The 461,373-nt window shown below is 55.7% G+C and carries 292 protein-coding genes, 1 tRNA gene, 1 other RNA gene and 2 pseudogenes (2 of these 296 cut by a window edge); 143 read left to right on the plus strand and 153 right to left on the minus strand.

The window, feature by feature from the left end; genetic code table 11:
* Positions 1–2,786, minus strand: partial view of a DNA polymerase I gene (polA, locus tag Pla52nx_RS30105; protein WP_146523167.1) — the 5' portion only. Its footprint begins 19 nt before the window's first position; only the first 2,786 of its 2,805 coding nucleotides appear in the window; its start codon is at positions 2,784–2,786; its stop codon lies off the left edge, out of view.
* A gap of 307 nt (positions 2,787–3,093) precedes the next feature.
* Between polA and Pla52nx_RS30110 the strand changes: the two genes are divergently transcribed.
* Positions 3,094–4,110 carry a potassium channel protein gene (locus Pla52nx_RS30110; RefSeq protein ID WP_146523166.1) on the plus strand — a complete coding sequence of 339 codons (1,017 nt, stop codon included), beginning with the start codon at positions 3,094–3,096 and terminating at the stop codon, positions 4,108–4,110.
* 34 nt (positions 4,111–4,144) lie between these two features.
* Here Pla52nx_RS30110 and Pla52nx_RS30115 read toward each other — a convergent pair whose 3' ends face one another.
* The 4 genes from Pla52nx_RS30115 to Pla52nx_RS30130 form a co-directional block, all read right to left on the minus strand.
* Entirely contained in the window at positions 4,145–9,640 is a 5,496-nt protein-coding gene (locus Pla52nx_RS30115) for a protein kinase domain-containing protein (protein ID WP_146523165.1), read from the minus strand.
* Positions 9,641–10,120: 480 nt separating this feature from the next.
* Positions 10,121–11,500, minus strand: a complete 1,380-nt coding sequence (locus Pla52nx_RS30120) for a sulfatase (protein WP_197455062.1) — start codon at positions 11,498–11,500, stop codon at positions 10,121–10,123.
* A 137-nt stretch (positions 11,501–11,637) separates the two neighbouring features.
* Positions 11,638–12,204, minus strand: a complete 567-nt coding sequence (locus Pla52nx_RS30125) for a DUF2585 family protein (RefSeq protein ID WP_231742736.1) — start codon at positions 12,202–12,204, stop codon at positions 11,638–11,640.
* 2 nt (positions 12,205–12,206) lie between these two features.
* Positions 12,207–13,598: an SGNH/GDSL hydrolase family protein gene (locus Pla52nx_RS30130; RefSeq protein WP_146523164.1), complete on the minus strand. Its 1,392-nt coding sequence runs from the start codon at positions 13,596–13,598 to the stop codon at positions 12,207–12,209.
* A 119-nt stretch (positions 13,599–13,717) separates the two neighbouring features.
* Between Pla52nx_RS30130 and Pla52nx_RS30135 the strand changes: the two genes are divergently transcribed.
* Positions 13,718–14,872 (plus strand): serine hydrolase domain-containing protein, encoded by a 1,155-nt coding sequence (locus tag Pla52nx_RS30135; RefSeq protein WP_197455061.1) that lies wholly within the window; start codon positions 13,718–13,720, stop codon positions 14,870–14,872.
* Between the two features lie 347 nt (positions 14,873–15,219).
* Here the strand turns inward: Pla52nx_RS30135 and Pla52nx_RS30140 are convergent, their stop codons facing one another.
* A complete protein-coding gene (locus Pla52nx_RS30140; protein ID WP_231742735.1) occupies positions 15,220–15,963 on the minus strand; it encodes an NIPSNAP family protein in 744 nt (247 codons plus the stop codon).
* Positions 15,964–16,198: 235 nt separating this feature from the next.
* Here Pla52nx_RS30140 and Pla52nx_RS30145 point away from each other — a divergent pair, with 235 nt between their 5' ends.
* Entirely contained in the window at positions 16,199–17,137 is a 939-nt protein-coding gene (locus tag Pla52nx_RS30145) for a TerC family protein (RefSeq protein ID WP_231742733.1), read from the plus strand.
* 6 nt (positions 17,138–17,143) lie between these two features.
* On the plus strand, positions 17,144–18,160 hold the full coding sequence (locus Pla52nx_RS30150) for a YheT family hydrolase (protein WP_146523161.1): 1,017 nt from the start codon (positions 17,144–17,146) through the stop codon (positions 18,158–18,160).
* Here the strand turns inward: Pla52nx_RS30150 and Pla52nx_RS30155 are convergent.
* The 6 genes from Pla52nx_RS30155 to Pla52nx_RS30180 form a co-directional block, all read right to left on the minus strand.
* Positions 18,148–19,446, minus strand: coding sequence for a DUF1559 domain-containing protein (locus Pla52nx_RS30155; protein ID WP_146523160.1), 1,299 nt, complete (start codon positions 19,444–19,446; stop codon positions 18,148–18,150). The two genes, Pla52nx_RS30150 and Pla52nx_RS30155, sit on opposite strands and share 13 nt — an antisense overlap.
* Before the next feature lie 478 nt (positions 19,447–19,924).
* The gene (locus Pla52nx_RS30160; RefSeq protein ID WP_342190293.1) at positions 19,925–21,535 is read right to left on the minus strand and encodes an ABC transporter permease; all 1,611 of its coding nucleotides are present in this window, start codon (positions 21,533–21,535) and stop codon (positions 19,925–19,927) included.
* A gap of 2 nt (positions 21,536–21,537) precedes the next feature.
* Positions 21,538–22,899 (minus strand): hypothetical protein, encoded by a 1,362-nt coding sequence (locus Pla52nx_RS30165; protein ID WP_146523159.1) that lies wholly within the window; start codon positions 22,897–22,899, stop codon positions 21,538–21,540.
* 7 nt (positions 22,900–22,906) lie between these two features.
* On the minus strand, positions 22,907–23,980 hold the full coding sequence (locus Pla52nx_RS30170; RefSeq protein WP_197455060.1) for an ABC transporter permease: 1,074 nt from the start codon (positions 23,978–23,980) through the stop codon (positions 22,907–22,909).
* Positions 23,977–25,515, minus strand: a complete 1,539-nt coding sequence (locus Pla52nx_RS30175; protein WP_146523158.1) for a sugar ABC transporter ATP-binding protein — start codon at positions 25,513–25,515, stop codon at positions 23,977–23,979. The genes Pla52nx_RS30170 and Pla52nx_RS30175 overlap by 4 nt, the downstream gene beginning before the upstream one ends.
* Positions 25,516–25,528: 13 nt before the next feature.
* Positions 25,529–26,545, minus strand: coding sequence for a substrate-binding domain-containing protein (locus Pla52nx_RS30180; protein WP_146523157.1), 1,017 nt, complete (start codon positions 26,543–26,545; stop codon positions 25,529–25,531).
* Between the two features lie 168 nt (positions 26,546–26,713).
* On the opposite strand from Pla52nx_RS30180, the gene Pla52nx_RS30185 reads away from it, so the two are divergent.
* The 3 genes from Pla52nx_RS30185 (at position 26,714) to Pla52nx_RS30195 (ending at position 29,469) form a co-directional block, all read left to right on the plus strand.
* A complete protein-coding gene (locus tag Pla52nx_RS30185; RefSeq protein WP_231742732.1) occupies positions 26,714–27,913 on the plus strand; it encodes a leucine-rich repeat domain-containing protein in 1,200 nt (399 codons plus the stop codon).
* A gap of 109 nt (positions 27,914–28,022) precedes the next feature.
* On the plus strand, positions 28,023–28,514 hold the full coding sequence (locus Pla52nx_RS30190; protein ID WP_146523156.1) for a DinB family protein: 492 nt from the start codon (positions 28,023–28,025) through the stop codon (positions 28,512–28,514).
* 604 nt (positions 28,515–29,118) lie between these two features.
* The gene (locus tag Pla52nx_RS30195; RefSeq protein ID WP_146523155.1) at positions 29,119–29,469 is read left to right on the plus strand and encodes a PEGA domain-containing protein; all 351 of its coding nucleotides are present in this window, start codon (positions 29,119–29,121) and stop codon (positions 29,467–29,469) included.
* 602 nt (positions 29,470–30,071) lie between these two features.
* Here the strand turns inward: Pla52nx_RS30195 and Pla52nx_RS30200 are convergent.
* Positions 30,072–31,106: a potassium channel family protein gene (locus tag Pla52nx_RS30200; RefSeq protein WP_197455059.1), complete on the minus strand. Its 1,035-nt coding sequence runs from the start codon at positions 31,104–31,106 to the stop codon at positions 30,072–30,074.
* Positions 31,107–31,348: 242 nt separating this feature from the next.
* Here Pla52nx_RS30200 and Pla52nx_RS30205 point away from each other — a divergent pair, with 242 nt between their 5' ends.
* Positions 31,349–34,300 carry a PVC-type heme-binding CxxCH protein gene (locus Pla52nx_RS30205; RefSeq protein WP_231742730.1) on the plus strand — a complete coding sequence of 984 codons (2,952 nt, stop codon included), beginning with the start codon at positions 31,349–31,351 and terminating at the stop codon, positions 34,298–34,300.
* A gap of 249 nt (positions 34,301–34,549) precedes the next feature.
* Here Pla52nx_RS30205 and pnp read toward each other — a convergent pair whose 3' ends face one another.
* The 5 genes from pnp to Pla52nx_RS30230 form a co-directional block, all read right to left on the minus strand.
* Entirely contained in the window at positions 34,550–36,835 is a 2,286-nt protein-coding gene (pnp, locus tag Pla52nx_RS30210) for a polyribonucleotide nucleotidyltransferase (protein ID WP_146523153.1), read from the minus strand.
* Positions 36,836–37,160: 325 nt separating this feature from the next.
* The gene (gene rpsO, locus Pla52nx_RS30215; protein WP_146523152.1) at positions 37,161–37,430 is read right to left on the minus strand and encodes a 30S ribosomal protein S15; all 270 of its coding nucleotides are present in this window, start codon (positions 37,428–37,430) and stop codon (positions 37,161–37,163) included.
* Between the two features lie 149 nt (positions 37,431–37,579).
* Positions 37,580–38,251, minus strand: coding sequence for an adenylyl-sulfate kinase (gene cysC / locus Pla52nx_RS30220; protein WP_146523151.1), 672 nt, complete (start codon positions 38,249–38,251; stop codon positions 37,580–37,582).
* 102 nt (positions 38,252–38,353) lie between these two features.
* Positions 38,354–38,845, minus strand: a complete 492-nt coding sequence (locus tag Pla52nx_RS30225; RefSeq protein WP_146523150.1) for a PGDYG domain-containing protein — start codon at positions 38,843–38,845, stop codon at positions 38,354–38,356.
* A 315-nt stretch (positions 38,846–39,160) separates the two neighbouring features.
* Entirely contained in the window at positions 39,161–40,594 is a 1,434-nt protein-coding gene (locus Pla52nx_RS30230) for a sulfatase (RefSeq protein WP_231742728.1), read from the minus strand.
* Between the two features lie 107 nt (positions 40,595–40,701).
* On the opposite strand from Pla52nx_RS30230, the gene Pla52nx_RS30235 reads away from it, so the two are divergent.
* Genes Pla52nx_RS30235 through Pla52nx_RS30255 form a run of 5 tightly spaced genes read left to right on the plus strand, consistent with a single transcriptional unit; the run spans position 40,702 to position 48,967 of the window.
* The gene (locus tag Pla52nx_RS30235) at positions 40,702–42,192 is read left to right on the plus strand and encodes an SWIM zinc finger family protein (RefSeq protein WP_231742727.1); all 1,491 of its coding nucleotides are present in this window, start codon (positions 40,702–40,704) and stop codon (positions 42,190–42,192) included.
* A 12-nt stretch (positions 42,193–42,204) separates the two neighbouring features.
* Positions 42,205–44,154 carry a hypothetical protein gene (locus tag Pla52nx_RS30240; protein WP_146523149.1) on the plus strand — a complete coding sequence of 650 codons (1,950 nt, stop codon included), beginning with the start codon at positions 42,205–42,207 and terminating at the stop codon, positions 44,152–44,154.
* A 23-nt stretch (positions 44,155–44,177) separates the two neighbouring features.
* The gene (locus tag Pla52nx_RS30245; protein ID WP_197455058.1) at positions 44,178–45,302 is read left to right on the plus strand and encodes an AAA family ATPase; all 1,125 of its coding nucleotides are present in this window, start codon (positions 44,178–44,180) and stop codon (positions 45,300–45,302) included.
* Complete coding sequence (locus Pla52nx_RS30250) at positions 45,281–47,761, plus strand: DUF5682 family protein (RefSeq protein ID WP_231742725.1); 2,481 nt, start codon at positions 45,281–45,283, stop codon at positions 47,759–47,761. Before Pla52nx_RS30245 ends, Pla52nx_RS30250 begins: the two co-directional genes overlap by 22 nt.
* A gap of 12 nt (positions 47,762–47,773) precedes the next feature.
* The gene (locus Pla52nx_RS30255; protein ID WP_146523147.1) at positions 47,774–48,967 is read left to right on the plus strand and encodes a VWA domain-containing protein; all 1,194 of its coding nucleotides are present in this window, start codon (positions 47,774–47,776) and stop codon (positions 48,965–48,967) included.
* A gap of 146 nt (positions 48,968–49,113) precedes the next feature.
* On the opposite strand, the gene Pla52nx_RS30260 is transcribed toward Pla52nx_RS30255, so the two are convergent.
* The 3 genes from Pla52nx_RS30260 to Pla52nx_RS30270 form a co-directional block, all read right to left on the minus strand.
* Positions 49,114–49,815 carry a hypothetical protein gene (locus Pla52nx_RS30260; protein ID WP_146523146.1) on the minus strand — a complete coding sequence of 234 codons (702 nt, stop codon included), beginning with the start codon at positions 49,813–49,815 and terminating at the stop codon, positions 49,114–49,116.
* Positions 49,816–49,886: 71 nt separating this feature from the next.
* Complete coding sequence (locus Pla52nx_RS30265; protein ID WP_146523145.1) at positions 49,887–50,819, minus strand: hypothetical protein; 933 nt, start codon at positions 50,817–50,819, stop codon at positions 49,887–49,889.
* Positions 50,820–50,948: 129 nt separating this feature from the next.
* The gene (locus Pla52nx_RS30270; protein WP_146523144.1) at positions 50,949–51,407 is read right to left on the minus strand and encodes a hypothetical protein; all 459 of its coding nucleotides are present in this window, start codon (positions 51,405–51,407) and stop codon (positions 50,949–50,951) included.
* A 378-nt stretch (positions 51,408–51,785) separates the two neighbouring features.
* Between Pla52nx_RS30270 and Pla52nx_RS30275 the strand changes: the two genes are divergently transcribed.
* The 4 genes from Pla52nx_RS30275 to Pla52nx_RS30290 all read left to right on the plus strand — a co-directional run bounded on the left by Pla52nx_RS30275 (position 51,786) and on the right by Pla52nx_RS30290 (position 68,150).
* A complete protein-coding gene (locus tag Pla52nx_RS30275) occupies positions 51,786–52,364 on the plus strand; it encodes an RNA polymerase sigma factor (protein WP_146523143.1) in 579 nt (192 codons plus the stop codon).
* A gap of 131 nt (positions 52,365–52,495) precedes the next feature.
* Positions 52,496–54,601 (plus strand): protein kinase domain-containing protein, encoded by a 2,106-nt coding sequence (locus Pla52nx_RS30280; RefSeq protein ID WP_146523142.1) that lies wholly within the window; start codon positions 52,496–52,498, stop codon positions 54,599–54,601.
* 272 nt (positions 54,602–54,873) lie between these two features.
* Positions 54,874–67,485 carry a Calx-beta domain-containing protein gene (locus Pla52nx_RS30285; protein WP_342190294.1) on the plus strand — a complete coding sequence of 4,204 codons (12,612 nt, stop codon included), beginning with the start codon at positions 54,874–54,876 and terminating at the stop codon, positions 67,483–67,485.
* The gene (locus Pla52nx_RS30290; RefSeq protein WP_146519502.1) at positions 67,482–68,150 is read left to right on the plus strand and encodes a PEP-CTERM sorting domain-containing protein; all 669 of its coding nucleotides are present in this window, start codon (positions 67,482–67,484) and stop codon (positions 68,148–68,150) included. The genes Pla52nx_RS30285 and Pla52nx_RS30290 overlap by 4 nt, the downstream gene beginning before the upstream one ends.
* Here the strand turns inward: Pla52nx_RS30290 and Pla52nx_RS30295 are convergent.
* Positions 68,059–69,153 (minus strand): hypothetical protein, encoded by a 1,095-nt coding sequence (locus tag Pla52nx_RS30295; protein ID WP_146519501.1) that lies wholly within the window; start codon positions 69,151–69,153, stop codon positions 68,059–68,061. The genes Pla52nx_RS30290 and Pla52nx_RS30295 overlap by 92 nt on opposite strands.
* 3 nt (positions 69,154–69,156) lie before the next feature.
* Entirely contained in the window at positions 69,157–69,738 is a 582-nt protein-coding gene (locus tag Pla52nx_RS30300) for a YceI family protein (RefSeq protein ID WP_146519500.1), read from the minus strand.
* A 651-nt stretch (positions 69,739–70,389) separates the two neighbouring features.
* Here Pla52nx_RS30300 and Pla52nx_RS30305 point away from each other — a divergent pair.
* The gene (locus Pla52nx_RS30305; protein WP_197454472.1) at positions 70,390–72,474 is read left to right on the plus strand and encodes a right-handed parallel beta-helix repeat-containing protein; all 2,085 of its coding nucleotides are present in this window, start codon (positions 70,390–70,392) and stop codon (positions 72,472–72,474) included.
* A 288-nt stretch (positions 72,475–72,762) separates the two neighbouring features.
* On the opposite strand, the gene Pla52nx_RS30310 is transcribed toward Pla52nx_RS30305, so the two are convergent.
* The 4 genes from Pla52nx_RS30310 to Pla52nx_RS30325 all read right to left on the minus strand — a co-directional run bounded on the left by Pla52nx_RS30310 (position 72,763) and on the right by Pla52nx_RS30325 (position 84,270).
* On the minus strand, positions 72,763–73,143 hold the full coding sequence (locus tag Pla52nx_RS30310; protein WP_146519498.1) for a hypothetical protein: 381 nt from the start codon (positions 73,141–73,143) through the stop codon (positions 72,763–72,765).
* A 241-nt stretch (positions 73,144–73,384) separates the two neighbouring features.
* Complete coding sequence (locus Pla52nx_RS30315) at positions 73,385–73,816, minus strand: ankyrin repeat domain-containing protein (protein ID WP_146519497.1); 432 nt, start codon at positions 73,814–73,816, stop codon at positions 73,385–73,387.
* Between the two features lie 71 nt (positions 73,817–73,887).
* Positions 73,888–74,856, minus strand: coding sequence for a hypothetical protein (locus Pla52nx_RS30320; RefSeq protein WP_146519496.1), 969 nt, complete (start codon positions 74,854–74,856; stop codon positions 73,888–73,890).
* The gene (locus Pla52nx_RS30325) at positions 74,857–84,270 is read right to left on the minus strand and encodes a polymorphic toxin-type HINT domain-containing protein (RefSeq protein ID WP_146519495.1); all 9,414 of its coding nucleotides are present in this window, start codon (positions 84,268–84,270) and stop codon (positions 74,857–74,859) included.
* Between the two features lie 179 nt (positions 84,271–84,449).
* Here Pla52nx_RS30325 and Pla52nx_RS30330 point away from each other — a divergent pair, with 179 nt between their 5' ends.
* Positions 84,450–84,677 carry a hypothetical protein gene (locus Pla52nx_RS30330; protein WP_146519494.1) on the plus strand — a complete coding sequence of 76 codons (228 nt, stop codon included), beginning with the start codon at positions 84,450–84,452 and terminating at the stop codon, positions 84,675–84,677.
* On the opposite strand, the gene Pla52nx_RS30335 is transcribed toward Pla52nx_RS30330, so the two are convergent.
* On the minus strand, positions 84,670–86,280 hold the full coding sequence (locus Pla52nx_RS30335) for a methyltransferase regulatory domain-containing protein (protein ID WP_197454471.1): 1,611 nt from the start codon (positions 86,278–86,280) through the stop codon (positions 84,670–84,672). The two genes, Pla52nx_RS30330 and Pla52nx_RS30335, sit on opposite strands and share 8 nt — an antisense overlap.
* A gap of 132 nt (positions 86,281–86,412) precedes the next feature.
* On the opposite strand from Pla52nx_RS30335, the gene Pla52nx_RS30340 reads away from it, so the two are divergent.
* Positions 86,413–87,609: a glycosyltransferase gene (locus Pla52nx_RS30340; protein WP_146519492.1), complete on the plus strand. Its 1,197-nt coding sequence runs from the start codon at positions 86,413–86,415 to the stop codon at positions 87,607–87,609.
* 27 nt (positions 87,610–87,636) lie between these two features.
* On the opposite strand, the gene Pla52nx_RS30345 is transcribed toward Pla52nx_RS30340, so the two are convergent.
* From Pla52nx_RS30345 to hemE, 4 genes are all read right to left on the minus strand, one after another.
* Positions 87,637–88,350 carry a histidine phosphatase family protein gene (locus Pla52nx_RS30345; protein WP_146519491.1) on the minus strand — a complete coding sequence of 238 codons (714 nt, stop codon included), beginning with the start codon at positions 88,348–88,350 and terminating at the stop codon, positions 87,637–87,639.
* A gap of 6 nt (positions 88,351–88,356) precedes the next feature.
* Positions 88,357–88,653 carry a hypothetical protein gene (locus Pla52nx_RS30350; protein ID WP_146519490.1) on the minus strand — a complete coding sequence of 99 codons (297 nt, stop codon included), beginning with the start codon at positions 88,651–88,653 and terminating at the stop codon, positions 88,357–88,359.
* Positions 88,650–89,795 carry a hypothetical protein gene (locus Pla52nx_RS30355; RefSeq protein ID WP_146519489.1) on the minus strand — a complete coding sequence of 382 codons (1,146 nt, stop codon included), beginning with the start codon at positions 89,793–89,795 and terminating at the stop codon, positions 88,650–88,652. Before Pla52nx_RS30355 ends, Pla52nx_RS30350 begins: the two co-directional genes overlap by 4 nt.
* Positions 89,796–89,862: 67 nt before the next feature.
* A complete protein-coding gene (gene hemE / locus Pla52nx_RS30360; RefSeq protein WP_146519488.1) occupies positions 89,863–91,845 on the minus strand; it encodes a uroporphyrinogen decarboxylase in 1,983 nt (660 codons plus the stop codon).
* A 127-nt stretch (positions 91,846–91,972) separates the two neighbouring features.
* Here hemE and trmB point away from each other — a divergent pair, with 127 nt between their 5' ends.
* Together trmB and ffs are read left to right on the plus strand one after the other, a co-directional pair.
* Positions 91,973–92,710, plus strand: coding sequence for a tRNA (guanosine(46)-N7)-methyltransferase TrmB (trmB, locus tag Pla52nx_RS30365; RefSeq protein WP_231741881.1), 738 nt, complete (start codon positions 91,973–91,975; stop codon positions 92,708–92,710).
* Between the two features lie 28 nt (positions 92,711–92,738).
* Positions 92,739–92,833, plus strand: an RNA gene (ffs, locus tag Pla52nx_RS30370) — signal recognition particle sRNA small type.
* Between the two features lie 2 nt (positions 92,834–92,835).
* Here ffs and Pla52nx_RS30375 read toward each other — a convergent pair.
* From Pla52nx_RS30375 to Pla52nx_RS30390, 4 genes are all read right to left on the minus strand, one after another.
* Positions 92,836–93,582, minus strand: a complete 747-nt coding sequence (locus Pla52nx_RS30375) for a hypothetical protein (protein ID WP_146519487.1) — start codon at positions 93,580–93,582, stop codon at positions 92,836–92,838.
* Positions 93,583–93,669: 87 nt separating this feature from the next.
* Positions 93,670–96,786 carry an error-prone DNA polymerase gene (locus tag Pla52nx_RS30380; protein ID WP_146519486.1) on the minus strand — a complete coding sequence of 1,039 codons (3,117 nt, stop codon included), beginning with the start codon at positions 96,784–96,786 and terminating at the stop codon, positions 93,670–93,672.
* 418 nt (positions 96,787–97,204) lie between these two features.
* On the minus strand, positions 97,205–98,602 hold the full coding sequence (gene mgtE / locus Pla52nx_RS30385; RefSeq protein WP_146519485.1) for a magnesium transporter: 1,398 nt from the start codon (positions 98,600–98,602) through the stop codon (positions 97,205–97,207).
* A gap of 310 nt (positions 98,603–98,912) precedes the next feature.
* Positions 98,913–101,687: a hypothetical protein gene (locus Pla52nx_RS30390; RefSeq protein WP_146519484.1), complete on the minus strand. Its 2,775-nt coding sequence runs from the start codon at positions 101,685–101,687 to the stop codon at positions 98,913–98,915.
* Between the two features lie 100 nt (positions 101,688–101,787).
* Here Pla52nx_RS30390 and argH point away from each other — a divergent pair, with 100 nt between their 5' ends.
* From argH to Pla52nx_RS30415, 5 genes are all read left to right on the plus strand, one after another.
* Entirely contained in the window at positions 101,788–103,185 is a 1,398-nt protein-coding gene (gene argH, locus Pla52nx_RS30395) for an argininosuccinate lyase (RefSeq protein ID WP_146519483.1), read from the plus strand.
* A gap of 133 nt (positions 103,186–103,318) precedes the next feature.
* Entirely contained in the window at positions 103,319–104,878 is a 1,560-nt protein-coding gene (locus Pla52nx_RS30400) for a sialate O-acetylesterase (RefSeq protein WP_197454470.1), read from the plus strand.
* A gap of 191 nt (positions 104,879–105,069) precedes the next feature.
* Positions 105,070–105,717, plus strand: coding sequence for a family 16 glycoside hydrolase (locus Pla52nx_RS30405; RefSeq protein WP_146519481.1), 648 nt, complete (start codon positions 105,070–105,072; stop codon positions 105,715–105,717).
* Positions 105,718–105,900: 183 nt separating this feature from the next.
* Positions 105,901–106,623, plus strand: a complete 723-nt coding sequence (locus Pla52nx_RS30410; protein WP_146519480.1) for a pyridoxine 5'-phosphate synthase — start codon at positions 105,901–105,903, stop codon at positions 106,621–106,623.
* Between the two features lie 37 nt (positions 106,624–106,660).
* The gene (locus Pla52nx_RS30415; RefSeq protein WP_146519479.1) at positions 106,661–107,959 is read left to right on the plus strand and encodes a hypothetical protein; all 1,299 of its coding nucleotides are present in this window, start codon (positions 106,661–106,663) and stop codon (positions 107,957–107,959) included.
* Between the two features lie 261 nt (positions 107,960–108,220).
* Here the strand turns inward: Pla52nx_RS30415 and Pla52nx_RS30420 are convergent, their stop codons facing one another.
* Together Pla52nx_RS30420 and Pla52nx_RS30425 are read right to left on the minus strand one after the other, a co-directional pair.
* Positions 108,221–108,460, minus strand: coding sequence for a DUF5989 family protein (locus Pla52nx_RS30420; RefSeq protein ID WP_146519478.1), 240 nt, complete (start codon positions 108,458–108,460; stop codon positions 108,221–108,223).
* A gap of 42 nt (positions 108,461–108,502) precedes the next feature.
* Positions 108,503–108,901, minus strand: a complete 399-nt coding sequence (locus tag Pla52nx_RS30425; RefSeq protein ID WP_146519477.1) for an SxtJ family membrane protein — start codon at positions 108,899–108,901, stop codon at positions 108,503–108,505.
* Positions 108,902–109,136: 235 nt separating this feature from the next.
* Between Pla52nx_RS30425 and Pla52nx_RS30430 the strand changes: the two genes are divergently transcribed.
* From Pla52nx_RS30430 to Pla52nx_RS33070, 8 genes are all read left to right on the plus strand, one after another.
* Positions 109,137–109,745: a sigma-70 family RNA polymerase sigma factor gene (locus tag Pla52nx_RS30430; RefSeq protein ID WP_342190295.1), complete on the plus strand. Its 609-nt coding sequence runs from the start codon at positions 109,137–109,139 to the stop codon at positions 109,743–109,745.
* On the plus strand, positions 109,742–111,250 hold the full coding sequence (locus Pla52nx_RS30435) for a serine/threonine-protein kinase (protein WP_146519475.1): 1,509 nt from the start codon (positions 109,742–109,744) through the stop codon (positions 111,248–111,250). Before Pla52nx_RS30430 ends, Pla52nx_RS30435 begins: the two co-directional genes overlap by 4 nt.
* Before the next feature lie 123 nt (positions 111,251–111,373).
* On the plus strand, positions 111,374–111,937 hold the full coding sequence (locus tag Pla52nx_RS30440; protein WP_146519474.1) for a hypothetical protein: 564 nt from the start codon (positions 111,374–111,376) through the stop codon (positions 111,935–111,937).
* Between the two features lie 57 nt (positions 111,938–111,994).
* Complete coding sequence (locus Pla52nx_RS30445) at positions 111,995–112,369, plus strand: hypothetical protein (RefSeq protein ID WP_146519473.1); 375 nt, start codon at positions 111,995–111,997, stop codon at positions 112,367–112,369.
* Positions 112,370–112,809: 440 nt separating this feature from the next.
* Entirely contained in the window at positions 112,810–114,273 is a 1,464-nt protein-coding gene (locus tag Pla52nx_RS30450; protein ID WP_342190296.1) for an FAD-dependent oxidoreductase, read from the plus strand.
* Between the two features lie 114 nt (positions 114,274–114,387).
* Entirely contained in the window at positions 114,388–114,675 is a 288-nt protein-coding gene (locus tag Pla52nx_RS30455) for a hypothetical protein (protein WP_197454468.1), read from the plus strand.
* A 967-nt stretch (positions 114,676–115,642) separates the two neighbouring features.
* Positions 115,643–117,604, plus strand: a complete 1,962-nt coding sequence (locus Pla52nx_RS30460) for a formylglycine-generating enzyme family protein (protein WP_146519471.1) — start codon at positions 115,643–115,645, stop codon at positions 117,602–117,604.
* Between the two features lie 69 nt (positions 117,605–117,673).
* Positions 117,674–117,814: an FAD-dependent oxidoreductase gene (locus Pla52nx_RS33070; RefSeq protein WP_146519470.1), complete on the plus strand. Its 141-nt coding sequence runs from the start codon at positions 117,674–117,676 to the stop codon at positions 117,812–117,814.
* Between the two features lie 562 nt (positions 117,815–118,376).
* Here Pla52nx_RS33070 and Pla52nx_RS30465 read toward each other — a convergent pair.
* From Pla52nx_RS30465 to Pla52nx_RS30475, 3 genes are all read right to left on the minus strand, one after another.
* A complete protein-coding gene (locus Pla52nx_RS30465; RefSeq protein ID WP_146519469.1) occupies positions 118,377–118,925 on the minus strand; it encodes a hypothetical protein in 549 nt (182 codons plus the stop codon).
* A gap of 7 nt (positions 118,926–118,932) precedes the next feature.
* The gene (gene nadA / locus Pla52nx_RS30470) at positions 118,933–120,096 is read right to left on the minus strand and encodes a quinolinate synthase NadA (protein ID WP_315854996.1); all 1,164 of its coding nucleotides are present in this window, start codon (positions 120,094–120,096) and stop codon (positions 118,933–118,935) included.
* A gap of 227 nt (positions 120,097–120,323) precedes the next feature.
* Positions 120,324–121,502: a hypothetical protein gene (locus Pla52nx_RS30475; protein ID WP_146519467.1), complete on the minus strand. Its 1,179-nt coding sequence runs from the start codon at positions 121,500–121,502 to the stop codon at positions 120,324–120,326.
* Between the two features lie 222 nt (positions 121,503–121,724).
* On the opposite strand from Pla52nx_RS30475, the gene Pla52nx_RS30480 reads away from it, so the two are divergent.
* Positions 121,725–127,700, plus strand: a complete 5,976-nt coding sequence (locus Pla52nx_RS30480) for a reprolysin-like metallopeptidase (RefSeq protein WP_146519466.1) — start codon at positions 121,725–121,727, stop codon at positions 127,698–127,700.
* A 96-nt stretch (positions 127,701–127,796) separates the two neighbouring features.
* Here Pla52nx_RS30480 and Pla52nx_RS30485 read toward each other — a convergent pair whose 3' ends face one another.
* The 9 genes from Pla52nx_RS30485 to Pla52nx_RS30525 form a co-directional block, all read right to left on the minus strand.
* Complete coding sequence (locus tag Pla52nx_RS30485) at positions 127,797–129,125, minus strand: PQQ-binding-like beta-propeller repeat protein (RefSeq protein ID WP_146519465.1); 1,329 nt, start codon at positions 129,123–129,125, stop codon at positions 127,797–127,799.
* Positions 129,126–129,262: 137 nt separating this feature from the next.
* Positions 129,263–131,086 carry an arsenical pump-driving ATPase gene (gene arsA / locus Pla52nx_RS30490; RefSeq protein WP_146519464.1) on the minus strand — a complete coding sequence of 608 codons (1,824 nt, stop codon included), beginning with the start codon at positions 131,084–131,086 and terminating at the stop codon, positions 129,263–129,265.
* A 134-nt stretch (positions 131,087–131,220) separates the two neighbouring features.
* Positions 131,221–131,592: an arsenite efflux transporter metallochaperone ArsD gene (gene arsD, locus Pla52nx_RS30495; protein WP_146519463.1), complete on the minus strand. Its 372-nt coding sequence runs from the start codon at positions 131,590–131,592 to the stop codon at positions 131,221–131,223.
* Between the two features lie 168 nt (positions 131,593–131,760).
* On the minus strand, positions 131,761–132,096 hold the full coding sequence (locus tag Pla52nx_RS30500) for an ArsR/SmtB family transcription factor (RefSeq protein ID WP_146519462.1): 336 nt from the start codon (positions 132,094–132,096) through the stop codon (positions 131,761–131,763).
* Positions 132,097–132,338: 242 nt separating this feature from the next.
* Positions 132,339–133,871, minus strand: a complete 1,533-nt coding sequence (locus Pla52nx_RS30505) for a hypothetical protein (RefSeq protein ID WP_197454466.1) — start codon at positions 133,869–133,871, stop codon at positions 132,339–132,341.
* Positions 133,872–133,978: 107 nt separating this feature from the next.
* The gene (locus Pla52nx_RS30510) at positions 133,979–136,657 is read right to left on the minus strand and encodes a VWA domain-containing protein (RefSeq protein WP_146519460.1); all 2,679 of its coding nucleotides are present in this window, start codon (positions 136,655–136,657) and stop codon (positions 133,979–133,981) included.
* The gene (locus Pla52nx_RS30515) at positions 136,654–138,546 is read right to left on the minus strand and encodes a vWA domain-containing protein (RefSeq protein ID WP_146519459.1); all 1,893 of its coding nucleotides are present in this window, start codon (positions 138,544–138,546) and stop codon (positions 136,654–136,656) included. The genes Pla52nx_RS30510 and Pla52nx_RS30515 overlap by 4 nt, the downstream gene beginning before the upstream one ends.
* Positions 138,543–139,433: a DUF58 domain-containing protein gene (locus Pla52nx_RS30520; protein ID WP_231741879.1), complete on the minus strand. Its 891-nt coding sequence runs from the start codon at positions 139,431–139,433 to the stop codon at positions 138,543–138,545. Before Pla52nx_RS30520 ends, Pla52nx_RS30515 begins: the two co-directional genes overlap by 4 nt.
* 295 nt (positions 139,434–139,728) lie before the next feature.
* Entirely contained in the window at positions 139,729–140,730 is a 1,002-nt protein-coding gene (locus Pla52nx_RS30525) for an AAA family ATPase (RefSeq protein ID WP_146519457.1), read from the minus strand.
* 117 nt (positions 140,731–140,847) lie between these two features.
* Here Pla52nx_RS30525 and Pla52nx_RS30530 point away from each other — a divergent pair, with 117 nt between their 5' ends.
* Positions 140,848–150,534 (plus strand): DUF1583 domain-containing protein, encoded by a 9,687-nt coding sequence (locus tag Pla52nx_RS30530; protein ID WP_197454465.1) that lies wholly within the window; start codon positions 140,848–140,850, stop codon positions 150,532–150,534.
* Positions 150,535–150,697: 163 nt separating this feature from the next.
* Here the strand turns inward: Pla52nx_RS30530 and Pla52nx_RS30535 are convergent, their stop codons facing one another.
* Genes Pla52nx_RS30535 through Pla52nx_RS30545 form a run of 3 tightly spaced genes read right to left on the minus strand, consistent with a single transcriptional unit; the run spans position 150,698 to position 157,626 of the window.
* Positions 150,698–153,331: a CehA/McbA family metallohydrolase gene (locus Pla52nx_RS30535; RefSeq protein WP_146519455.1), complete on the minus strand. Its 2,634-nt coding sequence runs from the start codon at positions 153,329–153,331 to the stop codon at positions 150,698–150,700.
* Between the two features lie 4 nt (positions 153,332–153,335).
* Complete coding sequence (locus Pla52nx_RS30540) at positions 153,336–156,092, minus strand: CehA/McbA family metallohydrolase (protein ID WP_146519454.1); 2,757 nt, start codon at positions 156,090–156,092, stop codon at positions 153,336–153,338.
* Entirely contained in the window at positions 156,082–157,626 is a 1,545-nt protein-coding gene (locus Pla52nx_RS30545) for a CehA/McbA family metallohydrolase (protein ID WP_146519453.1), read from the minus strand. Before Pla52nx_RS30545 ends, Pla52nx_RS30540 begins: the two co-directional genes overlap by 11 nt.
* A gap of 117 nt (positions 157,627–157,743) precedes the next feature.
* Here Pla52nx_RS30545 and Pla52nx_RS30550 point away from each other — a divergent pair, with 117 nt between their 5' ends.
* Positions 157,744–158,229, plus strand: a complete 486-nt coding sequence (locus Pla52nx_RS30550) for a thioredoxin family protein (RefSeq protein ID WP_146519452.1) — start codon at positions 157,744–157,746, stop codon at positions 158,227–158,229.
* Positions 158,230–158,638: 409 nt separating this feature from the next.
* Here the strand turns inward: Pla52nx_RS30550 and Pla52nx_RS30555 are convergent, their stop codons facing one another.
* Positions 158,639–160,408 carry a hypothetical protein gene (locus tag Pla52nx_RS30555; protein ID WP_146519451.1) on the minus strand — a complete coding sequence of 590 codons (1,770 nt, stop codon included), beginning with the start codon at positions 160,406–160,408 and terminating at the stop codon, positions 158,639–158,641.
* Positions 160,409–161,097: 689 nt separating this feature from the next.
* On the opposite strand from Pla52nx_RS30555, the gene Pla52nx_RS30560 reads away from it, so the two are divergent.
* On the plus strand, positions 161,098–161,703 hold the full coding sequence (locus Pla52nx_RS30560; protein WP_146519450.1) for an HNH endonuclease: 606 nt from the start codon (positions 161,098–161,100) through the stop codon (positions 161,701–161,703).
* A 670-nt stretch (positions 161,704–162,373) separates the two neighbouring features.
* Here Pla52nx_RS30560 and Pla52nx_RS30565 read toward each other — a convergent pair.
* Complete coding sequence (locus tag Pla52nx_RS30565) at positions 162,374–164,275, minus strand: hypothetical protein (RefSeq protein ID WP_231741878.1); 1,902 nt, start codon at positions 164,273–164,275, stop codon at positions 162,374–162,376.
* Positions 164,272–165,204 (minus strand): hypothetical protein, encoded by a 933-nt coding sequence (locus Pla52nx_RS30570; protein ID WP_146519449.1) that lies wholly within the window; start codon positions 165,202–165,204, stop codon positions 164,272–164,274. Before Pla52nx_RS30570 ends, Pla52nx_RS30565 begins: the two co-directional genes overlap by 4 nt.
* Positions 165,205–165,512: 308 nt before the next feature.
* On the opposite strand from Pla52nx_RS30570, the gene Pla52nx_RS30575 reads away from it, so the two are divergent.
* The 3 genes from Pla52nx_RS30575 to Pla52nx_RS30585 all read left to right on the plus strand — a co-directional run bounded on the left by Pla52nx_RS30575 (position 165,513) and on the right by Pla52nx_RS30585 (position 169,318).
* Positions 165,513–167,144 (plus strand): alkaline phosphatase, encoded by a 1,632-nt coding sequence (locus tag Pla52nx_RS30575; protein ID WP_146519448.1) that lies wholly within the window; start codon positions 165,513–165,515, stop codon positions 167,142–167,144.
* Positions 167,145–167,153: 9 nt separating this feature from the next.
* Complete coding sequence (locus Pla52nx_RS30580; RefSeq protein ID WP_146519447.1) at positions 167,154–168,263, plus strand: cellulase family glycosylhydrolase; 1,110 nt, start codon at positions 167,154–167,156, stop codon at positions 168,261–168,263.
* Between the two features lie 455 nt (positions 168,264–168,718).
* Complete coding sequence (locus Pla52nx_RS30585; RefSeq protein WP_146519446.1) at positions 168,719–169,318, plus strand: hypothetical protein; 600 nt, start codon at positions 168,719–168,721, stop codon at positions 169,316–169,318.
* Between the two features lie 195 nt (positions 169,319–169,513).
* Here Pla52nx_RS30585 and Pla52nx_RS30590 read toward each other — a convergent pair whose 3' ends face one another.
* Both Pla52nx_RS30590 and Pla52nx_RS30595 read right to left on the minus strand, forming a co-directional pair.
* On the minus strand, positions 169,514–170,983 hold the full coding sequence (locus Pla52nx_RS30590) for a DUF1501 domain-containing protein (RefSeq protein ID WP_146519445.1): 1,470 nt from the start codon (positions 170,981–170,983) through the stop codon (positions 169,514–169,516).
* 25 nt (positions 170,984–171,008) lie between these two features.
* Positions 171,009–174,065, minus strand: a complete 3,057-nt coding sequence (locus tag Pla52nx_RS30595) for a PSD1 and planctomycete cytochrome C domain-containing protein (RefSeq protein WP_231741877.1) — start codon at positions 174,063–174,065, stop codon at positions 171,009–171,011.
* A gap of 180 nt (positions 174,066–174,245) precedes the next feature.
* Here Pla52nx_RS30595 and Pla52nx_RS30600 point away from each other — a divergent pair, with 180 nt between their 5' ends.
* The gene (locus Pla52nx_RS30600; protein ID WP_231741876.1) at positions 174,246–175,034 is read left to right on the plus strand and encodes an SDR family NAD(P)-dependent oxidoreductase; all 789 of its coding nucleotides are present in this window, start codon (positions 174,246–174,248) and stop codon (positions 175,032–175,034) included.
* A gap of 163 nt (positions 175,035–175,197) precedes the next feature.
* On the opposite strand, the gene Pla52nx_RS30605 is transcribed toward Pla52nx_RS30600, so the two are convergent.
* Both Pla52nx_RS30605 and Pla52nx_RS30610 read right to left on the minus strand, forming a co-directional pair.
* Positions 175,198–176,766, minus strand: a complete 1,569-nt coding sequence (locus Pla52nx_RS30605) for a DUF389 domain-containing protein (RefSeq protein WP_146519444.1) — start codon at positions 176,764–176,766, stop codon at positions 175,198–175,200.
* Between the two features lie 31 nt (positions 176,767–176,797).
* Positions 176,798–177,520: an RsmD family RNA methyltransferase gene (locus Pla52nx_RS30610; RefSeq protein WP_146519443.1), complete on the minus strand. Its 723-nt coding sequence runs from the start codon at positions 177,518–177,520 to the stop codon at positions 176,798–176,800.
* Positions 177,521–177,747: 227 nt separating this feature from the next.
* Between Pla52nx_RS30610 and Pla52nx_RS30615 the strand changes: the two genes are divergently transcribed.
* Entirely contained in the window at positions 177,748–179,175 is a 1,428-nt protein-coding gene (locus Pla52nx_RS30615) for a peptidylprolyl isomerase (protein WP_146519442.1), read from the plus strand.
* 224 nt (positions 179,176–179,399) lie between these two features.
* On the opposite strand, the gene Pla52nx_RS30620 is transcribed toward Pla52nx_RS30615, so the two are convergent.
* Positions 179,400–179,732, minus strand: coding sequence for a hypothetical protein (locus Pla52nx_RS30620; RefSeq protein ID WP_146519441.1), 333 nt, complete (start codon positions 179,730–179,732; stop codon positions 179,400–179,402).
* 432 nt (positions 179,733–180,164) lie between these two features.
* Between Pla52nx_RS30620 and floA the strand changes: the two genes are divergently transcribed.
* On the plus strand, positions 180,165–181,172 hold the full coding sequence (gene floA / locus Pla52nx_RS30625) for a flotillin-like protein FloA (protein WP_146519440.1): 1,008 nt from the start codon (positions 180,165–180,167) through the stop codon (positions 181,170–181,172).
* A gap of 487 nt (positions 181,173–181,659) precedes the next feature.
* On the opposite strand, the gene Pla52nx_RS30630 is transcribed toward floA, so the two are convergent.
* From Pla52nx_RS30630 to Pla52nx_RS30640, 3 genes are all read right to left on the minus strand, one after another.
* Positions 181,660–182,520: a hypothetical protein gene (locus tag Pla52nx_RS30630; RefSeq protein WP_146519439.1), complete on the minus strand. Its 861-nt coding sequence runs from the start codon at positions 182,518–182,520 to the stop codon at positions 181,660–181,662.
* 114 nt (positions 182,521–182,634) lie between these two features.
* Positions 182,635–183,513, minus strand: coding sequence for a UDP-N-acetylmuramate dehydrogenase (gene murB / locus Pla52nx_RS30635; RefSeq protein WP_146519438.1), 879 nt, complete (start codon positions 183,511–183,513; stop codon positions 182,635–182,637).
* A 162-nt stretch (positions 183,514–183,675) separates the two neighbouring features.
* The gene (locus Pla52nx_RS30640; protein ID WP_146519437.1) at positions 183,676–184,077 is read right to left on the minus strand and encodes a thioredoxin family protein; all 402 of its coding nucleotides are present in this window, start codon (positions 184,075–184,077) and stop codon (positions 183,676–183,678) included.
* 663 nt (positions 184,078–184,740) lie between these two features.
* Here Pla52nx_RS30640 and Pla52nx_RS30645 point away from each other — a divergent pair.
* Positions 184,741–185,748, plus strand: coding sequence for a Gfo/Idh/MocA family protein (locus Pla52nx_RS30645; protein ID WP_146519436.1), 1,008 nt, complete (start codon positions 184,741–184,743; stop codon positions 185,746–185,748).
* Positions 185,749–185,935: 187 nt separating this feature from the next.
* Here the strand turns inward: Pla52nx_RS30645 and Pla52nx_RS30650 are convergent, their stop codons facing one another.
* Positions 185,936–186,376, minus strand: a complete 441-nt coding sequence (locus Pla52nx_RS30650) for a thiol-disulfide oxidoreductase DCC family protein (protein WP_146519435.1) — start codon at positions 186,374–186,376, stop codon at positions 185,936–185,938.
* A gap of 204 nt (positions 186,377–186,580) precedes the next feature.
* On the opposite strand from Pla52nx_RS30650, the gene Pla52nx_RS30655 reads away from it, so the two are divergent.
* On the plus strand, positions 186,581–188,245 hold the full coding sequence (locus tag Pla52nx_RS30655; protein ID WP_146519434.1) for a hypothetical protein: 1,665 nt from the start codon (positions 186,581–186,583) through the stop codon (positions 188,243–188,245).
* Positions 188,246–188,727: 482 nt separating this feature from the next.
* Here Pla52nx_RS30655 and hrpA read toward each other — a convergent pair whose 3' ends face one another.
* Positions 188,728–192,921 carry an ATP-dependent RNA helicase HrpA gene (hrpA, locus tag Pla52nx_RS30660; RefSeq protein ID WP_231741875.1) on the minus strand — a complete coding sequence of 1,398 codons (4,194 nt, stop codon included), beginning with the start codon at positions 192,919–192,921 and terminating at the stop codon, positions 188,728–188,730.
* Positions 192,922–193,363: 442 nt separating this feature from the next.
* Here hrpA and Pla52nx_RS30665 point away from each other — a divergent pair, with 442 nt between their 5' ends.
* From Pla52nx_RS30665 to Pla52nx_RS30675, 3 genes are all read left to right on the plus strand, one after another.
* Positions 193,364–197,179, plus strand: coding sequence for a hypothetical protein (locus Pla52nx_RS30665; RefSeq protein WP_231741874.1), 3,816 nt, complete (start codon positions 193,364–193,366; stop codon positions 197,177–197,179).
* A gap of 10 nt (positions 197,180–197,189) precedes the next feature.
* The gene (locus Pla52nx_RS30670; protein ID WP_197454464.1) at positions 197,190–197,696 is read left to right on the plus strand and encodes a CBS domain-containing protein; all 507 of its coding nucleotides are present in this window, start codon (positions 197,190–197,192) and stop codon (positions 197,694–197,696) included.
* A gap of 161 nt (positions 197,697–197,857) precedes the next feature.
* Positions 197,858–199,018 carry an Lpg1974 family pore-forming outer membrane protein gene (locus tag Pla52nx_RS30675; protein ID WP_146519432.1) on the plus strand — a complete coding sequence of 387 codons (1,161 nt, stop codon included), beginning with the start codon at positions 197,858–197,860 and terminating at the stop codon, positions 199,016–199,018.
* A gap of 25 nt (positions 199,019–199,043) precedes the next feature.
* Here Pla52nx_RS30675 and Pla52nx_RS30680 read toward each other — a convergent pair whose 3' ends face one another.
* Genes Pla52nx_RS30680 through ribA form a run of 3 tightly spaced genes read right to left on the minus strand, consistent with a single transcriptional unit; the run spans position 199,044 to position 201,841 of the window.
* A complete protein-coding gene (locus Pla52nx_RS30680; RefSeq protein ID WP_146519431.1) occupies positions 199,044–199,712 on the minus strand; it encodes an ABC transporter ATP-binding protein in 669 nt (222 codons plus the stop codon).
* 10 nt (positions 199,713–199,722) lie between these two features.
* Entirely contained in the window at positions 199,723–200,595 is an 873-nt protein-coding gene (locus Pla52nx_RS30685) for a prephenate dehydrogenase (RefSeq protein ID WP_146519430.1), read from the minus strand.
* A gap of 31 nt (positions 200,596–200,626) precedes the next feature.
* On the minus strand, positions 200,627–201,841 hold the full coding sequence (gene ribA, locus Pla52nx_RS30690) for a GTP cyclohydrolase II (protein WP_146519429.1): 1,215 nt from the start codon (positions 201,839–201,841) through the stop codon (positions 200,627–200,629).
* A 132-nt stretch (positions 201,842–201,973) separates the two neighbouring features.
* Between ribA and Pla52nx_RS30695 the strand changes: the two genes are divergently transcribed.
* Positions 201,974–202,918 carry an alpha/beta hydrolase gene (locus tag Pla52nx_RS30695; RefSeq protein ID WP_197454463.1) on the plus strand — a complete coding sequence of 315 codons (945 nt, stop codon included), beginning with the start codon at positions 201,974–201,976 and terminating at the stop codon, positions 202,916–202,918.
* 19 nt (positions 202,919–202,937) lie between these two features.
* Here the strand turns inward: Pla52nx_RS30695 and Pla52nx_RS30700 are convergent, their stop codons facing one another.
* From Pla52nx_RS30700 to Pla52nx_RS30725, 6 genes are all read right to left on the minus strand, one after another.
* Positions 202,938–203,564, minus strand: a complete 627-nt coding sequence (locus tag Pla52nx_RS30700) for an FMN-dependent NADH-azoreductase (protein WP_146519427.1) — start codon at positions 203,562–203,564, stop codon at positions 202,938–202,940.
* A gap of 88 nt (positions 203,565–203,652) precedes the next feature.
* On the minus strand, positions 203,653–204,453 hold the full coding sequence (locus Pla52nx_RS30705) for a pirin family protein (RefSeq protein ID WP_146519426.1): 801 nt from the start codon (positions 204,451–204,453) through the stop codon (positions 203,653–203,655).
* A gap of 87 nt (positions 204,454–204,540) precedes the next feature.
* On the minus strand, positions 204,541–205,011 hold the full coding sequence (locus Pla52nx_RS30710) for a MarR family winged helix-turn-helix transcriptional regulator (protein WP_231741873.1): 471 nt from the start codon (positions 205,009–205,011) through the stop codon (positions 204,541–204,543).
* A 64-nt stretch (positions 205,012–205,075) separates the two neighbouring features.
* Positions 205,076–208,129 (minus strand): hypothetical protein, encoded by a 3,054-nt coding sequence (locus Pla52nx_RS30715; RefSeq protein ID WP_146519425.1) that lies wholly within the window; start codon positions 208,127–208,129, stop codon positions 205,076–205,078.
* 73 nt (positions 208,130–208,202) lie between these two features.
* Positions 208,203–209,024 carry an alpha/beta fold hydrolase gene (locus Pla52nx_RS30720; protein ID WP_146519424.1) on the minus strand — a complete coding sequence of 274 codons (822 nt, stop codon included), beginning with the start codon at positions 209,022–209,024 and terminating at the stop codon, positions 208,203–208,205.
* Between the two features lie 186 nt (positions 209,025–209,210).
* Positions 209,211–209,348 (minus strand): hypothetical protein, encoded by a 138-nt coding sequence (locus Pla52nx_RS30725; protein WP_342190297.1) that lies wholly within the window; start codon positions 209,346–209,348, stop codon positions 209,211–209,213.
* A 15-nt stretch (positions 209,349–209,363) separates the two neighbouring features.
* On the opposite strand from Pla52nx_RS30725, the gene Pla52nx_RS30730 reads away from it, so the two are divergent.
* Positions 209,364–209,909 carry a TIGR03067 domain-containing protein gene (locus tag Pla52nx_RS30730; RefSeq protein ID WP_197454462.1) on the plus strand — a complete coding sequence of 182 codons (546 nt, stop codon included), beginning with the start codon at positions 209,364–209,366 and terminating at the stop codon, positions 209,907–209,909.
* Between the two features lie 52 nt (positions 209,910–209,961).
* On the opposite strand, the gene Pla52nx_RS30735 is transcribed toward Pla52nx_RS30730, so the two are convergent.
* Positions 209,962–210,786 (minus strand): EcsC family protein, encoded by an 825-nt coding sequence (locus tag Pla52nx_RS30735; RefSeq protein WP_146519422.1) that lies wholly within the window; start codon positions 210,784–210,786, stop codon positions 209,962–209,964.
* A gap of 639 nt (positions 210,787–211,425) precedes the next feature.
* Here Pla52nx_RS30735 and Pla52nx_RS30740 point away from each other — a divergent pair.
* From Pla52nx_RS30740 to Pla52nx_RS30770, 7 genes are all read left to right on the plus strand, one after another.
* Positions 211,426–214,515, plus strand: coding sequence for a DUF1553 domain-containing protein (locus Pla52nx_RS30740; RefSeq protein WP_197454461.1), 3,090 nt, complete (start codon positions 211,426–211,428; stop codon positions 214,513–214,515).
* 9 nt (positions 214,516–214,524) lie between these two features.
* Positions 214,525–215,976 (plus strand): DUF1501 domain-containing protein, encoded by a 1,452-nt coding sequence (locus Pla52nx_RS30745; protein ID WP_146519420.1) that lies wholly within the window; start codon positions 214,525–214,527, stop codon positions 215,974–215,976.
* A 461-nt stretch (positions 215,977–216,437) separates the two neighbouring features.
* Entirely contained in the window at positions 216,438–217,178 is a 741-nt protein-coding gene (locus Pla52nx_RS30750; RefSeq protein WP_146519419.1) for a sigma-70 family RNA polymerase sigma factor, read from the plus strand.
* On the plus strand, positions 217,175–217,963 hold the full coding sequence (locus tag Pla52nx_RS30755) for a hypothetical protein (RefSeq protein ID WP_146519418.1): 789 nt from the start codon (positions 217,175–217,177) through the stop codon (positions 217,961–217,963). Before Pla52nx_RS30750 ends, Pla52nx_RS30755 begins: the two co-directional genes overlap by 4 nt.
* Positions 217,964–218,135: 172 nt before the next feature.
* Entirely contained in the window at positions 218,136–218,675 is a 540-nt protein-coding gene (locus Pla52nx_RS30760; protein WP_146519417.1) for an RNA polymerase sigma factor, read from the plus strand.
* Positions 218,665–220,758: a serine hydrolase domain-containing protein gene (locus Pla52nx_RS30765; protein ID WP_146519416.1), complete on the plus strand. Its 2,094-nt coding sequence runs from the start codon at positions 218,665–218,667 to the stop codon at positions 220,756–220,758. The genes Pla52nx_RS30760 and Pla52nx_RS30765 overlap by 11 nt, the downstream gene beginning before the upstream one ends.
* A gap of 196 nt (positions 220,759–220,954) precedes the next feature.
* A complete protein-coding gene (locus tag Pla52nx_RS30770) occupies positions 220,955–221,452 on the plus strand; it encodes a hypothetical protein (RefSeq protein WP_197454460.1) in 498 nt (165 codons plus the stop codon).
* A 70-nt stretch (positions 221,453–221,522) separates the two neighbouring features.
* Here the strand turns inward: Pla52nx_RS30770 and Pla52nx_RS30775 are convergent, their stop codons facing one another.
* A complete protein-coding gene (locus tag Pla52nx_RS30775; RefSeq protein ID WP_146519415.1) occupies positions 221,523–224,039 on the minus strand; it encodes a M56 family metallopeptidase in 2,517 nt (838 codons plus the stop codon).
* Positions 224,036–224,425, minus strand: coding sequence for a BlaI/MecI/CopY family transcriptional regulator (locus Pla52nx_RS30780; RefSeq protein ID WP_146519414.1), 390 nt, complete (start codon positions 224,423–224,425; stop codon positions 224,036–224,038). Before Pla52nx_RS30780 ends, Pla52nx_RS30775 begins: the two co-directional genes overlap by 4 nt.
* A gap of 350 nt (positions 224,426–224,775) precedes the next feature.
* Here Pla52nx_RS30780 and Pla52nx_RS30785 point away from each other — a divergent pair, with 350 nt between their 5' ends.
* The 10 genes from Pla52nx_RS30785 to Pla52nx_RS30830 all read left to right on the plus strand — a co-directional run bounded on the left by Pla52nx_RS30785 (position 224,776) and on the right by Pla52nx_RS30830 (position 241,251).
* Positions 224,776–225,177, plus strand: coding sequence for a BlaI/MecI/CopY family transcriptional regulator (locus Pla52nx_RS30785; protein ID WP_146519413.1), 402 nt, complete (start codon positions 224,776–224,778; stop codon positions 225,175–225,177).
* On the plus strand, positions 225,174–230,003 hold the full coding sequence (locus Pla52nx_RS30790) for a M56 family metallopeptidase (RefSeq protein WP_146519412.1): 4,830 nt from the start codon (positions 225,174–225,176) through the stop codon (positions 230,001–230,003). The genes Pla52nx_RS30785 and Pla52nx_RS30790 overlap by 4 nt, the downstream gene beginning before the upstream one ends.
* 158 nt (positions 230,004–230,161) lie before the next feature.
* Positions 230,162–231,691: an RNA polymerase sigma factor gene (locus Pla52nx_RS30795; protein WP_146519411.1), complete on the plus strand. Its 1,530-nt coding sequence runs from the start codon at positions 230,162–230,164 to the stop codon at positions 231,689–231,691.
* Between the two features lie 255 nt (positions 231,692–231,946).
* Complete coding sequence (locus Pla52nx_RS30800) at positions 231,947–234,205, plus strand: chemotaxis protein CheA (protein WP_197454458.1); 2,259 nt, start codon at positions 231,947–231,949, stop codon at positions 234,203–234,205.
* Complete coding sequence (locus Pla52nx_RS30805) at positions 234,202–234,666, plus strand: chemotaxis protein CheW (RefSeq protein WP_146519409.1); 465 nt, start codon at positions 234,202–234,204, stop codon at positions 234,664–234,666. The genes Pla52nx_RS30800 and Pla52nx_RS30805 overlap by 4 nt, the downstream gene beginning before the upstream one ends.
* Positions 234,667–234,773: 107 nt before the next feature.
* Complete coding sequence (locus Pla52nx_RS30810) at positions 234,774–237,149, plus strand: methyl-accepting chemotaxis protein (protein ID WP_146519408.1); 2,376 nt, start codon at positions 234,774–234,776, stop codon at positions 237,147–237,149.
* Between the two features lie 80 nt (positions 237,150–237,229).
* Complete coding sequence (gene cheB / locus Pla52nx_RS30815; RefSeq protein WP_146519407.1) at positions 237,230–238,408, plus strand: chemotaxis-specific protein-glutamate methyltransferase CheB; 1,179 nt, start codon at positions 237,230–237,232, stop codon at positions 238,406–238,408.
* On the plus strand, positions 238,393–239,298 hold the full coding sequence (locus Pla52nx_RS30820) for a CheR family methyltransferase (protein WP_146519406.1): 906 nt from the start codon (positions 238,393–238,395) through the stop codon (positions 239,296–239,298). Before cheB ends, Pla52nx_RS30820 begins: the two co-directional genes overlap by 16 nt.
* Positions 239,299–239,477: 179 nt before the next feature.
* On the plus strand, positions 239,478–239,864 hold the full coding sequence (locus Pla52nx_RS30825; protein WP_197454457.1) for a response regulator: 387 nt from the start codon (positions 239,478–239,480) through the stop codon (positions 239,862–239,864).
* A gap of 4 nt (positions 239,865–239,868) precedes the next feature.
* Positions 239,869–241,251, plus strand: coding sequence for an ATP-binding protein (locus Pla52nx_RS30830; RefSeq protein ID WP_146519404.1), 1,383 nt, complete (start codon positions 239,869–239,871; stop codon positions 241,249–241,251).
* Between the two features lie 89 nt (positions 241,252–241,340).
* Here Pla52nx_RS30830 and Pla52nx_RS30835 read toward each other — a convergent pair whose 3' ends face one another.
* Together Pla52nx_RS30835 and Pla52nx_RS30840 are read right to left on the minus strand one after the other, a co-directional pair.
* Positions 241,341–241,610 carry a hypothetical protein gene (locus tag Pla52nx_RS30835; protein ID WP_146519403.1) on the minus strand — a complete coding sequence of 90 codons (270 nt, stop codon included), beginning with the start codon at positions 241,608–241,610 and terminating at the stop codon, positions 241,341–241,343.
* Between the two features lie 35 nt (positions 241,611–241,645).
* Positions 241,646–241,846: a hypothetical protein gene (locus Pla52nx_RS30840; RefSeq protein WP_146519402.1), complete on the minus strand. Its 201-nt coding sequence runs from the start codon at positions 241,844–241,846 to the stop codon at positions 241,646–241,648.
* Positions 241,847–241,981: 135 nt separating this feature from the next.
* On the opposite strand from Pla52nx_RS30840, the gene Pla52nx_RS30845 reads away from it, so the two are divergent.
* Positions 241,982–242,575, plus strand: coding sequence for a sigma-70 family RNA polymerase sigma factor (locus Pla52nx_RS30845; RefSeq protein WP_231741872.1), 594 nt, complete (start codon positions 241,982–241,984; stop codon positions 242,573–242,575).
* A gap of 3 nt (positions 242,576–242,578) precedes the next feature.
* Positions 242,579–245,656 carry a serine/threonine-protein kinase gene (locus tag Pla52nx_RS30850; protein WP_146519400.1) on the plus strand — a complete coding sequence of 1,026 codons (3,078 nt, stop codon included), beginning with the start codon at positions 242,579–242,581 and terminating at the stop codon, positions 245,654–245,656.
* 135 nt (positions 245,657–245,791) lie between these two features.
* On the opposite strand, the gene Pla52nx_RS30855 is transcribed toward Pla52nx_RS30850, so the two are convergent.
* The 3 genes from Pla52nx_RS30855 to Pla52nx_RS30865 are packed head-to-tail and all read right to left on the minus strand — an operon-like array spanning position 245,792 to position 252,017.
* Positions 245,792–247,108 (minus strand): DUF1501 domain-containing protein, encoded by a 1,317-nt coding sequence (locus Pla52nx_RS30855; protein WP_146519399.1) that lies wholly within the window; start codon positions 247,106–247,108, stop codon positions 245,792–245,794.
* On the minus strand, positions 247,101–249,365 hold the full coding sequence (locus tag Pla52nx_RS30860) for a DUF1592 domain-containing protein (RefSeq protein ID WP_231741871.1): 2,265 nt from the start codon (positions 249,363–249,365) through the stop codon (positions 247,101–247,103). The genes Pla52nx_RS30855 and Pla52nx_RS30860 overlap by 8 nt, the downstream gene beginning before the upstream one ends.
* 51 nt (positions 249,366–249,416) lie before the next feature.
* Positions 249,417–252,017, minus strand: coding sequence for a DUF7133 domain-containing protein (locus Pla52nx_RS30865; protein WP_197454455.1), 2,601 nt, complete (start codon positions 252,015–252,017; stop codon positions 249,417–249,419).
* A 539-nt stretch (positions 252,018–252,556) separates the two neighbouring features.
* Between Pla52nx_RS30865 and Pla52nx_RS30870 the strand changes: the two are divergent.
* The 3 genes and pseudogenes from Pla52nx_RS30870 to Pla52nx_RS30880 all read left to right on the plus strand — a co-directional run.
* A pseudogene (locus tag Pla52nx_RS30870) lies at positions 252,557–252,820 on the plus strand (GNAT family N-acetyltransferase); the annotation flags it as partial.
* A 126-nt stretch (positions 252,821–252,946) separates the two neighbouring features.
* A complete protein-coding gene (locus Pla52nx_RS30875) occupies positions 252,947–254,605 on the plus strand; it encodes an N-acetyltransferase (protein ID WP_231741911.1) in 1,659 nt (552 codons plus the stop codon).
* 3 nt (positions 254,606–254,608) lie between these two features.
* A complete protein-coding gene (locus Pla52nx_RS30880) occupies positions 254,609–255,049 on the plus strand; it encodes an ASCH domain-containing protein (RefSeq protein ID WP_146519395.1) in 441 nt (146 codons plus the stop codon).
* Here the strand turns inward: Pla52nx_RS30880 and Pla52nx_RS30885 are convergent.
* Positions 255,021–255,185 (minus strand): annotated as a pseudogene (locus tag Pla52nx_RS30885) (DUF1501 domain-containing protein); the annotation flags it as partial. The gene Pla52nx_RS30880 and the pseudogene Pla52nx_RS30885 sit on opposite strands and share 29 nt — an antisense overlap.
* 358 nt (positions 255,186–255,543) lie before the next feature.
* Between Pla52nx_RS30885 and Pla52nx_RS30890 the strand changes: the two are divergent.
* The 7 genes from Pla52nx_RS30890 to Pla52nx_RS30920 all read left to right on the plus strand — a co-directional run bounded on the left by Pla52nx_RS30890 (position 255,544) and on the right by Pla52nx_RS30920 (position 266,857).
* The gene (locus tag Pla52nx_RS30890; protein WP_146519393.1) at positions 255,544–256,524 is read left to right on the plus strand and encodes a 3-keto-disaccharide hydrolase; all 981 of its coding nucleotides are present in this window, start codon (positions 255,544–255,546) and stop codon (positions 256,522–256,524) included.
* 107 nt (positions 256,525–256,631) lie between these two features.
* Complete coding sequence (locus Pla52nx_RS30895) at positions 256,632–258,272, plus strand: DUF1549 domain-containing protein (RefSeq protein ID WP_146519392.1); 1,641 nt, start codon at positions 256,632–256,634, stop codon at positions 258,270–258,272.
* A 9-nt stretch (positions 258,273–258,281) separates the two neighbouring features.
* On the plus strand, positions 258,282–259,547 hold the full coding sequence (locus tag Pla52nx_RS30900; protein WP_146519391.1) for a DUF1501 domain-containing protein: 1,266 nt from the start codon (positions 258,282–258,284) through the stop codon (positions 259,545–259,547).
* Positions 259,544–260,542 carry a WD40 repeat domain-containing protein gene (locus tag Pla52nx_RS30905; protein ID WP_146519390.1) on the plus strand — a complete coding sequence of 333 codons (999 nt, stop codon included), beginning with the start codon at positions 259,544–259,546 and terminating at the stop codon, positions 260,540–260,542. Before Pla52nx_RS30900 ends, Pla52nx_RS30905 begins: the two co-directional genes overlap by 4 nt.
* 39 nt (positions 260,543–260,581) lie before the next feature.
* Complete coding sequence (locus Pla52nx_RS30910) at positions 260,582–261,865, plus strand: PQQ-binding-like beta-propeller repeat protein (protein ID WP_146519389.1); 1,284 nt, start codon at positions 260,582–260,584, stop codon at positions 261,863–261,865.
* Positions 261,866–261,924: 59 nt separating this feature from the next.
* Complete coding sequence (locus Pla52nx_RS30915; RefSeq protein ID WP_146519388.1) at positions 261,925–264,564, plus strand: WD40/YVTN/BNR-like repeat-containing protein; 2,640 nt, start codon at positions 261,925–261,927, stop codon at positions 264,562–264,564.
* A gap of 58 nt (positions 264,565–264,622) precedes the next feature.
* Positions 264,623–266,857 carry a glycoside hydrolase family 5 protein gene (locus Pla52nx_RS30920; RefSeq protein ID WP_197454453.1) on the plus strand — a complete coding sequence of 745 codons (2,235 nt, stop codon included), beginning with the start codon at positions 264,623–264,625 and terminating at the stop codon, positions 266,855–266,857.
* A gap of 204 nt (positions 266,858–267,061) precedes the next feature.
* Here the strand turns inward: Pla52nx_RS30920 and Pla52nx_RS30925 are convergent, their stop codons facing one another.
* The 4 genes from Pla52nx_RS30925 to Pla52nx_RS30940 all read right to left on the minus strand — a co-directional run bounded on the left by Pla52nx_RS30925 (position 267,062) and on the right by Pla52nx_RS30940 (position 271,096).
* A complete protein-coding gene (locus Pla52nx_RS30925; RefSeq protein WP_146519386.1) occupies positions 267,062–267,718 on the minus strand; it encodes a potassium channel family protein in 657 nt (218 codons plus the stop codon).
* A gap of 26 nt (positions 267,719–267,744) precedes the next feature.
* Positions 267,745–269,286 (minus strand): TrkH family potassium uptake protein, encoded by a 1,542-nt coding sequence (locus Pla52nx_RS30930; RefSeq protein ID WP_342190298.1) that lies wholly within the window; start codon positions 269,284–269,286, stop codon positions 267,745–267,747.
* Positions 269,287–269,534: 248 nt separating this feature from the next.
* Complete coding sequence (locus Pla52nx_RS30935; protein WP_231741870.1) at positions 269,535–270,605, minus strand: sulfite exporter TauE/SafE family protein; 1,071 nt, start codon at positions 270,603–270,605, stop codon at positions 269,535–269,537.
* Positions 270,602–271,096 carry a MarR family winged helix-turn-helix transcriptional regulator gene (locus Pla52nx_RS30940; RefSeq protein WP_146519385.1) on the minus strand — a complete coding sequence of 165 codons (495 nt, stop codon included), beginning with the start codon at positions 271,094–271,096 and terminating at the stop codon, positions 270,602–270,604. Before Pla52nx_RS30940 ends, Pla52nx_RS30935 begins: the two co-directional genes overlap by 4 nt.
* Before the next feature lie 414 nt (positions 271,097–271,510).
* On the opposite strand from Pla52nx_RS30940, the gene Pla52nx_RS30945 reads away from it, so the two are divergent.
* From Pla52nx_RS30945 to Pla52nx_RS30980, 8 genes are all read left to right on the plus strand, one after another.
* Entirely contained in the window at positions 271,511–271,603 is a 93-nt protein-coding gene (locus Pla52nx_RS30945) for a potassium-transporting ATPase subunit F (protein ID WP_146519384.1), read from the plus strand.
* A 15-nt stretch (positions 271,604–271,618) separates the two neighbouring features.
* Positions 271,619–273,289, plus strand: coding sequence for a potassium-transporting ATPase subunit KdpA (kdpA, locus tag Pla52nx_RS30950; protein ID WP_146519383.1), 1,671 nt, complete (start codon positions 271,619–271,621; stop codon positions 273,287–273,289).
* A 100-nt stretch (positions 273,290–273,389) separates the two neighbouring features.
* Positions 273,390–275,474 (plus strand): potassium-transporting ATPase subunit KdpB, encoded by a 2,085-nt coding sequence (gene kdpB / locus Pla52nx_RS30955; protein ID WP_146519382.1) that lies wholly within the window; start codon positions 273,390–273,392, stop codon positions 275,472–275,474.
* Positions 275,475–275,625: 151 nt separating this feature from the next.
* Positions 275,626–276,195 carry a potassium-transporting ATPase subunit KdpC gene (gene kdpC, locus Pla52nx_RS30960; protein WP_146519381.1) on the plus strand — a complete coding sequence of 190 codons (570 nt, stop codon included), beginning with the start codon at positions 275,626–275,628 and terminating at the stop codon, positions 276,193–276,195.
* 4 nt (positions 276,196–276,199) lie between these two features.
* Complete coding sequence (locus Pla52nx_RS30965) at positions 276,200–278,950, plus strand: sensor histidine kinase (RefSeq protein ID WP_146519380.1); 2,751 nt, start codon at positions 276,200–276,202, stop codon at positions 278,948–278,950.
* Entirely contained in the window at positions 278,947–279,666 is a 720-nt protein-coding gene (locus Pla52nx_RS30970; protein ID WP_146519379.1) for a response regulator, read from the plus strand. Before Pla52nx_RS30965 ends, Pla52nx_RS30970 begins: the two co-directional genes overlap by 4 nt.
* A gap of 406 nt (positions 279,667–280,072) precedes the next feature.
* Positions 280,073–280,948, plus strand: coding sequence for a transporter (locus tag Pla52nx_RS30975; RefSeq protein ID WP_231741869.1), 876 nt, complete (start codon positions 280,073–280,075; stop codon positions 280,946–280,948).
* Between the two features lie 39 nt (positions 280,949–280,987).
* Positions 280,988–282,571 carry a porin gene (locus Pla52nx_RS30980; RefSeq protein WP_231741868.1) on the plus strand — a complete coding sequence of 528 codons (1,584 nt, stop codon included), beginning with the start codon at positions 280,988–280,990 and terminating at the stop codon, positions 282,569–282,571.
* A 215-nt stretch (positions 282,572–282,786) separates the two neighbouring features.
* Here the strand turns inward: Pla52nx_RS30980 and Pla52nx_RS30985 are convergent, their stop codons facing one another.
* The 7 genes from Pla52nx_RS30985 to Pla52nx_RS31015 all read right to left on the minus strand — a co-directional run bounded on the left by Pla52nx_RS30985 (position 282,787) and on the right by Pla52nx_RS31015 (position 289,341).
* A complete protein-coding gene (locus tag Pla52nx_RS30985; protein WP_146519377.1) occupies positions 282,787–283,794 on the minus strand; it encodes a hypothetical protein in 1,008 nt (335 codons plus the stop codon).
* A gap of 40 nt (positions 283,795–283,834) precedes the next feature.
* On the minus strand, positions 283,835–285,415 hold the full coding sequence (locus Pla52nx_RS30990) for an alkaline phosphatase D family protein (protein WP_146519376.1): 1,581 nt from the start codon (positions 285,413–285,415) through the stop codon (positions 283,835–283,837).
* A gap of 116 nt (positions 285,416–285,531) precedes the next feature.
* Positions 285,532–286,290 (minus strand): phosphate ABC transporter ATP-binding protein, encoded by a 759-nt coding sequence (locus Pla52nx_RS30995; RefSeq protein ID WP_146519375.1) that lies wholly within the window; start codon positions 286,288–286,290, stop codon positions 285,532–285,534.
* On the minus strand, positions 286,287–287,183 hold the full coding sequence (gene pstA, locus Pla52nx_RS31000) for a phosphate ABC transporter permease PstA (RefSeq protein ID WP_146519374.1): 897 nt from the start codon (positions 287,181–287,183) through the stop codon (positions 286,287–286,289). The genes Pla52nx_RS30995 and pstA overlap by 4 nt, the downstream gene beginning before the upstream one ends.
* Positions 287,180–288,019, minus strand: coding sequence for a phosphate ABC transporter permease subunit PstC (gene pstC / locus Pla52nx_RS31005; protein ID WP_197454451.1), 840 nt, complete (start codon positions 288,017–288,019; stop codon positions 287,180–287,182). Before pstC ends, pstA begins: the two co-directional genes overlap by 4 nt.
* Complete coding sequence (locus Pla52nx_RS31010) at positions 288,009–288,869, minus strand: phosphate ABC transporter substrate-binding protein (protein WP_146519372.1); 861 nt, start codon at positions 288,867–288,869, stop codon at positions 288,009–288,011. The genes pstC and Pla52nx_RS31010 overlap by 11 nt, the downstream gene beginning before the upstream one ends.
* A 106-nt stretch (positions 288,870–288,975) precedes the next feature.
* The gene (locus Pla52nx_RS31015; protein WP_342190299.1) at positions 288,976–289,341 is read right to left on the minus strand and encodes a metalloregulator ArsR/SmtB family transcription factor; all 366 of its coding nucleotides are present in this window, start codon (positions 289,339–289,341) and stop codon (positions 288,976–288,978) included.
* A gap of 172 nt (positions 289,342–289,513) precedes the next feature.
* Here Pla52nx_RS31015 and Pla52nx_RS31020 point away from each other — a divergent pair, with 172 nt between their 5' ends.
* The gene (locus tag Pla52nx_RS31020) at positions 289,514–289,663 is read left to right on the plus strand and encodes a hypothetical protein (RefSeq protein ID WP_197454450.1); all 150 of its coding nucleotides are present in this window, start codon (positions 289,514–289,516) and stop codon (positions 289,661–289,663) included.
* Between the two features lie 166 nt (positions 289,664–289,829).
* Here Pla52nx_RS31020 and Pla52nx_RS31025 read toward each other — a convergent pair whose 3' ends face one another.
* From Pla52nx_RS31025 to Pla52nx_RS31040, 4 genes are all read right to left on the minus strand, one after another.
* Complete coding sequence (locus Pla52nx_RS31025) at positions 289,830–292,199, minus strand: arylsulfatase (protein WP_146519370.1); 2,370 nt, start codon at positions 292,197–292,199, stop codon at positions 289,830–289,832.
* Between the two features lie 181 nt (positions 292,200–292,380).
* Positions 292,381–293,970 (minus strand): protocadherin, encoded by a 1,590-nt coding sequence (locus Pla52nx_RS31030; protein WP_197454449.1) that lies wholly within the window; start codon positions 293,968–293,970, stop codon positions 292,381–292,383.
* Positions 293,971–294,014: 44 nt separating this feature from the next.
* Positions 294,015–294,953 (minus strand): SgcJ/EcaC family oxidoreductase, encoded by a 939-nt coding sequence (locus tag Pla52nx_RS31035; RefSeq protein WP_197454448.1) that lies wholly within the window; start codon positions 294,951–294,953, stop codon positions 294,015–294,017.
* Between the two features lie 18 nt (positions 294,954–294,971).
* A complete protein-coding gene (locus Pla52nx_RS31040) occupies positions 294,972–295,229 on the minus strand; it encodes a hypothetical protein (RefSeq protein WP_146519367.1) in 258 nt (85 codons plus the stop codon).
* Between the two features lie 363 nt (positions 295,230–295,592).
* On the opposite strand from Pla52nx_RS31040, the gene Pla52nx_RS31045 reads away from it, so the two are divergent.
* On the plus strand, positions 295,593–297,167 hold the full coding sequence (locus tag Pla52nx_RS31045; RefSeq protein WP_146519366.1) for a sigma-54-dependent Fis family transcriptional regulator: 1,575 nt from the start codon (positions 295,593–295,595) through the stop codon (positions 297,165–297,167).
* Between the two features lie 145 nt (positions 297,168–297,312).
* Here the strand turns inward: Pla52nx_RS31045 and Pla52nx_RS31050 are convergent, their stop codons facing one another.
* The gene (locus Pla52nx_RS31050; RefSeq protein WP_146519365.1) at positions 297,313–298,452 is read right to left on the minus strand and encodes a quinone-dependent dihydroorotate dehydrogenase; all 1,140 of its coding nucleotides are present in this window, start codon (positions 298,450–298,452) and stop codon (positions 297,313–297,315) included.
* 959 nt (positions 298,453–299,411) lie between these two features.
* Between Pla52nx_RS31050 and Pla52nx_RS31055 the strand changes: the two genes are divergently transcribed.
* From Pla52nx_RS31055 to Pla52nx_RS31085, 7 genes are all read left to right on the plus strand, one after another.
* Positions 299,412–302,186 carry a caspase family protein gene (locus Pla52nx_RS31055; protein WP_146519364.1) on the plus strand — a complete coding sequence of 925 codons (2,775 nt, stop codon included), beginning with the start codon at positions 299,412–299,414 and terminating at the stop codon, positions 302,184–302,186.
* Positions 302,187–302,319: 133 nt separating this feature from the next.
* Positions 302,320–303,729: a GDSL-type esterase/lipase family protein gene (locus Pla52nx_RS31060; protein WP_231741867.1), complete on the plus strand. Its 1,410-nt coding sequence runs from the start codon at positions 302,320–302,322 to the stop codon at positions 303,727–303,729.
* A 1-nt stretch (position 303,730) separates the two neighbouring features.
* Positions 303,731–304,264, plus strand: a complete 534-nt coding sequence (locus Pla52nx_RS31065; protein ID WP_146519363.1) for a hypothetical protein — start codon at positions 303,731–303,733, stop codon at positions 304,262–304,264.
* An 87-nt stretch (positions 304,265–304,351) separates the two neighbouring features.
* Positions 304,352–307,816 (plus strand): amidohydrolase family protein, encoded by a 3,465-nt coding sequence (locus tag Pla52nx_RS31070; RefSeq protein WP_146519362.1) that lies wholly within the window; start codon positions 304,352–304,354, stop codon positions 307,814–307,816.
* A 326-nt stretch (positions 307,817–308,142) separates the two neighbouring features.
* The gene (locus Pla52nx_RS31075; protein ID WP_146519361.1) at positions 308,143–310,110 is read left to right on the plus strand and encodes a PQQ-dependent sugar dehydrogenase; all 1,968 of its coding nucleotides are present in this window, start codon (positions 308,143–308,145) and stop codon (positions 310,108–310,110) included.
* 5 nt (positions 310,111–310,115) lie between these two features.
* Positions 310,116–313,052, plus strand: a complete 2,937-nt coding sequence (locus Pla52nx_RS31080; RefSeq protein ID WP_231741866.1) for a PSD1 and planctomycete cytochrome C domain-containing protein — start codon at positions 310,116–310,118, stop codon at positions 313,050–313,052.
* A 9-nt stretch (positions 313,053–313,061) separates the two neighbouring features.
* Positions 313,062–314,486 (plus strand): DUF1501 domain-containing protein, encoded by a 1,425-nt coding sequence (locus Pla52nx_RS31085; protein ID WP_146519360.1) that lies wholly within the window; start codon positions 313,062–313,064, stop codon positions 314,484–314,486.
* Between the two features lie 201 nt (positions 314,487–314,687).
* Here the strand turns inward: Pla52nx_RS31085 and Pla52nx_RS31090 are convergent, their stop codons facing one another.
* From Pla52nx_RS31090 to pdxH, 3 genes are all read right to left on the minus strand, one after another.
* Positions 314,688–316,049 (minus strand): AAA family ATPase, encoded by a 1,362-nt coding sequence (locus Pla52nx_RS31090; RefSeq protein ID WP_146519359.1) that lies wholly within the window; start codon positions 316,047–316,049, stop codon positions 314,688–314,690.
* 214 nt (positions 316,050–316,263) lie between these two features.
* Entirely contained in the window at positions 316,264–316,974 is a 711-nt protein-coding gene (locus Pla52nx_RS31095) for a hypothetical protein (RefSeq protein WP_146519358.1), read from the minus strand.
* Positions 316,975–317,049: 75 nt separating this feature from the next.
* The gene (gene pdxH, locus Pla52nx_RS31100) at positions 317,050–317,694 is read right to left on the minus strand and encodes a pyridoxamine 5'-phosphate oxidase (RefSeq protein ID WP_146519357.1); all 645 of its coding nucleotides are present in this window, start codon (positions 317,692–317,694) and stop codon (positions 317,050–317,052) included.
* A gap of 492 nt (positions 317,695–318,186) precedes the next feature.
* Between pdxH and Pla52nx_RS31105 the strand changes: the two genes are divergently transcribed.
* From Pla52nx_RS31105 to Pla52nx_RS31125, 5 genes are all read left to right on the plus strand, one after another.
* Entirely contained in the window at positions 318,187–318,891 is a 705-nt protein-coding gene (locus Pla52nx_RS31105; protein WP_197454446.1) for a YqgE/AlgH family protein, read from the plus strand.
* Between the two features lie 119 nt (positions 318,892–319,010).
* Positions 319,011–319,415 carry a cold-shock protein gene (locus Pla52nx_RS31110; RefSeq protein WP_146519355.1) on the plus strand — a complete coding sequence of 135 codons (405 nt, stop codon included), beginning with the start codon at positions 319,011–319,013 and terminating at the stop codon, positions 319,413–319,415.
* A 357-nt stretch (positions 319,416–319,772) separates the two neighbouring features.
* Positions 319,773–322,760, plus strand: a complete 2,988-nt coding sequence (locus Pla52nx_RS31115; RefSeq protein ID WP_146519354.1) for a serine/threonine-protein kinase — start codon at positions 319,773–319,775, stop codon at positions 322,758–322,760.
* Positions 322,761–323,515: 755 nt separating this feature from the next.
* Positions 323,516–325,918, plus strand: coding sequence for a TonB-dependent receptor (locus Pla52nx_RS31120; protein ID WP_146519353.1), 2,403 nt, complete (start codon positions 323,516–323,518; stop codon positions 325,916–325,918).
* Between the two features lie 333 nt (positions 325,919–326,251).
* Positions 326,252–327,196 carry a GGDEF domain-containing protein gene (locus tag Pla52nx_RS31125; RefSeq protein ID WP_146519352.1) on the plus strand — a complete coding sequence of 315 codons (945 nt, stop codon included), beginning with the start codon at positions 326,252–326,254 and terminating at the stop codon, positions 327,194–327,196.
* Between the two features lie 24 nt (positions 327,197–327,220).
* Here the strand turns inward: Pla52nx_RS31125 and Pla52nx_RS31130 are convergent, their stop codons facing one another.
* A complete protein-coding gene (locus tag Pla52nx_RS31130) occupies positions 327,221–327,700 on the minus strand; it encodes a hemerythrin domain-containing protein (protein WP_146519351.1) in 480 nt (159 codons plus the stop codon).
* A gap of 165 nt (positions 327,701–327,865) precedes the next feature.
* On the minus strand, positions 327,866–328,828 hold the full coding sequence (gene epmA / locus Pla52nx_RS31135) for an EF-P lysine aminoacylase EpmA (protein ID WP_146519350.1): 963 nt from the start codon (positions 328,826–328,828) through the stop codon (positions 327,866–327,868).
* 26 nt (positions 328,829–328,854) lie between these two features.
* Here epmA and Pla52nx_RS31140 point away from each other — a divergent pair, with 26 nt between their 5' ends.
* On the plus strand, positions 328,855–329,898 hold the full coding sequence (locus tag Pla52nx_RS31140; protein ID WP_146519349.1) for a ThiF family adenylyltransferase: 1,044 nt from the start codon (positions 328,855–328,857) through the stop codon (positions 329,896–329,898).
* A gap of 132 nt (positions 329,899–330,030) precedes the next feature.
* Here Pla52nx_RS31140 and Pla52nx_RS31145 read toward each other — a convergent pair whose 3' ends face one another.
* Entirely contained in the window at positions 330,031–331,038 is a 1,008-nt protein-coding gene (locus tag Pla52nx_RS31145; RefSeq protein ID WP_231741864.1) for a GIY-YIG nuclease family protein, read from the minus strand.
* Positions 331,039–331,041: 3 nt separating this feature from the next.
* Between Pla52nx_RS31145 and Pla52nx_RS31150 the strand changes: the two genes are divergently transcribed.
* The gene (locus tag Pla52nx_RS31150) at positions 331,042–331,245 is read left to right on the plus strand and encodes a hypothetical protein (RefSeq protein WP_231741863.1); all 204 of its coding nucleotides are present in this window, start codon (positions 331,042–331,044) and stop codon (positions 331,243–331,245) included.
* Positions 331,246–333,000: 1,755 nt separating this feature from the next.
* On the opposite strand, the gene Pla52nx_RS31155 is transcribed toward Pla52nx_RS31150, so the two are convergent.
* From Pla52nx_RS31155 to Pla52nx_RS31175, 5 genes are all read right to left on the minus strand, one after another.
* A complete protein-coding gene (locus Pla52nx_RS31155; protein ID WP_146519347.1) occupies positions 333,001–333,612 on the minus strand; it encodes a hypothetical protein in 612 nt (203 codons plus the stop codon).
* Between the two features lies 1 nt (position 333,613).
* Complete coding sequence (locus Pla52nx_RS31160; RefSeq protein WP_146519346.1) at positions 333,614–334,354, minus strand: hypothetical protein; 741 nt, start codon at positions 334,352–334,354, stop codon at positions 333,614–333,616.
* A 293-nt stretch (positions 334,355–334,647) separates the two neighbouring features.
* On the minus strand, positions 334,648–334,848 hold the full coding sequence (locus tag Pla52nx_RS31165; RefSeq protein ID WP_146519345.1) for a hypothetical protein: 201 nt from the start codon (positions 334,846–334,848) through the stop codon (positions 334,648–334,650).
* 63 nt (positions 334,849–334,911) lie between these two features.
* On the minus strand, positions 334,912–335,166 hold the full coding sequence (locus Pla52nx_RS31170) for a hypothetical protein (protein WP_146519344.1): 255 nt from the start codon (positions 335,164–335,166) through the stop codon (positions 334,912–334,914).
* 345 nt (positions 335,167–335,511) lie between these two features.
* Positions 335,512–335,754, minus strand: coding sequence for a hypothetical protein (locus tag Pla52nx_RS31175; protein ID WP_146519343.1), 243 nt, complete (start codon positions 335,752–335,754; stop codon positions 335,512–335,514).
* Here Pla52nx_RS31175 and Pla52nx_RS31180 point away from each other — a divergent pair.
* Complete coding sequence (locus Pla52nx_RS31180; protein WP_146519342.1) at positions 335,753–336,256, plus strand: hypothetical protein; 504 nt, start codon at positions 335,753–335,755, stop codon at positions 336,254–336,256. The genes Pla52nx_RS31175 and Pla52nx_RS31180 overlap by 2 nt on opposite strands.
* A gap of 138 nt (positions 336,257–336,394) precedes the next feature.
* Here Pla52nx_RS31180 and Pla52nx_RS31185 read toward each other — a convergent pair.
* The 4 genes from Pla52nx_RS31185 to Pla52nx_RS31200 all read right to left on the minus strand — a co-directional run bounded on the left by Pla52nx_RS31185 (position 336,395) and on the right by Pla52nx_RS31200 (position 340,778).
* Positions 336,395–336,468 (minus strand) — tRNA-Met (locus Pla52nx_RS31185).
* Positions 336,469–336,674: 206 nt separating this feature from the next.
* The gene (locus Pla52nx_RS31190; protein WP_146519341.1) at positions 336,675–336,878 is read right to left on the minus strand and encodes a hypothetical protein; all 204 of its coding nucleotides are present in this window, start codon (positions 336,876–336,878) and stop codon (positions 336,675–336,677) included.
* On the minus strand, positions 336,856–337,692 hold the full coding sequence (locus Pla52nx_RS31195) for a hypothetical protein (RefSeq protein WP_146519340.1): 837 nt from the start codon (positions 337,690–337,692) through the stop codon (positions 336,856–336,858). Before Pla52nx_RS31195 ends, Pla52nx_RS31190 begins: the two co-directional genes overlap by 23 nt.
* A gap of 290 nt (positions 337,693–337,982) precedes the next feature.
* Positions 337,983–340,778, minus strand: coding sequence for a hypothetical protein (locus tag Pla52nx_RS31200; RefSeq protein WP_146519339.1), 2,796 nt, complete (start codon positions 340,776–340,778; stop codon positions 337,983–337,985).
* 14 nt (positions 340,779–340,792) lie between these two features.
* On the opposite strand from Pla52nx_RS31200, the gene Pla52nx_RS31205 reads away from it, so the two are divergent.
* Positions 340,793–342,343: a DUF4832 domain-containing protein gene (locus Pla52nx_RS31205; RefSeq protein WP_197454445.1), complete on the plus strand. Its 1,551-nt coding sequence runs from the start codon at positions 340,793–340,795 to the stop codon at positions 342,341–342,343.
* A 61-nt stretch (positions 342,344–342,404) separates the two neighbouring features.
* Here Pla52nx_RS31205 and Pla52nx_RS31210 read toward each other — a convergent pair whose 3' ends face one another.
* Positions 342,405–343,391, minus strand: coding sequence for a ThuA domain-containing protein (locus tag Pla52nx_RS31210; RefSeq protein WP_146519337.1), 987 nt, complete (start codon positions 343,389–343,391; stop codon positions 342,405–342,407).
* Between the two features lie 174 nt (positions 343,392–343,565).
* On the opposite strand from Pla52nx_RS31210, the gene Pla52nx_RS31215 reads away from it, so the two are divergent.
* The gene (locus tag Pla52nx_RS31215) at positions 343,566–344,357 is read left to right on the plus strand and encodes a hypothetical protein (protein ID WP_146519336.1); all 792 of its coding nucleotides are present in this window, start codon (positions 343,566–343,568) and stop codon (positions 344,355–344,357) included.
* 322 nt (positions 344,358–344,679) lie between these two features.
* Here the strand turns inward: Pla52nx_RS31215 and Pla52nx_RS31220 are convergent, their stop codons facing one another.
* Positions 344,680–345,705, minus strand: coding sequence for a glutamine synthetase beta-grasp domain-containing protein (locus Pla52nx_RS31220; RefSeq protein ID WP_146519335.1), 1,026 nt, complete (start codon positions 345,703–345,705; stop codon positions 344,680–344,682).
* Positions 345,706–346,466: 761 nt separating this feature from the next.
* Positions 346,467–347,327, minus strand: coding sequence for a phosphoenolpyruvate hydrolase family protein (locus tag Pla52nx_RS31225; protein WP_146519334.1), 861 nt, complete (start codon positions 347,325–347,327; stop codon positions 346,467–346,469).
* Positions 347,328–347,479: 152 nt separating this feature from the next.
* Here Pla52nx_RS31225 and Pla52nx_RS31230 point away from each other — a divergent pair, with 152 nt between their 5' ends.
* Complete coding sequence (locus tag Pla52nx_RS31230) at positions 347,480–349,000, plus strand: sulfatase-like hydrolase/transferase (protein ID WP_146519333.1); 1,521 nt, start codon at positions 347,480–347,482, stop codon at positions 348,998–349,000.
* A gap of 42 nt (positions 349,001–349,042) precedes the next feature.
* Here Pla52nx_RS31230 and Pla52nx_RS31235 read toward each other — a convergent pair whose 3' ends face one another.
* The 6 genes from Pla52nx_RS31235 to rbsK form a co-directional block, all read right to left on the minus strand.
* Positions 349,043–349,903: a hypothetical protein gene (locus tag Pla52nx_RS31235; protein ID WP_146519332.1), complete on the minus strand. Its 861-nt coding sequence runs from the start codon at positions 349,901–349,903 to the stop codon at positions 349,043–349,045.
* Positions 349,904–349,999: 96 nt separating this feature from the next.
* Positions 350,000–351,034 (minus strand): nucleoside hydrolase, encoded by a 1,035-nt coding sequence (locus Pla52nx_RS31240; protein WP_146519331.1) that lies wholly within the window; start codon positions 351,032–351,034, stop codon positions 350,000–350,002.
* Entirely contained in the window at positions 351,027–351,986 is a 960-nt protein-coding gene (locus Pla52nx_RS31245) for an ABC transporter permease (protein WP_146519330.1), read from the minus strand. Before Pla52nx_RS31245 ends, Pla52nx_RS31240 begins: the two co-directional genes overlap by 8 nt.
* 27 nt (positions 351,987–352,013) lie before the next feature.
* Complete coding sequence (locus Pla52nx_RS31250) at positions 352,014–353,534, minus strand: sugar ABC transporter ATP-binding protein (RefSeq protein ID WP_146519329.1); 1,521 nt, start codon at positions 353,532–353,534, stop codon at positions 352,014–352,016.
* Between the two features lie 32 nt (positions 353,535–353,566).
* Entirely contained in the window at positions 353,567–354,544 is a 978-nt protein-coding gene (locus tag Pla52nx_RS31255; RefSeq protein WP_231741862.1) for a sugar ABC transporter substrate-binding protein, read from the minus strand.
* The gene (rbsK, locus tag Pla52nx_RS31260; protein ID WP_146519328.1) at positions 354,541–355,509 is read right to left on the minus strand and encodes a ribokinase; all 969 of its coding nucleotides are present in this window, start codon (positions 355,507–355,509) and stop codon (positions 354,541–354,543) included. The genes Pla52nx_RS31255 and rbsK overlap by 4 nt, the downstream gene beginning before the upstream one ends.
* A gap of 178 nt (positions 355,510–355,687) precedes the next feature.
* On the opposite strand from rbsK, the gene Pla52nx_RS31265 reads away from it, so the two are divergent.
* Positions 355,688–356,785 carry an endonuclease/exonuclease/phosphatase family protein gene (locus Pla52nx_RS31265; protein WP_231741861.1) on the plus strand — a complete coding sequence of 366 codons (1,098 nt, stop codon included), beginning with the start codon at positions 355,688–355,690 and terminating at the stop codon, positions 356,783–356,785.
* 506 nt (positions 356,786–357,291) lie between these two features.
* Here the strand turns inward: Pla52nx_RS31265 and Pla52nx_RS31270 are convergent.
* Together Pla52nx_RS31270 and Pla52nx_RS31275 are read right to left on the minus strand one after the other, a co-directional pair.
* Positions 357,292–358,953 carry a Na/Pi cotransporter family protein gene (locus Pla52nx_RS31270; RefSeq protein ID WP_231741860.1) on the minus strand — a complete coding sequence of 554 codons (1,662 nt, stop codon included), beginning with the start codon at positions 358,951–358,953 and terminating at the stop codon, positions 357,292–357,294.
* Between the two features lie 224 nt (positions 358,954–359,177).
* A complete protein-coding gene (locus Pla52nx_RS31275) occupies positions 359,178–360,407 on the minus strand; it encodes a M14 family zinc carboxypeptidase (protein ID WP_146519326.1) in 1,230 nt (409 codons plus the stop codon).
* A 1,045-nt stretch (positions 360,408–361,452) separates the two neighbouring features.
* On the opposite strand from Pla52nx_RS31275, the gene Pla52nx_RS31280 reads away from it, so the two are divergent.
* The 8 genes from Pla52nx_RS31280 (at position 361,453) to Pla52nx_RS31315 (ending at position 373,144) form a co-directional block, all read left to right on the plus strand.
* On the plus strand, positions 361,453–362,037 hold the full coding sequence (locus Pla52nx_RS31280; protein ID WP_197454443.1) for a hypothetical protein: 585 nt from the start codon (positions 361,453–361,455) through the stop codon (positions 362,035–362,037).
* Positions 362,038–362,343: 306 nt separating this feature from the next.
* Positions 362,344–362,808: a FixH family protein gene (locus tag Pla52nx_RS31285; RefSeq protein ID WP_197454442.1), complete on the plus strand. Its 465-nt coding sequence runs from the start codon at positions 362,344–362,346 to the stop codon at positions 362,806–362,808.
* A complete protein-coding gene (locus Pla52nx_RS31290; RefSeq protein WP_146519324.1) occupies positions 362,805–364,376 on the plus strand; it encodes a 4Fe-4S binding protein in 1,572 nt (523 codons plus the stop codon). Before Pla52nx_RS31285 ends, Pla52nx_RS31290 begins: the two co-directional genes overlap by 4 nt.
* A 1-nt stretch (position 364,377) precedes the next feature.
* Positions 364,378–365,013 carry a hypothetical protein gene (locus Pla52nx_RS31295; protein ID WP_146519323.1) on the plus strand — a complete coding sequence of 212 codons (636 nt, stop codon included), beginning with the start codon at positions 364,378–364,380 and terminating at the stop codon, positions 365,011–365,013.
* The gene (locus Pla52nx_RS31300) at positions 365,010–368,501 is read left to right on the plus strand and encodes a CRTAC1 family protein (RefSeq protein WP_146519322.1); all 3,492 of its coding nucleotides are present in this window, start codon (positions 365,010–365,012) and stop codon (positions 368,499–368,501) included. The genes Pla52nx_RS31295 and Pla52nx_RS31300 overlap by 4 nt, the downstream gene beginning before the upstream one ends.
* A complete protein-coding gene (locus Pla52nx_RS31305; protein ID WP_146519321.1) occupies positions 368,498–370,288 on the plus strand; it encodes a CRTAC1 family protein in 1,791 nt (596 codons plus the stop codon). The genes Pla52nx_RS31300 and Pla52nx_RS31305 overlap by 4 nt, the downstream gene beginning before the upstream one ends.
* Positions 370,285–371,217, plus strand: coding sequence for an RnfABCDGE type electron transport complex subunit D (locus tag Pla52nx_RS31310; RefSeq protein ID WP_146519320.1), 933 nt, complete (start codon positions 370,285–370,287; stop codon positions 371,215–371,217). The genes Pla52nx_RS31305 and Pla52nx_RS31310 overlap by 4 nt, the downstream gene beginning before the upstream one ends.
* A gap of 493 nt (positions 371,218–371,710) precedes the next feature.
* Complete coding sequence (locus Pla52nx_RS31315) at positions 371,711–373,144, plus strand: alginate export family protein (protein WP_197454440.1); 1,434 nt, start codon at positions 371,711–371,713, stop codon at positions 373,142–373,144.
* Between the two features lie 22 nt (positions 373,145–373,166).
* Here the strand turns inward: Pla52nx_RS31315 and Pla52nx_RS31320 are convergent, their stop codons facing one another.
* From Pla52nx_RS31320 to Pla52nx_RS31360, 9 genes are all read right to left on the minus strand, one after another.
* Positions 373,167–374,408 carry a hypothetical protein gene (locus Pla52nx_RS31320; RefSeq protein ID WP_146519318.1) on the minus strand — a complete coding sequence of 414 codons (1,242 nt, stop codon included), beginning with the start codon at positions 374,406–374,408 and terminating at the stop codon, positions 373,167–373,169.
* A 440-nt stretch (positions 374,409–374,848) separates the two neighbouring features.
* Positions 374,849–376,201, minus strand: a complete 1,353-nt coding sequence (locus Pla52nx_RS31325) for a DUF1552 domain-containing protein (RefSeq protein WP_146519317.1) — start codon at positions 376,199–376,201, stop codon at positions 374,849–374,851.
* Entirely contained in the window at positions 376,198–376,575 is a 378-nt protein-coding gene (locus Pla52nx_RS31330; protein WP_146519316.1) for a four helix bundle protein, read from the minus strand. Before Pla52nx_RS31330 ends, Pla52nx_RS31325 begins: the two co-directional genes overlap by 4 nt.
* 147 nt (positions 376,576–376,722) lie before the next feature.
* Positions 376,723–379,182: a DUF1592 domain-containing protein gene (locus tag Pla52nx_RS31335; RefSeq protein ID WP_197454439.1), complete on the minus strand. Its 2,460-nt coding sequence runs from the start codon at positions 379,180–379,182 to the stop codon at positions 376,723–376,725.
* 44 nt (positions 379,183–379,226) lie between these two features.
* Positions 379,227–380,684, minus strand: a complete 1,458-nt coding sequence (locus Pla52nx_RS31340; protein WP_146519315.1) for a DUF1501 domain-containing protein — start codon at positions 380,682–380,684, stop codon at positions 379,227–379,229.
* Positions 380,685–380,710: 26 nt separating this feature from the next.
* The gene (locus Pla52nx_RS31345) at positions 380,711–383,902 is read right to left on the minus strand and encodes a DUF1553 domain-containing protein (protein WP_231741859.1); all 3,192 of its coding nucleotides are present in this window, start codon (positions 383,900–383,902) and stop codon (positions 380,711–380,713) included.
* Positions 383,899–385,326 carry a DUF1501 domain-containing protein gene (locus tag Pla52nx_RS31350; RefSeq protein WP_146519314.1) on the minus strand — a complete coding sequence of 476 codons (1,428 nt, stop codon included), beginning with the start codon at positions 385,324–385,326 and terminating at the stop codon, positions 383,899–383,901. The genes Pla52nx_RS31345 and Pla52nx_RS31350 overlap by 4 nt, the downstream gene beginning before the upstream one ends.
* Positions 385,316–388,441, minus strand: a complete 3,126-nt coding sequence (locus Pla52nx_RS31355; protein WP_146519313.1) for a DUF1553 domain-containing protein — start codon at positions 388,439–388,441, stop codon at positions 385,316–385,318. The genes Pla52nx_RS31350 and Pla52nx_RS31355 overlap by 11 nt, the downstream gene beginning before the upstream one ends.
* The gene (locus tag Pla52nx_RS31360; protein ID WP_146519312.1) at positions 388,438–389,139 is read right to left on the minus strand and encodes a FadR/GntR family transcriptional regulator; all 702 of its coding nucleotides are present in this window, start codon (positions 389,137–389,139) and stop codon (positions 388,438–388,440) included. Before Pla52nx_RS31360 ends, Pla52nx_RS31355 begins: the two co-directional genes overlap by 4 nt.
* A 220-nt stretch (positions 389,140–389,359) precedes the next feature.
* Here Pla52nx_RS31360 and Pla52nx_RS31365 point away from each other — a divergent pair, with 220 nt between their 5' ends.
* The 7 genes from Pla52nx_RS31365 (at position 389,360) to Pla52nx_RS31395 (ending at position 399,055) form a co-directional block, all read left to right on the plus strand.
* Positions 389,360–390,265 (plus strand): DUF1559 domain-containing protein, encoded by a 906-nt coding sequence (locus Pla52nx_RS31365; protein WP_146519311.1) that lies wholly within the window; start codon positions 389,360–389,362, stop codon positions 390,263–390,265.
* A gap of 296 nt (positions 390,266–390,561) precedes the next feature.
* A complete protein-coding gene (locus Pla52nx_RS31370; protein WP_197454438.1) occupies positions 390,562–391,131 on the plus strand; it encodes a HEAT repeat domain-containing protein in 570 nt (189 codons plus the stop codon).
* Complete coding sequence (locus Pla52nx_RS31375; protein ID WP_146519309.1) at positions 391,128–392,360, plus strand: glycosyltransferase family protein; 1,233 nt, start codon at positions 391,128–391,130, stop codon at positions 392,358–392,360. Before Pla52nx_RS31370 ends, Pla52nx_RS31375 begins: the two co-directional genes overlap by 4 nt.
* Entirely contained in the window at positions 392,353–393,621 is a 1,269-nt protein-coding gene (locus tag Pla52nx_RS31380; protein WP_197454437.1) for a glycosyltransferase, read from the plus strand. Before Pla52nx_RS31375 ends, Pla52nx_RS31380 begins: the two co-directional genes overlap by 8 nt.
* Positions 393,621–394,850 carry a glycosyltransferase family 4 protein gene (locus Pla52nx_RS31385; RefSeq protein WP_146519308.1) on the plus strand — a complete coding sequence of 410 codons (1,230 nt, stop codon included), beginning with the start codon at positions 393,621–393,623 and terminating at the stop codon, positions 394,848–394,850. The genes Pla52nx_RS31380 and Pla52nx_RS31385 overlap by 1 nt, the downstream gene beginning before the upstream one ends.
* Positions 394,834–396,654 (plus strand): ABC transporter ATP-binding protein, encoded by a 1,821-nt coding sequence (locus Pla52nx_RS31390; RefSeq protein ID WP_197454436.1) that lies wholly within the window; start codon positions 394,834–394,836, stop codon positions 396,652–396,654. The genes Pla52nx_RS31385 and Pla52nx_RS31390 overlap by 17 nt, the downstream gene beginning before the upstream one ends.
* Entirely contained in the window at positions 396,638–399,055 is a 2,418-nt protein-coding gene (locus tag Pla52nx_RS31395) for a phosphotransferase (protein ID WP_231741906.1), read from the plus strand. The genes Pla52nx_RS31390 and Pla52nx_RS31395 overlap by 17 nt, the downstream gene beginning before the upstream one ends.
* Positions 399,056–399,239: 184 nt before the next feature.
* Here the strand turns inward: Pla52nx_RS31395 and Pla52nx_RS31400 are convergent, their stop codons facing one another.
* Complete coding sequence (locus tag Pla52nx_RS31400) at positions 399,240–400,055, minus strand: HpcH/HpaI aldolase family protein (protein WP_146519305.1); 816 nt, start codon at positions 400,053–400,055, stop codon at positions 399,240–399,242.
* Between the two features lie 445 nt (positions 400,056–400,500).
* Here Pla52nx_RS31400 and Pla52nx_RS31405 point away from each other — a divergent pair, with 445 nt between their 5' ends.
* The 6 genes from Pla52nx_RS31405 (at position 400,501) to Pla52nx_RS31430 (ending at position 412,355) form a co-directional block, all read left to right on the plus strand.
* Positions 400,501–401,727 carry a DUF1559 domain-containing protein gene (locus tag Pla52nx_RS31405; protein WP_146519304.1) on the plus strand — a complete coding sequence of 409 codons (1,227 nt, stop codon included), beginning with the start codon at positions 400,501–400,503 and terminating at the stop codon, positions 401,725–401,727.
* 94 nt (positions 401,728–401,821) lie between these two features.
* Positions 401,822–402,016 carry a hypothetical protein gene (locus Pla52nx_RS31410; RefSeq protein ID WP_197454434.1) on the plus strand — a complete coding sequence of 65 codons (195 nt, stop codon included), beginning with the start codon at positions 401,822–401,824 and terminating at the stop codon, positions 402,014–402,016.
* A gap of 157 nt (positions 402,017–402,173) precedes the next feature.
* On the plus strand, positions 402,174–403,556 hold the full coding sequence (locus tag Pla52nx_RS31415) for a sulfatase (RefSeq protein ID WP_146519302.1): 1,383 nt from the start codon (positions 402,174–402,176) through the stop codon (positions 403,554–403,556).
* 292 nt (positions 403,557–403,848) lie between these two features.
* Positions 403,849–409,092, plus strand: coding sequence for a protein kinase domain-containing protein (locus tag Pla52nx_RS31420; RefSeq protein ID WP_146519301.1), 5,244 nt, complete (start codon positions 403,849–403,851; stop codon positions 409,090–409,092).
* 24 nt (positions 409,093–409,116) lie between these two features.
* Positions 409,117–410,523, plus strand: coding sequence for a sialidase family protein (locus tag Pla52nx_RS31425; protein WP_146519300.1), 1,407 nt, complete (start codon positions 409,117–409,119; stop codon positions 410,521–410,523).
* A gap of 161 nt (positions 410,524–410,684) precedes the next feature.
* Positions 410,685–412,355: a GMC oxidoreductase gene (locus tag Pla52nx_RS31430; protein WP_146519299.1), complete on the plus strand. Its 1,671-nt coding sequence runs from the start codon at positions 410,685–410,687 to the stop codon at positions 412,353–412,355.
* Between the two features lie 423 nt (positions 412,356–412,778).
* On the opposite strand, the gene Pla52nx_RS31435 is transcribed toward Pla52nx_RS31430, so the two are convergent.
* The 9 genes from Pla52nx_RS31435 to Pla52nx_RS31475 form a co-directional block, all read right to left on the minus strand.
* Entirely contained in the window at positions 412,779–414,224 is a 1,446-nt protein-coding gene (locus tag Pla52nx_RS31435; RefSeq protein WP_146519298.1) for a DUF1501 domain-containing protein, read from the minus strand.
* Between the two features lie 3 nt (positions 414,225–414,227).
* The gene (locus Pla52nx_RS31440; protein ID WP_146519297.1) at positions 414,228–417,221 is read right to left on the minus strand and encodes a DUF1553 domain-containing protein; all 2,994 of its coding nucleotides are present in this window, start codon (positions 417,219–417,221) and stop codon (positions 414,228–414,230) included.
* A gap of 281 nt (positions 417,222–417,502) precedes the next feature.
* On the minus strand, positions 417,503–420,670 hold the full coding sequence (locus tag Pla52nx_RS31445) for a DUF4838 domain-containing protein (RefSeq protein ID WP_146519296.1): 3,168 nt from the start codon (positions 420,668–420,670) through the stop codon (positions 417,503–417,505).
* A gap of 336 nt (positions 420,671–421,006) precedes the next feature.
* A complete protein-coding gene (locus Pla52nx_RS31450) occupies positions 421,007–422,926 on the minus strand; it encodes an FAD-dependent oxidoreductase (protein ID WP_197454432.1) in 1,920 nt (639 codons plus the stop codon).
* The gene (locus tag Pla52nx_RS31455; protein ID WP_146519295.1) at positions 422,923–423,672 is read right to left on the minus strand and encodes an RraA family protein; all 750 of its coding nucleotides are present in this window, start codon (positions 423,670–423,672) and stop codon (positions 422,923–422,925) included. The genes Pla52nx_RS31450 and Pla52nx_RS31455 overlap by 4 nt, the downstream gene beginning before the upstream one ends.
* Positions 423,673–423,855: 183 nt before the next feature.
* Complete coding sequence (locus Pla52nx_RS31460) at positions 423,856–427,032, minus strand: FAD-dependent oxidoreductase (protein WP_197454431.1); 3,177 nt, start codon at positions 427,030–427,032, stop codon at positions 423,856–423,858.
* 242 nt (positions 427,033–427,274) lie between these two features.
* Entirely contained in the window at positions 427,275–428,852 is a 1,578-nt protein-coding gene (locus Pla52nx_RS31465) for a sulfatase (RefSeq protein WP_146519294.1), read from the minus strand.
* A 44-nt stretch (positions 428,853–428,896) separates the two neighbouring features.
* Positions 428,897–430,228 (minus strand): DUF1552 domain-containing protein, encoded by a 1,332-nt coding sequence (locus Pla52nx_RS31470; RefSeq protein WP_146519293.1) that lies wholly within the window; start codon positions 430,226–430,228, stop codon positions 428,897–428,899.
* Between the two features lie 93 nt (positions 430,229–430,321).
* A complete protein-coding gene (locus Pla52nx_RS31475; RefSeq protein WP_146519292.1) occupies positions 430,322–434,509 on the minus strand; it encodes a DUF1592 domain-containing protein in 4,188 nt (1,395 codons plus the stop codon).
* Between the two features lie 734 nt (positions 434,510–435,243).
* Here Pla52nx_RS31475 and Pla52nx_RS31480 point away from each other — a divergent pair.
* Positions 435,244–437,373, plus strand: a complete 2,130-nt coding sequence (locus tag Pla52nx_RS31480; protein WP_342190300.1) for a carboxypeptidase-like regulatory domain-containing protein — start codon at positions 435,244–435,246, stop codon at positions 437,371–437,373.
* 56 nt (positions 437,374–437,429) lie between these two features.
* Here the strand turns inward: Pla52nx_RS31480 and Pla52nx_RS31485 are convergent, their stop codons facing one another.
* The 7 genes from Pla52nx_RS31485 to Pla52nx_RS31515 all read right to left on the minus strand — a co-directional run bounded on the left by Pla52nx_RS31485 (position 437,430) and on the right by Pla52nx_RS31515 (position 447,583).
* Complete coding sequence (locus tag Pla52nx_RS31485; protein ID WP_146519290.1) at positions 437,430–438,239, minus strand: SDR family NAD(P)-dependent oxidoreductase; 810 nt, start codon at positions 438,237–438,239, stop codon at positions 437,430–437,432.
* Between the two features lie 15 nt (positions 438,240–438,254).
* On the minus strand, positions 438,255–439,145 hold the full coding sequence (locus tag Pla52nx_RS31490) for a sugar phosphate isomerase/epimerase family protein (protein ID WP_146519289.1): 891 nt from the start codon (positions 439,143–439,145) through the stop codon (positions 438,255–438,257).
* Positions 439,146–439,327: 182 nt separating this feature from the next.
* Complete coding sequence (locus tag Pla52nx_RS31495; protein WP_146519288.1) at positions 439,328–440,500, minus strand: Wadjet anti-phage system protein JetD domain-containing protein; 1,173 nt, start codon at positions 440,498–440,500, stop codon at positions 439,328–439,330.
* Entirely contained in the window at positions 440,497–443,919 is a 3,423-nt protein-coding gene (locus Pla52nx_RS31500; RefSeq protein ID WP_146519287.1) for an ATP-binding protein, read from the minus strand. The genes Pla52nx_RS31495 and Pla52nx_RS31500 overlap by 4 nt, the downstream gene beginning before the upstream one ends.
* Positions 443,912–444,586, minus strand: coding sequence for a DUF4194 domain-containing protein (locus Pla52nx_RS31505; protein WP_146519286.1), 675 nt, complete (start codon positions 444,584–444,586; stop codon positions 443,912–443,914). The genes Pla52nx_RS31500 and Pla52nx_RS31505 overlap by 8 nt, the downstream gene beginning before the upstream one ends.
* A complete protein-coding gene (locus tag Pla52nx_RS31510) occupies positions 444,583–446,112 on the minus strand; it encodes a DUF3375 domain-containing protein (RefSeq protein WP_197454429.1) in 1,530 nt (509 codons plus the stop codon). The genes Pla52nx_RS31505 and Pla52nx_RS31510 overlap by 4 nt, the downstream gene beginning before the upstream one ends.
* 130 nt (positions 446,113–446,242) lie before the next feature.
* Positions 446,243–447,583, minus strand: coding sequence for a sulfatase-like hydrolase/transferase (locus Pla52nx_RS31515; protein ID WP_146519284.1), 1,341 nt, complete (start codon positions 447,581–447,583; stop codon positions 446,243–446,245).
* A gap of 292 nt (positions 447,584–447,875) precedes the next feature.
* Here Pla52nx_RS31515 and Pla52nx_RS31520 point away from each other — a divergent pair, with 292 nt between their 5' ends.
* The 11 genes from Pla52nx_RS31520 (at position 447,876) to Pla52nx_RS31570 (ending at position 459,874) form a co-directional block, all read left to right on the plus strand.
* Positions 447,876–450,854 (plus strand): DUF2309 domain-containing protein, encoded by a 2,979-nt coding sequence (locus Pla52nx_RS31520; protein WP_146519283.1) that lies wholly within the window; start codon positions 447,876–447,878, stop codon positions 450,852–450,854.
* Entirely contained in the window at positions 450,851–451,342 is a 492-nt protein-coding gene (locus Pla52nx_RS31525; RefSeq protein ID WP_146519282.1) for a Na+/H+ antiporter subunit E, read from the plus strand. Before Pla52nx_RS31520 ends, Pla52nx_RS31525 begins: the two co-directional genes overlap by 4 nt.
* On the plus strand, positions 451,339–451,608 hold the full coding sequence (locus Pla52nx_RS31530; protein WP_146519281.1) for a monovalent cation/H+ antiporter complex subunit F: 270 nt from the start codon (positions 451,339–451,341) through the stop codon (positions 451,606–451,608). Before Pla52nx_RS31525 ends, Pla52nx_RS31530 begins: the two co-directional genes overlap by 4 nt.
* Complete coding sequence (gene mnhG, locus Pla52nx_RS31535; protein WP_197454427.1) at positions 451,605–451,958, plus strand: monovalent cation/H(+) antiporter subunit G; 354 nt, start codon at positions 451,605–451,607, stop codon at positions 451,956–451,958. Before Pla52nx_RS31530 ends, mnhG begins: the two co-directional genes overlap by 4 nt.
* Positions 451,942–452,472: a DUF4040 domain-containing protein gene (locus tag Pla52nx_RS31540; RefSeq protein ID WP_146519280.1), complete on the plus strand. Its 531-nt coding sequence runs from the start codon at positions 451,942–451,944 to the stop codon at positions 452,470–452,472. The genes mnhG and Pla52nx_RS31540 overlap by 17 nt, the downstream gene beginning before the upstream one ends.
* Entirely contained in the window at positions 452,469–452,918 is a 450-nt protein-coding gene (locus tag Pla52nx_RS31545; protein ID WP_146519279.1) for an MnhB domain-containing protein, read from the plus strand. The genes Pla52nx_RS31540 and Pla52nx_RS31545 overlap by 4 nt, the downstream gene beginning before the upstream one ends.
* Positions 452,915–453,310, plus strand: a complete 396-nt coding sequence (locus Pla52nx_RS31550) for a cation:proton antiporter subunit C (RefSeq protein WP_146519278.1) — start codon at positions 452,915–452,917, stop codon at positions 453,308–453,310. The genes Pla52nx_RS31545 and Pla52nx_RS31550 overlap by 4 nt, the downstream gene beginning before the upstream one ends.
* Positions 453,307–454,803, plus strand: a complete 1,497-nt coding sequence (locus Pla52nx_RS31555; RefSeq protein WP_146519277.1) for a complex I subunit 5 family protein — start codon at positions 453,307–453,309, stop codon at positions 454,801–454,803. The genes Pla52nx_RS31550 and Pla52nx_RS31555 overlap by 4 nt, the downstream gene beginning before the upstream one ends.
* A gap of 27 nt (positions 454,804–454,830) precedes the next feature.
* On the plus strand, positions 454,831–456,810 hold the full coding sequence (locus Pla52nx_RS31560) for an NADH-quinone oxidoreductase subunit L (RefSeq protein WP_146519276.1): 1,980 nt from the start codon (positions 454,831–454,833) through the stop codon (positions 456,808–456,810).
* A 72-nt stretch (positions 456,811–456,882) separates the two neighbouring features.
* Positions 456,883–458,388: a complex I subunit 4 family protein gene (locus tag Pla52nx_RS31565; RefSeq protein ID WP_146519275.1), complete on the plus strand. Its 1,506-nt coding sequence runs from the start codon at positions 456,883–456,885 to the stop codon at positions 458,386–458,388.
* A gap of 7 nt (positions 458,389–458,395) precedes the next feature.
* On the plus strand, positions 458,396–459,874 hold the full coding sequence (locus Pla52nx_RS31570; protein ID WP_231741857.1) for a sulfatase: 1,479 nt from the start codon (positions 458,396–458,398) through the stop codon (positions 459,872–459,874).
* A 485-nt stretch (positions 459,875–460,359) separates the two neighbouring features.
* Here the strand turns inward: Pla52nx_RS31570 and Pla52nx_RS31575 are convergent, their stop codons facing one another.
* Positions 460,360–461,373, minus strand: partial view of an AAA family ATPase gene (locus Pla52nx_RS31575; RefSeq protein ID WP_146519273.1) — the 3' portion only. 1,161 nt of this gene lie beyond the right edge of the window; 1,014 of the gene's 2,175 nt are visible here — the last part of the coding sequence; the start codon falls outside the window, past its right edge; its stop codon occupies positions 460,360–460,362.

The following is a 461,373-nucleotide window of genomic DNA, read 5'->3' on the forward strand; positions in this document are numbered from 1 at the left end:
TTTTTTCCGGTTCCCATTTCGACCACGATGGGGACCTGCATCGGCATCGCTGTTTTCATCGCCTGTTCGATCACCGGCATCACTGTGTCCTGTTCGTCACGCGGCATGTCAAAGACCAATTCGTCGTGAACGGTCAGCAGCATCTTGGTTTTGAAACCACCTGCGGCCAGCGCCTTGTGCACCTTGATCATCGCCAGTTTCAGCATGTCTGCCGCCGTGCCTTGGATCGGACTGTTCATTGCCAAACGCTCTGCGGCAGCCACGACTCCTTTGCTGCGTGAGTTGATGTCACGGATGTATCGACGTCGGCCGGTTCGGGTGGCGACGTAGCCGTGTTCTTTGGCCTGCGCAATCGTTTCGTCGATGTAACGTTGCACGCCGGGGTACTTTTCAAAATAGTTGCGAATCAACTCGCTCGCTTCCTCGCGTGGGATGTTCAACCTCTGTTGCAGGCCGAACGCTGAGATTCCATAGATGATTCCAAAGTTGACCGTTTTGGCTTTGTCACGCATCTCTCGAGTGACTTCGTCCGGTTCGACCTTGTAGACCTTGGACGCGGTGAATCGGTGGATGTCTTCGCCGCTGGAAAAGGCTTCCATCATCGCCGGGTCTTGGCTCAACTCGGCCATGACCCTCAGTTCGATTTGCGAATAGTCGGCTGAGAGCAAAAGGTGGTCGTCGTCTCGGGCCACGAATGCGGCACGAATCTCGCGTCCGCGTTCCTTTCGAATCGGAATGGTTTGCAAGTTGGGATCGTTGGACTGCAAACGCCCCGTCGCCGTCCAAGTTTGACTGTAGTGCGTGTGCAGCCGACCGGTTTTGGGGTTCACCGCTTCGGGCAATTGATCGACGTAGACGGATTTCAATTTCCGAGCGTTTCGATAGTCGAGCACGTCGGCGACGATCTGATGCTTGCTGGCCAGCTTTTCCAGTTCGGCTTCGCGTGTGGAATACTGTCCCGTGGCGGTTTTCTTTGGCTTGGCGACCAGCTCCAGTTCTTCATAGAGCACGACGCCCAACTGTTTGGGCGAGTCGATATTGAAGGGGTGTCCTGCGGCACTGTAGATACGGGCTTCCAGATCGCCGATCTCGGCCTGCAATTTGTCCGAATACTCGTGCAACGCTTCGCTGTTCAGCCGGATGCCTTCGTACTCCATGTCGATCAACACCGTCACGAGCGGACACTCCACGTCCATGCAGACCTCGCGAACTCCCAGTTCATCTATCTTGGGTGAGATCGCGTTGGCCACTTGCAGCGTCACATCTGCGTCTTCGCAAGCGTATTGAGAAAGTCTTTCCAGTGGAACGTCACGCATGTTTTTTTGATTGGGACCTTTAGGGCCGATCAATGCGGACGTCGGGATGGGTTGGTAACCGAGATACAGGTTGGCCAAGTAGTCCAGTCCATGTTTCATCTCCGGTTCCATCATCGTGTGCACGAGCATGGTATCAAACAATGTCCCGCGGACTTCGATCCCGTGCCACTTCAACAGCGAGACGTCGTACTTGAGATTGTGTCCGACCTTGCGAATCGATTCATTCTCGAAAACACAGCGGAATTCTTCCAGCACGGCACATGCGTCCTCCGCCGTTTCGCCACAGACGACGTAGTAAGCGGTGTGAGGTTGGATGCAAAACGAGATGCCAAGCGGTTGGACGGTCCGGGGATCCAATCCTGTGGTTTCGGTGTCGAAACAAAATGATTCGACCGACATGAGTTCCGCGATCAGAGCGGCACGTTCATCTGCGGTTGTCACCGTGTGGTATTCGTGGGGCACGTCATCGATCTTTTTTTCGTCGACCGGATCATCGAATAGCGTCGCTTGGATCTCCGTTTCCCGTTTTTCACGGATCACTGACGCACGCGAAGCAGCCGACGAGAACGATTTGCCAAACAAGCGTGTGCCGATCGTGTCGAATTCCAACTCCTGCAGCAACGCTTTGAGCTTTTCCTCGTCATAGGAGTCGTATTTCAATGCATCCAGATCGACCGTGTGAGGAACATCCATTTGGATGGTGACGAGTTGCTTGGAAAGCAAGGCTTGCTCGCGGTTCTCTTCGATGCGTTCGCGTTGTTTGCCTTTCAGTTTGTCCGTGTTCTCAAGCAGGTTTTCGACGCTACCGAAATCGGCGATCAGTTTCTTGGCCGTCTTGGGGCCGATACCGGGGACGCCAGGGATATTGTCGCTGGAGTCTCCCATCAGACCGAGCACATCGATGACTTGCTCGACCCGTTGAATCTCCCATTGAGCCAGGACCTCTGGAATGCCCAGCAATTCGACATCGCTGCCTTGTCGACCCGGCTTGTAGACGATGACGTCTTGGCGAACGAGTTGGTGGTAGTCTTTATCGGGGGTCACCATCCAAGTCAGGAACCCTTGATCGGACGCTTGATGGGCCAGTGTTCCGATGATGTCGTCGGCTTCGTAGCCCGGCATGCGAATCGCTGTGATGTTGAGGGCCTCCATCAGACGATCGATGTACGGCAATTGTTTGGAGATGTCCTCGGGCATCGCATCCCGTTGAGCTTTGTACTCTGGAAAAACCTTGTGTCGCTCGGTGGGTTCGGACGTGTCGAACGCGATTGCGATGTGAGTCGGTTCCTCGCGTTTCAGGATGTCCATGACCGTGTTCAGCATGCCAAAGACGGCCGAGGTGCAGAGGCCGCCGGAGGTGAAGCGGGGGCTGCGGACCAACGCAAAGTGGGCTCGGTAGACCAACGCCATGCCATCGAGCAAAAAAAGCTTGCGATCGTCTTGAAACAGGTCTTTGGGCTGTGCGTTCATGCGTGGGAGGCGATCGGATCGGGCAAGGGCGGCGATGGAAAGCTGGCAATGTAACATGGGGCGGGAATTGCCTGAACGGGCCGGTGAAATACTGCCGCTTGAGCCCCGTGGAACCAAATTTAGCTGCAGAAACAACTCCAGGGAGTGTCGCGTCTCGGGGGACGCATCGCCGCGAGGAATCGCGCCCTGGATTGATTGTTTTGCAGCCTGAGTTCGTGTGAGCCAGCAAAATGCGGTACAGTCCCTTATCAGAACGATGACATCCGGTTCCCTCTTTTCAGAACGACCGCTGCAACGCGGGGAGATCATGAAATCCCGATCACGACGCATGGCGCAGTGGATCGCTGGACGTGCGGAAGTGTTTATGTTCTGGCTATCGGCAGTCTTTTTGGTCTGCATGGCGATTCTCGTCGTGCTGTGGGTCGATGTGCCCGGTGTTCAGAGCATCGCCGCGGAAGCACGTGCGCAAGGCCTGACGGCGGAACCGGCCGAATTGATTGCCGGCGAAATCTTTCGGAATCGGCTAGAGATCGTTGTGCTGTCGGTGATGAGTGTGATCTGGCCGATCGTGGTGATGGAGGCGATCGCGCATTGGGTCACCAGGCCGTGGAATCGTCAAACACGACGATATCACTGGTTCAGTTTTTTGTTCTGTGTGTGCCCCGCATTGCGGATGTGCGCACGCAGTCCTGAGATGGGTTATCGATTATGGCTCCCGTTTTTGGGATGGCGACGAGCGGACAAAAGCTTGCAGCGAAAACTGGAGCGGATGTTCAGCTTTCCGATGCTCGTCATCGCATTGATGATCTTGCCGATTCTGGTCACGGAATTCTTTCTGAAAGTCCAAATCGCCCAGTACGCTTGGTTGCGACTGCTGTTGCACTTGGGCACGGGCGTGATCTGGTTCGCGTTTGCGGCGGAGTTCATCCTGATGGTCTCGGTGGCGGAAAAAAAGATCGCCTACTGCAAAGCCAACTGGATTGACTTGGCGATCATCTTGTTGCCCCTGTTGTCGTTCTTGCGTTCTCTGACCATGTTGCGTAGCACACGCCTGGCCAAGCTGATGGGACTGCCGCAGATCACGCGGCTTGCACGCGTCTACCAATTGCGAGGCACTCTGTTTCGAGCACTTCGCGCCTTGATCCTGCTGGAGTTCGCCCATCGTGTTTTCAAGACGAGCACAGAGAGACGCGTGGCGAGACTCAAGACGGAACTCGCGGAGTCAGAAAAGCACGCGAGATTCCTGCGATTGAAGATCGCTCGATTGGAACGCGAGAACGGAGTGGAAGATGTTGTTGAGGAACCAGCCGTCGATGGAGAGTAGAAGCGTCAAGTGCAAAACGCGTGGATACCAGGATTCATTGCTCCCGTGGGATGCTTCTGACGATTCGGAATCCGTAGTACTGGGAGTGATAATTGGGTTCAATGTGCGCGTACCCCGTCACGGTCAACGCGCTCAGGCCGCTGTTCATTGCCCCACCAAGCAGAGTTCCTTGCATGTCATCGGTCACTGGCTCGACCGGGATGCGATCATCGATGTCCAAAACCCACTCCCAGACGTTGCCGTGAGTGTCAAACAGGCCGAACGGATTGGGCGACAAAGCCCCGACCGGCTGAGTGAGTCCCAATGCGTTGCCCGCGTACCAGGAATATTCACCGACGAGATCCGGCGGTGAACCAAAAAAGAATCTCGCATCGGCGTGAGCACGACATGCATACCGCCACTCTTGCGCGGTGGGCAGCCGATAGCCTTGGAGTTGTCTGAAATTGGGTTTCAACCTCATGCCGGACCGATACTCCCCTGATTCATTCGGTTCATAGCACCACTGATCCTCGGGGATCCTTTCGTGTCGACTAAGCCAGTTGCAATACGCAGCGGCCTCGAACCAATTCACGTGATGTGCCGGGCACTGAATGCTATGAGCGACGTTGCCATCGTGTCGGTAAGACGAATTGAACTGGTTGAATTGTTCGATGGTCACTTCATGGGTGGCGACGGCCAAGTCATAGGTTGGGTCCGTTGTCGCAGTGAAGAACGGGGCTGGCAGCACGGTAAACGCTTGTCGCTGGGAGTTCACGAACCATTGACGGCGTCCCGCCCAAGCAGACTGAGTCACATTTTTGCGAAGCTGATCGAGCTTGGAATCCAGAGCGATCATGGTTTCATCGCGAAACGCACGCCCGACGGCGGCCTGTTGCTCAGCGGATCGTTGCCCGTCAGGTATCTCCAGAACCTTGGCCATCGTCGATTCATAGATCTCCCGCACGTTGTCATCGGAAAGTCGTTTTCGATAGAAACGAATATCATCGATCCAACCGGAGATCGGAAACTCTCCGAAGCGTGAACCCAGCACGACAGGCGCCGTTGTCTCGATGGAATCTGTCAAGCGATCCGCCAGATGCTGCACTTCAACGGCAACGCCATCGATGTAGATTTTCACGCCGCTAGCGAGTGAGCTTCCGTCATAGGTCACAAAGAAGTGATACCAACCGTTGATCTCGATCGAATCGGTAGTGATGACTTTGATGTAGTTGTCCGGCTCCTGATGCACCAAGTGCGCGGCCACGCGATTCCCGTCCAGCCAAAGATCAAATCCCCTACGTCCACTGCTCGCCTGCATGCGAGAGAACGCGCCGCCCCACTGCGGCGAGTTTCGACTGTAAAGCCAACAACCGTAGGAAAACGCTTCGTCGCGTTCGACGGACATCGCGTCGCCCAATGTGATGCCATCGTCGCCATCAAGCTCGAGACAGTACCCGAGAATGCCGGTCACTTTCTTGCTCACCGCAACCGTCTGCTGCAACTCCGCCTGCGCGGACGAGTTGATGATAAGCGAGATTTCGTCGGGGGAGTCGATCGCGAGACGAAATTCGGGTGACTCTCCCGTCAAAACAGCTTCCCCCTCAAACCGTTTGACCAACTCGTCTTCCCAAGTCGTTCGCCGGCTGGCGCGATCGGCCATCGCCGCTTTACGGATCGCCTCGGTTGTCTCAATTTGAGACATCCAGTACCGTGTCCGTTCTCTCGTTTCGTCGTCGAACGCTGTCAGCTCGGTCGGCGTCGGCATTGTTTCAACGCGAAGCTGAGAAAGTGCCCAGAGTGCGGATTGATGAATCCCGCCATCAATGTGTTCTTGCGATAGTTTCGTCAACTGTCCGACCACGCGGTCCCGATCGGGCGTCGAGAGCCCTCGCAAACCTTGACGCCCCAGCGTTTCCACCAGTTCGCGAGTGATCTCGACATCGGTTTTCGGATCCGTGATATGGTCAAGGACTTTTTCGGTGTCGATTGAGATCTCAGAAGCGTAGTGCTTGACCAGGGATCGGGTGGCTGGATTCCATGACGGGTGCCAACTGGGTTGCTGCAACAGCTCGATGTATTGGTCGATGTCACCAAAGTGGGCAAGTGTCACTGCGGCGATGGCAACCGCATGATGGCGAGGCAAGTATTCTGAGCTGGGACCGGTATCCTGAATCCGGTGTTTTACCAGATCATTCAGTGCGTCGGTCACTTCGGAAAGATGTGGTTCCAGGACGGCGACCAGCGGCGCCAACTCCAGACGCTTGCGGCCGCGGATCAATGCCTCGACCAATTGGCTGGGCGAGTCCGACAGGAACCGTGCCAATGTGATCGCGGCGCGTTCACGAACGAGGTCACTGGAATTGGATTCGCCCATCAAAGCCAGCAGGTGCGGTGTCAACACATCGCGAACCGCATTGAGTTGATCAATGCGGGTCGGCAAGTGAAACGAAGGAACGGTCGAGTCATCTGCGGTCAGGTGAGTGACCATGCGGGGTGCTAGTTCAGACCATCGTGTGTCTTGGGGTGTAAACTTGGCCAACGCACATCCGGCTTGAAATCGTTGGCCGGCATCTGCATTTTCATCTTGTGCAGTATTCCAAAGCCGCTCGATCGAATCCGTACCGGGCGAGATGAAATCACGCACGACTTGAAACTCGCCGATCGACAGATTCGGTATCTGCCCCATCAAGTAAGATTCACGCTGGGGATGATCGAGGGGCAATGCGAGGGTCAAACGCAATTTTTCTTTGCTGCCATCGGTCGCTCGGTCATGCTCACGCAGGATGGTCGGCTCTGCCCATTGGCGCAGTGGCACCAGTTGCTGAAGGGACTGGGGCAGTTCGACGATTTCTACCTTTGACAGGCCTCGGACCATTTCGTTGGCTTGTGAGATCTGTCGTTGCTCCACTTGGTGACGTTGCAACTCAAAGGCGGCGAATCCCAGCAGCAGTAAACAAGCGGTAACGGTAGCGACCTGTAACAAATGAACGCGTTTAGCGCGTTTCATGACCGCGATTTCTTGAGAGTTCCAACGGCTACGGTCTGTTAGCCAGCGGATTCTCAAGTCTTCTGTCAACGTCGGCAGGTGTCTGTTTTCCGGCTTGGCGTCCCACAGTGTGGCGCGTTCGCTGAGCAACAGTTCCGCCCGCCCGCGCCGGGTCTCGCGTTGTTTTTGAGTCAGCCAAGAACGCAGGGAGTGAACGAGGTAGTCGTGAGTCAGTTGATAGCGACCGTGGCCGGATGGGTTCTGTTGTTTGGCGTCGATCTCCTGCTGTTGATCATCATGGTCACAGGGAGTGATCAAGCGGACTTCCGTATCCAAAATGGTCATCAATTCGGAAAAGTCTTTGGAGTCCGGTTTGTATCCTGAGGCTTGATTCAATTCGGCGATGGTTCTGCTGTGTCCACGGATGCTTTCGCCCGCTGACGGCAGCAACTCGTGCAACGTTCGCCTTGCTGCTTTGGCGTGGTACCGATGAGCTAGTGGCGCGGAGTCGCCGTCAAAGGTTTCTTCAAGGAATTTGAGTCCGACGCCTTGTGCTCCGCCGACTTGACGCAGCGATTCGATCGTCCACGGCCGTGACTTCATGATTTCGGCGAACAGTGCCAAGCGAACGCAGATGACTTTGCCGTCACTGGCAAGCTGGTCGATGGCCATCCGCAAGAACGTTTCTTGCGCGGAGCTGAGTTTTGCGGGAGGCTTTGGCAACGCACCAAAAGCGCGACCGTAGGCATCCAGGACTTTGATCGCGTGGCGAACAGGAAAAAGATCGACCGAGGCTGCGTTGTGGCCTTCGGAGATTCTCGCTTCCAACTCTCGCATGAACCCGGTCGCCGCCATCCAGAAATCGTCTCGCACCAACACCAGGACTTGAATACGTCCTCCATCACATTGCCGCAGGGCTTGAACCAGCGTTCCGCCGTCGTTGGTCGAATGTGCGTGAAGCCATTGTTCAAACTGATCCAAGACGACCACGATCTTGTGGCCCAACGGTGGTCCGAATCCGTTGCGAATCATCTTGAACAAGTCGACCAGCGAGCGTTCTCGTGGCAAGGTCGGGCACTGGTGATGCAAAGCGGTCAACAAGCGACTCTCGGTCTCATTTGCCGATGATTCGATGAAGATCGCTTTGACGTGGGAGGAGAGTCGTGGCAGTAAGCCGGCTTGAACCAGTGATGACTTGCCGCAGCCGGAGGGACCGTAGATCAAACCGACCGGAAACGTACGCTCGCTGTGCGTCTCTTCTAATCGCGTTTTCCAGAAACGAATCGAATCGGGTAGTCCATCACGATCACGAGCCCCTGGCAACAGCTCCAGAAAGAAGTCCGCATCGTGCGAGTCGAACGAACGGATCCCTTTGGGGACGATTGCCAAACCTCGTGAACTGCTGGACTCCGTCGACCGATCCACAGCAGTCTCCACCGTGGCTGACTGAGTGTTGCCAACGTCTGTCGTTTGCGAGTTACGATCGGACGTGGACACCTGCTCGGTGCCCACTGTCGTTCGCGGAGGTTCCGATGCCGGATGAGACTGCACGCTGCTGGCGGACGTCCGGTTGGGTTCGTAGGCAGCCAGGAAATGCTGCAAGTCCTCGGCCATGTCGACGGCCGATGCGTATCGCTCTGAGGCGAGCTTGGCCATCGCCTTTTGGCAGATCCTTTCGAGCGGTTTTGGGACGTCCTCGTTGTATTGGCGAGGTGGTCGTGGTTCGTAGCTGGCGACTTGCTCCAGTACGTTGGCGCGTTTGGCACCGCGAAACGGTCGACGTCCGGTCAACATTTCATAGAGCACCACACCGAGACTGAACACATCGCTGCGTCCGTCGACTCGGTGGCCTTCGCCTCTCGCCTGTTCCGGGCTGGTGTAGGAAGGCGTGCCGACATAACGCGGTTCCGATTCGAGCGACTCTTCACTCAGAGCCAAACCGAAATCGACCAAGTACGGCGTGCCGGCCTTATCGATCAATATGTTGCCAGGTTTGACGTCCCGGTGAACCAAACCGTTCTTGTGTGCGTGTTGCAAAGCGTCTGCAATCGTCGCGGTGATCTTTGCGGCCGTGTAGAAATTGACAGGCGACTGGCGCAGCAACGTTGCAAGATTGCAACCGTCGATGTACTTGGAGACAAAGTAGAACGGGACTTCCGCAGTCGATCCCACGTCGTGAACGGGAACGATGTGCGGATGATCCAGCTTGGCAACGTTGCGTGCTTCCTCGAGGTACAGCGACGCATCCGACGGATTCGCCACCAAATCACGATGGGCAATCTTGATGGCGACCAGTCGTCCGAGTTGTTCGTCGCGCGCCAAATAAACCGATCCGAAGCCTCCTCGCCCGAGCAGTTTCTTGATTCGGTAACGATCGACCCGCTCCAGCAGCGGCGTCTGTGAGGACACATCAGCTTTTCCGTCCCCGCCGGTCTCGGTCAGATCCGGCATCTCGTCAGGACGCAGCAGTGTGAAATCCACGTCGAACGAGGCACTTGAGTCCGCTGTGTCGTCCATCTGAGGATCGGGTGCCCCGTCGCGAGTTTCACGATCGTCTGCTGTCATGGGCTCTCAACTTTGTAGAGAAATGCCCTGAATGCCTCAAACGTTCAGGCAACTGAAAGAGTTAGGCTAGTGCATCGTCCGGTCTTGATTTTGGGGTTAGCCGTTTTGGCGTTAGCCACGGTTGTGTCACGAAAACCGTGGCTAACGCCAAAACGGCTCATCTACCGAACCCACGTTCTAAGACTGGACGATGCACTAGGAAAGCCGATTACTATACCACAACCGGTAAGTAACACACGTTACGTAGAGGACGAGGTCACGAGTCCCGTGCGTCAGGACTCGTGACCTCGTCCACTAAGCCAGTAAATGATCGCTCGTTGCTAGGTCACACGGATCGCTTCGAAACCTGCACATCTGTGAACTAGGAGCTTGTTGATCTCGTCGTAGGTCGGTCACTCATGGCCGACATTCATTACTGAGACGGGCAAGAGTGCCCATCCTACGGATTTTGAATCCATCGTGGATAAAAACAACGGCTCTTCAAAACAGAGCCGGTTTCATTTCCGCGTCGAGCGTCTCCCATCGCTGGATCATCTTGCTGCGTCGTTCCGCATGTTCTGTTGACAGGTCCTCGGTCTCCGCGATGTCGTTTGACAGGTTGTACAGTTCCCAAGTGGATCGACTGCGTTGTCGGTTCATGCTGACGATTTTCCAATCACCAACACGTAGCGCCGCGCGGTGACCTTGTCGCCAGAATAATTCACGTGGAGCCACGGTTGCATCTCGATCCGATATCGTTGTAAAGATATCGATCCCATCGAGATCCTGCTGCACGGTTGCACCAGCAAGCGTTGCTGCTGTGGGGTAAAGATCAAGACTGCTGACCGGGCGATCGACCGTGACGCCCTCGGAAAGCATTCCCGGCCACCGCATCAGCATCGGGACGCGAAGTCCGCCTTCGTACATCGTCCCCTTCTCGCCTCGCAGCGGCAGGTTACTGGAAGTCAATTCACGTGTCGGACCGCCGTTGTCGCTCATGAATACGACGAGAGTGTTGTTTTCGATTCCTGAATCCTTCAATTGACGCAAGACCTGACCGACGCTGTCATCCAATCGGCTCAGCATCGCAGCAAAGATCCGGCGATGGATGTCTTCGATGTGCGCAAAACGCTCCATGTCGGACTCTTTGCCTTGCAACGGACTGTGAACCGCGTTGTAGGCGAGGTAGAGAAAGAAGGGCTTGTCGTCATGGCGATCGATGAAGCTGACGGCTTCACGTGTCAGTGCATCGGTCAAGTACTCGGTTTCGACAATAGGCTGTCCACCGCGGACGATCGGATTATTCGCGTCGTAGTCCGGTTCGTCGTGTCCCATGTGCGTGGTGTAGATCAGGTTCTTTCCCGTCCATCGTCCGGTCAGACCACCTGGCAACGCTTTACGCCTTAGCATCGTGGTCACGTCGTTGTAGGGTGGCGGAACAAAGTAGTGACCTTCGTGTGCGAATCCGAAGAACTCGTCGAAGCCATGGCGAAAGGGGTGATAATCCGCCGCGCCGCCGAGATGCCACTTTCCGATGATACCTGTCGTGTATCCGCGGTCGTGTAGCATTTCAGCGAGAGTTGTTTCCGTTGCGGGCAGCCCCGTGCCGGGGTCTTCGTTTCTCGCGCCGATCGGATTGAACTCGTACCCGAATCGTGTGGGGATTCGCCCGGTGAGCAGACCGGCGCGAGACGGGCTGCAGTTGGGTGCCGTCACATATGCTTGCGTGAAGCGAACGCCACCCTCGGCAATCGAATCGATGTGTGGTGTCGGAATCTGCTGGTTGCCTTGGCAGCCCAACTCTCCATAGCCCAAGTCATCGGCCAGCAAAATGATGATGTTGGGTTGAGCGTCAGCGACGTGATCGTCTTGCCCAATCACCCGATGGCACGAGCAAAAAACGAGAAAAAGGAAAGTGGCGACATAGGCGGGGAACATAATAGCTGCACGGGACGCAGTTGAATTCTCTGCAACGGCAAGGTGAAGGGAATTCTGGTGAATCCCACTACGGAGGAAAGTCATGGGGATTGCCATTGCTTGATCGCTTCGATGGGTGAAATGAGCATCACGACGTTGAGCGTCAAACAATCGCGGATCGTCGCGAGCAAGACCAGTTCGACGATCACAAAAAATGCCACGCTCCAATACCATCTCAATCGCGATGCAATCAGAAATCCTAGCAAACACGCCAGGACATCGAACACGCTGTTGGCGACCGAATCACCAAAGTAATCCAGCGAAATGGTGGCCTCGCGATACCGATTGATGATCATGGGAGAGTTTTCCAAGATCTCCCAGCCTGCTTCCAGGATCACCGCTGCCAACAAACGGCTGCCGTACGAAAGCCAGCCGCGCATCGTGTACAGCAATCCGGCAAAGATTACTCCGTGCAGCACGTGACTGAAGAAATACGGATCGATCAGGTGTTGAGAGTTGTGCGAGGTCCAGATATCCCACGACCAGGGAGTCCATTGCCCACAGGCGCACCAGATGGTTCGGCCCATCTGATGCAGAATGACGGCCATCACCGCAGTGATGGCCGTCACGCGAATCGCTAGCGATCGTAGGCTTGGTTCGGTTTGCAAGACTATTGCACTCGTTCGATCACGTAGTGGTGGGGTTGTGGCTGATTGATCTCATAGATCGCATCGAGCGATTGCTGAGCCGCAGCTTCCAGTTCGACCAAGCGTTCTTCGAACCCTACAGCCTTTTTCTCTGCTTCCTCAAGCTTTTTGGCGAGACCCTCGTCGTTCGGATTGGCCTGGGAATCTCGGCGAACACGGTTGAGGTTTCGCACAATGTACCAATGGTCCCGCAGCGCCTTGACGGGGCCATTATTCCGCTCCGCATTCATCGCAGCCACCTTTGCGGCTTGTTGGTACTGGGGCGTGTTGGTGTATTTTTGCAACTCAATATGGCTAGCCAGTGACGTGTGCCCAAAAACGCCGATTTCTGTTCCGTCGATCGACAAGCGGTACTTTCCGGCGGGCAGCGAATGGACTTGTAATCCTTCCTTGCTCATCTTGTGACCCAAGTTCAGCATCTTGGCCGCCATTTGTGCTTCGTCTGGAACGACCCAAGGTAGCGAACGACCGGCGAAAGTGAATTCGACACGACTTTCATCTCCGGAGATTTCGGAAACAGTGCCGCCGGTTGCACGAGCAACACGTTGACCTTTTGGATTGAGCGATACCACGATGTTGGAAACGGATCGCTGAACCCCCAAATCCTGTAACCATGCAAACGCCATGATCAATTGTCCGTCGGGTCCCGGGTGAATCGCATCTGCGATGAAAGTGAACGCGGGGTCGACCTGGCGTGCTTGACGCGTCAGTTGGTTCAGAGGGCTGAACATGTCGATGCTGCGTAGTCCGCGTCGGTCTGCTTCGCCTCGCAACCAGGTGCCGAAATACGCCAGCACCGCGTTGTACTGTTGCATCATCTGTTCGTCGCGGGGACGTTTTTGCAACTGCTGTCGCGCGGCCTGGGCGTCAAACATCGTCGGCGTGATCGGGACAACGGCCGCATCAGACTTTGCCAAGCCGTCCAGCAGGGTCGACATGTCGGTGCGATAGGTTTCAAAGATTTCGGCATCAAAAGGAACGTATCGCCCATCGTTCATGCCCAACAGGATCGTGACCAGGGACGGATCCATGGCCAGAACGTCGCGATCGAGTCTGGCGACGGCATCCCAAGCGCGGTCTCCGCCGATCCCGGAATTGTGAAAGTTCAACTTCACGTCCGGGAAACGAGTCATGAAAAAGTCTTCGATGTATTGTGTGTACAATCTCTGATGCGTGATGCTGTCACCCAAGAAGACGATCGTGTCTCCCGCAGTGAGCTTGGCAGGTCCCACCATGATCTCGGTTGCACTGGCTGCGACCGGCGCCACCGCCTTGTCTTGCGCCAGTGTCGGCGTGAGCGAAAGTGTCCATCCTAGCAAGAGTGCGGAACACAACACGAATGTTCGTTTCAACATCAGAGTCCTCGTCGGTGGAAGAGTTCATGGCGGGATTGGCAATCCGTGGTCGATGCCGGCCCCACATGATACTCGGTTTCTCGACCGATCGTGTTGTCCTGTGCATGAGTAATCGGCGCGTGAGTCATTTGCCGCGAATACTGATGTTGGTCTTGATCTGGGGTGCCTTTGCAGTGAAGGGGGTGCCTCAAACGTCTGTGGCGACCGACACGGTCGAAGCGGATGCCTTTGCCGAAATCTCGCCCTTGATTCAAGCCGCGATCGAGGAAGGCCAGATGCCGGGCGCGGTGGTGGGCATCGCGGATCACGATGGCATCTTGTATTTGCGAGCGTTTGGTGATCGCCGGGTCGAGCCCGAGCGAGTCCCCATGACGGTGGATTCCGTGTTTGACTTGGCGTCGATCACCAAGCCTGTCGCGACAGCGCTCTCCGTCATGCGGTTGCAACAGGACGGAGTGATCGAGTTGGACGCGCCGGTCTCGCGTTACCTGCCCGAGTTTGCGGAAAACGACAAAGCAACCGTCACGGTCAAGCAGCTCTTGGTACACACCGGTGGCTTGATTCCCGACAACTCTTTGAAAGATTACCGGGACGGGGATGAAACGACTTGGCAGCGAATCTGCGAGTTGAAGCTGCGGTCGGCTCCTGGTGAGAAGTTTTCGTACTCCGATGTCGGATTCATCGTGCTGGGCAAATTGGTCGAGCGGGTCAGTGGACAGCGATTGGACCGGTATGCGGCGGAGCATGTTTTCATTCCGCTGGGAATGTCCGAGACGATGTTCTTGCCAAGCTCGGAGTTACGGCAACGTGCCGTGCCGACAGAGAAAGCATCCGATGGAGAAAGCTGGATATGCGGCAGCGTCCACGATCCACGCGCCGCAGCAATGGGTGGCGTCGCGGGACACGCGGGACTTTTCTCGACCGCTGGTGACTTACTCCGACTTGGTCAATCATTCTTGCCGGGCAATCGAGACAGACATCCTGTATTGAATCGCGAGACGATCGACTTAATGTCGTGTCCGGTTGAGGTTCCACGCGGGACTCGAATGCTGGGCTGGGATCACAGATCGCCATATTCCAGCAATCGAGGTGAGAGTCTTTCCGATGCCGCGTTTGGACACGGCGGATTCACCGGCACGGTGATTTGGATCGATCCCGAGTTGGACCGCGTGTTCGTGTTTCTCAGCTCACGACTGCACCCGGACGGTAAAGGCAGCGTGAATGGGCTGGCCGGACAGATCGCAACGATCATCGGGAACGAGGCGAAGAAGTGACGGTGACGCGTCAGCGGCCGGGTCTTTCACCTACATCCGAAATCAAACATGACGCCCAGCGGATGGACGCTATCGACTTGGAAAGTCGAGCGACAATACGTACGTCAGCCTTTCCAGGCTGACATACCCCTGCTTCTCCACGCATCACACCGGCAAACGCCGTGACGCGTCAGCGGCCGGGTCTTTCACCTACATCCGACATCAAACATGACGCCCAGCGGATGGACGCTATCGACTTGGAAAGTCGAGCGACAATATGTACGTCAGCCTTTCTAGGCTGACATACCCCTGCTTCTCCACGCATCACACCGGCAAACGCCGTGACGCGTCAGCCGCCGGCCTCTCGCTTACATTTGCGAGTACGGGCGGGGCACCAGGACGTGTTTGTCGATGTGGCTGACGGTGCCGGCGTATTTGGCGACTTTGCTTAAGACCTTCCAATCGGGATGCTTGCGAAAATCGACCCACGCTTGATTGCGGGCCTCTTCGTTGGCGTACACCGTCAGGTAGGTCAGACTGGGTGTTTGAGGTCCGACGACACACTGGCCGATGAAGATCGGTTGGATCTTGCAGTCCAGGAAAATGGGAACTTCGCCTGAATTGAACATGTCGACCTTCAGATTCCCCAAACGCTCATTGGGGCTTTCATAGAGTCGCAACTCGTAAACACGGTCTTTGTTGTCCAGGGTTCCCGCAGGCACCGTCAACTGAGGCATGCAATCCATGCCGATCAGCAGTTCGCTGGTAATACGTTGGTAGGGCGATTCTTTGGGACCTCGATCCAGGTAGCTCTTTGCGGCTGCTTGATAGTCCGCGTCGTTTGCCAAGGCGGCATGGATGGCGGGCAGTTGATCAGCGCTGGTCAGCGGAATGACAACAATCAAACGTTCGGATTTGTTTTCATCGTTCTCAGAGGGTTCAAACACGCCGATGGGGCCGATGTTTTGCCGGCCCAGCGCCGGAACCAGGGCGTCCCCGAGGTACTTGTCCACAGCGGCTTTGTCACCGTTGTCGCCGATCACGTACGTGCGGACTTCGTAATACTGCTTGGAATCTTCAGCAGAAACCGAGGTTTGAGATAGAAAACTCATGGCGGTCAGAAACAACAAAGCGGACAAAAGTGGTCGACAACGAAGCATGGGAGGCCTGAGTGCTGAGGGGATGCGTGTCAAACGGGGTTGAGGGTTATCGGTGCTCGGCATCATAATCTCTTTTCACCTGCAAATGGGAAGTGCCCCAGAGACTTCGGAGTGCTCTGATGCCATGCCCACAAACCTTTGCTCACCAACCTCGACCAGAAAACGAACCCCTTTAATGGATTTGCCCATGATGATTCCCGATTCGATTGCCCCGGCAATTTCATCCGTTTTCGCGATGCTCTGGGAGGCTGCTCCAGCGGCGGAAGAGGCAACGAAGAAACTGGCAGAGTCCGGCGGGATAGCGGAGTTTTTCTCGATCGGCGGATTGCTGACCCTCGCCATGCTGGTCGTCCTGCAAGCCGTGTTGGGGTTTGACAATTTGCTGTACATCTCGATCGAAAGCAAGCGTGTCGAAGAGGATCAGCAGTCCCGAGTGCGCAAACTGGGCATCGGGCTGGCGATCGTTTTTCGAATCGTGTTGCTGTTCGTCGTCTTGAACTTGATCAAGTTGTTGCAGGAATCGTTCATCGACATGGAATCGCATGCTGTAACGATGCACGTCACGGGGCACAGTTTGATCACGATCGGCGGCGGCGCGTTCATTCTGTGGACCGCATTAAAAGAAATCTATCACTTGTTGGCTATCCACAATGTTGATGATCCGACGGCGGACAAGAAAACCAAGAACTCGGTCGCCAAAGCTGTCGCGTTGATCGTGACAATGAACTTGGTTTTCTCCTTCGACTCAATCCTCAGTGCGATCGCATTGACAAAGAATGTGTACATCATGGGGACCGCGATCATCATCAGTGGTGTCCTGATGATGGTCTTGGCCGACACCGTGGCCGATTTTTTGAAGCGAAATCGGATGTATGAGGTGCTGGGGCTGTTCATTCTGTTCATCGTTGGTGTGATGCTGGTCAGTGAAGGCGGACACTTGGCCAAGTTGGAGTTCTTTGGGTATCACGTCGCTCCGATGGCCAAAAGCACGTTCTACTTTGTGTTGGTCGTACTGATCATCGTTGATGTGGTGCAAAGTCGATATCAAAAGAAGCTACTCGCTCAGCAAGAGGCGTTGCAAAAAGGGGTTGTTGCCGAAGCAGACCAGCCAGCGGAAGCAGTTTAATACGCCGTGTCTGATTTTTTGCCGTCGCCGTTTCGTTCTCATCGGTTGATCCGGGGCGGTCATCTGCAGACACTGATCTCCATACGCTCTCCCCGTGTTTCGTTGCCCAACACTCGGCAGGAAACCGTGGCGTTACCCGATGGTGATTCGATCGTGTTGCACTGGGATGACCCCATCCAATCGGTCGATCGACGAGGAGCGATGCTGTTGATCCATGGTCTGTCGGGATGCCATGGTTCGCCGTACATGATTCGCTTGGCCGATCGCTTTGTCCACAGCGGATTTGTCACCGTGCGAATGGACATGCGTGGTTGTGGTGCGGCGAGAGAACTGGCGCAGCATCTGAGCCATGCAGGGCGCAGCGAAGATATCCTGGAGGCGTTGACGCACATTGCCAAGCAAATGCCCGGTGAGCCGTTGCATGCCATCGGCGTTTCTCTGGGCGGGAATCAGCTCCTGAGGTTGGCCGGTCGCTTGGGCGGCGAGCTGGATCCTCGGCCGCGGTGGTTGGATGCATTGAAACGGATCGCGGTGGTGGCGCCGCCAATGGATTTGGTTCGATGCAGCGAGAACATGCAGCGTGCATCGCGACGGCCGTACAACTGGTATTTCATTCGACAGTTGTTTCAACGGATGCCCGAGCGTGTCCGTCAGCGTGTGCAGCAGAGCAATGACATGCGGTCCATGTTGTCGGGAAAAAGACCGCGGACATTGTTTGAGCTGGACGATCGATTGACCGCGCCGTTGAGCGGATTTGCTGGAGCGAACGAGTATTATCAAGCATGCGGAGCCCGGTCCGTGGTTTCCGATAACGCGATCGAAACGTTGATCCTGGCTGCAGAAGACGACCCGATCGTGCCCGTGGACTGTTTTCGCGATCCGGCAATCCGCTGGCCAGAATCCACTCGAGTCTTGATCAGTCCGTCCGGCGGTCACGCCGGGTTCGTGGGACGCCGAGGTGAGTTTTGGATGGATAACGTTTTGACTCGATGGTTCGACGCGCCAACAGGCTATTCGAAATAACCCTTTAATGTGCTTGGCGCAAGGAAGACTCCGCTAAAGAAGTCGCCCTTACCCAGCTCGGGCGTGCTGTCGCGGTATCCGATGGTATCGTACTGGGACTCCGTCAAATCGTCCGGAATCGGGAACCCGGGATTCAAGAACAGGTCCCCATTGCCGTCGGTGAAACCGCGAACCGATCCGTCGGCGAACAGCATGTTCAGCGAGTAGCCGCCCGAGCCTTGGTGTGTCGCCATCCAACCGAGAGTGGATTGCATGTACATGTTGTTGCCTGAGCTGCCGGTCGGCGGTTCACAATTTTTGAGGCTGTCGCATTCCCATTGGAACTCGAGCCGTGAGCCGTTGGAGCCGATGCGTTTGATGATCTTTTGGGACCGGTGATAGAACGTCGGGCCTTCCAATGCGGACTCCGACAGGAGGGATCCCTCGGGTGTAAAGACGCGAGATGAGTTGTCTCTGGCGAAGGCATCGTCGGGACCATAGCTGAAGGCGATCGGTGAAACGGCTTCATCTAGGTCACCCGGTGCGGCATCTCCCAGCAGCGCGACTTGGCTGGAGGGAACGTCGCTGCGGGTCAGATACGCGTCGGTCAGTGGTCCAAGCGTCTCTCGCTTTCCTCGCAAACCCTGCTGGGCGGCTTGACCGTTGGTGCGAATGGAGCCATCAGAGGACCGGAAGGCAACCCGCGGCGCGGTGTACGTCAAGAACCAGCTTGTGGCGTAGTTGGTATTGAATCCTTGTTCCACAAAATACCGACTGACCAACGCTCGACGTTCTTCGGTTACGGGGTCTGTCGATGCGAATCCTTCATCGGGATCTCCGGTGCCCGACAGACCATTCCAATCAACCTTTCCACACATTCCTTTCGTCCACCGCGAACGCAAGCTGCCTGTCAGGTCGTTGAGGTTATCGTTGGTTCCAATGCCGTAAGCGTCCAGCAACTTTTCGTTGACACGGATGGGGTTGCTGGGGCACAGCAGGGTTTCCGGCTGCGCGGAACCGGCGTTGATTTGGTCGGCGACCCAACCGTAGCGATCCATGCATCCTTCGCGATTGTGATCGAACAGGCCACTGCAGAATTCTCCACCAGGGGAGCGAATGACGTGGGTTGCAAATCCGATCCCGACGTTCTTGAGATTGGCTCGGCAAAGCGACGATCGTGCCGACTCTCGAGCCTTGACCACCGCGCCAACGAGCAGAGCCGCCAGCAAGGCAATGATTGCGATGACGACGAGCAGCTCGATCAACGTGAATCCGCTGGCGGACCGATACTTTGAGACGCGAGACATGAGAAAGACTGCTTGGGTTGTGCAGAAAGGTACAAAGACGACCGTTTCAGTTTCCGCACTTCGCTTCGCTCGAACAGAGCTGAACCGGCCGATTCACAAAGACTTCATATGAAGAAATCGCGAACGCGACGGCGCTGGTAATGAAGGTCGGATCGAGTGAAGCAAGATCCGGAAGGAGGCTCGAGGAGCTAACCGTGATGCAATCGGTTCACCGGCGAGCTTGCCCCCTCCCTCACAATCGCCTAAACGGCTCTGCTCGACCTCCCCCAAGTTTCTTGGGGGAGGTGTCTGATTCGCGGCGTCTCCACCGGCGCGGCTGGAGGAGGTGACATGCGGAACAGAACTTTGCCTAGTGCATCGTCCAGACTTGATTTTGGGGTTGGCCGTTTTGGCGATAGCCACGGTTGAGTCGCGAAAACCGTGGCTAACGCCAAAACGGCTCATTGATCGAACCCGCGTTCTAAGACTGGACGAAGCACTAGAATTCCAGCAGCGCGATCAAAAAGTGGACAATCAGGACGTACAGTGTCGTCCAGAGCACCGTTGATGTGATGCTGTGGCTGACGTCGCTGGCTGACTGCTTGAGTGAGACGCCTTGGTGATAACCGATCACCGCTGTGCCCACCCCGCAGGTGATGTTTTTCAATAACACCCACTCCCAGCCCCGATACCCAAAGCTCTGAAACCCAAAGGCCTGGGGTTGTACGAGATTGCGAAAGAAATGTTGATCCCAGAAATACGGACCGACATCAGGGTACATCGAGGTGAACGAGATCAAACTGATCAACTGCGCGGCTTGAAACGCCATCCACTCCAAGATCGGTGTGGCGACCACAAACGCAAGCACGATCGGCAGCAGCAGATAGGCGCGGGGCTGCACTCCCAGGGTCCTCATCGCGTCGACTTGTCCGCCGTAACGCTTCACTCCCACATCGGCGGCAACGGCGGCGCCACAGCGGGCTGCCACCAAAATGGTCGCCAGCACGGGTACGAGAATGCGATACAACGCAAAGCCAATGGATGCCAACAACTCATCGATCAACAGCGGCTGCGTGTAGAGCTTGAAGGGCAAGAAACGAAACGTGAAATAGGTCCCCGTGAATCCGACAATCAGCCCGGCCAACACAAGGTAGACCCAAGCGGACGGACCGCCGACCAATCGCAGATAATGCGCAAAGAAACGCGTGGCCCAGCGAACCCGAGGGACCATCGGTCTCAGATCGACCGGCAACCACCATGTCGCCGCCAGCGCGCCCCCGGTGGTGGTCAAGAACTCATCGATTCCCGTCGAAATGCTTTGCCGCAATCGCGTCAACGCGGACAGTTCCACGCCAACCTCTTCCTGCAAGGCGACCGGACGCATGCGTTGGGGAATTTGCTCCCAGTCGTCTTTCGCGACCGGGATCAATTCTCGCGTTTCCGAATCCAATAACAGGACGTTGTCCGCGATCGGGATGAGTGTCTCATAGTCGTGAGTGACCACAACACTCGTACGATGGTGCTTGGATTGCGTGCTGCGGATCAACTCTGCGACCTTGCGTCCGCTGGCGGCATCCAGCCCTGAGGTCGGCTCGTCGTAGAGCAAGACATCGGGATCGGCGGCCAAGGTTCGTGCGATAGCGAGTCGTTGTTTTTGTCCACCACTCAAACCTGCGATCGGTGTCTTGGCGGGCACGCCAAGTTCATTCAGCCATTGAGCGGCGGTCTGCTCGGGTTTGGCTTTGCGATCGCTGCGGTGATCGATGGCGAACTGTACATTCGCGGTCGGCGACAATTCGTCAAAGAGCGCGAACTGTTGAAAGACGATGCCGACTCTCGGGTCGTCGATGATTTGGGTGTCGCCGGTTTCGGAATCGTGCTCCTCGGATCGGATCGTGCCGGTCCATGAAATCACATCACCGTCGCGTGGCAGCAAGCCGGCGAGGATACGCAGCAAGACGGACTTGCCCGCGCCACTGCCCCCGACGATCACGGTGATCTTACCGGCTGGCAAGGTGACATCGGCATGCGAGAGCAGCACTCGATTGCCTGCGCGAACGGTAAGGTTGCGCAATTGCAGCGATCGCTCTTTGGATACAGACTCCGTCAACGTCATTCCTTTGCGATGTAGACGAGTGGATACGGCATCGATGACTTGGCGGGCTCCACACGACCGTTGCTCGTACCGGTATGCCAAGCGACGATCCAGCGGCGATCTTTTCTCAAGATCTGACTTCTCAGCACGCGTGCAAAGTCAGGATTGATCCCTTCGGCTTCGCTGCCGAACAGATCGTCACCGATCTGACGCACGATCGGCTCCAATCGATCACCTGCCATGTCAATCGCCGCTCGGGCTTCGTCACTCGTCCAGACTTCACCCCACACGTCGCGAAGTCGATCATTTTCGATCAGCGTTTCCCGCAGGATGGTCCTCACGATCGCGCGGGTTTCTTTGTCGGAGGCGAGTTCTTCCGCGACGTTCCCCAATTCCTTGCGGATGGCTTCGTTGGCCGTGACATCGGCGAGTGTTCGTTGGATCGCCACAACGACTTCGTCCATGTGCGACTCGATCACCGGGACGGCTTCCTCGGTCACAAATCGTTGCCACTCTTCTTGCACCAGATCTTTCTTTGGCAAGGGTGTCTTGTCGTAGACCGCACGCCAACCGAATCGCCATAGCGAGGCGCGGTCCCAGATCTCGCGTCCGATCGCTTCGGCGGGCGGTTCTCCATGCTCGCGTACAATCGGCAGGATTTCTCGGCGAGCCAGCGGGATCAGTCGCTTGCTGATGATTTCATCGTTCCATCGGTCGGCCAGTGCATCCAGTTCGCCGCGATGCCGGGCGACCGAGAGACGCAGTTCTTCTTCGATGACGGGCATCGATCGTTTCAAACTCTGCTGGATCAACGGCACAAAGGCTTTGGACAAGTCATCGCCGTGTGCGGACATCGCCGCGGCAAGGCGTTGTTGTATTTTCAATCGCTTCTCAGGCGGCAACAGTGTCGCAACGACTTCGTCCAAGCTGCCCGTACTGTGATGTTGAAACAGTTGACACTCGTCCGCCGGAACGTCGGAGTCGTACCAAACGAAAGTCAACTCGAACAAGGATTCGTCATTTTCTGATTCCTGTCCGCGCGACTCAGCACCCACAATCACGTGACCGGCTTGCCGAAACTGTCCTTCGTCCATTTCCAGAAAGATCGGATCGTAGCGTTGCAAGAGACCGACGGGATCGATGATCGTGTGTTCTTCGGTGGGCCCAACCAAGTACGACATCCAAGACGGAGCCGCGGGGATGCCCGACGAACGGTCTCGATCCCAATCCTCGACATGATCGCCCGACGTGCCATCAGACTTATCATCAGATGCTGCGACGGCGGGACGCGAGGAGGCACGATGCCATGCGTAACCAGACGCGGCAACGGCCGCGATCCAAAACAGCAAGCCGAGTCGGCGTTTGTTGAGACGATTCATAAACCCATTATCGCCGAATCATTCGGAACAGCCACTCCGGAGAACCATGCCGAAGCTGATCGACAATCACCGCGATGATGATAATGGCGCCGATCACAATTTGTGAGTAGGTGTTCGGAATGGACAGTTGTGTGCATCCGCTGCGAATCGTGGTGATGATCAGGGCACCCAAAATCGTTCCCAGGACGGAACCGCGGCCGCCACTCAGGCTGCCGCCGCCGAGCACCACAGCCGCGATGATCTCCAGTTCCTTGCCGCTGCCATCGGTCGGGTTGCCATTCTTGATGTTTGCAAAATAGAGCACGCCGCCGATCGCCGTGAACACGCCCGCCAAGCTGTAGACCAGCAGTTTCGTGGCCGGAACATTGATCCCACACAAACGCGCGGTCGATTCATTGGAGCCGACCGCCAAGGTGTTGCGGCCGAACACCGTCAGGTTCAACATGCCGCTGACCAGCAGAGCCAGCGCAATGGAGATCAAGACGCTCGTGGGGATCATGATTCCATTCATCAAATAACGAGACCCAACGCTGCCTGTGTAGCACAGATATCGCAGCCACTGAGGTAATTTCTCCGTGGGCGCGTAGACCGTCGACTCGGATGAAATGATTTGTCCGATTCCCAAAAAAATGGTCATCGTTCCCAGCGTCACGATAAAGGGCACCACATTGGTCCCGGTGATCAGCAGTCCGTTGGCCGCGCCGCACGCGCATCCCGCTGCGATGACAAGGGCCAGCAAGCCGAAAAGGTACATCGTTCCATCGGCGGCATCAGGGCCTGTTTTGAGCCCCACCGCCAGGATCGTGCCACAGAGTGTCAGCGCCGTTCCCGCGGAAAGATCGATCCCGCCGGCGATGATGATCATCGTCATTCCCATCGCGGGAACAGCGATCAGGGCGGCGGCGTTCAGATTCATTCGAATGCTGTAGTCGGAAAGAAAATTACCGCTGCCCCAGTAGCCATCGGCAATGTAAAAGAACGCGACGATGACGGCCAATGCGATCAACGGACCGAGCTGCAGCTTGCCTAGCAAACGCCACCATTGAGACGAATTCGATTCCCGACTCGCTACTTCACTCACGTCTGTGTCTCCGTGGCTGCCGCCATCACTTCTTCCTGTGTCCAGTCATCGGCATTTCGCACCTCCACCATCGATCCGCGTGCCATCACCGCGATGCGATCGCAGACGGCGAGTAATTCGGGCAGATACGAACTGACGAACACGATCGTTTTCCCTTCGGCTGCCAATTCGCCCATCATGCGATAGATCTCGGCCTTGGTGCCCACGTCGATGCCCTTTGTCGGTTCGTCCAGCAGTAAGACCTCCGCGTCTTGCTGCAAGATCCTCGCCAGCGCGACCTTCTGTTGATTGCCGCCGGAAAGTTCGCTGACCGATTGATCAACGCTATGCGATTTGACTTCGACTTTCCATGCCCAACGTTGCGAATCTGTTCGTCGAGCGGACAAGTTGATGATTCCGGCTTTGGCATATCGCCTGGTGTTGCCCAGCGTGATGTTTTCGGTGATGGACAAGTCTTGCGCCAGTCCTTCGCCTTTACGATCTTCGCTCAACAAACCGAACCCGGCGCGCATTCGGGCGCGGACCCGGTGCGGAATGGACTTGCCATCCACATGCACCTTGCCCTCGCGGAGATAGTCCAAGCCAAAGATGGTCCGCAACAGTTCCGTTCTGCCGGCGCCGACGAGTCCGGCGACTCCAAAGATCTCGCCTCGACGCAGCGTGACACTGACCTGCTGTGGATAAGGTGCCCCTGACAAGTTGGTCAAGCGAACTCGCTCGCTTCCTGGTGTGTGTGGCACGTTGGGAAAAAGATCGTCGACGTCGCGTCCGACCATCAAGGAAACGATTTGACTGTCATCGATCTTGTCCAGTCGTCCACTGCCAACACTTTCGCCATCTCGCAGCACCGCGTAGTCGTCTGCGATCTCTCGAACTTCCTCTAGGAAATGACTGATGTAGATGATCGCCAATCCCTGTTGCTTGAGACGGCGGACGATTTCGAACAAACGAGCCACGTCGGCTTTGGGCAGGGAGCTGGTCGGCTCGTCCAGCAAGATCAACTTGGCGTCGGAGGCCAACGCGCGGGCGACTTCGATCAACTGACGAGATGCCAAGGACTGCTGGCCGGTGTTGTCAGAGGGTGACAAGTGCCGCAGGCCGACTTGATCAAGTGCTCGACGCACTATGTCGCGTTGACGAGAACGAATCAGAAGGCCGCCGCCGGTCCCCTTTTGTCCGAGCAAAATGTTGTCCTCGATCGACAGGTCCGGCGCGAGATTCAACTCCTGGTAGATCATCGCCACACCAGAGTGCCGAGCCGCATGAGGACCACTGGGCGCATACAGGTGGCCCTCGATCTGCATCTGTCCCGAATCAGCTTGATGGGCACCACTGATGGTTTTCAACAACGTACTCTTGCCCGCACCGTTTTCGCCGATCAGGGCAAGCACACGGCCGGAGTACGCGGACAGCGTGACGCCGCGAAGCGCGTGCGTGGGACCGAACCGCTTTCGCAGATCCGTCACACTCATCAACGGAGGCTCGGGCGTCGATCGGGCTTCGGACTTGGCAGTTGGGATGGCAGAACCAAGCATCGTGTCGTGCGGGCTACTCCACAATCTCTGGATGAAGCAGCGATTTTTCTTTTTCCTCGTTCATGTTCTCTTTGGTGATCAAGTATTCGCCGGTAGAAATGAACGGTTCGGCAGCCTTGCCATTGATGGAGCCCACCAGCGTCATCACCGATCGATAGCCCATCTCGACCGGGTCTTGCACGACGATGCCACTGCACGAACCATCGTCCAACGCGGCGATCAAAGCGTCGCTGGGATCGAACGCGATGAACTTGACTTTGCCGTTGAGTCCTGCGTTGCGGAGCGCTTCCAGAGTTCCATTGGCATTGGGTTCGCAGACGGCGAAGATGCCTGCAAGCGACTCGCCGTGGATTTGCAGCAACTGGTCGACCTTTTCTTTTGACATCGTCGCGTTGTCGCCGCCGCGTTGCTCGCTCTCAACGACCGTGATGTCGGGATAGTTTTTCAGGCCGTCCAAGAATCCCTTTTCTCGCTGTTCGGTGCTTTCGCTGCCGGCGATGTAACGCAGCAAGATGACGTTGCCTTTTTCACCGATGGCCTCGGCCATCGCGTCGGCCGCCATCTGGCCGCCTTTGAAATTATCGGTGGCGACATAGCTGACGATCTCGGGTCCTTCATCGAGTCCACTGTCAAAGATGACCACCGGGATGGACTCGTCGATGGCTTCTTGGACCGCATCGACCAAGCCGCCCTTTTGGTTGGGTGCCAAAACAATGCCATCGACTTGCTTGGTGATCATGTTCTTGACCACCTCGATTTGGCTGCCGGTATCGCTCTCGACCAAGGGGCCACGCCACTCGATCTCAACGTTTCCAAGTTCCTCGGCGGCTTTCTGGGCTCCAAAGTGGACGGATTTCCAAAATTCGTGGCTGGTGCCTTTGGGGATGACGGCGATTCTCAGCTTTCCGCCCGATTCTCCCTGTCCCGAGGGCGATGAATCAGCAGAATCGCTGGAGCGACCGCAGCCGAGCAGGGCGACAGAAGAAACGAGAAGGAAACAACTGAGCAGGCCGAAAAGTTTTTTCTTCATGGTTCGCCGGAGAAACGGGGAGAAAGAGACTTTGTTGCGGGGCACATCAATTTAGCGTCCGATGGGGCGGCGGAGGGTTGGGAAAACCGCCTTGGAGCAAGTAAAATGCAGATCCTTCCTTCGTTCGACCGATTTCCACCTTCCCAGATTCCCGACAGAGACCCCCGCATGTCCTTCCGAATCGCTGCCACACCCATCGACTCCGCTCGCCGGCCCGCCAAAACCGCGCCCCGATGGCTGCCATGTGTTTTGGTTGCCCCATCCGTACGCACCCTGCTCGTCGCCTGCTTTGTCATGACGCTGTGCTGCAGCGCCGCGTACGCGGATGACAAGACGCCTGCCGACGAGAAACCTGCCGACAAACCCGCTGCCCAAGCCTCTGAAAAAGCGGCAGAGAAACCCGCGGAAAAGAAAGACGACGCCAAGAAACAGGACGAACCAAAGAAGGACGAGCCGAAAAAAGACGAGCCCAAAAAGGAGGCCCCCAAAAAAGACGAGCCCAAAAAGCCCGATCCAAAGAAAGACGCCGAAAAGAAGCCGGACGCCAAGAAGGACATGAAGAAGGACGAGCCGGAGAAGAAGGACCCGCCCAAGAAACCCGAGCCGCCGATCTTTCCCGACAAGGCACTCGAAGCCGCTGTGCGTCACGAAGTCTTTGAAAAACGATACAACGACCAACCGATCACCAAAGACGACGTGATCAACATCTCACGCGTCGTCGGTGTCGGCAAACAAATCAAAAACCTGGATGGGCTGCAGCACTGCAAAGCGTTGATGTTGATCGATCTGGGCAATAACGAGATCAGCGACCTGAAGCCGATCGCCGAGCTGACGCGTTTGCAATCGGTCAGCTTGGGCAAGAACAAGATCGCCGACCTCAAGCCATTGGAGGGCCTGACCGCGATGCAACTGCTGGACTTGTCGGACAACGAAGTCGCTGATTTGACTCCGCTGAAAAAGATGTCCAATCTGCGGACGCTTTATTTGGCGAACAACAAACTGAAAAAACTCGATCCGATCGCGGACTTGGTCAAGATCTGGTCGCTGGATGCCTCGGGCAACGAGATCACCGACTTGGCTCCCGTTAGCAAACTGAAGTGGTTGACGACGTTGAATGTTCGCGGCAATCAAATCACTTCGTTGGATCCGATCAAAGGCCTGGCGGATTTGAATCTGTTGATGATCAGCCGAAACAAACTCGCCAACGTCGACGCTTTGGTCGAAATGTGCCGAACGGATTCCGAAGGCGACCGTCGCTTTGCTCCCTACCTGCGTCTGTACTGGGGCGAAAACCCGATGGACGAAAAGGTCAAAGCCGAGCAAGCCAAGACGCTCGAATCGTTTGGCGTCGACGTGTTCGATCAGTGACGATCCGTTAAATCTGCGTGAAGCTCCCGGTTGCCGAGGTGTTTGATTTGGTACATTGTGCCGCTGTTTGGTTCTGCATCAACTCATCATCTTTCTCTGGGAGCGACCTTTGAACGCGCAAACGACCATCGAGCAAACTTACGGCTTCAGCCAAATGGTGCTGAAGTCTTACATCGGAGACTTGACCGACGCCGAGTTGCTGCATCGACCTGGTGAAGGTTGCAACCACATCGCATGGCAACTCGGCCACTTGATCAGCTCCGAATGCAGCTTGCTGGATTCGGTTGCCCCGGGAAACTCGATCGAATTGCCGGATGGATTTGCAGAAAAACACAGCAAGGAAAACGCTGGGAGCGACGATCCGGCCGACTTTGCGACCAAGGACGAGTATTTGGCATTGTTTGAAAAACTCCAGGCGGCATCGCTCGGCGCGCTGGCATCCCTTTCGGATGAGGACCTGGAGAAGCCGGCTCCTGAGTTCCTGCAGTCGATGTGCCCCAACGTCGGCGCTGTCTTCGTTTTGATCTCAACCCACGTGATGATGCATGTCGGCCAGTTCGTGCCCGTGCGTCGCAAACTGGGCAAGCCGGTTGTGATCTGAGCCGGAGGCCTAGCCCGGATATTACATGGGTTCACCCGGCAAAACACGAGAACCGGGTGCTAGCCCGGATTATTCACGCCATTGACTACAGTCTTCGCAATACGTTTGCACCAAACGGTTACGCGGATTGGCACGAAAACAGTCTGCGCATATCAGCCGCCACGCGATAGCGTCCGGTTCTCACGCCTGTAATCGGGAACCGGACGCTATCGCGCCAGCGGCTGATGAATCATCCGGGCTAGCGCACTCCGGCTGATGCAATATTAGGGCTAGTGCATAGGCCAGTCTTAGAACGTGGGTTCGGTAGATGAGCCGTTTTGGCGTTAGCCACGGTTTTCGTGACACAACCGTGGCTAACGCCAAAACGGCTAACCCCAAAATCAAGACCGGATGATGCACTAGATACGTTGGTCGTGAAACCTGCGTTTCACGACCAGCCCAAATCGATCTGGTAAACGTTGGCTGGAAATTGATAAGTAAGTGGGACGAAGCGAGTCTTTCCTCCCACCGATCCGATTTCGTGCAACATTCTTTGATTCGACCTTTCCTGCTGACCCTCGTCGTTTGCGCAGCCCTTTCGCTGACTGGCTGCGTCCGACGGCGCATGACCGTACGGACCAACCCACCGGGCGCGGTCGTGTCGGTGGACAATCAAGTCATCGGGATATCGCCCGCTGCGACACCCTTCACATACTACGCGGCACGTGATATCCGGATTGAAAAGGATGGCTATCGCACCGAAACGATTCGCAAGCAGATCAACCCGCCGTGGTACCAATGGCCGGGCATCGATTTCGTTGCCGAAACCCTGTGGCCCGGCGAACTGCGTGATGAGCGAATCATCGACGTGCAGTTGGTCCCCAAAGTCGTCCCGAGTGAAGAAGAAGTCGTGGGACGCGCCGAGACGCTTCGCAATCAATCCAAAGCAGGAATCGTTCCCGCCCAACGACGGTGATCCGTTTACGGGCGCATCTGGTAGTGGGATTCGCCAGAATTCCGCTCGGACAGGATTTCTGGCGAAATCCATAAGACCCGGCCGCTTTCGCGTCGCGGCTCATAGCGTTTGATGGTGTCGTACTCAGAGAAGCCAGGATATGTCAGCCTGGAAAGGCAAGGGCTTTTACATCGACGTAGCCATCCTGCTCCGCAGGATGACGCCCGACGATTGATTTGGCAATCTCAGTCGGTCATGCCGAACAGTTGAATTGAGGGTCGGTGATGTCGGTAGCGGCTTCGTTTGACACCCAAGGGCCGACGACGTTTTCTGGATTGCAACCCGCTTGATCGCACCGCATCACGGCGGAGCGTGATGCCTACGCGAGAAGAAAAGCGTTTGGATGGTCACTCATCCAGATTCACGTGATCTTTGGTACATACCAGTGATGGAGATTCGATTGTCGTGAAAAAGCCGCGAGACGGTCGACTGATCAGGGGCAAAGGCATCGAGCAGTTGCTGCCACTATCGGCGCAGTTCAGGGTCTGCAGAGCGAGTCATGGTTTAACGCTCAGTGCAAAGATGTTAAAAGCCCTGGCCTGGAAAGGCTGACGTACAGGCGGCTATGGTTCACATCCGGGATGGATGCCCGGTTCCAGCAGGCTGTTCTTGTCCCGGAAATGATCCACGTCGGCTTGTTTGCCCATCACCAGGATCGTTTCGTTGGCCGCGAACTCGCGACTGCCGGCCGGGTTGAACACAAACGAGTCATCCGCCAATTTGATCCCGACGACCAGCAACTCGTACAAGTCACGCACTCGCAGTTGGGCGATCGTTTTTCCGATGACCGAACTTCCGTCGGGAACGTACAGTTCGTCCAGCAGGAAGTCTTCGGTTGCCGATTGGGTCAGCGACAGAAAGAAGTGTGCTGTGGAGGGTCTTGTTACCAAGCGTGACATGTATTCCGCCACCATTTGGTGCCCCATCACCACTTCGTCGGCACCCGCCTGTCGTAGTTTTCGCGACGACGATTCCCGCTCGGCTTGGGCGACGATCCGGACTTTGGGACACAGATTGCGAGCCGACAAAGTGATGAACACGTTTTGCGCGTCGGTGGGCAGTGCCACCACGATCGAGGAGGCACGTTGAATTCCCACACTGATCAGCACGTCTTCGTCGGTCGCATCCGCATTGATCGCGTGATACCCCAATTGGATGGCTTGCTGAAACTGGTCTTCGTCAATCTCCAGGATTACGAACTGGCGTTTTTGTGAACTGAGGTACTGAGCCAGGATCGGCCCGCTTTTTCCAAACCCGCAGACAATGGTGTGGTTGCTCAGCCGCTTGATTTCTTTTTCCATTCGTCTTCTCCCAATGGCTCGATCCAGTTCACCTTGCAACATCGTCTGAATGACGCCGGTGAACGTGTACGCCGCCGCACTGACACCGAGCACGATCACGGCGATCGACAGAATTTGAGTCGCGTCAGATGCCGAACTTCGCTCGCTGTATCCGACTGTCGAGATCGTGACGACCACCATCCACAACGACTCTAGCCAGCCGTAACCGGCGATCCATTTGAACCCCATCGTCGCCAGGACCACGATCGCCACCAAAGCGGTGAAGCCGTTGCGGAGTTTGGCAAGTGAGGAGTGCATCGGCAGAGTAAAATCGAGGACCATGCATGACGTAGCGACAAATCTCGTCCTCTCTGAGCATATTCATTCACACCGTTTCCCAACAGAACCCTATGAATCTTTCGATCGATCTCCAACGACGACGATGGGGCCACCCATGGTGCCCTCGGTACTCTCTGCTGATCGCAATGTGCTTGATTTGCGTATCGGCTGGCGCGCAAGACGCCGAGCTGCCGGCGGGGAATGAGCAAGTGCGCCAAATCATGCAGACATTTCAAGGACGCGGTGTGATGGCCGATGGGTCCCAGCCGACGCCGCCAGACAAGGCCCTGGACATGTTTCGTTTGCGAGACGGTTTTCAAATCGAACTGATGGCCAGTGAACCCAATATTGCACAACCGCTGTTTCTCTCCTGGGATTCTCGCGGTCGCATGTGGGTCGTGCACTATCGACAATATCAGTTTCCCGCCGGACTGAAGGTGATCCGATACGACCAGCACTTGCGAGCCGTATTTGATCGCGTCCCCGATCCACCGCCCCACGGCACACCCGGCAAGGACTTGATCACCGTCCACGGCGATCCCGACGGTGATGGTCACTACGAAACACATCAGCCTGTCATCTCGGGACTCAACATTGCATCCGCGGTACAGGTCGGTCATGGAGGAATCTGGGTGCTCAACCCGCCGTACCTGCTATTTTATCCCGATGCCAATCGCGACGATGTGCCAGACAGTGATCCGGTGGTGCATCTGTCCGGCTTCGGGCTACAGGACACCCATTCGATCGCCAACAGCATGATGTGGGGACCCGACGGCTGGCTGTACGGATGCAACGGCAGCACCACGACCGGCGACGTCAGTTCCGCGGTGACCAAAGGCGTTCGCTTTCAAGGACAATGTGTTTGGCGTTATCACCCCAAGACACAGGTCTTTGAAATCTATGCTGAAGGCGGCGGGAACAACTTCTCTCTGGACATCGACGCCGGCGGACGCGTCTTCGCAGGGACCAACGGCGGCAACACACGCGGATGGTATTTCCCGCAAGGCAGCTACTCGGAAAAGAACTGGGGCAAGCACGGTCCGCTGACCAATCCATATGCCTTCGGATTCTTTCCGCCGATGAAATTCAAAGGCGATGGTCGCCGATTTCCTCAAGCATTCTGTGTCTACGAGGGCGGTCTGTACCCGAAACCCTACGACGGCATGATCTTGGCACCCAACGCGATGCAGAACCTCGTCTGGGCAAGCCAGCGTATCGCGGACGGTTCGACCTATCGCACGGAAGATGAAACCAATCTGCTGGAAAGTGATGACCACTGGTTCCGTCCCGTCTACGCCGGTGTCGGTCCCGATGGCTCGATGTACATGGCCGATTGGTACGACTCTCGACTCAGCCATGTCAGTCCCATCGACGATTGGCACAAATCCAGCGGCCGCATCTATCGCGTCATCCCAAAGGGCAGCTCGCCCGCGTACGACGGAGCTGACCTGCACACGATTCCTCTGGCGGACCTGCTGACTCGCTTGCAACATCCCAACAAATGGGTTCGCAAACGTGCGGTGTTGGAACTCGGCTGGCGTGAAGAGCGGTCCGCGCTGGACACGCTGGTTCAACAGGTCAACGCGACGCAGAGTAATCCCGGTGACACTCACGGAACCCTCGAATCACTTTGGGCCATCAACCTGCTGGGCGGGCTGAATCGTGAGCGAGCTGAACATTGGATTTCTCACCAGGATCCAGACGTTCGACGTTGGGTTGTGCGTTTGATGGGAGATCGGAAAGAGCCGATCAAGGGTCTTGATTCGATGGCGGCGAAGGAAACGAACGTCCAGGTCCGTAGTCAGCTCGCCGCGTCGGCGAAGCGGTTGCCCGCGGACGCAGCCTTGCCCATCATTGCCGCTCTGCTGCGTCACGATGGAGACATCGACGACCCACACATGCCGCTGATGATTTGGTGGGCCATCGAAGCGCATGCCGAGCGATGGGACTTGGTTCGCGAAATGCTGGAAGCACCAGACGTTTGGCAGTTGCCGCTGATACGGCAAGTCGTCCTCGCACGATTGATCGGGCGATATGCGGCATCCGCTACCCCGGACGAATTGCAATGGTGTGCGGAACTGCTGCAGCTCGCACCGGATGCGGAGTCCAAGACTCAACTGTTGGTCGGGTTGAGCCGGGCCTTTGAGGGCCGCTCGATCCCCGTGCTGCCGGACGCATTGCAGGCTGCCTTGCAAGAGAGCCAAGAGCGTCTGGGGCAGTCTGGACTCGTGCTCGCGATCCGCCAAAACAACGACGCCAAGGCCAACGAGATCGTGAGAACGCTCAGCGATCGTAACGCGGACTTAACGTTGCAACTCAAACTCGTCGAGACGCTTGGCGAAGTCCCGATGCAGGCAACGCAATCTGTTTTGATCGGTTTGGCGACGGGGCGAAACACAATCGAGCCCGCGTTGCAACGTGTTGCGATCGCATCGCTCGCCAGCTACGACGATGCATCGATCGCCAATTCGTTGATCGCAGCGTTCGGCAGTCGTATCTCCGACGAGCACGACCTGCGTTCCACCGCGTGTCGCACTTTGGCCAGCAGACCCGGCTGGGCAAAGGCTTTGCTACGAGAACTAACAGAGTGGCGTTTGCGAGTCGATCAAGTTCCCCCAGATGTGATTCAACAGCTGCGATCCTACGACGACCCCGAAACGGTTGCATCGGTCGAGAAAGCGTTTGGCAAGTCCGTCACGACGGCTTCGCCGGAGAAACTAGCCGAGATTCAACGACTGCAAACACTCGTTGCCGACCATAGCTTGCAAGGCGATCCTGCTGCCGGAAAATTACAATTCACACAGCGATGTGCGACGTGTCATCAGTTGTTCGGCGAAGGTCAGAAGGTCGGACCGCCGCTGGACGGTTACGAGCGCGGCAGCACGCGATTCTGGATTCACAACATGGTCGATCCGAGTTTGGAGATCCGCGAAGGATACCAGTCGTACTTGGTCCTGACCCTCGACGGTCGAACGGTGACGGGAATGATCGCCGCACAAGACGAAACGACGGTGACGTTGAGGACGGCCAAAGGGGAAACGCAAAAGATCGATCGCGAAAAGATCGAAGTCCTGCGTGCGCTGCCTGCCTCGTTGATGCCCGACGGGCTGCTCAAGGACGCCAGCGAGCAACAGATCCGCGACCTGCTGGCGTACCTGATGTTGGGTGCGTGATCGTCGCTCGACTTTCCAAGTCGATGGCGTCAATCTGCTGGGCGTCGTGTTGATGATGGATTTAGGCGCGAACGAGCCCTACCGCTGACGCGTCACGACGTTTGGTGGTGTGATGCGTAGAGAAGCTGGGGTATGTCAGCCTAGAAAGGCTGACGTACATTTTGAGCGACGGAGAGAACCACACAATAAAAATAGCGGCCTCGGTGAGAGGCCGCTATTGCAATGGAATCTAAGTCTCAGAGTGGATGCTTAGCGACGACCGCCGCCGCCACCGCCGCCGTTGCCGCCGCGACGTCGGCCGCTGCCTCCGCCGCTACCGCCTCGGCGTCGGGGACGATCTCCGTCGCCTCCACCGTCGCGGTCACCGCGGTCTCCACGGTCACGACCACCTTCGTCGCCGCCTTGCTCGGCGACCATGGCGGCAATCTCGTCTTCTTCGCCCAGCTCCTCAAGTGCTTGGCGGCGACTGAGCTTCACGCGATCGTGCTCGTCGACATCGATGACCAGAACCTTCATCGCGTCACCGACACGGACCACCTTGTCGATGCTGCTGATGTAGCCGCTGCTCAGTTCGCTGATGTGGCACAGGCCGTCGCGGCCTGGCAGGATTTCGACGAATGCGCCGAAGTCCTTGATGCTGCTGACGGTTCCTTCGTAGATCTTTCCGATCTGAACCGTCGCCGTGCAAGCTTCCACTTGTCGCATCGCGGCTGCGGCCGACTCTTTGTCTTGACCGGCGACCAGCACGGTGCCGTCATCGTCGACTTCGATCACACATCCGGTGGATTCTTGGATGCCACGAATGTTCTTTCCGCCGGGACCGATCAGGGCACCGATCTTGTCCGTCGAGATCTTGGTTCGCAACAAGCGAGGCGCGGTCGGAGCGGTCTCGCGTCGAGGACGTGGGATCGTGGTCAGCATCTTGCGCAAGATCTCGATCCGAGCCTCACGTGATTGCTTCAGCGTTGCGCGAATGATGTCTTCGCTGATCCCAGTGACCTTGAGGTCCAACTGAATTCCGGTGATGCCGTTCTGCGTTCCGGCGATCTTGAAGTCCATGTCGCCGAAGTGATCTTCGGTTCCCAGGATGTCGGTCAGCAGGACCCACTTGTCTTCCGTTTCACGAACCAAACCGATGGAGATACCGGCGACGGGATTGCTGATCGGAACACCCGAAGCCATCAGGGCGAGGGTCGCACCGCAAACCGATGCCATCGAGCTGCTGCCGTTGGACTCGGTGATGTCGCTGATCACGCGGATCGTATAAGGAAAGTTTTCTGCGGCCGGCAAGACCGGAGCGACGCTTCGCTCGGCCAAGCAGCCGTGGCCGATTTCGCGACGGCCAGGTCCACGGATCGGACGGCATTCGCCGACGCTGTAGGAGGGGAAGTTGTAGTCCAGCATGAACTTCTTGCTGTACTCTTCTTGCAAGCCATCGACACGTTGTTCGTCGCGCTGGGTTCCCAACGCGACCGTGATCAAAGCTTGAGTTTCACCGCGTTGGAACATGGCCGAACCATGGACGCGAGGCAGCAAGTCGGTTTCGCAGACGATTTGACGCAAGCTGGCGTTGTCGCGTCCGTCGGGACGGGTGCCGGCGAGGATCAGATCGCGGACGACCTTTTCCTCCAAATCGTGCCAAATGCTCTTGAAACGCTTTTCGCAGACAGCGCCATCGGCGTTGGGGTCCGGGATGACTTCGCCCATCGCACGGTCACGCAACGCACGCACGGCGTCGGCGCGATCTTGCTTGCCGGAGGTCTGCTGTGCGGCTTTGAAATCGTTGTAGTACGCGTCGGTCAGACGCTGCAGCAGCCCGTCGTCTTCCGGCGGGGTGTACGGGGTTTTGGTCGGATTGACCCTTTCGTACAGCTCTTGTTGCAACGCGATGACTTCGCGAATCATCTTGTGAGCGAACTGAATCGCTTCCATCATCTCGTCTTCTGGCATTTCGTGGGCAAAGCCCTCGATCATGGCGACTTGCTTGCTGTCACCACTGACGATCATGTCCAGTTCGCTGGACTCCAGTTCGTCGTGCGTCGGGAAAACGATCAGCTCGCCATCGATCTTGCCGACTCGTACCGAAGCCAGGGGGCCTTGGAAGGGCAGCGGGCTGACGTGCAGCGCCGTGGAGGCACCGTTCATTGCCAAGACATCGCCGTCATGTTGCTGGTCGCTGGCGACCACCATGGCTTGGACCTGGACTTCGTCTTTGTAGCCGTTGGGCCACAGAGGACGAATCGGGCGGTCCATCAAGCGGGAGCTGAGGATTTCCTTGGTCGTCGGACGGCCTTCGCGTTTCAGGAATCCGCCGGGGAATTTGCCGGCTGCAGCGAATCGTTCGCGGTAGTCACACGTCAGGGGAAAGAAATCCAAGCCGGGGCGGGGGTCGCTCGACGCGGCCGCGACCAACACGACGGTCTCTCCGTATTGCACCAACACGGCTCCTGCCGCTTGCTTGGCCAATTGGCCGGTTTCGAACGACAGGACTTGGCGTCCGATTTTTCGTTCCACTCGAATTTTGTTTACAGTCACTTTCAATTACCTTTTTCTACCTACAAAACGACATTCACAATCAATGTCTCGCTAATCAGAGGCTGCGGATCTCCATCGACACTCAAAACGGCCAGAGGGCCGGAGAAAGCAAGAGATCTTTGCACGCCTCTGCGAGACGCATGCTGCCGGGAACCACACGGTCCACACAGCAGCGACCAACCAAAACGCTGACGAGCATCACACCGCTCGCTCAGCGATACGCGGGTGGCCACAGTTGGCGGTCAGAGAGAAAAAAGAGGCCGCGGCCGCCATCGGGACGGTTCGTGGCAGTTCGCCAATCGTCACGCCGATGCGGCCTGTCGGGCTATTTTCGGATGCCCAGTTTCCCGATGATATCGAGATACCGTTGCGGGTCCTCACCCCGCACGTAATCGAGCAACCGTCGACGACGGCTGACCAAACCGAGCAAACCTCGGCGGGAGGCGTAGTCCTTGCGGTGAGTCCGCATGTGCTCGGTCAATCCGTTGATTCGCTCGGTCAAAATAGCGATCTGAACCTCTGGCGAACCGGTATCGGCGTCCTTTGTCCCGTGTTCTTGGATCACTTCAGCCTTACGCTGCTTCGAAATCGTCATTCTTCTGTTTCTTAGCCGTGAATATTCAATAAATTTGTACTTCAAACTGTACGTCTATCCTGGCCGCGTAGTGTACCGGCCTTCGCCAGTCTCGCAACGTCAAAACCGGGATTTGCGGGATTTGTCCGGGCAACTATTTACGACCCGCTTCAGCCCAATACTCCACGCTCGGCGAGCCATTGGCGAATCTCCGCCGCCTGCTGGTCCGGCGTCCGGTCATCGCCCCCGCGAAGATGAATCTCTGGCTCCCGGGGGGCCTCGTAGGGATCGCTGATCCCCGTGAAATGCTTGATTTCTCCCGCCCGTGCCTTCTTGTAGAGCCCCTTGGGGTCTCGTGACTCACAGATCTCCAGGGGGGTGTCGACGAAGACTTCTACGAAATCCGTGTCGCGTCCCGCCGCCGTCACGATCCCCCGCACGCGATCCCGGTCGGCACGATACGGACTCACAAACGCAGTCAACGTGATCAATCCGGCCGACGCCATCAACGAAGCGACCGAGCCGATCCGGCGAATGTTTTCCTCGCGATCAGTCGCCCCAAACCCCAGACCGAACCGGTCTGCAAACTCCTGGCCGTGCTCCTGAACCAACGCCGCCGGTGGAGCACACAAACCGTGCCGAATGTTGTCGCCATCGAGCAACATCGTTGCACGGCCCTGTTCGTTGAGCTGCCGATCCAATGCGTTCGCAATCGTGCTCTTGCCACATCCGCTCAACCCCGTCAGCCAGACGACAACTCCCCGTTGCCCCAGCCTCGCCTCGCGCGACTCACGCGAAACGCTGTGGTCGTGCCAGACAATGTCACCGGGATCGGTCGTCATCTCTACTCCTCGGAACGAATGGGCAGCAAATTTGCAAAGGGGGTGGCCGCTAATCAATGGCCCGCGTTCAGCGAGCGACAACGCACCTGCCCAACAGAATACCTACTCAGCACAGTACTGATAGGTCGCTTCAAAGATCGCTTGGTCCACCACCCAAACGTCCGTCAAGTCGGTCGTGCTTTGCACCAAGTAGTCGCCCGCTTTTCCCCGCAACAGTCCCCAAGACGTTTGGACGCAAAAAGGCTCATGCCTCTGAATCGCCCGCACGGGCGGTGCATCAGGCTTCGGATCAAAACGCCTCCACTGAGTCGCTTTCCCCTCTTCGGCCGATTCGCCATCAACGGTCTCTACCTCCTCGGACGGGCTGTATTTCTCCAGCAGCTTGTCGGATTTCTGCCCCCACAGCTCGCCATGAATTCCGCGGCACACATAATCGCCGGGTTGGACCGTCTCCATAGCTTCAAGTGACTCAATGGTCTCTTCCACAATCGCCTTCCTGGCCCAAAGCGGCTTGACCTTTTTTGCCAACACCATCTGCTCACTGATTTCCGCAGACAGCGAACCGCCGTCGTTCAGCGGCTGTGACTCATCCATGTGGCTTCTCTCCAACGAGTTAACTTGTGATCGTATAGTTGATCCGCAGGCCGTCAGGCGGATTTTTTACCAGCCGCAGCGAGATGGAGAACGCCCGCTTCCCAAGCATAGGTGTGAGAACCGGACACGAACGAGAACCTCCAGCTTAGGTCGACGAATCGCCGATAAAATACCAGCTCGACCCGCAAGTGAGCGACTGGAGGTGCGTTCAAAACAATCATGGCTCCCCTCTCCCCCAAATCCTGGCGAGCCTAAGCGAGCCAGGATTTGGGGGAGAGGGGAGCCATGTTCTACGACGTCGACCTAAGCCGGACGCTACCGTTTGGCACCGGGATGGGGAGGCGTTTCCTTTTGAGGCATCCAGCTCTTTAGCTCGGAGATGACCTCCGCATACTTTGCATCACCGGCCAAGTTCTTCCACTCGTACGGATCGGCGACTTCATCGTACAGTTCTTCGTCGCCGTTATCGTACCGGATGTAGCGATATTGGGCCGATCGTACCGCGTGACGTCGGTGCCCATGCGTCGTCAATGCGGGACGGTTCCACTGCGCATCAGGGTCTCGCAGCAACGGCACCAGACTCACTCCCTCGCAATGTTCCGGCGTTGGTAATCCCGCCAACTCGCAGAGTGTCGGATAGATGCTCAGGAAATCCACCGTCCGCTCGCAGATGGCACCCTTGGGAGTGACCCCGGGCGCCACCCAAATCAACGGCGCTCGCGTGGCCTCCTCCCACAAACTGAATTTCCGCCAGTGCTCTTTCTCGCCCAAGTGCCAACCGTGATCGCCCCACAGCACGATGATCGTGTTGTCCCGAAACTTGGACTCGTCCAATGCGTTGAGCAACCGCCCCAACTGAGCATCGGCGTACGTGATCGATGCCAAGTAAGCCTGGATCGCTTCCTTCCAAACCCCTTTTTGGGTGACGTTGGCATGGTCACCTTGCGGCCCCGCAGTTTTCACACCCGCTGGTGGCACATCGGCCAAGTCGTTTTCGATATGCGGCGGCAACTGAATTTCACTCAGCGGATGCATGTCAAAGTATTTCTTGGGAACCGACCAGGGCATGTGCGGACGAAAGATTCCACACGCCAAAAAGAAAGGCCGGTCGTGCTCGGCCGACAACTGATCGGCACAATAGGAAACCGTGTGATAGTCGGCCAGCACGTCGTCGTCTCCCTTGAGCACGGACCATGTGATGCCGCCGGCGTTGTTGGCTGAAATCTTGCCCTGCGACTTTGGCTTGGTCTTGGCACCGAAATCGTCCCACTCGGATTTCCTGCCGCCACCACCGTGATAGATCTTTCCCGCCCCGACGGTCAAATAACCATTGCTGCGAAAGTGCGAGTTCAGCGTCTGATCAGGACGGATGTGTGGCCGATAGTCGTCCGGGTTGTGATAAACACCTGTCGTTGATGGCCTCATACCACTCATCAACGCGGCCCTGGACGGATTGCAAGCCGGCGCGGCGCAATACGCGTGTGAGAAACTGACACCTCGGTCGGCCAACCGATCCAAGTTCGGCGTGATCGTTTGCTCGTTCCGCTTCAGATGCCCGACCCAATGATTCAAATCATCCACCGCGATGAACAACACATTGGGCCGAACATTGGGCCGAGAACTGGCACGATCCGCTGCAGCATCGTCCGCACATACCATGGACAACGGGAGAACCCAAATGCAGGCAACCGCACCACCGGTAACGATTAGCGATAGGATTCTGGCGAATCGGGATGACAAACGAGACATAAACATTTTCCTGTGGCGGCGACACTTGACGGGTGGGCGAGATGATAAGCTGAACATCGCACGGGCTGACAAGCCATACAGTTTACTGGGAACCACCACGCCGTTGCGTGATTGAAATCAGAAAGGGCTGGCTGATGGGAGCATTGCAACTCGATGAAGACTTTGTGGATTCCCAAGCCCCCAATGCTAATGCAACGTCCAACGGTCGAGGGCTGGTCGTCAAAGGGAAATTTGTCGTACTCCACCAAAGCGACGATGAGACCCTCCTCTTCGGTGAATGCTCCGGCAGCGGCAAGTCCAACTACGTTTGCTCCTGCGATTTCATTCGCCCCAATCAACCGACCTATCGCTGCACGTGCCCCTCCAGACAGTTTCCCTGCAAGCATTGCTTGGGATTGATGTACGCCTTCGTGGGCGGAAAGAAATTCACCGTGGCGGACGTCCCCGAGGACTTGGCCGCAAAACGCGAGAAGCTGCAGGAACGCAAGGAGAAACAAAAGGAGCAATCCGACAAGCCTCGCAAGGTGAACAAGGCCGCGTTGTCAAAAAAACTGCAAGCCCAACTCAACGGCTTGGACCTGCTGGAGACCTTTACGTTTGACCTGGTCCGTTCCGGAATGGGGAACACCAATGCCAAGACGGCCCGCGACATGCAGCAACGTGCCAAACAACTTGGCGACGCTTACTTGCCCGGCGCCCAAGCAGCCCTGCACCAATACACTAACTTGTTCGTCGGGGCCGATGGCAAATACGATGGAGAACTCTCTTCCCAGCAACGGGAGACCATTTACACCGAGGCACTCGATCAACTCACACGACTTTCAGCGATCATCAAACACGGACGTCGCTACTTGCAAGCCCGAGTCGATGATCCTGAACTGCCGCCCGAGACCGACTCACCGATCGCGGCTTGGCTGGGACACGCTTGGCAACTGCGTGATCTCCGCGCCGCCGGACTGGTCATCGAGAACGCAGAGCTGATTCAGTTGGCGTTCCACTCTCACGACGATCACTCGCGTCAAGAGTACATCGACACCGGCATTTGGATGAATTTGGCAAACGGAGCGATCCAACTGACGCAGAACTTTCGCCCCTACAAGGCGGCGAAGTACATACGCAGCGAAGACAGCTTTTTTAAAATCGCCGTCGTCAAGGAACTGTGTGTCTACCCAGGCACCGTCAACCCTCGCGTGCGTTGGGACGAATTCGAAACCCGCGAGATCACCGCGAAAGATTTCCAAAGCGTCGCCAAGTTTGCGTCGGCCGATTTTGAGTCCGCGATGAAATCGGTGCGATCGGGACTGAAGAACCCGCTCTCGGAAAAACGTCCCGTTGTGGCGTTGCGTTACAAATCGCTCGGTCAATTGCCCGACGGCGAGTTGGCGATCGAAGACGCAAAAGGAACTCGCATCGTCATGACCGAAGCCGGATTGAGCGAAGAACCACCATCGTGCCATTTGATGCCGATGCTGCCCGAAACGCTTGCCTCGGGGCAAACGATGGTCGGTCGCATTCATCAAGATCTCGACAGCAAAACGTTACGGCTCAAACCACTCTCGATCATCACCGACACCCAAGTGTTTCGACTGACTTTGTAAGGAACGTTGCCGATGTCAATCACCCTGCTGCATCAAGTCTTTGACGAGACTCGTCGCTTGGCGATCGCCGGCAGTGGACTCGCCGAAGACGACTTTCGCCTCAAGAAACTGATCGAACCACTAAGAAAGAGCGGCCAAAAAGCACCGGTGTTTGCAAAGGTCGCTGACGCCGCCCAGCGTTTGATCGATGCCAAACCCAATGATTCGGCAACCGCTCTCTTGGATCTGTCGTCTCTGGTGATGGCAATCTTGTACACGCAAGGTGAACTCGGAGGCAGCGGGAAACTGCACAAGATCCAACCCGTCGGGATCTCATTCACCAGCACGCAAACACCCGCGAGGCTTCTCAAGCCGGTGATCGAAGCTCTGACGACAACCGGTTCGGGTCGCATGGAGATCGTTCGCGAGGCTCATCAACGCGGCGTCTTTGAGGACCCCAGGTTGGTCAACCATGCCATCGCTGCGTTGGACGATGTGTACGCCGAGCTGGCAGATTTTATTGAGCAAAAGGTAATCGTGGGCTACGCAGCCGCCATCGTCCCCTTGATCGAAAACAACATCAAAATCTCGGGGCGAGGAGGCGATGCCAGACGCCTGCGTTTGCTACATCGCTTGGCTCCCGAGAAAGCGAGGCCCATCGTCTTGGAGGCGTTTGAAAAAGGCTCCAAAGAAATGAAGATCGCCGGCCTTGCTTGCTTGGGAGATTCCAAAGAAGACTTGGAGCCGTTGATCGAACAAGCGTCGGCAAAATCCGTCGACGTTCGACGCGTCGCCGTGCAACGCTTGGTGAGATTGGATGTCCCCGAGTCCAACACAGTCCTGGAAGCCTGCTTGGACGGAAATGATGGCCACAATTTTGCGCACCTGTTTCGTGCCAGCAAGAGCAAGAACTTGCTCGATGCGATCCTCAGCCGCTGGGATTCGGCGCTAGAGAGTCTGCTCGGGATCGACCCCAAATCACGGCCCAAACCGGCCGAGAAAAAGATGCTGGAGCAGCATCTCCTGCGTCTCCACTCGCTCTCCATGGCCATCCCCTATCGCGCAAACCATGCAGTCGAGAAAGTCACTGAGCAGGTGCTGGATCTTTCAGATCGTTTGATGCATTACAAAAGTGGTTTCGCCGATGGAGGAGACTTGATCTCATGGGCCGCGGGTTGGATCACGGCTTGCGCTCGAAAGCCGCTGCAAAAGAAACTTGCATCGATGCACGCGACCATCCCCATGGTCGCCTATGACGAATGTCTGCACGCCGCCATGGAAACCATGACCCCCAAAGCGTTCTACGAAGCGTTCTCACCGATCTACAACGAAGCCGTCACGAGGGAGGCAAAAGGCAATGCAAAAGTCACCGCCAATCGGACGAAATCGCAACTGCGTGATTGCCGAGAATCTCTGACGAGATGCCTGGAGGAGAGATCGCCACTGCACGTCTATCGTGATCGCTACAGCAACGATGACGATCGCGCTGACATCCGCCAAGAGGACGAAGGTGTGTACGCGCGCGAGAACAGCCAAACCGCGGTGCAACTCGATCCACGCTGGGTGAAGGATGCCATCGCCAGAAACGACTATCCGCTGTTGCTGATGATCGCGACGCCGAAAAACACCGACGCGATGAAGTACTTGATCGACAAGGCGGACGCAGGCATCAACGATCCCAAACAGGACGACTACCATTTGATGCTCTTGCTCAAGAAACTCGCGATGTGCAAAGTCAAGCAGGCTCCCGACTTGATCTTGCGATTTCTCGGCAGCGTCAGTGACTCACGCAAAAAAGGGAACAAACCCAAGTACGGCTACCGATCGCTGTACTGGCTCGGCGAATCGTTTCCTTACCTGTCCGCCCCGCAGTGCAAGCAGATTCAAAACGCTCTGGAAGGAATGCATGACAGTGTTGTCGATGAAGTCCTCGTCGCGATCGCGCGATCCAGCGACAAACGAAACAAGTTGAGCAAGACATGACCACAAGGACGAGAACCTGACCGATGGCAAAAAAGAAACCTTCCTCCTCCAGCGACACCGTGGCGAACGATTCGATGCTGCGCCAGCCCGCCGAAATCGCCTTTGCCGAAGAAATCGACGCGTTGATCAAGGCCGACAAAGATCCCAAGCCGACCGGATGGAGCATGTCGCCGCGCAGCGTCCTGAAGTACATCGTGGGTGGAGATGTTGGCAAGCTGAAGATTCAACCCAAGTACGTCGGGAACGATCGGATCGTGCAAGTCGCCATCTCGACGTTGCTCACCGACCGAGCGTTACTGTTGATCGGCGAACCCGGCACCGCAAAATCATGGCTCAGTGAACATCTCGCCGCGGCCATCAATGGTGACAGCACCAAAGTCGTTCAAGGCACGGCGGGAACCACCGAAGAGCAGATCCGCTACACTTGGAATTACGCGATGCTGATCGCTCACGGACCGAGTAACGACGCTTTGATCAAGAGTCCGATTTATCGGGCCATGGAGTCCGGTACGATCGCTCGTTTCGAAGAAATCACTCGCTGTGCGTCCGAAGTCCAGGATGCCATGATTTCACTGCTGAGCGAAAAACGTTTGTCCGTCCCCGAACTCGCCACGGAGTTGCCCGCGGCAAAAGGCTTTTCGATCATCGCGACTGCGAACACGCGTGACCGTGGCGTGAACGACATGTCGGCCGCGCTGAAACGTCGTTTCAACGTCATCGTGCTGCCCACTCCCTCGAACATCGAAACAGAGATCGAAATCGTCTCCAGTCGTGTTCGCGACCTTGCCAGTAGCTTGGACTTAAACGCTGAACTACCAGACGCGGACACGATCGAGAAGATTGTCACGATCTTTCGCGAGCTTCGCGACGGTCAAACACTTGATGGAAAGAACAAAGTCAAAACGCCTTCGGCCGTTCTTTCCACTGCCGAAGCCATCTCGCTGCTGGCCGGCAGCATGGCACTGGCGGGAAACTTTGGCGACGGGACCGTTGCCGCTCACGACATGGCAGCCGGGTTGCAGGGTGCCATCATTCGCGACGAGGAAAAGGATGCCATCGTGTGGCAGGAATACCTGAAAAACGTGATGAAGAAACGTGGCAGTGATTGGCGAAGTCTGTACAACGCGTGCAACGAACTCAACGGCTGAGCGCATTGATGGCCAATGAAAGTCGAACCGCCGACACACGCCTGTCACGCAATGACGTTTCCGTGTTCGGCGTACGCCACCTCTCCCCCATGGCGGCGTTTCAACTGCGCAAGCACCTGGATCAGGTTCAGCCGACCATCGTGCTGATCGAAGGGATGCACGATGCAACCGATCTGATCGACGACATCGTCCGTCCGCAAACCAAACCGCCCATCGCGATCCTCGCCTACAGCCAGTCGGTCCCCGTTCGCACACTGGTGTACCCGGTTGCACGCTACAGCCCAGAGTACCAGGCACTCGCTTGGGCAGACGAACACGGAGTCCCGTCTCGCTTCATCGATCTGCCCTCCGAAGTCTTCCTGGCCCTGCAAGACCAGATGATGCGACGTTGGGAAGAAGCGATCGCCAAAGAGACTTCGGCGAGCGAAGAAGAGACTGACCCGCCCGAGGAACTCGCTGAACCGGATGTTGCAGCGGAACCGCCATCCGCGATCCAAGTGCCGGTTCGCCGCTCGGTTTATTCGCGAATCGCCGAGCAGGCCGGTGAGGACGACTACGAATCCTTTTGGGAAAGATACTTCGAACACTTGGAGATCGACGGTGGCTATCGATCAGCCGCGTTGGAATTGGGAAAACAACTTCGCCAGACCGAGCAAAGCGAACAGGAAAACTCAGCGGATGCCCGCGAAAACAACAACCGAGACGTCGCCGAAAACCTGATCCGTGAATCCTTCATGCGTCGCTGCATTGACGCGGCGATCGCCGAAGGTCACCAACCGCAACGGATCGTCGTGGTCGTCGGCGCGTTCCACGCCAGCGCGCTGGGTGACGAGCTGGACGCCATGACGGACAGCGAGCTGGAATTGCTGCCGCGCTTGGATTGCAAACGCACGCTGATGCCGTACTCCTATTTCAAACTCTCGTCACAGTCCGGCTACGGCGCAGGCAATCACGCTCCCGCCTACTTTGAAATGCTGTGGGAATGTCTGACCAACGCGGACAACGGGATCGACATCGGTGTCAACCAAGTCGCCCCACGCTACCTGACCAATGTCGTGAGACAATTGCGGGCCAGCGGCACACATCGCTCGACCGCGGAAGTCATTGAGTCGGTTCGATTGGCAAGGGTGCTCACGTCACTCAAGCACGGTCACGCTCCGGTTCTGGCCGATTTGCGAGACGCTGCAACTGCGGTGATCGGACAGGGGGATCGCCCGTTGCTGGCCGAGCCCATGGCGAGAGTCGAGGTCGGGACCGCCATCGGATCGCTGCCCAAAGGCGTCAGCCAAACCTCCATTCAAGATGACTTCAACGAGAAACTCGGTTCTTTGAAACTGGAAAAGTATCGGGCGACGACGAAGTCCGACTTGACCCTGGACCTGCGAGAAAACCGACACGCGAAATCAGAGCAGGCTGCTTTTCTGGATCTCAATCGATCCACCTTTTTGCAGCGACTCAGCTTGCTGTCGGTTCCATTTGCATCGCCCGCGGCGTCCCACCAAAGTTCTGCCACCTGGGCGGAAAACTGGCAATTGCAGTGGTCACCCGAAGCCGAGATCGCGTTGGTCGAAGCGGTCCTGTTGGGCGAAACCATCGAACTGGCATCCGCGTTTCGATTGAATCAACTGATCGAGGAATCGACCAACGTCAACGACGCCGCCAAATTGGTCGCGGTGGCGGTGCGATGCGAACTGTTGCCGGGAATGCTGGCCGCGAAATCACAACTCCAAGCTCTGGCCGCTCAGGCATCGTCGATCGCGGACGCGGCATCCGCTGCATTTGAATTGATGCAGACCATTCGCTACGGAGATGTTCGACGTTTCGATCCCGCGCCCTTGATTCCACTGATGGGCGAGCTGTTCGTGCAAGCCTGCTTGGGACTGGTGGCATCGGCACAGTGTGATCAGACAGCAGCGAAACGCATCGTCGCCGCCATGGATCAACTGAATCAAGTCGCCCTGCAGTACGATGACGTGGTCGACGAAGCCTTGTGGGTGGAGCGTCTCCATGAACTTTCCTCGCGTGATGATCGCAATCCCACGCTGTCGGGTTACGCCTGCGCGATCTTGCTGGAACGCTCCCAAATGGACAGCGAGGAGTTGTCACGCGAAGTGTCTCGACGACTATCGCCGGGTGTGGCGGCCGACTTGGGAGCGGGTTGGTTCGAAGGTCTCGCAGGTCGAAACCGATACGCTCTGCTAGCTCGCCAGTCGCTCTGGAAACAACTCGATGCGTACATCGGCGATCTCGACGATGAACAGTTCACGCGGTCCGTTGTCTTCCTGCGTCGTGCGTTCGGTGCCTTCAGTGTCGCGGAAAAGCGAGCGATCAGCGAAAACTTGGGCGAGGCTTGGGGCACCGGTGCCGACTTGGCCAGCGAAGTCCTAGAGCAACCCCTCAGCGAGACCGAGCAATCGCAGTTAGATGAGTTGAACGAATTTGATTTTGATGATTTCTAGCGGTGAGGAACGATGCAAACAATCGATGAAGAACAAGTTCGACGTTGGCGATTGATCCTCGGAGCTGATGCAGAATCGGAACTCGGCAATCAATGCGGCACCGGGGTCTGTCCCACGCTGTCGGATGATCAGCGACTGATGGATGAAGCATTGGCGGCGATCTATGACGAATCACAAGACGGCTCATCAGGAAAACGCTCTGCAGGGCTGGGTGGTTCCTCACCGCGAATGGCCAAGTGGCTCGGTGACATTCGGAATTACTTTAGCGAAGACGTGGTTGCGGTCATCCAAAACGATGCAATTGAGCGCAAGGGACTCAGGGAACTGTTGTTCGAACCAGAGATGCTCAAAAACGTCCAACCCAATGTGCAACTCGTCGGCACACTGATGTCACTCTCCGGACAAATCCCAGAGCGAACCAAGGAAACGGCCAGGATGGTGGTCCGCGCGGTCGTTGATCAAATCAAACTGCAGTTGGAGCAAAAGATTCGTCAAGCTGTCACCGGTGCCCTGAATCGTAATGACCATTCCCCGATTCCCAACGTCAGCTCGATCGACTGGAAATGGACGATTGGCAGGAACCTCAAGAATTACAACACCGATCTGCAGAAACTGATTCCCGAGCGCGTTTACTTCTACTCGCGAGCCCAACGAAGCAATAGTTGGACGGTGATCGTCGACATGGATCAAAGCGGTTCCATGGCGGACTCCGTCGTCTACGGTGCCGTGATCGGCTCTATCTTTGCAAGTCTGCCGGCTCTCAAGACTCACGTGATCGCGTTTGACACCGAAGTTGTCGACTTGACCGAACAATGTGGGGACGATCCCGTCGACATGTTGTTCGGTGTTCAACTGGGTGGCGGAACCGATATCAACAAGTCGGTCGCCTACTGTGAATCGTTCATCACATCGCCCAATGAAACCCTGTTCATCCTGTTGACTGATCTTTTTGAAGGCGGAAATCAAGCACAGTTGGTGCGGCGTTTGGAAGACATGGTCGCCTCAGGCGTCAAGGTACTCTGTCTGCTTGCGCTGTCTGACTCCGGTGTGCCGTACTTCGATGAGCGTCTCGCAAAGAAACTCGCGGACTTAGGAATCCCTTGCTTCGGCTGCACCCCGGACCATCTCCCCGCGTTTGTGGAAGGAGCCTTACGAGGAAACGACCTCCACGCCCTCGCCGACCGCATCAAGCACACCGCGAACTGAATCTGGTTCCGCCAGGCCATCGTTTCATTAAGGACACTTCCGCCGCAAATGCCGTAGTGGATTTCGCCAGAAATCCTGTGCAGAAGGAATTCGTGCGAATCCCATTACCATGTGCACTAGTGCGCTATGAGAGGGCGAGATCGTCCTTACTTCGCTTTGGACTCCAACCGCCAGATTTTGACATCGTCGATGTGTGTGGCGTTTCCGTTGACGGTGAAGTGGACGCTTTCTTTGGTGGGGTGCGCGATGCCCGGCGATTTCAAGACTCCTATTTCTTTGCCATCGAGTGTCACTCGCATCTGATCACCAAGGATCTCGATCGTCATCTCGTACCAGCGATCGGACTTCAAGTCCACCGCCGCGGCGACTCCACGTCCGATCAACAACTTGTCCGCCGCAGATTTCTGCTTGGGGTCTCGCCGCATGGCAAAGATATCGTTGCGCATCACGCCTTCTTTGTCGTCACCCAATCGAATCTGTTTGGGTGCAACGGCGACCCGACAGATGTGTCCCGCGTGAGAACCTTTGTGATTCTTGTCGTCGAACACGATATTGAACCGAGGGGAACCAGCCAGCTGAAAACGAAAGGACACCAAGCAGTCCTGCATGGGCAGATACACTCGCCCCACCGAACCATGATCGGCTCGATCCTGCGTCCCCACTAAAACACCCTCGCTGATTTTGAAACCCGGAATGATGACCTTCCAAGGCCCCAGTTCCGTCCGCTCAAAATCGTCCTCAAACAACAACTCAGCTTTCGTCCCCAAAGCATGTCCTGGACCGTCGTCTGCAAAACAATGGGGCATCCACAGGCTGATGAGTAGGAACAACAAAAGAAATCGATTCATAGGATTCATAGAATGGTCATGCAGGATACGACTTGGGAAACAACGCGACTAGTTTAATCGCTCAACAAAGTCTATTTGCGTTGACTCTCCATCCACACTGCGTACTCGCTCGCGGTCACTTTGTCATCACCATCTGTATCTGCTTCACTCGGGCTCATGAGCATGGTTTTCCATTCGTCCTGAGTCAAACTGCCATCGTGATTCAAATCGTAGCGCCCGATGAGCCGCTCGGCGTAACTGAAATATTTCGAATCAATGGCACCCTGACTCTGAACGAGGGCACGTCTGTCACTGAAACCGCTGAGCAGGTGGTTCAACGCATGAAGGCCAGTTAATTTCGTGGCACGATCATCCGATTTGGCGGCATCCACGATCAGCGGTAGCACTTCCAGGTTTTCCTTGACGGTTAGTTCCGCAAGAGAACACATGATGGGTGTTGCGTCGCCCTTTCTTAAGTATTCAGGCAACACCCGCGTCAATTCACTAGGAAATCTACGCAGCATTGCGACCAAGGCAGCAGTGGGTAGGCCGTCCTGCTTGAAATCCCCGATCGAAATCGCACCGGCGTGCCGCTGAGTTTCTTCTGCGAACTCATTCGCGTACTCAGCAAACAATGGCAATATCAGGTTCACGCATTCTGTGCCAGTCAAAGTCGAGTACGGAATCATCTCGAGAGCATACTCCAGTTCTTTCTGTCGCCCTTCATCTCCCTTGTTGCCACCGAACGCTTCACGAATCCTTTGGTTGAATCTCTCGTCGCGGTACTTCCGCTGCTTCAGGATCTTGATCGCTTGATGATGGCAATCTGAACTTCGATCCAGTGCATCACTGATCACGATCTCCCTCAAAGCCTCCGCCGCGTTGACCAGTACCTCAGAAGTCCCATCGTTGGCAGCGTCGTCGTCAATAGGAGCGTCTGCAGCTGGCTCATCAGCGTAAAGGACGGATCCATAAAGGGGGAAGCTAAACACCGACAACAACAGCAGGAATACAAGTCGCAGCATGGCTTTCCTCAGACGAACAGCGAGTATGAGTGTTTCAACGAAGACCACGATTAGCCACCAGCCATTCAAAGCGACGTCACGGGGCCTTCGAAAGGGTGCGAAGGTCGTTTCTAATTCAAAACGCGGCAGCTATGGGGCTGAAAACACACTTGCGATCATAAAAAGACTTGAAAGACTAGATGTTCCGATCCCCAGTAAGGCACCGAGTCGCCACCCCGCTGCCGCCCTGGGCAATCGAAAAAAGGCGACGAGGAACAAAATGAGACTCACGGGGCCAGCGCAGACGACCATCCAACCCGCGATGACGAGAAACTTGTCAACGAACCCGACTCTCAACTTGAGTATCGACGCCAGTTGATCCGGAGTCAAAGTCGCCAATTCCTCAGGCGGCGTCGAACAGCGAAAGGTCGCTTCACAAACGGGACATCTCAGAACGGTCTCGTGCGTGACCCAAATGGCAATCAGTCCGTACAGTTTGTCTCGCGTTCGAAAACGAAAGGCATCGGTCTCGTTGCATTCATTGCACTTCGGGCAGCACAAAGTGACTTCAGCGGAACCGACGAGCAATCGTTCTTGATATACAGACACAGATGAGGAATCCAGCGAGTGAAGCAAGCAGTACGCAGTGGCATTCTATACGACAACGCAGCACTCTCGTCATCCTTGCAGGAGTTGCTCGGCTCATCATTGTACGCTGTAGCAGCTGCAGGTGGTCACCAACTGTTCGCCGTTTCCCTCAAACGCACTCTGGCGTGCGATGAAGGCAGAAAGTTGCATTCGCACACTCGTTAGACGACAATCAGCAGATCAGGTTCCTCTACGATGGATGCAGTTCATCATTGAAACCAAGTATTGAGAGGATGTAAATCGGTTGATTTGGGGCAAGACAGGAGCCATTCAAGTCTTCTGTCTGTTTGAAAGATTCATCCAGCGAACGCGTTTCACATTAAAGGCGGAGAGCAAGAGATGGCAAGTTCGCTTGAAAGCACGGTCTCCTCAGGCACACTCCAGCGTGCACGGGCTCAGGAAGACGCGGCCTGGGAGTCACTGGTTCGGCAGTACACGCCGAAGGTCTATCGCTGGCTCAGGCAGAATTCGATCGCCCCGCAAGACGCGGCGGACTTGGTTCAAAATGTCCTGATACAGCTTTTTGTTTCGCTGCCTCATTTGGAACGCGACCGCGAGCAGGGCAATAGCCTAAGCGCATGGCTCTTCGTCGTCACCCTGAACACGGCCCGGGATTATTTCCGCGGTCAAGCTCGCATTCCCGATGCATTGGGGGGATCCGACGACCATCGCATCAGTGATGCTGTCGGCATCGACGAGACTCCTAGCGAAGAGCTGATTGCAAAAATCTGCCGTCTTTATGAAATTTTGGAGTTGGTTCGTCGACGAGTCGAGCCCAAGACTTGGCTGGCGTTTTGGCGTTTGGCCGTCGACGGGGATCCCGCGGCTGAAATCGCCGCGGACTTGGGGATGACCCCCGGTGCGGTGCGACAAGCCAAATTGCGAGTCATCGAGCTACTACGAGAAGAAGGGCTTTAAGGAACCGCGTCGAACCGATCGAGAAATTTTTGCGTGACGGGGTTCGTTATTCCAATTGGCACCATGGAGCTCTGGCGGGATTGAGCTGTTGCGGGCAATGGAATACGAGTATCAAAAACGTGGGAGCGGAAATGTCGGATACCAGTGAACCGCAAGATCGAACGGGCAAAGCAGGTTTGTCTGCTTTGTTGACCAGCATGGGTGAATCGGAATCGAGTGGTGCCTTTGCAGCGGAATCGGAATTGCAGCAGGCCATCAGTCGCGGTTTGCGAATTCCAGAAACTCTTTCAGGCTCGCAGTCGGCTGACCATTCTCGGATCGCGAGGGGAACACAGATCGGTCAGTACGAGATTTGCGACTTCATCGGTTCAGGGGGGATGGGGAGCGTCTATCTCGCTCGCCATGTGCACTTGGGTACCTCCGTGGCGATCAAGTTGCTCTCGCAGAGGCGGGAAAGTGACACCCACGCCGTTGCCCGGTTCGAGCGTGAAATGCGTTTGCAGGCCAAGATCGACCACCCCAATGTCGTCGCAGCGATCGACGGTGGAGTCGACGACAATCGGTACTATGTGGTGATGAAACACATTCTAGGACACGATGTCCATCGAATTGTCCGTCAACTCGGGCCGTTGCATCCCGGAGTGGCGTGTGAGATCGTCCGACAGGCGGCGCTGGGGTTGTCGCATTTGCACCAAAGCGGCCTGATTCATCGCGACATCAAACCGGCCAATACGCTGGTCGGGCTCGACGGAGTGGTTCGCCTGATTGATTTTGGACTGGCTCGCGTGGACAGTCAGCAGGAGTCACTCACCAAAACAGACCACATCGTGGGCACGTTGAGCTACATGGCGCCCGAGTTGATCTCTGGCCGAGAAGGTATTTCAAGGCAGTCAGATCTCTATTCGCTCGGCGCGACGTTGTATTTCCTGCTGACCGGCAAGCCACCTGACCGGCGGCTTTTTTCATCGACAGATTGGCGAGATCCCGAGCTACACAGTGATTCGATGTCACCGAAACTGTACGCGGTGATGGAGCGGTTCTTGTCGCACGAGCCACATCAGCGTTTTGAATCAGCGACCCAAGCGGCTGAAGCGTTGAATTCGCTGACAGATAAAGAGGCTTTTGCCGCATTGCTGGACGAGCTGCGTCGTCAGCCACAGTGGAGAGAGGGTCGTGAGTTCACCTCGCCATCCGATTCGTCGGTCGAGCATTCCACCAACAAAAACCGTGGCTCCGATTTGACTCTGATCGGCAAACACAATCAGGGTGGCAGCCATTCGGTTGCCGAAGCCATTGGTGATGGTGGTGCGCAGAAGGGCCGCTTTCGCCATGCAGGATTGCTGTGGGTGGCACTGACAGTTCTGGCAATCATCACTGCTTCGGCCGCGTATCACTTCGCTGACAACGAGGACGTGATCCTTCCCGACCCCAACGTGGGATTGACCCAGAACGTTGACCAACCTCCGGTCGACGCGATCACAACCCAAGTGCCGCGAGCGGAATCACAAATGGAAGCACTGCACCGCAAAATGGCTGAATTCTTGGTCGCCCGCGGCGCAGAACTTTACCTGTTTCCCTCCAAGACGGTACGCAGCATCGATCAATTGCCTGCGGAACCCTTTATCTTGCTGAACATCAAGGCCAACGAGCGAGAGATCACCGACGACGACTGCAAAAAGTTGGCCCAGCTAACTGGCATCAAAGCGTTGCAATTGGGACGCAATCCGCTTAGTGACTTGGCGTTGGAGCACCTCGCCGGGCTTGAACGACTGCAATGGCTCTACTTGGGTCAAACCGCCATTACCGACGCAGGTGTGATCCACCTGTTACCCCATCGCGATACGCTGGAGACGATAGACATTCAATCGACGGCAATCACTGATCAAGGCGTCGCAACTTTGATTGGCTTTGAGAAATTAAGGGAACTATTCCTGGCAGACAATGCCATCTCAGACCGTTCGCTAGACGGTTTGTCGCGTTTTCCGTCGTTGAAGCGATTGGATTTGTCGGGCACTGAAATTTCAGACGATGGATTGCCACAACTTTCAGAACTTCCCTCGCTTGAGTACTTGCTCTTGGACCGGACGATGATTTCGGATGCAGGTCTCGGGATCATTGGTGACCAGTTAGCCCTGAAGACACTGTCGATCAAATCGACTTCCACCACAGAGGCTGCGGTCCAGCGACTGCGAAAAACGTTGCCCGAATGCCAGATCACCTGGACATCCTCCCAGTAACCCAGATCGCAAACGTTCAGCGGTTCTGAATTTCAAGAACATCGACCCTAGCGACCTGTCGTTTTGTACAGGCCCTAGTTCATCAGGTTCTCTGTTTGTCGGGGCGGCGCAAACTTTTTGCGTGACGCGTCTCGTTATCTCTGTAGGGACTCTGTTCTCTTTCGATTTGACGGCGTTTGGTGCCGGTGACTCGCGCGATCGCGATGCCTGCGTCTCTCGATTTCCTCACGTCAAGTCACCTGAATACCGGCTGATACACAGAGAAAGACTCAATGCTGTTTCCAGAACGCCTGAAATCATTTGTGAGCCTGCGATCCCTCGATGAGGGTGGTCGTCGAAAGAGAAGGGCTGTCCGCAAGCGTGCGGCTGTGCGTCGCGGTCGTAGAACATTACTGGAAAAGCTGGAGCGAAGAAATTTGCTCGCATCCGACTGGCAGAATCCCCTGGAGCCGGCCGACCTCAACGGTGACGGTCTCATCACCGCGTTGGATTCACTCGTTGGCATCAACGCATTGCAGGATCGTGAGTTGGTCGCGGTGGATGGACGTCTGAGCGAGCGTCAGGATCACGCCACTTCGGCTTGGCTGGACGTCAATAGCGACGGCTATTTAACAATCGAAGATGTTTCAGCGGTGCAAACAAAACTCACGGATGTGAATCGAACTTTATCCGGATCGATCCATGTTTTCCGTGATCTGTCCAACAGCATCGGTGGTCAGTCATTGAGTTTCTCACCCGCCTACGAATACCGGGTCGACGGCAAATCAATTTCGTTATTGCCGGTCTACGAACAAATGGTGGTGGGTTCTCGAGGTCCAGACGGACTGACCGTTGCATGGGGAAAAGACCGGCTTTCTGAGTTGAATGACGGCACGTTGCTTGTGGATCTGGATGAGATTCGCTCCACGGATGACATCGAGTCGGCGCGAGAGTCGCTCTTGGGTGCCGACTGGACGGGGCCGTTGTTTATTGATCCCCGGAGTGGAGATTCGCTGATTGCGACCAATGAAGTGATCGTCGCGTTGTCGGATGGCGTTGACCAGGACGCTTTTTTCACGTCTCAGTCACTGGAGTACCGTCCGCTGAGAGGCACTCCCGATCAGTTTGTGATCTCACTCGACATCTCGACATCGTTTGCAACATTAAGCACTGCCAACGCATTGGATCAGGACCCGAGAGTTCAATGGGCGGCGCCAAATTTCCATCGCGAGTTTGGACTGCAAGCCGTGATGCCCAATGACGATTTGTTTGAAAATCAGTGGAGTTTGCACAACAGCGGACAGTTTTCGGGAACGGAAAACGCAGATCCCAATTTGCCCGAAGCATGGGAGATCGAGGATGGCAGCACCAACCCGATCGTCATTGCGATCGTCGACAACGGTGTCGACCTGACGCATCCTGATCTGAACATCTTTACCAATCCGGGCGAGATTCCCGGCAACGGATTGGACGACGACGGCAACGGATGGGTCGACGATGTCCATGGATGGGATTTCCACAACGACGACAATGATCCCGGTCCCCACGGGCCTCTGGACAACCACGGCACTCAGGTCGCTGGCGTTGCCGCAGCGATCGGAAACAATTCCATTGGCATTTCTGGGGCCAATCCGAACGGAGTGATTCTGCCGATCAAGATTGCTCGCGATGACAATGGTGTTGGCGTAGGCGGCGGCAATGGTGGTGGCTTCATTAGCGATGCGCGAAAAGCGGAAGCAGTCTACTATGCGGCCGGTCGAACCGCGAACGGGTTGGGGACCTGGAAGGCGGCCGACGTGATGAATCACAGTTGGGGCGGTGGCTCGTTGAGCACAGCTCTCGAATCGGCATTCCTTTGGGCACAGGACGTCGGACGCAACGGATTGGGTGTGATCAACGTGGCGGCGTCGGGAAACAGCGCGGAAACGGTGAGCGGTGTTTCCTATCCCGCTTCGTCGACCTATACGATCGCGGTCGGTGCGACGGACAACAACGACATTCGAACCGACTACAGTCAATACGGACCCACTCTCGATCTGGTCGCCGGTGGCGGCGTTAGCGGAGCATTGATCGTCACGACGGACCGCCAAGGCGAGAGCAATGATTTCTCGGGCGACTACACCGGAACCGGAGGCGCGAGCGGAATCGCAGGCACATCGTTTTCCGCTCCGCTGGTTGCCGGTGTTGCATCGCTACTGCTCTCGCGAAATCCTACGTTGACGGTTTCCCAAGTCCGCTCGATCCTGAAGGAGAGCGCAGACGAGGTCGGTGGCGCCGTCTACACCGACGGTCACAATGACGAATACGGGGCTGGACGCGTTAATGCAGAGCAAGCATTGAATATGGTGACTGCCGTCCCTGAGATCGACGTTCGCGGTAATGGTCAATCGATTCCCCACAACAATTCCACGACCGAAACATCTGATCAGACGGACTTCGGCAGCACCTTTGTCTCTGGGGGAACCATCCAGCAAACCTTTGCCATTGCCAGCACCGGCTCGCAAGATTTGGAACTGACCGGCAGTCCTTTCGTGGAGATCTCCGGAACACATGCCAGTGACTTCACTGTCATCACGCAACCTGCGGACAGCACACTGGCCGCCAAGACAGGCAGTCAAACCTTTACCATCGAGTTTGATCCGAGTGGTCTAGGGCTGCGGACCGCAAACGTCACGATTGAGAACAGTGACAGCGACGAAGGCGTTTACACTTTTGCCATCTCCGCAATCGGAACCGGCAGTGCTCAACCGGAAATCTCCGTGCGAGGTAAGGAAGTACTGATTGTCGATGACGACAGCACGCCATCCATTGTCGATGGAACCGATTTTGGTGCCGCTCAGGTTTCCGTGGATGCCGTTTCGCAGAGCTTTGTGATCGAGAACTTCGGCTCCTCGGTGCTGAACCTGAGTGCAGATCCGCGAGTTCAGATTCTGGGAGCGGATGCGCCTGATTTTTCGGTGACGTCGCAGCCCGGCGCGACGATTCCCGGCGGCGGTGGCACGGATGCTTTCACCATCACTTTCGTTCCCTCGGGGTTGGGGATTCGACAAGCGACGGTGGTGATCGAAAATGATGACGCCGACGAATCTACATTTAGCTTTCAGATCCAGGGTTTCGGTCAGATCTTTGATTTTGGAGACGCGCCGGCTCCCTATCCTGTCACTCTCGCCGATGACGGACCACGTCACTTGGCCTCCGGGCCGACACTTGGTTCCGAACGAGACATAGAGCTTGACGGTGCAAACTCGACTGCTGCAGATTCAGATGACTCGACAGGCACAGCGGACGATGAAGATGGAGTGAGTTTTGGCGTCGTCCAAGTCGGCCAATTGGACGCTAGCGTTACCGTCAACGTACAAAACGCTGCCTCGGGGGCGAAGCTGGATGCGTGGATCGACTTCAACGCCGATGGTAGTTTCGACGGGCCAGGTGAAAAGATTGCCGACTCCGTTTCGGTAAGCAACTCGGACAATATCCTTTTCTTTGATGTGCCGGCTTGGTCCGTAGTCGGCGAAACCGCTGCGAGGTTTCGTCTCAGCACCGCCGGACACCTCGGTACCCTAGGCTTCGCTGACGATGGGGAAATCGAAGATCATTTGGTCGAGATCCTGGTACCCGACGCATCTACCAGCCAGTTCACAGCGGCTCACAGCGTATCCAACTCTGCAACAGGCGCTAAACTGGTTGTCGCTGCGGATTTGGATGGCGACGGCGACATGGACTTGGTGAGTGCCAATCAAGTCGACAATCGAATCGCTTGGTACGAAAACGATGGCAACGAGACTTTTGTGACGCACCCGATCCTGGCAACCGTGTCAGGCGTCTCCACATTGGAGGTTGCCGACTTGGACGGCGATGGTGATCTCGACATCGTGACGGGGACGAATAAGCCTGTATCGTACGACAATGTTTTTTGGCTGGAGAACAACGGTTCGGAATCGTTTGTTCGTCGGACCATCGGGACCCATTCGACAGGATTGAGCGACGCGCAAGTGGCGGCCAATACCGAAGTCTTGGGCGTAGATGGACTGAAAGTGGTCGACATCGATTCGGATGGTGATTTGGATATAGTCACTATCAGTCAGGAGGTTATCGAGGGAACTCACCTTGGCAATATCAGTATTCTCTACAACAACGGCAATGAGATCTTTGATACCAAGACAATCACGTCAACCGACGCGGTCAGCGGCGGTCAGGCGGTGGAGGTGGCCGACGTTGATGGTGACGGCGATTTGGATCTGATCACAGCGACTCATGGTCAAACTGAAATCGACCAACCGTCAGACCAAGGGATGATTCAATGGTGGGAAAACCAGGGACTCAACGGATTCTTGCCACGAGAAGTCGAAGCGGTCGCGCCCGGTGCGAAGTCCGTGTTTGCAGCGGATCTCGACCAGGATGGACATATGGATGTCATCGCCGCAATCGCAGACAACGATCGGCTTGCTTGGTATCGAAACGATGGTAGTCAGAATTTTACGCGTGAAATCCTCTCCAGCACATTGAATTCTGTCGGTCACGTCTATGCGTCTGACCTAGATGGCGATGGTGACCTGGATCTTGTCTCGGCTTCCTTTTCCGACAACTCCATCCATTGGTTTGAGAACGATGGCAACGGTACCTTTGTTACCCATCAATTGACGAATGCCGCTAACGGTGTGGAAACGATTGGTGTGGCGGATATCAATGGCGACTCCGTGCTTGACATCTTTAGTGCGTCATCCACCACCAACTCCATTGCCTGGTACGAACAAAAAACCATCCGACTCTCGATTGCGAGCGATACGGCTGTGCTCGCCGAAGGCAACTCCGGTACGACCGCGTTCACCTTCACGGTGACCCGATCCGGCGATTTGAGCGGTGCGACAACGGTCGACTATGCGGTCAGCAGCACGGAAGCGAACGGTGTTGATTTTGGCGGTGCGTTTCCGACAGATACCGTGTCGTTCGACGCCGATGAAGTGACCAAAACGATCACGATCAACGTCACTGGCGACACGGCGGTGGAACCCGATGAGAGTTTCACCGTCACACTGAGCAACGCATCGGCGCCCGCGACGATCACGACGGCCTCGGCGGTGGGCACGATCCAGAACGATGATTCAACCAGTTTGGCAATTGCGCCGCAGTCGGCTGTGCTCGCTGAAGGCGACTCGGGCACGACGGCGTTCACCTTCACCGTAACGCGATCCGGGGATTTGAGCGGTGCGACAACGGTCGACTATGCGGTCAGCAGCACGGAAGCGGACGGTGTTGATTTTGGCGGTGCGTTTCCGACAGATACCGTGTCGTTTGACGCTGATGAAGTGACCAAAACGATCACGATCAACGTCAGTGGCGACACGGCGGTCGAACCCGATGAAAGTTTCACCGTCACACTTAGCAACGCATCGGCGCCCGCGACGATCACGACGGCGTCGGCGGTGGGTACGATTCAGAACGATGACTCAACCAGCCTGGCAATCGCGGCGCAATCGGCTGTGCTCGCCGAAGGCAACTCCGGCACGACGGCGTTCACCTTCACGGTGACGCGATCCGGGGATTTGAGCGGTGCGACGACGGTCGACTATGCGGTCAGCAGTACGGAAGCGGACGGTGTTGACTTTGGCGGTGCGTTTCCGACAGATACCGTGTCGTTTGACGCTGATGAAGTGACCAAAACGATCACGATCAACGTCACTGGCGACACGTTGGTCGAACCCGATGAAAGCTTTACCGTCACACTGAGCAACGCATCGGCGCCCGCGACGATCACGACGGCCTCGGCGGTGGGTACGATTCAAAACGATGACTCAACCAGCCTGGCAATCGCGGCGCAATCAGCTGTGCTCGCCGAAGGCGACTCAGGCACGACCGCATTCACCTTCACCGTGACGCGATCCGGGGATTTGAGCGGTGTGACGACGGTCGACTATGCGGTCAGCAGCACGGAAGCGAACGGTGTTGACTTTGGCGGTGCGTTTCCGACAGATACCGTGTCGTTTGACGCTGATGAAGTGACCAAAACGATCACGATCAACGTCACTGGCGACACGGTGGTCGAACCCGATGAAAGTTTCACCGTCACACTTAGCAACGCATCGGCGCCCGCGACGATCACGACGGCGTCGGCGGTGGGTACGATTCAGAACGATGACTCAACCAGCCTGGCAATCGCGGCGCAATCAGCTGTGCTCGCCGAAGGCAACTCAGGCACGACGGCGTTCACCTTCACGGTGACGCGATCCGGGGATTTGAGCGGTGCGGCGACAGTCGATTATGCGGTCAGCAGCACGGAAGCGGACGGTGTTGATTTTGGCGGTGCGTTTCCGACAGATACCGTGTCGTTTGACGCTGATGAAGTGACCAAAACGATCACGATCAACGTCACTGGCGACACGGTGGTCGAACCCGATGAAAGCTTCACCGTCACACTGAGTAACGCATCGGCGCCCGCGACGATCACAACGGCGTCGGCGGAGGGTACGATCCAGAACGATGATTCAACCAGTTTGGCAATTGCGCCGCAATCAGCTGTGCTCGCCGAAGGCGACTCAGGCACGACGGCACTCACCTTCACGGTGACGCGATCCGGGGATTTGAGCGGTGCGGCGACAGTCGATTATGCGGTCAGCAGCACGGAAGCGGACGGTGTTGATTTTGGCGGTGCGTTTCCGTCAGATACCGTGTCGTTTGACGCTGATGAAGTGACCAAAACGATCACGATCAACGTCACTGGCGACACGGTGGTCGAACCCGATGAAAGCTTTACCGTCACACTGAGCAACGCATCGGCGCCCGCGACGATCACGACGGCGTCGGCGGTGGGTACGATCCTGAACGATGATGTCTCCGCAGTCTCGAATACTGCGCCGGTGTTGAGTGACGCCTTTGCACCTGCTTTGCCTAGCATTGACGAGGGCAATTTGGATCCGGTTGGAGTGCAAGTCCGTTCCATTGTTGTCGACGGATCATTGACCGATCCTGACATACCGGCGGCCGTTTCTTTTCGCGAGGGCAACACCAGTTCGGGAGGTGATGGCTACACGACGGGTGCGGTGACGATACGAAAGGTCACGAACGAGGGGACGGGTGGCGACCAGAATGAAAACTCCAAGGATCAGATCATCATCGGGCTCAACGAGCCATTGGTTGGGCAAAGAGAAAAGCTTCGCGGTCTTTTTGAGTTTGACTTGCTCGGCTTGACGACACAGATCGGAGCCCAGACATTTGATGTCACAGGCATCGAGTTCGTTGTTTACCAAGCTGCAGCAGGCAGAAACGAAGGGGCTCCGGCGGCCTCTGTTTTGGATCTGCAGGCGTATCTCTATGGGCATGACTTCGATGAAGCGTACGCGACGTACGATCATCCCTCGGCCGTCGACGGGTCAAGCGGGACGGATTTGACCGAAGGAGGGTCAATCGGAACCCCGGAGTTCACGAGTCCGCTTTCCACTGCAAGCGTCAGTGCCGTCAGCGGCGGTGCCAATCAGGATCAAGTCACTTTTGGCGCAACCCTTGATTTTCAGTCAGCCTTCCAATCTGCCGTTGCAACGGGTACGCCGTTTCGTTTGTTGGTCAAAGCAGACCCGACGATCGAAGACATCACGGCATTTTCATCTGGATTTGACGCACACTTTGCTCGTTTCGCTTCAGAATCTCATTCCACGGAGTCGCTCCGGCCGGAGTTGAATGCCTCGCTTGCAGCGCAAGAGGCAATTGCCATCACGGGGACAGATAACGACAACGGCGGACAGTGGCAGTATCGTTTGCAAGGCGAAAGCTCTTGGAACGCGATGGGAGCTCGCTCGGATGAGGCGGCATTGCTGCTTGGTCCTAACGATGAAATTCGTTTTGTTCCCGCACCTGGCTACAGCGGAACACCGTCGTTTGCGTTTCGCGGTTGGGACCAGTCCACAGGAACACCAGGTGCCACACAGGACGTGACGATCAATGGAGGACAAACCGCTTTCAGTGCGACGACAGACACGGCGTTCATCACTGTGAATGATGTCTCAATCGCTGAGACACAAATCAGCCTCGATGGCTCAGGGGACTTGTTGGTCGAAGATATCAACGGCGGCAACAGTGATGACACGCTGGTGGTTTCTCTCAATGGCGTCAACCTGCGCATCCAGGATCTGAACAATGAGTTGATTGCGATTGGTGACGTTATTCAAGTCGATTCCAACACCGTCGAAGTTCCTACGGCTGATATCACCGGTACCAACGGCGTCATCATCAACTCCCTCGGTGGCGATGACCGATTGACGATTGATTTCACCGGAGGCAACGTTGCCATTCCGATCCTGTTCCATGGCGGATCACAGAGTCCATCGGGCGCAGGGGATCAATTGATCTTGCAGGGTGGTGGGACATTCGCAAGTGGGCTGTTTCAGTTTGATGATCCGGGCTCTGGCACCATTGATCTGACCGACAATGGGATGATCACCTACACCGGATTGGAGCCCCTTTTCGCTTCCGTCTCTGTCACTGATGTGACACTTCAGTACAGCGAATCACCGGAAACGATCAGCGTCAACTCGTCAATCAATGGCTTGAGTACATCGGTGCAGTCCACGCTTGCTGGGACGCTGGAGATTGCGAATCCCACTGGTACGCTGCAACTTCTTTCCGGCGATGTGGGTGACGATTTGGTGCAGATTGATGGCTTGCCGATCGACTATCCGTCGAACTTGATCTTAGACGGACAAGGTGGCTCGGATACGGTCGCTATCAATCCGTCGGTATCGCTTGCTGTTGGCAAGTCGTTCAACGTATCGGCGGACGATATCACTTTACCCAACGGAACCTCCAGTGTCGCCACATCGGGCATTGGCGAGATCCAGTTGATTGCGGATCGATCGATCACATTGTCGCCGGGCGCCAGCCTGTTGACGGTCGATGGCGGGATTTCACTGCAGTCCAATGCATCGGGTTTGGTCAGCGGTGATTTTGTCGGTATTTCACTCGACGCAGCCCACTTGCAAACATCTGGATCGGGGACGATCCAGCTGAGCGGCAGTGGCGGAAACGCGGGGGACAATACCGGTGTTTCCGTCCAGGGAGGAGCCATCGTTGAGTCGACGAGCGCTCTCGTGGGAGCAGGCGGGATTGTCATCACGGGCGTTGGACGTGTCGGAGTCGGCTCTGACGGCGTTCGGATCGTGGGCAGCCAAACGGTGGTCCAGTCCAGTATGGGAGCCATCCAGATTGAGGGTTCGACCGGTGACGACGACGGTGTTGTCATCGCAAACGACTCCCAAATCAAATCATTGGGCGCGGGACCGGATGCAGCCACCATCACGATCAATGGAGTGAGCGGGACGACCAACTCCAGTGTCGGTGTCGCGATCGGTAACGGCGCTGAAGTCACATCGTCAGATGGCGATATTCAGATTGGCGCCGTGGGTACCGGAGGGCAACGCAGCTTGTACGCTTTCAACGGAGCCGAGATCAAGTCGACCGGGACGACGTCGGATGCCGCCGATGTGCGGATCGATGCCAATGGAGGGAGCGATGATGCCATTGAGTTGGGTGACCTCAGTGGCGGTGCATTGATTTCAGCATTGTCAGGAGACCTGACCATCATCAGTGATGCATCGCCTGATGGTTCTTCCGGAATCAATCTTTTTAATGGTTCCACGATTCAGGTCTCCGATGGAACGCTTCGTATCACTAGCAGCGGAGGCAGCCCGGGCGGCGTTCAACAACCGGCCATCGTCCTGTCCAGCACATCCGTTGGAAAGATCCTGTCGCTCGGCGACGGAGACATCGAGATCACCGCGTCGGCGGGTGAAATTCGCAGCGGTGGCACCGATGCAGAGATCAGCGTGATCGGTGGAGATTCAGCCGCAGGAAGTATCACGTTGATCGCGAATGAAATGGCGTTGGATGGCGGAAATGTGGGTGGTTCGGTTCGGACCACTGGCGTCGTGGCGATCAAGCCGCTCGGCGCAGCCACGACGATCGGGCTTGGTGGAGGCGTGGGAACATTGAATCTGAACGATTCTGAACTGAGTCGCATTCATGGTGCCACCATCGAGATCGGCGACCAGATTGCCGGAACCGGTTCAATCGATGTGGATACTGCAACATTCAACGCTGCCATCGTCATTGCCGGCGGAGTATTGCATGACGCTGAAAGCGGTGTTGATTTGATCGCACCCAATATCGAACTCAATACTGATGTTTCTCCTGGTCAGTCGCCCGGTGTGTTGTCCCTCGACGGGAATGTAACGATCGGAGCCAACCGAACTCTGGAACTTGAGATTGGCGGGACTTTACCAGGAACGCTTGGTTCCAATCACGATCAGTTGGTCACGACAGGCACGCTAGATATCGGCAATCTTGACACGTTGTCGATGGCGGCGATTGGTGGGTTCGTTCCCGTCGATGGTGATCAATTCATGATCATTCAACGCAACGGTGGTAGCGGGGCTTTCGCTGGTCTGCCCGAGTCTGCGCTGATCGTCGACTTTCTCGGTGCCGCCGGAATCGACGGGACGATCAGCTATGTCGGCGGAGATGGCGACGATGTCGTGATCTCGGCAGCAAGTCGTCTGATGATCGTCGACACATTGGCGGACACCCCAGACGCAAATCCAGGGGATGGCGTTGCCCAGGATGCCGCCGGAAACACTTCCTTGCGAGCGGCGATCGAAGAAGCGAATGTGATACATGGACACAATACCATCCAGTTTGCCGATTCGCTGACATCGGGCGGACCTGCCACCATCGTGCTGAACGGTTCCTCGCTTTCGATCAGCGATGACTTGACCGTGACAGGACCCGGCTTGGGAGTTCTGTCGCTCAGTGCAGCCCAGAATTCTCGTGTCATCACGGTCAGTGCGGACTCGGACGTGAACATTGCTGGCTTGACCATTCGCGATGGAGAAGACAACGGGGCTGGCGGAATCGACAACCATGGAAATCTGACGCTGTCCGATGTTCTGCTGACCAACAACACGGCAACCGGTTCACTGATCCCGGGCATCGGAACCTTTCCAAACATCACCTACATCACGATTCCAGGATTTGGTGGCGCGATCTATAACCGAGGCGACTTGAATCTCACGCGAGTCACTTTGTCCGCGAATGCGGGTGATAAAGGCGCCGCAATATTCAATACTGGCACTACCAGCTTGAATGCCAGTTTGGTCGACTCAAACGTGGGACTCGCTCAACTGACCACGCCAGGCGAAGTGTTGTACACATCGACGCCGGATGGTGTTTTGAACATTGTCGATTCAACGATCTCTAACAACGTGGGAGGTGGGATTGAACTGCAATTAAGCGGTACGGCAAATGTGGAGCGAACTCTGATTGCGGGCAATGAGGGACCAGGAGCTCGAATCGGACAGTCGTCGAGCAGCTCAAATCCAGGCATTCTGAATCTGGTGAACAGCACGATCAGTGGCAACACCGTTGCAGGCAGTGGTGGTGGTCTGTTGGTTTTTGCTGACAGCACGGTGACGATTGATCACAGCACGATCACGCAAAACCGAGCGGACTCCTTCGGCGGCGCCACAGGAGCAGGCGGCGGTATCTACAGCACCAACGCCACGATCAATATCCACAACAGCGTCATTGCCAGAAACTATCGCGGGACCTCAACCACCCCGGATGATATCGCTGGCGATCCAGTCACCAGCAGTTTCTACAGCTTGATCGGAGACACTGCATCCGCTGGTGGCATCATCGATGGGGTGAACGGGAATATCGTGGGAGCGGATCCAAGGTTGGGTCCGCTTGCAGACAACGGCGGCAACAGCTTCACCCACAAACCGTTGCCTGGCAGTGCTCTGATCGACGTGGGTGATGAGAACTTCACGCAACCACCGGACATCGACCAACGCGGAGTCGGTTTTTCCCGAGTCCGAAACGCCAGGCTAGACATCGGAGCTGTCGAAGTCCAGGACGTGGTCCCTCCCGCACCTGCACCTCGAATCGTCGATGTCGGCGTAGGCTCCACATCATGGAATCAAGCCTTTCGCGATGCCATCGATGCTGATGGTCAAGGAATGATGCTGACGGGATCCAATGATCAGCTACGGGATGTTCCTTTTATCAACGCGGATCAAATCTTTGTTCGCTTTGACCAGCCGATTGCACCGACCGATGGTGGTCAATGGCTGCCTGATGATATTCAATTGATCGGCTCGCCAACGCTGGGCCATACGTATTCATTCTCCGACGTGGAATTCCTGTCCGGCAGCAACACACTTGTGTTGACCATTGATGGGATGCTCGTCGCAGACAAGCTGCTCTTGCATATCAATGCCAGTCGCGTCATGGGGCTCGATCAATCCCTGGACGGTGAATGGGCAACCGATCAAAGCGATCCGTCGGGGGATGGTGCGGCTGGCGGAGATTTCAATTTTCGTTTTGATGTACTACCGGGCAACTTCAACAACGACTTGCTGACCAACACCACGGACTTATCAGCCATCAGAGCACTGGGAACACAGATCGCGGGAATCACGCCTGATTTCAACATGTACGCCAACGTCAATGGAGACCTGTTGGTGAACACGACGGATCTTTCCGCGATCCGCAGCCTGGGAACGCAGCTCTTGATCGGAATCGCTGAGCCGACTCAGCCAGCTCCGAGCTCTCCAGGTATTTCCAAATCATTTGCCGCGGCAAGCAACTACAGCGGTTTGGCAGCTTCAGGGATCGATCCGACCGAGCAAAACACCGACACAGATTCTTTCGATCTGATCGCGTCGCTGGGGCTTGACGTTGTGCCCGCAGATTTACAGCAGGAGAGTCAACTGCGTTCAACCGAGGTGGACGCCTTTTTTGCAACGTTCACAGATACGACTGGCGAGACACCCGAGCAGACGGATCGGTCGAACCAACTCAGCAGCAACCTTGATACCCCTTCCTTTCTTCCCTCAATCTTTGGAGATCACTGGCAATGAACAAGAGCCTCTTAATGGCCGGACTTAGTTTTTTGATTGCGATACCGGCGCATGCTGCCATTACCGTTTCGATCGATGCATCGAGTGCGGGTTCCGACATCGTATTTGCCGACACCGGGGGGACGATCAACATGGGAGTGTTCGCCACCACAGACGGCGCAGGCGTCATCGCATTCGACTCATTTGATTTGTTTTTTGATATCGGCATCGACGGAAACGGTATGCCCGACCCCGGCATAACATTCTCTGCGACTCCCGTGACACCTGGAGCCGTTTTCTCCAACTCGGCAGTGAACCCCGGAAACCTGGTCACAACTTCCGTGGCTCTCGCGGACGCGGACATCCACATTTCGGCGGACCGTGGACTCTATGATTTTGCAGCGGAAGCCGGAGTGGGGACGCCTGTAAGACTTTTTGATTTGAATCTTGACATCGCACCTGGAACAGCGGCTGGTACCTACACCATTCGTCATCGTGACAACTCAGGTGCTTTACTTGCAGTGAACGATGGGGGGACGAATCTGTATGCAACACAGCCTGCGGAATTCACCCTCGGGTCGGGTAGCTTCACCGTCACCGCGGTTCCTGAGCCTTCCTCGATACCTGTCTTGTTCGCTGTCGGGATGTATCTGTTGCGTCGTCCAAAACGCAAACAGACGACATGAGCTCTCGCTGACTTGATTCTTCCCAGTTTCGAACTCTCAAGCTTCGACATCCTTGCGATTGGGGACTGACAATCCCATCTCCCAATAGAGGCAACATTTCGCGGTCAAACTCCCGCTTCGCAGCGACCAACACGATCGTCAATGGGATTGCGACGAGAACGACTCGCAACAAAGCGACGACCCAGGGCTTTTGATTACGAATCTGCGGTGCCTCACTCACGCAGCAAAGTACTGGCGCGAACAAAATAGTGAGCGCCGACATGGTCGAGATTTCACCGAAGAACCGACCGACGAACAGAAGGCCAAACAGACCAACCACTCCCAGGGCGATGATGGCCGGCGCAAGGAAGCTGTTCGGTAAGCGATCCTCGCAATCTTTCCTCAGATATCTGGTGGACACTCGCGATGCGGCCGATACGCCAAACACGGTTGCAGCCAGCGGGATCGCCGCAGCTCCTCCCTTGATGTACCCCGCCAACATCACCGTCGTGCCGGCGCACTGAATCGCCAAGCAAAGTGCAAAGGCAATCGAGATTCCACCGCTGCGTTGGGTGACGCAAGACAGTGCGCCCCACACGATTACCAACAGAATGCCGGAGACCGCGATCATCGCGTTCGCCTGCCACGCTGTCCAATCATCTGTGACATTTAAGTAGACGGACTTGTGAAGCAGAATGCGTGGAATCGCGATGGCGACGACAATACGCAGTAACCATGAAACGGCGTTGGAAATCGGCGTTGACGTAGCAATCAGCTCAACAAACAGCGTCACCGGGACCACGATCATCAATAACCGATCGAGACCGCTGGTTGGTGGAAACGATCGGTGATACCCCAACCAAGCGTAGCCCGTCACCAGACCCAGCCCGAGACCGACGACACAGACAGCGTTTAGCCAACTCGTAATGACGGATCGTCGCACCGCAATCATCACGAAAACGAAAACAGAGCTGGTGATTGCCGCAACCCCCATTGCCTGCGCGTAGAGCAGAGGCTCGGGCATCGGCTACTTTCGTACGCCTTCGCAATCAATCAGGATCAGCGCTTTGTCTCCGATGGGACCGATCGCTTTTGGATCGAATCCGAAGTCGCTTCGCTTCAACGACAGCTCAGTCGAAAATGCGACCCGCTTGACATCTTTGAAGACGTGTTCTTTGCCACCCATCAAAACCAGCGTGATCTGCTTCGTCGTGCCGTGCATCGTGAAGTCACCTGTCACTTCGTACCCACCATCGATGGCTTTCGTGCTGGTACTCTGGAATTCGATCGTCGGGTATTGCTTGGTGTCGAAGTAATCCGGTTGACGCAGGTGCTTGTCCCTCGCTTCATTGGCGGTATCCACGCTATCTGCTTGAATGGTCAATGAGAACGTCGACTTGGAGGGTTCTTCGCGGTCCAGTGAAAACTTTCCGGAGACCTCATTGAATCGGCCATGAATCCAACTGATGTCCAGATGCCGGGCCTTGAAACTGACGGAAGAATGGACTCCATCGTAATCGTAAACGTCCGCCGCAGACAGGACGCCGCCACCGCAAAGAAGGGTACCAATTAAGACCGCAGACGCAATAATTCGATAAACGCGTTTCATGCAATTGTCCTTGCGAAAATGAGGGGAGCAAAACCGTTGACCATCGTAACAGCAGACGATGAGCAAAGTGTCATCGCGGAACGCTTTGCGCAGAAATTCCACCGGAGAGAAACTGAAATGCCACGCCAAAGACTCGGGCGTCGTTTCACCGAACACCGATCAGAAAGTTGGCTCACTATCGTTAACCCACTCCGGTTTGCGAAACGCCAAAGCCTCTACTCATTCCTGGGGGGCGACGCGTCTTTACTTGGGGGCCGCTTGGCGTAAACGCTAAGTCTTTGCATCTCATAGCGTTCCATAACTCAAGATCAAGAATCTTCTTCTGACTCACACCCGCAGTCCTCGAAGTCGCTAAGATAAAGTTGGTTCGTACTATCGGTGGTTTGTCGTGTGCGAACAAATTTCAATGGCGGGCAATTCGCGGGGCGGGGCAAACTCTTGACATTTCTGTCAACAACCTCCTCAGAACATCGATTGACGTGTGGTAATTAGAACGAGCATCTCCATCTGCTTCGGTCCACATGAGAGTCAGTATCAAGATCCATGTTGCCGTGTTGGAGAGAACAAACCATGTTCTTGCTAGGTTCTATGTCCACTCAGGCGACTCGTCACTTTTTTGTTGGTCACCTTGTTTTTTCTAGGAGTAGACTGATGCTACGTGGAATACTTTCTTTGAGTTGTGTGGTGGGCTTGGCCTTCTTGTCCTGTTCGCCTGCTGACGCTGCGAAACCGCGTCACCTTGTTCAGTGGCTGGGCGCCACCGCCGACCACACAGCCGCGATTCAAAATGCGGTGTTAGCCGCTATGGATGACAATGGAGTGGTTGAGTTTGCTGCCGGTCGTACTTACCACGCGAAATGGATGTACATTACTTCGTCGATGCGAACCGCGAACGGTAAACCGTTTATGCCTTCGGGAGTGGAAGGCAACGGTGCCATTCTCAAAGCAACAACGGGGGCATCGCACACGCTCTTTTACACTTGGTTGCCCCAAGACGCGAACAATCCAGACTTCTTTGTCCGCAACCTGACGATGGATTCGAATTACCTTTGTGACTACTCGTTCCGTGTATGGGGCGCGCAGACAACGCTGCTGGAGAACTGCGCTGCAACACGAGCCAACTTGGCTGGCGTGCTGCTTCAAGCGACCGCTGGAACCTACTCGCTGTCAAATGTGGTAGTGCGACAAGTCATCGCACGAAACAACGACAAGTACGGCTTCGAGGTTCGCGGGGCGGCAGGTGCAGTGACCAATCTGAAGATTGAAAACTGCTACGCACACTACAACGAGTCAGACGGATTTTACCTTGCGCATTGCGAAGCTGACTTGGTCGGATGTGGTGCTGAGGTCAATGATGGATACTCGATGGTCCTGGGACAATCTGGAAAACCAGTCTCCAACGTGAATGTGCTGGGTGGATACACGGAACGCAACTTTCCTGCGGCAACCGCGTCCTCGCAACCGGGGGTACACCAAGGCGTCTATGTAACGCCGGGTGCGGCGACCAATGTGCGGATCGTTGGAGGGCGTTTGATTGGGAAGTTTACGTACGACTCGCAGCTCACTGGCGACTCGCTGATTCATTCATACGGCCACGCAAGTTTGGGATTCAATGGACAATCTCCAGATCGGCCCAGGAACCAGACTTATGACTACAGCCCTGTCTTGCCAAGTGTTGACTCGACCAATTCACTCAACTCGGCGTACTTTGACGTGCCTGACTATTTCAGTGCCACCAATCCGACACGCGATGCAGACCTTTTGGCTCGTAATGTCGTTCTGGTCAAAAAGAACCCGCCTCTAAGCGACTACAAGTCTCGAATCGATGCGGCACTCCTCACTGCTGGTGCCACGAACGCAGCGATCGCGTTTGAGCCTGGACAGACTTACCCCACCAGTGCATTCACGATCCAGAATTTCTTTACTCAAGGGCAATACAAGACAGGTCCTGCAGGAGTAATCGGAAATGGCGCGACGCTGACCGCGCTCGGGTCAGGCAGTCAGTTCATCAACTGCTACCGTACGCACGGCGTCATTGCCCCCGGTGATGCATTCGACAAATACAACTTCTTCATGAGAAACTTGACGATTGTTTCTAACTCCGGTTACACGAGCGGTCTCAAGATCAGTGGTTGTAAATGGTTCCTCATGCAGGACTTGGTGATCGGCGGAGGGTCCACGTATGGAATCCGAATCGTTGCTCTACCCGGCGACGGCGTCTATTACAATACGTTTTCCAATGTCGCATCCTCTGGCAATGGAACAGGAATGTATTTGGATGCGATCTACTCGGGTGCCCAACAAGGCATCTCGTTGGCTAACGTCGGTTTTCATCACTGCTTGTTCAGCAATAACTCACAGCGTGGGATCCTCTGTGAAGCGGCTTCGGTGACATTGAATCGATGCGAATTGTCAAACAATGGAATCGAAGGATTTCGAGCCAACAAGTGTTACTCGACTGATTTGATCGATTGCGATGTTCTTTCCAATGGAACACGGGCGATGCACTTTCTGTATGGTTCCAGCAGTTCTTGGTCTGCGGGCGGACATGTCTTGGGAGGGAACGTCTCTGGAACCGTGCTGTATGATCCTGCACCAAACAACGGATACTCGTTTGTGCAGTCCATGATTCACACTCAAGGGACATCACCTGCCGACTATCAGCATGGTTTCTGGCTCAGTGGTGCCAACGGTGGCAAGAACTACGGTTCGATCCACGAGGATCTGTCACACTAACGGATTGTTGGTTTAATTCCGTGTTAGAGATTCAAAGACTGTAGGATGGGTATTCTTGCCCGTCTGAGTACTGAATGTCGGCCAAGAGAGGCCGACCTACTTTGAATCAACAAGTCGCTAAGCATCACTCCGATTGATTTGGGCTAAAAGACAGCACGCCCATTTTTGATCGGGCTTCACTGTTAAATGCCAACGCTAACGAATTGGCATCTCATATCGCCTCTCTCCGCCGCTGACCATGTCGTCGGTGGGGAGAGGCTTTTCTACGATTCGTGAACGGGCATGCATTCAGTCAACCTCCTCTTGAATCGGCTCTCCGAATCGGTCGAAATAGATCTCATCAAAAACGTAGTCGAGGGTCGGTAGACTCTCCCACAGTTCTTGCGGCGGGTACTCGAAGGTTCCGGCCATGCACTTCCGCCAAGCCGTCTGCCCCATGGCAATGATTGCATCGGCAAGGTCGATGATCGTGTCATCGGAAACCTCATCAGACAAAAAGCGGTTTTGGATCACATCAAACGCATCCGCTTTCAGTTGGTCAAAGACTCGGTACCACTGGACGATACGTTGTCGATCCGTCCCCCACAGTACTTTGTGCTCCGGATCGGAACGCAGGACGTCGATCGCGTTCCAGAAATCCTGCTGTTCGTCCGGTGGTTGATTGGGCATGACGGGGGACTGCAGATTTGATGCTTGGATAGAAACTGCGTGTGAAGAGACAATTGACTGCCACGCACGCGATCTGCGATGTCAGGGGAGATAATCCATTGACTATCGCACTCGGTAGTTGGATTCGCCAGAATTCCTTGCGAACAGGATTTCTGGCGAAATCCATTACCCATCAAGGGATCTCTAGCGAAATCCACTACGGCACCTATCGTTAGCAGCCTGTTAGTCCCCGTTGGTCATCTCATGCTCGATTTTTCAGCAACGCCGCAATTTCTGTTTCACCACGCTCCAACGCGAATGCGTGTGCATCCATGCCTTTCATATTTTCGCCATTGTATCTCACCCTGTGGTCGATGCCGGCATTCAATAGCAACTCGACAACTTCGATACTGCCGGCGTAGATCGCGCTAAACAACGGGTTTCTCGTTGACACGTCAGTTTCCAGTTGACTTCCCTTTTGAATCAACAAGGCAACCACGTCCGCGTGTCCTTCAGCAGCAGCCTGCTCAATCGGCAGGCTGTCTGATAGTCCGCCATGCTGATTGGTTGGCAGGCCCAGGTCGATCAGGTAGGCGACGATCTCCAACGCCCCCTGCTTCGCTGCAAAATGCAGCCATGAGCCAAACGGGGTCTCTTGCACAAGGCATTCGGGATGCTTGGAAACGGCGTCCATGAACGCGTTAAGGTCTTTCGAGCGAATGGCTTGTTTCAGCGGGCTCTGAAGCGTAGTTGATGATTTTGCCACTATTGCATTATCCAAACATCATCGGCGGAATCGTCCCAATAGGGAACGTTGCGTTTCGAAAGTTTCTTCTCTCCTTTCCAGGTGAAAGCTTGGAAAAGAGGTAGAACAACCTTGAGCAGTTTATCTGGTTGAGGGCACGGCATCAGGATCCTGATCCAACCAGACTCAGTCTCTTCCCCAGCCAAACCTCCCACAAACGGCTCATCAGGGGTGGAAAGGATGATCGAATCGGCGATCGTGTCTCGCAGCATCGCGATCTTCTTGCGTTCCGAATTCGTAGGTGATTCTCCCGCCAACTGGCAATGAAGAACCAGAGTTTTTGATTGAGACTTCTCAAACTGTTTTTGATTTGTCTTGGTTTTGGCTCGGTCCACGCACCCATCATCTGACCAAATCGGATCAAAAAAGAATCCGAGTAGTTTGTTGGACTCGACGCGAGATCGAAACTTATCTCCCGTCAAGACCCGGGAGGGATGTTCCGGAATGCGAAAGATGGCAGCTTTCTGTGATTTCAGTTTTGATTTGTAGAAATGGTACTGCGAGATGTCGTAGAAATAGTTCGGATTGTCGTCGAGACGGATTCCAGATGTTTTCTTCGTATCAAGAATCCCCGGTGCAAGGGTCGTTGTTTGGAAGGCGTAATAGAGACCAAACTTCGAATCCACTGGCAGCAATTCGCCGTGGGGCTCCAGCAGATCCCTGACCGCCTCCACTGCCCGGCGGCTGAATACCGGCACGTGAAAGTCACAGCAAGGAAAGTCATTGAACGGGTTCACATTTTCTTGAAACGTGAACGTGGGTTTATCCCAACGCTTCGCCAGTCTCGGAACGGCAAATCTCGAGGTCGTAGGGTAGAAGTGTGTGAAATCATAGGTCCGTCCATTCTCGTTAGTGATTCCCGGCAGATCCCACCCGAATCCTTCGAAGCGAGGGTCATCACTGATCGGACGTAAGCGATAGATTTGCATTTAGAATTTCCCTGCTTCGATCTCGGTCCAGAGTGTGTTCAAGGCCGCCTTGACCTGACTCTTGGGAGTGTTTGCGTTTATCAATTCTGTTAGCCGTTCAAAATATGCGTTTGTATGTGTCCCAGCGTGGCCCGAAGCTTTAGTTGACCAAAACCCGTTTAGGTGGGAATTGATGTCGATTCCAGCATCGTCTAATTTTTTCCGCGCAGCCGCGAGACCTTTTTGATATTTTCCACCAGCTCGCTTTGCGAATTCACCGCCAGGCACGATGTGGGCAGCTTCGTATTCAGCGACAACCTTGTTACTCGAATTCAGTCGCGTGGTTCCTGGGCTTGCAAATCCTGCTTCGTCGAGGTTTTTCCCCAAGAGTGTCGAACAAGCGCCATTCGCATTGTGAACGAGTATACCGAGTTCAGTCACCTCGTAGACGTGTTGTCCGGCGACTTCGATGTTGTAGACCGGGACGGGGGTGTTGCTGGTTTCGATCGAACGGATTGCCAGCGGGCCGTTGGCCGTTTGTAGGTTTTCACCCGGCTTGAGGTCGCCCAGTTCGATGAAGTCCTGGCGATCGACACTCCAGATCGGGTGGACCGGCGTCCCTTGCAGGCTCGTCCCATTGACCATCGTCAGTTTGATCGTCTCTCCCACTTCGTGGGTCACGAAACGACCGGTGACGAATTCTCCCTCTCCAACGGCCAAGTCAGGGCAAGCCGCCAGCGCGGTGACCGTCGCTGTTCCGTTGACATCGAGCTCTTCGATGTGAATCGGAGTGCGTGAGCCGACGAAGATGTTGTTGTCGAGAATCCATTGATCGGGACGCAGCAGTTGAGCATCCACCACCACACCGTCATCGCGAGTGATCGTCAGATCGACACGCGACCACGAAGAGCGATCGGCTTCGGGGAAACTTTCGTCGTATTCCCAGGTCTGTGGGTTCTCCGTGGCGATTCTCGCCCCCAAGGGTACCGATTCAATCGCGATATGCTGGCGGTTTGGAGAAGCACCGAATTCGAAGCGAGGCGAGTTTGTGCGCTCGCTGCTGCCGACCAACCCTGCGATCGCTGCGTTGGCCTCGACGCTGACCGGCATGGAATCAATTGCAACCAGAGTGCCGGCGACGAAACATCCGCCGTTGCCCAGATTGATTGGACCGTCCAGTTTCTTGATCGCTTTGCCGCCAAGGTGCCCCAACGCTGGCGCAAAGCTGAGACCGGCCATCGCGGCATTGCCCGCGATTTGCCATCCAGACATTTGATCAAAATTGGTTGCCGTGTCGATCGCGATGCCGACGCCTGTGGCTATCGAAGCCGCGGTGTCGATCACCGTGTAGGCCTTGGCCGCCATCAAGCCGAGTTTAGCAATCGAACTGGCACAGGCAGGTGCGCTGGCACCACCAGAGAGCACACCGATTCCGATTTGCACGCCAATTCCCGCCACAGCGCCACCGACGTAGCCAACGGTGTAAGCCGTCTCATGGCCTTCCACCGGCCCGATGTCAGGAACGGACCAGAAATAGTCGAACGGATTGACGGTGTCGAGGAACCCGTCGATCGCACCGTATGCGGCGCTCTTGAGGGTGTCGATTTCATCTTGAATGACGTATTCGGTGTACGTCCAATTGCCACTGAAATCGTCAAAGAACAGCACCAACTCGTCCAGGAAGTCCGCGCCGGTATCTCCCAACCAAGTGCCGATGTCCTGAATCGTCCTCCAGTCCTCATTCCACGGCGCATCCCACCAGCGATTGAGCGAACTGGGGGTCAAGCCTCCCAGGTCAACTTGCAAGGTATCCGTGAAAGCTGTCCCGCGTGTGTCGCTGCCGGGGTACTCGCTGCTGAGATAGTAGCTGCCGCGTTCACCTGAGTAATCCACCTGACCATCACCGGAAACGAGAGTGTACGAGCCATTCTCCTCGTATCCGCTGCTCCACCACTCCGAACCACTCGGTTCACTGTGGTAATACTCGTATTCGCCTGTGTCATTCCATGAGTAGACGGAATCGATCGAAGTGGAAACATCGTGATGCCCAGAAACTTCAGTGACGGTAACGCTGCCGGAATAGTACCCGCCATCGCCCCCGAATCCGTATGCAGGGTCCCCGCCACTGGGTACACCTTCGCCATAGTAGCCCTCGTACCCGTAGTAACCTGAGCCGCCTGAGTAGTAGCCTCCGCCACCGCCATAGGGGTCACCGGCCGAGGAGTCGTAGGTCGCTTTGATCGTCAGTTGATGATCAATATCGGCTGTAACGTTTGTTTCTACTTGGTTGTTCCAACTACCACCGCCGTAGTAGTCGCCTCCGTAGTAGTCGTAGCCGTACGGATCCACGCCGCCATACGGGTCTCCACCGTATGGGTCTCCACCGTATGGATCGCCACCACCGCCACCGTAGGGATCACCGCCGCCATAGGGGTCGCTGCCGGATGTTGATCCAGAGTCTTTGCCGTTGTAGGTCGCGTCGTAATCTCGGAATACGGCATTGGTGATCGTGATCTCGACTAAGTCGCTGCCGTCTTGCTGGACTTCCTCGCGAGTTGACTCCTCCCAGTATTCATCGGTCTCTACCCAACTGAGGATATCCCCGCCGTAGTAGTCTCCGTAGTAATAGTACTCGCCGACGTACTCATAAACATCGTCGACATCATTGATCTGTCCGGTGTCCTTGTCGTGTCGTTCTGTTTTGCTGGTGTGGTACGCAGAGTAGCTGCCGCCGGTGCGTCCCCAATCGAACCAGTCGTTTGCCCAGTCGTACGAACTGTCCGTGTAGCGATCTTCTCTGGTTAAGGTGTCAACTGTCTTACTGCGATGGTCGTCGTGGTCCAGGCTGGTTTCGATGTCTGAGTTCACTGTCACATCGCGAACCATCGAATCGATCACGGTGGTCGTCAAGTTGTCCGTGACAATTCGCTGCCCCATATCGATCGTGTCGGACTCCGTTCGTGACGTTTCCGATGAATGGATGGTGGTCGTATCCGTTTTGACCGACTTGTTGTCTTCGTTGTAGGTATCGGTTCGAGTCGAAACCGTCTTGTCGGTAACGACCCGCGTCGGGCCGCTGCGATCATACGACTTGTCGATCACAGGCGTTTCGATCAAATCACCGTCGTCTGGATCGACATCGATCGTCAACGAAACATGCATTCCGTATTCATTGACATCGCCACGTGAAACGATGTGGCTTTTGTCGACTTTTGCGACCCACATACCTTGCCCGTATGGCAACTGACCGTTGGTGAGGTCCATCGTTGTCTTGGTGCCATCTTCGGTGTCCCGTTTTACTCCATCGCTTTTGAAGCTCTGGGTACCGCCGCCGCTGTAGGTTTTCTCTCCGTCCTCGGCGATATCAAGTCGTCGCGTCAGATCGACATTGAAGTTTGAATCACCCTTGTCACTGGTGACTTGGCTGGCCGTTTTGGTAAAGAAGGGAAGTGCCTCGCGTGTCGCGTCCTTGGACAACTCGCTGTCCCAGTGCCCATTCCCGTGGCCATCGACGGTCGTCTCGCTGAAGCCGACTTTGGAAAAGGATGCGGGTGACTCGGTAGGCTCAGTGTTTCCACCACCGTAAGGGTCTGATCCGCCATAAGGATCAGATCCACCGTACGGGTCAGATCCACCGTAGGGATCTGAGCCACCGGACACATAAGTCGTCCCGTCGGCGTACCCGTCCTCCGACCCGCCGTTGATCGATGTTGATGTCCAATCGTATTTGATTGTGGTTTCGACTAGGCCGTCGGACAGGTAGTGATCATGGCCGTTGGTGCTGAAGTGGGCATTGCCAATGACTTTGGAATCACCACTGGTAGTGGTCTTGGATGAGTTGTCCCAACTTTGCGTCACCGTCTCGTCGCGTTTGGTTTTCGTGATGGTGGTGTCATCGCCATGACTTTGGATCGTTGAGTCGGTCGAGTTTTTGCCCGACCACGTCATGGTGGTGGTGGACTCGTCATCGATGACCGTTGTCGATGTCAGATCCGTACCTGTCTTGAGGTTGCGTTTCGTGGCGACATTGACACCATCCCGTTCGGAGGTTTCTGTACTGGAGCCGTCGGATTCCTCTCGTGATTGCTGAGAAACGGTGATCGATGTTCCGTCAGAAAACAGATCGTATTGATCTTTGGCGATGTTGATGAACGACGCACCTCCGATGTCCGTCGTCTCGGTCGTTGTGTCCCAGTCGTAGGTGATCAGGTAGATGGGAGCGCTGAGGTCGTAGGAGTGGCTGTCATCGACGAAATCCTTCTTTTGCGTTGTAGTAGAGTCCGCATCCCAACTGAACGAACCGCTGGACTGTGATTGTTCCAAACTGTTCTCTGTGACCGTTTTTCCGTCCACCGTGTGCGAATCTCGATGAATGGAATACTCGCCGGTCGCGTCGGAAGTTTCGTCTCGTGAGTGATCTCCAGAGATCGTCAGGCCTTCATCGCGTTCTTCACTAAACGTGCCTTCTGAGTGAGAGAAGCTGTGCAGTTGGTCGATCGTTCCGGTGTCAAAGTAATGCGAGGTCGAGTCCGTATGCCTGCCACCAGCGGTTGAGTCCGTTACATCGTTGGTCGTATAGACATCGAAGGTTCCGGATGTCTTGTTGACGACGTTCGAATTTCCGCTACTTGTTCGATGGACTTTGGCGTTCTCGCGTCCGTAGTCGTGTGATGTAACCGTCGTGTCGCGGGTGGTCTCATTGGAGATCTCGCCGCTTTCTTCATAGGTGTCTTCGCTGCTGAAGTCATAACTACCGTCACGCTCGGTCGAGCGGGTGTCGGTGTGAAAACTGGTGTAGATGACGTTGGTGTGCTCGTCCACGCTGGAGCGATCCATGGTGGTGTGTTCATAGAACTGCGCGACATCTGCAGGATTGTCGGGGGTGGGAGTTTCACCCTCGCCTAAATTCGGATTTGGGACTTGGCTGGTCGATTGTCTGGTTTCCCAACCGTTTCCGCCGCCGGTGGTTTTGTCGTTGTAGTTACCAGTTTCGGTGCGTTCAAAGGTCGAGTCTGTCTCTGTCGTTGCGTCCGCGAAGAGTTGGTAGTGCGATTCCCCGGAGAAGTCGTAGTTGCCGTTGCCGTCACGTTGAAACGAGGAACTCGATTCAGAGTGACGCGTGGTCTGGATACCGCCTGATGTCGAATCTGTGTCCTCTGTTCCGCTGCGTGAGGAGTAGTCGCTGTCGATGAAGGTCCCATTCCCCTTAGACGAAGTGTCCTCCAGGGCTTCGTGCACCCCGTTAATGGTGCTATCCGCCCGATAATAGACGTCTGTCGATTGGTCCGTCGCATCCCTTGTCGTACTGGAGAACTCCTCGGTCTTCCGCAATCCGTTGGAGATTTTCGTGCGGGTCTCCGTGTCGACGGAGGAATACATGTGCGACGTGTTGTCGGTCGTGTCGTTCGATGTCTGTTCCGATTCATCGCTACTGTGCTGAACACCGTCAATCCCCGTAAGGTGCACGACCGATGATGCGGCGGAGAAGGTTCCATGCGACTTACCCTTGTTGTGGGTATTGTTTGATTTGATCACGACCGAGCCCGTAAACTCCTGCACGTGGTCTGGCGCGGGGTTCATTTCGTAGCTGTCACTGGCATTTCGTGCATCGGTGGAATCGCCATCCACTTTTACGTCCGAGGTGGCGTTGGTGGTGCCCGACGTGGTTTGGTTGACCGAGTCGATTGCGTCGGTGGTCCCGTCCGCGTACAGATTGGTCTCACTCAGCGACTGTGTATGGTAGGTCCCGTCGTAGTCGTTGTAGCCACTGCTGATCGACGTTTCGTTGACCAGGTACTTTGGATCGGCGTGGTTGGTCAACTCGACATTGGCGGTCTCCCAAGCCTGCGTGGTCAGTGTGCCGGTTTCATCAGAATCGAAATGGGTCGATGCGGTCGTTTCCGACTGATTTCCGACTGAATTGAAACTGCGAGATTCGCTATTGTTTGTCGTGAACTTGCCGCTTCGATCCTCAATGAAGTTGTAAGTGGAATGGATTTCGCGAGTGTGCTGACCATCATCTGGCGATTGACTGAGGTCTTTGACTCCATCGATCTTGCTGTTGGTTTCGCTGTGCGACTGATTGGTGCCCGTGTCTTGCGAAATGTAGCTTTCCAGTGCAGAGTGCAGTGTCGCCGCGCCGGTAGCGCTATGGGTCGTACTTGACTCCAGTCCTGATGATGTCCCGGTTCCATCCCACGAACTGGTTGTTTTTGAATCAGCGATGCGGGTCAATCCCGTGTCGCGTTTGTCAGTGGTGTCATTGGTACTCTCAAGGTTTCCGTCGAGAGTATAACTACCGGATTCGTTGTAGAGTTTGGAACGGTCATCGACAGCACCGGTGATTGAATCAAACTTGGAGTCCACTTTGGAGGTTGAGTTCCAGAGGATCGTCCCATCACGACGTGAGTCATTCGTCTGAATTGTCTTGGAGTCAAAGACAACATCGCCGTCGGAGTCGAGTTCGATTTGTTTGGTCTCAGAGTCGCCATCGCTGGTTGAAATGGTAGTTGTCGTCCCATCGGCTTTGGACTCTGTCATCTCGGTGCGGGTGACATGCCCCGCGAAGTTGCTGGCGACTTTGGTCGACTTGTCATCGGACTTGGAATCGCTGACAGATGAAAAGGTAGCCAAGGCCGTGGAGTTGACGATTGTGCCTACCGTTCTCGTATCTACTCTTTCAAACTCAGTTTTGGAATCGGTGGTGCTGTGGTCGGTACCGTGAGCGGTGTAGGTGCTGAAGTCGTTGGATGTAAACACACCTGCGATTTCTTGTGACGAGCCATTGGCCGACCCGATATAGAAGGTCTGTCCGACGGATGTTTGGCTGCCGTCCTGATCCGTCGTCTCGGTAACACCGGCTGTGGGAGACTCAATGATCGTGGACTGTCCGTTCCCTTTGTTGTCGTATTTCGTGTCGCCCGTGGCGCTGACCTGATAGTTTGATCCTTTATCAAAGCTCCACGATCCGTTGCCCAGCATGACACCGCTACGCCAAGAGTGCGTCGTCCAGGAAGAGGTTGAATTGTCCATGACCTTGGCGGACTGCTCGGCACGTGTTTTCTCCGATGTCGTTTCTGAAACCGCAACGCTGTGCGTATCCGACACTGAACTGTTGACGCCACTGCCGATCGCATCGTGTTTGGATGAGGCGGACGCTGAGGTGGTGGTGACGCTTCCGTCACGCGTCGACTGCCCCAACACGGTCATCCCGAACGTGGTGACTCCCGACTGGCTGCCGGTACCGGTCACCTTGGCATTGGTGAGAACGCCCGGTTGACTGCCATCGGTGGCGGTCAGATTGTTCATGGACATCGTCGTCCAATCTGTCGCGACATTGAGTGTCGTTGCGAAATCGACGTCGAATCGGTCATCAACATCATTAACAATTCGATCGGCAACGGCTGTTCGCACCAGAGTGCTGCCAATATCCGCCGTCGTGGACCCGGTATTGGTCGAAACGACGATGGCACCGGCAAGGGAGTTGTCGGTCGTCTGAATGGTTTTGGTCAAAATCTCATTCGTGGCATCATCTCGTTGCCACCGGTAGTCATAACCGGTGTCGATGGATGACTTGCCTGTTTTGTCGACGTCGTGGTCACCGCTGAGCAAGAAATCCGTGTAGATATTGGTCGGTGTCGTTGTTGTTTTGTTAACCGATTCCATTTTCGACACGCCACCGACGGTGTCATTGACGACGTAAATCGTGTGGACCGTAACGGGGACCAGCTCATCTCGGTCGACCGTGTACACGAAGGCTTCGTCCCGAGTTTTGTCGCCGTCATCGTCGATCAACTCGATGTCGGCGTCGTACCACCAACTTCGCAGATCGTCGTCATCGGTAGTTGTGGTTTTCGTACCACCACGAATCGGCTCAACTTCGAGTTCGTCCCGCAAACGCTCGGTATAGCCCTGCAAATCCCAGTCATAGTCTTCATCAACGTGCGTCGCGCCCGCCGTGATGGATTTCGTGCCGTGAACGTCCAGGTTGTAGTGTTGTTCACCGTATTCGTCACCGTCGCGGTCGAGCGTGCTCGATCCATATTGCGTGGATATCGTTGTCCCAAAAATCCAATCCAATTCTGCAGCGTCGTCCCTGTCTTCGTTCAGATCGTAGGTGCTCGTTTGCAGACTATCATTGCCAGAGGCGTGGAAGTCGTATCGATAATCACCGTCGAGCATGTGTACAAACTGTTTTCCATCTGCATCGGTCCAAGATGCCGTTGCCGTGTAGGTGTAGTGATAGAGTTCATCATAAGTCCAAAGGTCTCCCGTGATCTCCACGTCAACGGTCCATGTCCAGTGGTCATCGATCGTGTAGTCGCGACCGCCGAATGACAAAGTCCACGGGTCGGGGTCGGTATCAGCAATGTCGAAGTCGCTGCTGCCGACATGCGGTTGAAAACGCCTTGCTTCGCTGAAAGAGTCTCGGTCGAAACCTGTTGGAGCAACGAAGACTTCATGCTGCCCGGCAAACGTTACTTCTTCGGCCTGCTCCGGTAAGTCGACACTGGGTTCAATGTTTGGAACGAACGCCCAAAGGTCTTCATTTTGATCATCGCCCGAGCCAGGCGTGTAGGGATTGATGGACGGTTGATTGTTGTAGGCAACGATCGTCCAATCACTTTCGGTTCGCGCCAACGTCTGTGCATCAACGTGAATCACACGAGCACCGACATTGGTAACGCCGACTGGAAAGAACTCGCCTCTCAGATCCAAAACAAACGCACCATCGTCCTCAATTTGCCCCGCTGTCATCGTGCCGTCAGCAATGTGGTCTCCGTTGCTATCGTACTCGATGGTCACCCCAGTCAGGCTGTCAGGCAAGTTTCCAATTTGCCCGTCAAAAATCGGCTCGTTTGAAACATTGAGCGGGGCATCGCCGGGGTCTGGCCCCATCGGCGTCGACTGCATTAGGCTGCTGACCAGCGGAGCAGGTCCCATGGTTGCCGCAGCGACATAGTCGAGCTGATCAGTCTCCATACTGATGGAATTGGCGTCTGACAGTTCCTGTAGCGAAACCAGTTCTCCAGACGTTCCTGCGGATTGATCCCATGCAGAGAAGGTCAGCAGATTTTCAACGTTTGGAGCACTACCACTGGTGGAGTCGACTCGGATACGTGCGGTTGGGTCGAGCGTAAGCACCGAGTCCCCACCGAGACCACTAGCGGTTTGCCATGTCACGCCGTCGTCCAAGCTGAATTCAACGTTGCCCAGCGAAGGGTCAATTTCTCGAATGGCTACCCCGATGTCAGCTGATGAATCGGGATCCACTGCGCCTGTTGTCAGCTCTTCAACCAGCAGCCCCAAGTCTTGCTGAGAGCCATTCGTAGAGATGAACGACGTGACCAAGTGCCGATCGGTGAGTTCCGGCCGCAGATTTTCAACCACGGCGGCAGGTTCATCACTCAAATCCCCTGCTAAGAGTTGCCGCATCTCGAGGTTTTCGCCGCGCACAGAAGCTTTGACATTACGTTTTCCGGTAAGTCCTGCCCGTTTGCGAATGAGTCCCAAAAACGCCTGCCACAACACCATAATCGCATTCATCCCTAACCCCTTTGAGCGCGTACTAGTTGCCTGCTGCAGTTACAAAGTGGCTCGATGGAGCGACACTGTTGTCCGCAGATTTGAATAAAGAAAGCCCAATTTTGCCCCGTGATGATCTTGCATCACGAAATGAAAAGCCTGCCCCTGAAGTATTAAAAAACTCGCCTCACGTACCTGACGCGGAGCCTGAATACAAATTCCGCATTGAAAAGCAAGAAGAATGTCAAGACTTGTTTGATAAGCGTGCACGTCGTAACCGTATCAAGTTCCCACGGACAATCGAAGGTTCTACCTGAGTAGAGTCTGCCGTGCAAGTTTTTTTAGCATTTCATCAACAACTTCGTTCGCGAGCCGTTCGATTGCCGCCGGATCCGAGACGCAAATTCCGCGATCATGGACGACGATTTCATTTTTTTGGACACCTGATACGATGGCAGCAACCAACTGTGAAGAATCATGATTTCCATCCAACATTACCAGAATGCGTCGTTCGATATCCGACAAATGAATGGATTCGTGTCGAGCGTTGGTTATCGGCATTCGTTGTGCGGCCATTACCCTGTTGAGCAAACCCGCGTCCGGGCACTGTGCAACGACCGATGAAAATTGTGGTGGATTGACGGAAAGTTCAACGTGCCCCGTCGCATAGCAACGCAGCAACGCTTCGCCCAAGCGATCGTTGCCACGCAATTCAGACGCGGTATCGATGAGTGCGATTCGTCCCGTCGTCAGCGAACGAGCGATACCCAATAGTTCGGCAAAAGGAATGAATTTTGGCCAAGTTCTGCCCAGGTGAATCAGCGCCGCTTTGACACCTGGATTGGTGGTCTTGGTGACGGACCCGCCGGCGAGAAACGTCATCGGTTCATCAGAATCAGGCGAGTCGACATCGCCTTCGGGGCGTGTGTTGGAGGCGATATAGAGTCCCGAAAGTCTGTTCGCCGACACGGTTCGTTCGATCTTGCACTCTTTCCTGCACAGCAGCGTCTGTCGAAACATTCGGTTTCGAACAAAATCCATATACTGCTCCGTCTCGATGATGTCCGCAGCCAGGTTTTGCAGCATCGCCGTTACCGTCGGCGAAAAGTTGTCGATCGACATGACGGAGTAGTCCGCTTCGCCGAGATACTGAAGCCCCCAAGCCTGAGCACGTTCCACGAATTGTGAAAAATAGGTTGGCTGATTGAACTCCTCGAGGTGTTCATGGAGCAGGTAGTAGTCTTCCTTGTCTTGCAGTTGTCCGAGTTCTTGTTTGAGCAGCAGTCCATAGGGACTGCCTTCGGTGGGAACCGACTCCGTCAAAAAATGCAATAGTGCCCTGGCTTTTCGCACCCGATCTTCTGGGCTCTCGATACTCCGAGTATGGTACGCCATCATGTCGCGGATCATGCCACGCATGTGCCAGCCGGGGTACGTATTGTAGCTGACATAAGCGACGCCATTTGGCGACAACAGCTTGCCGCAAGCTTGTAGGAGCGACTCCTGCGCGTCGTCTGGGATCCATGAATAGACCCCGTGCGAGATGACGAAGTCAAACGTTTGGTCACTGCTGGCAAGCTCTCGCACATCCTGTACTCTCAATGACACGTTCTCCAGGCCCGCCGCCTCTCGTATCCTATTGCCTGCGGCAATCTGATGACTCGACAGGTCGATGCCGACACACTGGCAGGATGGGTATTGGTCCGCGATGGGCAACAAGTTGCCCCCAGAGGCACATCCGATTTCGAGGATTCGTGAGTTCTCGATCTTCGGAATAGTCAGCCCATGCAATGTCGCGATGGTGGCAAGGCGATCGGGGTGGCTCTGCCGAAACGGAAAGCTCTTGTAGGGAACGTGATCATACGAGGTCAGTTCAGGGACGGGCGGCTCAGGGACGGGCGGCTCAGGGACGGTGGCCATGAAGGGTTCCTGGAAAATAGATATGCGAGGTTTGTCCATACCGGACAGGTTTCGGTGTATGTTAGCGCATTCTGCGGTGCTGTGTTGGCACGGTGGACGACGTTGGGAATGTCATGAGTATTGAGACATCGCGTGAGCCGGCAGAACAACAATCATCACATCCTTTATGCTTGGGAGTGGGGGACCGGTTTCGGCCACTTGTCACGATTCGCGTTGCTCGGCAGTCGCTTGGTCAGCGACGGGTTTCGCGTTACCGTCGCCGCCTGTGATCTTTCACACGTCCATCGTTTTTTTCATCCGTCGATATTTCAAATCCGACAAGCACCGACAAAGACCAACCTTTCTCACGCGCCGTTTCGAAATCCGACGACGATTGCGGGTTTGGCTTATAACCTGGGATATGATTCGCCGGATCATGTGGCTGTATTTGCAAACGCTTGGCGAGGATTGATCGCCGATGTTCGTCCAACACATGTGGTGTCAGACTTTGGAATCGGGGCCGCCATCGGTATTCGGGGACACGGTATTCCCATCATCCAGATCGGGACCGGATACGCTTGTCCTCCGCCAAAGACCCCTTTGCAATCCATGAAGGGGTTGACGCCTCATCAGGGTGAATGGAACTTGGAACAGTCGATGGTTCAGTGGGTGAACGATGCATTGTCGCGGCAAGCCGAACCCTTTGAGTTTTTTGCAGCTATCTTGCAATCAGATCCGGGCATTCTGTTGTCGACGGTGCCAGAGCTGGATCACTACCAGCGTGACGATCAGGCAACACACCTTGGGATCTGGGACCATGTTGACGGCCGGAGTGTCCAATGGCCCGGTCTGCGAAAGAAAAAGGTATTTGCCTACTTGAAACCGAACCCAGGAAATGATGCCTTGATCCAGAGCGTGCTTGACGCTGGTGCAGAAGTCGCCGCCGTGTCGCTTCGAGAACCACGAAACGAGAAAGCGACGAAGGGCGAACCGTTGGTCAAGCATCAATCCGGTGCTGTGACGCTGAAGAGCGTTGCCGAAGAATGTGATTTCGCCATTACAAACGGAAATCACGGCTCAACGCTCAGGTTGCTTTCCTACGGGATTCCAGTCATGGCTTGTCCGTTGTATCTGGAGCAACGAGTAACGGCTGCCACCCTGGAGAGACTTGGATTAGGCGTCAGTGCAGCCTTGCATCAACCGCACCTTTTCGAGGAAAAGGTGCATGCTGCAATTGGGATGCGGAACAGTCCGACGCTCAATGACTTTCGACGAAACTACATGGGGCAATTCGGGGTAGAAGCCGAAGAAAATGCTTACCAATCACTACGCAGGCAGCTTCAAATCTGATTTCTGTATTGTTCTGTGCGACACCTCTCAGTGTTCATTGCCGGTGATCAGGCGGGCGGGGAGGTGGGTGACGGAGTTGAGGATGTCGAGTTGCCATTGATTCTTGGCGTAGTTCAATCGTGTCACACCCGTGTTCCTTAATGGCCCAAATCGCATTGCGTCGGCTTTGGAATCAAGCAGCCGGCTCAACAACAGACGCTTGAAATCCGCGTGCGTGACCATGACGATGACCGGCGATTGGCCGTTCTCGCTGGAGCCCTTACCATCACCGCCGAACTCGCGCACCAATCGCTCTGCGACGATGCCGGTTCTCTCGATCGCGGCGTCGTCGGTTTCTCTGGGTTGCTCGCCCCACCATCCCGTTTCGCCGATCGTTTCGTCTATCGTCAGCGTTCCCACGACATCGGACAACTCGTTGAGGATCTCGCTGCGGCCCATTCCACGTGCTCCCGCCACGTTGGATGCGTTCCAGCCGCGGTAGCAACCTCCACGCTCGAACACGCTGTCCCAGATTCGTACGTCTGAGGGCTTTGAGTTCGCTTGCAGGACCGTTCGGGTGGTTTCCAGCGTACGGCGAAAGGGGCTGGTGATCATGGCATCAAACCGCAGCGTCTTGATCCAGTTACCAAGATGTTCCGCTTGCAGACGCCCGACCGATGTGATCGAAGGGTCTTCGCTCCGTTGATAAGTCGGCACCGCATTGTTGCCGCTTTCGGCATGTCGAATCAAATAGAGCTGCATGAAACGTTAACCTTCCGTATCCATTTCTCGTTTGCGAAACAACGATCGCAGGTAATCAAACAAGATCCATTCCAACACCACCAACACCACGGGCAACGAGAACAGAGCAAACTGCAAGAAGCCCGGCCGTCGCATCCACATCGGTAAGTCTTTGGCAACCCGATTGAGTAACGCAAGAACCAGCGAACCGTTGAGTAGGAGCAACACCGCGGTCACGAACGCCACGACAAGGGCAAAGAAGCAACCGATTGCGGTTGCCTGGACAGGGCGGTAGCGAGGTGCATGATCTTTGTTCTCGATCATCGTGCATCATCCGATGTTCCTGTTACTGCAGACGTGCCGATGAACTGCTCCACGATCGTGACCGGATCGGACAAGCTGCCACCCAGCACCGGCTGCAGCGGCAGGGTCACGGTGCCATCACCCCGGATCACCATGTCGGCAACGTGAACACCGGCTTGCGATGCAGGGATGAAAACTTCGGCAATCGCCTCTCCGGGGTCTCGACCACCGATTTGCAGTTTCGCCGGTGGGCTTTCGGGCAACGGATTGCCGATGCGAATGTCGACGGCCGTCGAGTCCGTACCAAGCATCGGCAGCGGGATTCCGTTCCAACCCAAGACGGCTTTGAGACTTTGCAAGGGATCCAGAGCCATCAGCACCGCGCGTCGTCTCGTTGTCGGATCGAGTGATTGTTGATTGAGTTGGACGATCAACTGGAGCAATAAGGATGCACCGATGACGTTGTCCGCATCAGCCAATGCGTCATCGGCGACGATGAATGCGATGTAACGAGCGGTGCTGAGGTGCGTGCAGGGATCTTGTGATTGAGCGTTGAACGAATCATTCGATTCAACCGGCGATCCATGACGGACGGCCATCAGGAGGTCTGCCAAGTGGGTTGCGCTGATGCAGCTGCCCAGTGAACGCCATTGGACGGATCGATCACCAGAAAGTCGTTCTCGCAATCGTGGCGTGCAGCGATCGATGGAGCCGACCGTGACGATCAGGTCCGCGTGTTGGCGAACGTCGGCGATTGTTGCCGCGATGACGCCATCGCGACGGATGGCAGTGGCAAGAGCCCGTGTCGATGCGGTGGATTCCGATGTCAGGCGAATCGCACCCGATTGGTGCAGCCTCATCCAGCGGCGCGACTGATTCAGCGGCGCCGATGTCAGCGAAACCAGGGGAACGTCGGGGAACCCAAGCTCCGATGCCAACTCGTCAAGCCGATCAAGGGCGATCGTTTTGCGACCCCGGCGAATCGAGGGATCGCCCGCCGCATTTCCGAAGCCACTCTTTGCGAATTCACAGTCGACGGTGGTCTGTCCACGGTCATCCACCAACAAATCGTCGCAGTGCAATGGGCAAAACGGACAAACGACAGGATCGCTTGCCGATGCGGCGTCTCGAGCGTTGGGACGCGAGGCATCGGTTGGTTGCATGGGACTCAGGTGAATAGCAGTGAAATTCTGAAACGTTCGTAACTGGAGCGATCGATTCTACTTCGCCTCAGTCCACACTGCTGAGTTCTTTGACGCATTCGACCAGGGCGATCGCGTTTTCAACCGGAGTTTCTTTCAGCACACCGTGACCCAGGTTAAAGATGTGTCCGGTTCGACCTCGAACAGAGTCCAGTAGATCGGCCACGGCGTCTCGGATCACATCCGGCTCGGCCAACAGAACGGTCGGGTCCATGTTTCCTTGGACGCTGCAATCCGATCCGATGCGGTCCCACGCGGTTTTCAAGTCGATCCGCCAGTCAACGCCAACGACCGTTCGAGCGTCAACTCGCATCAGCGGCAACAGTTCCGGGTTTCCGGTGGCGAAGTTGATGACGGGGACACCTGGGGCGATGTCGCCGATGATTCGTTTCATCCAGGGCAAGACAAATTGGGTGTAGTGACCGGGCGAAAGGCAGCCGGCCCAACTGTCGAACAATTGCACACACTGCGCCCCGGCGGCAATCTGATGATTGAGGTAGACCGTGATGGCGTCGGACAGGACATCCATCATAGCGGACCAAGCACCACCGTCGCTGAGCATCAGTTTTTTGGTGTTGGTGTAGGTCCGGCTGCCGCCTCCTTCGATCGCATAGCTGGCCAGGGTAAAGGGTGATCCGGCGAAACCGATCAGCGGGATGTCTGCTGGCAAGTCCGCGCGGGTCTGCGAAACGGTTTCGTAGACAAACCCCAAGTCGCTGGGGTCACTGAGCGGCTTCACACGCTTGACGTCTTCGGGAGAACGCACCGGGTTGTGAATCACGGGTCCGTCGCCTTTGACGAACTCCAAGTCAAAGCCCATCGGGACGAGCAAAGGCAGGAGGTCCGAAAAGATGATCGCCGCATCGACTTGCAATCGATCCACGGCGGTACACATCACTTCACTGCATAGTTTGGGATTGGCGCAGAGTTCCAGGAAAGTTTGTTTCGCGCGGACTTCCTGATACTCTGCCATGTATCGTCCGGCTTGTCGCATCAACCAAACGGGAGTGCGCGAAGTCGGTTCGCCTCGGCAGGCTTTGAGAAACAAGCTGTTGTGAGATGGGTGCATATTCGAATGATCAGTCAGGTTATCAGTCAGGGAGGATAGGGCGGCGTCTCGTGAGGCTTTGATCACCGCTCCGGATTGTCGCATCCGGGATTTGGCGGCCGTCAGTTCTCCGCTCCGTGCGGCAGCTTCGGTGACCAAGTGACCCATTTTGGGGTGCGACGGTTCCATGTCGACGTGCAGATCACACTCGTTCATCATTTGAGTGGTGGTCGGACCGATCGAAACGATGGCGGTTGTTCGCAAGCCGTCTCGCAGTTGATCGACGATCCCCAGCGTTTCGGCCATCCGCAGCATGTTAACGATTTGGTGGGCGCTGGTCAGCAACAGCATGTCACGTTGGCCGGCCGCCAGGGCGCGAACGTTGTCTGCCAGCGGCTGCGTATCGACGGGCAGCTCCCAGCCGTAAACCTTGAGCGGTTCGACCGACGCCCCGCGGGCTTCCAAACCGGCGACCAGGGAGGCATTGGAGACGCCGTATTCTTGGACCCCGACGACTTGATTGGCGATGGGAACGTGTTGATCGATCGTGGTCAGCAGCTCCCGCCAGGTGTTCGGCTCGGGGACGCGAATCGTGGCCTTGAGTCCGAATTCACGCAGCGCGGCGGCGGGTTTGGGGCCTCGACAGATCGTCGTGATGTCAGACAGCGAGTCGAGGAATCGCTGGGTGTCGACGTGGCGTTCGATGCTACGCATCAAGAAGCGAAAACCGACACCGGTCATCAAGATCACGATGTTGATTTCGCCGGTGATGACACGGTAGGCAAAGTCGATGGCGGGACGATTGGGTTCGATCGGGACCTCGCGCATCGACGGGCTGACGTGGCTGACGCCGCCGTACCGGGTGATCAGTCGATCCATGTCGTCGCATCGTCGACTTTCCAATGCGGCAACGTGCAGCCCATTGAAATCGTGCAGTCCCTTGAAATCGGCTGACTCCGCCATGAAACCACTTTTTGCGATGAGGGGAAATGATGCTGCGGGCGGGGGTGTCTGACCGCCATGGTCTTAGGCGGCCATCCCAATCGGCAAGCCGCCGGCGGCCATTGTAGGGAAATCGTCAGAAGTTACGATGACGGGATTCCCCGCTTGCCACCTACGCGATTCCGCCGACCATTCGATGCCCCGCAGCCCCATTCGACGCCCGGCCGAGTCGCTGGACCTGTCGTATCATCTGATCGATTCGGAGCAGCTTCCCGAGACGCTGAACAGCCAGACCCTGTTCGGAAACGATCATCCTCTGGAGATCGAAGTCGGCTCGGGGAAAGGGCTTTTTCTGACCAACGAAGCGTCACGTGTCCCCGAACACAATTTTTTGGGCGTCGAGATCATTGCCAAATACGCCAAACACGCCGCCGCGCGGCTGGTGAAAGCGGACTCGGTACGGGAAACCGGCCTCCGCAATGCTCGCATGGTTTCCGGGAACGCGGAGCCGTTGTTCCAGCAGCGGATCGCGCCGGGCAGCTTGGCGGCGGTACACGTCTATTTCCCGGATCCGTGGTGGAAAAAGCGTCATCGCAAGCGTCGGGTGGTCAACGAACGCAGCGTTTTGAACTTTTCACGGGCTCTGCAGACCGGCGGTCGACTGCATTTCTGGACCGACGTGCTGGATTATTTCGAGTCCACGGTGGAAATGATCGCGGAAATCGCACCGGAATTTGGCGTCCCGATCCCGGAAGAAGAGATCGAGTCGACGCACGATCTGGATTTTCGCACGCATTTTGAGCGTCGAAGCCGTCAGAATGCCATTCCGGTGTATCGCGTCCGCTACGAAAAACGAGCAGTGGACGAGAAAACCGCCAGCGTCTAAACTGAAAGTTCGAATGTGCTTGAACGGTGGTGGCGACCCTTGCGACTGTGAGTCGTGAACCTGGTCAGGACTTAACTGTAGCAGCCATAAGCGGTGTAACTTTGTGTGAGGGTTGCCTCCACCGTTCAAGCGTTCGTCTTTGTTTTTTCGCTTGCGAGTCCGGTCACGATCATCGCGATCGACATCAGCAAGTACGACAAGGCACTCAGTAAGACGGCAACGAAAACGATCTGATTGATATACGAGGCAATCAGGGACGGTTCAACTGATCTGGCCGATCGATAACAATCGCTGAGCCCCTCTAATGCACGATGAGTGATGAACGCCGCGCAGAGGCTCACCAGGAAACCAGTCGTCGCTGCCACAACGCCCAGATGATTGTGGGCCGGAGGGATAGCGGATTCGGACGACGACTGCCCAGCAATCCGAGAGATACAAAGCACGACGGATGCCGCAAGAATACTGATCCACCCCGTCCAGAACGGTGGCTTCGCCCTTTCCAAATCCGCCAGCAGCACGGTACCCTCGACTGTTTCGGCCGTCGCGAGTCGAGTGAATGCCGCGTGCAGATCAAAGCCTCCCTTGCCCATCGTAAGAGACGCCAATGCAAATCCCGCCGCCGCAATCAAGAGCAGCATCTTTGATCGACTTCGTCGCAAGTCATGTGACAACGTCGAGTCGACGACGGCGGCTCCCAACAATAGCAGTCCGATACACCCAATGAGATACGTACTGGGAAGCCGAGGAACTCCGCCGGGAACCAGCATCACCGCCAGCGACTCCATCGTTTGTATCGGTATCGGAAACGCAAAGAGGCAAGCCAGCACGGCACCCAATGGCAGACAAAGGGCTCGGAGCGTTTGAAGGTTCATTGGGGCGTTCTCGTTAAACGTCAGCCGGGTGGATTTCGTTGATGGCGAAAGACATCCACTTTAGACGATCGGACCGCCGCAGGTTGCTCACCGAAAATCGCGTGAACGCAATTCGAGGTCGCCGACGGCGTCGGTCAAGTCGGTCAGGCGGCCGACGATGACGTGGATCACTCCTTTGCGATTTTCCAGCTTACCATCCACCAGCCAAGCGTTACTCGTTTTGGCGATCTTGAAAAAGCGATCCCAGACCTTGGGAAAGAGGACCAAGTTCATTGTGCCGGTTTCGTCTTCCAGTGTTGCGAACGTGATCCCTTTGGCGGTCCCCGGACGTTGACGCAGCAGGACGATGCCGGCAACGCGGACGTGTCGACCGTCACGCAGGCCTGGCAACTCTGCGGCGCTGACGCAGCGAAGCTTTTTCAATTCGTTTCGTGCAAACGCGATCGGGTGGCCTTTGAGACTCAGACCAGTCGTCTGATAGTCCGCGTGGACTTCCTCCAGCGGTGACATCTTGAGCAATTCATCGGGCAGCAACTCATCATCGGGCAAGCCTTCCAGCAGAGGTGATTGCCCGGGCTTCTTTTCTTCGCCCAACGACTGCCAGACGGCAGCACGTCGGTCGCCCGAGAGCGATGAAAGTGCATCGGCGTCCGCCAAAGTCGCCATCACGGCTTGTCCCAATCTGCATCGTCGAGAAAGATCGCCCACGCTGGTGAAGGGGCCACCGTGTTCTCTCTCGGCCAGCAATCCGTGTGTTTCCTCGGCAGGCAAACCGCGTACGCTGGAAAGTCCCAGTCGAATCGCGACGCCATTGAGATCTTGGGTGGAGCGATTGGGATCCGGCTCCAGTGTGCAATCCCAATCGCTCGCGTTGATGTCGACCGGGCGAACACGAACACCGTGCTTTTGCGCGTCGTCCACCAACTGCGCCGGCGCGTAGAAACCCATCGGTTGGCTATTCAACAGAGCGACACAAAACGCGGCCGGATAGTGTTGTTTCAGGTAGCACGATGCGTAGACCAACAATGCAAAACTGGCGGCATGTGACTCGGGGAAGCCGTACTCGCCGAAACCGCGAATTTGATTGAACACTTGCTCGGCAAATTTGCCCGTCAATCCGTTTTTTTTCATACCGTCGAGCAGCTTGGTGCGAAAGTGATCGATCACACCGGGGCGACGCCAAGCCGCCATCGCGCGTCGAAGCTGATCGGCTTCGCCCGGCGTGAATCCCGCCGCCACGACCGCCAACCGCATCGCCTGTTCTTGAAAGATCGGCACACCCATGGTTCGATGCAAGACTTGCTTGATCGCATCGTTGGGATAGATGACCGAATCGGGGTTCTCGCGTGCTTTCAAAAACGGGTGCACCATGTCGCCTTGGATCGGTCCCGGTCGCACGATCGCGACTTCGATCACCAAATCATAAAAGCATCGTGGTCGCAGTCGCGGCAGCATGCTCATCTGGGCACGGCTCTCGATCTGAAACACACCGATCGTGTCGGCGCGGCAAATCATGTCGTACGTCGCCCGATCGTCGTGGGGGATCGTTGCCAGTGATAGGTGATGGCCGTGGTGTCGGGCGACCAGATCAAAGCAACGTCGCAGGGCAGAAAGCATGCCCAATGCCAACACGTCAACTTTCAAAATCCCGAGTTCGTCCAAGTCATCCTTGTCCCACTGGATCACCGTGCGACCTGGCATCGCGGCGTTTTCGATCGGGCACAGTTCGCACAACAGGCCCGCCGTCATCACCATGCCACCGACGTGTTGAGAAAGGTGACGGGGGAAACCCATCAGCGTGTTGACGAGGTACAGGAATCGCTTGCCCAAATCGCTCTCGGGTGACAATCCGCACTGCGCCAGATTCTCCTGCATCTTTTCTTTGACGCTGTAATGCCCGAGGATCTTGGCGAGCGAATCGATCAAATCCGCTGACAGCCCGAGTGCCTTGCCCGATTCCCGCACGGCGCTGCGGGCACGATAGGTTGTCACGGTCGCCGTCATCCCGGCGCGGTCGCGACCATACTTTTCGTACAGATATTGCAGCACCTCCTCGCGTCGTTGATGCTCAAAATCGACATCGATATCGGGCGCCTCGTTGCGTTCGCGGCTGATGAATCGCTCGAACAACAAATCGCTTTGGCTAGGATCGACGTTCGTGATTCCCAGGCAATAGCAAACCGTCGAGTTGGCGGCCGATCCGCGGCCTTGGCACAAAATGTCACGACTGCGGGCAAACCGCACCATGTCCCAGACGGTCAGGAAGTACGCTTCATAGTGGAGTTCTTCGATCAACTCCGTTTCGTGCTTGAGCAAGTCGATGATGCGTTGGGGAACGCCGCCGGGCCAACGCTGGTTGGCGCCTTCCCACGCCAAACGCTTCAAATGCTCGATCGGTGATTTGCCCGCCGGAGCGATTTCGGTGGGATATTCGTAACGCAACTGCGCGAGCGAAAAAGTGCATTGCTGTGCGATTGTGATGGTTCGCTCGATCGCGTCGGGGACATCGCGATACAGGTCTGCGATCTCGGCTAACTCACGCAGATGAAACTGGCTGTTGGCGTGTCGCTGATCGTGAACATCATCGATGGTGGTGCCGTTGCGAATCGCCGTGACGCAGTCGTGCATCAGCATGCGATCGGCGGTGTGGTAATGAACGTTGCCCGCGGCGACAAGCGGGATGTCGGTGCGCAGGGACAGCTTGCGTAGCCGTGCCAGAACCGTACGGTCGTCCGGCCCGCGATGGACTTCGGCGAGCAAGTAGGACCGTTGATCGAAGACGCGGCGGAATCGGTTTCTCAGAAAGGTTTCGTCAAGCGAATCTTGGTCGGCCGTGATGACCGCCGCGATCATGCCTTCGCTGTACTCTGCGATGTCTTGCCAATGCAACTCACATTGACCTTTCTCGCATCGTAAACGGCCAGTCGACAGCAGTCGACACAGACGACCGTACGCCGCGCGGTCGGTCGGCCATACAACCATCGAGGGTGCGTCGATCGGATGAAGTTCCGCACCGACGATGTATTGAAAATCCAAATCGCGGGCAGCACCGAAACCGCGAACGACCCCTGCCAAGCTCTCACGATCAGTCAATGCGATCGCGGCATACCCCAGTTCCGCTGCGCGATTGACCAACTCGTCGGGATGCGACGCTCCCTCGAGAAAGGAAAAGTTGCTCTTGCAGTGAAGTTCGGCGTATCGCATGAATGCCAGTGTCCAAGAGATCCGCGATCGAGACAACCTGGTGGTGGGTCAGGATTTAATCCTTGGGATTAGGAAGGGGACTACGCTGTACAAGCCGTGGACGAAATATCTAACGTTCCGCGCAGGCCCCCTCCCTCGCATTCGCTGCTGATTCAGTGAGCCGCAAGGCGCTAGTGGCCTGTTGATTTAATCGAAATTTGGAACGCAAGGGTGAGCCGTGGGCCGTAAGGCACCGGGCAATGCGGTAGGCCCGGCCGCTTACGCGTCGCGGCTCACTAAATCAACAGCCCGCTAGCCGCGGGCCCAATGGTGTTGACGAAACCCGTCGAGGCCCGTGGCTAGCGCCATCGGCTCACAGTGATAACGCAACACGACTCAATCAGCAGTCTCCTGCGCTGGTAGAGGTGACAGAGGCGAATCAAACCAACTTGGACAACATCAGGGTGGCCAAGCTCAACACCAAAAAGAAGCCGCACATGTCGGTCACGGTGGTCAGCAAGGGGCCGCTGGCCACCGCCGGATCGACCTTCAGCTTTTTCAGCAGTAACGGAATCGTGCCACCAATGGAAACCGCGATCAGCGTGTTGAGCATCAATGCCAAACCGACCACGAGCCCCAAGTAGGGATTGCCGTCGAACACGATCGCACAGATCGCAACAAGCAGTCCCAGCACGGTGCCGTTGACCAAACCGAGTGAAACCTCTTGCCACCAAACGCGCAAAAACTCACTGGGGCGAACCAACCCGAGCGACAGTTCGCGCATGCTGATTGCGACGGCCTGGTTGCCGCTGCATCCGCTCATGTCGCTGATGATGGGCAAGAATACGGCGAGCGCGATGACCGATTGCAGAGTGTCTTGAAACAAAGCAATCACCGACGCGGCGCCCAGGTTGAGTACGATGTTGATGCTCAGCCAACTGAGCCGTCGACGTGAACGCAGCAGCAAAGGCATCGTGCGCAGTTCCTCGCCGCCGACGATACCCTGGCTCTTGAGGTAGTCGCTCTCGGCCGCCCGAAACGCTTCGTAGTCGACCGCTTTGCGTTGGACGATGCCCATCAAGCCGCCATCGGAATTGACGACGGGCACCCCCAAGAACGCGTGTGTTTCGAAGAACTCGACCAAATCCTCCAGCGGCGTGGTATCGCGAACGGACAATGGGTTGCGAATCATGATGTCCGCGATTCGCGACGCCCGTTTGACGAACAACAGATTCTGCATTGGCAGCACGCCGACGAGCCGATTTTGATCGTCGCAAACGTAACCGTAGCGAACGTCCATTTCGCGGTCGCGTTCGAGGTCACCTGCGAGTTGCTCGATCATCTGACCGACGGTCAGTTTTTCGTTGAATCGCAGCAACTCGCTGACCATCAGACCGCCAGCAACGTCGTCCTTATAGGCCGTCAGCTCGCGAACCGCAGCCGCTTCGGTCGCGGGCAACGCATCCAAAATGGCGTTCGCTTGATCCTCATCCAAGTCGCCCAAGACGTCGGCTTGCTCGTCACTGGGCAGCTCGTGAATGATCGCCGCGGCCGAACTGGGGTCGAGCAATCCGATGGTCTGTGCTGCCTGAGCTTCCGAAAGGTGGCTGAGCAACTCCGCCGCTTCGTCGGGATGCAGCGTCTCAAAAACTTGCGGCATCTGCTCCGTATCCAGGCGGCTCAACGCGAGCGCCTGATCCGCCGTGGAAAGGCTTTCCACGTAGGCCACCAGTGCGTCGGAATCACCTTCTTCGGCGAGCCGCGCCATCGTCAACCAAGGACGTTCTTCGTCCTGAGTAGCCAGTTGGGGCAGTTCGTCCGATTGTGTTTCCGACATCATGATCTCCATGCAAGGTAAGTGGCTCCGCAGCATAACGATTCCGACGCTGCGATCCGATGGCTCGTCATACGGTATCGTGAGCGACACCCTTAGAAGACTCTAACGTCGCAGCAAGAGCAGAATGGCAATCTCGCTGGTCCAACCCGTTTGGGCGCTAGCCTGGACATTGCATCAGCCGGAGTGCGCAAGCACCCGGTTCCCGAGTAAAGGCGTGAGAACCGGACGCTATCGCGTGGCGGCTGATATGCCAAACGGTAACGTCCTCATTTCAACACTAACCAAGCCGTTATGACCCACGTGTTACCTACTATTGTCGCTTGATGATCAAGTTCACATCAGCGACGAGGCGATCAGCGTACTGCGTTGCCGTGGCGTCACATCCACGAAACCACTGTAGCGCGGGAGCAACATAGTCACCTGGTGGAAACTCTGCAGGCACGGGGCCGCCCCAAGCCGTGCTGAGCCATCGTCCGTTGGCGGCCGAGTACTCGTATTGACCGCCGAGACCGCACTGCAAGTTCGCGCCCAGGATCCGCGCAGCGACTTCTTTGGCCGCGTCCGGTTTGACTTGCATTTGACGGACCAGTAAGTTCAAAAAGTTTGCGCCCGCAAGACTGCTTTTGCGTGCGCGTTCATACAACTGGCCGTTCACCCAACTTTCCAGCTGGCTGCCCAGCAAGCTACCGACGTGCGCACGCGCGGTCGCCACGTCGTCGACTTCCGTTGCCTCCAGAAACGGCAACGAAGCGGTCAGCACATCGTTCTGAAACGACACGATGCTGAACCCGCCCCCGGTGTATCGATACAAGCCACCCAACAACCGAGTCATGCCGGGGCCGACCGGTCGACCTTTGCCCAGCCCCAACGGCAAGCGATCGATCGCGCCGGGTTGCGGCCATGCGCCCAGGTAACCGGGCAACTGTTGCAACGCGCGATAGCTACCGAGGATTCCGTCGAACTGTTCTGGCGCGGGCGGCACCGTGTCCTTGATGCCAGCGAACAAGTGCGTCGGGGGTCCGAGTGCTTCGGAGGCCACGTGCGCTTGCAGCGAAACGATGTCATCGGGCGCGAACCGCATCGCGACCTTCGTCGGTGGGCCAAGTTGCTGCGCCCACTTGCCATATTTCTCGGGCACCAACGGCGCGATCTCCGCGTGGACGGCAACGCGTTCTAATTCGTCATCGCCGGCGACGTCCTGACGCCGCAACGCGATCATGATCGGGTCCATCTGCGGAAAACGTGTGCTGTATTCGTTGGCGATCTCGGAGTACCACTGAGATTCGACCTGCGTGACGGATTTCAAAGGCACATCGGCCACCGGCAAAAACGTCCCCCGCGCGCCGCGGAGCGTGTCGATAATCTCATCATCCAATGCGATCACGCCGCTACCATCGGGGCGGACACCGAAGTTCGTTGGCAAGTAGCCGCCGGCCACCAACTCGTCGATCCCCCATTCTTGCGTCGCCGTGTTGTCGGGTGAGCCTGCACTCTTGTCGCCCGCCGCTGCGGCGAGTCTCGCCAAGTGGACCAATGAGATATCGCTCAACGCGTGCATGCGACGACGCAGTTCGATCAGGTACTCGGGCGAGACCAGACCTTGCAGCATCTCAGGCGAGAAGTAGGCAAAGATGGTGTCTTGGCGATCCAGCGGCACCAGCGATCGCGACAAGCGAAAGTGTTCGGTCGCGCCGAGCGATTTGCCGTTCTCGGCGACTTCCAGGAAACGCGCCGTTAGTGTTTTGCTGTTGGTCACCAGGATGTATTCGTCATGCTCGGCCAAGAACGAACGGATGCGGTTGTCGGCGCTGCTGAGCAGAGAGACCGTGTGCTTGCCAACGGTGACATCTTTCAAAGTGACAGAGGGGTCGCTCGCTGCCAACGTTTTGCGATCACCGTTGATGGAATTGCGCAGCAGAAACACATTGCGTGCTTTGATCACCACGCCGATCGTCGCACCTTCGTTAAGAAACAAATCACGTCCGATCAAGGCTTGGTCCTCGATCACCGTCGGCCCCAGTAGACGCGTCATTTGCGTCATTTTCATGTTGAGCTGCGTCTCGACTCGCTCGGTGCCCAAATTCTCGATCCCACGCAGCGTCACCATGCGTGACAAGTCACCGCCGTACTCTTCCGTCAGATCACGAAACCACAGGTAATTGGGGAACGAACCGTAGCGGATATAAAAACACTCCGGCGGCACCAGGGATGCCAACGGTTCGGTTTGCACATCAGCACCGATCTCGGGCAGTTGCGGCTCCATCCACTTGGGCGGTTGGGGCACGGGCAGCTTGGCCGCAACGGAGGATCGTGTTGATACTGAAACGCCTGAGCCGGAAACGCCCGATCCTGTGACGCTGCCGGCTGCCGTTTGGCGAAACACTTCTTCGCTGATGCCCTCGGCACCGAACATGAGTTTCAAGGTCGCGATCAGTGGGTCCTCATCTTTCTTGGTTTCCGTGTACCAAGCCGGCAGGGGCATGCCCGTGTGTCCGGCGAGTACCGCGACCAAGTAGTTCTCTACCCACGGCGGATAGTCGCCCGCATCGATCTGACGCTTGGCCGCTGCCGTGTATGCCTCCCACCAGGACGCCATCAGTTGGGCGTGCGCCGCCTGATCGACGGTCGGCCGAATTTCATAAACGCCGATTTCCTGGTTAGCTTCGCTCAATCGAACCTGCATCGGCTCGGTCCCGCGGAACAAGAACGTCACGCGACGCGAGACCAGTTGGTCCGTTTCTGGATTGTTGCCAGCGATCTCGCGGATCAAATTGCCCAATCTGCCTAGCAATCGTCCACGCCCCGGCTGCGGAACGGGCTGTTCGGATGGGGGTGCCATGCGGACGCGGACATCGTTGGCGATCGGAAAAACGATGCGTCCGGCACCTCCGCCCGCAGCGAGTCCGGCGTCTCGAACGTCCAGTGGAGGCGGCGTTTGCCCCACCAAAGGCACCGGCAGCGGAATTTCGATCGTCGCAACCCCGTACGGCTGGCCGCTGAAGGCGCCGACCAAGACGTCGGCCGCTGTGGCCATTTGACCCAGCAAGATCCAGATCGCGAGCAGCGGTAGAAGGAGTTTCGGCATCGTGATTTCTTCTCGTGCGGTGGCGGGGTCGTCATCGGGGCAATGTCGACGATAATGGGCTCGCATTATTTCCTCCAGCCACCCCCGTGGATAGTCAACCGTGAAAAGCCCATCCCGCAGCGGTGTTTTCCAAGCCGGTACCGACCAGCGTTTGGAAGCATTTGCTGAGAGCATCAGTTTCGACCGACGCATGTATCAGCAGGACATTCGGGGGTCGATCGCCCACGCCCGCATGCTGCAATCGGTCGGATTGATTACCAGCGACGATTTTCAGCAGATTCAGGACACTCTGGTGGAAATCCAAGCCGAACTGGATTCGGGAGACTTTCCCATCCGGATGGAGCTGGAAGACATCCATATGCACATTGAGCAAGCCCTGATCGATCGAATCGGCGATGTGGGCCGAAAATTGCACACCGCTCGAAGCCGCAATGACCAAGTCAGCACGGACGTGCGGATGTGGATTCGCGAATCTCTCGATGCGATCGACGGCATGCTGATCGATCTGCAAAAAGCCTTCCTGAGCCGCTGCGAAGCCGACCTCGACGTGATCCTGCCCGCCTACACGCACTTGCAACGCGCCCAGCCGGTGCTGGCCCCGCACTATTGGTTGGCTTACATCGAAAAATTCCAACGCGACCGGGAGCGAATCGCCGATTGTCGTCATCGCGTCAATCAATGTCCCCTGGGCGTCGCCGCCGTGGCCGGAACGACGTTGCCGATCGACCGCGAGCAAACAGCACACTCGTTAGGATTCGAAGGCATCACGGCCAACAGCCTGGACACCAGCAGCGATCGCGATTTCATCCTCGAAACCGCCTTCGTGCTGTCCGTGATCGCGTCGCACCTGAGCGGATGGGCAGAAGAATGGATTTTGTGGAGCACAGTCGAATTCAATTTCATCAAAATCCCGCAAGCCTTTTGTACCGGCAGCAGCATCATGCCACAGAAGGTCAATCCGGACACATTGGAACTGACGCGAGGCAAATCGGCTCGCGTGATGGGCAACCTGCAAACGCTGATGTTGTTGATCAAGAATCTACCGCTGGCCTACAACCGAGACTTGCAAGAAGACAAGCCGCCACTGTTCGATTCCTTTGACACCGTGGCCGCCATGCTGGGATTGGCCGCACCGATCGTGGCCGGCAGCGTGTTGCAACGCGACGTGATCGCGTCGCGTTTAGAGGAAGGATACTTGGACGCGACGACGCTGATGGAATGGTTGATCGCCAAAGGCGTGCCGCAACGAAAGGCGCATCACGTGGTCGGCGCGATCGTTGGCGAGGCGATGGAGCGCAAGGTTCCATTGAGCGAGTTGCCGATCGAAACCATGGCCGCCCACGCGCCAGAAATCGACGCATCGATCTTGGACGTGCTGGGGACACGCAACGCCGTTGCCGCGTTTGTGAGCTACGGTTCCACCGCACCGCACCAAGTCCGACGTCAAATCGACCGCTGGAACGGACGCGTCGGATTGCCGGTGTATGACGAAGAGTGAAACGTGACGCTTTCAGATTGTTTCCTCAATCAATGGCGTAGTGGATTTCGACAGAAATCCTATGCAAACGGAATCCTGGCGAATCCCACTACCAAGTGCGCCATTCAATACAACTTTCTTCAAGGGCGGACCGATGAATCGAACTCCCATGCATTGGCGAACCGCCATCGCCTGCTTGCTCTTGCTCGTGTCGGTAGCGATTCGACCAACCGCCGCCGCGGCGCAACTCCAGCTGGCAAGCGTCTTTTCCGAACACATGGTGCTGCAGTGTGAATCCCCGGTGCCGATTTGGGGTGTCGCCGTAGCCAATGAACAGGTGCAAGTCGAGATCGATGGACTGGTCCACACGACCACTGCGGACAGTCAGGGGCATTGGCGGATCACCTTGAAATCACACCCGGGTGCCTTACGCCAGTACAAACTGTCCGTTCGCTCGGGCAAGGACGAATTGGTGTTCACCGATGTCGTGTTCGGACATGTATGGCTGGCAGCGGGTCAATCCAACATGGCTTATACGGTCGGCGCGATGGCAGAAAAACTTGTCGAAGCTCGCGAAATGGTGGCAGGGGCCGACAGCCATTTCATTCGGTTTTGCAAAATCAACGACTCCGACGCTGCCGAGCCACAGACAGATCTTGCCATCGCAGCGAATTGGGAAGTTTGCACCAAACAGAACGTCAAGGACTTCTCCGCAGTGGCTTACGTGTTTGCTGAAGAATTGAATGCCAAACTGAGCGTTCCCGTCGGGATCATCGACTGTTCGTGGGGCGGCAAACCGATCGAACCCTTCATCCCGGCAACGGCGTTCGCGGACCATCCCACATTACGCGAGATCAAATCACGTGCCGACACGGGGGACACAGAGGGGATTCAGACGATGCGAGGTGGAACCTTCGTTAGAGATTCCAGTTGGTTGCCAGGCACGATCTTCAACGGGCGCATTGCCCCGATCGTTCCCTATGGTCTGCGTGGCGTGATTTGGTACCAAGGTGAATCCAACAGTGGGCGAGGTGAAGATCCACGAGATTACGAACACAAAATGCGTGCCTTGATCACCGGCTGGCGTGATGCCTGGAAACGCCCCAGCCTGCCAGTCTATTACGTGCAGTTGCCACAGTGGACCAGCTACGCATGGCCGTACCTGCGTGAAGAACAGCGTCGCGTGACGAACGTTCCGCATACCGGCATGGTCGTCACGATTGACCTCGAAAACAACAACGATATCCATCCGCCGAACAAAATCACGGTGGGCAAGCGACTGGCTTTGTGGCCACTATCGAAGGAATACCCAGACAAATTGGTCGCTCACGGACCGATGTTTGCCAGGGCTACGTTTCGCGATGGCTACGCTGTGGTTGATTTTGATCACACCAATGGTGGCCTGATGGCCGGCCAGATCAAGGACATTCGTTCCGCGGTGAAAGACGTCGGAGGGACGCTCAACGGATTCGAACTGATCGCGGCGGAGGGAGACTGGACATCGGCCGACGCAACAATTGCTGGCACCCAGGTGATCGTCTCCAGTCCCCATGTTCCCGACCCAATCGCCGTTCGGTACGCATGCCTTCCACAGGCAGCCAAGGACGCACCTTGGAATCTCTACTCCATCACCGGACTGCCGGCTACGCCATTCTGCTCGAACTGGCAACTCATGCCTTACGACCCGAGTAAGAACCCTGCACCTGCGAAATGATTGATCCGTTTGGATTGTGAGAAACCTTTCTGCGACGACAGCCTGCTGCGGTTTACAATCTTCAGTCGGTTCACTGATTCTCCCATCAGGCAATTCCGCTAGAACGAACGCCGCAATGGGATTCCCCAGAATTCCCCTTCCCCCAACCCGTCCCTCCCGCTCCCTTTCTGCCCTTCACTCCCGAGTCAATGATGTTGCGATCAACCCTTGTGTTTGCTGTTGCTTTGCTGGTCAGCCATTCCCTCGTCAGCTTACCTGCGTACGCCGAAAAGAACGCTTCGCTGACTCCAAAACTGGCATCGGTCGGTTCGCCGGTCGTCCAGGAAACGTTTGACGGCGAGAAACTGGACAAAGTCATGTCGGCGGTCAAAGGAGAGTGGAAGCTCGTCGACGGCGCATTGCATGGCAAAGAACTGGCCGCAGACAAACACGCCGCCGTGCTGAACTTTCAGAAGAAAAATCACAACTCGGTGGTTCAGTTCTCCTTTAAGTTCGATGACAACACCAAAGGGTTGCATTTCAGTTTGAACCACAGTGGTGGCCACTTGTTCCGAGTCGCCGTGTCGCCCGACAAACTGACGGTGAACTTGGACAAAGACAAGAAAGATCCAAAGTCGAAAGCGATTGCACTCGGCTCGGCTAAGGGAGATTTCAAGAGCGGCCAGTGGCACACGATGATGGTCGAAATGGTTGGCGACAAAGTTGTCGTCCAAACCGACGCCGGAGCAAGCGTGTCGATCAGCCATGCCAAGCTGGACACGGACAAGCCCAACTACCGCTTCGTGATGCGTGGCAACTCTCTGTCGATCGACGACCTGACGATCTGGGAAGTCAACTAACGTACGTCAGGCTTTCTAGCCTGACACTCGGCGCATGTCAGCCTGGAAAGGCTGACGTACATCTCCTGACGTACATCGGAACCATTTTCCGCTGCAACGACTCCCGTTTTCTCACCCCTGGGTCCTCGACGCAGTAAGCTCAGCAGACCAAAATGGTGTTTTGTTTCCCCGGATGAAGTTTTCATGATAGAGCTGGGCGTCAATATCGACCACGTCGCCACCGTTCGGCAAGCGCGACGTACTTACGAACCCGATCCGGTGATCGCTGCCGCTTTGGCCGAACAAGGCGGCGCGGATGGAATCACGTTTCACTTGCGCGAAGATCGTCGGCACATCCAAGATCGCGACGTGGAAGTACTGATTCAGACGGTCACAGTTAAGACCAACATGGAGATCGCGTGTGCCGATGAAGTCGTCGGGATCGCTTGCCGGTTGAAGCCCGATTGGGCACTGTTGGTGCCCGAGAGCCGCCAAGAAGTCACCACGGAAGGCGGCTTGAACGTGACCGGCGACGACGGACGCATCGCCAGGGCCGTCGCTCGACTGAAAGATCAAGGAATCCTGACCAGCCTGTTCATCGATCCTGATCCCGCGCAAGTCGCTGCGTCCGCTGCATTGGGTGTTGATGCGGTCGAGTTGCACACGGGGCCGTACGCCCTGGCCAAACGCGATGCGATCCAGCACGAACTACAACGCTTGATCGATTCCGGCAAAGTAGCCAGTGACGCCGGCATCCGTTTGCACGCCGGGCACGGTTTGAATTACAACAACGTTCGACCGGTCGCCCGAATCCCTGATATGATCGAATTGAACATCGGTCATGCGATCGTCAGCCGCGCGGTGATGGTCGGCATGAGAGACGCCGTCGCGGAAATGCGACGCATTCTGGACGTATGTTGCGGATGACGTAAACAACTGATTTCACCACGCGGGGGCAACCGCCGTGACCACACCATCGGCACAAACCAAGCACGCAACATCAAGTGATGTTTCTGCCGATTCCCCGTCGCCGCTGCCTCGCCGTTTCCCTGGTACCGTCCAAATGTCGCCACGCGCGCACGCCTGGTCAGATCGCCTCTGGGTCGGAATCACCTCCAGTCATCTGGGAGATGATCAGGCACTTCATGCCGCCGTCTGTCGATACTTGAGCGCGAGCGTATTTCAGTGTCGCCAATCGGGCCACGTGTTGGTGGTCGCCGCTGAGTCAGCCATCGAAGCATTGGCGAGACGCGCTGCCGAGCTTTTTTCGGTCCCGCTGATCACGCTGCACGTCGATGCCGATTCGGCCGAAATCTTGGACGATGAGGAGTCGCTCTCTGCCACCATCCATTGCCGTTCAATCACAGCGGAGCCGTTGCAACGCGACGACGTTCTGATTTCGGTTGCCGATCGAATCGATGCTGTCATGGTCCGTCGTGGAGGCAGAGTCGAGAAAGCCCTCCGCCGTCGCTTGGGCACTCGAAAAGATGCATCGGTCCGTGTCGCGATCCATTCGATCTCCAAGTCAGCCACTCGTTCGCTGATGCAGATGGGAGCCATCGGTTGGTATCGAACTCGTTGGTCCGAGTCGGACACAGCGGACAAGACAAGCTCAAGCGTAGAGTCGGCGGAGGTTGAACCGCACGATGACCAGTGGATGCAGTCAGAGAATCAGTGGTTGGTACATTGCACTCGCGCTCCGCACGGGCCGATGCCGGGACAGACTCAGCACCAGCATCAGGACGCTTTGCTGTTGTCCTCTTGGAGTGGATTGTTGGATCCGGCGACCCCATTGTGCTCTTTGGCCAGCATCGTTCGCGGCGGTCGTTTGCTGGCCAGTGCCATCGCGTCGGCACGCCAATGGCCCGTGGTGTGCTTTTCTGCTGCATCTTTGACACAACTGCTTCAGAATCGATGCTATCGACCCCAGTTGCGCCGCTGGGACTACGAACCCTTTGGTGTGGCAATCCGCAAATCGGCAGCAATCAAACTCGGTGTTCGCCCGGTGATTTATGGCGAAGCCTCTCAGCGATGCACGTTGTCGCCAGAAGATCAATTCCGATTCCAGTCCAAGGGCAAGACGTACGATTGGACTCAAGAACGCGAATGGCGAGCATCGGGCGATGTACGCTTGACTGACATGGACCCCGACGATGTCCGCCTGTTCGTGCCATCGGCCGAAGACGCCGCCAAGCTGGCACCGCTGTGCCCTTGGCCGATCGAGGTGGTTCGCGATGAACCCGAAACCCAGTTTGACCCGTAGCCAACGGCGCAGGCGGAAGCGGCAAATGGCTCTGCGGTGCAATCCGGTTGGTAGCGGCAATGACGCCTTCGGCTAATCGTTAAACGAGACTTTGCTATCCGTTTGGTAGCGTCGCCTACGCCTTCGGCTGCGGGTCAAACGAAGTGCCGAAACCCTCCGTTTGACCCGTAGCCAACGGCGCAGGCGGAAGCGGCATATGACTCGGCGGTGTGAACCAGTTGGTAGCGGCAATGACGCCTTCGGCTGCGAGTCAAACACGACTCAAAACAGCGTGTAAATGAACGGGGCGGCGGGTGACGCGGTCAAGAACGCCAGTCCGATCAGCAACAATGTGATGATTAAGATCGGCGCCATCCACCATTTCTTGTTGTACCGCAGAAAGTCAACGAACTCACGAACGATTCCCGGATCGCTCGATTGAGCCAAGCGTTGAAACTCACTCTCGCTTGTTTCTTCGGCGGAGCGATCGTTATCGTCGGTGGGGGGCGGTGATGAGGTCATGTGTGAATGATCGCGGCAAGATTGATCCGAGGATGTTAGGAACTAGTACGTCTTGAAGTATCCCGAGGGTTCATCTTCTTTCGTGCGGGGCTGCCAAAGAGACGAATCCGGATATTTTTGCCGAAGACTTTTCCCGGCGAGACGTAACACCAGTCCGATCGGTGTCAGAACCAGGAAATAGACCAGCCCAAGGACGATCCAAGTCATCATCCATTGGATCGGGAACGTGATGATCCGAAAGCCACGATAGATGGGTCGTCGCGCAGACGCAGTCGCGTAGTAGATCGCCAACAGGACCACCGCTCCAATCACCAACCCAGCGGCAACAATCCCTGCGTGCCATGTCCAGTACGTCACTGCCGCCAACGCCAGCAGCAACCCGCTCAGGGACAACCCAAAGTACTTCAGTTGCTGATCGGTCAATTCTTGTTGGGCAAACATAGCTGTCTGAGTTGGACGACCGAAGGCAATCGCCTGTCATGATAACATCCCAACAACCACGTAGGCGAGTCTCTCCGAGACTCGCAAATTCCAGCGTCTCGGAGAGACGCTGCTACGTGACGCTTCGCTTTCGAACCGGCGTCGCAAATTTCACTAGAAATCCTGCAAACATTTTGGTTTTCCGTGCAAGGTTTGGTCTTCGGGTAAGATGAATATCCCAGGAGACCTTATCAACGTGATCAATCCAGAAACACGAGCGAGTCTGATCTTACGACTGGGAGACCCGGCCGATGACTTGGCCTGGGCCGAGTTTCTGCAAGTCTACGAGCCCATGCTGTTCAGACTTTCCTCACGGTGGGGGCTACAAGAAGCCGACGCGAGAGAAGTCGTGCAGGAGACGTTGTTGGCGGTCGCTAAATCGATCGGAAAGTTTGCCGACGACAGACAAGCGGGCAGTTTTCGACGCTGGCTGGCCACGATCACTCGCAACAAGCTGGCCGATCATTTGACCAAGAGGTCGCGTCAGGAAAGTGGTAGCGGCGACACGGATGTGCACCGCTGGTTGGAACAGCAAGCGAGTGAGACATCGTCCGCCAGTCTTTGGGATTGGAACGAAAAGCGACAGGTTTTTGCTTGGGCGGCCGAGTCTGTGCGGTCTCAAGTCAGCGACCAAACTTGGCAAGCGTTCTATCGCACCAACGTTCAGGGTCAAAGCGTCCAGCAGGTGGCAGCGGAATTGGGAATGCGTGAAGGCATGATCTACGTCGCTCGCAGCCGAGTCATGTCAAGGCTTCGCAAAGCCGTTCAGCTTTGGACCGATTCGCCAGACGAGGTCTCGTTATGAAATGCAATGCTTCGTTGCTGCAAGCACTCGTCCAACAGAGCATCGATCCAGGGGACGATGCCGAAGCGATCGCCGGTCATCTGGAAACGTGCGTTCGATGTCAGCAGACTTTGACCGAACTGGGTGGCGACAAACAATGGTGGAACGATGCCAGAGATTGGCTGTCCATTGCGCCGGATGACGTTATGCCATCCGCACAATGTTGCCCCCTGCCGCCGATCGACTTGAGCTTTCTGGAGACGCCGACGCATCCCGAGATGCTCGGTCGTATCGGACGTTATGAAGTCGAATCGGTGCTCGGCCGGGGCGGCATGGGAGTCGTACTGCGTGCCTACGATAGTGATTTGCATCGCAGTGTGGCCATCAAAGTGTTGGCACCTGAGTGGGCGGCATCCATCCCGGCGCGTCAACGCTTCGCCCGCGAAGCCCAAGCGGCCGCCAGTGTTGCCCACGAGAACGTGATCCCGATCTACAACGTGGCCGCGGACGCGACCTTGCCCTACTTGGTGATGCGTTATGTGCCAGGAATGACGTTGCAGCGCTGGGTGACGACTCATGGACCGCCGGATGTAGCGTCCATTTTGCGGATCGCGGGTCAACTGGCAGAAGGCTTGGCGGCAGCCCATCGGCGCGGATTGGTTCATCGTGACATCAAACCAGGCAACGTCATGGTGGGCGAGAACATCGACCGCATTTGGTTGACCGACTTCGGTTTGGCACGCGCGGCCGATTCCGTCACGCTGACCCAAACCGGCATCATCGCCGGCACCCCCAACTACATGAGTCCCGAGCAAGCGCGTGGGGAAAACGTTGATCACCAGAGTGACCTTTTCAGTCTGGGTTGCCTGCTCTATTTCCTGGCCACCGGACGACCTCCGTTCGAATCGGAAAACACGCTCGCTGTGCTGCACCGCATCGTCACCGATGATGCCCAGCCGTTGGCAATGCACCGACAAGATTTGCCGCCGGCATTCACTCGACTGGTGCATCGTTTGCTCCATCGTCAACGATCCAAACGGCCAGCCGATTGTGAGGCCGTGATCTCCGAACTGGGCGTTGCTCAAATGCAACTGGACGCCGGCCGGACTGCTCGAGTGCCATTCACAAAACGAACACGCCGGCTTCTTTGGGCCGGCGGTTTGGTCGCCTGTATCGGACTGATCGTCGCGATGTCGCCGTTGCAAACGTTGGATCCGAATCGTGATTCCAATGGCGACGATGGAAGACGCATTTCAGCGGGCAACCGAGACGGGAATCGCCAAACACGCCCACAGGCGATCCAAGTCAGTCCCTACATCAATCAAGCGGCCAGCCAAATCGAGAACGCCGCTTGGCTTGATTCACGGCAGTTACAAATTCGTATCGAAAAAGTGGACGCGCTCGTGAATCGGATGAAACAAGCCGAACCGACCGATGCCGTTCCTGGCATGCAGCTTAGCAACCAGCAATGGCGAAACGAAATCAATCGTTTGGAGCACCTGATCCGCCTGTCGCAGCAACGCTGATCCGCCCCCCGTCCGTAATGGGATTCGCCAGAATTCCCTGAGCCTCGAAACAAGAAATTTTGGCGAATCCCATTACCTCAGAAAACACGTTCCCCCACCCATCTTTCAGCTTTGGAGTCACCCATGAAATACTTGCTCACTGTTTGTCTCTGTCTCGTCGCGGCCACCGCGCGATCTCAAGACGCACCCGCCAAGCCAGCCGAAACGATCGCCAATCCATTTGATCAACCGATCGAGGATACGGGCGGATACGAAATGATGGACGGGTACGGAAGCGGAATGATGGAGATGGGAATGGGAATGGAGGCCGCTCCGTCGCCGGATGACATGTTTCGCGCCAACCTGCCGCGAGCGATCGAGCAGCTCAAGCGATCCAAGACCCCCGAAGAACGTGCGGCGCTGCAAAACTACATTCGTGAGGCCTTTGAAAATCGATACGATCGAATGATGAACGATCGCAAGAAAGACATTGAACGGTTGCGGGCAAGTCTGGCCGAGTTGGAAAGCGACTTGCGAAGGCGAACCGCAGCAAAAGACCGTGTGGTTCAGCTTCAATTGCAAAGTGTCCAACTGGCCGCAGAAGGCTTACTGGAGCTGAATGATCTGCAAGGCGTCGGAGGCCAAAACGTCGGCGGACCAGGGATGGGGTCAGGGTCATACGAAGGCTCAATGGGAATGGGAAATTGAGCATGCCGTTGCCTGTTGATCTAGAATGATACACAGGCACCCTCTTCGCAAGGTTTCATGATGATCTCCAAAACGCTTCCCCGCATCGCGCTGTTGCTTGCCGTGTTCTCGCTTTGCGGGTTAACAGTGAACTCAGCAGACGCAGCCAACCGGACGTCAGCATGGGGTTGGAAAAAGCCGCTCAATGAGAAACCCGGCAGCATGCTGTACACCAGCAACCGCGCCTTGAGGCGAACATCCAGCGTCCGCACGTACCCAGTCCAGACGTACCCAGTGCAAATCGATTCGGTCCGAACGTACCCTGTTCAGACTTATCCCGTTCAGACATCGCCGGTCCAAACCTACTCCGCGCGACCCTATTCGGTGCGTCCTGGTTATGGAACTTCCAATCGTCAAACCATGCCACGCATGTATCGAGTTCAACGCCGATAGTCGCTCGACGTTCCGCGTCGAGCACCATCTCGTTTAACGCCAAGCCGCAGGCGACATCGAGTCCGCGTACCACCACCAACCGCCCACGACACATCAGCATCACCACGACCCGCTACTCCAAGCAAGCCACGACGCATCAGCCCTAGCGAGCACGAAAACCAATAGCGCCAGCCACGTGCTGTTTCAAATTTGGATTGGTGTTTGTGCATTGGTTTGCGAAAGTTTGGTACCGCAACAAGCTCTCTCGCTTCCGCCGGGCTTGCCTCGGTCAGAGCGCCAACTGGCAGCTATGTAGCGACGTCATCCGCGTTTTCCCTTCCTTGCATTCGTCTGAACGGCTAAACGCGACTTCCACCAAGGAACCTGGGGGAGGTACAGAACAAATTTGTGTGTGGGATGAGGTATACTGGTCGCAAACAACTCCAGAGACAGGAATGGCAATGATGCACGATTCAAAATCACGTTCGCGACGACACTTTCTTGCCGCGACGACGGCTGGGTTGGGGATTGCTGGGATCACTCGTCACGGCAAAGCCGCTGAGGGGGCTTCGACACAAGCTGGGGTGCCCGATCCAGACATCGCCCGCGGTGAAGTGCGAAGCACGAACGGGGAGCTATCCAGCGATGGACAACGATTCGTGGAAGCAACACGGGAGATCCCGATTGCGGCGCATTGCGATGTGCTGGTTTGTGGTGGCGGTCCAGCCGGGATTGCCGCCGCGCTCGCTGCGGCCAGAGCGGGAGCAACGGTTCGACTGATCGAACTTGCGGGATGCCTCGGTGGTGTTTGGACCGCCGGGCTGTTGACCAAGATCTTGGATTCGAACAACAAAACTGGCATCATGGCGGAACTGCTGAAGCTATTTCGCGAACGCGGTAGCTCAGTGGCCGAGCAAACCGGCGGTACCGTTTACGATCCCGAGATCGCAAAGCTGGTGCTGGAGGAACTGCTCGTTGATGCCGGTGTAAAGATCATGCTGCACACCCGTGTTGCCGGGGCGGTGGTCAATTCGCAAAATCGGTTGTCCGTCGTGGTGACGGAATCGAAGTCCGGACGGCAAGCTTGGACGGCGGAGCGCTTCATCGATTGCACCGGCGACGGTGACTTGGCTGCTCAAGCGGGATGCCAGTTTGATCTCGGGATTGGACAGGATTGTCAGTGCCAGCCGATGTCCATGTTGGCCCTGTTGACGGGAGTCGATCCTGAAAGCATCGGCGAGTTCATTCGCGAGAGTGGATCGGGTGCGAAACGAAACTTGCTGGAACTGATGGAGCAATCGGGAATCCATCCCTCGTATCGTGCACCGACGCTGCGGCATTTGCACAGTGGTATCTACTCCATCATGACGAACCACGAGTATGGTGTTTCGGCATTTGACAACGAAGCAATTTCCAACGCGACCATCGCATCACGACGCGAGATTCATCAAATCGTCAGCGGGCTGCGAAAAATCGGCGGCCCTTGGAAGAACATTGCCGTTGTGGCAACCGCTGAACAAATCGGTGTTCGCGAAGGTCGGCGGATCAGAGGCCGCTACCAAATCAGCTCCGCTGACTTGGCCAGCGGGCTTCGCCATGAACAAGCGGTTTGCCGTGCGACGTTCCCAATCGATGTGCATGCGTTGTCCATGGCTGGCGACAAAGAGATCGATCAGAGCTTCAAGAAAGATGGCTTGAAACCTTACGACATTCCCTATCCTTCTTTGGTGGCCGCCGATGTCGACGGGCTACTGCTGGCCGGTCGCTGCATCAGTGGTGATTTCATTGCGCACTCCAGCTACCGAGTCACTGGCAATGCTGTTGCAACGGGAGAAGCCGCCGGAGTGGCTGCCGCTCGATCCATTGCAATGGGCGTGTTGCCCCATGAACTGCAGTGGAACGAGCTGTCGCGTCGTGATGGGTGATCGTGTGGATTCGACACAAAACCGTCTCCGCAGATCAGCCGCCACGCGATAGCGTCCGGTTCTCACGCCTATTCTGCGGATGGTCAACCAAGTCGGTGTTCGACACCTTTTCTCATGCATCGATACGCCGCGATTTCTACGAAAGATCTCGCAGACGCACTGCTTGAAAGTCGCGAGCTTCTTCTTGCTCACCCGAATCTGACCGCCGTAGCCACACAACTCGTAGCCCACGTATTCAAGCTCATCCGTCGCGCGGATTTGGCTCTTGTCGTGATTGACGGACAATTTCAGACGCTCGGTCAAGAAGCGTCCGATGCTCCCGCACACACGCTGCGCCGCCGCTTCGGTCTTTGTGAAGATCACAAAGTCGTTTGCATAGCTGTTGCCATTCGTTCGATTTGACCAGACTCCAACCGGCCTCGTGCCGGTGGTGAATCCGACTGACTGGCTACGACACCGCAGGCCAATCGCAACCCATCTCCCCACTGGCCTCGTGCCAGTGGCAAAGGGACGAACGCGACTTGAGATGGCCAGTGATCGTCCTTGCTTCCACCGGCACGAGGCCGGAGGGGAGCCAAGAGAATCGACCGCTTCTTTGTAGCTCATCAGTCTTGCTTCCACCGGGCCAAGCCCGGATGGAGAGCTAGGAAGCGTCAGAGTTCATCAGAACGAACCGGCGATGATCGCTGCGCTCTATCGCCGGCTACCGTCTGAGACCGCTTCACGGTCATAGGCAGCAACAATTCTTTTCACATCCCGATCGGCAGAAGCGTGTTCTCGTTGATCGGTCGTCACGTCGAAGCGTCCGATTGCTGTCTCTGTCCGACCGCACTCGTCAATGTGCAATTCCGCTGTCATTCAATCATGTCAGTCTATGCGATCTGGAGTTCCGATTGAACGCTCTGTGTAAAATACCTCATGACTGGACAGCGTTGAACACAAACTGGCCTGAGTGGCCACTTAGGATTGAATACTGGCATTCCATTGGCTCGTTGCGGCTCTTGGCGGCTTGTTCTTGCATTCAAGTGAATAGTAGCGCAGTTTCGCCCCATGTCGGCTTGTCCGACATGAGCGGAAGCTTTGAGGTTATAGAATACTTCCTTTCCGGTTGGACAAGCCAACCGGGGAGGTGATAGTGGCAACGCACTGCTAACCATAAAACGTTGGCTCCTGCTGGCAAGCCAGCAGGGGGCCGGTGTACGCATGATGCAAATTCAAAGTACAAATCGAGAACACTTGATATGCCGAATGAATCCCGTTCATGTGCTTAGAGATCCCTCGGCCTCGGGATCTTTAACAAAATCCACTACGCCAAGAATTGATTTGCCATTCCTTATCCTCCGGACACCACTTTTCTATCGAGCGAGAGATGGCCGACACACGACAGATTGTCAGTTGGGCACTGGAGCGACCTTGCCCCATGCGTAGCGGTCCGAATTGGACGGATCCTAACCAAACCCGATCCGCGTTGGCTCAAATCCAAAGTTGTGCGGATCATTTGCAGGATGGTGAATGTATCGATGGCATTTGGGTGACAAGTGCCTACTGGGGCAGCGATGCCTCCGACCGTCACGTTGACATCCCGAGTTCTGGTATTCGGGTCGAAGAAGTCGCAAGGGAATGTGGAGGCTGGGACATCGTTCGATCGACATGTCGTCATTGCGAAGCCAACGTCGCGCGGACGTCGTCCGATTCCGTCGCCGGGTGCCATGCGTATCTGGACGTGTTGCATCCGCACAGCGAACAGCTCGACGAATTGCTTTGGGAGACGATTCGACTTCACGGCCTTGAGGATCGGCTGCGCGTGTCTTTCAAGGTGACCAATCCTCTCTGGTTTGGATTCTGGATCGATTCTCCGCTGAACCGTCAGCAGTGTGAATTCCTGCTCGATCTACTGCCTCGATCCTTGCCGAGACTTTGGGGTAACGACGAATCGGGCAACGACGTAGAAGCGATTTTCGACGTGGATCAATTTGTTTTCTCTGACTTTGACCCCGCAGACCATTACGGCAATCAGTTTCGCGCATTCTTTCACGCGTTACAGTCGTCCATCCAATGGGAGCTGCCGCTGCACGTGAAACTTGCTCCCCCAGGGCATACCGATTTGGGTTACTACACACAGTTTGCGCACTGCCCTGAGTGCAAGGCGGCAGCTCGGGTCGCACGTTGGTCGGAACCTGTCCAAAGTCAGTCCTATCGATGCGAGGTGTGTGACCATGCCTTCGATCCATCAACCACTTTTCAATCGATCCGTGACGAGGTCGACTTCGATAGCCATTCCTTGGAAAAGCAACTTGGCGACCAATACGACGACTTTGCGATTCGGTACGGTCTGTCACGGGGCGTGTCAAAACAGCAAATGGTGGAGGCGTTGGACAACCACCGCGATGGCCCCCGTCGGCGTCAGGTAATGGAATGCAGAAAGCGAGTCAAGCAAATGGAACGCATGTACGCCGCAAAACCCGATTCATCCGCGGACGATACACTTCCCAAGCTCTTGATTCTGGAACTCGCGCCGGGCGTAGTGCTTGAGATGATCAAAGTCATGCCGGGTGAGTTTCTGATGGGATCGGATGAGTCCGAAGATGAGCAACCTGTCCATCGCGTTGTCATGGACCAGCCGTACTACATCGGCAAGTTCCCCATCACGCAGTTGCAATGGATTGCGGTCATGCGGCAGAACCCGTCGCGGTGCCGTGGAGATTTGAAACTGCCGGTGGAGCAAGTGAATTGGTTCAGCGCCCAAGAGTTTTGTGTCAGACTGAGCGAGATCGTAGGGCGTCACATGCGACTGCCGTCCGAAGCAGAATGGGAATATGCCTGTCGAGCCGGAACGACGTCCCGATACTCGTTTGGCGACGAGATCTCAGCGGAGGATGCAAATCATGACGATCGCATCAAATCGCCGGAGGATCTCTTTCTGGTGTCCGATCGAGACGAAGGTCGCCGGGTGACCACCTCCGTCGACCAATTCCCGCCGAACCCTTGGGGAATTCATGACATGCATGGAAACGTTTCGGAATGGTGCCAAGACTCATGGCACCCCTGCTACGACGGGGCACCTTCAAACGGCCGAGCATGGCTGGATCGAGACGAACCGGTCGAACACGTCGCCCGCGGCGGAGCCGCTTACACAATGGGGACCGCATGCAGGTCGGCTGCACGCCGCCAACAGCGTGCCAACTGTGGAGCGAGAGAGTATCGACCGGAGGAGGAAACGAACGATTCCACGAGCCACTTGTTCAGTATGTTCGATACCACCGAGTACTACGGAATTCGTGTCGCCTACTCGCCACACTGTCCGGGTAGCGAAGAATCGAATCCGAAATGATTGGCCAGATCAGCGAGATCGGCAACCTACCCTTGCGGACCGTGACATTCATGATCTGGTCGTGAATACGTGACGCATGCCAGTTACCGAGTCGCCGGCAATGCCGTTGCAACGGGAGAAGCCGCCGGAGTGGCTGCCGCTCGATCCATTGCAATGGGCGTGTTGCCCCATGAGCTGCAGTGGAACGAAGTGTCACGTGGTAACAGGTGATCGTGTGGATTGACACAAAAACAGGCAATCCCCTCAGTCGCGGATGCGACGACAGCATACAGCCTGGGGCGCGAGCCCCAGGTGAACACCGCCCGACGCCGCCAACAAGCCGCGGAGCGGCGACAGATTGCATCCGGACCACCGCGTGCTGAGGGCTACACCAAACGTTTTATGCTGTCGCTGCTCCGCAGCATCTGGGCGGACTCGCTTGCAGAAACATGGGGTTGGCACCCCATGCTATATGCTGTCGCTGCTCCGCAGCTATCGGAGCGAACCCGGGGTGCGCTGGCTTCGCCGCGACCCCAGGCTATGTTGTTTAACCACTTCGTGGTCGGTTTGGAGAATGAGTGTTCAATCTCGTTACCAATATCACGCGAAGCGATGATTGCTACGTGGATTTCGCGACACTTATTATCCGCACGTTCTATCGCGTTGCGGCTGATGCAGTACCCGGGATAGCGCCATCGGCTAACGAGAACTGTGTGACGCATGAGTGTTTGGAAGCGCGATGGTGGTGGCGTTGACGCCTGCGGCTTGTCGTTAAACGATGGGTCTGTCCGCCTTAGCGACTTGCAATCGTGATCCGCTGGACGCGATGAAAATCCTCCAGCTCCGATGAGATCGCTTCGTAGACGCCGCGGGGAATCTGGGGCAGATCCTGGAACCATGCATCTCGCTTGGCTAACTTCGCCGCCCGCTGGATGGACTGCTTCATGACGTCACCGTAGTAGCGTTGCATGTGTTCGGGCTCAGCAAGCTTGCTTGCGCCCATTGTCTCAACGGCTTCGATGATCGCGTCCGAGCCATTGATGACATCCAGCATGATCCACGCAGTGATCAAAATGGGCTCGCTGTTGCCGTCGGAGAATCGTAGCGGTCGAGCAGCGTCGAACTCGATTTGCAGGGGCACGGCAGCCAATGAGACCCGCTGGTAGCGTTGAAGCACGGGCAACACGATGATGCCACCGCGCTGGACGACTTGCTGTCCACCATAGCCGGTTTTCACGATGGCTTCGTCGGCATTGCAAGTCACGTAGGATTTCCAGAGAAAGAACCCGACGGTGGCAAGTTGCACAAAGGCGACAATGAGAATCGCAACGTAAACGACCATCGCCGGACTACTTCACCGCCAACATTCGCTCCAAGGCCACCAAGCTCCACTTGCTGACTTCGTCGCTGACTTCGATCACGTTCACCGGTTGGCCGTCTCGGAGGTTTTCCAGGGACCAGCAGAGGTGGGGCAAGTCGATGCGGTACATCGTTGCGCACATGCACACGACCGGACTGAGGAAGTGGATTTCTTGTTCGGGATGCTCGGCTTTGAGACGATTGACCAAGTGCAACTCGGTGCCGATCGCCCACTTGGTCCCCGGCGGGCTGCTTTCCACCGTGCGAATGATCTTGCCCGTGCTGCCCGAGACGTCCGCGATGTCGTTGACTTCACGGGGACACTCGGGGTGAACCAAGATCTTGATGCCGGGATGGTTCTTGCGAAACTGCTCGACGTGCTCGGGGCGAAACATCTGGTGGACGCTGCAGTGCCCCTTCCACAAAATCACGCGGCTGTGTTCGAGGGCTGACTCGGTGTTGCCGCCCAGTTCCAACGCATAGGGATCCCAAACCGGCATTTGCTCGGCGTCGATTCCCATGGCCAGTCCGGTGTTTCGCCCGAGGTGTTGATCGGGAAAGAAGAACACGCGGTCGCCGCGTTCGTACGCCCACTCCATCACCGCTGCCGCATTGCTGCTGGTACACACGATGCCGCCGTGCCGTCCGCAGAACGCTTTCAGGCTGGCGGCGCTATTGATGTAGGTCACGGGGATGACACGCTCGGTATCGATGACCTCCGACATGTCTTCCCAAGCAGCCTCGACTTGGGCGATCGCCGCCATGTCCGCCATGCTGCACCCGGCCGCCATGTCTGGCAGGATCACGGTGACCCGTTGGCCCTCACGCTGCTCCAGCCGTTCGGGGCGATTGGCCAGGATGTCGGCGGTTTCGGCCATGAAGTGAACGCCGCAGAATACGATCGTCCGACACGATTCACTCGACGCGGCCATCTGCGACAGTTGGTAGCTGTCGCCGCGCAAGTCCGTGTGGGCGATGACTTCGTCCTGCTGATAGTGATGCCCCAAAATCAGCAGCGAATCGCCCAGTTCTTTGCGGACGGCTTCGATTCGAGCCTGCAACTCCTCGGTCTCCAGCGTCTTGTAGGGAGCCAGTGGGTGCTTCGCTTGTGGATCAACGGGTGACTGAGAAAGGGGCAGTGCTGGTGTGCTCAAGGCAATGACAAGGGCTGGGGGCGACGGTTGGGCAACGGACGGACTCCCCGATTATACCGGAGCGACCAGGAAAGGGGATGCCTGCCGGATCCGTCGAGGTCGTAAGGCGAGAGGCAGACGAAAACTCCCCTGTCGCGGACGAGGTCACGGGTCCTTGAACTGGTTTTCGCTCCAGGGACTCGTGACCTCGTCCACTACGGCAGGCACAGATTCATCTGCCGCTCGCCCTAAGGCGAAATCCCAATGTCCACTCGTTCCATCAAACTGCCCTGATCGTCGATCAGGTTTTCACCAACGGAGTAAATCGAGACTCCTTTTTCGTCCCACAGCAGCTTCATCGTCGACCCGTCGAATGGATCCAGCTTGATGGAATTCGCCACCGGCAGAGCGTCGATCTGCGTGTCATGATTAGCTCCCGCGTCTTGCCAAGCCGCCAAGATCAACACCGCATTCGATTTTGCTTGGCTACGTCGCAATGCGGCTAACCCACCAGTCAAAGCAGGCCAGACGCTACGGGCAAAAAGGCTTTCCGTTTCGGGCGGCTCCTTGGCGAACCCAAACGGCCTGCCGGCAATCTGATCAAAGTCTGAAATCAGCTTCAGATAGGCGGCGAGTTCCCCAGGCATCGGTACGCCCTGCGCTCGAAGCGCATTGATCGACGAGATTCCGAACGCTCTTTCGCTGTCGACCGATCCCGCAAAACTTTTTCTGAAAGAATTATTCTTCACCGCCTCGATCAATTGGCCGCGAACCGAATCCGAGAGTTTCTCCTGGTACAGACAATCGGCAGCCAACTCCATCGCATTGTCCAAGAGCACGGTGCTGACCAGGAAGCTGATCAGACAGGGTTGCTTTGCGACGTGCTCACTCCACTGCATCAGCGCGATCGCATCAAGTGCCGCGGCGTCCGTGTCTTGATCGGCCAAAGACATCTTTGCATGCCCATTCAGGATTCGGGCGACCGTCCGTATCGGTCCCAACTCATTCATCACCGACGCCATCCACTCTTGCGGTGGCAACGAAGAATCGTGACCCGCTCGATAGATCTTTCGTTTTGCCGCGCCACGTAGTGCGGGAACCAGATCTGGGTATCTCTCAGAAAGCAATCGCGAGGTGAGCACCAAAGCAGCGTCAAACTCTTCGTCTGATTCGGCGTCTTGGCTCGCTCTTGCGAGTCTGTTGTCAAACAGCTTGATCGCGTCCGCCAATGTCTCGAGCACTTCGGCTGCATTCTGCTCCACCGGGACCGGGTCGGTTTCCAGATCCGTAAGGCTAACCGGCTTACCCACGTCCAATAGCGGTTTCAGGATCGGGTCTGGCTCGTCCGCCGCACTCAGTTGCCAGGGAGTCGGTGGCAGGACTACGAGAACGATTGCGATGAGGACGACTTGGAAGCTGATTTTCAATGGATGGCCCATAAGTGACGCGAGAAGTACGGGGAAACACATCAAGCACGCTTTCCCTCTACTCTAACCGCCCCCAGTGTCTTGTAGGAGACAGTGGGGTATCGAACTCGTGTTTTCACGCGTGAGGCGATCGACGAGAAATCTGTCGCCAGTTGTCAGAATGGAATATACTAGCCAGCGTTATTGAACGCCGAGTTGGAAATCATTTCTTGAGGGATCATCATGCGAGCGTCTGAACGCGCCGCAGCGACCATTGCACACCTTCGCCGGAGACTCGCCAGAGTTCTTTCTCAGGGGGGCATTCGCTATGAACCATCGAGAATGCGAAGACGTCCTGGGCGCTCAGGTGCCCCGAGAATCGAAGTGTTGGAGTCACGCAATTTGCTGGCAGCCGGTGTCGGAGACGACAATTTTTCCGTCGGAGATCAGCTCCGGCACTATCGATTGGCGATCGCGGCGACGGCGGAGTACACCGAATTCATTGGAGGACAAGCACAGGCGTTCGCCCAAATCCAAAGCACGGTTGATGACCTGAACGAGATTTTCCAGAGGGAGTTGTCGATCCGATTCGATCTGATTTCGACGATCGACACCGTTTTCACTGACGCGGCAAGCGACGGCTATACCAATGGCGACGTCGACGTGATGGTGTTTGAGAACACAAGCATTCTCAACGCAGCGTATTCCAGCAGCGCCTACGACATCGGACACGTCTTTGGGACTGGCACTGAGGGAGGATACGCCTATGCCGAAGTCGTCAACACGTCCACCAAGGGACGCGGCGTGTCAACGTCGCAGAATCCGGCTGGGCCATCGTTCGTGAACTTGGTCGCCCATGAGATCGGGCATCAATTCGGGGCGCACCATACTTTCAATGTCAACAAACTCTTTGGTGGCAGCGAAGCAAGAGAGTCCGGCAATGCCTTCGAGCCGGCCAGCGGTTCGACACTGATGAGTTATGCGGGGACGATCGGTGATGGGAATGATCTGCAAGAGTATCCTGACCAGCAATTTCATTCCGCAAGCTTTGAACAGGTGGCCGAGTTCGTTGCCGGAGTAGGCACGCCGAGTTCCACGACGCCGACGGGCAACAACATTCCAGTGGTTGATGCTGGGGTGGACTACGTGATCCCGGCTCAGACACCTTTCCAATTGTCCGCAGTGGGAATGGATGCGGACCCGATGGATTCGTTGACGTACACTTGGGACCAAATGAATCTGGGTTCCGCCCAAGGACTGCCGGTGACCGATGATGGCTCGCGTCCATTGTTCCGTTCCTTTCCGCCGACCATCAAGGACAACCGTGTCTTCCCACGTCTGAGCGACTTGGTCGCAGGTGTCGACACCGCTGCGATCGGAGAAGGCTTGCCGACGACGACGCGTGATTTGGATTTCCGCGTGACCGTGCGGGACGGAAATGGCGGAGTCAACTCCGATGATGTTGCCTTGTCGGTGGTGAACACCGGCGTTCCGTTCGCGATCACTTCCACGGGGGCAGACTGGACAGGTGGCACCAGCCAAACTTTGGTGTGGAATGTGGCGGGAACAACCACCGCAGCGGGCAATGGTATCAACACGGATTTCGTTGCCATCGACCTCTCTCTCGATGGCGGTTTGAGCTATCCGATCCAGTTGTCTGGCTCGACCGCAAACGATGGAACGTTCACGTTTGATGCTCCGAATATCAATGCGTCTCAGGCGAGAGTACGAGTTCAAGGGCTGGGCAATGTCTTCTTTGCGATCTCCGACGCCGACATCACGATCACGTCTTCGTCTGGGTCGCCTGGTATCACGATCACGGAAACCGACGGTGGTACACTGGTGGGCGAAGACGGAGTCGTGGACGGCCAAACCGTCGACACCTATGAAATCGCTCGCACGACGTCAACCGCCGGAACGACCACCGTTGAAGTGACGACCGGCGGGCACACGGAAGTCAGTACCGATGGCGTTCATTTTTTCACCAGCCTCTCTGTGGACCTGTCCGGGACGACACCCGCAACGATCACGGTTCGCGGGCTCGATGACAGTCTCGACGAAGCGATCCACACCGATCTGATCTCACACTCGGTCACGAGCAGTATCGATCCGAGTTATTCCGCCGCCACGATCATTCGTTCCCTCAATGCAACGATCGCTGACGACGAATGGCAACCGGTCATTGGCGTTGATTTTGATGTCCTCGCGGGCAAATCCCCGGATAACTGGACCAAGATCGTGGATCTGTTCGACGGTTTCTACGCCAACCTGATCCGCGAAGACGGTTTCTCCACCAACATTGCATTGGATGTGGCGGTCGAGACTGCTGCCCAAGTGTTTGAAATGGTTCCTGATGAAACACCACTGCATTCACCGCGGCTTGACGGAATCGATGGATCCCGCTTGGCGACGGAGTCGTTCACGTTGACATGGTCAGGCTTGGCTCCGGGGGCCGACTACAATGTCTACGTCATCGCCAGTGAGTGGTTCACGACGCAGAATATCTTGCAAACGGTTCACGTTACCGGGCAGGTCAACGCCCCAGAGTTTGTCCAAAATTCGCGTTTGATCGACAACGGTGTGTTGGTCAATGGGAATCTCGCTGACGAAGATCGCCCACTCGAATCGGACGCAGTGGTTGCTCAGGCGGATTCCAACGGGGAAATCAAAATCGTAGTCTCCAACGTGAGTCCAATTCCCGGTGAGGATTCCATTCTGTCGGGCGTGGCGATTCAGCGTCTGGCACCCGATGCCGCAGGTTTCACGATTTCGCAAAGTGATTCCAGCACCCGTGTCAGTGAAGCGGGTGCTCAGGACACGTTCGATGTCACACTTACTTCGGCGCCGACCGGGACCGTGGTCATCGACTTGACCGTCCAATCGCCGCATGAAGTATCGATTTCACCAGCGACTTTGACGTTCGACAACACCAACTGGAACGTCTCGCAGCCGATCACCGTCACGGGTGTCGACGATTCTGCATCCGATGGCGATCAGTATTCCAATATCACCTTGTCGATCGACCCGGCAATCACGACGGACAATGCATTTGACGAGTTCAGTGATCGTGTCATTTCGGTTTTGACCCTGGATGATGAAACCGGACCGTTGATCGGAATCGACATCGGTTTCAACGACACAGTGGTCAACAACTGGACAGACGTGGAATCGATTTTCACTGTCAGCGGATCGGACATGATTGCCGAAGACGGCACGTCAACCAGTATTGATCTGTCCTCCTTGATCGTCGGCAGCGAGAACTCTTCGAACTATTCTCCCCCCGCATCAACGATTCCCCAGCACACACAATCGCTGGGATCGATCGGCGGTTACTCCGCAGAGACAACAGGCCAAACCTTTACCGCGACTTGGGAAGATTTGATTCCGGGCACGCAATACCATGTCTATGTATTTGGATTGGAAAACGAACCCGGTAGCTTTTCTCACGATGTAACCATGACGGGTGCAAACACCGTCAGCTTTACGCAAACGTTGACCCATGGTGAGCTATCGGTCAATGATGCCGTTGGATCCGACAGCAACTCGCTGGACTCCTATGCTCGCTTTGTAACCGCTGATGCGGGTGGCCAGATTCAGTTGAGCATTGCACCGAGCACCGGCTCGACGGGGATTTCGCTTGCCGGTTTGGCAATCCAAGCCTTTGGCCAGTCAGATTCGCTGACTGTTCGGATTGATGATCGATCGATCAGTGAAAACGGCGGCATCGCAACTGCCACCGTTATCCGTCATAACGGAACCAGCGGCGACTTGACGATCAATCTTTCCAGTAGTGACACCGGCGAAGCCACCGTGCCTGCATCGGTCACGATTCCCGACGGTGCTGACCGAGTGACTTTCGATGTTTCCGCAGTCGACGATGCGGTCATCGACGGATCACAATCTGCTGAAATCACAGCTACCGCGGCTGGTCTGACCGAAGGCAAGGATCTGCTGGTGGTGCTGGACGATGACGCCTTCCAAAATCCACTCGTCGGAGTCGACTTTGACGAGGACAACGTTCGCCCTATCAATTGGACGACCGTTGGCGGTGTGAGCACCCCGTACACCGAGATGAACTTGACTGACGAAAGCGGCGCGGCAACCAATTTTGATTTGACAATTTCGGGAGCGGCGGGATCGACGAGTGACTACACGGCAGATCCCGATCCATCGACCATCCCTATTCACGCCCAGTCGCTGGATAATATCGAAGGTCAGATTTTTACCGATGCCAATCCGGTCACCTTTCAGTGGAGTGATCTGACTCCCGGAAAGTCCTACCAGATTTACGTGTTTGGTCTCGAGTCGTTTTACGGGACGATCTCGCAGGAAGTCGTGATCACCGGCCAGGGGGCGCCCATCACGTTGACGCAGGTGTTTAACACAGGCCAGCTCTTCATCAACGATCAATTGGGGTCCGACAGCCGAACGCTGGATTCGTACGCGCAAGTCATTCCTGCGGATGCGACGGGTCAAATCACCATTGAAGTCAACCCGATCAATGGGAGCTCAGATGTTTCGTTGGGTGGGCTGGCAATTCGCGAACTCGGTGCCCCTACACCCCAGGACTTTGGCGATGCACCGGCCTCCTACAAGACACTGTCCGCAGACCAGGGCGCAGCCCATTGGGCGGTCGGGCCGAGATTGGGCGACTCCCGCGATGGAGAATCCGATGGGCAGCCGTCGGCAGCAGCGGATGGGGATGGCGATGACGAAGACGGCGTGATGTTCGGGCTATTGACCGCAGAAATGACAATGGCCGCAGTGAACGTCGACCTGCAAAATGCGGCGATGGCAAAAATCGATGCCTGGATTGACTTCAACCAAGACGGCGACTGGGACGACCCGAACGAAAAAATTCTCAACGGTGCGGATGTTGTCGGCGGCATGCAAACCTTGAACTACTCGGTCCCCGCCGGGATCATCATCGGTGAAACATTTGCTCGCGTCCGTGTCAGCACCGCCGGCGGCCTGGACGTGACGGGAGTCGCACCCGACGGCGAAGTGGAAGACTACAAAATCAGCGTTCTGCCGCAACGATCGGTCGATGCCTTTATCGATAATGCAAACAATTTGATTGTGCAGCCGGTCAGCGGCCCTGGTTTGGACGATGACATCACCATCGAAAACGATGGAACCCACTTGCGAATTCGTGACGCAAGCTATTCGGTCGTGGCCGGAAATGGCGTCTCTCAAGATAACGCTGAAGTCATCGTTCCGGTCTCCAGCGTCAGTGGTCCGCTGGGGGTCTCGATCGACACGGGTTCCGGGACCGATACGGTCACGCTGAATGGTTACCAGGGGACACTGCCCAACCCCGTCGCGATCAATATCGACAACGCGGACACCGTGCTGGCAGGCGATTTGCAAATCGACCTCGCAAGCGGCTTTACCCCGTCGGTCGGCCAGTCATTCCTGCTGGTTCAGTCCTCCGATGGGATCGCCCAATCGTTTTCGGCGATGACGTTGCCAACCGCCCCGGCCGACACGCAATGGGACTTGATCGTCACCGCGACTGAAGTCCGCCTGAACTTGATTTCGGTGCCGCCAAGAATCGTCGAAGTACGAGTCGGTTCCACGCACTGGAATCAAGCCTTCCGAAACAAAATCGATCCCCAGGGCCAGGGCTATCTCGTCTCGACAGGTACCAATCAGCTAGCCGATGTTCCGTTCAACAATGCCAATCAGATTTTTATCGAGTTTGATCAGCCGGTTTTTGCCGCTGGTGGAGTGGAATTGGATCGGGACCAGTTTCAAGTGATCGGTTCACCCACGTTGGGCATCAACTATCCAATCGACACGGCAATCTTTGACGAGTCCACCAACACGGCAATCCTGACGCTGCAGAATCATTTGACCGCTGACAAGTTGCTGTTGCATATCGATGACGGGGCGATCGAAAACGCCCAAGGAGCCGCTTTGGATGGTGAATGGACGACCGGACGCACGACGCCATCGGGTGACACGAATTTGGGGGGCGTATTCCATTTCAGAATGGATGTCTTGCCCGGCAATGTGAACGATGACTTGCTCACCAACACGACAGATCTTTCCTTTGTCCGCTCGCTTGGAACACAGATCGCCGGGGTGACGACCGAGTTCAACGCTCGGGCGAACGTGAATGGTGATCTTCTGGTCAACACGACCGACTTGTCCGTGATCCGCGCCATGGGAACACAACTGCTCCTCGGCTTGGACGATCCGACTCCTCCGGCATGACGATGATCAGTCGTCGTGTGCTATTTCGGCGGTGGTTGGGAAAAGCCACTGGGGCAAATGCTCGATCAAGACATCACGGAGCCATCGCGAATCTTTTCACTCTCTGTCGCCAATGCAGTAGATGCGTGATGAAGTACGAATGAGCAAACGCTCTCCTGCAATCGCTGGAGTTGACATGCCCATGTCGTCTTCTGCGAGTTGATTGGTGTGCAACAGCTCAAACTCGTCGCTGTCCTTGAGCACGAAGGTTATGCCGTCCTCATTGAGACAAAAGATCTTGCCATCCATGGCCCATGGAGACGATGTGAAGGCCCTGCCCCTGGGCAGTCGCTTCTGGTCGAAAAATTCACCGCCAGTTTTGGCGTTGTAACAGGCAACCAAGCCTCGGTCGTACAGAACGAACAGTCGATCCTCCGAAACGAGTGTGCTGGGATTGTAAGGTGCCGCTTGCGGTAGCGACCACGCGATGAAATCGTTCGTCGTTGCTTCATCTTGGAGCGAGATGTCTCCCGATGCGCCAGGCTTGATCGCGTAGATCGGCCGCTCTTGATCACCTACATATCCTGATGTGATGTAGAGCAATCCGTTCGCAGCATACGGGGTTGCGATGGTGATGCTTGACATGCCTCGCAGTGACCAGAGCTCTTTGCCGTCGAGGTCATAAGACCTGACGGCTTCACTGCCCGGCGTCACGAGCTCCGTTCTCAGATCATTTTCCCAGACAAACGGAGTCGCCCAATTGCTCTCTTCGTCGCGGGGCGTTCGCCAAAGCTCCTTGCCGGATCTCGCATCGAGCGCTAGAAGGTATGACGCTTGGTCATTGTCGTTGCAGTAATACAGCTTGCCTTGGTGTAGAACCGGCGAAGCAGCGTTTCCCCAGCCGTAACGTGTTGGCAACGGCTCCAGGTCGTGCCGCCAGAGTTCGTTGCCCTCGAGATCGAAACAGAAGATGCCGACACTGCCAAAGCAACAGTAAACTCGCTCGCCATCAGTCACCGGCGTTTCCGATGCAAAGCTGCTCTTCACATGGATAGCTGATTTGGGTTTGCCTTCGTGAACTTGCCGTTCCCAGCGAATTTCGCCGGACTTGAGATCGAGGCAAATCACCATCCAACGATGAATCGAATCTGGAGGGGCGGGTCGATTGCCACCAAAGTAAAGCCCCTTTTTTGCTTCCTCTGTCGTTCCCGTGTTGATCACCGTGGTCAAGAAGACATGATCGTTCCAAACCACTGGCGAGGACCAACCACGCCCTGGAATATCACGCTTCCATGCGACGTTTTCGGTCGCCGACCAACGGTCCGGTATTTGGGTTGCTTCGGCGACACCACGCGAACCAGGTCCACGGAACTGCGACCAGTCCGATTGTGCGAGGGCGAAGGACGGTGTTGTCAACAAGAATAGAAATGATATGACAGTTTTCATCGCTAGTTCGGCGTCGCCTCTCCATGTGGATAACGATAATCGGCCCTGTCGTCGGTCGAGACCTGTTTCGTCGAACCGTCCGACAGCGCGTAGAGGAACAGTTTACCGTCAGCGTGTGAGGCGATGGTGCTGCCGTATTAATGCCCTGCGGCTGATGGAAGGTGTGTTAAATCAGAATGGGTCAAGCGGCTTAGCCTCTGAAGTCCGGTGGGTGGCTCGATCTGCCAGGGGATCATGGCGACGCGGCTTGCCAGTGTTTGTTGCACTTCGCTCAAGTACTTCTGCTCGTTCGATTGGCGCTGCTTCATCAGCGGATCTGTGATCGGCAAGGGACTGAGCACTTGATTGATCACCCAAGCGTACGGCTCGATCTCGGCGCGTCGAAGATCACGCTGCAGCGCGGCCGCTTCGTGCACCGGAGTGGCTTCGGCGAGCGTGACGATGAGGACGCGGGTAAAGCTCGGATCGCGGAGCCGTGGCAATAAGTTCTCGACTGCCTCGGGCATTTCGCTTGTTTGCCGAGTCACTTCGCGATGGTAGGCGAGTGCCGAATCGAGCAGCAATACAGTGTGCCCGGTGGGAGCTGTGTCGAGCACTACGAATTTGCTGGTGCCGGCGGAAACGGCATTTGCAAAGGCACGAAACACGGCAATTTCCTCGGTGCACGGCGATCGCAAATCTTCTTCGAGCAGTGCCTTGCCTTGTGCGTCGAGATTCGCACCGGCTTTCCTTAAGACCTCCGCCGAGTATCGAGCGGTTTCTTCGGACGGATCGATGCGACTGACCGATAGGTTGGGCAACCGTTCATCATTCATGGCAGCCGCGATGTGGGCTGCGGGGTCCGTCGTGGACAGATGGACTTCGTAACCACGCTCGGCGATCGCAACAGCCACCGCCGCGGCCACCGTCGTCTTGCCAACGCCACCCTTGCCCATCGCCAAGATAACGCCATGACCAGGGGCAACAAGATCATCGACTAGTTCGCCCAGTTGTGGAATCAGCCGGAACGCGTTGGCGTCCGGTTCCTCCGATGCGGACACATGGTGTGAGAACCGGGGGCTGACGCCCGGTGGCTGATGGGTGGACTCACCAAGGCGACGAAGTGATTCGATTCCGAGAATCCCGTTGGGACTCAGCGGCACGATGGTCAGTGGAAACCCCCTTAACTCCTCGGGCATCGTCTTCAGGGCCGTGCCACCTCGTTGTTGCAACGCCACCGCGTACTGGTCGCTCAAGTCAACTGCCTCGAACACGCCATTGACCACAAGATGTTGATTTTGAACGCCAAGTTCGGCCAGTTCACTGCTGGTTCGAGCGGCTTCACGCAATGCGCTCGGCTCTGCGCGAGCGACCAGCACCAGCGTCGTGACGGTCGCATCGCTGAGCGACTTCACCGACTCTTGATATAACTTTTGTTGAGCCTGCAATCCCGCCAGCGGACCAAGGCAACTGGTGCCCGTCGTATTCTGCGCCATGAAACCGTCCCAGGCCGATGGCAGCGTCAGCAACCGCAACGTGTGACCGGTCGGTGCTGTATCAAAGACGACATGATCGTACTGAGCCGTGGCGGTCGGATCACCGAGCAACCGCGAGAACTCGTCAAACGCAGCAATCTCAAGCGTGCAAGAACCAGAGAATTGTTCTTCCATGCTGGCCACGGCCGCGTCGGGCAGGACTCCGCGATACGGTCCAACCATTCGTTCGCGATACTCTGCCGCCGATTTCTCCGGATCGAGATTCATCGCAAACAGCGTCGGTAGCTCTGGAATCGCCGTCGGATGGTTTTCTAATGTGACGCCTAGAACCTCGTCGAGATTCGAAGCGGGGTCCGTGGATACGAGCAATACATTCTTGCCCGAATCAGCGAGCTTGACTGCGGTCGCACATGCCACAGATGTCTTGCCAACACCCCCTTTGCCAGTGAAGAACAAATTTCGTGTTGGTTGGTCGATGAATTTCATGTTTCGTGTTTCATATTTCGCAGGTGGCGGCGACTTTTAGTTGCCGTTTCATAATCGTGGCAGCGACCGTTGGTCGCGGTTTCTTGTGATGGCGACTGAAAGTCGTCATTACGGATTGCAAGCTTGGCAGCTGACTAGCAACATCCACTGGTTCCGCAACATCCGCCGTCCGATTTGGTGACCGGCAATCGTTGCTTCGCTGGCGCGCCGTCGACCCAACCGGCGAGATCTTCGCGTGACGGATAAACGGTTTGACTGACGATCTCGCCATCAACGACAACGACGGGCAGGCAGTCCGTTCCCGCGGTACTCAAGAGTCCGTGGATCGCCTTGTTCTCGATGAAGGCCTGTGGCTGTTGAGCCAAGTTGAATCGCTCGACGTTGTGACCTTGACTTTTCAACCAGTCGAGGTCGGCGGCGAACTTCGGCAACACAGGGTCAACCTCTGGTCCACAGACGCCGGTCGAGCAGCACATGGGTTTGTCATAGACTTGGACGGACTTCATGGTTTTCTCCTTGGAGATGGGTGGAAAATTCAAAACGGGAATGGACTCGCGCATCGGCGATCAACTTTTACTCGCTATCGTCTATCGCCGAAGCACGATAGGGATAATTAAAATGTATTAATCCGGTGAGCGGACACGCCGCTGACAGTCGGGATCTCCGCGAACCAATTACAGTTCCGCGATCAACGCCTTTAGCTTGGCCATCGCATCCTTGTTGATGCAGTAACAAACCCGCGGACCGTCGATTTCGCCCTGCACCAGACCGGTTTCTTTGAGGATCTTCAGGTGTTGAGAGACCGTCGACTGAGCCAGTGGCATTTCTTCGACGATCTCACCGCACATGCACGACGTTCGATTGAGCAACAAGCGAACGATCCGCACGCGAGCCGGATGAGCGAGTGCCCAAGTCAGCTTGGCCATTTCTTCGGCCCATGCGACATCCGGCAAAGTCAGCTTTTCGCTGGTCGTGCAGCATTTCTTCGCTTCTGCCTTGGCTCGGACCATCGTTCATTTCCCTTGGAATCGATCTGGTAACCACAGCTAAATTGTTTATCGTCGATCTACGATAGACTTCTGGATGTTTTCTGTCAAGACCGATGACGATAGCGAAGCGATTCGCCTGGACTGATTCAGATTTCCAGGGTTGTCCGTGGACAGAGGGTCACGCGGGATGGGGCTCAGAAACCAAAAACCGAATGGCCCGTAGCGTGCTTCGCATTCTTGGTTTCTTGATGCGAACCTTCGGTTCAATCAACGATGTCGGTCGCATTGGAGGGGCGGATGCTTTCGAAATACTGACGAACCGTTTCGCGGTGACCAAGTGGCAAGGGTTCACTGTCCAAGACCGCTTCGGCTTGGTTGCGGAATTCTTGGTAACGGCTGGCGTATTGTCGAGCGGCGTCTTGTTCGCCTTCGGGGGCCGCGATCACTTCGGATTCACTCGGGCCGTCGCCTTGTTGCCCGGTTAATTGTTCTTGATTGCGGGTCGCGTCGAGGCGAGTTGCCTCGCCGTCGTTCGCCTTACCGGTCGCACCACGTCCCCACGAGTTCTTTGGGCTGTTGCTCTTGCTCGCATTGTTGCCGCCGTTCTTTCCGCCCCGGCATTGGCTTTTGCATTGGGACAGCTTGTTCAATTGGCATGCCATGCATTCGCCGATCTTCTTACATTGGCTTTGGCTCTTGCACAGCCCGGCCAACTTGCACATTCCGTCTTTGCATTCGGACAAGTTCTTGGATTCCAAGCCTGCTTGCATTTGCTCGGCGGCACCGGACAGTTTGCCTTGTTTGCCGGCTGGCAATTTCGACAAGAATTGTTTCAAGTTATCCGCCACGGCGCGGCGTTCTTTATCGTTCAAATCCGCTGGGTCGATCTTTTCGAGTTTCTCGGCCGCTTTGTCGTAGTCTCCTTCTTTCATCGCCGCCGCGGCCGCCTTCATCGCTTCGGACGGTTCGATCGCCGCCGCGAGGGCTTGCATTTGGGCATCGGTCATTTCCAACTGCATCGCTTCACGAGCCGATTGAATCGCCTGCTCCATTTCCGAAAGCGTTGCCATCATGTCCCGCTCGTCCATCGATTCATTTTCGAGTTCCTCGATCAACTCGTCCAGCTTCTCGGTCAGATCGTCGAGTTCCGGCTGGTCGACGTCCTCTTTGAGTCGTTCCAAGTCATCGAGCATCGTCTCACGAAGGTCGCCGGCTTGATCGCCCGCGAGAGCAACGGGCGTCGCGTCGATTCCCGAGTCGAGCGGCGGACGGGCCAACCCCAACAACGCCGTCGCGATCACGAGCATCGATGCGGCCGAATACAGGGCGGGCCGGTTGGCGGTGATGGGAACGCAGTCTCGCGGATCAACTTGACGCAGATGCCGCCGTGCGTCGTCGGCCTGCAACAGCCGAACCGGATCGGCGTCGCGTTGGAACTGCAGTCCCGTGATCGTGCGATCTTTCAATCGATAGTGTTGATCCACCAATCGCGCCGTGGCCAACGTACGCACTGGTATCATCGCGCCGACCAAGACCCCCGCGAATGTAAAAACAAGGATACTTGCGGGCAACGTGATCCATGACACGGGGACGGTCGCCACACCGAGGCAAGCGATCACCAAAGCGACGAAACAACCGGCCGCCAACCCCACGCTGGCCCAATGCCCGACGTTGCGAAGCCGGATGCGCTGCGAAACACTCGCGAGCAAACTTTCGATCGACAGAAGTTCCGATGTCGGCGTCGTCATGGCTTGGGTTCCTGTGGAAACCGGTGAAAGTTGCGATTCGACTGACATTCTAGGGGTCCTACCGACCCACCGCGATGGAAAAGCACGAAAATTTTGGTGCAATGCCCCCCAGAAACCTCGTTCCCAGGCTCCCGCCTGGGAACGAGTTTTGTCGACTATGCCCGTCCCCATTCGATGCGGCGAAGGCCCACGTCGGCGATAAACAGACTCAAAGCCGCCATCAACAGCCACGGCCACATCGGGATCGGGTCGCGAGCGGTCCGCTTGTCCGTGGCCAAAATCGCCTGGACATCCTCGCCGAACCCGCCACCGCTGACCTCCGCGATTTGAGTCAGCTTCGCCTCATCGGTCGGACGCAAACGCAACTCCTCGGGATACCCGATCGCCAAACCGCGAGACTGGCGGATTGTCGTTCCGTCGGCGGCGACTTGAGCCAAGTCTAATTGGTACGTTCCCTGCTGAAGCGCCCGCAATTCGGCTTCGTATCGCCCCGCTGCCGTTTGTCGCATTTCGATCTTTTCCAACTTCAACTGCGGATCGATCACCGTCACCGTTGTCGGCCGCTCGTCGATGAAGTTGCCGTCGTCGTCGACCACGTCCATTTGCACCGTCGTCCGTTCGTCGTCGGTTTGAATGTCGACAAATATTCCGCGAGCGTCATTCTTGCGCATCGCGTGACGGATCACCTGAGCCCAAAACGGTCCGAAGTCCGGCCACGCCAGCCACTCCGCCGCCCAGCGAGCTTTGGCGTCGCTGGTGAATGCGACCGTCATGCCCAACCCGTACCGCCACCAGGCGAGCAACGGGTCTCCACTTTCGCTGGCCAACACGAACTCGCACGTCGGCTTGGGACGAGTGACGACGTAACCCAGCAGCAACGGCGCGAACTCCAAATCGATGCCTTCTAGCACCTGCGTCGGCCGGACGACTTGGGGCAAGAACGGCAGTTCATTGATGGCCGACTTGCTCGCCTCGACGGTTTCCTTTGCGAACACCTGCGGAATCGATTGCGGGTCGTCGCAAAAATAGTAACGTCCGCCGCCTATCCGCGCGATGTCTTCGAGTAACTCTTCCGACGATCCTTGTCCGAGTGCCACCGTCGACACCGTCATCCGGCTGGCCGCCATCTCGCCGGCCATCCCTTCAAAGTCACCCGGGGCCGAAATGCCATCGGTCAACATGATGCAGTGTTTCAATTTTGCCGATGCGCCGGCGAGCGCCTCGTATGCGTCCGACATCGCAGGATACATGTTCGTCCCACCGCCGGCATCAATCGTAGCGATTTGATCGATCACGTATCCCTTGTCCGAAGCCGATCGCAGTTCATTGACCCAGTAGCTTTCGCCATCGAACGCGATCACGCCGATCGAATCGCGAGGCCCCAGTAACTCGACGGCTGCCCGCGCGGCGTCTTTGGCCAATTCAATTTTTTCACCGCCCATCGAACCGCTCTTGTCGATCACCAGCACCATCGCCAGCGACGGTTTCTCGCGTTCCTTTTCAAAGTTGCTACGGACGGGCAAGATTTCTTCGAGTTGGGTGCGGTAGTATCCACCGAGCCCGAACGATTGATCGCCGCCCATCATCACCAACCCGCCGCCCAAGTCTTGCACATAAGTCCGAATGACATCCATTTGCCGCATCGTCATCGCGGTCGCCGGAACGTTGGACAAGATCAAACATTCATAACCTTGCAACTCCGAAAGCGACCTCGGCACGCCAGCGGGCGGACGGACTTCGACGTCGATCTTTTGTTCATCGAGTGCCCATCGCAGCGAATCGGTTTGGTCCGTATCGGGATCGATCAACAACACGCGAGGCCGACCCGATGCGGCGACGATGGCGGACTGTTCGTTGTTATCGAGCAACGTGTCGGAGTCGCCGAAGCCGCGCAGCCGCGCAGCGAAGGTGACTTGCCGTTGCCCCGTGACCGTTTGACGAATGCGAAACTTTGTCTCGCCGGCTTTGACTTCGATCGGTTTGGCTTCGTCGTCGCCGATGCGGATGTCGCCACGATAAATGTCCAACATTCCGGTCGTGTCGGTGTTGCTATTGACAACGACTTCCAAATAGAACGGCTCCCCTTGGCGGACCTGAGCCGGTGCCCGCAAGCTGGCGACTTGGACTTCCGGTTCGCTGCGACCGGGCAGCGGCACAGTAAAGATAGGCATCCCCGCCGACGTCGCCGCCGCCACGCCGTCGTCGAACGTCTCGTTCCCGTCGCTGACCAAGACGATTTTGGAAACGTAGCGAGGCGGGATCGCGGCTGCTGCGGTGCGTAGCGCCGACGCCATGTCGGTCCCGTAGTCCGGTTCTGGCTCGGGTGAGGCGGTGGGTTTGGCGGGTCGTTCGGCGTCCGAGTCCGCGGCTTCGGATTTCGTTTCGGTTTGCTCCGGTGCAGCGGTGGTTTTTTCCTCGATCGGGCGATGGGTTTGGGTCAGTTCGCCGGGGACTCGGTCGAATTCCAAAAAACGCAACTCGACGTCGTTACGCTGGTCCGCCGCCTGGGCCAGTGTTTCGGCAAACCGGTCGGCCATCTCGCCCGCCGCCGCGTCGATGCTGGCACTGCGGTCGATCGCCACCACGATCATTTGACGCTGCGTCGATCGCAACCAAACCAATCCGGTCAAGGCAAGCGTCAACAGCGAAACGACGACGATCCGAACGGCCAAACTAACTCGCCGCTGCCAAACCGGAAAATCGCTGAGGCTGCGGACATGAAACCACAGCAAAACGGGTATCGCGATCAACAGCCACGCCAGCAACTCCGGCCGCGTCCATTCCCAAACGCTCGCGGCCAGTAACGGTGGTAGGCTGGTGATTGGTTCGCTCATCCGACGATCCTCCGTTGGTACAGGAACCATTCGCCGACGATCAAACCGAGTGCCAGGCAAGTCAAGTAGAACCAGAGCGAGCGGTATCCGGCTTGCCCGCGCTGCGGTACCGCTGATTCAAATTCGCCGCGCCGCCGCAAGTCACTTTCCGACGCGTCACACAGATTCACCGCCGCCGTCTTGACTGTTTCGCCCGAGCGTTGCAGCGTCACCAACCCGGCCCGCGTGACTGGGCCGACCAACGCTGTTTCGCCTTCGGTCGTTGTCACGTAAACCACGCCGTCGGGATCCGTCCATGTCCAACCGTCTTCGAGAACGGCGTTCTCCGGTGCGCTGGTTTGTTTCGTCGTGGTTCGTGTGGGCAATTCGATTTTGGCCAGACGACCGGTTCGCAGCGACGGTTCGATCTCACCCGAACGCGACAGGAACCAGTTGACCGCGTTGGTCATCAGCACCGGGAATGCGATCCGCAATGGCAAATCGCCGTCGTCCAGGTTCGCCGTCAGAACGACCAATCGATCTTCGCCCGCGACGCGTGACGCCATCAACGTTTCTCCACCCGCATCGATCAACAACGGCGTTGCTGCGTCGGTCATCGTCAACCCGCGAGCCCCCGCCAGGATCACGTTTTGCAAGCGGACGTGCGGCATCAGCGGAGAGGTGGTGTCCTGTGTCACCACGATCGGTTGATCGATCGATTCGCCCAACGTGAACGCGTCGGTGTCCGCGCGTGGGTCGATGGCCAACACAGCGCCGTTCGGGATCGTCGTCGATTCGCTCCGGTGCAATACCGTGAATCCGCCCGTCGGGGAAGCCGCCGGGGCTTCGTCGGTGATCTTCAATTCGACCAGCGGGATCGCGCCCAACACGCTTTCCAAATACAAGCTCGGCTGATTTGTCACCAGCGTCACCGGGATCTTCGTCCGCTCCGGCAAGATCGCGCGGGCGACATTGTCGACGGCCAAGGCGTCGTTGGTTTCGTCTTCGGCAGTCTGGTTCAGTTCGATCGTCGCAGACAGGATTCCTCCAGCGGCCGACGCACCCACGATCGTGCGTTTCCAAACTTCGCCGGGTGCCAATTCGATCGGGATCACATCGACCAATTCATCTGCCAGTTCGAGACTCATCCGACATCGAGTGGGCGTCTCAGCGAACGAGGCGACTTCGACCAGCGCGGCGTAGCCGATCGGATCGACCAGCGACCGACGGACCGCCATTCGCGTGATGGCCACGTTGTCTCGCGGCGAGCCGACCGAAATGAAACGCACGTCGTCGTCGGTGGCGATGGCTTGGAACTCGGTAAACGCCCCGTCGCTGATCACAACGATCTCGCGTCGCTCAGGGGAACGCGTCATTCGCCTGGCCGCTTCAACCGCCTCAGCGACACGCGTTGGTCCGTCGGTCGGCGTGATCGATGGCAACGCGTCGCGAACGGCGGGCCCGAAGTCGGTCATTCCGACGATGACGCGAACGGTCCCGCCGGCGGTCACCAATGCGATCTCATCGCCGTCTCGCAGTTCCCGTACAACACCCTCGGCTAACCGGATCGCGTTGGAAAATCGATCGTTCTCGTCGGGTTCGATCGCCGACATACTGGCCGAGTTATCGACCACCAACACAATTTGCCGAGCCGCCTGTTTTTGTCCCGTCCACAAAGGGTCCAGCAGTGCCACCACGATCAAGGCAAGGAACGCCAGTTGCAGCAACAGGCTCAGTAGATGCCGGAGCCGTTGCCACCATGAACGCTGTCGTTTTTGGTCAAACAGTTCGTCCCAAAACAGCAACGTCGAAACGGATCGTTTCTTCAGCCGCGACCGCAGCACATAAAACACGATGATCGGGATGGCGGCGGCGATCCACATCCATCGCTCGGGCGAAACGAAGTTCATGAAACGGCTCCGGCCATTCGCATCATCTTTAACAGCACGACGTCAAAGGGTACATCTGACGTCGCCCGTGTGTAGCTGAGTCCATACGTGCGGCAATACGCTTCGACGTCGCGGACAAAATTTTGGAACAACGTTTCGTATTGTTTCAATTTGCGTTCGGTGATCGTCACCTTGGTTGATCGGTTGGACTCGACGTCAAACAGTTCGACATCTCCGAGCAGGTTTGGATGAGCTTCGGCAGGCGTGTGAACTTGGATCACATGCGGCTCGAACCGTTGATGCCGCAGCGAGTCGACGCCGGCGCGAAAGCCGGCTTGGTCGAACAGATCGCTGACGATCAAAACCAAACCGCGTCGCGGAGCGCGGCGTGCGAAATCTTTCGCAACATCGGCCAGGTTGGTGGCGTTGCCTGAGGTTTGAAGTTTTTCCAGATACCGCAGCATCGACAGCGAGTTGTTCTTACCTCGGATCAAGGGCAAGGTGGAGCGGATTTGGTCGTCATAACCGATGATCGAAACACGGTCCAAGTCGGCCAACGCGATGTAGGCGATCGCAGCGGCGATTTGTCGAGCAAAGTCGAATTTGTTGACCGCTTGAGCAGGGTCGGTCGACGACGAGTCCATGCTGCGGCTGGTGTCGAGCAAGATGTAAACGTGCAGGTCTTCTTCTTCCTCGAACCGTTTGAGCAACCGATCCCCGTGTCGGGCGTAAACGTTCCAATCGAGATAGCGAAGGTCATCGCCTTGGATGTATTCGCGGTGATCGGAAAACTCGATCCCGCCACCGGTCTGCTTGGTCCGACGCTGTGCCAACAGTTGCCCCTGAAACGCCCGCTTGGAAAGCAGCGACAAGTATTCGAGCCGTTTGAGAAATTCGGAATCAAACAAAGGACGATTTGCCGGGACGGGGGATGGAAGACAAGAAGACAAAGGATACAGGGAACGTAAGGAACCTTCGTGCATCCGCGATGGAAATCACGGACCACTTGTGATCACTTGTTCCCAGACTCTATTGCCTGGGAACATGATGTCTTGTAGGCGTCCGCCTGCTGAACAGTGCCCGGCAGGCGGGAGCCTGCTACACAAGCCCGGCAGGCGGGAGCCTGCTACACAAGCCCGGCAGGCGGGGAGCCTGCTATACAGTGCGTTCCCAGGCGGGAGCCTGGGAACGAGGATTGGTTCTTTACACCGACACCACGCCCGACTCCAACAAATCCGCGATGATTTGATCCGGTTGGATTGATTCGGCTTGGCCTTCGAAATTCAACATGATTCGGTGCCGGAGCACGTTCGTGGCGACGGCTTGGATGTCCTCGGTCGCGACGTGATAACGGTCGTCCAAGACGGCGTGAATCTTGGCCGCCAAGATCAATCCTTGGGCGCCGCGAGGGCTGCTGCCGTATCGCACATATTGCCGAACCATCTCCGGGGCAATGTCTTGATCCGGGTGCGTTCGCATCACCAACTCGATCGCATAACGCCGCACGACATCGGCGATTTGGATCTTGCGGCTGATCGCTCGCATCTCCATCACTCGCTCTGGCGACACCAACTTGGATACCGTCGGCATGTCGCCGGCCGTCGTGCGGTCCATGATCGTTTCCATTTCCACAACGGTCGGAAACGGCACCAAGATCTTGAACAAAAAACGATCCAATTGTGCTTCGGGCAACGGGTACGTGCCTTCCATTTCGAGCGGGTTTTGTGTCGCCAACACAAAGAACACGCCTTCGAGTTGATGCGAGATCCCGCCGACCGTGACGCTGTGTTCTTGCATTGCTTCCAACAACGCCGATTGGGTCTTCGGCGTTGCTCGGTTGATCTCGTCGGCCAAGATGATGTTGGCAAACAAGGGGCCGCGTTGAAAATCAAACGCTTTGCCGCCACCGTCGGACTCAATGAGAACGTTTGTGCCGATCAAGTCGGCGGGCATCAGATCGGGCGTGAACTGGATTCGCGAGAACGATGAATCGATCACATCGGCGAGCGTTCGAACCAAGAGTGTTTTCCCAAGACCGGGGACACCCTCAAGCAAGACGTGACCGCCGGCGATCATTGCGATCAAGACACCGTCAACGATCGGCCGTTGCCCGACAATGACTTTCCCCAATTCGTCACGAAGGTTTTGGAAATCGGCTCGGAAATCACGAAGCTGGTCGCGTAAATCGGAATCCACGTCACTCATCGAGTTACATTCCTTACAAAAAATTCTTGGCCTTGCAGCCCGCAAACGTTGCATTCGGACAGGCCAGCGGTTCCGATAGCGTATCCGAATTGTCCGTCCTGTATGGAAAATCTACTGATGGTCGCAAAACGATTTCTCGAATTTCTGGTTTCGCTCGCTTTGGTGATGCCAGCCGTCATCGTGACGGCCCAGGCTCCCGGTGATTCGGCGGCGGCCGATCGCGAAGCGCAGATCGCCGAACGATTCATGCAGGTCTTACTACGAAGACCCGTCCCCGGAACGGCACTCGACCGCGTTTATGGGTATCACGTTCAAGCCGGTACGCTCGACGCGACGCTGGAAAAACTCAAAACTGATATTGAAAGCGGTGGCGACGACGCGGGCGCGAAGGCCATGTTGTTGGGGCTGTTGCAATTGCAACGCGGTGCCGACGCCGAAGCTGCCGAATCGCTCGGTCGTGCCGAAACGTTGAGGCCTGACGATGCGATGGCAAGCTATTACTTAGGAAAGGCGTTATTATTAGTCGGTCGGGGCGAAGCGGCCGCAGCAGCACTCGAGCGGGCCATCGATCGCAAACCTGCCCGCAACGAAGCCCTGCCCGTGTTCACCGAACTGGGTCGACTTTATGGGCGGAGTCAACAAACCGATAAGGCGCTCGCGGTTTGGAATCGCCTCGAACAATCGTTTCCCGGCGACACCCGCGTCGGCGAACAGATCGCCCAAACGTTAGCCGAAGAAGGTCAGAACGAAGAAGCCCTCAAGCGGTATCTCGAACTCGCCAAGAAAACCTCCGCCTCGGGTGACGCTCGCGGCATCGGTTACCAAATCGCCGCCGCCGAACTGAAACGACGGATCGGAAAAGCCGACGAAGCCCTCGCGGACTTCGAAGCGATCTTGGGACGACTGCGGCCGTCGAGCTGGTTACATTCGGACGTCCAGCGACGCATCGAAGCCGGATTCTTGCGCAGCGGCGACTACGCGGCGCTGGCCGATTACTATGCGGACCAACTCGCAAAACAACCCGATGCGTTGGAACTGCGGATGCGGCTCGGCCAAGTCCAATCCAAAGCAGGCCTGTTAGCGGACGCGGAAAAAACACTCGTCGAAACGGTCGAGTTGGCACCAACCGAAACCGAACCGCGATTGGCGTTGATCGATTTGTATCAAGCGACCGCCAAGACCGCCGATGCCGCTGAGCAATTGCGGGTTCTCGTGGAACAGGATCCCGAGAACCCGGATTACCTGATCCGGCTCGGGAACACGATCCTGGAGGACACGACGAAGGACAAACCGACACGTCAAACGGACGCCGCAGCGGTTTGGAAACAACTCGCCGATGCCCGTAAGGACGACGCGGTCATCACCGCGCAAGTCGGCGACCTGATGCGGCGAATCGAGTGGGTCGATGACGCGATCGCGATGTACAACCGGGCGATCGAATTGGCTCCCGATCAACCGCAGTATCGCGAATATTTGGGCGAGTACCTGCATCGACTCGATCGCAAAGACGAAGCGATGACGACTTGGAATTCGATCGCCGAAGGAGAACGGGCGACGCGAGACAATTTCATTCGTTTGGCCGAAGTCCTCAACACATTCGATCATCCGGACAAGGCACTCGACGCATTCGCTCAAGCCATCGAGCAGGACCCGACTTTCTCGCATCGGCTCCGGTACACCGAATTGTTAACGCGTGCGGAGAAATACGACGAGGCGTTGTCGCAACTCGATGCGTCGGAGGCGGCCGCTGAAACGCCGGAAGAACGCGAACAATTGCTGCGATCACGGATCGGCGTTTACGCCAGCAGTGGAACGTTGGAGGAACGGACTGCCGAAGCGTTGAAAACGGCCGAAACCTCGGGAACCGCCCAAGATTACCGGCGATTGGCGTTGATGTTGGACGCGTCGGCGAAAACCGACGAGGCGGTAGCCGCGATCGAATCGGCGATGAAAGCCGAGCCGGCCGACATCGCCGCCATGGAGGTCGCCGCCGAATTGTATCGCAAATCATCTCGCTCGGCCGACGCGATCACGGTCTATCGGCGTTTGGCGGAAGTCGATTCACGGTTCCTGCCGAACTACTTAAAACGGATCGCGTCCTTGCACATGGAGCTCGGCCAAGTCGAATTGGCTTTGGCGGCGGCCGAGGAATTGATCCAAGCCGGTCCGGGCAATCCGGAGTCGTACCGGTTTTATGCCGAACAGTGTTTTCGCGTCGGCCGAGACGACGAGGGCATCGAAAAGCTTCGCCGGGCCCTCCGCGCGGCCCCCCGTGATCGCGATGCACGCCGAGCACTCGCGTCGGCGCTGGACGATCGGTTCCGCACTGACGAAGCGATCGAGTTGTACTGGACGTTGTTGGAAGACAACGACGATCTGTCCGAACAACGTGGTTTGATCAAATCGCTCGCTTCGCTCTATGGCCGCAAGGGAGACTTCGATCGACTGATCAGCCGACTGGAACTACGGGGGCGTGAGTCGTCCGACATGCGCACGGCGACGTTGTTGATTTCCGAAGCCCATCGTTCCATGGACGATCTCGGTGCCGCCCGGATGACGCTGGAACCGTTGTTGGCCGAGAATCCTCGCGATGCGGAACTGATCGCGCAATTGGTCGAGTTGTCCGAAGCGGCCGACGATCTAGACACCGCGCTGCAATATCAAGCTCAGCTGACCAAACTCGCCGATACACCGGAGAACCGAAATCGTGAACTGAAACTGTTGATCAACAGCGGCCAGATGGACCGCGCCGAAGCGACGCTGCAGCGGATGCAGGCGGTTACCGATCCGCTTGCGATGATCGACATCATCGACCGATCCTTGATCCGAAAGGAAGGCGAGTCGGTGGTGCGGTTTTGCAAGCTGGCGTTGGAGAAAGATCCCGGTCTGTGGGAAGTCCGTCCGCGTTTGATCGCCGGTTTAATCGAAAGCCAACGCTACGACGAAGCACTCGCGGAGATCGACACGGTCCTTGATCTTGATCTGCCTGAGGACACACTCAGTGAAACGAACAAAGACAAGATCGAGAAAGCAAAAGCTCGGGCACGGGCTTCAGCGACAACCTCAAACGCCATTTTACCGAACCGCAACTCCGACGACGGGTCTCAGTGGATCAGTTACGCCAGCGGCATGTCTAGCTTGGCCCGATATCACAAACTCGGCCAGTACGCTCGCATGAACTTCGTCTCGTCACAGTCATCGGGAATAGATCCCCGAGATGTGTTGCACGCAAAATTGTTTGCGGAAACGTATCGCATGATCATCGCGTCCAAGCAAGGAAAGCTTGATGAGTTTGTGACGACCGAGGGATTGGATGACGAGGACAAAGTGAACTCAACCGACGATGTCGAGTGGTTGAAGTGTTTCTATCTGTTCTCCTCGTTTCGCCCATCGTTGGAAACGCGACCGACGCAGCAAATTGATCCGAAGCTGGAAACGGTAACTTGGAAATTGATCGAACAAATCCCGTCGTTCCGGCCTAGTATGCTCTACCGGATTCTCAGCAGCCGCGCCAGCCTCCGATCACGACAGTCGCGACCAGGTGCGTCCAACGTCACCATCGAACCTCTCAGCGATGAGCGAATCGAGTTCATCAGAGAAATCGTGGCCGAATTTGACGAAAAGAACCTCGCCGGCAACACGATTCAAGGCTACACCGCGGCGTACTTTTACAACGAACTCAAAGAATCGGGCCGTGAAACCATGGCCGCGAGCATTCGCGAATCGTTCCCGATGTCGACCGACACCTTCCAGCATGCGATGGCGTCATTATCCATCGCCGCCCGGTTCCAGGACACGGACAAGGCCGTCGAGTTACTCGATAGGGTAATCAAGAATCTGCCCGGTTGGGCGTCGACGATTTCGGAGAACGACGCTTACTCGATGAGCCGATCCGCGACACAGCTCGCCAGCATTCCGGAGATTGATGAAGCGACCCAATTGTCCGTCGCCGATTTGACGATCGCGCTTCAAGCGATCGTGAATCAGAACACACGCCGGTCCCGGCTGTCGGCATCTTCGTCGCTCGGCATGGTCAATACGTACTACAACCGCAAGGGTTCGTACCAACAACTTCAGCTTCAAGTCCCACTGGCGAGCGATCGACTTCCACCGAATCTGGTCAGCACTCTTGCCCAGTCCGGCGTTGCCAATCCCGGCTCAGATCTTTTCAAGAAGGCGATACGGCATTGGCAGGACAGTGACCCGGTGATGGCTGGGCATGGTTCATTGGCCGCTGCCGAACAGGAACTGCGTGACATCTTAGTCGCCTATTCCCATTGGTGGGGCGGCGAGATCACGAAGACCTACGATGCGATCATCCAACTGTCAGAGGCCGACCCGGAGGACAACGATTGGTGGATCGAGCGGGCCCGTTTGGCGGCCGAGTTGAAGATGCCCGAAGCCTCGCTAGAGGCACTCGATTCGATTAACCCGACCGACCAATCGACACTGCAGATCCGCGAACTCGCGGCGATGAATTTGGCGTCGCAACTCGGCGATTTGGAGCGAGCCAAAACGGCCGCACAGCGACTCTTTGGCATGCGACTGGACGTGCAAACCGAACTCGCGTTGGCCGACCAGTTGACCCGGTTGGGCATGCGTGAAATGTCGGCCGCCGTGCTGCAGCGATCACGTCGCCGGGGCGGTCAATCGGTCAGTGACCTGTTATCGCTCGCCGATCGTTACGTGACCAACAACGATACCGACGCCGCCGCCGAGATCGCGTACAGCGCGATGCGAAAACTCAATCGCGGGGGCGAGTCTAATGAAGATTACTATCGCCGCCGAGCCGTCGAAATGTTGCGCCGTGGCGGACGTTTGGATGCCATCATCGAGATGGCGGAGAATCGAGTCGCCTCCTCGTCAACATCGTTGTCTCTGAAGTCCGAACTGGCTCAACTTTACACCGCCGCAGGTCGCAAAGACGACGCCGAAAAGGTCTTCAGCGAGATCGCTCAATTGGAACCCAATGACCCGAAGACCTTGTGGGAAACGGCCAATCGTTTGCAGTCCGCAGGCAAGTACGATGAGGCAGCCGCTAAATTTGCCACGGCCGCTGTAAAGGAACCGAGTTTGCTCAGCAATGGCTACTACGTGATGACCAATTGCATCCGCCAGGCCAAGGACCGCGAACCGGCGTACAAGGAATTGATGGGCCTCAATCTGCAATCCGTTCAAGGCTACATGCTCAGCCAACTCGTCGATATCAATCGCGGTCGCAGCGGCACTCAAACGCCGGGTCCGTTTGAAAAATCGTTCCGCGAGAAAGTGTTGAAGGAGTGTCCGGTCGAGGATCTCGATAGCGTCTTGCGGACCATCATCGGCGATGAACAGATCATGAAATCCGAAGCAGTCGTCGATACGGTTCGGAGAGTCCTGACGAGCGACGAGATGTTTGATCCGCTGAGTCAAATCTGGCAACGTGGTTCCTACGGAAGCGACGGACGCTTTTACGGGATCATCGAGCCCTGTCTGCAGATTCTCGGCAATCACAATCAGCTCCGAGCCGAAATCCAAGCCGCCTTGCGTCAACGTATCGAAAAGGCAAATGAAAAAGATTCCAAGATCGGATCACCGATCGCTGAGATGATGTTGGTCGCCACGCGGATAGGCGATGAGCCCGAGTCGCAATACCGGCCGACCTTGGATCGCATGATGAAAATGGGACACGATCAAATCCCATATCAATTGTGGTGGCAGATCGGCCAAGTGCTCGAAAAACAATCTGAGCTGGCGAAGATCGCCGTTGAAGTATACGAGAAAGGCATCGCCGCATCGGAAGGCAACAATACGATGCGTCAGTACCAATACTCGATGCATCCTCGCTTGGCGGACGCCTATGTGGCCGCCGGAATGAAGGACAAGGCACGCGAGAAACTATTGGAAATGTACGCCAACACGGACCACAGCGAAGACAACCAAAGTAACCCCGGCTATGGCGACTATCAGGACTTGCAAGCCTTCAAAAGCATCGCTAGTCAACTAGTTCAATCGGGATCTTACTTATCGGCCATTCCGATCTACGCCGAGGCCTTGTCTAAACCCGAACGGTTTCAGGCAGCAAAGAATTGGGGCGGCGTCGATCAATACCAATCGTTCTTTGAGAAAGAACTCGCCTCGACCCTGAAAAAGTTGAACGAGAAGGATTTCGCGGAATACTTGTCGCTGCCGCCAATCGAAATCGAAACTGAGTCGGCCGTTGAAAAACCCAAACCAGCAGCAAATCCGGTCGGCCCGTTTTTGAGTTCCTCGGGATCGACTCCAACCGTCAGGAAAGAGCGAGAATTCGAAACCGGGTTCGCGCTCTGGCCGATGCCGCTGACGACAGACTTGGAACCGTCGCAAAGCAGTGTCGCGGCGATCGTGACTGGGAAACTCGCGGAGTCCGAATCGGGCCGCGAGATGATGACCGAATTTGATGGAGAATTGGCCGAACGGCTGAAGCAAACGCCCAAGAACCCATCGCTCGTCGGCATGCGGGCGTTGATCGCGATCGCTACGCAAAAAGACACTGCACCGGAGCACTTCGAACGACTATGCGAACTCGTTCCTGAGGTCGAGTCGCAGAGCAAAGCCTTCATTCCCAACCCGAACGTTTTGGCGTTGGTCTCACCCGCATTGGTCGGAATGGCATGCGACGATGAGGAAACCAAAGTTGCAGCCGAGCGTTTGGCCGACCGTTTGTTCGCGTTGGCCAATGCGTCGGAACGAAAAGGGATCGCTGACGCGTTGGCGCTCGCCAAGATCCGATATTCCGGAGGCGATGCCGATACCGAGGAAGGCAAACTGGCGATATTACTGGCGTTACTGGATCGCGCCGCACCCGCTACGACGCCGCCGAAGGTACTTGGTGCGGAGGCGGCGGAAGATTGTGTCCGTGTGGCTGAAACGGCCGTCGCTGCGGACGCTTGGTCGGTCGCGATCGATGCGATCGGCCGGGCGTTCGGTGGCGGTCCCCCACTGCGAACGATCGGTGGCGATGGCGCCAACGGAACATTCATGTTGCAAACACGCAATCGTTCATCCAACCGTGAACCCAACGCCAACGAACTCGACGCGATGATCCTGCGGGTGCACGCAGTCTTGGAAGCCATGTCTCCCGAATTGGAGAAAGATCATGAATTGGCCGAGTCCGCGTACGAAATCCTGACCTACGTCGTGATGCCAATCGATCGAGAGAAAGAAGTCTTTCCGTACCTGTCAGATTTAACGCGTCGCACTCCAAACACTTCCTTTGCTATTGATGATAAGGAGGATGCCTCCAACTATGCCGGTGTCGCTCAAACGCTCGTCGCCGCAGCCAAGGCGACCGGAAAGCTAGACGATTTGATGTCACGTTTGACCAAGCGAAGAGAGACGGTCTTATCGAAGCCACTGATCGATTTCGTCGCCTTCGAAATCGCCGCCGAACAAGACGATCAGGTGATGCTTTCAAAAGCTATCGATGATCTATTCGCTTCATGCGGCATCAATGACGCATCCGCCCTCGGGGTCACAGACCAAGTTGACGCGGCTGCCCCGTCTCCGGCAACGGACATGTCTGCCCGTGCGAGTTTGGACAATCAAGCGATCGCCAACGTCCTGTTGCTCGTTGCGTACCGGCTAGAGGATCGTGACGGTCAGACACCGCAAGTTCGGGCGATCTGGCAGCATCTGTTGCAACTAGCAGGCAAAGACGCAGCCATCGGTCAAGCGATGGCCCATTGGCGTCGCATCATCGACAAGACCATCCGCAACGCCGACCTCAACGACGATGAAGTCCGAGATTGGATCGAGTTGTATCTCGACAGCGTTCGTCAGTTCTATTCTCGCTACAGTCAACCTGGCTTGGCCGAACAACAGGCCGCCAACGCATCGAGCAATCTGACTGGCTCCGCATTAGCCAGTGGCCGGTTTCTGATCGCCGCAGAATTGTTGCGACCGCAGATCATCGAATCGCATCGGCGGGCCAACTCAGGCAACAGCAATTTCTCGACGTTGGCAATCGCCGATGCCGATGCGCAAACGCGATTCGAGTATCTTTCCTATCTCTTGTTCGGTGATCCAGATCGCGAAGTTGCCGGCGAGGGTTTGATACCGATGGTCGGTTACGCGGTGTACGCAGAGCCGCCAGCGGCTCTCGCCGATGCCGCGCCATCGTTAGCCGAAGCACGCAATCTGGTCATCGCTGCCGACGATTTCCCGCTTGAGTCGATCGGTTTGGCGTTGGCGGTCGCGGCCGCTCAATGCGGGCAAACCGACGCGTTGATCGATCGAATGAGTAAGTACGTCGTGACACCCGGTGACGAAGTCGACGCCATGATCGGACTCGCGTTGCTGAAAGACGGTCGCAACGACGCGACCCGCGAAGTCTTGAACCGGGTGACCAAACGACTGAAAGAAACCGTGCCGACGAAGAAAGTCGATTCTCCGATGCCGCACGAATCAGCAATTCTGGTCGTCGGCGCATTTGAAGTCGAATCGATGCGTGAGCTTGCCCGATCGGCCTATCAAGACTTGGTCATCCACGCACGAAACTGCCAATTGGGTAACAAATTCGGTTATTACAACAAAACACTCTCGCGGATCACCGATTCGTTCGCTTCTGCCTCGGCGACTGACACCCGAATGGATCATTTCATCGCTTATCAAACGCCTTTCGCCAGCCTGCCGGTCAGCAAACGAAACCTGCCGAAGTGGGCCGCCAGCGAAGGGCGGTTCCTGTACGGCGGCGGGCTGGACGTGAATTTGATGATGCTAAAATACCCGCTTGCCGGTGACTTTACCTTTCAAGTCATCCAGCGACCGCGTCCCTATGGCGGTTTCTCGGTGACCGCGAATGGGGTCTCGTTTGCGGCCCAAGAGTACAATCAGTCGGCGATCGCTATGGGTTTGATTGGCCGGGGCGAAGTGAAGGGCGAGTACACCACTGGCGAGAAAAACATGCCGTTGAAAATGGAATTGGTGCATCGGGGTGAGGAAGTCGTTTTCCGCGCAGGCGGTCAAGACCTCTTCACCGATGATCGCGCGGCCGCGTTCCCGTTCGTGGGTCTGTTCATGAAAAGTTATTCCATCAGCGAAGCGTCTGATATCGTCATCTCCGGAAGCCCAACCATCCCTCGGCAAGTCGATCTGTTGCATCCGAGGTTGCGGGGCTGGTCGTCCCACATCCTCAGTACTGCCTTGCCCCCGCTGCATTTGCCACTCACACCAGACCAGAACGCCAAATCGCTCGAGAAGGAACGGCTCGAGCTGGCCGAGCAAGCAGCTAAGAGTTTAAGATGGCGCGCTGTCGATGGTGAACTGCAAAGCCGCACACTCGAGGAGGGATACAACCAAGCCGTCGCGTCTCACGTGCATTACCAACGGCCGCTCCTCGATGGCGAAAGTTTGACGTATGAATTTTGGTACGATCCCGAGAAGATGGAAGTCCATCCTACGATCGGCCGTGTCGCGATGATGGTACGGCCCAGTGGCATCCAGCTCCGTTGGCTGTCGCAATCGAACTCGCTCGAGTCCCGTGCCCATCCAGGAGACTCTGCCGATCCGACCGCGCGAGAACGCGAATTTGATCCCGACGAGAAACTCATTGACGGCAACTTGACGCTCCACCCCGGCGATTGGAACACCGTTCGCTTGACAGCCAAAGGTGAACAAGTCGTCATCACGATCAACGATCAAGCAGCCGCACGGGTCGCGATGGCGTTGGACAAACGACCCGGGTTGCTGTGCGAGAAAGAGCGTCAGTGCCGAGTGCGCAAGATCACACTCTCGGGTGACTGGCCGGAAACCTTGCCCGACAACTTGCTGTCTCAATCCGAATAGTTCACTCACTCGTTCCCAGGCTCCTGCCGGCCGCTGAGATGCGCCCATAATGCGAGCCTAAGAATTCAGGGTCCTGCGCGAAGGAGCTATCTTTCGCTGCTACGGCGGCCGGCATCGGAGGCTTTTTGCGATCGGAAGTACGCTCGCGTGAGTCTTGGAGCTGCTACTTTGTTGCTTGATCGATAAGGTCGGAGAACACCTTGCGAGCGTGCGCGTACGCCGCTTCAGCTTCCGCTTGCTCGTCTGGTGCGTAAGTCGCCTGTTTGGACTTCCAGCATTGCTCGACACCGGCCAAACACCATCGCATGCTGTCGACCGACCCGCGAACGGGCTTGTCATCGACGACGACATAGATCGGATTCGTGTGTGCGTTGGGAAAGGCACGCACGGCTACCCAGCTGCTCTGTGTCAGTGGACGCTGAAACGTGACGTCGTGAACCATTCCGTTGGCAGGAATCGATTTGGACTCAACCGGGTATCCATTGACGATCAACTCAATGGGTAGATCTGGTTCACCCTCAAGTTTTGCTCCGGCTGTGACTCGGAACGTCAGTTCCCCGCCAGACGTGATTCGCATCTCACTACCTTGCTCTCCCACGTGCGTGGTTCCCTGAGATGCCGCGTGAGTTGCCGAGAAGTCAAGGAGGTGACAGTTCCCGTCGCTGACGTAGCTTCGTCCTTGGGCGATCGATTGGACCCATTTGTCGAACGTCAATTCTCCGTCGACTTTGGCATACACTCGACCGATGCCGACACGCTCACCGCTCATGCAGGGAAAGTCGGTTTCGCCACTGACCGCGACACGAAAACCGCTGTTCAGCACGTGGTACCAAATGTTCCACTCGGCGACACGCTGAGTATTCATCGCAGAAACAAAGTCCACGGCTGGAACCATGTCTCCGTCTGGTCCGGGAACATGATGAGTGACATCGACAATGAACTCATTAGCACCGATTCCGTCGAAGGCGGGGATGTTGAAATTGGGGAGATCATGTAGGCCATCTTTTCCATCGGTGCCGGGAACACGTCCGACAAAGCGGCTCAATCCAATCGATGAATGAGCGGGGCCGCAGACGGCACCCTGTTGTTTGGCCCAACGCAACGTGTTCAGACCCAGGGTTGGCCAGTGGTCTTTTGATTCACCGCCGGGATAAATCTGCTGCTTCAGGTTCAATAGATTCAGGTGTCCGGACATGTGTGAGCCGAAACCGGAGACTTCTACGTCGTATCGCAGTGTGTAGGGATACTGCGATTGTTCCGCGACCTCGCCAGTAAAGAATCGTTTTTGGTAGTCAAAACAGGGGCCCCATGTGAGGCAGCATCCGACCTTCAAGTCTTCGCCCATGATGTGGCGGATCATGTCATGGGGCTGCACACCTTGCGTGGGATTCTCGTAGTGCAAACACCCCGCAGCGTGGATGTGATGGTCTCCCGACCACCAACCGGCCAGGGCGGGATCGATCCAGCGGTTGACGCGATAAACCAGCTCCGTTGGCTTGTCTGTGACCGTCAGTGTCTTGATTTCTGGGATGGTCTCCGGGCCACGGGAGCAAACGATCTGGTAGGTATCGGGTGGCAAGGAGATAGACTCACCATCACCACGGTAGATGTGCCTTTGAAAGAAGAAATCGGGCGCAAGACGCTTTGACTGTGCCGGATAGATCCGCCCCTTGGAATCACGAATCTCAAACTTGCCAAACCCGGGTTGTCCGTCGGCATCAAAGACACGCAACGTGACGGTTGTCGCTGGCATGCAATCGAATTCAACGTTCAGCTTGCTCCATTCCGCGGAACGCTGTGCCGAGTACAAATCGATCCAGTCGATCCGCATCGTTCCTGGACGTACCAGTGGATCAAGTCGAACGCCTGCCAGATTACCGTCCACCGTGAACGAAACCTCGTAAAGATGTTCCTTGCCTTGCTCGATGACAAAGTTGGTTTGCCGGTCCCCGCTGGCCTGCGGTCGGTCTTCGGTCCACCAAAACAATTGTCCGATACCACCCACATCGGATTTCGCCCAGAAACGTAGCGTCAGCGGACCACCACGCCCTTTCACCTCAGAGCCGATAAAGGGATCTTCACCGTCGGAAACGAAATGCAGCACGCCGTCCTTTGCGGTGATCTCGCATTGGTTCATGGCTTTCCAGCCGTCGGTGCCCTGATCAAAACGCCATTGACGGATCAACTCGCTGTCAGCTCCCGAACCGCGACTGACCGTGAACTCTAACAACGCACTCTTGTTGCCGGGATCGCGGCTGTAGATCTGCAGGATTCGGTATTCAAGTTCCAGGCCGCCCAGGTTGGGCCGCATCGGCTGTCCTTCATACGAGGAAAGCTGCATCCATCTCGATTCGACTTCGCTCGCCGGCGCATGGGGAAGCGGTGCGGCATTGGGGCTCTCGACCAGTAACCGCCCTGTGATCCCCGGCTTGTTGATGACTTTGACCAAGAACGTTCGCCAGCCTTGTTCCAGCAGGTTTGTGGTCGCCGAACCGATTGTCACCAACGGAGGGCCGTCGTCTTGGATGTCAACGGTTGCAATGCAATAGGGATCGAGCAATCGCTGGACTTGTTGGGTGACGTTCGCTTCGTCCTCCAGCGACTTCAGCTTCTTCAGCTCTCGCAATGTCTCGGCATCGAACGGATTGCCGACCACGTCCATCGCTTCGGTTAATCGGTGAATCTGCGCAAGCAACGGCTGTCGTGGAACACGCTGCACATCGGATCGTTCCTGACCCGCCGCCGTGGAAACGACAACGCACGATAGACTCAACAGTACGGAAAATAGAATTCTCATGGATTCAGTTCTCAACGGATTGGTGTGCTCGTCGTGGTTCGGCATGAATTTGAATATCGGCGGTGGCTCGGAAGCCCAGATCCTGAGTTCCCTGGCCGACGTCAGCGACCAAACGAACCTCACGCAGTCCCTCTTCGTGTACCAAGATCTCGACGACCTTGAACTCATCGACGGCCCCGGTGCAGTAGACTGACGAGAAAGGGCTGTCGATGACTCGGATATCACACCAAGTTGCAGCCTGCGGCGGATCGGCAGTGATATCGATTGCCTGAATCCCCAACGGCGCTGTGATGCCGGCCGTATTCTCCAACTGAATCAAAAAGCGTTGGGGTCGCCCCTGAAGCAACTCGATACGCTCGCGTTTGGCAGAAATCTTGACGCGAGATTCAGGGTTCACCGATGCAGCCAACCACGTCAGCGGCGCCAATGCGTCGCTGAGCGTACGTTGCGAATCACATTCCGAGATCGCCCGGAGCACACTCTCGGTCTCTCGCGTGTTCCCAAATCGACGGACGACATTCGCAAGACGTTCTTTCGCTTCCTGCAGCGATTCATCACGACTGCGAGCCGATCGGGTTTGTTGCCCGAGTGACCTAAACATCGCGACACCTTGCTCGATGTAGTCGACGGCCTCGTCCTGCTGAGCGACATTGGCGAATCTGCCCTTGGCTGCGATCTCAACGGCGTGCATTCGCATGCGTTCCGCCCAGTACTGGGCTGCAGCGGGATCCAGTCGTGGTCGCGCATCGACCTGGACGTACACCGGACTGGTGTGGGCCACACCGGGACCCGTGATGACATTGAAATCGCCGAACCCAAACTCGGACCGTCCATCGGTGCGGTTGCTGCAACGGGCGACAATCCAACGGCTCTCACTTGCTGCGATGGACAGTTCGATTTCTGACGTCAATCCATCGATGACTTTCTCTGCCAAGACCTTCCCGTTGGAGACAATTTGAAAACGTCCGATGGGATGACGAGAAATCACTTTCGCTTTGATTCGCAAATTGTCAGTGGCACCGGTGTGAATCACGTCACCGATCTCTGCATCATTGACGTTGAGAAATAGCAAAGGACCTGAAGTGGTAAAGGTGCGACCGCGACGAATCCCTTCGATCCATTTTGCGTAGGTGAAAGGCCCGTCGACTTTCACATATGCCCGTGCGATGCCAAGTGTTCTTGCCGGGTGGTCGCTGCCGTTGGTCAACGGCAAACGAAATCCGCAGTCCAATAGACGGTAGTACATTTCCGGTTCCATCTGGTCCAGCGAATCGGTGGCATTGTGGATGACATTGACGGGAACGTCTTTGTTGCCTCCCGTTCCATGAGCCTCAATGCTGATCCCGCCTTGGTCACGGCACGCGTCAATGGCTGTTCGGTTGATGGGATAATCCAGCGAGTCCGGGCCGGCAATGATCGAACCGGTTCCGATCGGCTGAACCAACCAGTCGATATTCAAAAAGCAGAGGTGACCGTACAGATCTTCGTTGCGGTACTCTTCGCCCATTTGGACATGGAACTGGGAGTTGCTGAACTCCGCGACCGGTCCCATGCTCGATTGTGACGGCTTGATGAACGCCTGATTTGCGTAGCGTTGCAGCAGAGTCAGATTATTGGCCACTCGCAGGTCTTCCGCTCGCTGAACCATCGCCAACAGTTCAAGCGGTTCGTCGACGTTCCACGCATTGGTGACCCAATGCACATGGGTGTCGCCCGAAATCCAGCCTTGCTCGGCCATGTCAACGATTCGGTTGCACTCCAGTTCCAGCTCGCGAATCTCGCCGGCGTTGAGATCCATCTCGACCTTGCTTGGCAAATGTTCAAAGCCTCGCTGGACCTCGACCGAAGTTCGCCCTGGCGGCACCTTCATTTCAAATCGACCGGCGGTATAGAAAAAGGTTGTCTTCTGCCAAGTTCCGATGGGCGGATAGATGATCGGTTTGTCGGTAAAGGTCGAATGCGTGGCGAATTCACCACCATAGCGACAAACGCCGTCTTGGCATTGCACCGTCACGCGTCCGGGAACATCCCGGTCTCCTTCGCGAACGATTCCACGAATCACAGCCGGTTCAACGACGGTGACTGGAACGGAAATGCTGCGTCGGGACCCTTCGCCGGGTGGTTGTTCCAGCGATATCTCCAGTCGATCAAGGGATTCTGATTTCTGCTCGGGGCATAGACTCGTCAGCAGTGTCATCTCAGAACCCGCAGCCACGCGAACGTAGTTCGGTGGCTGCTCGTCGGCATACGAATGTATCGGAACGGCGCGGAGCGTCAGGTCTTGATCGCCGTGATTGTGGATGATCGTCAACAGCGGAGACGTCAACGAACGACAAATCCTCAGCGGTGAATCCGTGTCGCGAAGCGAAACAGAGGACTCGTTCCAGTCGACGTGGATGGCGGGCAGCAAGTTCTCCAGACGACGACATAACTCGGTCCTCTTCGACCGCAAACTTTCCATCGGCATCGCACCAGGATTGCCGTGCACGACTTGGTGTTCGGCCACCGCTTGCGCGATCAACTCGTCCTTGAGAACATTGGGCCACTGAGCAACCAACGTCGTGAACAATTGGAAATACTGATCCGCTTCCGCGACGCGGCGTGACAGCGGTGCCTTTTCACTCGACGAGTTCGCTGGAACACTCGTGTGTCCTTCATGTGCCGATGCAGCCATGTCAAAAAGGTGGCAGCAGCTCAGGACGGTCAACACAACAACCGTTGGCAAGAACCGAATGTGTCGATAGCGATTTCTATTTGGCATTGGCATTCTCGCGTTTGCGGATCCAGAACTCTCGAGCTTGCAAATGCCACCGCAAGACCGAGTCTCGCTGAATTGCATTGGGCACATTTGCATTGACGCGTTCGATGCGTTCATTGACCCAGTCAAGAAAGAATTGCGTCGAAGTTCGACTGACCCGTGTCTTGACGCTATCGCTCTCGATGTACCAGGGGGCCGTGGACGCGAATCGAAATGTATGATCCACGTCGGCGATGGCTCGGACCAAAATCCATCCGGGTTCTGTGATGGCAATGCTTGTGTTGAGCGGCTGATCGACCAACTCTTCGCACGGTATTTGCTTGATCACTGCACCATTGTGAACGACCTCGACACTGGACACGGGATCGTTGGACGTCAGTTGCAGTGAAATCTCTACCTGCAAAGCATCCTCTTGCAGGGCGAGCACAGTTCCTGGCCAAGTATCATTGATTGCCACTCGCAGCAATGGTCCGTTGGTCACAAAACATCGCCCCGCCTGCAGTCCAGCGAACCAGCTATCACGAGTAAATGGCTCGTCTGCCAAGTGGACATAGACGCGGTTGTAGCCCACGGGGTTGGGCAAGACACCCGATGCACTGCCGGCAGATGGCGGAATGCGAATTCCGGTGTTCAACAGGTGGTAGTAGATCTCTTGCGACCACAGGCCATTGCCATGAGGTCCCGGCAATCGCTTTGAATCACGGGGACGTCCCCAAGCCTCATTGTTCAAAACACTCGTTCGGTGCATGTGATTGTGGGCCAGCCCCATCGAATTCATGTTTCCGCTGGCCAACCAAGTCGGCATGTCCCACCAGAACGGTTTTTCAACATCAACCCAGACACCCTGGTTCTGCTGTCTCGCTTGTTCAACAAACTGCATCGGCGATGGAAATTCCCGTGATTGGACAGACAAGTCCAACTGTTTGTTGAGACCGAAGTACAGCAGCGCTCCGCCTTCCCGCTCATCTTCGCCGGCTTGGGAACAGTAAATCCTGTCCTCGTCAAACCGAAACTCGGTCTGTTCGACCACGATCGCATCAGGGGCAGGCGTATTCCACCAGCCGATCACGGGAGCAAAGTGAAGATCCTCCGCCAGCATCAACTCCTTGATCTCGGTGATGGGGCGATGAACATGCAGATCGCCACCGACCCAGCCTTCCTCTTTGAGATTTGCGATGCGTCGAAGTGTCTTCGATACATCCGTGGTCTTACCCGATTGCACGAATGCGTCGCCGGACAACCTTGAATGCTCTGGCCCGCGCTCGATCTGCCATGAATAGCGGCCTGGGGGCACGGCCACGTCGGCAGTTCCTGGGCAGACAAAGTGGTTGTTCCAATAAGGAAAACGATCGACTTTGACCGACTCGCCTTGTTCGTCAAAAAGGTGAATGCGACACGGCAACGATCGGGACTGTTCGTCTTGGATTTTGAACTTGATGACACCAGGGTCTTGAGCAGACAGTGTTTGCGTCCCCGCGATGAGCAGCGCGCCAACAGCAAGACTGAAACGCATCAGATGTTCGGATAATATGTTCATGTTTTGGCTTCATTGAAGTAGCCCCCCGGCACTTGAAGGCTGTCGATTATACTTTAAGCCGTTTACTCTCGGCCGAAGCTCCTTTCATCGAGTCGTGACCACGCAGAGGCAAAGTGAATGGCTATTCGCAACGCTCCGTTCACCCGTTTCCGTTTGATCACGCTTTTCGTAGTCGTCGCATTGTCTGCCGCTGTGTTTCTTGGCGTCGATCGTTGGCTTGACCGACGCCCGATCCCGTGGCGCGATTATTCACGGACAACGCTCAACCAACACAAAGACGATGATCGCCCCATCGTGGTTTTTCTTGGAGCAGGTTGGGATGTGAATAGCACATACGTTCGCAGGGTCGCGTTTGAAGATCCGTCGTTGAAACGACTATTCCGTAGGCGTTCTGTCGTTGCATACTATGCCGACCTGACGGCACCGTCACCCGACTCGATGGAATTGCTTCGGCGACTCGGTACACGTTCGACACCCACTGTTGCCGTGTATCCAAATGGAACGTCGGAGGATCCAGTGGTGCTTCAAGGGATCGTGTCAGCAAGTCAAATCATGGAAGCGTTGAAACCGATCTCGTCTGGCATACCCAATGTTGAAGGGTAACCCATTCGAACGACGCCAGAATACGATCGCTCTTTAGTCACCACAACGCAGGCGTGCCGTTTCAAGTAGAATCCTTCGCGAAGGAATGGGCGGGCGACCAAGCGGGTTACAATTCAGAAAACTTCGTCGGCTCTTGGGTGTCAAACGAAGCTACTACCAGCATCACCGACCCTCAAGTCAACTGTTCGACACAATCAACTGAGTTTGCCAAATCAATCATCGGGCGTCATCCTGCGGACCAGGATGGCTACGTAGATGTTATAAGCCCTGGTCTTTATGGGCCGACCAATTTTCGACACATTTCCACACACACTGCACAAACACCGCGGTTGAAAGGTAGCAGTGGATAAGAACCGACTCAAATGAATGCCGAAACATTGAGTCTATCCCAAATTGGAACAGCCCAGTTCTATGCGGCGTTGCCGCTGCGTTTAAGTTTCTTGCGGAGTCGACGGCGTTCGGACTTGCTCAGGGAGTCCCAGTCGATTCCGTCTGGATCGAGCGGGTCGCCGTCTGCGTCCTCGTCGGCATCGTTGTTCGCTACGTCTCGGCGTTGTGCGACGCGTTGCATCAATGATGGTTTGCTACGCTGTTGCGCGTACTCGGCCGCATTGGCGGCTTCCTCTTCCTGCTCCTCGTCACCGCCATCCATGTCGGAGTCATCATCGGCTTGCTTCTTTCGCGAGAGCCAGCCGAACAAGCCCTTCTTGGGTTTCGGCGCGGACTCTCCGTCGTCGGACAATAGCTCGTCATCGACCGCTGTCGCTTCCGGTTCTGATTCGTCTTCTTCGTCGAGTTCCCGTTTGGGACGCATGCGAAAGCCGGAGAAGAGGCCCCCGCGACGTTTCGTTTTGGGGGAGTCTTCTTGTTGCTCGTCGTCGTTTTCAGCAGACGCCTCAGCAGCTTTTTCGTCTTGCTCGTCTTGTTCGTCCAAGTTGTCTTCGGGGTCGGGCTTGGCACGTCGCAATCCGAACCAGCGGCGAGGTGGCTTGGACTCGAACGCTTCCGTTGTCGGCTCGTCGTTCTCGTCGACGTCCTCCTCGACAGATTGCTTGCGAGCAACTGGCTGTTTGACAGAGGGTTGGCTCTGTGGTTGTTGGCGTTGTGGGGGCGGTGTGGATACAACTTGTCGAGACGGCTGACGCTCTCGCTTCTCCTGTTCGACGAGATCATCCTCGTTTTGCCGTTTACGCCAACGTGAGAACCATCCACCGGATGGTTTGTCATCGGATGCTTCGTCTTCGCTCGCCGTGTTGAATGAATCCTCATCTTCACGTTCAGGGCGGAACACGTTCAAGCGAGTGGAAAGGATTCGCTCCATGATCGGCTGTTCGGGCAGATCTCTTGCTTGGCGATACAGTTGCCTCAAATAGGCAGTGCAGGCGACCAACAGACAGGCGGATCCCAGCAACGGTGCGGCGATCACGAGGGTGCTGATCAACAGTGAGTCGACCGTGACAAACTGCCAACGGGCGGCTTCGGGAATGGCAAGCAGAGCCGCAGCAGCAATCATGTTGACCAAAGCGCCGCGACATCGTGCGACCTCTGCGATCAAGCGCATGGTCAAGACGGCCCCCCCGACTCCCAGCAAGATTCGCAGCCAGCCGGCTCCTGAGAGAGCCACCCGTTTTCCAAATACGGCATCGATCGCATCGCCGGTCCATTGAACCATTCCGACCTGGGCATTGATGCTGGCCAGAATCAACAAGACCAGCATCAGTCGCCACAATCGATAGTGGCCGCGGTAGTCGTCGTTGCGATAACGACGCAGTTGATAGATCAAAAAGGAAGCACCCGCAGTCAGCATCAATACCATGCTCTGGAACCAGCGTCCAAAACTATCGGGGCGATCCAGACGCAGTGCGCGGGTGAGTTCGGGGCGTTGGGCCAGTGCGGGCCAACTGACCGCGGCGTGATGGGCGAGCGATAATAGGAATCCCACTCCCAGCAGCACGGCGATCATGAGCAGCAGCGATCGACGCCGGACGGGAACCAGGGAAAACCAACGGGCGCGAAGCCGTCGATGAACTCGCGAACCGAACGCCTTGACCGGCTGGCGGGCTTCACGCAGTTTCAACGCAGCACGACGCTCAGCGGCGGTGGCCGACACGTCGGGCAAAGCCTGCGATTGGTACAAAACGCGGCGTCTGCGATCTGGATTTCGTCGACCGGGTGGCATCCGTGAACAGGCATTCCATGGGCGGCAGGCGGAAGCGACGCCAACAACGGCGGCGCTCAGGGACTTCTCTGTCGGGACACTACGGAAAACCGTGCCTCCGGGTCAACGGAAACGACGCGATGCTATCAACGAGTTCTGCGGGATGAGCGACCTAGGAAAAAATGAAAATTACGTGGAGTTTTGGCTTTCTGGGCTCCAGGAGATCGATTGCTGTTGGTGCAAATTCGCCACCAGGGGATAACTAGCCAACACCCGAAAATCGATGCGGAGTAGAAGCGCAGACGAGAAACGCAGAGGAGATTCAAGTGACTGAGATCGGGGGCACGGCTGTTGAGGAACAGATCATCAAAGATGGCGTCGTGGTTTTCGCCTGAAATCCGCTGTGGTGGGAATTCTGGCGAATCCCATTACGGGGTTCGGGGGCGAGTGTTTTGTTGATCCGAAAGTTCCGATTGGGCGTGACGGGGCGAACCTTGGCGGGACACTTGGGTGTCCCAAAACGGCATGGAGTCCCCCGTTGTCGGGCACTTGTCGGCCGAGTCCATCGCCACCGGTCGCTCGTTGCGGTCTACAATGTTTTGAAATTCAGGGACTCGTTCGGTTGCCCGCTACGCTGCCGTCGCGGCGGCTTCGTACGATCAGCCGAATCCATCTGACGCGTTAAACACAGAGAAGGATCAGAGGCGACGATGTCACAGAGTTTGTTGGACAGCAATGTTTTGATCTTGAACCGTTTTTACATGGCCATCCGCGTCGTCAATGTGCGTCGTGCGTTGACGCTATTGTATCGCGAGTGCGCGGAAGTCATCTGCAATGAGAACGGACAGTACGTCAGCTACGATTTTGAGAGCTGGTGTGAGATGAGTCAGTTGACGTCGGCGGAGAAGCAGCCGGGGGAGGACTACATCCAAGCCGTCGGGTTTGAGTTGCAGATCCCTCGCATCGCGCGCTTGACTCGCTTTGACAGAATGCCGATGCAAACGGTCCGTTTCAATCGCAAGAATCTGTTCGCACGCGACGATCACCAGTGCCAGTACTGTGGCAAGGTGGAGCCGACTCACAAGTTGAGCTTGGACCACGTGGTGCCACGTTCGCATGGCGGACCGACGACGTGGGAAAACATCGTCTGCTGCTGCTTGCGTTGCAATTCACGCAAGGGTGGCCGTACGCCCAAGCAAGCGAGGATGAAGCTGATGCGTACACCGAGCAAGCCGCGTTTCAATCCGTTGATGACGCACCCGGTGGACGATCCACGCTACGAATGCTGGAAGACATTCTTGCCCGCATCGGCGTAAGGACGTTTGCCGTTGGATACATCAGCCGCAGCGAGATAGCGTTTGGTTCACCCGGCAAAACAGGAGAACCGGGTGCTATCGCACTGCGGCTGATGCATTATCCGGTCTAGCCACAGGCCTGTGAGCCGATGGCGCTAGCCACGGGCCTGTGAGCCGATGGCGCTAGCCACGGGCCTCGAAGGGTTTCGTCAACACCATTAGGCCCGCGGCTAGCGGGCCGTTGATTTAGTGAGCCGCGACGCGTAAGCGGCCGGGCCTACCGCATTGCCCGGTGCCTTACGGCCCACGGCTCACCCTTGCGTTCCCAATTTCGATTAAATCAACAGGCCACTAGCGCGTCACGGCTCAAAGTTTGGTGTTGTCACGTCTTTTTGATGCCACTGTTTTATTCTCCGTGTCACCTCCACCAAGGAACTTGGGGGAGGTCGAGCAGAGCCCTTCAGGCGAATGCGAGGGAGGGGGCTCGCGCGCCGCTTCAGCACATCCATGCGTATTGCCCAGCGTAGGCACCCTCACGGATCTTGCTTCGCTCGATCCGACCTCCCCCAAATTCTCTGGTGAAGGTGTCAGCAGTCGCCTTTGAACGGGTCCGGCTTTCTTGCGCGTGGGCATCGGTGGTTGATGACGCGGTCGCCTGCGGCTTGTCGTTAAACGAATGGTTGTGAGGGGGTTACTTGATGCTGACTGAGACTGCGGCGTTGCCCACTTGTGCATCTTGGACAACCACCGTGTCAGGGGCGTCTTTGCCCGCTTTGACGTGAAAGCTCTTTCCACGAGGCGCTCCGGGGACGAACGTGTTCCCATTGACGCGAATGGTGTAAAGGATCTCGTCGCTGGCGGCATCGACGAGCTGGACAACGGGTGAATCGACGTCAAAGGTCAACTCTCCCAGTTGCCCCCAGGACGGCGGATTGTAGTTGTCCCGCTGCGAGATCGTTCGTGGCCACCCCGGATACTGTTTCGCAGTGGGATCGGTCACGTCCACGTTTCGTGGCCAGCATTCCATCTTGATCTGGCGAGTCTTGGTGTTCAGTCGCACGATTCCGAATCCGGCCGCTCGGGTGTTGAGCAAGTTGCCGGCGGGCATTTTTTCTGGATTAGCAGCCGCGTAGTTGGTGACTTTGTTGTCAAAACCGTCCAGCAGATCGCCCGTGTACTCGGGGCTGCCGGGTTCACGATTCAGCCCTGGCTGCAGCGGTTCCCACCAGCGGAGATAGAGATTGGCAATCGATGGTACACAGAACGACCAGATCGCGTCTCGGTGTTCGTCCACTCCGTGATGAAAGATCGTGGCCAAGTGTTGATCGCCGGCATAGTGAAACGCGAATGCCTTGCGAAGCGATCTGAGCGCGCGGTTTCGTCCCGATTGAGGCCAACCGTTGGAATCCATGTCCGCGTGCAGTCGACCGTTGGCGCTGCCGTGAATGTGAGCACCGCCACAAAAGATGGTCTGCGAGAGCGCGACCTTCATTTTTGCGTGCTGCCAGTCTTGTCCCCAAGCGTCCAAGAAGTCCAGTTGCCGTTTGCCGAGCAAAACGGCTCCCCCGACATCCACGCTGGCGGGGTCGTAATCGGGATTGCGAATGTGGTCCGGACGAGGTCCTTGTTTCGGCACTCGGCCAGCCGGCCCGGTCTTGAACTTGCGGTCCTCCAGGATGGCAAAGTCGACGTTGCCCCAGTTCAAGTTGGTGAAATAGACACCGATGCCTTGGCCAATCTTGCGTGGATCAACGGGATCGGGAAAGTGGCTGGTTTGAGCGCGTTCGACTTCCTGGACATAAACGCCCGGTTGGGAATAGCCACCATCGGCTGCGCCGCTGAGCGTCGAGATCTTGCCGCTTTCGCCCCACAAGTTGGGTTGTCCCACGTCATGGTCATCGGGCAAAGACAGCGTCGGGCGGTCTTTGATGATCTCACCAAAATCGCGTCCGAATTTCAGCCATGCCGCGTAGTGTCGATTGTGGTCGTAGACTTGATCGCCTGAAAAGAACAGTACGTCGGCATCGACTTTCTTCACGTTGTCGATCAAGTCTTGGCGGGAGATGTCGCCGCCGTGTACAGGCTGGATCGAGTTGCCGGTGAATCCAACGACAACGATCTCGTCTTTGTCCACGGGATTCTTGCGGACGATGCCTTCGTACGTTGCCTGCGGAGCGTTTCCTGATGGGCCATGCAGCACGCGGTACTTGTACGATTGGGTGTCGTCCCAGTTTTCAACGCGGAACGGTGCCGTCCAGCCAGCCTGGATCACATTTGTTCGGGCGACTTCGACCCACTGGCCGTCTTTCTCGATTTCCAGGCGAGCGGTTTTGTCCTCGTCCGCTTTCAGTGGATACAGTTGAGCGGTCAGCTTGAGTGTCTTGTCGTGAACGGTGTAAAACGCAAAACAGATGACTTTGTCGCGTTCCACCTCGGGGATCGTCAGGTCCACGCGGCCGCGTCGATTGTTTGCATTTTGTTGAGCCAACGTCGGGGCAGTCGTGCCGAGCCACACCGAGCAGCAAACGGCGGCGGCAAGACTAGTCAACAATATCTGCGGGTTGGTTTTCATACGTGCGAGGTATCGATTCATTGGGATGCCGGAATAGGTGATGGTTTCGCGTCTAGTTTATCTGAATCAGCCGTCGGATGCGTTGGCCGCCAAATCATCAGCAGATACAGGGGGATCAGGAAGTGTGGTGCACGGAAAACTGCTTCGTGCAAGTACTGGTCGGCACCCCAGAAATTCAGTTCCCACGACATGCCTGCGACGGGCCGGGCAATCGCAGTCAAGAATCCCCAGGCCGTGGCGTACAGAGCACTCGGGCGACGCAGGAAGGGAACGCAGATTCCGATGCAGACCAGAAAATCAAAAACGCCAGCGGTTCGCAGCAGGGTTTGAGCGGTGGGGTACTCCACCCCAAGGATCAACGTCGTCATCGCATAAAACTTGCCAGGCGTCGGCCACCAGCCGATCGCGTAGCTGCCGTGGCCGGCGAAGGTCATGATCAGGGCAATGATCGCGGTGACCACCGTGACCCGGTGGCGAGCCCCCAGGGAAAGTGCCATCACCAGCAGGATCGGGATCAGCATTTGACCGCCGTGCTCGATGAACATCGGAAACTGACTTTGCGATCGAACGTAGGCCGCATAGCTGAGCAGCGTCAGCAACCCGCTGCCGAATACCAAGACGCCCATCTGGATCCACGATCGCTGGCGAACCGTTAACGTCAATAGCGTGCACGTCAGATACAGCCACCAGATTTTGCCCATCCATTTTTGCACCAATCCATCGTCGGCCCCTGTGCCAACGAACTCATCCCACGACAGACCGAGTCGGCTTGCAAGTTCGTAGGTGGAGTCGTGCCAAAGAAGCACTCCATAGGGTGCTTCCCAATAGTAATGCACCCAAGTCCAACCGGCGAAGCAAAGGAAAGCGCCCAAGCGGAGACAGAGCAGCGGCAACCTGTCCACGGGCGGGGTGCTGCCCTGGAATTGTCTTTCGTCGTTGGTCTTCGGCATCGCGTCAGTCATTCCGGTTCTTGCCGCGTGGTTGGTGGAGCTACTGGGACACAACGTAATGGGATTCGCCAGAATTCCCTGACACAGTGTTTTCGCGACGTATCGCCTGATCCATTCGTTTCTCAGTTGATTTTAGCCTGACGTTCGGTGAACTCATTCATGATCATGCCGAACGTCGCACGATTCTGACGTCCCAGAATCGGGGCAATCAAGCGCAGTCGATGGAAACTTGATCGACTATCATGAACGGGCCAAGCCGGCCGAAGCGTCCCACCTCAAAATTCCGCCTACCCATCGACACTCTCGAGATGAATTTAATATCTGGTTTCAAGACCGGTGCGTCCATCGTCACGTTCCTTCTCATCGCCGATGCGAGCCAAATCACACTCGCGCAAATTGCCGATCCCATTGCCAAAATGCAGGCCGATGCCGTGGAAACTCGGCAAGCGGATTGGGGGCATTGGGGCCCCAATCCAAATACGTACTCCAGTTGGAAGACCCACAGTAATCGCTTGATTCCTGTATACACGTTTGGAATCGATCTCAACTTGGTTCGCGGTGAAAAAAGTGTCTACCGTGATGCGTCAGCGCTCGAAAAACTTTATGGCTATCTCCCGGAAAAGACGGTCAACCCTGAAGCGGAGTACTTTGACCAAACGGACATCTATCGACTGCAGCGGGCGGCCATCGAATCGGGAAAGAAACGCGTGATCTTGTTTGTGTTCGACGGCATGGACTGGGACACCACGCGAGTTGCCGCGATCACGCAATCGGGCAAGATCTACCACAAAGGACGTGGTGAAGGACTGCATTTCCTCGACTATCGAGGCGCACCGACGGACTACGGCTATTGCGTCACCAGCCCTCGCACCGAAGGCACCTCGGTCAACGTCGACACACAGACGGTGTTGAATCCCGAGGGCAAGCTTCGCGGCGGATACGACCCATCATTGGGTGGCGATGCACCCTGGCAGCCCATCACCGACGCCGACTATCCGATCGGAAAGAGCAAGCAGACGAGGCACGCCTATGCGGAGTCGTCCGCTACCGCAACATCGATGACCACGGGAATCAAAACCTACAACGACGCGATGAACGTCGATTTCATGGGTCGAGAAGTGCTACCGATTGCCAGAGACCTGCAAGGCAAAGGGTTTGCGGTCGGCGTCGTGTCGAGCGTTCCGATCAGCCATGCCACACCGGGATGCGCCTATGCCAATAACGTGCATCGCAACGACTACCAAGACTTGACACGTGATCTGATCGGCCGACCCTCGATCTATCACCCCGGCGGATTGCCGGGCGTCGACGTGCTGATCGGAGGCGGATGGGGGATCGACAAAGACAAGGACGGTGGCCAAGGCAAGAACTATGTTCCAGGCAACAAGTACATTGCGGCAGAGGATCTGGCCGCGATCGATGTAGCCAATGGTGGCCGGTATGTCGTCGCCCAGCGAACCGAAGACATGGCTGGACCGGACGTCTTGAGCAAAGCCGTCCAGCAGGCAAAAGAAAACGGCAGTCGTCTGTTCGGCTACTTCGGCGCACAAGGCGGCCACTTGCCATTCCGGACCGCCGACGGGGGCTACAACCCGGTGGCCAGCTTTGGAAGCTCGAAACCAGAGAAGGCGGAGGTCTACAGCAAGGCCGACTTGCTCGAAAACGTCAAGCTAAAAGACATGGCCGTGGCTGCATTGGAAGTTCTAGATTCGCGTTCAGATCAATGGTGGTTGATGATCGAATGCGGCGATGTCGACTGGGCCAACCACTCCAACAACATCGACAACTCGATCGGCGCAGTCCTCAGCGGCGACGAAGCCTTTGCGGAGGTCGTGACGTGGATCGAGCAGCACGGCGGCTGGGACGAAACGGCGTTGATCCTCACCGCCGATCATGGCCACTATTTCAATCTCGATCGCCCCGAAGCCTTCCAACCATGAGGTTTGACCATGCGTTTGCTCCTCACGCTCCTCCTATGCGGACTTGCCGTTCCAGTTGCAGCTCAGACGCTGCAGCCCGTTCACGTATCCCGCGACAAGACACATTTTGTACTTGGTGATACTGAACAGCGGTTTGTTGTTTGGGGAGTCAACTACGACCACAACAGCGATGGCGAGCTGCTGGATGAGTACTGGGTGGATCGCTGGGACGAAGTCGTCGAAGACTTTGGGGAGATAAAATCGCTGGGTGCGAATTGCGTTCGCATCCACCTGCAACTCGGCAAGTTCATGGATGCGGCCGATCGGCCGAACCAGTCGGCACTCGATCAACTGGCGAAACTATTGAAGCTGGCGGAGGACACGGGTCTGTACCTCGATATCACGGGCTTGGCCTGCTATCACAAGGCCAACATCCCCGAGTGGCTGGATCCATTGAGTGAACAGGAACGCTGGAAAACGCAAGCTTTGTTTTGGGAATCGGTAGCGAAGGTTTGTCGTGACAGTCCCGCCGTCTTTTGCTACGACCTGATGAACGAACCGATCTTGCCCGGTAACAAGAAAGCGGGCGAGGAAGCGGAGACGCAGTGGCTCGGTGGCGAGCTTGGCGGCAAATTCTTTGTGCAGCGATTGTCACTCGATTTGGCCGGACGAACACGTCACCAACTCGCCAAGGCGTGGGTCGATCAAATGGTCGAAGCGATTCGAAAACACGACGATCGTCATATGATCACCGTCGGCGTGATCCCCTGGGTGTTCGCATTCGGAGGAGGCAAGCCGTTGTTTTATTCACCGGAAGTCGGCGAACGGCTCAATTTTGTTTCGGTGCATTTCTATCCGAAAAAAGACGAGGTTCAAAAAGCGGTCACCGCACTGCGAGCCTACGACGTTGGAAAGCCAATCGTGATCGAAGAAATGTTTCCGCTGAAGTGCTCGGAGGATGAACTGGCCCAGTTCGTCTCCCAATCCTCGGAGTTTGCCGATGGCTGGATCAGTTTCTACTGGGGGCAAACGGCAGAGCAACTCCGGGAAAAAGAACCCGCAACCATTGCCCACGCCATCACCGCATCCTGGCTGCAACGGTTTCAAACGATGTCAGCCCAGATGCGAGGCACGAAATGATTGCGGATCTTAGTCTATAATGCCCAGGCTAGATCTGTGCTGTTCAAGTTTGGGGCTGCGGCACTGTGGCGATCCACAAGTTCCTGTCAGCTCTCCCGACGCAGCCGAGAGGTAAGATTTTTGTAGCACGGCAAGAGGCGTATGGTTTGTGTTTGGGCGGATGGTGGTGTTCGTTTTCGACTTGGAAAGTCGAACGACAATCGTCGCTCGACTTTCCAAGTCGATAGCGTGCCCCGTCAAGTGTGTTGCCATTCCCAACCAATGACTTAAGTAGACAGGCCCCCTCCCTCGCATTCGCCTCAGCGGCTCTGCTCGACCTCCCCCAAGTTCCTTGGGGGAGATGACAGTGGACAAGAAATGGCTCAAAAAATAGCGTCGAAACATCGAGTCAACAAGAAAGATTGAACGGCCCTGGCTCGAACCTATTCCCCGACGACCTAACGATGGACCACCTGATGACCAAATTGCTTCTGATTTTGACTCTGTGTTTGATGACCATTCCGACGGCCCCGGCGGAAGAACTGCGTGATGATTTTTCCGATCCCAAGATGAAAGGCCGTGCGGCGCTGCGGGGCGATTGGAAGTTTGAGAACAATAGCGCGAGTTGTGTTGCCGATCCCGAGTTGTACAAAAAGTACGATAACCACGGTCCGATTTTGCGTTGGCCCGTCGAGATGACCGATGGCACCGTGGAGTTCGAGTTTCAGTGCAGCGACGTCGAGCGATTGGTATTGACGTTTAACAAGGAAGGTCACGTGTTGCGGATGGGATTCAACGCGCCGGGCAAATCGTCGATCTTTGGTTGGATCGGGCAGTCTTCCAAGGAGAACAAGCCCAAGACGATTGTGAAGGAAGGCGTTCCATCGATGCAGGACCTGAACGGGCGGCTGTGGAGCGTTTGCAAAATCGCGATCAAGGGCGATGAAGCGGATGTGATGATCGGCAACTACAAGACGAAGATCAAACACCCATCGATCGCCAGAGAGAAGGGTGAATTCACGATCTCATTCGCATCGGGCAAGTTTGCGGTGCGTGATTTTCGAGTGACGTACTAGTTTCGGTAGGTCATGCTTTGCATGACATGATCCTCTCAACGCAGACCAACGCGCGGTGTGTCACCAACCGCCGCCCGCTCAACGAATCCGCCGTCCGTTGACATGGGGCTAACCACTTTTCGTCATGCATAGCATGACCTACGTCTACTGAGCGGCAAGCCCGATGGTGGCGGCGATTACGCCTTCGGCTTGTCGTTAAACGAGGAGATCGTGTTGAACGATGCCGTGTACGTCGGTCAAGCGATACTGGCGGCCTTGATGACGAAAGGTCAATCGTTCGTGGTTCAGCCCCAGCAGGTGTAGCAGGGTTGCGTTGAGATCGTGTACGTGAACGGGCTTGTCCACGATGCTGTAGCCCAGTTCGTCGGTTGCGCCGTGGATCGTTCCTGGTTTCGTTCCTCCCCCGGCCATCCACATCGCAAAGGCGTCGCGGTGATGGTCGCGACCGGGCGACGTCTTTTTGCCTTCTTCGTTCGCTCCTTGGGCCATCGGCGTTCGACCAAACTCAGCCGACCAGACCACCAGCGTTTCATCCAGCATCCCGCGTTGTTTTAGGTCCTGGATCAATGCAGCAATGGGACGATCCACTTGATCGCATTTCTTGGGCAGACCGCCGTAAAGGTTTCCGTGATGGTCCCAACCTTGATCAAAGAGCTGGACGAACCGCACACCGCGCTCGACCAAGCGACGGGCGAGCAGACAATTGTTAGCGAAACTGGGTTTCCCCGTTTCTTTGAAGCCATCGCGAAATGTTGTCCCATAGAGGTCATGGATTCGTTGAGACTCGCCACTGAGGTCCATCAGATCTGGCACCGACGTTTGCATGCGATACGCCATCTCATACTGATCGATCCGTGTGGCGATCTCGGGGTCGCCCACATCCGCCAACGTGTCCGCGTTGAGTTGATTGACCGCGTCGATGATTCGTCGACGGCTGGCATCTTTCACGCCCGGCGGATTGGATAGGAACAGAACCGGGTCGCCTTGCGAGCGAAACTCGACGCCTTGATAGACCGTGGGCAAGAATCCGCTGCCCCAAGCCGAATTGCCCGCTCCGAGAACGCTGCCAGTGATCAGCACCACAAATCCTGGCAGGTTTTGATTTTCGCTGCCTAGACCGTAGGTCACCCATGAACCCAGCGACGGTCGACCAAATCGACCGAAACCGGAGAGCATGAAGAGTTGAGCGGGTCCGTGATTGAACTCGTTGGTGTGCATCGAACGAATCATGCACAACTCATCGGCCACGCCTTGTAATTGCGGCAGCAGATTGGAAATCTCCATTCCGGATTTTCCACACTTTCGAAAACCCCAATCGCTGGGCGTTCCGAACAGACTCGGTTGCGATCGGATGAACGCAAACTTCTTGCCCTGAAACATTTCATCGGGGCACCGCTCGCCGTTGCGTTTGGCCAGTTCGGGCTTGGGATCAAACAGGTCCAGGTGCGACGGCGAGCCGACCATGTGGATGTGGATCACGCTCTTGGCACGAGCGGGGAAATGCGGCGGCTTAGGATCGAGCGGTCCGGGGGTAGCGTTCGACTGAGCATCCGCCGCGTGTCCGATGCCGTCGTTGCCCAGCAGAGAGCCCAAAGCGATGGACCCCAATCCGAAACCAACTCGGCTGAGGATTTGACGACGTGAGGTTGGGATTACAAAAGTCATTTGGTTTTGATGATGAATGCTTGTGTCAATTCAACGTGATCGTTTCATCCAAGTTCAACAGCGCGCTGGCGACGGAGTACCACGCGGCCACTTCGATCGCATCGAATTGCTCGTCGCGAAACGTCTTGGGCAACACCGAGAGCCGCTGCTTCACTTCGTCCGGCTGCTCCGTCAAACGCTGACGCTCGGTGCGGTACAACCCGACAAGCACACGGACTTGTTGATCGTTTGCCCAACGCCCTGTCGCAAGTGAGAACGCGTACCGGGCGATGTCGTCCACGTTGTCCGTGTCTGTTTCTCGCAAGACACGCTGAGCCAGAGCCACGGCAGCCTCCGCATAAGCGTGATCGTTCAGCAAGACCAACGCTTGGAGCGGTGTATTGGTCCGCGGACGTTTGACCGTACACGAGGCCCGATCGGGTGCATCGAAGGTGACGAAACTTGGGTAGGGCGCTGAACGTTTCCAAACGACATACAAACCGCGTCGATATCGATCGGCATCGTCGGCCGCTTTCCAAGTCGGCTGGTTTCGTCCGACCGCTCGCCAAATCCCATCGGGTTGATAGGGCATGATCGGTGGTCCACCGGATTGCAGCGACAACAAACCTGAAATCGCCAAGGCATTGTCGCGAATCGTTTCTGCCGGCAATCGATACCGTGGCCCACGTGAGAGCCAGACATTGTCCGGATCCTGTTGTAACTGTTGCGACGTCATCGACGAGGATTGGCGAAACGTCGATGACAATACGATCGTCTTCAGGACTTGCTTGATCGACCATTCGTCCTGCAGCTCCAGAGCCAGAAAGTCCAATAACTGCGGATGGCTTGGCGGTTCGCTCTGTGTGCCGAAGTCTTCTTCGGTAACGACGATGCCGCGACCGAAAACTTGCGCCCACAAACGATTGACGGTGACTCTGGCCAACAACGGGTTGTCGCGATCGACCAACCAACGAGCCAATCCCAATCGGTTGGCCGGCATGTCATCGTCCAGCGGATGCAGTGACGCGGGCGTACCCGGCGAAACTGGGTCACCCGGCGACAAGTAATCTCCACGCAGCATGACGAATGTTTCACGCGGCTCTGGTTCCTCGACCATCACCAAGGTCGTCGGCGGAGCCATCTTGTCGATCGCGTTCTCGGTCGCGGTGATTCGTCGCTGCAGTTGCTGCACTGCTGGATTCTGTCCATCGAAGTGGGCTCTCAGCTTCTTCAGTTCGCCAGGTTTCAATGGGCCTTCACTCATCAGGTATTGAGCGATCTGATCGGGTAGGTCCGCGGTTTCGGGCGATCCGACCAGCAATGAAATGCGAGGCCGACCGATGACCCGTCCTCGACCAAAACGCTGATCCAGGGTGATGACCAGGCGAGCATCCGGATCGGGTGCAACGGGATCGATCGTGTGAAATTCGGCCCAGTGTTCCTTTTTAAATTGTGGGGCGATCGCCCAACCGGTCCCGGTTTTGCCGTCCACCGCATTGGCGACTTCATACTTCGGTTGAGAAAACGATGCGGTGGCGGAGCCCAACTCGACGGACCTCAAGTCCTCGGCGGTTTGCACGTTCAGTTCCAATTCGTGTAACACAAAATTTGTGCGTTCGGCATCCCCGCGTCCCGGACCGCCGCCGGGCAGGTCGTCGTGCCGTAACGCTTCCAAGCGAATCCCGATCACCGGCTGGGCGACATTTGCGTACTCGAATCGATACACCGTCGAGCCGGGCAATCCACCGGAGATCAACACGGACTGGTCATCAAGAATCTCAGCCGCTTCGTCGCCGCTGCTGGTGAACGAGGGGCGTGGCGTGATCCACTCGGCGCGTCCGGAGGCAAGTGCCTGACGCGTGGACTGTTGCCACTGGCGAAACTGTTCATCCGTGTTGATGGAGTCGTGTTGTTTTTTCAGCTCGGTTAACTGTTGTCGAAGCGAGACCAGTTCGGATTCCTGTTCCGATGCCAACGGTAGGTCCATCTTGGGACCGACGAAATCAAACTGAACACCGGACTGTTTCTCGACCTCCAATGGAGTGTTGTTGAAATACGCGAACAGGCGATAGTAGTCTTGTTGAGTGAACGGATCGTACTTGTGATCGTGACACTGGGCGCACTCGATGGTCGAACCCAGGAACACGGTTGCCGTCGTGTTCACACGATCAAAGACTTGTTCCACCCGGTTGGCTTCGGGATGGACGCCGGCCTCCACGTTGCAGGTGGGCGTACGATGAAAACCGGTGGCGATGCGAGTCGATGCATTCGCATCGGGCAACAAATCACCCGCAATCTGCTGGGTGACAAACTCGTCAAACGGCATATCGTTGGCGAATGCGTCCACGACCCAATCTCGATACGCCCAAGCGTCGCGCAATTGATCCGCTTGAAAGCCGTTTGAATCGGCGTAGCGAGCCAAGTCCAGCCAGTGACGTGCCCAGTGCTGACCGAACGCGGGTGACCCAAGCAACTCGTCCACCAACGCTTCATAGTTCTCGTCGCTCGGATCGTCGGCCAAGTCACGCAGTTGTTCTGGCGTCGCTGGCAGACCGGTCAGTGCCAATGAAACGCGGCGTGCCAACGTTTCAGGACTCGCGTCGGGTGACGGGGACAATCCGGCCTGCCCGAGTCGACTTAGGACAAACTGGTCGATGGGATTCCGCGTCCAGTTAGAGTCGGTAGCCGGCACATCGGGCCGTTGTGGCGTTTCATAAGCCCAGTGTCCGGTCGTGCCCCAGTCCTTGGGAACGTCAGCACCTTGGTGGATCCATGAACGCAGGACTTGCACTTCGCTCTTTGTCAGTGGCTCTCCATCCAGTGGCATCCGATCGCCGAAATCAGAATCGGTCAAGCGAGCGATCAGTAAGGACTGATCTGGTTGGCCCGGTACCACAATCGTTTCGTCACTTTCGGCGACGCCCAACAATCCCTGTGCATCGGCCAGGGTCAGGCCACCCTCCTGCTGTGATGCGCCATGACACCGATCGCAGTGCCGGCGAAGCAGAGGTTGCACGTCTCGATGAAAGTCGATCTCGCCGGCAACCACCGACGCGGCGATCGCGATGACAAGTCCTGGCAGCAGGGCGACGCATCGCATCATTGCGAATTTCTCCTCTGGTTGATTCGTGGACGAACGAGCTGGGTGATCCGAATATCTTATCGTAAGTGACCGAGGTCATCGCTTCACCACAAATTTCGCGGCAAGTCGTTGTTCCCCGCTGTTTTGCTGCATAATGCTGTGATTGATCCAAGATGAGCCCCCCAACAATCGAGAGAAAACGTGTTGGAATCCACTCCCCTGCCCGGTATCAAGTTGTTCGATTTGCATGACCGCGTGGCGATCGTCACGGGCGGCTCCAAAGGCCTGGGGTTGGCCATGGCCGCCGGGCTGGCCTCCGCCGGCGCCAGAATCGCAGTGTGCAGCCGAGATGCTGATGAAGCCCGCCAGGCGGCCGAGCATCTGCAATTGCAGTACGCCCAGCCTTGCATTGGTGTCGCAGCGGATGTCACACAACCTGACGAAATCGAAGCGTTCGTCGCCGAAGTCGAAAGCACCTTTGGTGGCGTGGACATCTTGATCAACAACGCGGGGATTAACATTCGCGGTCCGATCGATGAACTAACGCTGGACGATTTTCGCCAAGTCCAGCAGATCAACGTGGACGGTGTTTGGTCCATGTGTAGGGCAACGATCCCACGAATGCGAAAACGAGGTGGCGGCCGTATCATCAATCTTGCCAGCACACTCGGACTGGTCGGCCTGGCCAACCGCACGCCGTATGCGACCAGCAAGGGAGCCATTGTGCAGATGACGCGTGCACTGGCGCTGGAATTGGCAGGCGATCACATCAACGTCAACGCGATCTGCCCGGGTCCGTTCTTGACACCGATGAACGAGCCGATCGCGGACACGGAGGAAGCCAAGAAGTTCATCGTCGGTGCGGTGGCGCTCAACCGATGGGGGCGACTGGAAGAAATCCAAGGCGCCGCGATCTACTTGGCCAGCGCCGCATCGAGCTACACCACCGGCAGCATGTTGGTCGTCGACGGTGGATGGACGGCGAGGTGAGCAAGATCCTTCCAAAGGATGGTGTTCGTTTTCGACTCGGAGAGTCGAACGACTGTCGCTCGACTTTCCAAGTCGATCGCGTGCCCCGCAATGCGTTTTACGAGATCTAAACACGTTCTTGCGCAGTCTGGCCCCCTCCCTCGCATTCGCCTAAACGGCTGACTCAATCAGCGGGTTCTTGCTGAGCGGGCTTTTCCTGGGCGGGCTTTTCCTGGGCGGGCTTTTCCTGGGCGGGCTTTTCCTGAGCTGGGAAGATGGCGTCGGGCTTCACGGCCGAGGCGAGCAACAGCAAAGCCAGTGTGCAAAGCAGCATGAAGGTCCGCATGGTCCACCGGTCGCTGGCATTCTGTTTGCGCTGGGTCCGAATGCCCCTGGCCCAAAGCACGAAGGACGAACCGACCATGATGGTCAACACGTTGGTGGTCACCAGCAGCAGTGGGCCGAGTACGGGGATTCCGTCTTCGGTGCGGATGAACTCGCCGAACGCGATCTGAAGTCCAGCGGTTGAGATCGGTGGCACGAGGGCTGCCGCGATCGCGGCACCGGCCAACGCGGAGGAGAGGTGGCTGCGGGTTCGCGCGTAGGAAGCGGCGATGCCGCCGACCAGTCCGACGCAAAAGTCGAGTGGGCTGGGGCGACAGCGTGACCACATTTCGGGTGTGACCTCCACCTCCAGGAAAGTTCGTGCCAGTAGTCCGAACAGCATGCTCGAGACCAACGCGCCCACAAAGCCCAGTGCGATTGTCAGCCATGCGGAACGAAACAGCGGCCGGTTGCCGACACTGAGAGCGAGTCCGGCACCGAGAATCGGAGTCATCAGCGGAGCGATCAACATGGCACCGATGATCACCGAGGCGGAATTTTGAATCAAACCGAATGCGGCCAACATGGCGGCTGCGGAGATCAGCCCGAGGTACTCCCAGTTGGCTTGGGAGCCGACCTCCAATTCTTTGGTCAGCTCGATGCGCTGCTCTCTCGCCATCGAGGGTGCGACCGTTTCGCCCCAGCGACGTAGGCGAGCGACCCAGTTCATCACCGTCGTCGGACCGCGTCTGACCAGGGCAACCGAAACCTCTCCATTGCTGTTGAGCAATTCCAACGCCCCGTCGAGAATTAGATCGACGTTCCGGCCACGTTGAATGTTGATCAACAACAGATCGCCCGGCAACGCATCGGCTTGCTGAAGCTGGATCGACCATGGCGAAGAGGATTCCTCATCGGAGGTGCCCTCCGTCGACTTGGGCGCGGCTCCTTCGTCGGGCAACTCAGTCCACAGGAATCGCTCGGGTTCCATCTCCAACAGTTCACGGCCGATGGAACTGAGTGATCCAGAGTCAGACTGCGTCAATCCCCAAAGATGTGATTCGCCGATCGGCGGCTCCGCAACGGCATTGAGCCATACGGTGGAGCAAGATGCATGTTCAAAGAGTTCTCTTTGCAGCGAGTGTTGGTCCACGCCATGCATCACGATCAGCCATCGACATTGGATGTTGTGGACAAACTCATTGACCGCTTGCAGTGTTTGGGGGACCACGGCAACCGAAGCGAGTTGCGTTTCCTGACGCTGCAGTTTTTCCTCCAACCGCGACTCCACCAGTTTTCTCAAGACGGCTCGGTCCGAACCAAGAATCAGGACGTGCAGTTCGTGGTCACCTGCTTCTGCCAATCGGACACCCCAGTCGGCGCCGCTACGAAACTGTTCTTCGGAGCTGATGACCAGAACGACACTCATGATTGATTCACCTTTGCCCCGTTGAGCGTGTTCACTGAAGTCCGCAGGTGAGTTCTGGTTGGATGAACGAGAGTCGGGTGTTGCCGTAGACGCGGTGATCCCAGTTCCCAGCGGGGAGTAAATCCGGGTCGAAGTGTTTTTCGCTCTCGGCGACCAGGATGCTGCCCGGGGCACTGTGGGCGAGCATGGTTTCGATCAGCCGCAGCAGGTCCGGTAGTGCTTCGTCCCAAAGAGCGTAGGGCGGGCAGAGAAAAACAACGCGAGGCGTATCGTCCATCGGATTGTCGCTCGGCGGTGGCCCCAGAAAGCTGGCCCCGTGCCGGAACGCGTCGCCATTGACGACCAGCAGTTTGTCGGAGACGCCAAGTGTTTCCCCATTGGACTTGAGGACTTCGGCGGCATGACGGGATCGTTCGATGGCGATTGCCTTGTCTGCCCCACGGCTGATGGATTCGATCGCCAGGGCACCGGTGCCGGAGAACAGGTCGATCGCGACCGAACCTTTGACCGTCTGCCCCAGGATATTGAAAAGGTTTTCGCGGACGTTGTCTCGCATCGGTCGTGTGAAATCGGCACCATGGTATTGGATCGAACGCCCTCTCAAGCTGCCGCTGATGATGCGTAGCTTCGCGGCCCGCGTGGTCTTCACCGGGCGTTTGGGCCTTTGTTTGCCCGACTGATCGCTGCTGTCGGCGTCGAAATCTCGTACACGCGGTCGTTTGCCGCCACGGTTGCCCGGTTTTGATTTGCTCATGGCGGGCAGTATAACAACGAGCAGAGCGTTGCCGATGACGGTCAGAACACCAAAATCGACGGACGGCCGACCTGGCAGGGGGGACCTGCAGAGGGACTTTCTCGGGCAAGGGCAAAACCGAATCCGCTTTGCCGACGTATTACCAAACTGACGAGTGGGATTGCCTGCTCGTTCCCCCTTTTCACGGTGTTTCCGATTTCACGTGCTCCCGATTTCACTGGGTCGAAATGAAATTTTCTCGACAACTGGTTGCCCTTGTCGCATTCGCATTGCTCGCGACGCCCCTATCGGAACTTGCCGCACAGGAGGAAACGCCGAGCAACCGTCCAACGACAGGGGTTCTCCCCTCGCAAGCCACTCAAGCGACGGGGCATGATCACGATGGCGAGCATACGCACAGTGCATCCTCAGACGCGGGGGCCGACCCGCTGACGGAAAGCGACAACGTGATCAAAGAAGCCCTGCAGAATCCCAACGCTGTGCTGGAGGCCTTTTTGAAAATCGCTCCCGAGGAAATCCGCGAAGACGGACGCAAGGCGAAAGAAAAGTTCGAATCGTTGAGGAAGGACTTGGCAAACGAAGTTGCTGAGATGCGGGCGGTGTACGTTCGCTACGTCAACGAAGAAGCCAACTCGCCCGAGGACGCGCAGCAGTATCGTGACCAGAGGAACAAGGTCCGACGCCTGATGCAGGAAACCTACGAGGCGGCAATGGAAGTGTTTCTCTACATGCAAGATCATTTGGCTGGTCAGTACATGATGACCATGATCCAGCACTTTGAAAAACACGACATCTACGACCAAGCCGCATTGGAAGGGGCGACGAGTCTGATCGACAAAGGAGTCCGACATGTCTATGTCTTTAAGGTTGCCGCTCGCAGCGCGATGGCGACCGGCAGGATCGAATTGGCCGAGCGGATCTACAAATCACTGGAGCCAGACATGATGGAGGACGTCGACAGATCTTTGATCGCGCAAAGCGAGATCATCCAAAAACAATGGGACGACGAGCTGAAGTTGCGTGAGCGTGATGCCGAGCAAGACTCCCTGCCGCAAGTGAAGTTCACCACAACACGCGGCGAATTTGTGGTCGAGTTGTTCATCGAGGAGGCTCCCTCGACGGTGGCTCATTTCATCGGTTTGGTCGAAGACGGATTCTATGACGGGCTGGACTTCTTTCAGGTGATCGAGCACATGCTCGCGCTGACGGGCGACCCGTCAGGCGATGGCAGTACTATTCCTGATCAATTCATCGAGGATGAACACTCGCGAGCAGTGGTCCGAGCGCCGTTGAGAGGATCGCTGGTGATTGCCAAGATGCCGATCCAAGGCACAACCGACTTCGTCCCCAATTCGGCCGGCACTCAGTTTGCAATCCTGATGATGCCGATCCCGACGGTCACGAGGCAGCAGACGATCTTTGGTCGAGTGATCAAAGGCATGGACGTCGTTGGGCATTTGCGGAAGGTAGATCCGCACAAGAAAAAGGAGAAGAACGAAATCGTCGTGCCTCCAGATCGCATCTTGAAGGCCGAAATGGTTCGACGGCCTGAGACGTTGCCGGCCGTGCAATATGTCGATCAACCCGGCGGTGGTCGACCAAGCTCCCAACAGCCGATCCCGGATCTCCCTCCAGTGGACTTGCCCAGTCTATGATCGGCGGCCGCCTGGAGTCAGTTTTTTGTGGCGAAACTCGACACTTGGTCGGTTCGGGGCGAGTACGTCAGCCTAGTGCATCGTCCGGTCTTGATTTTGGGGTTAGCCGTTTTGGCGTTAGCCACGGTTGTGGCACGAAAACCGTGGCTAACGCCAAAACGGCTCATCTACCGAACCCACGTTCTAAGACTGGACGATGTACAGAAAGGCTGACGTACAGGAGGCTAGCGGGCCAAGCCGACCATGGAGTCGTCGCTGGATTTGAAGCTCGCCTCGACTTGACGGAAGCGGTCGCCCCAAATCAAACGTTGCAGGATGCCGGGGCGACGAAGGTTCGGGTCGTCGGGGGCGATCACGTGCTGCTTGCCTTTTGCGGTACGTAACCGCAGAGAACCGTCGGCCAGGATCTCTTCGACCACCCAGAACTTGTCCACGACGTAGCCGTAGTTCTCACCCTTGCTCGATGCAGTGACCCGTGCAGCGCGGCGACCCGGATTGGGCCCAATCTTGCTTTTTCGATACACGGCCCAGTCGCCGGTGTGCCAATTGGTTTGCATGATGATCTGTCTCGTACGGGTTGCCCTACGTGATTGGCTGCGTCATGTGCTGGACGGCCAGCGAGCGTCGATTCAAGATAGAAATGGTTGAATCGACAGACTCTTTGCAGCTCGTTCCTATTAATAGTAGCTTGCAGTACCCCGTTCGTCACAGACGAATTTGACGTTTTTTCGGGGCTTCACGGCATCTTCTCGCATTTTTATCTCTCTGGGATGGACTCGTCACGCTGTGATGCATGCCACTGCTGTGTTTATAGGGTACTGACTCGGCTACCCACGTTTCCCATTCTCAGGTTCCCCTGTGACTGCGAGTTTGTTGTATAACTGACGGCCTTGGGATACGAGTGCAGCAAACACAGGTGGGCAAGCAGTGTTTGTCCACGATGGTAGTCCTGATGAAATCAACTGGGAACGCACGAGAGGTTTGATCAAATGATGTTCGCTAGCAATGGTGTTGTAGCAGCGGGATGGTTTGAGGGTGGAGTATTCGCGGCGATCCTCGTGCTGCTTGGAATCGCGGGCCTGATATTCATGATGGTCTTGGGCTTCTTTGCCCTTCGCTATGGCAAGCTCTGGTTTCAAGCCTACATGTCGGTGGCAGATGTCAGTCCGATCAGCCTGATCCGCATGCACTTCACCAAAGTCAATCCGAATGTGATTGTCCAGGCCAAGGTCATGTCCGCGCAAGCCGGTCTGAGCATCAGCCGCAAGAACGGCATCAGCACTCGACGACTGGAGGCTCACTACTTGGCCGGCGGCAACGTGATGAATGTGATTCACGCGATCATCGCCGCCCACCGCGCCGAGATCCCGTTGGATTTTGATCAAGCCGCCGCGATCGACTTGGCCGGTCGTGATGTGCTCGAAGCAGTCCAGACAAGTGTCTATCCCAAGGTCATCGACTGCCCGGATCCGGCTCGCAGCGGCAAAACGACTTTGAGCGCGATCACCAAGAACGGGATCGAACTGCGAGTTCGTACCCGGGTCACTGTGCGAACCAACCTGGAGCAGTTGATCGGCGGGGCAACCGAGGACACCGTGATCGCGCGGGTCGGCGAAGCCATCATCAGTTCGATCGGCTCGGCAGACACGCACTTTCGGGTGCTGGAGAATCCCGACATGATCACACGGGTCGTGCTCTCACGGGGGCTGGATGCTCAAACGGCCTTTGAAATCGTTTCCATCGACATTGCCGATATCGACGTCGGCGAAAACATCGGTGCCCGTTTGCAGAGTGACCAAGCGGAAGCCGACACGCGGGTCGCGCAGGCCCAAGCCGAACGCCGACGTGCGGACGCGATCGCGGAAGAACAACAGATGCGTGCTCTGGTCGCCAGCAATAAATCCGCCCTGGTGTTGGCCGAAGCCGAAGTGCCGATGGCGATGGCCGAAGCGTTCCGAGCAGGCCGAATCACCGCCTCAATGGACGACGAAGAATAGAATCGCCTCCTGTACGTCAGCCTGGCCAGGCTGACATTGCGCAGGGTCAGCCTAGAAAAGCCAGAGCTGTTAACATCTACGTAGCCATCCTGCTCGGGACGTGCAATCTATCACTGGCGTAGTGGATGAGGTCACGAGTCCTGGGGCATGGGACACGTGACCTCGCCCACTACGAATTCCGTCACTTATTGATTTCACGCCCCGAAGGGGCCGAACATGAAAGCCCAGGGCAGAGCGCAGCGCCGCCCTGGGTGATCGAACACTCAACTACCATCTCGCCCTGAAAGGGCAAAACACTGCTTCATCCCGTGTCGAAAAAACACTGTAACGCCCACTTCGGGGCTTGGGGTGTTACGACGCACAGCAACCCAGGGCGACGCTGCGCTTTGCCCTGGGCTATCTTGTCATGTCCCTTCGGGACGGAATGCAATACGTCCCTCGGGACGTGCAATCTATCACTGGCCTGGAAAGGCTGACGCACTACGTACTAGAGATCCCGGCGGGCGGCGATGCGTAGATCGTCGCCGTTTTGAAATTGGCCATTGACCAAGTCGGTCAACTTGGACAACGCGTCGCGTTCGCCGGGCTGCTCCATCCCGGGCGGGCTGCCCCATTCCACGGTCATGTCGTTGCCCAGCGTGATTTGCAATTGGGGCACGATGTTTTTCCGTGGATCACCGGTGGCCGTGATCTTGGCGACTTTGATTTTGTCGGACAGTGGTGCGAGCAGCTTTGCCAGCAATGCAGCATTCTCGACGCGTCGTTCGCCGAACGCCGTGCCGACGTTGCCATGAGGATACTCGTCTGGGACTTCGATGTGGATGAACTTGGGCGCGTCTTGCAGGTTGAGTTGCTCGTTGGGCAACAGGATTCCTTCGCCGTCGAGGGCAAAGTACAAGTCGTCTCGGACGCTGCGTGTTTCGCTGGTCACATGAAAAACAGCGACGGGCTCGCGGTACTCTAGCGAGACCTCGATTTCACCGTGTGGCAACTTGCGTACGCCGTCGACTTTGCGGACCCAGGGGTGAGTCGCGAAGGCATCGGCAATCTTGGCCGTGGCGTGACGGTCCAGAACGGACAGTTCGTTCAGCGCAGTGTCCTCGTAGACGTCCTGGACGATGTCGGTTCGGACGTAATCGTGGGGCGTCGGGATTCGGATGTGATCCTTCTGCACGCCCTGAAACTGCGTCCGCAGATGCTCAGCACCCCAGCGGTGGTAGGCGACATAACCGATGATCATCAGGCCGATCGGCCACAAGAACGACCATGCGGTGGGAGCCGCGATCAGCCGACGAAGCAGGTCGCGGATCGGCCGGACTTCCTGGTCTTGTTCCCCTCGCATTGCCATCGAAAAACCTGAATCTCGGATCTCCTGCCCCGGACACGGCCGCTTCAACAGAAATCGGCCGCCATGATCGAGAGATCGGTTCGAATTTTCGACCGGTCCACTCAGGAGTCGGATTTACCAGATTTTCAGATTCAACTGCAAGTCGATCCCGGTCTGCAGCAAGACTTGCTCGCGAACCCGCTCGATCAGCCGCAAGCACTCATCGCTGGTGGCCTCGGCGTGAGCGATTAAGTAGTTCGGCTGAGCGTGGTCCAAGGAAACGTTTCCTTCGCGAATTCCGGCCAAACCGACATTTTGGATCAATTCGCGGACCGGGCTGCCGTCGGGGTCGACAAAGGGCACGGCGATCCGGCGGTGTTCCACCGGCAAGGCGGAATTGCGAGCAATCCAAAGCTTTTGCATGCGTTTGGTCAGTAGCTTGATGTCACGCTGCTCCAATTCGAACACGACATCCAGCACGCTCAAGCCGCCCAGAGCCGATTTGCGGTGGGAAAACCCCGCTTCGGCTTGCGAAACGGTACGTATCGATCCGTCTGGATCAAGAACACGCACGCATTGCACCACTGAGCCGATGTCGCGACCACCCGCGGAAGCGTTGCCGACCACGGCGCCGCCGACCGTTCCGGGAATGCCCACCAAATGCTCCAGACCCCCGAGCCCACTGCCCACGGCTTTGATCACCGCGTGGGAAAGTCTTGCTCCGGCACCGACGGTCAACAGATTGCCTTCGATCGCCAATCCACTGGTGGCCGGCGCCTCCAAGGACACCACGATCCCGTCAAAACCTGCCTCGCGGACCAACAGGTTGCTGCCGCCGCCGAGGATTTTGACCGACAAGCCGTCCTCGGCCGCCCACTGATAGATCTGCTTGAGCTGCTCGATCTCGACAGGCTCCGCCAAGAATCGTGCGGGACCACCGATCCCGAGCCACACCAGGGGAGCCAATGGTTCATCTGCACGCACCACGTGCAGCAGTTCGTCGGGGATCGTCATTCGTCAACTGAGTCAAAGAAGGAATACGTGAGCGAAATCCGCCGCCGAATTTCGCTGAAACGCTAGATGACCATCATACCGATACGGCGAAAAAAAAACGCCGGTGGTGTCGCGAAAACACCTGCCGACGTTTGTGATCGTCAAAAAGGGAACCGAACGGGTCTAACCTTGACCCAGCGTCACGGCCTTGCGAATCAGGTTGCGAACGGGCTGCTTGGGCTGATAACCCATCAACCGCTGGCGTTCCCACTTGCCGGCGCTGCTCTTGGTGAACATGATGATTTGAGGCAGCATCTTTTCGCCTTTGGTCAATTGATTGACCAGTGCTGGTTCGGTGTCGCGATCGAGCAACACCACACTCACGTTATCCAACTCGCCCGTTTGGGCCATGGGCTGGATCGTCGTCTGCTTCAAAGCGTTGCAGGCGGGGCACCAGGGAGCACCCACGACAACCAACAGCGGTTTGTCTTGGGCTACTGATTCTTTGTACGCGGTCGCGTAATCCGTTTTGATTTGCTCGCTGGTCACACCGGTCAGCATGATTGCCATTAGCAACGAAAGCATTCCTCACTCCTCATCTCAAGGATGGACATTCCTGAGGGGTGCCGACACGATGTCGACGAAAACCACAGTGTCTGAAGTAGCACACCATTGATTCTGAATAGAACTCCTCAGGTGCATCGTTCCGTCGTTGCCCACCCAGTCCATTTGCATTAGTCACGCCGCATGGTTGGGGCGTGTTGGTGGGCATCCTTTCAGGCTACGATAGGGACTCGGTATTGAGCCAAATCCAACGTGCCTGCCTTTCTCTGCATCTCCGATTCTCAAAGCAAAATTCAGGGAAGCTGGTGAGAGCTTTCCGTCTGCGCCATCGATTCGGGTTGGGCGGAGTATACGGATGGCCTAAGGGGCATCAAGTGTCTCGGGAGCGAATTCCCAAAAGTAGACGCGGGCCTGTCGCCAACAAATTCCGGCGATTGATTTTGTTTCCTCCGGCCCAATTCGCTAAGCTGTTGCGATGCCAGAACTTGTGGGCGTGCCAAATGTGGCATGCTGGCAAGCAATCCTACCCCTGACGGGCGGTTGCTGGCGGATTGTAAAATTTCCAGAAGCGACCGCTCGGCATCGAAAATAGGTGGCATTCTGTTCACATATTTAATTGGCCGGTGCGATTCGGCGTCCGAGTGAGCGTCGCGTGATCCGTCGTCAGTTCGAAAGTTTTCCCGCATGAAACTGAGGCTTGGCCTGATCGGCTTGGGGGATCACTGGCAAAGTCGCTATTTGCCAGCGTTGAGGGTGCTGCATGACCGTTTCGACGTCCGCGCCGTGTACAGCACCGTCGCGAAACTGTCGGAAAACACGGCAGCAGAGTTCCAGGCGGACCCCGTCGATGGGTACCGCAGTCTTGTCAGCCGCTGCGACATCGACGCGGTGATGATCCTGAAACCCTGTTGGCTGGGCTGGCTGCCGGCATTGGCGGCCTGTGAAGCGGGCAAGGCCGTTTATTGGGCGGGCGGTTTGGACTTTGATCCCGCGCAAGCGGAATCGGTTCGGCAATCGATCCAGCAGAGCGGGGTCTCGTTCATGACGGAGCTGCCCAGGCGATTTTCCCCCGCGACGCTGAGGCTCAAGGAACTGATCGCGACGCGATTGGGGGCTCCGAAGCTGCTTTTTGCACATCGACGACTTCCGGCGGCAGAGAACCAGCGATCGGGTGCCAGTGATTCCAGTCGCAGCAAATCGGAGTTGGTGGAGCTGATCGATTGGTGCCAGTACGTGGTCGGCCGCGCACCCACGGCAGTCTCCAGCAGCCGCTACGGGGACGATGATCACGAGGAATACTGGCGACTCTCGCTACAGTTTCCCTCCGCCGAGCACGGCGGCAAATCGCTGCCGCCGGTCAACGCGCAAGTCAGTTGTGGCAGCTATATGCCGGCACAGTGGAGCGAAGCGGCCAATTTTCGTCCGCCCGCTGCCTTGCAAGTCTGTTGCGAGCGAGGGATCGCGTTCATCGATCTGCCGGCGACGCTGGTGTGGTTTGACGAAGCCGGCAGGCACGTCGAAGCGTTGGAGACAGAACTGCCCGTCGGCCAGCAGTTGCTCACACAATTTCACCGATCGGTGACCAGCTTGGTCAGATCCATCGGCGGCTTGGAAGATACCTTCCGCGCCGCCCGAGTCCTCGCCGCGGCCAACCAAAGCGAGCTCGAAGGCCGCCGAGTCGACGTGGAATGATCACTGATTGGAAGCGAGGCAAATACCAGCACGAAGCGCAAGCGAGTGAAAAAAACGACATAAATCACTCGCTTGCGATTCGTGCTGGTGTCAAACGCAATCCACGATGCACTAGCCGAGTGCAGCCATCAGACCCAAACGCACGCCGAGGTTGATCACGAAACAGACCAACGCGATCAGGATGGCTTCAATTCGATCGTTTGTCGAAATGCACCTGACACGTCCCGTTGTCGCAGGATTTACCCGCGATCTTGTACCGACGTTTGGCGACTTGATGGTACAGCCACCGCCATAATCCCGCCGAGCCGGGCAGGTGCATGATCGGGGCAGCTAGCCATAGCAGCGGCAATCGCCGCGTCAGATAACGCACCGCGTCCGCCCCCCCGTGTCGACGATCCGCCCCGTCGATCACGTACATTTGCTCCATCAATTGATCGAATGTCAAGTCGGGGTATCTCTCGGCCACCCTGCCGTCGTGTAACGAGAGGAACGCCAACCGTTTTCCGCCCCAGTCCAAACGACTCAGGCTCTCGACGCCGGCCCGGCAGAAATTGCAGTGTCCGTCGAAAAGCACGACATCTGCGTCGGGATTTTCATCGGGATCAGGCAGCTTTGGAGTAGAAAACATCGTCAAAAATCATTGGAAAGATGGAAAAACGGCTTCGATCCTTCTCCCCCCCAAGCCGTATACTGACAGCATACGCTAACGGGTAGCTGAGAGGACTAGAAATCGCACGTGCTTTGGCTGCACGGTTTAGCTGCTCACTTTTGGCTACCCGCTGGTTAACCGAACACTGGGTGATCACGTCACCGGAGAATACAGGTCATCACGATGAATCAAATCGAATATCGAGTCCGATCGGCTCGCAGACGCCTGATCATGGGGCAATTGGGACGCAGCCTCTGCTACACCCTGTTCGCTGCACTGATCGTCGCCATCTTTGCCTGTGCCATTCCTCAGTTCTACGTGATCGACATCGACTTTCAAACTTGGGCGTACGCCTGGGTCGGCGGTTGTCTCGTCGCAGGTCTGTTGGCCGCCGTGATTCACACCTTCCTCAAAGCACCGTCGTTGGGTGACGTGGCGAGGGAAGTCGATCATCGCTTCGGGCTTCGCGAACGTTTGAGCAGTTCAATGTCATTGGAACAGAGTGACCGCGAAAGTGATTTCGGTATCGCGTTGATGACCGATGCTGAAAAGCAAGCCAGCCAAATCGATGTCGCCAAACGTTTCCAGCTCAAACCGTCCAAGATCGGTTGGCTGCCTCTATCGCTTGCGCCCGTGCTGGTGATCGTGTTGATGCTGGTCAACCCGGCATCGAATTCTTCGGCGAGTAACCAGACGACGGTCGATCCCGCCGTGGCCGCGCAAGTTAAGAAGGCGGCGATGCAACTCAAGAAGCGACTGCAGCAACAAAAACGCAAGGCAGACGCGGCCGGCCTGAAAGAGGCTCGTGACTTGTTCGAGAAAATGGAGATGGATCTCGACAAGATGGCCGAGAAGAAAAATCTCGACAAGAAAGACGCGATGATCGCGCTCAATGACCTCAAGAAACAACTGGACCAGCGCCGCCAAGAAATCGGCTCGACCGAGCAAATGCAAAAAGCAATGTCGCAGATGAAAGGACTCGATGCAGGTCCAGCGGACAAAGTTGCCAAGTCGATGGAGAAGGGCGAGTTCGGAAAAGCCAGTGACATCGTCAAACAGCTCGCTGAAAAAATGCGTGACGGCAAACTGAGCGAGAAAGAAAAAGAGCAACTGCAAAAACAAGTCCAGCAGATGCAGGAACAAATGAAAAAGGCGGTCGAAGAACACAAGCAACGCAAGGAAGAGCTGCAAAAGAAAATCGATCAAGCTCGCAGCGAAGGACGCCAGGATGATGCCGCGAAGTTGCAAGAGCAGATGAACAAGATGCAGCAACAAGATCAGCAGATGCAGCAAATGCAAAAGATGTCTCAAGCCCTCAACGATGCGGCTCAGGCAATGCAACAAGGCGACTCGCAGCAGGCCGCCGACGCACTGCAAGAAATGGCAGACCAACTCGGCGACATGCAACAAGAAATGTCGGAGCTGCAGGATCTCGAATCAGCCATGAACGACCTGTCTCAGTCCAAGGAACAAATGCGTTGCAAGAACTGTGGCGGCGGCGGCTGCAAGCAGTGCCAAGGCAACGGAATGGGAATGCAGTTCGGACAGGGCGACGGTGAAGGCGAAGGCGATGGCTTGGGCAAAGGAAACGGCTCGGGCGACCGCCCCGAAGAAGAAGGTGACACGAACACCTACGAAACACAGGTGCGTGGTCAGGTCAAAAAAGGCAAGGCACGCATCAGCGGATTTGCCGACGGCCCCAACCGCAAAGGCGTCACGCGTGAGGAACTCAAAAGTGTGATCGACAGTGCTTTGGCCGAGGAAAGCAACCCGCTGGAAAACCAAAATCTGCCACGCACCGAACAGCAGCACGCCAAAGACTACTTCGACAAGCTACGCACCAACTGATCCCTACTACGTCAGCCTTTCCAGGCTGACGGTGGGCCGTTCAAAATTTGGTGTTGACTCGATGTTTCGGCGTTGGTTTTTGAGCCATTTCTTGTCCACTGGCACCTCCCTCAAGGAACTTGGGGGAGGTCGAGCAGAGCCCTTCAGGCGAATGCGAGGGAGGGGGCCTATCTGCGCAAGTCAATGATTGGGAACGGCAAAACGCTTGGCGGGGCACGCTATCGACTTGGAAAGTCGAGCGACGATTGTCGTTCGACTTTCCAAGTCGAAAACGAACACGACCATCCGCCCAAACACAAGCCATACGCCTTATGCCAGGCTAGCGGTCTGGGACAGCTAGAAGTTAGGGTTTGCCGTAGTGGATCTTGGCAAACATCCCACCGCTACAGGATCTTTAACAAGATCCACTACCCTAAAGCTAAGTTGTCCCAGACCACTGGCGTCGTCGGCTCACTGAACCAACAGGCATCAAGCGTTTTTATTTACCCCAGCAGTTTCTCGCAGCGTGCCGGGGAAACTTTGGTGGATGTTCCCAACGGCTGCGCGAACAAGCTCACACGTAACTCTTCCAGCAACCAGCGAAACTCGACCGCGGCGTTCTTCTGCGGCGTGCGCTCCGACTCCGGCATGCCTTGCAGCCATCGATCGTACAACTCGCCGACGGTCGCCATATTGGTCTGATCTCGCTGCGCCGCTCCGCTGCGCAGTTTGTCCAGTCGGTAGCTGATCGCTGACAAATAGCGTGGGTAGTGTTTTAACCAGCACCACGGGGTGACCGAGAGAAATCCGTCGCACAACAGCCAAGCGAGCTGATGCTTGACATCGGCAACGGCCTCACCATAGCGACTCACTGGTGTCGACTCGATCGCGCCGCGGGCCTTCAAATGCTGTTCACCCAACGCAGTCAACCACGACGCGACTTCTTGAACGGCAATGGAAATGCGTTCGCCTCGATTGGCTCGCCTTGCCTCGAACTCTTCTTTTGTCCGCACGATGCCCTGTTGTTCGACGAATGCGATCCGAGCCAGCAAGTCCATCAAGGATGTCTCCATCTGGCTCGTCGGCACAGCACCCGACAAAGCGATCTTTGCTTGTTGCAAGGACGGCAGCCAACGAACTTGGCGACGCAGTTCCTGGTGTTCGGACAACGCGTACAAGCGGGTGATCCCCTGCGCCATCGCGGCAGCAGCGGTGGTTTGATCGGCGAACAACGCCACTCGGACTTGAGTGCCATCGTCGACCAAAGCTGGGTACTGCGCGACGCGAACACCCCCGCGTGTTTGGACGACTTCTGCCGGCAGCGACTGGAGTTCGAATTCCTTCATCGGCGCGTCGGGCAACGGGTGGTCGACGTCGCCGCTGGGTGCCGGCGCCGATTCGGCATCGGTGCCGGTTCCCAATCGTTCGATCAGCGGCGCGACACTGCGTCCCTTGGCGACCGTCTTGCCTTCGTCGTCCACGACATCGACCAGGAAGTTCAGATGGTCGTCGAGTTTTTCCGTTTGAAAATCGGCCGGAGTGACGGGCATTTCCGCGTGCCGCGTCATCGCTTGGCAGACCGCCGTCATGAAGGGGACTTGGCCGTACACCGGCTGGAGTTCCCCCGCGATCACGGCGGCAACGTCGGCAGCAGGCACCAGGTTTCGCCGAATGCGTTTGGGCAACGACTTGATCATCGCGATCAACTTGGGTTTCAGCAGTCCGGGCACCAGCCATCCCAATCGTTCGTCGCTGACTTGCGAGAGCGCGGCTTGATGAATCTTGAGGTGCACGCCGTCTTCTTCACTGCCCGGCTCAAAGCGATACATCAGTGGCAGTTGGCTTTTGCCGATCTCCAGTGCATCAGGAAAATCTTGCTGCGTGATTTCTTCCGTGGCCACATCCAAGATGTCTTCGGGACGCATGTACGGAGTTTCGGGCGTGTCGATTGCGGGAGGCGACTGCATCCAAGCCGACACACTTGCCGAGTCCGTCAACTGTTTGGTCCACTCGGGCACCACTTGCTGACGGTCAAACTTCTCCAGCCTCGCCCGATCGATGACCTCCTCCGGCAAACGTTCTTGATAAAAACGTTGCAGGTCATAATCGTTGATGACCAAATCACGGCGTCGTGTCTTGGCCGCCAGCGTGGCGATCGACTCTCTCAGTCGGCGATTGTGCTGGATGCAACGCGCGGTCGTGGGCAAGGACTCGTTGACGAGGCCCTCGTTGATCAACAAGTCACGAGCGGTGGACGGATCGATCGGCGGTAACGGGACACGACGCTTGGCGACCACCGGCAAACCGAACAACGACAGACGTTGGTAGCAGAACGCGCCGTTGGCTTTCGTGCTCCAGTGCGGATCGCTGTAGTTGGCCTTGAGCAAGTGTTTGCCCACGACCTCAATCCATTGCGGTTGAATCCGAGCGACCGTGCGTGCGTACTGTTTGCCCGTTTCGACCAATTCGCCTGCCACAATCCATTGCGGCTTGGATTCAAAGACGCCGCTGCCGGGCCACAGAAAAAGCTTCAGACCGCGTGGCCCCAGATACTGATTCTTTTCACCGACCATCGCCACACCGGAAAGCAGTCCGGTCAGTAGAGATTGATGCACCGCTGCATAACGATCTTTCTCCAACAGGTCTCCTTTCGTGTCCTCCAGCAGTCGCATGCTGCCGATACGCTTCCCGCGTCCCGCGCTCGTGCCCCCATCTTCTGCCCCAGATTTGCGTCTGCGTCTGGGCGGTTCGCCGAGTTGAGTCGCCAACTCCTTGAGCTGTCGATAGACGTCCGACCATTCACGCATTCGTGTCGGCGACAGAAAACGCTTTTGCAACTGACGGGTCAATCGATTGCGGGTGTACTCCGATCGAGCTTGTTCGTAGAACCGCCACAATCGCAGGTAAGAAAGAAAGTCACTTTGCGGATCCGCAAATTCCGCGTGGGCTTGGTCGGCCGCTTGTTGCTTGTCCGGCGGTCGTTGTCTGGGATCAGGGATTTCCAGTGCAGCGGCGATCGGCAGGATTTCCGGCAGCACACCGTACTGGTCGGCGGCCAACAACATGCGACCGATCCGTGGATCAACGGGCATGCGTCCGAGTTGATGACCGATGGTCGTCAGCGACTGAGTCTCGTCCAACGCCCCCAGTTCCGTCAGCGTGGCAATGCCTTCACGAATGGCCTCGGGGCGTGGCGGATCCAACAGCGGAAAGTTCTCAAGCGAACCGAGCTTCAGCGTTTTGAGTTGCAAAACGACGGATGCCAAATTGGTACGGCGTATCTCCGGCGTCGTGAAGGCTTCCCGTGATTCGTAGTCGGCGACATCGTAAAGTCGAACACAAATCCCCGGGGCGATGCGACCGCAACGGCCGGCGCGTTGATTGGCGCTGGCTTGGCTGACCGGTTCGATCGGCAGTCGCTGCAACTTGCTGCGGGCGCTGTATCGGCTGATGCGTGCGGTTCCGCTGTCGATCACATAACGGATGCCAGGCACCGTCAGCGAGCTTTCGGCGACGTTGGTGGCAAAGATCAGTCGCCGTCGTTGACCGCTGGGTTGAAAGATCAGTTGTTGCTCCTTTTGTGGCAGCCGCGCGTACAGCGGCAAGACATCGACGCGTCCGCTGAGTCCCAGACGCTTGAAATGTCCCGACACACGATGGGAGACTTCGCGAATGTCGCGCTCGGTGGGCAAGAACACCAGGGTATCACCGTTACCGCCCTCGCGACTGAGATTCTCGATCGCCGCGATCACGTGACGTGAAAGATCGTAACCGCGTTCACCATCCTCCGTCACGTCTTCCCAAGGCAAGTACCGAATCTCGACCGGATAGCCTCGGCCGGACACGTTCACGATCGGTGCGGGCTGGTCATCGGAATCGGCAAAGTGTTCCGCGAAACGCTCGGCGTCGATCGTTGCCGACGTGATGATCAGTTTCAAGTCCGGCCGCTCGGGCAACAGCGTGCGTAGATATCCCATCAGAAAATCGATGTTCAACGACCGCTCATGTGCTTCATCGATGATGATCGCATCGTACGCATCCAGACGACGATCACTTTGCGTTTCGGCCAACAGGATGCCGTCGGTCATCAGTTTGACCAACGTCTCTGGACTGGTCTTGTCACCGAAACGCACTTGGTAGCCGACGTCGGCTCCGAGCGGCCGCTGCAACTCCTCAGCCAAACGCGCCGCGATGCTACGCGCGGCCAGTCGGCGAGGTTGTGTGTGACCGATCATGGCGGCGCGTCCCAATCCCGCCTCCAAGCAAAACTTGGGCAACTGCGTGCTCTTTCCGCTGCCGGTTTCGCCGCACACGATGATCACTTGATGATTGCGGATCAGCTCGACGATTTCATCGCGATGAGAGCTGATCGGCAACTCGCTGGGGTACTCGATCGTCGGCCGGGCATTGAGTCGTTTCTGATGCAGAGCGACGGACTTGGTGAGTTGAGCGTCGAAGTCGTCCGCGCCGCGTTTGCGAAGCTTGCCAAGGCGAAACCGATCTCGCCGCATCGCTCGGTCGATGGTCAGCAGTTCGGCTGAGACTTCCGGCAGAGCCGCCTCCGTCGCTGAAACTTGCGGCACTAAGACTTCCGGCGAATCGGCCGCATTGGTTTCTTCACGCTCGGCAACCGGCGGGGCGGTCGACTTGGGCGTACCGGAGGGTTTCAGTTCAGGACTGGACGGTTTGAAAGTCATTTCAAAGTGTCCCGGCGGGCGAGACGTGTTTGCAAAAAAACGGTGTATGGAACGCGATCAGGCTTTGGCCGGAGTACCGCTGGCGGGATGCGTACCATAGCGACTTCGCTCGCACGAGGTCGATAAGCATGCCGTCGGAGCGTCGCTTTCTGCGGGCCTTTCTGAGGGGCTGGACACTTGGGATGCGTGTATTGTTCGCTGATCTGGGCGGTGTTTGTTCGGGCAAGTCGCACCATTTGACCGATACAGTCCGCAGTCGGGGCGGATTTCTGCGATCAAGTTCCCCCCTGACGGTGAGATCGTTGTCAGCGAAAAAGAACCTGGGACGATGAAACACTCAGAGGAACCAGCCTGATCCCAGCCTTTGGTAACCATTTCTACCCGGCAGGCTATACTGAAACGTGCCGAAACCCTTTTCTTTTTGCGTGCGATTAGCAGGAACATGTCCACAGCAGCCGCTCCTCCCCAACTCAGCCCGTCCGCCGGCAAGCCATCCCCCAGCGTCGATGGTCTGATCCAGCAACGCATCACGGAAACACAGCGTGCGTTGTGGTGGGGCGAGCTGACCCGCACGGCTTTGCTGCTGACCATCGTCACGATGGCCGCTGTGTTGACTTGGGTGATCGTGGACCAGTGGTTGTACTCACCGGGCATTCCCCTACGTGTGTTGGCTTTTGCGGCATTGATCGGATGGTGTGTCTGGTTCTTCATTCGCCGAGGCTTGCCCATCCTGACCAGCCAAGTGACCAAGGAGTATGCGGCACGTTGTCTGGAACGAGACCTGCCGGATTTGAAACAGCAATTGACCAGCTACGTGACGCTGCATCCCGACGCACCGGAGTCCGAATTGCGAGGTCGTGTCGTGAAAGTGCTCGGCGCACGAGCGGCCAGCCGTTTGAATTCGTATGACACACTGCCCACCGAAGCCACCGGGACATTCCGGTGGTGGATTGCAGCCGCCGTTGCCTTCGCATGCGTCGTCGGCTACGCGGTGTTTTCACCCAAGGATTCGATCGCATCGGCCAGTCGCTTGTTCGCGCCCTTTGCATCCATTCAGCCGTCGCGACGCGTTTCGATTCTGGACGTTCAACCGGGCGACACCGATGCAATGGCTGGTCGGTCCGTCACCATCAGCGCGCATGTCGACGGGCTTCGTGAAACCGAGACGGTCTGGTGCCACGTTGATTCCGTCAGTCGCCCCGACCCCATCGTGATGTCGTTTGACGAAAACACACGGCGTTTTGTTGCCGAAATCGAATTGGAGCATTCGGCCAGTGGTGTGGTGCCTTATCGAATCGTTGCCGGTGATGACCGGGCCGGTCCGTACCAATTGCGTGTCGAAAACGTACCGGTCGTCGCCGTCGAGTCCATCCACTACCAACCACCTGACTACACCGGGCAAGCTGCATTCAGCAGCAGCAGCGCCGCGATCTCAGCCATCGATGGAACACTCGCCACCATCACGGCGAAAACGAATCGACCGATCGTCAAAGCCGAGCTGGAGTTCAATCCCAAGACAGTCGGCGAAACGGTTCGCGCCACCGCGGGCACGATCCCCATGATGATCGGCACCGATGGCAAGACCCTGACCACGGAAACCACTTTACGAGGAACACGTGGTCGTTTTGCCGCCGTGCCGCTGGAAAGTTATCGCATTCGTGTGTGGGATGAAAACGACCGCCAAAATCCGGATCCCATCATCTATCCGATTCGAGTGATCGCAGACTTGGCACCCGAAGTCGCCATTGTCGTGCCACGAGCAACGCCGATCGAAATGCCGATCAACGGGCAACAGATCATCGAAGTCCACGCGATGGACGCCGACTTTGCGCTCAGTCACGTGACGCTGGAGATTCAACGTGGCATCGACAAAATTGCGGTCCCCACGTTGTGGGCGGCAGCCGATGAACCCGCCGGTCCCAACGTCGGCAAAGGCAATCGCGTCGTCGAGTATCGCTTTCGTCCCTCCGAACATCGTCTGATCTTTGGCGACAAAGTCATCATCACTGCGATCGCGACGGACAACCGCGTGATCCCCGGTGACAAAACCGTCGAACCCAACGTCAGCCGCACCGATCCCATCGAAATCCGAATCGTTGCGATGGATCGAAACTTGACCCAAGATCCCTCGACCAACGATGGACTCAGTGAAGTCGACGATCGGCCTGCCAGTGATTCACCGACCGAGAACGCAGAATCCAAAGATCCGCAGAGCAGCGGTAGCGACTCGACCGACCAATCTCAGTCGGGCAAAGGTGATCCGTCGGGTACCAAATCCGGCGACAGCAAGAATCCAGACAAGAATCCAGCGGGCGAAAAACAACCCGACAAGAATCAGCCAAACGACAAGACCGAGCAGGACGAACCTCAGGACAAGTCCGAGGATTCGCAACAGTCCGGCGGCGGCTCCTCCAGTGATGGTGGTGATTCGTCATCCCAAAGCGGCGATCAATCCCAAGGAGGTACGTCCGCTGGAGACTCGTCATCGGACTCCGGTCAGAAAAGCAGCGAGAACAACCAAGACAACCAGGGAGGCAAAGGCGGTTCGAGCGAAAGCAGCAATTCCGAAAGCAGTCCCGAGAACAGCAACCCTGAAAACATGAGTGGCAAAGGCGACTCCTCGCCAGCCAACCCGTCGAAAAACAATCCATCACAAGGTGACCCGTCTGACGGAAATCCATCCGATGGCAATCCAGCCGACGGAGATCCATCCGATGGCGGACGCCCTGGCAAGCAATCGCCCAATGAAAGCTCACCCGCAGACGCCGACAACAATGCGCCACCGCAACATGATGGCGAGGCGATGGAGCGGATGCGTGAGTTCATCGAAAAGCAAAAACAGAAACAGCAAAGCGATTCGAAAACGCCGTCCCAATCGTCCGATTCACAACCGCAAAACGACGGAGGGACGTCGCAGGAAAAAACAGACGCTGCGAATCAGCCGCAGGACTCTCAAGACGCCGACTCCGGTTCAAAAGGTGAGCAACCGTCCGGCGGTGGCGATTCCAGTGACAACAAGATGAACGATGGGGCCGACAACAAAGATCCATCCCAAACCGGCAGCGACCAAACCGGCAGCGACCAAACCGGCAGCGACCAAACCGACAGCGACCAAACCGACAGCAAACAAGGCGGCGGAAAGGACAACGAATCTGCCAGCGAAGACGGAAGCAGCGGCAAACCATCGGGCACCGATCCGTCCAATGATTCAGAACAAAAAAATCCGACGGGCAACCAGCCGAGCAACCAAGATCAATCGGCAAACAAGGGTCAACCTGCCGGCAAAGACCCGTCCTCCGAAGACCCGTCCTCCGAAGACCCGTCCTCCGAAGACACCTCCACCAAAGAAAGCGACCGCGGCGAGAACAGCGTCGGTGATCAACAATCCGGTGATCAACAATCCGGTGACAGCCAAAAAGGCGAAGGCCAGCAGGGCGACAACCAGAAAGACAGTGGCCAAAAAGGCGATGAGAAACCCGACGGCAAGGACTCCGATGACGGTAGCCCCTCCCATCCAAACAGCAATCCAAGTGGAGAGGACACGCCGTCGGATCCGTCCGGCTCCAAGAGCGATAGCGGCTCAAAACCTGGAACCGATGGAAAACCCGACAGCGGAAAACCCGACAGCGAAAAACCCGACAGCGAAAAACCCGACAGCGGAAAGCCCGACAGCGGAAAAGACGGCGAGCAAAATCCGACCGGTGAAAAAGGAAAACCCGGCGAGCCGAAAGGAGAGTCCGACTCCAACTCCGCCAGCGGCGATCCGGCTCAGCAAGGCCAACCTCGCAGCGAGAATGCTTCGCAACCTCCATCGGCCAGCGACCCAAGTTCATTCAGCGGTAATGGCAACGGAGCTGATTCGGGAGGAACCGGCGGCGACGCTGACAACACGCCACCTCCGGCAGACTTGGATTACGCCAAAGAATCCACCGACATGGTGTTGGACTATTTGGAAGAGACCCGCGACCAAGTGGATCCGGAGTTACTGAAGGATTTGAAGTGGACCGAGGAGGACTTAGAGCGTTTTCGTAAGCGTTGGGAAAAGGTTCGCGAGCTGCCCAACGACCAGCCCGCCGATCGACTTTCTCCCGATGTCCAAGACGCACTGCGAAGTCTTGGTTTGGAAAAGTCATCGCGTCAATCCAAAGGCGCGGCTGATGCCCCCGACGGTCTGCGCGACCTCCGAGACTCCGGCAACCGCCGCCCCGCCCCGGCCGCCTTCCGCGACGCCTTCGAACAGTTCCGCCGACGCAAATGAGTATTACACGATGAGCCGAGAAGAATGGACGGTAGCTGACATCATGCAGGCCGGTGTGAAAACCGTTGCCCCAGATGTCAGCCTGCCCGATCTAGAAGCGATGTTCTTGAAAGATCAAATCTCCAGCTACCCCGTCATCGATGAGGGAAGACTGGTCGGTGTCGTCTCCAGATCGGACATCGTTCGTCAAATCTGCCAAGAACGCGAAGTCGCGCAGAGCGTGTCGGATTTCCACTTCGATGAAACCAGTTTTTACGAAGTCCCCATGGAATCGTTGACGCAAGTGGCGGACCGAATCGGGGAACGCATCGAGAGCCTGACGGTTGCCGACGTGATGAACAAACGTCCTCTGACCATTGGACTCGACACACCCATCCGGGATGTCGCCCAACAGTTCATCGCTCGTCAAGTCCACCGTTTTCCGGTCACCGATCAAGGAACTCTCGTCGGCATCGTCTCCACCACCGACCTTGTGCGGCTGATCGCGCAAGGCGTTCTGGATCGCACCGCGCGTTGACGCACACACGCCCCTTGTGATGTCAAACTGTGCGGGTTGTTTCTTTTTTTCTGAAGAATCCGAACGAATCGATCCGAGCTGACCACCAGAGGGATCGTGTGCGTTCGCCCGGGCTGAATGCCCTGTTCACGATCATGTCGTACATGTCGTAGGTGGGTATCGTGCGCAAGCTGCAACAACAAATCACGTTCGTAATGGTATTGGCGTTTCTGTCATGGACCGCTCTGTCATGGTCCGCTGCTCTCGGTGCCCAGGATCTGGTGACAACCGAAATGATGGAAATTGATTCGGGCATTCATCCCGAATCTGTTCCTGAAACTTCGCTCTACCAAGAACCAACAGCTGACCAACAGACCCAACTGCGGATCTCACAACTGGAGTCCGAGATTGACGAACTGCGAGCGTCGTTTTGGAATTCACGCGGCTGCCAAAAAAACTGTGCTCCCAAGTGCGACGATCCCAGAGGTCTGACGCTCAATCTCGGGATGGTGTTCTCCAAGCCACACATGAAGGAATCCTTTGAGGCCACGGTCATCGATTTTGGGACCGGCAGCTTGAATCTGGTTCCCTTTGACTTTGAACATGACATCACGCCGAAAATTGAGCTGGGATATTTCGGCAACAACGCGATGGGAGTGCGTGGACGTTACTGGGGTTATGATCACGACGCCAATCCATTGACGGCGGTTGCAACACCGACGACTTTCCCCGGAGTGAGTTCGGTGTCCGTGATCTATCCCGCAGCGATTTCGACGGGAGCTCCTGGGGATGTGCTGAGTGTCGAGAGTGGTTTGCAAGTCCACACGTTCGATCTCGAAGGGGCGATGCGAGGAAAGCTGGCGGGTGCATCGATCGTTGCCAGTGCTGGTGTCCGATACGCTAAGTTGGACCAGAGTTTTCACTCCGTCGTCATGCGAGGCGCGACACCGATCGGTTCACTTGATTGGAGCCGCCGATTCGAGGGAGCAGGATTGACGGCCGGAGCCGATGCAAGTCGATCGCTCGGTTCTTCAGGACTTTCCTTTGTCGGTGCGGCGCGTGGTTCGCTATTGTTTGGACGCAAAGAATTGCGACGCACCACGGTCGGCGACGTCACACCGCCATCGGCTGCAGTTCCACCGACGATCGTTTTCGATGACGCGGACGAAGTCTCCGGGATCTTTGAATTGGTCGCCGGTCTGCAATACTCACGAGCCACACCAATGGGCAAGGTCTTCGTTCGTGGCACCTACGACACACAGCTATGGACCGCCGCGGGTGCGCCCACGTTGACTTTCCTCGGTTTCGAAGGCATCGGCCTAGCCTTTGGCATCGACCGCTGATCACCAATTGCCGGGCAACGCGGCGTCAGACCAGTTTTCCGTCGAGCAGTTCTTTGCGGTCTTTCATCGCGGCGGCCAGGGCGTCGCTGTGGGTGACGGAGATCAAGATCGCTCCGTTGTCGCTTTGCAACCGTAGCAACAACTCAGTGACCGCCTCGGCTGATTTGCGGTCCAAGTTGCCCGTCGGTTCATCCGCCAAGATCAAGGTCGGCTTCATCAACAACGCCCGGGCGATCGCGACCCGCTCACGCTCGCCACCGGAGAGCTGACTGGGCAAATGGCCGCGTCGATGACCAAGTCCCACCGCCTCGATCAACTCACCGGCGCGGTCGATGTGCTCCGATCCAGGTCGACCGCCGGCCAACGTCGGCACCAATACGTTCTCGATCACACTCAACTGGGGCAGCAGATGATGGTCTTGAAAGATGAACCCGATCTTGTGATTCCGAAACGCGGCCAACTGGGCGGCCGAATAGGAAAACGGATCGGTGCCATCGATCAGGACGGTGCCGCTGGTGGGCTGGTCGAGCGTTCCAAGGATTTGCAGGAGCGTGCTCTTGCCGCTACCGCTGGGTCCCACAATGGCCAGCGAGTCGCCACCGCTTAGCTCCAACGTGACATCCGTCAGAACTTGCAGGGGAGACTCGGTGGTGCCGAATGATTTGGAGACGTGTTGAACAGACAGTGTGGACATGGCGGACATTCTAGCGTGTTTCGCTTGACTGGGTTCGATCCTTGCGAGACTTTGCTGCGGCCAACCAGTCATGCAACGCCTGTTGATCAGACGCCGCGACCATTTGCTGCACTGATTGCAATTGTGCAATGACCGTACCGATCTGATCCACGATCGCTTGTGAGTTGTGCTGACAAATCGCCGTCCACATCGTGGGATCACCGGAGGCGACTCGCGTCATGTCGCTCCAACCGCTGCCCACCAATGGCAACGCCTCTTCGGCGGGCAAGCAGGCCAACAGGGACGAAATCAAGTGCGGGACATGACTGATCGCGGCGAGCTGTTGGTCGTGAATCGCTGGTGTCATTCGTACGGTCTGGCCGCCGGTCAGACGCCAAAACTGTTCGCATCGCAAAAGCCGCTCCGCCGAATTGCTCGGGCCAGGAGTGATCACGATCATCTTGTTGTCGAACAAGTCCGAGCGGCTGTGCTCTACGCCGGTCTTTTCCGAACCCGCGATCGGGTGCGCGGCAACAAACTTTTCGGCGGCACGCTGATCCTTGGCCACACTGTGAACAATCAAGGCCTTGGTGCTGCCCACGTCCGTGATCAACGCCCCGTCATCGATGAACGGAGCCGCTTGCAGCACCATGTCGGCGATACGATCCACGGGCGATGCGACCACGACGACGTCGCAACCTTCACACGCATCGGCCAGTGAGGCGTACGCCTCTGTGACGACACCCTGTTGCAACGCCATCGCTCGCGTCTCCGGCGTTCGGCTGTAACCGACCACGTCGATTTGATGACGACGCAAGGCTCGGGCGACGCTGCCGCCGAGCAACCCGACGCCCAAGATCGCTACGCGTCGGGGGATGAAGTCTGACGCGGTATCGCTAGCCATGTCGGTGATCAAGGAGAAGAAAGTCAGGCGTTTAGTTCAAATCGGGCAGTTGATGGCCCATCTTCGCGCGTTTGGTCTCAAGGTACGTTTTGTTGTGTTCGTTGAACGGCGGAACGATCGGCACCTGATCGACCAAACGCAGGTCGTAACCTCGCAAGTTGAACGCTTCGGATTTCTTGGGATTGTTGGTCAACAGTCGGACGTCACGCAACCCGAGGTCCTTGAGAATCTGTAATCCGATGCCGTAGTCTCGCATGTCTGCCTTGAAACCCAACGCATGGTTGGCTTCCACGGTATCCATGCCTTGATCCTGCAACGCATAGGCTTTGATCTTTTGGGCTAACCCGATGCCGCGGCCTTCCTGTGGCAAATAGATCAATGCTCCCCGGCCTTCTTCGCTGATCATCTTCAACGCCATGTGCAACTGATCGCCGCAGTCACAACGCAACGATGAAATCAAATCACCGGTGAAACAACTGCTGTGCATTCGTACCAGCGGTGCCGTGCCGGGCTCGCTCAAGTCACCCTGCACGATCGCGATCGGCTCCTGGGCTTCGAAATCAACCGAATAGACGATGATTTGAAAGTCGCCGTATTTCGTCGGCAATCGGGACTCGGCCGCTCGACTGACCAATTTCTCACTGACCCGCCGGTGTGCGATGAGTTGCTCGATGCTGATCATTTTGAGCGAATGTTGAGTGGCCAATGCGACCAGTTCTGCTCGACTGGCTCGGTCACCGCTTTCCGACAAGATCTCGCACAGCACACCGGCCGGAGCGAAGCCGGCCATGCGTGCCAAGTCCATCGCAGCCTCCGTGTGCCCGGCCCGCCGCAGCACACCACCTTGCTTTGCCAGCAAGGGATAGACGTGACCGGGACGAACAAAATCGTCCACCACGCAGTCAGGTGAGGCCAGCCGCTGAATGGTCTGGCTACGCTCGGCCGCCGTGATCCCGGTCTTCGCCGTGGCGATATCGATCGGGGTCAAGAAAGCCGTCTTGAGGGGCGCGTTGTTGTCCGTGACGATCGGATTGAGGTCGATGCGTTTGCCCACGTCCGGCAAGATCGAAACGCACAACTGTCCTCTGCCGCGAAGCATGAAGTTGATGGTTTCTGGAGTCGCTTTCTCAGCCGCGCAGATGAAATCGCCTTCGTTCTCGCGATCTTCGGCATCGACAACGATCACGACTTCTCCGCTGCGGATCGCCTCAACCGCTTCGGGGACCGAATTGAGCTCAACTGGCATAATGAGTCTGTCTATCAGGTGGGGGGGAACCGAAGCTTCGATTGATCTGTTCGATTCCGTAAGATGTCTGCGTATTATACGACGGTGGGAAATCTGTCCCACCTCCCGCAATCTCGTTTTATTCAGTGCCCAATGACCGTGTTTTCTCGATTGATCGCCCCAGCGGACTCGCTACGGACACTCGTCGCGGCCGTTTTGTTCGTCACTCTGCTGCTTTCCTCCTCTGACGCTCAGGAGGTTGCCCCGGCCAACGAAACAGATCAAGCCGGCATCCGAGTCCTCACCGACCAACAATATGGCGAGAACTTGGATGGCTATGGTGTGTGCGACGTCTATTTACCCGCCACCAAAGCACCCGCGACAGGATACCCGGTGGTGATGATCGTCCACGGCGGTGGTTGGATCAGTGGCGACAAATGGACCGTGGAAGGCTACGCACGCGTGCTCGCCAAAGCCGGCTATGCAGCCATCACCATCAACTATCGCCTTTCACCCAAGCACAAGTTTCCCGCGCCGCTGGATGATGTGCGTCAAGCTCTGGTCTGGTGCACCGCCAACGCGAAAAAGTTCTCGTGGGACTGTTCCCGCGTCGGCTTGTTCGGTTACTCCGCCGGCGGTCACCTCTCGCTCTTGGCCGGATTGCTCAGCGAACGGCCATTCGATGAAGTCCAACCGACGACGACTTGGCCCAAGGATGACCAGCGGTGGAGTCAGATGCCGAGCATCAAAGCGGTCTGCGCGGGCGGGCCTCCCTGCGACTTTCGTACTCTGCCGCTGGACAACACCGCACTTTCCTACTTCTTGGGTGGGTCTCGGCGAGAAAAACCGCAAGTCTACGAAGTCGCCTCGCCGATCACCCATGTCTCTCCCAAAGCTCCGCCAGTGCAACTGATTCACGGAGACAAGGACGCCATGGTCTCCATCTCCAACAGCCAGGACATGCTCAAGGCACTGACCGCCGCCGGCGTCGACGCGAGAATGAAAACGATCGCCAACCAAGGTCATATGCTGACCTTCATGAACCAGTTGACCAGCCAAACCATGCTCGGATTCTTTGACGAAGTCCTGCGTAAGTAACGCCGGTCATCTCACCGCGTCAGAACGACTTGGCGATCGACTCCGCCCGCTCAATCGCTTTGGCCTCCGTCTTCGCCACTTCGTCGGCAGCCGCCAGCGTTGGTTCCACCAAGACCGACTGGATGTCGGTGAAGCCGATGAATCCCAGCAGCAAATCCATGTAGCTCTTCTGCAAATCCATGCCCTTTGCATCGCCGCTACCATAAGCACCACCGCGAGCGTAAATCACAGTGACGGGCTTTCCCGTGACCAAACCGCTGTAGCCGCTCTCGGGTGAAAAACTGAAGGTCTGGCCGGGCTGCGCCAACACGTCGATGTAATGCTTCAGCTTGTACGGAATCCCGAAATTCCACATCGGTAAACTGATCACGTACTTGTCGGCTGACTTGAACTCGTCGCACACATCCACCACCGCCTGCCACGCACGCTGTTGGTCGGCATCAAAATCCTGCCCGTGCAAGACTTGATACTTGGCGTCGATCGTATAGCCGTCAAATTCCGGCAGCGACTTTTCCCACAAATCAATTGTCATGATCTCGTCATCGGGATGAGCCGCCTGATACGCCTTCAAAAACGCTTTCGCGGTGGCGATCGACTTTGAACGTTCTTTACGAGGTGATGATTCGATGTAAAGCAGCTTGGACATAGGTGTCTCCTGTTTTGTGGCGGTAAGGTGTTTTAAAAAAGCAAGTGAATACGGCGCGGTCGGTTACTCAATCTCGGTCACTCAATCATTAGGCCAAGTCAAATAGCAATGCGTCGCTCGACTCAGCGGCTTGGACACTCAACGCGGTTGCACGACTGGTGGCGACCGCGTCCCCGCTTTCCAATCGCGTTCCGTTGACAATCAATGCCCCGCGAGCGACTTGCAACCATGCGTGTCGGCCACGCTCAACGGTGAACTCAATGTTGCGACCTTGCGTCAAATGGGTCGCATAGATCGAGGCGTCTTGATGAATCGACACGGATGCATCGCTGCCTTCCGGACCGGCAATCTTTTTCCACTGATCAAGCTTTTCCTCCAAGACGACTTTGTTATCGCTGTATCGTGGACGAACGCCCCGCATCGCGGGCTCGATCCAGATCTGCAGGAAATGATTAGCCTGACTTGCCGAGGGATTGAACTCGCTGTGCGTGATCCCCGTTCCGGCCGACATCATCTGGATGTCCTCTGACCCGATGATCGCCCCCTGCCCCGTGCTGTCTTTGTGCTGCAACGCACCCTCCAAGACATACGAGATGATCTCCATGTCCCGGTGCGGATGGGTCGGAAAACCGCGTCCGGCCGCGATCTTGTCGTCGTTGATGACTCGCAAAGACCGAAAACCCATGTGACGCTGGTCGTAGTAGCCGCCAAACGAGAATGAGTGAAAACTCTGTAGCCATCCCAAGTCAGTGTGCCCTCGTTCAGCCGCCTGACGAACCAGCAAATCGACTTGGCCAGCTGATTGCGAGAAAGCCGATCCCGTGTTCGTGGCGACGTGAATCAAACCAGCCGCGGTGACCGACAATGCGTTTCTGCGAGAAGCGTTCATGACGCATGCTCCAAAGGAAATTTCGAAAGTGACAAGCTGTTCACTGCGGCCACTAGCTTACATGTCAACTAATGGCTTAAAAAAAATCTACTGCGGGACTCCCGCACGCGCACGCTCCAGTATTCGAATCAACGTCTTCATGTCCGCCTTACTGACGCCGCCAAGCAATACCGCATGCAAATCCAGGATGGGTTGATCCAGCTTCTTCAACAACCGTGTCCCCGACGTGGTCAAATCGATCACATAAACGCGTCGATCCTGCTCTGACTGTGTTTTGGTGATGTGCCCCAATCCCAACAGTTGGTCCACCACGCGGGTGATCGCTGGGGCAACCTGGATCATTCGGTCCGCAACCTCCAGGCAGGGCATCGGTTCACCTTCACCCCGCAAAATACGTAGCACGTTGTATTGCGAGAGCGTCAATCCATGCTCACGCAGCAGCCTCGCAAAACGATTTTCCAGCAAATCGCTTGTCCGAAAAATCGCCAAGGTGGCTTCCTGCTCGACTGAATCGAACGGGCCTCGCTTGCGAAGTTCATCTTTCAGGGTTGATGACATCGACCGCTCCAGAACTGGAAATGACCCATTTAGTTTACATGTTAACTATCGGCGAGTCAAGGGCTCATTCTTGAGCAGAAGCGTTCCTGTACAACAGCATCACAGGCTCTTCGGCGACTCCCACCCTCGCCGTACCGTCTTGAACTGCAATCTGCCCGCGTTGCCCGTCGATCCGAATGGTCTCCACCTCGGCTTCGACCGGGACGCCGATCGTGATTTCCGTCTCCTTTGTATCGTTCCAGGCCACCACCAGCGTTTCGCCGGCATCATTTTGGAAGACAAACACCTGTGAACCATCCTCACGTTGGTCTTCACGGACAAAACGCTTGTCGGTCAATGCGTTGATCATGTTGTAGTAAGCGATCGCGTCCAAGCGAGGGTTGTAGTTGTTGAACTTGCAATCAAACACGCAGTGTGAATCACCAAATTGCCCCCTCGCTCGGCCTTTGGGATCTGGATACTGAATGGTGAACCAACTCACCGTCTTACCACCTTCGGCAAAGAAGACGGTGCACTTCTTGATCAATTCGATCGCCACCGCCAATCGAGTCTGACCTTGGCTGTTGAGCCCCAGTTCGGTCGAGTGAATCGGTTTGACGGCGTCATATTTTTTCATCAACTCGCGGTACTGCCGCATGACTTTGCGGACGGAGGTGTAATGTTCATAAACGTGAAAATCGTATGAGTCGAGGTATTCTTGGTAGCCGGCCTGAAAGTATTCTTCGTTGGGCTCGACCGATGTCCCGATGACTTCGATGTTCGGGTCAAACGCTTTGACTGATTCGTAGATCGCCTTGTAGGCCTTCACATTGTCCAGCACCTTTTGCCCCGTACCGTGCGGCTCGTTTCCTTGCGCGATCATCGCCAACCCGCGGTCCGCGTAGGCCTTGAGAAAGTTGGTCATGCCTCGACGCAAAGATTCTTCGCTGACTTTTGCGAACCCATTGCGTTCGACTTCGGAAGCCGGCGTTCCCGTGACCCACTTTGCGCCGAGCTTCTCACAAACCTCGAGACCCGGCAGGTGCGGCCGATAGGGAGGTTCGTTGGACCAGCCACCCCACACGCCCATCATTCTGATTCCGAGTCGATCGGCGAGGAGAAAGTAGTCGCCGATACGGCTGTCCCAATTCCTGATCGTGAAGGGAATCTTTTCTGGCTCAAACTGCTTCGCGGCCGCCTCGGGCAAGATCGCGAAACCGCAGAACTCCGCTGCATCGGCTCCCAATCCCTGAGGCACCGCGACGTGCAGTTCATAGAACTGTCCGACGTTCAGCTTCTCTGCAGGCAGTGTCACCGACGTAGTGTATGCGTTGCCGCCACTAGAACGCGTCAGCTTTGATTCTGACAGCGACAAAACGTCGTCGCCTCGGTAGTCACGTACACTGCATCGAATCCACTGATCCGCGGGCGATAGTGGCTTGGCCGTATTGACCGTGAACTGAAACGCGAGCGGATCGTTTGGCAGGAACAGATTGCCGACGGCTGCGGTCGCGATGCGAATGTCCTTGACCGTTTGCTCCAATGGTTGGACTTCCAAGCGACTCATCGTGATGTCGTCGATGTAGAACTCTCCGTAGGTCTTTTTCAGTTCTACACGCAGCCTCGCCATGGTTGTTTCTTCAGACACAGCAACCGTTGCGTCCTTTTCCGACCAGTCTGAATCGCCAAAGGTAATGCCTAGCGGAATCGTATCGACGGCGTGTCCCGATGCGTCTGCAAGCTCCAGTGTGACGGCGACGTGAAAGGAGTTGTCTGGTGAATGCAGTGCCGACTTGGTGCGGTACCGAATGATGTGCTGCCCGCGTCGCACAGGAAACCAAGGGCTGGTCGCGATGGTCGGTGTCTGCAAATCGTCCAGCGTTCGATGCAGGTGCATCGCTTTCCCGCCTTTTCCCGCCTCCGCTAGCGAAACACCGCCTTGGGGGATCCAAACCGAACCGGACGCTTCAAAGTCATCGGACCAAGACGCCGCGGATTCTTGGGCTTCTACGATCACGTCGGCTTGGATGTCTGCGATTTCCAACTTCATGGGCCCACCGTCAGACGATGCGGTCGACAGCATCAGCTCAATCAACGTGAGCGCCCCGTGCCACTGACCGTCGTTTGCACCCGCCCAGTGTTCACCGCCAGCGATCTCTGTCGGATCCAATTCCACGGTGTGCCACTGTCCATCCGAACTGACTTTCAATCCTCCCCGCTGGTGACATTGTCCCGTTTCATCGACGAGACGGAGCGAATACTGACTGACGTTCTCGCCTTTCAGTTTCAATCGAATCATCTTTGTCGTTTTAACGGCCGAGGAATTCAATCGCTGTCGCACGCCCACGTACCGACCACCGCCGGAGAAATCGGCAGCCAACTGCAAGGCACGATTTTGGTCCGACGTTTCTATCACCTTCAGTCCGCCGGTGGCACCTTTGAATTCATCCCCATTGTTGTACTCCCAATTGCCGGTCCCTGATTCGCCAAATTCATCCAGTCGGATTGTTGCAGCCACTTCCGTCTTGGGTGGCGTCGGAATCACCGTAACATCGCGGATCGCGATGCTGCCCTCACGCAGTGTTTCTTTGCCAGCGAGAATCACGAACAGCTTCAAGGGTTGATGCCAGCGTCCGTCATTGGCGCCGCTCCATTTTTCGTATCTCGACACAATGTCCATCGGCGATCCGGCTTCCAACGAGGCAAAGTACCTGGCGACGGGGAACGTGTATCGCTGCCAGCCGCCTTTGTCGTTGAGTCGGATATCGAGTTGGTGGCATTGCCCAGTGCCATCGATCAATCGCGTTGTGACTTTGCCGATGCCAGCGGGAACCTTGATGTCAAACGCGATGCTATCGATTGAGATGTCGGGCAATGACTTGGCGGCTTGCACATAGTTGCCGCCGCCGGAAAAGTCGCCGTGCAGGACCAACGTCGGGGGCGAGCTGCCGGGTTGCAGCTCAAGATTGCCAACCGCACCCGGAAACTCTTGCCCGTTGTCGAACGTCCAACCGCCCATTGGTTTTTCGGCGTCGATTAGAGCCATTCGTCCATCGGCAGCAAATGCCGTTTTAGCAATCAGCACGACGAATAAGACGAGCAAACCCAAGACGCGAGGAATCGCGTGTGGAGTATTCATGACGGTGACCGGTTGATGTGATGAAGTGACCCGTGGTGGACGTCTAAGAGTTTACTTCAGATCACATCATTCATCAGCCGCCGAGAAAAGCCAGCAAATCTCGGGTGAGTTGATCTCGGTGGGTTGCAAACAGTCCGTGCGGTGCCCCCTCGTACTCCTTCAACTCCACGGCCGAAAGCGCCGCTGCTGCGGGCCGAGCACTGGCGTCAATCGGCACCGTCGCGTCCGCTGTTCCGTGGACGATCAATGTCGGCACAGTGACAGCCGGCAAATCGAGACGAAAGTCAGTCGTTGCAAACGCATTGGCGCACTGGAGTGTCGCTTGCAAACTCGCTTGCATCGCAACACTCCTGGTCCATTGCAGATACTCATCGCTGACCGGATGCGTCATCAATCCCACACCGTAAAAATCGCGAAAGAAGTCGGCAAAGAACTTCGGTCGGTCCTCAAGCATGGCTTGCCGCATGTTCGCAAACACAGAAGGTTCCACTCCATGGGGATTGTCATCCGCCTTTGCCATGTACGGCACAACTGAGGAGATCAGGGCGCACTGCTTCACATGCCGACCAGCATGTCTGGACATGAACCGAACGACTTCCCCACCTCCCATGGAGAATCCGACCAACGTCGCGTCTTCTACGTTCATCGCAGTCAACACGTCACTCAGATCGTCTGATAGCGAGTCATAGTCGTAATCACCAAACGGCTGATCAGATCGCCCGAATCCGCGTCGGTCGTAGGCGATAGCGCGATAGCCGGCATCGGCAATCTGTTTGGCATGATGGTCCCAACTGTCAGCGGAAAGCGGCCAGCCATGAATCAAGACAACCGGTCGTCCAGCCCCCCAATCTTTTACATAGAGTGCGTGTCCGTCTCGCGTGGGAATCATCGTCATCGTTTCGCTCGGCTAAAGAGGCAATGTCGGTTTCTTCAATCGCATCGACAAACGTTCGAATGCCGACCACTCAATGCCAAGCGATTGTCGTGCCAAAGCGGTGAAGGGGCCATTCCGCTGATTCATTGAACGCGTTGTCCCATCGGCAGATCGTTTCCTCGGTCGAAAGTCGGGCAACGTGAGCAATCAGCGAGCACTGGGTTGCGATGGGCTGACAAGCACGGTGGCAAAATCAATGAATCCTGGTCGCGATTCTCGGTCGTGGCACAAGACATGCATCTCCAAAGTCGAACCAACACGCAATGGGCGGTTGGATACCGTCATCAAGGAGACCTACCAATGTCCAAGTACCTACTCGTAATCCCAGCACTCGCGGCCCTGCTTGTTGTTTCACCAGTTGCTACAGCACAAGAAGCAAAACAAGAAGCAAAACGCGATAGCATTTCGTCCAAGTTGCAGGGCAGGTGGGAGATCGTCGGCGGCGTCAACCAAGGTCGTGATCTCTCAGCCGCTGAACTGGATGGTACCTACGTGACTGTCGCCAGGAACACCATCATCACCTTTGACCGCCAAGACAAGCAGCGATACCGAGCTGTGTTTCGACTCGATGAATCGATGAGTCCGATACACATCACCATGACCTCCGTTCCCGAACACCCGCCGTCCAACGAACTGAAGTCAGTGGACCAAGTCGACAACGCGATCGCGTTGGGAATCCTGAAGTTTGATGGTCAGAGAAAGTGGACGCTTTGCTACGCATTACCTGGTACCGACCGCCCGGAAAAGTTTGAATCTCCCAAAGGAAGCAAAGTCATGCTGTTCATGCTGGAGAAAAAACAAGGGGATCCCGTCCCAAGTCTAAAAGAAACCGATCCCAAGGAATGAGTCGGTGAGAACGATCCGTAAATCGCGTCTCGCCACACTCAGGCTATTGCGATCAAGCGATCGAGCCATACGCTTCGCGAACCAACGCTTCGCCATGTTCGCGTTCCAGGCGTCGGACGGTGAAGTGCGCGCGGGCGAGATCTTGATAGTGATCGATGAAATAGCTGTTGATCAACGCACCACCGACCGCACCGATTACAGGAATGGCTTGCGCGGCAATTTTTTCGCTGACAACGACTCCGAATCGTTCACCAATCATAGCGATCAATCTGACCAAAGGCGGAGCTGTTTTGTCCGCGAGTCCATTCTTTACGACGTACTGAGACGCATCGCGAATCTGCTTCGCCATCGCGGCACGCACGGCAAAGTAACCCAGCTCTGTATCGTCGTCGATGTCGCTCTCTTTACCGGGATCCAACGCAAAGACTTGCAAACACGCCAAACGAGCTTCCACCGTGGACAGATCCTCGCCTTCGCTACGCGCAATGTCCGCAACGCTGCGCAGAATCAGAACGGTCGACACGGGCAACTCGGCGGCAATCGTTGCTCCTCCCAATGCGCCTCCTGCGGCACCCGACAGACCGGCCAATAGCTTGTGTGTCAGCAATCTCGGTTTGCCTGATTTGACCGAGTCGCCTCCCAAGGTTCGCAAGGCAACATCCAATGCCACTGTCAGTGATTTGTCCACCGCGGCATACAACGCTTTCTCTGCCACGTCAGGCAACAGTCTCAACGATGCGGTGATCGGAGCGCCAATCATTTCGGTCAAACGATCGGCGATGCCATGGTGCTCCAATGATTTCTTGGCTTCACGCAACTCTGCAAGGGCGTCTTCAGGCAGCGATCCGGTGATCAGATCATTGTTCTCGGTCGTCATTCGCTATTCCCTTGTAGTCTTTCTCTGGATGAGTTTGAAAGTGAGCTGAGCATTAAACTATCGTCGATGTCCACCCGCGGTGTAGGGGCGTGGTTCGATTTGCGATAAAGTGAATTCTCCGTCAAGCAACTTGCGTGCCCGAATGCGGCCTGATGTCTGATGAGCTCGCCACGAATGATTCATTAGCCGGAACGCGATAGCGTCCGGTTCCCAAGTATAGGAGTGAGAACCGTACGCTATAGAGAGCGTCCCGCTTAGAACGCATGGTTTGACGTTGAATTTCAAACAAAATACCAGCACGACGCGCAAGCGAGTGAATAGAAGCACAAAAAGGCGATTCACTCGCTTGCGCGTCGTGCTAGTAAAGACGAGAAAAATGCCTGGTGCGATCAACTATCTAAGCAGAACGCTCTCTATAGTGTGGCGGCTGATGTGCGCAGACTGTTTCGTGCTAATCCGTGCAAGCCGTTTCGTGCAAACCTGTTGCGAAGACTGCGTTGAGTTACGTGAATAATCCGGGCTAGCGACGGACCGGCGGAGATGATCCCAAGGTATACTGTAAGCATCGAATCCTCGTGGCATTTTCGACTAAAATCATTCCATCATTTTGCCCGCCGCCAGTTCTCCCACCTCCCGCCCATGATTTTCTTTCCTCCACGCACCGGAATTGTTCTGCTCAGCTTCCTTGTGTCGGCGGCATCGATGGTGCAGGGTGAGTCGCCACTCTCTTTCAACGCGGACATACGTCCGATTCTTTCAGAAAATTGCTTCGCCTGTCACGGGCCGGACGACGAAGCTCGCGCTGCGAATCTGCGATTGGATCAGCGAGAATCCGCCATCGACAGCGGGGCGATCGTCGATGGAAATCCGGAAGAGAGTCTGCTGATCGAGCGAATCTTGTCCGATGATCCCGATTCCATCATGCCTCCGCCGGAGTCGAATAAGTCGCTGACGGCCAAACAGAAGCAGATTTTGACTCAGTGGATACGGCAGGGCGGCGAGTATCAAAAGCACTGGTCGTTCGAGCCGATCGCCGAGTCGATTTCTGTTCCCCAGTCCCTCGACGAGTGGCCGCGTCGACAACTCGACGCGTTCGTCGCTGCAACCCATCGCGAGAAAGGGTTCCAGCCAAGTGAAGAAGCCGAGCGATCGAATTGGCTCCGTCGCGTCACGTTTGACTTGACCGGTCTACCGCCCACGCTGGCAGAGCTGGATGCATTTCAGTCGGATGAATCCGCCGATGCGTACGAGCAAGTTGTCGAACGACTGCTGAAATCACCGGCCTACGGCGAGCGCATGGCGGTGATGTGGCTGGATGTTGCTCGCTACGCAGATACCTTCGGATACCAAAACGACGTCGCGATGGAAGTCTGGCCGTGGCGTCAGTGGGTGATCGATGCGTTCAATGACAACATGCCCTACGATCAGTTCATCATCCAGCAGATTGCAGGTGACTTGATCGAAGACGCGACGCCTCAACAACGGCTTGCAACCACCTTCAATCGACTGCACCGACAAACCAACGAAGGCGGCAGTGTCGCGGAAGAGTTTCGCTTGACAGGGATCACTGATCGGACCACCACGGCTGGAACGGCTTTCTTGGGATTGACGATGGAGTGTTGTCGATGTCACGACCACAAGTTCGACCCGATCAAGCAGAAAGAGTTCTACCAGTTGTCGGCTTACTTCTCGGACATCGATGAGTTCGGACTGTACTCCCACTTCACTCACGCGGCTCCGACACCGGCAATGTTGTTGTACGAAGACGATCAACAGCAGAAACACCTAGCGGCGAGGCAAGCAGTGGAGGCTGCTCAGGTCCAACGAAACCTCGCGATCCAGGCGGCTCGGCAGAAATGGGCATCGCAGCCGGACGCATTGATCCAGGAATTACCACGGCCACGCCCAGCGACGTATTCGTTGCCACTGGATGGAAACGTTGACGGGGTCGTGGGCAAGGCGACGCGTTGCAATGGCGACGATGCGATCGCTTGCAAAGATGCACCGTTGTTCGGTCGTGCATCTTCTTTCTCCTATAGCCTGTGGGTTCGACCTGAAATTCAAACTCCCCGGATGATCGTGCTGCATCAATCGCGTGCTGCAGAAGACTCTGGTTTTCGTGGCTTGGAACTGGTCCTCGACGACGGACATCCGCAGTTTTCAATGATCCACTTCTGGCCGGGGAATGCCGTACGAGTTCGCGCGGTGGACGCGATTCCCGTTGCCCAGTGGACGCATCTCGCCGTCACACACGACGGCAGCGGTCGTGCCGATGGCATTCAGGTCTTCGTCAATGGCCAGATTGCTAACGTGGAAGTTGTCCGCGACAAACTGACTCGCGACATTCGACATCGAGCTCAATGGGGTGACTCGGACTCGAACGCGAGCCTTTTGGCACTGGGCGCGCGTTTTCGTGATATCGGTTTTCGTGACGGTGCGCTCGATGACTTACACGTTTACGATCTGCAGCTTTCTTCCGCGGAGGTTCTGTCGCTCTACCGAGCGGCTCGCCCCGGCGATACGGAAGCGGAAATCACACCTGAGATGGCCCTGCAGCACCAAATGTTGACGGCGGATTCAGAGGTAGCGGACGCTCAAGCAGCCCTAACGAAAGCTCGTGATGCAGAAAACGAACTGGTCTCGGCCATTCGTGAAATCATGACCATGCAACACTACGACGAGGCGCCGCCCACGCATGTCCTCGGACGTGGCGAGTACACCAACAAGTTGGAAAGGGTGACCGCAAGCACGCCGGCCTTGGCAGGCGGGATTCCGACCGCCGGTGGAGACCGCATGTCGCTTGCGAAATGGATGGTCGATCAACAAAACCCGCTGACGTCGCGAGTGATCGCCAATCGTATGTGGCACTTGTTTTTCGGTCGCGGCATCGTCACTTCACTGGAGGATTTCGGCTCCCAAGGTTCGCCGCCCTCTCACCCAAAACTTCTAGATCACTTGGCCCGTTCACTCATGGACAACGATTGGGATCTGCATTGGCTGTGCCGCGAAATCGTCCTGTCCTCGACCTACCGTCAGTCATCCATGGTCACCGACCCCGAACTTCTGCAGCGTGATCCAGACAACGTGTGGTTGACGCGAGGCCCAAAACACCGTCTGTCAGCCGAGCAGTTACGCGACATGGTCTTGTCGGCCAGTGAGCTGCTGGTAAAAAAAATCGGCGGCCCCAGCGTGATGCCCTACCAACCCGCTGGGCTGTGGAAAGAAGCCGGGACGGGCAAGTCTTACCATCAATCCACAGGCGACGGGCTCTATCGACGCAGCATGTACACCTTCTGGAAACGCACTTCTCCGCCGCCGACCATGCTGACGTTGGACGCGACCAGTCGCGAAAGCTGCACGCCGCGTCGCGAATTGACGACCACACCGTTGCAAGCCCTCGTGTTCCTGAACGACCCACAGTACGTCGAAGCCTCACGTGTGTTGGCCCAGCGGCTGATCGCCAATCATGATGCTGACACCAGCTCACGCTGGGATGAGTTGTTTCGCAGACTGATCAGCCGCGTTCCCAACGACCGCGAGCGAACCGTCATCCAACAGTTGTACGACGAGCAACGCCAATACTTTACCGACAATGCAACAGAGGTCGCGGCGTTCCTGGCAGTCGGTGAGCGTCCGATCAAACCATCCAAAGACCTAAGCGACTTGGCGGCAACGACCGTCGTTGTTCAAACCATGTTCGCCTACGACGAAACGATCATGCTGCGATAGATAACAATCATGAACGAACCAACCTCTCGACGACATTGGCTGCAAAACTTTGGCATGGGACTGGGCGCCATCGCTGCGTCCCAAATGCTGCAACGTGATTCCGCCAATGCATCGAATGATGTGATGCCAACGGGAGGAATCCCCAGCGGCGGAGTGATCAATCCGACGCACTTTGCCCCCAAAGCACGTCGCGTGATCTACTTGTTCCAAGCCGGTGGTCCATCGCAACTGGAAACGTGGGACTACAAACCCTTGCTCAACGAAAAGCAAGGCGAGCCGCTGCCCGACTCCGTCCGCCAAGGCCAACGCCTGACAGGCATGTCGGGCAATCAAGCCGTCTTGCCCCTGGCCGGATCGGTGTTCAAGTTCGCTAGGCACGGCGAAAACGGCACCTGGGTCAGCGAACTGATGCCCCACATGGCCAAACAAGTCGATCGGATCGCGGTGGTAAAATCGGTTTACACCGAAGCGATCAATCACGACCCGGCGATCACGTTTTTGCAAACGGGCAACCAGCTTTCAGGGCGCCCCAGCATTGGAGCCTGGTTGCACTACGGACTGGGCAGCGAGAACGATAACTTGCCGTCCTTTGTCGTCTTGGTCACGAAAGGAAAAGGCGGGCAGCCGCTCTATTCTCGACTTTGGGGGTCAGGCTTCCTGCCCGCGCGCTACCAAGGCGTCCAGTTTCGATCGGGCAAAGAACCCGTTTTGTACTTGTCCAACCCGCCAGGGATTTCGTCCGCCAGTCGCCGCAACATGCTGGATCGTTTGAACGATCTGCATCATCTGGAGCAAGACCGACTGGGAGACCCCGCGTTAGAAACGCGGATCCAGCAGTATGAGATGGCCTATCGAATGCAATCCAGTGTGCCGGAGGTTGCCAACCTCGCCGACGAACCGCAGAGCGTTTTGGATCTCTACGGGCCGGACGTGACCAAGCCGGGAAGCTTTGCCGCGAACTGCTTGTTGGCAAGACGCTTAGCGGAACAAGGAGTTCGCTTCATCCAGCTTTACCACCAAGGCTGGGATCACCACGGAAATATTCCCGGCGGCATGCGGACGCAATGCGGTGAGACCGACCAACCGTCCGCAGCACTGCTGCAAGACCTGCAACAACGTGGGATGCTTGATGACACCCTGGTGATCTGGGGCGGCGAGTTTGGGCGAACGAACTATTCCCAAGGCGCATTGACCGCGACCAACTACGGTCGCGACCATCACCCACGATGCTTTTCAATGTGGATGGCCGGCGGCGGCATCCAAGGTGGCGTCAGCCACGGTGAAACTTGTCCCTTCGGCTACAACGTGGTCGCCGATGGTGTCCACGTCCGAGATTTCCACGCAACGCTCTTGCATCTAATGGGAATCGATCACCACCGTCTCTCGGTCAAGTTCCAAGGCCTCGATGCAAGACTTACCGGAGTCGAACCCGCCCGCATCATCAAAGAAGTCCTAGCGTAGAAACAGCAGAGCCAGAGGACGCTGATCGCCAGTTCGCATTCCTCGTTTAACGCCAAGCCGAAGGCGACAACGAATCCGCGTCCATCACCAACCTCACACCACCACTAACAGCCGGCGTTGTTTCGTGGACGCGCCCAGAAGAGCGGCGAGCACACCGCCTCAAACCTTGCCCCACCTCACCACTCTTCGTCCACCGCAGCGCGGCCGCACTGGACGTCACCAAGAGTCACCCCGAATCCAAGCCACAGGGCTTGAAAACGGTCGTACCGAATTTCGTCATGCACAGCATCACCTACGAATACCGGACGGACACTGGGGACGGAACCGCAGAACTTTCTACGGAATCTGCTGAAAGATTTCGGGCTCGGATGTGTGAAACCTTGTAGAGAAAGGCGTCATGTGGGGATTTAGCCCATAATGTACGCTGTCGTTGATTTGGTTTTCTTCCGTTGCGAGCGTTCATGAGCCAATGGCCCGAAACGAGTGAGAGTTTGATTCTGCGGATTCGTGATCCACGGGATCAGCGTGCTTGGTCGCAGTTCATTGCGATTTACCAGCCGGTCGTCTTTCGGCTGGCTCGGATGCATGGTTTGCAGCACGCGGATGCGGAGGATCTCTGCCAACGGGTGTTCATCTCTGTCACCAAGGCCGCTGAAAGCTGGGAGCCCCAGGATGGCGGACCTCGTTTTCGCAATTGGCTGGGACGTGTCGCTCGCAATTCCATTCTCAACGCAGTCACTCGGGTGAAGCCGGATCGTGCATTGGGCGGTTCCAGCGCGGGGGATCGGCTACTGAGAGTACCGGACGGTGACGAGATGACCACGGCGATTCGCAGTGAGAGTCGCATGGAAGCGTTTCGCTGGGCGGCGGTACAAGTGCAGGCGGAGTTCAACGCATCGACATGGACGATGTTCCATGAAACAACGATCGGCAATCGCAGCGTCGCAGAGGTTGCGGCGGAGCTGGGCATCAATTCCTGGATCAGGACGGCAATCATCCTGAATCCACTCACTGGAGCAAGCCAGGAAGCAATGGTCTGCAAGCGGGTGTCCGATTGGTACCTGCCCGGCATACCTATCAACATGGAGATGTTGTGGAGATCGAGTTTCTCTACCGCAGTGCTATACGCCAGAAAGTATCGGCTACATTGCCACCCACGTTTCAGTTCGGCAAAGTCCGTGGCGTTCGATTGGAGCGAGTGAGTTTTGTAAAGCCCAAGTGGCCTGATGGTTCTGTCCACACGTTGGTCGGTAACGAACCGCTGGTTGTGCGGGGCCACCGAATGCAAATCTGTTTTGACAGCAACGAAGCATCGAAACCGGGCGTGAATCTGAAGGCACTCACGCGACCCGAGGCGGCTCACTACGTACGGTTCACAGTGCCGAATCCAGGTGACGATGCGACCGACGACCAGCTTGAGATTGCTCATCGGCTGTTTTTCAGAATCCCGCCGCTAGTGCCTGCCAAAGTGCTGCCGCTGTTCGAATCGCATTATTATCAACATTGGGGAGTCTCAGTGCCTGGGCATCGCCGGCCTGAGCAATCGACTCCAGACCCCGACTACGTCGACCCCTTTCAGATTGGCGTTTCGCTCGGGCCTGCGGAGAAAAATCGAATTCCAGCATACTACTCAAGTGGCTTTCAGGTCACGAGAGTGGCTCCGTACAGCCCTGCAGAGAATGTGGGCATTGAGGTTGGCGACATTTTGCTCTCGTGGCAAGGCAGCCAGATTTATGGTGATGACCCGAGTCAACCGTTTTCAAACTACAGCAGCCTGAACAATCAACTGAGTGAAATGTTGGAGCGGAATGCAAAGGGCAAAGGATGGGGATCGTTCAATATGAAGTTCGATCTGCTGGATCATCGCACGGGTGAAGTGATTCGCATTGCTCCCTGGTTCGGAATGACTGCAGGTGGCGGACCGAACAAGGCCGAGATCATCAAGCGACTGGCCGAGCGGAAGCGATCGCGTCAGGCTTCGCAGTGATGGTATACCGTCGGCTTGGACGGTAACACCGAAAGTGGGGGTCGATGGGCGGTATCGGACAACGCAGAGAAGTGTTCTTGTTAGCCCTTTTGAACTTTTTTGTAAGTGACCGCTCTCATTCGGTACCAATACTTTCAGAGCGACCCTCTGCGTCACTTTGCAAGGCCCCTGAGTGCAAGACAAAGACCACAAGGCGATATTCACGAAATGGCTGGAGGAGCATCGCTCATCCGTCATCAAGGTCGCGCGTGCGTACACGTTGACCAACGACGAGTGCCAGGATCTTGCGCAAGAAATCTTGCTGCAGGCTTGGCGATCGTTGCCCAAGTTTCAAGGCAAAGCCACGCCCGCGACTTGGTTCTATCGGGTGGCGTTGCACACGGCGATGAATTGGCACCGCAAGGACCAACCGCGACGATCGCGACAAGAGCCATGGCTGGAGGTGCAGACGCTGGCCGTTGAGTCTACGGATTCGTCTGAGCAAATCGAACAACGCGAATTGATTCAGCAGCTCTACGAGGCAATCCACCAACTCCCCAAGACGGACGTCGCGCTGGTGCTGCTGTATCTGGACGACATGAGTTACCGAGAGATGGCCGGCGTCCTGGGGATCTCCGAAAGCAATGTGGGCGTCAAGCTCAACCGGGCAAAGAAAACACTCGCCAGACTATTGGACGCGGCACCAGCGGAGGTCAAATCCGATGAGTCTTGATAAGTATCAACAAGCTTGGAAAGCCGAGGCATCGCAGGTTCAGGCCGTGTTTGATGTCGACGTGGTATCCCAGCAAGTTCAGCAAACGCACGACGCTTTCCGATCCATGATCTTTTGGCGAGATGTTCGAGAAGTCGGTACGTCTCTGGTGATGATCCCTCTCTGGTTCGTGATGGGCATCGGGATGTCATTGTCGTGGACATGGTATTTGACCGTGCCAGCATTGCTGTGGATCGCCGTTTTCATGCTGGTGGATCGGCGACGTCATCCTCAACGACCAAGTGGTCCCGGGGAACCCTTATTGTTCTACGTCAAGGAATCGCTGACTCAAGTGGAACATCAGATTTGGTTGTTGCGAAACGTTTTTTGGTGGTACCTGCTGCCGCCATCGATTTCAATCATGGCGTTTTTTGCGGATGTCGCTTGGCAAAGCAGCAGTGGTTGGTGGAATTTCGGACTCGTCATTGGTTTCGGAGGACTTTTTCTGTTCCTTCTCTATGGCTGGATCTATCGAATCAATCAACGGGCCGTCCGCGAGCAGCTTGAGCCGCGACGTACGGATCTCCTGCGACTCATTGCCTACTTGGAAGACGAAGACAGCACGGAAGATGCTGCCGAGATGATGGACGTTGTCTCCGCTTTGTCTGGCACCGATGGAAACGCCGGATTGAGTCCCAACTGGAACAGTTGGGCGGAGAACTGGAATCGCATCATTCCATCATGGCGTGAAGTGAACATCATCATCGTGCCTACGCTTGCGGGGGCGTACTTGGGGTATCGATATCCGCTCGATGATATGGGACCTGTTTTCTTTCAGTCCGTCGTCGCAGCGGTGATCCCATTCGAGATTGCCTTTTTCGGTCTCTGGTATCTTTCGCACCGTCGTCACAAAGACAAGCCTCTGTCCGGCAAGAGCAACCAGAGTCCCAATGCTGCGGCGATTTTTACGATCATCATGATCCTGGTGATCTCGACTCTCGTCGTCGCTGCTGTCGTTGCATTCGTTCGTAACACACATTCCAGACGGGGCGCGGGTTTGGATGACATCAGTTCATTTGTCGATGACGACATCGAGCACACTGATGATTGGTTACAAAGGATGACGGATTCGTTCTACCCCAGTCTCAGTGCCGTCGTCGTTCGCGATGGCGAAATGGTCTATCAAGGTGCTTTCGGATTTGCCGACATCGAGTCACAGCGCCCAGCGACGTCGGAAACCCAGTACAACGTTGCATCCGTGACGAAGGTCTTCACGGCATCGTTGGCAGTGATGTTGCAGGAAAGAGGAATCGTCGATCTGGACATGCCCGCAGTGAACTACTTGCCCGAGCACGTTCAGCTAAGTACGACGCCTGAACTCGGGGCGACGATCACGCTGCGGCAACTTGCATCGCACACCTCAGGTTTGCCCAGAGGCGTTCCAGGTCAAGTCCAATCCGTTGAAGGCCGGTACGAGCTGGAGCCTCAGCGGCTTTACAATCTCCTACCAAACGTCAAGTTGTCTTCCCGTCCCGGTGTGAGCACGGAGTATTCCAATCTCGGCTTTGGATTGTTGGCACACGTTCTGGAGAGTGCCGCAAAGAAGCCACTGGATCAGATGCTGCAGGAGATGCTCTGCATTCCGCTGAGACTTGAGGATACCGCCATCGAGGGCAATGCAAAACTCACCCCAGCGACTCACTACGCACGAAAGCATCGCGGCGGCGGAGTGGAAACGCATTCGCTCAAAGAACGTTTAGCGGGTTCGGGTGGTTTGGTGACAACGACCGGTGACTTGGCAAAATTTCTGATGGCTCAAATGAAACCGGGTGTGCTGAGCGAAGAGTCGCTTGAACAGCTTCATACCGAAACAAGGCTTGGCAATGGATCGCCATCCGGGACAGCTCTCGGATGGACGGTGAGGTCAATCGATGGTCTTGGCCGCATCCTTGAAAAGAACGGCGGCCGGAGCAACTGCAGTGCGTGGATCGGATTTTCACCGGAACACGGAGTCGGCGTTGCGGTGATCACGAACTGCGGCGGGCCGTCCGTTGATCCCATCGGTCGCAAGTTGCTTGAGCGATCGATTCCGCTTTCGCCATGAAAGCGGCTTCCTGGACCTCGTGCGTTCGCACCAGTGACGACTTTGACTCAGGCATTCTGACTGGTATAAACATTCTGCCTCTATCAGCCGCTATCGCGTTCCGGCTGATGATACGAGCAAGTTTGATTTCGGAATACCGCAAGATTTAGAACTAAGAGTCCTGATCATTCAAGAGACATTGCCAACGATGGGCACAATGAAGAAAAAGCGGCGAAAGAAGGCGAACAATGAGTGGGCCGAGTTTCAATCACAGCATGAGCTGTCGGACGAAGTGATTCAGCTCGCAAGGCAGACGGGATATCCGCTCAAACGATTCCAGGGTTTACTCGTTTCGGACGGTCCTGACCACGCTGCCACCAAGTCTCAGCGAATCCGAACACTTCACCAACAGTGGACAGAGAAACTTGCGAAACGCAAGGCGGACATCGACGCAGGATTGGTCGAGCCCAGGCAGAAGGCGAAGAAGACGAAGTACGATCCGCAGTGGGCGAAGGCCAAGCAGGTTTGCAGGTTGAATATGGATGACATTCGCAAAGCAAAGGAACTCGGCTTGGGTCCCCAAGCACTGATCAGGAACGTTCCAAGTCCCAGTCAGCAATGGAAAGCCCCGTCAAAGTCTGGATTCAGCAAATGTACGAGGAACGCATTCTGGCACGCCACAAGTCGCAAAAGGGAGCCGACTCGGACTGAATAAATCAGGGCACGACCGGCGGTCCGCAAGAGTGCGAAACAAGCATCGCATCTCGGTCATAGGAAGAGCCCGCTCAGCGACGATGGCCTGACCACCGAACTTCACCATGTTTTATCCGTAGGGAATCGGCTTGAAGGACGCCTCCGTCATCCCACGAGACCATAACGTTGCCACGTAATTCTGCCTCAAATGAATTGAGGACGTCTTCGAGATGGTCTCCCAAGATGAATGAGAACTTGCCTTCCTCTGCACGGACTTTGCCAAAATCTTTTCCATCTACGAGATGGAGATCGCGAAATCGAATCAAGATGCCAGTGCCCGACACAATGGACCTATTGCCCGTGTTAACCACATTGACATCACCACTGATGTGCACAGCACAGCTCTCGTTGCCGATCACGACACCGCTCTGTTCATCGCGAGGTTTCCCGCTGTCTGCTTTTTGGGTGTCGCCTCCATCGGATTGCGAAGCAGATGCCTGGACGTTGTATTGATCTGCAAGTGGAGAGAGTTTTTGGCAGGTCAGCAACACCATGAGTTGCTTGGCGATCTGCTCATCTCCCTCCCTGTTTTCGTGCACAAGTCCGCCGATCAAAACCGGTGTATCCAGTGAAGTCCTGACGTTCGTCTTGAGCCATTTTTTGGAAATGACCGGTACATCGGATCGCACCGTTGATCCATCGGATGCTGTCGTCGTTGATCGGATGCGATCTCCCGTTTCTTCGGCTAGCTCCAATTCGAACTCCACTTCTAGGTCGCCGTCGCCTGTCAATTTCGGCAGGACCATCGACTTGAATCCGACGTCGACGGACTCCGCGATCACGTCCTCGCCGCCACCGGCTTTTTCCCATCTGATCGGGATGGTTGATCCGATGTGGATGGAAGCTGCGCGTCCATTGTTCGTCACGATGGTGGGCCGTGATAAGACCGTTGCAATTCCTTGCTGCTCCAAATCGCCAGTCCACGCATCGATTCCGTCAGGACCGATGAGTGGTGACAAGACACGAAGACGTTGCAGTGTCCCTTCAACACCGGCATCACTTTGATCTGACGTTCCCAAGATTTTGACCGCAGCCTGCTCCAGGAGCTTGTCTTGTCGAACATCCAGAACCGTCAGCTTGATCAGCACTTGCTCGAATCCGAACTTGCGAAAGTGCTCAAGATTCTTGCGGATCGCATCGTGTGTTTCACGTTTTGCGTTCACAATCAATCGTCCATCGTTCAATACCCTTGTCGTCGTATTGTCGGTGGGCCGCGAAAGCGTCTTCGGGCTTGGCAAGGCCGGATTGACGAGAGGCTTTTGATCCGCCGGTTTGCCGTCGGATGGTTTCACTGATGAGGCTGGCAAGTAGTCCAGGAGCGTTTGCTCTGCCTGCTCGGCACTCAGACCATCCTGCATCAGCTTTTCGAGCAGATCGTTCACGACGTAGACGACCAACAGAGAGTCACCGTCAATGTTCACAGGCGGGGATACCACCGCCGATTCCTTTTCGACGGTCGTGTCCCGTTTGACTGCTGGGGCCGAGTTCTGAGCCGTGACCATTCTGGCACCTGGCAGCAGACAGGCTGCTGACAACGCCATGACCAGCCAAACCCATTGAGGGTTACGCTTATAGCTTCCCGTTCCAAGTTTCATGATTCTCTCCATTCGAATCGCGGTGATGTCGATCGGCCGCACACCGGGCAACGCCGGAGCTGCCTGCAACCGATGTTTCTGCTCCAACACATCTAACAAGCTCCGTGCGTACACGGACGGCGCACAGCCAAGACTACTCACGGTTTCTTCATCGCAGCTTCGCTCGGCTTCATGATTCAACATGCGGCCTGAAAACCATACCAATGGATGAAACCACCACAAACTCTTTGCAATCGACTGTAACAGTGACCACCAAAGATCACCGCGTCTGACATGGATCAACTCGTGGGCGATCAACGGTTCCAGCTCCGTCGCCGTCTTACCCTGTGTGACGACGGACGGAATCAAGATGGTCGGTCGCAGAATGCCCAACACGGCCGGGCCAATCGGTCCGTCCACGATCAGCAGTCGGACCTGACGACGAATGTGCAATATTCCCACCAGCCGTTGCATGGCCAACTCGGCGGCTTCGTTGTGAACGACTGACAGCTTGCGAATGCGACGAATGAACCCTAGGTAGCGAGCGACGATGAAGCCAACTCCGACCAGCGATCCGGCAGCCCACAGATACCAGGGGATGGATCTCGCCAGAGGTTTCCAATCGGTCGCGGACTGGTTTGTCGGTGGAGCGTCGTGATGTGATGCCGGGTGACTCGATTCAATCAATTCCGCTTTCACCATGATCGGATCGAGACCGCCAGTTGGCTTTGCCTTGCCGCCTTCGATTGACGTCGCTCGCTCAGTCGATTGCCGGAACCAGCTAAACGGACTGGTGGGACTGCTGACGATCGGCGGCGTCACGCATTTGAGCAGTACCAAAGCCCAAATGGCATGCGCCAAATGCGGGCGGTTTCGGGCCAACAATCGCCAAACAATCCATGCGCAGACGGCGACGATGGAAACCTGAACCAGATGCGTGATCAGGACGGTTTGAGTCGAATCCGGAAACATCATTCTGGCTTCCCCTTCTGCTCCAGGCGTTCGATCAGCTCGCGCAGTTCTGCAATCTGTGCTTCATCGATCCCGCGGTCTTCGATCAAGTGTTTGACCAGCGGCATCGTTTCCCCGCCGAACAAACGATCGACAAAATCATTGACCGTTTGCCGGATCACCGTGCTCTGTTTTGCGCGAGCGGCGTAGATACGGATACGTCCTTCCTTAGTCGAAGTCGCATAACCTTTGGTTTCCAGTCGGCGCAGATAGGTTTGCACCGTCGAGAAATCGATCTCACGTGTTCGAGAGAGCAATTGGTGGATGTCACGTACACCCGCGGGACCGATCTCCCACAGTGCATAAACGACTTCTTGCTCGCCCTTGGAAAGCGGTGACCGCTGCGTCATGAAGATCTCCTAGTGCCAATCACGTACAAATGTACGTTCGGTATCTTATGCGTACAAGTGTACGCGAGGCAAGGGCAATGCAGGAATTATCACTAGGGGTCTGGGACAACTTATCTTTAGAGTAGTGGATCTTGTTAAAGATCCTGTCGCTTATCTTTCGGGTAGTGGATCTTGTTAAAGATCCTGTAGCGGTGGGATCTTCGGCAAGATCCACTACGGCAAACCCTAACTTCTAGCTGTCCCAGACCACCAGGTCGGTATTTCTAGTTTCTTAGATAAACAGGTTGACGCCTGTCCGTTGAGGCGATAAACTCTAGTTATCTAGAAATAAGGCTGGGGAGGTTTGGTGTATGGCGAGACCCAATTCGGAGCATCCGACGGAACTGGAGCTTCAAATCCTGAAAGTGCTTTGGGACGAGGAGCCGATGACGGTTCGCGCGGTGCGTGATGCGTTGGCGGCGGGCGGGCGTGATTTGGCGCACACGACCGTGATCACCATGCTGAGCACGATGGTCGACAAAGGACAGATCGAAAAGCTGGAGCCGATCCAAGGGAAAGCGTTTCGTTTTTCGCCGCTGCACCAGCGAGAGGATGTTTCGCGAGGCATGCTCGGAGATATCGTCGATCGCGTCTTTGATGGATCTGCTGAAGCGGTGATGCTGAGCCTGTTCGACGTTGCGGATCTTGATGAAGTCGAACTGGCAAATCTTCGCAAACTGTTGAACAAGAAAATGAAGGAGGGCAAGTCATGAGTCTGCCTCATTTGGACTGGTTCGAACTGTCGCTGCAAGTGGTGATCACGCAGGGTCACTTTCTATGGCAAGCCTGCGTTGTCGCCTTGATTCTGCTGGTTGCAAAACACGTAGGCGAGTCTCTCCGAGACTCGCAAAACCGGCGGCAGTGTCGCTCTGACGATTCCTCGCAATCGAATCTCCGTGATGACCAACGTCGTGCCCGCACTCGATACATACTCGCCTGCTGCGCGTTCTTCACGCTTCCTCTCTGCGTGGTGATCACATTTGCCTGGGTTCATCAATCGCGGGGATCCTTCATTTTGGATCCCGTGGCTGCCGTCGAGTTCCAGACAGTTCCGTCAGCGGGCGGTATCGAAACAAATCCAGTGCCGGCAAGCATCCGTCTGCCGGACTTGCCACCCGAGCAGAGTCTGTCAGAAACGCAGCGGCAGGTTTCTGAACCTGTCGATGTAACCGTAACGGTGACACCCGCGATCTCGTGGATACAGCGACTACAACCATATGCGCCGTACCTGTTGATCGCTTACACGACCGGTGTTGCGATGATGCTATTGCGATTTTCGTTGTCGGTAGTGGGTAGCTCACGACTGAGTCAGGCAGTTGATCCGATCACAGATTCGATGGTGCTCAGTATCATTGCGGAGGCATCAAGACGAATCGGTTTGAAACGTGTTCCCCTGGTTGCCGTCTGTCAACGTGTGACCGTTCCCGTGGTTGTTGGCGTGGTGAAACCGGCGATCCTGCTGCCGGCGACACTTCTGTATGGGCTTGAGCCAAGCCAGCTCGCCGCCATCATCCGTCATGAAATGGCGCATGTCCGACGCTACGATTTGTTGGTCAATCTGTTGCAACGGATCATCGAAGCAGTGCTGTTCTTTCATCCGGCCACATGGTGGATCAGTCGAGTCGTTCGTATCGAGCGTGAGAATTGCTGTGACGACATGGCGGCGGCAAGTTGCGGACATATCGAGTACGCCGGAGCCCTTTTGAGAATGGCTGAGCATTGTGCCTCACTACGTGGCATGAAAATCACTCCACACTTGCAAGCACTCGCAGCCGATGGCGGCAGCAGCGGCAGCACTTCGCAATTGGGGTATCGCATCAAACGTTTGCTGGGGGAGGAACATACGCCGAAAGTTTCTATGACTCGTCGTGCGCTGGCCAGGATTGCTTTTGCAGGAGTTGCGATTGCTGCCATTACCGGAGGGCTCTCCATGATCGCGGTCGCTCAGACAGGCATTGCCGTCAGCAACTTTGTCGTCACTGGCAATGTCTACAAGCGAGAGGCAACCGACGAAAGGGTCGAATCAGCGATCGCTGCCACTACCCAAGAGACATTCCGATTGCCAGAGCATCGCAGCGTCAACGGTGTGGAATTTGACGCGGACGGTCAAGAACTGGTGAGTCTAGCATGGGAGGCGGCATCGAAACACGAAGGGCTGCGTGTGACTGTTCGGACTTGGAGTCTTGTCAATCGTGCGCTGTCACGGGAAGTCGAATTGGAATGGCAGGCAGGTTGGAGTCGGTTTGCCAGTAGCTTGCTGCTTTCCGAGGATACACGCCGTGTGGTGGGTTTGATCGATGGTCAGATCTGCTTGTGGGACTCCGATACTGGCAAAATCGTCAAACGCCACGATCTTCCCGAGGACATCAAGAACGATCAACGATACAGCGTCACGCTGTCGCATTTGGTCGGCACTCCCGATTTATCTCGCATCGCACTGGGTAGGTCGGTGTCCTTAGGCGGTGTGATGCCGAGTGCTCATGCCATTGTGATGGACACGACGAGTGGACGCGTGATTCAAAAGGTGTTGATGCAGCATCGGGTTCATGTGCAGAGTCTCGCTCTATCACACGATGGCCGGCGTTTGGCGACAGTTGGATCGCAGCACGGTACCAGTATCTGGGACGTGGAGAGCGGAGCGCTCTTGCTGGATTTCAAGAATGCGAATCCGAATCGAAAGCACCCTGATCCGGAGGTGAGACAAGATACGCTCCAGTTGGTCTCGGGTGTCGGCTTTTCACCCGACGGCGAGACGTTTGCGGTCTGCGACATGTTGGGAATCAAGCTGATCGCAACCAAGACGGGAAAGGTTCTGCAAGTCATCGATGCACCCTGGCGATACCACGACGGCCCAGAGTTCGTGTTCTCCTCCGACGGCCAATTGTTTTCACTGCTGGGCACGCATCCCAAACATGGTGAGCCACGTACGGTCTCCGTTTGGTCAACACGATCAGGTGAGCGATTGTTGACTTGTCCCATACAAGGTCAGGCGGCGGCGTATTCCGCCGACGGCGAGTGGTTTGCCGCAGGGAAATCAGATGCGAAGGAAGCTTTGGCTGTTTGGCAGCTCCACGCACCCGAACCGAAAGTGCCTGATGTGGATCCCGATAGCGATGCCGACAAGAGCAACAATCAGGGCGACGCACGCAAGCGGCAGTTCAAACTGGTCAATGGCGAAAACGAAACGCCGCTCCAAGGCATGGACTGCACGGCAACCATCTTTCGAGAGGGATCGCCAAATAGAAACCGGCAGTTCATGAGTAACGAGGAAGGGCTTGTCGAAGTCGAAGTCGCTCAAGGTGAAGGGGCGTGGATTGCTCAAGTGCCCAACGGTTGGTTTACATCGGCTCCTTCGGTGACCGTGATTGAACTTGATGAGAGCGGCACGCCGAAGCATGAGCAGACGGCGGTGAACAACCAAGAGCCGACGGTCGTCAAGCTTTGGCAAGGAACGGATGTTGATGGCCGGTTGCTGTGGCCAGATAAAACTCCGGCTGCTGGTGTGAAGCTGACTGCGGGTGTGTACATCAACAACCAGTCGTGGAAAAAGAAGCTTGGAATGGATTTGAATTCCTATTCGCTCGACCATGGGGACTGGCCGAATTGGAGCCGAACGGTTGTCACCGATGAAGCTGGAGAATTCCACGTGACCGTTCCGCCAAAGGATTCCCGACTCTGGTTGCGAATCGGCACCACTCAATTGGGCTTTGGTCCGCAATATGGATATGGCGAGAACGATGCCATCACTCAGCGATTGGCAAAGTGTATACCGCTGGAGGTGGATTACGACAATGCTGTTCCGATCGTCGAACGTCGCCCCGATGCCGGTGGCGACGTTTGGCAACCAGGCGACATTCAATTGGAAACCGGCGTCATCGTGAGAGGGCGTGTGGTTGATTCCAGCGGGAAGGGATTGCCGAATGTTCATTTGACGACGACTGGTCCACACGGACCGCACTCCGGCCGCAAGGCGATTAGCGGCGCGAATGGCGAGTTTGAGTTTCCTGCCATGGCGGCCGGCAGCTTGACAGTCCACCCCGATGCAAGGCTACGCGACGGCAAGGAACAGCTACCAGGGAGCGCCAACTCACGCGATGTCCAAGCCGTCTTCGTCAACCAGTCGTTCACGATCCCAAAAACTCTCCTGCCGTACGAAATCACCATCCGAGCAGTGCCTCACACGGACGTCGCTTTCGAATGGGTCGATCGCCGCGCGGACAAGACACAGCCGATCGCCTACTACGGATCCTTTCGCGTTCGCGGCTACATGCCCGACGGCACTGGCAAGCCGGGAGTGTACTGGACAGGAGAAACTGAGCTCGTTGAACGCGATGGCAAGCCATGGCTCACCGTCAAGATACCGACACAGCTTCTGAAGCCGGAACTAATGCTCGTCGCCGACCGCCGAGTCACCGCCAGCTACAGCGATCCCACCGGCGTAACTTCTGGACCCGGCATCGTACAACTCGGAGACATCGCCGCGAACATCACTCGCACGATCTTTGGCGACGAACCGCAATCGTCCAAAGCTTCGCAGGATGAGAGGGACGCGAATTCGCCTTCAGACGCTGAAAACGTCCTTCGCAAACGCGTCAGTGATCTACAAGGCAAGATGGTTGTTCGTGGCGAAGACGGTGATGCCAAGGAAGTATGGCTGGAGTTGATGTCGAAAGATGCGTTGGTCTCCGATGATGACTTGAAGCTTTTCGCCAACCTGGAGAACCTGACTCGCTTGGAATTTCGGGGTGACAAAATCACCGAGCAAGGGATCGCTCAGATCACCCGGATGACAAATCTCACCAAGCTTGAAATTTGGGACTGTCCACTATCTGACAAAGACTTGAGAGGACTCGCGAACCTCAGGCGACTGAATTGGCTTAGCTTGTACCGCTGCCTCAATGTCGGCGATGATTTGGCTAGGCATTTGCAGAATCTTTCGGAGCTTCACAGCATGAATCTGTACGGCACGTCGATCACTGCTAACTTTCTTGAGGCAATGCAAGGACCCAAGATTCGATTCCTGGATCTGCGGCAAACCGGTGTCACACCCGAGGACCTCTTCCAGATCGAAAACTTCCCGAATCTACGTCTCGTCAATCTGCCAGAAGGCGTCTCCGATGCAGACCTTGTGCATCTGAGTGGTCTCAGTGAACTAGAAATCTTGACGCTCCAGCATCTCAACGTCAGCGATGCGGGCTTGTCCCATCTTCAAAGGCTCACCAATGTAGAGACGCTCTATTTAAAACGAACGCGGATCACTGATGGCGGACTCGTCAATCTTGCCGGCATGACGAACCTTGAAACGCTTGACTTGTCAGGCACGCAGGTCACTGCCGCAGGGCTGGCGCATCTTGCCAAACTGCCCAAGCTACAAACCCTTGATCTGCAGCAAACCAAAATCGACGACGCCGCGTTGAACCTGCTGAGCGAGTTTCCTCGCCTGCAATTCCTGGACGTGCGAGATACCAAAACGACTCAAACCGCCATAACGGCTCTTCGTGAAGCTCGCCCGAAAATGAAGATACAGTCGGACAACTAGCTCGAGAACGCTACCTTGGTCCAGTCTTGGTTTTTGGATTGGCGTTTCTCGCCTAAAAAAATCCAGAGAATTTGTCACATCTGGGTTTGTGCATACGACTCTTCGGTGGCGGCCCAAAGTTTTGGCTGCACAATGTTGGAATTCGAGGAGTAAATTGAGTGGCTATCCCAGAAAATACCGACCTAGTTCGAGATGCCGCGCAGGGAAACCACGAGGCCTTTGAAACGCTCGTGAACCGCCACGCTGGCATGGTCACCGGCGTTGCCTACAGTGTTTGCGGTGATTTTTCGCTGAGCGAAGACATCGGGCAGGAAGTCTTTGTCGAGGCGTGGAAGAAACTTTCTACGATTCGAGATCCAGAGAATTTTGCCGGATGGATTTGCACGATCGCTCGGCGCAGGGCCATCGATGCCGTACGCGCCAAAAACTCGACTCACGCCAACTGCTCGATTGACAACATGCCGTTTGAAATTCCAGACCGCAATCAGGTAACCCCGGAGGCAAACATGTCAATGAATCAGGAACGCGAATGGATTTGGTCGATGCTTTCAGAGTTGCCCGAAATGTATCGTGAGCCCATGGTCTTGTTCTATCGCTGTGAAGAATCAACACGCGACGTGGCGATCGCATTGGGTGAGAAAGAATCGACGATTCGACAGCGACTCAAACGCGGCCGAGAGATGCTGCGTACCGAGATGACACAGTCGATACGCAAGACACTCGGCGAGACCGCACCGAAAGCGGCTTTTGCAGCTTTGGTGATGGCCAGCTTGCCATCGACCACGTACGCCGCTGGCGCGAGCGCAACGACTGCTGTTGCCGGTAAAGCGAGTGGCGTGGGTAGCACAGTCGTGAAATCTGCGGCAGCGACGGCGTTCGGCGGAGCGGCCATCGGCTCGCTGATCGGAGTCGCAGGCGGAGCATTGGGGACATGGATGAGCTGGAAGAACTGCGAGTATGAAAGCCAGCAGAGACTCATCGTTCGTCGAACAATGCACCTCCTGTTCGGAATGCTTGTTTTTGGAATTCTGGTTGGCGTCCTCATCACTGCTAAAGTCCAAGGACTTCTCGCCAGCAATTCCCTCTTCGTTGGACTATTGGCAGGCCTGCATCTTCTGGCGGTAGGTTGCACTTGCCTCTGGGTCTGGCGTTTCAACCTTGGCTACAAACGACTGGCGGATGAAGCCAGAGCGGCCGGCGAGCCGGTGCGTGAATTCGTCCAAAGACAGCGAGATGACGTTCGCAAACAGACTCAAGTGGTCCGGGCAGACGGCAGTATCGGCTACGAGGCATTTCAATGGAGGGCGGCACCGTGGTTTGGTAGCTGCATCGGATCGACGGCGTGGATGGTGCCGCTTGCTGTCGCATCCATTTGGTTTGGTTCGACCGGCTTGGGTATGTTTGCGATCGGGTGTTTCCTCGTGGCGTTACTTCTGGCTTCGGTCGCTTGGGTCCGCCGCGATCACCTCTTCGCCTACTGGTCCTTTCAGTTCGCGATTGCCGCGGCAATGGTATTGACCGCCGTCGTCCTGGTTGCCATTTCAACACTTGCGAACGCGGAGACACTTCAGTATCTGCAGTGGACTCCTTGGGGTTGGCTGGTCCTGTTGATGTACCCGGCGATATCACTGTATTTTTGGTGGATACGCCGCTCCTTTGAGCGACGCATGTTGCAATCGCCCGACTGACCGATGGTGTCTCGTCATTGGCGACGAGCGGTGGCTTGTGAGGGAAAAACCTCACCACTAGGGCAGCCTTTGTGACACGGTTTGCCTCTGTTTGTGGCTCTATTCGGCTGAAAATGCCGAAATTCGATTGCCTGCTCTGAAGCGAGACATAGACAGAAGGTGGAAGCGGCGTGCTGCAATCGATGTTCGCTTACGAAAACCAAGCGAACATTCCGTAACACAATGCAGCCGCGCGATGAGAGTAGGCAAGGAACGATGCAAGATGACAATCTGCTCTGCGAATTCGTCGAGGAAGCCAAAGAGAATCTTGGTGATCTCGAAACGCAGTTGCTGCGAATCGATGAACTGAGCCCCGACATTGACGACAATCTCGTCAATCAAGTTTTTCGCGCAGTCCACTCTGTCAAAGGTGCGGCTGGATTCTTGGGGCTCAGGCAAATCAACACGGTTGCCCACCGACTTGAGAACGTGCTTGGTAAGTTCCGAGACCACCAGCTCGTTCCCGATTCTTCTTGCATAGACATTCTGCTTGCCGCGGCTGATCGCCTGCGATCGCTTGTCGATGATGTCGAAAACAGCAACCGCTCAAACAATGACGAACTTTGTTCGCAACTGGAAGCTCTGTGTGACGGCGAAGTTAGCGATCATTCACATGGCAGAACTGAGGTTCCCCCAAACCGCAATCCCATACCATCAGAGAAAGCCACCAACGTTTCCACCAGCGCTGAACAAGTGGAGGTTGCCGATCGGGTCGAGAGAACGATCGATCGGGCTTCGGCGCACCTCTCAGCGGCAACGGTCGGACAAGAACACAAGTCGAGCACTGGTACTCCCAAGACGTCTTCCGCCGAGCCCACGGTTCGAGTCGGAGTGCGGGTGCTGGACCAGTTGATGAATCTGGCCGGTGAATTGGTTTTGAGTCGCAATCAACTGCTACGAGTTTTTGGCGAACAGGCAAAAACCGATCGCAACATGGATGCGATCGTGAGCGGAATCGACCAAGTCACGACGGAGTTGCAAGAGTCCATCATGCAGACTCGCATGCAACCCATCGGCAACGTATTCAACCGATTTCCGCGTGTCATCCGTAGCCTGTCGGGTTCGCTCGGCAAACAGATCACGATGCAGATGGAGGGAACGGAGGTTGAAACGGACAAGACCATCATCGAGGCGATCATTGACCCTTTGACACACTTGGTGCGAAACGCCTGTGACCACGGAATCGAAACGCCAAACAGGCGTGTTTCAGCGGGCAAGGCTCCTGAAGGAACCCTTCTGCTAAAGGCCTTTCACAAGGCTGGGAAAATGGTGATCGAGATCATCGACGATGGAGCCGGAATCGATCCGAATGGCCTTCGCGACAACGCAGTTTCAAAGGGCATTCTATCGTACGACGACGCAAGATCACTGAGCGATCATGATGCGGTCAACCTAATCTTTGCGCCAGGTTTCTCGACCGCCAAAGAAGTGACCAGCGTCAGTGGACGCGGCGTGGGAATGGATGTGGTCCGCACCAACATTGAACGCCTTGGTGGAAACATCGATGTCAAGTCCAGGCTCGGCGATGGAACGACCATCCGCATCACCCTGCCGTTAACACTCGCGATTGTGCCATCCATGATCGTCTTGGTCGATGGGCGGCCGTACGCCTTGCCGCAGACAAACATTGTCGAACTGGTTCAGACCGGTGGTCAGGAAAAGCGAATCGAACGAGTCAGCAATGTGGAGGTGCTTCGGCTGCGTGGTGCCTTGATTCCCTTGTTCAGGCTTCGAGACGTTCTTCGGCTTAGGCCCGATGGATCGGTCTGTGAGAAAAAAGAAAGCCAATTGGTGGTTGTCGAGTCGGGACGCAGTCGGTTCGCCTTGGTGGTCGACAGTGTACTGGATAGCGAAGAAATCGTGGTCAAGCCACTTGGCCGACACCTCTCCGGCCTGCCCCTGCTGGCCGGTTCGACCATTCTGGGCGACGGTCGAGTGGCGATGATCCTTGATGCCAGCGGGATTGCCAATCGCATGGCCATCACCAACGACTCGGACACGCCTCAATTGGTGGATGCGAACTCGTCCGTCATCGAAGACTCCAACGATCGCACACGCGTGGTCTTGCTCTCCGTCAGTGACTCTGATCATTTCGCGGTTCCGATGGACATTGTCAGTCGGATCGAGCGAGTCAATGTTCACGCGATCGATTCGATCGGGAACCGAAGAGTTCTACAGTACCGTGGGGGAACACTACCGCTGATCGAGATTGCAGATGTCGTCTCGGTCAGTCGCGTCGATCCGGCAGAGAAAGTCCACGTCGTTGTGTTCGACATTTGCGGCCGAGAGGTCGGATTGCTTGCACCCTACTTGGACGACATCTGCGACACAGACCTGTGCTTGAGTAAAGATCATGCGGTTGGGCAACGCGGAATACTCGGGGTTTCTGTGATCAATGGCAGAACCACGCGTGTGCTTGACATCTACGATTTGACCGACAGAGCTAACCTCATTCGCCAAAAGGTATCGACATGAGCGTAGCAGATCATGCGCCGACCACTGCGGTAGACAAGGAAATTCAAATCGTAACCTTCACAGTCCACGACATCCTGCTAGGAGTCGACATCGCGTATGTCCAAGAGATCAATCGGCACCTCGACGTGACCCCTGTTCCCGAAGCGTCGGAAATGATTCACGGCGTCGTGAACCTGCGTGGTGACGTGCTGACTGTGTTGAACCCTCATCAGGTCTTTGCCGTTCCTCCCTGCCAAAACCACAAGCATCAGCGAAACCTTGTGCTGAATGTCGACGGAGAACGCATCGGGATTCTTGTCGACAATGTCGCTGACATCCTGACCATCTCGACGGATGAACTGTCACGTCGCCCATCCAATGTTCGTGCCATCGACCGACAGTTCATTGACTCCGTCTACCTGCACGGCGACGAAATCATCGTTTTGCTCAATGCGACGCAACTTTTGGCGGCGATCGACTGAAGCATCCAGACATCGAAAACCTGTTGGTCACCTGAATTCCCCATTGAAGCCATCCATGAGTCCTCACGAAGACTCCAACCACCATTTCACAAACGAGGTACTGAGCCATGCGAATTCGCGGACGACTTGTTGCGGCATTCTTGGCATGTGGGCTGATTCCGATGCTCGCGATCTCCACGATCAATCTCTGGAACTCGCGTCATGCTAGCCACGAAATCGGGCGACATGCCTCAGAAGATTTACAAGTCAAGACAGAGCAACAGCTTGCGGCCGTTCGTGATCTAAAGAAGTCCGAGGTGATTGATTACTTTGGAATGATCCGAGATCAGGTCGTTTCCCTCAGCGAAGACGTCGCGATCGTGGATGCGATGCGAGAGTTTTCGACCGCGTTTCAATCGGTCTTGGATGAACGTGAACTCTCTCATGAGGACACAGAAAAACTACGCCGTGAATTGTCTGACTACTACGAGAGGAGTTTCTCCAACGAGTATCAAGAACAAAACGGTGGAAAGGAAGCGGATGCCCTCAGGCGACTTAGCCAACTCGATGGTGCTGCTGTCACGATGCAACACAGTTACATCATCAGCAACTCCAATTCATTGGGCAGTAAGCATCTCATGGATGCCGCAGCGACCGGTACCGAGTATGACAAGCTGCATGCAAAGTACCATCCGAGCATTCGAGGTTTTCTGGATCGATTCGGCTATTACGATATCTTCTTGATCGACGCTCAGACCGGCAGTGTTGTCTATAGCGTTTTCAAAGAGCTGGATTTTGCGACCAACCTGTTGGATGGTCCGTACGCAAAGACAAATTTTTCGCGGGCCTTTCGAGAGGCCCGACGCGTCACGTCGGCTGACGAGGCGGTGCTTGTCGATTTCGAGTGTTACTGGCCGAGTTATGAGGCACCCGCTAGTTTCATCGCAAGTCCGATTGTTGATGGAGACAAGACCATCGGCGTCCTGGTCTTTCAAATGCCGGTTGATCGGATCAACGAACTAATGTCCCGCGATGCCGGAATCGGTGAGACGGGAGAGACTTTGCTGATCGGAAAAGATAAGTTGCAACGATGCAACTCAAGCCGTGATCCAGAGAAATACTCCATCGTGAACGCTTTTCGCAATGGATCGGTCAATGAAATCCGATCGGACTCAGTTGACAAAGCCCTCGCTGGGATCACAGGCGTCGAAAGAACGACCAACTATCTGGGTGAAGAAGTCCTCAGTGCGTTTGCACCGGTCGAGTTGTTGGGGCTGCAATGGGGCATCGTTTCGGAAGTCACCACCACCGAAGCCTTTGTGACCGTTGCGGAGATGACTGAAGTCACCACAGCCATACAACGCAGTATGATGTTCTATGGTGCTCTGGCAGCCATCCTGGCGACCGCCGCAGTGGTAGCAGTCGGCCTGCTGATCACTCGATCGCTGATTCGGCCGATCGATGCCACCGTCGAGACACTTCGCAATATCGCGGACGGTGAAGGTGACTTGACTCGTCGTTTGGACGAGAATCAGATCGGCGAACTCGGCGACCTGGCGAGATACTTCAATCGATTCACGCAGCGAATCCATGACATCGTGCATTCGATTGCAAACAACGCCGCGACGCTCAGCGCCACGAGTTCCCAGGTCAGCGACTCAGCGTCCCATCTCAGTGCCGGCGCCACACAGAGCAAGACTCAATCCGCGACCGTCAGCAGCGCCGCAGAAGAACTGAGCATCAACATGAAGAACATCGCTCATAGCACCGAGGAGATGAGCTCCAGCATCGGATCCGTTTCGAAAGCTGTCGGTGAAATGAAGGCGACGATCTCCGAGATCGCACAGAACGCGGAACGGTCCGCAGCAGTGGCAAACCAAGCCGCAGTTGCGGCCGAAGTCTCCAACGCCAGAGTCGGCGACATGGGATCAGCCGCCAACGAAATCGGCAAAGTGATCGAAGTGATTCAAGACATTGCGGAACAAACCAATCTGCTGGCACTCAATGCAACCATCGAAGCGGCCAGAGCGGGGGAGGCCGGAAAGGGCTTCGCCGTGGTGGCAACCGAAGTCAAAGAGCTGGCGAAGCAGACCGCCGCAGCAACCGACGATATTCGTAGTCGCATCGAAGTCATGCAGGGCAGTACCGTCCAGGCGGTTGAATCGATCGAGCAAATCAGCGATGTCATCGGCAGCGTGAACGAACTGAGCCGGATGATCGCATCTGCGGTAGAGGAGCAAAGTATCACGACGCAGCAGATTGCCGAGCACATTAGCAGCACGGCGAATCTGGCTCAAAGTGTTTCTCGCGGCGTTGCAGAATCGGCCGAGGCGAGTCGTGAGATCACAGAGAACATCAGTCACGTTGACGGTGTGCTACAGGAGACCGCCAAGGGAGCGGACGAAAGTCTCGCTTCTGGTGACGAACTCTTTCGATTGGCGAGCGAAATGAAGGAGCTGGTCGATCGTTTTCGCGTCGATGAAGCCAGCATTGCTGTTTCATGAGTCGTATCTAGCAAGTTCAGTCGTTTTCCGAACAGCAAGTACCCAACCACTCGACTCGCGTACTCAGCGGGTAAGGCAACATGACAAGAAAGCTCACGGCTATCGTCGTCGACGACTCACTGATCTTTCGCAAGGTTGTCCGCGATTGCATCGTAGACTTTCCCGGCGTTGAAGTCGTTGATGTTGCCAAAGACGGTCGATCAGCGATCGAGAAGATTCTCACCCATCGTCCAGACGTTGTGACACTGGACGTCGAGATGCCTGGAATGAATGGGTTGGAGGTTCTGGAGCGTCTGCAGAAAGAACAGATCCACACAAATGTCATCATGGTGAGTTCGCAAACTCAATCTGGAGCAGCCACCACCACCAAAGCGTTGCAAATCGGTGCCTTTGATTTCATCCTGAAACCGGACCACAATGACTTGCACGAGAATGTTCGTGAACTCAAGGGTCAGTTGCGGACAAGGATCGAGCTGTTGCAACGCCGAAACCACGATCCTGTCGTGCTGCCTGCGTTGCGCAGTCAAATCCTGCCTATGGATCGTGACCATGCCCCTTGCGGGCCAGAACACCAAATGGATCGCGTTTCGGTGATTTGCATCGGAATTTCAACCGGCGGTCCCAAAACGCTGTCTGAAATGATGCCCCAACTGGTTGAATCGATCCGTGTTCCTATTTTGATCGTGCAGCACATGCCGGCATTGTTCACTGCATCGATGGCAAACTCACTCGACCGCCATTGCAAGTTGCCTGTGTGCGAGGCCGCTGATGGAATGCCCCTGCGGAATGGGCATGTCTACTTAGCCCCCGGCGGAAAACAAATGCGGGTCTCACATGCTTTGGGAATTCGCAGGATCGAAGTCAATGATGATGACGCGGTCAATGCCTGTAAACCGAGTGTGGACTATCTGTTCAAGTCATGCGCCGGTGAATTCCGAGACGGAGTCCTGGCAATCATGATGACAGGAATGGGAGATGACGGCTTGATCGGTTGCCAAAGTATCGCAAAACACCACGGGCAGATCTGGGCACAGGACAAGACGAGCTCGACCGTTTTTGGAATGCCACGAGCGGTCATTGATGCTCAATTGGCGACGCAAGTGCTTTGCGTCAATGAGATCGCTGAAGGAATCAACCAAGTCTCGCACTCCTCACACGCTTCGTCATCACTGATTGCCGCAGCGAGGTGCGTCGACACCAACGAAGTCGGATCGCACAGCATTCACCACACGGCGACGATACGATGTCGCACGAACTAGACCCCTCTTTCAATCGTGATGCGCGACGCAGTGACCTGTTGCTGCATCCGACTGAATCACTTACCAATGGGCGTCCAATTGACGGTGCAATTGAACTGTGTGTACGTCTGCATGAATGGTGCGGAGTTTATCTGGAACCCACGAAGACATACCTGATCGAGAATCGACTTCGATCTCTCATGGATGATCTCGGCATCCATGACTACAAGAGTCTGATCGAAATCGCAAGCTCTGGGAGCGGGATGCCGATTCGCAATCGAATCATCGATGCACTGACGACTCACGAGACTCTCTTCTTTCGCGACTCTGCTCCGTTCGAAGTCATTGCCAACCACTTGGTTCCAGGGATTCGTGAGATGAGTCGATTCGGATCGCCACGTTTGAGCGTCTGGACCGCAGCTTGTAGCACCGGGCAAGAATCCTACAGCATTGCCATCCAACTTCTCGAGTCGGTACCAGATATCAAACAATGGAATCTATCCATCCTGGGGACAGATGTTTCGTCGGCAATCATTGAGCGCGCGAGAACGGGCGTCTATTTCGATCATGAAGTCCGTCGGGGTTTGACACCACAGCGATTGCAAAAGTACTTCGTTCAAGAATCAGAGGACTGGAGGATCAACGATTGCGTTCGTGAAATGGTGCATTTCGAGGTGCAAAACATCAACGATTCGACTCAACCACAAGGGCCATTCGATGTCATCTTTTGTCGAAATGTGCTGATCTACTTTTCGGTCGATGACGCAAGGCGGATTCTGCAGAAGATTGCCGGTCGGCTGGCATCCAGTGGCCGACTTTTTTTGGGCAGCAGCGAGGTGCCTCGCAATATCAATGATTTCCTAACGATGGAAAATATTGGCGGGGCAACCTGTTATCGGCGAAAGGAGTGAATCAATCGCTGTGACATGGTCTCAGTATCTGAGTTCTCTTAAGGCCCGCTGTCCCCGCTACAACCTGTGAGGGAACTGCGACATTACCAGTCAAAAAACAGAGTGCCAGACCCCTGTGTATGGAAACCAACCCACATTCTAAAAGGCAGTTCCTTTCGTTCTCAACTCGGAGCAGAACCGTGATCAGCGTTCTTGTCGTTGACGACAGCAAATTCATGGCACGTGGTATCGAATCCATCCTGGCGGAAATGGGATTCAACGTCGTCGGTGTCGGACACGACGGAGTCCAGGGATTGGAGCTGTTTCAGCAAACGCGTCCTGATGTAACGCTGCTGGATGTTACGATGCCCAATATGGACGGGCTACACTGCCTCCAGAAGATTCGCGAACTCGATCCAGACGCCAAAGTGGTCATGCTGTCTGCGGTCAAGGACCAAGATACCGTTGATCGATGTATTCAGAGCGGAGCTGCGAGCTTCCTGCAAAAGCCGATCAAGCGAACCTCCCCCAAAGACCTGAGCAGGTTGTGTGAGACTCTGGAATGCGCTGTCGCTACAACGGCCTGAATCAATGAGTAGCATTACCGACTACACAAGGACATTCGGCAAGGTCGCGGCGCAGACGCTGTTGGACATGTTTGGAGTTCCGACCGACGTTCTCAGTGATGTCGAGGAAACTGTCTCGGTGGAAACGTCGCGATCTTTTATCGTGTCGCTGTACTACACCGGTACCGTTTACGGTGAGTACTTGCTGGCCATGGATGAGGAAACTGCTGCCAGGATTATCGAGATCGATGAACCGATCACGGACGAGAATCGCCACGAGGTGCGAGATCAGATCTGTGATGCTTTGTCCGAGACACTGAACACCATTGTCGGGGAAGCGATCGTTCATGTCCAAGAGTCGTACCCGAAGCTGACATTGACCGCCCCTCGTGTCTTCTTTGGCCAAATCCGCTACCCGCACTTTAAGACCGGGCGAGCCTTTCTCGAAACGGCGGCAGGAACCATCGAATGCCACTTTTGCCTCGACTTGATGCGTTTGGATCTGGCGACCTCGTACGAGGAAGCGGTGCAGACTTTGGTGACCGTTAATTCTCAGCTCAAGGAAGCCAACCGGCACCTTGCTGAGCAACAAGCTCAACTTGTCCTCACAGAAAAGATGGCATCCGTCGGAATCCTGGCCTCTGGAGTCGCGCACGAGATCAACAACCCGCTGTTCTTCGTCGATGCCAACATCGCGACTATGGGCGATTACTTGACCGCCATCGACTCCATGCTGGTTCTGTATGAAAAGCTTTGTGATTCATTGCAGGCCAATGGCAGTGATTGGATCAACGAACTGGATACCATTCGCAAGGAAAGTGAAGTCCAGGACATCGCGTTTGTCATGGAGGACACCAAGACCTTGATGACGGAGACGCGGGAAGGCATCGACCGCATCAAGACCATTGTGCAGAGCCTGAAGGACTTTTCTCAAGCCGAACGGGCTGGCATGGCAGAAGCAGATGTCAATGTGATCGCAAGTAATACGTGCAGGTTGATCGCCTGTGAACTGCCGCCAGCCTGCCGTTTCGAACAGAATCTCTCTGAGCTCCCCAAACTGATCTGTAACGCTGCGGAGATCGGCCAAGTACTTTCCAGCGTCATCATCAACGCCGTGCAGGCAATCGGCGACGAAGGACAGGTGACGCTCAACAGCGAGTCAACAGATTCTGACATTGTGCTTACCGTGACAGACACGGGTGAAGGAATATCCGATGAGCACATTGATCACGTTTTTGAACCGTTTTATTCCACCAAGACCGAGGGCCAAGGAAGTGGCCTCGGACTCTCGATCGCGTATGGAATCATCAAAAAGCACAACGGATCGATCACCATCTCCAGCAAACCGGAACAGGGCACAAAGGTCACGATCACCATCCCAGTTGCCAACCAGCTTTCGAGCGTTTAAACAATCAGCGAACAAAGTTGAGGCGATTACATCAGGGAAGTCTGTAACCTTCGCCACCGTTGCGAGTGAACAAGACACGAAGGTGCTCGTCACTGGTCCCGTGCTTTGGCCATCATTTGGTGTACCAGCGAGGCCAGCGGGGCAGGAACCTCTGGTGACAAATCCGAGATGTCAGGAGGCGTATCGGAAACATGTGCCGTCATCTTTGCGAACGCAGTCGGATAACAACTGTCGGCAAATGGTGTTTGTCCACACAGCATTTTGAACAAGGTGCAGCCAGAGCGTAGATTGTCGGCACGAATGTCGACGTGACGACTGTCGTTGACTTGCTCGGGCGCGATGTAGTCAGCGGTTCCCATCGCTTGTCTCGGTGAACGAGGCCTTGTTCGTCAATCTATTGCAATGCCAGCACTGCCTGTCTTGCAATTTCACACGCGTCGCAGATCGCAAGATTGTCTGTTCGGCGAAGAATCTGACCGACGTCCAGTCCGTCAATGAACTCGGTGACCAACACGGAAAGATCATTGACCTCGCGAGCTGCCCATCCACGGCGGGGTGCCGAAACGCCAGCCAGGATCTCTCTTCGAACTCGCATCGCACCAGGTCGAGCAGCCGACGTGAGATCTCGCCATCCATATCGGATGGCGCTAACCGTATCGGCTCAATGTTTTTTCGGGAATTCTCTGTAACAATGACCGCCCAGATGTGTGTTGTCTTTAGGAGAAATCATTTGCAAGGTCCCGAAACACGAGCGTCATTGATCGGCAAACTGGGCAAGTCGGATTCCGACGATGCTTGGGCGGAGTTTGTGGAGCTGTACCGACCGTTGGTGGTTCGGGTGGCACTGGCCAAAGGGCTGCAGCATGCCGATGCGGATGACTTGGCCCAGGATGTTTTGGCGACGGTCGGTAAGGCAATCAACTCCTTCGATCCCCTCGCAGATGGCTCCTTTCGCGGATGGTTGTTCAAGATCACCCGTAATCTCTGCGTCAATCAACTAACGCGTGGCCCCTTTTCAGGAAACCGTGGTCCGATCGGATCGGGAGACAGCGATGTACATCGAATGCTCTTACAGCAACCTGCCGACGAAGCCACGGTCACATTGTTTGAAACAGAGCATCGTCGGCTTCGTTTTCAGCAAGCCGCCGAGATGCTGCAAGCGAGATTCACTGAATCGACGTGGCTTTCGTTCTGGCTGACCGCTGTCGATGGGCGATCGATCCAATCGGTTGCCGATGAACTCGGCATGACCGAAGGATCCGTGCGCGTGGCGCGTTGTCGCGTCTTGGCGAAACTCAAAGACACACTTCAATCGGATGACTAAACCATGATCGCACGCTTCCATTACGACGATGATACTTTGCAAAAGTTGCTTGAAGATGACATCTCCGATCTTCAAGATGAATTGAGCCACCACGTCGAAACTTGCCCGCAATGTCAAGATCGATTGGAGGAGATCACGCAACGGGGACTGACTTGGCAAGAAGCCGGCGAGATGTTGCGTGAGAACCAACTCGTAGGCGAGTCTCTCCGGGACTCGCAGTTTTCAGCGTCTCCGAGAAACGCCACGACGTATTTCCTGTCACCCAGCGATCGCCAGGATTCATTAGGACGATTTGGACGTTACGAGATCATGGAAGTTCTGGGCCGCGGCGGCATGGGTATCGTGATGCGTGGCTTCGATCCCGAACTCAATCGCTACTCAGCGGTCAAGGTACTTGCACCAGAGTTGGCCAGCAGCGCAGCGGCTCGCAAACGGTTTTCTCGAGAAGCCAAAAGTGCCGCAGCGGTCGTTCATCCGCACGTCGTACCTATCCAGACCGTTGATCAGCACGGCGGACTTCCTTATTTGGTCATGCCTGTCGTCGAAGGCCAAAGCCTGCAACAACGCGTCGAGCATGACGGGCCGTTGCCGATCATCGAAGTCGTCCGGATCGCAGCGCAGATCGCCGATGGCTTGGCTGCAGCACATGCTCAAGGTCTCGTTCATCGCGATATCAAACCGGCAAATATCCTGCTCGAAAACGGTGTCGAACGCGTCCAGATCACCGACTTTGGTTTGGCCCGCGCAGCAGACGATGCCAGCATGACACGCAGCGGCGTGATCGCTGGCACGCCTCAGTACATGTCACCCGAGCAAGCTCACGGCGACGAAGTCGACCAACGCAGTGATTTGTTTAGTCTCGGCAGTGTGATGTACTTCATGCTGACGGGGCGAAGTCCGTTTCGAGCCGAGACCACCATGGGTGTGCTCAGCCGTATCGCCAACGACCAGCCTCGACCGCTTCGCAGCATTCGTCCTGAGACACCAGCCTGGTTGGAACAAGTCGTCTTCAAACTGCTCGCCAAGTTGCCACAGGATCGCTATGTGTCGGCCGAGCAATCCAAGGACCTCTTGGCCGATTGCCTTGCCCATCTGCAGCAACCCACCGCAATTCCGCTGCCCGGGGGTGTTCCAGCTTTTGATGCTCAAAGGCATCCTGCTGCAGGGAACTCAGTGCTGAGTCGCCTGAAGGTTGGACACCAACGGGGGAAATTCTTTGCGCTCGCCGGGCTCGCATTCTCTCTGGTACTCGCCGGACTACTGATTGTTCTGGAGTTCAACAAAGGCACGCTCACGATCGAGTCGGAGGTCGACGATGTACAGATCCGAGTGCTTCAGGGAAGCAAGGTAGCGGAGCAACTAACGGTCTCGCGTCAAGGAAACCAGGTGCGTTTGGCGGCAGGAGAATACGTCGTCGAAATCGATGGTCAAATGGACGGGATCGATGTTGTCGACGGCGATGTGACGTTGACCCGAGGTGGTGCAGCGATTGTCAAAATCATGGATTCACGATCCAAGTCGGTTCAAGACGCAGTGCATCCCGAACTCGATGCCGTCGACACCGCGAATACCCAGCCTGAAATCGTTCACGACCGACCAAACCAGAATGGCATTGGCTTCAACGACGGATACGAACGTTATGTCCAGATCCAGGAACCGACAACCTCGGGCGGATCCCCCACGTCTCTGGCACCACCAAGCGACGAACAAATCCTCAAAGTACTGAAAGAAAAATCCCTGTTCCCCAGTGGGATACCGAGTGTCTACGAAATCAGTCGTGACGTTCAACGTATTGTGAAGGAAAAAACTGCAGACTATGTCGATCCAACTGGAATGTATCCGTTGATCGGCAAAGCTCGCATGCATCACGCGCACTACAAATGCAGCGTCTACTTTGATGAGAATGCTGATCTCACGTATCCCGTCACTCATTCAGTGAAGAACGGAACGCGTGTGGCTGTGATCTACATCGATCAAACTCATCTGCACAAGATCGATGACGCAGAGCCAGTTGCGGATTCAATCGATCTAGCGGCGGCACCCGAGAAAGCATTGCAAAGCTCCGTCATCGACTTCACCACCGTCTCGAATCTTCGAACGAAACTGCAGCAGGCAGATCAACGCGTGAATCAGGTCACCCAAAGCATCCGAGTCTGGGAAGAACGCGTGGAGATGTGGGAGAAAAATCCTGAAGGGCGAGTGGATGGAGAAGATGTCCCCAATTCAGATTCGATGGAAGATGCCCTGGCATCTCTGGAGTCCGTCAAGGATCAGCTTGCAACACTGCTGCGAGACCGAGAATTCTTGCACCGGGAAGTGACCTCCAGGTTCGTGATTCTGCGTAAACAAGCTGAGATAGCTAAAGGGGAACTCATCTTGGCCCAGTCTGAAATCGACACTCTCAAACGACTTTACCGACAGGGGATTGTCGCCAAGCACGAGATGGACAAAAAGCAGCAGGCTGCCGCAAAGGCGAGTTTAGAGTTAACCAGATTGGACAAGCTTGTTGAACAGTACATCTCCATTGTCCGAGAGTTCTCGCTGAGTGGTTCTGCAGGACGCAACTCGCAGCGCGAGCAGTCGGTGGATAACGCGGATCCTTTTGCCAGCAGAGGTACGATGCAGGTCTTGTTTCAAGGACCAGAAAACGCAAGAGCGGTGCTGAAGACGAAAGATGGTCGTGAAATTGCGTTCCCCGAACGTGTGAATCTCCGATCCGGAGAGATGTATGCTTTCTCGCTTTCGCATGTCCCCGGGTACCCTGACTTGAGACTGTCAGGCGCCATCGGTCTGTCCAACGTCAGCGTACAGGCTCTTGCTCAGGCCCAGGCCTACTACGATTACAACGCGATTCCGATCCAGATCACAAACGCTGATATCGAGGCATGCAAGAATGGCATCTCCGTGACCAAGGTTGTCTATCTCCCCCGAAGTCAAGAGTTCACCGCGGTCTTCTCACCAGTGGAGACGCTTGATTCAAAACGTATTGATCCAGGCATCGATGTCGTCGCCGAAGCGGAGCGACTTGGAGTCCTGCTGGCGGTGCTGAAACTTGATAAAAGTAGTGAACCAAATGATTAGCCCGGCTTATTCGGGCGACTAAAAGACGTAATGGATTTCACCAGAACTCCCATGCGCAAGGAATTCTGGCGAATCCCACTACCAAGTGCGCCAATAACTGTATCGTTGGCCCTTAGTGACCCCTTGACGTCTCGCTCAAGTTTCGCCGATGCCCCACAGGTCTGCGAGCTTCTCGGTCTCCGCCACTTTGAAGGGAAATCTTTCAGCGAAAGGATGGTCGGCCACCCCAGCTAATTCACGCAATGCGATGTGAATGTGTTCTGGACGAACCCGTATGCCATTTTCAGGATTGAGTGAGAGCGATTGAGGATCAAATGGGTGAGGCATTTGGGCATCGTCCGTAGCGCCGATGACTCGGTTTCCACGAATGCCGGGTCCAAGAAACATGATGGAGCCGATTGACCAGTGGTCTTTTCCGTCGCCATTGTTGTAGTTTGGCGTTCGTCCCATCTCACTTTGCATCACCAAAACCAGCTTCTCACGAATCTGCAATTCCTCGGCACGACGCAACAAGTAGTCGATGCTGGCCAGCAAACGTGGCAGTAGTTTCATCTGGTCTTCGTCGTTTTTCTGATGACTGTCGAACTGGCCAACGGTCAAATTGGCCGAGACGCAAACGCCGGCTTTGAAGCTAGCGAGGGCGATCTCCGCCTGCTGCGAAAGAGGATCTTTGGGGACCGATTTGGGGATGTGCGGAGTGATTCGTGAAAGCGACTGTGAATTCCACTGAGCTGCATACAACATGCTCTCTGCACGCTTTTGTCTTGGCAAGCTCGACCGCGTCGCAGATCGTTGGTTTTGTTTGGCGAGCGTTTGTTCGATTCGGTCACTCGCAAAGTCATCGTGGTAGGGATGTTGAGTTGCCCCATGCACCGAATCGGCGTTCGCCAATAGCTTGAGCGACTGGATGTAGGGAACGCGGGCCATGGGAACCAAATTGGCAGTCGCTGAATAGTTGCCAAAAGTCAAGAACGACAGGGGGCATTCTGGGCCGCGACATGCCGCGACCAATGCGGCAAACGTCGGATAGGCCGCGCTATCCAAATGCCCGGTCGCCATGTAACGACTGCACGGTGAATGATTGTTGACCGAGTAATCGAGACCGTTGAGCACCAATAACTCTTTGGCGTACCGTGCGAAGAAGTCCTCGTTACTCATTCCTTCAGTGATGTGCTTGCTTGTCGGCGCGAATTTGATCTCACCCTCCGTCAGAATGTCTCCATTGTCGTACAGTCGATTGATGCCGCCAACGCCTTTGGGATCCATCAGATAGGTCGTGTCCCAGCCACCGGACGCATTGACGACAACGTAGAAAGGGCCGTCATAGGGCGGCTCAGATTCTGATTCATCGTCCGCACACGCCGTGGCGGTCAGCCCGATGCCAGCAGCACCAAACAACCTCAAAAGGTCGCGTCGATGATGAATGCTGTCCCGAATTGATGCATCACTCATACAGAAACTCCCGACGTCTCAATAGATAGGTGACCACTGACCGCCAAGCGCGGAGCGTGTAGTGTGGATCGGGGTCGCGCGGGCTGGGTTCGTCTCCACTTTTGCAAAAGTAGCTTTCTCTGGGCTCGACACTCTTGATCGTGGCAGCTTCCTGAACGATGCCGGTGAACAACTCGTATGTCTGGGCCACTTCGGCGGAATCGGCGTCATCTTCACGACCCAAGATATGCCAGTGCAGATGCACAATCGCCTCGCGGATCTTACGTTCAGATTCCGGATCGTCATCATCAGGCACAACGTCGATCTCGATGTTCGGAAACAGCAACCGCTGCTCCGCCGGCAGAGCAAAATCCGCAGCCACATTCTTGCAGGCGACATCATTGGCGAGGATCCGTTGCAGAGCACCGATCGCACCGCTCGGATCAGCCAGTCGTTCGGTGACCTCCTTTGAGTCGATACCGCCATACAGAATGGCATAGCTGTCATCCAAGCGTCCCCACGGTTTGCCAAACACCGCAACGATCTTACGTTCGACTTGTTCGGGGCTCAGCATTCGAACCACACCGATGTCATCCAGTTCGGCCAGACGATCGACATCGTCTGGATTCGACAACCCATCAGCTCGGTAGAACTTCGACGTCGCGATGACTTGGAAGATCACTTTCAAGTTGTAGCTGCTCGCTGCGAACTGCTTCGCCGCATTGTCGATCAACTCACGCTGTGCCAAGAAAGCTTTCCGCCGAGCGGCAAAATGTGGGTCGTCGATGTCGTCGGGAGCCGCAAGCACCGTGCGGCCCATCAGGAGGTAGTAGACATGTTCGGCCATTGCGATTGCGAATCGTGGATCTTTCGATGTTTGTTCTCCCAGCCATGGGAGTGCTCGCCAGCGATCCTCTTCGGCAAGATCGATTCCTTCGGATCCGGCAGCGAACATGTCGGTGAACCAGCCATCTTTCCTTGGACCGTAGTGACCATCTTCGTTGTAGTAGTCCTGGAACAGCGCAGCGATCGGATCGATGGTTCGATGGCAAACCACACATTCAGCCGCCTGCATGGTCGGGGTTTCGTACTTGGCATCAATGGCCGCCGCGTCGCTGACTCGCGGTGCCAAGTTCATGATGTCGACACCCAGGAAATGCTGATAGTACATCCGCGCCCGCAAACGATTTCGGTTTGTCTCGGTGGTGGGATATCGCCGCAGGTATTGAAACATGCTCAGCAAACCAGCATGAGGGTAGAAACCATCGGCCGTCGGCTGCACTTTCCCATTGCGGTGTACCAACGCATGGAGCCTCGCCGGAATGAACTCATAGGGATCATCCGGGTCATCAAACTGGTTTTGCACTTCGTCAAAAATGCCGTATCCACGAGCAGTGTAGGGTGACACCATTGTGTAGTCGGCGGTCAGGATCTCGCTGAACGGACGCTCGTTCTGAACGATATATCGGACCAGTTCCATGGGTTCGCGGCGGAGTGCTTCGCGGTATTGATCGGCAAGTTTGTAACGGGCTTTTTGACGTTCCTTTTCAGGTAGATGATCGAGGCTGAATTTCTGATACCAATGACGTGTTTTCTCGAAGTGGTTGTACGACAACGCGTCGTCGCCATTTCCGTTGTAGCCTCGCGTTAGAAAGATGTCATTGAATCCTTCCTGCAATCGTTGGTAAAACGCGTCCTCTTTCATGACGGACGCCAAAACAGATTCGATGCCTTTCAAGCCTTGTGAAGCGATCATTTTCCGCTCGTCGTCGGTCGGCAAGCGAGCAGCCAAAGACAGTGTGATCCGACGCAGCAACCGCTGATCCGTCAGCATGATCACTCCGTCAAAAAATCCAGCCAAGTCATCCACTGTCGGCGGCGAGCTCAGTCGGGACGGGTTCTCTTGGACTCGACGAACGAATTCCTCCAAGATGCGAAGCTCTGTTGAGCCTGCCTTGATGACTTCGCCGCCTCCATGATCCAGCCCTCCAGTCGCCTTGGCTACCAACCTTGATCGCCCATCCTGCTCCAAGTGCAGAGCCATCGCCGTGAAGGACTTGCAATTCTGCAGGATGCTCATACGGTCGTTCAGTCGAAAATCACTTTCTTCCGCTTCTCCGCCCTCTCTGTGGCACTTCATGCAAATCCGCTCGCCCACTTTGATCCACGAATCATGGAAGGCGTTTGCCGCAAAGCAAACCGGCTTTTTCCCGTCATCAGCGAACACAGCGTGCGAAAACGCCTGTAGCAAGATGAGGACAAGTATGCGGCAGGTCATTTGAAGTGTCATTGAATCGAAAACGTTCCAAGGCAGTTTTGTTGATGCAATCTACAGCGAACTCAAATACGCGACCAAGTCAGCGACGTCTTGATCACTCAGGCCCTCCAGCAAACCCTCGGGCATCAATGACGAAGACGCTGGGCGAATCAACTCAATCATATCCGTATTGACCCGGACGGTCTTTGCATCGGCGGTCAACAATGTCAGCCCGTCGACACTCCTATAGATTTCCATTCCGATCACAACCTCTCCATCGGTCGTCAAAACCTGTGTCGCTCGGAAGCGATCGGGAATCGAGTGACTGGGGTCCACTGTAGCACGCAACAGATCCGCTGGACCAAATCGTTTGTTGATCCCCGTCAACGATGGGCCCAGTGCTTTGGCTCCGTTGTGGCAATTGGCACATTGTCGAACCTGGAACAATGTCTTTCCTCGCTCCACGTTCCCGGACATCGCGACCAATGCGAGGATGGCGGGTGACTTTGCCAACCAGGCTTGCACGGTTTCAGATGCACTCTCACGCTCGGGAATTTCCTGCCCCAACTGTTTGAGGGCTTTTTCAGCGGCTTCGCGGACTGACTGATTGAATGAAAAGACTGCTCGGTTCAGTTCATGCACGTCGGATTCCGTGGGATGGCTCGCCAAGCACATCCAGCCTGCGTCGCGTGTTTCGTCTCGCTTGAGCCACTCCCTTACGACAGTTCGTGGAACGGCATCGTCACCTTGTGCGATGAAATGAGCAACGTCAGGGTCGATCGTCTCGTCGGAAACTGCTAAGCACTTGCGGCGAGCAAACTCCAATCCCTCGGGGTTCATCTGTTTGGTCCAAACCAGATGCGTGGGGTGGCCAAATGCGGGATTTGAGACCAAACGAGCTTCGACCAACGAGTCACGTCGTCGCAGTGCAACCAGCAGTTCACCGAGTCGCTCAGACCAGTTGCGATCGACATTCATCTCGCGTTCTGAGATTTCGATCGGAATCTGCAGCATCAATTGGACGACATCGTCAGTCATCTCATCACTGCGTGAGACAGGCAGTCGAGCCAACGCGATCAGACGATGAAGTCGTTCGGTGGGCGATTGCATCTCCTTGGCGTCTGCAGCGATCGCGTTCCAGGCGGCTTGCGATTCGGGTTCCAAGACCGCAAGCGTACGTACGACTTCGTGTCGTAGCTCGTTCGATGCATCGGGATGTTTCAGCATCACGCACAGCTTTTCTGTTGCCGATTCAATCAGATTCGAATCCAGTCGAGGACGAATCACGCCGCGATACCCATCAAACACCGCGGCCACTTGCTCTTCGCCACGAGGATCTTTGGCGGCTCCAGGACCCAAGCCACCTACACTTTCGATCAACAACGCCAAGGCAGAAAGACGCTCTGCATCATTGGTGTCTGCGTCCAAGCGTTCCATTGCCAGGTTCGCTGCGTCTGATTCGATCGTCGGTTCAGGACGATTCCGAAGCTCACGTATCTTCTTACCGATGTGAGACTCATGCTTTGACGTTTCGGTGTTCGGCCAAATCACATCACGCTGACGTGGTGCACTTTGATTCGGCCGAGCTGCGTCGATCAAGTACAAGCCACCTCGACTTCCCCGGCCTCCCACACTGACCACGACCCTGCCATCGGGCGTTGACGTGATGTCGGTCACTGCAAAGCCAGCGATGTCGATGGGCTTTGCAACCTCTTCGATGCTCCTATCGTCGCCGACGAAGACGACGCGTCCAAAGGTCCAATCCAGCACCCATACGCCATTTTGGAACCGATCCGGCAGACGATTGCCGTGATACCGCAAAACCCCCGTTGGCGACCCGCGACCCAACTCTGCCAACTGGATCGGCATCTGAGGGTCGTATCGGGGACGTTTCCAACTTCGCGAGACCCAACCAGCATCATCGCCCTGGGCAGTACGAAAGACTCTCGTTGGTCGATACCAAGGCAGGCTGATGTCGCGTTCGCCATCGCTGTCAAACACATCGATCATTCCGTTGGGAGCGAAATCAAAGTCGTAAGCATTGCGAAAGCCATGCGCCCAGACTTCTCGCTTGCTCCAATCGGGCGAGATCCGCCAGATCACGCCATCATGCGGCTTGGGAAATGTGGGCGACTCAACATTCTGTAGTTCGAACATCTGTCGGTTCCCGTTGCCCGCGATGAGGTACCAGTAGCCATCGGGTCCCATCCGCAGCGCGTGGGCCTCGTGCTCGCCGCCCGTTTTTATTTCAAGCATCTGGCTTGGTTCAGAATCAACGAATCCGTCGTCGTCCGTGTCGGCGACTTTCCAGATTCCGTTGTTCGCGGTGTAGTAAAGGTCACCGTCATGGAAACACAAACCTTGCGCACCATGGTTCAAGCCGTCGACCAGTGTTCGAGACGTCTCGAAAACGCCATCACCGTCGCCATCCATCAGTACTCGAATGTAACCCGGCCCCGAAGCGACAATGCGCCCAACCGGGTCCGTGGTAATCGCCGTACAATCTGGCACCAAGTCGTCATCAGCGACTTGCCGGATCGTCAGACCCTCAGCCACCCAAATCGAATCAGCCGCATCGATGAAAGAAACAAACGTGGCGCAGATCATGATCGACCAAACGCTGACGTACCCAACTCTGCCGAATGGACTTCGCCGATTTGATATTCCAGTCATAACTTTGCAACAAAGGTGAGACGCGAAAGGAAGGACGTGCATCTTACCTGGAGAAAGTGACCGATGATGACACCGGTGCAAAATGCGCAAAGATATGACGAGTTTTGCAATCAAATCTAGTCAATGATCCGGCGTAGACATGCCTCACCGAACCAGCATTGACAAGAGGAAGCACTTTCTCGGCCAATTGATGTCGCTTCTCTCCTGCGATTCCACAGTAGGTGAGTCAACGCATTGGCTTTTCTAAGGGCGATAAAGTTCTCGTCTTACAAATCGTTCGGTCCCAACGTCGCAGTCCATCGTCGATACTAACGCACCAAGTCATCATTGCTGACCGCGTGTACAGAGATAGCTTCTTGGCGTTACACTATTCGTACCCATTCGGAGGAAGCAAACACAGAATTCGGAACGGTCCTCTCAAACCTTTGGATTCAACCGCTGTTTGCGATGAAGAAAGCTGCGAGGAATAGAAAAGGGGCAACCAAGTGAGTAGCAAAGTGGAGATTCGGTCAGTCAAGTCCGTTGATGACCTCGATGCAGTGAAGAAGATATACCGCACTCAAAAAGCGTTGCTGGGTTTTCTTCCCGACGGAGCGTTTCAGCAGCGAGCGGATTCCGATCAGATTTACATCGTTTGGGTCGATGGCCAAGCTGCTGGGTACGTACTGTTCTCCACCAATCAGAGTTACGAGGTGCGAATCGCTCATTTGTGTATCTTGGACCGATTTCAAGGCCGAGGTTTTGCGAAGCAACTCATTGCCGCTCTTGTGAAGGCTCATCCGACGCACTCGCGCATTCGGCTGAATTGCCGAGCCGACTACCCGGCCGCTCATATTTGGCCGCGTCTTCATTTCACCGAAGTTCGACGATTCGCTGGAAAGAAGCAGGACGGTAGCGAATTGATCGCGTTTCATTTACCAATCAGTGAAATGCCTCTGTTCGACAGCCTCGACGGGGCGGATGAAACAGCGACTGTTGTCTGTGACACGATGGTTTGCATCGACCTGGAAAATACGGATCGACCACATCACCGATCGAGTAGCGGTCTGCGGGCGGATTGGCTAGTCGATGAGATTAGCTTGAAGGTTACACCGGAGATTTTGACTGATCTTGGTCGACAGGATGAACCGCTTCGCAGTGACATGGTATCGGCAGTCAAACGCAGATGGGATCAAGTCGTCGCGGATCACTTGAAAGTCGAGCAGCAGTTGCGAGAAGTTCGCAAGATCATGGGCGACCCAAAGAATGATTCGAGTGCATCGGATCAGCGTCACATCGCAATCGCAGCGGCTGTTGAAGCCGCTGCGTTCGTGACTCGTGATGAAGAAATATTGAGTTTTCGCGAACCGATCCTCAGCTCGCTCGGACTGCGTCTGCTTTTGCCATCCGAGTTCATCACGGAATACGATTCGGTCCTGAACTCCCATCGTTATCAGTACCGCGAACTATCTCGGTCGGGCATCGAACGAACCCGTGTTCGCTCGATCGACGAGTTTGATTTGAAGTTGTTTGTCGACCAAGCAAGAGGGGAGCGATTGAAGTCGTTTCGGGCCGAACTGAACGCGATGCTCGCTGTTCCGCGAGAGTGGGAGATCTATCGGGTCAGTTCGCGAAGCAACGAGAATATCGCTCTGATCGCGATACGAGTCTTGGAGGACGGCGGGCGAGATGTTCGCCGACTTCGATTAAATCGTGATCTCGTTGGTACGCGTTTTGGCCGCATCCTCGTGGAGTACTTCGCCGATCAACCGCTCGGTGCTTGGCGAAGTGGTGAGCGAAGAACCGTAACAATTAGCGATTTGTGTCCGTCTCCGTTGCTTTTGGACGCGTGTGCGCGGCGGGGATGGTGCCACGCGGGCGATTCGATGTGGCGGCTTTCCTTACCGGGCTGTTGGACACAGGACGCCTTGCGGTCCGAATTATCGTCGCTGCTAATGGCGGGCAGGGTACCGTCAAGAGTGATCGAAGAAATTCTGCAACTCGTCGATTTGGATCATTCGGCTTCCGGCAATGAATCGGAAACACAGCGATTGGAACGATTGATCCATCCTGGCAAAGTCGTATTCGGTCAACTTCCCACCTGGGTTATTCCGATACAGCCACGATGGGCACAGGAACTTTTTGATTTCCGGCTTTGGGATTTGCCGCTTTTTGATCCCGAAACATCGCTGGTCATCAATCCTGACTCGGCGTACTACAAGCGTCCAAGGAATAGCCCAACCGCACCGTTTGGCAGGATACTGTGGTACGTCAGCGGGAACGAGGAAAAGGGTGGTGGTAAGATTCGAGCGTGTTCAGCATTGACCAGACGTGTCGCCGGCACCGTTAAAGATTTGTTTCGGGAGTTTCAGCGGTTTGGTGTCTACGAGTGGCATCATTTGATGAAACACTTCAAAGACGCTGAGGCTCAGGGACTTGCGATAGAGTTCACGAGCACCGAACTGTTCGAAAGCCCAATGTCCCGTGACGACGTCAATGATGTGTTGGAGTCACATAGAATGAAGCGACAAATATTTCCCTCCGCTGTTGCTATTCCTGACGAAGCTTTTCAAGAAATCTATTTGCGATCTACAAAGAGCGAGACTTGACCGATGCTTTTTCTTTCAATCCATCCCAAGCATGTTCAAGCAATCGTTGAAGGCCGAAAGACAGTCGAGCTTCGCAAACGCAAGCCAAGTATTGAGCCAGGCTCTATGGTCGTCATTTACGCGACAACTCCAAAATGTGAGGTCGTCGCAGTTGCTGCCGTCGGAGCCATTCAAGTTGGAAAACCGAGCGAAATTTGGCGAGAGTGTGGCGAACTAGCGGCGGTGTCCGCAAGAGTTTTTGATGACTATTTCTACGGAGCGGAGAAGGCAGTCGGCATCCACCTATCGAACATCGGAGTATTCAAAACGCCTGTCTCATTGCCAGAGCTTCGCCGACGATGGGACGGTTTTCAACCGCCGCAACAGTATCGATACCTGAACCCATCGCAACAAAAGTTTATCACGACAAGAGAAATCAAACGCGGCGGTTGCTTGACCAGCTAGCTGCGGCATTGGTCAAGCGATTGTCGCGATAGTGGGGCAATCGGTCGTGTTCAAATCCCACCAAGTGCAATCTCGTTTCGTGAAAGTCACGCACGTGAACAGGCTTCTCCACCGCCCGCAATCCATGTTCGTCGCTCGCTCCATGATCTCTCGGGCAAGAGTGGCCAAGCTACTTCACTTGTTTTCAGCACTCCCCTCTGAACAACGCACCCGCGTGATCTCCAGAGGATGCGAATAGATGTTGCGAGACAACGACATTTCTTACAGGCGTTGTTGCTATACTTTTTGAATGTGACCTATGAACGACCACTCCGGCATGTGCCCCCCCCCCGCCCGCAACTTCCATTCCTATGCCCAATCAAGAGAATCGTCGCCAATTTGTTCTCGGCGCGGGCTCCGAGGCTGGCGTGGGATTCTGATTCTCCGCTTCTATTGCATAATCTGCAGGTTAGAAACCTGCACCACGCGATCTTTACCCGAAACAGAAACCTCAAATGAAACTCAATTTGTTCCTTTCCACTCTTTTCTTTGCTTTGACTCCATTCACCAGCTTCGCCGACCAAGCAGGCAAAGCATTTACCGATGCAGCATCTGCGGGACCCGCGTTTGCTCTGCAAGGGGAGTACAGAGGGACGGTAACGACCGAGGAAGGCGAAAAGAAGTTTGGCGCACAGGTGATCGCACTTGGTGGCGACGAATTCACCGTCGTCGGGTTTCACGGTGGCCTTCCAGGCGACGGATGGAAACGCGGCGACAAGCAAATGACGATACCTGCCAAACTGGTCGACGGAAAAATCCAGGGCATGACTGATGGGGGCGAGTTTGAGATCGCTGACGGAAAGATCACGGTCACTGTCGATGGTGAAACGATCGGCAGGTTCGAAAAAGTAGAACGCAAGAGCCCCACGCTGGGCGCCAAACCACCAGCAGACGCAGTGGTTCTCTTTGACGGTTCATCCGCAGACGCATTTGAGAATGGCAGCGTGATCGAAGGCGACTTACTGGGAGCCACCAACTGTTTCACAAAAGATAAGTTTGGTGATCATCATCTGCACATCGAGTTTCGCACCCCGTTCATGCCGGACGCGCGTGGTCAGGGACGTGGAAACAGCGGCGTTTACATCCAAGGCCGTTACGAAATGCAGGTGCTCGATTCGTTCGGCCTGGAGGGCAAGAACAACGAGTGTGGTGGAATCTACTCGATCTCAGAACCGATCGTGAACATGTGCTTTCCGCCACTCTCCTGGCAGACGTACGACATGGATTTCACTGCGGCACGCTACGATGCCGATGGCAAAAAGATCAAAAACGCTCGGGCAACCATCAAGCACAACGGAGTGGTGATTCACGATGATTTGGAACTGACCCACGGGACTCCCGGCTACCACGCCGAAGGTCCTGGCCCCGACTCACTTTTTCTACAAAACCATGGAAATCCGGTCGCCTTTCGCAACATCTGGGTCGTCAAAAAGTAAACTGAAAGCAGATCGCTTGCCCTCCCGCCTCGCCGCTGTCCTGCCCTGCCTGCTTAACTTCCTGCCTGCTAGCCTTCCTGCCCCCGCCTCCTGCCCGATAGACTTCGATGCGTCTCGCTCATTGCTGGATACTATCAGTCGGTGTCGCATGCCTTAGTGTTGTATGCCTCAGACCGCAGACATCCCTTGGATCGGATGTTTATGAGCTCGCCAAACGCATTGACCGGCACATTGATGCGAGATTGAGATCCGAAGAAATCACGCCGACCGATTTCGTTGATCATGCTGCATTCTTGCGGCGCGTCACGCTTGACTTGGCAGGTCGCATTCCCACACAGTCTGAGTTGGACGACTATTTGAATGCGGAACCCCGTGATCGAAAGCAAAGGCTTGTCAAGCGGCTGATTGAGTCGCCCGACTTTGCCTATCACCAACGCAATCAATTGGACATCTTGCTGCTGTTGCGTCAGGAGCACAATGACAAATGGCGTGAGTACTTGTTGGAGGCGACTCGTGACAATCGGCCCTGGGATCGACTGTTTCGCGAAATCATGCTCCCAGAAGAATCGCCCAGCAGCGATCCGCGGCCGGTTGCATTCTTGAAGCGACGGACGAACGACCTGGACGCGATGACCAACGATTCGAGTGTCACTTGGTTTGGCGTCAACGTTGCCTGTGCCAAATGCCACGACCATCCGCTGGTCAGTGATTGGACACAGGCACACTACTACGGCATGGCGGCATTCTTTCAACGTACGTTTCAGACTCGAAAGGGATTCATTGGCGAGCGGTTCGATGGACGGCCGAAGTTCACTGACGAGAACGGCGAGCAGCAGGAGGCCGAATTCATGTTCTTGACGGGAACAAAGGTGGCCGATCCGCCACTTGAGTTCTCCGAAGAAGAACTCAAACAGTTGAACGAACAAATCAAGCAAGCCGAACGCGATGATAAGGCTGAAGTCCCGCCGCGACCCGATTTTCGCCCCCGCGCACGTCTGGTTGAACTCGCACTCTCGGACGACCAGCAGCAGTTCTTTGCCAGGAACATCACCAATCGCATCTGGGCGAGGTTTTTTGGACGCGGGATCGTGCATCCGCTGGACCAAATGCACTCAGAGAATCCACCCAGTCATCCTGAATTGCTCAGTGAACTCTCTGATGATCTGCGTGAGTCTGGCTATGACCTCCGAAGGCTGATTCACGCCATTGTTCTTTCAGAACCCTATGCCCGATCGGTCGAGCGAGCATCAGACGCAGCGCCGATGCCCCCGGAACTGTTTGCCGCCGCCGTTCCAAGACCGCTTTCACCACGTCAACTTGCCCTTTCGCTGAGAATGGTCTCAATCGGCCCGGAAAAGATGCTCCAGTGGCAATCCAATGAATGGGAGAAACAGCGCGAGCAATTGGAGCGTCAAGCCGATGGATTGGCCCGCAGTCTCGTGATTCCCGACGACGATGAATTTCAAGTTCCTGTCAGTGAGGCTCTGTGGTTCAGCAACAACCAGACAATCGAGAACGACATCCTGAACGGATCGGGTGATCGCTTGGTGGGGTACCTTAAAACGCTGGAGTCAGACTCACAACTGGTGAGCGTTGCCGTCAAAGTCATCTTGTCACGCGAAGCCGACGATGAGGAAACCCAGGCGATGGCAACTTACTTACGTAGCCGCACGGATCGACGCGAGCAAGCAATCAAGCAGATCCTTTGGTCTTTGCTTGGTTCACCAGAATTTCGTTTCAATCACTAGGATGATGTTATGAACCAAATGATCAACCGCCGCGCCTTGTTGCGTGCCGCGGGAGCGACAGCCGTCGTGTCAAACATGGCGGCGATTGACGCGTTGTCTCAACCATCATTCGCCAGTGAGTTGGCTCGTGGCGAAAAAAGTGTGATCTTGCTCTGGCTGGCTGGTGGAGCGAGCCAGTTGGAAACCTGGGATCCCAAGCCGGGACGGCTGACCGGAGGACCGTTTTCCAAGATTCAAACCTGTATACCTGGTGTCGAAATCTCGGAGCTGTTGCCCAAGATGAGCACCCGGCTGGACGAGACAGCCATCATTCGATCATTGAACACCAAGATCGGAGACCATGGACAAGCCTATGAGTTGATGGATCGAGGCCGCGTCGGGGAGCCAGGTGTCCGTTTCCCGCATCTTGGTGCCATCATCTCGCATGAATTGGGCCAGATCGATAGCCGAGTTCCAGACTATGTTTCGATGTACACGTCAACGGAAGGTCGACGGCAAGGCTCTGCCGGTTTCCTCGGCGCTCGCTACAACCCGATGTTCTTGACGGAGAAGATGATGCCGGAGAATATCGGGCGTCACGATGCGATCAGCCAAGTCGACCATCAAGACCGCGCGGCTCTACGGGACTTTTTGGCCAAGCGGTTTGTTCGCGATCTAAAGAATCCATCGGTCCATAGCCACGAGAACGCTTACGAGCGTGTTCACGGGTTGATGGCATGTGATTACCTGTTTGATATCGACAAAGAGCCCCAGTCGATGCGAGATCATTACGGCCCCACCCAATTTGGACAGCAGTGTTTGATCGCCCGTCGGTTGGTCGAGGCGGGGGTTCCGTTCGTCAAGGTTGCCCGAGCATGGTGGGACAGCCACGGCCAGAATTTTGAAACACATCAAGAACTGTGTGCCGATCTCGATCAGTGCATGAGTGCGTTGCTGGACGACTTGAAACAACGCGGTCTGTTGGAGAAAACTCTCGTCATCACTCTTGGTGAGTTCGGTCGAACCCCGCAGATCAATGGTAGCCTCGGACGAGACCACTTTGCCAACGCGTGGAGTTGTACGTTGAGTGGTTGCGGCATCCGCGGAGGAGTCGTTCACGGCAAGACCGATGAGGATGGGCAAAGTGTTGTTGAAGGTGAGATGAACGCTGGCGATTTGTTTGCAACTATCTTTGCCGCGTTGGGAATAGAGCACGACAAAGAATACATGGTCGGTAGCCGACCGGTTCCGCTAAGTGACTTCGGCAGCACACCCTGTCGCGAGGTGCTCGCATGACTCCCGATACTCTCAAAAAGGTCTCAGACTGGCGTTTCGGAGACATCCTTTTTTGCGTCGCAACGGACCAGCAGAACGATCGCATCTGGTTCGGCTCCTCCGATTTTCACGTTTACGAACTCAATACCTCTGAGGAGAAACCGCAGCGAGTCGCCTTTGAAGGCGACGGTCACGAAAGTTATGTGACGGGACTCGTGCGAGTCGGCAAGGCATTGGTCTCGTGTGGCTACGATCGTCGTCTCGTTTGGTGGGACATCGAGTCCAAGCGATCCACACGTCGAACCGTTGCGCATGACAAGTGGATACGTTGTGTCGTCGCTTCACCAGATCAGTCGCGGTTGATCACAGTCGCCGATGACATGCAATGCAAGGTTTGGGATGCCACCTCAGGTGAAATGCTGGCGAGCTTCAGTGATCACAGCGCACTGACGCCGCATCACTATCCGTCTATGCTTTATGTCGTCGCAGCCTCCCCTGACGGCCGCTGGATCGCAACCGGTGACCGAATCGGTCACGTCGCGATCTGGGATGCGAGTTCCTTTGAAAAGGTCGGCGAGCTGGAGACTCCCATCATGTACACATGGGATCCGAAAGCACGCCGGCACAGTACGGGTGGCATTCGATCGCTCTCGTTCTCGCCGGACAGTCGTCGATTGGCGGTCGGTGGGGTTGGCAAGATCGGAAACATTGACCACCTGGATGGTCCGGCTCGTCTGGAGGTTTTCCAGTGGTCGACTGGAACTCAGGCTCTGGAACGAGAAGACAACAAAAAGAAGGGTTTGATCGAACAGATCGTGTGGTCGCCTGACGGAAAATGGATTCTGACGGCAGGCGGTGACAACAACGGCTTTGTAACCATCTACGACGCTGAGTCTGGTGAGTTGTCGCATCAAGACGGACAGGACGGTCACATTCATGCCGTCGCATTCGACCATGATTTTTCTAACTTCTATGCTGCCTCACACCATCGCGTCACGCGTTGGACGATTTCCTGAGGCAGTCTCTTTCAATTAACCATCTCATTCAGCTCAACCATGCCAACGACTCTTCTGAAGTTTGCGATCCTGACCTTCGCATACCTGCCGCTACTTACAACGGACCTCCACGCAGACTGGTCCAACTGGCGCGGACCGAATGACAATGGAACTGCCGACGTGGGCAGTCTGCCGGCCGATTTGAGCAAAGCCAACATGAAGTGGATCGCCGAGCTGCCCGGCAAAGGTTGCTCGACGCCGATTGTTCATGATCAAGTCATATACTTGACCGCGCCGGTTGACGGCAAAGACGCCCTCCTGGCGTTCGACTGGGACGGCAAGCTGCTGTGGACGACAACATTTGGAGTTGAGAACGCCGGCAAACATCGCAACGGCTCCGGCAGCAACGCGTCGCCCGTGACCGATGGCGACGCCGTGTTCGTGTACTTCAAGAGTGGCACATTGGCGGTCGTCGACATCAAGGGTGACAATCGGGGCAACGTCCGTTGGGAAACAAATTTAGTCGAGCGGTTTGGCAAAGACACCCTGTATTGGGATCACGGCACCTCGCCCGTTCTTACCAAGGGTCATGTCATCATGGCTCGGATGCACAACGGTGAGTCTTGGATCGCCGCGTTTGACAAATCGACCGGCGAAATTGCTTGGAAAGTCGCCCGAAACTACGACGTTCCCCGAGAATGCGACCACGGTTACACGACGCCGTTGGTGATTGAGCACAACGGACGGGAGTCGTTGATGGTGTGGGGCGGTGAGCATGTGACGATTCACAACGCGTCGGATGGCGAGTTGGTGTGGAGCTGCGGCAATTTCAATCCCGAAAAGAATGAACTTTGGCCGGCGATTGCAACACCGGTTATCGTCGGCGACACCGCCGTGATTTGCTATGGCCGAAATGACCGCGGCATCCCTCGCACCTTCGGAATCCGGTTGACGGGTTCCGGAGACGTGACCGAGACCAATCACGCATGGGACCGCGACGACACCGGCACCTTCGTGCCCACACCAGCGGTACATCAGGGACACGTGATCATTGTTCGAGACAAAGGCGAAGTCGACTGCATTGATCCGGCAACCGGGGAAACGATTTGGAGTGACGCATTTCCCAAGCACCGTAACAAATTTTATGCGTCGCCATTGATTGCCGACGGCAAACTCTACGCACCGCGAGAGGATGGCGTGGTGTTCGTCGCTGCGATCGCTGACGGAGGACTCAAGTTGCTATCAGAAAACGACATGCAGGAACCGGTGATCGGATCGCCGATCGCGATCGGAGACCGATTGTTCATTCGCGGCGAAAAGCATCTGTACTGCCTGTCGCAATGAACACGTTAGCTAGGCAACGTCACTTAATTCCATTGCACCCGTAAATTCGAACCACCAGCATGGCTCAAGAAATCAAATGGAAGCCCTTGGGATTGGGTGGATTCGGCGGCATGATGACACCGGCAGCGAGCCGACTGGTTACGGGCGTCGATGGAGAGCGAAGACCTCATCTGATTATCAATTGCGATATGGGGGGCGTCTATATCTCGCGTGACTTGGGTCAGACTTGGCAACTGTTTCACTACCGGCAACTGAGAGGAAACGCAGCGGTCAAACCCGCGTTTGCGGCGGACTACGGGTTGCCCGGAAAGCCGCTGCAGATTTACGCCGGGGCGGCGTTCGGGCAGATGAAAGTCACCCACGACGGAGGCAGGAACTGGAATTTCCTCGGACCCGAACGCACCGTCACGAATTTTGAGCTACGACTCCACGGTGAAATCTTTGTCCATTCAGAGGACTCATCACTTCTGCTCGTGGGAGCATCAGACGACTCTGAGTTTTTTGGATACAACCTTGTCGACCAAAAGGCGAGATGCAGCAACATCGAGCTGAACAAGAGCGTTAACAAGATCAATCGCTCCATCGACGGCGGGGCAACTTGGCAGTTCGTTGCGAGTTGGCCAGATCCCACCGCGACGGCGGCCATCTTTCACGAAACGCTCGGCTTTCCATTAGCGTTTTACTTCGACCGCCGCGCTGCCAGTGAGGGCAAGGTCATTTTTGCGGCGACACAGAAAAAGATCCTTGTCTCCGAGGACCGAGGAGCCACCTGGGGCGAGTTTTCGATTGAAGGACTGCCAGAAACCGAAACGCACGAGCCGCTGATTCGCTCCTTTGCCGGCTCATCCAGCCCCAACGGAGAGCTGCGACTGTATTGCACGGTGAAGAGTTTTGAACACGAGAATCGCACAATCGACGGTGGGGTTTACCTGTGGCACGAAGATGGGCCGTGGAAACGGCTTGAGAAATTGGAGAACAGACGACCAACAAACAGCGAAGATGGGTGCCGGCTGATTCAGTTTCATCAAGTTCTTACGTCCGACGAAATGCCCGAACTGGTTTATGTCGTTGCGGCCAACACGGGCTTCGATCCCATGGATTTGGATGAAGGAGTGCATTCCACTCTGTATCGTTCGACGAACGCGGGATTGACTTGGGATCGCACCTTTTTCCCCTTTCCGTCTCATGACGGAACGACGGTGGTGCCCTACAACGTCAGCAACAATTGGGCGACGGTTCAAAAGACGGCACTGCTGCAGTCACAGCTTGGCAGCCCCAAACCGTTTGTGAGTGAAGAGCCAGCCAATGACGCTGCTGTGTCGCCCGACCAGACGGACGTCGTGGTTTGGGTCGGTACACGCAGCTATGTCAAGCAACCTGGCCAGCCAGACAACTGGCTCAGCACCGACTCGTCGCTCGTAAAGAATGGGGTGCCGGAAAACGCCGGCCCGGAGAGCGGATGGATCTGCAATGGATTGGTCGTCACCGCCGTATGGCACTACCACATTGATCCACATGATTCCAATCGTCACTTCATCGCCTACACCGACTGCAACTACGCGACGTCGACGGATGCGGGCCAATCATGGACGTGGGGGAAGTATGAATTGGCGGGAGAGGACAGTTTTTGGCAAAACACCGTTTACGAAATCGCTTACGACCCCAAGCCAAATCCTACGGCTGGAAAGCATACTCGTATGTGGGGCGCTTTCGCGTCGGTGCACGACATACCGAACGGCAATCTGATTCTGTATCATCAGCCCGGTTTGATCGACGACCCGAACTTGGGAACCGTCAAGGATTCGATCGGCCGCGTCGGGTTCAGCGAAGATGGCTGGACCTGGACCTACCATCAGTTGCCGGGCGACGGCAGCACAACCAAGTCCGTCACTTCGGTTTCGTATTCGCAGTCCGAAGCCGCCATTTATGCGACGGTCTTTGAGGACGGGATCTATCGTGCCAAAGATGAACTCGCTAACGATTTTCAGTGGGAACGGATTTCGGATCACTTTGACGCGTTTCCGAATCGACGATTCTGGCGAGTGACAGCACACCATGACGGAACGCTCTTTGCCTTGATCACTGCATGTACGGCAAAGATTGGCGATTCCATCGACTTCGACAGTCGCAATCAAGGCGTGGGAGTCTATCGGCGTGCTCCAAACTCAGCAGACTGGCAGCAGATTGGTCAATCCGTGAGTCCACCATTCCGGTGGCCGCGAGACATGGCCGTTGATTCCGACGACAGCAATCGAGTCTACCTCGCGGTCAGTGAACCACTCAAGAACGTCAATCGATTGGACGGCAATGTGGTTCCGCCCGAGGAGTCGGGTGTCTATCAATGGAGCGTCGTTGACGACACGTGGCGTCGACTGGAGCTCAATGGAATATCGGGCGAGTACCGTCACTTCAGCGTCTACATTCATCCGACGCAACCGGACTGGATTTACATCTTGTTGGAGGGTGAAATCGGTGGTCTCATCCGTGAACACTCAGGCCTTTGGCTTTCCAGAAACGGCGGCAAAGACTGCGAAGCCTTCAAGCAGTTTCCGTTCATGAACATCCATCGCGTGTGGATATCGAAGGACGATCCTGACACGATGTACGTCTGCACCAACGGAGCAAGCGTCTGGAAAGGCCCCGCCGATCCGGTCAACGAATTCCCATATCACGCCGTGGAATCGGATCCTCCCGCTTGATTCTGCATCAGAGAATGAAGCCGACAGAAAGTCATCTTTTATGAAAATCTCTATCGCTATGAGTCGACTACGCCCGACGGTCACTTTGTTGACGTTTTTGCTCTGTACGGTTGCCACAATCGCCGCGGAGCCGCAGGGGCAACTTGCGCCCAACGTCGGATTTGAGGCGGATGAGGATGCGGATCGCTGGCCGGATGGATGGGGGAAAGTGGACGACGGCACCTGGCGCGTCGAGCAGAACAATCACTTTGTTCGGCTAACAAGCCCCGAAGCGGGCAAGATGGTCATGCTGTATCAGGAGATTCCAATTCCGGATGATGTCAAGGCGATAGAGATGTCTTGGCGGCAACGTGTGTCGGGACTGAAACTGGGAACACAATCCTGGTTCGATGCTCGCATCATGCTGGAATTCATGAACGCAGCGAGGGAGAAGATTGCTTCGACTCCTGACACTCCGACCCCGAACGCCCCAGCCGCACGAAAGGATAGCGACGGTTGGGTCCAAAAACGGATCACCTTCCTGGTGCCTCAAGACGCAACGACGCTGAAACTCATGCCGTCACTGTTTCAGGTCAAGTCAGGTGTTTTTGATTTGGACGATATCTCATTGCGTCCTATCGATCCCGTCCCGCTTCGTGAGTCGGTGCAGAAGGCGACGGCAGAGCGACAAGCAAAATATGACGCTGCAGCGGCGTCGCGACGCAGCAAGGCTGCCAGGCAACTCGCGTCCGATGGAACACTGATTTCCAATGGTGATTTTGAAGCTGATTCCAAAGCCGACGGCTGGCCAGACGGTTGGGGGCGTCTCAAGGAAGGTGGAAGCTGGGAAACAGAAGGGGACAATCATTTCCTACGCATGCAATCACCGGCCCCTGGCGCGATGGTGATGCTGTACCGAACAATCGACTTACCTGAGGGCACCTCGGCACTGGAGCTGACCTATCGGCAACGAGTCACAGGACTCAAAAAGGGAACATCACCGTGGTTTGACGCGAGAGTGATGCTGGAATTCTCGGGCATCGACGGCAAGAAACTCTCCGGAAAGCCGTCTCCGCCTTACACGCAAAAGGATACCAGTGGTTGGGTCGAGAAAAAGACGCGATTCCTGGTCCCCGACGACGCGCTGACGTTGGTGTTGATGCCCTGCCTGTTTCAAGTCGAATCGGGAACGTTTGACCTGGATGATGTGACACTCAAACCGATCGATCCGGCACCTCTGCTCGCCGCTGTAAAACAACGCGAAGCCGAAGCCTTGGCACGCGTGGTGCCAATGGAAGAACCGGATCGAGCGAAGTGGCCACCCATTCTGAAGGTGGTCGGCAACCGACTGCACGATCCCGACGGTCGCGAAGTGTGGTTACAGGGAGTGAACGCCGGAGGGCTTGAGACTCTGCCGCAGGACAAGCAAGCGATCAAGTCTGTTGTCGTCGCGATCGACGACTGGAAAGCAAACTGTGTCCGTGTTCCGATGAACGAAGCCTTCTGGTATGGACGGAGCCCCTATCAGAAAGATGGTGGCAAAGAGTACCGTCAGACGCTCGATCAGATCATCACGCTTGCGGCCAACCGCAGTGCGTACATCGTGATTGACTTGCATCGCTTTCGTGCCCCGAAACCGGAACATGCTGACTTTTGGAAAGACTTTGCAGCGGCATACAAGGATCATCCTGCCGTTCTGTTCGATATCTTTAACGAACCCCATGACGTCACTTGGGAACAATGGCGAAACGGTGGCTCAATCGCGACTCCCAAAGCAGCAGATGAGTCGGCGTTTCTCAGCGACGAAGAGAAACAGAAGAATCGATCATTTGAGTCTGTTGGAATGCAAGGGTTGGTCGACGCGGTGCGTTCTACTGGTGCGAAAAACATCATCATTGCCGGAGGTATCTTCTGGTGCAACGACTTACGAGGCATCACGCAAGGCTATGCATTGGACGACAAGACAGGCAACGGCATCATGTATTCGTGGCACACCTACAATTGGCACACGGACTGGGAAGAACGGATGTTGGCCACGGCAAAAATGCATCCGATCTTCTTGGGTGAAGTCGGGGCGGACATCAAGAAGATGGACTTCATCCCCGCCGATGATCAAGAAGATCCTTACACCTGGGTGCCGGACATGCTCGGTTTCATCCAAAAGCATCGACTTCATTGGACCGGCTGGTGTCTGCATCCCCGTGCCACACCCATCATGATCTCCGATTGGAGTTACACACCAACTCCCTATTGGGGCCGATTCGCCAAAGAAGCTCTTTCAGGCAAACGTTTTCAGCTACAACGAACACGATAGTGTCGGAACATGTTTTCTGTAGCCAAGCAAATTGCTTTCGTTGGGTCAGTCACACGGGTGCTTTCGCATTGACGTCGTGGCCCAATGGGGCCGTGCGGGACGGAAGAGTTGACGTTTGGAGCGACGATCTTCAGCAGCACGAGGAGGTTCCTTTACTCGCCAGACCTTTGAAAGATGACGGTGTCTGCCACTGATTCCAACGTGTCATTTCACGCTTGCTGCTTTCTTGAGTGCCGCATCGTCGCCAGCGACGAGGAGTGTGTCGGAGTCTTTCAGCAAATAATCTGGGTCCGGGGTCGCAGTCATTCTGTCAGTCAGGACATCGTGCAAGGCGACAATGGAAATGTCGTAGTTTTGTCGCAACTGAAGTTCACGAATCGATTTGCCATACCAACTGCTCGGAACTCCCATTTCCTGGACGCTGAAACCGGACCCTAGTTTGACGTAGTTCAACAGCGCCGAACCACTGATGCGTGCGGAGAGCGCTTTGGCCGTGTCCTGCTCAGGAAAAACGATGTCGGTGACGCCGATCCTCTGCATCACACGAGCGTGGTCATTGGACACGACCTTGACAAAAATGTCTCTAACGTTCGCATCGTGCAGAGCCATCGTTGCCAAGATGCTTGACGAAATATCATCACCTGTTGAGATGATCGCTGCGTCGGCATCGGTCGCACCGACGCGACGAAGTGTCTCCACATCTCTGGCATCACCCACTGCCGCTCGTGTGACAAACGTCGCCAAACGGTCGATCACCTCACCATCGAGATCGATGGCAATGACATCATGCCCGTTCTCGGACAACGATCTGGCGACCGTGAATCCAAAGTTCCCCAGACCAACAACGACAAAGCGTTTCATGCGATTCTCCAACTCTTCAGTAGGGCTTAACCGACAACGACATCTTCGTAGGCAAGGCGATAGCGGCCACCTGCGGTGAGACGAATGACAAGAGCTGCCGCAATCGACAGCGGACCGGTTCGCCCGGCAAACATAAGAAAAATGACGACCCAACGAGATGGCGTGGATAGCTCCGAGGTAACGCCCATGGAAAGCCCGACCGTATTGAACGCACTCGCAACTTCAAAGAATCGAACAATAAACGGCTCACTTGCGCCATAGGCATCACCGATGGAGGCAAGCAGAAACACGCCAACAACGACGATTCCAATCGCGATCACAAACAAACCCGTCGCTCGCTGAATGGTCTCAGAAGGAATTGAGCGATCAGCAAAACTTGCCGTCGAGTGGGAGCGAAGCCGAGACCATGCCAATAGCCCGAGCAAAGCAAAGGTCGTCGTTTTCATGCCGCCCGCAGTCGATCCCGGAGAGCCGCCGATCATCATCAAAATGATGGTAAGGAAGTTTGTGCTGTCAGATGCCGCTCCATAATCAATCGTGTTGAAACCGGCGGTGCGTGGCGTCACACTTAGAAAAAAAGAGTTCGTCAATTTATCCACCATCGACATCTCTGACAAAACGCCGGTCCATTCAAATACCGCAAATATCGGCCAACAACCAAACAGCAGCAGGCTACTGACCACCAGAACAAGCTTGGTGTGGACTGACAAGCGACGCACCGCTTTATTCCTGCGAATGAACCGCTGGTGAAGTTCTTCCATCGAGATAAATCCCAGGCCGCCAGCGATGACCAAACCTGAGACGACAACGATCGTCGCAGGGGAATGTTGAAAGCCCATCAACGAAGCCGAGTTCGTCGAGAACCCGGCGTTGCAGAAGGCGCTCACGGAATGGAAAATCGCTGGCCAAAGTGAATCCGTCCACCCGAGTTGCGGTCCCCATATGACGTAGAGCATGATCGCTCCAGCCGCCTCAAAGAAGAATGTGAATCGGACAACATCGAATATGAGTCTTCTTGCGGTCACTTGAGGCAGCATATGTCTCGCACCAACGGCAAGATTCTCAGTGCTCAACGAGGGTCGCCCACCCAAAGCAGATATGATGACGCTGGTCAGAACAAGCATCCCCAGTCCGCCGAGTTGGATCAGTAGCAGAATGAACGCTTGCCCCATCGGCGTGAAATACGTTGCGGTATCGACAACAATGAGGCCTGTGACACAAACGGCGCTGGTGGACGTAAAAATCGCATCGGTCCAATTGAGACCTTCATCCACGTACAAGCCGGGGACAAATCGCAAAACAGCCGCTCCGAACATGATCAACGCTAGAAACGACAGCACAAACGTTTCGGCTGGAGCTAAACCACGTGGCTGACGAGAGGACAGAAAGCCCCGCCTACGAAATCGTCGAGGTGGGCTCCTGGTCGCAGAACGGGATTGACGAACTGTTCGGGTCACAGAAAGAACCTTCGCAAACGAATTGCACGGATCGATTGCCACAAAACCCAATGATTGAACCGTATTATTCAGGTGGGGCCAAGGCCAATTACAAATCCAAACTTGATGCATAAACACCCATTCAACCAAATTCCCTATCGCCCCTGTCCACGGACGGTCTCTTGTAAATTGAATCGCAAGTTTTGCGTGTTCTTTTGAGTTGGTCGGCCAGGCTCAATGCGACCCTCGCCGGATCAGTTTATCTCCGTATTGGCTGAGCATCGGGTTGCTGCTTGGACGCTGTTGCCTCCAAAACACGCACGGAGGCGATGGCGAGCCGATCTGGCTCTTGGGAATTGTGCTTGGAGGACTATCAGCGATTACCGTTCGTCATCGTAGGCTTCCGGACGATGCCCGAGTGAGTAAAGCACGTGGAAGATTCCATTGCACAATACGACCGCCAAGAATGCGGCCATCAGCGTCAGGCTGGAGACCCGCTCGTGAATGAGGGTCCAGACGAATTGGCCAATGCATAGCGAGGATACGATCAGCAACGTTGGCTTGCGAGAGATCAGCTCCACGACAACGGCTCCAAGCGGCGCGCCCAGTGCGACGACCGGTGCAGCGGCCAACCAGTTCGCAAATACCTCGGGTTCAACGCGATAGATGTCTGGTCGAATTGTTCCCAACAGCAAATTGAACATGATTCCGATCACCGAAGTGAAAGCCATCAGGCAAACGGAAGTCGGGATCGAGATTTTCAAGTCAGCTCGATACAGGAGCACGAGTGTGGCGTAAACGAGCATGTCGATACCGACTCCGGTAATCGACGCCACAATGCCGCCGGCCAACCCAATGCTCAAGCCAATCGGCAAGTCAAACCGACGCCAGTGCTGCGTTATCCCTTCGGCAGCAATCAACTCCTTGAGCTTGACCAAGTGCATGATCCCAAAGCTTGCCCACACCACGCCGAACAACAGCTTCACCCACAGGTCGGGAATGAACGGGGCGATCAAGGCGACTCCGATCGGTGTTCCGATCAAGGAGCCAAGCATCGAAGCCCCCAACAATCGCCAGTGCAACGGTCGACGGGCGTTGAGAATGTAGATGCTGGCCGAGACCATGCCGATCGACTGCACCGCCAACCCGAAATTTCGGCCTAGCGAACCGGGCATTTCAAAGATCAGTACAAGTACTGGAAACCCTACCGTCCCGCCTCCCATCGGCGTCGACCCAGCAACATAAGAACCGAATGACATCGCCAACGCGATCGGCCAGTGTGAAATGACGGTGCTCCAGTGCCCGCCCATGATCACGATCAGCGACCAAACAAAATAGAAACCTGCCAGCCAAATCAAAAATGGCATCATGCGTCGCAAGGAAACCAGCATTCGTACTACGACCGTTGGACTGGTCGCATTTGGACTGGGTGCATCTGCCGTCGCGCTCACGATAGCCATCCCTCGCTGGCGCTCCGATGGGGCTTTCTCACCATCTTCAGCAAATCAATCAGTTGCTCTTTTTCTCGCTTCTTAAGATGCCCCACTTGCCGCTGGTGCATTTGGAGAATCGCGTCATGCATCTCGTTCACCAACTTGAGACCTTGCGGAGTGATCGACGCTTCCACAATACGGCGGTTGGCCCGAGGTCGAGTCCGCCGGACCCACTTCCGCGACTCAAGACGATCGAGCATCCGCGTGATGTCGGGCGCCTTTGAAATCATTTGCCTGCTTAGCTCCATCGTCGGGACTGGGGCCGGGAGGTTCGACTCGAGAATCCGCAGTACGTTGTACTGTTGAGCCGATATTCCAAAGTCCGCAAGGCATTCGTTTTCAATGCCCCTCAAGATGTCGTACGTCTTCCACAGGTCCAGAAAGACTTTTTGCGAGAGTGAATCGAACGGTATGGCACTCGCGTCCGCGGCTTTGACTGTACTTTCCATTCCGCGGATTCTGCTCAAAGCATTCTCGTTCGTCAAGACGACATTTGTTGCAACGAATAAAAAGCTGACGAGCGGATTGACATGCTATGCCACGAGCAAACGACTGCTCGACTCCATGCTCCAGGGCCAATTTCGAGGCGAACAGGGTGGGGGCAACGCCATTTCAGCCTCGCTGCTCATTCAATGCCATCGCCCCCTTTGGCGGAGCCCCCGCCTCGCTTACCACGTCTTGCTCGCGATCTTGACACCTTCTTGATGTGTTCGTCGAGAGTCTTGAGCCCCACTTAATACGGGCATTCCTAGACTTATCCGATGAAAGGAACAAGTGGTTCATCATGTTTGCGTTGGGGATCGTAACGTTCGCCAGCTTGTTTGGTTTTGCGATTCTTTGCGAGCGACTTTAAGGACTAAACCATGGAAATGTTGCTGAACATCTGCGTCATCGCTGCCACCGTCTTTGCATTCGGCTATCTGGGATTCGTCATCCTGTGGCCGGAGCGATTCTAAGTCAAAGGGAAAACAATGCTAGGACTCTCCATTCCGTTGATCATCATCGGGGCTACGATTGCGCTTTCATGGCCGCTGAGTCGCTACATGCGTTGGGCCATGGACTCAATGGGCTCGTCGTCACCACCGAATCGCTTTGATTCACTCGCTGTTGGTGTGTTAGGAAATGCTGCTTCCAAAGGTCAAACATGGAAGGAATACTGCGTTTCGATGCTCGTGTTCAACGTGTTTATGTTCGTGGTTGTGTTCACGATCCTTACAACTCAACAATGGTTGCCTCTGAATCCCGACGGTAAAGAAGGGCTGGAAGCGAGCCTTGCTTTCAATACCGCAGCCAGCTTTACCAGCAACACGAATTTGCAGCACTATTCGGGTGAAGTTTCGATGAGCTACCTGTCCCAGCTTGGGGCACTGATGTGGTTGCAGTTCGTCAGTGCGGCAACCGGATTGGCTGCGGTGACGGCGCTCTGTCGTGGGCTTTCGGGTCGAACCAACTTGGGCAATTTTTATCAAGACGTGTGGCGAGCGACCGGATTGATCTTGCTGCCGTTGGCGTTTGTGCTGGCAAGTTTGCTGGTGTTGTTCGGCACGCCGATGACGCTAGAGGGTGCTGCGGTGGCAACGACACTGGAAGGTGCAACCCAGACAATTGCCCGCGGGCCAGTGGCCGCCTTTGTGACGATCAAACAACTGGGCACCAATGGCGGAGGATTCTTCGGTCCCAACTCAACGCACCCGCTGGAGAATCCGAGTTTCTTTACCAACGTGCTGACCAACATGGCAATCATCTTGATTCCCATGGCGACGGTTTGGATGTTTGGCTGGATCACGAATCGAATCAAGCATGCCGCAGTTGTGTTTGCCGTGATGCTGGTTATCTACACAGTCTTTGTAGGCTCCGCGGCGATGCTCGAAAGTCAGCCGACGCAAGCGTTTGCTCGGCTTCCCGTTGAAGCGGACATGAACCTGGAAGGGAAGGAACTGCGGTTCGGCACGACCGCAGGCGCGTTATGGGCTGTGTCCACGACATCCACCAGCAACGGGAGTGTTAACGCGATGCACGATAGCCTCAATCCGTTGACCGGTTTGTTTCCGATGGCAGGGATGTGGTTGAACGTAATCTTTGGTGGTGTCGGCGTGGGGCTGATCAACATGTTCTTGTACGTGATCACCGCGGTCTTTTTAGCGGGGATGATGGTCGGACGAACGCCGGAGTACTTGGGACGCAAGGTCGAAGCCCGCGAGATGAAGTTGGCGATCCTGGCGTTGTTGGCGCACCCTTTCTTCATCTTGGGCGGAGCCGCGATCTTTGCGTCGAGCTCATGGGGACTGGCCGCTCTAAATAATCCCGGCAGTCATGGTCTGAGCGAGATCATCTATGAATTCAGTTCGGCGGCGGCCAATAACGGGTCTGGCTTTGAAGGTTTGGGCGACAACACGGTGCCTTGGAATGTCGCGACTGGCGTTGTGATGTTGCTGGGCCGTTTTATCCCGATCATTGCTCCGCTGGCGATCGTCGGCTCGATGGCTGCCAAGCGAGCGACTCCTGAATCCTCAGGAACCTTTCGCGTGGATACGCCGACGTTTGGTGTCGTTCTCATGGGAACTGTTCTGATCGTTGGAGCCCTGTTGTTTCTGCCGATCGCCGTGCTGGGACCGATCGCTGAGTTTCTCACGGCAGTGTAGGGCATGCACAAAGTGGCGTCGGCCGTTGGCTGACGCTGGGATGCTTGTCGACGAAGAGTCGACACCACCGTTACTTCAACTTCTTTCAAACGAACTAACAATGAGTACTACAGCACAACCTCACTGTACGAGCCCTGCGAAGAAACGCAGGGACGCAGTCACTCTGCTCAATCCAAAACTGCTGATTCCGGCGGTCGGCCGGGCGGTCACGATGATGAATCCTGTCACGATGATGCGCAATCCAGTCATGATGGTCACGGAACTGGGAGCTGCCCTGACAACGCTGGCAACCATTGCAGCGGCCGCTAATGACACCGCTGGCTTTGAATATTTCTTGGCAATCACCGTCTGGCTATGGCTAACGGTTTGGTTTGGTAACTTCGCAGAGTCCGTCGCGGAAGCACGTGGTCGCGCGCAGGCGGACTCTTTGCGGAGTGCCAAAACCGACGTCATGGCGACCTTGGTTGCCAAACCAGGTGAGAAACTCGGTCGCCAAATTCCTTCTTCTGAATTGACCGTTGGTGATCTAGTGGTGGTGCGGATCGGCGAAACGATCCCAGCGGACGGGGAAGTGATCGAAGGCGTTGCCAGCGTGGACGAAAGTGCGGTGACGGGCGAAAGCGCCCCAGTGATTCGCGAAAGCGGTGGAGATCGTTCCGCGGTGACCGGTGGCACGCGAGTCATTTCGGACTGGCTGGTCATTCGGGTCACGGCCAAGCCAGGCGAAAGCTTTCTTGACCGCATGATCGCGATGGTCGAAGGCGCGCAGCGTAAGAAATCGCCGAACGAAATCGCCCTTACAATCGTGCTCGCAGGGTTCACTCTGGTGTTTTTGCTGGTCTGCTCGACGCTTTACCCGATTGCCCGCTATTTCGATGTGACGATCGATGTGCCAACCATGGTCGCACTGCTCATCTGTCTGATACCGACAACGATTGGTGCCCTGCTGGCGGCGATTGGAATCGCTGGCATGGCTCGCCTCGGACAGGCCAACGTGATGGCCATGTCAGGTAAAGCCGTCGAGGCTGCCGGTGATGTCGACGTGCTGTTGTTGGACAAGACCGGGACGATCACACTCGGCAATCGCCAAGCGGCCGAATTCCGACCTGCTCCGGGCGTTGACGCTGCGGCACTCGCCGATGCCGCTCAGATGTCTTCCTTGTCGGACGAAACAGCGGAAGGCCGTAGCATCGTCGTCTTGGCCAAGCGTGAGTTTGGACTACGGGGGCGTGAATTGGAGGAATCGCAAGCCGAGTTCGTGCCGTTTACAGCACGAACACGGATGAGCGGAGTGAACGTGAACGGTCGACAGATACGCAAGGGTGCGACTGACGCCATTCGCAAGCACGTGGAGGATCAAGGTGGTGAGTTTCCCGAGCAGGTCGCACGCGACGTCCAGCAGATTGCCAGCGAAGGAGGGACACCGTTGGTGGTTTGCGAGAACGAACGCGTACTCGGTTCGATCTATCTGAAAGATGTTGTCAAAGGAGGGATCAAGGAACGATTCGGTGAGCTTCGCAAGATGGGTATCAAAACTGTCATGATCACTGGAGACAATCCCCAAACCGCAGCAGCGATCGCAGCCGAAGCGGGCGTTGATGACTTCCTCGCAGAAGCAACTCCCGAGGCCAAACTGGAGTTGATTCGCAAGTACCAACAAGATGGTCGCTTGGTCGCGATGACGGGTGACGGCACCAACGATGCGCCGGCGCTGGCACAAGCCGACGTGGCGGTGGCGATGAACACGGGAACGCAGGCGGCAAAAGAAGCGGGGAACATGGTCGACTTGGATTCGAACCCCACAAAGTTGATCGACATTGTTTCGGTCGGCAAACAGATGCTGATGACGCGTGGTGCGTTGACGACATTCAGTATTGCCAATGACGTCGCCAAGTACTTTGCGATCATCCCCGCGATCTTCATGGTGGCGCTGCCCCAACTTGCTGTTTTGAACGTGATGGGACTCGCGACTCCACGCAGTGCCATCCTCTCGGCGGTCATCTTCAACGCGATTGTCATTCCGTGCTTGATCCCAATTGCGATTCGTGGCGTTCCTTACCGGGCCATGGGAGCAGCGGATTTGCTGCGACGCAATCTACTGATCTACGGTCTCGGAGGTCTCATCGTGCCATTCGTGGGCATCAAGGCAATCGATTTCCTCTTGGTTGCCACAGGTCTGGCTTGATCAGATTCCGACATATCACTCCGTCTGCTTGTATCAACCGTTTGGGCGCTACCCTGATGAAGCAGGATAACCGGGGCTAACGCCCAAACGGCTGATGAATCCGGATCATCCCCGAGTCCCACTCACCAACCAACACTGATAGGATAGAACGATGAACAACTTCTTTTCATCTTTGAGACTGACCGTCTCGAGCCTCGTCATTTGCTCAGTGATCTACCCGGCGGTCATCTTGGGTTTTGCGATGGTCGCCGCACCGGAATCACGGCAAGGAAGTCTGATCCGCAACGAGACGGGTGAAGTCATTGGATCACGTTTGATTGCTCAATCGTTCACTCGCCCGGGCTACTTTTGGCCACGTCCCTCAGCAGTCGATTACGATGCCAGTGCAACAGGAGGCAGCAACTTATCGCCGACCAACCCGGCGCTGACCCAGAGAGCTGCAGGTGGCATCGCGAAGCTGAATCTGAAGAGTGGGCAGAAGGTACCTGCGGACTTGGTAGCGGCATCTGGTTCGGGCTTGGATCCCCATATTTCGTTGGCATCAGCGAAATTGCAGGCCGACCGAGTGGCCGCGAGCCGAGGTTTGCCTTTGTCCGTTGTAGAATCGCTCATTCAAGACAACTTGAATGGCCGAGCTTTGGTGGTCCTTGGCGGCGAACCGATCGTCAATGTTTTGACGCTGAACATTGCGCTCGATCAAGCGATTGCGGATAAGGAATAGGCGGATGCAAGACAATCGCCCCACTCCCGAACAAATGTTGGCGCGACTGCAAACCGAAGGCGACGACGGTTTGGCGGCCAAGCGACGAGGCCGGTTGAAGATTTTCTTCGGCTATGCGGCGGGTGTGGGGAAAACGTACGCGATGCTGCAAGAAGCCCAGCGTCTTAAGTCTGATGGACACGAGGTGGTCGTTGGATACGTGGAACCGCACGGGAGACGGGAAACGGAGGCGTCGCTCGAAGGCCTCGAGCAATTGCCACTACGCCAAGTCAACCATCGCGGAGCACTGCTGCAAGAGTTCAATCTCGACGCCGCACTATCGCGCGAGCCGGAGATCATCTTGGTCGATGAACTGGCTCATACCAATGCGCCGCAATCGGTGCACTCCAAACGGTGGCAAGATGTCGAGGAACTGCTGCAAGCCGGTATCGACGTTTATTCAACGTGCAATGTCCAACACGTTGAATCGCTGAATGACATCGTCGCCAAAATCAGCGGAATCGTCGTCCGTGAAACCGTCCCAGACGATGTCTTCCGACGAGCAGATGAATTAACGATCATCGACATTGCACCAGAAGAACTGCTCGCTCGGCTGAAAGAAGGCAAGGTGTATGTGCCGGCGCAGGTCGAACGGGCACTGGAGCGTTTTTTTCGCAAAGAGAACCTGTTCGCTCTCCGAGAACTTGCTTTAAGACGTGTGACCGAACGCGTTCACGCCGATGTGGAAACAGCGCGTCACGGACACGGAGGCAACGATGTCTGGCCGACGGGCGAGACGCTGTTGGTGTGCGTCGGTCCAAGTCCTTCGTCCGCCTCCGTCATACGCTCGGCGAAACGATTAGCCAATGCTATTCAAGCCGAACTTGTTGCGGTGCACATCGAAAACGCATCGACACAACAACTACCGTCCGAGGCACGCAACCGCTTGGTGAACCACCTGCGGTTGGCCGAGCGACTGGGAGCCGAGACGGTCACGCTGGCTGGCGACGATCTGGTAGCGGAAACATTGTCCCTGGCTAAGCGAAAAAACGTCACCAAGATTGTGATCGGCAAGTCGGACGCTTCTCGCCGTTGGTTTCGTCAGCGTGCGTCGATCACGGATCGCTTGATTCAGGACAGTGGGGAAGTCGATATCTATGTGATTCGCGGTAAGGCGACTGGCGATTCGATGGTAGGCAACGACCCCGAAACTCGAGCCCCATCGGCGTCGACGCAATCGAAACTGTTTGGATGGCTCGGCACGGTTGGCATTCTGTGCTTGGCCACCAGCTTGGCTTGGCTGTTGGATCGGCTAGGTGCCTCGGAAGCTAATATCGTGATGGCATTCCTGCTCGGTGTCGTTTGCGTGGCGCTACGGTATCGACGCTGGCACGCGTTTGTTGCCTCGATGGGTGCTGTTCTGCTGTTCGACGTCTTCTTTACCACCCCGTACTACACCGTCGTGGTCGATGATGCGCAGTATCTTGTGACGTTCGCTGTGATGGCGGTTGTTGGCCTGATCGTGACCGCCTTGACGCGCCGATTGCGCGAGACACTTTGGCAAACGCAGCGGAACACTCGCCAGACCGAAGCTCTCTACCAATTGGGGCGAAAGCTTTCAGGAATCAGCGGACAACAGTTTCTTGCGTCGGAAGCCGAACGAGCGATTTCCGAACTCTTTCAGTTGCAGGCAATCGTGTTGCTGCCGGACGACGGAACGTTGAGGCCCGTTTTTCATCGTGAAGCTTCGTTTGCAGCAGACCCATCAGAGCTGGCCGTTGCTCGATGGGCATTTGAGCACGAGATGATTGCCGGGCGAGGTACCGAAACGCTCGCCGCGTCCCAAGCTACGTACCTACCTCTGCTCTCGCCCGCGGGAGCGATGGGAGTTTTAGCGATTCAAGCCGAAGATGTGGAGCCGTTGTTCATCCCCGAATCCAGACGCGTTCTGGAAGCTTACGCTTCGCAGTTGGCATTAGCATTGGAACGAGATCGGCTGGCCATCGAAAGCCAAGAGGCGACGTCGGCGGTTGAAAAGGAACAACTTCGCAGCACGTTGCTGACGTCTCTTTCACACGACTTGCGAACTCCATTAGCGGTTATCTGCGGCGCGTCCAGCAGTATACTGCATGCCAATTCAAAACTAGACACTGCGACACAGCACGAACTGCTTGAAACGATCCACGACGAGTCCGCACGGCTGTCTCGTCTGGTTGAGAACCTATTGCGTTTGACGCAGCTTTCATCAGGACACGTCGAGGTCTCGAAAGAGTGGTTTCCCGTGGAGGAATTGCTAGGATCAGCCCTCGGCCGACTCGAACACAGCTTGAGTTCGCGGAACATTCGGATTGACTTGAAGCCGTCGATGTTGATGGCGCATTGCGACAGTGTTTTGATCGAGCAAGTGTTTATCAATCTGCTGGAAAACGCTTGTCGCTATTCACCGGCTGAATCCGAGATCGAAATTCGTGGCCGGCAAAAGGGCAAGCGAACGATTCTGGAAATCGCGGACCACGGTCCGGGAATTTCAAAAGGGGATGAACAAAGGGTGTTTGAAAAGTTTCAACGTGGAGAACAATCCAGCACGGATTCTCGGGGCGTCGGCTTGGGGCTAGCAATTTGCAAAGCGGTGATGGATGCTCATGGTGGAAAGATTTCGGTTTTCAACGCAGAATCTGGGGGTGCCGTCTTTCGGCTAGAACTCGTCGCCGACGAAATGCCACCGACTGCAGGAGAACACACCGAAGACTCGCTAATCAGCGGTGCCGAACAATGACTGACAATCTAGCCGATGGTCGATTGATCGCAGTGATCGAAGACGAAGCACCGATCCGAAAGTTTCTGCGAGCGAGTCTCAGAGCCGAAGGCTATCGCGTGGCCGAAGCGGATACGATTCAGGGTGGATTACGAATGATTACCCAGGAACCTCCGGACTTGATTGTTCTCGATTTGGGATTGCCCGACGGCGATGGCAAGTCATTGATTGTCGAGATACGAGAGTGGTCGACTGTTCCAATCATTGTCGTTTCCGCACACGACCAAGAACGAGAGAAGATTGCCGCGCTCGATGCGGGTGCTGATGACTACCTGACCAAACCCTTTGGAGTCGGAGAATTACTTGCTCGCCTGCGAGTCGCGATTCGGCACCACACAAAGACATCAAGCAGCTCGGAAACCCAATCGCAGATCTACCGTCATGGGCGGTTGCGTGTCGAATTGGATTCGCGACGTGTATTCCTCGATGACGACGAAGTACGGTTGACCAAAAAGGAGTTCAATCTTTTAGCGTTACTAGCTCGAAACGCCGGCCGAGTGATGACACACCGCAATCTGTTGAAAGAAATTTGGGGACCACACAGCACACACGAAAGTCACTATCTCCGCGTCTTCGTGGCCAACTTGCGAAAGAAACTCGAAGCCGAACCCGCTCGCCCCCGGTTGATCATCACCGAACAAGGCGTTGGCTACCGGCTAGCAGAGTCCGAAGAGTGACACCGCTTTGATGTTGCTGCAAGATCGCGGTCGAGCAACGATGCGTCGTGCAGTTTGGTGGCGTCTTGACGCACCTTGGTTCGTTGAAGTGCGGCTCTGGGAATTTGGCGATTGTGCGGGTCATTCAGGATTGCCGTCGCTTCACGGGGTGCTGTCTCCCTTTGAAACTGGCGAGAGTGACTCCAGAGCGTCGACGAAATCAAAGTGAGGAGCAGGCTGGATTTTTTGCACCAGCAAGGAAGCAATGATGTCGAAAGTAGTGCTAGCAATATGCTTCGTAGTCGTCAGTCTTAATAGCAGTTACGGCCACGATGGCCTTCGCGGGCGTGCAGATAAGCACGCACCTGCCGCGTTGATAGGTGATCACCTTCATGATCCCGGAGAGTGGATGGTCGAGTATCGGTACATGAATATGTACATGGATGGCAATCGGGCCGGGACTCAACGCCTTAACGACACCGACGCCGTTGCCTTTGGGGCGACCAGCAACCCCGTTACCAACCGAGGTGCGTCGCCGACCAACATGACCCACGAAATGCACATGGTTCATCTGATGCGGGGAATGACTGAGGATGTGACTTTTTATGCGATGCTCATGCTGCCCTCGATCACGATGGACCACATTCGTGGACCGATGAATCCGGCAGGTCCCGGCACTTCATTTACCACTCACAACAGTGGATTTGGCGATACAACCATCGGCGCACTACTTCGTCTGTATAGCGACGAAGACGACGATCTACTCTTCAATCTGGGTGGCTCGGTTCCGACAGGAGACATTTTTCGAACCACTTCGATTCCGACAGGCGGCGCGGTCGAGCAACCTTTGCCGTACCCGATGCGTCTGGGTTCAGGAACGTTCAACGCTCGCCCCGGAGTGACCTGGAAACGGTATTTTGAGTTTGGATCGTTCGGATCGCAACTTCAAACTGATCTGCCAATCGGCCGAAACTACCGAGACTATTCCGTTGGTGATGAGTTCCGTCTGAATTCTTGGTACAGCCATCTGGTCGGCCGAAATCTGTCGACCAGCATTCGTATCGAGAACCTGTGGCGCACGAACTATGACGGTGCTGATCCCATGACGCCGGATGCCGTCATCAGCACGAACGTCGAGAGTTTCCGCGGCGGCTACACACTCAACCTCGGACTGGGAGCTGCGGCACTGGTAAGCGGACACCTGCTGAACGTTGAGTTCATCCCGATGCTGCATCAAGACTTGGATGGAATTCAACTTGAAACCGACTGGTCGCTCGTGGCGAGCTGGTCGAGAAGTTTTTAGCGGGTAGCTCCGACGAAGAACTCACCCCGAAAAAACAACGTGAACGGATTCACCATGATGTATTCGCGTCCTCGAGCCGCGTCGCTCAGGACGTTTGGGCTGCTGCTCACACTGAGATTGTCGCTATTCATGACGGCACCGATTGCCGCGGCTCAGTCGGCTGATGATCCGTCCGCAGTTAATCCAAACTTCGAAACAGTTGAGTCCGACACATCGATCGCAACCATCAAGCAGCTACAACAGCAGCTTGAAGAGCAATCGCATTTGCTGTCTGACCTTCGCGAGCGTTTGGATGAATCCGAGCTGGCGTTTGGACTGATCTCGGATGTATCGGACGACTCGTGCACACCGGGGATGAGAGAACGAGTCGCCTTGGTGGCCGAGCTACCGGTGGAAGCAAGCTGTGACGTGGCAGCCTTGGGCGAGAAGTCACGCAAACTCAACTACTTTGTCGATTACAACCGCGGCTGGCGGATTGAACCGTTTGATCGACAAGAGCATCCTTTCGACTTGCGGGCGAACGGCTGGATTCAGTTCCGACACCACGAATTCTCACGACAGTCGGAATCATGGACCGACAACGCGGGCGTGACGAGGCCGATCCGGAACCGCAATGCGTTTGATATCGAACGTGCACGTTTGACGCTGAGTGGCCATGCCATTGATCCGCGTCTCAGCTACTTTGTGCAGCTCGATGGCGACACGGATGGCGGGGACACGGTTGACTTTTTCGACTACTGGTGGGCATGGCAACTGACCGATCAGTTCCAGATTCAAATGGGCAAACGAAAGGTTTCAGCTAGTCGCCAATGGTTGTTGGGCGCGCGGCTCACCCGCTTCATCGATCGTCCGATGGCCAATGATTTCTTCCGCCCCGATCGGACGGTCGGCATCTGGGGCATCGGGCAATTTGCAAAGCATGGCCACTACGAGCTGATGGTTGGCAATGGTTATCGCACGGCGAATTTGCCGAACTCCGTGACCGACACCCGGTTCACCTTCGCGGCGACCAGCTACGTTGACCCCAACGGCGACTTCGGCGGTCAAATCGTCGACTTCGATGGCACCACTTCGCCCTTGTGGCGACTGGGACACTCGCTGGTGTATTCGCCACAAGCTGGGAACGAATCGGGGATCCCTCTCGATGAAGCCGATTTTCTGAGACTTTCCGACGGAACTCGACTGACTCAGACGGGGGCGCTCGCCGCTGGAACAACCGTGTCCGATTTCGACTTGTGGTTCTACGGTGTCGATATGTCCTGGAAGTATCGCGGCTGGAGTGCGACATCCGAAGTCTTCTTACGTTGGATTGACGATATCACGGCAGACGGCGTGTTGCCACAAACCAATCTTTTTCAACATGGCTTCTATGCTGAAGGCGGACGATTCATCATTCCCAAAACGCTCGATTTGAATTTGCGGTACTCGCAAGTTGCCGGTGATTTTGGCACAGCAAGCGAGATTGCTTCCGGTTTCAATTGGTACCCTCTGGCCAAATCGACGATCAAGTGTTCCTTTGACGCAACCTATTTGGATGGAAGCCCGCTGCAGAATACCACCAGTGATATTCTTGTCGGCGACGACGGAGTCCTGTTCCGAAGTCAGTTTCAGGCCGAGTTCTAGGCGTAGACGGAACATTCACGCAGTCATTCTTAGTTCGACTGGTTCTGCTCAGTTGCATTGTCTTTCTGGGCGACGTCGGCATGCGGCGACTTGTGTTGAGCCTCTCGCGTCGAACGATTGCTGGCGGCTAAGCTACAAACCCGAAAAGAGAATAAGGCCGCTCTGAATTGATGCAGGGAATCGATTGCAGTGAAGTTTTTGATCGAGTTGTCGTCTTATCGTTTGTTGAGCGGCACGTCGCGAAAATGCACGTGGCAAGCTTTGCAGTTGTCGGCGATGATTTTGGCTTGAGCGGGAATCTCGGCGGGTACCTCAGCGGGCAGCGTTTGGCCGTTGCGACTTGCTTGCCACTGGGAAAGCAGCGTCTCTAATTTCCGGGCCGCGGACTCTGACTCACGCAGCATCCGCTTGAATTCTTCGGGCTCTGCGTTCACTTCTGGCGTCCGCAAGAGTTCGGTGTAGTGCTCGCGCAACAACAACGCCTCGTGGACAGGATCGAGGTCAGGATGCTTTTTGGGGGTCTGCCAGTTCGATCCCGCGATCAACTGGATGTGCTCGTAAGTGTGCCCCAGCCCCACCATCGCCTCTGCCATCGGGGGCACCTCAGCGACTTCGGGGAGTTCGGGCGAGAAACTGCTGAGCTCTGCTGTTGGGAGCGGACGCGACTGGCGAGCCGACTGGTACAGACCGACGTAATTCTTGTTCGTGCCAGCGAGTTCAAGGATCTCGATTGCTTTTTCTGGCTTGACGAGTCCCGCCGCGACGCAGGCAACGCTGGCCGCCGCCGGACTTCGATGCTTGCCGTGATGACAGTGGATGTAGACGGGGCCATCCAAAGTTTGAACTGCTTTGGCAAGTTCCCAGACACGCGATTCCGGCACACCGTCGTAGCCGTGTGGTAGATGGACATAACGAAGACCGTACTTTTTCGCCGCCTCCAGATCGGGTTTCATTCCATCGACACTGATGATCGTCTTGATGCCCAACTCGGCCAACTCCTTGAACGCGGCATCGCCTTCGGGAAGTCCACCTGAAATGACAGTGGCGTGCACTTGCACCGGATTGGGGAGATGTGACGCCTCCAATCGGCGAGGCAAGTTGTCGCTGTCCTGAGCCGTCACTTGAGAGTCACATAATCCAACCAGAACAATCAACACCACGACAAGCCAGCGGATGATTGGGCCGCAAAGATGAATTGTCGATTTGAGCTCATTCGCTTGCATGGTGATTCTTTATTGCTGGCAGTTGTACGCTGAACTTACGTTAGGCCTCGTTGATCAGCGGTTGCCCCGATTCTACCACGAAGGCGGCTCGTGAGGTGATTTTTCCGCCAGGCTGGGTGACTTGGTCGACGACACGATAGTCGGCGCGCCACTGGTTCGGTGTCACGTCGCAGAGGATGTATCCACGTTGCAAGTTGTGAAACTTGACACAGGGATTAGCGCTGAGTAACTGATCGATGTTCTTGGGTTGATCGACGCCGTTGCCGCCGCTGCTGAGCGAAGTCGCCACGAACTCGGTCGCCACGGGCTGTTCGTCCGGCTTGAGGTCATCGACACGAAGTTCATTGGCCCAGTTGCTGTGGATGTCGCCGGTTAGCACCACCGGATTACTGATCTTGCGGTCTCTCATGAATCGCATCAGTTCCATGCGTTCGAAAGCGTAACCGGGCCATTGATCCATCGAGTATTCAGGATGCTCTACATCAGCCACACGATTGACCAACCCCATCATGACCTGCTGTGCCAGAACATTCCAATGCGCGTTGGAACGCAGGAGATTTCGATACAACCAACCCCGTTGCTCACGTCCGAGCATGGTTTGCGTTTGGGCCATCGCCTCTTCATTCAGCGGAGACCGCCGGTCGAGATTGGGCTGATCGCTGCGATATTGACGGGTGTCCAGGACTTGAAAATCCACCAAACGACCAAACTTTGACTCTCGGTACAAACGCATGTCATGGCCGCGCGGCATGCAAGACGCTCGAATGGGCATCATCTCGTAATAGGCTTGGTAGGCGTTGGCCCGCCTTGCCAAGAAGGCGACCGGATCGACTTCTGCTTCTTCCGAAATTTCGCCGGCGCAGTTATTGTCGAATTCATGGTCGTCCCACGTCACGATCCATGGAGCGACCGCGTGCATGCGGCTGAGCAGCGGATCAAGTCGATACTGTGCGTGACGAATCCGATAGTCATCCAGCGACTGAATCTCACTTCCCTGATGCGTCCGCACTTTCCCGTTGCGGCCGGCCTCGTATTCGTAAATGTAGTCGCCCAGATGGAACACGAGATCGACGTTGTCTTCGACCATCTGTGCGTATGCCGTGAACAACCCCTGTTCGTAGTTCTGGCAAGAAGTCACGGCAAAACGAACTTTGTCAGACACCACATCCGCTGCGGGCATCGTCCGCGTGCGTCCAACCGGACTAATCGCGTCAGCGACAAGAAAGCGATAGAAGTACCAACGATCAGGTTGCAAACCGTCCACTTCGACATGTACCGAGTGCGCCAGTTGCGGAGTCGCCGTGTGAGTACCGCTGGCGACGATTTTGGAAAATGATTCATCGTCGGCGACTTGCCATTGCACATCAATGAACCGAGGGGGCATGCCACCGCCGGGCTGTAGCGGTGCCGTTGCCAACCGAGTCCATAGCACCACGCTCTGATCGTCAGGATCACCCGACGCGACACCTAAAGTGAACGGGTCGTTTGTGGGGGTATACGATTCGCCGGCGCTCGCTCCCGAAACTGAAATCGCATAGACCGAGAGCCCGGACGCGAAACTCATGAAGCGCCGGCGGGTCAAATTGCCGTCGATGATACGCTGCTGTTGTTGAAATTTCATGGTTGATTGACTCTGCAAAAACGACATGACAGGGTGTTGCTGCTGTCCCACTCGATTGCCCGAGAGTGATTGTAGCGTTTCCTCAGCGGCACAAAAACGGACCGGAAACCCCCAGGTCACCCCCTGCGTCCGGATAGGTACGATGCGACGATCGGGTTCGTTGATTCCTTAAAGACCGCCTCCGTTTCGCCTTGCTCCACGATTCGACCGACGCCATCCTGAGTCCAGAAGACTGCGACCTGGTCGGACAGCCGGCGCGCTTGAGCCAGGTTGTGGGTGACGATCAGAATGGTGTACTGTCCTCGCATCGAGCTGATCAATTGCTCAACACGCTCAGCCGACAAGGGGTCGAGCGAACTACACGGCTCGTCCATCAGCAGGACTTGCGGTTTGAGTGCGATAGCGCGGGCAATGCAAAGCCGCTGCTGCTGGCCACCGGATAGCTCTAGTGCCGACTGATCCAGCCGAGTGCTCACCTCGTCCCATAAACCGACGTCCCGAAGTACGGATTCACAAATCTGCTTCAATTGCCCTCGATCGCGAATCCCATGCTCACGAAGCGGCAGTTCCAGGTTGCGGCGAATGGACATTGCAAAGGGATTCGGCTTCTGAAAAATCATGCCGATATGACGACGTAGTTCGACAGACGATGGAAAGACTGTTCCAATGTCTTGCCCATCAAACTGAATCCGACCGCTCACGCTGGCGCCTGAGATGATCTCGGTCAAGCGATTGAGTGCAGCGAGGAAACTGCTCTTGCCGCATCCCGATGGCCCTACCAGCCCCAGGATCGAACCCGGCCTTGCTGTGATTGTCACGTTACGAAGCACCATCTTGCCGTTATACGAGACGGAAAGGTTTTCAGTGGTGATCAAAGCGAACCTCCTGCGACGCCCCGATTCTGCAATCCGGCAAATCGAAGCAACAACGCCGTAACCGCATTGATCAAAAGCAACATGACGACAAGCACACACGCCGTCGCGTAGGCTCTCGAACCACCTCCAGGCACGTTCATGGCAAGGTCGTAAATATGAACGCTCAACGAACGTCCGGAATCAAAGAGCGATCCGGGGGTGCGTGCGACATAGCCCGAAGTGAAAATGAGCGCTGCCGTTTCGGCTAATGCGCGTCCAATACTCAGAACGACGCCGGCCGCCAACGCCGGCATTGCCACAGGTAGAACAACCCGAAACAGAATACTGGTGCGCTTCATGCCCAGAGCGGCAGCCGCGTAGCGATACTCGGCGGGCACGGCGCGGATTGCCTGTTCCGTCGTCCGGATCAAAATCGGCAACACCATGCATGCCAGCGTCAGTCCGCCAGAGAGTATCGAATAGCCCATTCCCAGCGTGATCGCAAAAAACGCGTTTCCAAAGAGCCCAAATACGATGGAGGGAACTCCAGCCAACACGTCCAGCGAACGACGCACATTGCGCGCGAACCAAGTTTCCTGACCTACTCGCTCGGTCAACGCAATTGCGGTACCAAAGGAAAGCGGGAGCGACACGACCAGACAAACCAACAGGATCAGCCCGGTGGAAACAATGATCGGTCCGATTCCGCCTGCTCGACCCGCGTTCTGGACGTCGTTGGTCAGGAATTCAAGATTGATTTCCGCGAACCCACGAACGGCGATATCGACGAGGATCCAGATCAGAACCCCAATCACCGATGCAGCAGCGATCCAAACCGCAACCGTGACGCAAACTTCACGCTTGACGTGCTGACGTCCGAACGATCTGGGGGACGCTGCGGGATTGTCGTTCACGCTTGGTTCCCCTCTCGACGCGAAACAAACAGAACGATCATGCTGACAAGGAGCATCAACATCAAGCCACTGACGAACAGCACCGACCGATGACCCGCAGATGCATAACCCAACTCCAAGGCGATATTGGCGTTGAGCGTTCGGCCTGGCGAAAGCAGAGACGATGGCATTTCCACGATGTTGCCCGCAAGCATGAGCACAGCCATCGTTTCGCCCAAGGCTCGCGTGAGTGCTAAAATGATCCCGCTGCAAATCCCTCGTCGAGCGCCAGGCAAGACGATCCACCCAACGATGGCAGATCGCCCCATCCCCAACGCCGCTGCGCCCTGGATCCATTCTTCTGGCAAAGCAGCGATTGCTGTGTCCGACAAGAGTGCAACCGTTGGCAAAACCATCAGTCCGAGAACGACTGTGGCCGTGAACAAGTTTTGTCCGCTTCCACCGAAAGTGGCAATGATCGGCGCTAGCACGACCAATCCCCAAAGGCCGAAGACAACCGAAGGGATTCCTGCCAACAGCTCAATGAGTCTGCGATGCATGCCTGCAAGAGGGCGCGGCGCGTAGTAATTCACGAACACCGCCGATGCGATACCCAGCGGCGCAGCGATCGCAACTGCGCCCACGCTGGTCACCAGCGTTGCCACGATCATGGGTGTCAGATTGAACTGGTCCGAAAGCGGATGCCAACTCGCATCGGTAAAGAACCGAGAGAATCCCAGTTGCCGGAGTGCAGGAGTCGACTCTCGCAGCAAAAAAACAATGATGAGCAGGACGATCGCAGCTGAAATAGCCGCCAGCGCGCGAGTGACAATCGTCAGCGATCGATCACTTCGCAATGTCAGACTCGCTCGTGACTGGCACAAAATACTGGGACTTGACCAGATCATGCACCTCGGCCGATTGGCAGAATTGAATAAACCTGCTGGCCAACTCGGTGGGCGAACCGGATGTGACTAAATTTAGCGGCCGGCTCATCGGAAAGACGCCACTAGCTACGTTTGCGGTATTCGCCGCCACGCCATTAAGCGGCAATAGGCGGATCGGCACACCCGATTCGATATCCGCTTCGGCGGTACCAATGGAAACATAGCCGATGGCACCCTTGGTCCCGGCGACGGTTTTGACGGCATGCTCGTTCTCACCAACAATCACATCGCCCTTCACGCTTGGATTGTCGATTTCATAATGCTTCAGAAAAACTTCAAGCGTTGCGCGTCCTTCCGCTTTGTGAACAACAGAGATCTCTTTGTCATCCCCGCCGACCTCTTTCCAGTTGTTGATTTTGTCGGTGTAGATCGCAATGACTTGCTCCTGCGACAGTTCATCAACTGAATTGGACGCATGAACAATCAGCCCCACGCCATCGGCGGCGATTCTGTGGGCGGTGAGATCCGTCTCATCGGATGCGAGAGGTCGACTGGCCATGCCGATATCCGCAACACCGAGCCGCACATCCGCGATACCCTTTCCGCTACCGCCGGTCTGAACATCGACACGGACTTGCGGGTGCTGCTGTTCGAACCGTTTTGCTATTTCAGTAGCAAGCGGAGCAACCGTGCTCGAACCCGTCAGGACAAGTTGTCCCGAGAGTTCGATGGGATTTCTTTTCGTCGACGAAACTGGCGTGCAACCCGCGAACGCCATGAATGGCAGCAAAAGAGAAAGAGCTAGAAGGTGCGATTTCATAGCGTGGAGGCCTGTCGAGTCTGTATCAAAGTGCGTTCTCGGGTGGGATGCGTACAAGCGATCTCATTCGGCTTCGTCTCAGCCGGGTATTGCTCGAGCGAGAGCATCAAGAAAAAGAAATCTTGCAGCAACCAAGATCAATGGAACGGCCTTTACGACGAGCCAGCAACTCCGGCGCAAGCGCATACACCGCGAAACGCCCGTTCCTGGTTCGCGTCACCAGATTCGCCTCACGCAATGCTTTCAGGTGATGGGATAGCAGCGTTGATTCCACGCCTAGCGTCTCATTGATCTCCGTCACCGTGGACGGGCCATCAAGCAGTCGCTGCACGACTGCCAAGCGAGTATCATCCGCCAGCACCTTAAGAATACTCGCGCAACTTGAATCCTCACCGGAATCATGACCAAGCACATTGAGCGGAAGCTTCATCGATCTACCCCTGAACAGCAATTCAATTGAATCACCATTCAAGCGTTAGTCGAGACTCGCGTCAAGTGGCCAGTCGTCGCCGAACCACGCCTACAAACCCGTAGAACGCATGCCAAACAGATGAAAGTGGGAACTGCAGGAATTCGAAAGTAAGAGTTTCTGATGGTCGAAGACGACAAGCTGGTCCCCAAGAATCGCGTGCCGTTCTCCCGCCATGCTTGCTGAGACTTTGATCGTCACCACGCAAAGAGACGGCAAGTACATCTACTATTCGCTCAATCCGGAGGTCTTTCACCCGAAGAAAAAGAAGAGCGATTCAACACTCGACTTTGGCTGCTGCCGCTTGGACGTTGGCCAGGAGTGAGCCTGCTTGCTATCGCACCGAGGATTAACACTCAAGTGCGGTGGTGGCCAAGACAAAAGCGTACCTTACAACCAAGGCTGGCATGAACGGCTTTGGCTTGGCAGCCGCCCATACCAGCACGATCGCGTCTGTCGTGCAACGCCCGATCGCTTTGCTTTTACATCGACTATTTCACGTCGACGGTGATCTGATGGATCTTCCCGGTAAACTTCGTTTCGGCGGGGCCGTATCCGATACCGAGTGCGACGGGGGTCTGGTTGTCGATACCCACGTCAGCGGTTTCATCTGCGGAGAAGATGTATCCCTGCGTTTTACCGATGCGTCCTTCGGCAACCAGTTTTCCGTCCACGGAGAGTTTGGCGACGCCTCCCTTGCCCATGCCGCCGCCATCATATTCAAAATCAAGCGTGACCGTTGACTTTCCCTCGGGCAACGCGGTGGGGCTTTCGACAAGGAATCGTTCGAGGCCCAACCAGTTGTACTCGTAAGCCGGCTTGCCGTCGCGTAGGTGTAGCGACCAGCCACCGTAACGACCACCTTGGACGAGCAACGCACCAGATGCCCCGCCCTCGGGAATTTCAATTTCCGCAGCGATCGTCGTGGAGCGGTTCTTCACATTGATGAACGTATTCTCCATCATTCCGTTCATGCCTTCGTACAATGTCAGCGACGTGCGAGATCCCACCAGGTCAGGTCGGCCAGCGGTCGCAGGGTTGACCCGTTCGATGGTGCGGTCATCAATGGGTAAGACTTTGTATTTAGCAGCCTCGGTCATGAACAGCGATTTCATCTCGTCGAGCTTTTCTGGGTGTTTGCCGGCCAGGTTGTTTGCGAGGCTGAAGTCCTCGTGAACGTGGTAGAGATCCCAATCGTCTTCCGTGAGCGGCTTTTGTTTGCCGGTGTTCCACGGAGCTCGGTGAATCGTCCTCGCAAACCAACCATCGCGATAAATCGCCCGATTGCCGAAGATCTCAAAGTATTGAGTGTTGTGGCGCTCAGGAGCATCGGGAGCGTTGAAGCTGTAAAGCAAACTGGTTCCTTCGATCGGTGTTTGCGGCGTGCCATTGACGACTTCGGGTTCGGGCAATGACGCGGCTTCCAGTACCGTGGGGGCAATGTCGATGACGTGGCCGAATTGCTTTCGCAGCCCGCCACCGTTTTCGATTCCCTTGGGCCAATGGACGACGAGGCCGTTGCGCGTGCCGCCGAAATCCGAGGCAACTTGTTTGGTCCATGTGAACGGCGAATCGAATGCGACAGCCCAACCGGCTGCCATGTGTGGGAAAGTTTCCGGACTGCCCCACTTGTCAATCAACGGGACAAGATCTTCGACTTTCTCTTGCACTCCGTTGAAGTAGGTCATCTCGTTGAACATCCCGACCATGCCACCTTCGGCACTGCTACCGTTATCACCCGCGATGTAGAAAATGAGCGTGTTGTCCATCTCGCCGATCGACTCGATGGCGTCGATGAGTCGACCTACATGGTGGTCGGTGTGCCCCACAAAACCGGCGAACGTTTCGGCTTGCCGCTCAAACAGTTTGTGTTCGTCATCGGATAGCGTATTCCACGCCTTGATGTCCTCTGGACGCGGCGGAAGCTGAGTATTGGCGGGAATGATTCCTGATTGCTTCTGGCGTTCGTAGCTCTGCTGACGAACTTCATCCCAGCCCGCATTGAACTGGCCGTGGAACTTTTCAATCCAGTCCTTAGGCACGTGATGTGGAGCGTGAGTTGCACCGGTCGCGAAATAGGTAAAGAAGGGTTTGTCGGGCGTGAGCGATTGCTGTGCTTTGATCCAGTTGATGGCTTGGTCGGTCATGTCCTCGGTGAAGTGGTACCCTTCCTTGAGCGGCGGATTGATGCGGACGACGCCATCGAAAATCAGCGGCGACCACTGATCGGTCTCGCCGCCGATGAAGCCATAGAACTTGTCAAAGCCTTGATGCGTCGGCCAGCGATCAAAAGGACCGGAAACGCTTGTCTCCCACGCTGCGGTTTCATGCCACTTGCCGAACGCGCCAGTGCTGTAGCCGTTCAAACGCAGCATCTCCGCAAGCGGGGCAACACTGTTCGGAATCTTTCCGGTGTTGCCTGGGTAAGCCGTCGCTGTTTCCATGATCGATCCGGCATTGGCGGTGTGATGGTTGCGACCACATTTGAGAGCCACGCGAGTGGGCGAGCAGAGCGCGGTGGTGTGAAAGTTGTTGTATCGCAATCCGCCTTTGGCAAGCCGATCGAGAGTCGGCGTCGGAATCGGTCCGCCGAAGGTGGACGTCGCGCCGAAGCCGAGGTCGTCAATCAGAATGATGACGACGTTGGGCGCCCCCTGTGGTGCAGTGACTTGAAACCGAGCCGGCGGCTTGGTGTTACGGACGTCCAACTCCGTGATCTGCTTTACGGTTGGCTCGGCGATGGGAAGCCTCGTTCGGTCGAGCGGAGGCGATGAGCTTGGGCTGGACTGCGCAAAAGTAATATGGGGAATCGCAAAGATCGCCGCAGCGACGAAAACGAACTGACGGACGAGACGGCTCATGAATGGGACTCTTGTGGTTTCGTTGTTCATTGTTACAGATGGTAGGTTAATGCGTACTTGACTTTCACGATCACCTTATTGATCGTGCCGGTGAAGCAGTTCTTCCGCTCCCAGCCGATAGCTTCGACGACGGGCGTGGCCATGTCGATACCGACGTAACGTAAGTGGTTGATGGGACTGACTAATTGCCGCTCTCTTGAGGTTCCTGCAATCGTACGAGCAACCATTGCTCGGTTCGTTCGCTGCCGAAGTGCAGCAAGCAGGGAGATTCATCCTTGGTCAAGTTGTACAGACCGGTCTCCATCAAATGGGTCGCATCATCGCCGACGGTGAAGACAGCACGCTGCGTCTGCTTGTCGACCGAGCCTTGAACGAGCTGAGTCTTGTCCGTGTTGGTATTTGTGTAGTTGCCGCGAATGATGCCTTCTTTGTTGATGGCAAGTTGAAGGGTCACTGAGGAATCGGTTTCGCCAGGCTTGGTCAATGCAAACACACCGAGAGGTAACCAATCGCTGTCAGCCGGAGCATCTGCTTGCGCGCCCGCTGTGGCAAGCGTCGCGGCTTGGTCGTAATACTCTTGCGCTGTCCCGACTTCATCGCCGTTCATGTAGACAACGTTACTTTCATAAGTGACGTTGTTTCCATAGTCATAGTAGACCGGTGGCACTTCGGTGTAGCCGACGTAAGTCGCAGCGTTATTCCAAGTGCAGGCATTCCACGCGGCACTTGATGCCCAGCCGGCAGCGAACCAAGCTCCAGGGTGATTGGTATACCATCCGCCACCATAAACTCCCCAGTGGTTGTAGTTGGTCCGAACCGCAGCCGCCGCCGAGTAACGTCCCGATGGAGAAACTCGTGTGAAGCCTGCTGCGACTCCGCCAGGTCCAGCCACTACCGCTCCCCCGCCGCCGAAGCCGGCAGGTCCGACGGCACCACGAGCGGCGGCGACTTGGCCACCGGGGCCGACCGCAGCACCGCGAGCGGCAGTTCCGCCTCCCGCACCTTGGACTGCGTCGACCGCAGCGACACCACCTTGTGCACCGACACCGACAACCCGTCCCGCCGTGTTACCTCGTGGTCCGGACACCGTGACGCCGCCAGCTTGACCGCCCCGATCACCTTCCGTCTTGCCGTAGTTCACATCAAACTTACCTTCGCCGGCGGGCAATTGACCGGGGCTTGTCAAGCTGCTCTCGCGACTGCCAGAGCTGAGGTGTTGCAATCCTTGATCGGATGGCAAACCGAGAAAACTACTGAGCTGGCCGCTACTGGGTTTTGCGAACTGACTGCGATTCTGGCCGCCGATCGCCCCCATTCCATCGGCGGGCCTGCTTCCTGCCGCAGGACGAGTTCCTGCTGCGGGGCGATTGCCGGCAACGCCAGCGCCGGGATTGATACCTTGGTTTGGTCGTCCCGTCCCCGGTCCGCCAAAATTCCCACCTGCCTGACCACTACCTCCGAGGCCGTTGGGGCCTCGAGAGGGAACGCCGGCGCTGGGACTTCGCCCGGCACTACTGCCGAAACCGTTTGGACTACGCCCGCTCATGCTACCCCCTGTCGGGCTCGGACTGCGAGCGGCACCACTACTGAAGCCACCGCCACTGCGACCAGCGCCGCCGCCAAAACCACCGCCGCCGCCGCTAAAACCACCTCGTCCGCCACCGCCGCCGCCGCCGCCGCCACCTCCTCGTCCGCGCCCCCAGGCATCATTGAGTGGGACGCACAAGGTCAAAAAGATACCGAGCGAGGTCAAAAATAATTTTCGTGTCATGATTGGGTTACGTTGTAAATGATTTGATGAGATAGATCGCAAACTCAACGGGCGACTGGAATTCGCTTGAGGACAACTTCGTCAGTGTCTGGAATTACCATCCCGCCAGCTGTTCGCTGAATCGATTGCCAAACGTACGCACTGTCATCCAGTCTTCGTAACTGATTAATCGCATTCGTCAGTGTGCCATCGCCAGTGACGCCGCGCATGTGCGCCGACCATCCGCCCTCCTGTGGCATCCACGTACCGACCGCATGACCGCCATCTGGACTGAAGTCCCATGACTGGACGTGGCCACCGTCTGGATTCCATCCAATCAATTGCACCCCTGACGACTTGCTCCCATCGACTTGGGTTGTCGTGTATGTGCGTTGGATGAATCGCCCATCGACGACCCATCTGCAATCAGACTCCATCGTCACGCCATGTTCCTCGGCAACCCATTTGCCGACCAGCCACTCTAAGTCGGCGGCGCTTGTAGCCGAGGCCTGAGGCTCGATCGTTTCATCCCGAACAGAAGCCATCATCCAATGTCCATTCACTTTGGCGTGTACCACCGTGTAGGTAGCAAAAAGCCCAGTGTTGCCCGCCGATGACTCGACAGCGGCACGCCCATCCTCGATTGCCGTGTCGCTACTCAATAGTCGTAGCGAGTCGATCACGATTGTGATCTTGGCTTCGGGATTGGCGGCAAAGTACTCATGATAGTCCTTTGAGATTTCATCACGACCCACGAGAACGCGCCCAGCGCCGTCAATATATTCACCGTCCTTGGTCCACAACGCGGCCACTGCATTTGCGTCGTGGTGATTGAAAGCGTCCACAAACGATTGTGAAGCGTCGCGAATGGCATCCAAATCTGGTGAGATCGGCTTTGCTTCTGCAACAACGCTTGCGTCTGCCTCAACCAATGTGGCTGATTCCTGCCCAAAGGACTGACCCGCGCCGGACACCAGCAACAGAATGATGGTGATCGATTTCATTTTCATTAATGTTAACCTTCAATGGGAATTGGGCTTCATCAGCAATTCGATATAGGGGGATGCATTTCGAACCTGTACACCCCGACAAGCTAGTTCACGCAAAATCTCTAAGCCCGCCTTGTCTGCTGACTGCAAGTCCGACAGGTCGAGCACGTTCAAGTCGTTTGCTAAGCGACATGCCTTCGTCAGTTCCGCGACGTCACCGGCTTTCAAATGACCGTCCACCTTCAAGACCGTTCCGCGTGGGTGCTTTGTCTCGCTGACATGGATGGTCACAGTCGTTCCTTCGGAATTGTCAGGGTGTTAGCGCACTCCCGCTGATCATCGGTTCCTGACTACCCATTGCTACACATGTGCCGGGGCCAGACCTATGCGAATCGATTTGCACGTAAACGCTTACTCTACATGGGGTTATATCCCAGCTTTTAATCGCGATCTCAGCCCCAGGAGGTAACTTTGCAGGGGCAAAAGCAGGAAACTGCCCCTTAATTTTGCCCCTTGCCCCTGTCCTTTGCCCCTTCTGTATATACTCGCGATGTCCATCGCCAATGCCCAAGCTGACGACGGTCTGTTGCCGCTGGACCACGATGCTTTCTGGGTGAGGCAGCTAAGTTTTCCGTACTCGTCGCCGCGACAGCCATGAAAACTGATCTTCAACGACAACGTGCCTTTGGCGATCTCGTAGCAAAAATCCTTGCACGATTTGCATCAAGCACCGCTTCGGACATCGACAAACATATTCGAGAAAGTCTGGGGGAAATCGCCCACTTCATTGGAATTGAGTACGCCTATCTCGCCCACATTGCGGCTGACGATTCATCCTGGAGTGTAACGCATGAATGGTGTTCACCCGGATCACCGAGTCTGATCGCGCAGTACCAGAACGTACCGATGGGAACATTCAACTGGAACGAGCAGGAGATCATCTCGGGCAGAGCCGTCGTCCTGAATTCGCTCGCTGATATTCCGGAGGATTTTCCCGATGACCAAGCAAGACTGGAGGCAACGGGATTCAAATCGAACTTGCAATTACCGCTGTTTGGTAAAGAGGGCCGAGTCAACGGCTGCATTGCCCTCAGCACACTTCATCGCGAGTTAACATGGAGCGAAACACAAATACAGCAATTTCGCTTGGTGGGCGACGCGATTGCCGGTGTTCTTTGTCGGAAGCAAGCTGAAACCGAATTGCGTCGAGCACTCGAGGAGGTTGATCGCCTCACGGTCCAACTGCGAGCTGAAAATCTTTATCTTCAGGAAGAAATTGCAAACTCATTGGGGTTCGACGAAATTGTCGGTGAAAGTGTTCCGATTCGGCTCACACTCGCAAAGGTCGAACACGTTGCAGTCACTGATGCGAGCGTGCTGCTACTTGGTGAAACAGGAACCGGCAAAGAGTTGCTGGCCCGAGCGATCCACAATCGTAGTCCACGTAAGCATCGTCCCATGGTCAAAGTCAATCTCGCTGCATTACCGATAAGTTTGATCGAGAGCGAACTGTTTGGGCACGTCAAAGGTGCCTACACCGGCGCGGTCGCTGACAAGATTGGCCGATTTGAGTTGGCCGATGGCGGCACATTATTTCTCGATGAGATCGGAGAGCTCAATTCCGAATTGCAAACCAAGCTGTTGCGGGTTCTGCAGGAGGGTGAGTTCGAGCGAATCGGTTCGTCCAAGACGGTTCGCGTCGATGTCCGCGTGGTGGCAGCGACCAACCGTGATTTGCATCAAGCGATGGAGAGGGAAAAGTTTCGGCCAGACCTGTATTATCGTTTGGCTGTCTTTCCCATCGAAGTGCCACCGCTACGCCAGCGACGTGACGACATTCCGTTGCTTGTATGGCACCTGATTTCTAAGAAACAGAAACGACTGGGCAAGACGATCACCAGCGTCCCCAAAAGCACCATGAATCGCTTGGTCAACTACGATTGGCCTGGCAACATCCGCGAATTGGAAAACGTCCTCGAACGGGCGGTGATCCTCACCTCGGGTTCGACATTAGTGCTGGAGGGTTTTGTTCAATCAACGCCAACGAAGACATCCGAAAACCAAGCAGCCTGCCCACCAGATATTGCCCGTAGCGAGATTCTCAGTGTACTTGAAGAGTGCCAATGGAAGATCAAAGGTGTAGGCCACGCCGCTGAGCGACTCGGTCTCAAACCGAGCACATTGAGGTATCGAATGAAAGTACATGGAATCCATCGTCCGACGAAATGAGATTGGCATTCTGCTAGGAGTTTCTCTGATGCACAACTCGGCTACCACACCTCGACCGAGTCCAAACGCCGCGTGAGACGGCGGAGTCGCACGTTTTTGGCACGAATCGCGACTGAATCTCAGAACGTTTTGGTGAAATTGATCGTCATGGACTTTTCGTCTGCAGTGGAGTGGCTGCGTGATGGGCGCTGCCGATGACTTGCGACAAACTCTCAAAGCCATCGCGTTTCATCAGCTCGACGAGCCCTAGGCAGATTTGTTTGACGATGCCAGGGCCATTGTAAATCAACGCCGTGTAAATCTGGACGAGCGATGCGCCAAGCCGAAGCTTCAAATAGGCGTCCTCGGCGGTGAAGACTCCTCCTGCACCAATGACAACATACCTGCGTTGATCCATCCGTGAATACAGTCCGGCGATGCAGCGATTGATAAGTGCTTCGACCGGTTTGCCCGCGACCGCACCGGGCTGGTCGTTCAGCGCATCACGACGCGTCGCTAAAGCAAGCGTCTCCGGCTTTCCCCCGGGTAGGTTGAAACAGAAACCGCAGACAAAAGGAAACGCGTCGCACTCCATCAGCACGCGGTCATGTTCGGCAGGATCATCTCGCGGGGAGATTTTCAGGAACACCGGGCAGGCAATGCGCAACGGCGTGAGGCGTTCGAGCAACCGGGCAATTGCACCGGGTTGGGCAAAGAAGTCCTTGCCGCCCTTCGCATTGGGGCAGCTTAGATTCAACGACAGATAGCTGGCGTGACGGTGCAGCAGCGTCGCGCTGCGTTCGTAGTCGGCGAGGATTTCATCATCCGAGCAAGCCGGCGCGTTGAGGCCGTCGTTCGTCTTGACGATGTTCACACCCAATGGATGCCGCGGTCTGTGAGCAGCAAGCCGATCCGCTACGACCTGTGCTCCGTCGTTTGGCAGTCCGTAGTTTACGATGATGGCTTGGTCCGCGATCAGACGAAATAGACGTGGTCGCGGATTGCCATGCGAGGGCCGAGCCGAAACGGAGCCGATTTCTGCAAAGCCAAAGCCCATTGAATCGATCATCCGCAACGCGCGCCCGCTCTTGTCCCAACCCGCTGCAAGACCGATGGGATTCTCGAAATGCAAGCCAGCCACGTCGGACTCCAGGATCGGAAACTGTTTCTCCAGGATCGTCCTCGACAAAGCCGCCACGCCCGGCACGGCCGCAAGCCAGCGACACGTTTCGACAGTCCCATGATGGGCAGTCTCCGCATCCAAGCGAAACAGCATCGGGCGCAAGAGAGTGCGGTAAAGGTTCATGCCAGGCCAATCTCGCGTTTTACGAATTGCGTTGTGTTTGATTCACGACCGTATCCACCTGAGACATGGAAATGTCTGTCGAACCATTAGACCCGATATTCATCCACAAAGAAGACAGTTGTCGGACAAGATGGGGCGGATGTCGCAGTTGAAGTCAACTTCTGTGGCTACCGCGAACTCGAGTGAGCTGAGAAACGCGAGATACAGGGCGATCTTTCCAAGATTCATGGTGGGATCGAATCTCAGGGAGGGGCGGGAGCACGTCATCCTAACTGCTGGAACGAAAAAGATTCAACCACATTGCCTAGAAAGCGCTTCATGCAGATCAATTAAACAGGAGGCAGGTCCCCAGTCAGCGATTTCTGACGGTATTAAGTGGTGCCGCCGGTCCGTTCTGGCGCTGATCGTTCGGCGAGGCGGTGCAAGCACCTGCCCCGCCGTGGGGAGTGCGGCCGCAAGACGAGTGCTTGCACCGTCGTGCGCGGGATCAGAACCAGACGCGTGATCAAATTCCGAAATTTAGTTGCTCACGACGGCACGAGGGCAATCGATTGAGCATGATGTTCTGCCGGTTGTCTCGATCAGGTCGCGAGCTCGATAGGTGACGTTTTGGGCGATTTAGCGTAGGATCGCCGGAGCGATCCACGACATTCCGCTTGCGAGGAGCTTGTGCCCGCTTTGAGGTCAGGAAAACTTTCGAGAATTTTTGGAAGAACCAACAGCCCATCTACGTTGGCTTCAACGACACCGGACGAGACCATTTTTCGGTGCAACGACGGGGATTACGAAGCAAGCCTGCTCCTGACCATAATCAAGCCCAAACGTAGAAACCGATCTCTGGAAAGCGTCCTTCGGTACGCAGGGCAGTCATCCTCGTCGCGAGCAACCAATGCATCGCGCCCGTGTTGAGCGTGAAGTTCTTTCGTGGCGAAATACGTCAACCATCAGGTTAAACAATCATGCGCAGCATTCTGGTCAATGAATCACGTGGCGTTTTCCGAAAGATCGGAGCGTTCGCTCTGTTATTTGGATGGATTACCTGCGTCGCGAATCCGTTGGCAATCGGAGACGACTACCTGCCTGCGTACCCGGCTGAACCTCAAGATGATGATGGATACAGCTTCTTTACCTACGACTATCTTTCAAAGAATCGTGGTGAAGGCGTTGTTTCTAGCTGGTATTCAGTCGTGAGAGAAATGTCTGACCTCTATCACGGTTTCGATTTCAACCCAAGTAGCACCATCGTGCCACTTGGAAGCGACAAGATCGCATTTTGCTTCGGCGACACACTGGCTGTTTGGGACATCGTTAGGGGCGAAGAAGTCTGGAAATACAACCGTCCGTTGAAGCCTACCTACAACCGTGGCACGTACGAGCGTTGGCAAATCGCGGCACCCCCGAGCGGCGAATACCTGTATTCTGCGGTGCTGCATGAAGGTAAAATCATCCACAACGATCATCGTGACCATCGCTACTCAGACTTTGAGCAGACTCGGGGGATAGCGGTTTGGGAAACGAGGACCGGTGAGCAAATCGCGAACCTCGAACCCGACTCGCGAATGCATCGCTTGGTTTCGCCAAGATTGTCTGCGGATGGAACGACGCTCGTTGCCCTGCAGCATAAAGATCGAATTGACTCAGCAGTCGTCTTTGAGACCAAGACACATCAAAAGATCCGGACGATCCCGTTCAGCTCAACAGATATTAGCGACATGGCTTATCCAATTACTGGTCGTTTTTTAACGGCCTCGGGTAAGTCCATTGGAATCGTCCTTGAAAATGGCTGGATGGACAGCCTCATCGTTGACGTCTATTCAACCACTGGCGAAGGAGAAAAGCAGCGGATCAAGATCCCATGTCTCTCTGGAAAAGGCGGCGTGTGCAATTTCAAGGACTTGGCAATTGATCCCAGTGGTCAATTCATCGCCACACGTCACATCGCGAGTAACGACGACGACTTTGTTGTCTTGCGCGATGCAAAAAGCCTGCAAGAGATCCGTCGCTGGACCTACGAGGATTACGATGCAAATGATTGGTCAGAGATAAGTTTTGACCAAGATGGTCATCGCTTGGCATTCACTCATGACAACGGCCCCAGCACAGTCGTGGTTGACACGCGATCAGGAGAGATTTTGTACCGAGCCCATTCCTATCGAAGCGTCTTTGCGAGGGAGGGCAGTCGACTGGTAGGCTTCGAGACCAAATGCGTCTGCATTTCAGACTCTCAAGACGGTCGCATTCTCGGCAAGATCTATGAGCCATTGGTTCCCAGTGCGTCGATTTTGTTCTCGCCTCGAAAACGATTCTCTGCTCCCGATTCTCTCCGCTCAAAGTTGAACGATTTTGCATCCAACAACGAGCGTTACGTCCGGGATGGCATTACCCCTGCACGGATTGCTGCGTTCTTTGATTCGTACAACAAGCGAAATGAAGTGTTCGCAGATCTGAACGGCGTTCGCGACGACGCGATCAGCAGCATCGGTCAGGGCTATGAAATTCCGTCTTGCTCCATCTCCACGATCGGGATCCACGCGGGCAAGGCACGAATCCAATTTGATGCCAAGTGCGATTCACGAACAACGCTTGCCAAGGTGTCCGTTCGCGTTGTTGAGAGCCTGGATCGCAATGACGTTTGGACGAGCGGTGGTGCGCAGTCACTGTCAAACCAAATCGCTGAAACAATTGAGCTGCCCATCCCAACGGGCAAGCAATTCGTCACGGTCGAAGTGCGAGCGACGGATTCTCTCGGCGGTGAGTGTGTTCCCAAGAGACAAAGGGTCGAGGTGAAGGAAACAGGCGGCTCGGTTCGGGGTAATCGGTTGCTGGCCGTTACGATTGGGGTGAGCGACTACGCATTTGATGAGTTTGATCTGCAGTACGCTGCGTCGGATGCGACCGAAATTGGACTGCAGCTCAGAAAACTGGAGGGTACCTCGTTCGGATCCGTCGTGACCGAAGTATTGGTCGACAAGCAAGCAACCGTACCCAATATCCGGAAGGCATTTCATTGGTTGAGCACGACCTGTCAGAGCGATGACGTCGCGTTGGTTTTCATTTCTGGTCATGGATTGAAGGGGCGTCGTGGGCTCTATTATTTGCCACACGAGGGCGATCCGGAATCCATCCAATCCACTTGCTTGAATTGGGAAGAGCTTGCCGGCTTGATGGGCAACCTGAATGCAAAAACCGTTCTCTGTCTGACCGACGTCTGCCATGCCGGGGCGATCGGCGAAAGCAGTTTGGAAATGCAGGCAGATTCCGTCAAAGCTTTACAGGGTAAGAGCAACATCGTGATCGGCGCAAGCTCACAGGGTGAAGCCTTTTCGCTTGAGCTTGATGAGCTCAAACATGGAGCGTTCGCCGCAGCGCTGTTGGCGGCTTTGCAAGGCAAGGCAGATGGTGACGGAGATGGAGCGATCACGCCTTCCGAACTCGATCGCTTCTGCACTCAGCTGGTCAAATCATCGACACGGGGACGGCAAGTCCCAAAATTTCTCTACGACGACAAGTTAGGTCGGTCGCCGCTGGTTGACGGTTTGACACGGTCACTGACTCGTAAAGTGCTGCAAACAGCGTCAGCGGTGAAGCGGGGTGAAGAAACCATCTCCATCGCTCCCGCAGGGAGCACCGTTCTCGTTGAGAGGGAGCAAGGCAGTTGGTCGCTCGGTGTGGTGGAAGCCAAAGGAATCAAAACGAAAGGCTGGGTCAGAACGAGTGACTTGAAGGAGCAGTGATAGATTTCTGGGGGGAATTCTGATTCTTGCGAGAATGCAGCAAGGTGAGACGTCCGGTCGATGTGTCCAGATTCGTATTTGCGACGCTACATGTCAGTATGCATGGTCTTGGTTACACTGTGAGGCCCTCAAGATGATTCCCTACCTCGGAGTTTTCACCATGTTGTTCCTGTGTCGCGGCAAGCTCTGTGTCGCCGCTTTGGTTGGATTTGCCATGCTGTCGTTTTTCACTCGTTTTGCTGTGGCTCAGGACAAATCGGCTGCGGTCGCCGAGCCTGCCTTTGTCATCCCCGATACGGATGACGAATTGCCCGGTGCTGGACCGATGCGGCGGGCTCCTTGGTTCCGCAATGTGTGGCAGGCGCGACGCAGTACGTTTGCAAAGAATGCGGAGAAGGAGCAGAACGCCGTGGTGTTCCTCGGGGATTCGATCACCCAAGGTTGGACGGACAACTTTCGCGGTGATTTTTCCGATTTCAAGACGGCGAACCGTGGCATCAGTGGTGACACGACACGCGGCATGCTGTGGCGTTTGGACGAGGACGTCTTGAGCCTGGATCCGTCAGCCGTCGTGATGCTGATGGGAACCAATGACCTGGAGGAAGGTGCCGAGCCGGAGACGATCGTGGGCAACATCGAGTTGATCCTGAAAGCCTTGAAAGAGCAAGACAGCGAGATGCCCATCATTTGGTGCAACGTCTTTCCCAGCAGCGAAAAGAAATCGCGACCGGCGGACAAGATCAAGAAGCTCAATCAGTTGGTCGGCGAATTGGTCAAAGGCGACAAGCAGATCACCGTGCTCGACACGTGGACCCTATTCGCCGATGAGAACGGGGATGCCAAGCTGGAGGAGTTTCCGGATCTGTTGCATCCCAACGGAGCGGGTTACGACAAATGGCATGCGGCGATTCGTCCGCTGTTCGCCACGCTTGGGTTTGCCGATACCAAGACAGACGATTTCAAGTTCGAGTCGGATGCACGGAACTTGTTCAACGGCACGGACTTGGCCGGGTGGTGTTACCACAAGACACCCGAAGATCAACGCAAGCGAATGGAGAACGCTCGCAAGAACCGCCCCAATGCGCCGACGTCTCCGATCATCGATGAAGACATTGCGTTCGATGGAAAGAAGGTTTCATCGGATGGTCGTTACGCTGCTATCAACGGTCGACTGGTTGTTACCACGCCACCGGAGGGACGCAAGATTCAGCAGTTGTGGACGACGGAGTCCTTTGACGATGATTTTGTGTTGAAGCTGGAGTTCCGCGCCACGCCTAACGCGGACAGTGGTGTTTTCATTCGAGGCAAGCAACTGCAGTGCCGCGACTACTTGTTGGCGGGTCCGTACACCGAGTTGACGCAGTACAAGCCACAGGACTGGAACGAGTTGGTCATCCGCGTCCAAGGCGACACGGCACATTGCACTTGCAACGGCGAAGTCTTGGAGGCCGAGTTCAAGGTTCCCGAATCGGGACCGATCGGTTTGGAAGGCGATCGCGGACAGATCGAGTATCGCCGCATCCGAATTTTGCCTCTGCAATAACGTGTTGGATTCACCGCTCGGTCAGGAGTTGGCACGATGGGCGATCCGCATCGCCGTGTTGTGCTATGTCGCCCGAGTGGGTTTGGATCTGCGTAATTTGCATCACGACCGCTTGCCGCCGGGGCGGGCGGTCGTGTGGGTTTGGTCGCTCGGTTGTGCCATGTACCTGTTGCATGTGTTTCTTGCCTTTGTCGCTTTCCACAACGGTTCCCACGCTGCAGCGGTCGAGTTCACGGCGATCGAGACCGAGCGAGTGGTGGGCGTCAGACGTGGCGAGGGCGTTTGGGTAAACTATTTTCTCGCCGTGGTATGGAGCGCCGATGTCATTCGACTGATGCGGTGCCGCTGTCGTGACCGGGTCGCCAGTATTGCCCTCACGCGGGCGGTTCATGGCTTCTTTGCCGTGATGATGTTTTCTGCGACGGTGGTTTTCGGACCTGGATACTATCGCTGGTTGTTCGGGATCGTCGTGATGGTTTGGCTTGCGGTTTGGATGACCGCCCGCCGGCCGAAGGCGATGCAACAGAAGAATTGATTGTCTTCGCGCCGCCCGTATTTTGTCAGTTAAGATGGACTGAACAGACACGTCTCCGACGCCTCTCTTATCGAACTCAAATCTCACATGACACTCTCTTTTTTATCTCGGCATTTGCTGTGCTTCGCCTTGCTCGCTGTTGGGGGGATTGGCTCACTGTCTGTCGCCACCGCTCAAGTCTCCACTGCTGCCGTGGTCCAATCGCTGCCGGCGAAGGTCGCGTCCACTGTGGAGCCAAACAATGAGCCCGACGCCAAGGAGGAAAAGCCGAGTTGGAACATCGAATCACCACCCGGGCCGATCCAGAAGCAGACGATCGACTGCAACGAAGGAACCTGGATGAGTCTGGACGTCAGTCCGGATGGCAAGCAAGTCGTTTTCGATTTGCTGGGTGATCTGTACTTGATGCCGATCGAGGGCGCTGACGGAACAGAAGCCACGGGGATGCGATTGCCCCAACGCCTGACCTCGGGCATCGCCTGGGACATGCAACCCAGGTTCAGTCCCGATGGCAAGCACATCGCGTTGACCAGTGACCGGGAGGGAAAGAGCAAGAAGGCGGGAGATAACATTTGGATCTTGCGACTGAGCGATCAACAGTTGACGCAGATCAGCAACGAGACGTATCGCTTGTTGTCCGGTCCCAACTGGTCGCCGGACGGGCAGTACATCGTCGCCCGCAAACACTTTTCGTCACGTCGCTCGCTTGGTGCTGGCGAAGTGTGGGCGTTTCATCGAGATGCATTGGCGATGGATGCGATGGCGGGCGTTCAGTTGACCAAGCGTCCCAACGATCAGAAGGACGTGAACGAACCGGTTTACTCACCCGATGGCAAGTACGTCTACTACAGCCAAGACACGACGCCGGGCGACACGTTTGAGTACGACAAGGATTCCCATCAAGGTATCTACAGCATCAAGCGAATTGATCTGGAACGTGGCGAAACGGAAACGTTGATCTCTGGGCCAGGTGGCGCGTGCCGTCCGACACCGTCGCACGATGGCAAACGTTTGGCGTTTGTCCGACGCGTGGGTGCCAAGACAGGACTGCATGTTTTTGACTTGGAGTCCGGCGCGATTCGGTTGATCGATGACGGTCTGGAACGCGACATGCAGGAAGCCTGGGCCATTCACGGCGTTTACAGCGCGATGGCTTGGACGCCGGATGACAAGGCAATCGTGGCTTGGGCGGGCGGCAAGATTTGGCGGATCGATGTTGCCGATGGCAAACGCACCCAGATTCCTTTTCGCATCAGTGGTACTCGCGAGATTCGTCAGAGCGTGCGGTTTCCGGTGGAGGTCGCGCCGGACAAGTTCGACGTCAAGATGCTGCGTGACGTTCAGGTTTCACCGTCGGGTGACCGCGTCGTCTATCAGGCGTTGGGGTACCTGTACGTCAAGGAATTGCCAGACGGAACTCCGAAGCGTTTGACCACGCAAACGGAGCATTTTGAATTCCAGCCGAGTTTTTCAAGAGACGGACGATACGTCGTCTACTCGACGTGGAGTGACTCACAGTTGGGCAGCATCCGCGTCGCATCGGCGGATCGCGAAGCGGCCGAAAGTTGGATCGTGACGGATCAGCCGGGACACTACGGCAATCCCGTGTTTTCACCTGACGGAAAGAGCGTCGTCTACCTGAAGCGTGGCGGCGGGTACCTGCTATCACCGCTATGGTCGCGCGAGACCGGTGTTTATGTGACAAAAGTTCGGGACGGTGAACCGATACGGATCTCTCGCAGTGGATCCGATCCTCAATTCGGCAATTCCAACGATCGCGTTTTTCTGACTCGGCGTGAGGGTGGCGATGAGTCCGACAACGTCAAGTTGATTTCAGTGGACCTGTCCGGCAACGATGAACGCGAGCATTACAGCAGCGATTGGGCGACCCAGTTCTGTGTTTCGCCGGACCGCAAATGGATCGCGTTTGTGGAGCGATTTCACGTGTTGGTCGCGCCGATGATCGATGTCGGATTGCCGATTCACGTCGGACCTGATGCAAAGGGATTGCCGGTGGTTCGAGTCAGTGAGCAAGCGGGGGACTTTGTACATTTTTCCGGTGACTCTCGTTCGCTTCATTGGAGCCTGGGGCCGAACTTGTTCACCGCCGAGATCGCTGAAGCGATGACGCCCAAGGATTCAGGCAGCGGGGATGATGCCGAGAAAGGGAAAGAGAAGACACCGCCTCGAGAGATTGCGATCGGGTTTCAGCATCCACATGCCAAACCCACTGGCGTCAAAGCACTGGTGGGTGGCCGCGTCGTCACGATGGGGAAGCAAGAGGTGATCGAGGACGGTGTGATCCTCATCGATGGCAATCGTATCATTGCTGTCGGAAAACGTGGTTCGGTCAACATCCCCGCCGATGCGAAACAGATCGATGTGTCGGGACGCGTGATTCTGCCCGGGTTTGTTGACACACATGCGCACGGACCGATGGCGACCGGTGGGATCACACCTCAGCACAATTGGATCGACTATGCTCGCCTTGCGTTTGGTGTGACCACGATCCACGACCCTAGCAACGACACGCACAGCATCTTTGCCGCCAGTGAGATGACCAAGGCCGGGCTGATCACCGCACCGAGGACATTTTCGACAGGCAAGATTTTGTACGGGGCAACGGGCTCCTACAAAGCAGAGATCGATAGCCTGGAGGATGCGGAATTTCACTTGGCGCGAATGAAGGCTGTCGGGGCGTTTTCCGTCAAGAGTTACAACCAACCACGACGCGATCAACGTCAGCAAGTCATCGCGGCAGCCCGCAAGCTGAACATGATGGTCGTGCCCGAAGGCGGCTCGACCTTCATGCACAACATGACGATGATCGTTGACGGTCACACGGGAATCGAGCACACGTTGCCGGTTCAAAAGGTTTATGACGATGTGATGGACCTGTGGCGCAGCACCAAAGTCGGATACACGCCGACGTTGAATGTGGCGTACGGTGGTTTGGGGGGGGAGAACTACTGGTATGAAATCGATGACCTGTGGTTGCACACGCGATTGCAGACCTTCATTCCGCCGCACGTGTTGAACCCACGTTCCATTCGTCGCAGCAAAGCACCACGCGAGGATTACAACCACATCAAGGTCGCGGGGATTGCCAGGCAGGTTGTCGAGAACGGCGGATCGGTCCAAGCCGGCGGACACGGACAACTCGCTGGTCTGGGGACGCACTGGGAGATGTGGAGTTTTTGTCAAGGCGGCATGTCTCAAATGCAATCCTTGCGATGTGGAACGCTGCACGGGGCACAGTACCTCGGGTTGGACAAAGATCTCGGCTCGATCGAAGTCGGCAAGCTGGCGGACATCTTGATCTACGCGGAGGATGCGGACCCGACCAAGAAGATCCGGGACAGCGAACGGATTCAATTCGTGGTGGCCAATGGCGAGATTTATGAAGCCGATCGGATGAACCGCTTTGGCAGCCCGGCTCCGCGCCCGCCCTTCTTCTGGGAAAACGGGTCGGTGGGTATCGCAGGTTCGATCAACTTGGATGAATCCGTCGGCTGCAGTTGCCACCGAGGGCGCCAATGTTTGGCCAATTGAGTCGAAACAAAACAGTTCCCCTCCCTGGGGCAATTCGGTTAATCTAGTGACATGTGAAACGAAACGAAATGTGGCTTACAAGAATCGCAGCCCGACGCGTCAGCGAGGGATTACAGCAAAATCCCTCGCTGACGCGTCGGGTTATGAAACAGGTTCCGTTCGTTCCCGCAGCACTCATGACGAATGACGTGTCCCTAAACCAGCCGTAATGGGATTCGCCAGAATCCCCCCCACGATCCACTGCCGCGGAAAACCACTCGCGTTCATCCTTCACCATTCCCATTTCCCCACCCCTTGCTTCCAATCCACTCAGGTTTTTTTTCACCATGATACGACGTGTCAAACGTGTTTTCGTGACCGCGACCGGATGCGGTACTGCATTGTTCGCCTCCTTGCTGCTGTCGTTCTCGGGCAACGGAGACGCCTGGGCAGACGCTCCCGTCAATCAACTCAATGAAGCCGAGCGACGCGGGGGCTGGGAACTATTGTTCGACGGCCAATCGATGGATCAATGGCGAAACTATCAAAAGGATGGTTTGTCCGATGGTTGGAAAGTCACCGACGGCCAGATGATTCGCGCAGAGAAGGACGCGGGCGATATCGTCACCAAGGACAAGTACGAACAATTCGAACTGTTGTTGGAATACAAGATCAGCGAAGGCGGCAACAGCGGCGTGATTTTTCGAGTCACCGAAGATAACCCGCGTCCTTGGCACAGTGGTCCAGAGATTCAAATCCAAGACAACGTCGATGGGCACGATCCGCAAAAGGCTGGCTGGTTGTATCAGCTCTACAAACCGTTGACGCCATCGTGGGCGCAAGAGCGCGGTCCGATCGATGCGACTCGCCCTGCCGGCCAGTGGAACCAGCTCTACGTTCGCATTACGAATGACCAGAGCGAAGTCTGCATGAACGGTGTTCGCTACTACACCTTCAAAATCGGCGACAAGAACTGGAACGAGAAAGTTGCCGAGAGCAAGTTCTCGAAGTTTGAGGGTTTTGGCAAAGCCGCCTCAGGTCATATCTGCTTACAAGACCACGGCAACGAAGTCGCATTTCGCAATGTCAAGGTCCGTCGACTTGCCGAAGACGGGTCGGTGAAGCAACCGATCGACGGCAATTTGAATCTCAGCGGCGAGCTTGCGTTTCCAAAACTGAAGTGGGGCGATCCGAAAACGGATTCAGGCAACTGGGAGCCCGTTGATCCGTCCGGCAAGATTCGTCCGTTGCGTCTGATGGAACTGACGTACGCCAACGGAGACAGCAATCGGTTGTACGCTGCCAGCCAGTACGGAGCGATTTGGAGTTTCGAGAACAATCGCGACACCGTCGAGGCTCCGATGTTTTTGGACTTGCGCGATCAGGTCTATGACTGGAAGAACCGGGGCGCCAACGAACAAGGCTTGCTCGGTTTGGCCATGCACCCGTCGTTCAAAGACAACGGCAAGTTCTATGTGTACTACACGCACAAAGACGGTCAGCGCTCGATCGTTTCGCAGTTCAAGGTTTCCGCTGACAATCCTCTCGCAGCCGATCCGGCATCCGAGCTTGTGTTGATGGATATTCCACAACCGTATGCCAATCACAACGGTGGCAGCATCGAGTTTGGCCCCGACGGATTTCTGTACATCGCTTTGGGTGATGGCGGTGACCGCAATGACCCCAAAGCAGCCGGGCAAGATCTGTCGGCATTGCTGGGATCGATCTTGCGGATCGATGTCGATCATCCTGCCGATGGAAAGCCCTACGGTATCCCGTCGGACAACCCCTTCGTCAAGAATCCCGATGCATGCCCGGAAATCTACGCCATGGGCGTGCGTAACCCGTGGCGAATCGCGTTTGACAAAAAGACCGGTGATCTCTGGATGGGAGATGTCGGTCAAGAGTTGTGGGAAGAAGTCAACATCATCACCAAGGGTGGCAACTATGGATGGAGCAATCGCGAAGGACTCTACGGTTTTGGCAATCGCGAAGACGTCGCCGGCGTTCCTGATCCGATCGATCCGATTTGGCAATACGATCACCGAGTCGGCAAGTCGATCACCGGCGGACGCGTTTATCACAGTGATCGTGTCCCTGAGCTGACCGGCAAATATGTCTACGCCGACTATGTCACGGGCATGATCTGGGCGTTGACCTATGATCGTGAGACGGGCAAGGTTGTGCGTAACGAACAAGTCGTTCCCGACAGCATCGCGGTCTTGGCGTTTGGCGAAGATCAGAACGGCGAAGTCTATTACTTGACCGACAGTTCGCGTGGCGAGTGCATCTATCGGTTCAAAGCGAAAGACTGATCAGCATGTCGGACAGTTCGAGCCAATGGAACGTGCCTGCGAAAGTCACACCGGCTTTTGCATACAGCGGTGGGGGACGCAAGCGGAGTGCGTCTCTGCAACGGCACCGCCATGGCTGGATGTTCGGTTTGCGTGTCCTGTTCTGCCTCTGTGTGCTGGTGGTGGTCGGCTTATGTAGCCCGAGTGTGTCACTCGCGCAAACAGACGATGCGTCGGCTGAATCGGTGGTCTCAGTCGGTGAGAAACTTTTTGCGTTGCAGGTCCTGCCGATCTTTCAGGACAAGTGTTTTGGTTGTCACAGTCCCGACGCCGACGAGCTGCAGGGCGGCTTTGATCTTAGCCACCGCTCAGCGATGTTGGAGGGCGGTGACGCCTACGGTGATACCGTGATCGTACCGGGCAGCATCGACGAGAGCGTGATCTTGGCGATGGTGGATCGCAGCGAAGACGGCTTTGAGATGCCGCCCAAGGAATCCGACAAGCTGACGCAAGAACAGGTGTGGGCGATTCGTGACTGGATTGCCGCCGATGCACCTTGGCCGGATGATCAACGGGTCACTGAAATTTACGATGCATTCGCTGAGGGCATGACCGTCCAGACCAGTGGAGGACTCAGCGATCAGTGGACCAATCGCAAGTACGATCCAGAGGACTTGTGGGCGTTTCAACCCATTCGTCGTGATTTTGACGAGTGGGTCACCGCAGAGAGAGGCAATCCTATCGACCAAATCGTCAATCGACGACTTGGGCAACTCGGTATTTCGCCGGCACCCTTGGCGGACAGACAGACCCTGATTCGACGTGTTTGTTATGACCTGACCGGTTTGCCGCCATCGTCGACTCAGATGAGCGTCTATCTTTCTGACCAGCGTGATGACGCCACGGCCTTTGCCGCGTTGGTGGATCGATTATTGGAGAGCCCGCACTACGGGGAGCAGTGGGCGCGGCACTGGCTGGACGTGGCTCGCTACGCCGACAGCTCAGGGTTTGCCAACGACTGGGAACGCCCCAACGCGTGGCGTTATCGCGACTACGTCATTCGTTCTTTCAATGACGACAAACCGTTCGATCAATTCACCATCGAGCAGATCGCGGGCGACGAGTTGGCCGCAGCCTCCAAGAAACCACTGACCGATCCTGTCAACGTGGATCGCTTGATCGGGACCGGTTTCCTGCGGATGGGACCGTGGGAACATACCGGGATGAGTGTGGCAAAGATCACTCGGCAACAGTTCTTGGACGACGTAACCGATTCGGTCGGTCAAGTCTTTCTGGCGCAACCGCTGCAGTGTTGTCGATGTCATGATCACAAGTTCGATCCGATTCCCACTCGAGACTACTACTCCATTCAAGCCGTTTTCGGGACGACGCAGTTTGTCGAAGTGGAGACTCCCTGGTTGCCCAGCGAAAACCTGACTGGGATGGATCGTGATCGACAGTATCACGAACAGCGCCATCAGGCGAACGCTGAATTACTGAAAGGGATTGAGAATGAGATCGCGCAAGCCGAGGCAAGATGGTTTTCCGAGCGAGACTTGCCCTACCGATCGATACGTGAGGCCAAGAAAGCCGGATTGGACGAAGATCAGTTGCCGCCCGGTCCCCTCAATACTCCGGAACAGTTTGGAATCGAGCGTATCGGACGCAAGTGGCAAGCGAGGTTTTCTTGGGAGTTTGATCGCTACGAGCCCTTTGCGTTGAGCGTGTACAACGGCAAAACGCCGCCGGCGACCACGCAAACCTCTCGCTTCAAGATGCCACCGGACCCGATGGGCCGTGGCGAGTTGGAACAAACCGCGATTCTGGCCGGCGGCGATCCCTTCGCTCCTGATCAACCGGTCAGCCCCGGCGTGCTATCGGCGGTTCCGCAAGCGAAGAAGTACAAGCTGCCGACTCAGCCAACGGGGCGGCGTTTGGCGTTTGCACGTTGGCTGATCGATCCCGATCATTCGTTGACATCTCGGGTGATCGTCAATCGCGTCTGGGCCAGCCACTTTGGTCGCGGCATCGCGGGCAACCCGAACAACTTTGGCGCGACCGGCAAGAAGCCGACTCATCCGGAGTTGCTGGACCACTTGGCATCATCCTTCGTCAGTGAAGGGTGGTCGCTCAAGAAGCTACATCGATTGATCCTGAACTCCGACGCATACAAACGTTCGACGCAGCATCCTGACATGCGAATGCTCGGGGAAAAGGATCCAAACAACGAGTCGTACGCAGTCTTTTTGCCGCGACGTTTGACGGCGGAGGAAATCCGTGACGCCATGTTGATGGTTTCCGGTGAACTCAATCCGACGCTCGGCGGGATCCCCGTTCGTCCGGACATGAATCTGGAGGCCGCGTTGCAGCCACGAATGATCATGGGAACCTTTGCCCCGAGTTACGTGCCCAGCCCTGAACCGGCGGACCGAAACCGACGTTCGATCTACATCCATCGACTTCGCGGACATCGCCTGCCTTTTTTTGAGACATTCAATCAACCCGGAAGCGAGAAGTCGTGCGAACTGCGTGATCAGTCCAACATCACGCCGCAAGTGTTCACGCTGCTCAACGGCCAGGAGACCAGTGACCGAGCGCTCGCGACCGCCCACGCGGTGATGGAGGAAACAGATACGGACGAGGAAGCCATCGCGTCGGTGTTTCAACGCATTTTGGGTCGCGCGCCGTCGGAGACCGAACGCAAGGCGTCGTTGGATCACTGGAGGGCGATGACCGATGTGCAATCAGGTATCACGCCTCAGCCGATGCGTTATCCAACAGAAGTCGTGCGTGAGGCGATCGATGAAAACACAGGCAAGCCGTTTGAGTTCAAGGAAACGCTGTTCGCCTACCGTGACTACAAGCCCGATCTGCAACCTCATCAGGTCGACGCCAAGACACGCGGTTTGGCGGACGTCTGCTTGGCGCTGCTCAACAGCAACGAATTCGTTTACGTTTATTGAGAGAAAAGCATGTTGAACCCAACAAGACGCTCGTTTCTCTACGGCTTGACTTCGTCGATCGGCAGCGTTGCCTTCTCAGCGATGCTGGCCGAGTCGATGGGCTCTCGGGCGTTGGCTGCAGAGACACAGAATTCACAGGGGACACAGACGCCTGGACCGCATTTCCCAAACGCAAAGGCCAAGCACTGCATTTTTTTGTACATGGAGGGTGGTCCGTCTCACATCGACACGTTTGACCCCAAGCCGAAGTTGAGCGAGTTGCATTTGCAGGAGTTTCAGCGAAGCGGCAACGAGCAGTCGGCGATGAGTAGTGGCAAACGTTACTACGTTCAGAGTCCCTTCGGATTTCGCAAAGCCGGCGAGAGTGGCGCGGACATGTGTGATCGTTGGGAGCATCTGCCCAAGGTTGCCGACGAGCTTTGTTTTTATCGTGGCTGCCAAGTCGAATCGGTCAACCATCCGACGGCGAACTATCACGTCAACACGGGCAATCGCTTCGGCGGCGATCCGTCGATCGGAGCTTGGGTGAGCTACGGCTTGGGTTCGGAGAACAAGGATCTGCCTGGTTTCATCGTGCTGCCCGAACTGGCGTATCCACAAGGCGGCGCAGCGAACTGGTCCAACGGTTTTCTGCCAACCGCTTTGCAGGGCACCCCGCTTCGGAGCAAGGGCTCGCCGATCCTGGACATCGCGCCGCCTGAGGGCGTCACACGACAGCACCAACGGATGAACTTGGACTACTTGCAACGGATGAATCAACTGCACGCGGAGCGTCATCCCGAACACGAGGACTTGGCCGCCCGGATGGCCAACTATGAACTCGCTTTCCGAATGCAAATGGAAGTTCCCGAGACGCTCAGCATCGAGGATGAGTCCCAAGCCACGTTGGATGCCTACGGTGTCGGTGTGAAACCGACGGACAACTTTGCACGTCGGTGTTTGTTGGCCCGCAAGTTAGTCGAAAAAGGCGTGCGGTTTGTGCAGGTCTACGCGAGCACGTGGGACTCCCACGACTACATTGAGAAAGCGCACGGGGCGCTGATCCCCAGTGTCGACCGTCCGATCGCCGCATTGATCGCGGACTTGCGTCAGCGCGGACTGTTGGACGAGACATTGATCGTTTGGATGGGGGAGTTTGGACGTACGCCGGACAACGGAATTCGTGGTGGCGGCAAAGCGTACGGGCGAGACCACAACCCCGATGCGATGAGCATTTGGCTGGCCGGCGGCGGATGCAAGGCTGGGCACACAATTGGTGCGACGGACGAAATAGGAGCCACCGCGGTGGAGAACCAGCGTCATGTCCGTGATTTTCACATCACGCTGTTGAAGCTATTGGGTTTGGATGACAACAAACTCACGTACTATCACGCGGGCCGATTCAAGCAACTGAGCCAGTTCGGCGGCAAACCGATCGATGAATTGATCGCGTGAGCAACGCACAATCAAAAAGTGACGGATTTCGTAGTGGACGAAGTCACGAGTCCCGTGCTCCAGGACTCGTAACCTCGTCCACTACGCCAGTAATAGGATGAAATCCACTCGTTTGCGCTTCGTGCTGGTATTTTGTCACGAGTCATTTTCGGTGGGATTTCTGGCGAAATCCACTACGCGCAGCCGTTGCTCAGCCGTGAGTCAGGGAACCGTTGCAGGTTCCCGATTGGCTTCGCCGTAGTGCAGTTTCAACGCCAGTCGGCCGCAGCGTTCTTGGAACTGTGCCGGGGTGTCGTCGGAGCCTGCGGCGCACATGTCATCGATCCACTCGGGCCATTGGTCCAAGATTCGCGATGCCAATTTGTGGCGTCCGACCGAGGACAGCGGTCCCATGGAAACGACGCGGTCGATACGGCCGGGACGTGATCCGATGGCGCCGGGTTGTCCGATCGCGGGATCGATCTTGTCCAAGTGGTTGGTGCTGATCATGACCATCAGACCGTCCGCACGCTGGACACCATCGAGGCAATTAAGCAAACAATCAAACGTCAGCGCGGGGCCTTGCTTGACTGCCACATTCTCGCGTCCTTCGAAAACCGCGTCGATGTCTTCGATCAACGCCATGCAAGGCACTTCGGCCAGCATTTGATTCCACGCTTTGAGCAACTCATCGTTCTTCAGCGTGGCCAAGTCATAGACAAAGATTGGCAGATCTAGGTCTTCCGCGATCGCACGGGCCAGTGCAGTCTTGCCCGTACCGGGTGGTCCGTGCAGCAAATAGCCACGTCGCCAGGGCAGCCCACGATTTCGGTGCCACGCTTCGGTCTCCCGCCAGCGATAGGCTTCCTGGACCAGTTCCTCGGTGGCGTCATCCAGGGCAAGTCGCGACAGGGCGCTGACGGTTTCCTCAGGATCTGGACCCAGGTCAGCAAAATCCCAGCCGAGCGGTCGGTGGCTCAGGCAAGCACGAATATCGGAGCTGCTCGTCGGCGAGTTGGAACGTCCCTTGGCTTGCACCATCATGGAGTTGCCAGCCGTTCCGTGGACGAAGCGGATCGAGTGTCGCCGTCCACCGGTCGATTCGTACTGTCGTACTTGGCGATTAAAAAACTCCGTCGCGTCCACAATCAACTGATCGGGATCGATCAAACCGCGAGCGTAGGTGACGCTGATGGTTTGATAGTCGTAGTCGGCGGCCTGCAAGCCTTCCTCCAGATCACCGAGCGCCTCTTTGCTCTTGGCCACCCAGATCGGAATCCAACCTCGCCAATAAAGTCTGCCCGATGGCGGTGGAACTTCCATGGACACCAACTGGACACGTTGGCTGGGACGCACAAAAAGTTTCCAGCCCACGTAGGCACGGGGTCCGAATTTTGACGCCGTGTAGTGATGCTTCAGATACAGCATCATCGCGTCGGCTTGATAGCCACTGACCGTGATCTTGACGACAACGCGTCCAGCGACTTGTTGAACAATGTTCTTGATGTGTCCCCAGCCGGCCGCGATCAAAGTCAACGCGGCTGCCGATCCGGCAAACATCCATCCACTCGATAATTCTTGCACTCTCTAACAATCTCCGTGTTCAATCTTTGGCGATTTGGAGCACGCATCCTCCATCCGCACATGACGTCAGACACGAATCATACGCAGGGGTTCCCTGAGAAAGAAAAAATGCGGGTTCGCCCGTCGGATTACGCTTTGCGGACAGTGAACGGCAACGTGGGGCAGGTTTGCAACCTGCCAATCTTCCAGAACCACAGCCCGCAAGCCTGCTCACCTATTCTCCGTCCGACGTTGAGATTTCGTCCGGTGTCTGCAGCATTTTTTGAATCATGGGCATCACGACGCTGCGGTAGATGCCGCGTGCCATCGGAAAACGCTTCATCGTTTCGAATGTTTCGTACAGCGTTTGCCCTTCGGATGCCGTCATCGGAACCGTCATCTTGCGCCCTTCGGCGTCCACCAGCACGGATTCGTACATCCAATCACCCCGCTCGTTTTTCTCTCGTGTGACATCGTCCAACTGCGCGGTTTCCGGGTCGAAACTACCGCCAGCGTTGGCTTCCTTTTCAACGTACATCTGAGTGTCCAATCCGAGTGATTGGGCGATGGTTGAGGTGACCTCGGAAACCGATTCGTCCGACGCGATCGCTTCGAGACGTTTGAGATTGGCGTCCAGTTGAGAAAGCTTTCGCTCGTCGGGCAGCTTGGCGACGGACTCGATCTTGTCGTTCAGAGAATCTTGGATCTGCGTCGGGTCGATGGGCTGCTCGACCGGAGAAGGTTCCAACACTGGAGGCGGTGCTGGTCGTGGTGCGGGCCTGCTCGTGTCGCTGGCAGCCGACTGTGTTGCTGCTGATGCGGAGTTTTCGGAGCGAGACGGGACGTACCAGCACAGCAACCCGATTGCCAAGACCACGTGGACACCGATCGATGCGAGGATCGCGATGCGGCGGCGTGAGTGACGGTTGGGTTGGGTTGCTGGCACGTGATTGCTGGATGGGTTTCGTTCAGGGGTAGGTCAGCCTGGAAAGGCTGACGTACGGGGCTGACGTACATCTTTTTACGGACTTAGGCGTTGCATGATCCATTGGTGGTCGCTGCGGGTGTAGTGTATTCGATCATGCAATCTGCCCACTCGGCCTTGCCAGAACTCGATGCTGTGGGGCGTGACTCCGTAGCCTCCCCAGTGTTCTGGGCAGGGGATCGTTTGCCCATCGAACTGCATGGCGGCACTTTCCATCGCCCTTTCGAGTGTCTCGCGATCGGCCACGATGTCGGATTGGTTGCTCGCAACGGCGCCGAGTTGGCTATCGCGCGGTCGGCTTTGAAAATAGGTTTCGGAGCGTTCGCGGGTGGCTTTTTCAACAGTGCCATCGATTCTGACTTGGCGTTGCACGTGTGGCCAGTGAAAACAGAGCGAGACCTTGGGACAGGCTTGCATTTGCCGACCTTTGATCGACTCATAATTGGTAAAGAACCAGAACTTGTCGTCCTCCAGAGCTTTGAGCAAAACGATCCGAGACGTCACACTGCCGTGGCCGTCCGTCGTTGCCAGGGTCATCGCGTTGACTTCAAGCCAATCGGGGGCTCCGCAGTTCAAAGCTTCCACCAGCCAGGATTGAAACTGAACCAAAGGGTCGTCTGCCATGTCTTTCTCTGACAGTCCGGCCATCGAGTAACTCTGACGCATTTCTTCCAGATTCATGGGATTTGCCTGTGAGATATGGACCCGGCGAGAGGGACTCGGGCCCGCGGTGCTGACTTGAGGGTTGTAAGTTTTGGTGGGGGCAACTCTGGACTGCTCAAAGTTTGGTGTTGTGTCTTTTTGGGTTTGCGCAAGTTTATGTCCCTACTGCCGGCGCAGCTGGTGGCCCCAGTGAGCCTCAGGCGCTAGCCGTGGGCCTGAGGCGGATTGTGGTGCCGGCCCACGGCTAGCGCCTGAGGCTCACTTTGATTGCGATGCATGGAACGAAAACATGGAACGAAAAAACAATGTCAACCCCAAACTTTGAGCAGTCCGGGGCAACTCCCCCAACGGGAGACGGTGTTGGCCCCATGTTTCGACAAAAGCGATTCGCTTGGCAACCACCTGTGGCAACTTTGCCCAGAAAACCAGTGATTGGCACGCGGATTGCCACGTATGGTTCGTTGGAGCAATGCTGCCACGCTGGCAATTTCGTTCACAGCAGGAACTTTGATGTCTGATTTGATTCCATTTGTGCCTGATCACACTTATGTGGGCAAGCTCTTGGTGGCTTCGTCCTTGGTCGCCGATCCTGTTTTGTCGCGCTCGGTCAGTCTGGTCGTCCACCAGGACCCCAAGCAGATTTTTGCGGTGATGCTCAACCGTCCCATGAGTCCGCATCCTGCTGCGCTGTTACAGATGCTGCATGATCAAGCGGGTGAGTCGCAAACTGATCTCAATGCTGGTTTAGCGACCGATTCCGGCGAAGATGGCGATCCTGCGACACCGTCCGACCGGGTGGGGCACCTCGCCAGCCAAGCGAAACAGACAGCCGCAGAGGCCGCGGCTGCCGTGGGAACGGTTCATTTCGGTGGCCCCCTTTCTGGGCCCGTCGTGGCCGTTCATGGAGCCAGTGAATTTGCGGAAGCCGAGACAGGAAACGGTGTTTACGTGGCCGCGCAGCGTCAGCTGCTGGAGCGTTTGGTCAAGCAAAAGCCTGGTCCATTCCGGCTGATCGTGGGGCACCTTGGCTGGGGGGTCGCACAATTCGAAATGGAGCGTCATGCGGGGCTCTGGCACGTCATTGATGCGACCAGCGAAGCGGTGTTCAGCAATGACGTCGACATGTGGCCTGGTCTGATTCATCGCGCGACCTCGTCTTCGGTCGCCAGCTGGCTGGGGATACCGGATTTACCCAACGCGGCGGCTTACAACTGATCGTCGTGCTATCGAACGTAGGATTCTCAACAGGTCGCTCCTTTCGCATTGCACCGGACTTGGTAACTTGGCGTCGAAACGCTTTCCCGTCCGAATTGCCCCTCGCCGTTTGATCCGCAGTGCCCTCACCCGATTCGAAAAATGATCCGCCGGAACGAAAGCCGTTCCGCATCCAACGCAAGCGACTGGGGTCAATCCGCAAGATCGATCCGAAGGGTGAGTTCGGTTTCATTGACGCAGAAGATTTTCGAGACGACGTTTTCTTTCACCGAACGGTCTGGCAATCCAATGCGCTTCAGCAGTGGAACACCGGGCCGTTGAGCGTCGAGTTGGAGACACAGTTTGTCGAGTTTGAGATCGACGACGAAGTCTGGGCGACCGACAAGAAGCTGCGAGCCAAGGTCGTCCGACCGACCAGGCGACCGGAGGGCCGAAAGATGAGCGGCCGCGACGCGACATTCAAAATCATCACGCACCATCCCAACGCCCGACGAAAACGCCCCAAGTGGCGTGGCAATTCTTAGTGATCGGACTCGGCGGATTGCGTTCATGATTGGAGGCCATGGAACTGCGCTGTAAGTGTGTCGTTCTAACATTGTCGGGTCGCTCGATACTGAAGTTTGTCCAACCTGTGGGTCTAAGAGATTTGTCGAATCCGACAGATGGGACTTATGGGACTTGTAGGACTGATGAGTCGCGTTGGTCCTATTTGTCTTATTGGTCACATTCGATTTCGTCAAACGGCAATCTCGCCGATGAATACCGACGGAACAATCGGTGCCAGCCAACAACTGGACCTGATGAGTCGGACTCATCATTGTTGCGAGGGTACCTGCAGAGCTTTGCCGACTCTCAGTCTGTAGGATCGGTACCCGGGTTTCATGATCCGGACTAACAGCAAGCTAAGCTCCCAGTGCGATCGATTCTCTCAGCACGGCGGCTGCTCTGGCACCGACAAACTCGTCACAACCCGTAATCACGGAATCAGCGGGCGAAACTCGTCGACTGAGTGGATCAAGCATTTGGACTTCATCCCCATCCGTCGCTTGTTGCAGCCCCGCCCCATGCCCACCAGTGATCCGAACTCAAACGGTGATTCGTTGCCCGTCTCGGCAGAGAATCAAGACGAATCGGACTTGACGTCTTGTCAGGGCGCGTTGGGTGTTCCTGACGCAACATCCAATAGCACGTCGTCACAGAAAAGCTCTCGACAGAACAGTTCCCTGGGTAGCAGCGGGCGGCGGAAAATCAAACGCACCAGCAAAGTCATCCCTAAGGTCGTCTCGCCGGCACCAATGCCGCCACCCAAACCGTTGATGCGACAAGAGCTCTGTGACGCTTCCTACCTCGGCCTCGTTGCAAACGCTGCGTCCAAACATCGCTCATCCAAGCACCCAGCAGACGATCCCGATTCACAAACGCAAGCCACATCCGATGCCTTGATCTCGGCTCGCTACAAGCGTATCGGTGAACTGGGGCGTGGCGGTTGGGGAGTGGTGGATCGCGCGATGGATCGGCAATTGGGACGCGAGGTGGCGGTCAAGCGGATCGTCGCGTCAAGCTCTTTGTCGGAGGAGGATCAAGCTCGTTTTTTGCACGAAGCGAGGGTCACCAGTCAACTGCAACACCCCGGCGTTGTGCCCGTTCATGAACTGGGTGAAGCCGACGGAGAAGTGTTCTATGTGATGAAACTGCTGGAGGGCGATAACCTCAAGCATCACATCCGCAGCGTCCACCCGGAGCCCGGCTCTCAATCGCACCTGAAGACTCAGTCGCAATTGGTTGATGCGATCGGACCCTTGCTGGAACGATTCATCTCCGTTTGCCAAGCGGTCGCCTATGCACACGAAAATGATGTGATCCACCGCGACCTCAAGCCGACCAACGTGATGGTCGGGGCTTTCGGTGAGACCATCGTTGTGGACTGGGGACTGGCACGTCAGGCCAATGAAGAAATCGACGATGCGACATTGACCGGATCGTCCAGTCGCGGATCGGGAATTTCTGAAAGTGATGGCACGGTGGTTGGTACTCCGGCCTACATGGCACCCGAGCAAGCTCGTGGAGAAATTAGCGCCGTGGGCTGCCACTCCGATATCTATTCTCTCGGCGTGATGCTCTATGAAATCATCGCCGGTCGACATCCGTATGCCGGAATGCCGATTGCCGCGGTCCTGCCCGAAGTCATCGCGGCACGCTGTCGTCCGCTCGCAAAATCACAGCCCAGGACTCCTCGACCACTGCTGCGCATCGTGGAGACCGCAATGGCGTCCGCCCCTGCGGATCGATACGCCACGGCGAGCGATCTGGCGGACGATGTTCGACGATTCCTGACCGGGGACAAAGTCTCGGTGTATCAGGAAACGACGCTGGATCAGATTTCCAGATGGAGCCGTCATCATCGAGGAATCGCCGTTACGATTGCCGCCGCTGTCTGCATGCTGCTGATCGTTTCCGTTGCTTTCGGCATCGTGGTTCGTCGCGCACACAAGAGCGAGCAAATCGCTCGGAGAGAAGCCGAGGCGGCGCATCGCCAAGCGTTGTTGCGTCTCGTCGATGCGAGAGATGCCGCCGATACATGGCTGATCGACCTGAGCGGCTCGCTGGAGTTTCATCCCGCAATGACGCCAATTCGTCAGCAACTGTTCCAGCAAGCCATCATGCAGTACCAAAAACTCATCGATGCGCCGATCGCCTTGGCCAATGACACCGTTGACCCTGAAACACAACAGCATCTTTTGCTCGAACGGCTGAAATGCCACTTGAGACTCGGTGATCTGTTCCGTTTGGTTGGTGATCAGCATCAGGCCGCTGAGCAGTACGCCAAGGCGGCATCCGGTTTCAAACGCCCCACGAGTGATCGTATGAAAATTTCAAACGTGTTGCTCACAAGCATCGTTGATCGACCGGAGTCGGAACCTGGCATGGAGGATCGCTTTCGACTTGAGCGGATTAATTCTCAAATGGGGCAGTGGCTCGTCGGCGATGAAATCCCCAAGGAAGACGTTTTGACGGCGGATCGAAAATGGTTGCGGCAATGGATCCCAGACTCCAAAAGTGACGGCGTTTTTCGCATCACCGAATTGCGAAACGAATTCGTGGCAAGCGTGATCAGCGCGGCCGTGCGACTGGAAATCGTGATCGCTCGGCAAGATTCGCCCGAAGCTCCGCCAGCGATGCTGGACGGGGCCGTCGGCCTTGCTCGTGAACTGGTCAGATTGCGAGGCAAGCCTAGCGACCATGCGCTCAGCCAAACCGTTCAGACACAACGGGCTCGCCAATGGGAGGACCGTGGAGAAGTAACAGCGGCGTATGAGTGTTGGTCGACGTTGATCACAGATTTGCAAACTTTGATCGAAAACCGAGGGGAACGCGTCGACTGGTTGGAATCGCTTGGCGAGGCACAGATGCGACGTGCCGGACTGTGCGGCCAACTTGGCAGATCCGAAGCGGCGGTCGACGGCTATCGCCGTGCGATCGAGGATCTGAATCGAGCGTGGTCCCTCTCGGACTACGATGATTTCTATCGAACCAATCTGGCGACAGCGAAAACCAACTTGGGATTGCTGGTCGGATCGGATGCCGACGGGGTCGATGAGGCGACAGAGTTGCTCAATCAATCCATCTCCACCTATCAGGAATTGCTACGGCAAGAAACGACCCCAGACGTGCTGCGTCGACTAGCGCAGAGCCATGTTGCATTGGCACGTGTTTTGACAGGCCGGCCAGATTCCGACGCCAATGCGGAAGCTCGTCAGCATCTTGACTCCGCGATGCTCGCCTATCAACTGCTTGCCGATCACGGCCTGTTGACGTCCGAAGACAGTCGACAGTGGAGCGAAGTCCGGACAATGATGGGGCTGCGTTAATTGCGAGGGCAATCTTGGACCGTCAAAACGTTGATCTTGACATGCAACCTCGATTCGCCAGCTTTGTGCCTCCATTTGGAAGATACGCCGAAGGCGTTAGTCAACAAAGCCCAGGGCAAGGTCCCCGCGAGTGCAACGAGTGGGACCGCCACCCTGGGTTGTGGAGCTGCGGCGCTCCGCAAGTTTCGGTCACGTCCCTCGGGCGCAGCTGGGAGGTAACAGTTGCGAAGCACGGCATAAGGCGTATGGCTTGTGTTTGGGCGGATGGTGGTGTTCGTTTTCGACTTGGAAAGTCGATAGCGTGCCCCGCCAAGCGTATGGTCGTTCCCAATCACAGAATTGCGCAGACAGACGCCCTCCCTCGCATTCGCCTCAGCGGCTATTCGCGACCTCCCCCAAGTTCCTTGGGGGAGGTGACAGCGGACAAGAAACGGCTCATAGAAAAACGCCGAAACATCAAGTCAACGCCATCCGTTTGACAGCCCATCACAACTCCCGCCAGTTGGCAGAGTCTTCCTACTCCATACAACCAGCATCGCGCGGTGTCGCTTTTTTGGTGACATGCTAGCACTTGATGAGCGCTCAGCGGATGTTTGGCGATAGAAGACGACAGCGAGAGATCTGTCATACTGGATCGTCAAAAACCGACCAAAGCATGACGGGATTCCCTCATGCTTGCTGTAGATTCGCCATGGATTGGCGGGGCACGAGACGTCCATTGGGCGTCCACTTGACGAACGAGAAAAGGATTTTTCATGTCGCGGAATCGATGTCGAAATCATGCAGGTGTGTTGCCTGGCAACGCATTGACGCTGTCGCTGATTTGTGTCGCGACGTGTTTGACTTCGACAGTCTTGGCTCAAGGCATCGCACTGCCGCCCGAGTTGGACTTGGTCGACGTGGTCGATGTTTCCAAGGATGTCCCGAAAGTGACCGTGGCGCCCGTCGCTGCCGATGCTGCCACCACCCAGCAGTCTCAAGTTCCACAGCCACAAGTCCCGCTGCCACCGCCTCGGGATCAGACATCCAGTCGCCCTTCGGCCTCGCCGCACAAGTCAGATTTGTCCAGCGACGATCGTCTTTCCAAACTGTTTGGCGATGTCAACCAAGTGAGCGAGTTGCCCACCAGTCGTCAATCGCGCGCCGTGGCACCGGCGACAGACGCTGTCTTTTCGGCCGAAGCCACCGGTCGCAAGACGTCGGACATCGGTGACCTGATTCAACAGTCCAAGGGGGCGCACGGAGTCACCATTCAGCATCGAACCCCGATCGTCAGCGACACGCGAGTTCGAGGCCAACGTGTTGGTCAGGTTCTTGCCTCCGGTTCGTATTGGGCGCCTGCGCGGATGGACCTCGACACGATGATGAACAAAATCGACTCACGTTTGATCGAGGATCTGATTTTGATCAAAGGTCCTTACGCAACGAGATACGGTCCAGGATTTCGTTTCGTCGACCTGGAGTTCATTCACTCGCCACGCCACGAGGGAGGACATGAACTGCACGGCAGCACCAGTGCGACCTACAACACCAATGGCCAGCTCTGGTACGGCAGGCAGACCTTTTCCGGAGGTAGTGACCACTACGGGTATCACGTCAGCTACGGACATCAAACCGGCAATGACTACGAGACAGGTGAAGAAGGATTCTTCATGCCGTCGAGTTACAAGTCACGCGATCTGTTTGCTGCATTCGGGTTTGACCTGTCGGATCATCAATCGCTGGAATTCAACCTTCTGCGACTGGATCAGACGGATGTTGAGTTTCCCGGTCTTGTTTATGACCTCAACTATCTGGTGACCGATGGCTACGAAGTCACCTACACCAATACGCAGGCCATGATGTCGGATCAGTTCACCGCCGAGTTTTGGTACAACCGGACGCGATTCGAAGGCGACACGCTTCGTCCGGGTAAGAACGCTCAAATTCCGAGTCTGCAACTGAGCCTGCAATCGGTCAGCGGGTTCGATGGCTATGCGGTGACCGACGGGGACGCGTTGTCGGCGGGCTACCGTTTAGAGAACACGTTTCTGACGCAGTCGGGTCAATGGTCGATCGGAACCGATTTGATTTTCTTGAATCAAGAGGTCAATGACATCGAGCCAGAATCACCGTTCGGTGACGACAACTATCCCATTCCTCGTAGCAACTCGGTAGACGTAGGGATGTATATCGAAGACGTCGAGCAGGTCACCGAGCGGTTGACGGTGACCGCTGGGGCTCGTATTGACGGCGTCTTTACCCACGCGGAAGAGTATGTTGATGGCGTGCCAGGATCATTGAAGGATTACTATGACGCCGAGTTGGAGCAGGACTTCCTCCTCGGGGGAGCTTATCTGACCGGTGAGTATCAGCTCTCGCCAGGCTGGACGATCGACGCAGGTGTCGGCAGCGGGATTCGCCCACCGACTTTGACCGAGTTGTATTCGCTGTATGCGTTCATCGGATCACTGCAACGCGGGATCACTTTCCTGTTGGGTGACCCTGAGCTGAAATCCGAGAAACTCTATCAGGTCGATGTCGGTACTCGTTATCAAGATGACCGCCTCAGCATGGGACTGCATGGTCACCATGCATGGATCCACGACTACATCACTTACGACCTATTGGACCCGGCGGGCAGCATTGACGGTTTCCAGCAAGGAGCCGCCTTCGTCAACACGGACTTGGCCACCTTGGCGGGTTTCGAGACCTATGGACAGTACGCGATGAGCGACATGTTCACGGTGTTTGGCAGCATGAGCTACATCGAGGGACGTGACCACTCTCGTGACAATCCAGCCAGGCTGTCTGGGTTCGCCGACCGCAGCGACACCCCGGACACCGAGCATGAGCCGTTGCCCGGTATCAACCCGCTGGAGACTCGTCTGGGAATCTTGATGCAGGATCCCACGCCTGGACGTCGATGGGGATTGGAGTTCATGGCCAGAATCGTGGACAATCAGGACCGAGTCGCGGCGACCTTGGAAGAGATCGAAACACCAGGTTTTACGGTCTATAACCTGCGATCCTACGTCCGCGCAGGCCAATGGCTGGTCACCTCGGGCGTGGAGAACCTGACGGACAAGTTCTACCGAGAGCACGTCGACTACCGCTCAGGGCTTGGCGTGTTCCGCCCCGGGATCGGTTTCTATCTTGGGACAGAGCTGACCTACTGAACTGGTTTGCTAAACTGGTTTGCTGAACTGGTTTGCTGAACTGGTTTGCTGAACTGGCCGAACTCACGATCGCTGCGATCGTCATAATCGAGACCGTACTGTGCGGGACAACGAGGTCAGGACATGAGTGTGAGGCTCCCTTTCGGCGTGGCGGTTTATCGTGACCAAGATTTCAGCAAGACAATTCCCGGTGTCATTCCTACGTTGTGAATTCTTCACGTAGTCGCGTCTCTCCGAGACGCGACGCTCCGAGCCTCGGAGAGGCTCGGCTACGTGAATTGAAAAGAATCCACAACCTTTCCGTGTGACCCTCACGCCTTGCTCGGATCCATCATGTCATCCCCGCTCTCCCATCAGACCGCCACATCGGTCGTCGATCCGCTGCTTCATCAGACTCATGATGAAGCCGAGGCGACCATGCAAGCCCAGGACACGTCCATCGGAGGTGCGGGAAACCGTGAGTGCTGCCTCGTGCAAATCTACCCTGCCGATGTGGTCGACGGCATGATGCTGCTGAGTGACCACACACTGGTGATGGGCCGTGATGGTCGCTGTGAACTGATTTTGCCTGACCACAGCGTTTCACGCAAACATGCCGAGTTGATTCGCGGCGAGGATGGTTACATGATTCGCGATTTAGCCAGCACAAACGGGACGTTCGTAAACGGTCAAGCCATCGATCAGCATCTTCTTGCATCAGGCGACACGATTCGTCTGGGGAGTTTTCTGTTCAAATACCTTTCGGCAGGCAGCGTTGAATCACAATATCACGAAACAGTGTACACCGCGTTGACGCGTGACGCCCTGACGGGGACCATGAACAAACGATACTTGTTGGAGTCCCTGCAAAGAGGGATCGCCTCATCAAGCCGTCAAAAAACAGTGCTCTCGGTGCTGATGCTGGACATCGATCACTTCAAAAGCGTCAACGACACCTACGGGCACTTGGTCGGTGACGAAGTGCTCAGGGAGTTCGGCTCACGCATCAACGGTGTTTGCCGGGAAGACGACTTGCTGGCTCGATATGGCGGCGAAGAATTCTGCATGATGCTTTCTGCCACCGGTCGCTCCGAAGCGATCGAGATGGCTGAGCGTTGTCGTTCGGCAGTTGCCAGTGAACCGTTTCAAACAGCCGTCGGGCCGCTGGAAATCACCGCCAGCTTTGGAATCGCCTGTTCTGACCCTGAGGTGCCGACCTCGCCCAAAGAACTGATTGATGCAGCGGATCAAAAACTCTACGAGGCGAAGCGCGGCGGTCGTAATCGAGTCTGTGGTTGACTTCAGCCGCCACCCATCCTGTGATCAATCACCGACGCCGATATCGTCGTCGAGCGATTCCAGGATCAATTTCAATTCGGATTCTTCGTGACTCTGAAACGCCGTCTGGAATTGATGAAACCGTCTGATCAATCGTTCTCGGTGCTCGGGTACCTCTGAATCGACTTCTGCGATCTTGTCCGCTAGGTCACGGATCTGACCGAACAAGACGGAGTGCTGGCCACGCAGGGTCTCAGCGGTCAAACTCAACCGCGGTGCGATGTTGATCGCGTCGTCAAAGTAGCCGTAGGCTTCCTCCAACGAAAAGTGAATCGCCAGTTGGTCACGCAGTTCGTTGAACAAGGTCATCAGTTCCGGCCAATGATTGGCCGCCATCTCCTGGTGACTGATCATGCCCGAAATCTTGTCCCACAACGCTTTGAGTTGAATATTGTCATCCTTGATCTCTCGCAAGAATGCAGCGTTGACGGTGACTTGTCTTGTCGCGGTCCTGTTACTAACCATAGCGTGGCTCCTTGAGCAAAAGTTCCTGCACTCAGTTTAACCGAATTGGTGGTAGCCGCGACAATTTTCGCATCTTTATTTTTTTCATTCGCATTCCACTTGACCGGTACCTCCGGTTGGTTATTGCAGCGATGAAAGTCGCCTCCATTGTTTCTGCTTCGGGATTCAGGCAACTTCGATCGGAAACGGCAACACCTGATCGATGGATGATGCGCCCACTCTGATCATCAGCAATCGATCCACTCCCAAGGCGACTCCCGAGCATTGGGGCAGCCCCAACCGCATCGCTTTGACCAAGGTGGTATTCGTCTGCAACGACATTCGCCCTGACTGGCAACGCATCTGGTTGTTGGCTTCGGCACGTTGAAGCAGCACGTCAGGATCGAGCAGTTCATCGTACCCGTTTGCAAGCTCGATCCCGTGCGAAAAAAGTTCGAACCGAGCGGCGCACCGCGGGTCGTCTGCCGATGGCTTGGCCAACGCGGCTTGAGTGATCGGATAGTCGGTCAAGATCAGCGGCCGCTGCCAGCCCAGCGTTGGGCCGACGACTTCGCTCATCAACAGGTCCAGCAGTCCGTCCCGATCATCGGCAAGCGACAACACCAACGAATGGTCGCAGGTCTCCGCGGCATTGCGGATTTCATCCAATGTCGCACCGAGCGGATCCAGATCAATGGTGCGTTGGAATGCCTGTTGATAGGAAACGGTTTCCGTTGCTTCGGTCCGCAGGGACTCGCTCGCCAGCTCACCGAGCAACCCGATCGCCGACGCGGCATCGCCCCCCACCTCGTACCATTCCAACATCGTGAATTCGAGATTGTGACGCGGGCCCCGCTCACCCAAACGAAACACGGGACCGATGCTGTAGATGGATGGTGCGCCAGCTGCCAACATTCTCTTCATCGCCGACTCAGGCGATGTTTGCAAATAGTAGGTTGCCGCCAACTCGGGATGTCCGATCCCGAACTGCCCAGAACTGACCGTGATAGGGTCGATGTAGGGATCCACCACGCAATCACGACACAGGCTTGGAGGCTGAACCTCTAAGAATCCACGAGAATCAAAGAATTGGCGAATGAATCGCAGCAGTTCGGCTCGGTCTTGCAGGTGCTGGAGTTGCGGAGTCATCAAGGTTGATTCTAATGGGCAGTGCAATGTCAAAGTCAATTCATCAAGACCGCTACGCTCGCCAAGTCCAATTTGCCCCCATCGGCACCCAGGGGCAGCAACGGATCAGCCAATCTACCATCGCCACGCTGGGTTGCGGTGCGTTGGGCACTGTCGCAGCGGAAATCTTGGTCCGCGCCGGAGTGGGGTGCTTGCGAATCATTGATCGCGATGTCGTCGAGTGGACCAATTTGCAGCGTCAGGCGTTGTTCGATCAACGTGACGCTAGCGACGCGGTCAGCAAGTCGCAAGCGGCGTGTGAACACTTGGCATTGATCAACGATCAAGTGAAGCTCGAACCCCGTGTCGCAGATGTCACGCCCGACAACATCAGCGAACTGCTCAGCGGTGTCGATCTGGTCATTGATGCCACAGATAATTTTGCGATCCGTTTCTTGCTCAACGATTGGTCGCTCAAAAACGGCAAGCCATGGGTACACGGCGGCTGCGTCGGCGGTGCCGGTCAAGTGCGATTGTTTCGAGGTGACGGTCCGCCGTGTTTTCGATGCCTCGTCCCCGACTTGCCGCCCGCCGCATCGGTAGACACTTGTGATTCAGTAGGAGTCCTCGGATCGGCGACTCACGCCATCGCCAGCTTGCAAGCGACCGAGGCGATCAAGTGGATTTCGGGGAACGAGCAGCAGGTGAGCGAAGATGTGCTGTCCATCGATTTCTGGAACAATCGCGTACGTCAAGTGAAGCTCAGTGCAGAGCTTTCGGAAAACTGTCCCGCTTGCCGCCATCACCGATACGAATTCTTGGATGGAGAACGATTGACAACGGGTGACGGCGTGCTGTGCGGTCGCGACGCCGTCCAAATCAGCCGGCCGACTGCATCACCTGTCGATTTGGCCGCGGTGGCTAAGCGTTGGTCGAACTCAGGACGCGTGCAATCAACGCGATTCTTTGTAAGGCTCTTTCCCAGCGACGCACAGAGCGTGACCTTATTTCGTGACGGCCGCGTCGTCGTGCAAGGCACGACAGACGTTTCCACGGCCCGAATGCTGTACGACCGCTTCATCGGCGGATGAACCAAATCCACCATTCAACTGCCGAAGTAAAACCCGAAGCAGTCAATGCGAGACATGGCCAGAAACGAGGCGCAAGAAAAAAGCCAAACCCGGCCAAAGCTACCACGGTGTTGACGCCCTAGCCTTCGTCAATCATTCTTCGGGCAGACTTTCGATGTCAACTTGTGAGGATACAAACTCGAAATCTTCGTCTGACATTTGGAGCGTTTCGTTGTACTCCAATGCTTCCGGGGATGCCACGTAGTCAACATCTCCCTGGAACTCCTTGACGACCTCCGCGATACTCTCGATTGACACTCGAAAAAACTCTTTTCGCAAGTTGACTCGGTTAACTCTTTGTCTTTTGAATCTGCGATGCAGAGCGGCCTCCAGAGCAGGTGCGTCGCTGCTTGAAATCATCATGTGAACGTCAAAAGGAAACGGCACGGAGGCATCCCCGAGCTCGATGATGCGATCCATCGGCTGTAATCGCCGAGTCAATCCAATTTTGAACACGCCCTCGCCGAAGCTGCCGATGTTGGAAATCACGTAGACATGCCCTGCCTTGGTGAGCTGCGCCATTGATTGTGCACGTTGAGATCTTGCTTCCGCTTCTGAAAGTTTCTGTCGTAGCACTTCCACTTCGGCCGAATGCTCATCATGGGTGCGTGCCAGTGCCTCAGCTATTGCCTTCTCGATTGCAATGCGATCGGCCTCAGCTCGTTTCAGTTCTTGCTCAAGCTCCCTCTCGGCCCGCAACTCTTCTCTTAACTTCTCTTTGATTCTGGCCTGTTCTTCTTTGGCAAGTTGGCTCCGAACGGCTTCCTCGTAGTCGGATTTCAATTCAGCTTCAAATTGCAAAATCACATCCTGTTCAATCGGATACCCCTTCTTTTCACAGAATTCAACCATCTTTTGAAACCGATGCTTCTGTATCGCGTAGTTGTTCGGGGTCAGTTTTGACTTGATGCTCTTTCGCACTTCAGTGAATAGACGCTTGCTGATTTCAGACGCTGCAGACGCATATTCTTTCGCGTTCTCCAACTCTCTCGCTGCTCGTTCCCGGTCAACTTTGGCTTCTTCAAGAATCAATTCGAATTGCTGTTGCAACCGAAGATTTTCGGTCTCAATCAGCTCTCGAAAGTTCTTCTGAAATCCCATCGCGTGCCCAATCAGCTTCGCTTGATTGTGTTCGTGGAACTCTGTTCGTCGCTGCAGTTCATCAATCGCGGTATTCGCAGCGACTACTCGGCTCTTTATGTCAAGCGAAAGACTGATGGCGACAATACCGACGATGAGACAAATTCCAGCCAAAACGAAAAAGATAGTGATCTGCGAAAACAGGACGGCAATCACGGCAATGAATAGGATCGCGATGGTTCCCGCAGCCACAATCGCCGCCAATTTTCGGTCAACGTCAGGATCTCGCTGCCTTCCTTCAGACCTGTATTTCTCAAGCGAAGGAATAGGATCTCGCGAGTAGTCTAGGAAGTAGACTCTGGTCTTGCATTTTGGGCAGATTTGGGGCTTCTCTAACGTCTGAGATGCTGCAACAACCCGTTGACCACATTCCGAGCAAAACCTCGCGACTTTTTGTTCAGAATCCATTTGCCCTGTCTATCCCGGCCTTTTGATGAAACCACATTCATTTGAGCCGAAATTGTAGTGCAATCTCATCGGGCTGGAGTGAATGAGCAATTCGATCACAACAACAACTATTATCTTTGCATAGTTTGTTGGTTTCCCTGGGCTCACCTTACCCGTACATCGTTACCGCCTCCCCGACGCGACGTGGAGTGCGACGCTGGCAGGAATCCAGAACGACGCTCGTGGCCGCAATGCTGGCTTGTGGGTGGACGCACGACGCGTTGCCCCTTGGGACTACCGCAACGGCCAGAGAGTTCCTTCGTCACTTCCCCAGAATATCGAATCGATCCGCGGAACGGACACGACCGTTTACATCACCGAGACGGGTACGAACTATCACACCGCTGGCTGTCGTCACCTGCATGATTCGCGAATTGCAATCCCGTTGTCGCGAGCGAGATCAGCTTACGAGCCGTGTGGCGTTTGCCGCCGGCGCAATGAGAAACGCTTGCTCAACAGTCAAGAATGCATCTGATCGGTCAATCGTTGCCGTTGATTTGGAGTGGTTCGGATCGCCACTACTAATGGCTACAGCCTTTACCTAACCATGATACGACGCCGTCCTTTACAGTCACGCCGCCAGACATCGTTTTGGAAGTGCATTTGATGGCCGCTTTTCCTTGGATTGCTGCACGGTGGATTCGTCTGTAGGCAGCTACCATTCCGAAAGGCGCATGGTGCTAGTTGAGCTTTTCAGTTCCTCGGACCGACGGCAAAACCTCGTGGGGCATCCCCCTCGCGTCACATAGATGACTAAACGAGTTATCCGTGTGCACTAGGGTGTACGATTTAGTTTGTTCTAGCGAGATCACTAGATCTCCGATACGCTCGCACTGTGTGCATGTGACGCAAGTTTTCTTTTCGACGTACTCCCGCAAGGTCTTCAGGCAAGAAACCTCCTTCTCGGTAAGTGAATCAAGAAGTCTGTGGCACTGTGATCTAGGGTCGTCCATTTTCAAGAAATCGTTCACATCGCAGTCAAAGACTGGCGTAGAAAACCGAATATGAAACTGAGCGAGTTCGTCCATCAATGTTTCGAAGCTGGTAATTTGCAACTGATTATTGCCACGCATGCACCGACTGCGATTCTGGATCTGTGAACCTAGCAACCGATCAAAACGTTCCGCCCAGTGGAACGCACACCGCCCAATTTCCTCGGCCGCAGCCCGTGTGTCATTCATAGCTCCACACTGCCCTAGCACTTCTGCGACACAAGCCAAGTACGACTTGACCTCTCGGATGCTGAAGTCTTGTTCAAGGTAGACGAGCGCCTCAGGCACGCTTCTATGTCGTGACACAGCAAGAGCGATGGTGATCATTGAGCAGACCCACCGCCGAACATACTCCATTCGGATATAGACCGAAGAATAAACTCTTGAGTCGCGATATCGGTCCTGGAACAAGGACCGATGCTTTGATGTAGTTGGCCCCACCAAAGATCGCACGGCCGAAGTTTCAACGAGAATCTTTCGTTTTTTACCGCCCATCATTCACCATGAAACCAGCCAGTAGGAAACCTGACTGCTCTAGCGTTCTACTGGATTGTTTGATGTCAGCCATTTCCACCCGGCTGAGGCTACTGAGCTTTGTGAGAATTCCTGCGACTTTGTCGGCCGTTCCAGGGGTCTCATATAAGTCCCATTGGCCATCCAAAAACGTGTCGCGGACTTGACGAAGTATCTCCCTCGAATTCGCTTCAGTCGCAATACTCTGGATTCGTTCAATCAGTAGCGTTAATTTGCGCAGCAACTGTTGAGTCGCCACGACCGCCGGAACGCTGCTTGGCCGGTTCGGAATTGCTGCGACACTTTCCGCAAGGGACTTGCACTCTTTTCTTCGAATCGAAGCAACGAAATTTGGCGATTCCCCATGTCTTGCGGCGGATGCATCGGCAACGGCGCGAATCTTTATAGTCGTCGCAAATTTATTCGCTGGAAGGTCGAAGGTGGCTTCTTGAACTGAGTCCTTCAGCAATGGGCCGACTTCGTTGATTATCTGGTACGTCATGCTCGCTTGCCCGCTATTTCCAGCAGACGACGCACCAGCGGAGCCATCGCTGATCTCAACAATTGTTCCTAAATGATTCATTTCAGATTACGTGTGTAAAGCGTTTTACGGCTTGATTAACGAGACGTTCTACTGTTTCTTCGGCCTGAACTAGCACGCGTTCAACATCATGCTTGTTGACATCTCCAGTGGTTATTTCACTCAGGACCCACAATCGGTCTCCAGAAACCTTTGCGAGTAAATTACTGAGATTGGTCCCCCATGCAGGTTCGGTCAGCTTAGAAACGGCAGCAGCGATTTTCAGCTGGCGGACCCCCATCTCAGTGTTCAATGGACCTACGGATATCTTTTCTTCTCGGTTGTTCTCATCTCTCTTCGAGAGCGATACCATCCAGTCGTTCGCATCTTCAAGAATTTTTGAACTCTCCGTCAGCATTGAATCAAAGCCAAGAACAACCATCTCTTCGAACGTCATCCCTACATTCAAGAAATCCTCTCTTGCAAATTTCACCGCGAGGGATTCAATGCTTTTGTAGCCATTCAATGCTTTCCCGGCCATCGCAATGAAATTCTCTCGCCAGTCTTTCCAGTCGCTCTCAGATCGAGCAATGAACGAGACTGTCGTATGACTAACTGCGAACTCAACGCGATTGTCTTGTGAAAGAAAGTCAAATCGAATCGCATTCGAGTTCCAGTGAGCAAAAAAACCCATTCGGAATATTTCTTCGCCTATGCCCGCCAGTTGCGTAACGAATCCGGGAATGGCCTTGAACTCTAAGGTTACACGTACTACGAAGTGACGGTCTTTTACTAAATTTCCCATTGTTGACTAGTTTTCACGCTTTGATAACGGCAATTCCCCGGTCTTTCGACTGCACTAGATCGTAGCAGCGGGAATCCAGGAATGTTTTTATTCCTCCGAGAAATGCCCCGAAATCGCCCCGATCCCCTTGAGAACGAATGCGAAAGCCGCGATATCCGGACACATTCTCACATCGTCCTAGCCATCTTTATCGGTTCTTCACCTTAAACTCTGACGTCCGACTCATTTCACTCCCTAGATTCAAATCTTACCACCAAGCGTCCACCCGCCGCGTGGGCCAATGCCGCTACCGCTCACAGCGACGGCTTCACCGATCCGTTGAGCGTGTTGCAGACCGAACGGTAAGGCATCCCAGCCAGCTCGCTCACCTCGGCACGCGGGACGTTCTCCAAGTGCGGTCGGATCTCTTCAATGATCGCGGGCAGGTCGATTCCGTATTCACTCGGGTCGATGCGCCTGGCCGTCGGTGACGGCGTTTTTCGTTTCTTGGCCATGATACTCCCCTCAAATAAAAAGGGCCCGGCAAGGGATACTCGCCGGGCCGTCAGTGGACTCGCTTATCGCATGGCGGTTTGCCTACGCTCCGAGTTCACTCGCTCGACGGTGGACACGTCCGCGATGCCGAACCACATTTCCCGATTGTCTGGCGTCCAGATCTTCACCGAAACCGGACCACCGAAATCAACCTCGGTCAGTTCGCAATCGATGCCGTCACGAACGGTGATCGAGTTGAAGCAAGCCGCCCGGCCGATGGTTCCCGTCGGGATACCGAAACTGACGACGGTGCGACCATGCAAATGGGAATCCGCCAAGCTCGATGCCGTTGCGGAAGAAGTAAGCTTGAGGACGGGGTCGATGGCCTGATGTTTTCTACGATGCCACTGATGTGGCTTGTGAATCGCTTGATGGACATGGGTATCCTGCCCCGCGTTGCAGTGGTCGCGATCCCTTCGCGGCGGTCAAAGACATTGCCCAGCGTAGTCGCGTTTAATGTCGTGCTTTCTTCAATGCTGCCACTGACCAGAAACCCGGTGATGGGATCGCAACCCTGAGATGACGGTTAGATTGGGACACCTTGACAGCGTGTCACTGGCTCGCTGGCACAAACCAGCAGAAGCGGTTTTCGATGCGAATGGAACGCTTCGACTATGGACGAATCACCAATAGATCAGCTCTTTTAGGCCGGTTTGAACGCCATGAGGGAAGAAGTGCGTATTGCTCGATGCAACACTATTATCGATGATCACATCTACTCGCCCTTCTCCTGGACCGATGGATTCCAAAATTTGCTCTCGAAGCACAACGAAACCCGGCCCCACTTGAGAAAGCACTAATGCCTGCCCAGCGATTACTAGTCGAAGAGCGACGTTCGCTGAATAAGGGGATCGATTGAGTTTCATGTTAAAAGAAGATGCAAATGAACGGGCGAAAGAGTTTTGCAAACTCCGCGAAATGACTCTTGATCAAGCACACTTACTTGGGCAGGGACAAGAGGGTTATGTCTGGAGCACAAGCAATGAATCTGCCGTCAAGGTTTTTGAACGCGCAAGAAACTTTGAAACTGAACTCGAATGCTATCAGATCCTACACAACGAGTCTGTACATGAGCTAGACGGATTCACAATTCCTAGGCTACTCGACCACGACAACGAGTTGCAAGTGATCGAGATGACAATTGTTTCGCCACCATTTTTGCTGGATTTCGGAAAGGCGTATATCGGCAGACGTCCGGACTTTACCGAAGAAGTGATGAGCGACTACGAGTCGGATCGGGAAGAACTTTTTGAAGGAAACTGGCCCCTGGCGTGGGGGGTGGTGTCGTCTCTGGAAAAATACGGGATCTATTACTGGGACGCACGCCCTGGGAACATCAACTGCAAGGGCCACCCCGACGCGATCTGATTTTTGGCGAGAAAAAAGGCGAAGCAACGCGAAGGCAGCAAGTCGATAAACCCCGAGAAAGGCGGGGCGAAACGCAGGGGAGCGGGGCGTTTTGACCGGGGACGGCTCAAGCTGTCGCGAGCTGTCAAAAGAGAAAGATAGCGGCAGAGGGACTCGAACCCCCGACACGCGGATTATGATTCCGCTGCTCTAACCAGCTGAGCTATGCCGCCGTTTTTGGCTGAGATCGGTGGGTGCCGAAGCTTCTCCGCCGTCTCGTGTGCGTGGAAGTTTACCCCAACGCCCGCCGGGCGAAAAGTCGGCAACTTTCCAATCCGCCTGAACTTGTCGTTTCGGGTTTCCAAAGCAAATTCTTGAGCGTTTGCAGGTGAAACCAACGGAAACGGACGGCCCGTCTATCGCTTGAGGCGATTGGACATTAGAGCAAATGCTGCGATGGGGACTGGACGACCATGGTGGTGGGGCGTGCGGAGTTGGTGCGGAAGTAATCCGGGGCCCAACGACGCATCTCGATGATCATTGCGATCACGGCGATCAGCATGAACAGCATGCTGAGCAACAGCATCACGGTGTAAACGCTTGGGGGCTGTTTACGGTTTTCAGTCGATGGAAGTGTCGACACGATCGCCCTCCAAAATGATGCCTTCGTTGTAGTCTCGCATGATCTCGGCCACCGAACGATTCGGGTCCGTCTCACGAACACGCAGACGAGTGATGAAGCGACCGTCACGGGTCACGTTCAAGAAATGGCCTTTGCGAAGTCCGTCATCGTAGCCGATCGAAACTTCGACCAGCGATTTGGGACGATCCACGACCAAAATATTGCCGTTACGCTCCGGCGGAGCACCGTCCAATGGGTCTTCGGGACGAATTCCCATGTGGTCCGCGATCTCGCGAAAGCGGGTGAGTTGTTTTTGTAACGCATCGTTGCGGACTTCCAGTTCCTGACGAACTCCGCGGACTTCGTTCAAGTTGTCCGTCAGCACCAGCGTCTCAGCGAACAGCTTGTCGCGGTCCTCTTGCTCTTTGCGGATCTGACCACGCAGGATCGTGTTTGCTTCGGTCAGACGCTGCAGCTCCTCCGCACGGCTTCGGTCCAATTGTGCCAGTTCCGTGTTCTTGGCTTCGAGTTTTTGATTCGTGTTGACGCTCAGCTCCAGCTCATTGGTCAATTGATCCAACTGAGTCTGCAGGGCGGCCAACGCGGTTCGGCGGGCGGCTTGCTCGCGGGCCAGTGATGCCTGAGCTTCCTCGGCAGCGTCACGGAGTTGTTGATTCTCTACATCAATGGCTTCGATCGTTGCTTTGTACCCGGTGGCTCCCAGAACAAGATCACGCCAATTTCGGTGCGATGCGTTCACCACCAAAGCCAAAACCATGAAGGTCAGGCTGAGTAGAAAGATGACGACGGTGAACGCCTTTCCCAATAAAGTCATTTTTGGAGCTTCCTCGTGGCAAAGCAGACCGGCACGGTAGCGATTGGGCAGAAAAGATTTTGGCCCAAGCGATGTTCAGTAACGGACCCCTCATTGAACCTAACGTCGGTTGATGGAGCAAACGAACACCGCTCCGAAATTATAGTTACGTAGAAAAACACGTGTCAACGAAATCGGCATCAAAACCCCTATTCCCCCACCTTGCCCAGCCGGATGGCAGTTTTTTCTGAATAAACAGTTGGTTCCGGATCAAACGGACAGGCAAAACCCCTCTGCGGGGAGGTTCTTCATCAGCGTTTCGCACCGTTCCGCTGAAAATCGGCTTTGGCACGAACGCCGTCTCCCAGCAGCGACATCTGCATTTGGATGACATCGTCAGGACCAAAATTCGGTCCCAAGACCGGGCCGGCGATCGGTTCCAGCGGATAACCGTGGTGGTCGGACTGATAGGTCTGGCGTTCTGGATTCCAGACATAGGTTCCCGATGTCGGATCCACCAGGGTTTCACCGAACAGGTACTCATAGACGCTCATCGGATCCCTGTCCGGATAACGACCACGCAGGTGATTCAGAATCGCGATGTTGCTCCACGCGTTTTCTCTGGTGAATCTCAAGTGGGTTTGTCGATTGCTCAGGATGGCTCGGGCCCCATAGCCGGTGACCTTGAGTTGGGTTTGCGGAGGAAAAGCGAACGCCGGTGGCTTGTCAACTTTGGCATCACGTCGCGCCAGGCTGCGATCGATGGCTCGCTGGATCACTTTCTTATTGAAGCTGAACGTCAGACCGTCACCGGTGGTCACGTAGTAGACCGACGGTTCGACTCGACCCGTTCGTGTGTTGTGAGGAGTCAACGTCACGTATTTCAGTCCGTTGTATTCCACCGACTCCGACTCAAAGGTGTTGGGAGAAACACGATCGAGAAAACCGCGTAGCGCGACCATGAACGCGGTCAGGCTGACGTTGTTCTTGGACGGGACATAAATCCCCATCGGCATTTCATGGAACTCGTCGGAGTTTCGCCAATCGTCGGGCCGCTTCGCCGCCATCATCTCCATCCACTCGACGTCTTCATCCAAGTAAACTTCGATCGAGTCATCGATCCATTCAAAAATGTCAAACCGCACATTGGTGTTGTTCGTCAGGAACTGACGAGCCATCGCAAAGAGCCAGCCTTTGGTGTCGAGGGCAAGCTGCACCGACGCCAGGGCCTCGGGATGCGGATCATTGACGTCGGGTTTGAGCGTGGCTTTGCCCACGATGCCTTCCCACCATCGATACTCCGAACCCATGATCAGCGGAATGACGGAGAGATCGAACGAAATCGCATCTTCACGCATCTTGACCTGCAGGCCGATCGGGTCAAAAGCTCGACGCCATTGACGTTCATATCGAGTTCGCCAGTCCTCGTAGGTCTTTTTTTCCTGACGCGAGACGCGGGTCAGATTCAATTCCGCAATGGGCGTCTGAAATCGCAAGGTGCCGTAGTCCGATGAGACCACCGCGTCGGGCAATACCCGAATCTCGCCTGCGAAGGGTAGCTGATCAATATCGTCGACGACAACGGGAGCATCGATGGTTTGATGTACCAAGGAATCGGCGTGACGCGCCGTGACTTCGGCGATGGTCGATCGCGCCCGCGTACGGCGTGAAGCGGCAATGCGCCAAGCCGGGCCGCACCATTTGCGGATCGTGGCATCCGTAATCATCAGGAAAGCGGATTCATCGTTGCCGCGGGGATAGCGACTGCGAAAGAATCGGTATTCATCCAGTTCCGCGAGCGTCTTGAGTTTTTTGTTCTCGCACTCGACGATTCGTGAAACCAACGGAGACGAGTTGGCAACCACCACGACGTCTCCGACCACCGCAACGATACTGCTGAGCGTTCGCGTCGGGTTGGACCAATGAACGCAGGCGATCCCGGCGATCGTGCGTTCTTGACGCGTCACATCCCGGTGCCGAGACGCTGAGGCAGCGATTTGTGTTTGCAAGGATTGAGAGAGCAGCTCGGGCTGCATGGTTTGCATGATGACCGCGATGTCGGTGCCCGTGCGAAAATAGGGGTCGGATCCCGTGATGGCGACTTCGCCGATCAACAACTGGCCGACTTGTTTGGTGAGAACATTGATCGGCAAACCGAGTTGCTGTTGATAAAACCCGAATGTGTCCACCGAACGGCTCTGCGGCTCGATGGCTTGGACCAACGGCGTCGCCAACGATTGACCTTGTTCGGCCAGTTTCACCAGCGCGTCGAACGAAGGGACGAAGGCGACGTATTGGTCATGGGGAATCCATCGCGCCAATGGATCGAGTTGGGGAGCTTGCTCGGCAAGCAGTTCTTTCCAGTCCATTTCGCGGACCGTGATGCCCTGGATCGTGGAGACGTCCACCCACTGCGCTGCGTCATCGGTTGTCGCAGGCAGTTGACGATCAAGTTGCAGGTTTTCGCTGACCGCTCGACCTCCACTCATCAACGCGATGGTGCGGTCGACGTCACGGCTGAAGTTGCGTGACCAGGATGACGACTTTTTGACTGCGGCCTGATTGACCTTTGCCAGTGATTGCGTGGCCAAATGCCGAAACATTGCCGCACCGGCAAACTCCTCCGACCAAAGGTACTGAAAATACATTCCCTTCGCACGCGAGAAATCGGCTTCGGTGGCTGGTGATTTCTCGTCATCGTCAATACGAAAATCGTATTTCGCCAAGACGGTAGTCTTTGCGTCAGTGGGATGCGGCTGCAGACGATACAGAGATCCACTCACAGGAACCCCGGCTTGCTTGATGCCGACGATCTTGTAATCGGTGAAGTCATCGTTCTTCTTGCTCGGCTCCAAGATGTAGACTTCGGCGCCATCCGATGTGACGACACGAGCAGGCTGTTTGAGCTGAGAGTACGATGGGGGCCATTGGGTCGAATCGGCGACGACATGAGACAGATCAAAGTTCTGGACCAGTGCACCAGCGTCGATCTGGTAGTAGACCGTCTGAGCAGACGATGTACCGGTGATGACGGAAGCCGCCAGAGCGAGAATCGCCAACCGAAGAATCAATGAGAACGAGAAACACGAGCGGGTGGGGAGACGCATGGATGGAGTCCTCGATGCACGAGACAATGGCGGAAAGTGTCCAGGAAGAGCCCGTTTGGAGAGAAACGATGCGCGGAATCCGTCAAAGAATGCGAAGTTTTTTGCAGGTGCTGAGAAAGAGAGATCCAGTGGGTGAGTTTGCGATGGGTTGGTTGGTGTGGGAATTCTGGCGAATCCCGTTGCGGGTTGGGGTACGGGGTGGGTTGTTTGCAATCTTGGCTTTGTGGGTGGGGGCCGCCAGCGCTCAGGATTTGACCGAAGAGCAGCGTGCTGCGGTCAATCGAGAACTCGCCGCGGGCATCGTCACCGTTGTTCCCGCAGCGGCGGATGGCGCGGTCGACAATCCGCTCAAGGGTTGGTGTGTCTACACGGATGCCGGAAAAATTCATCAGCCCTATTCGATGATCTTTTCCTACGCCAGTTGGAAAGAACTGGAACCGAATCAGGGTGACTATCGGTTCGAAGATTGGCAGAAGCAGTGGGACGTTCCACAGGGTGCAGGCAAGCATGTCGTGTTGCGAGTGTATGCGGACTATCCGAACAAGCCCAGCGGCATGCCGGACTGGTTGATCGGTCAAGGCGTCAAAATGACCCCGTACACACAGTACGGTGGTGGGCTTTCGCCGGACTACAACGATCCCAAAATGGTCGCGGCTATGGAACGTTTGATCTCCGCGATGGGCAGGCGATTCAACGATGATCACCGCGTGGCCTTTATCCAACTCGGTCTGCTGGGGCATTGGGGCGAGTGGCACACCTTTCCGAGAACAGAGTTGGATGCCGACGATACGCCCCGACGCAGAGTGATTGCTGCATACCGCAATGCTTTTCCGGACAAGCAACTGATGGTTCGAACCGCGAATGGTCATGCGGGGACCCAAGATTGGATCGGGTTCCATGACGACATGTTTCCCGAAGACACGGACAACGGCGAGGACTGGAGTTTTCTGGCGACGATCCGTCGTGCCGGTCGCGACCAGAACTGGCGAAACCATGTGATCGGCGGCGAGATGGTGCCCGGGAAAGCCGACCAATGGTTGCTTGATCGGTTCGCGACGACGAGACAAATGGTGCAGCGTTCCCATTTCTCTTGGGTCGGCCCCTACGGACCGGCCCTCGTTGATCCAAAGTCGCTGGGCGATCGGGCGAACCTGTTCGCGCAGCACAGCGAGACCCTGGTTCGCGAGATGGGCTACGACTTTCAATTGACCGCCATACGGCATCTCAAATCGATCGAGCTGGACAAGCCGACGCCGATCGCCATCAAAGTTCGCAATCGGGGGGTCGCACCGTTTTATTATCCGTGGCCGGTGACGATCGCTCTGATCGATGCCCAGGGCAATGTCGCAACGAGTGTCAAATCTCCATGGGACATTCGATCCTGGCAGCCCGACAGCGACATCATCGAAAAGGCATCGATCTCGTTTTCGCAAGTGCCTGTGGGTGAATACCAACTCGCGTTGGGGATCGTTGATCCATGGCAAAACAAACCGAAGATTCGTTTTGCCAACGATCTGGAGTATCGAGATGGTTGGACCGTTGTTTCGACGGTCCGGATCGAGTGAGTCGTTTCATCATGATGCCGTTTCGATAACGGTACACGATGGAAACGAGAATGGCTGTAGGTTAGTTCGAGGCGGCCGCGGCTTGATACTCTCGGCTACTGGGTTCGGTATCCGAGGGGAAATCCTTTGGGATGTCAGTCAGGGTGACTTTGCCCGTTGCCGCCCATTCGGTTCCACGAAGCAGGACGGTGATGAAGCCGACGCACTCAAAGGAGCCCGTGTCGTGACCCATGGGCGTGTGAAAGATTCGCCCATTGCCATAGTCGATCGTCATGATCATCGGTTCATGGTGTCCCGTTCCTCTTTTGTCGGGGTCCGCGTACGCGGTCGCCAGGATCGTCATGTTGGATGCTGGTCCGCGAAGCTTTTGATACAACTCATCTTGAGTGTGCATCCAAACGCGAGGGACGCCTTTGGTGATCGGGTGGTCGGCGTCACGAATGATGATGGGATAGGGGTGTGCCGGTCCATGTGATCCGCCCGCGCCGGGCGAGTCATCGCGAACTTGTTTGCCCGATTCGTCGAGGTAAACGTACGGTCCCGATTTTTCATTGCGTCCGTCCCATCCACCCAATGCGATCATCTGGTTGAACTCATCCCAGTTGCCAAAAGAGTTGTCGGCGGCATGGATGACGACAAAACCGCCGCCGGATTTGACGTAGTCCACGAAATCCTTCTGCGTTTGCTCGGGCCAAGGTGCTGCTTTCCAGCCGAAGTTGCTGATGACGACGTCGTAGTTGGAAAATTTCGGGTGGAAATCTGGATCAGCTTTGGGTTCAGGCAGGTCTTCGTAAGACTTGCCGTCTGAGAGAGGAAATTCCTTGAGCAACTCGCCGCCCTTCCACGTGTACTTCGTGCGTTGAATATCAACGGTGAATCGACCGGAGTCCTCCAGGTAGGATTTCATCATCATCGTGGACTTGGGCCAAACGGTATGATTGTTCTGGCCATCGATGATCAATGCCTTGAGTTTGTCTTGACCGTTGACGCTGGCGACCGCGAGCAAGGTTAGCGAAACAGCGATGACGAGGGATCGGAGTCGGTTCATGATGTGGGGGAATTGATTTGAAGGAGACGGGCGTGTGGACTGTTTGAGGGGAGACGCAACATTGTAGTCGGTCCGGTTTCCCCATGGGTGACGAGTGTACGTCAGCCTTTCCAGGCTGACATTGCGCTGAGTATGTCAGGCTAGAAAGCCTGACGTACGAAAGGTGAACGAACGGTGGCAGACATGAATGAAGAGCAGAATTTCTTGGATCGCCGATCGGCCTATCGCTTGGGTTGCGTCGTTTTTGTGGTGATTTTGTTGGCCATGTTTGGAAGCATGATCTTTTTTCAAGACAGAGCCCTCAAGCAACTTCACTGGGGTATTGTTTACTTCACCACCTATTCTTCGGTCTCTGCGATTGCGGGTGCGTTGTTGGTTTGGGGTGGTTCACACCTAATCCGACTCGCAGCACTGTTCGTCAGCCCACTGATTGGTTGGTATGCCTGTCTCGTTGCGGGTGACTCCAGTTCTTTTTTGTTTCATGTGTTCACTTACAGCATCATCTGCGTGGTCGTTGTGACCGGATGGTCGATGAGGTTTTGGTTCGGTGAGATGCGAGTGGTGGGCAGGGACGATCCTGTGAATGAAGCACTGCGATTCAGCATCCGAGACTTGATGATCTGGACGGCGGTTGCCGCCATCGCTGCGCCGATCGTCAAATGGCTTTGGGACTGGTTTCCTGGGTTCGGTCGATTGCGGGGGACCGAGATGGTGATCGGGCTGGGGCTGATGTTTGCCGTCGCAACGCTGTTGAATGTCTGGTGTTTCTTGGGTCGGCGTGTCAGTGCCTTACGCGTATCGGTTGTCGCCGTCGGTGTTGCTCTGACTGCCGGAGGAATCCGGCTTTTGTCCCCCGAGGTTGTTTTTGCCAGCAGCATTGCTTCGGACGAAGTCGTGTTCGCGACGTTTGCATTGCTGTTGCGAGGAGCGGGCGTGCGATTTGTGAAGCGAGGCTCGGACGACTGATTCGGCCAAACGATTTTCGGGACGCTATCCCGGATTATTTATCAGCCGGATAGCGTCCGGTTCCCGCGTACAGGCGATAGAACCGGACGCTATCGCGTGGCGGCTGATTTGCGCAGACTATTTTCGCACCAATCCGAGCAAGCCGTTTCGTGCAGACGTATTGCGACGACTATCGTGAGTCGCTTGAGTAATCCGGGCTATCGATCAGGAAAATCGAGCGACGGTCGCGGTCACTGCGGATGAAAAAAGCGGGCCGCAGACAGTTTGTCTGCGACCCGCTAGATGGTTGATTCACGGCTTGGAGCCGCAAGTCATTGAGTGATCAGACGCCAGCGGGAACGGGAACCGTTTTGACGGTGGCGATGATAGCGCTGGCGACCATGTACGGGTCGGCGTTGGAGGCGGGGCGACGGTCTTCCAGCCAGCCCTTCCATCCGTTTTCGACGGTACCGATCGGGATACGGATCGAAGCACCACGGTCCGAGACGCCGTAGCTGAACTTGTCGATCGACTGTGTTTCGTGCAGACCGGTCAGACGCTGATCGTTGTCGGCACCGTAAACGTCGATGTGTTCTTTGATACGAGGCTCAAAGGCTTGGCAGATCTGCTCGTACGTTTCCTTGCTGCCACAGGTGCGCAAGGTGTTGTTGGAGAAGTTGGCGTGCATGCCGCTGCCGTTCCAGTCACCTTTGACCGGTTTGCAGTGCAAGTTGATCGACATGCCGTACTTTTCAGCGGTACGCTCCAGGATATAGCGGGCGACCCAGATTTGGTCGCCGGCGTCTTTGGCGCCTTTGCTGAAGATCTGGAATTCCCACTGCCCCATCATGACCTCGGCGTTGATGCCTTCGACATTCAGGCCGGCTTCCAAGCAGATTTCCAAGTGCTCCTCGACGATCTCACGTCCGACTGCTTTGCCGGATCCGACGCTGCAGTAGTAGGGTCCTTGAGGAGCGGGGTAGCCGTCGGTGGGGAAACCGATGGGGCGATTGGTTTCGGGATCCCAGATGGTGTATTCTTGCTCGAAACCGAACCAAAAATCGTCGTCGTCTTCCATGATGGTGGCGCGACCGTTGGTTCGGTGCGGTGTGCCATCGGCGTTGAGGACTTCGCACATCACCAGGAAACCGGTGCCCTTGCGGTCGGGGTCCACGGTGCAGAAAACGGGTTTGAGCAGACAGTCCGATGAACCACCGGGAGCTTGTTCGGTGGACGAGCCGTCAAAGCACCACATCGGTGCGTCTTCCACTTTTCCGCTGAAGTCTTTGACGATCTTCGTCTTGCTTCGCAGGCTTTGAGTGGGCTGATAGCCATCCAACCAGATGTATTCCAACTTGCACTTGGTCATGAAATAGATTCTCCCTAGGTGAATCAAAAACGAGTGGACCGCGGCAATGCGTTGCGACCATCACGTGGGCCGGTGCACCGCCAAAAAATTCCTACAAAGTTCTACCTACCGCATACCGAGGTCCGGGTCGGCGAGGAGTGGATCAGAAAGCCCTCGGGCTCACCAACAAAGCCAAACGGCCCGACACTCGTCGTTCGACACTCAAACCGGCACCTCCGGGTCTACCACCAAGTTGATCCGGGGTGGTTCAAAATGAGCGACGTCCGATTCGCTCGCTTCATAGATAAACATATACAAAATTCGCGGCGTGGAAAGAGTCACACCAAGCCCCCTCGACGAAGGAACAGCGGACGATTCGCCCGCGGGGCTTGGGAAACGGCACCCGATCCGCACTCGCGATCGGGGACACCCGTTACGGAGCGGGATACAGACTTAAATGGCAGCTTATGGGCGTGACATAGGACGCTAAGCTCGTTTATTCACGCGAATGATTGATTTTAGCGCAATCAGATTCTTGGCAATGAGTTGTGACATCGTAGGGAAATGCAGATTGTTTACAGGCAATACCGTTCAACGATGCACCCGGTTGTGGCGTTTTCGTTTAACCGGCAGCCTTAGGCGACGCGAATTAGAACACGACCTACCCTTCGGGCACGGGTTAAACGAAAATTGAACGGCAACTCGTTTTTGGAAGACAGCTTGTCAGGACCGCCTCCGAATCAGCGTTGACTCGACGGAAGCGGGATTCACGGTTGCTGGATTTACCTTGGCGGGATTCTCTTGAACTCCTGAGTCAACTTCAGCAACGATTGCTCAAACGCCATGCGTTCCAGGCTGCTGGCGCCGACGAAGCCGACCGCGTCGGTGTGCTGGTTGATGTAGGCTGCGTCGGTGGGACCGCAAATTGGTCCGCCGTGAGACAACAGGAATACGTCGTCGCGGACCGACTTCGCCGCGTCACATACTTCCTGGGTTCGCTTCGCTGCTTCCTCCAGCGTGCACGTGGCATCCGTCACGCCGATGCTGCCGCCGATCGTCGTTCCCACGTGCGCGATGATGGCATCGGCACCGGCCTTGGCCATCGCTTCTGCTTCCTCGGGTTTGGCCACGTAAACGATGGTGAACAGATCCATCTGTCGAGCCAAACCCACCATGTCGACTTCGTGTTGAAAACTCATTCCGGTTTCCTCAAGCACCTGTCGAAAATGCCCATCCACGATCGAGTGTGTGGGGAAGTTATTGACGCCGGAAAACCCCATCTCCTTGACCTTGCCCAACCAATGCCACATCCGCCTCATCGGGTCCGAAGCGTGAACGCCGCAGATGACGGGTGTTTCCTCCACCACCGGCAGGACTTCGTATTCTCCGATTTCCATCGCCACCGCGTTGGCGTCGCTGTAGGCCATCAATCCCGCGGTGCTGCCGTGTCCCGACATGCGAAATCGCCCCGAGTTGTAGATGATGATCAGGTCCGCGCCGCCTTTCTCGAGAAACTTGGCGCTGATTCCAATGCCGGCACCGGCGGCAAGAATCGATTCGCCGCGATCGAGTGTCGCGTGGAGCCTCGCAATGACTTCGTTGCGAGTGTAGGGATTTCCTTTTCCGGTCCAAGGATTGGGCATGAATCTGCGAATGGCTGTGAGGAAGAATCGTGTTTCGCTAAGTCTACACGCAGCAACGCTTCTCAGCGAAGAGCCCGATGTGCCCTGGCCAGTTGGTCTAGAATGGCACCCGGTCAATCCTCCGTTTTCACTCACCGGTCTGGAGTCATCCGATGCACCGTATTGCTCTGTGTCTCACTCTGCTGCTGGCAGTCTCCGCCGCTGACGTTGCTGCGGATGCACCCAACGTCGTCATCCTGTTGGCCGATGACTTGGGGTGGAATGCGGTCGGGTATCACAACGATGAATTCCAGACCCCGAACATCGACGCGTTGGTCGCCGGCGGTGTAGAGCTGGATCGGTTCTATGTCGCGCCGATGTGCTCACCGACACGCGCCGGATTGATGACGGGGTTGTATCCGATTCGGTTCGGTTGTGCCCGAGCCGTGATTCCTCCGCAAAGAGACTACGGACTGCCGACGGAGCAGATCACTGTTGCGGAGGTGCTTGAGAAAATCGGCTACGAAAACCGTGGCGTTTTTGGCAAATGGCACTTGGGCCATCGTCGTGCAAAATGGCATCCACTCAATCAAGGCTTCACGCACTTTCACGGTCACTACAACGGCGCGATCGACTACTTTGAATTGACACGCGAGAACGTTCGAGACTGGCACACCAACTATGAGCCATCGGACGAACAAGGCTACTCGACGGATTTGATTGCCGCAGCCGCATCGCAGTGGATCACTCAATCGGCGAAGTCTGACGCACCGTACTTTTGCTATGTCCCCTTCAACGCGCCGCATTCTCCCTTTCAAGCCCCCGAGGATGCGATCGCTCGATTCCGGTCCCCCGACTCGAACAGTGACGGTGGAAACAAACGCGGCAGGAAAGGTCAGTCATACAAAGGTCAGGCAAACAAGGAACGCGATCGAGAAGTCTATGCGGCAATGATTTGGCAGATGGACCAAGGGATCGGTCAGATTCTTAAAGCGATCGAGGACAGTGGCGAAGCGGAGAACACAATCGTTTGGTTCATGAGCGACAACGGCGGCGTCGGTGGTTTGCGAGAATTGAACGAACCGCTGCGTGGCAGCAAGCTGACCGTTTACGAAGGCGGAATCCGGGTGCCGGCATGCATTCGCTGGCCGAAACGATTGTTGGCTGGTGACAAATCGCACGACATCTTTGGATACATCGATGTCTTGCCGACCTTGATCGCGGCGGCAGGTGCCGACCAGTGGGATCTGATGCAGAAACCGCTCGATGGCACCAACATCTTGCCGGTCCTGATGGGACTGGGAAAGAATCCGGCTTGGGGAATCATTGCGGATCGACCGTGGTTTTCCTACCACGGCCAAAGCGGCGAGCAGGACGAGCATCTTGCCGTCACATTGGACGGGTGGAAATTGAAAGTCAACGGACCTCGCTTGCGGTCCTTGAAGCAATTGACCGACGGCACCAACCGCGTCGAACTGTTTCATCTCTCAGCGGACTTGTTGGAGAAGTCCGACGTCAAGGCGATGCATCCCGACAAAGTTCAACAGTTGGGCGAGATGTTGATCGAGCATCGGACACTTCAGCCCGCGGACGGCGTGCCGCCCTACGGCGTGGGCAAACAAGGGTTTGTCCCGCCAGCGAATTGGGCCGTGGATCCCAAATCCCCCGACAAACTGGTCGGCACCGACGGTTGATCTTGGACGATCACGCAACCCTGCGAATCGATCACGTTCGGTTCAGTAGTTCCAGCCGCCTTGCATGAACAACGACTCGCCGAATCCGACCATGCGGTCTGCGTTCTCAAACTCGGCGCGACGCCCCAGCCCCGCGCCGATCTCGGCAAACCATCTGCCAAAATTTTCGGTGTTCTGCTCGATCCCAAGCACGAGTGGAAACTCTCGGTACGAGAACGCTTCGCGATTGCCCAAGCCATCGTCGATGTCCCACGTGCCGCCGCCCAACTCAGTGCCCAGGTACATCCAAACCGAAGCAGTGGAGTCACCCCAGACCCGTCTGGCTATCTTGGGTTTGGGCATCATCAGCGAGACGAACCATTCTTCGGTCGGCGTCCACACCAGTCCAGCCAGTGGCAGCGCCGGCACGTCCGCGCGTCCGGTGTACGCCACGCCAAGACTCATTCGCAGTTTGTCCGGTACCACTTGCCAGTTGTACATGCCCATCGCGAACAGTCGGACCGTTTCACCCAGTGTTTCACGATCTCCGGTCAATGACGGCGTGATCCCAAATAGCCACGAGTTTTCTTCGCCCACTCGGTGCAACCACATGACCGCGAGGCTGACACGGAATAATTTTGATGGCAAACGTTCAGGACCATCCAAGTCGAATTTCGTCTCGCTATACGACGGCGAAAGCAGCAAGAAATCCGTCGGCAATTTGATCGGCAATCCGCCTCGCAGGTTGGCGCTCCACTGGCTCACCCCCAGTCCATCACCGGTCGAGTAGCTGCCCACCACGCCGCCACCGAACGGTCTTGGCGGACCGCCGGTACCAGAAAACTGAGCATGAGTTGTTGAGCCACCGACGAAAAATCCGCCGAGACAAACGATCAGCAGCGATGCGAATCGCAACGAGGGCATCTGTGGGGGCGTCCTTGCCAGCTAGAGAGAGTCGATCGGACAGAGTTACAACATTCCGACCGAGCCCCGCTAGAGCGAATTGCTCGCAATGGCTGGCTAGTTGGCTGGCGGTTGGCTGACCAGCGTCCGTTGAACTTCGATCACCCGCGCAGCTTGAGTCGCATCCATGGTCAGATAGCGATGGTTGCCGCCTTTCGAGTTTGCGAACTCGGTAAACCCGTCGTCGGCTACGGTCACCGATCCGGGCGACGACAACCCAAAGTACCCATCACTGGGACGCACGGCATACAACACGCTGGTCAAGTCCCAACTGGGGCGATCATGGTTGGGGCCGCTGTGCAGCATGTAGGATTCACGGACGATGTGATGCTCCAGATAATCAAAGTCCCTCGCGATACTTTCGCGAGGATATCGAGCATGGATCCCGATGTTGAAATCGCTCCAGATCACCGCGACCTCGGCCGGCCATTGCTTGACCATCCGCTGCATCGATGGCACTTGGTTTCGCACATTGGCTTCTAAGTAATGCGGCTCGCCGTCGACCGGATTGAAAGCGCCCGCCATCACCGAAAACAGCTTCACTTTGCGTCGAACCAGCTCCACACCCGTCAACGGACTGATTTCATCGGGCGAACTTTCCAACAGATCCGCCACGTTCACGGCAAGTCCGACTTGGATCAGCACCATGCCACCGTCATCCGCAGCGGCCAGCGTTTCACGCAGCGTCTTGACCGCGTCGGGGGCATCCTCGCTGCGCATCAAGTCGTGCGGGTATCGCACGTGTCCCTTGTCACGCTGACTTGCCAGCCCCACGTACTTGCTCTCGCGTGGGTAATCACCTTTGGTCACGCCGATCGGGATGTCGGGGCGGCCGTAAAAGTGATTGATGGCATCGACCATCGGAGCGTTGAGCGGATGTGTTTTGGAAACCGTGACCGCCGCAATGCGGCATTCATTGCGATCCGCCAGCGTGTGCAACATTGCCAACGCCAGCACATCGTCGACGTCTCCCGCAATGTCGGTGTCAAAGATCACGGGAATTGGTTCGCGTCCCTGTAGATCATCGGTGGCAATCCAAGCGGTCACCAACGCGAACCCCAGCAATCCACTCCAACACACTCGATCATGCATTTTTCTGTCCCAATGAACGTCGAACGGTATCCAATAAAACGGCGACAATGATGACCGCGCCGGTGATGATCTGTTTATTCTCATCTTCGACTGACATGCGACTCAATCCCGTCTGCAGGACGGCAATGATAATCACTCCCAGGAACGAACTGATGGCATTGCCCCGACCACCCATCAAACTCGTGCCTCCGATCACGCAGGCAGCGATCGCTGAGAGTTCGATGCCGCTACCGGCACCTGGATCGGATGCTTCCATCAGAGAGGTCGGCGCCAAGCCCGCGATGCCACATAGCAAACCCGAAATCACAAACACGCCGATCGCGTAGGGCTCCGTTCGAATTCCCGACATACGGACGGCTTCCGCGTTGGTCCCGATCGCAACGCAGTAGCGTCCGAACACGGTGCGGGTCAGCAGGAACTGGGCGGCAAAGACAGCGACCAACGCGATCAAGAATGCAGGCGAGAGCCCCAAACGGGCAATCGGTTCGCTGATCGGTGCGACCTCCGATCCGATCGTCAGCACTTGTGAGTCGAGCAACCGCTGTGTGGCCCCGCGCGCGATCTCCAGCATCCCGAGAGAAACAATGAACGACGGAATTCGAAACCATGTCGAGATTGCGCCCGTTGCGAATCCGCAAATTGCACCGGTCATCAAGCACGCCGGGATGGTGGCCCAGAGCGGCCACCCATGATTCGCCATCAGCACTCCCAGCACCGCGCCGGATAACGCCATCACGCTGCCCACCGACAAATCGATCTGCCCGACGACCAGCACCAACGTCATCCCAACCGCGACCAATGTCAATTCAGGAATCTGGCTGGCGATCAGTCGCACGGTGCTGAGCTGAAAAAAACTACCTGTGCCCAAACCAAAAAAGACAATCAGCAGTGCAAGCACGGCGGTCAAGCCACCGTACTGCAAGACGGCAGATCGGAAGTGTTTGTGTTTCATGATTCAGGTGTCGTCTGGTTGGTGACTTCAGTCCAGATTGGTTGCTTTGGCTCGATACTGCGAGAACGCGGCTTGCATGATCGCTTCGTCCGTCCAGTGTCCCCGTTCAAAATCTGTCACCCACTTGCCAGCGGACATGACGCCGATGCGGTCACAGGTTTCAGTCAACTCATCCAGATCACTGCTGACGATCACGATCGCCTTGCCCTGCTTTGCCAAGGATTCAAATAAATCGTAGAGTCGATTTCTCGCTGCCACGTCGATGCCCCGCGTGGGTTCGTCAAAGAACAGAATCTCCGCATCAGCGATCAGCCATTTTGCCACCGCAACTTTCTGTTGATTGCCGCCACTGAGCGTCCTCACTGCTTGGTCGATGTCGTTGCACTGTGTGTCCAGCGAATCAATCATCGCTTCGGTGGCCTGGATTTCGCGGGAACCAAGAATGATTCCCCCTGTGGAAAATCGCTTGCCGAGTGCACAGATCGTCGAGTTCATTCGAATGGATTGTGACAGTAAGAGTCCGTTCTGCTTACGATCTTCCGTCACCATGGCCAGGCCCGCCGCGACCGCTTGTTTGGGATGCTTGAACGTTGTGGGGCTGCCGTCTGTGCCAACCGACACACTGCCGGAGCTTGCCACATCGGCGCCAAAAATCAGTCGGATCAACTCGGTGCGGCCTGACCCGACCAGGCCGGCGATGCCGAGTCGTTCTCCGCGTGCGACTTCAAACGTGACGTTATCGACCATACCTCCGGTCAAGCCATCGACCGCCAACGCTCGCTCATCGGTTCGGTGGGTTTCAAAGGAATGGTCTGCGGACTGAGAGGAAACGCCGCTCATCCATTGAACCATCTGGTCGGTCGTCAGCGATTTGGCATCTTGCGTCGTCACAACCTTTCCGTCCCGCAGTACTGTGACGCGATCTGCCATTTGAGCCACTTCGTCGAGTCGATGACTGATGTAAATGATTGCGACACCGTCACGACGCAATTGATGCAGCCGTTCAAACAGGCGATCCGTTTCTCCGACGCTCAACGCGGCGGTGGGTTCGTCCAATATCAATAGTTGGCACTGTCGGTCCAACGCCGTCGCGATCTCGACCATCTGTTGTCGCCCGACGCCCAAGCCACCCATGATGGCTTCGGTGTCAACGTCATCCAAACCGAATCGGTCCAAGGCCTGTCGTGCTCGGGCATCCAGCGTTTTTCGATCGATCACTCCGAACTTGGCGGGCAAACGATTCAGCAAGATGTTCTCCGCGACGCTGAGTGTGGCCACTTGATTGAGTTCTTGCTGAACGATTTGGACACCGGCGTGCTCAGCAGCTTGCTTTCCAGCGGGGGCAAACGAGTCACCGTGCAGCTCCATCCTGCCCGAGGTGGCGGTGATCAATCCTGAGATGATCTTGCAGAGGGTGCTCTTGCCGGCACCGTTGGCACCGAGCAACGCATGGATCTCGCCACAACGGACATCCAGCGAAACCCGATCCAGCACTGTGACCGAGCCGTAGCGTTTGACGATCTCCTCCAGGCGAAGCACGGTCTGCATGAAATCTCGTGTCAGAGGTAACCCAGTGAAAGCTACTGCAGCGTTTCTGCAGTGACCAAGTCAACCGGTGTCTCGACATCGCTGAGCGTGCTGTTGGGATCGGCCAGCAGTTTGAGCGCCGCTTCGATTCCGAACACGGCTAGCTTGTCGGCATGTTGGTCGGCCGTCGCGAGGATCTTGCCGTCGCGGATCGCTTGAGCGGCTGCGTCGATGTTGTCAAAGCCGACGATCAACAGGTCGTCGGATCGGCCAACACTTTTTGCTGCCGCGACAGCGCCCATCGCCATGCTGTCGTTGGCGGCCAAGATCGCTTTGATCTCGGGGTGTTCGCTCAACATCGAGGAGGCGATCGTGTTGGCATTGCTCATTTCCCATTGTGCGGATTGACTGTCGATGATTTTCATGCCGGCTTCGTTCATCGCTTCATCAAATCCAGCCTTTCGCATTCGGCCATTGTCAGAGGTCTGCAGGCCTTCCAAGATCGCCACGCCGTCGCCGGGTTGCAGCTTGTTTGCCAAGTAGGCACCAACCGATTTCGCACCGGCTTTGTTGTCTGGACCGACGAACGGAATCTGCAAGCTTTCCTCTTCCAGCATTTCGGGACTCAAGCGATTGTCGATGTTGACGACCACGATCCCGTCTTTCTTAGCACGCCGCAGAGCGGGAATGAGTGCTTTGGAGTCGGCCGGTGCGATGACGATCGCGTCGACACCACTGGCCACCATTTCTTGAACCAACGCGACTTGGCGGCTGATGTCGCGTTCGTCTTTGAGTCCCTCGACGTGCAAGTCATACTGATCACTGTGAGCCGCTTGATGGGCCACCGCACCGTCGGCCATGGTCGAAAAGAATTCGTTGGCCAGCGATTTCATGATCAAACCGATCTTGGGTTTCTCTGGCGACGAAGGGTCGGCTTGACTCGATGACGTTGTCTTGGATGAACATCCAGCGAGCATGACGAAGGCCATCACGAGAAGGGGAATCACCATCCGTTTCTTGTATCGTTTCATTTCGTTTGACTCCAGAGTTCAATGATTTCGCTGCGTGTTCCGATGCCGGTTTGAGCCCCCATGCGGGATGCCGCGATCGCGCCGGCCGCGTTGGCCAATTGAACGGATCGGATCAAGTCATTCGTTTCGGCCCACCATACCGCCAACGCTCCGGCGAATGCGTCCCCGGCAGCCGTCGTATCGATCGCTTTGATCGGGTAGGGTGCAACCGTGTGGACGATCCCATCCGTTAGTAATACCGTGCCGCGATCACCCATCGTGATGGCGACATGGGCGGCGCCGCGGGCGTGCAGCTGCCTCGCTGCCGCCTCAGCTTGCGTGACAGTCGATACGGGCAATCCTGTGATCGCGGAGGCTTCTGTTTCGTTCGGGCAAACCAAGTCGACTTGCAGCAAAGCGTCGTCCCAAGGTGTCGGAACGGGAGCGGGATCCAGGATGATACGAGCGCCATTCTCATGGGCGATGCGAATGCTTTCCAGAACCGCGTCGATGGGGATTTCCAATTGCAGCAAAACGACATCCGCGTTTGCGAGCAATGCGGCGTGTTTCCTGACATCCTCTGGAGACACTTGTCCGTTGGCGTTGGGGACCACCATGATCGCATTTTGTCCACTTTCCTCGACGGCCACGACGGCCAAACCACTGGCGCAGTCGGTTGACCGCATCACGCTCGCGCAATCAATGGCTTCACGCCGCAGTTGTTCCACCAATCGTTCGGCGAACGAATCGTCGCCCACCCGACCGATCATGCTCACGTTGCCACCGGCGCGGGCCGCCGCCACGGCTTGGTTGGCGCCCTTTCCGCCGTTAACTTCGCGAGAGCCCGATGCGGTCACGGTCTCCCCAGGCCTCGGCAAGGCCTGACAGCCGATAACCAAGTCCATGTTGATCGAGCCGACAACAGCGATCGCCGTGCTTTTCGACGATGTGGCGTCGTGCTGATCAGAGAGAAGCGTTTCGGTCATTTCAAGCTTCGGAGGTGGGAACCCTTGGGGACGCTCAGTATAGCCACAATCGCGTTGCCAACGTCACATCGGCGAGCCGCTTCGAGATTCCCAAACACAATGAGTCAATCTGGCACTCGATGCCTGTACGTCGCTCGACACCCCCCTACAATGAACTCTGAAACCTATTCCCCGAGCATTGCGACCATTGTTTGTTCTCGCGTTGATTACCGTTGTCTTGCTGAGCGTGATCGCCATTGGATCTCTGCTGACGATCAGCAATGATCCCCACTGGTTCATTCGCGGATGGGATTTTCCTCACGTTCAATTGGTGGCCATCACGGTTGTCTTGGCCGTGATCTATCTTGTCGCCGCCAAAATGTGGTTTTCGACCAATGCCCTGCATCCGGGCTGGCACTGGACCGTCGGCTCGCTGGTCACAGTGATTCTCGGTTGGTTGGCGTACGGCATCATGCCCTACACGCCGATCATGCCCGTTCAGACCATGCCGGCTGCGGATTGGAACGACGATCGCAAACTGCGGTTGGTGGTCTCCAATGTCGAGATGGAGAACACCGAATATGAACTGTGGATGAAAACGATCGCTGAGGCCGATCCGGACATCGCGATCATCTTGGAAGTCGATGAGCGTTGGATGTCAGCGATTGAACCACTACGCAAGAAGTACGATCACGAGATCGCTTGCCCGCAAGACAACTGGTACGGCATGCTGTTGCTGTCAAGATTTCCTATCCTGGACCACGAGATCCGATTCCGGGTATGTGACGACGTTCCATCGATCGATGCGGTGGTGCAGTTGCCATCGGGTGACAGCGTTCGAATGCTGGCGGTGCATCCACGACCACCGGAACCGATTCGCGACAACGATTCGAAAGCCCGCGATGCCGAATTGACACTCTACGGTCGCGACTTAGAAGGATTTGATCAACCCGCTATTATCGGTGGCGACTTGAATGACGTTGCCTGGTCTTCCACCACACGACTGTTTCTACGACTGAGCAAGATGTTGGACCCACGCCGAGGCCGTGGGTTCTTCAACTCGTTCAACGCCAATCACTGGTGGATGCGATTTCCATTGGATCATGTGTTCCACTCGCAACATTTCACACTTCGACGCATCGAGCGACTCGGCTATGTCGGCTCCGATCACTTCCCCATGCTGCTGGAACTGCAATGCGAACCTGCCCGCAAACACGAGCAGGAACCCTTGGAGGAGCGAGACACCGACAAGCAAGAAGCGAGCGAATTGATCACCCGCGGCCTAGCCGAATCGTAATTCCAGCAGCTCCGCGTCTCAATCGCTGCATTGGTCGCTGGCCAAGCTCTTTGGAACCAAAGCGATCAATCTCATTTTCGGTGCGAATAATTTCCAGTGCAAATATCGCGTCCACCACGCCCGACCGCACAGAAATGCACGTAATGACAAGGGTGAGAGCCGAAACCATTGCATGACGTTTATTCGGCACGCCAGTTGCTGATTGAGGAGCCAGTTGCTGGTTGAGGAGATTGCACTGTTGCGAACATCGCTCACCACCATCACCCGCAACAGAATGACAGAAGAAAACAATTCGTTCTCAAACTGAAAGTTCAAAATGTACATCGGCGGCGGAATCCTCGGCACCATCCTTGTCATCCTGCTCATCATTTTTGTGGCCAAGAGGATCTGATTCAAATCGATCTTCAGTCATAGCAGGCTTCAGTGATATGCAACAATGAAACTCGACATTCCCTCGGTGGAATTCGTTTCAGGGTCTTTTCCTGCCAATCTATTTCTCGCGAGCTTTACTTACCGTGCGCAATGGTCTCTGCGATATTGTGGGCGTGGTCTCGAACCCTTCCGTAAGCATTCAACGCGGCCAGGAACGCGACGCTCACCACGGGAACCATGGGGCCGGTCGACAATTCCTCCAGGTGTTTGTGACGCAGCGATTTGACTTCGTCGCGGATTCGCTTGGCGGCCGCGTTCGTAGCCGCTAGCACATTGCGGTTGTCGTTCGCCAAGCCAGCGTGAACAGCCGCAACATACTGAGAAACATTATCATTGAGTTGCCCCAAATCGGCCCGCTGGGAATCAGAAAAACGGAATCCGTCGCGGCGAAGTTTACGGTCGAACTTGTCAAGGTTGGCAATGTAGTCACTGATGGATTCGTATTCGTCGGTGATCCGCAGTTGCCGCCGAGCCTCTTCCGCAGTCGCGTGCGAGATATTGCCGGATGAAAGGAGCCCAGTGACAAACTCAGCGACTTCATCCTGGACGGTATCGAGAATCTGTTCGCGTTGCTTCAAACGATTCGCTAGTGCTTTGTCGGGTTCGTCCTGGTTCATGAGTTGATGCAGCCAATCCAGCATCTTGATGCAGCCGTCGCCCATCTTGAGAATTTCCTTGCGAGACTGCTCAATTGCCAACAACGGCGTTTCGAGAATGAGCACATCGAGATCTGTCAATCGCGGCTTTTCCTTGAACGATCGCGACGGTACTGCCCATTCCAGAAAGCGGACCATCGGTGTTACAAAAGGCAAGAACAAGAGTGTGTTGGCGATATTGAAAACACTGTGTGTTGCAGCAATAGCTGCAACGACATTGGGGAACGACTCCACCCCATCGACCGTGACCGATTCGGACACATCAACACCGATGACGGTTTGGATCAAACGGATGTACCATTGAAAAATGAGTGTGATCCATAGAACGCCGAACAAGTTGAAGATGACGTGAAAGTATGCCGCGCGTCGAGCATGTGTCGTCGTTCCCAACGATGCCAGAAAGGCGGTAATGGTCGTTCCAATGTTTTCGCCTAACACGAGGGCCGCCGCCGTGGGATAGGATATGACCCCTTGCGTCGCCAGAGAGATGGTGATCCCCAGTGTTGCCGACGACGATTGGACCAGCGTTGTAAGAATGCAGCCGACTGCGGCGCACTTCAGCACGCCCAGATAACTATCGGCGTTGAATCTCGCGAACCAGGCTTCAAATTCTGGGATGTCCTTGATCGTCGCACAGGCATTCTTCATGATCTCCAGGCCAAAGAAGACCATGCCGATGCCCATCAAAAACATCGCCCAGTAACGCCAACGCTCACCTTTGGAAAACAGATAAGCGAAGGCCGAAAAGCCAAGCAAGGGTAAGCCATATTTACCTACCTTGAGCACCAAGATCCACCCGGTGATCGTGGTGCCAATGTTGGCACCCATGATCACTCCAATCCCCTGCGCCAATCCCATCACACCGCTGTTGACGAAACCCACGACCATCACCGTTGTGATGGAACTGGATTGCACAATACAGGTCACGATCACGCCGACCGTGGTGGCCAGAATGCGGTGATTTGTCACCGCGCCGATCAACCGACGGAGACTATTGCCCGCCACGGCCTGCATGCCATCAGACATGTTTTTCATCCCCAAGAGGAAAATCCCCAGTCCGCCGGCGAGCGTGAAGATCATATTGATCAGAGTCGAAAAGTCCAAGATTTTGGCATTCAATAAGAAGGGCGGAATGTTAAGATTTGATGAAGACGCACCAGTGTATGGCTGCGGGAGCGTTTTGCAATCATCGACGCGAAGGATCGAGCACATTGGCCAAGGACACGCCGATATGCTGACCAGCCGAGCGAAATGCCGCTGCCCACAGAATCTGCCCACAGAATCTGCCCACAGAACTCCGCGAACTACGGAGCTTCAGGGTCGATGCCAGCCTGAACGGTTGGAATCGTCACCTGATTCCAGGCTCGCAGCAACGCCGCACCGTAACTTCGAACCTCGTCGGGGGACATCTTCGCTTTCCTGGGGGCGAACGGTGTTTCCAGCGTGACGGCCATCAACATTCCTGGTAGCGTCGAGAAATACCCGCTGCAGTACTTGTGATGTTCTTTGTCGATCGGGCTCAGTTGCAGCACCGGTCCGTGAGGGGCTCCGGCGGGCAGCTCCGATTTCATGAACGAGGCCAACTGTTGCACAACCGACTCATTCTGTGGTGGCATGTCGCTGGGCCCGACGAAATAAAACCTCTGATGAATGTCCATTACCAAGGTCGGGCAGTGTAGGTCCAGCAGAACGCGAATGTTCTTTTCGGTGCCGAGAACCTTGATCGCCTGCACGCTGCGATAGATGGACTCTTCGCCATAGTCTCGGTTGTGATCATGCGGAGGACGATTCTTGCCCTGATCGCCGGCCTCAACCCCATCGATGTCGACCAGCGGCACCGCGTACAACACATACTTTTCACGAAACGCACGACCCGCATCGGAGTCCGAGATCGCTGTCGCGATCACTCCTTCGAATAGAAAGCTGGCGATCGTTTCGCAGGCATGATGCCGACAGGTGATCAGCATGGCTCGACGCCCGTCGCCCGGATGGCCGACCTGAATCACGGGGACCTCACGATCGAGTCGCGTGTGGGTGAGCACGCTGAGCTGCAGGTGCGAATTTCCCCGGTGCTGCTCGACGAACCGATCGAAGTCAGAGCGAGTGTACGGAATCGTTACCGCGAACCTCATCGTTTGTCCGACCGCAGTAAAGTCCCACGAGAACTCATCGGCGGACGACTGGTCATGGTTCGATCCCCGCCACCTCCACGTCTGCCCACCGTCATTGCTGACAGCCGGTCCCTGAAACCCAACAGCACCGCGTAGAAACCCGGCTACCTTTTCAGGGAAACGAAAGGTTACCTTTCCTGGACGCAACGCCGTAGCCTGGAAGCACCAATAGAACCAGTCGCGTCCCCCACGCAAATCCGGTGCGACGTCTGCGGTTGCACCGTCGTTGGAAATCACACGCAGATTTCCGCCGGGAAAATCGGTCGAGAAGGAAACGATCGGGTCAGCCGCAGCGACAACGCCAGGAACGGCGATGATCGCGAACAACGGCAACGTCAACAATGTTAGGGTGTTCGTTTTCATGCAGACATTAGAACAGGGTTGCCCGCCGCCAAGTACGACCGGCGATGAAAGCCGGTGTGATGAAAGCCGGTGTCGGGATCCGGCACAAGAAACTCAATGCACGCCTGTTTCGGCAGATTCTTGCCTCCCACAGAAATGCCGATTGGTTAAGTCCATCGGCGACAAGAAACCGCAACTAGGATCATCTTTCTCTTGACACAGAGATCGTAAGGCGTAAAGTTGAACCTTATGTCTCGCAGTTCTTCGAATCGCGCAAATCTGCAGAACCCTCGTATCCGAGTGTTCGCGATGGCGTTTTGTATAGCGATTCCTCTTGTTTTGCTGCGAGCGAATTCCGCGTCTGGCAGTTGTGGTGATTGGCTTGCTCATCCATACGGTGAGTCCACAGACGATGAGTCCGTCGTTTCTGAAACCTTCGGACACGAGAGCTTGCTCAGGGGTTTGTCTGCCCAACCATTTCTTGAGACGCACTCTCCGGTAGAGGCTCCACGTCCTTGCAACGGACCCAATTGCCGGGGCAGTCAACCGCTTCCTGCACAACCCGCTCCGATCAACACGTCTCAGAGCACGAAAGAGGCAGGATGTCCAACCAAGATTGTTGAGTTTCCAACTGATGATTTCTTGGGACTCTTGCGAGCTGAATTCTTCGCAGTCGCACCGTCGCGGCTTGCTTTCCGCATCGATCGCCCGCCAAAAGTCTAGTGTTCGTGGCGATTGAGTTGGCGTGGTTACGCATGCGCAGTACGCATCGTGAAACGCGTTTTGCTTCATTCGTCGTGACCGTGCGCGGTCATTTCTTGCTTCGATTTTAGAAGCGATTGGAAGTGCTCTCCAGGGTGTCGGTCGACGCTTCTTGGTGAGCAATGATGGTTTCGCAGGCGAAACCTTTGTCTTTTGCATTGCAAGTTTTCTGGGCATTGCCCTGCGCGTGCTGAAGGCTCCTCTGCTGCCCCGTTCTGTGGTTTCGTAGTCGATGCTGCGCGCTCGCACAGCCTCGCACTTCATTCGTCGCATCTCATTTCCTTTCATTCGATCGAGGACAACCATGTCAACCACCGCCTGTTCTATTCCACGTACCACGGACCAGCTTAGCTGGATGGATAAGATCAACGGTCCTTTTCACAAGCAGGCCCTGTATATCTACACGGCCATCGTGTTGGCTCACTGGAGCGAGCATTTGGCCCAGGCGATTCAGATCTATGTCTTGGGTTGGCCGATCCCGGAATCACGTGGCGTCCTGGGCCTGTGGTTCCCTTGGGTCATCAAGTCCGAAGCCCTTCACTATGGCTATGCCCTCGTGATGCTGATCGCGTTTTGGGTTTTGAGAAAAGGCTTTGTCGGTCAGTCTCGCACGTGGTGGATGATCGCCTTCTGGATCCAATTCTGGCATCACATCGAACACGCGTTGTTGCAAGGCCAAGCAATTGTTCAACACAACCTTTTCGGCTCACCGGTGCCGGTCAGCATTCTGCAACTCGTGATTCCGCGAGTCGAACTGCACTTGTTCTACAACACGGTGGTCTTTGTTCCGATGGTCATCGCGATGTTCTATCACATGTTTCCCCTTCCCGGCGAAGCGGCGCACCAAGGATGTTCGTGTGCTTGGCAGCCGCGATCGGCTCGGGCGTGACCTCTTTTTACTTCGCTTTACCGAATAGGTGCATTATGAATCTTGTGCGTTCGCTCATTACTGTTTTTCTGATCGCGCTTTTCGCCTCAGCCGTCGCGGGCTGGATTTGGGCAGGCGGACAGCCATCTCCCAAGATGGAAGGTTCCCGCGTTGTCTTGGCAATATGTGCGCTGTCTTCGATCGGCTGCTTTGTGCTGATCTGGCGAGCCAAGCCAGGTGAATCGCAACCAACAGACTCGCTCCCTGTCGATGCGACATGAGTTGCTGCAAGTCAAATTCATCCATAGCAAAACGAGGATCATGCGTATGAATCATCAATGCGACGATACGAGCGTGCTGCGAGCGCAGGCACGGAGAGCCGCGAGTTTGCGATGCTACGAAATCATTCGCTGCATGGCGCTTGTTCTGACAGGCATCCTGGCGGTGTCTGTCAATGGCTGCCAGTCGCCAGCGGAGGATATGTCCAAAGTTCAAGTCGATTTGACACTGGAGCCTTCCGAACCTGTCGTCGGAAACGCAAACGTAATGGTGCGTTTGACCGACACGGAGGGCACGCTGATCGAGAAAGCGGACGTGCAAGTGGAAGGAAACATGAATCATGCCGGCATGAAGCCGTCCTTCGCGGAAATGACCGAGTCGGAACCCGGCCTTTATTCTGGCACGCTCGACTTCACGATGGGAGGCGATTGGTTCTTGCTTGTCTCCGCAAAAATGCCTGACGGAACGACGGTGGAACGAAAATTTGACGTGCCGAGGGTCAAAGTGCAGTGACTTCCACGTTGCAATCTCCCAAGACGACGACGATTGCTCCGGCAATTGCATCGAACGAATCCGAACAGCGAAGGACCAGAACATCGATCGATGTTCTGCGAATGCCGTTGCTTGGTTCGTTCCTGCGTTGGCGTTGGTCCAGGATTTTGCTGCAAGTCCCCGTATTCGTGCTCAGTCTGATCATGATTGCTCATGCATTCTGGGGACCACAACTTGCACCCAAGAACTTGGCCTCGCTCTTGACGTGGGTGCACTTTCGTGGGTTGGTGGTGTTGGTGATCCTGCTGGCGGGCAATCTTTTCTGCATGGCTTGCCCCTTCATGTTGCCGCGTGAAATCGCTCGGCGACTACGGTTGCCAACATTGGAGTGGCCGCAGGCACTGCGGAACAAATGGCCAGGGATCGCACTGTTTGTATTTGTTTTATTCGTCTATGAACTATTCGATCTATTCTCAGACCCGTGGTGGACCGGAGTCTTGATCGTCGGCTACTTTGCACTCGCACTGCTGATCGATTCGCTCTTTCGTCGTGCGTCGTTTTGCAAATACGTCTGCCCTGTGGGCCAGTTCAATTTCGTCAGCGCGACGATGTCGCCGCTGGAAGTCGCAGTCCGCGACCCGTTGACGTGCGAGCAATGCCGCACGAAAGACTGTATACGAGGCGTTCGTGGCAGTTCGACGCCATCGGTTTCCGAGCCAATCTCCACGATCGATTCGGCAACCAACAATGCATTGCCAATCATTCAACGAGGTTGCGAACTGGGGCTGTTCCAACCTCGCAAGGTGGGAAATCTGGACTGCACGTTCTGCTTGGATTGTGTATATGCCTGTCCGCATGATAACGTCGGCGTGTTCACTCGTTTGCCGGCCGAGGAACTGACGCATGCGGGAACACGCTCGGGACTTGGCACGGTGGAATCACGCTTTGATTTTACCGCGCTGATCATTGTTTTTACTTTTGGCGCGATCCTCAATGCGTTCGCAATGATCAGTCCCGTTTACGCACTGGAGCAATGGGTAGCGGAGCAAACGGGGCTGAGTGTCGAATGGCCGATCTTGATGGCAATGTTCACCATTGCGATTGTGTTCGAGCCCGCCGTATTGCTGTTGCTCGCCGCAGGTTTGACGAGTCGTTTTTCGGAGTCTGGCGAATCGCTTCTCTTGATCGTCAATCGCTATGCGCGGTCGTTGCTTCCCATCGGTTTCGGTATCTGGCTTGCGCATTATGGATTCCATTTGTTTACCGGGTTGCTGACGATCATTCCTGTGGCGCAGAACGCGGTATTGGGCTGCTTCCAAACGGCTTGGCTTGGTGAGCCTCAATGGCAACTGGGTGGATTGCCTGAGTCAGTCGTCTTTCCGATGGAGATCGGATTCATGAGCCTCGGGTTGATCGGATCGTGGATGATTGCTTGGTCAATTGCGTCGGAGACTTCGTCGCGGCAGACCGCACATCGTACTTGGCTTCGGTTTGCCCCTTGGGCAACGTTACACCTGACGCTCTTCGTGGCCGCAGTCTGGATCATGAACCAACCGATGGACATGCGTGGGACATTCTTGGGAGGTTGATGTGAGTCGAACCATTTCACGATCGTTTTTTCGTTTCGTCCGCATGGCAGCCGTGGTGGCGATCACTTTGGGCGGTTTCGTTGCCGAAGCGCACGAGGGTCCGCCTTTTCCACTTTTGATGGATGAACCATTAGCAGGGCATAAAGTCTCCATTTGGGCTGACCCTGATATCGGAGAGGCAAGATTCTTCGTGATCTTGGAATTGCCCAGCGGTGCAATGGACCAGCCAATTCCTGACGTATCCCTGTGGACCGAACCGGTGAACGGTCGTCTGGAACGAGTGACGTATAAGACCGAGCGACAACCGATGCGGGGCCATTTGCAGTTCCTGGCCCAGCCGACCTTCGATCTTCGCGACATGTGGCGGATTGGTGTCGAGGTTTCGGTGAACGATGGCCCCGCTGAAACGATCACGACGGAGGTTGAATCGACACCTCCCGGATTCGGCGTCTGGGATCTACTGGTGTACTTGTTTCCCTTTGTCCTGCTGGGCGGAATGTGGATCTTCGCCCTGCTGCGCCGACAAAAAGCTTGGCAAGAATCGTCTGGCTCCAGTTCTTCAGAATCACCGACGAGGGCCACGCCGTCACGACGCGCGACGACTGCCGTTTTTCCGGAGATGGAGCAAGCCGAATGAATCGAACACTGAAAAATCCAAAACCTTTGATTGCCGCAGCGGTCGTATGTGTCCTGCTGGTATTGGGATTCGCAGTTTACATCATGCGTTCTCAAGAGGACGACCAACAAGCGGCTGACAAGATGTTCGCATCGGAGCAAACCGTCGCGAGCTTTTATGCGAGTCTAGCCGCTCTCGATGTCGAGGAAAATGAACGCGCCGAGAAACTACTCACGGACGCTGTCAAACGGGAGACTCGCGAACCAGCGCTGTGGGCCAATTTGGCCGTGGCTCAAATGAGACTGAACGAACCCGACAAATCAGCCGAGTCGTTGCGTCGTGCATTGGACCAAGCAAGTGATTCGAGAGAACTTGCTTTGCTCAATTCACAGATTTTGGAGTATTCGGGTCGAATCGAGCAAGCAATCAATCAACTGCAAAAGCTGCACAGAGAGTGGCCCGAGAATGTGGCTGTTACTTTTTCACTGGCTTCACTGCTGGGCCAGATCCAGGATGACGCGGCCGAAGCCGAACGAATTTCTTTGTTGAAAGACATCCTCGACCGCGTCCCAAACAACCTGCGAGTGCTCAGTGAGCAAGCTCGTGTCGCTGCATCACTTGGACGAGACGCGGAATTGCGTCAAGCGATCGACGCGCTTGATCGCAACAGCGCGGCCTGGCCGGACGCCATCAAGCAGTACTTGACGAAGGCTGATGAGGAAGCTCGTGATGGAAATCATCGCCAAGCCGCATTGTCACTGACTTTTCTGCAAAACCTGCTCAAACCGCGGCCAGAGTATCAGCAGAGCTTGGCTCAGTTGGGCATCCTCACCGTCGGGGCGATCGGAACGCCATTGCGTTCACCCTTGCGTTTGACGATGCCGTCTGCCGAAACCGCTGACGCCGACCATCAATTGACTTTTGAAGAGACCTATCCACTTGGAAAAGCAGCGCGGCCAGACCACGTGTTGGCAATGGAGCATTCCGGAGAGCGGCGCTCAACCCTGATCTCGCTCTCCGACAACTTGCTCCACATCGACGCGTTGGCCGCGCTGCCCTTTCCAGGATTATCCACGACCGCCAATCCCGCGAGCGTCTGCGTCGCAGACGTAAACTCCGATTTTCATCAAGACTTGATTTGCGTAGGCGAGAAGGGATGTCGCATTTTTCTTGGAACACAGGACGGATCGTTCTCGTTGGTGAACGACCCTTCGGAAGACTTGAATCGTAGTGCGAGCTCCGTTTGGCCGGTGGACATTGACGCAGACGGTGATATCGACCTGCTCCTGAGCGACGATGAGACAGCGTTGCGAGGCGTTCGGAACAACGGCGACATGACCTTTACCTCCATTGAAACGGGAATCGAGGCACATTCGGTCGCCAATCTTGCTTCGGTCGACTTCGATGGCGATGGTGATGTAGATGTCGTCACTTTGGACGACTCTGGCGCATTGATCGCGTGGCAAAATGAACGTGGCGGAAAATACGTCGCGACAGAGCTGCCAGATGACCAACGCCGGATTGCACTCGCCATCGGTGATATCGATCGAAGCGGACGAATGGATTTGATCACGATATCGGAATCAGGTCATCTTCGTTCGGCGCACTGGGAGGTGGACCACTGGACCGAGTCGCCGATCGCGACGTGGTTGCCGACCGATTCATTCACCACGGCCGTCACGGGAGACCTGTATCTGTCGACCGCCGACCTTGACAACAATGGCGGCGTCGACGTCGTTGCCAGTACGACGTCGAAAAATGCCGTGTGGCTGCAGACGACAGATGGGGCTTGGACTTTATTGGATCAAAGTCCATCGATCAGGCCGACATCGATCGTGGATTTCAACGAAGATGGGCGACTTGATCTTGTCGGATTATCAGAGTCGGGTGTGACCGTGGCTTTGAATCAAAGCCAAGCAGGTTATGGATGGACGACGCTGAAACCACTTGCAAATACCGGTGCGGGTGACAAACGCATTAATTCCTTTGGCATCGGCGGACGCATTGAGGTGCGTGCGGGAAATCTGGTGCAAGCCAACGAAATCGACTCTCCTCGTGTGCACTTCGGATTGGGAAACCATCGTCGAGCTGACGTCGCAAGAATCATTTGGCCCAACGGCACCGTTCAGGCGGAGTTTGATCTGACAAGTGGTGAAACGCTTGTTGCGAATCAACGGTTGAAGGGCTCATGCCCGTGGGTCTTCACCTTTGATGGTCAAGATTTTCGATTCGTCAAGGACTTCATATGGCGATCCCCATTAGGACTGCGGATCAATGCTCAAACGACTGCCGGTGTGACACAGACAGAGGATTGGATCAAGATTCCTGGTGATCAACTTGCGGAAGTCGATGGCCGCTATCTCGTACGGATCACCGCAGAATTGTGGGAAACGCATTTCTTTGATCACGTTTCAATGATTGCCGTGGACCATCCAATAGACGTCGAAGTGTTCGTTGATGAGCGGTTTGTACCACAATCCATGCCAGATCAGAAAGTGACATCCCTGGCTCCTCCGAAACCACTCTCGAATATTGTCGATGATGCTGGTGATTCGATGGATGAGACGCTACGAAGCAATGACGGTGTCTATGCAGACGGTTTCGCACTCGGAGAGTTTCAAGGAGTAGCGAAGGACCATTGGATTGAATTCGATTTGCCCAGTGAAGCTTCGCCGGATCAAACTGTCATGATTGTCGGTCATGGCTGGATCTACCCGACCGACAGTTCCCTCAATGCAGCGCTCGACCAAGGAAACGCGGCGCGCCCCTATCCCTTGATCTTGGAACAACAACATCCCGACGGCCATTGGTCCTTGGTACAGGAGAATCTGGGATTCCCCGCTGGAAAGAACAAGGATGTGTTGCTGCCAATTCCCAGCCGATCGCTGACTGTTTCTCGACGGTTCCGATTGCGAACCAACATGGAAGTGTATTGGGATTCGCTTCGTTGGAGTTATGTCGTCGAGTCGGTAGAGCCACGATTGACAACACTCAAAACTTCTCGAACGACGTTGCGATATCGTGGGTATTCGCGACTATTGCCAGAACATCGTCGTCGGCCCGACACGCCGGTTTATGAAGTGACGAGCACCGGCCAACGCTGGCTTGATCTCGACGGCTACTACACCCGCTATGGAGACATTGGCGATTTGCTCGAGTCGGTTGACGATCGATATGCGATTGTAAATGCGGGCGATGAATTGGTCTTTGAGTTTGACGCCATCGGCCGCCCTCCCTCTGGCTGGCAAAGGGACTTTGTACTTGTCGGAGACGGGTGGGTGAAAGACGGCGACCTCAATACCGCATTCTCACAGACGGTGCTCCCCTTACCGTCTCATGACAAAACCGAGTATCGCGGTCCGCTTGTGCCGCTAATCGAAGATGCGGTGTATCAACAACACATCAAAGACTGGCTGAACTATCACACACGCTACATAACACACGATCATTTCCACCAGCATTTGTGGCAACAAAATGCTGGCGTTGGAACCAACGAGGCGCAACCATGACTCTCACGCTACGCATCCTATTAATAATCGTATTCGGCAGTTTACTGTTCGGTCCGGCAGCTTACTTTCGTTTGAGATCTGAACGTGCCACGGAAGCCGATGTGGCGAACGTCAACACCGATCAATTGCTCGACCGATATGGTTTTGTATTGAAGGAATCGGCGCATGTGTCCGGTATCGATTTTACACATCAGCCGCCGCGAACCGACCCAAGGCTGGACCACATCTCGCCTCAGATCGCTGCGATGGGCGCCAGCGTGTCGGTCGTCGACTTTGATCGAGACGGCTGGCAGGACTTTTACGTGACCAAAAGTGCTCCCGGCACCATGAACGGGCTGTTTCGAAACCTTCACGACGGCCGCTTCACCGATGTCGCTCCGCAAGTCGGATTGGCCGACCTCAACCAAATGGGGTCTGGAGCGTGTATGGGAAGTGTCTGGGCCGACATCGATAATGATGGCTACGAAGATGTTTTGATCTACAAATGGGGCAGTGTCGAACTGTTTCGCAATCAACGCGGTGAGTCCTTTGAACGAATCACCGAATCATCTGGAATGCCCGAATGGGCGAACGCGGGGTGTGCGACGTGGTTTGACTATGATCGCGACGGTTGGATCGACCTCTTGCTGGCGGGGTACTGGCCCGACAATGTTCGCTTGGAACAACTTGACCACACTCGGATCATGCCAGAGAGTTTTGAATACGCCAACAACGGAGGTCGAAAATGGTTGCTGCGGAACATCGGCGGTGGAAGATTTGAGGACGTCACTTCATCTGTCGGAATCGACAGCACACGTTGGACGCTGGCTGTGATTGCAACGGATTTCAATGACGACTCATTCCCTGATCTGTTCTTGGCAAATGATTACGGCGTCTCAGAAATGTTCATCAACGAGGGAGGTGTCCGTTTCAAAGAAATGGGAAAGGAAAGCGGAATCGGGTTATCTCCCAAGAGTGGCATGAATGCCGCCGTGGGTGACGTGCTCAATCAAGGTCGCCTAGCAATCTATGAGTCGAACATCTCTGAAGAAGGCGTATTGCTGCAAGGCAACAACTTATGGCTTCCCAGCTCCGATGGAACGCTGCGATTCGAGAATCTCGCCTCCGTGATGGGGGTAGAATTGGCCGGTTGGAGTTTCGGTGCTCAGTTCGGGGATTTGAACAACGACGGCTATCTCGATCTGTACGTCACCAATGGCTATGTCTCTGGTGATCGCGGGACGAGCTACTGGTACGATTTCTCGCAGATCACCGGGGGCCATCGGCAGATCATTTCCGATACGGAAAACTGGCCCGATATGCGAGGCCGCAGCCTAGCCGGTTATCAATCCAAACGCGTCTGGCTCAACAATGGTGCTGGTCAGTTTCAAGACGTTGCGCAGTTCATCGGAGCAACCGACCGATACGACGGTCGTGCCGTTGCCTTGGCCGACTTCAGCAATCGTGGGGCTTTGGATGTGATCGTTGCCAACCAGCGAGGACCGTTGCTGCTGTATCGCAATGAGATCGACAAACAACGCAACTGGATTTCGCTGGAACTGGAGGGAACACAGAGCAATCGAAGTGCGATCGGAGCCCAAGTGCGAGTGTATTGGAACAATCAGCAGCAACTTCAAGAATTGGTTTCTGCTAGCGGATACTCCGCGCAGAACCAAAGGCGTTTGCACTTCGGGTTGGGAGAGCATTCGATCGTCGACCGCGTGTCGATCCGCTGGCCATCGGGAAAGGTACAAGAGATCAAGAATCTCGCCGTCAACCAAATCCACAAGATTCGGGAATCAGAATGAACGTCGTGGGACCAATCGAGGATGACGTGGTGGACACCGAGTTAGCGGTTGCGCCGACGACACGCGGAGACAACCACGACGAGACAACACCGACAAAGTCGCCCCTAAAAAAGCTGTTTACGCTGGAGAACCGATTTCTTGCGCCGATTTTGATCACCGCCATCCTACTGGGCGGACAACTCAGTTTCGGTTTCCTGGAAAGCTGGTGGCAGACCCTGCTCGCGATTTCCGTAGCAATCGCGTGCGAACTGATACTCGGCAGAGTGTTCGTGGGGAAGCTCCCCCATTTGGCCAGCGCTTACATCTCGGGCATCAGTGTGGGGATTCTGATACGCTCACCTTTCTTGTGGCCGTTTGCACTCTGTGCGGTGCTATCGATCATGTCGAAGTATGTACTGCGATGGCAGAATCGCCACTTGTGGAACCCTTCCAACTTCGGCGTCAGTGCAATGCTGTTTCTGTATCCAGCGGCCGTTGCAAGCTTGAGTATCCAATGGGGCAATACATTGTGGCCGATGATAGTGGTCTGGACCCTCGGATCATTGATCATCTCGCGACTGAAACGTTTCCACATCTGCCTAACCTACGTGGTGTCCTTCGTTTGTTTGTCAGCAGTTCGCAGCATGCTTACCGATAGCCCGTTCTTGGCGAACGTAGCACCTCTGACTGGTCCCATGTATCAGTTATTCATCTTCTTCATGATCACAGATCCTCGAACGACCGTGAGCACCAAACGAGGTCAGTGTTTCGTCGCCTTTTTGGTGGCTGCTGTCGAGATGCTTCTCCGACTCAATGAAGTCATCCATGCCCCTTACTACGCACTGTTCCTTGTCGGCCCGATCGCGTTAGCCTCAGAACTTGGATGGAAGAAACGAATGGAGGCGAGAGCTGAACTGGCTACGGGGAGTGAGCATCGTGTGGAAGTGTAACGCCTATGACGGTTCGGACGCTGGTGGCCCCCACTTTCCGCGTTCCTTTCCCAAGACGCGGTCGTGGTGAAAGCCATTGGCAGGCGATACGATGTTCCAGGGTTGAGCAAAATTCTGTTTATCAACAAATTTTGCGAATGGAGTCGCATCGATGACGTCTACTTTTTCCGGGGCAACGGTCTCTTTCGTTGTCCCATTTCTGCTCGTCGTTTTGAGTTCAGGCCAGGCATTCTGTCAAGAATCGCTTGAATCAGTTGTTGTCGAATCAGTGCCTGTTGACTCAGAACTCGACGACGAAGCTGGATCATCAATCAAGATCGATGATGGATCGACGGCATCTCAGGAAAATCGAACCGCAGCACTCGCACACTCGGCAGACTCTGTCATTTGTCCGCATTGCGAAGTCAAAGTGCCGAAACCGGCACCTGGTTGCAAAACCTGTTGTTGTGGGCGACTGATCGATTGGTCCAAGTACCCCGAAACAATCCATCCGATGCCTCGCCCTGGGATTTTTCCCGTCCCTCCCAAAGGTCCGGGATACTATTCCGTTTGGGATCATCTAACGGACCAGTGTCGCCCGGCAGCACCGAAGTCAGGCTACGCGCCATTTGCAATCAACGCATGGCCTTTCTTTGACGCCGACTGGCGCTATGTCGAGGGTATCTCGCAACAGGACCGCACGACGGTCGAACAGTTCAAACGGATGCATCTGAACGACTGCCTGATGCTCAGCGTCGGTGGTGAGTTCTGGATTCGCTATTCCAACGAAAACAACAGTCGTTTGAGACAAGATGAAAACGACTATGCACTGACCCATGTGCGTCAGTATGCAGATCTTTGGTACAGCGATTCCTTGCGTTTGTTCGGTGAATTTGTCTGGGCCGATAGTTTCGGTGAAGAACTGCCCCCCGTTCCACCAGATGTTGATCGGGGAGACATTCTTAATATGTTCGTCGACGTGAACTTGGGTGAAATCGCCGGAAGTCCAGTCTATGCCCGCGCCGGCCGTCAAGAGTTGCTCTACGGCTCGCAGCGACTCGTCACACCGCTCCCTTGGGCCAACAAGCGGAATTCGTTTGACGGGGTGAAGATTTTTCGACAAGGAAAGCACTGGGACTTCGACGCGTTCTTGACAAAGTTCGTGCCACCCCAGGCGAATGACTTTGACTCGGCCGATGACAATCAAACGTTCGCCGGAGCATGGCTAACTCATCGCCCCAAAAAGGGTGAAACGAGAGATTTTTACTACTTGCTCTACGACAATGATAACGTTGCTGCCCCGCTTGGGTTTACCAAGTCACCATTCCAAACCCACACCATCGGCAGTCGCTGGGCCGGCGATCAGGATGGCTTGTTGTGGGATTTCGAAGGTGCATTGCAGTTCGGCGAACAGGGCAACAATGACCTATTTGCTGGAATGGGCACTGCGGGTGTTGGACGTCGGTTCAGCGATTCGTTCTTGTCGCCGACGTTTTGGATGTACTACGACTACGCTAGCGGTGACAATGACCTCACCGACGGAAACGCTCACACGTTCAATCAACAGTTCCCGTTCGGCCACTACTACATGGGATGGATGGACCTCGTTGGACGCCAAAACATTCATGACGTCAATGCTCATCTCTATCTCTATCCCACGAAAGCAACCACCGTTTGGCTGCAGTACCACCACTTCTGGCTTGCAGAGAGCCAAGACGCTCTCTACAACGCCGGCGGTGTGCCATATCGTATCGATCCGACGGGAGCTGCGGGCACCGATGTCGGCGACGAGATTGACCTTGTGTTGAATTTTCACCTGACAAAATACTCGGATATCCTTGTCAGCTACAACAAGCTCTTCGGTGGAAGCTACTTGCAAGCCACTTCTGGCCCCAACGCTGCGGTCGATGCGGAAACGCTCTACCTCATTTTTCAACAGCGGTGGTAGGTCACCGCTCGATTTCCCGAGGTCAATACTTCGGGAAGATGTCCGGAGTTGGAAAACGATCCTCGGGATTGTTTTCGAACAGATATTCCTCCCGGGGGATCTGCGTCTTGGGCCAGCTTTCTGGTCGCACACGGACGACTCTCCCGGGGCGGAGGCCTTCAATGATCAGGTCGGTCTCGAACTGAATTCGGATGCCGCTACTGCCTAGCGGGATTGCTTCGGTTGACCGGCTGACCTCACGGATTTCGCCGCTGGATGCCACGTGGGAGGGTCCGTAGTGGCCAGCAGCGTGCTTCAATGTGTTCTCGGCTCCATTCATTTGTGCACCGACGCCTTTTTGAAAGTCATCGTAGAGCGAGTCGTCCATACCACCGAACAGCGTTGCGGTGACCGTCGCCCGGCCGAACTTCCCATAATCGACGGCATCCACCCAGGCAGGCATCCAGCGACTGCGGATGAATGCTTTATGCGTCTCGGTCTGAAAATGGGCTGCGTTTTGGATGGCGTCGTCGTCCAGCCAGATGTCGGAAATGTGGAACTGAGTGAAAGCGCCGCTCAACCCGTCCCCCGGTGCCGGCTTCCAGGTGATTCCGAGCAGGACGGCCTGTCTGCCAAGGTCTTTCTTCCCGCTAGCGGGCCACGCTTCTTCGGCGACCAAGTCGGCGACTCGAATACGCTCGCGACCACGCCAGATACGAGTGGCTGCGTCGAAGGTCAACTCTTCGTCGTCAACGCCACCGTCACCACCGTCTTTCGACTCGCGGCTGGCGATGATCCTCCCTACGTTGTCCTTGAGTTCCACTTCCTTGAGCTTCCAAACCTTGCCGACCCGCAAGCAGTGACTCGGTTCGTCTTCGAGCAGCAGCACGTGATTCTCAGCCGGTGCGGTACCGATGCCACGATAATGTCCCGCGTCTTTCTCCTTGTTGTTCACCGGCAACACCGGCACGGACGAAAGCTTCGGGTCGGGCGGGAGGAAGCCACAAACGTGCATCACGGTGCCGAGCGGAATGTCACGCAGGTCCGCCGGAGCGCCGTGATACCGAATGACACCGTAGGGCAACATGGCGAAGGGTTGTGGGTCGTTCCGGTAAAACTTTCCTGTGCCTTCCACACGGATGCTGCCACGGCGATTGGGGTGATCGACGAAGACGATCTCGCCACGATACGAGTGTGCCTTTTCCAAAGGCGGAAATTTTCCAGGCTGGGGGCGGAAGACGGCGACGTCATCGCCGGTTGCGATGGACGCCAGCAGAAACAACATGCAGCCGAGACACAGAACCAAAAATTGATCGAGTGACCGGGGAGTATGGCCAAGAGAGAGACTTGATTTATACATTGCGATCCGGTGAGTTAGCGCGGATTAAGCCTACGAGCATTGATACCACATCGACCAATGAGGCTTTGCCGTTACCTGATTCCTGATAGACGTTCAGTTTCTCGTGATCAAATTGCTTCATGGTTACCTCGATCCCGTCCCATAATCCTAATCGTAATCCTACTCTTACTCTTAATCCCCTTCGCCTCTCTCCATGGCCGCCCAAAACGGAAGCCAATTCACGCCGCGATCGGCTGAGATTTGGATCAAGGAGTGGGAGTGGGATTAAGGAGTAGGAGTACGATTAAGGACTAGGAGTGGGAGTACGATTAAGAGTACGATTATGATTAAGAGTAAGGTAAGAGTAAGAGTGGTAGGTCAACACATCACACTTCGATGGTGCTGTTGCTATCACCGAACGTATCGGTTTCCACCCCCATCTTCTGTGCCATCAAGAGCAGCAGGTTGCTCATGTGGGCATCCGTGTTTGCGGGGCGACTACACAGCCCGTAATGCTCTCCAGGCTTGTCGAGTTGATAGCCGTCGAAGTGTCCCTGGTTGAAGTCGAGATGCCTGCCATGTTTTAGCCCGAGGTCGTTACCACCGGCGAACACCAGCGGCAAGTTGGCGTTGCCGTGACTGTGGCCGTAGGACATCCCACTACCGAAGAGCGACATCGTCGAGCCGAGCAGCGGCTTGCCATTGACATCCTTTGTCGCTTCCAGTTGTGAAAGGAAGTAGCAGTATTGCTCGATTGCAAAGGTGTCGTAATTGGTCAACTTCTCCATGTAGCCTTCATCGCCGCCGTGGTGGCTGAGTTGATGTCGCGATTCGGTGATGCCGATCTCTGGAATAGCGAACGCATCGCCTTCGCCGCCGAGGCTGAACGTGGCAACGCGAGTGACATCGGTCTGGAATGCCAACACGATGAGGTCATAGACGGTGCGGAAATAGTCACCCGCTTGTGTAGGGGGAATGTCGCGGTTGGTGCGTTTCCGATCGGCGTCTGTGATTTCGGGAAGCGGCGTGTCGAGCCACGCATCAGCTCGACGCGTGCGGACCTCGGCCTCACGAACCGAGGTGAGGTATTGATCGAGTCGACCTTTATCGGCGGTTCCCATTTTCTCTTCAAGCCGCCGCACTTCCGCGAGGTTGTCATCCAGGACGCTGGCTTTGCGGCGCAGAGCCCTCCGCTGAGCTTCGATGCCGCCCTTGGGCTCCTCGAACAGCGACGCAAAGATTTCGCTGCAACGACGCATGGCGGGCAATTGAACTCCGTCTGCGGTCCAAGCGAGAGAACCCTGCGTGAGAGCGATCTCCATGGACGGATAGCGGGTGTGCTGTGCGGTGACTTCTGCCATCCTCTGATCGACGGAGATGGTGTTGCGTTCCGACGCGCCGATCTTTCCACCGGTCAGCCAAATGTCGATGCAGTTGTGATGATGACCGAGGCTTCCTGGATGATGCAAGCCGCTGACAGGGGTGATCACCTCACGGTACTTCTCCAAAGGCTTTAGTGATCGTGAAAACTCATAGTCTTTGCCCGGCGTCGTGATCTGATAGTTCAGAGAATGGACGCCGTTGGCGAGATAGATAAAGGCACTACGACTGGGCGAGGCGTCTGGCTCGGCCGCGTTGAGCGGAACCATGCATTCCAGCAGTGGCAGCGAGATACAGGTGCCCATTGCACGCAGCGCATGGCGTCGGTCGATCAGCCACGATTGGGAGAGGAAGTTCATGGTTCTTGGTTCTTGGTTCTTAAAAGGTAGCGGATGAAGCCGCCGACTTTGGCGTGCGTCTTTCCAGCCTGCTCGTAAATGGATTCGAATTCATCTTGTGAAATGTAAGATTGGTCTAAAGCGACATAGAGCTGACTTTGAACTTCTGAGCATGAACGCTGTGAGTAGCGAAGGAACTTGACGAATTCAGCATTGCTGCCTCCGTCAAATCCTTCGGCGATGTTGTGCATGGCCGACCCAGACGCACGCGTAATTTGATCCCGAAGTCCAAAGTCTTTCGCAAATGCTCCACGTGTAGCTACCGCATAAACCTGTGTCGTCAGTTCTCGCGCCAACTGCCAGCCTTCGATTTCTTCAAATCGTCGAATCGTCATGGGTTCTTGTCTTTGGTTCTTCTTTACTCACGATTGGCTTGGCGGCTCTGGCTTCCAGCACTTTGATTGTAGTTCAAACGCCCTTATCACCGCGTCATCTAACGAAGAACCAGGGACGAAGAACCAAGAACCAAGAACCAAGAACAACTACCGTTTACGTATCAATTCTGATAGCGCCACCGCACGTACTATATCCTTGACCCGGTATTGATGTCGCTTCGCTTCGTCGACAATCGCCTGAACGCCGTCGCGGTCATCCACGCTCAGCACGCGACGAAGTGCGTAGGTGCAAAGGTGTTCAATAAAAGCTCGGGCAAACTTGTCGCGGTCCTCCAGCAGCAGTCGTTTGAAGTGGACGGAATCGCTGAAGGGACGACCGTCGGGCATGACGCCAGAGGCATCCACCAGCGGATCGTCGCCCACGCCGGTGGGCACCTGCTCGCGTGTGCGCCATTGGCCGATGGCGTCATACTGATCGAAGGCCAAGCCCAGTGGATCGATGTTGCGATGGCAAGCAGCACAGCTCGCGTTTTTGGCGTGCGTCTCGATTCTCTGGCGGATGGTGATCTTGTTTCCCTGGGGTGGAATGGGCTCGATCGGATCGACATTGGCCGGCGGCGATGGCGGAGTCTTATTGAAGATCGTTTCACTGACCCACACGCCACGATGAACCGGGCGGTGACGCGTTCCATCCGAGGTCAGTCCGAGCACTGCTCCCATCGTCAGTAAGCCGCCGCGATGATCTTCGGGTTTCAGCGAAACGCGTTGAAAGCCGTCCTGCTCCGGCTCGGGCAGCCCGTAGAAGTCGCAAAGTCGGGCGTTGGCCATCGTCCAATCGGAGTCGAGGAAGGCGTCGATGGGCAGGTTCTTTTTTAGCGTCTCACGGAAGTACTCAACCGGCTCACCTCGCATGCTCGTCTCAAGCCAGTCGTCATATCCAGGGTAGAGCTTCTTGTCCGGCGGGAACATTCCCACACGATGCAGCCCGAGCCACTGGCGTGAGAAGTCGTCGATGAAGCGATTGATTCGGTCGTCTGTCAACATCCGGTCCACTTGGGTAGCGAGCCTTTGCGGGTGGTGCAAGCTTGTCGTCTGCAGTTGACTCGAATTTAAAGTCTGCGGTGCTTGGCTCGCTGGCAGGTTGGAAATCTGCTCCACGAGTTCGTCGTCGGGCATTGAACTCCACAGGAAATAAGAGAGCCGTGATGCGAGTTCCCAGTCGGTGAGCCGCTGGCGGGCGTCGGGCTCTCCCTCAACGAGATAGATAAAGTTTCTCGATGTCAGTACGCTCTGCAACATGATGCGATAAGCATCGGCCGGCTTTTCACCCGCCTCGATCTCGACGCGGTACGTTTCCAGATAGTCGTCCAGCTCTTCCTTCTTCACCGGGCGTCTCCAGGCACGCTGAGCGAATCGCTGCAGGTGCCTCGCGATCACGTCGTGCGGCGCGTCATCGGGCGGCAGCACACCCTCGCGTCGCGACTTCTCTGCCTCCGTGACCAATGGTCCCTCCCACTCGATCCAATCGAGGATCACCGTCGAGAAGATACCGTTTCCTTCACCATCAAACATTTGTGGTGCGTTCGGATTCAGCAGCAACGTCTCGTTGCTGTGCGTGAAAATGTACCCGCCTCGGCTGGCGAGCGCGCCGCGAAAGGCGGCACCGGCTCGTCGGTCCACCACGTCGGTGGCCACCACTGCGAAATGCAATTGGGTCGGCATTTCCAAGAACACATCGAACTCAAAAACCTGCGGATTGTCCTCCGTCGCCGTGATGTCGAATTCGACAAGACCGTCCACGGTCTCCTCACTGGTTCGTTGACCGATACTCAGGTGAGCCGGTTGGCCGCCCGGTGGACGGATGCCGCTGGCTTGCAGACGAAGTTTGTAGAGCCCGCTGTGTTCTTCTCCCGTTTTCCCAAACCAACTGGAGGAAAGTGCTTGCTCGACTCGCCCAGGGAACAGGAGATAACGCAGTGGCCGCTTGATGCCAAATCGATCCAACGCTTGCTGCTGTTCTTTGCCACCCCCGTAACGCAAGTCCGCAGCAGTTTTCCGAACTTTGCGAGCCTCGCCGGACGAGATCGGAAACGCACGGTCGAGCACGACGCCTGCGGCGCGGTAGTAACGGTCCACATGCGACGGCGAGAGCGAAAGTTGCGTCCCGATGCGTTCGTAGCCATGCCACAACGTGTCCTCGTTCAGCGCTCCCGGCTTGGCCGGATCATATCGAACGCCTAACAAATCATAGACCGTGTTCTGATATTCCTTGCGGCTCAAACGATAATGCGACACCGCCGGACGCGCCGCCATTCGTGCCGCCCGACCTTCCTTCAGCAGCGAGTCGAGTTTAGTGACGAATGCCTCAATCTCGTCTTGTGTCGGCTGTGGTTCCTCTTTCGGCGGCATCTCGCCGCTGTTGACTTTATCGAGCGCTTCCGCCCAGTGGTGCGTGTCCACTCCCGCTTTAAAATCTCGCGACAGCAGGTCAATGCGTATGTCACCTTCCTCATTCAGAGGTCCATGACAGCCGATGCAGTGCTTCTCCAGAAACGATTCGAACGGTTCGGCCGCCGAAACGGACATCGCCGAAGCAAACAGTGCCACCGCGACGAAACACGTCCTACAGACTGGACGGGGGCTGATCACACTCACGCCAAAACCTCCTCAATTACGTGTCCATGGACGTCGGTTAAGCGTCGCTCAAATCCGTTGTGATAATAGCTCAATCTTTTGTGGTTCAAACCCAACAAATGCAATATCGTGGCATGAAAGTCGTAGACCGTGCTGACGTTCTCGACGGCTTTGTAACCAAATTCATCGGTCGCTCCGTAGGTGAACGGCGCCTTCACGCCAGCTCCCATCATCCAGGCAGTGAACCCGTCGGGATTGTGATCTCGCCCACTGGCTCCTTTTTGAAACGTCGGCATGCGACCAAACTCGGTCATCCATACCACCAATGTGTCCTTCAGCAAGCCACGCCGCTTCATATCCCTTAGCAGCGCCGCGCAAGGCTGATCGAGCACCGGACCATGTTTGCTGTATTGTTGTTGAAGCGATTTGTGTCCGTCCCAGTTGCTGACACCTTCGCCACCAGTCTGATACGCACCGTTAAACAGTTGCACAAAGCGAACGCCTTTCTCAATCAGCCGCCGTGCGAGAATACAGTTCTTAGCAAACTGCGCCTTCAACCCGTTTTCCGGATCATCGGCGCCGTATTCACGCAAGATGCTTTGCGGTTCGCTCGACAAGTCCGTGACCTCGGGAACGCTCAACTGCATCCGTGCGGCGAGTTGATAGCTGGAGATTCGTGCCGCGAGTTCGGTGTCGCCGGGGAATCGTTCCAGGTGTCGCTGGTTCATTTGCTCCAAAAACTTTCGTGTCGCGAGATCCGTTTGGTTGCTGACGCCGGGGGGAATGTCGAGATTGTCCAGCGGCTTGAGGGCACTGAGTTGGGTCCCCTGATAGGCTGCGGGCAGGAATCCTGGTCCCCAGTTGTTGACACTCGACTGCGGAGTGCCGCGTGGATCGGCGATCGCAACGTAGGCAGGCAGGTTTTCATTCTCGGTTCCCAAAGCCCACGTCGCCCACGCTCCCATGCTGGGAAAACCGTCGAGCGTGTAGCCGGTGGACATGAAGTTTTCGCCGGGCCCGTGCGTGTTGGTCTTGCCGGTCAGCGAATGGATAAAGCACATGTCGTCGGCGAGTTCCGCAAGTTGTGGAACAAGCTGCGAAACCATCTTGCCGGACTCGCCACGCGGTTTGAATTCCCACGGGCTCTTGGTCAGCATTCCCTGCTCACCCTGAAACGTGACTAACGATTCGGCCCCAGGCATTGCCTGGCCATGACGTTTGATGAGTTCAGGTTTGTAGTCAAACGTGTCGACCTGACTGCAGGCACCCGCACAAAAAATCACCAACACGTTTTTGGCCGCTGCCGGATGGTGCGTGCTGCGGCTGGCGAACGGTCTCGCGGGATCAATGTCTGGACGGATCGGACCGGAGTCAGCAAGCAATTGTTGCTGATTCAGCAGACTCGCCAACGCAATGCTGCTCAGGCCGGTCGTTGCCTGAGACAAAAAGTTTCGTCGATTTAGCAGTGGAGTCATGGTGTACTGGTGGTGCGGCTGATCGTTCACGGAATAAAAACAAACTCATTCGCATTGAGCATCACGCGAGTGAATTGCACGATGCCTTCTTGTTTAATGAAGGCTTCACTGTCGGCCAATTCATCGTCTGTTGGTGTTCTCTGAAAACACAATTCCCATGCTCGCGTGATCTGTTGTGGCAGCGTTTCACATTGAGCGTCCAGCCGTTTTGCAAACAACTCCGCCTGTTGCGTCACGAAACGACTGTTGAGCAGATTCAGTGCCTGCAGCGGAGTAGTGGAACGACTGCGTCGGGGAACCACCATGCTCGCATCCGGGCAATCAAAGACACCGAATACCTGCTCACGTTCTTGACGCACACGCGTCATGAAAATCATGCGTCGCCAGTCATCCGGGCCATAGGATGTCTTTGCGTGATAGTGCCGCACGTTTTCCATCTGCACGTCAAAGGGGCTGAACCCCGGTCCTCTTGCGTCACCCAGCACCAGTGTTCCGGACACCGACAAGATGGAATCACGGATGGCTTCGGCCTCCAAACGTCTGGGCGGAAATCGCCAGAGCAGACGCGACCCTGCGTCTATGTTGAACGCCGTCGGGTTCGGCCGATTGCTCTGACGCCATGTGTCTGAGCGGAGAATGCATCGATGAATGTGCTTCAGGGACCAATTGTTTTCGATCAACTCTGTGGCAAGCCAGTCGAGCAATTCAGGATGGGTGGGTTGCGACCCGTTGATTCCGAAATCGCTGGGTGTGTCGACGATTCCGACACCAAATTGAAACTGCCATAGACGGTTCACGATGACGCGTGCGGTCAGCGGATTATCTTTGTGGGCAATCCATCGAGCCAGCTTCAGGCGACGGTCTTGTTCTGCCGAATCGAGTTCCAAGGTGGGTGCGTTCAAGGCTTCGACACCACCGGGAGCAACCTGCTCGCGTTTCATTTCGGGTTCACCACGGTACAGCCGATGAGTGGGGCCAGGTTGGGAAAACGTCCCGGCATAGGCCGCAACTGGTGCGGTGAACATGGCATGCTGACGTTCAAGTTCACGAAGTTCGCCAAGCCACTTGCGTCCCTGGTTGGCATCGGATTCCGGGAAAGCCGCGAAGTGATAAGTTTGCTGCTGCTCCGTTGTTTTCTCGTCCGAGTGACGATCGCTCGAACTGGCCAACAACGTCCAAGCTCCCGGGTCGGACTCCGCCGTGATTTGGTACTCAACGGGCAACCGATCGCTGTATTTTCCAGTGCGATCTCGCCCCCAAACGATTCGATCGATCTGAGCCGGTTGAGCGAATTCCAGCTGCACCCAACCACTATCGCGCGAACTGACGATCCAACTGCGTGCGTTGCCGTGCTGGCCATCATTAATGTGCTGCAACTTGTGCAACTCGTGAACGAAGTCGCCCGACGAAGTGGCTTTTGTTCCTTCGCTGGCCAGGGCAACGTTGCGTTTGCTGGAATAAACCTCCAATTCATCGAGACACGCTTCGCTTTCGCTGTTGGTCTTGTTGATCGAAAAGCGAACACGACGTGTCAGGGTGGGAGCGAAGCGTTCTTCGTTACGTTTCGCATTCACGGGAGCACGTTTGTTCGGTGGATGGACGACCGTCGGCGTCTTCCATTCCGGTTGCAAGACAATCACGTCGGCAGTGATGGCGGCTCCCGTCGTACCTCCGACCAATACGATTTCGCTGTTGGGCGAAAGTGTATGTACGCCCGCGTCATGAAAGCCGCTCCATTTCGCGACACTGTCCACCTGCCCCGCGCCGCCAGCAGCCAGTCTCTGATTCACCGTCGCGATCTCCACTTCTGTGGAGTCCGAACGAATCAGGTATCGAGCGTCCTGACAATGCGTTGTAAAACCTGATCCCCAACTGATCCAGATTCGGTATCGCCCGCTCGCGTGAGGATGGTAGCGGGCAATGTCTTTGCCGGGTGAATTCGTCCACCAAGTGTATTTCGAATCGCCAAAAGAAGTCAGATCGTGGTTGGTCTTGTCGGCTTGGCCTTTCGCGTCGATCAAATGCTCGGCGTCCGATTCATCCATGACGATCGTGGCGAGTTGATCCATCGGAATGAATCTCTTGAGCTTGCCCTTTAGATCTGCAATTCGGGTGTCAAGCTCAGCGACAGTCTGCTGTGTTTCGGGCGAAGGCGGTAACGTGCGATCGCCATGGTTGACGCCGGCAAACACGGCTTGCATCGCGTAGTAATCGCTTTGCCGGATCGGATCAAATTTGTGATTGTGGCACCGGGCACAGCCCGTGGTCAGACCGAGGAATGCGGTGCCCGTGGTATTGATCATGTCGTCCAATTCGTTCATTCGCTGCATCTGACCGAGCTTCGGATCTTTGCCTTTCACGACATCGTAAGGGCCAGCGACCAGAAAGCCTGTTCCAATCGGTGCGTCCAACGCATCACCGGCGAGCTGCTGGCAGATGAATTCATCGTATGGTTTGTCCTCATTCAAAGAATCGATGACCCAGTCACGATAACGCCAGGCATTGGGGCGTTCGCGATTGGTCTCGAATCCGTTGGTTTCACCAAAGCGAACCAAGTCCAACCAAAACGTCGCCCATCTCTGGCCGTATTGGGGGCTGGAAAGAACCTCATCGACAAGCTGATCCCAAGCGTCATCGCGGTTGTCACGAACGAAGGCATCCACTTGTTCGGGCGTAGGCGGCAGACCATGCATCACAAGGTACAGTCGACGAATCAACGTCCGGCGATCCGCTTCCGAGGACAGCGAGAGACCTTCGTCACGAAGTCGCTGCACAATGAAGTCATCGATTCCCGCTGCGTCGACTTTACGAACAGGCTGAAATGCCCAGTGCGAAAGATCCGTCGGTTCCTCGGCAGGACCGTATCCCTCCGGCGTCAGCGCGCCGCCGGCAATCCACTCTTCGATCCGTTTGATTTGTTCTGGCGACAACGAATCATCCGGCGGCATTTCTTTGCCGGCTTCTTCGTGGCGGATCAACTTCAAGAGGTGGCTCGCTTCGGGACGCATCGGCACGACGGCGGGCTCACCCGAGTTACCGCCCGATCGCATGCCGGATAATCGATCCAGACGAAGCTGGCCTTCCTGCTGATCCGGACCATGGCAGTCGAAACAATTATCCCGAAGGATCGGTTCGATCTCGGTGACAAAATCGACCGCACGAGCCATGGAATTGGCAAGGATCGAAATGGCGAGGACAAAAAGGAAACGCGGAGTCATGCAAGAATCTCCTGTATCAAATGACCGTGCACATCGGTCAGCCGTCGTTCGATACCATTGTGATAGAACGTCAGTCGCGTGTGATCGATGCCCAGCAGATGCAGAGCGGTCGCGTGCAGGTCGTAGCTGTAGGTAGGATTTTCGACGGCCGTGTAACCAAGCTCATCCGTAGTCCCGTAGCCGACTCCGCCTTTGATTCCGCCGCCCGCGAGCCATGCGGTGAAAGCTCCTGCATTGTGGTCGCGTCCTTTTCCCCCATCGCCCTGAGCGGCTGGCTGACGACCAAACTCCGTGGTGCAGATGACCAACGTGTCGTCGAGCATTCCCTGTTGTTTGAGATCTGTCAGCAACGCCGATGCGCCGGCGTCCAACACAGCTCCCCAGTAACCGTGGTCGCGACTCAGGTCCTCATGGCTGTCCCAATTCGGTCGAATCTTTTTGGCGGTCGTGTTCTCGGCTCCGCAGTAGATCTGCACAAAACGCACGCCGCGCTGAGCCAGTCGCCTTGCCAATAAACACTGTCGCCCGAACGGGCCGATCTCCGGGTGATCGGTGTGATAGAGTTGTTGTGTTGCGGCGGTTTCTCGGCTCAGGTCGGTCGCTTCGGGTGCGCTGAGCTGCAACTGCGCCGCCATTTCATACGCCTTGATTCGGGCGTCCAGTTCACTGTTGCCGCTGCGGGACTGCTGATGCAGGCGATTGAGCTTTTGTAAAAACTCCAGGCCTGCCCGATCCGTCGTCGGAGTGACTTCCGCGATGCCTTTGGGCGGAAACAGGTCAGCGATGGGTTGACTGGGATTGCTTGTATCGAGCGTCGTAGCTTGGTGCTCTGCAGGCAGAAAACCGGCCCCCCAATTGATGATGCCGCCGGGCGGCAGGCCTCTCGGGTCCGGCAAGACGACGAAGGCGGGCAGGTCATCGGCTTCGCTGCCCAGGCCATACGTCACCCACGATCCCATACTGGGAAAGCCGGGCAAGGTGAAACCGGTATTCATCATGAAACACGCCGGGCCGTGCAACGCGGTCTTGCTGTGCATCGAATAAATGAACGCCATGTCGTCGACGCAAGTCGCAAGTCTCGGAAACAAATCGCTCATCCAACGACCGGACTCGCCGTGCTGACGAAATTTCCAATGACTGCCTCGACAGTTGCCAGGCTTGGACGCAAAGAACTGCAATGTTCCGTCGGTATCGAACGGCTTTCCATTGCGTTTTTCGAGTTCCGGCTTGTAATCAAACGTGTCGACTTGGCTCATTCCTCCGGGGCAAAAGATTTGAATCACACGCCGCGCCTTTGAGGCATGGTGTGACTGCGATCGGCCTTCGCCCGCCAGCATCGCCGTCAATGCCAGCCCACCAAGTCCACCACCGGCGGTCTGCAAAAACTCTCGTCGTGAATGACTTGCGTTCGGATCAATCGACATACACAAACTCGTTCGAATTGAAGAGTGACCGGCACAGCGAGAACAATCCCTGCTTATCCACGAGTTCCGTCGCAAGACGAGTTTCTTCGGCGGATGGCTGCCGTCCAAACGCCAACGCAAAGGCTCGCCTGACTTGATCGCCCGAATCGTTTCCAGCCTCCTTTTCGAGTCGCTCGGCGAAGTAATGAGACTGCCGGAGCATGAAATCGTTGTTGTAAAGTGCCAACGATTGCAGCGGCGTCGTGGTCGTCTGTCGCCGTGGCGTCAGGTTGGCCGGGTCGGGACAATCGAGCGTGGTGAGAAATCTGTCAGGCGTAGTACGAACGATGTAGCGATAAATGCTGCGTCGCCAAAGCGATGGTTTGTCGGCAGTGATGTAAGTATAAATCGGAGCGTAAGCGTCCTGGTACTGAAAATCCTCAAAGCCGGGACCACCGCGATGGAGACTCAGTTTGCCGCTGACGAACAAAACGGAATCGCGAATCGCTTCGGCGTCGATGCGGCGTGGATTCTGACGCCAAAGAAGCCGGTTGTCGGCGTCGATCTCCGCAGGGTTGGCACCCTTGCCCGTGTCGGTTTGTCCTGCCGTTGATTGGGAAGGTTGAGAACCTGCACCACGTTTGTACGCCTCGCTTGTGACGATCAACCGATGCATGGCCTTGAGGGACCAGTTGCGTTTGGCAAACTCGTCAGCCAGCCAGTCGAGCAACTCGGGGTGTGATGGCCGTCCGCCTCCGTATCCAAAATCGCTGGGCGTATCGACCAGTCCTGTGCCGAAATTCCATTGCCACAAACGATTGACGATCACGCGGCGGACAAGCGAGTTGTCCGGATGTGTGATCCAGCCCGCCAATGCAGCTCGACGTTCGCCTTCACCGGACTCCAACGTTCCCAACTCGGGATCCAGCATCGCCAGCGCAGAAAACGATGCGGGAGCCAGCGCACCGCCACTGGGAGATTCCGGGTCGCCCCGAGTCAATAGCCGCACCGCCGGAACAGACTCTTCTGCGACGACTCCATAGAATCGCGGCGGCGGACCGAGCGACTCAAGCTCTTGCTCAATCTGCTCACGTTCAGCGTCGATCTCCGCGAGCCGCGCGCGAGTTTTATCCGTCGGCGTCGCTGGCTCTGCCAGTTTCACTCGCGGATCACCGAAGCCGATCTGATCCATGCTGTAGCCGTTCCCGCCATCGGTGGAAACCAGTGTCAGAAAGCGAGTCGACGCAGGTAGTTCGACGTCGATTTCCTGCAAACCCTTGGCTCGTTGTAGCTCGCGAAATTCGGCGACCTTCCGTCCGTCCACGAACACCCACGCATCGGCAAAGTGGTTGCCGATGGCACCAAAGTAACCCACCTTGGCCGTGAAACGCATGTGGGGCAGGTTTGCAACCTGCCTCTTTTCTGATGTTTGCGGCAGGTTGAAAACCTGCCCCACGAGAGGTGATGGGGTATCCAAGAGGGCACGCCCGATGGCCGCAACATCAAAAGTGATCCCCGCGTTCGCGTGCAATCCCAGCAGGCTATGGCCGTCTTTTGTAAAGTCGATTCCGTCCAATTCTGGAGAATGCTGACTAGCGACCGGGCCGTTGCGAATCATGTCCCACGCCTTGCCCGATGTTTTGGGAAGACCCGTGATCGTGACCCCGGTGGAACTGACGGGAATCTCTGCAACGCCGTTTTCACCATCTGGTATGAAAACACCATCGACGAAGTCAAACGGGGATGGCGAAAATGTGTTGGTCACCACATTTCCAAGGTTACCGAAGTCGCGGGTTTGCACCTTGGCGTTTCGCGGATCGATGGCGTTTCGATAGGTTCCCGAGCCGAGTCCATTTCCGCCGCCAACGATGTCTGCAAGATTTAGCCCTACGCCTTCCAACCTTCCTTGCTCAAAATCAAGCTGGTTGCGCCGATCGGTCAGTTCCTGTTTTTGTGATTCGTACTGTTTGAGAGCCGCAGCGCTGACCACTCGGTCGCCACGCTTGACTCCGGCAAAGACCGCTCGCAACCGGTAATACTCCTGCTGCGAGATCGGATCGAGTTTGTGATCGTGGCACCTCGCGCAATGAACGGTCATCCCCATCGTGGCCGTCATGACTTGAGTGGCCATGTCATCCAGATCGAGCGATCTGGCCGCTCGACGCAGTTCGGGACTCTTTGTCTCCACCTGACCGACAAAGTCCCATGGACCGGCGGCAAGAAATCCGGTCGCAACCACCGCATGTTCGTTGTCCGGCCAGAGCACATCGCCTGCGATTTGCTCCTGTAAAAATCGGTCGTACGGTTTGTCTTCATTCAACGCACGGATCACATAGTCACGATAACGCCACGCGTTGTCCCGCCGTTGGTCACGCTCAAAACCGTGCGTGTCGGCGTAGTGAGCGATGTCCAACCAGTGTTGGGCAAAGCGTTCGCCATAGTGTGGAGAAGCCAACATCCGGTCGACGAGCTTTTCGTATGCCTCCGGGTCGGTGTCAGAAACAAACGCTTCAACCGCTTCCGGCGTCGGCGGCAATCCATGCAGATCAAACGACAGACGCCGAATCAGCGTGCGTCGGTCGGCTGGTGGGCTTGGCGTCAGTTGGTGCAGGGCGAGCTTGGTATCGATGAACTCATCGATACCGCATGGTTCGCCAGAATGCTTTTCGCCGGATCCTGGCGATTGTTTTTTGTTTGAGGACTGATGGCGAAGTCCACTGCGAAGTGGTTGGTACGCCCACCATGACGCATCGGCTTTCGACTTCTCTTTGACAACAACGCCATCAGGCCACTTCGCCCCTTGGACAATCCATCGCCGCAGCAAGTCCACCTCCGTGTTGGAGAGTGGCGTCGCTTCCTGTGGCATCGCCGGCGGCTCGCCATCCTGAGACATGACCAAATCGATCAGGTAACTGGCATCGGGAGTCCCGGCAATGACAAACTCGTTCGCCTTCAGGTCGTCGAAAGTTTCCAGCGATACATCGCCTTTGTCGCTGACCGACGAATGACAGCGGATGCAGTGCTGTTCAAAGATCGGCGCGATCTGCGTCTGAAAATCGATCGACCTCTCGTCGGCTCGGCAGAGCGTACAAATCGACAGCAGAATCAATGCGAGTGAGATTTGCCGAGACTTCATGCGAGAGCCTCTTTTTTCAAACGCGAGAGAACAACATCCATGTGCTCCCGCATCGCTCGTTCTGCGGCGTTCGCGTCATGATCCGCGATGGCAGCTACGATCTCGCGATGCAGCCGGCGACCAAGTTTGTTTTCTCGCGGCGATGGCGTGGTGCGTACCATCTGAGTGAGGACAAACTCGTAAATCACCTCAATCATGTTCTGCATCAGCGGATTGCCCGCGATGTCGATCAACCTGCGATGGAAACGAAAGTCCAGCTCCAATGCTTCGGCGTACGGCAGATTCTGATCGTCAAGCTGCTTCAACAAGGCGGTCAGCTCTGCGACGTCTTCTTCGGTGGCCAATTCCGCCGCTTGCCGCGCTGCCTGCACTTCAATTGCCGTCCGCAATTCCGCGTAGGAGCGTAGTTCCTGCGGCGAGATCGTGACCGCGGAACGCAGCAACCGCACGCAGTTGGCCAGACTCGTGCGGCTTGCGACAAACGTGCCGCGTCCACGTTGGATATCGACAAGCCCCATGCTTTGCAGACGAGCAAGCGCCTCACGCAAGACGGGCCGACTCACCTTGAGCTGCTCGACTAGGTCATGCTCCCCGGGCAACCGTTGTCCTGCCGACAAGTTTTGCTCTTCGATGACCCGGGCAATCCGCTGGACGACCAGATCCGCCGTCGTCTGCCGCTGGATCGCTTCGATTTGCATAGAATCACCTCAGGATGCACGTGTCAACATGTCAGACAGGTTAAGCAGGCCACTCCCCAGCGTCAAGTTCGCGTTCCGTCCGGCAGTCCAACGCGCTGTCGCCCTCCTGCCATGAGGTTCCTGAGAATTTCTCAAGAAAATTGGCGGTTCTGGTCCGTCAATTCCCCTTCTGTCAGGTGCCTACAACACTTGTCCTCTCCTGATTGCTGGCGGAAGCGCGATGCGAAGAAGACCTTATTCAATACCCGTTGAACATCTCTGTTCAGAGAAACGTCCGCAGTATGAATCTCTCCGCAATGCGTTCACGCTGATTGAGTTGCTCGTGGCGATTGCGATCATCGGAATCTTGGTTGGACTGTTATTGCCTGGCGTTCAGGCCGCGCGTGAAGCGACTCGCCGAACTCAATGCAGCAACCAAGTTCGCCAAGTCGCATTAGCGTTTCACAATCATCAAAATCAGTTCAAGCATTTACCCTCAGGTGGTTGGCGATTTGATACGCCGCCTACCTACGTTGGAAGCAACCCAGTGATTGGCGCTGAACAGCGAGCGGGTTGGGCATTTCAATTACTGCCTTTCATTGAAGCGACCGCTACGTGGCAAGCAGGCGTCGAAGAATCGATTGGCTTGCCAACACAAGTGTATTTTTGCCCGTCGCGTCGATCTGCTCAAACGATCACAGTTCCCGACAACTACGACCCGCCGATAACTGGCGGCGACATCACACATGCTTTGATCGACTACGCGGCAAGCAACCGTGATGGAACGGGCGTTGTTCGGCGTTTCAGCCCACGTCGCATGCGTGACATCCTTGATGGAACGAGCGACACGTTATTGGTCGCAGAGAAGCGTCTGAACGTAACTTTCGTTGGCACACCGCAAGACGATGACAACGAAGGTTATACGGCAGGTTGGAACACCGACACGATGCGCAGCACATTGAAGCAGCCATTGCCGGACATCAAAGGGCTGGGCGATGGCGACGATCGATTTGGTTCGTCACATCCAGGCCTTTTCATCATCGCACTGGCAGACGGTTCTTGTCGAACGGTGGACTACTCCATTGACTCAGAGGTATTTCGGCAACTCGGCGACATTGATGACGGCTCCGTGATTGAGGAGTACTAGTACGCAGAAACGTCACTTTCTCACTAAACATGCTGCGAGAGGCAGCCTAGCAAGCACCAGCGGGACTTAAGCAACGAGCGATCAGTTAATGGGGTAGTGGCTGAGTTCATGAGTCCTCTCGCAGGGGACTCGCGACCTCGTCGACTACGTGGTGCGTCACTTATTGATGGTGCGTTGATAAGGCTCCAAAGTTCGCGTTCGAGTAACAAACCGACGAAGTCATGAACAAAAACACAACCCGTGGGGCAACGAATGAGCCTCGGCCAGTCCGACATTATCGGAGCCTCGCTTTTGCAGTGCCCTTATCGATTGGATTGGGGCTACTGACATGGTACGTATTGCTGCCCGAGGATCCCGTTGTGGTTTTAGTAAGAGAGCTTCAGTCAGCCGACGCCGAAGATCGCTATGACGCGGCGAAAGACTTGGAGGAATTGGGAGCAAACGCGTTGCAAGCGATCGATGCACTGTCGGTCGCGTTACGCGATAGCGAGCAAAAAGTGCGGTATCGCGCGGCAAAGGCGCTTTCACGAATGGGACCACCTGCTGCAAGAGCCGTTCCGTCGTTGGCGGAGGCGTTAAAGGACACAGAACGGGACGTTCGATACTACGCCGCAAAAGCGCTCTACAAGATCGACAACGATGCTGCGCCAGCGCTTCAGCCAATCATCCAAGTGCTGGACCAAGGTGAAACCGATCCAGACATACGTCGCTATCTCGTGAAAACGCTTGGAGAGATCGGCGAAGATAGTGAAGAGGCTCACCGCGTCGTCAAGAAGTTGGCACGAGATCCAGACCCTCGAGTTCGAGAGGAAGTCACTGAAGTTCTCGGAGAGTTCAAAGAAGAGGAAGATCGAGTCTCGCAATGAATCTACACTTTCCAACTATCAAGAAGCTTGGGTCCGAACCACGGATCGCCCTGTATTCCCACGACACCATGGGACTGGGGCATTTACGCCGCAACATCCTGATTGCGTCGATCTTGGCCGAATCTCCAATCAACGCGAACGTTTTGGTCGTGTCAGGAGCGAGGGAAGCTTGCCATTTTGCCATGATGGCGGGCGTCGATTGTGTTACGCTCCCATCGCTTTGCAAGGATGTGTCCGGCGACTACACCGGTAAGCACTTGCGATGGACATTTCGCGAAACCACATCGCTTCGCTCCAAGATCCTAGCATCAACACTGAACGCTTTTTCGCCCGATGTATTCATTGTCGACAAAGTCCCGCGGGGCATCGGCAACGAATTGGACGAGGCACTCGCTGACATCGGTGAAAAAGGAACAACACGATGCGTGCTTGGACTACGCGAGATCCTGGACGATCCCGCGACGGTCATGAAGCAATGGATCGAATGTGACGCCGAGAAAACGATTCGTGACCACTACGACGAAGTATGGATCTACGGTGATTCCGCTATCTATGATTCGGTTCAACAGTATGCGTTCGGATGCGAAACAGCGGATCGTTGTGTGTACACGGGATTCTTGGATCAAAGTCGGCGAATCAATCCATCGATACGACGAAACTGTCCAGAACACCAAGCAGAATCGATAGCCGTATGTGTGATCGGTGGCGGGCAAGACGGAATGCAACTTGCCTCAGCATTCGCATCAGCTCGCATGCCGCTGGGTTGGAAAGGAATTCTGATCACAGGGCCCTTCTTACCCGAAGCAGACCGGATGTGGCTACGTCAAACCGTTGCGTCAAAGTCCGACTGCGAGCTGGTAGAAAACCTCGTTGAGGCGGACGGGTACATCTCGCAGGCGGATCGAGTGGTTTCGATGGCGGGTTACAACACCATCGCATCCATCCTCTCGTTCGAAAAACCTGCGTTGGTCGTTCCGCGCATGGCACCGCGACGCGAGCAATGGATTCGCGCTAATGAACTTGCTCGCCATGGCCTGCTGACAACTCTCTCGCCCGACGATCTCACGCCGAGGGCAATCACAGATTGGATCGAGTGCCCTGACGTGCCCAAACCGACTGCGAATTCGGTCGACCTGGGGGGGCTAGATCGCATTGTCGAAAGCGTCAACCGCTGGCTTCCACAGCGTTCCGCGTCCTCAACACAACCATCGGAGGTGTCCATTGTTTGATTCGACTTGCCAAGCAGATAAGCCCATTCGCGTGGGGTACGTCGTCAAGCGTTATCCACGCTATTCAGAGACATTCATCGTCAACGAGATACTCGCTCATGAAGCAGTTGGGCTGCCGATCGAAATCTTTTCCGTTCGCCCGCCCGTCGACACGCACTTTCAAGACATCATCTCGCAGGTACGAGCTCCAGTGCACTACTTGCCAACGAACCTATCAAAGTCCAGCGACTTCTGGCAATTGATTGGCGACGCCTCGAAACGCCATTCGTTTCTCGCCTCTCGCTTATCAAAAGTGATAGGGCACAATCCGGCTGTCGTCACTGCGGCGATCGCCATGGCAGATCAAGCGACCAAGACAGGAATCACGCACTTCCACGCGCACTTTGCGACAAGTGCTGCGGACATCGCATGGCTGGCAAGTCAACTGACAGAAATCCCATTCACGTTGACGGCTCACGCGAAGGACATTTTCCATGAAGACGTCGATCACGCGGCTCTTGTACAGAAGCTTCAGGCAGCACACGCTACCATCACGGTCAGCGATTTCAACGTGGATTTTCTGCAGCAAAACTTTGGTGATGCGGCCGATCGAGTCGAACGAATCTACAACGGCTTGAATCTAAATCACTTTCCATTTTCCTCCCCACGAAATCGAGAGCCAGTTGTCTTGGCTGTTGGACGTTTGGTCGAAAAGAAGGGATTTGATGTGCTGATCGACGCCTGTTCGATTCTTGCAGAACGCAACGTTTCGTTCCGAACTTGCATCATCGGAGATGGCCCCTTGATGCCTGACCTCCGTCGACATGCCGAAACCTCGATGCCCGACAATCAGATCGAGTTTCTCGGCCCGCAGCGCCAAGAAGTCGTCAAAACGGCGTTGCGAGGCGCAGCCGTTTTCGCAGCACCGTGCGTCGAGGGATCCGACGGTAATCGCGACGGATTGCCCACGGTGTTGCTTGAATCCATGGCCATCGGGACACCCTGTGTTTCGACCCCCGTAACAGGGATTCCGGAAGCAATCATGAATGACGAGACTGGCTTGCTCGTTCCCCAACGTGATCCGACCAAGTTGGCCGACGCACTTCAACGATTACTTCGTGACGGAGAGCTTCGCGTGCGGCTTGCAGAAGCGGCTCGACAGCATATTGAACGGAACTTTGATATCCATCGCAACACGGCGAAACAACGAAGGCTATTCGGGTCGTCAATACACGATTCGCCTCACGCCGCCGATAGGCTCGTCAGTGCGGGGGTGGCGTAATGCGTATTGCCTATGTCTGCGCGGACCCTGGAGTCCCCGTCTTCGGTAGCAAAGGGTGCTCGATCCATGTCCAGGAGATGGTGCGAGCCATGCTTGCGCGAGGTAACGATGTGGAGCTATTCGTCGCACGCACCGGAGGAGAACCCCCGCCAGACTTGCGAAACTGCATCGTTCACGAGATGTCGATCCCACACTGCGAGAACACTCGTACCCGGGAGGTCGAACAAGTGCTATGGAATCAACGCGTTGCACGTGCGCTGGACAGTCGGCCCAAATTCGATTTCATCTATGAGCGGTATGCCCTTTGGAGCGCTAACGCAATGCTGTGGGCAAAACGGAAGAACATTCCATCTGTACTGGAAGTCAACTCGCCACTGATCGATGAACAAGCCAACCATCGTGAGCTCGTCCAGTCTCACTTGGCGAGCGTCATGACGAGAGACGCGATGCGAAACGCTAGAACGACCTATGTCGTCTCCCATCAAATCGTCCCCTACTGTCGCAGATTCGTTTCTGAAAAGCGGTCGGTGCACGTGATCCCCAACGGAGTCAACACAGACCGATTCTCGCCCGGCTCGAAGGCAACCGATCCGTTTCCTGGATTGACGATCGGGTTCATCGGCTCGCTCAAGCCCTGGCATGGTGTCGATGGACTCATCGAAGCATTCCTCAGAGTCTGCCGATCCACTCGACTCGATCTGACGCATCCCGAACGACACGCTACGTGCAGGTTGTTGATTGTTGGAGACGGTCCTGAGTGTCAGGCAATAAAGGCTCGGGTGCTGGAGCACGCCGAACTCCGAGACAGTGTCAGGCTGATTGGCGCGGTTGATCCGCAGTCCGTTCCCGGATGGCTCAACTCGATGGACATCGCCGTGGCACCCTACCCAGACTTAGATGACTTCTATTTTTCACCGTTGAAAGTCTACGAATACATGGCGGCTGGCCGCGTCGTGCTCGGAAGTGCAACGGGCCAGATTGGTGAACTCATCGAACACGGCATCAATGGATGGCTGTATCCCGCCGGCGACATCGACTCAATGGCCCAAGCGTTAATCGATCTACGCCAAGATGTTTCACTTCGTGAGCGACTCGGTCGCGCCGCCCGTGAGACTGCGGAAGGTCACAGTTGGACGAAAGTTCTCGACCAAATTTTTGACGCCGTCACACGAGACCAATTCATCCCCGCCGACGACCATGGAGCACTGCGAGATGAACTTCAAGTCTGATCAAGAGCCACGCTCCTGGCATCGTGCTGCACGGTTGCTTGCTCCTTATGTGCTCCCGTACCGCTGCCGAATCGGCTCCGCGATGGTATGCCTGCTGATCGCAGTCGCACTAAGAATCGTCGAGCCGCTACCGCTGCAATTCATACTTGATCGAGTATTGGCTGAACAACTCTCTGGAAACGCAGCGACCAACGAGCCAGATGCAATCGCAATTCTGACGGTTTGTGCGATCGCAGTCGTTCTCATTGCATGCGTGCGGGCAATTGTTGAATACTTGCGAGTGGTGACGTTTGCTTGGATCGGAAACCGAGTCGTGACTCAGCTTCGGCGAGATGTATTTCAACACCTTCAATCTCTTTCACTTTCATTTCACAATCGCGCCAGAAGCGGCGATCTGACGATTCGATTGGTGGGTGATTTAAACATGATTCGAGATGTCGCTGTAACTGCGCTGTTGCCGATGCTCGCGAGCGTATTGATACTCACCGGCATGTCCGCCGTGATGCTTTGGATGCACGTGTGGCTTGGGATGCTGGCAATTTCGGTGTTTCCTCTGTTCTGGCTATCTGCAACCAAGAGCAGCCGAAAAATCCATACAGCTGCCAAGCAGCAGCGTTCTCGTGAAGGGGCGTTGGCCGCCACTGCAAACGAGTCACTTTCATCGGTGAAAGTGGTTCAGGCGCTTTCGCTAGAGCATCACTTTGCTGATAAGTTTGGCGCCCATAGCCAAAAGTCTATGCGTGAGGGGGTCAAGACAAGCCGCCTGTCTGCGGCACTCGAACGCAAGGTCGATGTGATGATCGCTATCGCATCGGCGTTGGTGCTGTGGCAAGGTGCTCGATATGTCATGGCTGGGGAACTAACAATCGGCGGACTCGTTGTGTTCCTGGCCTATCTAAAACGCGGGTTCAAGCCTTTGCAGGACTTTGCGAAATACACGGGACGCCTCTCCAAGGCTTTGGCCGCCGCCGATCGTGTGCTTGAGATTCTCGAGACATCACCTGACGTCCGGGACAGCCCGAACGCAGTCGACGCGCCGGCATTCGAGGGGAAAATCCAGTTTCGAAATGTCACATTCGGCTACCGAGCTGACACGCCCATTTTCAAGAACGTTTCATTCACGATCGCCCCCGGAGAAATCGTGGCCATTGTGGGGCCATCCGGTGTTGGAAAATCAACCCTTCTCAGTTTGATCTGTCGGCTCCATGATCCTGACGGGGGAACGATCCTGGTCGACGGACATGACATTCGTGATTGGACGGTCACGTCACTACGACGCCAGCAAAGTATCGTGATGCAAGACAACGCGGTCTTTGCCACGACCGTCCGAGAAAACATAGCCATCGCTGACGCCGATGCAACGGACGCCGAAGTGGAGGCTGCAGCACTCACGGCCAGTGCCCATGAATTCATCACTGCATTACCCGATGGGTACAACACGCTTCTTGGCGAACGAGGAGCGAACCTGTCTCGGGGACAGACGCAACGGCTTGCGATTGCCCGAGCGACAATTCAATCACCGCCAATCTTTTTGGTAGATGAACCCACGACTGGACTCGATGAACAGAACGAACGAATGGTCGTGGAAGGCATTCTCCGCGCGAGCGAGGGCCGCACCACACTGATCGTCACGCATCAAATGGAGATTGCGACCCACGCTGACAAGGTTTTTGTCTTGCATCAAGGCGAAATCATTGAGATCGGATCTCACGATGAACTCATGGGAAAAGAAGGTGTTTACGCGACGATGTATCGGAACCAACAACAAGGGAGGTCGAAGCTTGAATATGCTCTCCAGCAGTAACGATCAGCTCGTCAGCCGCGAACCGGCGTTGCCAGGGCTGGCGATACTGCTCAATGCAGAACGTTTCGCACGTCTGTGGGCCATCGAACAATCGTTGCCACAGCGACCTGCTGCGACGATGCAGTATGTACGTTACAAACCAGGCCGACGTTGCATTGCTGTGTACTTGATGAGTACAGACTCGACTGAGTATCAAGTCGTTGTAACAGCATTCAATCGGGATGGTTGGCACAAACACATTCATACGTTTGATGGTACAACTTGCGACACAAACCCACATCGCGATACCGACCTGACTGACGCATGGATCTCGGTGGCAACGTTTCCGAGGGACCGCAAAATCCGGTTGCTGGAAGCATTTCGTCACCCAGACGAAACAAGAAACTTTGTTCGGAGTTTCGTGAACAAGCAAATTGACGACGATCACTTTCGTGTTCAGTGTGTGGCTTACAAGCCAGGGCGAAGGGCGGTGTTCGACGTGCAGACCTCATCGGATCATCGGTACGCTGTGAAAGTCATCGAATCCTCGGAGTTCGAGCAAGCCAGACGACCTGCTGAAGCGTGGGAGCACATCCGCTGGCAGCTCAGCGACCGTCGCGTCGAATTGCCCGAGCTGATCCGAGCTGACCAGAAACGACGGATACTCGTGAGTCGTTGGCTGAAAGGACGCAACCTGGCGGAACAAATGTCGTCGGTCTTGCAATCGGAGTCCGATCCTTACTTTCGTGTTGGAACGGCGCTTGGGGAACTACACCGTAGTGAACCAGCAGGACTTATCAAATCTCGCGATACCGTGTTGAATAGCCCTTATTCCCGTTTGGCGTCTGACGTCGCGACATTAGTTCCGAGTCTGAGCAAGAATGCACGATTTTTTGCGAACGAGATCGAGAAGCGAATTGCCGTACATTCGCATCTCCAAACGCCCATTCATGGCGATTTCTACGCCAAGCAAATCTGCGTCGACGACCACTCCATCGGAATACTCGACTTTGACCAGTCCCGATACGGAAGTCCCCTGCAAGATGTCGGGAACTTTATCGCCAAAGTCATCTGGAACTCGTATCGCGGCGATTTTACGGCGGATCAGGTTGCGGAAATCGAAGATGCCTTTCGGCAAGGCTATATCAGCAGGTGCGGAGATTTGGATGAAGCAGCAGTTGAACTCCAAGTTGCCGCCGGTCTCTTTAAGTGCATGACCCATCCGTTTCGCTCCGGCATGGACAATTGGCACGATCACATTGCCAACATTCTGGAACTGGTGTCGGAGCGATTCGAGCGACACCGGACTGACGATCGCCTTACCCCGCGAGACAGTACGAATGCAAAACGCCCATCGACGGCGCTCAATAAGAGTCCTGCTCCGTCAATGTTCAAACAACAACTACTTCGCGATGTGCCGACAACGTGGATGGCCAACGCGTTGATCTGTGAACGGGCCAGAGAAAGAATACTGCGATGTTGTCCAGAGTTCTCAGGACTAGACGAGCGTCTCGTGGTCGACCACATCGAACCCGTTCAAGTCAAGGCTGGACGCCGATGCTTGATACGATATGACCTACGTGTTGCCCAATCACAGTCGCCGGATCAGAAAATCTCGATTCTGGGCAAACTTCGTTTCAAGGGAGTCGATCGGCATGGATACTCAGTTCAACAGCAACTGCATAAACAGGGATTCAATGAGCTAAACCCAAACGGGGTCTCAGTTCCTCGAACGCTTGGGATCGATCCAGAAACTCGAATTTGGTATCAGGCTTGCGTACCGGGACGCTCGCTGGAACAGCTCGTCGCCAGCCAGGAAGAAACAATCCAGCCGGAAGCGTCAAAACGCATTGCCGAGGCTCTGGCAACACTTCATTGCGAATCAATGATTCGCCGGTGTCGGGCATGGACGATTGATGATGAAGTGCAGTCACTCACACAGCGATTGCAGAGTGTTGCATGCAAGCATCCTGGTCACAAAGCCGCAATCGGCAAGTTGATCGACCTCGCAAATCGCCTTTCCAGATGGCTCGTCAAAGAACCGTCCGTTGTGATTCACCGAGACTTTCATCCGTCTCAGATACTGCTGACTGACGAGAAACTCTATTTGCTCGATTTCGATCTTTGCAGTTACGGTCCTGCGGCCTTGGATGCTGGAAACTTTCTCGCACATCTGTGGGAGCTATCTATCCGGTGCTCCCAGCAATCGAGCATCTGGATGAACGAAGCGACGAAGTTTTTAGAGAGTTACCAACAGACGCTCTCCCCGGGTGAGCCAATCCCATGCAATCTGAATGCTTGGTCGTGGCTAGCGTTTGTCCGCCATGTCTGGATCAGCACACAAATCTCGGATCGAGCAGCGACGACGGGAGCCGTTATCGAGAAGGCACTCGAGATGGTGGACGACCTGTCATCGAGCTGAAACACGGGTCGTTGTCCAACGCGAGATTACTTTTGCAAAACATCTGGATCAGACACCGTGACGGATGCATTCGCAATTGATTTCGAGCGTCCAAAAGGGGCTTGTTGTGAAAGATGCACCCGCCCAGGAGTTGTCCATCTTTGTCTTGCGGAAACATTGCCTCGCTCGACTTTACTGGAAAGCGTCAAATCGCGTCAGGAGAACTCGGGGCGTTGGGCATGGTTTCCAGTCCGATGGATCGTTTGATTTCGTCGAGTTCTGCTTGCAGGTATTTCTTGAACAGAGAGATGTCAGCGCTGTGGATCAACATGTTTGCGCCGAGGTTGAGCAGCTGCACTTGCTGTGCAACGTCTCCCCAGAAATGGATGCCCGCGCCCACACCCGCAGCACGCGCTTTGGAAAAGATCGTTTGACATGCGTCAAGGAACTCTGGATGGTCATAGTGCTCCGGCAGACCAAGACTGCAAGACAGGTCGTGAGGTCCGATGAGCACGCCGTCCAAGCCAGGCACGGCCAAAATATCATCCAGGGCAGACATCGCAGGCGTGCTCTCGATATTGACGATCAGCAACCGCTCGTTCGCACCTGTCTCCATATAGGTTTCGAGCTCCGGTTCCGATTTGTCACCGTCGAGCAATTGTTGAAGGCGATGCCCCTTGATCGGTCGCATCTTCACGGCACCTCGCAAGGCCTGCACCTGAGATGCTGTTTCGATGTAGGGTGCTACAATGCCCGCCGCGCCGCCATCCAATACCATTGTGGCGGCGTAGGGGTCGGGCGACGCAATTCGCACCAGTGGCGGCAGACCGATAGCGGAGTAGGTTTGGCACATCCAGCTCAACTGCGCTCTGTCCAGCGCAATGTGTTCGGTGTCGATAAAGACGAAGTCGAGACCACAGCCGCGAACCGTCTCAGGCCAACGCGGCGACGGTGAGACGATCAGTGTTCCGAAGCTCACGTCTCCGTCGCGCAGACGTTTGCGTAGTTCGATAGGTGTCATGGCTTTTCCTTGAGAGTTCTTCGCTGAAGGATTCATCATACTCATCCTCGCCGCGATCAGCCCCTGCATTGAGTCTTGGAGAGCGAGACAAAGCGGCATCTCTCTCCAATGCAAGGACAGTCACCCTGGCTTTCAACATTGCTGAGCGTCCCCATCCGTTGCGAACCAAGGGTCCGACGAAGCAATCTCAGTCGATGCATTTCGGCAAGACATTCGCCGGAAAACCAATGAAAACGATGCCCTCAGATGAAGCGGGGAAATTTTGTTCTTGAATGCACTGGTACGGTTGAAAACTTTGTAGACTTAATCGTGGATTAGAGCGTTAGGATGGCTGGATTTCGGGGTTCGTAAAAACGGCGTTCCAGTATCCAAGTCATTGCATTTGTGCCTAGCCGCGGCGTCCTGGCAAATCGATTTCTCGCAACAACCAACGAAAGTCCTCGTCATGTTAAAAAATCGGAAGGGTTTCACGCTTGTGGAACTGTTGGTCGTGATTGCGATCATTGGAATCTTGGTCGGTCTGTTGTTGCCTGCTGTCCAAGCCGCACGTGAGGCGGCCCGTCGAATGAGTTGCAGCAACAATTTCAAGCAAATCGGTTTGGCAATTCAGAATTACCATTCGACGTACAAGCGGCTGCCCAGACATCAAGGCGGAACGTTCGAGTTCATTGCCGGAGGAGCCCGCACGCCAGGTCCGACACCGGCGAGCGCGGGCGGCAGCAATCGAAACGAGTTGAGTGCTCTGGTGGGGATGCTTCCCTTTTTCGAACAGCAAGGACTTTGGGAATCCATCAGCAATCCCTTTGAAGTCAGGATCGGCACCAATTCGGGTACCTACTTTGCAGCCATGGGTCCAGACGCAAACATGATCCTCAGCGACCATGCACTCAACCAATACGATCCTTGGATGACAGAGATTCCTACCCTGCGATGTCCCAGCGATCCCGGCACCGGCCTTCCCGCATCGGGACGAACGAATTATGCCGTCTGTCTCGGTGACGCCGTCAGGCAAACGCACGCGGGGCCTGAGAATCGGGGCGGGGTTGTCAACGCTGCGAGTGCAGAGAGAACCCAGGTCTCGTGTCGTGGCGTCTTCGTAGCGCGAAAAACGATGAGGTTCCGCGACATCCTCGATGGGCTGTCCAACACCATTGCAATGGGCGAAATCAACACGGATCTCGGGGACCGTAATATCACCACATTCATTGCCGAGGGCGGTAACCTGCGTACCAACCCCAACCGCAGTGTCAACATGATCGACCCGCAGCGACCACGATACTGGGCGCCCGGAACTCCTGAAGCATCTGCCCGAGCCGATAACCGGCGCGGCTATAAATGGGCGTCGGGTCGTGCCGCCTACACCGCATTTCAGACGATCTTGCCTCCGAATCGTCAATGCAGCTCACATGCTGGCGGTGACTTGGCTGCCGAAGGTGTTTACACCGCGTCGAGTCGACATCAGGGCGGTGCCCATGTCCTGTTCACGGATGGCGCTGTGATCTTTATGACCGACTCGATCGAGGCAGGTGACAGCACTCACGCAACGGTTCGGCCTGCCGGAACATCAGCCGAACCGACGTTGCCAACTGTCCCGGGTGCCAAAAGTCCGTTCGGGTTATGGGGTGCCTTGGGCACACGCGCCAACAAAGAAGTGATCGACGAAACCTTTTAGCATGCCCCGTCTATTAATGCCCGATCCGTTGACGACATGACGTTGCCCGCGGATGCCGCTTCACTCCCACTCCCCCTTTTTCATGAGTAGCAATGTGACTCAACTTCGATTTGCCTTTTCTGTTTGTAGCTTTGTCATCGTCTTTGGTTGCTTGTTTCCCGGATGCGGAGGCTCAACCGATCCGGTGGCTCCTGCCGACGGAGAAGTGGCTGCTTTTCTGGAGGACAATCCAGAACTGGCCTTGCCTGAGCAAGGGGAGGACATCGATCCAGCTGATATTGTCGACTAATTCATGACGATCCGCTCGGGGTTACGACAAACGGATGCGTCTCCCTGATTTACTGCGTCTTCACCAGCACGAAACGCCAGCGAGTGTGCGAATTTCACTCGATTGCGTTTCGTGTTGGCATTCTCTCACAAGTTATCCGCGTGAATTCTGCATCAACATGGCATTGAAATCGATTGCCTTGGCAACTTTGCTGCTCACCCTTTGGTACAGCAATGTTGCATCGGCCAGCGACCGTCCGAACATTCTATTGATCAACATTGACGACATGGGTTGGCGAGATGTCGGATTCATGGGAACCGACTTTTACGAAACGCCCCACCTCGATGCGATTGCTTCGGATTCACTCGTCTTTACCAATGCCTACGCCGGGGCGGCCAACTGCGCCCCGTCACGGGCGTGTTTGCTGTCCGGGCAAACCACACCACGGCATCGCATCTTTAACGTCGGCACCCATCCCCGAGGCAAAGAAAAGAATCGGCTTTGCGAACACATCCCTGGCGTGGATGTGTTGGATACAAAAATCGTCACCTGGGCAAAACTCATCCAGGACGCTGGCTATCGCACGGGCACGATCGGCAAGTGGCACCTGAGTCAGGATCCACGTCCCTATGGATTTGACGTGAATGTGGCAGGCACTCAATCGGGTTCGCCGCCACGTGGCCATTACCCACCCCATCCTGGCGTTGGGCTGGATGACGCGGCCGAGGACGAGTACCTGACCGATCGACTGACCGACGAGGCGATCAAGTTCATTCGCGAATCCGCTTGCGAGCCTTGGCTTTTGTACCTGCCGCACTTTGCCGTGCACACGCCCTTGGATGCGAAGCGTGAATTGCTTGCCAAGTACAAGGCAAAATCTCCTGGCAAGCTGCATGACCATGTGGCCATGGCCACGATGATACAAAGCGTCGATGACGGAATCGGACGATTGCTGACGACGCTCGGCGAGTTGAAAATGCGTGAGAACACTTTGATCGTTTTCACGTCTGACAACGGAGGCTACGGGCCGGCGACCGACATGGATCCACTGAAGGGATACAAAGGGACCTACTATGAAGGCGGGATTCGGGTGCCGTTCTTTGTCCACTGGTCGGGCAAGATCAAGTCCGGTCGCTCGGATGAACCGATCGCGCAGATTGACCTGTATCCGACCTTCTGCGCATTACTCGGAATCAGTCCGCCCGAGGGTCAACCACTGGATGGTGTGAACCTGTTGCCATTGTGGACCGGCCAAGTTCCAGCGTTGCCGAAGCGGTCATTGTTTTGGCATTTTCCTGCGTATCTGGAATCGTACAGGAATTGTGTGGATGAACAACGCGATCCACTCTTTCGAAGTCGCCCGGTCGGCGTCATTCGCCAAGGCGATTGGAAGCTGATGGAGTTCTTTGAGTCGGGTGATTTGGAACTGTATCACTTGACCGACGACATTGGTGAAACAAGCGATTTATCAGCATCGCATCCCGAGAAACGCGATGAATTGCATGCGGAGTTGAAAGCCTGGAGGGCTGCGGTTGATGCGCCCGTTCCACGACGGAAATGAAGTCCGCGATTTGCATGCGGATCGAACGCGAATCAGTTCACCGGGGAACCAACGCGGAGCGATTGATGGATGGTCTTGGTGAACATCCGTTGTACTGAGCGACTGAGTGATCACTATTTTCCCGACAATCCTCCGTCGTCTCAGACTTGGAGGCATTTTGGGCGGATACACTACGCTACAGCGATCGGGCGACAGCGATCGGGCGACAGCGATCGGCGAGGCACCGATCCGTGTGGATGTCGCCATTGATTTGCGTTGATCACCATCAGTCGACCACTATTAGGACGCAGCTATGCCGGAGGAGGATGAGCTGGGGGAAACCGAGTTCGGCACCCAATCGCGGCCAACCGAACTTGGGTCAGAGCAGGACAGAGTCACCTTATCAGGGGTGCCCGAACTGAATGCGACGATGATCCACGGTTTCGAGCCAGAGACAACGGACGGCGAAAGCAAGAGCATTTCGACTGCTGAAGTGAAGGCACGTTATGAATTGCAAGGAGAGATCGCTCGCGGAGGAATGGGCGCGGTGATGCGCGGACGCGACACCTTGCTGGGTCGCGATCTGGCGATCAAAGTCTTGCTCGAATCGCATCGGAATAACGAACAAGTCGTTCAGCGATTCATCGAAGAGGCTCAGATCAACGGCCAGCTTCAACACCCGGGAATCGTACCGATTCACGAATTGGGCCAGCTCGCCGATCAACGTCCGTTCTTTGCAATGAAGCTGGTGAAGGGACTTACACTGAGCGAGCTGTTGCGACAACGAAAATCAATGGAGGAAGACCGCGGTCGTTTGATCGGGATCTTTGAACAGGTATGCCAAACCGTAGCATTTGCTCACAGTCGCGGGGTGATACACCGTGACCTGAAACCATCCAATGTCATGGTCGGAGCTTTTGGCGAAGTGCAGGTCATGGATTGGGGATTGGCCAAGGTGCTTGATGCCGAACCAAGATCCTCGACTCCTCAGACCAGCATGCCGACGGAAGCAAGTGAGATCAGGACGATTCGCAGTTCGGGTAGCAAGACGCCAACAAACTCGGAATCACACACTCGCGTCGGTTCGGTCATCGGCACTCCCGCCTACATGCCGCCGGAGCAAGCGATGGGGGATGTCGATCAGCTTGACGAACGAGCCGACGTGTTTGGTCTTGGCGCGATCCTTTCAGTGATCTTGACGGGCAAGCCGCCCTACGTAGCCGATACGGCCACCGATCTCGTGGAGATGGCCGCCAGGGGAAAGCTTGACGATGCCTTCGCGCGGCTGGATGCATCGGGAGCGGAACCGGAGTTGGTTGACTTGGCAAAGCGTTGTCTGTCGGCAGACGTCAGTGATCGTCCCAGGGATGCTTCCGCGGTCGCGGGGGAAGTATCCGGATATTTGGAATCGGTGGCTCAACGATTGCGGCAGGCCGAGCTGGATCGACTGGCATCCGAAACTCAAGCAATCGAAGAACGCAAACGCCGTCGTGTCGTGCTCGCGTTGGTTGCATCGATCGTATTGCTGGCGACGCTCGCGGGCGGTGGATGGATTTATGTCCAAGAACAGCAAACGCGGCTTGCTAAAACGACGGCAGCAGCGGCCTTGAAAGAAACGGCTCAGCAGAAAGAACTCACCCAGCTCGAAGCAACTGCCAAACGGGCGGCCATCGAAGCTCGAAATCTCGAGGCAAATCTTCGCCAGGAAGCCGTCGATGCACGTCGCAAGGTCGAGCTCACGTTGGCTGATGTCTACACCTCGCGTGGACTACAGGCAGCAGACGATGGCGACCCCGCAATGGCTTCTATGTGGTTCACCTCCGCCGCGTCGCAGGCTCAGTCCGATCCTGATCGAAAGCTCCAAAATCACATGCGGGCCCGGAACTGGTCGCGTGAAGCGATCCAGCCCATCGCAGCGTTGAATGTGGACTGGCCGGCCGAAGCTCTGCATTTTCAACCCGGCGGGTCACTCTTGTTGGTCCGACAAGGAAACAACTACTGCCTGTGGGATTGGCAGGATGACGTGCTGTTGCCATGGCTCACTGGAAAAGAAGGCGTTGTCGCGGCATGCTGGCATCCCGACGGCTCCTCGTTGGCGATCGCGGTGCCCGGCGGCGACGTCGAGATTCGACGAGTTCCTGATGGCCAGGTGGTGCAGAAAGTCAGCTATCCGGGAGCTGTCCTGCTCTTGGCGTACAACCGCGATGGCAGCGAGCTGGCAATCGCCAGCGACACGGTGCGAATCTGGCAAGCAGGCTCGCAACAGTTTCACCCACAATCGTGGGCTCATCCTCAACGAGTACATTCGATGTTCTTTGATGATGACACCAAGCGGTTGTTTACGACCGATGTCGATCATCAAGTTCGTGTGTATGCGATCGACGACGCAGGGAAATCAAGCCCGCTGTTTGCGCCGGTCCTGCATGATTCCAACCGCTACCCAACGGCTCCCGCATTGGTCGACGGAGGTCGTGGATTCATTTCCATCACAGGTCCGAAGGAGTTGACATGGTGGGATAGCGCCACGGGGCAGGCCGTTCGCAAACTGAATACTACGCCGACGTGGGGCTTGTCGCACGTCGTCGTAAACCCTCAGGGCGATCGCTTTGCGGTTGGCGGTTATTACGGGCCAGACATCTGGGACATCAATGATTTGGACGCAAAACCGATCCATTTGGATCACGTCAATTATGTCGACCACATTGTCTTTAGCTCCGATGGCAGTTTGATGATGTCTGCAAGCTGGGACACGGCGGCCCAGTTGTGGTCGGCCGAGGATGGACGTCCGATAGGGAACCGCTTGAATCATCAGGTCGGGGCACACCGTGTTGCGATCTCTGACGACAACACCTTGCTCGCTACCAGTCAAGACAACCGACTGGTCCGTGTGTGGCAACGTCCCTCGAACAGCGTTCGCATGCAACATATTGAACAGTGGGGCGAACGACCGCGAATCAGTTTCGATGGCAAACTGGCAACACCGGGCCTATTGCATGAGTCCACGCTCGCAAGCCCTCAGATGAGACCTACCGTTGCTGTGGTCCGCACCGACAGTGGAAAAGCAGCCGGGCCGGAGATCGATCCGCCGGGACTCGTTCTCGATTCATGCATTTGCAGCGACAACGAAAGCGTCGCCGTGGTCTCGCAGGATCAGGGCACTGGATGGCTTTCGATTTGGAACGTTGAATCGGGCCAGACGAGTTTCGACCCGATCCGACTGCCAGGTATCGCGGTGAGCGTTTCGGCACGGCCTGGCGACGCAGAATTGGCTGTCGTCATTGCAGGTGGACGATTGATCGTTGTCGACGCAGCCACGGGCGTGACTCATTTTGAACGAAATGAATCAAGCTTGCAATCGCCGGGACACTATCGTGAGCGAGCAGACTACTCTCCCGATGGCACTCGCTTGGTGCAGCTCTTGGCGGACGATCGGATCGAAGTCATGGATGCCGACACGGGGCAGCCGCTATTCGATCCGATTTCACCGCTGCTGGATGGACAATCGCCTTGCCGAACCATAGCGTTCTCTGCCGACAGCAAAATGCTGGCCACCGGCAGCAACGGAGCAGCCCGGCTCTGGAGTCTTTCCGATGGCAGCGAGCTGTGTCAGCCCCTGAAGCACTTAACAGACTGGTCCGGCATGTGTGGGGTCTGTTTCAGCCTGGACGGAAAGTACCTGCTGACCGCCAACACCGATCGACGAGCACGCGTGTGGAATTGGCGTACGGGAAAACTGGTTTGCCCACCGCTCAAACACAAAGACATGGTCTACAGCGTTGCAATCACTCCTGACGGAAAATACGCGGTCACCGGTGCTCGTGGCGAAGACAGCGGGCCCCATGTTTGGGAGTTGACGACGGGCCGACGAATCGCCCCCTCCCCGATCTCTCGAACCGATGACGCCGTTCATGCCGCTCGCTATGTGACTCTCACGCCGGACGGTCGCCGTTTGATCGCCAGCACGGGACAGTCTTATTCGCTGACCGTGATCGATCTGGAGGCTCTGGTCAAACCGCCAGACACGCCGGTTGATACGTTTCGATTGCTCGCCGAAGTCACCACCTCGCTTGCAATCGAAAATGGAGACATAGACACACTGAACATCGATAAATGGCACCAGCGATGGTCGCAACTGCGCGAAAGCAAGCTACGCTACGGGCACTGGGAACCCATCGATTTGATCCGGCAACGCCGCAGCCTCGCCGGAAAGATGACGGCTCGGGGAGAAGTTCAGTCCGCATTGGCTCATCTGAGAGGCGCCTTGGATTCGTTGAATGAAACCGACCTGCCACCAACCGAACGTGCGCTGCTCACAGCAGAGATCGGCATCGAACAAACACGGTTGATGAGGATGCAGAATGATCGCGAAGCCGCCGAATCGGTCTTGCAGACCAATCGAAAAGAGCTAGAAAAGATACTGATCGCTGAGCCAAGTCACGATGAATTGTCTGATGTCCTTGCGACTTTGATTTTCGAAAACGCGACACCGGGACAGCAGGATGCGACGGTTTTTGCCAATATGCAGACGGCATTGAGTCAAGCCAACGTCCAGGGCAAAGCAAGACTCGGTGCCGCGTACTTGATGATCGGTGAACACGAGAAAGCGATCCACATACTTTCGACAGACAATTCCAGAACCGGCACGGGTGATTGCGAGCAACTGTTGCTGCTATCGCTTGCGCAGAATGAAGCGAAGCAGGTGGAATCAGCCGAGCAAACCTATGATCGCGGAATCGCTTTGGCAAAAGAGCGTCCGCTGGATCCATCCCGTCGACGATTGCTCGCGCTAGCGATGAGCGAGGTGGGAAAACTGTCGTCGGAGAACATTCATGCGACCCTACTCGACTGGTTTGTTGATCGTGCCATCATTCCATACAATGAGGCCATTCAACGTAATCCAAACTCTGCTGGAGCGTACTTCAGTCGTGGTCAATGGTACGCGGCACACAGTCAATGGGAAAAAGCAGTGTTGGATCTGGTGGAAACGATACGGCTCAATCCCCGTGACGTTTTTACCATGTATCAAATCACTTCTCTGTACGCCAACCGAGATGATCTTTCCACATATCATCAACATTGCAAGTCAATCCTCGACCAGTGGAGTGAGATCCCAAACGTTATCCTCGCCGATCGAGCCTGCTTGGCTTGCTTGATCCATCCTGATGCTGTCGACGACAAGAGCCGCATCGACAAGCTGATGGAACTCGTCCGGAAAGAAGCCCCGACGCATCAATACGGAAACTGGTTCTATCGGGGTATCGGTTTGCACCATTACCGCAACGGCGAATATGAGCAAGCGATCACCGCCTGCGAAACCAGTCGCCGCCTGAATCAAGAACAAAACATTGCCGTACTCAATGCGGCCAATCACGCGATCGAAGCGATGGCTCATTACAAACTCGGGAACCTTGAAAAGGCAACACAATCGATGGCCGCTGTCAAAACAGAACTTGGCGAAAATTTGGTCTTCCCCGGCATCACTCCCCTGACCAATTTCTGGCACGACTGGTTGACCGCCCGTCTCCTCTATCGTGAAGCCATGAAATCAAATCGCTAAACCCGGATAATAACGCATCTCTCCATGGCCATACAAAACCATCAACCGATTGTTCGATCTGCAACCACCCTCACGTTTGCATTCAGCCTCATCACCAGCCTGCTGCCGAATTTTTCCGCTAGTCTCTGTGCCCAGGCCGTCGCCCCCGAATCAGTACTGGGTGACACCACCATGCCGCCCCCTGACGACGTGTCACAGCGTTTCCCCTATGGAATCACGGGCAAGACCCCACCTGCACTGACCAAGGTCAACCATGCTGGACAGGAACCCTACCACAAGCACCGCATCAACCTAAGAGTGTTTCAAGGTTGTCCGCAGGTGGAGATCTCCGACGGAGGCCGGCTCTGGGCAACGTGGTTCGGATCCAACACCCAAACCGAACGGGCGCCGTTTCACCAAGGACAATTTTCGGTGATCTCGACGTCTGGCGATGGCGGCAAGACTTGGAAGGAAGTCTTTGTCTTTGACCCGAGTGATCTCCTCGGCGGTGGAGCATCCGATCCGATGCTTTGGAAAGATCCCACAGGCAACATTCGCTTCATCGGGCTTCGGAATATCGATTTCAAGGGCAAAGACGACTTTGCCACCTCGGCATGGGAGTTCACGATGCTGGATCCTGAGAAAGAACACACTCGTTGGTCACCGCCACGCCTGCTGGGAAACAAGAACATCTCTGTCATGAAGCCACTGATTTTTCCTGACAAGACGATTTTGCGATCGATGGACGATTTCAAGTTGGTCGGCAAGAAGGACAAGGTGCGGATTCGCTTCTTGAAGGAGGACGTTGATGGCAAACCTCTGTTTGTTTCGGAGCTTCCCATCGACAACGATGCGGGATTCGCAGAACAAATGCCCATCATCAGAAAAGATGGCAGCCTCTTCACTTTCTACCGCGCCAGGAACGGACAAAAGTTTGCAGAGTCGTTTGATGGTGGCAGGACTTGGCAGTTAGGCGGGTACTACCCGATGCAGTTCTCAATCAATACCAAGTGCATCCTGAAAACGCTGCCCTCAGGAAGAGTCCTGCTGGTCGCAAACGATGTGCAAATGGATTCGAAAAACGGCGGCAAGCGTTACTTCTACACCGACGATCTCGGAAAAGAAAACGAGCTGAAGAAAAACAAGACCGCGCGCACACGCATGACGGCCTACCTCAGTGAAGACGACGGAAAAACGTTCCCCCATCGGATGCTTTTGTGTGACGATGGCCAAATCAGTTACCCTTCGGCAACGCTCGGCAAAGACGGTGCCATTTACATCGTCTATGATCAAGGACGCGGAGAGATCGGTCAGCACACAATCTTTCTGTCCAAGATCACGGAAGCCGACGTATTGGCGGGCAAACGAGTTGATGACGACAGCTTCTTGAACAACATCGTCAGCCGTCCCAGCGACCATGGCGGCGGACGCCGCGAGGGCGACACGCTATAAGAGCGGCTGATGCTGAGCCGGTATTCACCTGCGTTGTCTCTCCACGCACCGCAACCCGATTTGCTGATGACTTTTCTTGGGGGATTGAATAACCCCAGGTAAGATTCGATTGTCGCGTTCGAACGAATCCGCACGTCAATCACGAAAAGTGGGCCAGTGAAATGCCATTTCAGAATAACTATCAGAATTTGGTTGCCGAACAATCGCAGGCCCACACTCGCTTGATTCGAAATTACGACGGTTCCAATAAAGATTTTGATGTGATCATCATCGGATCTGGAATCGGCGGTGGCATTCTTGCCGACGATCTGGCTGACCGTTTGGGCAGTACACATCGGATTTTGGTTGTTGATGCCGGTTCCTTCATTTATCCGACGCACGTTTACAACATCAGCCGTGTCCCCAATTCTTCCGTGGCTCGGCATTTCGGCGTCGACAATTTTTTTCAGAACTCGAGCGACTTGATTTTCATCGGCGAGAAGCCGCAGCTTGCCTTCGGTGGACGGTCCGTCTTTTGGTCGGGCTTGATCCCGCAAGCTCAGGATTGGGAGTTGGAGTTTTTTCCACCGTCGATTCGGGCTGATCTGAAGTCCAAGTTTTTGAGCCTGGCGGGCAAGTCGATGAACGAGTCAATCTCGTTGGGCGAAAAGGCGGCTGCGATTGTGGAGCATTTTCAGAACAGTAATTTGAACAATGATTTTGAGATTCAAGAAACACCGCGTGCCGTTCATCAACCTTACCTCAATGCGGATGGTACGCCTCGTGGAGAATGGTTCACGGAGCCGACGGGCGTTTTTAATACGGCCGAGTTGCTGATCAATCAAGTCGGCCTCACTCCGGGGGCCGATCAGAATGGAAACGGTTTATTCATCAAGCTCAATAGCTTCGCCGAATCAGTGAACAATGTTCCGTTCGGATGGCATGAGGTCAAAACGACGAGCACCATCAACGGTGAGCAGCAAAGTTTTTATGCTCCCAAGGTCGTGATCGCTGCCGGTTCGACAGAAAGTCCTAAATTGATCAATCGATCATCTGTGTATCAGCGGTTACCAGACGAAGTGAAGCAGCTTGTCGGTTTTGGACTGACCGATCATCCCGTCAGCGGAGAATCGCAAGCGTTTGTCTCGTCGCTGGGCGACGCCCCTCGCGTTGACCTTAGCCGCCGAGATCACGCGAAGATTATCTTTTATTCACGAGGTGAACTGGATGCAAACGGTCACGTGAAGTTCCCCTTCAACATCGAAATGAATGTAAATCACGAGTACTGGCACTTGCGAAACAATGATCCGTCGGCCGAACGCGTATCGGACGACAGAAGCAAAACACGAGTGGACATCAAGTTCAGCTTCGCAAATTGTCTGGACGATGCGAACGGGATTTTTTCACACGCCAACGACGGGTATCAACCCGAGATTCGCTTCAAGCGGTTTTCCGCACTCAATGATTTGTTGCAGTCTCGTTTTGTCGCGGTCGCGGGCTGGATGAAAACGAAAGGTGAGTTCTTTGGCTTACTCAACGGGACACGCGATCGAGTGTTTGCCGAGTTCAATGACGTTGACTTCATCACAGGCGAGTATGGGGAGGGACCTGGGAAACAGTGGCCCTTTGGCTGGGGAACGGTGCACCATGCTTGCGGTACATTGCGGATGCCTTGGAAGGAAAACCGAAACGCAGGCTTCAACAATGAATCCGTTGTCGACGAGAATCTCGAGTTGCGGCATGACAGCGGGGTCTATGTTTGCGACATGTCGGTCTTGCCGATCAGCACAGCAGCGAATCCGGTGCGAACCTTGGCCGGTTTGGCTCACCGCTTGTCAGAGCACCTCGGCTAGCAGTGTCATCGTCGATGGTTTGAGGAGTGAGTTTGCAGTGAGGGGAATTCTGGGGAACGTGAAAAGAATTGTTGCTGCATATGACCGTGAAGCGGTCTCAGACGGTAGCCGGCGATAGAGCGCAGCGATCATCGCCGGTTCATTCGGTCTGACGAGAACCGACCCCGGAGGCGGTCGTAGCCCCGATTCCGAGAAGTCTGCGACACCCTTCGGGGTCGATTCAACATGGGTGTTGCATACCACGGGTGCGCCTTCGGCGACCCGTGGCTACCTTCTGCGATCCCTCGCGGGATCCGATTTCGCTTTCCCGACTCAGTCCCCATACAGATGGATAATCAAAGACGTCAGCAATAAACTTCACGTCCCGCGAATCTCACTACCCAGTGCGTAGTGACTGAAGCATTGTTCGCCTGCGATGACGGTTCACGTCAGGATGTCGGTGATGACGTGGCCGTGAACATCGGTCAGGCGGCGGTCCAGGCCGTCGTGTCGGACGGTCAGTTTTGTGTGATCGATTCCCAGTAGATGCAGGATCGTTGCATGGATATCGTAGACTTGGGTGGGGTTGTTGCGATCCAGTGGCTTGTATCCCCATTGGTCCGACTCGCCATGTGAGACGCCGCCTTTGATGCCGCCTCCGCACAGCCAGTTGGTGAAAACATAAGGATTGTGGTCACGCCCTTTTCCAGCCTGAGTACTGGGCATGCGTCCGAATTCGGTGGTCCACAAGATGAGTGTGTCCTCCAGTAAACCCCGTTGCTTTAGGTCTTGGATCAACGCCGCAGTTCCGGTCGCCATACCCCGAGCCAATGGCTCATGGTCGCGAGCGACGTCCTCGTGACTGTCCCAATTGCGACGTGGGAAACCGTTGTCATTGCCGGACCAGATTTGCACGAATCGTACGCCGCGTTCCAGCAGACGTCGCGCGGTCAAACACTTGCGACCAAAGTATTCCACTTCCTCGGGCACATTGATTTCGGCTGGGTACGTTGCACCAGCACGATCCAGTCCATACATCCGCAGTATATGCTTGGGCTCGCCGGACAGATCTAACGCTTCGGGTGCGCTGAGTTGCATCGCTGCAGCCAGCTCGTAGGAACGGACACGAGCATCCAAACGCGAATCGCCTGGACGTTGCGATTGATATCGGCCATTGATACGACTCAGCATGGCTAGCCCGGCAGCGTCACTTTCATCCGTAGCAAAATCAGCGTGTGGTAACAGATCTTCGATCGGATTGTCACATTGCGGAAAAACGGCGGTGCCCTGAGCGCTGGCAGGCAGGAACGCGGAACCCCAGTTCTTGGGCCCGTTGCTTGCGAAGCCTCGGTGATCGGGCAGCACGACGAACGTCGGCAAATTGTCGTTGATCGATCCAAGTGCATAACTGACCCACGCGCCCATGCCGGGGAAGCCTGGACGCTGGAAACCGGTTGCCTGCAAGTAGGTCGCCTGAGAGTGGACGCCGGTCTTGCCAACCATGTTATGTATGAAGGCAATGTCGTCCACGCACTGGCCCAAAGGTGAGACGACATCGCTCAGCATCTTGCCGGATTGACCGTATGGGGCGAATCGGAACGGCGACTTCATCCACGGGCCCAGGCCATTTTGAAACGTCTCGACATGTTCGCCAAAGTCAGACGCTTCCCCGTGAAACTTTTCCAGCAATGGCTTGTGGTCCCACAAATCGATGTGGCTGGCAGCTCCGGCCATGAAGAGCTGCACCACCCGCTTGATCCGCGGAGGATGATGGAAGGATTTCAGAGCCGGAGAATCGCTGGCTGTCGACTCTTGATGCAGCATCGATGCCAACGCGAGAGCGCCAAAGCCACTGCCAGTTTGCGATAGAAAGTTGCGTCGATTGATCATGCGCTAGTCCAGATACACAAACTCGCTCAAGTTGAACAAGAAACGGCACAGATTGGCCAGGCCGTGATTCTTGGCATAGGCGGTGAACTCCCGATGCTCCATTGGCTCTGGACGTCTCTGAGTCGCTAACTGCATGGCAAGTTCGACCTGTTCATCCAGCGTGGCGGCTTGCTGCTGAAGCCGCTGGGCAAAACGTTCCGCCATGACCAGATTGAATCGGTTATTGAGCATCGACAACGCCTGCAACGATGTCAGAGTCTCGCTGCGTCGAGGAGTGCTTTGAGACGAATCGGCGCAGTCCAGAGTCGTCATCCATGGGTTAGGTTGAGAACGCACGATGAAACGATAGATGCTGCGTCGATGGGACTTTGGGTCTGTCGGATCAAACTTGTGGTACTCATAGTGCGGTGAATGTTGCGGGTGTTCGAGTTCAAAAAGGTAGAAACCCGGTCCTCCGGCTGTGGTGTCCAATGCTCCGCTAACCGCCAAAATGGAATCGCGTATTTCCTCGGCTTCCAAACGACGACGATTCATTCGCCACAGGTATTGGTTGCCGCCATCGATGGCGGCGTTGTCAGAATGATTCTCTGATGATTGACGATAGACACTGCTGGTCACGATCAATCGATGCAGGGTCTTGAAGGATTGACCGCCATCGCGAAATTCACACGCCAGCCAGTCGAGTAACTCAGGATGTGTCGGCGCGGCTCCCATGCGACCAAAATCATTCGGCGTGGCGACAATGCCTTGACCGAAATGGTACTGCCAAACTCGATTGACGATCGAACGCCAAACGAGCGGATGATCCGATCGCGTCAGCCAGCGAGCCAGTTCAGCGCGACGCTGAGATTCGGGCAACTCATCATCGAGTTGCCAATCGGCGTGAGATGAAAGGGGCAGAATACCCGGTACAACCTCGTCGCTGGGATTCTGCACATCACCTCGCATCAAGACATGAATCGGTCTGGGTTCGCCCTCGGTTGGTTTGAAATTCGATTGCGGTGCAAAGTGTGTCGCGGCCGCATAAACCATCTTCCCCTTCGGCAACTCCTTCAATTGTGCTTCCGCCGCTTCGATCGATGTTGTCAGTTCTTTTCGGCGTTCGACTCGCTGCGGCGTCTCGATCTCGGCGAGCCGAGACTGCAGTTCTTTGTTCAGGTCTGCAATCTGTTGGTCGATCTCGGGATTGCCTCCCTGTGGCCACTTTCCGTCGACAAGATTCGACTTCTGCCATCGCACAGGTGCTTCGATCGAATCGAGTGCGGACACGCAGTCGTCATTGGCGAGATCAAGTTGCTGCTTCTCCGAATCAAAAACAGCCAGCTCAGCGAGCGCCAGAATGTAGTCGTCTTTTCGTGGTGCGAGCTGAGTCGCCGTGATACGAACTCGCTGGATGTTTTTCTCGTGGCATTCGATTTCCACCGGCGTCAGGCCGGGATTGGGATGGTCTTGCTGCGTGTGGTCGGCAATCGTGGTCCACTGTGTGTTGTCAGCAACGGTCTGGCTACTGGAGACTTGTACTTTGAATCGCAGTGGAAAACCGAAGCCGCTGCCGATCCCTGCGAACTCATCGTGGCAGGGATGCAGCACAATCAGCGATACATCGGTCGGTTGTGGCAACGTGACATCGACCCACTTGAGCGAATCGGGTGTTTTAGCAATGCCGCTATGATAACCGTATGCGGCATCTTTCTTGATTTCCTCGTCTTTCTGCAATGCCGTCAGTTGAGTCTGCAATTCGGCCAATCGTGGCCCGGCGGCTTCGCGGATCTCTTTCTCGAACGCCGCCAGTTCTGACTTCAGGTTGGTTATTTGGGATTCGAGTTGGCGACGTTGAGATTCCACCGTTGGATCCAGATCATACGGTCTTTCGGCACGATCCATGGCGGCAAAAATGGCTTGCAGTCCGTAATAGTGTTGTTGTGTGAAGGGATCAAACTTGTGGTGATGACATCGGGCACACTGGATGGTCACACTGCAGAAGGTATTCATCGCGTTGCTGACCATGTCATCTCGGTCCAAGTTTCTGGCTACCTTGCCATCGATCTTTGACTCTGAAACTTCGACGTGTCCGATGAAATCCCATGGCCCGGCGGCGATGAATCCAAGTCCAAGGATTCCATCAGGATCGCCAGGAAAGAGTGCGTCGCCGGCGATCTGTTCCTGGACAAACCGGGCGTACGGTTTGTCTTCGTTGAATGATCGGATGACATAGTCACGGTACGGCCACGCGTTTGGCCGTAGCTTGTCTTTGTCATAGCCGCAGGTGTCCGCGTATTTGACCACGTCGAGCCAGTGCCGTGCCCAACGCTCACCATAGTGCTGAGAATCCAGCAACCGATCGACCAACTTTTCGTACGCGTGAGGGTCTGGATCGTTGATGAACGCTGCCGTTTCTGCCGGTGTGGGAGGCAGGCCGGTCAGATCAAAACTCAATCGACGAATCAGTGTGCGGCGATCGGCTTCTGAAGCATGCGTCAGACCTTTTTCGTGCAGTCGTTTCAGAATGAACGCGTCGATGGGCGTTCGAACCCATGTATCGTCTACAGAAAACCCTTGGGTAGGTGGCACGTTTGGACGTTGGACCGGATGGAATGACCACCAATCGAAATCGCTCACCTGAGCTTCGGTCAGTCGTAATCCCTCGGGCCAATTTGCGCCGTCGTTGATCCAATCGCGAATCAAATTCCGCTCGGCATCAGAGAGAGGATCCGCGTCCTTGGGCATCCCCGCCTTGCCATTGGTTGGCGTGATCAGATCCAGCAAGTGACTGTTTTCAGCATCTCCCGGCTCGATAAAACCATCGGCCAGAGCGCTGGTCGCCGTTTGCAGAGAGAAATCGCCTTCCCGTTGCCCGTCATTGTGACAACTCACGCAACGCCGTTCCAGGATGGGTGCAATTTGATCGCGAAACAGATCCTCGGCATGAGACCGCACAGACGCGCAGTTCAGGATGCCCAAGATCATCGCAGCGGCAGGAAAGAGTTTCCGAATCATGAACAAACTGTTGTAGGTCGTATCGCGGGGGCCAACGCCGTTCGACCAGTTTACACCAGTTTGCTGCGGGGGTTGGTCGAACGAGTTTAGCCCGAATGGTTCACGCTGGCTCACTACAGTCTTCGCAACACGTTTTCACGAAACAGTTTGCGAAGATTGACACGAAAACAATCTGCGCAAATCAGCCGTCACGCGATAGCGTCCGGTTCTCACGCCTGAACTCGGCAACCGGACGCTATCGCGTTCCGGCTGATAAAATACTCGGGATTGCCCTTTGCAACTCACTTTTCCGCGTTGCGTCTGGCTTCATTGACCTCTTCGATGGATCGGAGGATGTTTTCTCGCCATGTGCCCCGAAGCTTGTCGAGACCGGCTCGCTGAAGTGTGAGCAATGCCTGGTCAAATTGCCCCCGTCGTGTTTGGATACGTGCGATCCCCTGCAACGCACCGTATTCGTCTGCGCTGCCGATGCGTTGGCGATCGGTGACGATTGCACGAAACGCTTTGAGTGCTGCCTCGTCGTCATTCAAATTGCGTTCGCGATTCTGTGCCATCGACAATAGCACCGAGTCACGGGTGCGTTGATCGCTGATCCAGGGCAAAGCGTTGGCGAAATCAGATTCTGCCTTTTCCCCGTCTTCGATGACAAAAAAGGCGCGGCCGCGTAGTCGATAGCCGTCGCCACGTTTCCAGAATGGCCACCGAGTAAAGTCTTCTTGGGCGAACTGCGAGATCAACCGTGATGCGTCGCGTTGAGCAAGCAAGTGCTGCATTTGCGCGGCCTTCTGTACCGATTCGATCGGTATGCGAGCGATGATCGTTTCCGCGTTGTCCCTGTCAAGCAAAGCGGCCTGTTCCAACGCGGCGGAACGCTGCAGATCGGTGTTGTTTTTCAGTTTAGCGATTGCCAGAAATCCGTCCGCTTTTCGTTGTTTCGTCGCATCAAGAAAACGGATGGCGAAATCAGTGACATCGGGATCCGATTCAAACTGATGTGACTTGCCGTCATAGAACTGAGCGAATTTCATTGGTTCGTGGAATCCGCTGGTACCAGTCGGTGAAAAAGCACTGAGTTCCTGGCCGTCGTCGCGAATCCGCTGGCGACACAGGTTGATATGCCACGGCAAACTTTGCGTGGGGTGTCGCCCGATGACTTGATTGAGGGGATCGTTCTCGTCAGCGGTAATGGGCAAGCGGATCTCGACGATCCAGTGATCGTCAGCGATGTGTGTTGCGACCTCAGCCTTTGAGTCCCAGCCAAAGGACTTGCCTGCGCCGCGATCCAAGTCGACGACGTGACCAGCGGGACTGATGGCGATTTGGTAATACGAATGCGTTTCGGTGGCGAGCTGCAGTTCGATCGCGTCGCCGTGCCAGATGGCAGGATCGTCATCTCGCGTCGATGCAGAGACAGGTTTCTCGCCGAAAGGCTCGTCGCACTCAATGGCGAAATAAAGATTGTTCCCCTGCCAGCCGGCTTTGAAGGAGGTTCCGAACGAGGGCATGCGACCGGTTTGCAGTTCACGAAACCTGCCCGTTGCGGCGACGGGGCAAGTCCGCCAGTATTCTTCGGTGAGTTTTCCATCGACGACGATGTCATGCGCATCGCCCACAAGTCGAACCTTGGGCACGGGACCGCGTTTTTGTCCGAGCTGCTGCGTCTTCATTCGCAGACCTTTGAGGTAGTCGTCGATCAAGGCAATACGTTGGCCGTAAACGCTCGTAGCCGCAGTCTTGGCTTTCGCCTTGTCGAACAAGGCGAGCGCTTCATCGGCTACCGCTTTGTCGTCATCCATCGCACTCCAGTTTGCCTCGCAATGACTGAAAAATGCGAGCATCTCCTGTTCGGCGGGACCGTAGAACAGGCGACAGTACTCGTCCAGCATCGCGTCGACATCCGCGTCCCGGCCTCCCCAGTACATGCGAGCGGTGAAATAGACCATGAAGTGATTGAAGCCGATGTCTTTGGTGGCGAAGTCCTGTGCCACGCTGAGCCAAATGTCTTCGCCTGCCGAAACATCTTTGGTCGCATTCACGCTTTCGCCGATCGCGTGCGCGGCAAAACTGGGCAGGTACCATCCTCGACTGGTGAAAGGGTAGTTTTCAAAGTTCAACAGCGGATTGTCGGTCTTTTTTTCCCATGTCGCTCGCAACGCATCGGGTGCGGACTCACCTTGGCCTTTGCTGCCGGCTTTATTGATCGGACGCCGACCGCCGACAATACAGACTTGCACATTCGGCTCAAGTTTCTCGATCTTCAACGGCGGCAGCGTGTATGCACCGTAGGCGCAGTTGAGCACTTTGGCGCGCGGATGCGTCTTAGCGATCTCCTTGGCCACGCGATTGACAAAATCCCACACATGATCGCTCAGCAAGCCACGCTCGTTCCGCTCGGGTGAATCCTTGCCTTTGCATTGTTCACATTGACAGATGGCGGTGTATCCGTCCGGCGGCATGATGGAAACGGTTTCGAACTGGTAGTTGTCCAGCAGCGCCCGCGCCCAACGCACGGTCTCGTGGAACAGCTCGTCGTTCGAGTAGCAGACTTGGCACTTCGTGTCACCGGGTTTGAAATCAGTCTTACCACCGTAGATCGCGAACCAATCTGGATGCGCATCATAGACGGCCTGATGATTCGTCATCGTGGAAATGCCATGAGCGATCTGCAGACGTTCGTCATTTCGCAGTCCGAGTCGCATCACCCATCGCGACGTTTCGGGGCCGGCGGTACTGAAGCGAAAATTGAACTGCCGCAGAGGAAAATCCGGCTGCACCGTTTCATCGATTTGTGGTAGCGGGATGGTTTTCATCGACGGCAGGATTTCGCCCAGTTCACCCGGCAAGTACCACCTCGCACCGAGTTTGCGCAGGAAACCGCAGACCGCATTGAAACTGCCACGTTCATCGAGTCCCCAGATTTCCAGAGTCTCCTTAGGCGCCGAGATCGCACCTTCCGGTTTTCCGATGTCGCCGGGCAGGCGCAAACGGTTTTTGTAGAGTCCACGCCCCGGCATCCCATATGGTGCACCGACGATCGTTTCCCACTCAGCCTGCGCGCGGGGGATGTCGCTGTTGTTCTTTGCAAAGGGCTGCATCGGGGTGAAATCTTGATCATTACCGACGAGTGACATCCAATCCGGACCCGAAGTGATGCGATACGCACCGGCCAGCAAGCCGTTCGCGTTCACGGGATTGTGCGGACTCTCGCCGATGAAGATCTTCACCACGCTGCCGCTCGGTGCGGTCACGATGGGCAATCTCGCACCGCTGATCTTTTCGATCTGCATCCGAAACTCATGCGCAGCGACACGCTGCATGCGACTGGGATTCTCAGCAATGACAATTTCCGCTTGCGGCTTGGCATCGCGAACGATGAACCGTTCTGCAGCCTGAGTTGCAGCCAGCGGCGAAAGCAGCAGGGCGACGAGGAATGTGAGTGTGGATCTCATGGGATTGCCCTGGGCTGTTCAAAAGTTGGTGTTGATTTGATGTTTCGACGCTAATCTTTGAGCTGCGGAGACTGCTGATTGAGTGAGCCGCAAGGCGCTAGCCGCGGGCCTAATGGTGTTGAGGGAAACCTTCGAGGCCCGTGGCTAGCGCCATCGGCTCACAGTGATAACGCAACCCGACCAAATCAGCTGTCTCCTGCGCCGGGACAGGTGACAGAAACTTGTGGAGCGCCACATCGCCACAACCTAAGTATTTTGAACAGCCCATGATTGCCCATGCCGAGTGGTCCATTGGATACGATCGAACGATACAATCGGACGATACGGTCAGCGGATCTATTTCGCAGCAGCCGACGGTGCCGGAGGGATCGGTTTGGGAGGCCAAGTGAGAACTTGGCCGTCCGCGACGAGTCGGCTTTGGAGTTCTGAGTAATCCACTTGCTGCACCGCGACGTCGTTCTCGATTGCCAAGCATGCGGCCGTGGCAGCAGATTGACTGGTGACCATGAAGACGGGCTCCATGCGAATGCTGGCGAAAGCGGTATGGCTGGCGGACAAGGCAAACGTGACGAGCAAGTTCTCGCACTGGTCGGCCTTGGGGATGATCGCTCCATATCCAATCTGGTACGGGCCGTAGCCGCCGCGACCGCCAGCCACTTTGCCCTCACGGGTGACCACGGAGTCCTTGACGATCCGTCGGATTTCATGCACGTCCGTGCCGTACGATCCGAGTCCGATCGAGTGTGGCGCGATCTGATGGCCGAAGGTGTGATGCTCGGTCAAGACAAGGTCGCTGACCATCCGGCGGCCTTCGCGAATGTAAAGCTGATGTGGCCAGCCGCCGGTGTCAGGGAACTCATCTCTGGGCAAGCCGAAACGCAGCATGTCGTTGCGGACCTTTTCGGGAACACGGGGATCCGTCGCAAGGAAATGCAGCAGCCCGCGGTGGTAGTTTTCGATCTCACGGGAAATCTCGACTCGTCGATCGTAGCTTGCCTCTGGCCATTCCCAACTCGCACCCGGCAGGTTGCCGCCAAACGTCGCGGTGTTGAAATCCCATTTCTGATTGGGCAGTGGATCGTGTTTGCTGAACCAACGCAGATCCATGTCGTCACCGATCGCTTGACAGGCAGCGATGAATCGCGCGACAAGCTCATAACGTCCGGCGTCGTAATCAGCAGGCGGATCGATGGGCAACCGATCGTCCGCAGTGCTGAGACAGAGGCGAAAGCAATACGCCATGACGCCGGGGGCGGGTTCGCCCTGCGTTCCTGGTTTACCTTCATTGACCAAAGGCAACAAGCCGCTCGATGCGTCCCCGGCCACCACATAGGGATCCAGTGGAAAATCACGATCCCAAACGCCCTGTCCACCAGGAACGCGGCCGTTTGCCCCGGGTTTCAGATGATTGGTGCGAGGCTTGTACTTTTCGGTGTAGTGGATTCCGTTGTATTGCTCACCATACTTTTCATTTCCTTCACGCATCAGCGTGTATTCGACACCAGCGGCAGCCATCAAGTCGCCTTCGTAGGTGGTATCAACGAACACTTTGGCGTGAACGACGCGGTCGTCATCCGTTTTCAGTGAAACAATTCGCGTTCCTTTTTTGGAAACCGAACTCAGGCGGGTATTGCGCAGCACCGTCACACCCGCTTCCCGCACCATTTCGTCAAACACTTGCTCGGCCACGTGCGGTTCGATCGAATAGGCGCCGCCCGTGGCGGGACCACCGTTTCCCCGAAACGCTTCTCCCCAGTTCAATTGTTTTCCGTAGCCCGCGACGAGACGTGTGAAGTATTCACGGGCAAGTCCACCGACGCTACGAGGATCACCGATATCGACCGCGCTCAAGCCGCCACTGGTCATACCGCCCAGATGCCCGCCCGGCTCGACGAGGACAACGCTCTTGCCCATGCGAGCGGCTTGAACAGCCGCGATCACTCCACCAGACGTTCCCCCATAAACACAGACGTCGGCGTCGATTTCATCACGCACCACCTGCTCCGTCATCCAAGCGACGGTCAGCACACCGCTGCGGTAGTGATTCTTGTTGTCGGTGCTACCACCTTCAAAAAGAACCGGCATCGTGCCGTCGGGCAGGAACGCCAGATCGCTGTAACCATCCTTAGCGGTCTCAAAGAGATCCGTATTCTCGGCGGCGTTGATGGAAACCCAACTCCCACCGAGCAGGATCAACGCAAACAATTGGATGGCGACGACAAAATGTCGCTGACGATTCACGGGGTAGATTTTCACCACTCACCCTCTTTCGAAAACTTGCGTCGTGTATTGTCACCGAACTGGCGCCCGGCTTCGCTCAAACGGTCCAGGAGTTCGTCAGATGATAACCCCGCGGCGCCCCTCGCTGCTGGAATGACGGTTTCACATTCGTTGGCATCCATGAAACGAGCGGCCTCCAAGATCCTTTCTTGTTCGTCCGGTGCGATGACCAGGAAACCGTGCTTGTCGGCGTGAATGAGATCACCCGGCGCGATCGTACGTCCAAAGATTTCGACTTCACAGTTCCAGCGGACAGGATGAACGTGCGCGTGACCGACACACAGACGCCGCGCCAGAGCTTTGAATCCCGCGTTGGTCATCTCGTCCACATCGCGGATCGCGCCGTCAACGATGGCGCCCACACAGCCGAGAGCACGATGGGTGTTGCTGTTCACTTCACCCCAAAAGGAACCGATGACACGTGGCTTGTCGAGGTCTTGCACGCAGACGATCTTTGGCCCAGGAATGCTGGCGACGTACCGCCGATAATCGCTGCCTGCACTCGGGTTCGTCTCTCGGTGAGCCTTATTGCTCGGCTCAATGACGACGGTGACAGCGTAGCCGACCATCGGTCCCATTTGCGGCATGAAGTCGTGGGTTTCTTCCAAGTTGAAACCATCCGCAGCAGGGTCTCTGGCGGTGATCTGTTCCCAACCATTGTAGATCGTCGGCGTGTTCCAACGCTTGAGTTGCAGCAGGTCAGCGTGAGTCAATCTGTTCATGTTTGATCCGTCGTGGTTTCTCGTTCAAAAAAGACTTTTCCGCAATGCTCAGATCGGCGGACGGGGCACGCAGACCTCCGTGATGACAAAGCCTCGCAAAAGCCATGCAGTAGCGTTGAGCGATAATCATAACTGGCTTGCTGAATCCGGTGGATCGACCCTGCTTGGTGGGACGCACTCAGATCAATTCTTGAGATCATGCGCGGCGGAGTGACTGAGGACCTGACCATTCTTCGTGAGAATTGCCTGGAGTGGTTCGATGGGGACATCTCGGGGTGGTACGTCTTCCTCGATCGCGAGATGAGCGGCGGTTCCGGCTGCTTGACCGAGCGCCATCCAAGTTGGTTCCATTCGGATACTGGAAAAGGCGACGTGAGTGGTGCTGGCCGCAACGGGAACAATGATACCGTTGATCTTTTGGGGGATCATCACGCGGTAAGGAATCTCATAGGGCCGTGTGATGTGATCCAGCATGCCAAGATAACCCTCCAAAACAATCGTATCGCCCGGCTGGCGCTTTCGACAGGGAAAACTGTCGATCGGAAACTCGCCGATGGCGATGGTGTCTTGATGATGCGTGATCGCTTCGCCTTTCCCCGTGATGTGATGTTCGGTCAGCGTGAACTCTCCCACGAGTCGTCGTCCTTCACGAACATAGAGCTGGAAAGGAAAATGCTCTTTGTCGTCGGTAAACTCATCCTTGGGAAAATGCAATTCGTTGGCGAGTTTTCGATGTTCCTCGGGAACCTCTGGATCGGTTTGGAGAAACCAGATGAGTCCGAGTGTCAAGTTACGGATTCGATCGCGTATCCTCTGCCGCGTGACTTCGTCGCCCTCGATGTATCCACGATTCTCTTCGGTGAATGGAAAGCCCAGCGGTCGGGGGTTCATGTTGACGTCAGTTTTATTGTTCGGGATGTCGGTCACCGAAAGTACGCGGACCAGGGTATCAAAATGCTTTGGGTTGTAACCTCGTCCCGGTTTGATGATCTTGGGCCCAGAGAGACGACCGGCTTTTAGGTCGTCGAAATAGCCGAGATAATTTGACCGGTCGTAATCGATAGGCGGCGCGCTGAGTTTGTGACTGTTCTGCGGATCCTTGGTCAGACAGAGCCGATAAGTGAACGCGGGCAAGTCTTCACTGGCCTCGCCGGTTGTGCCCGGGAGAAACTTTTTCTCCTGGTAATCGAAATAGACAACTCCTGCGTGCGCTTCATTGAATTCGTCCATCGCCTCACGCCCGAGTCGGTACTCGGCTCCGGCTGCGGCATAGAGATCACCTTCATAAGTGGCGTCAATGAAGACTTTCCCGCGAATCTTAAGAGCCGAACCGTCGTCTTTTTGCACGGCCGTGATCGACCTCAGCGTTTCATCTGAGGTGTGGGCTTCGCCAAGTCTCCAGCCTTTGAGCACCGTGATACGATTGCCCTCCGCAGCCAACATCGATTCGAAAACGGCTTCCGAAACAGACGGCTCGGCGTAGTAGCCGTCGCGGCACTGCGTGATGTTTTCGTGTTGGGGGCCGTAGGTATCGAGATAGTGTCTGAGCTGAGCCTGCACGAACTCACGAAAGATCCCTCCAATCATGGCCCGGTTCTCCACGTCGCTCTTGCCCAGTCCACTGGTCGTCATGCCGCCGATGTGAAGGTTCGGTTCCACAACGATCACCTGCCTCCCCAACCGGGCGGCGGCAATGGCCGAAGCGAGTCCGCCGGGTGTTCCCCCATAGACAACGACGTCCGCATCGCTCGTTGCCCCTGCGATGACGTTCGCATTTACCAGAGCGTCGCAGGTCGGCGCAATGCGGACGTTTTCAAAGCCGGCGGTCTTCCCGGTGTCACAGTGCAAGACCACGCGAGCCAGATTCGCGTTACTGCTGCCGTTCACATTGGACAACGTCCACGATTTTGGTTCGGCAGGGAGTTCTCCGGGCGAACCGATCTGCACGTTCAATTCGTCCGGTGTTTTGCGATGGCTGTGCACACGAATCAACAGCGAATGACGAGTTCCAGGAATCAGCTTTGGACCGGTCACCGATTCTCTAAAGAGACTCGCCGCGAGTTGTCCCTGTTCATCGATTGACAGCACAACTCGCTTCTCTCCGTTGGTCGTGGCCAGGCTAAGTGTGGCACGTTTACCATGTTCGGGAACGATCAGATCGGCTGCGACATAAAGTGTTTTTCCTTCCTCGCCGAGATCGATCCAATCCGTTGTTTTTGACCGGCTCGCTCCGATCGGAGGCAACGCCATTTCAGACTTCACTGATGACGGCATCGTAATGGCATCGAGCTGGGACAGTTTGATCCGAAGGATTTCGACCGACTGTTTGCCACCGGCGAACGCGACGAGCAAATGACCGTCGTGCTCAATCGCATGCGGGTAGTCGACATGCCGTCCGCCCACGAGCCAAGCCAGTTGCTTGAAAACCAGACCGTCATCGCTGATGGCGATGGTCAGCGGATTTCGGGCACGCGGGTTACTGTTGGAGATCAGGACATACCGACCATCGGATAGTCGCAGGCCAAACAGCTTTGATGTGGCATCGGGAAAGTTAGTCCGAATCGGCCGAGTCCAGGTGCGTCCTTGATCTTCGGAAATTGATCGGTAGAGAAACTTGCTGCCCTGATTGTCGCGAAACAGAGCAACGAGCCGATCGTCAGGCAGCGACCACCAAAGAGGTTCCTCCGCGCTCAATGCATCGCTGGTGCCAAGCACCGGAAAGGATTCCCAATCGTCAATCGATTTGACACCGCCGACGAGAAACTCGACGCCCGACTTTTTGTAATCGTACTTTCGGCGAGACATCATCCAGTCACCAGAATCAATCTTCTTGGGCGGAAAATTGTTGATCGCATTGTCCGCGACGATTCCAGCGTCGTCCCAACCACTACCTGTCCAACGAAAGGCATGCAACCGAAGACCGGGACCGAAAAAACCGGCGGCTTCGTCCAGTGAACAGAGTGCCAACAGCTCTCCATCTCGTTGCCAAAATCCTCGTGAAATCCAACGCATCCCTTTGTCAGTCCGCGTGCCATAGTGGACAGAGTCGGGATCAGAATTCGGCGGGACCGGTGTCAGGTAACGAGGCTCCGACCACGTGACACTGTCAACACTGGTGGAGTACTTGACCCGCTGACCCACACGATCTTCGATCCCTGGGCCGTCACTCCACATCGCAAAGTAGCGATCACGGTGAAACGCAAGATAGTTGTGCTGGTTAACGCCTTTGTTTGCCCTGACGTCACTGATGACGATGTGCTGGGACGGCACCAGTGGCAGTTTGTCGTAGTCGATCTGGTGCGGATCCTCCGGCAACCAACCACCCCTGAGCATCTCGGCGTTTTCTGATGTTTGTGGCATCGGATCAGCCGCGCTCAAATGGAACTGCCAAATCAGTAGAGAAACAAGCAACGAAAGAGCGTATTTGATAGCGGTCACTTTGATTCCGAGGTCATCACCGGGCGGGTCGTGAGGAATAGAGGATCGTGCCGACAGTTAGCAGCGGCTTCCCCAAAGTTCATTGTACTTGCTTTGTCGGCTGCCACTCCAACCGGTGAAATCGAGGAATATCTCCGTTCCAACTCGCGAGTTTTTACCTCGATCTACCTGTTCGGCTTGGCGACACGAGCTCCCGGTGCGGGTTTCGATGTCGTGGTCTTGGGATAGGGCATCTTTGCGTCGACTTCCTCACGCCAGTTGTGCAACATCTTCGTCAGCTTGCCAGCGATCTCTGGCTGTGATGCGGCCAGGTTGTTTCGTTCACCAATGTCGTCCTCCAAGTCAAAGAGCTGAATCGTTCCGTTCTCGTAATATTCGAGTAGCTTGTACTTTCCGAAACGGATCGCACCGCCGGGGCTTTGATAGCCGTGGTTGCTGTAGTGGGGAAAGTGCCAGTATATCGGTCCTCGGTCATAGTCCTTCGCGTTCAATGCCGCGACGAAGCATTTGCCGTCCACGTGCTGTTGGGGCAACGCTGGCAGATCCAGCATCTCCAGCAGTGTCGGATAGTAATCGGTACCCGTGACGATTGCGTGCGAAGTGGAGTTCGGTTGAGTCTTTCCCGGCCAATGAACAATCAGAGGGACTCGAACACCGCCTTCGTAATTCCATCCTTTGCCGCCGCGTAGAGGCAGGTTGGAGCTTGCAAAACGCGAATCAAGCATTTCACGAGCATGATTGATTCCCACATATTGGTTGGATGCGGACATGCCGCCGTTGTCGGAGGTGAAGATAATGATGGTGTTCTCGTCCAGGTTCAGCTCTTGTAGCTTGGAACGGATTCGACCAAGGCTCTCGTCAGTCGCCTCCACCATGGCGGCGAACTCAACATTGTCTTGCTGTTGCTTGACCCACCAAACACGCTCACGCTGATGCGTCGTGCTGGTGTCGTCAGTCTCCAATGCTCGAAGTTTGCCAGTTGTGATCGCGGGCCCGTCGGGGTTGGGCTCCAGGATGTAACCTGGGCCTGCTGGTTGCTGCATCTTCGCAAGCTTCGACTTGTATTTCTGCACCAAGTCCTTGCGGCCTTGAATCGGATCATGGACAGAGAAATGTTCCAAATGGACGTAGAAAGGTCGGTCCCTGTTTCGCTGAATGAAATCGATGGCGGCATCAGTCAGTTTGTCGGTAAAGTAGTCTCCTTGCTTTGCCGGTAGCGATTTGTCGTAGACGGGAGAGAACGGATGATAGTACGAACGCACCCATCCTGTGATCGCTTCATCGAACCCGTACGTCGTCGGATCTTTGTTCAGATGAGCCTTGCCATAGTTGGCGGTGACGTATCCGTGTTTTTTCAGCGTTTCTGCCAAGGTCTGCTCTTTATCTGGCAGGGCGGTAATCTTTTCGCCGTGGTGCAGCCTTTCAAACGCACGTTCAGGACGTCCGGCCAACCATTCGGTCAAGTTGGTACGCGCCGGATACTTTCCCGTGAGAATACTGGCGCGGCTGGGTGAACAGACATGACAAGTCGAGTAGGCGCTGTCAAAAAGCATACCTTCCCTCGCCAACTGATCGATCGCCGGAGTCTCGTAGAACGGACTTCCATAGCAACCCAAATCTCGTTGTCCGAGGTCATCGACGAGAAAAAAGATGACGTTGGGCGGCCGTGTCTCGGCTGCAACGGTGTGGGAGAAAAGACAGACGACTGCAAAAGCAATCAACGTTCTTGTGAGGTTTCTCATCAACGCTCCAGGCTGTGGTGTTGAACGATTGGTGCAGGGCATGCTCAGACTTCATCAAGCATCGATTCTGCGTCGCCGAACGTCGGCGGATGCACGTTCATTTTGTCCATCATTGACAGGTACAGACGACACAACTGTCGTTCGGGTTTGTCCTTGTAGTCCAACACGCGGCCTCCCTGCAGTCGTCCTCCGCCGCCTCCGAGCAGGATCACGGGAAGCTGATCGTTGTCGTGCTTTGCGCCAGCCATCATGCTCGAACAGTGCATCAGCATCGTATTGTCAAGCAAAGTCCGGGATCCTTCTTGGATCGAGTCCATGCGTCGAGCGATGTAAGCGACTTGCTCCATGAAAAACTGATTGACTTTCAGCCAGTCCTCGCCATCGCTGTGCGACAACAGGTGATGGATCATGTAGTCGATCCCATTCTTCGGTTGCTCGACACTTGATAGATTTGGGAATCTCAAGGCGCTGTGATCGTTGTTGAGTTTCAACGTCGTGATCCGCGTGGTGTCTGTCTGGAATCCGAGCACCAGGATGTCGCTCATCAGTCGCATGTGCTCTGCGATATCTTGCGGAATTCCGTCGGCGGGACGTTCCATGTTCGGCTGTTCGAGCGTCGGACGCCATCCTTGCACTTCACCTCGTTTTCCTGCGTTCTCAATACGTGTCTCCACCTCACGTACTGAATCAAGATACTCGTCCAATTTACGCTGGTCGCTGGTGCTGATGCGACGTCGGAGGTCTTGAGCGTCCTCGAGCACCGCATCCAATACACTCTTATCTCCCGGTGCGACTTCATCCTTGAACAAGCGATCAAACGCCAGTGCAGGATAGAGTTCCAGTGGCGTTGGGGTCGTGGGCGAACTCCATGAGATGTGCGAGCTGTATAGCATCGAATAGTTCTTATGAACCGACGGATTGGAATGTTCGCAGCCCAGCACGAGACTGGGCACCTTCGTCGTTCGTCCGTAGGTTTGTGCCAGGAGTTGATCAAAACTTGTTCCCGAGCGAATCTCGCCTCCCGAGGCGATCGGCGCACCGGAAAGGATGTTGCCGGTCTGTGAACTGTGGATGTTCCCTTTCCTCGCTTCCTCGTGGTAAAGCCCTCGCACAAAGAGCAGCCTGTCGCGAAACTCGCTCAGCGGTGAAAGCACTTTGCCGAGTTCCATGTCACGCCCCACGCCCTTTGCCCACCACTCTTTGGAATGGAATCCGTTGCCGGAGAACAACACCGCCAGTCGCACCGGTGCATCACTCGCCGATTGGTTGGTTGCCGGCTCGTCACCCCAAACATTGAATGATTCGAGCCAAGGCAGCGCCATGCTGACTCCAACCCCACGCAGAAAGAAGCGGCGTGTGAAATGATTTTGGCTCATGTTGTGGTCCGTTGAAATGTGATTTTTTGAACGACATGCCGCGACTTCAATAGCCGCAGGCGACTGGGCACTCCGTGCCGTATTCATTGACGGCTACCGCTGAACGCTAGACTCGGGTGGGTTGCTGGAAACAAACTCTCGACCGCGAATTTGCCGGAACTGGGGACTCAGGATAATCTTTTCGATCGCGGTGCTGACACGAAACTCATTGGACTGCAGTTCGGTGATCATGTCGTCGAGCAAGGGCTTGTCTGATAGTTGTACGCCGCGTCCCAATGCAAATCCGAGCAGCTTGCGACAGAACTGACGTAGGAAATCATCTCGACGTTGCTCGATGAGATACGAGCGTAGTCCCTCCAAACCGTTGATTTCGCTGCCTCCAGGCAATTTCGCCAGCGTGTCGATCGGCAGCCCCGCCGCGTCCTCGCTACGAGCTCGACCGATGGCGTCAAAGCCCTCCAATGCAAAACCGAAATGGTCAATCCGTTGGTGACATCGAGCACAGCCGGGATCGCTGCTGTGCCGCTCTATCAATTGCCGTTCGGTCAAACCCGCGGGGGCTTCGTCGGGCAGAACGGGGACGTCCTTTGGGGGCCGCGGAAGCTTTTCACCCAACACGACTTCGCTGATCCAGTTGCCTCTTAAGATCGGACTGGTGCGAGAGGCACCACTCTGTTTCGACAACGTGGCGGCGAACCCCAACATGCCACCGCGACCAAGTGCCCCCAGTCCGTCGACTCGTTGCCAGTCGTCGCTCTGCAACTCAATGTCGTAGTGCCGGGCGAGAGCAGCATTCATGAAGCTATGGTCGGCATCGAGTAACGACAGAACGGAACGATCCGCCTGAAACAGGTCCGTCAGGAAGCGCACGGCCTCTTCTTGCATCTCATCACGCAGGTCCACAAAGGTCGGAAAGTGCCGTTCGCTCTTCTCATTCAAGGTTTCCAGATCGCGAATGTGCAACCATTGACAACCGAACTCGGTCGCAAGCCGTCGAACTTTGTCGTCACGCAACATACGTCTTGCTTGATCGATCAAAATTTTGTCGTCACGCAGCTTGCCCGCAGCGGCCATCGCGCGGAGCTCGTCATCGGGCGTCGAAGACCACAGAAAATAGCTCAACCGCGTCGCCAATGCCCAATCGTCCACGGGTTTTGACGTGGAACCTTGCGGCACAGACTCGCTGCGATACAGAAACTCCGGCGACGTCAGCACACGTGTCAGCAAGAGGCGAACGGCTTGTTCGTGGGCAACGCCTTTGGTTCGTAGCGATTGATACAAATCGTGCAGGGATTGTTGCTCCGATTCGGTTAGCGGACGACGCCATGCCCGATCAGCAAACCGTACCGCGGCAGCGACCTGCACGGGCTCCTTATCGATCAGCAGCTTTCGAAATTCATCGGCTCCTCGCTCGATCGGCTCGCGCAATGGCTCCAGTCGCTTGTCCCCCTGTGGTGCGTTGGGACCGTCCTGCGTCGAGTACTCCCAGATTTGTTGAAATGCGTCCACCAACGTAAGTGCATCTTGACTGACGAAATGCAGCTCTGCCCACAAGCGATCCAGGATGGCACGCTGTTCGTCATTGAGCATCAACCGCGATAACGGTTCGTCCTCACGATGAAACAACGTCAACGTGACCACTTCGTCCACGGGCACAATGGTTGTGTAGCAAACGGCGGCGGGGAATAGTCGGCGGAAATCATTCAGTGCGGACTCGATTCGCTGTCGTGCAACACTGCCTTCGTTGACCAAGATCGCTGAGTCCGGCAATAGCCCGTCGATTGGTAAATCGCTAATGTCCGCATCGCCATCAGGTACCTTATTTGGTTCAGCCGTTGCCTGCCGCACTTGCAACTGCACACTGCCAGCTTCTCCACTGCTCGGGTGCAGACGCCCCTGCACGACAAACTCGGCACCATCAACTAACGACGCAGGAAGCCGAACTTGCAACACCGTCGGTGCCTGCACACACAGACTGTTCGGCAGAACATCATCGCTACCGTTGGGATGTTTGCCGAACAAAGTGGGTTCAATGCCGTACAAAAAATCCGGGTCACTGTCGTTGGTTACCGTTGGAGCCTGCAGTGATGATGCGAGCAGCGGTCCGGTGAAGGAGAGCAGTTGTGCGTGAGTGGTTCGGTCGGGCGAGTCGGCGGGAATCGACGCAACGTCGCGTTGCAACAATTGCTGCAGTTGTTGTGCGATTTGCGAGCGTTGTTCGGCATTGAGTGACCGACGCCACCGAGCCAATAGCGATTGTGCAGGCAAAGGAGACGTCACGGCGGGTGATTCTGGTTCGCCGAAAAAGTACCAGACTTCGCGGTTACCAAATTGATCGGCGTGCGGATTGCCTGCGAGAATGTCGGGAACGATGTCCGCAGCCAAATCCCACTTTTTCTCGCCATTTTGAATCGTCAATTCGATTGCAGTCAGGTCACAAACATGGCTTCCTTGCCCAGGACCGATCACCAACGCGATCATATCGCCGACCCGAACCGGAATGCGTTCCAGTCGCCCCACATCGATGACTTCGCTACCGCTTGTGACGCCAGCGGCCAACGTTTCGCGGGTGTTTCCTCGACGCACCTCGATTGCCCAAGTGACTCCGTTGCCACAAGCGGTGTGGGCGTCTTGAACGCTGCCGGTGATCGTGACCTTACCCGATTCCGGACACCGCCAGCCGATGATTGACGAAAGTGTGGGTGATGGATGCGTAGCGACGCTGTGCGGTTTCATCGTTCCCGGAATCTGCACCGTCGCGTCGGAGGAATTCGCCAGCACACTGTAGGCTTCAGCACCGCTCCAGCCTTTGATGAACTCGTAATTCGCCACACGATTGGTTTTGTCACTCAGCAAATTGTCAAATTTCAAAACACGCGTTGCATTCTCGCCCAGGTTGATGCCCAGATGCGTCAGCCAGCCGGCGAGCAAGTCGGGGTCGACAGCATGCTTGGTCGCCAACGTTGCAAGGTCGATGGGCTCGCTGGAAAACTGCGCCTCATGTGCAGCGGCAAGGCATTGCGTTGTGGTCTTCGCAATTGCGTCTCGTCGTTGAAAGAGAAAATGGAGCCTGCCTCGCAAATCTTTCAAAAGCAGATCGGGCCTTCCATCGGCAACAATGCGTCCGTTTTCCCACAACGCAAAATCCTGATCGTTGCCATCACCAGCGTTGCTGGCGGAGAGATACAGCAAAACGTCGCGACCGTCGTCTGGGGACTCAAGCTTCACGCGGAATTCTTGCTCTGAAACCAGTGGAGACACCGGTTCCATCCATGCCTTCGGTCCACCCACTTTGCCAAGATGACCGACATTGGTAAACCGCCACAACGCGTCCTGCCAAGGCTGTATATCGGCAATGGTGAGTTCTCCATTTCGCCACTTCGATCTCAGAGAGTCCAGCAGCAGCGAAGGAGTCTGATCCTGGAGCATCGTCCACAGCAGCCCCAAATACTTTGCGTTCACGCTATGGTTGTGAGCGACCGCCGCGATGGTGATTTCTCCCTCGACCAGCGCGGTGCGATTCTGGTCAAGGGCTGCGAGATACTGCTCCAGTGGAATGCGTCCGCCATCATTGCTGACGACTCCGGTCCCGTTGACGGAAACTTTTTGGTCCGCTTCGATGGTGAATTGACGATAGAAATCTCGAATGCGGGTTAACGATTCGCTGGTCCAGTCTCGCCGCGAGGTGGATGGGGAAAATCGAATTCCAGTGGGCAACAGGACCGCATGATCGGCAACGTCCTTCGCGGCATCGAGATACTTTGTCAGTAACGACGGGGACATGACCAGAGCCGCTCCGGAATTGGTGAATCCTTCCCCCGCCGCACCATCGGTTGGAAACTCTTTCGCGGGATCCAGTGATTCAATCTCGGTCAAATCACGCAGCGTGTAGGCATATTCCACATTGGAGAGTCTTCGCAGCACGACGTCGCCCGGATCTCCCGCGCTGGCCAATGCCCATCGATCCAGCATGCCTTGTATCGATGCGGAAAGTCGCGTCTTGACCTCAGCGGGCAACTGCCTCTCCTCCTTGGGCGGCATTTCACCGTTGTCGAGCTGCTCCAGAACATGTTGCCAAACTTGAGGAGACCGAGCGGCAGCATCCGCACTGGCAAATTGCTCCAAATCCAGCTCCCCCTCCGTTTGCTTCGTCGAATGACAACCAATGCAGTACTGGCCCAGAACCGGCCGAATCTCTCGCTCGAATTCGTCTGCGCAGATCGCTGACGTGGCCACACACAGCAGAGAAATCAACAGCAACAGGTGAGGCTTACAAATCATTCCAGGGGGCTTTCAAATCTGGTTGCCAATTTGTTGATCGGGAGAGTAGCCACGAAGTGACGGACAGAAAATGAAGGGCAAGGATTGTTCAACAGATGACTTTCAAGCGACGAACGATTCTTTCATTCTGAATGGTCCTGGGACCGGTCGCTTCCGCAAATGGCTCGACGGGTGAGTGCTAGGGATCTCCAATGATAGCCCAACTCGTCCGCTGGGACGTGGCTCTGACGACGCTGGTTGTAAATCGGGTGGGTGGCAGTCACGCCGGTCGTTGTCGCGTTCTGATTGTCGAACGTTCAACGGAAGGCACCGATCGTCCAGCCCGGTGTCAAAGCGACGCTGCCCCACGCTTGAGAAACGATCGGCAAGTGGGACCAATAGGACATATCGGTCCTATAAGTCCTATTGGTCCCATCCAGTCCCATAAGTCCCATCCAGGGCGACACCCTTCGCGGATTCAATTGGACGATGGGATCACGCGAACAAGTTGTCTGGAACGAGTCCCATCATCTATCGAGGCACGGAAAAAAGGTTTTCCGCCGGCATGATCTCGGCCAGATTACCGTCAGCCAAAACGGTTCCTGCCCCTTACCATCACGCGACCCTTTCCGTCGCGACCCAAGAATGGACTACAATTTCGCTATGTTCGTAGCTCGCAACAGAGTTTTCACCTGTTCACAATTTGCTCGGGTACGTCCACGATGAATCACGTTGAGTGCAAAGTAGCCCTCTCGATGTTTTTCCTCGTGCTGTGCTCGACCTGTTTTGCCCAGAGTGAAACCCAAAGGGTCAACATCTCCGGTGTCATATCGGACGCCTCTGGAAAGCCGATTGACAACGCCCTGGTGCTTGCAACGGCAAATGTCTACGCCCCCAGAACGGCGATGGCAATTGAGGATATGCCTAGGACTCGGTCAGATAGTTCCGGTCGATACACCATGGTCATGAATCTGCCTGAGGGCGTTGCGTCCATTAGCGTCTTTGCGACCTCTGAAGCAAAAGTGATCGCATCGAGGGTCGAACGAAGTCATGCGCAGACGAACTATACGTTTGATGTCACGATGCGAGACTCGGTCGCACCTGCTAGATTTCATGTCGTCAACAAGGACGGTGACCCGATCCCCAATGCTGTGCTTTCCTCTATTTCTGGTGGCGAGTTGATGTCGCCGTTGTCTTCGGATGTCTTTGATGCACTAGGTGTTGACCGGCCGGAATCGGACTCCCAAGGAAACCTATTGCTTGAGGACCTTGCACTTGGCTCAACATACAGGGTGGAATTCACTCACCCGGATTTCGCGAGATGCGTTCAACGTTCGCAGCTTGTTTCGAACGAGTTAGCAGACATCGTTTTGGACCGGGGAGATCAAGTGAACTTCCTGGTCGAATGCATAGCGGATCCGTTGTCCGTTCCTCAGACGACAATTGCGGCAACTGTCCAGACAGAGTCTGGTACTTACGTCGAGATCGTTAAGCCAGACTCCGACGGACGAGCGTCCATGCGGTTACCCGACCGTCACGGAAACATTTCCGTTTCGCATCCAAAATACCTTCCGGCTGAACGATACGTCTACCACAAAGGCGCCGGCCAATCCCTAAAGTTCACACTCCACGAGAAGGGCAAGGTTCGCGGGAAGGTTCTTCGTGAAGACACAAGGGCTGGTCAGTCAGGCCTCTACGTTCAATTCGCATTCGATAACAATGTGATCGCTCAAGCATCAATCGATTTGGAAGGGAACTATGAAGCGGAGGTTCCAGCGATCCCCGTCAGTGTAGGACTCAATTCGCGACGTTTGAATAACTCGCGACATTTGGTTGAAGTGAAGGCTAACGAAACGACCTTCGTTCCAGATCTGATCGCACCAGCACCGCGTGAGTTCATTGGTACCGTCAGAATGCCGAATGGCGATCCTGCTCCAGGCGTGATTGTCATTTATGGACTAGGCCGAAACGCTGTGGTGACAGACGGACAGGGCCAATTCCGAGTCACGGACGATAGGGAGATCTCACGCGGCATATACGCGATGGCATTCCATCCACAGAAACGACTGTCGGTTTCGTTTCACGCTGGCCCCGACGCGAACGCGATCGATTCGACGCTGTCGCCCGATGGAAGTATCATCGGTTTGGTGGTGGACGAGAACGGAAAACCGTTGCCGGACATCCCGGTGAATCTAAAGGGTCGGTTCAGGGGCGAACGTGGCTTGTCGATGATTACGACCCTTCAAACAACCAGGTCTCGAATGGATGGCACCTATCGATTTGTAGGACTTGGCGAAGGCATTGATTATCAAGCAGAAGTCCACGGTGCATTTCGATCTGATTACTCCAGTAGCATCAAACGCCAAAGTCGCGAAACTGTGATCGGTGCCAAGCGGGATCGACGGCCGATCGTGATGACACCAACGTTGTTACAGGAAGTCATGGAAAAAGAAAAAGGCAAGCCAGAGGCGCCGCGGAGGCTGGCGGACATCGAGTTTGGTGAATGGATTCAATCAGGTCCGCTCGACCACGCTGACATGGAGGGCAAATCTGTGCTTCTTTACTTCGGATGGCCGATGCAACCGCAAGATGTACTCCAAATGATCGACGGGCATTATGGGGATAAAGGCCTGTTGGTAATCGCTGTTTTGGAGCCTCCGGTAAATGAACAGGAACGTCAGGCACGAATCAAAGCACTGGCCGAGAAAAGTGATGCGTTCTCGTACGCGATCGTCACGGGTGGAGGGAATTTCAGCAACGCGTACGCGGGCCATATTGATCACAAAATGCTGCTATATGGTTCAGACGGTCAATTTGTCGAAGAGATTCATTATCGTGACGCGTTGCATAAGGTTCGCAATCATATGCTGTACGCGCAGCCGTGAATGCAGGGCCGTGAAAGCAGGGCCGTGGCACTCAGCGAGATCGTCGGCGGAACTAGCTACCAGTGCATCACGGTGCCGCCGTCGACGTTGATGGTTTGGCCAGTGACTTGACTGGCTCGGTCCGATGATAGGAACACGATCATCGAGGCGACGTCCTCGCTGGATTGCCATCGCCCCAACGGCACGGTGGCTTGGATCTTCTTGGACGCCCAATCATCGTAACTGAGTCTTTCGCTTTCAGGAGCGTTATTGTACCAAGCTTGCCAAACCGAACGGTTCAGCGGCGTTTGCACCATGCCGGGGCAAACGGTGTTCACACGAATCCCGTGCCGCGAAAGATCCCGAGCCATGCACTGGGCGAAGTTGATGTTCGCCGCCTTGCTGGCGCTGTAGGGTGGGTCCGTCGGCGAGCCGATCTGGCCTGCAACAGAAGCAAGAAAAACGAAAGTGCCCTGTGAGTTTTGAATCAGATGTGGGGTGCAGACGTGGGCGATGTTCACCATGCCCAAAATATTCACCTCGATGGTTCGCACCCAATCACTCGGCTGCAGGTTGATGAAGGGAAAACCAAACTTGCCCGAGCCGACCGCGGCGCAGTGCACCACGTGCTGAATGGTTCGGCCGGAGGACGTGAACTCAGCAAACTGATCACGAACAGCCTCCAGGTTCACGAGATCCATGACGCCCGAGTCGATCGGGATGTCGAACTCGCTCGCCAGTGAGCGAGCAATCGAGGGCATCTGGTCAGATGCGTCCCAGAGCAGCAGCGAACAGCCTTCGGCGGCAAACGCTCGCGCACTCGCCAAGCCGATGCCACTGGCCGCGCCCGTGATCAAGATCCTCTGACCCTGCAATCCTAGATCCATTGATCCGTGTCCTTGTTAGCGATGTGGCCAATGTTGAGCGATTTTGTCCCGCAAGAAATCAGCACTTCGTCGCAATTGATCGATCCCATCGACGCCATCTTCGATGCTGATCCAACTGTCGAATCCTTTGTTTTTCAGTTCGCTAAAGATGGCGTCGTAGTCGTTCAAGCCTTTCCCGATTTCGCCATGACTGAGCCGTTTTGCGTAGCCCACTGATCCGCCCTCTTCGGCTCGTAGGTCTTCAATCGTTCCCGAGAGCAAATAGCGATCGCTGGCGTGCATCGTGACCACTCGGTGTGATACCCGTTTGAGCAGCTCGATCGGATCATCGCCAGCAAGAAAGGCATTGCTTGGGTCGTAGTTGACTCCAAAGTTGGGATGGTCGATGGCGGCAACGAGATCGCAGAACACGTCCATTGCCTGAGCAAACTCTGGATATTCCCAGAAGTCGTCTTTGTAGTGGTTCTCCAGAATCAGCGTGATGTTTCGTTCTTGTGCGTATGGCAAACACTCATAGATGCTGTCCGCCGCCAACTTCACACCTTCGTCCATCGTGAGTTCTGGGCGGCGTTGTCCGCTGAGTACTCGACAATAGCCGCCGCCCAACGCATGCGTCATGTCGATCCAGCCTTTCTGCTTTTCGATCTCTCGCTCGCGAAAAGCGCGGTCGGGGTGCGTGAAGTCCGGCGAACAACACAACATCGGGATCGTCATGCCAAGGTCCGCGACCTGCTCCCGAAAGAGTGGCCAATTTTCCTTGTTTTGCATCTCAAGGAATCCGGCATAGAACTCCAGTCCGTCGACATCCAGGGTCGTCGCAAGTTCAAACCACTGCGCAAGTTTCATCGAGCCGTCTTTCACGAGAGCTTGCATGTAGGCTTTGGGAAATGCGGCGAGTTGGGGCATGAGAGTTTATCTGAAGTGGGAGGATGTTTTTTGAAACGCGAAATGTTAGCCCGAATGATTCGGTTGACGCAATGATATCTCCGCAACCTGTTTGAGTGAGCCTGTTTGCTTGGGAAACTCTGACGAATGGTACGATCGAGAGCGGCAGTGAATAGGGAATTCTGGCGAATCCCATTACCGAGCTAAAATCGACAGGGCAAATCCTGCAAAGCCTTGAGGAGGTATTCGTTGGGAAGGTGCTCTTGTTCGACCCGAGTGTCGCAACGACAGACAAACTCGTAGCAGCATCGTTCGTCTTCGGTGAGATGACTGAGTTCTCTTTGGTCGGACGCGTTCCCTTTCGTTGCCAAATCCGCAAACTGATCATACGTCGATTGATCCATCAACAAGCTTTGCAGGTGGGGAAGTGATTGCCGCAAACGGTCCAGAATGACAAAACCATCCGCATCGAGGTCACCCCAATAATAGACCTGATTGTGCCGAAGCCAGCCGATGTCGGACAACTGAGTGACTCCATTGCCAAGGCCTCCCAACGCGATGGTACGGTGAAGCGTTGGCAGTGCCAGCAGGTTGACTTTGTTCTCCACGATCAAGATCCGGGCATCGGCGACGGACAGTCGTGCGAGTGATTCGGCGGGGATCGACAGTTCATCAAAGGGCAATCCGAGTTCGGACTGAAAGTCTCGATCCAGAACTCGCAACAGGAAATGTGGCCTAGCGTACCTCAAGCCGTATCGCGGTTCGAATGCGTCGTATCCATAGCGATGATCGATCGTGTGTGGCGGCAACACCAGGTCCAACCATGTGGCCAGTCGTCGACGATTTGATTCGAGCAGCTTGGTCGACACCGCAATCGGCAACTCGCGAGCAAAGCAGTCGGGACGCGGATGGGCAACGAAGAAATCAACGATGTCCAGCAAACCCTCCAGATCGTTGGCGACCGACAACAGATGTTTCCAGTTTGATTGTCGCGTCAGCCAAGACGAAAGCTCGGGGCGACGGGTGCGAAGCGTGCTCGCCGCGATCTGCAACTTAGAGAACTCTGCCGACGTGCCGGTAAAATGAACCAAATCCTCCATCGTTTCAATCCAGATCGCGGTGGGAAACTGGTTCAATCCGTGCGTTCGGCTGCGGCGGGATTCGTACGCAACGGTGTATCCATGTCCTAGGGATTGTTTGGCTGACTTCCGTAACCGCTCGACCTCGGCGATCGCGTCAGCATGGTTCTTCGGTAGGGACAGATTGGCTGAGATCCGATGGGGGAAAAATGATTCCAGTTCACCCGCGAGCCAAGCCTTCACGGCTTTGGGGTAAACCCGGCTGGCTTTTTCGGCAATCGCCTCCGGTGTGATCATCCGCCCAGGTTTTCCTCTGCTTGGACGTCACGGTATTGCTGGGCGGTCAAGCTGATCAGTTCACTGCGGTTGGTGTCGGGGTCTTTGATGATGTGTCCGTACATTCCGACATAGCTTTCGGTGACCTTGGCTTTGGCGTCCAGCGGAGCGACGATGGCCAGTTGCAATCCAAAGCGAGCGAACAGATTCAGAGCATATTTGGCTCTGGTGTCGTCGCTTCGCGAAAACATTTCATCGACCATGACAAAATGAAAGCGATCGCCGCTGGGGTCGTCTGGACGCAAGTCGTACTGGTAGGCGATCGCGGCAACCAGCACCAGGAACGCGAGTTTTCCTTTCTCGCCGCCGGATTGTCCGGTCCCGCCATCGTAGTAGCTGCCCGGATCGCCGGTGGCGGCATCGTATTCGCGAGCGGCAAACTTGAACCAATTGCGAACGTCAATGACCTTTTCACGCCAACGCAAATTGGCGTCGTCTCTCAAACGCCCGACCAGCTTTTCGATTCGAGCAAATGTGGCTTCATTTGCATTATCTGTCCCATCCAGCGTGCCCTCCAGGCAACCGGCCAAGTCGCGACGAAAATCACGAATCTCAGCATCACTGGTGTCGCTGGGTTCCAGACGCATGTAGGTTCCCGGACGCCAGTCCAGTCTCCTCAATGCTTCGTTCAGAATCTCAATCTTGCTGCGGATCTCCTCGCGTTCATCTTCCAGAGATCCGTGCAGCAACCCGATTTCCTGCAACACTTTTTCCTTGAGGCGTTGTCGAAATCGCCGTTCGTGACGCGGCAGATCGTCCTGTGTGATGCGTTCATTGAGCGACTCAAAACTCGTCAATGATTGCGGCGTCGGATCCAGTTCGGATTCGAAGACGGGGAACTTGGTCAACAATCGCCCCATCGACTTGGTCAAGTTGTCACGAATCGGCTGGACGTCTTTTTCCAATTGGCCGACCCGCAGCGAGAGCTCATGCGAAATCAGAGTGGGTAGCCGCCCCATGTTTTCGACGGTCAAAGTTCGATCGCCCATCTGCGAAGCAATGCCATCGAAATACTGCTGAACGGTCTCCAGTGACCCGTCGCTCTGTGCAGAGGCCAGTGTCGCATCCACGCTATCGAGCGTGCTCTTTCCATCGTCGAGCTGTTTTTGCGTCCGCGATCGCTCGTCAAAGTAGGCGTCTCGATCGGTATCTAAGCCCTCGATCTCCGCGTTGATCTTTGCCAGTTTCGACTTCAATTCCTTGACGCGATCATTGGATGCCTCCAGTTTCGCCTTTTCCAATCGCAACTGCGACGCTTCGAATTCATGGCGATGGTCGTCGATCGCGTCAAAGTCCGTCGTATTGGATAGTTCATCCAGTACCGTCAGTAGGGAAGTGGCTCGATCACTTGCTTGGCGAAGCGACACGATCTCTGATTGGCACGTCGCGACGACCGCTTGCTGATCTCGGATCGATTGCTCCAAGGCTTCGCGTTTGGCACGATTGTCCCAACCGAGGACAAAGCTGCGTCGATCGTTTTCCTGATTGCGGTCGTCCTTGGCATGTTGACGATGATTTTGCTTGACATGCCGATGAAGCGTCATCGCGCGCCGGGACGCCATTTGAAAATCGCTCACCGTCTCGCATGCCAAGTGGTCAAATCGATGCCGAATTTCGCCGCGAAGATAAGCAGCCAATGGGTGATCGTCGCGGTAGCTGAGCATATCGGGCAACGACAATTCTGCTGAAACGGCAGACGTCGAACGGGCCGTCGATTCTGACGTCGGTGCGACACGATCATAAGTCAGTCGTGCTCCACGACCGCGTGAATCCGTCAGTCGTTTTGCGTCGACGTAACCTGATACCTTGGCATACAGATCGTCGGGTACCAACAGGGTACGAGCATACGAATGCAAGACTTGTTCGATCGAAGCTTCCCAGCGGGAATGTTCAGGATCGACGGCGATCAATTCGGCGGCGAACGGCAGATCGGAGGGCGACAGTTTAAAGGCTTGGCACAAAGCGCGACGCACTTCGATGAAGGCATCTGGCAGGTTTCCCTTGCGACGACGGAGTGATTCCAGTTCGGCGTTGTCCTCGTCAAGCCGTTCTCTCAGTCGGCCAAGTTCGTATTCTTTCTTTCCCAATCGCTCAACGGCTTCCGTTCGCTTACGTCGAAGCTCTTCTCGAGTCTCTGAAATCCTTGCGTGAGCCTTTTCCAGTTGCTGAGAGCTGCTGATGGAAATCGCTATGCCGGCTTGCTTCAGCTTCGCTTCAAAAAGCAGTCGTTTGTCTCGCTTTGACTCGGCTTGACGCTCCTCCGCAGCGATCAAATCGGGCAATCGCTGCAGTCTGGCACCGCCACTGTGGGCGATCTCGTGCTCAAGCCTGGCCGCATCGCTTCGCTTGGTCTTCAAAGAAGCGTCAAGCACGGTGATTTCTTGGTCCAGATGATCGATTCGCAACTGCCACTGTTGGCATAGCGGACGCAACAGATCGGCAATGGCTTGATCAAAGTACAGTGAGACGGAGTCATGTTGGTCACGTGCCTCCTGCAGTTGCTCGTTTGCCTTTCGATAGCGTTTCCCCCATTTCATGACGGGGACCAGTAGTTCAGACTGTTGTCGCACCTGCATGAGCGCGCGATGGGCTTCGCTCAGTTCGGCAAAGTGCTGCAGCAAGCTGGAGACCTTGTCATTCCATGGCTTCTTCTCCAACATGTGGTCGCGGATGAATTGGTCCAAGCGTTGAACATCTTTGACGGCAACCGTTTGATTAAAGATATCCATCGCCTTGGGTCGAAACTTGACCTGACGCTGAAACCAATTGTGGTATTGCTTGTAGCTCTCTGTGACCTGGAATCCTCGCTCCGCCATTGCGGACTTGATGTCGCCACCTGATTTGAGCCCGCCCAGGTCCTCTGCAATGCTGCGAGCACGCGTGTCGAACCCATAAAAGATTTTTCGGTCACCCGATGCCGTCAAATACATGACTTGGCACAGCGTGAATTGTTTCCCCGAGTTTGCGCTGGAAAACGTCGCGAGCAGCGCTGTGTAAAATCCGCTGCCCTCTCGCAGGTACTGAATCTGGGGTTTCTCATCACGACCGGCTGTTCGATCATACGCGCCGCGAATGTAGGTCCGCTCGTCACGCTCTTTCTTGGTTGCTCCGGCCGCGACGTTATAGTTGCGAATACCGGGGCGAACCAACAACGTCAACATCGCGTCGACCAGCGTCGACTTGCCCGCCCCGTTTTCTCCGACCAACAGCGAGGTCGTGCCACGAGGATGGAAACAATGAACCTTGCCGTCAAAGGTCCCCCAGTTGAATACCTCAAAGGTGGATAAGCGAAACCCCGGCTGGCGTTGAGCGTCTTCGTCGGGTTTTTGCTCCCCCGCAAAAAGTGGCATCGTTTGGGATCGAGAGACCGACTCACTCATCTGATGTCTCCCACGAGTCTGTTGCCGTGACCGCTGAATCGCCTGTCAAACGTCGCTGTAGTTCCAACTCAAGGTCCGAGCGAAGACGCTCCAGATCAGCCAGCGGCAGTCTGGCTTTCAGGATGCGACGCACCTCCCAACTTGCTGGCTCTTTTTCGAACTGACGAACAAATTTCAGCTCCTCCAGTTTTCGCAATTGACCGCTCAAGTTCCGATTTGCGCGGATCGCGTCGGATTCGCCGGGCACGAGAGACTGCCAAAGTTCTAGCAGCGATGATTGTTCGACCACACAGCGGTCGTCACGATGGATTTCTTCTTCGAATCGACGCAATTCGTCTCTCAAAAGCACGCATAACAGCGACGCCTCGAAAGTCAATCGAACGCTACGAAACAGTTTTGGGATCGATGGGTAATCGGGCGGCAATACTTCCGGCTCGATTTGACGTAAGTAAGCCATTCCGTCTTCTTCGTTGACGATCAGCATCAACCCGATCCTTGCAAAGTAGTCGCCCAGAGGTGTAGCGCCCGAGAGGATTTGCTCCCAGGTGTCGCCGGCGTCGTCATGATACACGATGCCCTGCAGCAATCGAACGGCGGCCGGTGCCCAAGGAACTGGCGGTGGCAGAGAATCGGGCGAGAGGGATTTGTCTTGCGCGTCGTCCATCATCGTGGCCTCCGGGTGCGGACTGGTACGCTCGCTTCTTCGCGGGTGCGATGAAACGTCACGATGGGCACACGAACACGCAGCAAAGCTGGCCCTCCTGTTGACGCGTTCAATGTGTGGACTTCGATCTCCTCCACTGCATCGCGATCGATTCGGTGGCCGTCCTCGTGTGCGATCTGAATCCATCCCACCAGTTCGATGACTCCGACCCTCAATGGACGCAGCTTGATGAGATCAGGCAACCCAATGGATGGACTCTCAGCAGTCGCTTTGGCAATCGTGTCCCGCATCCGATCCCATTCCAGACGTTGCAAACTCGCCAGTTTCCGTGCTTCACGCTGGATGATTGCCAAGTCAATGGTCTGTGTTTCCGGGGTCAAATCGAATGTTTGCGGCGGTGTCCAAAATGGTCGAGTCAAGGGAGACGCGACACCGATCACCGTTTCGACTTCGATACCGATATCGTTTGGTAGTGGTTGTTTGTCGGCGTCGATCTGATTCTTTAGCCGCAAGGCCAGGGTGCGAATGTCTCGCAAGACTTCTGCCGTTCGTTTTCGATGCCCCGCCGATTGGTCGTCCAGCAAACGACGCAGCGTTTGCGAGAGTCGACCTGTTTGACGCAGCACATTGTCGGCTTCGGCCAACAGTGAAGGCACCATCGCACGCACATGCTCGATCGCCGCACGCTCGCTGGAGATCGCGTCGATCCGGGTGACTTCCGCGATCGTTTCTCGTAGTTTGGATTGTGCGTGTGGAGCGAACAAGAAATTGACAAACGCGTTGAAACTGACTCCTTCGTCCTGTTGTTTGATCAAGTCTTCCGCATCGAGAGCGGATGCCAAGATTTCTCCCCGCCGACGATCGTCGGCCATCGCGTCTCGTTGCACTTGCCGACCAATTGTCTCAAACCGATCTTCGACAGCGCGAAAATCCCCCTGTAGTGTTTTCAGCAGATCCACCGCGGTGTGAAAGCGTTCGCGAATCTGAGCCGGATGATAGGTCTCCACTTTGCCTCCACCGCGGACCGATTCGATCTCTGCGTCGATCCGCTCGCGCTGAGACAGCAAGTCCTGCAAGCGTCGATCCGGGTCCGACGAAGCTCCACGGACCAAATCGGCCAGAGTATCGATCACCAACCGCAATCGACTTTCTGTACCGACCAAGCGGCTATCGCGAGACAGTGCGTTGTCGACAAAACGAATCGCATCTTCGCTGTATCGGGTCAGTTGATAGTGTGCCCCAGATGAATCCGCTGGCAGAAAACGACGTAGCCAGCCCGCATCCGACCACTCACGGAGGTAGCGGTCGGGGGAACCCAACAAAACCGGCCGCTCTTCCTCATGCAGTTCTTCCTGGTAATTTCGCAGACGATGGACCAGATCATCGTGTGAAAAGGAGAGGGCGGATTCCTCGTTGTTTGCCTTAAAAGATTGACGCAGGAAGAAGATCACATAAGCGGCGAGATCCGATTTCAGAAGTCGAATCGTTGGCGAAGAATCCAAAAACGTCGAGATGGCATCGAGAGTCATGCCGCTCATTGTAGAAACAACAGGGACACGTTTGGTCACACCACGATGATTTTCGACTTCAGGTCTTGGTGATCCAATCCACGGCGGATACTCGCTGTGAATGAGCGTTTTTGGGACGATATTCGATCCGTCAGTTTGCTTCAGCTCTCTGGAGCTTCAAGAGTGTCGACGCTGCGTCACGAAGCACATTGATTCGGCCCATCTCTGTCTCTGGAATCGTCTCGATGATGGTCTCTGCCGGTAGCCCGCGTGCATCGATGACACGCCCGGATCTCGCGTTCAGTCGCCACTGTCCGTCAAACAAACTAATGTCATCGCGATAACCACCGACCACCCAGGGTCGAGTCGTTGGCTGGCCACCCAGCAAGCGCCCCGCGAAGGAGACACCGTCACAGGGAACGCCTGTGGGAATCTCAACGCCCGTGAGTTCGCAAAGGGTGGGAAACCAATCGACGATGTCGATCAAGTCGTCGACGACGACGCCCGAAGCGATCTTGCCAGGCTGTCGCACAATCATCGGAATGTGCGTGCCGGCATCATTGAAATCCGTCTTGCCGCCTTTGACCGTTCCATCGTTCGTGGTTCGCGGCGTTTTCAAATCCGTGCCGTTATCACCCATGAAGATGACCACGGTGTTTTCGGCAATACCCAACCGGTCGACTTCGTCGAGAATTCGACCGCACAACTGATCCATGTACTGGATCATTCCGCCCAACGACGCCTGCTTGCCACTGGCACGATCATCGGGAGTATCGATGATCGGCCAGTGCGGCAATAGCATGTTGTGGTGAATGTAGAACGGCTGCTTGGATTGCACAGCGGTTCGCATCTGCTCGATTACGTATTCCGCCAACACGTCAGGTCCAAAACGTTTTGCGATATCGTCACGAACACGCCCGTCGTGATTGAAGCACGGATTCCAGTATCGCGTGGTTTTGGCTCCTTGCCGCCAGATCTGCCATACGCACCACGAGTCGAATCCGGCATCGCGGCAATGCTCTGGGTGAAACTCCAGCGTAGCAAGCTGCCATTTGCCCGTGACCGATGTTAGGTAGCCGGCCTTGCGGAGTAATTGAGGATACGTGGTGCAGCGATTGCGGAAATCAACGGCTTTCTTGGTTCCAAGGTGAACAGGCAAGACGTTGTAGTAGCCGTGTCGTGAAACATAGGTCCCAGTATACAGACTCATGCGTGAGGGTGTGCAAACAGGACTGGTGTAGGCTCGGTTGAAACGCATGCCCTGGGAGGCGAGGCGATCAAGATTCGGTGTACGAAAATCCTGGCCGCCGTAGCAACCGAGCGTCTCGTATCCAAGGTCGTCCGCAAATAGCAACAAAACATTTGGCCGTGTGTCGTCGGCCAGTTGAGGGGTTGCCAGTTGAGGGTCGGCCAGTTGAGCATGCGTCTCGCTTTGAGGGACAATGGCAAAAACCAACAAGAAAACGATGAGGCTTGACGCCGGATAACGCATGCGGGTCCTTGTCGGTCGTTTGGAGGTGGGTGATTCGCTCGTATCAGTGTAGTGGACGAAATTCCGTGAGCCTATGCCCGCCTTGGTTTTGCGTCTGATAAGGCCGGCTGTTCGGAGAGCATTGTTCGTTAAGCGACTTCTAATCCTTGGTGATCAGTCACAATGAAATACAGGTAGTACCGTTCAGGTATGGTGGTACCTGCGGTGCGACTCAACTATTGTGTAGATGGAGTGGATCCGTTGAAACGCGGGCGTGTCGCCGCGATCAGTCGCAATTTTGGAGCAGTCAGCCGTGCAACTTGCGTCCAAGGACAAAGATCGACTGCGAGTTCTGATCGAGGATGCATCCAAGACCGTCGCTCAGTCATGGCCGTTGAAGACGTTTGCCTATCGAAATCCGCTACGTGGATTGGAGCACTTGCCGTTTGACGAGGCGATTCGTCAAGGTAAAGAATCATTTGGTGGGAGTGGCTACCTGCCCAATGACGACTACCGACAGTTGCATCGTGACGGAGAAATCACGGACACGGCGCTGGATTCAGCACTTGACTCTGCCTTGAAGTCGATCGCGGAGAGTGTCGACTCGGATTCAGTAGCGATCGGCCAACGGTGTGTTTCCTTCTGGGATGTCTTGCGATTGCATCTTTTGTTCGGGTTGGACTCTTTGGATCCGTCCCTATTGGATTGGACGCTACAGGCTGGCGGCGCGCTGGAGAGGTTTCGTCACGATGTGCCCGCAGAATTGCGAGTGCACGAAAGGGATCGCGCACCGGTCGTGGGAGAGCTTTGGAAGCAGGTTCTGGCGGCCGTGCGAAAACCACACGACCTTGGGCGCAACGCATCGGAAACAACATTCGATTCGGGCGAGCGAGATTGTCGAGACTCCACGGCCGATCTAACTCACGCCGACATGATATCGCTGCCCAACGGTCGAACGCTGGGAGATTGGGTGAACGCACTGACTGGCGTTTCCATCGTTGATCAGATCAACGACCAGATGATCAAATGGTGTGCGGCGTTTCTCGATGAGGGCATGGCGAGCTGGAAGATGCCCGACAGAACGGCCGGTTTCTATGACGCTTGGCGATTTCTTGCCGCCGGTGATTGGTCCGGTCGATTTGTTGGGATCAAGAGACTGGGGCGAAAGATTCGTGAGTTGCCACCGACGCCAGAGGAAGCCGTCGAATCGAGTCTTCAGCGACTCTGTATTCCTGAATCGCAATGGATCGACTATCTGTCTCGGCATCTTGCCCAGTTGCCTGGTTGGACGGGTTTCATCCGTTGGCGTGGAGAGAACCCCGGCTATCCTTTTCAACACACCAATCCGATTGACCCCGGCCAGTATCTCGCGGTTCGCTTGTTCTACGAAGTCGAATTGGTCGAAGCGGCCTGTCGCCGAGAGTGGGGCATCGACGGGACGTTGCCTGCATTGCTTGGGTACTGGGAAAAACATCGCGATGAATACACCCAACGAATGTCGGGCGAAACGCAAATCACTGATGCCGATACACAGGCCGCGTGTCGAGACGGTTGGCGGCTGTTTCATCTCGCTCAGTTCCTCGGCTTAACCTCTCAAGACGTTCAGTCGCTATCCACAAGGGATGTGCAAACATTGTTGGGGTGGCTGGATGCGTTTCCGAGTGAGGATCACGGCGTGGTATGGTTGACGGCTCTGGAAATCAGCTTTCGTGACCGCTTGATCGCAAAGTTGTCCGCGTCAGAAACAAGAGAAGCTGTAACTGAGACGTCAACGCTGGCTCAGTTCGTATTCTGTATCGACGTTCGCTCCGAACCGATGCGCCGCTGTATCGAGACCCAGAAGAAATACGAAACCTTTGGGTTTGCCGGGTTCTTTGGGATCCCAATGAGCCACCAAGCGTTCGATGACAATGAGCACGCGGCGCTATGCCCGGTCATCCTGTCTCCCAAGTTCGCAGTCAATGAAGTCGCTCGCGATGGAGAACAGGACGCATTGGATGTTTACGCCACCTCATCTCGTTGGAGTCGACTTGGCGAAAGCCTGTTCTATGATTTGAAACGCAACGCGATCAGCTCTGTCGTCTTGATCGATGTCGCAGGAGTTTTCTTCTCGGCAATGCTGGGGGGAAAAACATTCTTTCAACGCAAGTTTGATGCCGTCCTGTCACGGGTGAGCGATTGGTTTGGTCAGCGTATCGCGACGCAGATTCCTGTGGAGCGGTGTTCGGTCAATGAACCCGACGAATCCGACGAGACGGATTCTTTACAGCATGGATTCACTGTCGCAGAACAAGCAACCTTTGTCGAAAACGCGATGAGAGCGATCGGGCTGACGAAAGACTTTGGTCGTTTCGTCGTGATTTGTGGACACGGCAGCACGTCAGACAACAACCCCTATTTTGCCGCCTACAACTGTGGGGCCTGTGGCGGTGGACATGGCGACGCCAATGCGAGAGTCTTTACGCGGATGGCCAACTCGCCCGAGGTTCGTGACATCGTGCGAGAGAACGGCGTGTATATTCCGCAGGAAACTTGGTTTCTGGCGGCAAAACACAATACGGTCACGGACTCCATCACGTTCTACGACACTCAAGACGTTCCCGCGAGCCACGACGACGACTTTCAGCAGTTGGTCGCAGACATGCAGCGAGCCAGCGAGCTGCAAGCTCAGTCTCGCGGCCAAACCTTGCCTCAAACTCCAGCAAATCTTTCGCCGCAGGCGGCACATGAGCACATGATGGCCCGCAGCGTCGACTGGGCAAACGTGCGACCGGAATGGGGGTTGTCGGGCAACGCAGCATTCGTGCTTGGCCGACGAGCGCTCACGGATCGCGCCGATCTGGAAGGCCGGGTTTTTCTGCAGTCGTACGACTGGGCGACGGATCCGCAAGGAGCGATTCTGGAGGCGTTGATGACCGCGCCGTTGGTGGTCGCTCAGTGGATCAGCATGGAGTACTACTTTTCCGCAGTCGATCCGAATCACTACGGCAGCGGCAGCAAGGTCACGCACAACGTGGTCTCCGGCGTCGGCGTGATGCACGGCGCCCACGGTGATCTACAAGCAGGGCTTCCGTTGCAGAGCGTCAATGATGGGAGGGTACACTACCACAAGCCGGTGCGTTTGCTCGCTATCATCGAAGCCCCCACGAATCGTATCGAAACCGCCATTGGACATCATGTGCTGCTGCAAGACTTGCTTCACAACCAGTGGATCCATCTTGTCGCGGTTGATCCGGAAACCGGAACATTTCAACGGTATGTTCCCGATGCCACTTGGGAGCCGTTGACATGAGTGCTCGCTTCTACAGAAACCTTTTTTACAAGACGCTGTTCTTTTTCATTGTCTGGTTGGTCTTGTCCGAGAGTTTTGATTGGTTTCATATGGGTTTGGGAGTCATTTCGGCATTTGGCGTTGCCTGGCTAAACACAGAGCGTGAACAAACCCGATCGCTCATCCCGCCGATGAGCATCATTTGGTATGTCCCTTGGCTGGTGGTCCAAGTGGTCAAAAGCGGCGTGCATCTTTCGAAGTTGATCCTGAGCCCTTCACTACCGATTTCGCCGAAGATCATTCGGTATCGAACCGAACTGCGGAAGGACGCTGGGATCGTTCTCTTGGCCAATTCCATCACGTTGACACCCGGAACGATTACCCTCGAAGTGAACGGACAGGAATTGGTTGTTCATGCCATTGATTCGGCGTCGGCAAGCGATTTGATGGATCAGCAGATCGAGCAACGGATAGCCGGCATGGTCCGAAACGTGGAGAAAGGGCCATGAAGATCTTTTTCTTGGTCATCATGATCGCGATCACCTTGTTGATGGCGGTCTACCTGTACCGTGTCGTCCGAGGGCCGACCGTCTTTGACCGCGTTCTGGGGCTGAACGGGATGTCCACCAAAGCGATCATATTGATGGTTGTGATTGGAACGTATTACGGGCGAGTTGACATGTTTGTTGACATCTCAACCGGCTACGCGTTACTGAACCTCGTCGGGTCATTGGCGATTGCCAAGTACCTGGAGAAAAAGAGGGAGGCGTTATGACGTTCGCAGAGTTGATGATTGAAGTCGGGCGTTGGGCGACAGTGGGCATTGCTGTCGTCATGATTCTCATCGGCCTGTTCTTTCTATTCGTGGCTGCCGTGGGTGTCCTTCGATTGCCTGATGTTTTCACAAGATCACACGCGGTCTCACTCACCGATTCATTGGGAGCGTTGTTTCTGCTGGGTGGACTGGCGATCTATCAAGGGTTCACGACCAACTCTGTCAAAATCCTTGTGGTGCTAATGCTGTTGTATCTACTCAATCCGGTGATTGCTCACGCAACGGTGCGTTCGGCATTTCGCTGTGGCCTTCGACCAGGGAGCAGCGACGACGATGACGTTTTGGTTTGAAGTCCCCCTGCTGATCCTGCTGATCCTGACTGCGGCCGGCGCGATCTTGGCCAAAGATCTCATCAGCTCTATCTTCATTCTGGGTACCTACAGTTTCTTCCTGGCACTGGTCTGGGCATGGCTGGGCGCTGTCGACGTCGCGTTTGTGGAGGCGGTCGTCGGCGCTGGATTGGCAACCGTACTGTTCTTGCTCACGCTCTTTGGCACCTCACCCAAAGACATTCGAATTGGTCGATTTTCGCCACCGCTGACCGCTTTGATCGGGCTGCCGATTCTTGCTGTTCTGTTGCTCTATGCGGCGGAGGATTTCCCCGAGTTCGGCAACCCGGAATCGCCACCCAATGTTCATGTTTCTTCGGAGTACCTCAAGAACAGCTTGCAGGAAACCGGATCGTCCAATGTCGTGACTGCTGTCCTGATGGATTATCGTGCCTTTGACACACTTATCGAAACGAGTGTGATCTTCACCGCCGGCATCGCGTGCGCACTGTTGCTCAGGAGAGATCGAAAATGATCCAAGCTCACGATAGTGTCATTGTGCGAAAAATGAGCCGAGTTCTGATCCCGTTGATTCAACTCTACGCACTCTATGTGTTGTTCTTTGGTCAGCAAGGTCCCGGTGGCGGATTTGTATGCGGCGTGATGTTGGGCACGAGCTTGATCCTCGGCATCCTGGTGTTCGGACCCGATTCACAACCCTATCGTTTGGCACAGAAAGCCATGCACGGAGACGGAGTGGGGCTGCTGATTTTTGCGGGGATCGGTGGACTGTGTCTGATCGGAGGAGGGCAGTATTTGAATTATTCCGGCTTGACGATTCCCGGAATCGATACCGATGTGGAGCGTCATTACCTGGGAATCCTGCTGACGCAAGTGGGAGTTGCCATCGACATTGCCGTGACCGCGATTTCGATTGTCTTTAGCTTGGCATTCATCGACGACGACAGAGATGACCCATGATTGAACACATCACATCTGCCCTTCAACGCCCCAACTTCATCGCCTTTGTCATCCTATTCCTTTGGGGACTGTTCATCATGGTCAGTCATCCCAATCTGATCAAGAAACTGATTGGCCTGTATTTGGTGCAGACGAGCATCATTTTCCTGCTCGTCACGTTCAGCGCCAAGAAAGATGCCACCGTTCCCATCTTGCAAGGCGACGACTCTCTCGTCTCCGCCGTGAACGAGATCGATCCGAATGAATATGCCAACCCACTGCCGCATGTTCTGACCCTGACCGCGATCGTCGTTCAAGTGGCGACGCTAGGAGTATCGTTGGCCTTGGTCGCCGCGATCTATCGCACCTACGATAGCCTCGACGAGAATGAAATCTTGGAGAAGCTGAAATGATGGATCAGCTCCCTGTCGTGATTTTCTTGATCCCCTTCGTTACCGCGATCTGCGTCCCGATGATCGGGTACCGAAACCGTGATTGGTGCGGTCCCATCGCGTTGCTGGCAACGATTGCCATGAGCGTCGCAGCCATCGTGAATCTCTATGTGGTGCTGGCGAATGGCGAATCACGCTACGCGTTTGGCGGATGGTCAATCAGCACCAGTTTGCCGGCGTTTCCGTTAGGAATCGAGTGGGTAAACGATCCGTTGGCAAGCGTGATGTTGGTGACTTTGAGCGGGCTGTCCTGCATTTGCATCCTCTATGGCACAACGGATTTACCACGTTCGTTGGGCAGTCGCGTGGTCCTTTACTACACGCTGGTGCTGATCCTGATTTCTGCATTGGCGGGGATCGTACTGGCTGGAGACATCTTCAACGTCTTTGTGTTTCTGGAGGTCGTTGCATTGTGCGCCTATGCATTGATCGGTGTCTCCGGCGGAAAGGCGCTCGTTGCCGCGTTTCGGTATCTCATTCTCGGAACGCTCGGTTCTTCGTTTTACCTGCTGGGCGTCGTTTTCTTCTACGCGGCCACGGGAACGCTCAATATGGGAGATTTGGCTCAGCAACTGATCGAAAAACCGGAGTTGATGACATCCAAGGCGATCATCGGCGGCTCAACGTTTCTCTTTCTCGGGCTCGGCATCAAGATGGCACTGTTCCCATTGCACGGATGGTTGCCCGGTGCGTACGCTCGCGCCCCGTCCGCAGTCACGCCGTTGCTCGCGAGTCTGATGACTAAAATTGCCCTCTACGCGTGGGTCCGAATCATGTTTTGGGTTCTCGGCGCCGGAGCCGAGATCGGGCATGTCCATCTGCTGACCTTGCTTGGCATGCTGGGCACCATCGCGACGGTAGCGGGAGCGATTATCGCACTTGCTCAAGACAATCTGAAGCGGATGTTCGCGTACGGGGGCATTTCGCACATCGGTCTGATTTTGATCGGAGTCAGCCAGGAAAACGGCGTGGGCCTGGCCGGCAGCTTGTTTTACATGATCAATGATGCCGTCATGCAAGCCAGTGCGTTCATCATCGCTGGGGCAGCGATCTCACTCCATGACGCTCAAAACGTGAACGAGTTAAGCAGACTGCGCAGGTCACCATGGCTGGTGGGGTCGTTGATCATTTTGGCGATGTCGATGATCGGCGTTCCACCGACCGGAGGATTCTTTGGAAAGTGGCAAATCATCTTGAGTGCGTTGCAAGCTGCCAACTACGTGGAGGTAGCCGCCATCATTGTCGCCACCGTTTTGACAATGGCCTACTTTCTCAAAATCTTTAGCGGCATTTTTGGCGATGGTCATCGCAAAGCAGAGCAGCAGCCAAATGAATCAAAGATCGGCCTGCGGATTTGTTTGGCGGTGACATCCGCCGCGATGGTTGTTTTGGGATTGTGTGCCGATCCCATGTCGAGATTCTTTCGAGCGACCGCAACATCGGTGGGGCTCTGAGTCATTGATGCAAGGGTTACAAGTTTAATGTCCGCTGCCTACGCACTGATCCCTCTGCTGCCGTTGTTGGCATCGATCATCATCGCACTGACGGACCGGCGGCTTGGCGAAAACAGTCGCAAGATCGGCACGCTAGCGATTGGTGTCTCGTTTGGCCTGTCGGTGCTGGCCGTTGCGCAGCTCGTCGTATGGGGGCAGCCGATCTCAGTAAGCCTTTATCAACTGCTACAGTCCGGCGACTTGACGGTCGAATTCGGGTTGCAAATTGATCAACTCAGTGGACTCCTGTTGCTGCTGGTGACAGGCGTCAGCTTCGTGGTTCACGCGTACTCATCGCGATACATGGTCGGTGACGCTCGATTCGGCCGGTTCTTTGCGTTGATGGCTCTGTTTACGTTTGCGATGATCACGCTGGTCATGAGTAGCAATCTGTTGATGCTGTTCATGTGTTGGGAACTGATGGGAATTTGCTCGTACTTGCTGATTTCGCATCAATCAGAACGTCAGGCGGCGTGCAGTGCAGCAACGAAAGCCTTTTTGTTCAATGCAGTTGCCGACGTCGGATTGCTGTTCGGACTCATTCTGACCTACGTCACCTTTGAAACTTTGGAGATCAGTCAAATCCTCGAGTTGGCCCCAAGTATCAGCGACAAGACCGTCAATCTGCTTGGCTGGGCAGGCAGGGATTTCCAGATCTCGACGGCGACGATGATCTCACTCTGCCTGCTGGCCGGCTGCATGGGGAAATCGGCACAAATGCCTTTCCACGTTTGGCTGCCACAAGCAATGGAGGCGCCGACTCCCGTTTCGGCTTTGATCCATGCCGCCACGATGGTCAACGCGGGGCCATTCCTGTTGATTCGATTCAGTCCGTTGTTGCTGCTGTCACCGGTTGCGATGACAACGATTGCCATCGTCGGGGGAACCACAGCTCTCTTTGCAAAGATCGTTTCATTGACTCAAACCGACATCAAGTCAACCCTCGCCTATACCACGATCAGTCAAGTCGGCGTCATGATCATGGCCTGCGGCTTGGGAGCATTTCTGGCCGCAGTGTTTCATCTGTTGGCTCACGGGATTCTGAAGGCCTACATGTTTCTATCTGCGGGAAATCAGATTGAATCAATTGCTGCGCACGGCCATCATGATCCCCCCGTCGACAACTCAAGACCGTCTATATCGCTCTGCGCCGGTGCGTTTGTCTTGTCGCTCATCGCACCGGTTTTGCTATTCTCCGGCCCCTATGAACATCTCTGGACGGCGCATGGCAAACCCGCGGCGGGAATCGTTTTCGCCGCGATCGGTCTCCTCACCGTCTTTTTCGCCGCGATCTTTTGTGTTCACTCGGTTACAAAATTCTTTCAAACCAGACCCAATCAGCCGATTCGACCACGCTTTTACTCGATATTTCACTTGATTGTGATTTCGCTCGGCATCGCGGCGTTGTCGGTCTTTCTGATGGTCTTATGGACTGGTTTTGCTACGTTCCTGATGCCAGCTTTGGCAAAGCCGCTCGTCGCTCCAACAGAGCCTTGGCTGCCTGATGGACGAAGGCAATTGTTCTTGGCGGCGCTGGCTGCTGCGTCGATCGGCTGGGCGATTGCGTGCGTTTTGCCGCCTAGTTTTCGTTTCTTTTCGCTAGTTCCACAGTGGGCACGCACGCGACTTTACGTCTTGTTCTTGAACAAGTTCTACATTGATGAGATCTACCGCGTCTTGGTGGTTCAACCTGTCATCCGCTGGGCTAAGTTCCTGTGGCGGGTGATGGACGTTGGAATCATCGATCGGGTCTCCATCCTGAGTGGGCAAATGAGTCTCGTCGTTGCGGCCTGGATTTGGCGTTCGATAGATGTCCAAGGAAACTCGCGTATCGGGAGCTTTGCAAAGCAACAAGACGACGCTATCCAAAAGTTCTCCGCACGCCCCCTGCAGCATCAGATTTTGATCCAAATCGCGTGGCTCGTTGTGGTCATGACTCTCTTTTATTGGCTGGTGTTATACAACTGACAGCACGAACAACACCTCCATTGTTTAACGCTCGATCAATCCTAGCGATCACGCCGCGCCGAACTGCATTTCATGATTTCTCTCTTCACCGACCATCTGTTGACTTGGATCATCCTGGTTCCTTTCTTAGGAATCGCGGTCCTTGCATTGGTTCGTGACGAGCTGCGGGCGCGGCAGACCACTTTGGCGTGCACGTTGCTGAATCTTGGTCTGTTCCTCACGCTCTGGTTTGGCTTCGATACCACTCAGCAAGGCATGCAGTTTGTTGACAGGATGACTTGGATGCCGACCCTGAGCATTCAGTATGCCGTCGGAGTCGACGGAATCAGCCTCATTTTGCTGCTACTGACGATCGGGCTCGCGCCGATCTGTGTTCTCTGTTCATGGAGTTCTGTTACCAGGCACGTGCGGGCGTTCATGATGCTGGTCCTGCTGGTCGAAGGCGCGATGGTCGTGGTCTTTTCATCCCTGGATCTCTTTCAGCTCTTTATGTTCTGGGAACTCACAATGATTCCCATGTATTTCTTGATTATTCTTTGGGGCGGTCCCAATCGGATCGCGGCAGGATTGAAATTCGTTTTGTACAGTCTGACGGGGAGCCTGTTGCTACTGGTCGGGATTCTGACGCTTTATTTGCAGGGCGGAGGAACGTTCGACATCATCACGCTATCGCAACGAGAATTCACATCGACCGCGCAGTGGTGGATGTTCTTGGCCTTTTGTCTGTCGTTTGCGATCAAGTTGCCGATGCTGCCCTTTCATACTTGGCTGCCCGATTCGCACGCCGAAGCACCAACCGCTGGCAGCGTGATTCTGGCCGGAATCTTGCTGAAGATGGGTGGATACGGATTCCTGAGAATTTGTCTGCCGATGTTTCCAGACGCGTCGGCAACGTTTGCTCCCTTGATGGTGTGGCTCTCCGTTGCTGGAATTCTGTATGGCGGTGTGATGGCTCTGGCACAAGACGATTTGAAGAAGCTGATTGCATACTCGTCGATATCCCACATGGGGTTTGTCACACTGGGAATTTTTTCCTTCAGTCAGCAAGGAATCGAAGGTGCGATTTTGCAAATGTTCAACCATGGGATCGTCACCGGCGCGATCTTTGTGGCGGTCGGACAGCTTTACGAGCGTACGCACGATCGATCTGTTTATGCCTACGGCGGACTGCACAAACAAATGCCACGGTTTGCGTGTTGGTTCTCTCTATTCGTTTTTGCGTCCTTTGGGCTACCCGGAACAGGCAGCTTCATCGGTGAATTCCTGGTGTTGGTGGGAGCGTCTGAGAAGAATTTGATGGCCGTCTTGCTCGCGTTGGTAGGGATCTTGCTCGCCGCGTCGTATATGTTGTGGATGCTGCAGCGAGTGGTGCTGGGGCAGCCCTCGACGCAAACAGCCTCTTTGTTGCCCGACTTGACGATGAGAGAATCCGCTTCCCTGGTCGCGTTGGCAACCGTCGTGCTATGGATTGGCCTCTACCCGAGCCCATTGATACGATCCATGGAAAACGACGTTGCCAATATCGTTCAATTGATGAATGAACCCGTCGACCGCAATGTTGACCGTAATCGAGAATGAACACTCTATGAAAGGCCTCAACGAGATGATGAAACATCTGTTCTGCCTCACTTTTCTGATTGTGGCCGGGCTCAAGGCCCATTGCGAACGCCCCAACGTGTTGTTCATCGTTGCCGATGATTTGAACTGCGCGATCGGACCCTATGGAGATCCCGCAGCGGTCACGCCGAACTTAAATCGGCTTGCTTCTCGCGGATTGACCTTTGAGAACGCCTACTGTCAGCAGGCTGTCTGCAATCCGTCTCGATCATCCTTTCTCACCGGGTTGCGACCGGCCACGGTCAAGGTGGACGATTTGAGAAAGTATTTTCGCGACACGGCAAAGGGTGGGGCGACATTGATCACTCTGCCACAGCACTTCAAGAACCATGGCTACTTTTGCCAGAACATCGGTAAAATCTTTCACAACATGGGCGATACCCAAGATCGCCGTTCTTGGTCGATCGACGAAGTGCTCTACACCGGCACGCATGCCGCCGATACGGTCTACAACAACACGCCGGCGGCCTTGCGGAAAACGACTTTCAACAAGGCACCTGTCACAGAAGCGTTGGATGTTCCTGATACGGCGTATCGCGATGGCCAGATCGCCAATCTTGCCGCGGCGATGTTGCGAGAACATCCCGCCGGTGGACAGCCGTTCTTTGTGGCGGTCGGGTTTTGGCGTCCCCATCTGCCATTTGTTGCACCAAAGAAGTATTGGGATCTGTTCGACCCACAACAGATTCCGCTGCCGGAATCCATGGTAGCGCCGACTGGCGCACCGACGATCGCCATGCATGATTCAAGAGAAATTCGGGGATACGGTGGGGTTCCCGCAGACCGGCCATTCACGAACGAGGAAGTTCGACACTTCCGTCATGGCTACTACGCTTCGATCGCGTTCATGGATGCTCAGATCGGGAAAGTTTTGGACGCATTGCAGGAGAGCGGGCACGCCGAAAATACCATTGTGGCGTTTACCTCCGACCACGGATTTCACGTCGGTGAACAGGCTTTGTGGGGCAAGACAAGCAATTTCGAACTCGATGCTCGCGTCCCCTTGATCATCGCCGATCCATCTCAACCGGCCGGGCACGGCAAGTCGACCAGCTCGCTTGCCGAGTTGGTTGATCTGTACCCCACCTTGGCCTCACTTGCCGGAATCGATGGCGATCTCAATCGGCGATTGCAAGGCGACAGTCTTGCCGAGGTGATTTCTGATCCGAGCGTTTCGGTTAAAGACGCCGCCTTCACTCAGCATCAGCATCCGTTCTACGGCCCTCCGTCGAACTGGCAGGCTTGGGGATACTCCGTCCGTACGAGCGATTGGCGATACACCGAATGGCGTTCGATCGAAAATGGCGAAGTGATCGCGAGTGAACTTTATGACCAGGTCAACGATCTACACGAGTCGAGCAATGTAGCTGCTATGCACCCTGACATTGTCCGATCACATTCGAAACGCCTCGCCCAGCAATTTGATCTTGTGAACAAAGAGCGTTGAAGCGTTCTGAATGGCAGGCTGTCGATTGAGTGAGCCGCGACGCGTAAGCGGCCGGGCCTATCGCTATACCCGGTGCCTTATGACCCACGGCTAACTCTTGCCATTCCCAGTTCTGACTAGATCAACAGCCTGCTAGCCCGGATTACTCACGCGACTCACTACAGTTTTCGCAATACGTTTGAACGAAACGGCTTACGCGGATTGGCACGAAAACAGGCTGCGCATATCAGCCGCCACGCGATAGCGTCCGGTTCTTGCACCTATACTCGGGAACCGGACGCTATCGCGCCAGCGGCTGATGAATAATCCGGGCTAGTGCATCATCCGGTCTTGATTTTGGGGTTAGCCGTTTTGGCGTTAGCCACGGTTGTGTCACGAAAACCGTGGCTAACGCCAAAACGGCTCATCTACCGAACCCACGTTCTAAGACTGGACGATGCACTAGCCAGACCGGACAGGTCAGAGGATCAATTTTTAGCGGAGCCTTATTTATCTGGCGTGGCCGCCGGCACCAAGATGACTTCGTTGTCGGCACCACGAATGTCCACTGTCCAGAGGCCTTTCTTGTCCTGAGTCTGCTGCGTCAGCAGATTGACGACCAGCGGTTGAACGAGGCTTTCGAAACTGCGCTGTAAATTGCGGACGCCGAAATCGGGATGATAACCTTGGTCCAGGATTCGACTGAGCGCGTCCTCAGACAGTTCCAGTTGAATTTCATGTCGCGCGTAATTTCGATTGGCATGGGCAAGGATGATGTCGGTCAGAATGTTTCTGGCATGCTTTTTGGAGATCGATTTGAACTCGATGACTTCGTCAAAGCGATTGATCAAGACATCGGGAACTTCGCTACGAATGTCTTCGCGTGCCTCGGTTTCCTCGCCAGGGATCGCCCAGCCGAACTTTGGCTTGTCCGCACCGACGGCAAAGTTAGCGGTTGCGATCACCGTGACGTGTGAGATCGCGACAACTTGCCCTGATCCGAACGTGATGCGGCCTTCCTCGAACGCGTTCAAAAATGCGATTTGGACGCTGGGGTGGGCTTTCTCGAATTCATCGAGCAACAGCACGCCACTTTGAAATCGGCGAACTTCACGTTCCAGCTTTGTCGGTTCGCCGTAGCCTACATAGGATGGTGGCGAGCCGAACAGTTTCTGCACATCGGCTTCGCTGCGGTATTCACTCATCGCGACAAAAATCAAGGAATCGGATTTGTCGTCGGTCAGCAGCCGCGACAGTTGCCGAGCAAACTCGGTTTTACCCACACCGGATGGGCCGGTGAAGAGAAAGACTCCATCGGGTCGGGCTGGTCGTAGGTCGAGTTGCAATTTGCATGTCGTGATCTTTTTGCAGACGCTTTGGATCGCGTCGTCCTGGCCCACAATTCGTTTGGCCAAGTTCTTGCCCAGATCGGCGAGGCTTTCTCGATAAAGCTCGCGATTGGCGATCGATGACACGCCGGTTCTTTCCGCCAGAGCCGATCGCAAGTGATGCTCCTGTAG

The organism is Stieleria varia, from assembly GCF_038443385.1.
Taxonomy (GTDB): domain Bacteria; phylum Planctomycetota; class Planctomycetia; order Pirellulales; family Pirellulaceae; genus Stieleria; species Stieleria varia.

What these genes read in the sequence shown, in the direction of transcription:
- Pla52nx_RS30110 (WP_146523166.1), top strand. Translation starts at nt 3,094, where the DNA reads ATGAAATCCCGATCACGACGCATGGCGCAGTGGATCGCTGGACGTGCG.
- Pla52nx_RS30115 (WP_146523165.1), bottom strand. Translation starts at nt 9,640, where the DNA reads ATGACAGCAGACGATCGTGAAACTCGCGACGGGGCACCCGATCCTCAG.
- Pla52nx_RS30130 (WP_146523164.1), bottom strand. Translation starts at nt 13,598, where the DNA reads ATGTTGAAACGAACATTCGTGTTGTGTTCCGCACTCTTGCTAGGATGG.
- Pla52nx_RS30140 (WP_231742735.1), bottom strand. Translation starts at nt 15,963, where the DNA reads ATGAGTTTTCTATCTCAAACCTCGGTTTCTGCTGAAGATTCCAAGCAG.
- Pla52nx_RS30145 (WP_231742733.1), top strand. Translation starts at nt 16,199, where the DNA reads ATGATGATTCCCGATTCGATTGCCCCGGCAATTTCATCCGTTTTCGCG.
- Pla52nx_RS30155 (WP_146523160.1), bottom strand. Translation starts at nt 19,446, where the DNA reads ATGTCTCGCGTCTCAAAGTATCGGTCCGCCAGCGGATTCACGTTGATC.
- Pla52nx_RS30165 (WP_146523159.1), bottom strand. Translation starts at nt 22,899, where the DNA reads ATGAATCGTCTCAACAAACGCCGACTCGGCTTGCTGTTTTGGATCGCG.
- Pla52nx_RS30175 (WP_146523158.1), bottom strand. Translation starts at nt 25,515, where the DNA reads ATGCTTGGTTCTGCCATCCCAACTGCCAAGTCCGAAGCCCGATCGACG.
- Pla52nx_RS30180 (WP_146523157.1), bottom strand. Translation starts at nt 26,545, where the DNA reads ATGAAGAAAAAACTTTTCGGCCTGCTCAGTTGTTTCCTTCTCGTTTCT.
- Pla52nx_RS30185 (WP_231742732.1), top strand. Translation starts at nt 26,714, where the DNA reads ATGTCCTTCCGAATCGCTGCCACACCCATCGACTCCGCTCGCCGGCCC.
- Pla52nx_RS30195 (WP_146523155.1), top strand. Translation starts at nt 29,119, where the DNA reads ATGACCGTACGGACCAACCCACCGGGCGCGGTCGTGTCGGTGGACAAT.
- Pla52nx_RS30200 (WP_197455059.1), bottom strand. Translation starts at nt 31,106, where the DNA reads ATGCACTCCTCACTTGCCAAACTCCGCAACGGCTTCACCGCTTTGGTG.
- Pla52nx_RS30205 (WP_231742730.1), top strand. Translation starts at nt 31,349, where the DNA reads ATGCAGACATTTCAAGGACGCGGTGTGATGGCCGATGGGTCCCAGCCG.
- rpsO (WP_146523152.1), bottom strand. Translation starts at nt 37,430, where the DNA reads ATGACGATTTCGAAGCAGCGTAAGGCTGAAGTGATCCAAGAACACGGG.
- cysC (WP_146523151.1), bottom strand. Translation starts at nt 38,251, where the DNA reads ATGACGACCGATCCCGGTGACATTGTCTGGCACGACCACAGCGTTTCG.
- Pla52nx_RS30225 (WP_146523150.1), bottom strand. Translation starts at nt 38,845, where the DNA reads ATGGATGAGTCACAGCCGCTGAACGACGGCGGTTCGCTGTCTGCGGAA.
- Pla52nx_RS30230 (WP_231742728.1), bottom strand. Translation starts at nt 40,594, where the DNA reads ATGTCTCGTTTGTCATCCCGATTCGCCAGAATCCTATCGCTAATCGTT.
- Pla52nx_RS30240 (WP_146523149.1), top strand. Translation starts at nt 42,205, where the DNA reads ATGTCAATCACCCTGCTGCATCAAGTCTTTGACGAGACTCGTCGCTTG.
- Pla52nx_RS30245 (WP_197455058.1), top strand. Translation starts at nt 44,178, where the DNA reads ATGGCAAAAAAGAAACCTTCCTCCTCCAGCGACACCGTGGCGAACGAT.
- Pla52nx_RS30255 (WP_146523147.1), top strand. Translation starts at nt 47,774, where the DNA reads ATGCAAACAATCGATGAAGAACAAGTTCGACGTTGGCGATTGATCCTC.
- Pla52nx_RS30260 (WP_146523146.1), bottom strand. Translation starts at nt 49,815, where the DNA reads ATGAATCGATTTCTTTTGTTGTTCCTACTCATCAGCCTGTGGATGCCC.
- Pla52nx_RS30265 (WP_146523145.1), bottom strand. Translation starts at nt 50,819, where the DNA reads ATGCTGCGACTTGTATTCCTGCTGTTGTTGTCGGTGTTTAGCTTCCCC.
- Pla52nx_RS30275 (WP_146523143.1), top strand. Translation starts at nt 51,786, where the DNA reads ATGGCAAGTTCGCTTGAAAGCACGGTCTCCTCAGGCACACTCCAGCGT.
- Pla52nx_RS30280 (WP_146523142.1), top strand. Translation starts at nt 52,496, where the DNA reads ATGTCGGATACCAGTGAACCGCAAGATCGAACGGGCAAAGCAGGTTTG.
- Pla52nx_RS30285 (WP_342190294.1), top strand. Translation starts at nt 54,874, where the DNA reads ATGCTGTTTCCAGAACGCCTGAAATCATTTGTGAGCCTGCGATCCCTC.
- Pla52nx_RS30290 (WP_146519502.1), top strand. Translation starts at nt 67,482, where the DNA reads ATGAACAAGAGCCTCTTAATGGCCGGACTTAGTTTTTTGATTGCGATA.
- Pla52nx_RS30295 (WP_146519501.1), bottom strand. Translation starts at nt 69,153, where the DNA reads ATGCCCGAGCCTCTGCTCTACGCGCAGGCAATGGGGGTTGCGGCAATC.
- Pla52nx_RS30300 (WP_146519500.1), bottom strand. Translation starts at nt 69,738, where the DNA reads ATGAAACGCGTTTATCGAATTATTGCGTCTGCGGTCTTAATTGGTACC.
- Pla52nx_RS30305 (WP_197454472.1), top strand. Translation starts at nt 70,390, where the DNA reads ATGCTACGTGGAATACTTTCTTTGAGTTGTGTGGTGGGCTTGGCCTTC.
- Pla52nx_RS30310 (WP_146519498.1), bottom strand. Translation starts at nt 73,143, where the DNA reads ATGCCCAATCAACCACCGGACGAACAGCAGGATTTCTGGAACGCGATC.
- Pla52nx_RS30315 (WP_146519497.1), bottom strand. Translation starts at nt 73,816, where the DNA reads ATGGACGCCGTTTCCAAGCATCCCGAATGCCTTGTGCAAGAGACCCCG.
- Pla52nx_RS30320 (WP_146519496.1), bottom strand. Translation starts at nt 74,856, where the DNA reads ATGCAAATCTATCGCTTACGTCCGATCAGTGATGACCCTCGCTTCGAA.
- Pla52nx_RS30325 (WP_146519495.1), bottom strand. Translation starts at nt 84,270, where the DNA reads ATGCGGCAACTCTTAGCAGGGGATTTGAGTGATGAACCTGCCGCCGTG.
- Pla52nx_RS30335 (WP_197454471.1), bottom strand. Translation starts at nt 86,280, where the DNA reads ATGGCCACCGTCCCTGAGCCGCCCGTCCCTGAGCCGCCCGTCCCTGAA.
- Pla52nx_RS30345 (WP_146519491.1), bottom strand. Translation starts at nt 88,350, where the DNA reads ATGCAGCTCTATTTGATTCGACATGCCGAAAGCGGCAACAATGCGGTG.
- Pla52nx_RS30350 (WP_146519490.1), bottom strand. Translation starts at nt 88,653, where the DNA reads ATGATCGAGAACAAAGATCATGCACCTCGCTACCGCCCTGTCCAGGCA.
- Pla52nx_RS30355 (WP_146519489.1), bottom strand. Translation starts at nt 89,795, where the DNA reads ATGCAACCAACCGATGCCTCGCGTCCCAACGCTCGAGACGCCGCATCG.
- hemE (WP_146519488.1), bottom strand. Translation starts at nt 91,845, where the DNA reads ATGGCGGAGTCAGCCGATTTCAAGGGACTGCACGATTTCAATGGGCTG.
- trmB (WP_231741881.1), top strand. Translation starts at nt 91,973, where the DNA reads ATGACGGGATTCCCCGCTTGCCACCTACGCGATTCCGCCGACCATTCG.
- Pla52nx_RS30375 (WP_146519487.1), bottom strand. Translation starts at nt 93,582, where the DNA reads ATGAACCTTCAAACGCTCCGAGCCCTTTGTCTGCCATTGGGTGCCGTG.
- Pla52nx_RS30380 (WP_146519486.1), bottom strand. Translation starts at nt 96,786, where the DNA reads ATGCGATACGCCGAACTTCACTGCAAGAGCAACTTTTCCTTTCTCGAG.
- mgtE (WP_146519485.1), bottom strand. Translation starts at nt 98,602, where the DNA reads ATGTCGGAAACACAATCGGACGAACTGCCCCAACTGGCTACTCAGGAC.
- Pla52nx_RS30390 (WP_146519484.1), bottom strand. Translation starts at nt 101,687, where the DNA reads ATGCCGAAACTCCTTCTACCGCTGCTCGCGATCTGGATCTTGCTGGGT.
- Pla52nx_RS30400 (WP_197454470.1), top strand. Translation starts at nt 103,319, where the DNA reads ATGAATCGAACTCCCATGCATTGGCGAACCGCCATCGCCTGCTTGCTC.
- Pla52nx_RS30405 (WP_146519481.1), top strand. Translation starts at nt 105,070, where the DNA reads ATGTTGCGATCAACCCTTGTGTTTGCTGTTGCTTTGCTGGTCAGCCAT.
- Pla52nx_RS30410 (WP_146519480.1), top strand. Translation starts at nt 105,901, where the DNA reads ATGATAGAGCTGGGCGTCAATATCGACCACGTCGCCACCGTTCGGCAA.
- Pla52nx_RS30420 (WP_146519478.1), bottom strand. Translation starts at nt 108,460, where the DNA reads ATGACCTCATCACCGCCCCCCACCGACGATAACGATCGCTCCGCCGAA.
- Pla52nx_RS30425 (WP_146519477.1), bottom strand. Translation starts at nt 108,901, where the DNA reads ATGTTTGCCCAACAAGAATTGACCGATCAGCAACTGAAGTACTTTGGG.
- Pla52nx_RS30435 (WP_146519475.1), top strand. Translation starts at nt 109,742, where the DNA reads ATGAAATGCAATGCTTCGTTGCTGCAAGCACTCGTCCAACAGAGCATC.
- Pla52nx_RS30440 (WP_146519474.1), top strand. Translation starts at nt 111,374, where the DNA reads ATGAAATACTTGCTCACTGTTTGTCTCTGTCTCGTCGCGGCCACCGCG.
- Pla52nx_RS30445 (WP_146519473.1), top strand. Translation starts at nt 111,995, where the DNA reads ATGATGATCTCCAAAACGCTTCCCCGCATCGCGCTGTTGCTTGCCGTG.
- Pla52nx_RS30450 (WP_342190296.1), top strand. Translation starts at nt 112,810, where the DNA reads ATGATGCACGATTCAAAATCACGTTCGCGACGACACTTTCTTGCCGCG.
- Pla52nx_RS30455 (WP_197454468.1), top strand. Translation starts at nt 114,388, where the DNA reads ATGCATCGATACGCCGCGATTTCTACGAAAGATCTCGCAGACGCACTG.
- Pla52nx_RS30460 (WP_146519471.1), top strand. Translation starts at nt 115,643, where the DNA reads ATGGCCGACACACGACAGATTGTCAGTTGGGCACTGGAGCGACCTTGC.
- Pla52nx_RS30465 (WP_146519469.1), bottom strand. Translation starts at nt 118,925, where the DNA reads ATGGTCGTTTACGTTGCGATTCTCATTGTCGCCTTTGTGCAACTTGCC.
- Pla52nx_RS30480 (WP_146519466.1), top strand. Translation starts at nt 121,725, where the DNA reads ATGCGAGCGTCTGAACGCGCCGCAGCGACCATTGCACACCTTCGCCGG.
- Pla52nx_RS30485 (WP_146519465.1), bottom strand. Translation starts at nt 129,125, where the DNA reads ATGAAAACTGTCATATCATTTCTATTCTTGTTGACAACACCGTCCTTC.
- arsA (WP_146519464.1), bottom strand. Translation starts at nt 131,086, where the DNA reads ATGAAATTCATCGACCAACCAACACGAAATTTGTTCTTCACTGGCAAA.
- arsD (WP_146519463.1), bottom strand. Translation starts at nt 131,592, where the DNA reads ATGAAGTCCGTCCAAGTCTATGACAAACCCATGTGCTGCTCGACCGGC.
- Pla52nx_RS30500 (WP_146519462.1), bottom strand. Translation starts at nt 132,096, where the DNA reads ATGGTCCGAGCCAAGGCAGAAGCGAAGAAATGCTGCACGACCAGCGAA.
- Pla52nx_RS30505 (WP_197454466.1), bottom strand. Translation starts at nt 133,871, where the DNA reads ATGTCAGTCGAATCGCAACTTTCACCGGTTTCCACAGGAACCCAAGCC.
- Pla52nx_RS30510 (WP_146519460.1), bottom strand. Translation starts at nt 136,657, where the DNA reads ATGAGCGAACCAATCACCAGCCTACCACCGTTACTGGCCGCGAGCGTT.
- Pla52nx_RS30515 (WP_146519459.1), bottom strand. Translation starts at nt 138,546, where the DNA reads ATGAACTTCGTTTCGCCCGAGCGATGGATGTGGATCGCCGCCGCCATC.
- Pla52nx_RS30525 (WP_146519457.1), bottom strand. Translation starts at nt 140,730, where the DNA reads ATGAGTGACGTGGATTCCGATTTACGCGACCAGCTTCGTGATTTCCGA.
- Pla52nx_RS30530 (WP_197454465.1), top strand. Translation starts at nt 140,848, where the DNA reads ATGGTCGCAAAACGATTTCTCGAATTTCTGGTTTCGCTCGCTTTGGTG.
- Pla52nx_RS30535 (WP_146519455.1), bottom strand. Translation starts at nt 153,331, where the DNA reads ATGAGAATTCTATTTTCCGTACTGTTGAGTCTATCGTGCGTTGTCGTT.
- Pla52nx_RS30540 (WP_146519454.1), bottom strand. Translation starts at nt 156,092, where the DNA reads ATGCCAAATAGAAATCGCTATCGACACATTCGGTTCTTGCCAACGGTT.
- Pla52nx_RS30545 (WP_146519453.1), bottom strand. Translation starts at nt 157,626, where the DNA reads ATGAACATATTATCCGAACATCTGATGCGTTTCAGTCTTGCTGTTGGC.
- Pla52nx_RS30550 (WP_146519452.1), top strand. Translation starts at nt 157,744, where the DNA reads ATGGCTATTCGCAACGCTCCGTTCACCCGTTTCCGTTTGATCACGCTT.
- Pla52nx_RS30555 (WP_146519451.1), bottom strand. Translation starts at nt 160,408, where the DNA reads ATGCCACCCGGTCGACGAAATCCAGATCGCAGACGCCGCGTTTTGTAC.
- Pla52nx_RS30560 (WP_146519450.1), top strand. Translation starts at nt 161,098, where the DNA reads ATGTCACAGAGTTTGTTGGACAGCAATGTTTTGATCTTGAACCGTTTT.
- Pla52nx_RS30565 (WP_231741878.1), bottom strand. Translation starts at nt 164,275, where the DNA reads ATGAATCGATACCTCGCACGTATGAAAACCAACCCGCAGATATTGTTG.
- Pla52nx_RS30570 (WP_146519449.1), bottom strand. Translation starts at nt 165,204, where the DNA reads ATGCCGAAGACCAACGACGAAAGACAATTCCAGGGCAGCACCCCGCCC.
- Pla52nx_RS30575 (WP_146519448.1), top strand. Translation starts at nt 165,513, where the DNA reads ATGAATTTAATATCTGGTTTCAAGACCGGTGCGTCCATCGTCACGTTC.
- Pla52nx_RS30580 (WP_146519447.1), top strand. Translation starts at nt 167,154, where the DNA reads ATGCGTTTGCTCCTCACGCTCCTCCTATGCGGACTTGCCGTTCCAGTT.
- Pla52nx_RS30585 (WP_146519446.1), top strand. Translation starts at nt 168,719, where the DNA reads ATGACCAAATTGCTTCTGATTTTGACTCTGTGTTTGATGACCATTCCG.
- Pla52nx_RS30590 (WP_146519445.1), bottom strand. Translation starts at nt 170,983, where the DNA reads ATGACTTTTGTAATCCCAACCTCACGTCGTCAAATCCTCAGCCGAGTT.
- Pla52nx_RS30595 (WP_231741877.1), bottom strand. Translation starts at nt 174,065, where the DNA reads ATGATGCGATGCGTCGCCCTGCTGCCAGGACTTGTCATCGCGATCGCC.
- Pla52nx_RS30605 (WP_146519444.1), bottom strand. Translation starts at nt 176,766, where the DNA reads ATGAGTGTCGTTCTGGTCATCAGCTCCGAAGAACAGTTTCGTAGCGGC.
- Pla52nx_RS30610 (WP_146519443.1), bottom strand. Translation starts at nt 177,520, where the DNA reads ATGAGCAAATCAAAACCGGGCAACCGTGGCGGCAAACGACCGCGTGTA.
- Pla52nx_RS30615 (WP_146519442.1), top strand. Translation starts at nt 177,748, where the DNA reads ATGAAATTTTCTCGACAACTGGTTGCCCTTGTCGCATTCGCATTGCTC.
- Pla52nx_RS30620 (WP_146519441.1), bottom strand. Translation starts at nt 179,732, where the DNA reads ATGCAAACCAATTGGCACACCGGCGACTGGGCCGTGTATCGAAAAAGC.
- floA (WP_146519440.1), top strand. Translation starts at nt 180,165, where the DNA reads ATGATGTTCGCTAGCAATGGTGTTGTAGCAGCGGGATGGTTTGAGGGT.
- Pla52nx_RS30630 (WP_146519439.1), bottom strand. Translation starts at nt 182,520, where the DNA reads ATGGCAATGCGAGGGGAACAAGACCAGGAAGTCCGGCCGATCCGCGAC.
- murB (WP_146519438.1), bottom strand. Translation starts at nt 183,513, where the DNA reads ATGACGATCCCCGACGAACTGCTGCACGTGGTGCGTGCAGATGAACCA.
- Pla52nx_RS30640 (WP_146519437.1), bottom strand. Translation starts at nt 184,077, where the DNA reads ATGCTTTCGTTGCTAATGGCAATCATGCTGACCGGTGTGACCAGCGAG.
- Pla52nx_RS30645 (WP_146519436.1), top strand. Translation starts at nt 184,741, where the DNA reads ATGAAACTGAGGCTTGGCCTGATCGGCTTGGGGGATCACTGGCAAAGT.
- Pla52nx_RS30650 (WP_146519435.1), bottom strand. Translation starts at nt 186,376, where the DNA reads ATGTTTTCTACTCCAAAGCTGCCTGATCCCGATGAAAATCCCGACGCA.
- Pla52nx_RS30655 (WP_146519434.1), top strand. Translation starts at nt 186,581, where the DNA reads ATGAATCAAATCGAATATCGAGTCCGATCGGCTCGCAGACGCCTGATC.
- hrpA (WP_231741875.1), bottom strand. Translation starts at nt 192,921, where the DNA reads ATGACTTTCAAACCGTCCAGTCCTGAACTGAAACCCTCCGGTACGCCC.
- Pla52nx_RS30665 (WP_231741874.1), top strand. Translation starts at nt 193,364, where the DNA reads ATGTCCACAGCAGCCGCTCCTCCCCAACTCAGCCCGTCCGCCGGCAAG.
- Pla52nx_RS30670 (WP_197454464.1), top strand. Translation starts at nt 197,190, where the DNA reads ATGAGCCGAGAAGAATGGACGGTAGCTGACATCATGCAGGCCGGTGTG.
- Pla52nx_RS30680 (WP_146519431.1), bottom strand. Translation starts at nt 199,712, where the DNA reads ATGTCCACACTGTCTGTTCAACACGTCTCCAAATCATTCGGCACCACC.
- Pla52nx_RS30685 (WP_146519430.1), bottom strand. Translation starts at nt 200,595, where the DNA reads ATGGCTAGCGATACCGCGTCAGACTTCATCCCCCGACGCGTAGCGATC.
- ribA (WP_146519429.1), bottom strand. Translation starts at nt 201,841, where the DNA reads ATGCCAGTTGAGCTCAATTCGGTCCCCGAAGCGGTTGAGGCGATCCGC.
- Pla52nx_RS30695 (WP_197454463.1), top strand. Translation starts at nt 201,974, where the DNA reads ATGACCGTGTTTTCTCGATTGATCGCCCCAGCGGACTCGCTACGGACA.
- Pla52nx_RS30700 (WP_146519427.1), bottom strand. Translation starts at nt 203,564, where the DNA reads ATGTCCAAGCTGCTTTACATCGAATCATCACCTCGTAAAGAACGTTCA.
- Pla52nx_RS30705 (WP_146519426.1), bottom strand. Translation starts at nt 204,453, where the DNA reads ATGAACGCTTCTCGCAGAAACGCATTGTCGGTCACCGCGGCTGGTTTG.
- Pla52nx_RS30710 (WP_231741873.1), bottom strand. Translation starts at nt 205,011, where the DNA reads ATGTCATCAACCCTGAAAGATGAACTTCGCAAGCGAGGCCCGTTCGAT.
- Pla52nx_RS30715 (WP_146519425.1), bottom strand. Translation starts at nt 208,129, where the DNA reads ATGAATACTCCACACGCGATTCCTCGCGTCTTGGGTTTGCTCGTCTTA.
- Pla52nx_RS30720 (WP_146519424.1), bottom strand. Translation starts at nt 209,024, where the DNA reads ATGACGATGATTCCCACGCGAGACGGACACGCACTCTATGTAAAAGAT.
- Pla52nx_RS30725 (WP_342190297.1), bottom strand. Translation starts at nt 209,348, where the DNA reads ATGACGGTATCCAACCGCCCATTGCGTGTTGGTTCGACTTTGGAGATG.
- Pla52nx_RS30730 (WP_197454462.1), top strand. Translation starts at nt 209,364, where the DNA reads ATGTCCAAGTACCTACTCGTAATCCCAGCACTCGCGGCCCTGCTTGTT.
- Pla52nx_RS30735 (WP_146519422.1), bottom strand. Translation starts at nt 210,786, where the DNA reads ATGACGACCGAGAACAATGATCTGATCACCGGATCGCTGCCTGAAGAC.
- Pla52nx_RS30740 (WP_197454461.1), top strand. Translation starts at nt 211,426, where the DNA reads ATGATTTTCTTTCCTCCACGCACCGGAATTGTTCTGCTCAGCTTCCTT.
- Pla52nx_RS30745 (WP_146519420.1), top strand. Translation starts at nt 214,525, where the DNA reads ATGAACGAACCAACCTCTCGACGACATTGGCTGCAAAACTTTGGCATG.
- Pla52nx_RS30750 (WP_146519419.1), top strand. Translation starts at nt 216,438, where the DNA reads ATGAGCCAATGGCCCGAAACGAGTGAGAGTTTGATTCTGCGGATTCGT.
- Pla52nx_RS30765 (WP_146519416.1), top strand. Translation starts at nt 218,665, where the DNA reads ATGAGTCTTGATAAGTATCAACAAGCTTGGAAAGCCGAGGCATCGCAG.
- Pla52nx_RS30770 (WP_197454460.1), top strand. Translation starts at nt 220,955, where the DNA reads ATGAAGAAAAAGCGGCGAAAGAAGGCGAACAATGAGTGGGCCGAGTTT.
- Pla52nx_RS30775 (WP_146519415.1), bottom strand. Translation starts at nt 224,039, where the DNA reads ATGATGTTTCCGGATTCGACTCAAACCGTCCTGATCACGCATCTGGTT.
- Pla52nx_RS30780 (WP_146519414.1), bottom strand. Translation starts at nt 224,425, where the DNA reads ATGACGCAGCGGTCACCGCTTTCCAAGGGCGAGCAAGAAGTCGTTTAT.
- Pla52nx_RS30785 (WP_146519413.1), top strand. Translation starts at nt 224,776, where the DNA reads ATGGCGAGACCCAATTCGGAGCATCCGACGGAACTGGAGCTTCAAATC.
- Pla52nx_RS30790 (WP_146519412.1), top strand. Translation starts at nt 225,174, where the DNA reads ATGAGTCTGCCTCATTTGGACTGGTTCGAACTGTCGCTGCAAGTGGTG.
- Pla52nx_RS30800 (WP_197454458.1), top strand. Translation starts at nt 231,947, where the DNA reads ATGCAAGATGACAATCTGCTCTGCGAATTCGTCGAGGAAGCCAAAGAG.
- Pla52nx_RS30805 (WP_146519409.1), top strand. Translation starts at nt 234,202, where the DNA reads ATGAGCGTAGCAGATCATGCGCCGACCACTGCGGTAGACAAGGAAATT.
- Pla52nx_RS30810 (WP_146519408.1), top strand. Translation starts at nt 234,774, where the DNA reads ATGCGAATTCGCGGACGACTTGTTGCGGCATTCTTGGCATGTGGGCTG.
- cheB (WP_146519407.1), top strand. Translation starts at nt 237,230, where the DNA reads ATGACAAGAAAGCTCACGGCTATCGTCGTCGACGACTCACTGATCTTT.
- Pla52nx_RS30820 (WP_146519406.1), top strand. Translation starts at nt 238,393, where the DNA reads ATGTCGCACGAACTAGACCCCTCTTTCAATCGTGATGCGCGACGCAGT.
- Pla52nx_RS30830 (WP_146519404.1), top strand. Translation starts at nt 239,869, where the DNA reads ATGAGTAGCATTACCGACTACACAAGGACATTCGGCAAGGTCGCGGCG.
- Pla52nx_RS30835 (WP_146519403.1), bottom strand. Translation starts at nt 241,610, where the DNA reads ATGGGAACCGCTGACTACATCGCGCCCGAGCAAGTCAACGACAGTCGT.
- Pla52nx_RS30840 (WP_146519402.1), bottom strand. Translation starts at nt 241,846, where the DNA reads ATGCGAGTTCGAAGAGAGATCCTGGCTGGCGTTTCGGCACCCCGCCGT.
- Pla52nx_RS30850 (WP_146519400.1), top strand. Translation starts at nt 242,579, where the DNA reads ATGATCGCACGCTTCCATTACGACGATGATACTTTGCAAAAGTTGCTT.
- Pla52nx_RS30855 (WP_146519399.1), bottom strand. Translation starts at nt 247,108, where the DNA reads ATGAGTGATGCATCAATTCGGGACAGCATTCATCATCGACGCGACCTT.
- Pla52nx_RS30860 (WP_231741871.1), bottom strand. Translation starts at nt 249,365, where the DNA reads ATGACCTGCCGCATACTTGTCCTCATCTTGCTACAGGCGTTTTCGCAC.
- Pla52nx_RS30865 (WP_197454455.1), bottom strand. Translation starts at nt 252,017, where the DNA reads ATGACTGGAATATCAAATCGGCGAAGTCCATTCGGCAGAGTTGGGTAC.
- Pla52nx_RS30875 (WP_231741911.1), top strand. Translation starts at nt 252,947, where the DNA reads ATGCCTCTGTTCGACAGCCTCGACGGGGCGGATGAAACAGCGACTGTT.
- Pla52nx_RS30880 (WP_146519395.1), top strand. Translation starts at nt 254,609, where the DNA reads ATGCTTTTTCTTTCAATCCATCCCAAGCATGTTCAAGCAATCGTTGAA.
- Pla52nx_RS30890 (WP_146519393.1), top strand. Translation starts at nt 255,544, where the DNA reads ATGAAACTCAATTTGTTCCTTTCCACTCTTTTCTTTGCTTTGACTCCA.
- Pla52nx_RS30895 (WP_146519392.1), top strand. Translation starts at nt 256,632, where the DNA reads ATGCGTCTCGCTCATTGCTGGATACTATCAGTCGGTGTCGCATGCCTT.
- Pla52nx_RS30900 (WP_146519391.1), top strand. Translation starts at nt 258,282, where the DNA reads ATGAACCAAATGATCAACCGCCGCGCCTTGTTGCGTGCCGCGGGAGCG.
- Pla52nx_RS30905 (WP_146519390.1), top strand. Translation starts at nt 259,544, where the DNA reads ATGACTCCCGATACTCTCAAAAAGGTCTCAGACTGGCGTTTCGGAGAC.
- Pla52nx_RS30910 (WP_146519389.1), top strand. Translation starts at nt 260,582, where the DNA reads ATGCCAACGACTCTTCTGAAGTTTGCGATCCTGACCTTCGCATACCTG.
- Pla52nx_RS30915 (WP_146519388.1), top strand. Translation starts at nt 261,925, where the DNA reads ATGGCTCAAGAAATCAAATGGAAGCCCTTGGGATTGGGTGGATTCGGC.
- Pla52nx_RS30920 (WP_197454453.1), top strand. Translation starts at nt 264,623, where the DNA reads ATGAGTCGACTACGCCCGACGGTCACTTTGTTGACGTTTTTGCTCTGT.
- Pla52nx_RS30925 (WP_146519386.1), bottom strand. Translation starts at nt 267,718, where the DNA reads ATGAAACGCTTTGTCGTTGTTGGTCTGGGGAACTTTGGATTCACGGTC.
- Pla52nx_RS30930 (WP_342190298.1), bottom strand. Translation starts at nt 269,286, where the DNA reads ATGCATCAAGTTTGGATTTGTAATTGGCCTTGGCCCCACCTGAATAAT.
- Pla52nx_RS30940 (WP_146519385.1), bottom strand. Translation starts at nt 271,096, where the DNA reads ATGGAAAGTACAGTCAAAGCCGCGGACGCGAGTGCCATACCGTTCGAT.
- Pla52nx_RS30945 (WP_146519384.1), top strand. Translation starts at nt 271,511, where the DNA reads ATGGAAATGTTGCTGAACATCTGCGTCATCGCTGCCACCGTCTTTGCA.
- kdpA (WP_146519383.1), top strand. Translation starts at nt 271,619, where the DNA reads ATGCTAGGACTCTCCATTCCGTTGATCATCATCGGGGCTACGATTGCG.
- kdpB (WP_146519382.1), top strand. Translation starts at nt 273,390, where the DNA reads ATGAGTACTACAGCACAACCTCACTGTACGAGCCCTGCGAAGAAACGC.
- kdpC (WP_146519381.1), top strand. Translation starts at nt 275,626, where the DNA reads ATGAACAACTTCTTTTCATCTTTGAGACTGACCGTCTCGAGCCTCGTC.
- Pla52nx_RS30965 (WP_146519380.1), top strand. Translation starts at nt 276,200, where the DNA reads ATGCAAGACAATCGCCCCACTCCCGAACAAATGTTGGCGCGACTGCAA.
- Pla52nx_RS30970 (WP_146519379.1), top strand. Translation starts at nt 278,947, where the DNA reads ATGACTGACAATCTAGCCGATGGTCGATTGATCGCAGTGATCGAAGAC.
- Pla52nx_RS30975 (WP_231741869.1), top strand. Translation starts at nt 280,073, where the DNA reads ATGAATATGTACATGGATGGCAATCGGGCCGGGACTCAACGCCTTAAC.
- Pla52nx_RS30985 (WP_146519377.1), bottom strand. Translation starts at nt 283,794, where the DNA reads ATGCAAGCGAATGAGCTCAAATCGACAATTCATCTTTGCGGCCCAATC.
- Pla52nx_RS30990 (WP_146519376.1), bottom strand. Translation starts at nt 285,415, where the DNA reads ATGAAATTTCAACAACAGCAGCGTATCATCGACGGCAATTTGACCCGC.
- Pla52nx_RS31010 (WP_146519372.1), bottom strand. Translation starts at nt 288,869, where the DNA reads ATGAAATCGCACCTTCTAGCTCTTTCTCTTTTGCTGCCATTCATGGCG.
- Pla52nx_RS31020 (WP_197454450.1), top strand. Translation starts at nt 289,514, where the DNA reads ATGCTTGCTGAGACTTTGATCGTCACCACGCAAAGAGACGGCAAGTAC.
- Pla52nx_RS31025 (WP_146519370.1), bottom strand. Translation starts at nt 292,199, where the DNA reads ATGAGCCGTCTCGTCCGTCAGTTCGTTTTCGTCGCTGCGGCGATCTTT.
- Pla52nx_RS31030 (WP_197454449.1), bottom strand. Translation starts at nt 293,970, where the DNA reads ATGACACGAAAATTATTTTTGACCTCGCTCGGTATCTTTTTGACCTTG.
- Pla52nx_RS31035 (WP_197454448.1), bottom strand. Translation starts at nt 294,953, where the DNA reads ATGAAATCGATCACCATCATTCTGTTGCTGGTGTCCGGCGCGGGTCAG.
- Pla52nx_RS31045 (WP_146519366.1), top strand. Translation starts at nt 295,593, where the DNA reads ATGAAAACTGATCTTCAACGACAACGTGCCTTTGGCGATCTCGTAGCA.
- Pla52nx_RS31050 (WP_146519365.1), bottom strand. Translation starts at nt 298,452, where the DNA reads ATGAACCTTTACCGCACTCTCTTGCGCCCGATGCTGTTTCGCTTGGAT.
- Pla52nx_RS31055 (WP_146519364.1), top strand. Translation starts at nt 299,412, where the DNA reads ATGCGCAGCATTCTGGTCAATGAATCACGTGGCGTTTTCCGAAAGATC.
- Pla52nx_RS31060 (WP_231741867.1), top strand. Translation starts at nt 302,320, where the DNA reads ATGATTCCCTACCTCGGAGTTTTCACCATGTTGTTCCTGTGTCGCGGC.
- Pla52nx_RS31070 (WP_146519362.1), top strand. Translation starts at nt 304,352, where the DNA reads ATGACACTCTCTTTTTTATCTCGGCATTTGCTGTGCTTCGCCTTGCTC.
- Pla52nx_RS31075 (WP_146519361.1), top strand. Translation starts at nt 308,143, where the DNA reads ATGATACGACGTGTCAAACGTGTTTTCGTGACCGCGACCGGATGCGGT.
- Pla52nx_RS31080 (WP_231741866.1), top strand. Translation starts at nt 310,116, where the DNA reads ATGTCGGACAGTTCGAGCCAATGGAACGTGCCTGCGAAAGTCACACCG.
- Pla52nx_RS31085 (WP_146519360.1), top strand. Translation starts at nt 313,062, where the DNA reads ATGTTGAACCCAACAAGACGCTCGTTTCTCTACGGCTTGACTTCGTCG.
- pdxH (WP_146519357.1), bottom strand. Translation starts at nt 317,694, where the DNA reads ATGAATCTGGAAGAAATGCGTCAGAGTTACTCGATGGCCGGACTGTCA.
- Pla52nx_RS31105 (WP_197454446.1), top strand. Translation starts at nt 318,187, where the DNA reads ATGTCTGATTTGATTCCATTTGTGCCTGATCACACTTATGTGGGCAAG.
- Pla52nx_RS31115 (WP_146519354.1), top strand. Translation starts at nt 319,773, where the DNA reads ATGATCCGGACTAACAGCAAGCTAAGCTCCCAGTGCGATCGATTCTCT.
- Pla52nx_RS31120 (WP_146519353.1), top strand. Translation starts at nt 323,516, where the DNA reads ATGTCGCGGAATCGATGTCGAAATCATGCAGGTGTGTTGCCTGGCAAC.
- Pla52nx_RS31125 (WP_146519352.1), top strand. Translation starts at nt 326,252, where the DNA reads ATGTCATCCCCGCTCTCCCATCAGACCGCCACATCGGTCGTCGATCCG.
- Pla52nx_RS31130 (WP_146519351.1), bottom strand. Translation starts at nt 327,700, where the DNA reads ATGGTTAGTAACAGGACCGCGACAAGACAAGTCACCGTCAACGCTGCA.
- epmA (WP_146519350.1), bottom strand. Translation starts at nt 328,828, where the DNA reads ATGACTCCGCAACTCCAGCACCTGCAAGACCGAGCCGAACTGCTGCGA.
- Pla52nx_RS31140 (WP_146519349.1), top strand. Translation starts at nt 328,855, where the DNA reads ATGTCAAAGTCAATTCATCAAGACCGCTACGCTCGCCAAGTCCAATTT.
- Pla52nx_RS31145 (WP_231741864.1), bottom strand. Translation starts at nt 331,038, where the DNA reads ATGGGATTTCAGAAGAACTTTCGAGAGCTGATTGAGACCGAAAATCTT.
- Pla52nx_RS31155 (WP_146519347.1), bottom strand. Translation starts at nt 333,612, where the DNA reads ATGAATCATTTAGGAACAATTGTTGAGATCAGCGATGGCTCCGCTGGT.
- Pla52nx_RS31160 (WP_146519346.1), bottom strand. Translation starts at nt 334,354, where the DNA reads ATGGGAAATTTAGTAAAAGACCGTCACTTCGTAGTACGTGTAACCTTA.
- Pla52nx_RS31165 (WP_146519345.1), bottom strand. Translation starts at nt 334,848, where the DNA reads ATGGCCAAGAAACGAAAAACGCCGTCACCGACGGCCAGGCGCATCGAC.
- Pla52nx_RS31180 (WP_146519342.1), top strand. Translation starts at nt 335,753, where the DNA reads ATGTTAAAAGAAGATGCAAATGAACGGGCGAAAGAGTTTTGCAAACTC.
- Pla52nx_RS31175 (WP_146519343.1), bottom strand. Translation starts at nt 335,754, where the DNA reads ATGAAACTCAATCGATCCCCTTATTCAGCGAACGTCGCTCTTCGACTA.
- Pla52nx_RS31195 (WP_146519340.1), bottom strand. Translation starts at nt 337,692, where the DNA reads ATGACTTTATTGGGAAAGGCGTTCACCGTCGTCATCTTTCTACTCAGC.
- Pla52nx_RS31200 (WP_146519339.1), bottom strand. Translation starts at nt 340,778, where the DNA reads ATGCGTCTCCCCACCCGCTCGTGTTTCTCGTTCTCATTGATTCTTCGG.
- Pla52nx_RS31205 (WP_197454445.1), top strand. Translation starts at nt 340,793, where the DNA reads ATGCACGAGACAATGGCGGAAAGTGTCCAGGAAGAGCCCGTTTGGAGA.
- Pla52nx_RS31210 (WP_146519337.1), bottom strand. Translation starts at nt 343,391, where the DNA reads ATGAACCGACTCCGATCCCTCGTCATCGCTGTTTCGCTAACCTTGCTC.
- Pla52nx_RS31220 (WP_146519335.1), bottom strand. Translation starts at nt 345,705, where the DNA reads ATGACCAAGTGCAAGTTGGAATACATCTGGTTGGATGGCTATCAGCCC.
- Pla52nx_RS31225 (WP_146519334.1), bottom strand. Translation starts at nt 347,327, where the DNA reads ATGCCCAATCCTTGGACCGGAAAAGGAAATCCCTACACTCGCAACGAA.
- Pla52nx_RS31230 (WP_146519333.1), top strand. Translation starts at nt 347,480, where the DNA reads ATGCACCGTATTGCTCTGTGTCTCACTCTGCTGCTGGCAGTCTCCGCC.
- Pla52nx_RS31235 (WP_146519332.1), bottom strand. Translation starts at nt 349,903, where the DNA reads ATGCCCTCGTTGCGATTCGCATCGCTGCTGATCGTTTGTCTCGGCGGA.
- Pla52nx_RS31240 (WP_146519331.1), bottom strand. Translation starts at nt 351,034, where the DNA reads ATGCATGATCGAGTGTGTTGGAGTGGATTGCTGGGGTTCGCGTTGGTG.
- Pla52nx_RS31245 (WP_146519330.1), bottom strand. Translation starts at nt 351,986, where the DNA reads ATGAAACACAAACACTTCCGATCTGCCGTCTTGCAGTACGGTGGCTTG.
- Pla52nx_RS31250 (WP_146519329.1), bottom strand. Translation starts at nt 353,534, where the DNA reads ATGCAGACCGTGCTTCGCCTGGAGGAGATCGTCAAACGCTACGGCTCG.
- Pla52nx_RS31255 (WP_231741862.1), bottom strand. Translation starts at nt 354,544, where the DNA reads ATGAAACGATACAAGAAACGGATGGTGATTCCCCTTCTCGTGATGGCC.
- rbsK (WP_146519328.1), bottom strand. Translation starts at nt 355,509, where the DNA reads ATGACCGAAACGCTTCTCTCTGATCAGCACGACGCCACATCGTCGAAA.
- Pla52nx_RS31270 (WP_231741860.1), bottom strand. Translation starts at nt 358,953, where the DNA reads ATGATCTTCACGCTCGCCGGCGGACTGGGGATTTTCCTCTTGGGGATG.
- Pla52nx_RS31275 (WP_146519326.1), bottom strand. Translation starts at nt 360,407, where the DNA reads ATGAAAACGAACACCCTAACATTGTTGACGTTGCCGTTGTTCGCGATC.
- Pla52nx_RS31280 (WP_197454443.1), top strand. Translation starts at nt 361,453, where the DNA reads ATGTCAACCACCGCCTGTTCTATTCCACGTACCACGGACCAGCTTAGC.
- Pla52nx_RS31285 (WP_197454442.1), top strand. Translation starts at nt 362,344, where the DNA reads ATGAATCATCAATGCGACGATACGAGCGTGCTGCGAGCGCAGGCACGG.
- Pla52nx_RS31300 (WP_146519322.1), top strand. Translation starts at nt 365,010, where the DNA reads ATGAATCGAACACTGAAAAATCCAAAACCTTTGATTGCCGCAGCGGTC.
- Pla52nx_RS31305 (WP_146519321.1), top strand. Translation starts at nt 368,498, where the DNA reads ATGACTCTCACGCTACGCATCCTATTAATAATCGTATTCGGCAGTTTA.
- Pla52nx_RS31310 (WP_146519320.1), top strand. Translation starts at nt 370,285, where the DNA reads ATGAACGTCGTGGGACCAATCGAGGATGACGTGGTGGACACCGAGTTA.
- Pla52nx_RS31315 (WP_197454440.1), top strand. Translation starts at nt 371,711, where the DNA reads ATGCCTCGCCCTGGGATTTTTCCCGTCCCTCCCAAAGGTCCGGGATAC.
- Pla52nx_RS31320 (WP_146519318.1), bottom strand. Translation starts at nt 374,408, where the DNA reads ATGTTGTTTCTGCTGGCGTCCATCGCAACCGGCGATGACGTCGCCGTC.
- Pla52nx_RS31325 (WP_146519317.1), bottom strand. Translation starts at nt 376,201, where the DNA reads ATGAACTTCCTCTCCCAATCGTGGCTGATCGACCGACGCCATGCGCTG.
- Pla52nx_RS31330 (WP_146519316.1), bottom strand. Translation starts at nt 376,575, where the DNA reads ATGACGATTCGACGATTTGAAGAAATCGAAGGCTGGCAGTTGGCGCGA.
- Pla52nx_RS31340 (WP_146519315.1), bottom strand. Translation starts at nt 380,684, where the DNA reads ATGACTCCACTGCTAAATCGACGAAACTTTTTGTCTCAGGCAACGACC.
- Pla52nx_RS31345 (WP_231741859.1), bottom strand. Translation starts at nt 383,902, where the DNA reads ATGACTCCGCGTTTCCTTTTTGTCCTCGCCATTTCGATCCTTGCCAAT.
- Pla52nx_RS31350 (WP_146519314.1), bottom strand. Translation starts at nt 385,326, where the DNA reads ATGTCGATTGATCCGAACGCAAGTCATTCACGACGAGAGTTTTTGCAG.
- Pla52nx_RS31355 (WP_146519313.1), bottom strand. Translation starts at nt 388,441, where the DNA reads ATGAAGTCTCGGCAAATCTCACTCGCATTGATTCTGCTGTCGATTTGT.
- Pla52nx_RS31360 (WP_146519312.1), bottom strand. Translation starts at nt 389,139, where the DNA reads ATGCAAATCGAAGCGATCCAGCGGCAGACGACGGCGGATCTGGTCGTC.
- Pla52nx_RS31365 (WP_146519311.1), top strand. Translation starts at nt 389,360, where the DNA reads ATGCGAAGAAGACCTTATTCAATACCCGTTGAACATCTCTGTTCAGAG.
- Pla52nx_RS31375 (WP_146519309.1), top strand. Translation starts at nt 391,128, where the DNA reads ATGAATCTACACTTTCCAACTATCAAGAAGCTTGGGTCCGAACCACGG.
- Pla52nx_RS31385 (WP_146519308.1), top strand. Translation starts at nt 393,621, where the DNA reads ATGCGTATTGCCTATGTCTGCGCGGACCCTGGAGTCCCCGTCTTCGGT.
- Pla52nx_RS31390 (WP_197454436.1), top strand. Translation starts at nt 394,834, where the DNA reads ATGAACTTCAAGTCTGATCAAGAGCCACGCTCCTGGCATCGTGCTGCA.
- Pla52nx_RS31395 (WP_231741906.1), top strand. Translation starts at nt 396,638, where the DNA reads ATGCTCTCCAGCAGTAACGATCAGCTCGTCAGCCGCGAACCGGCGTTG.
- Pla52nx_RS31400 (WP_146519305.1), bottom strand. Translation starts at nt 400,055, where the DNA reads ATGACACCTATCGAACTACGCAAACGTCTGCGCGACGGAGACGTGAGC.
- Pla52nx_RS31405 (WP_146519304.1), top strand. Translation starts at nt 400,501, where the DNA reads ATGTTAAAAAATCGGAAGGGTTTCACGCTTGTGGAACTGTTGGTCGTG.
- Pla52nx_RS31415 (WP_146519302.1), top strand. Translation starts at nt 402,174, where the DNA reads ATGGCATTGAAATCGATTGCCTTGGCAACTTTGCTGCTCACCCTTTGG.
- Pla52nx_RS31420 (WP_146519301.1), top strand. Translation starts at nt 403,849, where the DNA reads ATGCCGGAGGAGGATGAGCTGGGGGAAACCGAGTTCGGCACCCAATCG.
- Pla52nx_RS31425 (WP_146519300.1), top strand. Translation starts at nt 409,117, where the DNA reads ATGGCCATACAAAACCATCAACCGATTGTTCGATCTGCAACCACCCTC.
- Pla52nx_RS31430 (WP_146519299.1), top strand. Translation starts at nt 410,685, where the DNA reads ATGCCATTTCAGAATAACTATCAGAATTTGGTTGCCGAACAATCGCAG.
- Pla52nx_RS31435 (WP_146519298.1), bottom strand. Translation starts at nt 414,224, where the DNA reads ATGATCAATCGACGCAACTTTCTATCGCAAACTGGCAGTGGCTTTGGC.
- Pla52nx_RS31440 (WP_146519297.1), bottom strand. Translation starts at nt 417,221, where the DNA reads ATGATTCGGAAACTCTTTCCTGCCGCTGCGATGATCTTGGGCATCCTG.
- Pla52nx_RS31445 (WP_146519296.1), bottom strand. Translation starts at nt 420,670, where the DNA reads ATGAGATCCACACTCACATTCCTCGTCGCCCTGCTGCTTTCGCCGCTG.
- Pla52nx_RS31455 (WP_146519295.1), bottom strand. Translation starts at nt 423,672, where the DNA reads ATGAACAGATTGACTCACGCTGACCTGCTGCAACTCAAGCGTTGGAAC.
- Pla52nx_RS31460 (WP_197454431.1), bottom strand. Translation starts at nt 427,032, where the DNA reads ATGCCACAAACATCAGAAAACGCCGAGATGCTCAGGGGTGGTTGGTTG.
- Pla52nx_RS31465 (WP_146519294.1), bottom strand. Translation starts at nt 428,852, where the DNA reads ATGAGAAACCTCACAAGAACGTTGATTGCTTTTGCAGTCGTCTGTCTT.
- Pla52nx_RS31470 (WP_146519293.1), bottom strand. Translation starts at nt 430,228, where the DNA reads ATGAGCCAAAATCATTTCACACGCCGCTTCTTTCTGCGTGGGGTTGGA.
- Pla52nx_RS31475 (WP_146519292.1), bottom strand. Translation starts at nt 434,509, where the DNA reads ATGATTTGTAAGCCTCACCTGTTGCTGTTGATTTCTCTGCTGTGTGTG.
- Pla52nx_RS31480 (WP_342190300.1), top strand. Translation starts at nt 435,244, where the DNA reads ATGTTTTTCCTCGTGCTGTGCTCGACCTGTTTTGCCCAGAGTGAAACC.
- Pla52nx_RS31485 (WP_146519290.1), bottom strand. Translation starts at nt 438,239, where the DNA reads ATGGATCTAGGATTGCAGGGTCAGAGGATCTTGATCACGGGCGCGGCC.
- Pla52nx_RS31490 (WP_146519289.1), bottom strand. Translation starts at nt 439,145, where the DNA reads ATGCCCCAACTCGCCGCATTTCCCAAAGCCTACATGCAAGCTCTCGTG.
- Pla52nx_RS31495 (WP_146519288.1), bottom strand. Translation starts at nt 440,500, where the DNA reads ATGATCACACCGGAGGCGATTGCCGAAAAAGCCAGCCGGGTTTACCCC.
- Pla52nx_RS31500 (WP_146519287.1), bottom strand. Translation starts at nt 443,919, where the DNA reads ATGAGTGAGTCGGTCTCTCGATCCCAAACGATGCCACTTTTTGCGGGG.
- Pla52nx_RS31505 (WP_146519286.1), bottom strand. Translation starts at nt 444,586, where the DNA reads ATGATGGACGACGCGCAAGACAAATCCCTCTCGCCCGATTCTCTGCCA.
- Pla52nx_RS31510 (WP_197454429.1), bottom strand. Translation starts at nt 446,112, where the DNA reads ATGACTCTCGATGCCATCTCGACGTTTTTGGATTCTTCGCCAACGATT.
- Pla52nx_RS31515 (WP_146519284.1), bottom strand. Translation starts at nt 447,583, where the DNA reads ATGCGTTATCCGGCGTCAAGCCTCATCGTTTTCTTGTTGGTTTTTGCC.
- Pla52nx_RS31525 (WP_146519282.1), top strand. Translation starts at nt 450,851, where the DNA reads ATGAGTGCTCGCTTCTACAGAAACCTTTTTTACAAGACGCTGTTCTTT.
- Pla52nx_RS31530 (WP_146519281.1), top strand. Translation starts at nt 451,339, where the DNA reads ATGAAGATCTTTTTCTTGGTCATCATGATCGCGATCACCTTGTTGATG.
- mnhG (WP_197454427.1), top strand. Translation starts at nt 451,605, where the DNA reads ATGACGTTCGCAGAGTTGATGATTGAAGTCGGGCGTTGGGCGACAGTG.
- Pla52nx_RS31540 (WP_146519280.1), top strand. Translation starts at nt 451,942, where the DNA reads ATGACGTTTTGGTTTGAAGTCCCCCTGCTGATCCTGCTGATCCTGACT.
- Pla52nx_RS31545 (WP_146519279.1), top strand. Translation starts at nt 452,469, where the DNA reads ATGATCCAAGCTCACGATAGTGTCATTGTGCGAAAAATGAGCCGAGTT.
- Pla52nx_RS31550 (WP_146519278.1), top strand. Translation starts at nt 452,915, where the DNA reads ATGATTGAACACATCACATCTGCCCTTCAACGCCCCAACTTCATCGCC.
- Pla52nx_RS31555 (WP_146519277.1), top strand. Translation starts at nt 453,307, where the DNA reads ATGATGGATCAGCTCCCTGTCGTGATTTTCTTGATCCCCTTCGTTACC.
- Pla52nx_RS31560 (WP_146519276.1), top strand. Translation starts at nt 454,831, where the DNA reads ATGTCCGCTGCCTACGCACTGATCCCTCTGCTGCCGTTGTTGGCATCG.
- Pla52nx_RS31565 (WP_146519275.1), top strand. Translation starts at nt 456,883, where the DNA reads ATGATTTCTCTCTTCACCGACCATCTGTTGACTTGGATCATCCTGGTT.
- Pla52nx_RS31570 (WP_231741857.1), top strand. Translation starts at nt 458,396, where the DNA reads ATGAAAGGCCTCAACGAGATGATGAAACATCTGTTCTGCCTCACTTTT.